Here is a 461,373-nt window from a genome sequence, read left to right on the forward strand (position 1 = left end):
TATGTAAAATTGAAATATGTGTTTGTGGATTTGTATTTTTCCGTGTGGCTTTGACTACTTCAAGGAGGTTTGGACCACTCACTTATTCCTCAATAACGATGAGTTAGATGAGTCTTTGAATTCGCATTTTGAACCAGGTTTTATGGTCTAAGTGTTGTGGGTACCACTTCACATGAAATTTATTTGAAAGGATGGTTTTTATGAAATTAGTTGGTATTGATATTGGAAAGCACAAGCATTTCGTCAGTATCGTTGACAAGTTGACTGGTGAAATTATTCTTCAGCCTGTCGCTTTCTCTAATAATGCTCAGGGTTTTGAATTCCTTATCTCTCAGATCGCTCTCTATCCTGTTGATAGCGTTCTTATCGGTATGGAAGATACTGGTCATTATCATTTCGCTTTATTGCGCTTTCTTTTACAGAAGAACTACAGCGTCGCTTTGATCGATCCTAAAACTACCGATCTCAATCGTAGAATGGATGGTGGCATCACTAAAAACGATAAACTTGATACTCTTAATATATGCGATATATTAAGCTCAAACAAACTCAAGAAACCTTATCGTTTGACGTCATCTAAGAAATTTGACCTTTATGAACAGAAGCAGCTGACTAGGTTGCATCATTCCCTCAAGGAACAGATTAATGTTCTTTCCAATCGTCTGCAGAAATGCATAGATCTTGTTTTCCCTGAATATAACGCACTTTTTAAATCCAAGTATGGAAAAGTCTATATGTCTATTCTTAAACAGTTTGGCAGTGCAAAGGCCATTGCACAGGCTGACATCAGAACTTTACGCAAATGCTTTGATATTACCGGCAGAGGCAATCGCATTTCTCTGACTGCTGAAAAGCTAAAGGAAAGTGCAAAAACATCTGTTGGCATTTCTTCGTTGGCAGATGAAATGCAGATCAAGCATTTGATAGCTCATATCGAACTGCTTAATGATCAGCTCAAAGAAATAGATAAAAAATAGAAGAGTTTTCCACTGACTTAAACTCTCCTATCATCTCCGTACCAGGAATTTCGCATTTCTCTGGTACATCAATTCTAGCAGAATATGGAGATATTTTCAACTATTCTAAGCCTTCAAAGATAATAAAGGCAGCGGGTGTCGCCCCATTTCACTACGAATCAAGTCAGTACGAAGCCAAGCATAGTGCCATAACCAAGCAGGGATCGAGCTATTTAAGAAAGACGTTATATCAGGTCATTGTGCCAGTCATCAGGTTCAACAAGGTCTTCAAGGATTACTACGACCTTAAACGCTCACAGGGAAAAAGTCATCGCTGTGCGCAGGGACATTGCATCAGGAAGCTGTTGAGAGTCATCTATCATCTGGTAACGACAAATCAGCAGTTTGATGCATCGTTACTGAGATAGAAAGAAAATGAAACCGTATTCAAAAAAGTCTATTCCATAGGCTGTTTTCGTCATGCCCAAAAACACAAATCGTATTCACATTTCAAAGATCTTACATATTGATGAGCTACCATAATCAAATCATTTAACATTTTCAAACTTTTTTCATCAAATGACTTGAATTTTATATAGTTAGCTCCTTATATGTAAAAGCACGAGATAGTAAAATCTCGTGCTAAATTTATTTTTATTGTTTAAGTAACTGATATTTTTCCTCGAACCCCTCAGTCTTTGGGAAATCATCAAACGATTAAATTGCTAATTTAATCTCACAGGAATTCCACCTCCCCGAGGATCTCTCCGGGCTGCCCCCATTGCTTTAGGCTGTGGCTAGACAGGAGTATCTTTAATACTACTATTAATCTTCGCATATTAGTTGCTAACTAATTTTATAACCAAACAATTATCGTCAAGCGTATTTGTTAAAGTGCTTATAATAGTAGGAACGTATTTGATGAATGTATATACAATTGTCAAAGATCTCCTGTTTCCAACAAAAAAGGAAACAGTGAAAGGATGATTTATTACCCTCTCAACTGTTTCCTCACTAAAACGTAAAATTTGTAGTCTAATTTGTTAATTTTTTAAAATTTCTTTTAATTTTTTGATTGCAATATCTAAACTGAACTTTACTGCTCTATGTGTACAATGTTCTTCTTTTGCGATTTCTTTCAGTGTTTTTTCATCAAAATAGTACTTTTTTATTCTTCTTTTTTGTATTTCAGGAAGTAAATTAATTGCAATCATTAAATTTTCATAAGACGATTTTCTTATAACAGAATCCTCAACACTTAAAGGTTTGTTCATTATTCTTGTATTTAATTTATTGTCAGTTAGTTCCGAATGTTCTATATGCCTATCATATTCATTAAGTTCTTTTAAATCATCTAGTTCAAATCTATCCATTGCTTCATATATTTCTTTGCTAACTTGCACTTCATTATTTTTATTATTAATATCTTTAAATATTATAAAGTAAGTATTATTAATTACTTTTAACATATAAGGATTATCATTACTTTTCCTTCTTTTTGGTCTATTAACCATTCCATTTTCCTCCAATCAATTCGTTTTTTTGAATTGATTGAAGGTGGAGATCTACATCTTATAATTATTTTTTTATAACAAAAAAAACCGATTATAAAACTCGATGGTCGAGCCTTATAATCGGCGTCAATAAGAACTTCAAAATATGAATTTAATGCTTTTTGAGAGCATAAAATAGAATAGAAATTTTGTTTATAATAATAATCTTGAAATTTTCTAAACTTAATATAATACACTCTCATAATGGCAGTACTCCCCCGAGCAATGCCTCATATAAGAGTTAACGAGTATTTTTTCATTTGTACAATTCGTTTTTTTATTATCTCTTATATAATTAACCAGTAATATTATTATCCAATAATAAATGAATATTTCAGCTTGCTGACGACACCATGTTAATGAAGTGACGACAATGTCTCAGTGAAATTGACGACACATTATTTTATGCCGAGAAAATTCATTGATTTAGAAGATTTATAAATTTAATGATTTGTTTTGGTGAAATTGCTTTATCAATTTCGACAAAATATAAAAAATTTATAAATCTAGTATCTAAATCAATGAAGGAATTGGAATAAATATTTGTCGTCATTTTGATTAACACAGTGCGTACATGACACTGAAATATTCAATAAAAAAGTACTGCCTAATCATTTTTATTATTTTCTATTCTTTTAAATTTATATACCCCTTTTCTCACAATATCACAGATTTGTGGCATTGCTAAAAAACAATAAAATAATCACTAAAAATTATTTAGTTGCTATAATACCATATTTTTCCTAAAAAAGTTGTCGAAATATGCCGAAAGTATGTTATTTTTGCCTAAACGTTTATTTTTTTGTCTAAAAGCATAAAAAAAAGATGTTATATTTCAATATAAACACCTTTCTATAAACTATTTTAGTTAATTATTATTCAATTCCTAATGCTTTATAAACTGCATCTTCTGGATTGTTATAAAATGATATATTAAATTTGGAAAATAAATCGCTTGGTACATTTGATATATCACTTGCTGAAGACATAGGAAGCAATATTTTCTTTGCTCCAGAATCAAAACATACTTGGAGAGTATTTGCTAATTCTTCCACTTTACTTATTGTTCCACCAATGCTCATACTTCCTAGTATAACTAAACTGCCCTGCATTGGCTTTTTTAAGGCACTACTACACATTGCAACAAAAGATGCAAGAGAAATATCTTTTGAAGCACCTACTCCTTGTAAATCTTCTATGTGTAATAAATAATCTACATTATCAACTTGAATACTTGCACTTATACTTTTTTTATTTGCTTTGAAATAATTAAATGCTGTATTCAATGCTTCTTTTGTTTCTCTATCAGTTCCTATACCAGATGTTGCAAATTTTCCGTGTCCACTTGGTGATTCAACTTCTATTTTAAATGTTCCTATCATTCCAGAATTACCCCTACCTATAAAATAAGTATGTCCTGATTTTAACATTCCCTCTGGAATAAGTTTTCCTCCCCCACTCTCTGGTACAGAAATAAACTTTTCTTCCATAGTATCTAAATCAATATAAGAAAAATGCACATCATAGAATTCCATACCACCAATTTTCTTTAATTGTTCCTTAACACGTCTTCTTCCAACTAAAGCATAAGAAAGTATTTCTTCAAGTTCTTCTTTACTATATTCCCCATCTGGGTATAATAATTTTACTAAACCAGATACTGTCTTTCTTACTGCGATAACATCTCTTTGATTTAGATTATTACCTAATTTAAAGTATTTATCAAAAGAATCAGAAAATGTTCTTTTTCTCATTTCTCTAAAATATTCTGATAAGTAATCAGTAATAAATCCATATTCATCTGTTATTAATTCTGGTCGCATTTTAGGTATTTCCCATCCAGGTAAATAATAATGCATTCTATCAAAAAATGCTGAATCGTTTGCCATTTCTTTTGGAAAAGGCTCAAACAAATGAGAAGTTTTTAATAATACTTCAACACTTTGATTAATATTTCCAACAAACACCATTGAGGCATTAGCATTCTTTTCTTCTTTACCTCTTGCAAATGAGCCAGAAGCCATATAATCTTTCATTATTTGAATTCCGTCTTTGTCTTTGAAAGTTATTCCGGCAACCTCATCAAATGCCACACAATCCCACATACCAACTAAACCTATTTTCTTTTGTCCCATATTATAGAACAAGTTGGCAACTGTAGTTTGTCCACCAGATACTAATATGCTATTAGGAGATATTTCTTTATATATGTGTGATTTTCCTGTTCCTCTTGGACCTAATTCACACAAATTATAATTATTTTCTACTAAAGGTACTGCTCTTTCTATGAAATGCCATTTTTGTATTTCAGTTAAATGTGATGGCTCTATTCCCATTGAACGGATTAAAACATCTATCCATTCTTCCTTTGTAAAGTGCTTTCTTCCCTCAAATAGTTGATTTAAGTCCATATTTGGAAGTTGTATAGGATCAAGCCCTACTACTACAAAAGGCATTCTATGTTTATCTTGGTCATCAAAACTATAACTTACTTTTATAATACACCATATACCACCAACTAAAAGTTTTTCATATTTACTAACAATTCCACTATCAATTAAAGCATCTTTTATTCCTAAATTAGAAAACTCTGCCTGATATATATCTAATTTCTCGTTTAATTTAACTGTTACCTTATCAATGATTGTGTATATTCCTTTTTCTTTTATTTTTGATTTAATTTTTTCGGCTTCATCTGGTCTAACAAAGTTATCTGCTAATATCTTTTTTACTGTTTCTACTCCATCTGCAATAGCATTTTCATCATTAGTTGCACAATACATTCCAAGTAAATATTCAAGTACATAAACAGGAACATTAGCCCCCTCTTTTATTTTCTTTGTTAAATCTTTTCTTACAACTTTACCTGCAAAGTATTTATTTAACTTTTCATTTAATTCTTCCACTATTACACCTCCTAGAAATCAAAATTATTTACAATAGCAATATCAATATAGAATTTTATACGAGTAGATTCTATTCCCGTTTCTTCATCAATAATTACTAAATAATAAGGTTTATTTCTATCATAAGTAATATTTTTAAATACAAACTTTTCTCTAAAGAATCTATCTTTAACTTCAGTATTTTCATAATTTGCAATAATTGTACATTCATCAGATATTCTATTTCCTTCTTCATCTTCAAAATGTAATAAGTATCTACAAGGTTTATTATTATCATCAACATTACTATCTTGTAAAAATTCTAGATAAGTAATAGCATTTGTTATTTTTGTTGATAATCCACTGTAGGTAATTCCGACTTTTTTACTTTGTTCTGTTGTTCTTGTTGATTTAAAATCAATAACAGGTATTATTATTTCTTGAGGAAGTATTCCACCGTGAACATAATTTATGCCACTACCTTGTCTTGCAAATATAATATTTCCTTTAGGAATATTTACATAGCCACTATCTTTTCCAAACACATAATCTAAATTTATTGATAAAATACCTTCTTCATTAGATATACTATCTGAATAAGAATATCTTGTTTTTTGTTTTGTAGCATTTACTATCTTACTTGTTTTTTCATAACTTTCTATCTTACCTCTTTTATAGAAGAATCCGTGATCAGCAGTTATAAAAGCATTTATTCCACTAAATGTCGTATGCAAATCTCTAACTAATTTTTCTAATTCATTTATTGCTTTATCACAGGCAGTAAATATAGTATTTTCATTATGTTCTCCTGCATTATCTATTGTATCGTGATAAATATATACCACTTTTTTACCAGAAAATAGTTTTTTCCATTCTAGTTTTGTCATTTCATATAAATCATCATATTTCACTGCAATAGAATCTATATTTTCTTTTTGAAGTAATAATTCTCTATCTTTTAAACTTGAAGAAACTTGTCCATCTACTAAAATATCATCACTATCTTTTACTCTTGACAATTCTTTATTAGGTAATAATGAAGCCATTCCTAATTTTGTATATGATGGAACAATTCCTTGCATATATCCAATATCTGATTTACTTGCAAAGTTTTTCAATTTGCTATTAAGTTCTTTTGCACATTCATATCTAAATGCATCAGATATAATAACAATTATTCTATCTTTTTTATCATTAAATGGCTTAATATAATTTTTATAAAAATCTTTCTGCAAAGTCATACGATTAGAATCATATTTTGGCATATTCTCTATCATATCACTCCATTTAATTGATAATTCGCTCATAAAATCATTTACATATATATTTTCAATTTTATTTTTTAAATTAATGAATATATCTTTATCTTCAATACTATCATAATAAAAATATATTTTTCTGTATAAAGTATCTACTTCATAGAAATTATCAGTATAATCTTTTGCAAATCTATCAATATCAACTATTTTTATTGCATTTTCAATACTATTTATTTTTTCAAAAAATGCTATTGAATTTTTTAACAAGTTATATTCATTTTCTAATTTTTCGTACCAGTATTTATTTTCTCTTATATCTATATAATGTTTATATACTTCATACTCACCAATACTATTGAATAATTTATCTATTATATATTTGATTATATTTTTATCAATACTTATAAAAGCATCACTCAAACAATAATCTTCAATATCCATTCCATTAAGCAAGTCAGTAATTCCAAATTCTGTTTCTATATTCCTTGATAGTTTTTCAAAATATTCTCTTGTAGTCTTATCTCTCATCAAATTATTTATAAATACATAAACGTTAGTTGTTTTTTTAGTTAATAAATATTTACTATATCTACTTGCTTTTTTAATATCTTTTAAACTTGTAGCAAAATATGTAAATACTAAAGATTTATATACATCAAGTAAATCGTCATAAGAATTTGCATTAGAGCCAAAAGTATCATTAAATAAACTTAATATAAATTCTTCATTACCAAATTTGAATAATTCTTCATATTTCTTTTCATCTTCAAAATAATATCTAATTATTTCTTTTAATATATCATCTTCATTTATTGATTTTATATTAAGCATAATTGCAGTAATAATCAAATCAATATTATCATTGTTTTTTTCTTCAATATCAAAATTTTTAAATTCTGCTTCTCTTTTTTTATTGCCAAAGAACTTGGCGTATTTATTTATGATTTTTCTACAATCTTCTGTTAATCCCAAGTTCTTTAATCTCATAGTTGTTGAATCTGGATTAAATAATAAATCACTATTAGCAGTTTCTAAATCCAATAAATCATTATCTATACCCTTTTTTCTTTCAAAAGGAAGATAGATAATAATATTTTTATTAAGTTCTGCTTTTTCTATATGATATCTAATCCAAAAACTATTATTGTCGTACTTAATAATTTCTGTATCTTCTAATTCAAGTTCATTTATGAAATCTTCATATTCTTGTTTAGAATCATACCAAAATATTATTTTTCTTATTCTTTTTCTTTCAGTATCTCTAGAAAAAGCACCTTTTAAAGTATCTTTTAATAATTCTAATACTTCGTCAAACATATTCTATCCTCCTATTTTATTTTAGCAAGTATATCTTTAAACTTATCGTAATTTACTTTTACTCCATCATCTAAATCAATACTTATTCTTTGATTTGCAATATGTGCTATTTTTTCATCATATTCTTTTATTTCCTGTAATTTAGCATTTAAATCTGCTTGTCTTTTTTGTGCTTCTTTTTTATCTGTCATAGATAATTCTGATGTAAGTTTATCATTTACATCTGCTAATAATTTTTCATAAGTCGTCTGCATTCTGTGTAAGTAGTCAAGTCTTACTTTTGGTATTAAATTTTCATTATATCTATGCATATAGACAAGTGCTTTAAATCCATTCTTCAATCGTCTGAGCGATGATTTTCCTTGATATTCCGGGCTTTTTTGAGCCTCGGCCCCTCGGTTGTCCTATTCCTTAACCAAAAAACAGGCCACTTTTACGAGGGGACAGCTTGATGAAATGCAGAATTTACTACATCGAATAGCTGTTCTGGTTTATTATACTTTACTCTTGCATAGATGTCCATAGTTGTCTTGCTGTTCTCATGTCCGGCAAGGTACTGGACCGTCTTGGGGTCAACACCTGCATACAGAAGATTGGTGATGTAGGTATGCCGCAGCAGGTGCGGTGTCACATCGAAGTCCAGGCTATACACAATGTTGGGATTGTTTTTCTGATGTCCTCCCAGACTCGGCTGAACAGTGTACTTGATGCTCTGTCCGTTCACATACTTATAATAGGTACGCTCCTTGGTAGACCGAACAACGATGTACTGCCAGACACGTTTGAACTGCGAATATGACAAGGGCTGTCCCTCACTATCGGCAATCACATATTCCGATTTGGAGGCAGCCTTGGCTTCCCGCAGACAATTCACAAGGCATTTGGGAATGGGAATATCCCTTCTTGCTGCTTTCGTCTTAAGCGTTGTAGAGATAACCGGTCTGTTATGCTCTGATCGCCATGCGCGCCGCACAGAGATATATGGAGTGGGTGCATCGAGGAACACACAATCCCATTGCAAGGCGAGAGCTTCTTCTCGGCGCAGACCGGCATATAAGCCGATCATGGTAAACAGATACGGCGGAAGTCCTTTGACGGTTTCCAGCAGCACTTCCACCTGCTGGTCTGTCAGCGAATCTTTCTTTTGGGTCGGTTTCCCTCCTTTTGCCGAAATCCCCTCACACGGATTGTATTCCAGCAACTGGCTCCGCTCTGCCGAGTAAAAAATGCACTTGAGGAGCATATTCACCGTATTGTGCAGGCTCTCGGACTTATTGGACAATGGGATCAGCGCCAGACGAATATCATCCGCTGTTACTTCCTCCATATACATATCTCCCAAAGGCTTGATAATGTAGTTCTTCATATTGGAGGCGTAGCCCTTCAGTGTAGCCGGCGACACTTTTGCGGATTGCATCAACAGCCACTTCTCACAATACTCGGCCACAGTAGGATGCTCCCGGTGGAAGATGATCTCCGCTACCTGGCGTCTCGCCTCCTGCTCTTTATCGTACAGTTCCTCGCAGGTAGTCCCATACAAGCTCACCTGCTTGCCGTCTGCGTCCAGAATCCGGGTTCTGTAATACAGGACACCCTTTCGTGTGACGGTTCCATATTGAGGTATGTTTTTTTTCTTCTTTGCCATAATTAATTTCCTTTCTCGCGTGGTGATGTATCTACACCTCCTTTTTATCAGAGATTTCAAATTGAATCAAAGATACGGCCAAGGAAAAACTAAGAGCGAGACATCCTTGTCTCGCTCTTACTTCATTTTCTGAATTGTTCGGAACTTACACAGCGTCCCATAAGTCAAAGGCACAGCCCATTGCTTTGACAAGATCATCCGGCCTGTTGTATTTGACCTTTGCGTAAATGTCCATCGTGATTTTGCTGCTTTCATGGCCCGCCAAATATTGTACCGTTTTGGGGTCCACCGAAGAATGAATCAGATTGGTGATGTAGGTGTGCCGCAGCTGATGCGGTGTCACTTCAAAATCCAGGCTATATACCACATGGCCGTTATTCCTGGCTTTTTCTCCAAGTTTCGGGTAAAGCATATATTTTACATACTTTCCGTCCACAAGTTTTCTGGCCATTCTCGGCTTTGCAGTCCGCATCACAATATACTGCCACAGCCGCTTAAACTGTGTATAGGATAGCGGATCACCGTCCCGATTGGCAATCACATAATCCGAAGTGGATTTTTTCTTTGCATCTTTCAGACATTCAACCAGACAGACCGGGAGAGGAATGTTTCTTTGTGCCGCTTTGGTCTTTAGCTCGGTAAGAATGACCGGCCTGTTATGTTCTGTGTGCCATGCCCGCCGTACCGTTAAGTACGGAGCCTCTGCATCCAGATACACAGAATCCCATTGCAGCGCCAGGATTTCTTCCCGGCGCAGACCGGCATATAAACCGATCATCACAAATACATAGGGCGGCAAATCCCGGATCGTGTCCAAAAGCCGCTCAACCTGTTCATCCGTCAATGCCTGTCTTTCTTCCTGGGGAACTCCTCCCTTTGCATCCAGGTATATGGTCGGGTCCTCGTCAATCACATGGCTCTCCTTGGCCGCCCGGAAAATGGACTTGCAGAGAATCACCACAGACTTATAAACCGAAGCCGACTTCTTGGAAACAGGTACGAGGGCAAGTTGGATGTCATCCAGGGATACATCAGCCATTCTCTTGTCTCCCAGCCCTCCAATAATGTGCCGCCGCACCTTAGAGGTATAATCTGTCAAGGTGGTGGCCCGAACATGGACGGACTGCATCAGCAGCCACTTCTCACAGTACTCAGCAACCGTAGGCGATCTTCGACGAAACGTAGTACTGTCAATCTGCTCTAACGCCTCCAGTTCCTTGTCATAAAGCTTTTCGGGCGTCTTTGCATAAAGCGCCACTCTGTTTCCATCCGAATCTTCGACTCTGGTTCTATAATATTCAATGCCGTTAAGCACGACCGTACCATATTGAGGAATTGCCCTTTTTCTTTTTGCCAATTCCGTCACCTCCTAAGAATAATGTCCAGCGCTGTACCTTTGTTTTATCAGACATATTAGGTTCCAGCAAGGATACGGAACAGCTCAAGCTCGGACACTTCGCAGCTTGCGGTATGTAGCGCTTTTTTCCACTGGCTTTGCACGATGGGTGCATTTTGCGATATACTCCTGAAGGCCAGCATCTGTAAAGTACACGCAACCATTTTGCACATACTGAACATAGGAAATTAGCCCACTGTTTCGAGCTGCATCCAAAGTGGCAATGCTAATCCCCAGTAATTTGGCAGCCTCTTTCCGCGAAATCAATTTTTCCATAGGTGGTCCCCCTTTCTGTCAAAGATGTGGTTGTTGCTTTCAAAATCACATGAATGCGCTGGCAACCGAAGCTGCCAGCGCATGGTATCTGACTTTGAAAAATTTACTCGCCACATTTGCCACGCACCCCTGGCGATGGGGACATTCCGGTCTCCGCTGGCGCGGCTGTCATAACTCCACAGCGTCGTTTTACTCGTGCGCCGCAGAGTTCCCCCCCAAGTCTTTAGGAGGCCGTGAGGAAGTATCTTTAACCCCTATGCAGTCATCGCGCCCTGAAATGCCACTTTCGGGTATCAGGCTGACGTGGATCGCTCGGAACAGTCCTATTCATCACCTCCTGGGGCTGTCCATCTTCGCGGCGTGCCTGATTCGCTCGTACATAGGTTATGTACCGGAAATGCCGTCTATGAAATTGTCAAGCTCCACATTGGGAGAATGTTCTTCCCTCAATGGGTAGGCACTGATACGCTTCATTTGTTAAGTGTTATTCAAAAATTTTTTTATTTTTTTAAATCTTTGTGCAACAGCACTTCTGGAACAATGCCAAAGACGTGCTACATCAATTTGACGATAACCATCCACAAAAAGTAATGTCAATAGCTCCAAATCTTTCTTCGACAGCTTCTTCAATCTCAACAGTAGTTGTTCGTTTTCCACCGAAGCCAACCATCCATATCGCGTTTGATCAATCTTATCAACATCCCATTGATAAGATAACGATGCAAACTTTCGGAACAGCTGTGATTGACCACATACTTCATCATATTGTTCACAAGGTATTGGTTGCGTATGGTTTTGAAAAACCCTTTGACTGCAAAACCATGCCCAGTCATATTCTTTCATGGCAGCAATCTGTTCTTCGCTCATCCCTGCATCACAATACTCAACTTCTAAACGCTTCCATCTACTATCAAACTTCTTTTTCTCATATCCATAATTAAATCCCATTATTAACCTCCTGTAGATTCAATTTGCAAAATTCACCATGCAAACTAAAATCAGGAGGAGATCGACAACGAGAATCTCTGGGTTGTTTTCCATCCCCAGAAACAAAAATGCCAGCTGATCTTAAGGACCAACTGGCATTTTTATTCGCGCACAAAGAAAACGCATTATTAAGATTTTATAAGTACAACAAGTATACCAAGCACAATTCGATACCAACCAAACACCTTAAAATCATGTTTTTTGATAAAGTTCATTAGGAATTTAATTACTAAGACAGATACCGCAAATGCCACAGCCATACCGAGAACAAGAGCGAGCAGTTCTGCACTTGTAAATTCAAACCCGAATTTTAACAGCTTAAAAGCACTTGCTCCAAGCATAGTAGGTACTGCGAGGAAAAAAGTAAACTCTGCTGCTGCCACTCGTGAAACTCCTATGAGTAAAGCACCTATAATCGTTGCTCCCGACCGTGATGTGCCGGGTATAAGTGATAACACTTGAAATGCCCCTATCAAGATTGCTGTTTTATAGCTGATGTCAGAAAGTGCCATAGTAGTAGGAGTACGCTTTTTATTCCAATTTTCTATGAGAATGAATAACAAACCATAAAAGATTAACATGATTGAAATCACAATGGGGGTTTGGAGGTAAGCATCCAAATAATCATCAAATAGAATCCCCATAATAGCTGACGGTACACAAGCTACCGCAACCTTGAACCACAACGAGAAAGTATCCTTTTTAACAATTGACTGTGCTTTGTTCTTAAATTGAAAGGGAAACATCTTGTTCCAAAACATTACAACCACTGCGAGTATAGCTCCAAGTTGAATAACAACAAAAAACATTTCTTTAAATGCTTCGCTCATATTAAGTGTGATAAATTCGTCCACAAGAATCATATGTCCTGTGCTGCTGATAGGTAGCCACTCAGTAATACCCTCAACAATTCCAAGAAAAATAACTTTTAAAATTTCTATAAAATCAAGTACCATTATTTCAAATCCTCCTTTTTAAAATGATGAAAGGTCATAAGAAAACCAACTGCTGATACAAGAATAATAATAGATACAGACAGCAGTGTAGGATAGCCGGTACTCTGAAGTTTACCCTGCACCAAGAAATAGGTGGCTGTCCACGGATACAACGCTCCCCATTCTTGATTTGAAAGTGCGGCACTTCCCATGACAATCACGGCAGAGCCAATCATCGGGGCGACAAATCCTTTTGTTTTCATAGCAACAAACACAAAAGGAGAAACTGTTAAAAACATCAGGATACTGCCAAACAAAAACTTGGGGAGCCATACTATTGCCACTAGTAAGCTATATCCCTCCAATGTAAAGACAGCGTCATATAGCCCACAAACGATAAATATACCTGCCCATGTTACAAGGGTTAGCATAACAATCCAAAGAAGCAGGGTGCAAAATTTTCCAATTAATAGTTTTGTCCTTGAAATGGGTATGGGCAATATGGTTTTGAGGGTGCTTTCTGTGTACTCTCTGCTAAACAAGTAAGCTGCAATTGCCACATATATCATAATGTTTACCAGCAGCATGATATACAGTACACTGTCGCTGTATATGTCAGACAAGGTAAAGATAATCTCCGGCTTATCAAAATGTGTTTGCAAGGCTTCTATTAACATCAAAAGTGGGGTAGATAATACCCCTGCCACACTAATTAGCACCATTTTTGAACGCTTTAGTTTTAATAATTCACAAGAAATAAGATTAAGCAATACCGCCACCTCCAATCAGTTTAGAAAAGTAGTCCTCTAAGTTTTCCTCACTATCATTTATCCTTGTCACGAGCAGTCCATTTCGTGCAAATTCTCGATTGATTTCTCCAACACTTTGGCTAAAGTCATAAATTCTCACCGTACCGTCCTGCACTGTAAAATCCGTCATGTGGTAGTGGTTTTCTAAAATCTTTCCGGCTATCTCACTGTCAGATAAATCAAATTGAATGTATTTTCGATTCCTTTTGTGAAGCTCGGATATATTCACTTCCTCTACTAAATGCCCCTCGTGCATAACGCCGATAATATCTGCTATCTGTTCAATCTCGCTTAAAACATGGCTTGAGATAAAAATGGTAATGCCATGATTGTGACTAAGTTCAGATAAAAATGAGCGTATTTCAACTATTCCAATGGGGTCAAGTCCGTTAATCGGTTCGTCAAGTATTAAAAGCTCCGGCTCGTGCATAATGGCGGCGGCAATACCAAGCCGTTGCTTCATTCCGAGGGAATAATCGGAAAAGACTTTTCTTTTCTCCTTATGCAGCCCCACAACTTCAAGAGCTTTTTCTACTCCACTTTTAGATACTCCCCCTCGCAGTTTAGCGAGAATTTGCAAATTCTCATACCCTGTTAAATTACTGTAAAATCCCGGTGTTTCGATAATAGAGCCTACTTTGCTATAAAGGGTATGGATATTTTCCTTATAGTTTGTGCCAAACAAGCGTACCGTTCCCTCCGTTGGGAAAGCAAGCTGCAACATCATTTTCATTGCTGTGGTTTTGCCTGCTCCGTTTCTGCCGAGCAAACCATAAATTTTGCCCTTTGGCACATGAAGATTTACCTTATCGACAACGGTGGCTGTTCCGTATCGCTTCGTAAGATTTTCTGTTTCAATGATATAATCCATATTTGATTCTCCTTTCCGTGGGTTGCTGTTCTTGTTTTCGCTGACCACAATCTTATTATCCACGAGTATTGCATAGAAGCCAAGAAATCTACCGTCACAATGCCGACACAATAGATGTCAGCACGAAAAAAGCTCCGACACTTATCGTGTCAGAGCCTATTTTAAAGGGTTTATGGCATTTTACTTTGTTTGGGTTTGCTTTATCCAGACAAATATTTTAGCAACAAATAGCAGAAACATAAGGGCGGTTACATAGGGTTGTCTTGCCGCAGCGAAGAAGCAGATAAAAAGCGTACTCAGCACGAGAGAGCATTTTGTGATTATGTTGCTCCATGATTCCTTTTCAAAACAAACACACATCAGTTTCGCTATCCCAAGTGCAATCAAAACAATAAAAACAATCCAATAGATTGCAAGATATATTGGGGTAGTGTCTGTAAATGAAAGTAGATTGACAGAATAAATATATCCGTCAACAAGGTTACCATACAACGGCAAAAGTATAAAAGTAACCGCCATCATATCTAATATTCCATAAATGAAACTGTAAATTTTTTTCAAGTTGGAACGATTTTCAGTTTCGGCAAGTGTAATCAGTTCTTCGCCCGATAGCAGTTCATCTATGGTCACAGAAAAGAATTTAGAAATACACTTGAGCGACTCAATGTTAGGGTAACCCTTGCCGCTTTCCCATTTTGAAATGGCTGTTCTTGATACATATAATTGCTCCGCAAGTTGTTCCTGCGTTAAGTTCTTTCCAGTCCTAAGCTGTTGTAGCTTTTCATTAAATTCCATGATTCTCCTCCTGTTTGTTCCTTGTTTTCATACGTCCATCAACGGGTTTTTCTGCATCTTTTGGTATCATCCATGCACGACCAAATTTTTCAGTTCCGTCAATGCGATTTTCCTCACATAATTTTTGTATCCGTCTTTCCGATATGCCCCATTTTTCAGAAGCGGCTTTCACAGAAATGTAATTCATAATATCAACTTCCTTTCGCAAAGAGTATATAATTATTATATACGGAATGACGAATAATAGCAAGTTTCTCTCCACTAATACGAAATTATACACTACTAAACATAAAATCATACTTCGTTCAAATATCATCACCCGAAATGTACAATGATATAGGATGATATTAAAATGTACCAAGATGAAAGAAAACTTGATTTTAAGCCGTTAGGTATAGCGATAAAAAAAGCTCGGGAAGCAAAAGGGTGGACACAGGAATATCTTGCCCAACTGGTAGACCTTACGCCACGCTCTATTATGTATATAGAGAACAGGGGGCAGCACCCAAGCCTTTCCACCACATTCTAGTCCTAAATCTTCTACTATTGTTTGAAGATTTAACATTAATCCTCTGTCATCTCCAATATATTGACCTATCTCATCAACTAAAAATACAACGTGATGATTTAGTCCTTTAGATTTAATGTAATCTCTAACTCTTTCAGCAAATTTTTCAACTGATAATGTATAATTCTTTTCTGTTCTTTCTACTACACTTCTTGCTTCTTCCACTGACTTATTTAATGTTTTTGCATAAGCATTAGCAAATTCATCTTCTACAAATTGAATACCATCTCTCATTTCTTCCCAAGAACTATTTGCTTCACTTTCAAATGCTTTTTTGAATTCTTCGTATTTTCCTTGACTTATAATATATCTTTCAATTTCTGCAACAAATGGAGTTATTGAAAGTCCCATTTTTTCGTTAAATACTTTTTCAAAAACATCTAATATTCTATCTTTTGTTCCATTGCTGTTTTCTGTTTTAGAATCAATGTTAAAAAGAATTACATCAGTAGGAATACTCCCTGCTCTTTTTATATCAGCAAGTAGCATTTTATCATCTATTTTATCATCAAAATAATCTACTGCATTTTTTCCATTAACAACTTTATTTTCTAATAAATATGATACTATTTTTAAAAAGTGAGATTTACCACTACCAAAGAAACCAGAAATCCAAACTCCCATTTTTTCTGTATTTCCATTTATTCCTGTATTATATGCTTCAAAAAAACTATTAAAATGTTTTAGCAATTCCTCAGTTACGACATATTCTTCAAGTTCTTGACTAACATAACTATCATCATCTACTTTAATTACTCCTTGTATTTCTCTTTCAATATCCTTTGCATATAACACTTTTAATTTTTTCATTTTTACTCCTCCTACTTTCTCCCTACAAATTGAAATGCTCTATAATAATTATCATTTTCTAATTTATTAAATAATTTAAAACTTTGTCCGTTATAACTTCCTGGATAAAACATTATCAATGGATTATTTGTTATTACACTGTGCAAATTATTCAATATTGTATGTCCTCTTACTATACCATAACATTTTCCTATTCCTGTTATTATAATAATCTGATTAGGTTCTACTTCACTTTTTATTTTCTTCATTATCAAATCGTTTCCAGAGCCTATTCCTATTGTTTTTGAAATAATAGTATTTAAATATTTAGCACCTTTTTTCTTCTCATAATCAAAACATTTTTCTAAAAATCCTTTTTCTTTTAATATTTCAATAATAATATCGTAAATATCAAATACCTTTATATTTAATTTTGTTTTCTTTAATAAATAATTTTCTAGATATTCTCTAACAATATATTCATCTTCAGGATCATAGTCAAAAACGTGAAAGTTTATCTCATTACCAAGTCCATTAGATTCAAATAAATCTTTACTGCTCAACTTATTTGTCATTTCTTGTAATCTTGTATTTATACTTTTCATACTAGCCCTCCTATTGCTTTGGCATATTCAATATCTCCGTTTTTATCAAGAATACTTATATATTTTTCTTTTAATAAAGGTCTTACAATTTTAAATCTGTCTTTTTCTTTTATTACTAATCCAGAATCTTGTAATATTTTCATTATCACTTGTTTTAATTTTGCTGATGTAGATTCTGTTCTTTCTCTTAATGTCTTACTTAATATACATTTTTCTTCATACCAATTATCAATATCAAATTTTTCAATGTATTCTTTTCTCATATAAAGTTTATCTTTATACACTTCTATTACAAAATCTCTGACTAATTTATCAGTTTTCATTATTGCATATAATAAAATATACTTACTTGTTTCAATGTCTGAACAAACAAATTCCTCTAACATTTCTTTGTCCATAACTTTTAATCTTCTAAATATTGGGGAATTAACTCTTTGTATGCTTCCTGTTTTTTTATGTTTAATCAAGTTTTCTTCAATATTCCTTTTTTTTAGTTCTTGTTCATTCTCCCCGTCTAGTAAATAACGCCCTATAATTTTTGTTTCATTATATAAAAAAGGTTCCCCTTGTATATGACGGGTGGCGAGAGCCGCTCTGTTCGCTATATGAGAGCCACCACCAAACCGCTAGTTAGAGCCACATCGTCCGATAAGAGAGCCAGTCCATACAGACTGGCTTCTTAGCTATTTGAGTTTTGAATATTCTTCTCTCATGGAAGTACCTTCCAATAATATTTTATAAGAACTATTGATGATTCGATCTAATATTGAGTATTTCACTAAAAAGATGACACCGTTTCACTCATTTGATGACGTCATCACACTAGTGTGATGATAAAATGTCACTATAGATTTGACCATAGTGGCATCTTTTTATTAATTCTTTTTTGTATTCTCCTTGATTTGTCACCCTTTATATGAATAGTATATGAAGACGATACTATTCTATCAAGTATGTGATTATTTCACAATCTGGTCTTGGCTGTAATTCTTCATTGTCATTTTTGTTTTTTGGGAAGATGGTATGAACAAATTCTTCGTTTGTCATTTTTGAAGCATCTTCCCAGGATAATCTGATACTGTCGGTTACAGCCTTGATTTTTCTGATAGTATTGCGAGATGTAGATAATAGTTTAGATATCTCATTTTGAGACATTCCTAATGATATATATCTAAAAATCTGCTTATACTTTTCTTCATATTCTTTTAAAACAAAAAACTCCTTTCGCTATAATATTTTTGTAGATTCGATGCCTATCTACAATTCAATATTACACCAAAAGGAGTATATATTATATGATTGGTCAACCTAATCGGAATGATTGGTCAGTTTTATCAGAATGGATGATCAACTTAAATCAGAATACTTGATCAGCTACGCCATAATAATCAGACTTCACCTGTTAATCGATCATACACATTCATGGTACTGCCACACCAGTCCACCATGACTCTATCACCAGGTTTGTGATTGATATGCATGGTCAATTTATGCTTCTTGACATAATCATTGTACAGCTTATTGAATTGAGTGCGATGATAATAGGGAAGTTTTGCATCGGTACATGACATAACGTATTCTTCCCATAATCCTTTCAGAGTTGTACTAGGCTTTAAAAGTTCCTTATGGACATATTCAAAATCTGGGACCTGCTGAACAGGAACATACTTTTTTTTCAGGAAACAGAAGTTCATCGAGAGAGCTATCATCCATCGTTTGAAACTGAACCCAGCTCAATCCAGTCTGATCAGCAGCTTTAAACACTTTACTAACAATATTACGTGATAAATGTAATGAGGAAGCAATCGACCTCTGGTTTTCGCCCTTAAATCTCCTTTCTAGAATTCTTTTGATTTCTAGCATAAAAAACACCTCCTATAAGTTTGCAAGGTAGATAAAAATATCTACAAATTAATATTACAACTTATAGAAGGTGTTTTCGATTGTTTAATTTTATTATCAAAATGGCTCTCATAGCGAAATAGGTGGCTCCGAAAAACGGACAGGGTGGCTCTCAACAGCGGTCAGCATGGCTCTGTTACACCGGAATATTCACCCCTGTTAGTTTTGCACTATAATCCTCCATATTTCCTCCTTTTTCACCCGTTAAATTAACAATAAAATTATATCATATATTCTTTTATTTGGAAAGCATTTGAAGAAAAATAAAATAAATATTCGCAAGAAAAACAATTATTTTTATGTTAAATTCGCAAATAGATATGTATAAGCAAAAAATATAATCTATTTCCCCTAGAAAAATAATATTTACCCAAGTTAATGGAATAATTATAATGGGTGAAGTTATATGATAATTAAAAATTTACGAGAAAGTAGAGAATTAATTGATAAAAAACAAAAAGATATAGCAAAATTGATGAAAGTTAATTTTACAACAGTATCTGGTTGGGAAACTGGAAAAGATACTATACCATTAAAAAGATTGATAGAATATGCAAATTATTTTAATTATAGTTTAGATTATTTATTCGGTTTGACTAGAACTAATGATACAAACTATCTTCCATTAACTATTAACCTTGATTTAATTGCCAAAAATTTAAAATTATTAAGAAAAAAACATAATCTTACTCAAGCAGATGTTGCTAAAAAAATAAATACCACTCAAGCCTCTTATGCTCATTATGAAAATGCTATCAATTTAATTCCTACTACATTTTTATATAACCTAACACTTATTTATTCTTCCTTTTCAATTGATGAATTATTAGGTAGAAAAAAGCAATAAGTCCTATTAAGATTTATTGCTTTTTTGTTTTTCTATTTTTATAAATTTTAAATCGTTGATTATTTTAGGGAATGTTTCTTTAACTTTTTCTTGCGTTAACAGTTTTGTAATATACTCATCAAATCCATAATACCCTACAAATGTATCTCTTTCATTTTCTGAAACTGTTAATACTATAACGGGAATATTAAATCCTTCTATTTCTTTTAGATGGTATAAAGTATTTGGACCGTCACAATGTCCTCTATCATAAATATTATTTGTAATAATTAAATCATATTTTTCTCCATCTTTAATTCTTTTTATAATTTCTATACCACTTTTAGCAATCGTTGTTTTTATTCCCATACTTTCTAAAATGTATATGGTGTTTGATATAGAACTTTTACTATAATCACCAACAAGAACATTTATTTCTTTATTTGGTTTATATTTTGTTTTTACTTTAATAATCGGAATAAAATCTTTTCTAACTTCTTTTTCCCACTCACCAACTTCATATCCGCTTTTTTCAATTTCTATATCTAGGGTATCAAAAAAAGTGTTTTTTTGTTTTGTATTATTATCTTCTTCATTATCTTTATTTTTTACATAATTGTGTAATTCATATATTAAATAAATTAAAAATAATACAATTAAAAATACTAATATAAATTTTTCCTCGCTCATCTAATTTTACCTGGTATATTATAATTGACTCATTTATCAGTCATTAAAATATACCTTTTCCTTTCTATCAACTTTATTAATACGTAGTTGATGACGTTTAGGTTTATATGTAAAATTGAAATATGTGTTTGTGGATTTGTATTTTTCCGTGTGGCTTTGACTACTTCAAGGAGGTTTGGACCACTCACTTATTCCTCAATAACGATGAGTTAGATGAGTCTTTGAATTCGCATTTTGAACCAGGTTTTATGGTCTAAGTGTTGTGGGTACCACTTCACATGAAATTTATTTGAAAGGATGGTTTTTATGAAATTAGTTGGTATTGATATTGGAAAGCACAAGCATTTCGTCAGTATCGTTGACAAGTTGACTGGTGAAATTATTCTTCAGCCTGTCGCTTTCTCTAATAATGCTCAGGGTTTTGAATTCCTTATCTCTCAGATCGCTCTCTATCCTGTTGATAGCGTTCTTATCGGTATGGAAGATACTGGTCATTATCATTTCGCTTTATTGCGCTTTCTTTTACAGAAGAACTACAGCGTCGCTTTGATCAATCCTAAAACTACCGATCTCAATCGTAGAATGGATGGTGGCATCACTAAAAACGATAAACTTGATACTCTTAATATATGCGATATATTAAGCTCAAACAAACTCAAGAAACCTTATCGTTTGACGTCATCTAAGAAATTTGACCTTTATGAACAGAAGCAGCTGACTAGGTTGCATCATTCCCTCAAGGAACAGATTAATGTTCTTTCCAATCGTCTGCAGAAATGCATAGATCTTGTTTTCCCTGAATATAACGCACTTTTTAAATCCAAGTATGGAAAAGTCTATATGTCTATTCTTAAACAGTTTGGCAGTGCAAAGGCCATTGCACAGGCTGACATCAGAACTTTACGCAAATGCTTTGATATTACCGGCAGAGGCAATCGCATTTCTCTGACTGCTGAAAAGCTAAAGGAAAGTGCAAAAACATCTGTTGGCATTTCTTCGTTGGCAGATGAAATGCAGATCAAGCATTTGATAGCTCATATCGAACTGCTTAATGATCAGCTCAAAGAAATAGATAAAAAAATAGAAGAGTTTTCCACTGACTTAAACTCTCCTATCATCTCCGTACCAGGAATTTCGCATTTCTCTGGTACATCAATTCTAGCAGAATATGGAGATATTTTCAACTATTCTAAGCCTTCAAAGATAATAAAGGCAGCGGGTGTCGCCCCATTTCACTACGAATCAAGTCAGTACGAAGCCAAGCATAGTGCCATAACCAAGCAGGGATCGAGCTATTTAAGAAAGACGTTATATCAGGTCATTGTGCCAGTCATCAGGTTCAACAAGGTCTTCAAGGATTACTACGACCTTAAACGCTCACAGGGAAAAAGTCATCGCTGTGCGCAGGGACATTGCATCAGGAAGCTGTTGAGAGTCATCTATCATCTGGTAACGACAAATCAGCAGTTTGATGCATCGTTACTGAGATAGAAAGAAAATGAAACCGTATTCAAAAAAGTCTATTCCATAGGCTGTTTTCGTCATGCCCAAAAACACAAATCGTATTCACATTTCAAAGATCTTACATATTGATGAGCTACCATAATCAAATCATTTAACATTTTCAAACTTTTTTCATCAAATGACTTGAATTTTATATAGTTAGCTCCTATAAATTTATTTAAATTTACTTTATATTTTTCTTTTAAAATTTCTTTTGTTTTTTTATATATTTCACTTTTTAGACATAAACATTCGTATTGATAATCAGATCCAGATGTAATAGAATCAAACAAATCTTTATCTTTAACTTCCCAAAGTTCTTGTAAATAATAATTTTCATAGCATTCATAAGCAAAAAGTGATGCAAATGCTTCTACTATACTTTGCTTTCTATTTTTCTTTACTAATTGCATATTTTCATATAATCTTTTAATTTCTTTATAATCTGAACTTGAAAGTAAAAATTCATTAAAATTAGGATTATCAAGTATGTTATAACTTTTTAATTCATCTCCTCCATCTTTTGAACTAGAAGGGAGTCTTTTTATTATTGCCTTAAAACAATTATTTTTTTCCTTTTTTATAAATAATTCTATACACCATATATTTTCATCAATTCCAATTATGTAGCCGTCTTTTTTATTAGTCACATCTTTCTTATCAATTATAAAACTTTCTTTTCCGTCCGTTATTGTCACAATGTCACTCCTCTATATTATTCTATTTTCCCAAGTAATTGGTTAAAAAAACACAGTACACCTAATAAATAATGTACTGCCTTCATTGTGTTTATATTATAGCACCTTATTTTTTAAAAGTCAACGGCTATCCGTGAATAATTTCGCCGGTTTTCCGTTAAAATATTACTGAAGAAATGAGGTGTGTGATATGTTATTCAAAGAAGCAGTAAGTAAAAGAATATATGAATTATGTAATACTTACAACTATACTCCTAACAAATTGGCTGAATTATCTGCTGTCGCACCATCTACTTTACAAGATATGTTAGCATTAAAAGTTAATAAACCAAATGCTTATGTTATTTATCAAATATGCAAAACATTAAAAATTAAATTATATGATTTTTTTAATAGCGACCTTTTTGATAATTTAGAAGATTAAAAGACTATTCAATGTATGAATAGTCTCAGGCTGTTGACAAAGTAAAAAGTCAACAGCTTTTAGTTTTCAAATAGAAAAATATATGGTATTATATCTATTGTCGTGGATGACTTCGTTCCAAATATGCAAATTTTGAGGCTCCACGACTTTTTATTTTACCACTATATCATGAAAATATGGTATAATGTAAATGCATATTTGGAGGTAAAATATTATGGCAATGACATGTTTAAACAATCGAAAAAATGACAGCTTGATTTTGAGTACTATAGATGAATTAGTACCATTGGATCACAAGGTAAGAGAGCTTGAAGAAGCTATTGACTGGAATTTCATATATCCTCTCGTTAGACCTTTATATAGTTCTTTTGGCAGACCAAGTATTGACCCGGTGGTACTTTTTAAAATGCTTTTTATCAACTTTGCATTTGGTATTCATTCCATGAGAAGAACATGTGAAGAAACAAAGGTGAACCTTGCCTACAGATGGTTTTTAGGGTTGTCCATTGATGATGAGGTTCCAAACTACTCAACATGGTCACAGAACTACATCAGAAGATATGGAGATTCTGAAGTTTTCGATGAGATTTTCAAAAAAATTATTGAAGAAGCCATCGCATATGATTTTGTGGATCTTGATACGGTATTTGGAGATGGAACACATCGAAAGGCCAATGCCAATAATAGAAAACATGAAAATAAGGCTGTAGAAATAGTAAAGAAATACTATGACGATGAACTTCTGGAGGAAATCAACAAGGATAGAAAAGCCCATGAGAAAAAGCCAATAAAGGAAACAAAGGATATAGAACTTGCATATGACGAAGAAACAGGTGAACTCATTGAAGGAAAAGGAACAAAATCAATAAAGGTAAGCAAGACAGATCCGGAAAGCGGATGCTTTCATAAGGGAGAAAAACAGAAATGCTTTGCATATACAAATCTAACATTCTGTGATAGACACGGATTTGTACTGCATAATACAGTGGCACCAGGCAATCAGCACGATAGTGTTGTTTTTCATGATGCATATAGAAAGCTGTTGAACACCTATGGAGATTTAATACATAACATCAGTTTAGATGCAGGATTCATGACACCAGCAATATGTCGAGAAATCATAGAAGATGGAATCAGAGCATATATGCCATATAAAAGACCCATGACAAAAAAAGGATACTTCAAGAAATATGAATATGTCTATGATGAAAAGTTGGATATTTATATATGCCCCAATAACAAGGATTTGAAATATACTACAACAAACAGATCAGGATACAGGGAATACAAATCAAATCCAAAGGACTGTGAAGGATGTCCATTTTTAGAGAAATGTACACAGAGCAAAAATCATCAGAAGGTCATCACAAGACATGTATGGGAGGAATATAGAGAAATAGCAGATGAGAACAGATATACACCAGAATGGAAAGATATCTATCCACTAAGAAAAGAGACGATAGAAAGAGTCTATGCAGATTGCAAAGAAAAGCATGGACTAAGATTCACAAGATTAAAAGGACTAAAGAAAAATCAACAGGAATCGTTGATTATTTTTGGCTGCCATAATTTAGGCAAATTAGCGAGAATGAAGAAAAGGAAAGGACTCATAAATATTCCTTCACCCAATAAAAAAGAAGGAAATATAAGGAAAACAATACAAATTTATCAATTTTCATAAAAAAATAAAAGAAGTGGTAGATTTAATAAAAAATTCTACCACTTTGTCAACAGTCTGAGACTATTCAATGTATGAATAGTCTTCTTTATATATTTTAATAAATAAATTGTAATTTGTTTTTATTTATTATTCTTTTTCCATTTTCTAATTCTACCTCTAAAATTTTTGAAATTAGCAATAGTATTTAGATGTATTAATCTACATACACTAAATTCTTTACCATTTGTTTTCGCCCAATTTCTTTTTCCAGTTTCTAATAATTCTACATCAGATAAGTTATTTACTAGTTGGATAATATTATCAACATTTTGATTAAAAGTATTAATTAACTCTTTTAAAGAATAGTCATTATATTTATCATAAAAACTTTGATATAACCAGTCTAAATTATTCCATTTCCACTCGGTAGCAAGTGGTGTTTTTTGAATGCCTTTTTGTTCTTCATTTTCCCAAGCTAAAACTAAATCCATCCAACCTATGCAAAATGATAACATTTGAAAAGGAGTATATCCAATTTCATCATCAACTATATTTATAGATGATTCTTCTATATCCGAATATTCTTTAATAAACAAATCAGCATTATTTTTAATTGATTCTACCAATTCTAATTTATTACTGTATTTCATAATTCCTCCATTAAATTTGAATTATAATTCTATTAAACTATTTTCAAAATCTTTAACATAGTATTTTATATTTTTTGTTCCTTTTGAAATGATAGTATGTCCTTCTTCTTCAAGTAATCTTTTTTGTAGTTCTATTGCTTCAGGATATTTTACATTTAACTCTCCATCTGATTTTAATGTTCGCCAATAAGGTGTAATATCAGTATCTCTTTGATAACTAGCCCAAGCAACTATATTTACAAATATTCCTGCTGTCATTGGATCAGTAAAATCTGCATTATTTTGTTTTGCGAGATAATCTCTCATTTGACTTACTGTAACTAATTTTCCTTTTGAAACTTTTTTCATAAGTGTATCATAATAAAGTGGTGGTGCAAAAAACATTTTAGTTCCACCATATTTTTTAATAGTCTTTTCATCTTCTACAATTTGAATTTTAGGCATATCTTTATTGTTTTTCATCATAGCATTAAAATCCTTTTTGTTTTCATTAGCCATACTATCAACTCACTTTCAATTACTATATTTCTTACTAAATTAAATTGTAATTTCTCGAGATGATTATAACATAAAAGCAAGTAATTATAAAACTACTTGCTAAAATTTATTATGATTATTTTTGTAACAATTTCTTTATTTCATCTTTTTTTGGTATTCTTCCTTGAACAACTACTTGCTCATCAATAACTAATGCTGGTGTTCTCATAACTCCATATTCCATAATTTTTGCCATATCTTCTATTTTTTCAATAGTAGCCTCGATTCCTAATTCTTTTACACTTTCTTGTGTTGCTTCATATAATTTTCCACAATTACAACAACCCATTCCTAATATTTTAATATTCATTATAAATTCCTCACTTTCTATTTTAAATAATTAAAAATCCAAATATATTAAATACATATCCTATCAAAATAATTCCTACTGATATTATTCCAACAAATATTCCCAATAGTTTATTTTTCATTACTTGCTTTAACATTACTATTGATGGAATTGATAAGGCTGTAACACCCATCATAAATGTAAGCACAGTTCCTATCCCTGTTCCCTTTAGCACTAATGCTTCAGCTATTGGCATTGTTCCAAATATATCTGCATACATTGGTATTCCTACTATCGCTGCTAAAATTGGTGCAAATATATTTCCATTTCCTAAAATGGTTTCAACCATTGTTTGTGGAATCCAGTTATGGATAAATGCTCCAATTCCTACACCTAATAATACATATTTCCATACCTTTACAAAGATATTTTTTACTTGTTCTTTAGCATATTGTATTCTTTCTTTTTTTGTAGGCTCAACCTCTTGCGTTTCTCCAACTTTCATATCAAATACATAGTCTTGTATGTATTTTTCTAATTTTAGTTTTCCTATTAACATTCCACCTATTATAGCAAGTAAAACTCCTACAACTACATATACTATTGCTACTTTCCAACCAAACATAGATACTAAAAGTACAGTAGATGCCAAATCAACGAATGGAGATGATATTAAAAAACTAACTGTTACTTCCATTGGAAGTCCTGCTTTTACAAAACTAATAAATATTGGAATACTAGAACAACTACAAAATGGTGTTACCGTTCCAAGTAATGCTCCTAATGTTGCACCCTTTATGCCTTTTAATTTACTTAATAGTCTTTTTGTTTTTTCTGGTGTAAATTTGCTTTCAATGTAGGAAAATATGAAAATTAGAACTGATAGCAATGCTATGATTTTTATTGAATCATATATAAAGAATTGTAAACTACCTCCAATTTTTCCCCATATATCTGTATCATTGATTGGTAATCTAAAAATATTATTAACAATCCAAGCAATTAAATCAGAAAGCCAAGTCATTTTTAGAAAAACATCATTCAAAATGCTAAAAAATTGTGATACATACTGCATACAAAAACTCCTTTCCTATAAATATCTATATAGACAAGTGTCAATATACTATTTTAAAATATAACACCTTTAATAAGGTGTATATCTTATTTTTTGCAAATACAATCTTTTTTATCATTTGAAATGAATTGTAAAAATTCGATTATTTCTTTCATTTTTTTATCATTTAATTTATAATACATCCAATTTGCTTCTTTTCTTGATGTTACTATTCCACTATCTGATAATACTTTTAAATGATGTGATAATGTTGGCTGTGTTATATTAAATTTTTCCAATATTTTGCATACACACATTTCTCCACAAGAAAGCATATCTATTATTTGTAATCTATTAGAATCTGATAATACTTTAAATATTTCAGCTTTTTCTACATATTTTTGTTTCTCCATTTTTACACTTCCTTTCAATTTCAGTATATTGATAACTGTCTATATACTATTATATGCAAAAACTAAAAAAATGCAACCCTTTTTTGAAAACTTTTAATTTTCTGTTGCATTTTTTATTGGAGTCGCCCTACAAATTACTATTTGTTAGTCATTTTTTATATAAATAATTATACCATTTTTATTTAAAAATTTCTATCTTTTATAAAAAATATATAAATATGTATAAAGGTTACTTCTTAATTTTAGAAATAACCTTTTTTGTTTTTATTAATAATAATACAAACCCTAAAAATAATTTAATCAAACCTAATACCATTACTCTGCCTTAAAATAATTAAATTATGAAGTCTTGCTAACTTCATAAGCATTCCACATTATAGTTTGACTAGAAGCCGGATCAACTATCATTACATTTATTGAATCAACTCCAGTTACTGCAACCCAATGCTGATTACCGGGAGTTGCTCCCTTTACTTCTGTCGTAATAAAATATCCTTGATTAAAATATTGTGTTATTAAGGCTAATTTTTCACTTCGTGTTTTTCCTCTTAAATTGACATTTCCAACATAACTAAATCCTGGAACTGCCTTATTGACTGCTACATATTGAAGATTACCTCCACTATCAAATCCATTATTTTTATTTAATGCTTCTACAAATGTGCCAGGATTAAACGGGCTTATTGTAGTATTAGCACCTGACTTTTCAATAAGAATTGCTATTGAAGTAACCAAGCACCCTATCTTACCTATTGTACTATTAGTGTTACCTATTTTTATATTAGCCCAACTAGGATCTGTTTGCCTCCAATTAACATATTCCCCAGAATTATTTACTCCATAAATTACTCCACTCCACAAATTAGCATATTTATCACTTGATAATTCTGCTAATTGTTTATTTTGTGCTGCATTAAAATTGTATTGTAATTTCATATCTTCTACTGTTTTAGAAGTTATTTTTATGTGCAAAACTTTCTTTTGTACCTCTTTCGGCTCTTCATTAACATTTACACCTTGTTCTATTACTTTTTCAACTTTTACCTCAGAAGATAGACTATTCATATCCCAAAATATTTTTTTAAGAATACTTTTTTTGTTATTGTCCATTGTGACAACATCAGTTGCATTTAGTCCATTTGATTGTTTAACCGTATAAATAAGTAATATATCTTTCCAAGAAGCCATACTACCATCTAAAACATAATCTTCGTGTGGATTTGTATCTTGGATTGATTGGATTTTATCTGCAAACTCTTGATTACACTCTGCAACTACTTCATTCATAGTTACTGCATTAGCACTTGTTTTCTGATTAGAAAAAAATATTCCAAATATAGAATTAACTAATAATCCAACCAAACAAATAACTACTATTATTATTATTGCAACCCACCCTCCTGCAATTAATGCAGTAATTAAAGCCTTTGTTCCTGCAATTATTGCCTTTATTGCTGAAATAGTTGCTTTTGTTGCAATTCTAATACCTTGAGCAGTCTTTCTTGCAGATTCTCTCGCTAATTTTACTGCTCTTTGACTATTTTTTAATGCTTCTTGTGCTGTTTTCTTTGTGTTTTTTGCAACTTGTTTACTTGTTTTTATTGTATTTTTAGTATTTTTAATAGTAGATTTAACATTGCCTTTTTTCATTTTCTCTTTAAAGGCTTTAATCTTTACTTTTGCCTTTTGATAATTTTCTTTTGTTTTCATCAAGGACTTTTGCCCTTGCTTATTAAGTTGATGAATACCCTCATCAACCGTTCTATTAGTTGCAAACTTAATTTTATTACTAGCATATTCTACACTATTAATATCATCACTTACACTTTCTTCGGCTTTTTCTTTTGTTCTTACAATGGCATCTTTAAATCTTTCTGTTTGAATTGCTGCTTTGTTTAGTGTTTTTATACCTTTTTGGGCTACATCTTTGACTTTAATATTTGCCAAGATAAACACCTCCTATTCTCTAATTACCTTCTCCAGGTTTAGTTGTCATTAATTTATACAATTTAGTATTCGTAGGAAATTTATTTATAAATGGAACAAGTGAACTACCTACTTTTAATAATCCTTGCCCTGCACCTACATTTGTTATATATCCCATCTGTAAATCAGATATATTTAATAATTTAGCAAGTTCCAATCTATCTGTACTTGCTTGATTAAGCATAACTATAAACTCTGAATTTGCTAACATTGTTCTAGCAGTATGACTTTGTAGTAAATCATCTACATTTTGTGTAATTCCGGTACAATATGCACCATATTTACGAACTCTTTTCCATAAAGTAAATAAGAAATTAGCAGAGTATTCGTGTTGGAATAACAAATATATTTCATCAATAAAAATAAAGGTATTTCTACCTTTACTTCTGTTCATAGTTATTCTATTTAAAATACTATCAAGAACTACTAACATACCAATAGGAAGTAATTGCTTTCCTAAATCCAAAATATCATAACATAGTAATCTATTATTTGTATCTACATTTGTATTTTTAGCAAAAGTATTTAAACTTCCATCAGTGAACAATTCAATAGCAAGTGCAATTTCTTTTGCTTCTGGCTCATTTTGTTTTAAAAGTTCTTCTCTAAAATCCTGTAATGTCGGAGGTGTTCCTTGATAATTTCCTTGTTGAAAATGTCTATAAACAGAAGCCGTACATCTGTCTATAATAGATTTCTGTTTTGGACCTAAATTACTTCCTCCAATAAGTTGCTCACATAAAGACAATATAAACTCTGATTTTAATATTACAGGATTTGCACCATCTCCATACTCACTATTCAAATCCATTGCATTAATGTGATTATTACTTGTTGCTGATATATGGATTACTTCTCCACCTAAAGCATTTATTAATTGTGAATATTCTCTTTCTGGATCAATGATTATGACATCTGCATTTGGATCACGTAAAATTACAGATACTATTTCATTTTTCCCTGTAAAAGATTTACCACTACCAGAAACTCCAAGTATAAATGAATTACCATTTAGTAATTGTCTTCTATCAGCAATAATCATATTTTTACTTATAACATTTTGTCCATAATAAATACCATTTTCGTGATTTATTTCTTGAACTCGAAAAGGCATAAATACTGCAAGCGATTCGGTAGTAAGAGTTCTTAAAGTATCAATTTTTCTTACTCCAAAAGGCATTGCAGTATTTAATCCGTCCATTTGTTGATATTTTAATATAGAGAATTGACATAAGTGTTTCCTTGCAGTAGTTAATAAACTTTCTGTATCATTATCTAATTGTTCTTTACTATCAGCAGTATGCACCATAGTTAAAACACATATAAACATTCTTTGGTCACGAGTAGTCAAATCATCTAAAAATTCTTTTGATTCTATTCGTTGTTGTTCCATATCGTATGGTATAACAGCACTAAAATTGTTATTAGAATTTTGTCTTCGTTGCCAATTAGTAATATTTGTTTCTACTCCTAATCTTCTATTTTCTACCTCTCTTACGGCTTCATCCATAGGAACAGGGATTACATCAATACTCATCATCATATTTCTATTTAAGTCAGTTAGTTCTGCTACCATATTGTCTTTAATATAACTTGCATATTCTTTTAAGAATATAACTCTGCCATATTTGTTTCCCATCTTAAAATAATCTTTTTCAAATTCAAAATTATCTGGACATATAAAATCTTTAAAACTATGTCCTTTTCTCATATTTTGTATCATATCAAAAGTAAAAGAATTTTCCTCGCCTTGTCTATAAAAATCGTGTATCAAACGAAGTCTATCTTGTGCTTCTAATTCAATACATTTTGAACCTAATTGTGAAAAATGATTTATCAAATCAGCACTAATTCTTGTAAAATAGTTTCTTGCTTCTTCTACACTTTTTTTATTAACAGATATTGTTAAAAACTTTTCTTGGGTAATTCCATTTGCTCCTGTTGCTTTATCTAAAAGCATCCTGTTATATTCTTTTCTATATTCATCTAATTTATCTTCTACTAATGGAAGTAATATATTTTTTTCAAAATCAACTTTATTTAATCTTCTATTTAATATAGTTATTTTTGTAGTGGCTCCTGTATCAAATGAATTAAGCAATTCTGAATATTCTAAAAACATACCCTCTTTGTCACTTCTACTTGCCACTGCATAATTTATATCTGTAAAACGATAACATTTTGAATATTTATTTTTTCCTACTTGAAATATACCATCTTGCCATATTCTTGTAATTGGAATAACATCTTGCACACCTTTTGGAACTATAAATGCTTCCTTGTCTTGCTTAAATAGTGTTTTTAATGTCTTCATTCTTTAAATCCTCCTTTTCTAACTTATCTTTTAATAATTCATAATAAAAATTAACTGGTTTAAAAGTTAATTTTTTTGGTATTAAAAATTCTGATTTTATATATGCATATATGAACTTCTCTGCCGGCATTCCATTATAAGTAATAAAACCTATTGCAGCGAACGGACTTGCTCCTAAAATACATACCCAAGATAAAGTTTCTATACCAAAATTATTTTTTAACAAAAAATAAAGTAATACTGCTACTCCACAAGCAAGTATAGAAAAAACGAACTGTCTTAATGACAGTCCGAAAAATATACTTTCTGTGTAATTTCGTATTTCTCTATTTATTTTAACTTCCATACTATTACCTACCTTTCTTTATCTTTTTTATTTTGTATAAATGTGTCTGCAAGATTTCCACCAGATATTACTTCTTTAAAATCTTCTTTTGCTTTTTTTAAATCATTATCATAGTAATAGCCATAAGCCCAATCTATTTTATTGTCTGTAATTTTATAATAAAAAGCGATTACATATTCTTTATTATCCTCACTTTTTCTTTCAACTAAAGCAACAGGCTCATTTCTTCTATAACCAACATCAAGAACAATAGCATTTTCTAATTCTCTTGTTTTTTTAGAATCCATACTAACTCCCGTAAACTTTGCATATTCTTCTTTAATTTTGTCTTTATTTTCAATTACCCATTCTTCAAGCATTTCATAGGCTGAATACTTTTCATTCCTATATTGTTCACTTTTTAAGAACTCTCCTGCAACCATACTACAAAAATCATAACTTATATCATTTTCTGGTGTTGATGATTTTGAAAGCATATCGTTTAATAAATCATAACCTAAAACAAAAGTAAAATAGGATTTCTCACTTTCTACAACTGATTTATCAACATAAAATTCATCAATATAATCTCTTACATTTTGTTTTAATCCTATTGTTTTTAAAGATACAGTTTCTATTTCTTCTCCGTTAATATAATCTTGTTGATTTTCGTAAATATGCACCAAATTCTCGTTGTCATTATCAAGATTTTTATCATCTGCCTCTATGACATATCCTTTATATTCCATAGTTTTATATAATGGTATTCCTTCAAAATATTTCATAACATCAGGTGTATCAAATCCTGTTTTATTATCCAAATATTCCTTTGTTATTCCATTATCTGCACAATATTGCAAATATTTTTGAACTCCATCTTTATATTCAATATCATTTGGATATAATTCATTGATAGAATTCCAAATACTATAATGAACATTGTCTGTCATATAAATAATTTTTTTACCTTCTTCTAAATAATTATAAATATAATTATCAAAGTTGTAATCCCATTCTGGAACATTTACATATCCACCTGTATATTCTTTTGAATATGGCGTAAATTCTATTGCTTCATCTACACCATCACTTGCTAATATATAAGTTTCTTTTTTTTCTGAATCAATTAATATATAATCAATTTTCTTATTTTGATGTTCCATTGATTCCATTAAAAAAGTTTCAATATTTTCTTTTATTTTTTGTATTCTTTCGTCCATTTGACACCTCCTATAATCCCATCATTTCACGAACGACTCTATCTGATAATTTTATTGTTCCTACAAGCACTAACATATTAAAGACTAACTCTCCAATATATTTCCATACTTGAGTAACTGCTGCTGCATTTGCGTCAACCACTGGTGGCGAACTTGCAAACAGTGAAAATATAATACAAGAAAGAACAATAATTGCTCCCTCTAAACAAACAGCACAGTAAGACTTAATAAAACTTTTACCAACGCTTTGTGTAGACTCACCTGCAAATGTTGATAATGGTATTGGTGCTATCGCAGTATATAAATATAATTTAAAGAATCTACCATATACTGTTAATATCATTATGAAAGATAATACTGTTATAAATAGACCACCTATCAGTGTTACTGCCCATAATGGAATAGACTCAAAAAAGCCACAATCTTCAACTGCTGTTATTATTGTTTGTGGCAATGTTGTGCTTGTAGTTCCTCCTAAACCAGAAGCAGTAATTATAGTTGAAATTACACCTTGAACTATTTTGAATAATGAAAGCATTAAATCAAGTCCATAAGTTACAACTATTTTTGCTATTGCAAATCTAATAAATAGTTTTAATGCGTGTTCTGGCTTTTTTACTTCTGCAAACGAGCCACAAGTCTTCATAACACCTACTACAAAAAACAATACTAATAACGCAAGACCAATCGCTTGTAATGCTCCGTGAATATTCAGAATTACTTGCCATATAGTCCCACCTTTAAAAGTTTCCGGAGTTTGTGTCACTAATTGCCATATTTCACTTAATTTTGAATTCCAAGTATCTAGTGCATTTTGTAAATTTTGCACTACCCAATTATCACTCAATAACAACACCTCCTTGTATAAATAAGATGAGGGCAAGTAATAATACTCGCCCTTTGATAATTGTTATCCTGCAATCATATTTAATATTTCTTTTGCAAATGTGATTATTATTCCACCTGCAACAGTCAAAAATCCATTTGCTCTTTGACTTGGATCGTGACTCTTTAAAGATAATCCTACTTGAACTATACCAAACCCAAGCAAAATCATTCCTATCGCTCTAATTAATCCAAAAATAAAATCAGATAAATTATTAACAACTGACATTGGATCATCGGCTGCTAAAACATTCATACTTGTTCCAATAGTTAGAGCAAATATACATACACCTAAAACATAGGCTTTAAATATTTTTTTAACTTTATTACTCATTTTTAAACTTTCTTTTTTCTTTTTCATTATTTCTAATCTCCTTTTCTTTTAAAAAAATCTTCTATTTCTTCAGAAGTAATTAATTCATATTGTTCTGTTATTTCTTCAGTTTCATCAAAAGTATAATTATCTAAATTATCATCAATAATAATTGAAGCAATAGCATTTTCAGTTCCTCCGTGTAAATAAGGTTTTTCTTTTCCATCAGTAGTAAATGCAACATTTGGATGTTTTAAAATATCGTATTTAAAATCCATAATCGGTCTTTCGCCTCTAATAAATAAAATTGCATACTTATTATCAAGTAACCTTACTTCATCAGGAGTAAGTAATTCTCTACCACTAATCTGATAATTAGTTGAGTAATTTCCACCTCTACCACTACTTTTGCCATAAGTATTGGTATCAATAGTTTCTTTACCTAATAACTCTGATACATATTTGTGCGTTGATTGTTCATTTCCACCAAGATACAAAAATTCATCACAATTTCCAACTATACTTTCCCATTGCTTTTCAAATAATGCTTTTAATTGTGCTAAATTTTGTAAAATAATTGATACTGATACTTCTCTTGAACGCATAACTGATAAAATTTTATCAAAGTCATCTGGCAAACTTACATTAGCAAACTCATCCATAACAAAATGGACGTGTACTGGAAGACTACCTCCATATTTGTGGTCTGCTAAAAAAAACAACTGCTGAAACAGTTGTGTGTATAAAATACTAACTAAAAAATTAAAACTTGTATCATTATCAGGAATCAAAGCAAATAATGCAGTTTTCTTTTCTCCTAAAGATGGTAAATCTAATTCATCTGTTGCAGTTAATGAAGCAAGACTTTCAAGATTAAATTTCTCTAATCTTGCTGCAAGTGTAATCTGAATAGATTTAAGCGTTTTTGCAGAGCCACTATGATAATCTCTATAATATTTAACTGCTATATGCTCTGGCTCTCTTTCTTCTAATCTATTAAATAATACATCAAGAGGACTAACATAACTATCATCATCTTCGTGTACTTCTCCTGCTCTTAACAATTCCATAACCATAGGGAAATTTTGTTCTTCTTCTGGTGCTTCATATTTCAAATAAAATACCAATGCTAATAACAACATACTTGCAGCAGTATCCCAAAAAGGATCGTTGCTCTGGCTTCCTTTCGGTGTTGTTGATTTAAAAAGATTCGTTACTAATTTTTGAACATCGTTATCATCTTTTAAATAGACAAAAGGATTATAGCAATGGCTTTTTTCCATATTTATTAAATCTAAAAATTTTACTTCATATCCTTTTTTCTTTAATAATGAACCAACATCTCTTGCTATCTCTCCTTTTGGATCAAGAATAACCATAGAAGTATTACATTGCATAACATTTGGCTTACAATAAAATCTTGTTTTCCCTGCACCACTACCTCCACAGACTAAAACATTTAGATTTCTTCTATGTTTTTTACCATTTAATCCTATTACTACATTTTGTGTTAATATTTTATTATTTTCTATTGGGGTTTGCTTGTATTTTTTATTTATTTCGGTTGCATTACCCCATTTTGCAGAGCCGTGTTCTTCTCTCCTACGATAATTTTTTTTAGTAGATATATATAGTGTAATTGCCATTGCATAAACAACAATAAACACTAGAATGACTTTTAAAGAATCATCACACCAAGTAAAATGAAAAGGATTACCTATAATATTGGAAAAATCCTTTATTATTTGTGGTAATCCTCCATTTACTGATGGTGCTATCAAAATTCCTAACCATATCGTAGGTATCAATCCAATACAATAAACCCACTTTGGATAGTTAGAATCTGTATTCATCTCTCCTCAAACACCTTGTGAGAACTTTTTTTTTAACTGGGGCATCTATTGCTCTTAATAAAACTTCATCTACATATTCTGTATCTTTGCCCTCTTGAATCAATTTATTTCTAAATGCATTTAAAGCATTGATAAGAATACCTAGTTCATATTTATCAAGTTCTAAAACTTTAATTTCCTCTTTCATAAATTCCTCCTATCTTTCGTGTTCCTTATTTTTTTGAGTTTTAGAAATTGTTTCAAAATAAGCACTCATTCTTGTATTTATATCTTCCATAACACTACGCATAGAAGTCAATTCATTTCTTACTTCACTAGAACTCATATTTTTAAATGAATCTGGAATTGAAATGTTTATATTGGATACATCAATTCCATATTTTTTACAAAGCATATAGGCTGTAGAATTACACTTAAAGTTATCTAATTCTAAACTACCACTTTCTTCAAGTCCTACTCTTGTTAATTCTCTGGCTAATTGTTTAAATATTTCTGGTGTTTCTCCACCTCTTTGAACATACAATGCATTATCACTTTTATTCCATTCTACAACACTGTTATTACCATTTTGAATATCATCTACTGCTTTTATATCAACAGGACAATCTCTTAATAATGCAGTTAATTTAACTTTGTCATCATAATTAATTAATTTTGGTTTTTGATTAGAAGTTGTTTGAGAAATATCAAACATCTTTTTAACATTATAGGAAATTCCAGAAGTACCATCTGCTCTTGTAAAAGAATCTCCTGGCTCTAATATTTTAATTCCATTTTCGCCTTTTTTTATAAAAGCACCTGCTTCTTTCCAATCATTAAATTCTTTTAATTGTGTTGCAGTAGGAAGTGTTGCAGTAATTACGAGTGCATTGCCAACAGAGTATTTATCTAATCTGCCTTGAACATCTAAATACTGTTTATATTTATTAACATCTGATTTAATTTCATTTGCCATTTTATCCATTAAATCGTATACTTCTTGTCTTTCTTGTTGTTTTTTTTCTATCCAAGCATTTTTATCAAATGGCTTTTTATTTTGAGTAGTTTTACTACCATTGGCTTTTGCCATTATTTCATCCAAATCATTCATATTTTATTACCCTCTTTCTTTTGATTTTTTCTTTTTTGATTTTGGTTGTTTATGTTTAGTTGTCTTATTTTTTTCAGTTTTTTCATTTTTAAGTTCAGACTTATCTAAATCTCTTTCTTTCTTCTGTTCTTCTTTAATTGATTTTATTTCTTCTCTAACAGAAGGTTTATCAGATTTAGTACCCTTGTCTAACTTGTTTTTGTTGTTTAAGGTAGGCTCTAACGGAGGGTTTTTTTCCGTTTTTGCCAATTGGGGGTTTGACATTTCATTTTCCTCCTTATTAATTGGTTTAGATAAAATGTCATCTACAAGTCTTTCTTCTACACTTTTTATAACAACTCCCTTGTCTTTGCTATCTTTTGTCTTTTGAATTTCACTTTTAATAGAAGCCTTATCATAAGTAGAAAGATTAAATCTATCAACAATACGATTTATTTTACTTGCATCTTCTGCACGTACCATAATATCTACCATACCATCTACACTTTTACCTTTACTCTTTAAAGCACAGAATAATACTCCATATCTTTTGGCTTCTTCAGTAAACTTTTTTAAATCTTCTTCTTTTACAGTAAATACTTTAAGTTCTTTCCCAGATTTAAGCATATTAGTAAGTCTTGTTTTTCCCTTTGTTTGTTGTTTGTCTTTTAATATTGCCACTAATAATGCTGCAATATTTTTTGCACCACTTCCACTTAATCTTACTGCTACTTCAAATCCTTGCAAACTCATTCTTACAATAGATTCAGCAGCGTCACCTGATGTGTTCATTTTTTTCTACCTCCTTTACTTTTATATTTTCATCAGATAATTCTTGAAGATTTTTTTCTATCTTCTTACTTCTTTCTAATATATCTTTACATAGCACCACCTCCTTTCGTAATGGAGTAATTTCTTTATTTAATTCATTAATTTGTTCCCTTATTTCATCTTTTTCTTGTTTAGATTTTGATTTTTTATGTTTGTACCAAAGTTTACTTCTTTGATCCATCAAATCATTAAGTTGTTTTTCCTTTTCTTCTTTAAACAAAAAAAACTGCTCATCAGTTTTTAAATTATTTCTGACAAGCAGTTTAGTTTCATTTGATATATCTTCCATCTTCCTAACATCAGCACGAATAGCAGGAGATAATTTTTGATAAGGATATTTTTTTGGAAAAACTTTTAAGAGATAACAATAATGAATATATAAAGCATAAAATCCCTTTGGTTTTCGCTTTTTATAATAATTAGCATTAATCTTTTTATTAATTCCATATTCTTCAACAAATGGAACTTTCTTAATGTGTTCTTCAATTCTTTGCGTAATCCTTTCAATAGAATATTCACTACCAAAATATCTTTCAATACGAATATTTTTTTTATATGGACTTCTTTTTATACTTAATTTATTGGCTCTATAAATAAGTTCATAATCCATTGCTTTCATTAGATCTTCAAAGTCATAATAAGAAGTAGCCATACCTATTGCTCTATCTAAATCTTCTTTTGCAATAGAATAATAATTAACTTTATTATTTAAATCTTTTTGATAATTAGCAAAATTTATTTTACTATTTCTACAGGGCTTTTCTTGTATAACTGATAATCCATATTCTTCACACAACGAATCAGATAATCTTCTTAATTCTGCATAAGTTTCTCTTTTATCATAATATCTTTTTCCATCTTTAAACGATACAGAATTTATAACAAAGTGATTATGATAATGATTTGTATTAATATGTGTACTAACAACAACTTCAAATCTATCTCCCCACATTTCTTCAGCAAGTCTTACTCCAATAGCGTGACATTGTTCTGGTGTAACTTCTCCCTCTGCAAAAGATTGAAATGCGTGAAATCCAAGTATTCCATCTGTTTTTCCATATTGTTCTTTTGTAATACTCATTTCTTCAAGTGCTGTTTTAGGACTACAATTAATTCCTGATACAAAAAGTTGTTCCTCTGTTTTATAATCTGATTCTACATATTCAATCACATTGTGTAAATCGTAATAATTATTATTTTCATTATGTTTTGTCTTTTCTACATTTGTAGTATAATCTAATACATTATCTAATCTTTTTTCTATTTTCCATATACCTGTTGTTGCCATAATCACTCCTTTATTATATATATTTTTCTATGATAAATAAGTATATCACATACTTTATTATCTTCTTCAAAAACTCTATATCTGTGTCCCCAGAAATTAATCCAAAGTTTTCTTAATTTTTTCATTTTACCTCCCATAAAAAAAGAGCCTATCATTTCTGATAAGCCCATAAATTGTCTGCTTAATAAATTGTAATTTGTATTATTTTTAGCTAATATTAATTACTTAAATATTATTATTTTTTTCATTATACATTCTTGCTTGTGAATCCTTTTGCATTTCATATCCATATTCAAATATATATGACATACTAAAGATAATTAAAATTTCTAATATACTCATTAATTCAAATGGACTGCTTCCACCAGTAGATATACCTAATATTATACTAAACAAAATATCAGATATTGGTGTAATTAAAATTAATGCAATTATTAAATAAGAAATCTTTTTAATATATTTTACATTGTCTAAAGTAAACGGTGTCGTTTTATCTTTAATATTATTAAATAATTTTTCTACACATCCTAATATAATTATCATAATATATAGTTCAACTAACAAAAAAACCAACCCTGTTTCAATATAAGTAATTATTTTAATATTAGAATTATCTTCAAACATTTCAATAACATCATAATCTTCATCTTGAATATCAAACTCACCAATAATAATATCATGAATTTCAATTTTGTTTTCACCAATAATTTTAATATTGTCCGTTTTAAATACTATTTCATTGTCCTTAATTTCAATATTATTAACTATATAAGGAACTAATATCATTCCTAATATAATAAATGGTATTGCAACTTTTAAAACAATTGCACCAATTTTTCCTATTAGGCTAATTACATTGCTTAATGTTTTAACTTCTTTTTGTTTCTTTTCATTAAACTTAACTACATTCATAACTATTTCTTCATCTAATGAAGTAATATCTGTCATATCAGTATGGACAAGATCATTCAATTTGCAGTTAAATATTTTACATAGTTCTAAAATATTATTCATTTCAGGATATGATTCGCCGGTTTCCCTTAGTTAAAGATATTGTTGGGTATCTCAAGATGTGTCATTCGATTTTGCCGATAAAGCGGTAGAAGATTTCTACCTCCTGTTCCCGGCTTCCGTCCTCACTTTTGACCGCTTCATGGACAAGGATTTTTTCAATCAGCGTATTCAGAAGTTCAGCCGTCAATTCTGTGGGATTGACATACTGTTTCATCAGACCTATCCACTTTTCAGCGTCAACCGCTGTCTGGGCGGCGGCCTCCATCGCTTCGTGAAGCCGTTCAATTTTTGCGTCCAATTCTCGCTGTTCGCCCTGATACTTTTCGGACAGCATATTGAAATTGTATTCTGTAATGCGTCCGGCAGACCAGTCCTCATACATTTTTGCAAACAGGGTGTCTACTTCTGCTTTGCGCTTTTCCGCCTTTTTCAGTTCGGCTGTCTGCCGCTTCCTTGCAGTATTGCGTTCCTTGTCGCTGGCGTTAAGTAGCCGTTTCAGAAGTTTGTCCCCATCCTGCTGTGCCAGCACAGACCAGTATTGCAGACGGGAAAGGACATAGGCGTAAAGCACATCATAGCGGATATAGTGCATGGAACACTGGTGCAATCCTTGCCCGTACTTGCTACAATGGTAGTGGGCATAGGGATTTTTGTTCTGGCTGTTCATACCATAGGCCAGCGACCAGCCGCAGTCCGCACATTTTACCAGCCCGGAAAATATCTGTGTTGTGCCGTTCTTCTGCCGTCTGCGCCTGTTGCAAATCTGCTCCTGTACTTGACGGAACACATCTTCGGAAATAATCGCTTCGTGGGTGTTCTCCACACGATACCATTCCTCTTTTGGCTTGCGTACTTTCTTCTTGTTTTTGAATGAAATATTGGTCTGCTTATTGTGGACGCTGTGTCCGATATAGGTTTCCTCTTTCAGAATACTTTTCACCTGCGCTATCGTCCACGCATAGGCTTTTTCCTCCGGCGCTCCGGCATAGATATTTGCGAAAGTGCCGTATCTCTGGAAATTCAGCCAGCCGGGAGTAGGTACTTTTTCTTCGACCAAAATCCGTGTAATGCTGGCGGCTCCCCGGCCATGAACGGCAAGGTCAAAAATCTTTTCGATAATCCACCTTGTTTCCGGGTCAATCAGAAGATGGCCTTTCTTATCTGGGTCTTTGACATAGCCAAGCGGAGCATAGGCTCCATAGTGTGCGCCATTTGCGAACCGTGTCCGCATGGCCGCCTTTACCTTTTTGCTGGTCTGGCGGGCGTGCATTTCATTCAGAATGTTGAGGAATGGGGCAAGCTCATTCTCTCCGTTGATGGTGTCCACATTGTCATTGACAGCGATATAGCGGACGCCTTTGCTGGGAAAGTAGATTTCCGTGTACTGGCCGGTCAGAATGTAGTTTCTGCCTAAGCGGGATAAATCCTTCGTAACAACGCAGTTGATTTTCCTGTCCTCAATGTCATCAATCATTCTCTGAAAATCCGGCCTGTCAAAGTTCGTTCCAGACCATCCATCGTCGATATATTCATCTATGACATTCAGGCCATGCTCGGCGGCATATTGCCGGAGCATCATGCGTTGTGTCTGAATACTCCCGCTTTCTCCTTGCAGTTCATCGTCCCGGCTCAATCTCATATAAAGCGCCGTGTTGTAAATCGTAGTATTGTAAGGTTGTTTCACCGTAAAAATCCTCCTTCTAAAGAAACAACCCACGCTTACAATACTTTTGCTCTATGGCAATTATATCATAAGCGTGGGCGTGTTATCAATGATGGGCTATCAGGTTGAAGCGGCTTTTTCTGCGGTATGCCGCACCACATCTACAATCAGATCACCGAGGGGCTTCCCGCCTGCGGCGAAGTGTTCGGAGATTTTTATACGGTTGTTCCCACATACAAAATACTGCGTGCCGTTCTCTGCTTGTATAACCTGCCCTGTTCGGGGTGTAAAAATATCGCTTTCACTTTTTGCCATCCAGTGTCCTCCATATTCAGTTTTCAAGGTACAATGCCGTACAAAGGCGGCGAAAATTTCTGCTTATATCTATCACCTTTCCTTTACCGTGTGCCGCTGCTGACGTTTCAGTTCCGCCAGTATATCCGGCGGGATACGGTCAACCAGCCGCTGTAAATTGTCCAGTTCGCTTTTCAGCTTTGCCCGTTCCATCGTATCTTTCATCTTTCCTTTTTCGCTGGCCTTTGCCCTTGCTTCCAACTTCTCATTCTCCGCCAGCAGGTCATTGATTGTGACCTTGTACTTTTTCAACTGCCCGGAGAAATTCTCCATCTGCGGGAACCACTTTTTCAGCATGGAGAGGGCTTCCTCTTTTTTCTTTCCGGCGTTCAGCGGGTTAATGCCGTCCAGTGTGGCTTCAATGGCTCTTGCCTGCCGGGAGAGGGAAACCGCCTGTTTGAAAAGCCGGGTGGGGATATGCTTCCGGCCTGTCCTGCTGGCGCTCTCCCCACGCTCCAAGTCAGGATATTTCTCCACCATATAGGCGTGAAAATCGTCCTGCCACTTCGTCAGGTTTGCCCGGTTGCCGATAATCTCCTTTGCACACAGGCGGTTGTCCTTTGTCAGCGGAACAAAGGTCAAATGCAGGTGGGGCGTTTTCTCGTCCATGTGTACCACCGCCGACACGATATTTTCCCGTCCTACCCGGCCAATGAGGAAGTCCGCCGCCCTCTGGAAAAACGCCTGTATCTCCTTTGGGGATTTCCCCTTGAAAAACTCCGGGCTGGCAGTTACCAGCGTATCGACAAACCGTGTGCTGTCCTTGCGGGTTCGGCACCCGGCCTGCTCAATCCGGCTCTGAATGAAGTGGTAATAGCGTCCCTCCGGCTTGACGATATGGAAGTTGTATTTGCTCCGGCTTGTGTCAATGTCGGGATTGCTGGCATACTGTTCTTTCTGTCTTTCGTGATGGGCTTCCAGCGGCCTTGCCGGGTTGCCCTTGTGCTTCTCAAACCGTAAAATTGCGTGTTGTGCCATTCTGCTCCTTTCCCCATTCCTTTCCTATCCGGGGTTTTCCACAGGGAAAATCCCGCAGAAAATAGCTCGGATAGGATTGGAATGGATAGAATATAAATCAATCTTTTTATCTTTGTATTTCTATATACCGTCCGGTTTTCGTACGTCTCAGGAGTGATTTCCGTACTTCATGGGTACGGTTTTCAGTCCTCCGGTGTACCAGAACGGGATTTCTTAAAGTCGGTGTTTGGAACCGCTTCATAGGATTTTGGGAAAATGCGGTTGGGTTTTCCACAGCCCTGCTTCTGGATCTCCACCAGTCCGGCGTATTGCAGTTCCCGCAGGGTATTCACCGCTTTCTGCCGCCCACAATGGAGCAGTGTGACCACTTCACAGATAGGGTAATACAGGAAAATCCGTCCGCAGTCATCCGCCCACCCATTCTTGCGGGATAACTCTGTCCGGCGCAGGATAAAGGCGTACAGAACCTTTGCCTCGTTGGACAGGGGCTTGAATGTGGGGGCTTCAAAGAGAAAATTCGGGAGCCGGGTGAAGCTGAACGCCTTTTCCGGCTGGTGGATATAGATGGTATTTGTCATAGTTCGTTTTGTGGACGGTTAGAAGCCCGTTTTCCGGGGCGGGCGATACTTTATACCACCTGCCCCGGTTTGGGGCTTGCAAAGCCTGATAAATCAAGGCTTTTTTCGCTCCTAACTGTCCACAGCAGACCTCCTTTTCCGTTCACTTTCTGTTTTCTGCCGCCTGTGAACTCTGGCGGCACAGCCGGGGCAGTATTTTGCCCGGTTGGATTTGGGGACGAACACGCCACCGCAGACCGCACAGCGTTTCAAGTCCTTATCCCGGAAAATTTCCGCTTCCAGCGTCCCGTCCAGCGGCAAGACCGCCCAGCGGAACCACTTACAGCAGACCGAGAAAGAAATCGTCTGCGGGCAGGTGCAGGTGTCCCCATCATCAAGGACAATGCAGTTGCCGTCCTCACAGCAACAACACTCCCGGCGTATCAGGCTGGCCGCCTGTTTTCTCTGCGCCGGTGTCATGCGGTAAAGGGAACCGTCCGGCCTGCGTTCCAGTGGCGGCAAGTCTTTATAGGGGTTATCTCTCATGCGTTCCCTCCATTTTGCTTTCCGTTGCCGTTCTCCCCGAAAAGGTTTCCTGCCCCATTCCTGCGGCGTGTTCCGGCGTTGGCACGCTCCCCGCAGCTTCGGGACATTTTGTCTCGAAGTCCGGTTCCTTGCGGTGCTTCCCCAGCCGGGGTATTCCTTTTCGGACGGTCATTCTGTTTTCAAGGTGCTGTCCATCGATGAACTACCCTAAGTCTACACGAAAAAAATGCAATCCCCGGAATTTTGCGAGAATTGCATTTTGATGAAGTTTACACTTTGGAAATTGCATTTTTGCAATCATTCTGTATAATGGAAGTATGCGGAGGAGGTGCGTATCTATGGCTTTACCCGGAACACCCGGACAGCGGATTTCCGATTTATGCAACGGGAACCACATCACACAAAAGGAGCTTGCGGAGAAGATAGGGGTTTCCGCTTCCCAGTTGAGCCGCATTGTCAGCGGCGAAACGAGAACGGTCAGCAGTGATATTCTCATAGGCGTGGCAAAGGAATTTAAGGTATCGACAGACTACATACTGGGCTTATCCACCGTGAGCGTCCGTAAAAGCTACGATATTTCTGAATTAGGCTTGTCCGAGGGAGCCGTGAGGGGGCTCGTGACGGGTGCTGTTGATGTGCAAATCCTCAACCGCCTGTTGGAACACAGGAATTTCCCTAAGCTGATAGATTTGATATGGATTTATTTTCAGGACACAGCGGCAAAAGGCATAACAGCAAGAAACCAGCTTATCGAGATAGCAACGGCTTCCCTGTCCGACCTGATGAAAGAACACCCGGAACACCGGGCGGAAGCAAAGCAGGATTTACAGCTTTTGAACGCCCAGAAGATGGGGGAACATGAGGCGGAGATTGAGAAAATCAAAAATGTGTTCCTTGCTATCCTGCGGGATATTAAGAAAGACATTGACAACGGGGAACAGCCGGGAGAAGCTGTGACCGCCGCGATGTTCCAAGCCATGCGGGACGCATTGGCGGAACAGAAGCAAAACCCGCTTTCCATTGACGATGTAGCGGCGATGGTTGCCGGACAGATCGGACAGCTTACGCCGATGGATGAAGAAACTGCCGACCTGTTCAAGCAGTTGGCAAAAAAGATGATGAAAGGAATAGAATAATAGCCTGTTATTCGAGATAATAATATGCCATTAGTAAAGCATGACTACCCTGTTTTAGAGTACGATACCGCATCAAAAGCTGTTTTTCAGCCGGGAAATGGGAAAAAATGTTTTCCTGCAAAAGCAGTGTTTGCTTTTTTAGGAGACGAGGTTGAAAATTATGCACATACCCATGATGGAATACAGATAGATGAATTTGAAAGTGCAACAAGACGATATCCTATTTATGAATGTCTTTATAATCAGGAGAAAATATGTCTATGTCCGGCTCCTGTGGGAAGTGCTGCTGCCGTCCAAGTTTTAGAATATTTAATTGCAGGGGGTGTAACAAAGATTATTTCCGTCGGCTCCTGCGGCGTATTGGAAGACATCCCGGAAAATAGATTTTTGATACCTGTTTCTGCATTGAGAGATGAGGGAACATCTTACCATTATCTTCCTCCCTCCCGAGAAGTAGAGATTTCAAAGGCTGGTATAAATGCGATTGAATCTGCTTTAAGCCAAAAGAATATACCATATTGGGAAGTTAAAACATGGACAACAGACGGTTTTTATCGAGAAACAGTAGAAATGGTTCAGTATCGGAAAGAAGAGGGATGTCAAGTAGTAGAAATGGAATGTTCCGCATTGGCGGCGTGTGCAAAATTTAGAAAAGTTACATGGGCTATGCTGCTTTTTTCAGCCGATACTCTTGCAGACCCTCATAAATACCAAGAAAGAGAATGGGGAAAAACAAGTATATCCATAGCCTTAGAATTAGCCTTAGACGCTGTTTTATCAGTTGTTGAGGAGTAAAAATAAATACATATAGGAGTTACAATGAATATAAATGAATTTCCACAACAAGTAAATCAAGTTATTTCAATAGCAGAAACCATATTACAAGGTCAAATATTGGGGATATATTTATATGGTTCAGCAACAATGAATGGGCTGCGTCCAGATAGTGATATAGATATACTGATAATTACTAAACAAGAATTGAGTAATTCAATCAGAGCAGATCTAACAAAGCAATTATTGAAAATTTCTGGCTCCGTAGGCTGTATTGAAAAAAGACCTTTAGAGGTAACTATTATCAATCAATCTGATATTGTTCCGTTGCAATTTCCGCCAAAATGTCAGTATATGTATGGTGAATGGCTAAGGGGAGAGATGGAAGCAGGAGAATATCCGCAAGCCTGCAATGACCCAGATATAATGATTTTATTATGGCAAGCAAGAAAAAATAGCATAACTTTGAAGGGGGCGGAAAGCAAAGAGCTTATTCCCGCTATCCCATTTCACGAAATTAAAAAAGCAATTCGGTTTTCTTTACCTGGTTTGATTTCCAGCTTTAAGGGTGATGAAAGAAATGTGTTATTAACCTTATCACGAATGTGGTTTACTTTAGTAACAGAAGAAATCACGACAAAAGATGTTGCCGCAAAATGGGTAATTTTAAAATTGCCGGAGAGATTTCCCCCCCTGCTAACAACGGCAAAGGAAGCTTATTTGGGAAATTTGTCTGATGAATGGGAGACAGTAGAAAAGGAAGCGATGGCACTTGTAGAATATATGAAAAAACAAATTGAGGAATTACTTAGAACAGAGTAGCAAAGTTAGCGGGGCCAATCAACGGTCAAGATGAACGGCGCATAAATGCGCCGCCGTTGACAGTCCCGCCCGTCTTTGCTGATGGGCAATCAAGGCGGGAAAGCCCTAAAATGGCTTCCCGCCCATTTCAATCTTGAGAGAAGAAACGCTCCAAAATCAGAAAGAGAGCGGTAAATCTGAATTGCGAGGGAGAATGTAGATGAATCAAGGAAGAATTATTGTGATTACAGGTTCGCCGGGAACAGGAAAGACAACAACTGCGTCGATTGTCGCAAAAGAATCGAACATGGATAAATCTGTGCATATGCACACAGACGACTTTTTTCATTATTTAAGCAAAGGAGCAATACCGCCGCATTTACCAGAGTCCAACGAACAAAATTTAGTTGTCATTGAAGCCTTTTTAGAAGCTGCAAAGCGCTATGCCCGCGGCGGATATGATGTAATTGTAGATGGAATTGTCGGGCCGTGGTTTTTAGAACCATGGAGAGCCCTTGTTCGAGAAGATTATGAAGTACACTATATTGTTTTAAGAGCCAGTAAAGAAGAAACTATGAAACGAGCTGTGGAACGTTCAAAATTAGACAGAAAAACAAATGTTGAATTAGTAGAAACAATGTGGGAGCAATTTTGTAATTTGGGGATATATGAATCGAATGTTATAGAAACGACAACCTATTCTATCCAAGAGGCTGTTTTTGCAGTAAAAGAAAAAATTTCAAGTGGAGCCGCATTGCTATCTTAAACGATTTCTAAAAATCGAAATTTCATTTATCAGAGAAATAGCAAAGCCAGTCAACGGTCAAGATGAACGGCGCATTTCATGCGCCGCCGTTGACCGTCCCGTCTGGCTTTGCTGATGGGCAATCAAGGCGGGAAAGCCCTAAAATGGCTTCCCGCCCATTTCAATTATGAGAAAAGAAACACTCCAAAATCAGAAAGAGAGCGGCCAAGCACTTTGAGGGATTGGTCGCCTTGTTCACCCATTCAGCGGGACGGCGGGTGGCGGTCAAGGCCGGGTATAAACCCGTTCATTTCAGCCTTGACGGTTGCCCGCTGTCCTGTTACTTTTCCGGGAGTGTAGCCACAACTTCGGGACACTTTGTCCACAAGTCGGAGCGTAGGACGAGGGACGGGGGCTTTCATATACGCCCAGTCTGCTGTTGAAACCAGACCTGTGCTTACGGCTCTACGCCACGCAAGCACAGCCCTGTTTTCCTGCCGCTCCAAATGCCCTTGCCCTCCCCGGCGGCAACGGCATTTTCACGGCAACGCCGACAGAGCGTATAACACACTACACTTTGCTTCGCAAAGTCGTGTGCCAAATGGGGGCGTTGCCCCCTTTGGAAACCCCCACAAGAAAAGGCGGTACGCTACCCCTCCACGGGGCGCATACCGCCTTTTCTTGTTATCCAGCCCTCCGGCTGTATCGGTTGAGCAAAAGTCAGCGTGGGATTGATGTGGTATCTTTATCTAAGTGAACCCCCATTCTCCCATTTTGAAACTGATTGTCTTGTTACATTAACTTTTTCTGCTAATTGTTCTTGCGACATTTTTTTACTTTTTCTTATTTGTCTTAAATTATCTCCAAACTTCATTAGACTAACTCCTTTCACAAATTAAGTTTAATATTATATAATTTTATTCTCCATCTATTTTCAGTTGCATTTTATTTTTGCAACTAAAACATTACATATTTATTATAGCACAAAAAAAGCAAGTTCTTTTATAGATCTGCTCGTTAAATTGTAATTTTAGTGAATAGTAACTTAATTTTCTTTTTTATTAAACATATGGCGTACTTTATCTATTCGATTATTTGGTCTACGTGATTGAATAACTGGTTCACAAGTAGCAATTTGATAATCTTTTAATTCTGTCAAAAAAACTGCTTGCCCATTTGTATATAGAGTTAAAGTATTACGATATTCATTAATACAACGTACAGGAATATGTCCTGTAAAAATAACTTCATCATTTTTTGATTGACTTGTTTCAATTATTGCACAATGTTTTTGTGCATCTTTATATGCACGAGAAAAGTATCCCTCTGGTGTAAAAAGTATAAACGAAAGATATGGCTCTAATAATTGCGTTCCCGCTTTTTTCAATGTTTGTTCAAGTACAATTGGGGCAAGAAAGCGAAAATCCGAGGGAGTACTAACAGGGCTATAATAAACACCATATTCAAAACATATTTTACAATCTGTCACTTTCCAACCATACAATCCTTGCTCCAGTCCATAATTAATACCTTCTCTTACTGCATTTTGAAAACTTTGATTTAAATAACCGAGTGAAACTTTGCTTTCGTACTGTATTCCAGTGCCAATTGGAAGTGGAGTTATTGATAATCCAATTGATGCCCAAAATGGATTTGGTGGTACTTCAATATGAATAGTATAATCTGCCTTTTGTAATGGCTTTTCCAAATAAATTACGGTTGGATCTTCGATTCTTATGTTTATGTGATATTTTTCAATCAACAGAGAACAGATAACTTCTAACTGCACTGTTCCTAAAAAAGAAATGATGATTTCATGTGTTATCGTATCAACATAATAACGTAAAAGAGGATCAGTATCTGCAATTTCTGTAAGAGCATCCAATAATTTTTCTCTCTCTTCTATTTTTATCGGTTCAATTCTTGTTCGTAGTATTGGTACAGTCTTGTCATTCCATACATTGCATGGCAAAATCTTTTCATTTCCTATAATATCGTTCAATCTTAATGTATTGTTAGGTATAATAAAAATATCTCCAGAACAAACTATTTTTGTCTGTATCATTTCCCCATTTGAAGGAATATATATTTCTGTAAGTTTCATTTTCTTTTTTTCTGGCAACATAATTGTATCTCGTAAGTGTAATGTTCCACTATAAAGACGCAAATAAACTAATCTTTGCTTATGGTCTGTATATTCAATTTTAAAAACTCTTCCACATAGTTCTGAATCATTCTCATTCATTTCAGAACAAAAAAGATTTGAAATAGCTTCGATAAGTTGTTGAGTCCCTATATTATTTCTAGCACTTCCATGGTATATAGGAAACAACGAACCTTTTTTAACACACCTATATTCTTCATACATTAATTCTTGTATAGTCAATTTTTCTCCTACAATATATTTTTCTAAAAGTTTATCATTTTTGGAAATTACAGGATCCCAATCATCTAAATCAATGATATTTTTAATTGATATTTCTGGAGTTAATGTTACATTTTGCATAACAATAATATCATTTGAAAGTTTTTCTTTGATATTTTGATAAATATTATTTAAGTTAATTCCATCCTGATCTATTTTATTTATAAAAATAATTGTTGGTATATTCATTTTTTGAAGTGCATGGAATAGTATTCGGGTTTGTGCTTGTACACCATCTTTAGCAGAAATTACTAAAATTGCTCCATCAAGAACAGATAAGGAACGATACACTTCTGTTATAAAATCTGTATGTCCAGGAGTATCTACAATATTGATTTTGTAGTCATTCCAATTAAAAGAAGTAACTGCTGCCTGAATTGTGATTCCACGCTGACGTTCTAAAAACATAGTATCTGTCCTTGTTGTTCCCTTATCTACACTGCCTAATTCTAAAATTGCTCCACTTGTATAAAGCAGACTTTCCGTTAAGGTCGTCTTTCCTGCATCTACATGAGCAAGAATACCAATGTTGATTATTTTCATGGAATTTCCCTCCCTACAAATTTATCTTTTAACTTAAAATCAATATTTGCTAATTTTGTTCTTTTAAACTATTCTCAAAATCAATTATCCACTTTTCTAATGTTTCTACTAATGCTAATTGTTGTTTGAACATTTGTTTTCCAACATTAGGAATATGTTGTCTATGAGAACGTCTTTCATTTAGTAATTCTTTTAATTCTAATATCTTTGATTTTATATTAGAAACAAGAATCTGTTTTTGTTCATCATCTACTAAATCTAAATTCGTGATAATAACATTAAAATCCAAATATAGACTAACATCAGAATTTGAAATATCATTCATAAGTTTATTAAAATAATCATTACCTTTGTTAGTAATAGTATATATTGCTTTATCTGGCATATTTCCCTCTTTCTCTTTATGGCTAACAATATATTCTTTTGATTCTAATTGTAATACTTTCTTATAAATAGACTGTTCACTAATTTTTACCCATCTTGGTATATTACGATATTCTATATTTTTTTTAATATCATAAGCACTTTGTGATTTTTGTTTAATAAGTCCTAATAATACCAAATCTATATTTGACATAATCTCTACTCCTTACTTAATATAATCTGTAACGCCAAGTCTATTTCCAAATGGATCTTCAAACTCGACTGCATTACCAGTTCCAATTTTAAAAGGCTCACTCAAAAATTTTATATCATTATTCAACATTTCTTTATAGAAGATTGCAACATCTTCTACTTCAAACCATATTGTAGGCTTTAAATTCTCAAATTTATTTTTGTCTTTTAAAATTATTGCAGGTTCTTCATTTCCAATATTATAAGCAACCATTCCCTTATCAGAGAAATCAAATTTCTTTTTTAACCCCAATATTTCCTCATAGTATCTTTTTGCTTCTTCCATATTATCTACAGGAAGAAAATAATTGTCATAATTTTTCATATATTTAATGTCCTCCTTTCTACTATAAACTACACTACTATATTTTATAGTAGTTATCGTTAAAAGTCAATATATAATAAAAAAATAGATTAGTTGCACTGAACTAATTTATTTGTATAACTGCCTGTCGTACAAAAAAGACTGTCATTACTGACAATCTTTTTGGTAAATTACTATTTATCATCTTAAATTTTCAAGTAATTTTTATAAGATTATTATATCATTTTATTTTATTTTTTTATATAGTTCTACAAAAATTATTTTTATTTATCTGGACGGAGATATTTGTTTTTCATATCAACTATTAGTTCATCTAATTTATCTATTTCTTTTTTTAGATGAGGAACATCAATAACTTTTTTTGCATTAGCCATTCTTGCAATTTGATTTATATTGTTTCCTATTTTACGAATACCTTTCATATCTTCATAAAATTGTTCTGGTGGTTTTTCTTTTGGCTTATAACCTACAATTAAATGTCTAATATAATCAGAGGCATTCATTCCAACTGCCTCTGAATTACATTTCATTATATAATCTTCTTCTTCGCTAAGCCATATTTGTTTTTTTATTCTACGACTTCGCATTTTACTACCTCCGGTTCTTCTTCTATTTCATCTTTTAAAACTATTTGTCTTTCTAATTCATTTATACGATTTATTTGTAAGCAACACATCAAAGTAGTCATTCCAAGACCTCCTATAATAAAACCTAAAATAAAAAATAATAATTGACTCATAATTAATCATCTTCCTTTCTTTTTAATATTGTTTTTCTAGCAAGGGGATTGGGGATTTCCCCACAACCGAATTCGTACGGGAGTATGAATTCAGTGCTGGCTAGACAATAAATTTACTCCCCATAAGTACATTCGCCACAATAAGGGCAATAATATATACAACTTTCACAAGGACATTCTGAAGAAGATTCTTCATCTATTTCTTCTTCTATTTCATCTGAATTTTCTTCTTCTTCATCAAAAATTTCTACAACATCTACAACAATTTCTTGGCTAGAATCTAACTCAATAATTCCATTTTCTATCACAAATTTTGTAACAATAATTGCTGCTTCTCTTGGATTTTTTGCCATTATTTCAAAATAATCTTCATTGACATTTTTAATTTTAACCTCATATTTTTTTTCTTGTTCTTCTTCTAAAAGACCAACAGTTTCTAATAAAAAATTAACATCTAATCCTAATTCATTGCACATTTTTACGAATGGAATAAAATAAAAACTAGGCTTTAATCCATTCTCAAATCTAGATATTTCTGCGTGACTTACACCTATTTTTTCGGCAAGTTTTCTTGTAGAAATACCTACTTCGTTCCTGGTATATTATAATTGACTCATTTATCAGTCATTAAAATATACCTTTTCCTTTCTATCAACTTTATTAATACGTAGTTGATGACGTTTAGGTTTATATGTAAAATTGAAATATGTGTTTGTGGATTTGTATTTTTCCGTGTGGCTTTGACTACTTCAAGGAGGTTTGGACCACTCACTTATTCCTCAATAACGATGAGTTAGATGAGTCTTTGAATTCGCATTTTGAACCAGGTTTTATGGTCTAAGTGTTGTGGGTACCACTTCACATGAAATTTATTTGAAAGGATGGTTTTTATGAAATTAGTTGGTATTGATATTGGAAAGCACAAGCATTTCGTCAGTATCGTTGACAAGTTGACTGGTGAAATTATTCTTCAGCCTGTCGCTTTCTCTAATAATGCTCAGGGTTTTGAATTCCTTATCTCTCAGATCGCTCTCTATCCTGTTGATAGCGTTCTTATCGGTATGGAAGATACTGGTCATTATCATTTCGCTTTATTGCGCTTTCTTTTACAGAAGAACTACAGCGTCGCTTTGATCGATCCTAAAACTACCGATCTCAATCGTAGAATGGATGGTGGCATCACTAAAAACGATAAACTTGATACTCTTAATATATGCGATATATTAAGCTCAAACAAACTCAAGAAACCTTATCGTTTGACGTCATCTAAGAAATTTGACCTTTATGAACAGAAGCAGCTGACTAGGTTGCATCATTCCCTCAAGGAACAGATTAATGTTCTTTCCAATCGTCTGCAGAAATGCATAGATCTTGTTTTCCCTGAATATAACGCACTTTTTAAATCCAAGTATGGAAAAGTCTATATGTCTATTCTTAAACAGTTTGGCAGTGCAAAGGCCATTGCACAGGCTGACATCAGAACTTTACGCAAATGCTTTGATATTACCGGCAGAGGCAATCGCATTTCTCTGACTGCTGAAAAGCTAAAGGAAAGTGCAAAAACATCTGTTGGCATTTCTTCGTTGGCAGATGAAATGCAGATCAAGCATTTGATAGCTCATATCGAACTGCTTAATGATCAGCTCAAAGAAATAGATAAAAAATAGAAGAGTTTTCCACTGACTTAAACTCTCCTATCATCTCCGTACCAGGAATTTCGCATTTCTCTGGTACATCAATTCTAGCAGAATATGGAGATATTTTCAACTATTCTAAGCCTTCAAAGATAATAAAGGCAGCGGGTGTCGCCCCATTTCACTACGAATCAAGTCAGTACGAAGCCAAGCATAGTGCCATAACCAAGCAGGGATCGAGCTATTTAAGAAAGACGTTATATCAGGTCATTGTGCCAGTCATCAGGTTCAACAAGGTCTTCAAGGATTACTACGACCTTAAACGCTCACAGGGAAAAAGTCATCGCTGTGCGCAGGGACATTGCATCAGGAAGCTGTTGAGAGTCATCTATCATCTGGTAACGACAAATCAGCAGTTTGATGCATCGTTACTGAGATAGAAAGAAAATGAAACCGTATTCAAAAAAGTCTATTCCATAGGCTGTTTTCGTCATGCCCAAAAACACAAATCGTATTCACATTTCAAAGATCTTACATATTGATGAGCTACCATAATCAAATCATTTAACATTTTCAAACTTTTTTCATCAAATGACTTGAATTTTATATAGTTAGCTCCTTGTTTTAATAATATTTGCTAATTTTAAATAATCAAATTTCATAATATCTCACCTTTCTTTTTCATATCTTTTTTTATAATTAATTCCTTTTTTAGCACACAAAAAGTCATTGAAATCCTTTCCTATTAGTGGTGGATCATCAATGACTTCATATTTTTTTGGAAGAATAGTTTTGAGTGCCATTGTTGCTATTCTTCCTGCACTATCATTATCAAAATGAAGATATATTTTTTCAATATCTTGATTCTGATTTAAATAATAATTTAATGCTAGTGGTATCTTACTTTCATCAATTTTTTTTGCAGGTTGATATACTCCTGCAAGAGATAAAAGGTTATCATTATACCACTCTTTATTTTCCATTTTCTTTAATGTTGCATACGATAATAAATCAATCGCACTTTCAAACAAATGAACTGAATCTGTTTTTTCTGTTGATTCTAGTTTAAAAGAAAATGCCTTATGACTACCATAAGCATCTTTCATATATCTACTACTATTTGTACCTCTAATTCCTGCATATCTTGGAACATTATTTTTATCATATCCAACAAAAACAACATTGTGATTTGGTAAATCTTCATAAATTAATCTATTATCTATACACTCATTTATTATGTCTTTGTCAATTCCACGACTAGACAAATAACTAATTATCTTATCAGTTGATTTAGACCTTTTTGGTAAAATAAGTCTAATATTTTGAACTTTTTTGGGCTGTTGATACATAGTTGGTGGTTTTACATTAGAATAACCTAAAATAGTTTCTACTGCTTGTATAAAAGTATAATCTCTAACTTTAATTAAATATTCCAATGCAGTTTTTCCTCCTATTCCTCTTGAAAACCAATACCACATTCCATTACTTATTTTTAAACTATCGTGTGTTCGAGTCATATAAGTTCCTCTACTAAAATATACTAATTCTTCTGGCTCATAGTTTTTTAAATAAGTATATAAATCCATTTCCTTTGCTCTTTGTATTTCTTCTGGTTGATAATATGCCATACTATTACCTACCTTTCTTTATCTTTTTTCTTTGATTGCTTTTCTCTATATTCATCTGCTAAATCAGACACAGTATCTCTAACACTATCTTCTAGTATTTGATTTATATTTAAGTCAGAATCCATCCATCCTTGATACAGAGTTTCTAATGAATTTTTTTCATTTTTTAATGCTTTAAGTTCGTCTATCTCAAATTGTTTTGACTCTGGATAAAAAAGATAAATGACTTCTTCTTTAACAGTTGTTTCATAAGATTTATCAATTATCTCCTTTGTAGTTAAAGTAGATAATTCCTGTTTATAAGAAGTAAGTTCTTGTTCTAATTTTTCATACAATTCTTGTCTTATTTTTTCTTCCATAATATCAATTCCTTTCTTAAAAATTTAAAAGAGCGATAATAGTTTTTATCTAAAATCGCTCTAATATAATAATAAAATTATCTTTCATAATCTTTATTAGGTGTATGATTATCACTAATTTCTTCGCCACCATCGTCAACAATTTCTTTATCTTTTTCATTAAGATTTAATTTAATATTAAGTTCATCTAATCGTTTAGATTTGGCTTTTAATTCTTCCTCTTGTGGAAATGGTTTTTTTATTTCTAATTTTGCATTTTCATAATTTTTTTTGGTATCTTCAAGATTGCTTTCTGCATTAGAAAGTTTATTTTCAATGCTATTTAATACATTGTCAATACGGGTTATATTTCCACTTGGATCACTTCCTAATTCTACTTTATATGATAAATTATTTTTCATTCCCATATAAAATTTCCTATCAAAAGTATCAAATGATAACATCATTTTAAACCCCTTATATTCTCCTATTTCTATTGGCTCTGGATTAGTCATTGATTTACATATTTCTATTATTTTTTCTCCTGCTTCTTTTCTTTCTATGAAGTCTTCGCCTCTAATAGTCATCTTCTGAAATGAATTATCTTCTGCATTATTAAATTTAAAATACTCTAAATCTTCTTTCATATCTTCAATTCTATTTTCTAATCTTTTTATTTCATTAGGATAATATTTAATAACTTTATCTTCTAATGCATATATTTCACTTAAATGAGTTTGTTTTAATAACTTTAATTTTACGACTTGTGTATCTAGTTCTGTCTTTTCAATTATATCTGGATTTCCTGCTGCAAGTGCTTTAATTTCTGCATAAGATAATGCTGTTTCATCAATATCTTCGGCAAATCTTACAGGAGTCTTTGAAGTCATTATTTGAGAAATAAATCTTTGTTTATTTTCTACTAACTGATATAAATATGCATCAAAAGTTCCCTCCGTTACATATCTATAAATATCTACTTCCGGATTTTTATTTCCCTGTCTAATTATTCTTCCACTCCTTTGAATTAAATCACTTGGTCGCCACGGACAGTCTAAATCGTGCAATGCAATTAATCTATCTTGACAGTTAGTTCCTGCCCCCATTTTTTGAGTGCTGCCCATCAAAACTCTTACTTGTCCTCGCCTAACTTTATTAAATAATTCTTGCTTTCTTGCATCTGTATTTGCATCGTGAATAAATGCAATTTCTTCCTCTGGTATTCCTCTATCAATAAGTTTCTTTTTTAAGTCATCATATACATTAAACTTTCCATCATTATGTGGAGTTGATAAATCACAAAACACAAGTTGAGCAGATTTATTAGGACTTGTTTTATCCCAAATATCATAGATATTATCTGCACAAGTTGCAACTTTACTTTTATCAAAATCGTCTAACATTTCATTAGATAATCTTTGGTCAAGTGCTAATTTCCTTCCATCATTAGTTATTTTTAACATGTTATCAATAGAAGAATCTACCATTCTATTTCTTATTCTTTCTGCTCTTTCAGATAGTTCTTTTACAAGTTCTTTTTGAATCTCACTAGGCTCTATGACTATATTATGATAGTTTGCTTTTGGTACCGGAAGATTAAGCATATCAGAAGTTTGTATATCAGCAACTTCCTTAAACATTGCCATAAGTTCTGGTAAATTAAAAAACTTTGCAAATCTAGTTTTTGCTCTATAACCTGTACCTTCTGGGCTTAATTCTATTGCAGTAACTGTTTCGCCAAATGTTGAAGCCCAAGCATCAAATTGTTGCAAATGTCTTTTTTCTAATTCACCAAATTGCAAGTATCTTTGCATAGTATATAACTCTACCATTGAATTAGAAACTGGTGTACCAGTAGCAAAAATTACTCCTTTTCCACCTGTAAGTTCATCTAAATATCTGCATTTCATAAATAAATCTGATGACTTTTGTGCTTCGGTTTGTGCAATACCTCCAACATTTCTCATCTTTGTATATAAGAAAAGATTTTTATAATAATGTGCTTCATCTACAAATATTCTATCAACACCTAATTCTTCAAAAGTAATAACATCATCTTTTCTTGAAGTATCATTTAATTTTGCAAGTTTTGTTTCTAAATTCTTTTTTGTTTTCTCCATTTGCTTAATAGAAAATCTTTCGCCATTACTATTTTTTAAATCTTGTATTCCAAATGTTATATCATCAATTTGTTTTTGAATTATAGCAATTTGTCGTTCTACTGACATTGGTATTTTTTCAAATTGAGAATGTGAAATAATAATGGCGTCATAATCTCCTGTTGCAATTCTTGAACAAAACTTTTTACGATTGGCAGTCTGGAAATCTTTTTTTGTTGTAACCAAAATATTTGCACTAGGGTAAAGTTGTAAAAACTCTTGACCAAATTGTTCAACAATATGATTAGGAACAACAAATAAAGATTTATTACATAGTCCTAATCTTTTTGATTCCATTGCAGCAGCCACCATTTCAAATGTTTTACCTGCACCAACTTCGTGAGCAAGTAAAGTATTTCCTCCATAAAGAATTCTTGCTATTGCATTTACCTGATGTTTTCTTAAAGTTATTTCTGGATTCATACCATCAAAGGTTATATGACTTCCATCATATTCACGAGGTCTAATAGAATTAAATCTTTCATTATATGATTTAACTAATCGTTCTCTACGCTCTGGATCTTCCCATATCCATTCTTCAAAAGCAAGTTTAATTTGTTCTTGTTTTGCTTGGGCAATCGCCGTTTCTTTTTTGTTTAATTCTGCAACTTTTTTTCCGTTTTCATCTTCATAATAATCATATATTCTAGTATCTTTTAAGTTCAAACTATCTTCAATAATTTTATAAGCATTTGCTCTACTTGTTCCATAAGTATTAGTGGCTTTTACATTGTATCTATCATAACTTTTCCCATCTATATACCATTCAGAAGTAGATTCCATATAATGGACATTTATATTTCTACTTGCATAATAACTAGGATTTAAAAGATATTCTATAAAAACTTTTATATCTTCTGGTGGTATCCAAGTTGAGCCTAACCTTACACTAATTTCACTTGCACTTAAATCTTTTGGTTGAACTTCTTTAAGATACTTTACATTAATATTAAATCTATCATCAGTTTCTGCAAATTTTTCTGCTATTCTTAATTTTTCTCTTACATTTCCAGAAAGATACTCATCTGCTGTCACCCAATGATTAGACTCTCCATATTCAGGAACATTAAATATTTCACCTTCTAATTCTTTAAGCATTTCATCCATATTTTTATTACAAAGTTGTTGCATAAATTCTATATCAACTCTTGCTTTTTCAGAAAGTGAAACAATTAAAGCGTCGTTAGCATTATCTACTGATGTTATTTCTGTTCTAGGTTTAATTGTTCTTTTAGTGAACATATCTGCTTTTCTTGCAAGATTACCATTTTCATCTAAAATCTCAAGAGAACATAATAGATAATAACTTGAATCATTAGAAAAAGCAGAGTTATTTCCTCTGCTATTAATTAGTCCATATTTCTTTGTAAAAGTATCATATAAACGATTTAATTTAACCTGTTCTCTTTTTATATCTTCATCTGGATAGTCTTCTGTCTGATACTCCAAAAGAGTTCTCACACAATCCCTTATTTCAATAAGACCTTTTACTCTATTTTCAGTTGTCATAGCAAGTTCTTGTGGATACATTCTACTATTCTCTCTGAAATAAATTTTATCATCAATTAAGGTATATGAGAAGTTTCTAACAGTTAAATCTGCTTCAATAGAATTATCTTCTTCGCCTATATCATCTAGTTCATATTCCTTTACTTCAGCGTGAATATTTGAAATTGCTTCATTAAGTTTTTCTTCTAAATTTAAACCATCAGATACACAAGCGGAATCATAACCAAACCTAGTAGAAATCATTTCCATATTTCCCATTATCATTTCTGGATTATCAACGAAATATTGATTCATTTTAATTCCATTTTCATTTTCTCCTAAATATACCCATTCTGGCTCTATATCAGTTATTGAATCCCTTTTTTGTAAGAATATAATATCTGATGTGACTTCTGTGCCTGCGTTTGCTTTAAAAGTGTTATTAGGTAGTCTTATTGCTCCTAACAGGTCTGCTCTTTGTGCAATATATCTTCTTACACTTGGATTTTCTTTATCAAGTGTGCCTTTAGAAGTTATAAATGCAATAACTCCACCTGGTCTTACTTTATCAAGTGTTTTAGCAAAGAAATAATCGTGGATTAAAAAATTGTTTTTATCATATTTTTTATCTAATACTTTAAAATCTCCAAATGGAACATTTCCTATTGCAACATCAAAAAAGGAATTAGGAAGATTAGTATCTTCATATCCTTGTACTGCAACAGAAGATTTTTGATATAGTTGTCTTGCTATTCTTCCACTTATTGAATCAAGTTCAACACCATATAACTTACAATCTTTTAATGATTCTGGAATCATTCCTATAAAGTTTCCTATTCCACAACTAGGCTCTAATATATTGCCGGTTTTAAGTCCCATATTCTCTAACGCTTTATACATAGATCTAATTACTATTGGTGGTGTATAAAATGCTGTTAAAGTTGATTCTCGTGCTTGTGAATACTCTGTTTCATCAAGTAAGTTCTTTAAAATATGATATTCATTACTCCAAGAAGAATCCATATTATCAAATACTTGTGAAAGACCACCCCAACCAACATATTTAGACAGTATTTCTTGTTCTTCTGGAGTTGCAAATCTATCTTCTTCTCCGCATTTTTTCAAAGTCTTAATTGCTTCAACATTGTTATTAAATTTCTCTCTTGGACTACCTTCTCCTAATCTATCATCAGATATTCTAAACTGACTACGATTGACAGTTGGTATTTCTGGGTGTATATCAAAACTTCTTATTTTATTACTTTTTTTCTTTTCAAATTCTGGAACAATTATTTCTTCTTTTTCTATGTTTCCTTCAATAAACGTTTCTTTTTGTTCCTTTTTCGTATGTTCTTCAGCATTATTTTCTTCGTGTTTTTTCTCTTGAATATTACTTATCTTAACTTTAAGATGGTCATTAGCAGGATTTTCTTTAACTTTTTTATCAAATTCTTCTTTTGACATTTCACGATTAAATAATGGGTATTGATAATCATATAAAACTATGTTCAAATCTCCAATATTCAATATTTCATATTCATCTGCTCCAATATAAACCTTATCCCCTAAATGATATTGATACTCGTATTCTTCTTCAGTTTGTTCTAATACAATATTGTCTGCAAGATTTTTGCTTGCCTCTATAAACTCTCTTTCTTGTACTTCTTTTTCAAGCCAATTAGGACATTCTTCTAATTCTTTTTTATTTAAGTATCTATCTTCGTGAATAAGCGTTTTTATTCTATTGGCAATATAATTCCACTTAAATAATTGTTCTTTAGCACTAGCATCAAAATAACCACGATTAAAACGCATTCCTTTTGCATCATAACTAACACCTATACCAGATCCTTTTACAGTATGAGTTGCTCCTCCCATACCATAAGAATTTTTGAGATAATTTATATTTTCTTCTGCTGATAAACTTTTTTGAAATACCTCATAAGTTCTGTACTTTGTTTCGGTATGTTGTTCAGTTAAATATTTATCTATAAACTCTTGAGTAAATTCTAAATCTGATACCATCTTTTCACTATTGTCATCAATAAAACTTAATTGGTCTGTCATACTTGGCAAAGGCTCAATTCTATCATTTAACTGATTTAGCAATATCATTGAATCATAATGATAAGTTAAATCTTCCCAACTTACTAAAGTTTCTGTATCTCTTGATAAAAAATTACCTTTCCAAAATAAAATACCGTTGTCAAAAGTTTTATAACCATACATCTGGTCATCAACTATAACTCCGGTATAATCTGAATTAAATATCTCTTTAAGAAATTCTGCTCTTTTACTAATATCTTTCTCATTAGCAAAATAATCTTTTATTTCTTTATTTGATTTTCTTATATGTGGGGTTGTACTTAATATTTGATTTATCTTTTCTTCTACAACAACATAAGGATGATGTTCTGTTGCATTATAAACATTTAAGCGTAAATCAATTCGTTCATTACTATCTCCTCTGCTGACAACTTCAAATTGTTCATCAGTTGTACCCACTTCATTTGGTCTTGTTGTTTCAAACTCTCTGTTATATTCTCTTTGGCTTTCATCTCTGATACTATTTGTTCTATCCTCTCCATTGCTGTTTGTTGAATATGCATTAAATGTTGTGGAAGTTGATTGCTCATTAGTAGAGTTGTGTATAGAGATTTCTTGTTCTCTTTCAAGTATCTTAACCTCATCATTGCGTATTTGCCCTCCACTTGAATCTTGTTTTCTGGTACTGTTAAGTCCGGTATCTCGTAATCCCCTTGACGTGTGTAAGTTATATTCATTATTATTCCTCCTTTCGGCAGTATTTCTGCTTTCACTTATATCATAAGATAAATTACTGTCTATATCAAATGTGCGAATTTTATTTATTTCATTAATTCGCAGATTTTTAATGGTATTATATATTTCACGAAGTCCCATTTCAGATATTTCACTCGTCGCTACACCAATTCTCGTTATTGTATCAAAACTATCAAAATTTAATAAATCACTAAAATCGCTACTTGTAAAATATTCATTTGGATTTAATCCACATCTTTTAATTATTGAAAATGCAATACTATTTTCTAATGCCTTTTGAAATAATACTTTTATATTTTCATTATCTAATGATTCAAGAGAACTATTTTCTTTATAGAATATTAAATCATCTAAATAATCTTGTATATTATCTTCAACAATTATTTTTGATACCGACTTAATTGCAAGTCCCAGAGAACTTTTATCAGCAAGTTCTCCGTACTTATTTTCTAATGACTCAATAATATCTAATTCATAAGGTTTTGAAACTGACCATAATCTAAAACTTTTACCAAGTTTACTATTGGTATCTGCAATATCAAATACATATCTTAAATTAGTATAACCATTTTCTTCAGACAAAAGAGCAATTCCTTTTGCACCACGATTAACCCATCTACCAACTTGTTTATTCCAAGCCTCTATTTTCGCACAGGCTATTGCCGTAGGTTTTTGTGCATAAATTAAAACTTGATCATTGAAAGGATATTTGTAGTTCATTGCAGCACATTCCAAAAAAGACATCCAATCTTCAGGAGAACTGCTTATTTTAGTTAAAGTTTCTCCATAAAGGTCTGTAATTAGTCTTAATTTACTTGCCATATTACACCTCCTATTCTAAATTAGACTATTTATTCATTTGCCATTTTTTCTTCTTTTATTTTTTCTCTTACTTGCAACAATACATCAAAGTAATTTGTTTCAACAGAAATCATATCCTCTATTCCATAAAATAAAATATAAAATAAATCTACTATTTCATTGTTATAAAGTCTAATATCTACTTTTGTTTCCTCATTTTCATTTTTTATTGGAACACTATATCTTAATAATTTTTCTTTTAATTTTGCTGATTTTTTTGAATAAAGTTCATTATCAGAATTTATTATATTTTCCAATATCTCATTAAGTTTATTAAACTCATTTATGTTTAGTTTTATTTTAATTGGTGGTATTCTTTTTGAATAAGCCATATCATTTTCCTCCTATCTTTCCATATCTTTATCTTGTTTTACTCTTTGATTTAAAACTATATTATTTCTATATTGTCCTATTGCCTCTTTTACAGAAGTATTTTTCAATATATCATCTACTTTTGCTTGGGCTTCTTTTCTATTTTTTGCCTCCACTTCAAAAGTAATAGTTCCATTTATATCTACATCTATTTCAAATTTTTTCATTTTTATCATTTCCTTTCTCTTTATAACCACTTAAAAAAGCGATTATTTGTTTATTTTTAATAGACCTTTTAAACTCTATTATTATCATCATCTCTGATGAAGTAAGATTGTTTATTTTTTCTAAATCTTCTAATTGCATTGCTAATATCTTTTTTTCAGTATTAAACCCTGCACCAAATAATTTATCCAATGTTTTAGTTATTTGATTAAGATAATTTTTTGTTTCCATTGTATAACCTCCTATATTTTTTCAACTAATTCACAAATGATTACAATTTGTTTATTAGTATTGTGACGACAAGTAATAAGAGTCAAAGTATTCTTTTGAGCGTTTCTTAAAATTTCTACTGTACCTGTTTTTTCTACATCATAAGTATTAACCATTCTGTATCTGTACTCATAGCCGTTGTAAAAAATACTAACTATATTATCTATTTTTAATTTATTTAAGTTCTTAAAGAAAGCATTTTTTCCATTACCACTATGTGCTGCTAATATTACATTTCCATTTTCTTCATCTGGCATATCAGATTCATCAAGTATCTTAATATTTTTATTAACATTATTATAGTAACTATCTTTACTAACTAATCCTTTTTCTAAACCAATACTTGGTATTTTTAAGACAGCAATATAATCTAATGGTGTTGTACTTTTTACTTCTTCTTTTTCAATATTTGTTTCTTCTTCCTTTTCGGAAGATATATTATTGTTTATTTCTTCTTGTTCTTCATAAAATTCTACTAATGCAATATTTTCTAAATTATCTGACCTTATATCAAAATATATTTTTCCAATTATTACACCTAAACCCAATAAGATAAGTAAAGAGCCAACTATTAAAAGTTGACTCTTTTTATCTTTGTTCTTATTATTTTCTTTTCTTTTTAACATAATAAGCAACAACTCCTATTCCACTTATAATTAAAATTCCTCCAATTAGTTCAATAATATGATAATCATTTATTCCTGTATTAGGGACTTCTACTACTACTTTTTCATTTTCCATAGTTGCTTTAACGATTTCTCCATCTTCTCTTATTTCAAAATACATTCTTTCTTCATTAAGAATATATCCTTCAGGGGCTTCCTTTTCTAAAATATAGTAACGACCATATCTTATATCTTTAACAATTATCATACCTTGTTCATTTGTTCTTCCTGAAAATACTAATTCATCTTTATCGTTATAGATTTCAATTAAAGTATTAGGTAGAGGAGTTCCTGTAGATAAATCAATTTTCGTAAATTCTAGAGTTCCTGTAATTGGCTTATTTTTCATTTCTGCTTTTACTACTTCACCATTTTCTTTTATTTCAAAAGATACTTTTTCATCTGTAATTAAATAGCCTGTCGCACTTTCTTTCTCTAAAATATAATATTTTTTACCTGCTACTAAATTTTTAATAATTATCATACCTTGTTCATCAGTTGTTCCTGTAAAAATTAGTTCGTTTGTATCTTCTGTATAAACTTCAATAGTTGTGTTTGGAATAGGTTCTCCATTAACTAAATCAGTTTTTGTAAACTCTAAATCGCCTTTTTTTAATTCATTCTTTAATTGTAAAGTTTCTGACATAATAGCAGTTTTATTGTCTATTTCAGTTAATTCAACAAAATGTTCTGTTGTATCTATAACATAATTATCTAATGTTTTAGTTTCTTTTATTAAATACTTTCCAAGATAAAGATCTGTAAATATTGCTATGCCATCTTCTCCTGTTTCAATAGATTTAATAAATTCACCTTTTTTATAATGGGTTACTCCATCTAATGTTGTAATATCTTCGTTAGCGTAAATTGAAAATTCTACACCACTTAATTTAACATCTTTGTAAGTGAATTTTCCATTTTCAATAGCAAATGCTTCTCCTGTTTTTTCAATTACAACTTCACCCATTATTTTATCATTAGCAAATTCTATTTCTATATATTTACCATATTCATCATCTTCAATAATTGAACTATTTTCATCAATTCTAAAAATAACACCATCTTGATTTAATAAATATCCATCAGGACTTGTTAATTCTTCAATTTTATAAGTTCCACTCATTAAAGGATAAGGAGTGATAAATACACCATTTTCATCTGTTTTAAATTCACATATTTCCTCTTTGTTTGGATATGTTACTTTTTGACATACATATTCATCTGTATCAACATTTTTAATTTTAAATGTGACATTTTGAAATGGTATAACTCTTCCAGATTCAGAATCTGTCTTTACTAATTTTAATTTTGCAGTAATTGGGGCATTTGATAATGAATATCTTATGGTTTGTGGTGAATTTCCATTAACAACTATTTTAAAATCCTTAACTTTTTCGTGACCTTCTGTTGTGTTCAACTGTTTTACTGTATAAGTTCCATATACAAGATTTATTTTTGAATATCCTTGTTCATCAGTCTTAACAGTTGTAACGTGATTCCCCTTACTATCATAAATACCAAACTCTATTCCAACTTCTGGTTTTAGAATTCCAGTTTCTGCACTTGCATAATATTTATTTATTTCTACATCTCTTTTGATAATTTGTTCATAGACATTTATAGATGGGTGTAAATCATCAACTGTAATTTCAAAATAATATTTATTTATATCTAATTCATACCCTGTGCTTGGACTAATTTCTTTCAAATAAAAAGTTCCAATATCGGGTAAAATTGGACTGGTAACTTTTCCCTCACTATTAGTTGTTACCTTTTCAACTAACTCATCATTTAGATTATAAATTCCATATACTGCTCCCTCTAAAGTAGCCTCTACACCTTGTGGATCATTTGTTTGAGTGTCATTATCATTTTTATTTACTGTCACATCTCCACCTTTTGTGTCAATTTTAACAGAAGCAACTACTGGATCTGAAAATCTAAAATAACCCATTTTTTGTGAATTAACTCCATTACCAGTATATACGATAGTTGTATAATTATCATAGTGTTTTCTTACAACATTCAAAGTTTGAACTCCTACTTTTAAGGGTGTTACATAAATATTATTACCTTCTATTCTTACTGATAAATTATCAGAACTATACACTTCATATTCGCTTAAAACATTGTTTGAATCTGTGATTTTAATTTCTTTTCCTATTATTGCATCTTGTGTAGTTCCATTAAAACTTGGCTTATTATAATGAGTATTTACTAATCTCATAATTTCATTTTTTTCTGCATCAATATTAATATAATCTCCCCAACCAGAGGCTTCAGTCCAAAACTCTACAATTTGTCCTCCTGTTGTTTCCCAAATCAATGCTTGTGCTGCCATTCTATATCTTAATGTTTGATGACCAGGATAATCGTATCCATAATGACCAATCAATTCAATTTTTTTACTTATTTCAGCACTATATGGTGATGCTTGAAGACCATCATACCCTAAATAACTGGTAGTAGTTATATCAACTCCTGGCTCTATACAATAAACAGTTTTTCCATCCATCGTATAGGTTTCATATTGTGCAGACATATAAGGTTTTCCACCACCTCGTCTTGTATAATATACATCAGGAACTTTCGGATGTGATAAAGTTCCACTTGAAGCAGCATTAACTATTGTTGGAATAGCAAATGCGAATACTTCAAATAAGGTCAGTGCAATCAATAACACTGATACTATTTTTTTCTTTTTCATTCTTATCATTTCCTTTCTAAAAATTAAAAAAACAACCTTTTATGGTTGCTTTTATTAAAATAAATTATTCCATTGGATTTGTATAATCAATGTGCAACTTATAACCTAAAACTTTACCTTTATAAATTACCTCTTGACAACTAAATCCTAAAATATTAACTGTGTCTGAAAATGCCTTTTCAAAACCTGCTTTTTGACATTCCTCATAAGTAGCATATTCAACTTGTTTTTTTAACTTTTCTAATTCTTCATCTATCAGTGGAGGTTGTTCTTCTTTAGGTACCTCTATTGTTGTAGATTCTTGTTTTTCTTCTTGAACTTGATTTTTTTCATCATTTTGTTCTGCTTTAACAGGTTGGTTACTTTCATTTTTTTGAATATTAGAATTTTTTTCTTGTGTCTTTTCTTGAATAGTTTCATTACTTTCACCAGTATTTTCCTCTATTTCATCAATGATTTCACTTGTTTCTGTTTCTTGCTCTTTTTCAACATTCTTTTCATCATCAAGTTCCTGATTTTCTTCTACTACAACATCATTTACTATGTCTTTCTTTTCTACTTTTTCAATAAAATCGTTGAAAAGAAAAAATATTCCAACACTACTCAAAATAAGAATTATACTGACTGAAAAAAGTATTTTCTTGCCCATATCTATCACTCCTTTGGTGATATTATAATCTAAACTTTTTAATTTTGCATTTATACAATTTTCTTTCAGTTAGTAAATAACAGTTAGTAATATATACTAGGGTGGATTGTAAGGAGGGAATTGTGGAATACAAACTCCCATTATCTTGCATCCATAGATTTTTGTCTTTGCAAATGTTTGTTATAAAACTCAATTGCATTTACAACAAAATCTTCAATTTTTTTATCTTCAATATTTTTTGGGAGTACACTTCTTATTCTATTTTCATTGAATTTTATTTTAGAAATTTGATTAGATTTTTCTTCTGACATTATACTTTCAATAACTTCAACAGTAAGTGTTCCCTCTTGACTCATTTTCTTCATTCTAATTGTTTGAGCGTGTGATGGTGTAGAATCATTATAATCAATACAATCTAGTACAGCATATTGTTGTTCATCAGTTAAAAAAGATAACTCTACTGCCGGACTTAATGCAATTTCCTTTTTATCAACTAATTCTAACAATTCTGGTATTAATTCAGTTAGTCTTATAAATCTTCTAACTTGAGTTAAACTATCTCCATTTTCTTTACCAATAATCGAAGCACTTTCGTTTAACTTCCCCCCAACTTGGTGGGAAGTTTCAAATGCAATAGTTTTCCCTTGATGTTTCATTGCTTCCAATTTCATTTTATAAGCAAATGCTTTTTCACTTGGTAGTATTTCTTCTCTTTGTAAGTTGCTATCTACCATTATGATAATTGCTTCATCATCTGTTAAATTTCTTACAATACAAGGAATAGTATCATAATTCGCTAATTGACTTGCAAATTTTCTTCTATGTCCTGATACCATTTCATATCTACCATTTGCTTTTGGTCTAACTAATGCCGGAACTAATACTCCGTTTTCTTTAATGCTATCACGCATATTATACATTTCTTCGTTTTCAATAACTTTAAATGGATGATTAGGGAAGTCATCAATATCACTAATTTTAATATCAATAACTTTTTCTAAATTAGCATTAACTCTATCTTCCTCTGTTGTAAATAAATCATCTAACTTTGGCAGTGGCATTTTTGATATGTTCTTTACCATCTTCCAACACCTCCTTTGCAAATGAAGAATATGCTTCTGCCACTCTATTGCTTTTATCATAAGTAAAAATACTTTTACCGTGTGAAGTAGATTCAGCAGTCTTTATAGCAAGTGGTATTTTTGTATTATATAACTTTAACATACTCCCATAGTTTTCTTTTAATTGGTTTTCTATTTCTTTAGATAGATTAGTTCTCCTATCAACCAAAGTTAATAAAACTCCATCAATTTTTAATTCTGGATTAATTTGTCTTTTAACTTTTGAAATAGTTTTTAATAACTGTGTCATACCTCTCGCTGCAAAATATTGACTTTGAACTGGTATTATTACACTATCTGCACTTGCTAACGCATTTATCGTTATCATTCCTAAACTAGGCATACAATCTAAAATTATATAATCATAGTCTTTTTTTACTTCTGATAAACAATTTCTCATAGTATATTCTCTGCTCATTGCATTTACTAAAGACATTTCTAATGCAGATAAATCCAAACTAGATGGTATTACATCAACATTTTCTTTATGATGTAAAATAGCCTCTTTTATTTTTATTGGCTCATCATTCATTGATTGTTCCATTAAATCTGGTAGTGTAATATTTAACTTTTCTGGTTCATACCATCCACCATAAGTAGTTAAATCGCCTTGTGGATCTGTGTCAACTAACAACACTTTTTTACCTTGCTTTGCTAATGCTACTCCTAAACTAAAAGCAGTAGTTGTTTTCCCAACTCCACCTTTTTGATTAGCGATTGCAATTACTTTGCAATGTGACATCTATTCTCCCTCCTTTCTATAAATTTAGCCACCATAAATAAATATGATGGCTATGTACTCCATTTCTGGCATAAAAAAAGAACTGACTTATTATCAGTTCAAAAACATTATTTTTCTAATATATCAATATATTTTAAAAGTAATTCATCTATAACTTCAGTATTTTTATTTTCATTTATTAATTTCGTTCTCATAACATTTAAGGCGTTTATAATTATTTTTAATTCATAGTCGTCCATCTTTATTTTTCTCTTTTTCATAATGACACCTCCATTAACTATTAAATAATATTATTGTTTAAATTATGTAGTTGAATTAGTCAACCAATACCACTAGACCTTGTATGTGGAAACATATACTACTAAAACAACCTACCATATTTTTGAAGTGTTTTTTTATAAATTTTTGCTATTTTTGACTATTTTTTTGACTTTTTTTAGCACCCTATGTATAGTTGATTTTCCCTTATTTTATAAGGGTTTAACGCAGTTTTAACAAGCACACACATTCAACGTGATTTGTATGTGGAAACATATCAACAGGATAAACATCTCGACTCTTGTAACCTATTTTGTTAAACATTTTCAAGTCACGAGCTTGTGTTGAAGGATCACATGATACATAAATCACTTGACGAGGTTGTAAGACTTTTATAGATTCAATAAATGCCTGAGTACTCCCAGCACGTGGTGGATCCATAATAACACAATCAATCTTTTGTTTTTGCTTTGCTAACTCAACCATAAAATGAGTCGCATCATCATGGACAAAATGAATATTATGAATTTTATTCATCTTGGCATTATTTATCGCATCTTTATAAGCTTCGTGATTTAATTCGACACCAATCACAGTATCAACATATTGAGCTAAAAACATTCCGATTGTTCCAATACCACAATAAGTATCTAAAATAACATCATTTTTATGCAAGTCTAATAAAGATAAAACTTGATGATAAAGATAAGTGCATTGTTCATGATTGATCTGATAAAAAGATTGTGCTGAAATTTTAAAGGTTAAACCACATAACTTATCTACAATAAAGCCCTTTCCATAGAGAATCTTTTCTTGTTTTGATAAAACAATGCTCGTCTGTCGATTATTAATATTCAAAACAACTGATTGAACCGATGGACATGCTTTAACAAGTTCCTGACAGAAGTTTTTGCTCCCTTTCATAACAGCTTCCCTTCCAACAAGCACAACCAGTGTCTGATTCGTTGTCACAGCACGACGAATCAATACATGTCTTAAAAATCCTCGATTTCTGTTCTCATCATAAATAGAAACACGATACTTTTTTAACATCTTTTGAAGTTGTGTTAAAACTAGATGTGTTTGTTCATCATGCAATAAACAAGCTTTCATAGGAACAATGCGATGTGAGGTTTCTTCATATAAACCATATTCATATTTTTGATTAAAAGCAACAATGACTTTATTACGATAAAAATATGGATTTTGCATTCCAGCAACATCATGAACACGTTGATGAGGAAATAATTTTTCACATTTTTCTTTTTTGATGGATAGCTGTTTAGAATAATCCATTCCTATATATTGACAGCTACCACATTGTTTCTTAATAGGGCAATCCATATCAACCTCTATAATGTTTCTAAAAATGCAACAAGACATTCATAACATCTTAAATAAGATGCAAGATCAAGTTTTTCATCCGGTGTATGCACATTTTCCATATGTGGACCATAAGTGATAATATCTAAATCTGGTATTTTTTGTTTCAATACTCCTGTTTCTAAGCCTCCATGTGTTGCGACTTCCTTAAGTGGTTCATGGGCATATTGTTGATAGAATTGTTTAAATTGTGCTCTTAAACGTGAATGAGGGTCATAATCCCACCCCGGATATTCATTGGATACTTGAACTGAAGCACCATAAAGATATGCAATCGTTTCTAACTGCAGACATAATTCATCACGCAAACTTTTAACGGGCGAACGTAATGAATAATCAATAGTTAAACTATGATCATGAGTACGAATGACACCCATATTTAATGATAAAACAGGTAAATGATCGATAACTGGTGACATTTCCAGCATTCCATTTTGACAAAGATACATGATAGAAATCATGGCTTCACTATCTTTAGATGTTATACAGACATCGCATTCATCCTGATGTAATTCCACATAAAAATCTGGGTCTGTCATTTCCAGTTCTTTTTTAACGATATCTTCCATTTGTCCAATATGATAAGCCAATTCATCATAAGATTGATTGCTTGCAAAAGCAACTGTACACTCACGAGGAATGGCATTATTTTTCAATCCACCATTCACTTCAATCAAACGAATATCCATTCCCTGTTTTAATAAATGAAACAAAATACGTCCTGCAATCTTATTTGCATTTCCACGTCCTAGATGAATACATCCACCAGAATGCCCACCTATAAGACCTTTGACTTCCATAACATAAACCGGAGAATCGTTATCCTGTCCTGTGATTTCTTTTGTAATGAGAAGATCATTTCCACCAGATGAAGACACACAAGTTTCACCTTCAGCTTCATTATCCAGATTAATAAGACGTCTGGCCTTTAATGAACTTGTATCAAGTGCCATTGCCCCACAAAGACCTATTTCTTCTTGAACTGTAAACACACATTCCAATGCTGGATGTAATAATTGCTCATCAGTTAATAATGCCAGCATATAACAAACTCCACATCCATCATCAGCACCTAAAGTTGTCTGATAAGCATGTAAAAAACCATCTTCAATATAAAGCTGTAAAGGATCATGATCAAAATCATGATCACTTTCTTTATTTTTTTCATTCACCATGTCGATATGAGCCTGTAACATCACCGGTTCATGATCTTCATAACCTTGACTTGCCTCTTTAAAAACAATAACATTGTGCATTTCATCTCTTTGATAATTTAAATGATGCTTTTCAGCCAAAGCAACGATATAATCCGCTAAGTCCTGTTCATGACATGAACCATGTGGAATTTGTGATATTTCTTCAAAATAACGATATATAAGTTGATTTGTATCTAATATAGCCATATTTCATCCTCCAATTCTGTTTCAATTATAACAAGTTCTTCCCCTTGTGTCTATCTTAATGCCGCCTGAAGACAAGCCATTTCCTCATCATTGAAATGACGATATTGTCCCAGTTCAAGACGAGAATCTAAAGTTATTCCAGCAAAAGCAATTCTTTTCAAGCCGACAACTTGATTAGAAATAGAAAGAAACATTTTTTTAATTTGATGATATTTCCCCTCTTTTAATGTCACAAGACAATGATAATCATCTATGATTTCTAAACGAGATGGTAAACATTGGACATGATGATCAATGATGATACCTTTTTCAAAGTCAATAACATCCTGTTTTGTTATAGGGGATTGTGTCCATACTTCATAAACCTTTTCTACATGATTTTCAGGAAGCAAAAGTTTTTTAGATAAAGAAGCATCGTTTGTTAATAAAACAAAACCTGTTGTATCTATATCCAATCTACCAACACAATAACAGTCTTGACGTCCAATCAAATCAACGACACAAGGATACACAGCATCACGACTAGCACATATATAACCTGCGGGTTTATAAAGCATATAATACACAAAAGGTGTTGCATTAATTCTTTGACCATCAACAAAAATACAATCTTCTTTTTTCACTCGATAACGAAAATCTCTTTCACAATGCCCATTCACTTCTACATGCCCTTTTCTTATCAGATTTTTACATTCTTTTACATTGCCTAGCTGATTTTTCATAAGGACAAGATATAAATCTTTAATGATGGTTTCTTCCTCTCCAACAGTCATTAGAACGATCATTTCCTAGATTTTTAATAATAACCGGGACAAATGAGCCTCTTGAATAAGATAAATGATCTTGTAAAATATCCTGTAAAACAGATAAACGTTTGTGTCCATCAATACATTCATAGGTTTCTCCATTTTGATTAACAGTTATAGGAAAAGAAAAACCGATTCTTAAAATAGATTGATAGAGTGAAGGATCATATTTTTGATAATGAAAATGAATCTTTGAAATATCTATTTTATTGATACGCATTCTTTAACCACCTCGCATTTTTCTTGATTATATCATTTTTTTCAAAAAAGCAAAATCTTTATGTTTTTCTTTTTAAACATGTTATAATGTTGAATAAGGGAGGTATTCTATGAACATATTACTAAGCCGTATTCTTACTTATTTAAATGGAACATTATTCCACGACTATAATTATAAAATCTGTACATTTATTATTTTTCATTATCTGGAAATGGAAGATATGAGTGAAGAAGATTTTTTAAAGAAAGGTTGCTTTAAAAAAGAAGAACTCTATGCATTTATTGCATTACTTGGTTTTCATGAATATGAAGAATTTAGAGAAACACTTGTTAACCATCATCAGACACGTTTGAATCAGATTCGTGTCAGAATGATTGGTGTTGATAGTCGTGAGTTCATTGAAAAAATGGACAAAGATTGCAGTGATGATGAAATGGAAAAAATTATCAGTGATATTTGTCAAAAACTCTATCGCGCGAAAAGAATTGTTGTATTTGGAGCTTTATATCCTATTTCTATTGCGATAGAACTGCAAACAGATATGATTACTTTTGGTAAACCATTTATTCAATATCATAATTATGATCCTATTGTCATGGACGAACATGATGTGGCTATTGTAATTAGTGCAACAGGTCGTTATCTTGAAGGATTTAAGAAATCTAAAGCCGATGTTCATATTGACCAGTCACAACAAATTTTAATTACTCAAAATAAAAAATATCTGAAAACAGAAACAACACCTAATTGCAAGGTTATTTATGTTCCGGGTAAATTTGATAGTATTAACTTTAATTATCAGATTATGACTATTTGTGATTTAATTCGTTTACATTATTTTCAACAATATTATCTCTAAAGAAAAAAGATATAACTTGTGATAGCTATATCTTTTTTTCTTTAAAGCAATATACGATCATTATAATCATGTGTTTTTGATGAATAGAGATGAATCAGTTGTTCAACTGTCAAGTCTTTTTTACGTTCTCTATCAATCACATCAATGATTTGGCCCTCTTTCATAATCATAATTTTTTGTCCATAAGTTAAAGCATCTTGCATATTATGGGTCACCATTAATGTTGTCATATGATATTTTTTAACAATCTTGGCTGTGAGTTCTAAAACCTTTGAAGCGGTTTGGGGATCTAAAGCTGCTGTATGTTCATCAAGCAATAAAAGTTGTGGTTTTGCATAAGTTGCCATCAACAACGATAAAGCTTGTCGCTGTCCTCCAGAAAGAACGCCGACCTTTGTGTCCATACGTTCTTCTAATCCTAGATTTAATTCTTTTAAAGCCATGTACATCTGTTGACGTTGTTTAGCTAAAATGGGTCTTAAATGAAAGTAATGCCCTTGACATCCAGCCAATGCCAGATTTTCTGCAATCGTCATAGATGGAGCCGTTCCTTTAAGTGGGTCTTGAAAAAGACGACCAATAAAACGGGAACGCTTATGTTCCTTTAATGAAGTGATGTCCTGCTGATTAAGAAAGATATGTCCGTGATAAGGGGTAACGGCTCCACTGATTGTCTGGAACAATGTCGATTTCCCTGCTCCATTACTCCCAATAATAGTGACAAAATCACCATCTTCAATGCGAAAATTGATATGTGATAAAGCAACTTTTTCATTGATTGTTTTAGGATGAAAAACAACTGATATATCTTGAAGTTCTAACATACCTCTTTCCTCCTCACCTTGACTTTTGTTAATATTAAAGCCACTACAACAAGTATAGCTGATAATAATTTTAAATCTGTTGATGGAATCCCTATTTGTAATGCGATTGTTAAAATACCACGATAAATAACAGATCCCACAATAACTGCTAACAATTGATAACCAATTTGATCTTTTTTAATAAAAGCCATCCCTATAATAATACTGGCAAGTCCAATAACCATCATTCCTGTTCCACTTTGACTATCACTAAAAGCTTGATGTTGGGCATAGATAGCTCCTGATAAAGAAACTAGTCCATTAGCGAGAGAAAGCCCAATCATTTTCATGACATCGACATCAATAGAAGAAGCTTTGACCATATCTTCATTATCACCACAAGCACGTAAGGCTAAGCCAAACTGGGTTTTTAAAAAATAGTGAAGACACAATACCACCACAATAACGACAACTCCAACGAATAAAAGAACGCCATACTCTCCAAAAGCAGATAAGGGTGTAAACACGGTTGAACAATCAAACAAAGAAATGTTAGGTGAATCATTCATAATTTTGAGATTCACAGAATAAAGCCCAGTCATTGTCAAAATTCCTGCCAGTAAAGACGCTATCTTTAATTTGGTTGTTAAAATTCCTGTCACCAGCCCTGCTAATAAACCAGAAATAAACGCTAAAATCAAACCAATGACAGGATGACCAGATAATGTCATCACTGCACTGACAGCACAACCTAATGTAAAGCTTCCGTCCACCGTTAAATCGGGTAAGTTTAAAACTTTATAACTAATATATAATCCTAAAGACATTATCGAAAATATGCCACCTAATTCTAATGCTCCAATAATAATAACCTGATTCATCATTTTCACCCCTACATCAATTGTAATGCTTTATCCTGTAAAAGTGTTTCAGGTAATGTGATGTCTAATTCATTCACGACATCTTCATTTACATAAACATTTAAATCATCTTTAAAAACTTTTACAGGAATATCACTTACCGGTGTTCCATTTAAAACCTGATCAACCATATTTGCTGTTTCTTTTCCTAAATCTTCATAATTAATACCAACACTTAAAAAACCACCCTCTTGAACCATTGAATCAGCACCTACATAAAGAGGCACTTTCGCTTCTATACAGGCATGACTCACCACATTCATTGCACTGGCAACAGTATTATCATTAGGAGCAAACACAGCATCACATTGATTTGCTAGCACATCAATAGCACTTTGCACTTCATTCACATTAGTAATCGTTGCTTCTTTGATTGTTAAATGATGTGTCTTGGCATAATCTTTTGCCTTTTGAATATTCGTTACTGAATTGGCTTCCCCTTTATTGTAAATAACACCTAAAGTTTTTAAATCTGGCTGTAACTGTAAAGCTCTATCAAGAATAAGATCGACCTGTATTTCATCACTCGTTCCTGTTATATTTTTATCAGGATGTTCTAAAGAAGTTGTCAACTTTGCACCAATTGGGTCACTGACTGCTGCAAAAACTATTGGTGTTGTTTTTGAAAGTGATGCCACAGATTGAGCAACAGGTGTTGCAATAGCTACGACAACGTCTGCATCTTCAGACTGAAATGTTTGGGTAATACTTGCTGCAATATTGTTATCTCCTTGTGCATTTTTAAAAATATATTCGACATTTTCACCATCTTTATATCCTAAATTTTCCATTTGTTGCTCAAAAGACGCTTTAATCGTATCTAAAGATGCATGTTCCATATATTGTATAATAGCAACTTTTTTCATTTTTGTATTTGTATTTTGACATCCTACCATCAATAAGACACTCAATGCTAATAAAATTTGTTTATATATCTTCTTCATCATTTTCCTCACCTTTCTTTATTGTATTCATTTTTACATTAAAGAAAGACACCATCGCTTCAAAAACATAACCATTCTCCTTTCTCATTGGCATCTAAACAAAAAACATCTGTCCATCAAAGGACAGATGTTATCATCTGCGGTACCACCTTTATTGGTTATGAAAATAACCCACTCATTAAAATGCCAACACATTTTTGCTCGATAACGTGAGCTCACGTCGCAGGATACTCGTTGCCTTTCCCCTTTGCCCTCGTGGGTCCATTTACCTAACTGCCACTATCTAGCTTTCACCATCCTAGACTCTCTAAAAGCACATCTTTAAGTTTTATCTCCCACTCATCGGTTTCTTTTTTATAAAATATCATAAGATTAAAATAATGTCAATCATTTTAGCAAATAAATAAATATTAAAAATTATTTTTGAAATAAAACAAATCAAAGAAAACAAAAAGATAAAATCAATTCTCCATAAAACAATGAAACAAGGATTCCCAGACATAAGAAACCACCAAAAGCAATATGGCTATGACGATGTGCTTTTTGACGGATAAGTAAGTACCCTGCATATAACCCTCCAACAATAACTGCAATACAAAAAGCTAATAGAATATGAACATATCCCAACAAAAAACCACTGATAAACATCAGTTTGATATCACCACCACCGAAGCTTTCTATAACCCATTGATTCATTAAAAACATAGGTAAACTAATAATGAACATTCCTATAATCCTTTCATAAAACGGAACATCAATATAAAATATTAGACCAATGGTAAGAACAGCTTCTAATAAAAGCGTAAAATCAGGTATAATTTGCCATTTTTTATCAATAACTGTTAATGTAATAAAATCCATTATTAATAAATAAAGAAGAAAAGCTTTCCCCATTGGCGTGATATAATATACCATGAATACAAGTAATAACCCACTTAATATTTCAAATAAAGGATAACGTAAAGAAATACGACGTTGACAATAACGACATCTTCCTTTTAATAAAATAAAACTCATAACGGGAATTAAATCTTTCCATTGTAGAGGATGAAAACAACGAAAGCAAAAACTTCGTCCTTTTATCACATCTAATCCTAACGGTAAACGATCCATACATAGTTGAAAAAAACTTCCAACAATTGTTCCTAAAATAAAAAACCAGACATATAAAAACATCTTTATTTCCCCTTTCATAGATATTTTTATAGTTGGTTTTGTTTCATATTTCGACATTATTTTACCATAAAAAGGATAAATTTCCAACAAAAGTATTTGACATTTTTCTTTTTTTCTATAAAATAATTTATGCTGAAAAGCTATAGATTTCTCTATTTCTGATTTATAAATAGAAAAATCTATGGCTTTTTTTATGAAAGGAGAATTATATTTATGGAAAAAAGAAATCCTATGGGATATAAACCCATATTTCCCCTTTTGATGTCAATGGCCTTTCCGCCAATGATTTCAATGCTTATTCAATCTTTATACAATATTATTGATAGTATCTTTGTTGCTCAACTGGGAGAGTCAGCTCTAACCGCAGTATCACTGATTTATCCCCTGCAAAATTTATCACTGGCTTTTTCTTGTGGAGTAGGTATTGCAATGAATGCTTTGATTGCCAGACACTTAGGTGCCCATAATCATCAAGAAGCCTCTTTTGTTGCCAGTCAAGGAATCGTGATGACACTTCTTCATTCTTTATTATTTGTTATATTAGGATTATTTTTCATTCAACCTTTTATGACGCTTTTTACCCAAAATCCAGAGGTCATTCGTTATGGACAGGAATATGGTGTGATTGTCATTACATTGACTTTTTCAACATTTATTCATTTAGCAATTGAAAAAATGTTTCAGGCATGTGGAAACATGATTATTCCCATGATTATGCAAATGGTTGGTGCAATCATCAATATCATTTTAGATCCAATCATGATTTTTGGTTATTTTGGTTTTCCAGCCTTAGGTGTTAGTGGTGCCGCACTGGCAACCGTGATTGGACAATTCAGTGCCTGTTTCTTATCTATTTATCTTTTTTCACGCTATAACTCACATATTCATATTTCTTTTCGTCATTTTCACCTCCATTGGGCAACATTTAAGCAACTTTACTCGATTGCTATACCATCTGGAGTTATGATGTGTTTACCATCAGTGCTTGTTTCAGCACTCAATGGAATCCTTGCCTCTGTATCACAGACAGCTGTTGCATTTTTTGGTGTTTATTATAAACTTCAAACCTTTGTCAATATGCCTACCACTGGTGTTGTACAGGGAATGCGTCCAATCATGAGTTATAATTATGGTGCTAATCAAAAAGACCGCATGGATCAAACATTAAAAATGGCAACTTTAACTATTGGTTTTATCTTATTGTTAGGAACATGTCTATTCTTTATTTTCCCATCACCAATATTACAATTATTTAATGCGAATCAAGATATGTTAACTATTGGAACAACTGGTTTACGTATTTTATCTTTAAGTTTTATTTTTTCAACATTCGCCATTGTTATGTCCGGTGTTTTTGAATCATTAGGAAAAGGACCCGTTTCATTAATGATTACACTCACAAGACAATTTATTATTATCATTCCTTTATCATTTATATTATTACCCCTTATAGGTTTAAATGGTATCTGGTTAACTTTCCCACTATCAGAACTGATTGCAACATGTGTAGCATTCATTCTTTATCAAAAAGTTTACAAACATACAAAAACAGGAAATGAAAATCTTTAAGCTCATTTCCTGCTTTTTATTATTACGTATTATGCGTGTTCAATAGCTGTGGCCAGATGAATACCACGTTTAAACTGAATAAAACCATATTCGAATGCAAAATCATTGACACAATCTTCTAAATCTTCAATTTCTTCATCTGTCAAAGTGACTTTTCCTTCAATCATACGTTCATGTATATAATCCATAAAGTCAAAATAACGAATATGTACTTGTTCAAGCATCATTTCTTCATCTTGAATGAGAATTGTATCCGATGTATATATATCTTTTAAAACATGATCCATATCACACATAGTTCTACTCTCCTTACCGAGATAACATCAGAACTCAACTGTATTTTTAAAGAATCTGTTTTCTGGTAAAAAATGATAATGAGGTTTCAGGCTTATCCATTTTGCTAAGAAGGATGTTTTTTTGACATTGAAAATATCCGTTTTTTCTTGATAATCTTCAAAATCACTTAATAATATTTTCAATCCAAAATATGTTTTCTGATAAGAGATATTTTCCAAAAGCTGCATAACAGTATAATAGATTTCGTTGTAAATATTTGTATAATTCCTTAACTGTTTTTCTTCCTTATAAATTTTTAAATTGTCATCGTAGTACTGAATTTGGATATGACGAATACCATAATCTTTTTCTTTAAGTTGTGAAACAAGTTTTTTTGTTAATCTTTCCCCAATGCAACATGCATCATCATAGCACGAAAAAGCTATCTGATCATTTTCACCAAATAATTGTGGAAGGGCCATAATTTCTCTTGTTGATATCTGCATTTCCTGCATTTTGCTTTGGCAAAGATTTTTTCCAAATATTCTTTGAGCCTGATGATAATCAAGCATACGGTATTGGTCTTGACAGTGATGATAAATCCACTTTGCAAAATCTTGATGAAAGCTCATTGCTATATTTATATGAATATGATATTCGCTATCTATTTGAAAAGCAATAGACTTCATGACTTCATTCATATCCCCATCAAATAATAATTGTGAATGTGTCATATCAAAGTAAAGATCATTATCATTTTTGATAAAGACATCATTGCAATATTCAAATAAAACATTTTTTATTTTTTCTGTATAGAAAACATAATCTTCACAAATACAATCAAAATTTTGATGATGTAATCTCTTTTTCATTTCTTTCTTTTTATTTTCTTCAATTTGATGTATAACATCTTTCAAGTCTATATATCCCACAAATGTTTTTAACATATCTCTCACTCCTCGCTTTTATTATAATAGATGGTGTTGCATATTTCAACTATTTTATGCAACTTCTTTTATATTTTTTTGTTTTTTATTTATTTTTGATGTATTTTATATTATAATATGCATATAGGAGGAATACTATGGAACTGAAAGATATTATTAAAGATTATAAATATAGATTCCAGTTAACAAATGATGAAATTGCTCAAAAACTTGGTGTAACAAAATCAACAGTCAGTCGCTGGATTTCTGGTGATGTCAAACGTATCCAAGATGAAACACTTAAACGTTTAAACGATCTTTTAGGTTATGATGTGGAACCTATCATCAAAGGAACTTCTATTCATTTGAAACGTCCCATCTTAGGTTATGCAAAAGCTGGATATGATATGTATGGTGAAAATAATTATATGGGTGAAGAAGAAGTCACTGAAGAAGATTTTTATAAAGGAGATTATTTTCTACAAATTCAAGGTGACTCAATGACAGGTTCTGGTATTATGGATGGTGATTTAGCTCTTATTAAACAATGTTCATATGTTTCTACAGGTGATATTGCAGTGGTTATGATTGGTGGTGAAGAAGTCACTGTTAAACGTATTATCAAAAAACCTGACATGCTTATTTTGGAAGCAACGAATCCACTTGTAGAAAATCGCTATTTTTCTAATGAAGAAGTCGCAACACTTCCTGTACGTATTATAGGAAAAGTTGTTTATACAAAAACTTATTTTTAAAAATATTCTCATATTTCATGAGAATTTTTTATATCACATGTCATACTGACAAGATAGTCTTGTTCATAAAAACCATGACACTTATAGAAATAATCACTTAAATAACTACGTATTGTTTGTAAGACAATTTTTTGTATTTTTCTTTTATGACATTCTTCTTTGATATAATCAAGAAGTTGACTTCCTATATGCTGTCCATGAAGTTGTGGGCATACACAAAGCTCATCAATGCATAATACTTGCTTATCCATATAAGTCATTTGATGGCCTACAATCATTCCAATAAATTGTCCATTTTGGTATAATACGTAGGCTAACGTATAGGGTGAAGACAACATTTCTTCTAAATGCTGATATGCCTGTTGATATGTCCATTGCTCATTCCATGGTTCATTATCAAAACATTGTTGAAATAGGATTGCTGCTTCTTTTAAATGATAAAATTGCATGGGAATAAAAAGAGAAGATGGTAAATCAAACTCAAAAATCATATCATACCATTTTGCTCCACCATGAATGGAGTGAGAAACACCAAGGCAAGTATAACCACATTGTTGATAAAAAGGTATTAATGTTTCTTTACAAGTCAATACCATTCCTTTCTTTTGACGACTTTTTGATAAATCTATAAAAAATTGCATTAATTTTTTAGCAATTCCCATATGTCTAAAAGCTGGTAAAACAGCTAAGCCATAAACACTTTGATAAGCGTGAAAAACATTATGATAAGATGTGTCTTCATACATTTCATCTGATAATGTCTGTTTAGCAATCATAGCCCCATTAACAAAGCCCACAATACTTCCCTCTACTATTGCAACCATAAAACATTCTGGGAAAGCTTGGAATCTTTTTTGAAATTGAGCCAATGTGGCTGCTTCTTTAACAGGAAAACAAACTTCTTCAATATATGCCAGTTGTTTTAAATCTTCTTCTTTTGCTAATTGTATTTCTATCATTATTTTTCTCCTTAAAAAAGACATTGATCAAGCAATGTCTTTATTCTCCCATTGTCAATAAGAAAGCCGCACTATCTTCAAGTCTTTGCTTTGCCTCTTTAATTTCTTGGAATTGGGCATCTGGGCAAGTTTCAAATTGAACTTTTTTAGTCATTTTCTTTAATTGACTTAAATCATTTTTGATTTGTGATTTGATTGTTTTATCAATTTCTTTATGATGTTTTGCCAGAGTATTGTCAACACGTAACATCAATGTTTCTAAATCATTTTTAAATACCAGTCTTTCTTTTGTTTTGGCATCCTGTTGTTCAAATTGCTGTGCTTCATGAATAGCTCTTTCAATATCTGCATCTGACATATGCGAACTATTTTCAATCGTAATACTTTGCATATTTCCACTTGCTAAATCTTTCGCAGAAACACTCACAATACCATTAACATCAATATCAAAAGTCACCTCAATTTGTGGAACACCACGCATTGCACGTTTAATTTTCTTCAATTTAAATTTTCCAAGACTCTTGTTATCTTTAGCTAAAGGTCTTTCACCTTGTAAGACATTAATTTCAACCTGTGTTTGAAAATTTGCAGATGTTGTAAAAATCTGACTGTGGCTTGTTGGAATAGGTGTATTACGGTCAATCAATGGTGTCGCAACCCCACCAACTGTTTCAATCGATAATGTTAATGGTGTAACATCCAGTAATAAAACATTATAATTTCCCATTGCTGTCACATCACCAGATAACTTACCACCTTGAATTCCAGCTCCCATAGCAACACATTCATCAGGATTTAAAGATTTACTAGGCGTAATACCTGTTACTTCTTTGATCTTATCTTGAACAGCAGGAATACGCGAAGACCCCCCAACAAGAATGATTTTATTTAATTCTGCCGGTAATAAACGAGCATCATTTAGAGCATTTTGCATTGGTAAAATTGTTCTTTCAACCAAATCTTTTGTAATACGATTAAATGTTTCTCTGGTAATCGTCATTTCTAAATTTTGTGGTCCTGATGCAGTCGTTGTAATAAATGGCAATGAAACAACAGTAGAAACCATAGATGATAATTCAATTTTGGCTTTTTCGGCTGCTTCTTTGACACGTTGCATAGCCATTAAATCATTTTTTAATGAAATACCAGAACTTTTTTCAAATTCGGTTAAAATATATTGGGCTAAAGCTTCATTAAAATCATCACCACCAAGATGATTATCTCCTGAAGTCGAAAGAACTTCAATAACACCATTTCCTATTTCAATAATAGAAACATCAAATGTTCCACCACCTAAATCAAAAACCATCATTTTTTGACCATAGCTATTTTCTAAACCATAAGCTAAAGCAGCTGCTGTCGGTTCATTAATAATTCTTAGAACTTCTAATCCGGCAATTTTTCCAGCATCTTTTGTAGCTTGGCGTTGTGCATCATTAAAATAAGCCGGAACTGTAATAACCGCCTGTTTAACAGGTTCTCCTAGATAATTTTCAGCATCAAGTTTTAACTTCTGTAAAATCATCGCAGAAATTTCTTGTGGTGTATATTCACGATGACCAATCTTTTTCTTATAATTTGTTCCCATTTCACGCTTAATAGATGCAATTGTTCCCATCGGATTTGTAATAGCCTGTCTTTTTGCGCTCTCTCCTACAAGTCTTTGACCATCATTTGCAAAAGCAACAATACTTGGTGTTGTTTTTGCTCCTTCACTATTAGGAATAATAGACGTTTTTCCATTTTCAATGAATGCCATACAGCTATTTGTTGTTCCTAAATCAATACCAATAATCTTACTCATAAATCATTCTCCTTTAATAACATCTACAACAACAATTCATAAAAATATTAAAAAGTAACAAGGAATAACAACAATTCGCCATATTCGCATAAGGTGAAGTATAAGTCTGCTGTGTCTGGCGATATTGTCCACTTCCTGCCTGTAATTGTTGAACCAGAAACAGATATTGTAAATTACCTGGTTCCATTTGTGCAGCTGTTTGGGCATACTCTAATGCTGTAGCATTATTTCCAATTCCATTCATCGCTAAAGCACTATAATAAAACCAAAGCGATGAACGTGTACGAATCTGTTCAAGAATCGAAAGAGCATCCTGATAACGACCTGCCTGAATATATGCTGCAACATCTTGAAAAGCAGCCTGATCATTTCCTTGATACTGATATGATGACTGGGAATGCTGTTGCCCATATGTCTGATTTGTAAAACCTTTCTTACGATTATCCATAATCGTTTTATAGGCATTTTGAACTTGTTTAAATTTTTCTGTATATTCTGCCTGATGCACACTGTTAATATTAGCATCAGGATGATATTTTTTACTTAAAGTACGATAGGCATGTTTCACTTCATCATCTGATGCATTTGGAGAAATGCCTAATATCTGATATGGATCCATTTATTTCTTATCCTCCAATCTTCTTTTTTTACGTAATTCATATTGACTCCAAACACCACTATATATGATATTTCTTAAAATTTCAACATTTTCCTCAATCGGAAGATATTCAAAAGCTTCTGCTGCTCTTGAAATCATCATTTCTAATAAATGATAACATTTTTCTTCAAAATCAACTTGTTGAAACTGATCTATAAAAGGATTAAAAGTATGATGCTTTAAATCTTTTTCAATATCATCATAAGCATCCAGTATATATATAAATTTTCCTAAGAAAAAACCAAACTCCCTTAAATGCTCTGTCCATATATCATCTTCAACAGCACATATTTCTGCCATAACTTTTCCAAAACATCCCGAAATATCATCAATATGAACGCCCTTTTGTTGTTCATATTGGTGAATCAAAACAAGTTGTTCCTCAATTATTTTTATCTTTTGTGGATATTCTTCTTTAACTTTTTGATAACTATGTTCAAGTATTTTTTTATAAAGCTGCTTTGTCATTTTTTGATCATCCAGCCAGTCATCTTCACATTTTAAATATGTTAAAGCAATTGTCATTTTAGCTGCATAATCGATATATTGATTATGCACTTCCAGATGTTTTCTAACTGGATGTAAAAAACATCGACATCTATTTATTTGATGTTCTGGTTCATATAAACCAGATAATAACAACGCTATAAAAGTCATGTCATAATTTAAAGCAACGCGTCCTTTAATACCGTATAAATCATGCATTGCTCGACATAAACCACAGTAATATGATTGATAAATATCAAAATCTTTAAATTTCATTTCTGGTTTATTGATGACTATATATCCAAACACGATAATCTCCCCATTTCAATAAATCACGCATAGTATATGATGAACATATGAACGAAACATGAACTTATAGAAACTTTACTTTAAAAATGCTAAAATATAAAAAGAAAGTTGGTGAAAACTATGAAAAAGCAAAAGATTCAATCATCTTTAGAACCTCTAGCTCATCGTCTAAGGCCTTCAACATTGGAAGAGTATGTTGGTCAAAAACATCTTGTTGGTCAAGGAAAAGTTTTATGGCATTTTATTCAAAACGACCAGATTCCTTCGATGATTTTCTGGGGTCCTCCCGGTGTTGGTAAAACCACACTGGCAAGAATCATTGCGAAAACAACTCATGCTCACTTCATTGATTTCAGTGCTGTTAATAGTGGTATTAAAGAAATCAAAAAAGTAATGCAAGAAGCGATGGAAACACAACGTCAAGGCATCAAAACCATTGTTTTTATTGATGAAATTCATCGCTTTAATAAAGCACAGCAAGATGCTTTTTTACCCTATGTTGAACAAGGAAGTATAACGCTTATAGGAGCGACAACTGAAAATCCATCATTTGAAATCAATTCCGCTTTATTATCACGCTGTAAAGTCTTTGTTTTACATGCTTTAGATGTCAATGATATTTTAGAGCTTTTAAATCATGCCATTCATGATCCGCGAGGTTTTGGTGATTTAAACATTCAAGTTGAACCATCCACTTTATCCATGATTGCCCATTTTGCTAATGGTGATGCACGTGTTGCTTTAAACATCTTGGAAATGGCCGTCTATAATGCTCCTGAAAATCATCAGACACTAACGATTAGTCCTGAAATCATTGAACAGATGACGAGTCAAAAATCATTGCTTTATGATAAAAATGGAGAAGAACATTATAACTTAATTTCTGCTTTACATAAATCGATGCGTAACAGTGATGTTGACGGGGCTATCTACTGGTTAGCCAGAATGCTGGAGGCTGGTGAAGATCCCCTCTATATTGCCCGTAGGCTTGTACGATTTGCCAGTGGAGATATCGGTATGGCAGATAGCCGTGCTTTAGAAATTGCTGTTGCGGTGTATCAGGCATGTCATTTCATTGGTATGCCAGAATGCAGCGTTCATTTGACTCACGCAGTGACATATTTATCTCTTTCTGTAAAATCCAATGCATTGTATATAGCCTATGAAAGTGCCAAAAAAGATGCCTTAAAAACCATTGCTGAACCAGTTCCTTTGCATTTACGTAATGCTCCTACACGTTTAATGAAAGATTTAAATTATGGTAAAGGCTATCAATATGCTCATGATTTCCAAGACAAATTAACAACTATGACTTGTTTACCAGAAGCTTTACAAAATAAAGAATACTATCACCCTACTGAACAAGGTCATGAAAAAAAAGTCGCTTTGCGACTTCAACAAATCAAACAATGGAAACGTTCGCATCGTCAATCCAAGAAATAAACTCTTATCTTTGATGGGATATTAATTCCATCAATTCATTATTAATGAAAATAATCATAAAGTTCCTGTATGAAACGAGTAGCTGTTAATGAGAAAACCTGATGCTTTTTCCAGACAATAACTGCCCCCGTTTCATAGGCTGGTTTTAAAGGAATAAAACGTACAAGAGAATCATTAGACATATAAACAATCTTATCTAAACAAAGAGCATAGCCTAATCCTTTTTCTACTAAAATAGCAGCATTATAGATTAAATCATAAGTTGCTACAATATTTAAATCTTGAACATTCATTCCCATCCAATGGGCTAATTCATTTTGAACAATCTGACGATGACCTATTAATAATGGCAATTTTTGAAGATCTTGTGGTGTGACATAGTCTTTTTTTGCTATAGCACTATCTTTAGGAGCAAGAATGCCCCATGCTTCCTGATAATTCAAACGTACAAAATCATATTTTTCGACATCAACAGGTTCTGTCAATAATCCTATATCTAATAATCCCTGATTAACTTTTTGTTTTACATCATCGGCATTACCACTGTATAAATGATATTTGATTTGAGGATAATGATGTTGAAATTTAATCATAAAATCGCCTAAAAGATGCATAGCATTAATTTCTCCAGCACCGACAAATATTTCACCAGCAATCAATTCATCGGCTTCTAAAAATTCTTTTTCTGTTTTATCTGCTAAATCAATAATTTCTTCAGCACGTCTTCTTAATAACATACCTGCATCAGTTAAAGTAATTTTATTTTTACCTCTGATTAATAATTGCGTATTTAATTCTTCTTCCAGCTGCATTAATTGTCTTGACAATGTCGGTTGTGTAATATGTAAAACATTGGCTGCTTTGGTAATATTTTCTTCTCTAGCAACAGTTAAAAAATATCTTAAAATCCTAATCTCCATACCATTTTCTTCCTTTCATTCATTTTTTATTATAATGGATAAAAAAGCTGATTACAACACATGTAACCAGCTCTTTGACATGCTTATATAGAAACCATTTCCTGTTCGTAACTTCGAATTCTATTCATCATTTCTTCGGTTGCCTGACGAGGGCTATTTTTTAAAAACCCATCTTTAAATTCATAGTGAAGATTGATAGAATCATCAGGAATTTGATCTGTATATTCATTAGAAAAACCAATTTTCCAACATTTGTTTTCTTTGTAAGCATATAAAGTTATATCATCTACATCCTTGACATCATGAAACAACTGCTTTACAAGTTCATACAAAGCATACGTCGAAATATAATACACCCATCTCGCCTCTTTTCATACTTCTATTATATAAAATAAAAGCCCTTTCAACAATAAAAATCAACTTGTTTTTTTATTTTTTTATAGACAAAGATTGCGAAAATAACTGACAGTGCTATAATGAAAAAGCATTTAAAGGAGTTGTATAAAAATGAAAAATGATTATCATGATGTGATTATTCATTATCTGATGGCTATTGTTGGTGGATTTTTTGGTGGTTATGCTATTTTTACGAGGATGAATGTTTTTGGCTCTGCCCAGACAGCTAATTTAATTGATCTGGTTGAAGCCCTATTAGGAAGTCATTATATAGATTCTCTTATTAGAATAGGTGCTGTCGTCATTTATATTCTTGCAATGATCATAGCTACATTTTTAACATATCGTACAAAGTGGAAGCTTCAATATCTGGTTTTCTATCTGGAAATCGTCTGTGTCATACTTTTAGCAATGATTCCTGAAGATTGCAATCCCATTGTAAGTTTATACCCTTGTTTTTTTGTCACTGCTTTTCAATGGTGTGTTTTTAAAGGTGCTTTAGGTTATACCAGTTCAACAATTTTTTCTACTAACAATATCAAACAGACAGTTGTATCTTTAACTGAATATTTTTTAGTTGATGATTTACAAATCAAACATGAAAAACTTAAAAAAGGATGTTTCTTTGGTGGAACATTACTTTGCTTTCATATAGGTGTAGCTTTAGCTTATATACTTCACTTGTTTTTTGCTGTCAAAGCTATCTTATTTTTACTGATTCTTCTTATTATTAATTTTGCCTACTTTACATATTATGATAAATATCACAATATCAATATTTTCTTTCATCCTAAAAAGATGATTTGATTCATGTCAAATCATCTTTTTTCTGCCATGACACCGACTAAATGATGTGGTTGATAACACGCTTCAAGATATTGACACTCATCTGGTGTCAAATGAAAGTCAACAGCACGAATAGCTGTATCAATATGTGAACATTTTGTTGCTCCAACAATTGGGGCAGTGACTTTAGTCATAAGCCACGATAAAGCAATTTCACTCATTGAAACATGATGTTTTTGAGCTAATTCTTCAACTCTTAAAATGATAGGTAAATCTTGATTATAACTTTGATCATATTTCCCTTTTGCATAAGTGTCTTCTTTTAAACGTTGTGACTGTTCACCCGGATGTTTGGCTAAACGGCCAGAAGCTAAAGCACTGTATGGTGTTAAAGCCACATGATGTAAATCACAATAGGGTTTCATTTCTCTTTCTTCTTCTCTAAAAATAAGATTGTAGTGTCCTTGCACGGAAACAAAAGGATGTAAATGTCTGGCTTTGGCTATTTCATTCGCTTTTGCAATCTGCCATGCATAGCAGTTAGAAACACCAATATAACGAATTTTTCCCTGTTGAATCATTGCATCAAGAGCTTCCAATGTTTCTTCAATAGGCGTATTATTATCCCATGCATGTAATATATAAAGATCAACATAATCCATCTGTAATCTTTTTAAGCTCTGATTCAAACAATTTTCAATATGATCTTTTGCACTGATACCTTGTTGAATCTGTTCTAGGGTACGACCATGAAATTTTGTCGCTATCACAACATTATCTCGACAACCATATTCACGAATGGCTCTCCCTAAGTATTCTTCACTGCTTCCACCTTGATAAGCCATTGCTGTATCAAAAAAATTAATACCTTGATCCAATGCATAATGAATGATTTTCTTTGATTGTTCATAAGGCAATGTCCATGAATGCATTCCCTTATGAGAATCACCAAATCCCATACATCCTAGACATACTTTTGAAACCTTTAAATCACTCGTTCCTAACTGTACATATTCCACTATGATTCCTCCTGTCTTATGATATCTTTGAGATAAAAACAATGATTTTCATACTCATAAATAAAAATACAACAATTACCAAACCCTTTCTTTAATTCTTCTGTAGGATCTTGCCAGGCACGTAAAAAATTAAAACAAGCCCCACCATGACTCACTGCTAAAACAGAATGATGATCTTCTTTTTCCATAATATCCGTCAATGTTTTAACCATTCTTTCTTTTAATGTTTCATTAGATTCACCACCAAACTGTAAGTAATAAGTCGCACATTTTTGTGGATCATTTTCAGCCAAATAATCATGTTCACCCTCTAATAAACCATAATTATTCTCTTTTAATCCTTTACATCTTTGATATGGAAGTGATGTTATAATTTCTAAAGTATCACAACATCTTTCACTTGTTGAACTATAGGCATGATCAAAACAAATATGTTGTTTTTCAAACCATTGTTTAGCTTGTTTTGCCTGTTGTATACCTTTTTTTGTTAATGGTGAGTCACACCAGCCCTGTATTTTATGCAAAGCGTTAAACAGTGTTTCACCATGTCTTACTAAATATAATGTTTTCATTGATATCACCCCTTTAAATGATACGCTTCACCTGGTGCCAAGACATAAATTCTTTCTGGATTAATGATATGCTGATATAAATCTTGGGGATTGCCATTAAATGGTGTCATGTCAGGAGCATCAACACTACCCCAATGAATGCAGATCAAATCAGCATGAGGATAAGTATTTGCTAGTTGAATGGCTCCTTTCAAAGTGATATGCCAGTCATTATCAGCAAAATCAAATAAGATGACATCAGGTTGAGGCATATGCAAATGTTTATCTAATAGACGTGAATCACCGGGTAACCAGATTGTTCCATCCGGTGTTTCCATCCAATAACCACAGTAATCTTTTTCTTCCCAATAACGATATTGCCATTTTGATGAACCATTTTGCCAATTATGCCAAGCCGGTGTCAATTGAACAGATATATTATGAAGTTGAAAACAATCATTGATATCATGTTTTTCTGTTTTCAATCCTTCTTCATTCATCACATCTGCGACATAATTAGGAGCATAGTATTGTGAGCAGACATCCTTTAAATGATGACATGTTGGTCTTGAAAAATGATCATTATCGATATGGGTAATCAAAATACCATCTAATTTTTCTATATTTTGAGGTAAAATCGGCACTTGATACAATAAAGGGATATCAAAACCTTCTAAAACTGGATCAATCATGATATTGGTCTGATGACTATGAACCATGATTCCAGCTCCCCCTAACCAATATATTCTTGTTTTGTGATCAGATAAAAAATCTTGTTTTATAATTGGTTGACTTTGTGGAGCAACAGCTTGTCCTTTATCATTAATAACTATTTCTCTCATAAAAAAATCTCCTTTCTTTTCTGCTTTTATTTTAGCCTAAAAGATAGGAGATTCCCATTTATAAATTTTTCATTTTGTCCAAAAATGGACATTTTTTATTTTTTGTCTATTTTCTGATAAGGACTTCCTAAATAATTTTCACTTGAATGAAACAATTTGTCCATACCTAAACCTCTCATTTGAACAATCATATCAACAATTTCTTCACATGGCACAGGCATATTAGAAAGAATCCAAGACAATGTCATACTGCTTGAAGCATTAGCATGATAGATTGTCGCAAACTTTAAATCATCTGGCATAGGATCTGAACCATAGAGATTTTGATGCCACTTTAAATCAAACTGCTGACAATGTTCCACAATATAATCTTTTAAACAGTTTTGTCCTTCTATTTGACAAGCCTGTTTCATAAATTTATGATATTTTTTGATATTTTGAAAAGTCTGTAATAATGATTCATAAAAATCAATATCCATATGGTGTTCATCAAAATTAGGAACGATATAAGTATCATAAATATAACAGATCAAATCATTCTTATCTTTAAAATGATTATAAAAAGTCTGTCTGCTCACACCTGTTTCTTTTAATAACTGAGAAACTGTTATTGATTGCAAAGATTGTTTCTGACAAAGATTTAATAAGGCATTCGCCAATATCTTTTTGACATCAATAGACATAAAATAACTCTATTTTAAACAATCAAATAATCAAATCTTTCAATCTTCTCAGTTTCAGCTACCATTAAGAAATGATCATTCATACGTAAAACATATTCCGGATTGACAGATAATTCAATCTTTTGTGTTTCCATATCACGTTGACCTAAAATATTAATACCATATTTCTTTCTTAAGTCCAAAGAAGATAATGTATGACCAACCCATGCTTGAGGGACTTTCATTTCCACAAGACTATAATTTTCATCAAGTTCTACTAAATCTGTAATATTCTTTCTCAATAGTGTACGAGCAACTCTTTCACCCATTTCCTTTTCTGGACGAATAATACGATCAGCTCCAATTTTCTCTAAAATGGCTTTAAATGTTTTATTCTTAGCCTTTGCAATGATATAAGGAATACCAATTTCTTTAAGATTTAAAACACCTAAAAGACTTTCTTCCAAATGATTACCAATAGCGACAATTCCGACATCAAATTCTTCAAGACCTAAATCAACCAAAAACTGTTTATCAGTAATATCACCAATGACAGCCTTTGTGGCAAATTCAGATACTCTTTGTACACATTCAGGGCATTTATCTACAGCAACAACTTCACACCCATATTGAGATAATGTTTTGGTAATTGTTGAACCAAATACACCTAATCCTAAAACAACAATCTGTTTACTTTGCATTTTTCTATCCTATAAGAACATCAGCTGTTGGATACATGATGTCCTGTCCTTTCTTTTGTTTATATTTTTTTGCGAAAACAAATACCATTGTCAATGGACCAATACGTCCAATATACATTAATATAATAATGACAATTTTTCCCAACACTGTCAATGTTGGTGTTAATGAAGCCGATAAGCCAACTGTACCAAAGGCTGAAAAGACTTCAAAAATCAAATCAATAAAATCTGCACCTTCATTCATTGACAAAATAAATAATCCTAATGTACATATAAAGAAACTCAATATAGCAATCGTCAATGAACGTTTGACAACCTGATCATCAACACGACGTTTAAACATAGATACAGTTTCATAACCATTCTGCAATGAGAAAATATACATCAATGAAATGACTAATGTCACCGTTTTAATCCCTCCAGCTGTTCCAGCAGGAGAACCACCAATAAACATCAATATTGACATAAATAATTTTGTTGAATCATGCAATGCTGCCATATCTACTGAAGCAAAACCTGCAGTTCTTGTCGTTGTTGACTGGAAGAAACTAGCAAGAACTTTATCACCAAATGATAGTGAACCAATCGTACCAGGATTATTATATTCCAAAAGCAAGATAACAAGTGTTCCCCCCAATAACAATGATACAGTTGCAGTTAAAACAACTTTTGTATGCAATGATAATGAAGAAAAGAATGTTTTTAGCTTAAAGAATTTAAAATTTTCTTTATAATGGCGCCATGACATTCTTAAATCAATCCATACAACAAAACCAAGACCACCGGCAATAATTAAACCAGCAATTGTAAGATTGACAAGAATATTGGTTTGATAAGGTATCAATGAATTAGGCCCAATTACATCAAATCCAGCATTACAAAAGGCTGAAATAGAATGCCATAATCCATAATATAATCCTTTAACAACACCAAATTCTGGCACAAAGACAAAACTTAATAATACTGCCCCCATTAATTCAAAGAAAGCCGTATATTTAATAACTCTTTTGATATAAATACCAATCGCTGCCATTGAATTTTGATTCAATGCTTCCTGCATAATAATCTTATTTGTATATGTTAATCGCTTTCTTAAAGCATAGATAAACATATTCAATAATGTCAGGAATCCTAAACCACCTATTTGAATCAATAAGATAATGACTAATTGTCCAATCAATGTATATTGATCAGCCACAACAACAGGTACAAGACCAGTCACGCAAGTTGCTGATGTTGCTATAAACAAATGATCAATATAAGGAGCAATTGTTCCCTGATTAGAAAATGGACATGCCAATAAAAGTGAACCTATCAATATCACCATAAAAAAACTAAAGGCAATACGTCGCATAGGTGAAAAGGATTTCTTTTTCTTTGATTTATGAAAATCTACCGTTTCCATATTTTTCCTCCGCACATGTTTTATAATATTTTTACAAAATGATGATTCTATCATCTATTATATCACTATCTCTCTAGCAGACAACTCCTTTCAGATCTGTCGATAGATTATTTTATAAGGATAAAATAAAACACATCGAATAAATAAAGCATATTTGCTTTATGACAGACTCCACCACTTATTCGAGAACCATTTTAACACACCTAACTTTTTTGTCAATATATACAATGTCTTTTCTCTTATTTTGTCAGGAGAACAATATTTTCAATATGAAAGCTTTGCGGGAACATATCCACAGGCTGACACTTTTTCACATGATAATCATGTTGCTGTAAAATATCAATATCTCTTGCCTGTGTCGCAACATCACAAGAAATATAAACAATTTTATCCGGTGATAAAGTTAACAGCTGATTTAAAAATAAAGTCGAACATCCTTTTCTTGGAGGATCCACTACCACAACATCAACATGTTGATGTGATTTTGCAAATGAAACCATAAATTCCCCTGCATCTTGACAATAAAATTCTATATTATCAACACCATTTCTTTTCGCATTATCTTTAGCATCCTCTATTGCCTGTTCGACAATTTCTACACCATAAACTTTTTTAACATATTGAGCCAGTGATAAAGAAATAGTACCAATACCACAATAGGCATCAATAACAATATCTGTTGGTTTCAATTGAGCAAATTCAATTGCTTTTTGATAAAGGACTTCAACTTGTTGAGGGTTAATCTGATAAAAAGATTTTAATGAAATGCGATATGTATGCCCTAATAGACGATCTTCAATATAACCCTTTCCATCAAGAATCATTTCTTCTTCTCCTAAAATGACATTATCATGACGTGGATTATAGTTTTGAATAATCGTTTGAAGTTGAGGAAAACGTTTTTTCAATTGTTGAACCAGATAATCTTTTTGACAAAGCGAACGTTGATAAGTAATCAAAACCAGCATCGCCTGATTTGTATAATAGCCATACTTCACAAGAATATGCTTAATATTTCCTTGATGAGTTACCTTATCAAATGGTTTTTCGCCCACTTCTTCTAGTAATTTTCTCGTATAAGGTATCAGCTGATTAGACAGCTCATTTTGAATAAAACACTGGTCCATTGCGACAATATCATTACTATGTTGTTTATAGAACCCTGTGATAAGATGTCCATTACGCTCTCCGACAGGAACTTGCACCTTATTACGATAAAACCACCCCTCTTGCATCATTAAACAAGGTTCTACCTGAGTATCGCAATGTCCAATTTTAGCTAAGGTATCTTGCACTCTTTTGGTTTTAAACTGTTGTTGTGCCAATGGGCTAAGATGCTGTAAATGACATCCTCCACATTGCTTAAAAAGCGGACATCTGGCTTCCTGTCGAAAAGGACTTGACTGTTCAAGTTCAATCAAACGTCCTACTGCATATCTTTTTAAAACCTTAATAATTTTTACTTTCCCTACTTCATCTATCAACATGTTTTTTACAAACACAGGTAATCCTTCATGTTTTACAATCCCTAAACCATCGTGTGTATAATCAACGCACTTTGCTTTAATATATTCATTTTTTTGCATCTTACATCCTCCCATAAAAAAACGAGCTATGCTCGTTTTATTCATCTGTTAAAGTTTCTTGAGCACGTTTTGCACTTTCTTCATCTCTAACAGAAGCTAAAGTATAAGAAAAATCATCATTTTGAATATTCTTTGTTCCATAAATTGGAAAATCATCACTTTGAGCAGATGTCATAAAAACATTGACTTCATACTGAGTGACTCCATCAATCGTTCCAAACAGATCACTATATGTCTTGCCATCCTCTTTTTCTCTGCCCACAATATCATCAAGTGTCTGAACTGTTTCTTCAGCAATATTTTCTGCTTTTTTGGCACTCATATTGTCCTTAAAAACAATATCCACTTTTAATTGTCGACATTCTGTAGATAAAGTCATGGATTCAATGTCATCATATTTTTCTTCCATTGTCGATACAGTTGCATCTCTGGCATCTTTAGAAATACTTACCATGCCTTCACAGCGATTCCCATAGACAGGTCCATCATGCAATGATAAAACTGCTATATAAACAATAAACGCAATTGCTAAAGCACCAAATAAAATCAATAAATAGTGCCACCATTTCATTACAAATCTTTTTTTCTTTTTTTTCATTGGTTCATCTTCCTTGTCATCTTCTTCATCTATTGAAATATAAGGTGCACCTTCTTTTTTGTTTTCTAATTCATCTAGATATGATGAAGAATAATCTTCTTCCAATTCATCTTCATCATCAAAATGAAATTGTTTTGCCATCATTATTCACCTACTTTTTTTCTATTGTATCAAAATTCATGACCAATGTATAGAACATTATGCTTTTCTTTTTTTCAGTAAACATTTCAAAAGTTCATTAGTTTTTTGAGGATTGGCTTGTCCTTTTGTCTTTTTCATGACCTGTCCTACAAAAAAACCACAGATTTGATGTTTTCCAGCATAATATTCAGCCACCTGCTGAGGATAATCATGAAGGACTTCTTCAATATATTGCATCAAAAGATGTTCATCACTGACTTGTTGAATATGATAAGCTTCCATAATAACATGGGGACTTTTCTTTTCAATCATCATGAATTCTAAAATTTGTTTCGTCTGTTTTGAAGAAATCTCTTTCCTTTCTAACATATGCATCAATTCAGCAAAATCCTGTACTGATAATAATTCAAATATATTCCTTTGATATTGATGCATATAAGCTCTAACATCACCAATTAACCAATGACAAATAGTCTGATAATAAGGATAAATATTAACGACCTGATCGTAGAAATCTGATAAGTTCTGATCAGATAATAATATCATTGTATCTTGAAAAGACAACTGATATTGTTTTTGATAACGTTGTTTTCTTTGATCGGGTAACTGAGGTAATCGTTCTATAATTGATTGAATCCATTGCCAATCCAGACAAACAGGTAAAATATTAGGTTCTGGATAATAACGATAATCCAGTAACGATTGTTTTTCACGCATCACCACTGTTGTCTGTGTTTTTTCATCAAAACGACGTGTCTGTCTGGCAACAGGAAGACGTTGCTGTAATAAATGAGATTGACGTTGAATTTCATAATCAATAGCTTTTTGAATATTTGCAAAAGAATTAAGATTTTTGATTTCCACCTTTTCACCCAGTGTTGAACTATGAGGCTGACGCAAAGAAATGTTAATATCACAGCGCATTGATCCTTGAGCCATAATCGCATCACTGACACCTGTATATATCAAAATCAATCGTAAGGCTTCCAGATAGGCAACAACCTGTTGACTTGTATGCAGGTGTGGTTTTGTGACAATTTCTATTAAAGGAATACCAGCACGATTATAATCAATGAGTGTATTATTTTCACTATGCGTCATTTTGGCTGTATCTTCCTCTAAATGAACACGCTCAATAGGAATTTTAAATGTTTCTCCTTCAACTTCAATGTCAAGATAGCCATTTTTCCCGATTGGGTGATCATACTGCGTGATTTGAAAACCTTTAGGCAAATCAGCATAATAATAATTTTTTCGATCAAAACGGAGCAGATTATCAATATCCATATGTAATGCATGACAAACACGAATAGCCATTTCTACAGCCTTTTTATTGACTGATGGTAAAGTACCCGGCATAGCCAAATCAATAACATGCACTTGCGTATTGGGTGGACTGCCAAATGTCACAGGTGCCATAGAAAACATCTTTGATTTTGTTTTCAATTCACAGTGAACTTCAATACCAATCACAGCTTCAAACATCATCTCGTTCTCCTTTAGCATATTGTTGACAATAAGGCATAATACTTTCTAAAGCATAGGCACAATTCAAAACTGTCTGTTCATCAAAACAACGCCCCATTAAATTGACAGCGACTGGCATATCATCAACAAAACCACAAGGCAAAGTTAAACTAGGGAGCCCTGCCAGATTGGCTATAATTAAGTAATCATCCACTAATGTATGAGATTGTGACTGGGCTTCTTCAATCAATGGAGCAATCCCTTCACCACTGGGAACCATCACAATATCATATGTCTGTAATATGTTTTGAATTTCTTCCACAATTAATCTACGTACTTTTTGTGCTTTTTGAAACATTCTTTTTTGATTTTCCTGTTTTAAAGCCAATGCCCCTAAAATAAAACGCTGTTGGATACTTTGATGAAAACCTTGTGAACGTGTGCGAATAACCATTTCTTCTAAGTTTTGTCCTTGACTTTGAAAACCATATTTAATGCCATCAAGACAGGCATGATGGCTTGTGGCTTCCCCATTCGCAATAATTTGATAAACCGGGAAAATAGCTTCAAGATATGTCTGGGAAAATGAAATCTCATGCACTGAGGCTCCAGCATTTTTTAAAAGTGAAACACAATTTTGAAAAAGTGTCTGAATTCTATGATCTTTGAGTTTATCAACAACATTTTGTATAACAGCAACTTTAAGATAGGAAATATCTAAAGATAAATTATATCTATAATGTGGGACTGGCAAACGGCTAGAAGTCATATCATGAAAATCATGACCTGCAATTTTTTCTAAAACAATACTTAAATCTTGAACACTTCTCGTTAAAACACCAACCGTATCTAAACTGGCAGCGTAAGGAATAATCCCATAACGTGAAATCAGTCCCCATGTTGGTTTCATGCCGACCACTCCACAAAATCCTGCTGGACGACGAATAGAATCTCCTGTATCCGTTCCTAATGCAAAAGTCGCAAGTCCACTGGCAACAAGGGAAGCTGAACCACCTGAAGACCCACCAGCAATTCGTCTTGTATCCCACGGATTATATACCGGACCTGTTAATGCAGTCATATTGGTTGAACCCATTGACAGTTCATCCATTGAAGCTTTTCCAATCAGACAAGCATTTTCTTGTTTTAAAAGCTGCACAACATGTGCATCATAAACAGGAATAAAATCTTCTAACATACGACTGGATGCTGTTGTTGGAATTTGACATGTACAAATATTGTCTTTTAAAACATAGGGAACTCCTGTTAAAAACGAATCAGACGATAGATTTTGAGGTGAATTTTGAAAACAAATCGTTGTCAAAGCATTTAAACGTTTTTGTTGAAAATAGGTTTCTTTTTGTAATTGTTGATAATAAAGAGAAACATCAATTGTCCCATTAACAAGTCCATCATGCCATTCTTCAATACTATAGACTTTCATCATTCCACCACCTTAAAAACCAATATCTGATTTTCTTTTGTGTTTTTTGCATTTTTCAATATATCTTGAACATCAAAGACTTCTTGAACCTCATCTTCCCTTAATTCATGAATTTCTATATCAAAAGGAAAAACTAAAGGTTCTACACCTTCAGTTTGTATTTTTTCTAAACATGCAACCTGTTCAAGAAAGGTATGATAGACTTGAAGTAAAGAGGGCATATCTTCATCAGGAACAGACAGTCTGACATCTTTAGCTAATTGTTTTAATAATTCTTCTTCATTCATAACTGTTCCTCTAGTATAGAAACGAACTCTTGACATCTTGTCCAGCATCTTTAACAATGACAGTCATCAGTTCATCTTGTGAATAGACCAGCACTTTAATGTCAAACTCAGATGAAAAACGAGTATCAATCCCATCAGCAATAATGGAAGATAAATACATTAATTCAGTTGCTGTTTTCACATTTAAATGAGCTTCAATCACCATTGATTGAATCTTGTTATCTTGATATCTTGCTGTTCCAACAAGTCCAGCGGCTTCTGTTGATGCTTCCTTTAAATTGTTTTTAATAATATCAAATTCATTAGATGTTGTCGCATCCAATTCTTTGGCTCTAGCACTTGTAAAAAGGACGGTTTCAAAATTTACCTGTTCATTTTTACCATAAGAATCATCACAATAATTCTTTAAGATATAATGACCATCTACGGTACTTTCTGTTAAATCCGTTGCCTGATAAATTGTAATCAAAACAGGCAAATCTTTTAACTTTTCAAAATCTTCATGAGATTGAATAATGTTGTATAATTTTTCACTACAATCATATCCATAATTTAAAATAGACTGATTATCCATTGGTGTATCTAAACGTGCATTATTTTTATCACGAGGATCAAGAACAATCACAAATGAAGCACCAGCTAAGGTATACTTATCACCAGATTTTTCCCAGAAATCCTGTTCCATAATGCTTTGAACCATTGTTGGATCTGGAATATCTGCAATTGTTGTTCCAGAAGATGGCTGTAAAGAATTGTCCCCATCCCTTCCAACCATTTCCTGTTTTAAGGCCAGTTTTAAGTATTGACCTTCACTCATATAATAATCTGATGTTGAAAAATACTGTGATGAAAGAATCTGTAAACCTCGACCAATCGAAGTAAAATCTGATGTTGAACCATAATCGACATAAAAATCTTCTCTTAACTGACTATCTTCAAATTTAACAATATTATAGTAAGTATCATCAAAAGAATCCATTGATGCCGTATTATTCGTTGTTTCTTCTTCAACTGTATTTTGTGAAGATTGACATCCCACCAACAACAATAACGCTAAACAAAGACATATCCATTTTCTCATAGATTCACCTCCTCTTGAAATTGAGCTTCACTTAAAACAGTGACTCCAAGTTCTCTTGCTTTTTCCAGTTTACTTCCAGCATCACGACCACAGATCAGATAATCTGTTTTTTTCGATACACTCCCTGTCACATTCGCTCCTAATCTTGCAAGATATTCTTTAATTTCTTTACGTGTCATTAATTCTAAAGTTCCTGTTACACAAACCGTTTTTCCATTAAAGATACTTTCTTGCAGTAATGAAGTATCTTTTAAATAAGTCATATTTAACCCAATCGCTTTTAAATGTTCTAATAAAGTCATTGATTGAGGTTGACTTCTAAAACGATTCAAAGATTGAACAAGGGTTTCACCAACATCTCGCATAGAAAGTAATTTTGCTGTAGAAGCACTCAATAAAGCATCCATACTTTTAAATTCTTTTGATAAATTGTCAGCCATTTTGGCACCAATACCTTTAATTCCTAAACCAAATAATAATTTTTCCATTGAATTACCTTTACTTTTTTCAATCGCTTCTAATAAATTATCCATTGATTTACGTCCAAAACCTTCAATATCAATAATTTCCTGTTCATGACGAGATAAACTATAAATATCTTCAATCGAACGAACAAACCCTAAATTATAAAATTGTTCAATAATTTTTTCACCTAAACCTTCAATATTCATTGCATCACGTGATGCAAAATGAATAATACGTTCAATCTTTTTAGAATCACAATGTTCATTCAAACAATAATATGCGGCTTCGTTATCCTTTCTAACCAAAGGAGAACCACAATATGGACAGACATCAATCATCTGAAACTTCTTTTCACTACCATCACGTCTTTCCTTTAAAGAACGTACAACTTCTGGAATGACATCTCCTGCTTTACGAATAACCACATAATCTCCAACACGAATATCTTTTGATACAACATTGTCTTCATTGTGTAATGTTGCACGTTGAACCGTACTTCCTGCGACACGTACAGGTTCTAATACGGCATTGGGTGTAATCTGTCCTGTTCTACCAATTGTAAAAACAATATCTTTTAATTTTGTAATGACTTCTTCAGCAGGAAATTTATAGGCAATTGCCCATTTAGGAACTTTTGCAGTATAGCCTAAACGTTCCTGCCAATCCAGACGATTCACTTTAATCACAATTCCATCAATTTCATAAGGTAGTGATTGTCTTTTTTCTGTCATTTCCATAATAAATTGCCAGACTTCTTGAATATTTGCACAGACACGTGTCATTGGATTCGTCTTAAATCCTAGCTGTTTAATATAATCCAACGCCTCTTTATGTGTCTGACATCCTACTTCACTGGCTGTTGGAACCATATATAAGAAAGCATCTAACCCACGTTTTGCAGCAATACGAGAATCAAGCTGTCTGACACTACCTGCTGCTGCATTACGAGGATTCGCAAACAAAGGTTCTCCCGCCTCTTTTCTTTGTTGGTTCAGTTGTTCAAAAGATTTTTTAGGCATATATATTTCTCCACGCACTTCAAAATCTCCCTGATAATCAATAGAAAGAGGAATGGATTTAATTGTCTTTACATTATGCGTAATATCTTCTCCTACTGTTCCATCACCACGCGTGGCTCCATAACTTAATTGCCCTTGAGCATAAACGAGTGATACTGCCAATCCATCTATTTTTAACTCACAGACATACTCAACTTGAGGATAGACTTCACGAATACGATCATCAAATTCTCTCAATTCATCTTCATTAAATATATTTCCAAGTGAAAGCATCATTCTTTGATGCGTCACTTTTTGAAAACCATCTAAGACTTCACCACCAACACGTTGACTTGGTGAATCCGCTGTGATCCATTCTGGATGTTTCGCTTCAATACTTTGTAGTTCCTGCATTAAACGATCATATTCTTGATCAGATACAGTTGGATTATCTAAAACATAATATTGATAATTATATTCATTTAATAATTTCTTGATTTCATTCAATCTTTCTAATGTCATTTTTGCACACTCCATTCACTTGCTCATTATATCAAAAAAAGATGATGAATCAAATAAAAACATCAAAATTCATCACCCAAATTCAACCTTATTTTCCCATGATTTTTAAGACGATAAACGTCTTAATGCTTTATGCTGTGACATCAATGTTTTGATACCATAAGGCATTGAAAAAGCAATATCCAAAGTATTTCCCTGCACCTTCACAACAACTCCTTTGCCAAATACATCATGTTCTACCAGATCACCTTTTTTCCAGTCATAAATTTCATTATCCCCTATCATTTCATCAACAGTTGGTCCCAGATGAACAAACTGTTTTGTCTTAAAAGGAGAAGGTTTTCCAATATGTTCCACATGATCTGTTCCAATCTCATCAATAAACTGTGAGGCCATCTTTGGCGAATTGGTCATATAATTAAAACCTTGACTATCTGTTAAATACAAACGTTTTTTAGCACGGGTAAAAGCCACATAAGCCAGACGACGTTCTTCCTCCATGCCATCTTCCCCTTCTTCAGAAACACTTCTAAAACTTGGAAAGACATCCTGTGATAAACCAACGACAAAAACATAATTAAATTCTAGACCTTTAGCCATATGAATACTCATCAAAGAAACATATTCATCATGACCCATATCATCTTGAGAAGTATATAAGGCAATATCCTGTAAATAACTTTCAAAAGTTGCACTATCAGGATGTGTTTTCATATATCCAGCAACGGAATTTTTTAACTCCATAATATTTTGAATACGATTTTCATCATCGTCATTTCTTAACATTTGGAAATATCCAACATCTCTTAAAAGATGTTCAAAAACATCACCTAATGGTTCACGTGATTGTCGGGCCTTTTCAATTGCTTGTACAAAGGTACTGACAGCTTTTTTTGCTTTTCCTTTTAAACCAATCTCATCACTATATAAACAAACAGCTTCATAACAGCTTATACCATATTCAATAGCCTTTAATTGTATTTTTTCAATTGTTTTTTGCCCAATCCCACGACTTGGTACATTAATAATACGTTCAAAAGACAAATCATCCATAGATACCATTAAACGCAAATAACTTAAAGCATCTTTAATTTCCTTACGATTAAAAAATTTTAATCCACCAAAGATTTTATAATCAATCTGATGTTGAATCAATTTCTGTTCAAATGGACGAGATAAATAGTTGGCACGATATAAAATCGCAAAATCGTGATAATTGACTCCTTCTACATGATGAATAATATCTTCAATGGTCTGACAGACAAATTCAGCTTCAGATTCCTCATCTAACGCTGAATAATGAACAACCTTATCACCATCTTCTAATTCAGTAAATAAATCTTTTTCTAAACGATTTTTATTTTTTCTAATTAAATTATTTGAAATATCAAGAATTGTTTTAGTAGAACGATAGTTCTGATCAAGAATAACTGTTTTAACATGAGGATAATCCTTATCAAAATTCATAATATAATTCACATCAGAACCTCTAAATGAATAAATGGTCTGATCTGGATCACCTACAACACATAATAAAGATTGTTTTGATAACATATAAATTAATTTATAATCAATATTTCCAACATCTTGAAACTCATCAACATGAATATATTGAAATTTATGTTGCCATTTCTGTAAGATTTCTGGAAATTTTTCAAAAAGTTCAACAGTCTTCAATAATAAATCATCAAAATCCAGCATAAAATGTTCTTCTTTATATTTTTCATATGCCTGATATGCCAAAGCTTTTTTAGCCTCACCTACAAAATCCCCCGCTAACTGATAGGCTTTTTGAGGTGAAATTTCAGCCATTTTACAAGCAGATATGTAATGGATACAGCTTTTGACACTCATCGCCTTGCTATCTATATTTTTTTCTTTAAAAATCTTCTTTAATAATGATTTTTGATCTTCTTCATCCATAATCACAAAATGATGTGGATAATTCAAAGCATGTATATGCTGTCTTAAAATTCTAACGCATAAAGAATGAATCGTACATAAAAGAGCGCCGGAAGCATATTCACCTAAAAGATTAACTACTCTTTCTCGCATTTCATTCGCTGCTTTATTTGTAAAAGTAATCGCTAGTATATGACGTGGTTCAATGCCCACTTCTTCAATCAAATAAGCTATGCGATATGTTAAAACACGTGTTTTCCCACTTCCTGCTCCAGCAATAATACGTAAATGTGAATCCAGATAAGTAGCAGCCTCTTTTTGTTTAGGATTTAATAATTGATCTAAGTTCATCATTCCACATCCTTTCATGTCTAAACATTATATCATAATTCATAAAAAATGAAATGAAAATATTGAACTCTCTTTCAATCAATGAAATAATAACAATGAGGTGATAAACAATGTATTTAATCATTGACATAGGTGGAACTTATATAAAATATGGCTATTATCAAAAAAGTGGAAACTGTATACAAAAAAATCAAATACCAACAATCAAAACCAGTAAAGAAGATTTTTATCAATGGATTCAAAAAATGATCATTAAAGATGTCGAAGGGATTGGTATCAGTATGCCCGGGCTGATTGACAGTTATAAAGGCTATATTCATGCTATTACACTTTTACCTTTTTTCAATCAGACTGCCTTTTGTGAAGAATTAAAAGCTTACAGTAATCTTCCAGTCACAATTCAAAATGATGCCAAATGTGCTACATTAGGTGAGATGTGGAAAGGAAGTCTAAAAAATGTGGATAATGGCTTTATGCTTGTTTTAGGCAGTGGCATTGGTGGAACTTGTCTTTTAAATGGTAAGATTTTTGAAACAAAACATCATAAAGCTGGTGAAGTTGGTTCTTTTTTAGTCCCTCAAGGTTATCAATTTTCTAATTTTGGAAGGGAATATAACGCTGTCAAACTGATTCATGAACTCAGTGAGATTTTAAATTGCCCAGATGATGGCAAGATTGTTTTTCAACATTTGCCTGAATCTTCAAAAGCAATGAAACATTTTCAAAACTATTGTCAACAATTAGCCATGATGATCTATAATCTCGATTATCTTTTAGATTTAGACGTTGTGACGATTGGTGGTGGAATCAGTCAACAGCCTTTATTTATTCAAACAATTCAAGAACAATTTCACATTTTAAGAGAACGCTATAAAGAAGATAATCATGAACCTGTCATTAAAGCCTGTCAATATCAAAACGAAGCCAATTTACTTGGGGCTTTATATACGCATATTACAAAAAAAGAAGATTAAATCTTCTTTTTAAAATAATCTCGTACATATTGCTGATCATGGGTTAACTGTTGAATTAAAGCTTCTTTAGATGAAAAAGCTTGTTCCTTACGAATCAAATCATGAAATTCAACATAAACATCATACCCATAAATGTCTTGATCAAAATCTAAAATATTAACTTCCAGAGATGCTTTTTTTAAAGCATGGAAAGTTGGATTATAACCAATATTACACATACCCAAATAAACATCTTGATTAATATAAACTTTTACAACATAAACCCCACCACATGGCAAAAAGTAAGAATCATAATCAATATTCGCTGTTGGAAAACCTAAATCATGTCCAATATGTCGTCCATGAATGACATTACCATGAATACAATAATAGCGTCCTAATAATTCATTTAAATCTTGGACCTGTCCATTTTCAAGATGATGACGAATACGTGTTGATGAGATTTTTTCTCCTTTATAAAGCACTTCGTCAATGACACTGACATCAAAATGAGGATTGTTTTTTAATGTCTGGCTATCTCCTTTATTTTGACAGCCAAAACGAAAATCAAATCCACAAACGACATGACGAATGCCACAATTAACTAAATAATGCTTCATGAATTCCTGTGGTGATAAGGCTGCCACTGTTTTTGTAAACTCAATCACAAACAAATAATCAAAACCTCTTTTTTCTAAAATGTGCTGACGGTCTAAAATAGATGTCAGACATTTTTCTTCTTTCCATTTTCCTAAAACATATAATGGATAATGATCAAAGGTAATCAATGCTTTACAATAATTCTTTTCTTTAGCGACACGTTCTACCTCATGAACCAATGCCATATGACCAAGATGCAAACCATCAAAAAAACCAATAGCTCCAACAATCGGCTTTGATTGATAAAATTGTTCTCCTTCTTTTAAATAAATGACTTCCATTAAAATAACCCTCTTATACTTTTTAAATAGCCTGTTCCATCAGGACCATAGACAGCTAAAACTTGTCCTTCTTGATTACAGACAACAACCTGATGATCTATTTCACTTTTTATTTTCTTACCATGATAAACAATTTGAGCATCCTCAACAACATAGTGTTCAAAATGTTGAAAAGCTTCCTCTAAACTTAACATATGATAATATCCCTGTTCAATATCTTCTAATGAAAAACAATTTTCTAATCGAAAGTGCCCTGAGGCTAAACGTATCAATTTTTGCATATGTGCAGGATAACCTAATTTTTTACCAATATCTACACATAATGATCGAATATAAGTACCTTTAGAACATTGAACACGAAAAGTAATGAACTGATCATGCTGATCTAATAATTCTATATGATGAATGACAATAGAACGTGGCTGAACTTCTACTTTTTCATGATTTCTGGCATATTCATATAATTTTTTTCCGTTCACTTTAATTGCTGAATACATCGGTGGTAACTGTTCTTGCGAACCAACAAAAGATTGTAAAACAGCATCGACATGACTAACACCTTGAAATGGTTTTTGAGCAACAACTTGACCACTTGCATCATATGTATCAGTTGCCTGTCCCAGTACCAGTGTTGCCTGATATTCCTTTGTTTCACTCATCAAAAACTGTAAGGCCTTCGTTGCTTTGCCGATACATAATACCAGTACACCTGTAGCTTCTGGATCCAAAGTTCCACAATGTCCCACTTTTTTTGTATGAAAAATCTTTCTGATACGATTCACCACATCATGACTGGTCATTCCTGCTGGTTTATGAACCAGTAAGACTCCATCCATTTTCATTCCTCCTTATCACAAGATAGAAAACTGAGTCTGAAGACTCAGTTATTGAATTTCACGATAAATCTTATTTAATGTAATATCAAAAGTTGCTTCTTTACCAGCTAAATCAGCAACGTATTCCTCTGGAAAAGTGACAGTAATTGTTTTTTCTTCATTCAATTTCATACCAACGATTCCATCTTCAAAACCATCAATCATAGTATCAGAACCTAATTTTAATTCATAGTCTTCACCACTGCCACCATCAAAGACTTCACCATCTAATTTTCCAACAAAATCAATATTTACATAATCGCCATTTTGAGCCACTTTTTCTTGTGATGTTGTCTTTGTATTTTGTGATGAACATCCCATTAACAATGATACAATAAATAAACTTGAAAATAATTTTTTCATTCTGCCCTCCTATTTATGGTTAATCACATAATAGTTTTTCTTACCACGTCTAATCACAGTTGCCTGTTTTCCAAACGCATTTTCTTTTTTTACAACAAAACCAACATCCGTTATTTTTTCTCCATTGACAAGAACTGATCCTCCAGTCACAAACTGACGTGCTTCTCGATTAGATGAAGCTGCACCAACTTTAACCAATGCATTTAAAATCTGCGTATCTTCTTCCATATCAATGCTTGGAACTCCATGAAAACAAGATTTGACCTGTTCTAATGTTAAATCTTGAATTTTTCCAGAAAATAACATCTGACTGATATCCAAAGCTTCTTGATAAGCATCTGCTCCATGAATAAAAGTAATAACTTCTTTCGCAAGAGCTTTGTGTGCTTCTCTTAAATGAGGTTGTGTTTTGTTTTTTTCTTCTAATGCTTCAATTTCTTCTTTAGATAAGAAAGTTAAGAATTTTAAATAATCAATAACCTTATCATCTTCTGAATTAATAAAGAACTGATACATTTCATATGGTGATGTTTTACGACGATCTAACCAGATAGCCTGACCATTTGTCTTCCCAAATTTTGTACCATCAGATTTTGTAAGCAATGGCATTGTAAAACCGTAGGCTTCTTTTCCAGTTTTCTTACGAATCAATTCAATACCAGCCGTAATATTTCCCCATTGATCTTGTCCAGCTACTTGCATATGACACCCTTTATTTTCATATAACCAGTAAAAATCCATAGCCTGCATAATCATATAAGAAAATTCTGTATAAGTAATACCTAAATCCAATCTTCTTTTGACAATATCTTTATTTAACATATAGTTAACATTGAAATATTTTCCGTATTCTCTTAAAAAATCAATAAAATTTAAATCTTTAGACCAATCATAATTATTGACAACTTCAAAACCAAATAAATCCTGTGCCTGTTTTTTAAGACAATCAAAATTATGTTGCACTTCTTCTTTTGTAATCATTGGTCGTTCAGTATCTGGTTTAGGATCACCAATCAATCCTGTTGCTCCACCAACAAGCAAGATGGGATGATGCCCTGCATCTTTTAATCTTTTACTAATCAAAAAAGATGAAAAATGACCAATATGTAAACTATCACCTGTAGGATCTGTTCCAATATAGAAAGTCATTCCTCCATTATTCAATTTTTCTTCAATATCAGGTGAACTGACATCTTTAATTAAACCACGCCATACCAATTCATCATAAATTTTCATACATATCCTCCTATCATAAAAAAAAGAATTCATCACAAAGGACGAATTCTCGCGGTACCACCTTTATTTATGCCTTAGCATACACTCTTTATTGATAACGATGTTGCCACCGGCTAAACTTTTCATTTAGCTGCTCCAAAGTGTATTCATTATAAACAATGGTCTATTTCCACCAGCCATAGACTCTCTATTTCATCCATTTATAACTACTTGTCTTCTTCAACGCTTATGTATATCATATGCGATTTTCAAATCGAAGTCAACTCAAAATTTTATTTTGCATTTTGATTAATAAATTCAACAGACGTTTTAGAATAAACAATTTTTTGTGCCTGATATAAACTAAAGTAACCAGACAACACATAACAAAAAGCAATAACAATAGCCATCGCTGTTAAATATTGAATACCAAACATTTCAGCTCCAAGCATCAGACTTGTCAATGGTGAATTAATCACACAACAAAACATCCCAACAATTCCAATAGCAGCTGTTAAATGTGGGTTCATACCCAACAACAAGCCTAAAACATAGCCCAGTGTTGAACCAATGACAAAGGTAGGAACAATTTCTCCACCTTTAAAACCACAACCGATCGTAATAGCTGTAAATAATGCCTTCATGAAAAAATCATAAGGAAAAACTTCTTGATACAAAGCAGCTTCTACAACATCCATTCCTGCTCCTAGATAGCGTTGTTTAAAAAAGACGACAAGAATCATCAATAATACTGCCCCTACTAAAACACGTATATAAGGATTATGAAAATACTGATGAAACCATTTGTGACTATAATGCATCATTAAAACAAAAAGAATGGAAAAAGTCGCAATCAATAAAGCAAAAATAACAAGCTGAAGGCATAATAACGGCGTTAACTGAAAAGGAAGATTCAATGAGTAAAACGTTGGTTGACAGCCAAAACATTGAGCAATACCAAATGAAATTAAACTGCTGCATAAACAGGGGACTAAAGCAGCATAATAGAAAACACCGACACTGACAACTTCCATTGAAAAAAGTGTCGCAGTCAATGGTGTTCCAAAAAGTGCAGAAAAGACAGCACTCATCCCACACATAATTAACATCGACATTTCTCTTTGATCAGCATGAATGATTTTTCCAAAAGTTGTCGCTAAAGAACCACCAATCTGTAAAGCTGCTCCTTCTCTCCCACTTGAGCCACCAAATAGATGTGTAATAACAGTTGCTAAAAAGATTGCCGGAGCTAATAATACTGGCACATGATCTTGTTGACGGACAGATTGAATGATGGTATTGGTTCCAGGTTCATGAACAAGATGAACCAGACGATACAAATAGACAATCGCTAATCCACCTAATGGTAATCCCCAGACAATCCATGAATGACTCATACGAAAATCTGTCGCATAATCAATCGCAATATGAAACAAAGCCCCTACAACTCCACAAACAACGCCTAAAATCAACGCAATCCATAACCACTTACAAACAAAACATATATTCAATTTTAAATCCATAAAAAATTGTTTAACATGCATATTTATTCCCCTTTGAAAAAAACTTCTAAATAGCTTAGAAGTCTTTCTTTGTTGTGGCACGTGGCATCAATAAATGTTGAATAACCACTGCCTTATTTTCAATTTCTTCTTCATTTAAAATCTTTGTCAATAAACGAACAGCCAAAGCTCCCATATCATAAACAGGAACATGAATAGAAGTCAATGATGGTCGACAAATTAAAGCATAGCTTGTATTCATCATACCAATAACTTCCATATCTTCTGGAATATGAATACCATTATCAATTGCAGCATTCACCACAGCCACAGCTTCTTTATCATAACTTGTAAAAACCAAATCATGGCGATGTGATTGAAAATATTCTAAAAATTGTGGATAGCTTTTTTCATAATGCGATGATGTATGAACAACCTGTTTTTCCAAATCAAAAGTCAATTGATATTTTTGATAAGCTTCTTGGATTCCTACAATCATCTCTGCAACATTAATTAAATTCTGTTTTGGAGAAACAAATAAAATATCACTTTTCCCTTTTGCCAGATAACGATCAACAACTTCATATGCCATTTTTTTCGCATCAGCAAAAATAGAACCCATATATTTTCCTGTCACGCGTGTTCCAATGACTACAGCAGGTATTTTATATTTATTAACCAATGTAATTTCTTTATCAATTTCTTCATTATTAAACAAAATAACGCCATCTGCACGTGATTTAACAACTTTTTCAATAACTGTTTCAATAGGATTTCCATCTCCTATCTCATCTGTTGTATAAATACTGACATTATAATCTAAGCGACGACTTGTATCACCAATTCCACCAATCATATCCTTGACATGAGCAAATAATGATTGAGGAAAAACAATTGCTATTGTTGTTGTCTTGCTTGTTGCAAGACCTCTGGCAATTTGATTCGGTTTGAAATCTAAACGTTGAATAGCTTCAAGAACTTTATCACGTGTTTTCGGTTTGACAACATTAGAGCCATTAATAACACGTGAAACTGTTGCCAGAGAAACTCCTGCTTCTCTAGCAACATCATAAATTGTGACATTTTTACCCATGATTAATCTTTAATTTCTTCAATCATTTCATCTAATTTTTCTTCAACATCTTCGATTTCATCTTCAAAAGCTTCAAAATATTGATCATCTACAGATGAATCTAAAACCTTTGTTTTCACTTCCTCAAGTTTATCATTCACTTTTTTTGTTAAATCAACAACACCTTCACGAATTGTTAAATACTGATCGCTTTCTTTCACTTTATTCGCAAATTCTTCTAATTTTGCTTCCAATTCACCTAATTTATCTTTTGTCGTTGCTTTAAAAGTATCCATATCAAATTCATCTACAAATTTTTTCACTGTTTCAATTGTTTGACCTAACAATGCTTCAAGATCTTCTTTTGTCATATTCTTTAAATTATCATATGCCTTTAAAGATTCACGCTTAATATCTTCTCTTAATTCACTCCCCTTTTTAGGAGCTAACAATAAACCTGCAACAGCTCCAATCCCTAAACCAACTAAAAACTTTCCAAATTTCATTTTTATCACCTTTCTTTTCTATTTTTTTCTTCTTATCAAAGAAGTTAAAAATCCCAAAACACCAAATAACCCAGACTTCATACCACCTCTAGAAAAGATACCACTGACTAATTCTACAGGTGCATTTAACATATCCATCTTATGATTGACATCGTCTAAAATATGATCAATTTTTTGTATTGTTGTTTCCAACATTGTCATTAAAACAGTCGTTTCCTTGACAGCTAAAGACATTCTGATGAACAATAGACCTAAACTCAAAAGAGCAAAAGCCCCTGATAAAATCAAAATGCAATAACAAATTAATTGTGCATCCATAAATTCTCCTTTCCGGCATTTTCCATATTATACCATAAATAACATATGATGAAAAGATAAGCCTAATGAGATTCCTTGTAAGCAATCACTTGATCTTCTAATTTATAAATATCCTTACTACTCATAAAGAGGTAAACAACATTATCATATTGACTTAATAGTTTGACTGCTTCTTCATCTTCATGAATCACTTGAGCACGTGGATTGTACTTGGCAATGTCATAAATGTCTATATCAATACCAGGTTCTTTCTTCGCGTTTTCTGGAAAATGAACAAAGAAAGGATAATCTGCTAAATCCATTGCTTCAGCAAATTCTTTAGCAAATCTCAATCCTCTTGAAAAACGATCAGGCTGGAATACTGCCACAATCTTTTTATGTGGATAACGTGAGCGTGTTGCTTCAATGACATAACGGATTGCTGTTGGATGATGAGCATAATCATCCACATAAATATTATTCCCAGAAGTTTTAACTGTATAACGACGTTTGACACCATCAAATGTTGATAAACGTTCTTGAATATAATCAGCACTCATATTTTCCAGATATCCTAAAGTAATGACAGCCAAAGAATCATATAACATATGCATTCCATAAAATGGTAAAGCAAAATGTCCAAAGAGTTCCTGATGAATATAAACATCAAAAGATAAACCATGATCATTATTAATAATATTTTTAGCGATTACATCATTTTTTTCACCTGTTCCAAATTTTAAAACACGTTTTTGATAATGGAGATGTGGTAAATGTGGATCATCACCCCAAATAATCACTGTATCTTTGACCTGATTAGCATATTGTTCAAATGATTTTTCATACTGTTCCATAGATTTAAAATAATCTACATGATCCATTTCAATATTATTGATAATTGCATAAGTTGGATAATAATGTAAAAAATGATCCTGATATTCACATGTTTCAGCAATAAAATATTTGCTATCTTCAACCGCATGTCCAGTTCCATCCCCAATTAATACAGATGTCTTATCAAATTCTTTAAACAAATGATAAGCCATCCCTGTTGTGGTGGTTTTTCCATGTGTCCCAGCAATACCAATAGAAATATACTGATCCATTAAATGTCCTAAAAAATCATAATAAGTATGTGTTTTGACATTGGGATTATTTAACGCTGCTTTCACTTCTTCATTTGTTTCATCAAAAGCATTCCCAATAATCACATCATAACCATCATGAATATTATTTTTATTAAAAGAGTAAATAGGAATTCCTCTTTTTCTCAATTCTTCTTCAATAAAAATATATTTATCAATATCACTTCCTGCCACTTCATATCCTAAATCAAATAAAATCGTCGCAAGAGAAGCCATTCCAGAACCTTTAATTCCAATAAAATAATACATACTCTTATTCACCTCATCTTTTATTCTAGCATAAATTTTAAAAAAAGTATTCTCTATCTTTTTATTTTTTTATAATTTTTCCAATTTAACACATACTAATAATGTCAATAGAAAGAAAGGAGAAATTATGAGTCACAAAAAATCTAAAAACAGACAAAAACACAATGCTTACAAAGGATATAACCAAAATCAACAAGCCAGTTATAGTGGTGAAGATGGTTTAATGAGTGAAAAATACAAAGAAAACTCAAATGCTCAAGAATAATGTAAGAAGCTATGAAATTTGATTTCATAGCTTTTTGATTGTGTTATAATAAAAACATGAGGAGTGATCACTATGCAAAGTATAATTATTGTAGATGATATGAATGAACATATCCAATACATAAAAAATATCATTCAAGATATGTCCTATTCTTTTCGTATTCAAACTTTTCATAATATTCAAGCATTTCAATCACAAATCCAGCAATTTGATGATGATGCCATTATCATCATGGATATTTTATTAGGACAAAATGATGGTATTGAACTGGCGAAACAGCTCAATCAATTACAACGCCATTTTCAAATTATTTTTGTGAGTAGTTATCTTGAAAAAGCAACCCTTGTTTATGATACAAAACATTGTTATTTTGTTTATAAACCAGAAGCTACCCAAAGATTACCAATGGCTATTTTAAAAGCTATGCAAAATATTCAAAATGAAAAACGTGTGCTTGTGATTGATTTAAAAGATGGTACAACATGTATTTTATTAAAAGATATTCTTTATATCGAAAGAATTCAGCGTTATTCTTATATCCATACACCTTATGAAGTCATCAAAACATCATTGAAAATCAAAGACCTATTACAACAATTGACACTCCCTTTTATTCGTACGCATAATAGCTACATTATCAATGCTCAATATGTCAAAGAATTAAAAAGAATACATGTTATTCTCCAAAATCAACAATCCATTCCAATCAGTCGAGCATATCAAGAACATCTAAAACAACAATTTCATCTCTTTTTAATGCAACAGCTTTAATATGAGTTCACTTGATATTCTTCGTACATGTTCTTATGCTCTTAACTGGTTGCTTTATTTTTATCTTGTTCATCATATTTTTCCTAAAAAACTCAATTCTATGCATATCATGCTTATTATTTGTATGACAATTATTGGGTCTTTGATTTCGTCTAATCTATTCTATTTAAATTTCATTTATAAAAACATTGTTTCATTAATCATCTTTATTTCTACTTGTTATATCATATATCATAAACCATTAAAACGTCTATTAATGATCTATATCTATAACTTTATTTTATCCATCATTGGAGAAGCATTGATAGCTCCTATATTCATTGATTCCAATCTTTCATTGTCCTCATGGTCCCTCGCTTTTACTATGCAAAACTTATTTTTCTTTATTGAAATTAAAATATTTCTTATCTTTTATCACAAAAAGATTCACAATCTTTTAACAGAGCATTTTTCATACTTACTGATTATTTCTTTACTTATTTTATTTTCTGTCTTTACATGTATTTTTATGAATATGCATTATATTAAATATATCTCTCTTGCGCTGTCACAAATTAATATGATTATTTTCATTTCTTTTATTATCATGTTGATTCTTTTTGTTCTATCTATCATCAAGCTTCAAAAGATATATATTGAACTCAAAAATAAATGGCTCATTCAAAGCCTTTTAGATGAATACCAAAAACAATGTTTTGAAACAACCAAACATCAACAACAATTAGAATATCAGCGATTACGCCATGATATTATCAATTATATTGAAACTTATCAAAGGCTTTATAAAAAGGATGATTCATATGAAAATATACAAAAATAAAAAATACATTATTCCTTTCTTTATCTTTAATGAATGTCTGATTATCATTATGATGCTTTCTTTACTCTTACAATCAACCTATTCCGTATTTCTTTTTATCATGATTATCTTTTTCAATGTTGTTTCCTTTTATATCTATCTTAAAATATATACATATATCCAAGAAACAGCTTTAATGGATGCTCAAAAAATCCTTTATGAAAAACAATTTCAAATCCAACGTGAACATGAATCCATCCAAAAAGAAAATCACCGTTTCATGAAAAAAATATCCCAAGATATTTTTCAACAACTCCAAAATCAATCCTTAGAAACCATTCCTCCAAAAGAAATGAGAAGTTTTGCTGAAAAACTCATGCACCAGCATACTAATCTCTATCAAAATCATTATTGTGAAAATCAAATCATTGATGCCATATTGTACAATAAATCTATTATTGCAAGAGAATATGATATTCCCTTCCACATCCACGTTTATGTTCCTCAACAGTTATCCATTGAACCGATTGATCTCATTTCTTTATATACCAATTTATTAGATAACGCTATTGAAGCATCACTCTTATTAGATAAAGAAAAAAGATTCATTGAAATTCATTCTCATTGTTATAATGACTATCTGATCATTCAAATATCTAATCATTATCAACAATCATCATCACATTTTCTAACAACTAAAAAGAATAAACAAGAACATGGATTAGGTTTACAAATCGTCCAACAAGTTCTCAATAAATATCACGGTATGATGGATATTCAATCTCATAATCAAACATTACAAATCAACATAACATTAAAAAGCTATTCTCATTGAATAGCTTTTTAAAATTCAATAAATTCTTTGACTTCATTAGATTTTTTCCCTTGAATACTAGTAATAGATTGATGAATACTTTCTTCATCTATAGATACATCTTCATTATACTGAGAATAAGTATATTCAGTTTTATAAATGTTATCTGGTTGCTTATTTGTTTCCTTATCCAAAATCATGACAACCTGTGAAACAATTTGAGCATCACTATTAACCGTAATATCTTGAACGAGAACTCCCGGTTTTTCTTCTACGCCCACCATCTCAATATTAGCCATATAGGTTGTCGACGATTCCAAATGATAAACAACATTATTATCGTTATTACTTTGTTTGCTAACAGTCAAATCATCAAAATCATCTGTAAAAAATTTTTTGTTCGTATTTTCCGTTGTTCTATAAAAAGTATCTTGATGAGCAAATTGACCTTTATTGACTATACCAATTTCTTGATATTTTTCTCCCAATAATATCTTTTGATCAGCGTCAATACCTTTGTATTGTGTAAAAGCATAAATTTGATTTTCTTTTTTCCACAATTGTGTCTGACCTTTTCCCATTTCATGATTATCTACTGATGTATCCGTACTCAAACGTAATACTGATGTCGTATTTTGATTAAGATAGTCTATGAGTGCTAAAATTTCTTCTTTTTCGTTTGTTGCCTCTTTGATAACTTCCTCATATTTTGTAGAAGTCGATGTTTCTTTTGGGTGATCTTGTAAAGAAGATTGACAACCTGTGATAACTACAGCAAATAAGATACATAATAATATTTTTGTGATCTTCATTGTTTTCCCTCCCTTGTATTTATTCTATCTTTTTATATCTTATCAAACAATATGGACTACATAATTATCATTATTTTTAACATTTTTAGCAAACAAAAAAGGTTAGAGCTTTCACCCTAACCAATAATCATTAAATCTTTTGGATAATGATTTAAAACTTCACAGCCATCTTCTGTCACTAAAACCAAATCTTCAATTCTGACACCAAATTCACCTTGAATATAAATACCCGGTTCAATTGAGAAAATCATTCCCGGTTCTACAGGCATATCAAATGATGCTGAAACATCACCATATTCATGAACATCTCTACCAATAAAATGTCCTAAACGATGATTAAAGTTTGGTCCATAACCTGCTTCACTAATGATATCTCTGGCCGTCTTATCAATATCACATAGTCTGACACCCGGTTTAATCATAGCTTCAGCTACTTCATTTGCTTTTTTGACTAATTCATAGACTTCTCTTTGTTTATCAGAAACTTCTTTATAAAAGACTGTTCTTGTCATATCACTGCAATATCCTTGATACAGTCCACCCATGTCAATAACAATGCTGTCACCTGGTTTTAATGTTGAATCATCACAACCATGATGTCCATCAGCACCATTGGCACCATATCCAACAATAGGTTCAAAAGAATTACCGCTGCATCCTAATGACTGGAAAATACCATCCAGTTGCTTAGCAACTTGTTTTTCAGTTAAATTTCCTTGAGCACATAGTTGAATGACTTGATCAATTGCCTGATCATTGAGTAAACTTGATTGACGCATCAAGTCAATTTCTTCTTCATCTTTATGCATACGAACATAATCTACACAGATTGAGCCTAATTCAAAACAACATTCTTCATTTGCCAGCTCCATAACTCTCATCAAGAATCTGGCTTCCCAGTTTTTATCGATACCTACACAATGAGCCTCTTTTAAGACTTCAGCAATTTTTGCTGGACCATCTTCTGTATCATCATACCAAATAATATTTAAATCCAGTTCTTGATCTAAATAAAATAAACGATTTAAAAATAAAGTGTGATGTCCATCTAATGATAAAACCAGTGCATACATTCTTTCTCCGGGATGATTGTCATAACCGATCAAATAATTGATAGAGCTAGGATCACTGATAATCAGATGATCCATTCCTCTTTCTCCCATTTGTTTTAAGACATTATTCACTCTTATCAGATTCATATTCTTTCACTCCTATTCCTAATTCTTCTAATTGCGCATCAGCAACAGGTGTTGGTGCTTTTGACATTGGGCAAGTCGCACTCGTATTTTTAGGGAAAGCAATAACATCTCTTAATGAATCACATCCACATAATAACATGGCGATACGATCTAATCCTAAAGCAAATCCTCCATGTGGTGGTGTTCCATATTGTAATCCTTCCACAAACCATCCAAATTGAGCATCAATTTGTTCTTGTGTAAATCCTAATGCTTTAAATGCTCTTTCTTGAACATTTTGATCATAAATTCTTTGTGATCCTCCACCTAATTCATAACCATTTAAAACAATATCATAAGCATCTGCCAGACAATGTTCTGGATCTGTTTCTAATTTATCCAAATCTTCATCTTTTGGTTTGGTAAATGGATGATGTTTCGCATAATATCTTTGTGTTTCATCATCATATTCAAACATTGGAAAATCAACAACCCATAAGAAATCAAAAGTATTTGGATCATATAATTTCAATTCTTTTCCTAAATAGTTACGAATAGCCGCTAATGAATCACAGACAACTTCATATTTTGCATCTCCTACAAATAATAATAAATCACCTGCATGAGCATTCATCGCTGTTAATAATCTTTCTAATTGTTCTTCATTAAAGAATTTCGCAATCGGTCCTTGAACGCCTTCATCATTGACTTTAAGCCACGCTAAACCTTTTGCTTTATATGTTTTTGCCAGTTCTGTTAACTGATCAATCTTTTTACGTGAAAAATGATCAGCTTCACCAACAACATTGATTCCTTTGACATGTCCTCCAACATCTAAAGCATTTTTAAACACTGCAAAATCAACATCTTTGACAGTTTCATTCAAATTCACAAGTTCCAATCCAAAACGTGTATCTGGTTTATCAATTCCATATCTTTCCATCGCTTCATGCCAAGTCAAACGTCTTAAAGGCAATTCAATATCAATTCCTTTAACATCTTTCATTAATTTCTTAATCATGCCTTCACCAATTTCAAGAATCTGATCAGTTGACATAAAACTCATTTCTACGTCAACTTGAGTAAATTCAATCTGACGATCTGCACGTAAATCTTCATCTCTAAAACAACGTGCAATCTGATAATACCTTTCAAATCCAGCAACCATCAATAATTGTTTAAATAATTGAGGTGATTGTGGTAAAGCATAGAATGATCCTTTATGAACACGTGATGGAACTAAGAAATCTCTGGCTCCTTCTGGTGTAGAACGGTTTAAATAAGGTGTTTCAATATCCACAAAATCCAAGTTATCTAAATACTCACGGATACTTCTGGTAATCTGATGTCTTGTCATGATATTTTTTTGCATGACTGGACGTCTTAAATCCAAATAACGGTATTGCATTCTTGTTTCTTCTAAAGCATCTGTTTCATCCCCAATAATCATTGGCGTTAATTTAGCTGTATTGATAATTGAAAAATCAGAAACTTGAATTTCAATATCACCTGTAGGAATTTTAGGATTTTTTGATGATCTTTCAATGACTGTTCCTTGAACAGATAAAATATATTCATTTTTGACTTCTTTTAGTCTTTCTTCAAAAGACTCATCAAAAATCACTTGAGTAATGCCATAACGATCTCTTAAATCAATAAAAACCAATGCTCCGAGATTTCTTTTTTTCGCAACCCATCCAATTAATTCAACATGTTGCCCAATATGTTCAATTCTTAATTCTCCATTATTATGTGTTCTATTCATGATCATGATCTCCTTCAAAATGATTTTCAATAAATTCAACAATATTTTCCAGTGGAACTTCCACTTGTTCTTTAGAATGATTACATTTCATATTCACAACTTCTTTTTTGACTTCTTCTTCCCCAATAATCATAGAAAAATGAGCATGATAACGATCAGCTGATTTAAACTGTCCTTTTAAACCACGATCACATTGATCCATATCACAAGTAAATCCATTAGCACGAAGCATTGTGATAATCTGCATTGCTAAATCTTTAGCCTCACTACCTAAAGGCATAATATAGACATCTAATCCTTCATCTTCCTGTGGTTCATCACCCAATGCGATCATCAATCTTTCCATTCCAAAAGCAAAACCTACACCAGGTGTCTGTGGTCCACCTAATTCTTCAACAAGTCCATTATAGCGACCACCCCCGCCAACTGTCGAACCAGCTCCTAATTTTGGATCATCAGAAATAATTTCAAAGACAGTATGTGAATAATAATCTAATCCTCTCACTAAGTTAGGATCAACAACGTAATCAATTTCCAAATCATCCAATAAAGCACAAACTTTATCAAAATGTGCTTTGGCACTCTCACTTAAATAATCAATAGTTTGAGGTGCTGTTTTCATCATTGGATGATCTTTATCCACTTTGCAATCTAAAATACGTAATGGATTTTTTTCATAACGCACCTGACAGTCATGACATAACTCATTTAAAACAGGTTGAAAATGATTTTGTAAAGCTTCACGATAAGCATCACGTGATTCCTGATCACCTAAAGAATTGATATGTAACTGAATATTTTTAAGTCCTAATGCTTCAACAACAGTCACTGCCATCAACATACATTCCACATCAACATAAGGTGATTCTACCCCTAACATTTCTACACCAAATTGATGGAATTGTCTTTGTCTACCATTTTGTGGTCTTTCATAACGAAACATTGGACCCATATAATAAATCTTCTGTAATTTTTCTGGTAATCCATATAATTTATTTTCAACATAAGCTCTTACAATTCCTGCTGTTCCTTCAGGTCTTAATGTCATTGAACGTCCTTTTTTATCCTCAAATGTATACATCTCTTTAGAAACAACATCGGTTGTATCTCCCACTGCACGATTAAATAATTCCGTATGTTCAAAAATAGGTGTTCTCATCTCTTTTACATTATAATTGGCACAGATTGTTCTTAATAACTGTTCCAACTCCTGCCACTTTCCAGATTGAGCAGGTAAAATATCTACTGTTCCTCTTGGTGCTTTATATGCCATTTTTATTCCTCCTTATAAATAAAAAAACGCCCATCTAAGGACGTTATAACGCGGTACCACCTTAGTTCATACAAAAAGTATGCCCTCTCTGTCTTAACGCGACTGACGGTTATTTTCATAACTTCCTCCAAAGTGTCCCACAGCTTCCTCTATCTGTTTTCACCACCCACAGACTCTCTACCAGATTATCACTATTTAATCTTCTTCAACGGATTGACATCATTATAAAAGATTCATCATGAAAAATCAAGTTCAATCCTGATTTTCATTCAACTTTGTTTCAATATCACTTTGCCATTGTTGTAAATATTCATTGGCTTTTTGAATATCCTGCTGATAAAGTAAAGATAAAGTCAACATATGATTTCTTTGATCATGTCTTATTTTTGATAAAACATCATTTCTTTTTCTTTGTTCCTGCATCAACAATTCAATCTTTTGATTTTGATATTCTACTGTCTTGAGATACTTCTGATGTTCAAAACCTTGATCAATCATACGAAAAATCAGATAAAAAATAAAAATAACCATGCCATAAATTACTATATTCAAAACAAAACTTTCAAAACTACCTAAAATAGACAATAAAAAATATTCAATAAAAAAGAATACAACTGTCTTGTTATCAAAAAATATCACATTCATTTTTTGATAAAGAAGACAAGAAAAATAATAAATCAAAGCTAAAGAGATGATTTTATAAAACAATGAACTGATAAATAATTGTTGATCATCCAAGAAAAGAGAAGCTAGATATAAATACATATCTTCAAATCCTATACGAATAATACCCGTTAATAGAATAAGCATTTGAAAAATAAAAGCACTTTTAAAATGTGCATCCATCAATCGTTGCATATAAAGCTGACGCAGACCATAAATCAATAAAAGAGCAATCAACCCTAAAAGAGAAATCGTGAGTTCTTTTTCACTATAATAATAACTCATATATGTTCCAACAAATGAAATCATCGTATATGGTAAATGGAAAAGAAGCGAAAGAATAAACATTTTAGAAAATGAATAACGATGAGTAAAAAGATTTTTTGTATAATAGACAAGGCAAAATGAAAACACAAACCACATCACACATGAATAACCAATAATCATTGACTTTCACCTTCATATAAGAAAATTGTCACGTCAAACCATCCATTATCTTGTTTTAATGTGATATCTCCATGATATGCTGCCACAATATCACGAATAATTTTTAAACCATATCCATGTCCCTGCTTCTTTTCAATCATTTGTTTTGGATCATAACTATTTTCTATTTGAATTCTTAAACAATGATATTTTTCTTTTATATGAAGCTTTATAAAAGGTCGTTGACATAATTTTGTCGCATTGATTGCATTATCAATCAAATTAAACATTAAAGAAGATAAATCAATATCAGATAAAAAAGTTTTTGAAGAAACATGAATATCACTTTCTACTATAATATCTTGATTCTCTGGTAAATTCAGTTTATAGGATAATATGGTATTCATTATCATATTTTGTGAGTATTCATTTTGGTATTGATTAATGGTTGCTTCTAAGCCTTCTAAATGTAATGAATGTGATTGTTTTGTATCGATATTTTTCAGCTGTTGGGATAATTGTTGATAATAGTGTATCTTTATGTCTTGAATGGTTGCATGTGATAATTGTTTTTCCTGCCAGAGTTCTTGTTGAATATGATAATAAAAGCGTTGATATAACTGTTGATAGTATTGTCCCAATAAATAGACAATCATTAAAAAAACAACACCAAAAAAGACACTGATAAAAGAAAATATAAAAGTATAAAAATTAGGATGATAAGTTTGATAAGAGTAGTCTAAAATATATGTAAAAAAATAACTTATAGATAAAGCCAGAAAACAAACAAAACACATAAAGATAAAGTATCTGTTTATTTTTTTATTTTTAAATAAAATGACTCTTTTCATAAAAAAATCCTTTCTTTCAAGAGATGATGATACTTGCGACTCACAGGAATCTCTTTTCCATTGATTAACTCAATAGAGGTTCTTTTCATAGACAAGATATACTTTTCATTGACAATATAGCTTTCATGTACTCTTAAAAAATGATGATTCAACCTTAACATTAAATCTGACAATTTTTCATGACTCGTATAAATATGGCCTTGATGATCTTCAATATAAGTAATTCTTAATTTTCTTTCTAAATATAAAATATGCGTCTGTTGTAAATAAAGGTTTTTATTTTTAGTATGAAGCATCAATTTTCTAGAAGCATAATAATCTAATATTTTTTCAACGAGAAGATCAATCTTTTGGGAAAAATCTTTCTTTTCAATATAGTAAAAAACAGAAGAATTAAAAATATCTTTATAATAATCATCATATTGTGATATATAGACAATTTGAATTTCTGGATGTTTTTGATATAATTTTCTTGCAAAATCAAGAGTTGTTCCCTGTTGTGTACAAATATCCAAAAATAAAATATCAAATGTCATCATCTCTTGATATAAAAGAGCCTCTAAATCATGTTCATCATTGAATGATGTTATTTCAAAAATAATTTGTGATTTTTTTAAAGCATTGGATAAAATTTGTAAAATATAGTCTAATTGTTCTTTTTGATCATCAAAAATTCCTATTTTCAACATACCCTCTCACCTAATGAACTATTCTACTGATTTTTTCATTACATATCAATTTAATGACATATTTGACAAATTTCGTGTTATTTTTAGTATATGAGCATAAAAAATAGGAATCAAGATTTTCACTTCTTGATTCCTATCCATTATTTTTAAAGAAGAAATATTATCTTCAATGTGATTCATTTATATTCATTTTTATAAATAACGATGACACTCTATTATCTATTAACTTATCTATATTTCTATGAATCAAAAACTATATCTATATAGATAATCTCATGAATAATGTTTCCATATTTTCGATAAAGCCATATCACAATGCCTTTTTTACTTATTGCTTATTTTTACAAACAATCAACTTTCTCATTCACTCATTATGATGACACTTTATTATATCATGAACTTTTTTGATGAAGACCTATCATTACCAGGTCTAACGTATGTTAGGGGGTAGAAGATCTCTTTCTAAACGATACTCTTTTGGAAGAAGGAGATTTTCCATGAATCTAGGTCCTAAATATAAAGTTTTGATTTTTCTAGTTTCTTTCATCTTTAAGACCTCCTTTCATTTCCTTTCCTTTTCTTCGTCTATATCATAACACATTTTTTATAAAATTGAAAGCCTTTTCATTTTCATATTATGAAAATATCATTTTCAATTTATCTTCTTTTTATCGTTGCTTTTTTGATTTTAAAAAATCATAAATAGATACATCTATTTATGATTGAAAAAGTTAGTGAATAACTCTTGAAATACTATAAACACCTTGTATTTTATTTAAATTATCAATTGTCAATTGTAGAAGTTCAGCATTCTCTACAGAAAGTTTTAATTGAATTTGTGCTTCTGTATCAACGACACCGGCATTAATATTTAAAATATTAACCTTAACCTGTCCTAATACAGTAATAATATCATTCAATAAATTAGGACGATCTAAACCTCTAATATCAATATCAACTTCAAAACGCTTTTGCATAATATTTGTATAATCCCAATAAACATCAATCAGACGTCCTTTTTCTACACCTTTTAGGTTAGGACAATCTGCACGATGAACTTTGATTCCTTGTCCTTTTGACACATACCCAATAATCTCATCACCGGGAATAGGATTACAACATTTCGATAATTGAACCTTTAATCCATCCACACCTTTGACACTAATACCTAAACTGCTGCTTTTCTTTTGATTCTTTAAAGCATTATTGTTTTTCTTTAAAATCTTTGAAAGATTATCAAAGAAACCAGTTTTTGATGGTAAGACTTTATCTATGAGCGTGGCAGCTGTAGCCTGTTTTTTCCCAATCACTAACATTAAATCATCAAAATTTCTAGCTCCAAAAGAGCCAAAATATGATTTATAAGTTTCTGGATCAAGAAATTTCTTTTCATCTAAATTACGTTTACGAATTTCTTCTTTTAAAAGCTTCTTTCCTTCTTCTATCGCTTCTTTTTGTGTTTCTGCATCTTTTTTAGAAATATATTGTCTAATTTTATTTCTGGCTCCGGCCGTTCTAACAAATTTTAACCAGTCTTCACTCGGTCCAGAATTTTTATTCGTTTTGATTTCACAGACATCACCTGTTTTCAGTTTGGTATTGATAGGGACCATGACATTATTAACGATTGCCCCTACCGCATGGTGACCGACTTCGGTATGAATACGATAGGCAAAATCAATAGGCGTTGCCCCATTAGGAAGTTCTACAATTTTTCCTTGTGGTGTCATAACATAGACATTGGCTTCAAAGATATCACGTTTTAATGAGTCATAATATTCTTTAGCGTCACCATCTTTAATTTCATCACTTAAAGTAATAAAATCGCCCAACCATTGTAATTTATCAACAATATCTTTTTGTTCCTGTCTTGATGAATAATCTTTTCCTTCTTTATATCGCCAATGAGAAGCCACTCCACGTTCTGCCAGTTCGTCCATTTCTTCAGTACGAATCTGTATTTCAAAAATATGTCCATCCTCACCAATAACAGCTGTGTGCAAAGATTGATACATATTAGGCTTAGGCATAGCAATATAATCTTTAAAACGACCCGGTAAAGGACGAAAATGATCATGAATAATACCTAAGACTTCATAACATTTCATTTTATCTTTTAAGATAATACGTAAAGCATTTAAATCATAAAGTTCATCAAAACGTTTATGTTTAATAACCATTTTTTTATAAATACTATAAATATGTTTTGCTCTACCTTTAATACGATAATCAATATGATTTTCATCCAGTAATTTTTCTACGGATTTCATCATTTTTTCAACAGATTCTTTTCTTTCACTACGTTTTTGTTCTAAGAGCTCAGAGATTTCAAGATAAGCTTTTGGATCTAAATAATGCAAACAAAGGTCTTCCAGTTCAATACGAATATCATTAATACCTAAACGATGTGCAATTGGTGCATAAACTTCCAATGTTTCCCTAGAAATGCGCTGTTGTTTAGCAGGAGGCATATACTGTAATGTACGCATATTATGCAAACGATCTGCCAATTTAATCAAGATTACGCGTATATCTTTTGCCATCGCAATATAAATCTTACGATGATTTTCAGCATAAACATCAGCTTCATCTTTAAATGGCATTTTATTGATTTTCGTTACACCTTCAACAAGACTGGTAATTTCTTCTCCAAAACGTTCGACCATTTCTTCACGAGGGACATCACAATCTTCCATGACATCATGTAAAAGTCCTGCCGCAATAGTTGTTGGTCCGGTCTGTAAAGTCGTCAGAATGTATGCTACCCAGATCAAATGAATCGTATAAGGTTCACCACTTTTACGTTTTTGTCCTTCATGTTTTACCATAATAAAATCATAAGCTTTTTGAATTAAATCAATACTTTCTTTTTTGGTAATGTAAGTTGAACAACTTTCCAAGACATCATCAAATGTCACTTGATCATGTGCTCCTTTATATTTCATAAATTCTTCCCCCTTTACTATGCAAAAAAAGAGACATCGTCCCTTTTAATACTTTAAGACTGAAAAAACGTCATAATCTTTTAAAAGTTCCCTTCCTTTTAATGCTTCAAGTTCAATTAAAAAAGCAGTTCCTACAACGTTTCCACCCATTTTTTCAATTAGAGTTATAGCCGCCTCAACTGTTCCACCAGTTGCTAATAAATCATCAACAACCAAAACATTTTGTCCAGCTTGAATACTATCACTATGCATTTGAATTTCATTTGAACCATATTCCAAATCATAAGATTGACTAATCACTTCTCGAGGAAGTTTTCCCGGTTTTCTAACAGGAACAAATCCACAATGTAATGCCAAAGCAACAGGACATCCAAATAAAAATCCTCTAGCTTCAGGTCCCACAATGACATCAACCTTTTTATCTTTTGCAAATTCACTGATTAATCGAATAGATTCTTGATATGCATCCTTATTGGCTAAAAGTGGTGTCACATCTCTAAAGATAACACCCGGTTCTGGAAAATCAGGAATATCTGCGATATACTTTTTTAAATCCATAGCTTAAAAGCCCTCCTTATTTTTCTATTATATCAAAATCTCTGCTTTTTATAAAGAGATTATACAATATCTTTAATAATAAAATTTATACTTTTTTGATGACGATATTCATTAATTTGTAATGTCCCAATGACATTCATTGTTTTTATATTTTTTAATTCACCATATAAATCTCCATGTTGAAAATACAACATAGACATCTGACCATGTGGAAATTGACTTTCCATCTTTAAATGTTTTCCTTGCCCCATTTGTTGAACACGAGAAACAGGAACATTCTTTAATATATATAAAGGTTCTTCATTTTTCATACCGAAAGGTTCTAATAATGATAAAGATTCTACACTGGAAAGTACAATATCATTTTCATCAATCTGCAAAACAGATGTTGTCGGTTGAAAATGCCTACCTTGTAAAGAGTCCTTAACACATTGACAAAATGAATCAAAATGAGCCTCATCAACCGTAAATCCTCCAGCTAAAGAATGACCTCCACAAATAACAAACTGATCTTGATGTTCCATAAAAAATTGATGCAAAGAAAAACCTTCTACACTTCTGGCACTGCCTTTATACAAACCTTTGTCTTTATCATGATTCATCACAAAACTTGGTCTTTCATATTCACGTGTATATTTTCCAGCAATCAACCCCATAATGCCTTCATGAATCTCATCACTTGCCCAGCAAAGAAAATCATCATTCATCTGCTGCTTGGCAAGTTCATACTGTTGGTTGGTCATTGTCTGTCTTTTGGTATTCAAAGATGTGGCCATTTGAGCCACTTGAACCATAAAATCACGAGGCGCATTTTTTAAGAAATATTTGACCAGAATATTAGGAGAACAGAGTTCTGGTAAACGACCAAAAGAATTGATCTTAGGTGCAATCACAAATCCAATACCATAAGTTGAATAAGTCTGCTGATTTCCTAACAATAATTCTAATGACAGATATTTTCCTTCTTTCATAAAAGTCAAAGCACGTCTAACCAGTGAACGATTTTCATTGAGTAATGGCATCATATCTGAAATGGTCGTAATTGCTGCCAGACAAAATAAATATTTATCTTGTCGTCCAAGCAATGCACTTGCCAGTTTATATGCAACATAGCCTCCTGATATTTCTTTAAAAGGATAATCTGGTGATAGCTTTGTATGAATAATTGTACAGGCATCTGGTAAATCTTGATCAAATTGATGATGATCTGTAATAATGACATCAATGCCCAGTTCATTGGCTCTTTCAACAGCTTCAAAAGCCTTCACACCATTATCCACAGTAATGATTAAAGTATAACCTTTTTCAGCCATCTGTTCTACACGCCTAACATTCAAGCCATAGCCATCTTCAAAGCGATGAGGAATATGATATCCTACTTTCACTCCCAGCTCTAAAAAAGCTTGCACAAGAATCGTTGTTGCTAAAATACCATCACAATCATAATCTCCATAAATACAGATTTTTTCATGCTGTTCAATCGCTTCATGGATTCTTTCCAATGTCATATCAGCTTCTTCAAACAATGAAAAATCATGATAGATCAAACGTGGATTCATCATTTCTTTCAATGTTTTTTCATCATATTGACGACTTTCAATGACTTTTGCTAATAAAGAATTGATATGATATCGAGCCTGAATCTGTTGATAATGTTGTGGTTCTATGATCTTATATTTCATAACTCACTTCAATCTCCTTCACATATAAAAGCATTATAACACACGTTGATTTGTGATTTCAAATCATTGACATTTTTCATTGTTCATTTTATTTCTTAAATAAAAAAGTCCTGCTAACATCACAGAAGTTAGAGGCACTATTTCGCAATAAAATCACTAAAATCATCAATTTTCATCGTTGATGCTTCTTTAATGACTTTCATCTTTAAATAATCAAAAACCTCAGAGAAACGCAAAGACATAATATCATCAATCACATCACACATCGCTTTTGTTTCTACATCTTTCCATTTAATAGAATAAAGATAATCCTTTATATCATAACTATTAATGTCATGAACCCCTTCATTTTTAAATTCATTAGCTTTTATACGAATTAAAAAAAGAATATCTAGTGGCAAGTTATTCTTAATATTGATTTCCATTGACTGCACTTCCTAACATATTTTTTAAATAATTAACATATTTATTATAAAGGAAATTCGACAATAAAGGAAGTATTTTATGAAAAGAAAATTGATTAATTCATTTCTCATCTTAACAGCCAGTACCCTCATCACCAAAGTCTTTTCATTACTCAATCGTATGCTTTTATCACGACTTTTAGATGAAAATGGAATGGCACTTTATATTTTGGTTATTCCAACATTATCTTTATGCATTACCTTAGCCCAGTTTTCCGTTCCATCTGCAGTTTTTCGCTTGATTTCACATCCCAAATACAACAACAAAAAGATTATTATTTCAGCATTATGTATATGTTTTATAACATGTTTATGTATTATGGGCACACTTTTGTGTTTTTCAAAAATAATAGCTGTTTATTTTCTAAAACAAAGTGATGCTTATTTTCCACTTTTATGTATGCTTCCCTTTATTCCTCTGGTAGGAATAAGTGGTATTATCAAAAACTATTATTTAGGAAAAGAAGATGTCTGGAATCTTTCACTTGCTCAATTATTTGAAGAAGTTTCTCGTATTGTTTTTACTTATATTGTCATCCAAAAATTTCATCATCTTCCCATGCCCTATTTAGTCAGCATTGCTATTATTGCTATGAGTATTGGGGAAATCACTTCTATTCTTTTTTTAATGTTACGTTTAAAAAGGAAAGTCAACTGGCATTATCATCCCCTTTCCTATTTTCAAAGTCACTTTCTATTCAAAGATATGATGAATATTGCTTTACCCTTAACAGGATCAAGACTGCTGCATGTTGGCTACAATTTTTTAGAACCCATTCTTCTTGTTTCGATTTTGACAAAACTACATATTGAAGAAACCCAAATTCATCTTCAATATGCAATAATAAGTGGTTATGTCATTTCATTACTTGTGACACCTACTTTTTTCAACAATGTGATTTTAAGACTGTTAATTCCTATTTTAAATAAAGATCTTGCTTATAATCGCATCGATGCACTTAAAAAACATGTTTTCTATAGTCTTATCGTTTGCTTTTTCATTAGTCTTCCTTTTACATTGATCTTTTACTTTTATGGTGATATCTGTCTTCAAATCATGTACAACACAACCAAAGGATATCAGTATCTTCAGTATATGTGTATTCCTTTTACAATTTTTTATTTACAGACACCCTTAAGTGCCACATTACAGGCACTCAATAAAAATAAAGAAATGTTTATGATGAGTACTTTAGAAGTTTTCATTGAACTAGTTTGTCTAATTATTTTAATTCCTCGCTTTCATGTTGCAAGTGTCGCTATCGTCATGTTAATAGGATTATTTTCAACACTTGTTTTTTCATTTTATTTTGTCTATCAATTTGTTTATAAACATAAAAAAAGCCTATAACACAATGGAAATAGGCTTTTGATCAAATTGTCTTAACCAACGTGAAAAAGTCATTAAACCTTCTTTCATGATTTGTTCATCTTGTGTAAATCCAAATCTTAAATGATATTCCACATCAAAGGCACTTCCCGGAACAAAGAAGACACCTGTTTCTTTTTGCAACTTTTCACAAAAGAGTGTTGAAGGCATATCCACATGGTAATGTAAAAAACAAACTGTTCCATGACGTGGAATAACACACGAAACAAGTGGTTCTTGATCTAACCATCGTTGAAGAATATCTTTATTTTTCTGACAAATGCTTAAACTACGTTTTAAAATCTCATCTTTATTTTCTAAAATCAGACAAGCCAAATAATCATCTAAAGGTCCACTACTGATAATATGATAGTCACGACGATAATTAATCAAATCAATCACTTCTTGAGGGCCTTTAATCCAACCTAGTCTTAATCCGGCAAAAGAAAATACTTTTGACAAACTTTGTGTGACTATCGCCTGATCATAGTAATCACTGAATGAGGGATACAAACCACAAGCTTTTGTATCAACCCCTCGATAAATTTCATCACATAAAATATAACAGTGATGTTCCTTAGCCAAATCAATGATTTCTTTCATTAAAGGCAAAGGAATTGTTGTTCCAGTTGGATTGTTAGGTGAGTTTAAACAAATCATTTTGGTGTTATCTTGTATGCATGATTGAAAATCCTCAATAGTTGGTAACCACTCGTTTTCTTCTTTTAAGGTAATCAAAGAAACTTCACAACCTAATGATAAAGGAAAATCATACATTTGCTGATATGTAGGAAACAAACTGATTACATGATCTCCTGCTTCCAGCAAACTCATCATGACCAATTCATTAGCATTAATGGCCCCATGAGTAATAGTGATATGACTTTCATCACCCGTTTCATATAACGATAAAATGGCTTTTTTTAAACGTTGAGAACCTACAATAGGTCCATAATCCATTTTCATAGACATGATATGATCACTGATATTTTCTGATACAAATTGTTGAAGTTCTGATAAAGTTAAGGATGACACACATGTTTCTGTCAAATTATATTGACAGTCATTTTCATGATCAGTCATCCATGTTTCTACTTTAAATTCGTTAATTTTCATTAGTGCATAACCTTATTTAAAAAATCTTGTGCTCTTTGTGTTTTAGGATGCTTAAAGAATTCTTCAGCATTATTTTCTTCAACAATTTTTCCATCTTCCAAAAAGATAACACGATTGGCAACTGTACGTGCAAATCCCATTTCATGTGTCACAACAACCATTGTCATTCCTTCATTGGCTAATTCCTGCATAACCTCCAAAACTTCAATAACCATTTCTGGATCCAAAGCACTTGTTGGTTCATCAAACAACATAATTTCTGGACTCATGCATAAACTTCTGGCTATTGCAACTCTTTGTTTTTGTCCACCTGATAATTTATTTGGATATTCATCTTTTTTATCAAGAAGACCCACTCTTTCCAAGTATTGACAAGCTATTTGTTCTGCTTCTTCTTTGCTTTTTTTCATCACTTGAATAGGGGCTAAAGTCAAATTTTCTAAAACTGTCATATTAGGAAAAAGATTAAAATGTTGAAAAACAAATCCCTTTAATCCTCTTAATTTTTTATAATTTTCACTATCTTTTTCATCAAGTAATTGATCATTAACATAGATATGACCACTTTCTGGTTTTTCTAATCCATTAATACATCTTAGCACTGTACTTTTTCCAGAACCAGAAGGACCAATCAAGCAAACGATTTCCCCTTTTTTAATTTCTAAGGAAACATCATTAACAGCCTTTAAATCATTAAATTGTTTTACAATATTCTCTACTTTAATCACTAACTGCCAACTTCCTTTCTATTTTCTTTGCTATATATGAAATAGTCAAAGTCATAACAAGATAATAAACTCCTGCCAAACAATAAGGTGACATAAATTCATAATATTGATTTCCTAATACTTTAGCAGAATTTAATAATTCAACAAGACCTATAATACTGACTAATGATGAATCCTTAATCAAGGTAATAAATTCACTAATCAAAGGTGGCACGATTCTTTTAAATGCCTGTGGTAAAATAACAAGACGCATTGTTTGCCATCTTGATAACCCTAAAGTTTCACAGGCTTCCCATTGTCCTTTATCAATACCATTGATACCACTTCTGATTAATTCTGTTGTATATGCCCCACTATTAATACTCATGGCAACAACTCCAATGAGAAAATAATTCATTCTAAAAACTTCACCTGTAATCTGCGTAACAATAATAGGAACAACATTAAAAATCAGCATGATTTGTAAAAGCATCGGTGTTCCACGAATGACTTCTACATATATATTTCCTAATATTCTTAATAATCTATTCTTTGATATCTTTGCTGAAGCTCCTAGAATACCAAAAATCAATCCAATAAAAAGGGATAGAGCTGCCATACTTAATGACACCATTGCCCCCTTAAATAGATATATCAAATTGTCTATAGTGAGTATGTCCCAAAAAGCTGTAAACATATTCTATCCCCTTTCTCATCTATTCTTCTAATTGTTTTAAACCATATTTTTCACATAATTGTGTATAATCATCACTTGCTAAAAACTGATCCAAAGCTTTGTTAACCAAATTAATCATATCTTCATTTCCTTCTTTAGCAATAATATAATTCTTTTCATCTAACAAAGATTCTTCTAACATTACAAAGCCTTGTTCTTTGACATAATTTTGAGCAACTGCCAAGTCTACAACAACGGCATCATATTGATGACTTGTTAAAGCACTAAAAATTTCTTGCACATTAGAAACAGAAACAACTTTAGCATTTTTGATTGACTTCGCAGCATCTTCACCTGTTGCTCCACTTTGTGCAGCAATGACTTTTCCTTCAAGATCAGCAACTGTCTTAATATCAGAATCTTTATTCACAACAGCAACTTGAGCTGTGGCAGTATATGGTTTAGACCATTCAACTTTTCTGTCTTCATCATAAGTAAATCCAGAAACACCTAAATCCATTTGACCACTTTGTACTTGAGAAACAATATTTTCAAATGACATTTGATGCCATGTAAATTTATATTCTGTTTTATCATCGTTTAAATAACTTGGAAATAAAGCTACCATATCTGGATCAAATCCTACAATATTTCCATCAGTATCTAAAGATTCATATGGTGCATAGTCTGGAGATACTGCAACATGAATTTCTTTTACTTCTTTTCCTGAACTTGCTTGTGTATCAGTTGTTTCTTTTTCATTTCCCCCACAAGCTGTTACTGTTAATGCCATAGCGGCTACTAATAATCCTTTAAATAATTTTTTCATTTTCTTTCCCTCATCTTTCCTCTATTTTTATTTTTTATCCATTTTTTTGTGAATGTCACCGTAAGATCAACCTCATCATGAAATCCCCCTTTTCATAAAAAAACGCCTCTTAGTTTAACTAAGAGACGAAATTATCGCGGTACCACTCTTTTTGATATATCAAAGATATATCCACCTCTATCCTTAAAGCAGATTCACTCAATACCCTACTCCATTCAAGTATCGTTCTCCAAAGTGCGGTTCATTTAAACGCCTATACTGATCTCACACCAACATCAGTTCGCTTTATATTTGTTTAAACTACTCTCTTTTTCATCGAATTTTTTGATATGCTTCTATTATATGCATTTGATTAAACATGTCAATACTTTTTTTGCTTTTTCTCAATATTCATCTATTATTTTCTATTTAAACATAAAAACAGAACTAATTTTATAAAATATATAAATTTTATTTTATTTTTTCATATAAAATAAAATTTGTTCACTAACATCATGAAGCTTTTGAATCGGTTCTTCCATTAAATCAAGTTGACATTGTAAATCATCCAATTGATTATTTAACTCTTGAATTTCATTTTTTTGTTCCTTGATTTGTTTTATTTTTGATGCCATCTTCTCTCTATAATCCAAAATATAAATTGTCAAAAATAAACAAAGCAATCCACCAATAATATATATAATAATCATAATCATCCTCATTTCATGACAACAATATCTGCAAATTCTTTTCGTGGAGGTCTTTGGACTTCTTCGTCACTATATCCCACAGCAATCACACTCACAACAGCTTGATTTTCTGGAATAGAGAAAAATGCCTGAATAGCTTTTTCATCACGAATCCCCATCACTAACGTTGATAATCCTAACTCTGTTGCTTTTAAAATAAGATTCATATTATGCATACCACAATCATAATAACCCCAGCCATTTCCTAATTCATTTGTTGGAGTTCCATCTTTATTATAACCAGAACGATTTAAAACAATCGTTGAAACAATAAGTATTGGAGCATCACCTACATTTTCTTGATTAAATTCTGGCAAAGCAGCCTTAATAGCCTGTCTAGCTTCTTCACTTTCAGCAATATAATAACGTGTCACCTGCGAATTTTTCCATGAAGGTGCTAATATAGCTGCTTCAATCATCTGTTTTATAAGTTTTCTTTCTACTGGCTTTTGAAGGTAATGTCTACGCACACTTTTTCTTTTTTCTAATACTTCCTGTAATTCCATAAATACCACCCCTATTTATTATAATCTTGATTTAATCCTTTTGCAATGTTTCTTCACTGAGATATTGTGAAGGAATGATTGATAATGGTGCAATATCTTGAATATGATCACCATCTTCATGCAAAGCATACATTCCATCAAGTTCTAGATAAAACGTATCTTGTTCATTTATTTGATAAGGCAAATAGACATCCTCACTGTAAACACTGTCTAAACACAAACAAAGTTTTGTATCTGGATAAAGTTGATGGTCTAACGGTTCAAAGAAAATCTGGTTTTCAGTTTTATCAACAACTTTCATCAAAATACGGCTATATCCCTTCTTTGATGAAGAAGTTTCTACATTCTGACTCTGACTCTTTTGCCAATCTTCTGTTGTCATTTCAAGAGGTTCATAAGGAAATAAAGCTTTTGATACTTGATAATCACTTTGTCCATTAATAATTTGTACATCAATAGGAATATCACTGTCTTTCGTTATAAAAATACGCTCTGTATTGACCATTGTTATAAGTCCTAATAAATGACCACTATAATCAAAATTCTTTTTAGAAAAGATATCTCGCATAAAATCTTGACTCATCGTAATCGTCAATTGAGAATAATCTTCATTTATTTTTACGGATGTTTCTAAATCATTGAATTGTTGAATGACCTCTGTCATGAATTGCTGATTCTTCTCTAAAAATGCCTGAGCCTGTTTTTCATCAGCTTCAATAAATAAATAATCATCTTTAATATATATGTTTTCTCCATATTGTCTATCAATAGATATATCATCTTCTTTTTCATAATGAATAATATTTTGATAAAAGTCTGCATTTAAAAACCAGTCGTAGTATCTGCTTAAACGATAGACTGTGATATTTGATTTTTCCTTTGTTTGACATCCTATTAGACATAAACATATCATCAATAAAATAATTCCTCTTTTTTTCATATGCCTCACCTATTTTTATTATAGCATAAAAAAAGAAACGAAAATCAAAATCGTTTCTTTCCATCTATTATTTATTAGCATCTACCATTAACTGACAAACTTTATTAGAGAATTCAACAGGATCATCAATACTAAATCCTTCAATCAATAAAGCCTGATCATATAATAATGAAGCATAATCATTAATTTTTTCTTTATCTTTTTCAAATAAAGACTGTAAAGCATTAAATATAGCATGATTTGGATTAATCTCTAAAATTCTTCCTGCTTTGATGTTTTGTCCATCTGGCATTTGATTGAGAACTTTTTCCATTTCAAAAGACACACCTTCACTACTTACTAAACAAACAGGATGTGTTTTTAAACGAGCAGAAACTTTCACATCTTGAACTTTGTCTTTTAATGCTTCTTTAAGTGTTGAAATCAAATCTTTATTGTCTTCACTGACTTTTTCTAACTCTTTCTTTTCTTCTTCACTATCAATATCTAAATCACCTTGATTAATATTTTTAAATGGTTTTTCTTTATATTCTCTTAACATCTGAATACAGAATTCATCCACATTATCAATCATATAAAGAATATCAAAACCTTTATCTTTCACCATTTCTACAGTTGGTAAATGATCAATCTTTTCATAACTTTCACCACTGGCAAAATAGATTTCTTTTTGATCTTCTTTCATATTTTCAACATATTCAGCAAAAGTTATCATTTTCTTTTCATTGGCACTATAATATAACAATAAATCCTGTAATTTATCTTTTAACATACCATAGCTGTTATAAATACCAAATTTTAACTGTAATCCAAAGTTTTTAAAGAATTCTTCATATTTTTCACGATCATTCTTTAACATTTTTTCCAATTCACTTTGAATGCGTTTTTCAATTTTATCAGCAATAATCTTTAATTGACGATCATGTTGTAACATTTCACGAGAAATATTTAATGATAAATCTTGTGAATCAACTAAACCTTTAACAAATCTAAAATGTTCTGGTACAAGTTCACTCGCTTTATCCATAATAAAGACACCACGTGAATAAAGCTGCAACCCTTTTTCATAATCTTGTGAATAATAATTCATTGGTGGTTTAGAAGGAATAAATAATAATGAATCATATGAAATTGTTCCCTCTACACTGTTATGCATTACACATAATGGATCACTGAAATCATTAAATTTATCTTTATAGAATTCATTATAATCTTCTTGTGTAATTTCTTTTTTAGGTCTTTTCCATAAAGGAACCATTGAGTTCAATGTCTTATTTTCAATCACTTGTTCATATTCATCACTATCTTCTTTTTTCTTAGAAGTTGTCATATCCATTTTAATAGGATAATGAACATAATCAGAATACTTCTTAACCAATCTTTGAATTTCATATTCATCTAAATATTGATCATAATTTTCATCATCAGTATTATCTTTTAAGTATAAATTGATTCTTGTTCCATGATTTGGATAATCTGTTTCATTAATAGTATATCCATCACTTGTATCAGATTCCCAGATATAAGCCTGATCTTCTCCAAATTTTTTAGAAATCACTTCAACCTTATGAGCAACCATAAATGCTGAATAGAATCCAACCCCGAATTGTCCAATAATATCAACATCATCTTGTCCTTTTTCTAATGCCTGTTTAAATTCAAAAGAACCACTATTAGCAATCGTTCCTAAATGTTCTTCTAATTCTTTTGCATTCATACCAATACCTTGATCAATAATAGATAACATACGATGATCTTTATTGATCACAATTTGAATAGATAAATCTTCTCTTGAAATACCATTTAAATTTTCAGTTAGTGCTTTATAATATAATTTATCAGAAGCATCACTTGCATTAGAAATTAATTCTCTTAAAAAGATTTCTTTATGTGTATAAATAGAATTAATCATTAAATCTAATAATCTTTGTGATTCAGCTTTAAATTGTTTCTTTTCTGCCATAATTACATCTCCTTTATTAGCACTCTACCCATTTTTGTGCTAATAGTATCTTACACCTTCTCGTTAGCACTGTCAAGTCCAATGTGCTAAAGTCATCTTCTTTTCTTTAAATCTTTTTTCAAAAATAAAAAAGACTCACTATCACAAGTGAATCTTTTCCATCATTTTAATCTAAATCTTCACCATTAGATTTAAAGACTTTAGAAATCCAATAGAATGATTTTTTAGGAATACGTTTTAAATCTCGCATATCTTTATTTGTTCTATTGACATAAACAAATCCATAACGTTTATCCATATTACACATACTTGCTAAAATATCAATTGGTCCCCATGTAATATATCCTAGACATGGAACACCTTCTTCAAACATCGCATTTTCCATTTCTTTGATATGATCTCTATGATAATTGATACGATAGTCATCTTCAATTGTTTTTCCAGCAGCAAGCATAGCATCAACTTCTTCTTGAGTCATATCTTCACGCCAACCTACACCATTTTCCAATACGAAAACAGGTAAATCAGAACGTACATGTAAATCATTCAATGTCCATCTAAATCCAATCGGATCGATTTCCCATCCCCATTCATTGGCTTCACAATGTGGATTTTTCACAATATGTTCATTGACAACTTCATGATAAGGTCTTTCTAAATCAAATTCTCCTTCAGTAATTGTATTAGAACGATAATAACTGAATGCAATATAGTCAACAGTATATTTCAATAATTCTTCGTCACCTTCTTCAAAATGAGGCATCCATCCTCTATTTTCAAGATAAGCAACCATATAATCAGGGTATTTTCCTTTCGCAAAGACATCAACATGGAAACCATTCATATATTGATAAGCTTGCCATGCAAATAAATTATTTTTAGGTGTATTTGTATATGGATAAATATTTGTAACAGCAGCCATACCACAGAATTTAGCATCTGGTTGTAATTCTCTTAATGCTTTAACAGCTTTACAGTGAGCAATGAAAACATTATGATTCACTTGATATAAATGTTTAGCTTCACTGACACCTTCAGGAATTTCTTCTGCATTAGAAACTCTTAACATCATACCATGTAAATTCTGTTCATTGAAACTCATCCAATGTTTGACACGATCTCCAAATCTTTCAATACATACTCTAGCATATCTTTCAAAACAATCAACAACATAACGAGATGCAAAACCATTATAGTTTTTCACTAAATGATAAGGCATATCAAAATGAACTAATGTAATCATTGGTTCAATTCCAGCAGCTAATAACTTATCAATTAAATCACTATAGAATTTGACACCTTCTTCATTCACTGGTTCATCTAATGTTCCATTAGGAATAATTCTTGACCAGCAAATAGAAAAACGATAAAAATTAAATCCCATTTCTTTCATTAATGCAATATCTTCATCATAACGATGATATTCATCAATTGCTACATTCCAATCTGAAAATTCAGGATTCATTGGTCTGACATCATAAACACAGACACCTTTACCTCCCTCATTTCTTGCTCCTTCTGTTTGAAATGAAGATACTGATCCACCCCAGTAAAAACCTTTTGGCATTTTCTTTTCCACAATTTCTTCCTCCTTATTCTCTACCAATTATTTTATAATAAATTATTTCAAGAGTAAACGCAGTTCACTGACTTTATAATGAAGTTTCATAAAAGATAATATATTATATATAAATATGAAACTCTGTTTCAAAAAAAGATTGTCATTGCAGACAATCTTTATTCAAATTCTTTTGTACGAGCTACTTCTCTCATCCAGCTGGCAGATTTCTTTTCTTTACGTTTATAACCATCATCAAGACACACTCTTACAAATCCATAACGATTTTTAAACGCATTACACCAAGACCAGTTATCAATTGCACCCCAGTAATGATAACCTAAACAATTCGCTCCATCTTCAATGGCTTTTGCAATCCATTCTAAATGATCTCTAACAAACTCTATACGATAGTCATCTTGAATAACACCATTTTCATCCATAAATTTTTCTTCACCTTCAACACCCATTCCATTTTCTGAAATAAAAAATGGTAAATCAGGACATTCTTTTTTGATTTTCATACCAAAATCATAAATTCCTTTAGGATAAATTTCCCATCCACGATGAACATTCATTTTTCTTTCAGGCCAAATGTATGGTTTCGCAATACATGGCAATCCATTTTCATCGAATTTTGAATCTGGTGCCTGAACACGTGTTGGCTGATAATAATTAAATCCTAACCAGTCAACTTTTCCTTGAGCTAAAATAGCTTCATCTCCAACACGGCGATTGATTTCAACTTTCCAGTCATTTTCCACTGTATCTAAAACATCTTCAGGTAAATGTCCATGTGCCACAACATCTAACCACCAGCGATTATGTAAACCATCTGTTATTCTCACGGCTTCTAAATCTTCAGCAGATGGATTATCTTTTGTATATGGTGGAGCAAAACAGTTAATCATCCCAATTTTTGCATCTTTACGAATTTTTCCTTCTTTTTGAAGCTTTCTAAAATTCATGACTGCTAAACAATGTGCTAAAGTAATATTGTATTGAACATTGATTGATTGTTTAAAATCTTTTTGATATGGATACCAAGTGCCATGTAAAAATTGTTGTTCTGGTTCTACAATAGGTTCATTAAAAGTAAACCAGTATTTAATTTTCTGACCAAATTCTTCCATTGCCTTTTTCACAAAATTAGCATACGCTTCCACAACTTCTCTATTTTGCCATCCACCACGTTTAACTAAATATTCAGGCATATCAAAATGATACATATTCATAAATATTTCAATTCCATTTTCGTGAGCACAATCAATCAACTGATGATACCATTTTGCTCCTTCAGGATTAATATTGCCATCTTGATCCAGTAATCTTGTCCATTGCATTGATGTTCTAAATGATTCAAAATTCATACTCTTTAATAATTGAATATCTGATTCATATTTGTGATACATATCATTTCCGACATATGATCCCACATTATTGTGAAAAGCATTAATTTCCATATCAGAATACATATCCCAATAAGAACGTAGTCTTCCTCCTACATTATAACTTCCTTCAGTTTGTGGTCCAGACATTGCTGCACCAAAGAAAAAATCTTTTGGTAATTTTATCATCTATAAATCCTCCTCTTGTTTATAAAGGCATTGTAAAAGATATTCTTCTTTGAGTAAATATTTTTTCATTATTTTATAAAATAATTTCATATTTTATAAAATTCTATATAAATTATGAAACATTGTTTCATAATTATTCCCACTGGAAATTTTCTTTTCCAGCACCTATTTCAAAATGATATTTGACAATACCTAAATCAATCTTTGTATAAAATCCTCGCTTTGCTTTGATTGATACTTTATGATGATGATAAATCAGTTGAAATCTTTGTTGATTCAAAGCTGTCGGTGCTAATAATGCATATTTGACTCCTTCTTGAAACCATTTTGGAAAAGGTTCATCTCCTTTAGCAACATCCTTTATTGTTTTACTACGATGCAACTTTCCCTGATTTTTTCCATACCCTACTACGATAACCGCAACCAGCTTTTCATCAGGATTCATTTGCATACATGAAATCATTTTCTTATAAGTCAAAGCCACCCAGCATGTATTTAAACCTAATTGTTGTGCAAATAAAACAAGATGTTCACCATAATAACCACATGTTTCTTCTAAATCTTGACTTCTTTTTCCAATCAATGCAATATAATTTTCAACCCCTTCAAATTGACCATAATGTGCCAGACGACTTTGAAATGATTGTGGTTCATTAGTTATGAGCTGAATATGTAAACCACTTCTTTGATTACATTCTTGTATCTTTCCTTTTAATTCTTCAATGATTTCTAAAGACAAAGGTCTTTTTATATATTGACGAACACTATGACGTTTTTCTATAGCTTCTTTTAAATCCATCAACATCGCCTCCTCCTACATATTTTAACATATGATCGTTTCATACAAAACATGAAAATATCAACTACTATGAAACTTTGTTTCATGTTATAATAGACTTGGTGATAACAATGAGTATAATGACACAATTAGAATTTGAACTAGAATTTTCTCAATCTGAAAAACAAATTGCCCGATATATTTTAAATCATGGCGAAGATGTTTTAAGTATGTCTGTCAAAACTTTAGCGAAACAGACTTATACTTCTCCTGCGACCATTGTTCGACTTTGTAAAAAGATGGGGTTAGAAGGTTATAATGATTTTAAAATCAAATATTCAGCTGAACTTCAATATGATTTACATCATACAGATCGTATTGATGTCAATTTTCCTTTTTCAAAAGAAGATAGTTATCCAATGATTTGTCATAAACTGTCTTCCTTATATCAAGAAGTCATTGCTGATACAATTAAACTCATTGATTTTTCAATGTTAGAAAAAATTGTTGATTTACTGTATACCCATGATCATATAGATATTTATGGTTCAGGCAATTCACTTCTGGCAGCCATGAGCTTTCAACATAAGATGATGCGTATTTCAAGAAATGTCAATTTAAAAATCCTGCATGGTGAACAGATATTTCAATCATATAACTCTAATGAAAATCATATTGCCATGATTATTTCATATTCTGGTGAAACAAACGAAAACATTCAGATTGCCCAAACATTAAAGGAAAAAGGCACTCCTATGATTATTTTAACATCCATTGGTAATAATCGTTTATCACATTATGCAAACTATATTTTAAATATTGGTTCAAGAGAAAAGATTTTTACCAAGATTGCACCATTTGCTTCTCAGATTTCTATTGAATATTTATTGAACATCATTTTCTCATGTATCTTTCAAAAAGATTACGATCAAAACATCCAAAACAAGGTCAGTTATGATAAAAAAAATGACTCTAGACATCCTTTATCCAGTCCTGTCAGTGATGAAAGAAAATAATTTCATATTCTGAAAAAAAATCATAATAAATAGATTTTTTGATATGATAAAATCGCTATGTGGGAGGGAAATAAAAACATGAAATCTTTACAAATGAAATATAATTTTGTACACATTCTTTTTTGGGTATCCTATTTATCTATTTATGGATATATAGCTATATTTTTACAATATCGAGGTTTAAGCAATACTGACATTGGTATTGTCAGTGGTGGTGGAGCCATCTTTTCTATCTTTTTTTCTCCATTCATCTCATCGCTTTTATCCAAAATCCCTCGTTTAAATATTAAAAATTTGATTCTTATCTTATACTTACTGATGTTTGGTATGTTTATCAGTTTATTTTTTATCACAACACCTATTTGGGTGATTATGTTATTTTATATTCTTTTATTAAGTACCGTTGTTTCCATTGTTCCATTTTTATCCATGCTGTGTATGAATTATCTTAAAGATGGACAATATATTAATTTTGGTTTATCACGTGGACTTGGTTCAATTGCCTATGCAACTGGAGCTATCGTCATTAGTCAGTTGATTGAACTCTTTAATCCAACAATCATTATTTTTGCTCATCTTATTTCAAGTATTGCCTTATTATATATGCTTTTTTCTATGCCCGATTATCAGACACATCAACAAGATACCAAAGAAAAACAATCAACAGCTTTTTCAATCATTCAAAATTATCGTACATTTTTTATGATTCTGGTTGCTTTTTCTCTGATGATAGCTGCCTCAACATCATTGTCAACTTATTTAATCAATATTGTAAAAAACTTAGGTGGAAGCACGTCTTTATATGGTGTGGCTGTGTTTTGCATGGCAGCCAGTGAAATGCCTTTGATGTCTGTGACTTTCCGTTTATTAAAAAAATATCGTGCTGAAACACTCATCCTTGCCAGTGCAGGATTCTATCTTATTAGAAACTTTATGATCTGTTTAGCTCCGTCACTTCCTATTCTTTTAATTGGTATGATGTTTCAAGGATTTTCTTATGGTTTATTTACCGCAACCATCACTTATTATGTCAATGATCATTTAGCAGAAAATGATCAAATGATGGGTCAAACAATGATTGCGATGATGTCTACTGGTTTAGGAGCAGCAATAGGTAATATTTTTGGAGGTATTTTACAAGATACTTTTGGCTTAAACAGTATGCTAATTTTTGTTGGTATTTTAACAATCTTAGGTTTTCTTATTATGTTCTTTACACTTAAAAACAAAACCGGTCTATCAAAAAGACCCCTTGTTGAATCATATGAAAAAAACTGATGTTATCATCAGTTTTTTTAGTAATTTTCTGTCATTCTTTCAAAATAAGCTTTTGGATAACCACATGTTGGACATCTTTCAGGTGCTTCTTCTCCTTCATAAATGAAACCACATTGTCTGCATTTCCATCCTTTTGGAGCATCACCTTTAAACGTTTTTCCTTCTTTATAGTTTTTCAATAATCTTAAATAACGGGCTTCATGAGATCTTTCAACTTTTCCAACATTTTCAAACTTAACAGCCAATTCTTCAAATCCTTCTTCTCTTGCTTCCTCAGCCATACGTTTGTACATATCAGTCCATTCTTCGTTTTCTCCTGCTGCTGCCACTTCTAAATTTTCATCTGTTGATCCAATGCCATGAAATTCAGCAAACCACATTTTCGCATGTTGTTTTTCTTGATTTGCTGTTTCTTCAAAAATTGCAGCAATCTGTTCCAGCCCTTCTTTTCTAGCCATTTCAGCAAAATAAGTATATTTATTTCTGGCTTGAGATTCACCTGCAAAAGCTTCCATTAAATTCTTTTCTGTTTTTGTTCCAGCATATTTTGATTTCTTTTCTTCTACTTTTTCAAATTGACTTGCTGGAGCCTTACAAACTGGACATTGGTCAGGAGCATTTTCTCCTTCATAAACATATCCACATACTTTACAAATCCATTTTGTCATTATTTTTTCCTCCTTATTCATCTACTTTCATTATACACCTAAAAAATAAGAAAGCAAGAACTTTTTGATAATAGTAATCATTATTATTTATAAATTCATTCTATGATTGCTTTTGTAAGCATAAACATGTATAATGTGAGATGAAAAAAAGAATGCTATAGTAGTGACTTTTTTAAGCACTAACTTTTCTTTTTGATCAAAATAATGAAACGTCGTATTCATAAATGAAATGACAGTGGAGGTAACAAATGAATCAACAAAAAACAAGGAATCTGGCTTTGATGTCACTTTTTATCGCTATTGAGATTCTCATGGTCATGGTTCCCTTTTTAGGATTTATTCCTATTGGTCCCTTACGTGCAACAACATTGCATATTCCCGTCATCATTGCTGGGATTGTTTTAGGAAAAAAGCAAGGAGCGCAAATTGGTCTGGTATTTGGTTTATCCAGCTTGATTATCAATACCATTCAACCAACAATAACATCTTTTGTCTTTTCTCCTTTTATCAGTGGCTCATTATGGAGTCTTGTTATTGCGATTATGCCAAGAGTATGTATTGGATATATTGCCGGTCTGATTTATGAAAAAGGAAAAAGCCATCCCATACCAGCCATGTGTTTAGGTTCTCTGGTGGGTGCTATGACTAATACAATCCTTGTTTTAGGAGGAATATATCTTTTTTTTGGCAATCAATATGCTACAGCTATAGGATTGTCATTGACTAAGCTTCTTCCCTATCTACTGACAATTATCGCAACAACGGGATTATTGGAAGCGGCTGTTGGAACAATCATTGCAGTTATTGTTTCTCGTATACTCATTCAATTTAAGAAATAAGGTGAAAAAATGTCTAAAAAAATCATTATTGGAATAACTGGCAGTATTGCCGCATTTAAAAGTGTTCAACTGATTAGTGATCTGATCAAAAAAGGATATCAGATAGAAGTGATGATGAGTGAAAGTGCTACACGTTTTATAACTCCTATCTGCATTCAATCACTAACCAAACGTAAAGTCTATGTCGATACATTTGATGATGAAAATCCTGCCATCATTACACATGTTGATATTGTCAAAGATGCTGATTTATTTATGGTCGTTCCTGCCAGTGCACATACCATTGCGAAACTGGCTTACGGAATGGCTGATAATATGCTGACAAGTGCTTTTCTTGCGGCAACATGTCCTAAACTCATTGCCCCTGCAATGAATGTTCATATGTATGAAAATGCAATCACACAAAGAAATATGCAAATACTAAAAGATGCTGGAGTCACATTTGTTGAACCTGTTTCTGGGTTACTGGCATGTGGGGATGTCGGTAAAGGAAAGTTGGCTGATGAAGATATTCTTTTAGAAATGATTGACTATATGTTCACACCTAAAGTTTTAAAAAATAAAAAAATTCTTGTGAGTGCCGGTCCAACTCAAGAAAGCATTGATCCTGTTCGTTTTATCACCAATCATTCCAGTGGTAAGATGGGTTATGCTTTAGCCCGTAGTGCCTTTTTAATGGGTGGGGATGTCACATTAATCAGTGGACCAACTCACTTAAATAAACCCTATGGTGTCAAAACAATTGATATTATAACGGCTCAACAAATGCATGATGAAATTATCAATCGTGTTCAGGATTTTGACTATATCATTATGTCAGCAGCCGTAGGAGATTATCGTTGTCAAAATATAGCTCAGGAAAAAATCAAAAAACATGAAGATACTTTGACATTACAGTTACAAAAAAATCAAGATATTCTTTTGGAAATGGGTCAGCATAAAAAACCACATCAGATTATTTGTGGTTTTGCAATGGAAACACAGGATTTAATTGAAAATGCTAAAGAAAAACTACTGAAGAAAAATTGCGATATGATTGTAGCTAATCATTTAAAAACAAAAGGAGCTGGTTTTCAAGGTGATACCAATGTTGTCAGCATTCTTACAAGTGAGTCTATTCATCATTATGATATAATGAGTAAAAATGAACTCGCTTTTGAAATCTTAAATCAGATGAAAAAATGGGAGGAACAAAAATGTTAATTGTTATTGATATTGGAAATACAAATATTACAATGGGAATCTATCATGAAGATCTCTTGATAGGAACTTATCGTTTAACAACAAAATTTCAAAGAACATCTGATGAATATGGTTTTATGCTTTTATCATTTTTAAATGCTTCAGCTATTACTGTTAAAGATATTGATGATATCATCATTAGTAGTGTTGTTCCTAAAATTAATTATTCATTTACAAATTCTATCAAAAAATATTTATTTAAAGAACCTATTTTTATTGGACCTGGTGTCAAAACAGGTATTGATATCCGTATTGACAACCCTTCTACATTAGGTGCCGATCGTTTAGTTGATGCCGTAGGTGCTTATTATACATATGGTGGTCCCTGTCTGGTCATTGATTTTGGAACAGCCACAACTTATGATGTTGTCAGCCATCAAGGCGAATTCTTAGGTGGAGCAACAGCTCCAGGTATTGGTATATGTGCCAATGCTCTTTCTTCACAGGCTGCTAAATTGCCTGAAATAGAAATTCAAAAACCTGAATGTGTAATTGCTAAAAATACAATTAAAAGTATGCAATCAGGTGTCTTTTTTGGATATATTGGTCAAACTGAATATTTAATTCAACAAATCAAAAAAGAATATCAGCAAGATATGAAAGTCATTTCGACAGGTGGTTTAGGAAGAATGATAGCAAAAGAAACTGCCCTCATAGATATTTATGATGCAGATTTAACTTTTAAAGGATTAAAAATTATTTATGATAAAACCAAAAGAAAGCAAAGCTTATAAACTTTGCTTTTTTATATAGAGCCACTTTATCAATTGAGCCATCATATATTGTTTATCAAATAATGTCATAAGACGTTCTATACCTATTTTATCATGTTCTGGATAAAGTAATAAATGAAGAATAACCCCAACCAGACCTCGACCATTCAAATGTTCTACAATATGCCAATCACCTAAGAAAACCTTTGAAAAATCACTTTGGCAATATTCTTGAAAATCTTTCAATATATCTTCAGTCAATATATCAAAACGATAAGCATAACTAATATCCCTTTCCAGCAGTTCACAAATCCAGTCAAGAATAACATATAAATAATCTTGTATCATTAAAGGTTCTTGAAAATGTGTTTCCAGAAAACGTTGATACAAATGATCTTGACTGCTGCTGTTTGTATATTCTCTTATCTTTCTTTCTGTATAAAGAACTTCATGATATATGATATCAAACAAAGACGTTTGAAAAGGTAAAAACGTATAACAATTGCCAACATATTTTTTCATTGTTTTTTGACCTTGAAGATAACCCAAACGAATCAATCGATCAAGTGAAGATCGAGAAAAATCCATAAAGCCATGAAGTTCTATTTGTGGGTGGGTATAGTGAATAGATGGACGATGGAGATAATGAGAATGTTTCACTGGATACGCCAAATCTATAACAAGAACTTCATCAGCTCCCATAGCAAGTGCTAAATCTATTGGAACATTATCAAAATAGCCACCATCTATATAAGACTGATTATCAAAATGATGGATGGGAAATAAAGGAAAACATGAAGCACTGGCCAAGAGATAATCATAAATATGTTGACGTGGCATTTCTTCTTTTGTGATATAGAGCGGCTTGAGTGATGGATAATGAACAGTACATAAACCAAAATCAATGGATGATTGAAGCAGCACATCTTCCTTTAACAATCGTCTAATCAAGTGTTTTAAGGGTGTAATATCTGCACCTTTTTCTTTCACATAAGTTTTAAAAAATGAAATAGCAAGATGAGATTGATCCAACATTGTTTCTAAATCACCACCTATTGTTGGCAATTCATTGGAAAAAATATCTTTTTCATCGACAGTTTCCCATAAATGCAAAAGAACATCTATATCCTTTTGAGCTAATAAACAAGCATTCAAAGCTCCAATAGATGTTCCCGTCACAATCTGATAATCCCATTTTGATTCATCAATGGCTTTCATAAATCCTGCTTGATAGGCTCCCTTGGCTCCTCCTCCAGCAAGAACAATCGCTTTTTTCATGCATAATCTCCCCTTTGACTCTCTACTATCATATGCGAGAATTGTTCAAGGTAGACATCAAATTCTTGAAAATCTATCAAATGATATTCCCAGTTAGGCGAACCAATTTGACCAGGTACATTAAAGCGACAATCACTCTGTTTTCCCATAATATCCCAAACTGGAATAATGACTTCTTCAGCTTCCAAATCCAAACAATAATGCAATACTTTCTGATACAAATGTTTTTCTGAATATTTTTTTAATTGTTGTTCCAATGTTTTATATTCTTCTTTTTTTATGGTCTTTAACCACCCATTTAAAGTATCGTTGTCATGTGTACCACTATATACAACAACTTTTGAAAAATCAAAATCTGAAGCATAATGAAACTGAAAAACATACATTCCTTTAAGATGATAATGATCTCTCAACTCATAAACTTCTGGTCTTAAATCACCTAAATCTTCAGCTAAAATAGATAAATGGTCCACTTGAGCATATAAGGCATCAAACAAATCATATGCAGGTCCTTCAATCCACTTTCCAATGACAGCTGTTGGTTCACTGGCTGGTATTTTCCAATAAGTATCAAACCCTCTAAAATGATCAATTCTGACACGATCATACATCTGTTGAGAAGCCTTCATACGATCCACCCAAAAGGCATAATGATGTTTTTTCAAATATTCCCAGTCATAAAGAGGATTTCCCCATCTTTGTCCAAATTTACTAAAATAATCTGGAGGTACTCCTGCTACAAATGAAGGTGTTCCATCTTCTTCTAATAAGAAACTTTCACGATTTTGCCAGACATCAGCAGAATCTAAGCCAACATATATAGGCATATCCCCAATAATTTCAATGTTATTTTGATGAGCATAATCTCTTAATTGTTGCCATTGCTGGAAAAAGAAATACTGTAAAAACATCTGGTAATCTATTTCCTTAGTAAAAGGTAATAATGAAAACGTATAATCATGATGATAATTTTTATATTCTTCTTCCCATTCAATCCATGATTTTTCTTGATGATGCGTTTTAAAAACACGAAAAATAGCGTAAGGATATAACCAAGAATGATTTTTTTCTACAAAATCATGATAATTGTCATCAGCATGGAAACGTGAAAAAGCCAATTGATAATATTTCTCTTTTTGTTTTCTGACACTCGTATAATCAACATATAAAGTCTGATTGACTTCCTCTTTGACTTCATTCTGTTTCAATAAACCTGCTTCAATTAATGTTTCAATATCCAAATAGATTTCATCACCAGCATGGCTTGATAATGGCTGATAAGGAGAATTCCCATATCCTAAAGGATTCAATGGCAGAATTTGCCATATATGAATATGTGCTTGAGCAATCTTATCAACAAATCGATATGCACTTTTACCAAAATCTCCTACTCCATATTGGCTTGGTAAAGCCGAAATAGGAAAAAGTATTCCTGTTTTTTTCATAGTTTCCACCTAATATCCAATATTTTCTTCAATAATAATGACGTGTATGCGATTTTTTTGTCCTTGATAACCTAATTTGACATAACTTGAACAAATACGATCTTCATTCAAACAATCTTGGCATTTTCCTACACGTGTACATGGTGTTTTTTTATGCAGACGTAAAGCATTGGCTGGTGCACTATATTCACGAATATGATTGATTGCTTCCTGTTCATTGATGAAAATCTTATTTAATCCCGCAATAACATAAACATCTTTAGGTCCAAAAATCATTGCTGATACACGATTTCCTCGTCCATCAACATTATATAAGCACCCATCCATAGTCAAAGCATTGGTACTTGTTATAAAGATATCAGATAATAAACCTTCACGTAATCTTTCTACAACCTGTTCTTGAGATAGTCCTTCTTCATAACGATCAATGAAATGAACATCACTTTTCTTAATCAAATCTATCACACCCAATTGAGTAAGTGTCACACTCCCACCAACAGCAACTTTCTTTTGATCTGTCAAAATATTTTTTAAATAATGATGAAGTTCTTCCTCGTCTTTAACAATCATACAACTCATATTATTTCTTTCAAAAGCTTTGATAAGCTGATTTTCTTTTATGTGTAATAATGTTTTATAATTTTCATCCATCTTTTATCCTCCTATATGAATAAGTGTCCTATCTGATAAATTAAGAATGCAACAAGATATGCCATACCCGTCTGAAATAAAACTGTTAAAATAGCTTGTATCCAGGAATGAAGTTCACGTCTGGTTGCTGCAAAGGCAGCAACGCAAGGCATATATAAGACAGTAAAAACTAAGAAAGCAAATGCTGATAAAGGTGTAAATATACCAGCAAGAGCTTGATTAAAAGCAGCCGTTGAAGAAGATTGTGTTAAAACGGTCAATGTTGAAACAACAGATTCCTTTGCTGTAATTCCTGTCATTAACGCTGTAGAAGCACGCCAGTCATTGAATCCCAGTGGTGCAAAGATCGGTGATACAAATGAACCAATGGCAGCCAGAATACTTTGTGAACTATCAGAAACAAAATCAAATGTAAAGCTAAAACTTTGTAAAAACCAGATAACAATAGAAGCCATAAAAATAATTGTAAATGCTTTATGAATAAAATCCTTAGCTTTATCCAAAACATTTAAATAAACATTTTTTAGAGTTGGAATACGATAAGCTGGGAGTTCTAAAACAAATGGAACAGGCTCTCCTATAAAAACGGTATTTTTTAAAAGTATTGCTGAAATAATCGCTACCAGTATACCAATACAATAAATTGTCAACATGACAATAGCTGCTTTATGTGGAAAGAAAGCAGCAATAATCATTCCATAAATAGGAAGTTTGGCACTACATGACATAAAAGGTGTTAAAATAATGGTCATCTTACGATCACGATCACTGGATAGAGTACGTGTTGCCATAATGGCCGGAACACTGCATCCAAAACCAATCAACATAGGTACAAAAGAGCGTCCAGAGAGTCCTATTTTTCTTAATGCCTTATCCATAACGAAAGCTACTCTGGCCATATAACCACTATCCTCCAGCATAGATAAAAAGAAAAATAAAATCACAATTACAGGTAGAAACGACAAAACACTTCCTACTCCTGCCAAAATACCATCACCAACTAAAGAACGCAACCAATAGGCTACATCATTAACTTCCAAAAGATGAATAATCCAATTAGAAAACTGTCCTATAAGACTATCCATAAGATCTTGCAAAGGTGCACCTATAAGTGAGAATGTCAAATAAAAAATAAATAACATAATCAAAATAAAAATAGGGATACCTAAAAATTTATGTGTTAATAAACGATCGATTTTTTCTGAACGAATCTGTTCTTTGGTTTCACTTTCAATAAAAACTGTATGATGGCAAACATCTTCAATAAAAGAATAACGCATATCTACCAAAGCTGCTTCACGATCAGTTCCTGCTTCTTCTTCCATTTTTTCTAGAATATGCTCAATAATATGACGATCTCCTTGATCAATATGCAACTTATCAAACATATCTTCATCACCTTCAATGATTTTTGTAACACAATAACGCAAAGGTAAATGCAAAGATTGAGCACTCTGTTCAACAATATGCGATATAGAGTGAATGGCCTTATGAACAACGCCATGACAAATATCAATATGATGTGATGATTGATCTAAGTTCTTTTCAATCGCAGTAATAACATCTTCAATACCCTCATTTTTACTTGCTGAAATAGGTACAACATCCATTTCAAGACGTTCTTTTAGCCCATCAATATCAATACTGTTACCACTTACAATAACTTCATCCATCATATTTAAAACAAGAATCATTGGAATATTTAATTCTAATAATTGAGTTGTTAAATAAAGATTTCTTTCCATGTTTGTCGCATCAATAATATTAATAATTAAACATGGTTTTTCCTCTAATAAATAACGAATAGAAACTATTTCTTCTGAAGTATAAGGTGACAAAGAATAAATACCCGGTAAATCAATCAATTCAAGTTCATCTTTATGTTTTTTTATAAACCCTGTTTTTTGTTCTACTGTGACACCTGGAAAATTACCGACATGTTGTGAAGAACCAGTTAAAGCATTAAATAAAGTTGTTTTTCCACAATTTTGATTTCCAATCAAAGCAATCTTCTTAATCATGATCTACCACCTTTACTTCAATTAAAGAAGCATCCTCTTTCCTCAAAGTCAAAACATAACTTCTTAAATAGACTTCTATTGGATCCCCCATAGGTGCTACTTTTCTAATTTTAACTAATGTATGGGGTGTTAAACCCATTTCTAATAAACGTCTTCTTAAAAGTCCCTTTCCATTCACAGCAACAATCTGTACTAATGTCTGAGGACTCATTTGATCTAAAGTCATACCCTCACCTCATTACCTAACCATTATAACGCATTTTTTTATCAATGAAAATATTATCTTTTGACATTTTTTTATACAAAAAAAGAGTTTTAAACATCACGCCTAAAACTCCCTTTATCATCTAAAGAACATTTTCCTGATCATCAAAGACACTTTGATTTCTTAATTTTTGTTTTTGCATATACAAAACATAATCAGATTCCTCAATATCATCACCTAAAGATTCTACATTTCGAGGATTATCCATATTATAAATATAAACATATGCCTGATCTTTCACTTGACCATCTTGATCTAGAATATCCATAGAAATCTTATTATACTCATTATCTTGATTGTGTTCACCAAAATAACTTTCCAGTTCATCTAAACATTGAGCTGTTTCTTCATCCACATCATAGAGTTCACCAAAAACAAGATGATCCCCCTGTGGTAAAAAAGCAGGATAAACGACTCCAGCAATCGTCATTAAACTTCCTTTTATATAACCATCACCACAATAAACACTACGTTCTCTTAAATAAATATCGTGATTATACATTCCTTTTCTCAATGTTCCATAAACAAAAACACGTACCATTAATGTGTTGCACCACCTGTCACTTTAATATCATTCTCTGTTGTCACAATGGCTTCAATCGCTGCGATTAAACCTTCAACGATTGTATCCAAACTCATACTTGCTGTATTTGGTCTTGTAATCACTTGTTCTGGTAAGAATGGAATATGAATGAATCCACTTTTTTTACCGGGATATTTCGTTTCAATAATGTGACGTACACCATATAAAACATGGTTGCAGACAAATGTTCCAGCAGTATTGGATACAGATGCAGGAATCTGTTTTTGACGAATATTTTCAACCATCGCTTTAATTGGTAAATTAGAGAAATAAGCTGCTGGTCCATCAGCAAAAACAGGTTCATCAATAATTTGTTGTCCAGCATTATCTGGAATACGACAATCATCTATATTAATCCCAATTCTTTCGACTGTCATGTCTGTACGTCCTCCAGCCTGTCCAACTGATAGAACAACATCCGGATTTTCTTTAGCAATCGCTTCATCAATGACTTTTAAAGATTGATGACAAACCGTTGGAATTTCTAATTTGATAATTTGAGCACCAGCAATTTCATCTGGTAGTTTTTTCACTGATTCAATGGCAGGATTAATTTTATCACCACCAAAAGGATCAAAACCTGTAACTAAAATTTTCATTTGCAACCTCCTAGAATGCTAAAACAAGCATTAAAACAATATGAATCACAATCATAATTAAAGCAATTGGAGCCTGTGCCTTAATAACTGCCCATTTTTGATCTTTTGTTTCCAAAACCGCACAAGGAACAATATTAAAGTTTGCAGCCATTGGAGTCATTAAAGTTCCACAATATCCTGCCGTCATACCTAATGCAGCTACAATTGAAGGATCTCCTCCTTGATTAATAACAAATGGAATACCAATTCCAATAGTAATAACTGTAAAAGCAGCAAAGGCATTTCCCATAATCATTGTAAAGATGACCATACCTAATACATAAACAATCACTCCAATGACAATGTTTCCAGAAGGCACGACACTAGAAATAATACTAGAAATCACATCTCCTACACCAGCTTCATTAAAGACACTACCTAAAGCACCTAATAATTGTGGTAATAGACATGATGCTCCAACTTGCATTAATAAACGTGATGTATCACTACGTGTTTCAGATAATTTTGGTTTACAAATAATAATTGCTAAAACAAATGCAACTAAACAAGCAATTCCTGTCATAACAGCCCCATCTAAAGCTGTTGGATCACCACTGCTGCTACCAAATGAAAATAATTGGAATGAAAAGAAATTACTTAACTTTAAAAAGAATGTTTGAGCTGTATCTTTATTGTATTGAATCAATGATAAAATCAATGCCATAACACCAATAGAAACAGCAGGAACAAAAATTTTATTTCCTAATTTTTCACTAGATTGTTGACGGAATTCATGTGTTGATTCTTCAAATTCACCCATTTTAACTTGATTTGTTACTGTTAAACATCCCATAACAACAAGCATAGCCCCAATCAATACATTAGGTAACACTTTCCCTAACATAAAGATAACACCTAATAGAGCCCAAAATAAAGTTGTTCCTATTTTTGCTTCTTTATTACGTGTTGCACGATAAGCTGTATCAAAGCTTACAAAAGAACATAAAACATAAAAGAATTCAGGAAAATAGATTGTTAAAAAATCTAACATTATTTATTTCCTCCCTTCTTGATTTTTCTATCATATAAAAAGACTTGAATAAAAGCCAAAACAATAGAAATCGCTGCAATATAAATAGAAGCTCCCGCAATACTTGCTAAAGTGACTTCTGTAAATCCAGCTTCAGCCATTGTTCCATACATCAAAACAACACCACTGGCAGCAGGGAAACAGTTTTGAGCAAAGAAATTTCCATAGTTTTCAACAGCAGATGATAATCCTTTTAATGATTCTTCTTCATCTTCTGTCAATTCTTCTCCTTTGACTTTTTCACCAGCAGCCTGTGCCATTGGCATAATTAATGGTCTGACGAATTGAACAACCCCTCCAATTCTGATATTTAAAGCTGAGGCTATAGTACGAATAACGGAATAAATAGCCAACACTTTACCAGCTGAGGCATTTTTAATTTTTCCAATCAAATAAGCTGCCCTTTCTTTTAATCCATATCTTTCGATAATCGCAATTACTGGGAAAATAATTAAAAAGATGGACATTAAACGATTGGAAACAAAAGAACTTCCTAATATTTCTAAAATCTCTATGATATTCATTCCAGAAACAAGTCCTGTGACAATTCCTGAAATAATAACAGTTGCCAAAACATCTAATTTAAAAGCAAAACCTACAACGATGATGACAATCCCAATCAGTGTGATATACTCCACAACTAAACTCCCCTTTCAAATAATGATAAAATCATTATATATGATTTTTAAGATTCTTGCAAGAAAACATATAAAACTCTTTTCGTTTTTTCTACTTCTTTATGTTAATATAACAATTTTTGGTAATCTTTTTTCTATTTTATATAAAAATAGTCTTTATTTTTTTATTGAAAAGAAAAAAGATATTGTAACCCTATCTAAAAAAGAGTATAATTTCTTTAATTATAAAAAGGGGGATTTTTATGGAAATTAAAATCGAAAGAGCAAAAACACTAAAAACAAAACCAGATCAAAACCATTTAGGATTCGGTCAATATTTTACTGACCATATGTTTATAATGGATTGGGATAAAGATGTCGGATGGCATGATGCTCGTATAGTACCTTATGGACCTATTGCGATGGATCCAGCAACAATGGTGCTTCATTATGCTCAAGAAACATTTGAAGGATTAAAAGCTTATCGTAATCCTCAAGGTCAGATTCTATTGTTTAGACCAGAAATGAATGCTCGACGTATGATTAATTCAAATAAACGTATTTGCATGGCAGAATTGCCTGAAGACATGTTTGTAGAAGCTGTCGAAGCACTTGTCAAATATGAACAAGACTGGATTCCAACTGCTCCAGATACTTCACTTTATATTCGTCCATTCATGTATGCTTCTCAACCTGGTGTCGGTGTTCATCCTGCCAACAGTTATCGCTTTATTATCATCTTATCACCTGTAGGTGCCTATTATCCTGAAGGTGTCAACCCTGTCAAAATCTGGGTTGAAGATGAATATGTTAGAGCTGTTAAAGGTGGGACAGGTTTTACAAAATGTGGTGGAAACTATGCTGCCAGCATTGCTGCTCAAGTGAAAGCCGAACAAAATGGCTATACACAGGTATTATGGCTAGATGGTGTGCATCGTCGTTATGTTGAAGAAGTTGGAACAATGAATGTCATGTTCTTGATTAATGATACGGTTGTAACTGCTGCACTTGAAGGTTCTGTATTACCCGGTGTCACAAGAGATTCTATTATCCATATTTTAAAAGATATGGGATACAAAGTTGAAGAACGTGATTTAAGCATTGATGAGCTGATGGAAGCTGGACGTACTGGCCAATTAAAAGAAGCATGGGGAACAGGAACAGCTGCTGTGATTTCACCTATTGGTGAACTTTGTTATAAGGGTGAAAAAATCACTATTCATGATTTTAAAACTGGACCACTTACACAAAAACTTTATGATACATTAACAGGTATTCAATGGGGAAGACTGGAAGACCCTTATCATTGGACAAAAGTCATTAAATAAAAGAAAAACGGTTATCTTTAATGATAATCGTTTTTTATGATTCACGTTTTTCTATAGGTTGATATTCCTTTAATTCGCCTACATATTTTGTAGCTGGACGAATAATACGATTAGAATAAAGTTTATTTTCAATATTATGAGCAATCCATCCTACTGTTCTGGCAACAACAAACAATAAGGTATAAAGGTCTTCAGGAATATTCAACATACTATAAACAAGTCCACTATAAAAATCAACATTTGTACAGACATGTATTCCTTTACGTTCATAAATTTTCGCAACAGCAATCTCCCCAAAACGTTTATAGAACTTATATTCCTGATAACGTCCTTTTTCAATCGCCAGTTCTTGACATTTTTCACTTAAGATTTCACTACGTGGATCACTTAAAGTATAAACCGCATGTCCAATCCCATAAATCAATCCACTGCCATCATTAAAATCCTTATCTAAAATACGATTAATGATTCTTTCAATATCCTCGTCCAAAGCCTCTATTGAAATCTCTCCAATAACTTTTTCCATCTGTCTTTTAACAGCTAAATTGGCACCCCCATGTCGAGGACCTTTCAATGAACCTATTGCTCCAGCAACAGCTGAATAAATATCCGTTCCTGTTGAGGAAATCACAACATTCGTAAAAGTAGAGTTATTTCCTCCCCCATGATCAGCATGTAAAGCCAAAGCAATATCTAAAATTTCTGCTTCCTTGTGTGTAAACTGTCCATCTGGACGTAATAAAGACAAAATCATTTCAGCGATACTCAAATCTTTTTGAACATGATGAATAACCAGACTTTTCTCATCAAAATAGTGAACCTTTGTCTGATATGTATAACAGACAATACTTGGTATTTTAGCCAATAAATTAATTCCCTTATTTAATGTTTCCAATATACCCGTATTATCTGGATCACCATCATAACCATACAGCATCAAAACTTCCTGTTGTAATTTATTCATTAAATTTTTAGCAGGAAAACCTAATATATTGGCTTCCAAATAATGTGGTGGTAAAGCATATTGCTCACTTAAGATTTTTTTAAATCTTTCAAATTCTTCTGATGTTGGTAAATATCCAAAAAGAATTAAAAAACAGACTTCTTCAAACAAATATCTTTTATTCTCTTTAGGATAACGAATCATGTCTTCTACATTGATTCCACGATAATAAAGACGTCCATAATCATCTTTCTTCTGTCCATCTATCTTTTTATATCCCACAACATCAGAAATTTTTGTTAATCCAACAAGAACTCCTGTTCCATCTTCATTACGTAATCCTTTTTTTACAGAATAAGTTTGATATAAAGCATTATCTATTTGATTTTCTATTAATGATTTTTGAAAAAAATCTTGAATTTGATCATTCATGATTTCCACCCCTTTTCTATATTGGTACTATTATAACACTATTTTGTATAATTGTATACAATTATTATGGGTTAAATCCATCCAAAATATTGACAGGCATATTCAATACCATCATCATAACTTGCTTTTGTCACAAAAGAAGCTTTCTTTTTCAATTCTTCACAGGCATTTCCCATCGCAATAGATGTCCATTCTGGTTTAAACATAATCAAATCATTATAATCATCCCCAAAAACAACAACATCTTCTTTTGTTCCACCAACATATTCTAACATACGCATAATACCTTGATCCTTTTCATCATGTTGATAAGTTAAATAGTCCTTCATAAAACGGATATGTCCTAAAGAATCTAATAAAGTTAATTCATGTTCACGATTTTGATCTATCGCAATATAAATCTTATAATAGTCTTTTATATCTTCGTATCGTAAAGATGGATCGTAAAAATAACGTGTTGGTTCTAAACGATACCCTACCTGTTTAATAAATAATTCATCATTCATTAAAACATCAATACTATCATTAGGCGTAATCAATAGACCAAAGCCTTTTTGATGAGCTTCATAGCATAAAGCTATCGCTTTATCTCGATCAAGTGGTCGATTTTCAATGACCTGATCATTAATAGTAATAGCAGCCCCTCCATTGCTGACAATATGATGAAATCCTGCCTTTTTTGCAAAATCTTTTGTTTTATAATAAGCTCTCCCTGTAGCAATACAGACAAAATGTCCGTTATCCTGTAATTTTTGAATCGTTTTTTTAGCACTGGCAACAAGTTCACCTGTCTGTTTATTTGCCAATGTTCCATCAATATCAAAGAAAAAATATTTTTTTTGCATCCTCTTTTCCTCCTGTTTTCTATTATACCAAATCCTGACTTTGATGAAAATACTGATATAAAAAACTCATATGCAATGGTGATAGGACAATTCCCACAATGCCAAAAAAATGAATATGCACGACCATCGAAACAAGTAATAAAAAAGCCGGAATTTTTGTTTCTTTATTCATGATATGTGGTTCTAAAAATTGATGAATCATATTGATCAGAATATATAAACAAAAAAGATACAGTGATTTCATATAAATCCCTTGAAAAGCATAAAGAAGCATTATTGGAATTAAAATAATGCCAACCCCTATAAAAGGTAAACCATCTAATAAACTGATCGCAAAAGCATAAGATAGTGCTGGTTCTATATCCAAAATCATAAAAGCAATCCATAAAATCATAAAAGTGACAAACATCAAAGTGAATTGACATTTGATATAAATCCATAAACTTTTAAGAACATGATTTTTAAGTTGAACAAGTTTGATATATGTCTGATGCGATATAAATCTTAAAAAACAACTTTTCATATCTTCATAGTCTAACATAAAAAAGAAGGTGGAAATCATAAAGATAAAAAAAGAAAAGAGAAATGAAGGAATGGATTGGATAAATTGTGATGCAAAAGAGATAGCTTGAAATATGTTTTGATGAATCCAGTTTTGAAATATAACAATGATATCTTGTGGTAAGAATAAAAAAACTTGTTGAAAACTTCCTGTGAGTTGATTTATAAAAGGTAAAAAGACGGAATCATAATAAACTGGCAACATTTGAAAAAACTTGATTGCAAAAGAAAATAATGCCATAAAACCAATGGCCAGTAAAAATGCGAAAAACAGGTAAATCATCAACAACAAAGAAATACCTATTGCACTTGTCTGGAGAGGAATTTTATGTTGCACTCTATCAATAAGTGGCTTTAAGATAAAAAAACATAGAATCGCCAATAGAAATGGAAACAACAAAGCAAACATATATTTAAGGAGCATGATATAACAAATCAAACGACATCCCATGACAAAATATTTCTTATAATTCATAGACTCACCTAATGATATATATGTCACAAATAAAAAAATAAGTCCATCAAGACTTATTTATACACATACCGACATAAATCGACAATTTTCTTATCAAAAAGATGATACGATATTCATGGTGAAAAACAATGTATATATATGACATAACAAACAATCAATATCAATTTCCAATCTTAGATCCAGATTTTTCATACCAACATATTGATTATCAGAAAAATCTTTATCCTTTTTTCAAACAACTTCATATTCCACAATCCGTCCGCTTTTTAACAGGCATTTATATTGAATATCGTATTCTTCCTTATTTTATTGAAGAATATCCACAACTCTATTTTCATGTTTCTAAACATCTGGTAGAGAAAATGAAAACTTATTTTGATTTTGGAGATGTTCATCTCTATTATGAAAGATCAAATTTCTTCTTTATGGTCATGTTCAATACAAATGAAGATCTCATCGAAATTGCTTTTATTGAACTCTATCATTATCTGCAAGATAAAACATTTGAATATTTACATCAAACATGCTCATTTCAAATCAAATGTGGTGCTTATGTATCTACTGTAAACATTCATCCTTATAAACTCTTTGACCTTTCTAAGGAACAATGTCAACAAATTCTTTCTAAAAAAACAGCTCATATCTCGGTTTATAATTTGAAACTTTTACGCTGATATTGTTCTAAATACTGATAGATATAGATTATTCCTTTTTTATAAAGCCATAAGACAAAAGGTGTACTCAAACAGATTGGAATAATGAAAATCATTGACATAGAAAATAAAGAATTGATTCCAAAGAAGTCATGCATAACCATTAAAATCAAATAGAAAATAATCGCAATTGTACTTGTAACCATCACTCTAAGGCGATTTAAAGGTAAACAAACAACAAAAACAACAAGGAAACTGATAAATCCAGCCACAAGATAGTAATAAGTCGATAACATACGTTCATCAAAATGCAGTTGATAACCTATAAAAGTAATCAAAAGCATATAAGTGATCATTGTCAAAGCACAAGGAACTGCTGTAGAAATCACATGTTTTAAAAAGCCTTGTGATGATAGAGATGAAGAACGTTCTAACGTCAATAAAAAACTTGGTAAACCAATAGCTAAACCACTAATTAAACTCAACTGTAAAGGCGTAAAAGGATAACTCATTCTTAAAGCTGCAAAAACAAGACAAAGAATCGTGGAATAAATTGTTTTTGTTAAATAGAGTGAACTCACTCTTTCAATATCAGCAATGATAGCTCTCCCCTCTTTGACAATTTCTACCATAGAAGCAAAAGAAGAATCAAGCAAGACAATATGTGCAGCTTGTTTTGCAGCGTCACTCCCAGCTGCCATTGCGATTCCACAATCTGCATCTTTTAAAGCCAGTACATCATTCACTCCATCACCAACCATCCCAACAACATGTCCTCTGGCTTGTAAAGCCTTCATAATACGTTGTTTCTGTTCTGGCTGTACACGACCAAAAACATGGTAATGAGAAACAATCTTTTCCATTTCCAATTCATCTTCGGGCAAAGTAGAAGCATCAATATACAAATGTCCGTCTTTTAACCCTGCCAATTGGGCAACTCTGGCAACCGTGACAGGATTATCCCCCGATAGAATACGAATATCTACATGTGCATTTTCAAAAAAATGTAATGTTTCTTTCGCTTCTGGACGAATGCAATCATAAATGATAATTAATGCCATTGTTTCAACTTTTCCAATACGTAAAGTAGAGGCATCAATAGAATCTGTCTGCCCTAAAAGTAAAACACGATATCCTTTTTGGGTATATGTTTGAATATCTTTTAACACAGGATGATTGACAGGTAATAAAAATTCAGGTGCACCTAAAACATAATGCCCTTTTCCTACAATCGTTAAACCACGCATTTTTCGTTGTGATGAAAAAGGAATATAATCCTCTATCTTTTGATGGTCTGGATAAAAGAAATAATCTTGCAAAGCTAATTGTGTCGCATTCACATCATCACACTCATGAGCCATCACACCCATCACAAATTCAATATCCTGTAAATCGTAAGGCTGATACGGAATCAATTTTTCAACTTTTAATTCTCCTGTTGTAATTGTTCCCGTTTTATCAAGACAAAGAACATCTACTCTAGCCAGAGCTTCAATAGCCTCCATTTCTTGAATTAATGCTTTTTTACGTGCCAATTTTCCAACTCCGATAATAAAGGACAAACTCGTTAATAAAACAAGTCCCTCTGGAATCATTCCGACGACACCAGCCACCGTTTTTACAATCGCTGTCGCTAAATCATTTGGATAAGCACTACGTTGTGAAAAAAATAAAACAAGCCCCACAGGAATAATGACAACACTTAATATTTTAATGACTTTTTCAATAGAATCTTTCATCTCTGAAGAAGCATTATTTTTATTTTTAGCTTTATGAACAAGTCTTGTTGAATAGTTATCATTTCCAACACGGATCACCTTTGCATAAGCACTTCCAGCCACAACAAAACTACCAGATAGCAATTCATCATTCATCTTCTTTTTGACAGGTTCAGATTCTCCAGTCAACATAGCTTCATTCACTTCAATACCATGTGACTCTAAAACAATACAATCACTTCCAATCTGATTTCCTGTTTCCAGAAATATAATATCATCTTTGACAAGTTGTTCAGTAGGAATCACCATCTCCTGTTGATCACGAATGACTTTTACTTTTTTAACAGTGACAACTGTTAATTGATCAATAATCTTTTTAACTTTAAATTCTTGATATATACCAATAAAAGCATTAACAAAAATAACAACCATGAATGTCAGATTTGTCCATCTTCCTGTTGATATAATAATAGCTGCCAAGAAAACATTTAAACAATTAAAGTAAGTCAATGTATGCTCTAAAACAATCTGTTTTTTCGTTTTAGAAATATTATCATGAGAAACATTAACCAATCCTTGTTTGATACGTTCACTGACTTGTTGATGTGTTAATCCCATTAATTTGATATCTTCCATTTCATCACCTGCTTTTTATAATATACATAATTGTTGTGAAATCTCTATGAATACCAACATCATTATTATATCATAAAATAACATATAAAAAATAAAAAAACCTCAATAAATGAGGTTGACGACATATGGTGGACCCTGAAGGACTCGAACCTTCGACCGATCGGTTATGAGCCGATAGCTCTAACCAACTGAGCTAAGGGTCCAAGTAAAATAAAAAGTGGTATTCACCACCAAATTCATTAATGGTAGCGGGGAAGGGATTCGAACCCCCGACCCACCGGGTATGAACCGATTGCTCTAGCCAACTGAGCTACCCCGCCATGTAGTGAATCGTTTTTATAAAGAATGGTGGTTCCGGCCGGAATCGAACCAGCGACACGAGGATTTTCAGTCCTCTGCTCTACCGACTGAGCTACGGAACCAAAACAAATGGCGGTCTGGACGGGGCTCGAACCCGCGACCTCCGCCGTGACAGGGCGGCATTCTAACCAACTGAACTACCAGACCATTTGGTTGCGGGAGAAGGATTTGAACCAACGACCTTCGGGTTATGAGCCCGACGAGCTACCAGACTGCTCCATCCCGCGATATTTAAATGGCGGAGGTTGAGGGATTCGAACCCCCGCGGGACTTTCATCCCCTGTCGGTTTTCAAGACCGATCCCTTCAGCCGGACTTGGGTAAACCTCCGCAACATAATGGTGGAGCTTAGCGGGATCGAACCGCTGACCTCCTGCGTGCAAAGCAGGCGCTCTCCCAGCTGAGCTAAAGCCCCATTACATGGTCGGGAAGACAGGATTCGAACCTGCGACCCCCTGGTCCCAAACCAGGTGCACTACCAAGCTGTGCTACTTCCCGATGACTTATTTGATTGGCGCGCTAGGCAGGAATCGAACCCACAACCTCTTGATCCGTAGTCAAGCACTCTATCCAGTTGAGCTACTAGCGCCTCTTAACAGTGCCATTCAATAATATCACATTTCTTATTCAATTGCAACACTTTTTTTCATTTTTTTCAATTCTTTTTTCGAACTGATTTTTTATAACTGGTGCCCAGGGCCGGAGTCGAACCGGCACGGATTTTAAGGTCCGCAGGATTTTAAGTCCTGTGCGTCTACCAATTTCGCCACCTGGGCAACGTTGGAGGTTCCAGCCGGACTCGAACCGACGATGACAGAGTTGCAGTCTGTAGCCTTACCAACTTGGCTATGGAACCAACTTCCTTAACTCGTTGCTCACCTAGTATATAATATTTTCCACATTTATGCAATACCTTTTTTACATTTTTTTAAAGCCATTTGTTTTTTGATTGCTGCCTATTTGATTTTTTCTTCTTAAATCCATTATTTTTTTCAATCTAAAAATTCCATTTTTTTATAAAAAATATTATTTTCTCATAAAAAAAGAGATATCATATTACATATCTCTTATGATTCTAATTTTTCACGGCGCTTAGAAGATTGTAAAAATTTCTCTTTCAATGTCTTTTCATCCTCATTCATAATAGCCTGTTTTAATTGATCAAATTCTTTTTCAAAACGATCCATTGAAGCTAACAAGTAATCTTTATTATGAAAAAATAATTCTGTCCACAAATCCGCATTAATATTAGCAATCCTTGTCAAATCACGGAAAGAATCCCCAATATATTTACCTGTTTCATATTTTTCATCATCACTATTCATTAATGCAACAGCTAAAGTATGTGGTAACTGCGAAGTAAAAGAAATAATTTCATCATGATCATAGGGACTCATGATTTTTACACTTTTAAATCCCAACTGTCCAACAAATTGGCACATCCATTCTATTTTTTCTTGATGATTGTGTTGATGTTGAATAACAATATAATTTGCTTTCGCAAAAACTTCCTTACTGGCATAAAGATACCCCTTTTTTTCACGTCCAGCCATAGGATGACCACTAATATATTCTACATCTTTATCAATCATAGAAAGAGCCTGCTGTAAGAAATAAGATTTAATACCAACAACATCTGTGACAATACTTCCTTTTTTAAAATGATGTGTCGCAATAAAATCCAGAACTTTTGATGGATATAAGCAAATAATCGTTAAATCACTTTGAGCAATCATATCATGTCCATCCTGATAACCTTCGAGAATACAACCTTCCTCTTTTGCCATCTCCAAAGTCTTTAAATCACAATCCACACCATAAACTTCATATCCCAGACCTTTCAATGCTTTGACAAAACTTCCCCCAATAACACCTAAACCAACAACTGTAATTTTCATAAACTTCTTCCTTAAAAAAGAAAGGACTAATGTCCTTTTTTTCCTTTCGCCAACATTTTGAGTTTATAATCTAATAATCTTTTTGTTAAATCAACATAATACATATGAGGATATTCTAAACGGAAGATTTCATCCCATAATAATTGTTTTTGTTGTTGAGAATAAATCCTAATTTCATCTAATGAATAATGTGGATAAACATTTTTTCCCTCATCAAAAACAAGTGTCTGCAGGGGATGAATTTCATATGTTCCTGCATATAATGTTTTATGTTTCCATGAATCTAATTGATGATAGATTGTTAAATCTTGATTTTCATCTAAAACTTCATCATGGAAAGCAATAATATCTGCAATTGCTTTTTGAGTTTCTTTTTCAATTAAACGATAAACTTTTTTAAAACCAGGATTTGTAATTTTTTCTGTATTTTCAGAAATTTTTATTTTTGGAATAATTTGTCCATCTTTTTCAATGGCAGCCAATTTATAAACACCACCAAATACAGGTGAAGATTTTGAAACAATCATATTTTCACCTACACCAAAAGAATCAATTTGAGCTCCTTGTTCCAATACTGAGCGAATTAAATATTCATCTAATGAATTAGATACTGTAATTTGACAATCGTGTAATCCTGCTACATCTAACATCATTCTCGCTTTTTTAGTCAAATAAGCAATATCCCCACTATCCAAACGGATTCCTTTTAATCTTTTTCCCATTGGAGCCAGCACTTCCTCAGCTACTCTAATAGCGTGAGGCACACCACTTTTTAAAGTATCATATGTATCTACCAACAAAACACAATTATCCGGATAAGTCAACGCATAAGCTTTAAACGCTTCATACTCACTATCAAATGACTGCACAAAAGAATGAGCCATTGTCCCTAACACAGGCATATGAAAATCTTTTCCAGCCGATACCGTTGCACTTCCTACAACACCACCAATATAGGCCGCTCTCGCTCCATAATGAGCCCCATCATAGCCTTGAGCACGTCTTGCACCAAACTCCATAACTGGACGTCCTTTGGCTTCTTGAACGATACGTCTTGCCTTTGTCGCAATCAATGACTGATGATTAATTGTCACAAGTAAGAAGGTTTCAATCAATTGCGCTTCAATCAATTTTGCTTTGACTGTAATTAATGGTTCATAAGGAAAGACAGGCGTCCCTTCTTTAACCGAATAAATTGTTCCAGTAAAATGAAAATCCTTTAAATAAGCAAAAAAGTCTTCATCAAAAACATTCAGAGATCTTAAATATTCAATATCTCCATCACTAAAATGCATATTTTCAATAGCTTCAATGAGCTGTTGTAAACCCGCAAAAATGACAAACCCACCTTGATCAGGATTCTTACGATAAAACATATCAAAATAAACAATTTCATCTTGTTTTCCTAATTTAAAATAATTGTATGACATCGTTAATTCATAAAAATCCATAATTAAAGTAATATTTCTTTCACGACCAACATAGTTTTCTTCCATTATTGAACCCCCTATCATTTTCATTATCATATACCAAATCAAAAAAAAAATAAAGTCTTATTCGTTTCTTACAAAAAAAGTAGCCACTTTTTTTGTAACTACTTTCCATAAAAAAATCACGATTCATTTTTAGCTTTTTCATAAGCTTTGATGACAGCTTCTTTCAATGCCTGAGAAGATTTTGTTGCTCCAGAAATCGTATCCACATCGTAATGATTCTTTTCTTTCATAGCTGTAATCATTTGTTCTAAAGCAACTCCACCAATTGAAGGTGTTTCATTATGTTCTTTAATGACAATATCTTGAATACGATCATCTTTAAATGTTGTTTCGACTTCAAATTCTCCACCATATCCCATTGCCGTCGTTGTATAAGTGCCATCTTTATATTGGTTTTTCTTTGTTTCTTCATTTTTCTGTGGACTACATCCACATAACAAAAAAACTACAAATAGGATGAATACTCTTTTCATCATTTCAACCTCCTATTTATAGTTTTTGCTTAATTTTCAATCTTATGCATTTTTTTAAAAATATAAATCATAGGTTTCTCTTTGATAAGGCTGTGGCACTGGTGGAATCTTTTGGAAAACAATTGGGATGAGCAATTGTTGTTGAGGATGAATCATCAAATCATCATCCAACTGATTCATCACCTGAATCCATGCCACCTCACTATGCAAAGTTTTCGCAATACGATAAACATTGTCACCCTTATGAACTGTATATAAGATAATCTCTCCTACACGTGGATTGACAATTCTTTCATCATCATACATATATGGATTATACATGATTATCACTCCCAAGATAATATATGTATTTTCGATAATCATGTTTAGGCACTTTTCACTTATTTTGTTGCCATTTTATTTAAAGCATCTTTTGCAGCCTGTTGCTCAGCTTTTTTCTTGCTTGTGCCTTTTCCTATTCCTAGACACATATCATCCATCATCACGGCCACTTTAAATTCTGGGGCATTAGATGGTCCAGATGTTTCTAAGAGTTCATATGTTACGGTACGACGTTGATCGGCTTGAATCAGTTCTTGAAGCGTTGTTTTATAATCTGTAATATCATCATAATCTAAATCATTAACATGTCTAAAAATCGTTTGATGTAAAATTTTTAAAACTTCATCTTTACCACAATCCAAATAGAGTGCACCTACAAAAGACTCAAAAATATTAGCTAAAACACTCTCGCGCTCACGACCACCACTTTTTTCTTCTCCAACCCCTAGATAAAGGAGTTCTCCAAGTCCCAGTTCTTTAGAAAAACGTGCCAGTGATTCTTCTCTAACTAGCTTACTACGTAACGTTGTCAATGTTCCTTCTGGGGCATCGGGAAAGAGCTTAAAAATAAATTCTGATACATATAACTGCAAAACAGCATCACCCATAAATTCTAAACGCTCATAATCTTTATGCACATAATGAGATTCATTGGCATAAGAAGCATGTGTAAAAGCTTCTTTATAAAGTGATAAATTTTGAAATGGTATTTTTTCTTTTTGTAAAAAATCTAATATTTTCATTTTTGGCTTAATCCTTCTTTCATTTGTCCAACAACATCCATTTTAACCATCTGATAAGCTAAATCCATCGCATTAGAAAATGCTTTTGCATCACTGGCTCCATGAGCTTTGACAACAGCTTTTTCAAATCCCATCATCAAAGCGCCACCGACAGATTTATAATCAAATTTTTCTTTTAAACTATATAATGATGATTTTGCTAGTAATGCTCCTAGTTTTCCCTTAAAAGAAGACATCATACTTTCTTTAATCATTTTCATTAAAGTTCCAGCAACACCCTCACAAGTCTTTAAAGCAATATTCCCACTAAAACCATCAGTGACCACAACATCATAATCACCACTGAGGATGTCACGTCCTTCCACATTACCAATAAAATGCAAACGATCACTTTGTTGTAATAACTGGTAAGCTTTTTGATGTGTTTCATCTCCCTTTTTTGATTCCGTACCAATATTCAATAAAGCGACACGAGGTTGCTGAATACCACGTATATTTTTCGCATAAATATGTCCCATAATCGCAAAATCATAAAGCTGCTCTGCCGTATTTTCCGCATTGGCACCAACATCTAGCATAGCCATACCTTTACCATTATAAGTTGGCATCATAACCATTAAACATGATTTTTCAACACCTTCAATACGTTTTAAAAATAACATTGCACTCGTATAAAAAGCCCCTGTAGAGCCACAAGAAACAACCCCATCGACAATTCCTTCTCTAGCCATCATCACAGCTTTTACCATGCTTGATTCCTTTTTACGACGCACTGACATAATCCCATCATCCATTTTCACAATATCTCTAGCATCGACAATATGAATATGAGGATAACTTGATAATTTTTCTAATTCTTCTTTTTTCCCAGTTACATAAAGTTCTGCATCATGATGGCTTTTTATAAACATCTCACAAGCTTCCACCACAATTGCACTTCCTAAATCTCCACTCATTGCATCTATTGATAATTTATACATGTTCCATTCACTCCTTGTTTGTAAGTATAACATATTTAATCAACATATTCATTATTCACTTTCAATTTCTCTTGAATCTGACTCATGATCCCTTGATACTCATGATTTTGAACATAATCATGAATCATTTCTTGGGCATCTTTTCTAGCCACTGATAAAATTGGAAAATCTTTCATCACATCTGCCACCAGAAAAGTCGGCAAACCACTTTGACGCTGTCCCAAGACTTCACCGGGTCCTCTTAATTTTAAATCATACAAAGAAATTTCAAAACCATCATGACTCTTTTCTAGATACTGTAAACGCTCTTTTGCTTCTGGTGACGAAGAAGCACTCATCAAATAACAATAAGCCTGTTCCTTCCCACGTCCAATACGTCCACGTAATTGGTGTAATTGACTTAACCCAAAACGTTCAGCATTATAAATAACCATCATATTGGCATTTTTCACATCAACCCCTACTTCCACAACCGTTGTGGAAACAAGAATTTGAATGGTATTATTTAAAAAACCTGTCATAACTTTTTCTTTATCTTCATCTTTCATTTGTCCATGTAATAATCCAACATGATACTGTTTTTGAAAATATCTTTGCATCGCATCAGCAATCTGCATCGCACTCTTAGCTTCCAGATGATCACTTTCTTCTACCAGAGGACAAATCACATAACATTGACCCCCACGTGCCAGATAATTCTTTAAATCTTTTAGAATAGGTTTCATTGAAGCAGAATGAATATACTTGGTAATAACAGGCAATCGTCCTTGAGGCATTGTTTTGATTGTTGACACATCCATATCACCATACATAGAAATAGCTAAAGTACGGGGAATAGGTGTAGCACTCATGATTAAAAAATCAACCTGTTGTCCTTTATTTTTCAATGCCTTTCTTTGCATTACACCAAAACGATGCTGTTCATCAGTAATAACGAGTCCCAGTTTAGAATAAACCACTTTATCTTGAAATAAAGCATGTGTTCCAACGATGATGTCTGCTTCTCCTTGAGCTATTCTTTGATAACTTACTTCTTTTTCTTTTACTGATAAAGATCCCGTCAATAATTCAATACGAACAGGTGTTTCTTCTAAAAAATGAGTTAAAGTCTGATAATGCTGTGTTGCCAAAATTTCTGTAGGAGCCATCAACGCTCCTTGAAATCCTGCTAAATAATTAGCATATAAAGCTGCCAAACTGACAACAGTTTTTCCACTTCCCACATCTCCCTGCAAAAAACGATACATCATATGAGGACTTTTTAAATCTTCCACAATATCTTTAATAGCCTTCTGCTGATCTGTTGTGAGTGGAAAAGGTAAAGATAAAATCCAGTTTTGAAAAACAGTCACATCAAAATCTTTAGCCATCCCAATTTCTTGAGTACGCTGTTGTTTAATCAATTGCATCGTTAATTGAAATTTTAAAAATTCTTCATATTTTAAATATTTTAAAGCTTCTTGAATATCTTTTTTATTTTCTGGAAAATGAATACAATACAAAGCATTTTCTTTACGGATAAGATGATGTTGAATCAAATATTTTTCAGGAATAAAGTCTTCAATCTGTTGATGTAAAAGATGTAATGCTTTTTTGATATATTGTCTAAAAGATTTTTGAGTTAACCCTTCTTTTAATGAATAAACCGGATAAATCCCTTTTATTTCCTGTAGAGGTTTGACTTTTAAATCTGAGGCTGTGATACGATGGTTTTGACATTTTCCTATGATTGTCACAATTGTATCTATTTTTAAATATTGTCTTAAAAAATGACGATTAAAAATAGTGACTTGAAAATGTTGTAAATAACGATCCTCGACTTCAAATGTCATTCTTGACATTCTGCCTTTAAAAAAAATCTTTACGGGTGAGATAACTGTCCCCTCAATAACAACATGATCATCTTCATCTGTAGGATATTGTTCTTCAATGATTTCATAACGATACGGATATTGTGATACCAAATCTTCTAATGTATGAATATTCATTTGTCTTAAAAGTTCTAAACGTTTCTCTGTTGTTTTTAATAAGCGAATATCTGTCATCTTCTCACCACCTGTCGTTTATTGTATCATAAATTTAAAAAAAAGATACTCTCTATTCAAGAATATCTTAGATTATACAAAAATCAATAACAGAATAAACATACTTATAATAGATATAATGATGCTTAAAGAATTTGTCGTCGCTGGCATATCCCCACTATATCCAATCTTTTGACAAAAGACAGCTGAAACTGAAGATAACGGAGCTAAAAGAGCCATAATTAAAATTTCTTTAGCAAGTAAAGGTAATGGTAAAATCATAAAAGCCACTCCTGCCAGCAGCAAATTTCCAGCAATTCTTAAAACGATAATTTTTATCACGTGCAAAGCTTCATGAGAAGCCACTTTAACTTCCAGCATTAATCCAATCATCATCATTGCTAAAAAGCTATTCCCTGCCCCAATAGTCGTTGCGATAGATAGCACAAACGATGGAAACTGTAACTGAAAAATAGCCATCAAGAAAATCAATAGATACACATCAAATGGAATAGATGAAAACAGCTTTTTCAATGTTTCCTGTAAAGAAAATGAATTTTCACCACTTGCCACATGATCAGCCAAAGCATATGTAATTCCCAGTCCCATCAAAGCATTTCCAATATCAAAAGAGCATAAATAGACAACACCCATTCCAGGATAAAATGCCTGTATAAAAGGAAGAATGAAATTACCGATATTATAACCTGAAACATTAATCATATAAGTTCCTTTTAAAATAGGACGTTCTTTTCTTGAAGCGACATACCCCACAACAATCATCAAAACATTAGAAAGAATACCTATGATTATTAAAATAATAATGGTGATATCTAACGAAATCCCATTGGCACTTGTCAGCAAGGCACAGGGCAAGGTGACATTCATAATAATGGTTGCTAAAATATTGGCATCCTGTTTTTTTAAAACTTTCCATTTCTTCAATGTATAAGCAATCACGATAATAAGTACAAAAGTAAACGATGTTATAAAAACATCAAACATATAACCCCCTTCTTTCTCTATGCATTATAACATGTCTAAGTATAAAAAGAAAAAACAAGCAAAATATGAAAAAAATTGTAAAATCAAAAAATGATTGATATAATAAATATCAAAGAAAAACAGGAGGATATTATGATTCAAGCGATATTTTTTGACATTGATGGAACATTAGCCAGTTTTCAGACTCATCAAGTTTCTCGTTCAACATTCCAAACTTTAAAAGCTTTAAAAAAGCAAGGTATCAAATTATTTATTGCGACAGGTAGAGGGAAAGATGGTTTAGATATATTAGAAGGTTTTCCTTTTGATGGTTATATCACTTTAAATGGACAATATTGTTTTACTCATGAAAAAGTTATCTATGAAAATACAATTGATCCATTAGACATTCAAAGTTTATTAGATTATTTAAAAGAAAAACCTTTTCCTTGCGGTTTTACTGAAGAACATACCAAATATTTTAATATGCGTAATCAGCTGGTTGATGAAATCCACAAAATCACTCATAATGATGATCATCCAGCCAAAGACTGTAGTGAAGTCGTTCATAAAAAAATTTATCAGTGCATGTGCTTTGTTGATGAAAAAGAAGAAAAAGAATTATTAAAAGTCATGCCACATTGTCATGCTTCCAGATGGTATCCAACATTTTGTGATATTTCACCTATGGGTGGTTCTAAACAACATGGTATTGATAAATTTTTAAAATATTATGATATAGATTTATCTTCAACAATGGCTTTTGGTGATGGTGGAAATGATATCCCCATGTTACAACATGTAGCCATCAGTGTTGCTATGAATAATGCCAGTGATGAAGTCAAATCTGTTGTAGACTATGTCACTGATGATGTTGATCATGATGGTATTTATAAAGCCTGTTTACATTACCATTTATTAGAAAAATAAGAATAAGGTTCTGCCCTATTCTTATTTTTTCTCTAATCTTTTTTCAATTTCACGAATCACAATTTTCATTGCCTTAATACGGGCATATTTTTTATCAACTGATTCAAGAATATACCAAGGTGCAAAAATTGTATTAGTCTTTTGCAACATTTCTGTAATAGCATTTTCATACAAATCCCATTTTTCACGATTACGCCAATCTTCTTCTGTAATCTTCCATTGTTTTTCCGGTGTATTTTGACGTTCCGTAAAACGTTCTAATTGCGTCTGATTATCAATCTGTACCCAGAATTTAATAACAATGGCACCCCAGTCATAAAGTTCTTTTTCAAATTCATTCATTTCATTATAGGCTCTCTGCCAATCATTTTCACTACAGAAGCCCTCTAATCTTTCAACCATGACACGACCATACCATGTTCTATCAAAAATCGCAATATGTCCATCTTTAGGCAGACGTTTATAAAAACGCCATAAGTAATGTCTATTCAATTCACTTTTATCAGGAGCAGCAATTGGATAAACTGTATAACCTCTTGGATCAAGTCCAGAAGTCACTCTTTTAATATTTCCACCTTTTCCAGCTGCATCCCATCCTTCATAGGCAATAATCACTGGAATCTTTCGACGATAAAGTTTATTATGTAATTTCATTAATTTTTTACGACATTTTTTTAATTCTTTACGATATGTTTCATCACTGATGCTCACACTTAAATCATAATCATCCAAATGAATCATTTCACGCATTTCAAAAACGTTGTCAATCAAAGGAGCATCCTGTTTTGGATGATCAAGATGTTCTTGAATACAGCTCATTAATGTTTCTAAAACCTGTAATTGTGCTAATTTTTTATTTGTCGCATCAATAACATACCAAGGTGCATAAGAATCATTTGTTAGATTCATATAATCATCATAAACATCTAAATATTCTTCATAATGTTTATTCTGATACAAATCTTCATCACTGATACGCCATTTTGTATTTTTATTTTTTAACAATTTATGCATACGCTGCGTTTGTTCATATCTGGAAATATGGAAAAAAAATTTAATCACAAGATAACCATTGTCAACTAATGTTCTTTCAAACTTTTGAATACTTTTGATGCGTTGATGATATGTTTTTTTAGAAATGGTCTGATGCATGTATTGTTTTGTTAAATCGTTCATCCAGCCATGATCATAAAAAGTGGCCATACCATTTTCCGGAATACGCAAAAAATAGCGATATAAAAATGGACGACGTTGTTCATCTTCACTGATCTTATTCATCGTTTCAACATTATAAAAACGAGGGTCCATATTTTGAATCACTTTTCCAAGTGTTGTCCCTATGCCAGATGCTCCCCATCCTTCAAACAACACAATGACAGGTAATTTCTTTTCTTTTAATATCATCTGTTTTTTAGACAACTCCAGTTTTGCATTTTCTAAACATTCTTCAATATCGGGCGCAATTTCAATTTGTTCAAAATTATAATTCTTTAACATAATTCTCCTCCTACCTACATAATTTTATTTTATCACTTTTATGTAAGCGTTTAAATAAAAAGCCAATCAAAATAAAAATAATACCCATAACAGGCATTATTTTATCAATTGATATGTTCTTAAAAGTTGTTCAATCTCATAAGGTTGAGGACAACCATTTTCTCCTAAATGAATAGCAGGTTTTGTCTTGCCATGAAAATCACTGCCACAAGTATATAAAATATTTAATGCTTTCGCTTTTTGATAAAAATAGTCATTTGTTTCTGGTGTATGATAACTTGAAAAACATTCTACCCCCTCTAAACCTAAAGCTACCATTTCATCAAATAATTCATATTTCCCTTTCAAATTATTACCCGGATGTGCTAGTACAGCTATACCACCATGATGATGAATCAATTGAATTGTATCTTCTAATGTAGGAAAATAAATTTCTGTATAGCATGGCTTTCCCTGTGCATAATAATCCCAATAAAAGTTCACATAAGGATTATCACTACGTGAACCTCCTTCACGATAACATTTCAACAATTCATGATCTTGATATCTTGGATCTTTCAATAATGCTTCACCAAACATTTCCCCTGTATAAACACCGTTATCAGACAAAGCATCAAGCTGTTCCTTTTTCAAATCAAAACCTAAAGCATTAGTCAGTTCCAATTTTTTCATACTACAGGCTAATTCCTGCTTTTCAATACTTTCCCCTAATTGATTTAATGATGGATCATCATCAATACCATAACCAAGTACATGTAAATTAACTCCTTGATAAGTACAGTCAATTTCAATGGCTGGAATATATGTTATGCCTAATGCCTGTGCCTGTTCTTTAGCTTCCTTATTCGCTTTGATCCAGTTATGATCAGCAATAGCCATAATACGAACACCTGATTCATGACACATTCTAACAAGTTGTTCAGGTGAATATTCCCCATCGTCACTATACATACTATGCATATGTAAATCAATATGACTCTTATTCATCTTCTTTTTCCTCCATTATTTTTTGCATACTCATTCGATAAAGTCCTGATTCAATCAATGGATACAAATCTTCCACATCAACAATTTGTGGCTGATGTGTAGCTGGAATACCTGAAAGATGTATATCACTGACATCATCAATCACATCACTAAAGATGCCAATGATCTCTGGATTCATAACACAACAAAGGGTTGTCAACTGTTTTTCCAATAATTCCATAGGATTGGTTTTTAATAACTGATCTTGTTGTTGTAAGGTATAAAATGGTAAGTAGCGTAATTCTCCAGCAAAATGTGTAAATCCATCATACAATGTTCCATTGATAATCATACCACATCCAATATATTCCACTAATGGCTGATAAACCAGAACCATATGTTGATAGTTTGGATATAAAGCCGAAAAACCAATACTGGCAATATTCACATCATTTTCAATGATAATCTGATGTGAGTAAAAAGTCTGGATATATGCTTTCAAATCCATATTCTCAAATGCCTTAAAATCACAAACATCTACTATTCCATCATGACAAACACCAGGTACACTCAAGCTCATCATTGTTATGAAATGATCATTTTGGATTATCTCTATCAAAATATTTTTCAATTCATCTTGTCTAAGACATAAAAAAGATACATGTTTTTTTAAAATAATATGATTAAACAAATCTACATCTATACAAATCACTTCATCATGATCTTTTTGTTTTTTTAAAATTACCTTTAAAAGATGACAATAATCCTTATTCAAAACATACTGTTTTGATTTTCTTCCTCCTGTTGAATCATTTTCGCCAATAAATAAGATTTCTTGACTTTTCAGCAATTCCTGTAAAATATTTGTAATAGAAGCTAATGATAATTGTGTAACACTAGCAAGTTCTGTTTTGGTCCAGACTTTCCCTTGATAAAAACATTTTCTGATTTTTTGTGTATTCATGAATTTCAAATCATTGGCCTTTGACAAATTATCCCTCTTTTCTCACACTTTCGTCAAGACTTATCGAAAGTTATCTTTATCATAACACATCTTCATTCAAAAATATATTCATTTCCCATTTTTGAAAAAATTCCTTTGAGAATTTATCGTGACGCATTGAAGAAAATTAAGTATAATAATTAAGTATAATAAATGAGAGGTGACTTTCATGAAGACAATAATAGAGCGTATAGCACACGATTATAAACTCAATGATAATGATCTCTACTTGATTCAATACATCATTGATCATAGTGATGAAGTTATTCATTTATCTACTCATCAACTCGCTAAAAAAACATTTACAAGTGCTACAGCTGTCATCAGATGTATTAAAAAACTTGGTTTCGATAACTATAATGATTTTAAAATTCATCTGGAATCATTTTTAAGCCAGTATTATTTAAAAGAGATGGAAATTCTTTCCCACGAAAATTTTCAATCCATTAAAGATAAATTAGCCCAAATTGAAACAGGAATCATTAATCAGACAAAAGATTTCATATCAATAGAAAATCTTCAAAAAGTCATGTCATTGCTTTTACAAAATTCTTATATTGATATTATTGCCAATGATACCAATGCCTGTATTAGTGAATATATAAGTCATTTATTATTAAGTATAGGTAAAATCACAACTGTTTATCAAAATAGAGATAAACAATTATGGTTAGGTTTAAATGTCGATATAAATCATACTGTTATTATGGTTAGTAAAAATGGAAAAGATCAACATCTTTTAAAGATTTCTGATATTCTTATCAAAAGAAAAATCCCCTTGATTATTATTACAAGTCACAAAGAGAATGCTCTAGCAAAAAAACAAGCTCTAATATTATACGGTGTCATTCATGATGAATTTGAAAATCTTAAAGATATGGTTTTCTATATTTCTTTAAAATATATTTTTGATTTAATTTATAGTATTATGATTTCAGAAAACCTCCAACAAGCAAAAGAACTTGATCAACTCTATGGAACATTATATGAGCGTAAAGATGGCAGTCGTTGACTGCTTTTTTGTTGCAATGCAACTGACAAATATGCTTTTTTACATTATTTTTGTAACAACATTGCATAACACTTTCAAAGCCTTGTCATACTCAAAAAATACGCTATGATAATCATGTTAAAAGTTTAAGATGACTTATCAAGAAAGGGGGGATAATTGATGATTGGAACCATTGCTGCCATACTTACAACATTATCATTTTTACCACAGGCTTATCAAGTTATCAAAACAAAAGATACATCAAGTATTTCTTTAGGCATGTATACGATGTTTGTGTTTGGTGTTTTTCTATGGATTATTCATGGATGGAATATTCAGGATTATAACTTAATTGGAGCTAATACGATTACCTTTGTATTTGCTTCTATCATCTTAACTTATAAAATCATATATAAATAGGAGGAAACAAAATGACTTTAAAAAAGGATTTTTTATGGGGCGGTGCAGTTGCCGCCCATCAAGTTGAAGGTGGATGGCGTGATGGTGGCAAAGGTATCAATGTATCAGATATTATGACTGTAGGTAGCCATGCCAGTCCAAGAAAGATTACACCTGTCATTGATGAAAATGAATTTTATCCAAATCATGAAGCCATTGATTTTTATCATCGTTATAAAGAAGACATTGCATTGTTTAAAGAAATGGGATTTAAATGTTTTAGAACATCTATTGCCTGGACACGAATCTTCCCATTAGGTGATGAAGATGAACCCAATGAAGAAGGATTACAGTTCTATGATGATGTGTTTGATGAATTATTAAAATATGGTATTGAACCAGTTATTACATTATCTCATTTTGAAATGCCCTATCATTTAGCTAAAGAATATGGTGGATTCATGAACAGAAAGACTATTGATTTCTTTGTGAAGTTTGCAAAAGTCTGCTTTGAAAGATATAAAGACAAAGTGAAATACTGGATGACTTTCAATGAAATCAATAATCAGATGAATTACAAGAATGATATCTTTGGATGGACAAACAGTGGAGTTCATTTTGGGGATTATGACAATCCAGAAGAAGCAATGTATATCTGTGGACATCATACTCTTGTAGCCAGTGCATTAGCTGTCAAAGCTGGTAAAGCCATTAATCCTGATTTTCATATTGGAAATATGATAGCAATGGTTCCTATTTATCCATATTCTTGTCGTCCTGCTGATATGGTATTATCAACACAAATGATGCATGATCGCTGGTTCTTCTGTGATGTACAAGTGAGAGGACATTATCCAGCATATGCATTGAAGATGTTTGAAAGAAAAGGATTTGATATTGATATAACAGAAGAAGATAAAAAAATCTTGTCAGAAGGAACAGTGGATTATATTGGATTTAGTTATTATATGACAAATACTGTTGATTCTACAGCACATAAAGATGTTTCTACTGCAACTGATGGTTCAAGTGAATACAGTGTAGAAAACCCATATATCAAAGTATCTGACTGGGGATGGGCAATTGATCCAGAAGGGTTAAGATATGCTTTGAATATTTTCTATGAAAGATATGAAAAACCATTATTTATTGTAGAAAATGGATTTGGCGCAATCGACGTTAAAGAAGCGGATGGAAGCTGTCATGATCCATATCGCATTGATTATTTAAGAGCCCATATTCAGGAGATGAAGAAAGCAGTTGAAGAAGATGGTGTTGATTTAATGGGATATACACCATGGGGATGTATTGACTGTGTATCATTTACAACAGGAGAAATGAAGAAGCGTTATGGATTTATCTATGTCGATAGAGATAATGAAGGACATGGAACGTTAGAAAGAAGCAAAAAAGATTCTTATGACTGGTATAAGAAAGTGATTGCTTCTCATGGTGAAGAATTATAATATCCCGATTGAATCATATAATTATATCCTGTATACTAGAGATAAAAGAAAAGTGAGGTTAATGCAATGAGAAGAAAAGATAGAGAAATTACAGATTTTCATGATATTATGGATATTATGAATAAATGTGATACATGTCGTTTGGCTTTCTTTGATCAGGAATATCCTTATATTGTTCCATTGAATTTTGGTGTGAATATTGAAGATGGACAGTTATATCTTTATTTTCATAGTGCCAATCAAGGGACAAAGCTAGATTTAATCAGACAAAATAATAAGGCAACTTTTGAAATGGATTGTGAACACAATATCATTCTTTATGATGAAAGAATGTCTTGTACAATGGGTTATGCCAGTGTCATTGGACATGGAGAAATTGAGTTTGTAGATGAAGATGATAAATATGAAGCTTTAAAGATTTTAATGAAACATTATCATCACGAAGATTTTCAATTCAATACAAATATGATGAAAGCAACAACAGTCTTTAGATTAAAAGTCTTAGATATGATTGGGAAAAGAAGAAATAATATTCATCCAGAAGAAAAGACAAAAAAACATGTCACATTAGAGTAAATATATTGCCTATAGATGCTTATCGTTAATCTATAGGCTTTTTATAAAAGGAGTGAAGATATAATGATAAAAGCAATCTTTTTTGATATAGATGGAACTTTGATTTCCAAACAAAAACCTTTGGTTCAAGAAAACGTGATTCAGGGATTACAACAATTAAGGAATCAAGGGATTCAGCTCTTTATTGCCTCTGGTAGACATATGCTCGAACTGGAAGAATTAAAAATCAATCAACAATTTGAATTTGATGGTTATTTATTATTAAATGGTGGATATTGCCTTGTTCATGATCAAGTTATCTACGACCAAAAAATAGACGCACAGGATGTGCAGGAAATCGTGAAAGTTGTTAAAGAAAAACATTATCCTTGTTTATTTATTGAAAATAATCGCATGTATATCAATCATGTCAATCAAAGAGTCAAAGATGCTCAAGCATCCATTTCTACAATGATTCCCCCTATTTGCCAAGATATCAATATCAACAATATTTATCAAATTGACCCATATGTCGATGAAAAAGAAATCCAAGAGATCATACAAAATACAAAACATATCAAAGTCACAAGATGGCATGATTATGCTTATGACATTGTTCCTCAAAAAGGAGGCAAAGCAGCAGCAATTCAAGCCTTACAACATTATTTAGGTTTCCAAAAGGAAGAAATGATGGCTTTTGGTGATGGTCATAACGATATAGAAATGCTAGATATTGTTGGTTATCCAATTGTGATGGGCAATGGAAGTGAAGAAGTCAAAAAACATGGCAGATATATTTGTCAAAGTGTAAATGAAGATGGAATTTTAGATGGTCTTAAACATTTTCAACTTTTGTAAAAAGGCTCAAGGAATGTCCTTGAACCTTTATTTTGTAAATGGAACAACATCTTTAACAGCTTCTTCTAAAGAAATGCATTGATCATCATGATCAATATCTATAAGCTGATACAAATCATTTCCCATATGCAATTCTTTCATATAAGATAACTGACGTAAACCATGTCGTGATTCTATTCTTTCTACCAAATCATGATGTTGATCTTCTTTTAAAGCATAAACCAAATCAACAGATGCCTGATCAATCGCTAAAATATCAAGTGAAGCTAAAATACCGATATTGGGTGTCACAACTGGTGCAGCTGCTGTTCCTTCACAATCACAAGAAACAGACATATTACGCATCACATTGATATAAACAATATGTTCCCCAAAATAATCCACAACTGCTTTAGCAGACTCTGTCATACGTTCCATAAATTCCTCATTAGAAATATCCCACATATCATCAGAACCTGGTGTTGTATGAATCATCTTTTTCCCAATGCGTCCATCAGCACAACCAATACCTATATTTTTATTGGAACCACCGAATCCTCCCTTAGAATGACCTTTGAAATGTGTCAAAACAAGCATTGAATCATAATCAACAAGTGTTTTTCCCATTGTCATATGATCAAACCATTTGCCATCTTTGACTGGTAAATCAATTGTGCCATTGGCATCCATAATATCTACTGGACAAAACGTCCAACCATTGACTTCCAAAGTTTTAAGATGCTGATCCGTTGTATAACGATCTCCCTCATAATAAGTATTTGTTTCGACAATCGTTGCCTCTGGTAATTGTTCTTTCACAAGTTTTTCTACCCATGGTCGAGGAATAATATTAGGACCATGTTGTTCTCCAGTATGCAATTTAATAGCTACCTTTTCTTTAAAATGTCCTTGAATACGTTGATAAATTTTAGATAATCCTTCTGCTGAAAGATCTCTTGTAAAATAAACAATAGATTCCTTTCCTGTACGTTCACCATAAGCCACATAATGATTTCCATTTGTTCCTGGAACTGGTTTTTGACTTGCCATAAGTAAGCCCCCTTTCTAAGAATATTATAAACCTTCAAGTCAACTTTAAATCAAGTTTTATTCTTATTTTTTATTACTTTTTGACTACTTGTTGCAGAGTTAATAAAATCATTTAAAAATTTTAAAAATGATTTTAGCACAAAAAAACGTAGTTAAATCTTGGTTGCATTGCATCTTTGTTTTCTCGTCTTTAATATAATAGCTTATGAGGTAATCATAATGTCTGTAAATAAACGTAAACAAAAAATTCTATGATGTAAATCATCAATAAATATAGTCATAATCCTAAAGCTATGTTAGCAATTACTTCAATATTAGAAAACAGAAATGTTTTTGAATGTGTCAAGTGTGTTCATCAGCATTATCTTTTTGCCGGGACTATCTTTCAAGATAACAAGCTGCCACTTTTCAATCTCATCTTGGGTTTATATTTATTCTTTTCTGCAAACAAAGGCTATTCAGCAATAAAAATGACTTCACAATTGGATATCATCTACAAGACAGCACTCAAGCTATGCAGAAAATGTCGTATTCTCATGACATTATCAAACAGTGAAAAGATACTGGATAGCATGTACTATGAAGCAAATACCATTTATATTGGTGCCAAAACAAATGAAAAGTCTAGGGATGGCTACTGAACAGCAGTCAGTATCCATGATAGTATCAACAGACAAGGAAAATGAATATCCCAAATATATCAAGCTTTCAGTCATTCCGGTAGACAATAAAAACTTTATTCATAAGTTCTTTCATATGAGAGCAAAAGTATAATCTAAAAGGGTATTGAATATAGATGAAAAAAACAATATTTCTGATTCATCAAAGGAATTGACATTAAGATCCGAGAAAATAGCATACAGCGAAGCAGAACACAGACTCAAATGGCTAAATATCATTGCGGGAAATATCAAGAATAATATTGCTGGGATATATCAGAGTGTTACAAAAAGTTCGTTGCCACTTTTTCTGCATGAACAGGAGTGGCGCTTCAATCATAGATATACAGGTACACATATAATGGAAAAGATTCCAAAATACATTACAAAATCATTTCCTATAGATTCAGAAAAATTATCCAAAATTTTGGAATTATCTGAATCGTATTTTTCACCCTGAGCCTGATAGTCAATCAAAATTATTTTTTAATAAGAGAATAAATTCTATAGTTGTGGACAAACACTTTCATATTGTCCACATCCAATACATGAATTTACTTTTTTCCATACATCTTTTGCACTGTAACAAGCTATAAATAAATCTGTAATTTGAATATGTATTGGATAATATGACATGCTTGATAAGGTTGTCACGTCATTATACAACGAATCAATATATCTTAATACCCTTGACACTATAGAGAATATGTTATTCCTTGTAAAGCTGATAATTTACTCAAACAATCCTCAAAACATCTTCTATTTATGATTTATGATTAGTAACAACGCTTTGGTTATACAGGAATTTGCACATAATATGTCGTATATTTAAAAAATCACTATTTTTCTTTTTAAGATAAGTGAGTTTATACTGCCATAAATATTAATCTACATAACCGCTTTATTCTTGTCATCATTAATATTTGGAACAATGCTCTTCCTATTATATTTTTACACTTCATTATGATCAAAATATTCAAAGAAAAAAACGTGTTTCACAGATGATTGAAAAAGGACGTTTTTCTACAATTGATATTATCAAAGTAGATGAATTTTAAAAACAGGCTGATTTCTAGCCTGTTTTTTATTTATGATATTGCCAACCATGTTCACCATGATAAATCATTAGTTTTGTCATACCACCATCAATACAAATATTTTCACCTGTTATAAAACTTGCTTCATCACTACATAAAAACAAAACCATATGTCCTATATCTTCTACTTTACCAATACGCTTGACAGGATGTTGTGTCATATCACTTCCTTGATAAATCGTTGGATCTGATTCAGTTTGAATCCAACCTGGTGAAATAGAATTGACTCTCACTTTTCCTGCTAAAGAAATAGCCAAACTATGTGTTAAAGCACGTATACCTCCTTTAGCTGCACTATAGCTTTCACTTTGAGGCTGACTCATACGATCACGTGAAGAAGAAATATTTACTATACATCCTCCTTCTTTAAAATCATCTTTAAATAACTGTGTTAAATAAAATGGAGCTGTCACACCTACTGACATAGCATATTGAAATTCATCATAACTACACTCATCAACCCCTTTAAAAAGAGGTTTCGCATTATGAATCATATAATCAATATGTCCATAATCCTGAATAACTTTTTGATGAAACTGTTCTAAAGTATGCTGGTTTGCTAGATCACCTTGAAAGTAATCATTTTCCTCAACATCAATTACACAGACATGAGCGCCTTCTTTTTGAAACATTTCACCAATACATTTTCCAATGCCTTTTGCACCACCTGTCACAACAACAACTTTATCTTGAAATTTCATAAACATCCTCCTAATCAAATAAACGCTGATCTCGACCACTTGGAATACGATAGAAAAGACAAATCACCATTCCAGCGATAGATAATAAAACTAAAATCAAATAAAATATATCACAAGAATAAAAATCTATCAAATATCCAGCGATAACTTGAAAAAGAATAGCTCCAATAATAGCAATCACAAATAATATGGTATTGACAACCTTCATATCATATTGATCATTCCATTTTCCAATTATAGGCTGTGTTATTAATGAAGTTAAAAATGAAGCAGATACAACAAGTGAAACATCACTCGCTCTAAATCCCATATTCATTAAATAAACAGAAATTAAGGCACTAAATAATGCCCAAGATAAATAATAAAAGTTATACATCAAAAAATAACTTAAATAACTATTTTGATAGATTTGCCATAAACGGACATGTCTTATACTTTTGATACTTTCCATAGATTTCCCTCCTGCAACCATACTCTAACAAAAATCATAAAAAGAAAAAATATCTGTTGAAGAGTTTCAAAGTTCATTTAAAAAAATGTCTTTGTTTGTTTCACCATTTGTAAATGAAATTTACAAATATATAAAGAAAATCATTTTTAACTTTATATTTTTTTGTTAAACTATATGTAAAGGGGGGGGGAATATTATGCTTTGTGATTACCATGTACATACTGATTATAGTGATGATAGTACATATCTTATGGAAGATGTTGTTAAAGATGGGATAAAGAAAGGGTTATCTGAAATATGTTTTACTGATCATGTTGATTATGGAATTAAATATGATTGGGATGATCCCAGAGCTTTTCAAACCAGAGATGGTATGTGTTTTGCGAATGTCAATTATCATGAATACGCTAAAGAAATTGCTGAATTAAAAGAAAAATATAAAAATCAAATCACATTGAAAATGGGACTGGAATTTGGTATTCAGACACATACAATTGAAAAATATCAAAAATTATTTCATGAATATCCTTTTGATTTTATTATTCTTTCTATTCATCAGGTAGAAGATCAAGAATTTTGGACACAGGATTTTCAAAAAGGCAAAACACAGCTTGAATATAATATGCGCTATTATCAGGAAATGCTTGAGGTTGTAAAAACATATAAAGATTATAGTGTTTTAGGACACATGGATTTGATTACACGTTATGATTTAAATGGTGTTATTGATTTTGCTTATATTCAAGATATTGTCAAAGACATTTTAGAGATTGTTATCAAAGATGGTAAAGGCATTGAAATCAATACTTCATATCATCGTTATGGCTTAAAAGATATGACACCTTCTCGAGATATTTTAAAACTTTATAAGGAATTGGGTGGTCAAATCATTACAATCGGTAGTGATTCACATCAACCCGATCATCTCGGTGCTTATATTGAAGAAGCCAAAGAAGAACTTAAAAAATTAGGATTTCAACATTATTGTACTTTTGATAAGATGCAACCTATATTTCATGAACTTTAAAAGCTAACCCCAGGGTTAGCTTTTCAAATAACTATTTGATATCAATTTTTAAATCTTTAAAGAAGGCTTCTGTTCCAATATCTACAAAAAATCCAACTGAACCTTTCAAATCTTTCCCATGTTTCATATCTTCTACAACAAGAATCAGCTTATCATTGATATAAAATGAAGCATGTTCATCTTCAATAACTGCTTTTAATTGAATCCATTCATTCAAATCAATATCAGCAGGTGCTTCATATTGTGTAATCTGATGATTTCTAAAATATTCAAAAGTATATTTTGGATATGAAAAATACTGACATCCATGCGTTTTTCTCATAGGATCTTGACATTGTTTACCATTTGTTGGTCGTACATAAAATGACTCAAATTGCTTGTCATCATCTGTAATACGATAAGCAATACCTATAAATCCTCTTGCGAAATCTGGTGCATCAGGTAATAGACGACTTAACATTTTCACTTCGATTGTTCCATTGTGAAATGAAAAATCTTTTAATTTTGCATAAGTATTTTCATCAAATTCCATGATTTTTTCAACTTTGATAACTCTTAATACTTTTTCACCATCAAGTTCTACATTTTCAATATTTGTATGAACAGGTATAAAAGACTTTTTATTTAAATCCATTTGTTTTTCCATTGTTCTTCTCTCCTCTATCATAATATACTCCAAATTTGATAAATTTGTAAGTAGGCACTTTTTTGTGCTATAGTTACCAAAAAGTAGGAATTATAAAAAAAATTGATTTTATGATTTGCATCATGATATGCTTATATCATATAATTCTTATATACATAACTTTTGGCATATATCATAAAAATTGACTATAAGGAGTGTTTGAAATGATCAAAAAAGAAAATTTACCTGAATGTCCTGTTGCGACAACTGTTCAACTTATAGGAAGTAAGTGGAAACTACTCATTTTAAGAGATTTGATGACTGAAAAAAAACGTTATAATGAACTAAGGAGATCATTAGATGGAATTTCTCAAAAAGTTTTAACTGCTACGCTTAAATCCATGGTAGAAGATGGTATCGTCATTAGAACGGCTTATCCTGAAGTACCACCAAGAGTTGAATATAGTTTAAGTGAAATAGGTGAATCGCTTCGTCCTATTATTGATATTATGGGACAATGGGGAACATATTATAAAGAAACTTTGCAAGAATAAAAGGAAAGTTCAAATGTTGAAAATAACATAAGAACTTTCCTTTTATATATGAGATTTATCTGTTTTTTGTGCTTCCATAAAAGCATAAATATCATCCGGACTTTCTTGCATGCCTCGTGCAATCCACTCTTTAATCCAGCCATAAATGCCATAAGTCATATAAGCGACTGCATAGGCTTCTGGATTAGATAATTGATTATCTTGAATCATTAATTTTTTTAAAGTATTTCTAAATAAATAAAATAAATCTTTTTGATAAAGTAAAATATAAAAATCTTTATAAGCTACCAAATGTTCAAATAAAGTTTTCATAATCAATTCAAAGGGCATCTGATCTTGAAGTTTCCATTCTTTGATAATTTTGTCAAGATATTGTTTTAAAATATCTTCTTTATCTTTATAGTTACGATAAAAAGAAACTCTCCCAACTTGAGCTTTTTCAGTAATTTCACTAATCTTTATATCCTTTAAATTTTTTGTATTTAAAAGTTCTAATAATGCTTTTGTCATTGCCACTTTGACATATTGATTTCTTTCATCATTATCCATGATGTAACACAATCCTCCTTTTCGTATCATTTTTTTAAATAACTTGAATAAGCCAACCAACCATGATACACTTGTTTCATCCGATGATACATATGTTTCATCAGAATTTTAACAAAATACAAACGATCTTGTCAAGATAGAAACGAAAGGAGAACATATGACTTTAACAAAAACACGTATAATGATTCTTTTGATTATTGCTATTATGGCTTTTGTATTAGGAAGATTAGCATTGAGAACTATTTTAAACTTACTTTTAGGTGGTACATTATTTGGAGGAAACTTTTTATGAGTTTAAAAAAGGGAGGCCGCAAAATGTTTATATTTATATGCATAATGACATTTGTCGTTTGTTTTTTACTAGGAATAGGTTCAAAAGTTGTGTTAAAACCTTCATGGGCCAAAAATTATGAAGTGAAAATGACACCAGAAGTTGGAACATTGTATACTGATTTATCTTATGGCGAAAAAGAATCAAACCGATTTGATATGTATTTACCTCATGATCAGACAAAAAAACATTATGGATTGGTTGTTTATCTCCATGCTGGAGGGTTTACCTCTGGAGACAAATCAGGAGATAAAGATATATTATCATGGCTTTGTTCCAAAGGATATGTTGCTGTTGGGATTAATTATACACTTTTTAATGAAGACAATCCTGATGCCAATGTCTATACACAATCTCTAGAAATCAAAGACGCTATTCCTCACATTATTGAACAAGCCAAACAATATGGTTATTCTATTGACAAAATGGCCATTGCCGGAGGATCAGCAGGACATACTCTTGCGATGATTTATGCCTATCGTGATGCCAAAACATCCCCTATACCCGTTCAGTTACTCTTTGGTGCTGTAGGTCCATCTAGCTTTTATGTTGAAGATTGGGATAATTATGGCTTTAATCAAAATACAGATAAAGCCAGACAAGGAGCAGCAGAGTTATTCAGTGTTATGTCTGGAACACAGATTACATCTGAAATGATTCAAGATCAGACCTACCTTGAAAAAGTCAAACATATATCAGCTCTCATGTGGATTAACGATGAGACTGTGCCAAGTATTGTTGCTTATGGAAAATATGATAAAGTTCAACCCTTTAAAGGTTCCCAACGTTTATTAAAAGCCTATCAAAAGCATCATGTTGATTATCAATATTTTGTAGCTGAACACTCTGGACATGGCTTGCAAAATGACAATAAAATCTATCATCAATATATGCAAACAGTAGAAGCCTATTTAGAAAAATATATGCCTGTAAAGGAGTCAACAAATAAATGATGAAAAATATAATAAAAATAATAGCTATAATTCTTTTGATTTTGATATTGCTTGTTGGTGGCTTACTTTTATTCATATCCACAATTCCATCTGTTCCAACTCATTATACAAGGATTATTAAAACAGGTGGCTTAATAGAAGCTAAATATCTTCAATTCGGTCCCAATCATGTCACATATCAAAAAGAAAAAGGAACTGAACTTACAAAATATTTTCATATCTATTATCCTCAAGAGTTAGAAAAGACACAAAAACAATATCCTGTTGTGGTTATATTAAATGGGACAGGTATTTTACCTAAAAAATATCCTGCTTTATTTCAGCATTTGGCCTCATGGGGATTTATTGTCATTGGCAATGATGATCCAAGCACCGGATTTGGTTTATCAGCTGATGAAACAATTGACTACTTAATAAAAATCAATGATGATCAAAATCATATTCTCTACCATCATATTGATTTCAAACACATTGGCATAACAGGTCATTCTCAAGGTGGTGCAGGTGTATTAACTGCTGTATCTCATACAAAACATCAAAATATTTATAAAACAGCCGTTACTTTATCACCTACCCATGAAAAAATGGCTCATGATTTTGGATGGTCCTATGATCTCACCCAAATTTCTATTCCCCTATTCATGATTGCAGGAACAAAAGGTGATTTTGAAACCAAAGCTGTCATTCCTTTAGAAGCCATGATAGAAATGTATAATAAAGTTCCTTCATCAAAAGTGATGATGCGAAGAAAAGATACTGATCATGGAGGAATGTTATATTCAACAGATGGATATGTGACAGCATGGTTGATGTGGCAATTACAAGATGATATTTATGCTAGTCATGCCTTTTTAGATGACAATGCTGAAATATATCATAATAATTTATATCAAGATGTTCAAATGAATGAATAACTTATTGATTAGAAAAAGAGATTTCTTTTATAACATACAAACTATGTTTTAGAAATCTCTTTTTCAATTCTTTGCATATATAATAAAGGATAAGGTTCTCCCTGTTCATCTAACTCTGTACGTTTATAAACTTCAAATCCCATATGTTCATAAAAACCTTTGGCTAGTGGATTTTGCTCATTTACTGCAAGTTTATTAACTGCATAATGATCAATCCCATATTGTAGTAACTCTTTACCCATTCCTTGTCCTCTATACTCATCACCAATAAATAACATTTCCAGCATATGATCAGCAATCCCCATAAAACCTGTTGGTGTTTTATCTTCTTTTTGAGATACAAGTAATATAGAAATATTTTTTAATGCTTCTGGGACATATTGTTTAATTTGATTAATCTCATCATTGGATAAAAATAAATGTGTTGCTCTTACAGAACTTTCCCATACCTTCAATAAATCTTGTGTTAATCTTTCATCTCGTTGTTTAACTTCTATAATACCCATTTTTATGTCCTTTCTTTATTAATCAAATTGTGTCTGCCAATTGGAATCATGAAATGCTTGAAAACACATTTCAATCTGTTCTTTTGTTGTTTTTTCATGAGCTTAAAGATGATGGTAAATCATCTCTATCAAAATATTGTATTTCCGTTGTTTCAATATTATCTATAAACTGACCACTTAACAAATGACACAAAACAAAGATTTTACAAATGCTATAGGCATAGACAGGTTGATTATGTTGATTACGATCTTGGACAGCAATTCATTTTATAACCATAATCTTCTCAATAATCCCCATCATCATCTGAAAAAATGTCATCATTTTTTACAACATCATCATTTATAACAACATCTATATCACTAAAGCCATAATATTCACTTAAATCCTGATCTGTTCCATTGGCAGCCAATCTATTTTGTGTAGCAAATGAAACAGGTCTATTCATCTTCTTCGCATTTTTTAAAATGATATCAACATCATATTTCTTTAGTGGATTTGAAAATATTGTTTTCTCTTTTGAAAAATAATAAGATCTATTATATGTCAAATAAGCATCAAATTCTATGTCTTGAAATTGAGGCACTTGCATTGGTTAGCGTCCTGTCGCAACACAAAGCTTGATTCCATTATTTTTTAACCTTTTCATTGTTTCTAATATCTTTTTAGATATTTTCTTTTTTGTCATATCTATTAATGTTCCATCAATATCAAAGAATATGATTTTTTATTGTTTCACCACCATTTCATTATGTTTTGTAAAATTATAACATATCAATTTCAAAAAACATAAAAAACAATGAATATTTTAATCAAAATTACATTTTAGTAAACTCATAGATTTCATATGTAGATATTTTTCATGTAAAAATCATCTATCCATTGAATCACCAAATCCAAATATCTTATTCCTCTTAAAATTATCACTTTTCAATTTCATCTATAAATCTTTTTATTTCTTTGTTTTCAAAAGCCATCATAGTCTTGTAGAACAAAATGATTGAATTATAAAGTTCCTTAGTATTTTGAATGAATATCATAATATGTTTTTAAGCTTTTTACAATGCTCCTATGATAGAAACTTTTGAATACTAAATAATATATTTTGCATCTTAATATAAAGATTGACCTGTTGGTGTTAATGTTAATCCTTTATATGTACGATGAAATAACAAGATTCCAATACGTTCCTCTAATGAATTGATTTGCTTTATAACGGCATTCGTGGAAATATACAATTGTTCAAATACTTTAGAGAAACTTCCTGCATCAGCAACTTTAATAAAAGTATCTCATTGATGATTATACATGCTTAATCATTCCTTTTATAACATATATTGAGATAGAAAATGATATAAGATATCATTCGTCATATGATTAATCTTTTCATCTTCTTTTAATTGCCAATAAGATTCATGTAAATCACATTCTCCACAAATATCTACCCCAATCACATTTTGGTGTTTAAAAATATCTTGAAGTATTTTTTCCAATGTCTTAATAGACATATTTCCTTGATCCCAATTCGTTCTTGCCCAGTAACGATCAAGAACATCTTTATCAATAGAAATATAAGCAGGTAATGTCAAATCTACTTTTTTGATTTGTAAGTGAGCGACATCTTCTTCCTGTTCATTGACACTAATGTAAATCACTTTGGATGCTACATCATTATTTTCTATATTTTGTTGACTAGGGCCAATAAGAATAAGCTGTTTTAAATAGGCATTTTCATGCAATAATTCTCCTGCCCAACTTCCACAGCTTGTTAAATCATGAATCATAGGTTGAAGCATATCGGTATGATGATCAAACAAAACAAGGGAAAATGGCTTTTTGATTTTATCAACAAATACCTTTGTCATATAATGGTAATTTCCATTATCCAAAAAATGAATACCTTCAGGTCCATAATTATTTAAACGTCTTTGAATTTCTAACATAGCTTCATGACTACAATACATATCAGTCCCTTCAATATCACTTAAATCTATTCGTATAAGATGATTAACATCATTTCCAATATTAGCAGGATATATATGTGAAAAATCTAATAATAAATTCTGTTCCAAAATACGTCACCCCTATTTATATCTTAACATGAAAGACAAAAAAAGTGAAAATAGAGTACTAAACTTTTGATAATGAAAATAAGATAGATAAAGTAATAATTTTATCTACCTTCCTGTAATATCCATCCAATAATAATATGAGCATTATTTTTATGCCAATCTTGTTAAAACTGGTTCATTAAGCATATCTTGATTCTGAACAAGATCTTCCTCAATTTCAATCTTAATTGAATAAAAATTTTATGTCAATGAATTAAAATTCATATGAAAATATAGATATTGAAACTCATTATTTATATATGAAAAAACTGTACCTTTATAAAGTACAGTTTTTTCATCAAATTAATAACAACATCACAAATCTCTTATCAACAATACCTTTTTTGTCAAAATCCAAGATATGATATAAACAACAAGGGATACAGTTAAAACAATAAGATATGTTGATAAATGATTTCCTAAAAGAAGGAACAATCCAATGAATATACCTGCAGACACAGGATAAGAAATAATTGAGCCTAGAATACTTTTTGTTTCATCAGTAAGAAAATAGAACGGTAAAATGATTCCACCAGCAAGTAAAGCCATGGCAACACTAATACAAACAAATATCATCACTCCATCATTGTTTGAACCAATGACAGTTGAAGCAATATATCCAAAAACAATTCCAAAAACCAATCCAATTAAACTTATTCCTAAATAAGAAATATATTTACTATCAACATAAGTTCTTCTAGAAATCCTTGTTGTAAGAACTGTTTTAATCCATCTAGATGTTTTATCTAAAGTAATTGTCGTTGTTACAATCATTCCTAATAAGACTGTTGCCAGTACCGTTAATACCCATGGTGTTGAAAGATGAGATAGACTTGCTCCAATAATGATAAATACAACCGTTAAAATCAATAAACTATTTTTGACAATGTAATAATCTTTTAATAATAAGCCTTTCATTTAACAAGCCCCCTTTACATACATCAACATAATTTCATCAATATTGGCTGGTATAACCATTGCTTTTGGATATTTCTTTTCAGCTTTCTGTCTATCAGCAACCAATACCTGCCATTCATAATCTTGTTTTCTATATGCAATCATATCTTCCTTATCCAATGCATCAAATTGAGCCGCACCACATTTCATAATACCATATTTTTCTAACAGTTCATCTTTAGGTTTTGAAAAAATAATCTTACCTTCATGAATAAATACAATATAATCAGCTACTTTTTCTAAATCACTTGTAATATGAGATGAAATCAAAACAGAATGTTCTTCATCTTGAATAAAGTCTAATAACATATCCAATATCTCATCTCTCACAATTGGATCCAAACCACTTGTGGCTTCATCAAGAACCAGTAATTTTGAATGATGTGAAAAAGCTACAGATATAGAATATTTCATCTTCATTCCTTTAGAAAAATTCTTGATTTTTTTATTCATTGGCAATTGAAATTTGACTAACATTTTTTCATATGTGTTCATATCCCATGTTTTATAAATATTCGCAAAAACTTTTCCTAACTGCTTTGGATTGAGTTCATCAGGATAATTATTACCATCAAAAACAACACCAATTTCATCTTTAGAAACTTCATCAATGTTAGAACTTCCTAACATTGTGATTGTTCCACTTTCTATATTTGTCAAACCCAATATCGAATGAATCGTTGTACTTTTTCCTGCCCCATTTCACCAATTAAACCTACGATACTTCCTTCAGGCACATGAAAAGAAATATTATCTAAAGTAAAGTCCTTATAATGTTTTGTAACACCATCAAGTTTTAATGCTAATTTCTCCATAATCTTAATCCTCCTCATATAACAAAGATAATAAAGACTGTAGTTGTTCAAGTTTGATTCCACTAACTTTTGCTATTTCTATCGCTTCAGTCAAATGTTCTTCAATTCTTTTTTGTTGTTCTTCTAAATAGAAATCTTGATTTTGAGCTGACACAAAGCAACCTTTTCCAGCTGTGGTTTCAATAAAACCATCTGACTGAAGTGTATCGTATGCTTTTTGCACTGTTAAAACACTAATATGCAATGATTTAGCTAATCCTCGAATAGAAGGAAGTGCTTCACCTGCTTTTAACTCTCCACTCATGATTAAAGCTTTTATTTGTGATGAAATCTGCTCATAGATGGGAACACTTGCATGATTATTAATAAATATTTCCATTCAATCACATCCTTTTGTATTATACTGTATTACTATTACAAGTACATAATACTATCATATACAGATGTCAATATCTTTTTAAATAATCTCAAATTATTCTTTATTATTAATAGCTAATAAACAATTTTTCCAAAGGCAATACAACATGATTTATTCGAATAAAACAAAAAAAGATTTTATAAATGCATTTATATTTTAATAAAATTTCATTTATCTATAAAATCGTTATAAATAATCGTATATCATTTTCATTATCTAGAATACACATAAAAATCACTGTAAAAAAAAGAACAAAACGTTAATTCGTTTGCTCTTAATTTTATTTATTCAACACCTACGATAAATGAATATACTGGTTGTTGACCATCTACACATTCTATTTCAGCTTCAAAATGATCTTCTACATAATCTTCAATTTCTTGAACTTCATCTTCTGTAACATCTTCGCCATAGATTAATGTAATAATTTCAGAATCATCATCAACCAAATTGTTTAAAGTTTCCTTTAATGCATCCACTTTATTAGGAACACAAGCAACAATATCTTTTTCACATAATGCCATATATTGATTAGCTTTAATATCAACACCATCAATATTTGTATCTTTAATTGCAAATGTGACCTGTCCTGTTTTGACATGAGCAATCGCATCATTCATTTCAGCAAGATTATCTTCTAAAGATACTTCCGGATTAAACATAATACATGCTGATAATCCTTGTGGTATAGTTTTAGAAGGTACAACTTTGACATCTACTTCATCTTCTAATATAATCGCTGCCTGTTGTGCTGTCATCACAATATTTGAATTATTAGGTAAAATAATCACATGTTTAGCGTTGACATCTCTAATCGCTTGAACGATATCTTCGGCAGATGGATTCATTGTCTGTCCACCACTGACAACATAGTCACAATGTAATTCTAAGAACATATCTTTGATACCTTTACCAGCAGCCACACTAATAATAGAAACTTCTTTTGGTTCTTCTTTAGGTGCAGTCAAAGTTGCTTTAGCATTGGCAGCAGGTGTATTATTAGCTTCTAAGATAGAATTATGCTGTTCCTGCATATTTTCAATCTTTAACTTAACAAATTCACCATATCTTTGAGCTGTATTTAAAGCATTACCCGGTTTTAATGTATGCACATGAACTTTAACAATATCTTCATCCTGAACCACAACAATACTGTTTCCAGGCAATCTTTCTAATTCATTTCTTAAATTTTCTTCTTTAAAGACTTTGATTTTTGCTGGATCCAATCGTAAGATGAACTCTGTACAATAACCATAAGCTTCTTCACTATCTGATTCTACATCAACAAGTGCTTCTTTTGCAGCTTCTCCTTTAATATCTACTCGTTCAATTTCTTCTCCTGCAAGAGCTGCCATAAATCCTGTCATAATTAACAATAGTCCAGCTCCACCACTATCAACTACACCAACTTCTTTGAGTACAGGTAAAAGTTCTGGTGTTCTTTCCAGTGATTCTTCAGCTTCTTTAACAAAGTAAGAAAAAACATCTTCAATCTCCATTCCCGGTTTCGCATATTGAACAACAGCTTCACTTGATTCTCTAATAACTGTTAAAATTGTCCCTTCAACTGGACGCATAACAGCCTTATAAGCAACTTTAGCTCCATTTTGTAAAGCTTGTGCTAATTCTACAGCATCTACTTGTTTTTTCCCTTCAAAAGCCATAGAAATTCCTCTAAAGATTTGTGAAAGAATAACACCAGAATTTCCTCTTGCTCCCATCAATAAACCTTTAGATAACTTCTTTGAAATTTCATATATATCGTTAGAATCTAATTTTTCAATTTCACTTGCACCAGAACTAAATGTCAAAGACATATTTGTTCCTGTATCTCCATCTGGTACAGGAAAGACGTTCAATGCATCAATCTCTGGATGGTTATTATGCAAAACAGTTGCTCCAGTTATAACCATCTCTTTAAACAGTTTACCATCAATGATTCTCATGTTAACCCTCCACTAATCTGTCACACGAATGCTTTGTACAAACACATTCACTGCTTCAATATCAATATCTAAAGTTGTTTCTAATACATATTTCACTTTCTTTTGTACTTCATAAACAACTTCAGAAATTTTCACTCCATATCCAACGATAATATAAACATTTAAAATGATTCCTGTTTCCCCATCTTCTACGACAATCCCTTTAGCATAATTATCTTTACCCAAAAGATCATAAAAACCATCTTTCATAATCTTTTGGCTTGCCATTCCAACAACACCATAACATTCTGTTGCAGCACCCCCAGTAATACTTGCAACAACATCTAATGAAAGATGAATATCTCCTAAATCAGTTGTTTTCGTTATCATAACTATTCCTCCGTTCTTATCATAAATTTATAAATAGTTACCTATATTATATCTCATTTTTAAATTATTGACAATTATTTCATGGCAATGCATACGCATTATAACCCACTTATATTCTCTTGTAAATAAAATTTAAAAAAATATTGAAATATTCATCTTTTTCAGATATTATAAAAATGTTCAAATACAATATTTTTTTATTTTTATATGAAAAAGTATTTGCATTTTCTTTTTATTAATGATATTATACTTAGGTATGTGAAAGACACTTTGTAAAGGATGGTGAATATAATGGCTAGAAAATGTGAAGTGAGCGGAAAAGGACCTATGTCTGGTAATTCTCGTTCTCATGCATTAAATGCAACTAAGAGAAAATGGAATGTTAACTTACAAAAAGCTACTATTTTAGTCAATGGTAAACCAAAAAAAGTAAAAATTTCAGCAAGAGAATTAAGAAGTCTTAGAAAGAGTGCTTAATGATAAAGATTGCATCCTAGTGGGATGCTTTTTTTATATATTTAATCATATGTTTTCAATCTTATTTTATACAAAAAAAGAAGATAGTTTGGACTATCTTCTAAAGCCTTTTTTGAATTGATCAAAGATTGATTCTTTTTTTGTGGCTTTTTTTAATTTATGATAAAGTTCTTTTTCCTCACGAGATAATTTTGTAGGAATTTTTACATCAATCTTAACATACTGATCTCCATAATTATCACTACGTAAGTCTTTAACACCTTTACCTTTTAAACGTAATGTTGTTCCGGGTTGTGTTCCTTCTGGGACTTTTAATGTCACATCTCCATAAACTGTTGGTACATCTACGTCACAACCAAGCGTTGCATCAACTGCTGAAATTGGAATGGAAATATAAATGTTTTTGCCATCACGCTGGAAGTGTTGATGTGGTCTAACATAAATTTCGACATATAAGTCACCATTTGGTCCTCCATTTGTACCACGATGACCTTTTCCTTGAACACGTAACTGTTGATGTGTATTGATACCAGCAGGTATATTTAATTCAACTGTTATATTTTTATTGACATATCCATTTCCATGACAATGTGGACATTTTTCTTTAACAACTTTTCCTGTTCCATGACAGTCTGGACATGTTGTTTGATTAACAAATGTTCCAAATGGAGAACGTTGCTGTGTACGGATTGTTCCTGTTCCTCCACAGCGTGAACATGTCTGATAATCATTTGGTGTTTTTGCACCTGTTCCATGACAATGTGAACATTGTTCATCATAATTGATCTTAATTTCTGTTTTCTTTCCTTTAATCGCATCCATGAAGTCGATTTCCAATTGTACAAAACGATCTTCACCACGCATTGGACCACTCTTTCTTTGACGTGATCCTCCACCACCAAAGAATGAACCAAAAATATCTCCTAAGTCAACATCTTCAAAGCCACCAAAGCCACCAAAACCTCCGGCTCCACCACCGAATCCACCAGTTTGATCAAATGCAGCATGACCATAACGATCATAGGCAGCTTTTTTATTGTCATCTGACAAAACATCATAGGCTTCCTGAACTTCTTTAAATTTTTCTTCAGCTCCAGGTTCCTTATTGACATCAGGGTGATATTTTTTAGCCATTTTTCGATAAGCTCTTTTGATTTCATCAGCACTGGCATTTTTTGACACACCAAGCACTTCATAATAATCTCTCTTTTCAGCCATAATCTCACCTCTTGACTAGATAAAACCAAGGCAAAGCCTTGGCTTTATGTTAATTTTTTTCTGTAAAGTCTGCATCAACAACGTCATCATCATTTGTTGCTGTATTTGAAGCATTACCTGTTGGGTTAGCTCCTTGTGATTGTTGTTGATATTGATATGCTGCCATTTGTTGAGCCATTTGTTCTAATTCACTCATTTTTGATTCAAGTGTAGCCATATCATTATCATCTAATGCTTTCTTCAATTCATCTCTTAAAGCAGTTGCCTGAGATTTTTGATTAGCATCGATCTTATCTCCTTGTTCAGCTAAAGCTTTATCAATTTCATTAATCATTTGTTCAGCTTTATTTCTTGTTTCAATATCTTTACGTTTCTTTTCGTCATCAGCTTTATTTGCTTCAGCTTCTTTAACCATTCTATCAATTTCTTCATCACTTAAACCAGTTGAGTTTTGAATAGTGATAGATTGTTCTTTTTGTGTTTTCATATCTTTTGCTTTAACATTAACAATACCATTAACATCAATGCTGAAAGTGACTTCAATTTGAGGAACTCCTCTAGGTGCAGGTTCAATACCATCTAATTTAAATAAACCTAATTGTTTATTATCCTTAGCCATTGTTCTTTCACCTTGTAATACGTTGATATCAACAGCTGGCTGATTATCAGCAGCAGTAGAGAAAATTTGTGATTTTGTTGTTGGGATTGTTGTATTTCTTTCGATTAAGACAGTCATGACTCCACCCATTGTTTCAATACCTAATGATAATGGTGTAACATCCAATAAGACAATGTCTTTAACATCTCCAGCAATAACTCCACCTTGGATTGCAGCACCCATAGAAACAACTTCATCAGGGTTTACTGATTTGTTAGGTTCTTTTCCAAGTAATCTCTTTACTGATTCTTGTACAGCAACAATACGAGTAGAACCACCAACTAATAAAACTTGATCAATATCATTTGGTGACATACCTGCATCACTTAATGCCTGTCTTACAGGTCCTTCTGTACGCATAACCAAATCATGTGTTAATTCATCAAATTTAGCTCTTGTTAATGTTAATTCAAGATGTAATGGACCAGCTGGACCAGCAGAAATAAATGGTAATGAGATTTGAGTCTGCATCATACCAGATACATCTTTTTTCGCTTTTTCAGCAGCTTCTTTAACACGTTGCATAGCCATTTTATCAGCGCTTAAGTCAACACCTTGTTCTTTTTTAAATTCAGCAACAATCCAGTTCATGATAGCTTGGTCAAAGTCATCCCCACCTAAATGGTTATCTCCAGCAGTAGCTAAAACTTCAAACATACCATCTGCTAAATCAAGGATAGAAACGTCAAATGTTCCTCCACCTAAGTCATATACTAATACTTTTTGTTCTTTATCTAATTTGTCAACACCAAATGCTAAAGCTGCAGCAGTTGGTTCATTAATAATACGTTCTACTTCTAGACCAGCAATTTTTCCTGCATCTTTTGTTGCTTGACGTTGTGCATCATTGAAATATGCTGGAACTGTGATAACAGCACGATTGACTGGTTCACCTAAATAAGCTTCAGCAGTTGCTTTTAAGTTTTGTAAAATCATAGCTGAAATTTCTTGAGGTGTATAGTCTTTTCCATTGACATGTTCTTTGTAACTTGTACCCATATGTCTTTTAATTGACATAACAGTTTCTTTGTTCGTTACAGCTTGACGTTTTGCAGCTTCACCAACAATAATTTCTCCATTTTTAAAGGCAACAACAGATGGAGTTGTTCTTGAACCTTCAGGGTTCGCAATAACTTTTGCTTCTCCATTTTCCATTACACTGACACATGAATTTGTTGTTCCTAAATCAATACCAATAATTTTATTACCCATAACGATCATCCTCCTATTTTTTATTCATTCACTTTAACTAAAGATGCACGAATAACGCGATCTTTCAATTTGTAACCTTTTTGAAGCTCCTCAACAACAATATTATGACCATATTGATCATCCTGTGTTGTCATCACTGCCTGATGTAGATTAGGGTCAAATTCTTTACCCTGAGCTTCAATCACTTCTACACCATTTTTCTTTAAAATAGCCATCAATTGATCAAAGATCATTTGATATCCTTTTAAAAATGTCTGAACTTCTTCACTAGGATTTTGAACATTTAAAGAACGCTCAAAATTATCAACAACTGGAAGCAATTCTTCGATAAATGACTGCATCATAAATTTTAAAGAATTTTGATGTTCCTTTTCTAAACGTCTTTTCAAATTTTCCATATCCGCAAAAACTTTATAATAATCCGTTTTCCAAGTATTCACTTCTTCTTCCAGCTTTTTCATCTGATTTTCTAAGCTTTCTTCTTTTTGTTCTTCCTTTTCTTGAGTTTCCTCTACAACTTCCTGTTCTTCTTTAACTTCTTCCTGTGTAGTTTCCTTTTCTTTTGCCATTATTTCACCTCTATTCATCATCTTCTTGATTACTTAGAACTTCTTCCAAGCTCTTTGAAATATACTCAACTAAAGAAACGACTTTTTCATAAGGCATACGTGTAGGCCCAATGACTGAAATAGATCCTTTAGACTCATTCCCTGTTTTAAATGAAGCTGATATAACTGATACATCATTTAAATCCTGAATTGGTGAATCACTTCCAATTCTCACTGTGACACCATCTTCCAATGCGATTGGTTCCAGACTTTTCCATGATTGAGAATTTTCAAAAGCACTGACTAAACGACGTAATTTATTCACATCATTATATTCAGGCTGATACAATAAATTTTCTTTACCAGAGAAATAAACATTATTGTTTGCAAATTTCATAAACGCCTCTAAAAAAGCATTAAACAAAACTTCATGTTCTTTAATTCTTGCACTCAATATAGGTTTGACATCTCTTTCTAATCGAAAAGCCACTTGATTAATAGGTGTTCCATCTAATAACTCATTCATGACATTCACACAACTTGTTAAATCTTCCATATAGGCATTATTTTTAATATTGAAATTACGATTTTCAACATGTCCTTTATCTGTCACAATAATTGCTGTGACAGTATGTTCTGATAATGGAACAAGTGTAATATTCTGCAAATGTTCATAAATGGCATTAGGACCCAAAGCCACTGTTGTTAAATGGGTAAGCTGACTTAAAATTTGACAGCTTTCTTTAATAATCTCATTTAACGAACGATGACGATTTCCTAAAAGTGTGGACACTTGATTCTTGACTTCATCATCTACACTAGGCTGCATCAATGTATCGACATAAAAACGATATCCTTTGGTTGAAGGAACACGCCCCGAAGATGTATGTGTCTTTTCAAGATAACCATGTTCTTCAAGAAATGACATTTCATTTCTAATTGTCGCACTTGAATAAGGAAGCTGATACTTCGTCATCAAGGTTTTTGATCCTACTGGTTCAGCCGTTTCTACGAACTCCTCAACTATACATTTTAGAATCAGTAACTGTCTAGCTGTCAGCATATCTCAACCTCCTTTAGCACTCCTTTTACCTCTGTGCTAATTACATTATACTCATCTTTTTAGCACTGTCAACACTTTTGTGCTAATAAATAAAGAAAAACAGACTAAGTCTGTTCATCTTCCAAAAAATCTACTAATATACTATTTAAATAATTGATCCCTAATGATGTTGTTTTTAAATACCCATTATCTATTTCTAATAAATTCATCTTTTGATATTTTTCAATTACATGATGATATCGCTTTTGAAAATCAATTCCATATAATTGATTGATGTGTGAAATAGATATACCTTCATTCAAACGCAGTCCCATCATTATTTTTTCAAATAACTGATCACTCTTTGTTAAAGTGATATCATTTTCCAAATAATGATGTTCTAAATAACGAGTCAATGATTTGGTATTTTCATATCTGTGTCCATTTTTTAAAGAATGTGCCGAAACCCCAATCCCATCATAATCTTCATAATGCCAATACACAAGATTATGTAATGAAGGTTTATATGCATAAAAATTACTCACTTCATATTGATGATAGCCATGCTGTTGTAATCTTTCTCTAATCAATGCATATATCTTGGCATCTTCTTCATCATCTAATGGCTGATAATGTTCATTTTTTAAAATCGTATGATCTTCCAAAATCAATGAATAATAAGACACATGTCCAACCTTTAACTTTACCAGTTCATCAATATCTTCACAAACATCTTGAATCGTCTGTTCTGGCAAACCATACATTAAATCAATATTGATATCCTGAACACCTTTATTTTGTGCCTCTAAAATAAAAGATTTCACCTGTTCACAAGTATGAACACGTCCAATCTTTTTTAATAAATGATCATGAAATGTCTGAACACCTATACTCAAACGATTCACTCCATTTTGCACACATAACTCTAATTTTTCATGACTCATTGTTTCTGGGTTCATCTCCATACTCCATTCCTGACAATGACGGGCATAAGGTTTTAAGAGTTCAAATAAATATTGTAATTGTTCATAAGTCAGTGCTGTGGGTGTTCCTCCACCAATATAAATTGTTTTATAATCATGAGATAACTGTTTTTGCTGAATTTCAAATGCTAAAGCATCTAAATATTGCCATGTCCACTTTTCATTATAAAAAACTTTACAAAAATCACAATATGTACAGATATGTTGACAAAAAGGAATATGAACATACAAAGCACTCATGATAAACCAAATTCCTTTGCCAGTCCACCTAATGATGTTTCTTTATAATCACTGGATAAATCTTTTCCAGTTTCTTTCATGACTTTGACAATCGTATCAAAAGATACTTTATTTTTTCTTAAATAACCTAACTGTTTTGCTAACATGGCCGCATCTAAGGCACGTAATGAACCATATCCATTACGTTCAATACAAGGAATTTGAACATAACCTCCTACTGGATCACATGTTAAACCTAAATTATGTTCCAGTCCCATTTCAGCTGCATATTCAATCAAAGAATTATTCAATTCATAAATCCATGCCATTGTTGCTGCTGCCATAGCACAGGCTGTTCCAACCTCAGCCTGACATCCTCCATCGGCTCCCGAAATCGTTCCATTGGTTTTCACAACATTCCCAAAAAGTCCCCCAATGGCTAAAGCTTTAATCAAATCTTTCTTTTCAATATGCAACTGCTTATAACAATAATACAATACAGCTGGCATAATACCACTTGCACCACAAGTTGGTGCTGTAACAATCTTTCCGCCATCCGCATTTTCTTCTGAAACAGCATAAGCATAGCTGGAAATAAATAATCTTTCTCGATCAGCTTCACGACGTGTATTTTGAGCCTGTTGAAACATTGATTTCGCTACTCTTTTTAATTTTAATTTCCCTTGAATCAGTCCTTCTTTTTTCAAGCCATTTTCAACACTTTCAAACATGGCTCCTAAAATATCTGAAAGAAAATGATCAAAATCATCTCCTTCATTTTCTAAAACATAATCATATAAAGATATTCCATGTTCATCTACATAATGTAAGATTTCTTTCATCGTATTTTGTTTATAAACTTGAACAGGTTCCTGTGCCAGATCCCCTTTAAATAAAATAGAACCCCCACCAATTGAATAAACTTCAATCTGTTTCATTTCCTGATCACCTTGAAAAACATGGACTATCATCCCATTAGGATGTTCTGGTAATTCTTCACTTTTAAAAGAAAAGTCTACAGGTTTTGGTGCAAATGTCTTTTCAATAATATAATCAGTTAAATGTCCTTTTCCAGTTAAAGCTAACGAACCATGTAAATCAACATGAAAACGTGTCGCTTCAGGGTACATTTCTTTAATTTTCAAAGCCGCTCTTTGTGGTCCCATTGTATGTGATGATGAAGGTCCAAATCCGACCTTAAATAATTCTCTCATTGATTCCATGATTCATTTCCTCCCATTCTCATTAAAAATAGTTCTAAACCTTTATATTTATCTATTTTCCCTGTCTTCACAGCAATATCCAGCTGTGATAGTTCATCAATATGTGCCAATAATTCTTTCAAATCAAAATCCTTACCATCACGTCTAATATATTTTAAACGATAGGGATTCATAGATAAAATTTGAGCAATTTCTCTATCATTATAACCTTTTCTATCTAATAATTTCACTTGATATAATAAACGCATGGCATTACCAATCAAAACAATTAATTTGACAGGTTCTTCATTATTCATAATCAAATCTTTATAAATTCGAAAACTTCTCGCTGTTTCTTTATTTAAAATCGCCTGACTTAATTCAAAAACATTTTCTTCAACCTGCTTTGTCACCAATAAATCAATCGTTTCTACAGTAATATGTTTTGTATACAGGCATAATTTGTTCACTTCCTGTGAAATTTCCAGAAGATGAGAAGGCATACGTGATAAAAATAGTCTTAATGCTTCTTCATCTATTTCACAACCTCGACTCTTAATCGCTTGATGCGTCGCTTTATATAACTGACGCTCATCCATTTTTTCAATATCATAAAAATGAGCATACTTGCGTAATGTTTTCACTACTTTTTTTCTTTCATCAAAATTTCTTTGATCATGATAAATCACAAATATTGTTGTGGGATTATCTAAAGGGAGATAATCCATAAACTTTTGAATATCTGCATCATTCATTGTTTTTTGTTTTTGAGCCGTTAAAAAAAGTGGATTTTTTAAAACAATCATCTTATATTCCGTTAAAAATGGTGGTGTTAAAGCATCCTCAATAATCGTTGACATACTGCTGTCCTGACACCAATATGTCACCATATTCATATCTTCCTCACAAATATGATACTTCTTTTTGAGTGTCTTTAATCTTTGTTCCATCAACAATTTATCTTCACCATAGATGACAAAATTCATGGTATCACCTCTATCTTTATCATTATACATGAATCAACGCAAAATGTAACGTTCTTTTCCATAAAATCTTAGATGAAACATTCCATCCTGATCGGTTCTTAAAATCGTGATACCTTTTCTTTGTAAACGTTCAATAACCTGAGGTGAAGGGTGCTTATACATATTATTCTTTTTAACTCCAATCATCGCAATATCAGGATGAATCACTGATAAAAGTAACGCAGAAGTGGCACTGGCACTGCCATGATGTGAAACCTTTAAAACATCGACATCCAATGTCTGCAATTGTGGTAAAAGGTCAGCTTCAACTTGACTGGACATATCCCCTGTCATCAAGATATTCATTGCCGGTAAGGAAATATACATAACGAGTGACTGATCATTAGAATCAGTATAAACCTGATGACTCTTAAACATTTGAATTTGAGCACAGCCAATCTGTCTGGTCGCTTCAAATTCATCAATGACCTGCCCTATAGAAAAATGTTCCAATAAAGAAGGAAGTGCCCCACAATGATCAAAATCATCATGTGAAATATACACATAATCCAAATGTGAAATACCTACCGATTTCAAATAAGGTATAATCGTCTGGGCTGCTAAGTCATAATCCTGTGTTCCTCCCGTATCAATCAAAATATTTCCTTGATTCATAGGTAGACGTATGAGGGTACAATCACCTTGTCCTACATCAATCATTGTCACCTCACCATAGATTTTATGTTGACTCCAGAAATGAAAAACAATCATTAACGAAAACAAGGCACAAACGTCTTTTCGATAAGATTGCTGAAGTTCTTTAGCGATAATGATACGAAAATAGAAAAAATAAAAAAGAATCAGACATGCTAAGGTTGGCTTAGAAAAAATAAGGAAAGTATTCATAACCGTCATAAAAGATAACATATTTTGAAAAAGAATGACGGTATATTTTAAAACAATTTCAAGAACAGGGAAAAATATAGAAAGCGCACATAAGCTATAAAAGATTTCAATAAAGACATTTAAAATATCGCTGACAAAAAAAGAAATAATGGGAATTTGGGCATTTAATGTTAAAATGATGGGTAATGAGGAAAGATAAATCCAAAATGATGAAAAGCGTAAACGCTGCGTTAATAAAACGATAAAATAAATAAAATAAGAAAATACAAAGGAAATATTGTAAATGATATAGGGATTATAAAATAAGGATAATATGATCAGGAAAGCAAAGATATCTAATTTATGAAACCATTTTTTTAATAGTTCATATAATAATAAAATAAAGAAAGCACGATACAAAGACACAAGCATAGGAATAGAAAAAATATAAAAGCCAATCATCATAAACGTTAAAACCTTTGCTAGTTGACGTGGTAAAAATAAAGCTAGTACATTTTTAATTATTGCATATAAAATATGGATATGCATTCCTGATAAAGCAAACATATGAACAAGTGAAAGATCTGTTAATAACTGATAGTCTTCGCCAATAGTCAAGCTTCTTTCACCTAAAATAAATAATCTCTGATAATCTTGAACATCCTGTTGTGAAGAAAAACGTTGTTCTAACCAGCGATAAAATGTTGGTTGTTTTTGCTGGGAAATCAGTTTTTTAACATAAGCTTTATGAAAAATCTTTTGTCCATAGAGATAATCCTTTTCACAAAAAGCATTGTCATTTGTATTTTCATAGAGTTCTAATGGCTCAATCTCTACTTCTAATAAATCCCCATATTCAATATTGGATAAATCATGATAAAGCTTTACAGTCCCTGCATTTGTTTTCAAATAACAGTTATTTTCAGCAGTTTTAACAACAACACCCTGCAAAGAAGAAGATAATGGTTGAATTTCATGAGGTTGTATCCATAGGGCCAAACAAAGTAGTATTGCAATCATGAAATGTATGATAGACAATCTTCGACATAGAAAATAACAGTATAAGATAAAGAATAAATAAAAAAGCGGATGGACAATATCCGCTATAACAAAGCATAATAAAGCCGTTGCATAATAAATGACATGATATCTTATAAGCATAGATGTTCTCGCAATCTTAAATAAGTTTTTTCACCAATACCATTAATATTCATAATATCTTCAATCGTTTCAAAAGGTTGTTGCTGACGATAATCGATGATTTTTAAAGCAGTCTTTTCTCCTACACCTTCTAAAGTCATGAGTTCTTCCTGTGAAGCATGATTTAAAGATACAGCTCCCTCATGAAGGGGTGGTAGATAAAGTCGACTTTCATCTTCAACTTTCTTATTCATAACCAAAGACTGCATATTAGCCTTTGGAGATACTCCAACTTCATCCACAAGTTCTTGGATAGTTTTTTCTCCTTCAAATTCGTATTTTCCATTTTTTAAAAACTCTCCTTCTAAAATCACATAAGATAAAGACACAACATTTTCCTTTACAACCTCAGGTTTTTGAAAATCATAAACAATAGAACAAATCATTAAAACAACAAGTCCAATTATCTGATATATTTTTTTCATGTTATTCCTCCAAACAAAAAAAGAATCCTAAGATTCTTTTGAAATATGAAAATGCTGATACGCCAATTCTGTAACAACACGCCCTCTTGGTGTTCTTTTAATTAAACCTTTTTGTAAGAGATAAGGTTCATAGACATCTTCCAATGTTAGTGGTTCTTCGCCAATACTGGCAGCAATAGCTTCTAAACCAACCGGTCCACCACGAAAACGTTGAATAATTCCTAATAGATATTTATGATCCACATCATCCAGTCCCAGCTCATCAACTTTTAAAGATTGTAACGCTTCAATTGTTCTTGATTTCGTAATCGTATCATCCCCATTGTATTGAGCAAAATCTCTGACACGACGGAACAAACGATTAGCAATACGTGGTGTCCCACGTGAACGTCTGGCTAGTTCTCTTTTGGCTTGTTCATCCATATCCATATGATAAACTTGGCTCGTACGATCAATGATCGCTGTCAATTCACTTTCATTATAATATTCAAGTTTAGATACAATACCAAAACGATCCCTTAAGGGAGCAGACAAATCTCCAGCTCGTGTTGTCGCTCCAACCAATGTAAAAGGAGGTAAATCAATTCTAATGGAACGTGTAGAAGCTTCTTTACCAATCACAACATCGACATAAAAATCTTCCATCGCTGGATATAGAATTTCTTCAACAACTTTATTTAAACGATGAATTTCATCAATAAATAAAACATCGCCCGGTTCCAATGATGTCAAAATAGCAACCAGATCACCAGTCTTTTCAATACTTGGTCCCGTTGTGGCTTTCAAATGTGTCCCCATTTCATTAGCTATAATCATTGACATCGTTGTTTTTCCTAAACCGGGTGGACCATATAATAACACATGATCTAAAGTTTCATTTCTTAATTTAGCTGCTCCAACAAAAACCTTGAGATTCTTTTTTAAATCAGTCTGACCAATATATTCATCAAAGGATTGTGGTCTTAACTGATTTTCTTCATCTTCAATATGTTCATTTGTATCTAAAATACGTTCATTCAAATCCATAGCGACCCTCCTATAATTTTACTAATAAACCTAATGCTTTTTTTACATAACCATTTGTATCCAACGTTTCATGAACAAGCGTATTCATCACACGATCCACATCCTGTTTCTTATATCCCAGTGCAATTAAAACTTCAATTGCTTCATCAAACTCTACTGATGTCATAAGCATTGGAGATATCTGTACATCAAATTTACCTTGTAAATCTAAAACAATCTGTTGTGCTGCCTTTAGTCCGATACCCGGAATCTTTCTTAAATAACTAATATTCTTAGATTCAATAGCTGATATAATGGCCTGAACATCTCCAGTTGCTAAAATACCAATGGCTGTTTTACAACCAATGCCTTTTACAAGAATCAGCTTTAAAAATAAATCTTTTTCTTCCAGTGTCAAAAAGCCAAAAAGAGCAATGCCATCTTCTTTGACCTGCTGATAAACATAGACCAATGTTTCTTTACCACGCTGAAACTGATAAGGATTGGAAACATAAATCAAATATCCGATTCCTTGATTATCAACAACAATATGATCTTGACGCATATCCACAATAATACCTTTTATATAACTATACATATTAAAACTCCCATTTCATAATATCCTCATCATTATAGCACACTTTTAAGGCAAATAAAAAATGAGAAACATTTTTTCTCATTTTTATTCATAAAATTCAAATTCAAAATCTAAAATAGATACAGTATCTCCTGCCTGAACACCAGCTACACGCAAAGCATCATCCAAACCAATATGACGCATCTTTTGAGCAAAGCGTTTGATACCGTCATCACTTCCCAGTGAAGCCATCTGAACAATTTTTTCAACACGTTCACCTGTTACGTGCCATTGACCATTACCCATATTATGAATTTCAAATCCAATTTCATCTGGTTTTTGATATGTATATAAAACAGTATTTTCTACTTCCTCGTCTTGAGAAGCAAATGATGGTGTACGGTCCAATAAATCAGCAATCGCATATAAAACCATGTCTACACCTTCTTGAATCAACGCAATCACAGGAAAAACAGGAATATCTTCACCAAGTTGCTCTTTAAAACGTTTTAAATTTTCTTCGGCTTCAGGTTCATCCATCTTATTAGCCACAATAATCTGAGGTCTTTCCAATAAACGATATTTATATTCACCTAATTCTTTATTAATAGCCAGATAATCCTCATAAGGATCACGACCTTCACTACCACCCATATCAATCACATGAACAATCACACGACATCTTTCAATATGACGTAAAAATTGATGACCTAACCCTTTTCCTTGACTGGCTCCTTCAATTAATCCCGGTAAGTCAGCCATGACAAATGAACGACCATCTTTCGACTGTGCTACACCTAAATTAGGTACAATCGTCGTAAAATGATAATCAGCAATTTCTGGTCTAGCACGTGTTACAACTGATAGAAGCGTTGATTTCCCAACTGATGGAAAACCTACTAATCCCACATCTGCAAGTAATTTTAACTCACAGATTAAATTGTATTTTTCACCTGGTTCTCCATGTTCACAAATAGTTGGAGCTGGATTACGGCTTGTCGCAAAACGGGCATTTCCACGTCCACCACGTCCACCTTTAGCGATAACAGCTCTTTGTTTATCTTGTGTTAAATCCGCCAGAACACGACCACTATCTTCATCATAAATAACTGTTCCTACAGGAACTTTTAAAATCATGTCTGCCCCATCAGCTCCATGCATCTTTTTTGCCATTCCCTGACCACCATTTTTTGCTTTATACTCACGGTGATATCTAAAATCCAATAAAGTCGATAAAGAAGTTGTGGCTTCAAAAATGATACTGCCACCTTTTCCACCATCACCACCGGCTGGACCACCTTTAGGAACATAGGCTTCTCGACGAAAAGCAACAACACCATCGCCACCTTTTCCAGCTTCAACATATATATGTACCTTATCAATAAATTTCATCTTTTCACCTTCTTTCTCTTTTTTCAAAAAAAAGAACCCCTCTATAAGGGATTCCTATTAAGCAGCTGGGTAAACAGAAACTTTCTTTCTTGATCTTCCATCTCTTTCAAATTTCACAACACCATCTACTTTTGCAAATAAAGTGTCATCTCCACCTTTTCCAACATTTACACCTGGATGAATTTTTGTTCCTCTTTGTCTGTAAATGATAGAACCAGCAGTACAGAATTGCCCATCAGATAATTTAGCTCCTAATCTTTTAGATTTAGAATCACGACCATTCTTTGTTGATCCTACCCCTTTTTTAGAAGCGAATAATTGTAAATCTAACTTAAACATCATGGTTTCATACCTCCATCTTCTCAATTTTCATGTATTTTGAATAAGATTCCTCAACCGTTTTCAGCATCACTTCAAATGTCCCTAGCACCACTTGAATCTGTTCGTTGTCTTGATGAACCTTTATATCAATCAATCCTTCTTTTAAATCTATTGTTCCTAAATGCTGTAATAAAAATTGATATTGAACCAAAGTGTTCGCTATCCCAACACAAATTGTACTCACACCAGCACATACCAAATCCTTACCATATTCAGCACTTTGTGCATGACCTGAAACAGTCACCTGCACAATCGATTGATTATGTTTTTTGATTACTGCTTTAATCATTATTCAGCAGCTTCACTAGCTTCTTGTTTTGCTTTTCTAGCTGTTTTTTTAATATCTTTGATCACTAATTTTGTATAAGGTTGTCTATGTCCTTGTTTTTTGTGATAATGTTTCTTAGGATTGTATTTATAAATTAATACTTTCTTTTCTTTTCCATGTTTTTCAACTTGTGCTGTTACAGTTGCTCCTTTAATATAAGGATTTCCAATTTTATTTGTTTTATCTCCAATAAATAAAACTTTATCTAAAACAACTTCTTCTCCTTCAGCAACATCTAATTTTTCAACAAAAATAGTATCTCCAACTTCAACTTTTAATTGTTTTCCACCAGTTTCAATAATTGCGTACATGATGTACCTCCTTCTTTTCTATAATAATCTCAGACTCGCCAATCAAGGCAGCTATGCTTTAATACCTTGCATGTGCGGTTGTAGCTAGAGGTCTACAACATGAGTATATTATCATTTTATCATCTTATCGTCAATATTTTTTTAAAACATTCTCATTTCTTTATTGATTTCTTGGATGAGAATGATCATAAACCTCTTTTAAATGCTGATTGGTAATATGAGTATAGACTTGGGTTGTTGATAAATTGGCATGTCCTAACAACTCTTGAACAACACGAATATCAAGACCCTGTTCCAATAAATGAGTCGCAAAAGAATGACGAATCGTATGTGGATGAATCTTCTTAGTTGGATCATAATTTTTTACAACCCGATCCACAATATCTTCAACACCACGATTTGTAAGTGGTTTTCCTAATTTATTAACAAATACATAGTTATGATCTTGATGTGCTTTCATCATGATTTCATAACGATCATTTTCAATATAATCTTTCAGCCACTTGGCAGCCAAATCATGAAAAGGCACATAACGATCCTTCCCACCTTTTCCATGAATAAACAATAACTGTCTGGAAAAATCAATTTGTGACAACTGCATTTCAACGACTTCCAGACAACGTAGCCCTGAGGCATACATCAATTCCAACATAGCTTTATTACGACGCCCTAAAACTGTATGTGTATCAATACTATCTAATAAATCCAGCATTTCATCCATATAAAGAAAGTCTGGTTGACGCTGTGGTTCTTTTAAAGACTCAACCAAAAGGAATGGATTATCATCAAGCAATTCTTCTTTTTGTAAATAACGATATAATCCTCTTAAACTGCTCATTTTATGATTAATCGTTTTAGGTGATAAACTTTTAGTATGTAAATATGCCAGATAACCTCTTAAAAAAGAATATTGAACAGCCCCAAAGCTTTCTATACCTTCACGATGACAATAGTCAATAAATTCATAAATATCTCTTTGATACCCCGTAACTGTTAAAGCAGAATACTTTTTGACATATTGTAAATAAGACAAGTAGTCATTTGCCATTTTTGCAAAATCAGACATGACTTAAAAAATCCTCCATCACTGTTATTGCACGATTTGCATAAGCTTCTTTACGTTCTTTTTTCTTCACACGTGTCAAAAGATCTGGCAAAATACCAAAATTAGCTTTCATAGGTTGAAAATTATTTTCATCCCCATGTGTAATATAATAAGCCAATGATCCCATCACTGTTTCACGAGGGAAAATAAGCAGTGGCTGTTTTTGTAAATATCTTGCCATATTCATTCCCGCAACCATACCACTTTGCGCAGACTCTACATATCCTTCTACTCCTGTCATTTGTCCAGCAAAAAACAAATCATCACGATTTATAAATTGATAAGTTTCTCGAAGATAACGTGGCGAACATATAAAGCAATTACGATGCATCACACCATAACGCACAATTTTCGCATTTTCTAAACCGGGAATCATATGAATAATACGTTCCTGTTCTCCCCATTTTAAATGTGTCTGAAAACCAACGATGTTGTATAATGAACCCACTGCATTATCCTGTCTTAACTGAACAACCGCATAGGGTCTTTGTCCGTCTTTTTCTAATCCTACTGGTTTCATTGGTCCAAAAAGCAATGTCTGTTGACCACGTCTGGCAATTTCTTCAAAAGGCATACAACCTTCAAAAAACTTTTCTTCAAAATCTTTGGGTTTGACAACTTCAGCATTGATTAAAGCATCATAAAAAGCTTCAAATTCTTCTTTGGTCATTGGACAATTAATATATTCGGCATCACCTTTATCATAACGAGATTTCATATAAGCTTTTGAAAAATCAATACTTTCTTTTTCAATGATAGGAGCTGCCGCATCATAAAAATAGAAATAATCTTGTTGTAATAAATCTTGAATCTTTTGTGACAAATGAGTACTTGTCAACGGACCTGAAGCAATGATTGTCGGTCCTGCTGGAATCTCAGTAACTTCTTCTCTTACAATCTCAATAAGAGGTTGAGATTCAATATATTCAGTAATCGCTTTTGAAAAACCCTCACGGTCAACAGCCAGCGAACCACCAGCTGGTACTTGATGTTCCCTTGCAAATTTGATAATGAGGCTGTTATTCATTTCCATCTCTTTTTTTAAGACACCCACTGCATTATTTAATCCATCCGCTCTTAATGAATTAGAACAGACCAGTTCCGCAAAATATTCTGTTTTATGAGCTCCCGTTGTCTGATGTGGACGCATTTCATAGAGGCGAACAGGAATCTGACGTAAAATCAGCTGATGTGCCGCTTCCACTCCTGCTAATCCACCACCAATAATATTGACTCTTTCCATATTTTTTCCTTTCTAAAAAGTCCCATATGGGACTTTTATTTAATAATTGTTTTGCATTTTGGATAAGCTGAACAAGCTTTAAATTCTCCAAAACGTCCTTTTTTAATGACAATAGGACTACCACAATTAGGACAAACTTCATCCGTCATAACTGGTTCAGCTTTCTTCTTTTCACTTTTAATATATTTACATTCAGGATAATTAGAACAAGCTTCAAACTTGCCATAGCGTCCTGTCTTATACACCATTGGACTACCACATTTTGGACAGTTTTCTCCTGTATATTCAATCGTTTCTGGCTCTTTTTTAATATACTTACAAGTTGGATAATTTGAACAAGCAACAAATGAACCATATTTTCCTTTACGAATAACTAAATCCCCACCACATTCTGGACACGTTTCTCCTGTTTTTTGTGGTTGAATCTGCTCCATTTTCTCATAAGCATTAGCAAGTAATGGTTCAAACTTATCTTCAAAAGTTGTTAAAGCATGTACATAATCATCATGCCCTTCCGCAATTTCATCTAACTCCTGTTCCATTTGTGCTGTATATTCAACATTAATAATACTATCAAAAAATTCAACCAGTTTATCATTCGTTAAAATACCAGATTCAGTAGGTTTAAATGCCTTATCAATGACTTCAACATATTGTCTTGTCACAATTGTATCAATAATACTTGCATAAGTACTTGGACGTCCAATTCCTAAATCTTCAAGTTCTTTAATCAATTTTGCTTCACTATAACGTGCTGGTGGTTTTGTAAAGTGTTGTGACTTTTGAATATCTTGGCTTAAAAGTTTTTCATCCACCACAACTTCTGGAAGCAATTCATCATTTTGCTTTTCATAAGCTCCATAAACTCTTAAATATCCATCAAATTGAATAACCGAACCACTCGCTCTAAATTCATAGCCATTGTTATCTAATGAAAGTGTTGTTGCATTTAACTTAGCCGGTGCCATCAAAGAAGCCATCGCTCTAGCATAAATTAAAGCATATAATTTATATTCATCATGACTTAAATATTCTTTCACACTTTCTGGTGTACGCATAATACTTGTTGGTCTAATTCCTTCATGGGCATCTTGGACATTTTCTTTTTTCTTAGAAACCTTGACATTACCTACATAATCTTTTCCGTATTTTTCACTAATATACTGCTTTGTTTCATGAATAAAACTTTCTGATAAACGAATCGAATCCGTTCTCATATACGTAATCAAACCAACTGTTTCATTTCCAATATCTACCCCTTCATAAAGCTTTTGAGCAATCATCATTGTACGTTTTGCCTTAAAGTTTAATTTAGAAGAAGCTTCCTGTTGTAAAGTTGATGTAATAAACGGTGGTTTAGATGCACGTTTCTTTTGTGATTTTTTAACATCACTAACAATAAATTCTTTATTTAAAGATTCATATACCGCATTTGTTTCTTCTTCATTATGAAGTTCAATCTTATGATGATTATGTTTAGCCAATTCAGCTTCAAACATGATATCATCTTTTTCAAAGACAGCTTTGACTTTCCAGTATTCTTCTGGAACAAACGCTTCTATTTCTTTTTCTCTTTCACAAATCAATCTCAATGCCACTGATTGAACACGTCCAGCTGATTTTGATTTAATCTTCTTTTGTAATAATTTAGAAAGTTTAAATCCAATAATACGATCTAAAACCCTTCTTGTCTCCTGAGATTTCACAAGATTCTGATCAATTGTACGAGGATTTTTTAAAGCATTAATAACAGCATCATGTGTAATCTCATTAAAAACGATACGATTCGTTAAAGTTTCATCCAAGCCTAAAACTTCAGCCAGATGCCATGAAATAGCTTCCCCTTCACGGTCAGGGTCAGTTGCCAAATAAACATAATCTGCTTCTTTGACACATTTCTTCAATTCCTTAACAACATCTTTTTTATCCTTATTAATGACATAATGTGGTTTAAAATCATTTTCCACATCAACTCCTAAACCACCTTTTCCAGTGGTTGCCAAGTCCCTAATATGTCCTTTTGATGAAGTCACTTCAAAATCAGCACCCAAATACTTTTGAATTGTTTTTGATTTTGAAGGTGATTCGACAATCACTAAATTCTTACCCATCATATTACCTCCTACGTGTTTTCTATTATTAAGTCTTTTTTCTAATTTGTCAACCATAATCTTCATCTTCCATAATATCCTGAGCACTTGAAACAAGTCTGGCTCCCTGTTTAATCAATTCATTACAACCTTCATAATCATCAAAACGTCCGGGAATACAATAAATCTCCTTTCCCTGTTCTAAAGCATAACCTGCAGTAATCATTGTTCCACTTTTCTGTTTGGCTTCGCTAATCAATAAACTATAGGACAGGCCAGCAATAATACGATTACGAAAAGGAAATAGACGCTTTTGTGGTGCCGTATAAAAAGGATACTCACTTAAAACCAATTGATGTTCTTTCAGTTCCTCATATAACAATCCATTTTCCTTAGGATAGCAATATTCAATCCCAGTTCCTAGAACAGCAATTGTTTTCCCACCATAAGCAATCGCATTCTGATGAGCTACTGTATCAATACCTCGTGCCATTCCACTGACAATGGTATACCCATTTTGAACCAAATCTTTCACAAAAAGATGCGTTGCACGTTTCCCATAATCACTCATCTGACGCATTCCTACCACACCAATCGTCTTTGTTTTCAACAAAGATAAATCACCATAGTAGTATAAAACAAATGGTGGACAGTTAATCTGTTTTAATAACTCTGGATACTCATCACTAAAGATTGTTATGTACTGACATTTCATTTGTTTTATTAACTCCACTTTTAATCTTTCATTCACTCTTTCTTTATTCATTAAAGCATTATAGATTTTTTGAAAATCTCCATTATACTTTAAAGAAAAATACAATACTAATTCTTCCATATAATTACCCTCCTATTATTTATATACGCAAAAATTTTGTATTTTTCTTTTTTTCTATGAAAATTTTTTTAAAATTAAAAACAACCATCATTTTATTGGTTGTTTTGAATCATATAAGAAACATTCTTAACAAATAATCTTATTTCATCATTGACTTGCATAGTTTGATTTCCTCTATAACATGATAAAGCCTGTAAAATAATTGCATGATTTTTCTCAGGCAAAAACTTTAAAGCGTATAATGCCCCTTGTTCCTTTGACAAATACAAATGTGACTTGACGTAAGCAAGAATACGACATAATGAAAGAATAACATACATAGGTTGATTTTCCACATCATGCATGTAACTTGCCATATCATAATATAAACTCTCTAAATAATATTTTTCTGGAACAGGACAAAAAACATCTTTAATATTTTGTCCCCCAATAACTTTTCCAAAACGATAAACAATCGTCATATGTGCTGCCAAATCTCGATCAATCCCATTCATTGTACAAATATAATCTAATGGATCATCAAGATACTTTGATAAATGCATTGGGGAAAAATGCAATTCATAAGGTGTGGGATACTCAAAATTTTGACAATACTGTTTCAAAACAACACTTATTTCTAAACCATGTGGTAAAAGATTATGAAGTTTAATAATTTCTTCCATAAGTTTCTCTTTTTGCTTTCGAGATAAAGCATATTCTACAACCAGTAATACATCAACATCACTTTTTTGCGGATGAAAACATCCAAGTGCCAAAGAACCGTGCAAATAGACTCCTACATATTGATGGTTTAAAAATGTTTTTATTTTTTGACTAAATTCCTTTAATAATAAAAATATTTTTTCTTCCATTATTCATCAAATAAACTTAATTGTTGATTTAACATTTCAATAACTGGCTGAAAAGAACGTCTATGAATAGGAGTCACTCCATATGCTTTTAAAGCTTCTTTATGTTGTTTTGTGGGATAGCCTTTATGTTTTTCAAAACCATATTCGGGATAAATCTTGGCATAATCATTCATGATATGGTCACGTGTCACTTTTGCTAAAATACTGGCAGCACCAATACTCAAAGACTTGGCATCCCCTTTGACAATCGCCTGATGTTCAATCACATCACCTAGTGGCATAGCATCTGTCAAAGCATAATCTGGTCGAATAGAAAGATGATCAATCGCATCAATCATCCCTTTTTTACTGGCTTGATAAACATTAAGGCGATCTACATCTGCAACATCAATAATTTCAATCTGATAGGCCAATGCTTCTTGAATAATAATCTGATAGAGTTCTTCACGCTTTTTTTCAGTAAGTTTTTTAGAATCGTTAATCTTATCATTATAATATCCTTGAGGGAAAATGACTGCTCCTACAACTAAAGGTCCTGCCATTGGTCCACGTCCTGCTTCATCCAGTCCTACAATATATTTTTTTCCTAAATCATAAGCCTGTTGTTCAAACTTTAAACGTTCACACATGAAAGATCCTCCCAAGTGATTTTTCCAATACTACCATCATTAATTTCACTGAAGAAAACTACCATAACTCGATCATAATCCGTTTCACCTTTTAAAGGTTTGATTTTTCTCACTTTAGCAATATGATCAAATGCATCAACAATCCAGTTTTCATTTTCTAAATCAATTTCCAATTGATATCGGTCTTTTAATAATTGAGGATAATGCAAAGATAAATAACGCATGGCCGCAATAAATAAATCATCTAAAGGTAAAATACTTTGTTTAATTGAACCAAGTAAAGCTATGTTTTGTGCAACATGTGCATCATCTAATTTAGGCCACAAGACACCCGGTGTATCAAACAATTCAAAATCTTTCGCAACTCTAATGATTTGTTGTGCTTTTGTCACACCCGGTTTATTCCCCGTGACTGTTGCCTTTCGATTAGCCAGTCTATTAATAAAAGTAGATTTACCTACATTAGGTATTCCTAACACCATTGCTCTCATAGCACGTGGTTTTAAACCTCTGGCTTTTTCTTTTTCCATTTTATCCTTTAATACATAACGACATTTTTCAATGATTTTTTGATATTCATTAAAATTTTTCAAGTTCACACTCATAGCCTGATAACCACATTGTTCATAATATTGTACCCATTGTTTGGTATATTGATCATCAGCCATATCTTTTTTTGTTAAAATGATAAAACGAGGTTTATTTTTGATGATTTCATTAATCATTGGATTTTTAGAAGAATACGGAGCACGTGCATCTACCAGTTCAATCACAATATCAACAACTTTGATTTTTTCACTGATTTCCCTTCTGGCTTTTGCCATATGACCCGGAAACCAATGAATATTCATTTTTGTATTTTCATTAGCCATAACGACACCTCCTTAATCAATCCACTGAATATCAGAAAAAGGATAAATCACTAACCCTTTCATACCAACAATATCATCTAATCGAAAAGGTCCTAATTCTCTTGAATCTGTTGAACGCAAACGATTATCACCCATTACAAAATATTCACCATCTGCTAAAGTCACTTCAAAATCATCAGTAAATTGATCAACATTATAAGTCATTTTTGCTTTTTCAACAAAATCATCATCTAAAAAATCTTGTTCAATATGATTTCCATTAATATACAATTCATCATTCATAAACTTCACTGTTTCATTAGGTAAACCAATCACTCTTTTAATGATTTTTTCATTCAACTGTTGACTATTTAAAACAACGATATCAAAACGTTGAATATTATCTTCTTGAATACCTGTTGCATTAATCATAGCAATACTGTGATCATGGAGAGTATTCTCCATTGAAACGCCCTCTATTCTCACAGGAATAACGACAAATTTAAAAATACCAATTGTCAGTGCAATCACAACAATAATTTCAATAAGAGAAATATATATTTTCTTTTTATTCACACTTATCGCTCCTCGTATCATATTCAAACACTTTTTATTATAACTTTAAATAATCAAAAAGGCTAGAAAAAAAGTATGGGAAAATCCCATACTTCCTATTTGCGAATTTCTTTAATTCTTGCAGCTTTTCCAGATAATCCACGTAAGTAATGTAATTTAGCTCTACGTACTTTACCAATTTTAGCAACTTCAATTCTATCAATAATTGGTGAATGAAGTGGGAAAACTCTTTCTACACCAACTTGGTAAGAAATTTTTCTGACTGTAAAAGTTTCAGAAATTCCTCCACCTTTTCTAGCGATACAAACACCTTCAAATAACTGAGTACGTGTTTTGTCACCTTCTTGAATTTTAACATAAACTTTTAAAGTATCTCCAGGTTTAAAATCTGGAATGTCATTTCTTAATTGTTTTTTTGTAATTTCTTGTACTAATTGCATATTCATGATATGACTTCCTCCTTCACAATATTTATCTACGAAGTTCATACGTTATGTAACCAGCGGAGCTTCTGCGTCCAAAGACTTAAAGATATTATCATTTTTCATCATGAAAATCAATCTTTTTTTGTGATTTTCTCTAATATTTTCAATTCTTCATCACTCAACACTCTATTTTTTAATAAATCTGGACGTTTGAGATAAGTTTTTCTTAAAGACTGTTCTAAACGCCATTGACGAATATTTTCATGATGACCACTCATCAAAACATCTGGAACACAATTGCCATCGTATTCATAGGGACGGGTATATTGAGGATATTCTAACAACCCTTGACTAAATGAATCATCTTCGTGTGAAGCTTCACGAATAGCACCATCTAATAAACGAATAATCGCATCACAGCATACCATACTGGCTAATTCTCCACCCGTTAAGACATAATCACCAATTGATAACTCCATATCCACATAATCACGGATACGTTCATCGAAACCTTCATAATGACCACAAATAAAGATAAGATGTTTTTCCAAAGACAACTGATAACTTAACTGCTGATGGAGAGTCTGACCTTGTGGTGACATTAAAATCACAAGACTGTCAGGAGTTGTCAATGTCTTTAAACAATCAATAATAGGTTGACACATCAAAACCATCCCCTGTCCTCCACCATAAGGATAATCATCTACTTTTTTATGTTTATTATCAGCAAATTCACGAAAATTATGAATATGAACATCCACAACCTGTGAATCAATAGCACGTTTGATAATAGAAGTCTTTAAAAAGCCATCAAACATCTCTGGAAACAATGAAAGAATATCAATCTTCATCATAGAAACCTTCAATCAAATGAACATCGATACGTTGATGTTCAATATCTTCATTTGTTATAAAAGCATCCACATAAGGAATCATGATTTTTTGTTGACCTTGTACAACTAAAATATCATGATGATCATATAATTGAACATCTTGAACTTTCCCAATATATTTTCCATCATTATAGACTTCGCATCCAATAATATCACTAATATAATATTCATCTTCGTCCAACAGACTTTCATCCTTCATCGCATAAAGTAAACATCCCTTATACTTTTCAACTAAATTAATGTCACGATAACCTTCAAAAGTCACAAGAATATGTCCTTTATGAATGCGATATGAAGCTACAGTCATTTCCATCTTTTGTCCCTGATAATCAATAAAAAGCTGAGCTCCTCTCGCAAATCTTTCAGCCACAAAATCCGTTGAAGATTTCACTTTTAATTCTCCTTTAATACCATGTGTATTGACAATTTTACCCACAATCACTTGATCCATAATGAGCCTCCCTGATATAAAAAATAGATGTGCCAACCACATCTATTCTCCATAAGATTCAAATTTGATGTCTAATTTTTGATGATTTAAACGTCCACTTACTGACATAAATTGACGTATAGAATTAGCCATCATACCTTTTCTACCAATAAGTCTTGCAATATCACTCTTTGAAGCATAGACATATAATACAATTGTATCTTCATCTAATGAAGGCATCTGTCTGACTTCCAATTTATCTTTTTCAACAACAAGTTCTCTTGCAAGATCCTGTAAAGTTTTGACGTAATCCACTTTTTATCACCAGCTTATTTTTTTGCTTTTAAATCAGCAAATTTTTTCATAATACCTTTTTGGCTTAATAAGTTTCTTACAGTATCAGATGGTTGAGCACCTTTGCTTAACCAAGCTAAAGTTTCTTCTTCTTTAATTGTGACAACTGCTGGATTTTGTCTAGGATCATAAGTTCCTAATTGTTCTAAGAAACGTCCATCTCTAGGCATTCTTGAATCAGCTGCTACAATTCTATAAAATGGTGATTTTTTTGCACCCATTCTTTTTAATCTAATTTTTACTGCCATTAAATTTTCCTCCATTTATTGATTTTGCTTTCCTAGTATAACACATATAAATCATCTGTCAAGTATTTTTACTTAACATCTTTTGTTTTTAGCGAAATGATATATCTTACAACTTCTTTAAATAATAGACCAATACATGTAATGATGATTGTTAAAATCATTTGAGCATATGTCAACATTGTTAAATGTAATAACTGATGGAACAAGATAATTGCCAAGATAAATCCTAAAACCATTGTCACACAGACAAACAGACGTAATTTATTCATTGGAAAACTGCTGACAATGACTGCCTGCATACTTATACATGCCAGTGCCAGATACATCATTGTTACACTTTGTTCCATTGGAATATGGAAAAGTGGACGTCCTGTATAAATTAATAGGAAACACAATAAAACACCTGAAGCATGAGGAATTGTATTTTTAAAAACTGTTGGTAAAAATTTTCCTTTGATTTTGTGTGTTTGAGGCTCTAATAATGTTAAAAATGATGGATAAGCTTCAATAGCAAAGTCAATCAAAGTAATCTGAATAGGAATAAATGGAAATGGAATATTACAGATAGCACAGGCAATCGTTAAAATAATAGAATATATGGTTTTAATAAAGAAAACACTTGCAACTCTTGTTAAGTTATTAACAACACGACGTCCTTCTAAAACAACATGAGGTAAACATGAAAATTCTGAATTCAATAAAACAATCTGTGATAACTGTTTGACTGCTTCACTTCCTTCAGCAATCGCAATACTACAGTCCGCTTCTTTTAAAGCCAACATATCATTGACACCATCACCTGTCATTGCGACAGTATGTCCCTGTCTTTTTAAAGCTTCTACCAGCCATTTCTTTTGTTGAGGTGTCACACGTCCAAAGACAGAATATTGGTTGACCAATTCATCCATATGACTTTGTCCGTTTTGATATTCACTCATATCAATATAACGATCATAATTTTTTAACCCAGCCATTTGAGCAATTTTAGAAACGGCCAAAACATGATCTCCTGAAATGATTTTAACATCAACCCCTTGACTATCAAAGTACGCTAATGTTTTTTCTACATCTTTACGAATCATGTCTGTTAAAATAATCGCCAATATAGGTGTTACTTCTGGTAATGTTTTTTTAGCATCAACAATATTTTGAGTATAAGCAATAATAATAACACGTTTTCCAGATTCAATTTGCTGCATTAAAGAAGCAGGTAATTCTTTCATCAAACGTTCTGGCGCTCCCATGACAATGCTTCCAAAACCCTCAAAAGTCATAGCACTCCATTTTCTCTGTGAAGAAAAGGCAACTTTCTGACTTGGCAGATGATGGTCATTCAATGTGAAATCTTCACATATCGCCTGATATGTTGCATTATTATCATCACTATAATGCAAATAAGAACCAAAATAATCTAAAAATTGTTGAGAAGGTTGAGTAGATAAATTCTCTACTTTTTCAACTTTCATTTTTCCATTAGTAATTGTCCCTGTCTTATCCAAACATAAAGTATCGACATGAGCCAATGTTTCTAAAGAATAAATATCTTGAATCAATATTTTTTGTTTTGCCAGTTTAGTAACCCCAGCTGCTAAACTAACACTCATTAATAAGACAAGACCTTTCGGTAACATTCCTAGCAATCCTGCTGAAGAACTAATAACGGCTTCTGATAAAAGATCATGTCTTAAAAAATAAGCTTCTAAAAACAAAATAATACCTAAAGGGACAATCATAAAGCTTGTCACTTTTGTAACTTTTCGCATTGAGTTTAATAACTCTGATTGTAATTCCTTTGCCTTTTTGACTTCATTTGTTAAACGTGATGTATAATTATCATCCCCAACATGAATCACTTGAGCATAACATTTTCCACTAATAACACTACTTCCTGAAAGCAGACTGCTTTCTTTTGTTTTATGAATAGCATCAGATTCTCCTGTCAATAAAGATTCATTGGCTTCAATCTCACCATCAATCACAACACTGTCACAACAAATCTGATCTCCTGCCTCTAAAACCATCACATCATCCATAACAATTTCGTTGACATCAATAGTCTGTTGTTTTTGATCTCTTAAGACTTTGACATGAGGAATCATTAATAACGATAATTCATCAACCAGTTTTTTAGCATGAATTTCCTGAATAATACCAATACAGACATTCGTAATAATAATAACAATAAAAACCAGATTTGACCATGCTCCAACAAGGGCTAAAGCAATCGCAATCAAAACATTTAATAAATTAAATAATGTACATATATTTTCACGAAAAATCTGTGCATAACTCTTACTGATCGTTTTTTGTTGCTGATTAACAGCACCCGCTTGCTGACGCTCGAAAACCTCCTGCTGGGTTAAACCATATTCTCGCTTTTGTTCCATGATAAACATTCTCCATTTCCAAAATTCATATTTATATAAAAGACTTATTGATTATAACATCAATAAGTCTTTTTGACTATCTTTTCTTTTTCTTCTTATGTCTTTCTTTTTTACGATTAGGATTGATAGGTGCACGTTTTTGTGGCTTTTGCGTAGGTAACCCTGTTGTTGGATCAAGATTACCCATTTGTTTCATCATCTGTTTAGAAGCTTCAAACTGCTTTAAAAGACGATTGATATCTGCAACGCTTCTTCCACATCCTTTCGCAATTCTTTCTTTACGTTTGGCATTTAAAATAGAAGGATCACGTCTTTCTTCCAACGTCATCGAATAAATGATAGATTCTGTCATTTTTAACTTTTTATCAGTATCTTCATCATTGATCTGTGGCATTTTAGGCATTCCAGGAATCATCTTTAAAATACCTGATAAAGGTCCTAATTTACGAACTTGATGCATCTGTTCAAGCATATCATCCAAGCCAAATGTTCCACGTTTCATACGTTCAAAAGTTTTCATTGTTTCTTTTTCATCATAAACATCTTGAACTTTTTCAACTAATGAAACAACATCCCCCATACCCAAAATACGATCAGCCATACGATCAGGATAGAACAAATCAATCGCATCTAACTTTTCACCTGTCCCAATAAATTTAATAGGAACATGTGTAATATGACGAATAGATAAGGCACCTCCACCACGAGAATCCCCATCTAATTTTGTTAAAACTGCCCCTGTAATTTGTAAATGATCATGGAATGATTGGGCAACATTGACAATATCCTGTCCTGTTAAAGCATCGACAACCAATAAAATTTCATTAGGATGAACAATATCTTTAATATTTTGTAATTCATTCATCAAAGGTTCATCAATATGTAAACGTCCTGCTGTATCGATCAAAATCACATCATGATGATTTTGTGAAGCATATGTCATAGCTTCACTCACGATTTGTTCAGCTTTGACATCAGTTCCTTTTTCAAACACTGAAATATCTAGCTGTTCTCCTAGTGTTTTTAACTGATCTACTGCTGCAGGACGATAAATATCCGCAGCTACCAGCAATGGATTTTTACTATATTTTTGAGCCAGTAATTTAGCGATTTTTCCAGATGTTGTTGTTTTCCCTGAACCTTGTAAACCAACCATCATAATGACAGTAGGCTTAGAAGATAAATCCAATTCACTAACAGTAGTCCCTAATAATTCTACCAGTTCATCATGAACAATTTTAACAACAACCTGTCCCGGTTTTAATGACCCCAGTACATCTTGTCCTAAAGCCTTTTCTTTTGTATTAGCAATAAACTCTTTAACAACCTGAAAGTTAACATCTGCTTCAAGTAATGCCAAACGAATTTCTCGAAGCATTTCATCCATGTTTTCTTCTGTTAAAGTCGCCTGTCCTCTAATCTTTTTTAAGCTCTCCTGCAATCTTTCTGAAAGAGATTCAAAAGCCATAATTCATCCTCCTATATTTTCTTCAACATTTCTAAATAATCCTGCAACTCACTACCTATTTGTTGATTTTCAATCTTTTCAATCAAAGCCATACGTTGTAAATGTTTCTCCATCAAATGAAGTTTGGCTTCATATTCTTCTAAACTTTTTACTGCACGTTTCAATTGATCATAAACAGCATTACGAGAAACATGAAAATCATCAGCGATTTCTGATAAAGACAAATCTTCTTCATAATATAAAGACAGATATTGTCTTTGCTTATCTGTCAACAAATCTTCATAACAATCCATCAACAAATTCACACGTTGTGTTTTTTCCAAATCCACAGTCATCTTATTTCTCCAATAATCCTTTACATAAACCATAAATATATTGTTCAAGATCAAATTCCTGTAAATCATCCATTTGTTCTCCAAGTCCAACAAATTTAACAGGAATATTCAAAGCATCTTTAATAGATAAAACAATACCTCCTTTGGCTGTTCCATCCATCTTTGTCAAAACAAGACCAGTAATATTCGTAATTTTAGAGAATTCCTGTGCCTGTGAAACACCATTTTGACCTGTTGTGGCATCAATAACCAATAACGTTTCCTGTGGTCCTTGAGGAACAACACGTTTAATGATACGGTTCATCTTTTCTAATTCATTCATTAAGTTGACTTTATTTTGTAAACGTCCTGCTGTATCACAAATAAGAACATCGATATTTTTTTCTTTAGCGCGTTTTAAAGCATCAAAGACAACCGAAGATGGATCACCACCCTCTTTTCCTTTGACACATTCAATTCCTAAACGTTTGGCCCAGACATCCAGCTGATCAATCGCTCCAGCTCTGAATGTATCACCAGCTGCAACCATAACCGTTTTGCCTTCATTTAACATCATATGAGCCAGTTTTGCTATCGTTGTTGTCTTTCCAGCCCCATTGACACCAATCATTAAAATCACAGTTAAATCCTCAGAGTCATAATTAATCTTTGTTGTCATATAAGAATCATTAGCATAAATGACAAACATTTTATCAATAATAATTTCATTAATCTCCTTAGGATCCCTTATATTCTGTAAACGTACTTCCTTCTTGATTTCATCAACAATTGTCATCACCATGTTGACACCAACATCACTCATAATCAAAATATTTTCAAGTTCTTCAAAATAATCATCATCAATTTCACGATAACGTGCTGCTAATTCATTGATTTTTGAAGAAAAAGATGTATTTGATTTATCTAAACCAGCAACATATTTATCATTTTGCTTGGCAGACTTTCCCACTAATGTTTCTTTAATTTTACTAAAAAAACCCATAGACATCCTCCTCAAGTTGATTGACATATCATTAAGATAACACTTCTTGATGATATGTCAATATTTTTATGATGCATTTTGTGCTAAATCAATTGCATCTTTTAATTTAACACTCACTAATTTTGTCACACCTTTTTGTTGCATTGTTGCCCCATATAAAAGATCACATTCTTCCATTGTTCCTTCACGATGAGTAACAACAATAAATTGTGTCTGTCCCGAAAATTCTCTTAAATATTTTGCAAAACGTTCTACGTTTGCAACATCCAAAGCAGCTTCCACCTCATCTAAAATACACATTGGAACCGGTCTGACACGTAAAATCGCAAACAGACAGGAAATTGCAATCAATGCCTTTTCTCCTCCTGAAAACAAGGTAATATTTTGAACAGCTTTACCCGGTGGCTGAACATCAATATCAACCCCTGTTTCTAAGATATTGTCTGGATCACTATATTTTAACTTGGCTTTTCCACCACCAAATAAATTTCTAAAAACAATATTAAATTCATGATTGATTTTTTCAAAAGTTTCACTGAAGCGTGAAATCATAATCTCATCCATTTCATCAATAGCTTTTAAAATACTATCTTGAGCGTGAATCAAATCTAAACGCTGATGATTTAATGTTTCATAACGTGTTGAAACTTCCTGATAATCTTCTATTGCCTGTAAATTCACATGTCCCAATGATTCAATCTGATGTCTTAATAGACGAACTTCCTCTTTGGCTTTTTGCATATTAACATCCTGTGAATATTCTTCCTTAGCAAATTCAAAAGTCATCTTATATTCTTCATTTAAACGTTGTAAATGATTATTCAATTCTGTTTCCTGTTTGGCTTTATCCACTTGCTTTTGTGTCATATCAGCCTGTATTTCTCTTAAATGAGCACGTGTCATCTTTAAAGCATCTTCCAGCTGATCATTTTCATTAACAAAACTCATACGCAATTCACGCTTAGCTTGAATACTTTCCGTTAAACGATCTCGTATCTTTTTTGCTTCATTTAATTCCTGTAGTAAATGATTATCTTCTGTTCCTTTTTCCATCTCTGACAATTCAACACTTTGATGAGTTAAACTTTCATACTCACTTTTTGCAATCTGCAGTTCACTTTTCTTGTTTGTGACAACAAGTTCCAATTTTGCAAATGACATTTGTTTTTGAAGCAGATTATGTGAGATTTCTCTTGCCAGATTATCTAATTCATTGAGTTTGGCTTTCTTTTGAGTCATATCTTTTTCACTTTGACGAATCTTTTCTACTAACAGTTCCAGTTCACGTTTACTCGTCAATAAAGACGTTGACTGTTTCAAACTTCCTCCTGTCAGTGATCCACCAACATTAATCACTTCGCCATCTAAAGTCACCACTTTATATCTAGAAAATGTTGCTTTTGACAACAGAGAAGCATGATCCAATGTATCTGCCACAATGACATGTCCTAACTGATTATCAACAATACGTTGAATCTCTTGAGGATATTTGACAAAATCACTCATAACGCCTAAAAAACCTTTTGTATTTTGACAAACCAATAAATGTTCTTCACGCAAATGTCTTTCTTTCATTGTTGTGATAGGAAGAAAAGTGGCACGACCAGATTTATTATTCTTTAAAAAACGAATCGCATTTCTGGCATCCTCATCTTGCTTAGTGACAACAAATTGAACAGCACTCCCTAAGGCAACAGATAAGGCTGTTTCATATTTTGAATCTGTTGCTAATAAATCACCCAAAACACCGACGATGCCCTGCATAGAATCTTTTGCTTTGATAATAGAACGAACCCCATAGCTATAACCCGTTTTATTTTCAATCTGATCCACAAGCTGTTCCTTACGATGACGATCATTATGTAATTGAAGATTTAAATTTTCAATACTCTGTCTTAAATTATTCATTTGGGCACGATTTTTTTCCTGTGCTGCTTCCAATGTCATCTTTTCTTCTTTGGTTTCATTATAACGATGAACACGATCATTGTATTCACTAATTGCATCCTGTAAAATCGCTTTTAATTGTTCTATACGTGCCTGTAAATCTTCTTTATTCGTTGTTTCTAAAATATGTTTACGATTAGCATCAATTTCTACTTTTTGTGTTTCCAGCTGATTTACATTATTCATAGCCGTTAAAAGTTTACCCTGCAAGGCATTCACTTCCTGATCTAAATCAAACATCTTTTTCTTTAAACTCTCATTTTGTTGTTCATTGATTAAAATTTGCCCTTCAATCGTTACTTTCTCTTTATCTAATAAATCTAATGACTGATTTAAATCTTTTAATGACGTTGATAAACTTTCAATTCCCTTCACCAGTACACTGACTTCAACAGATTGTAACTGATTTTTTAAATCTACATAAATTTCTGCTTTTTCCTTTTGACGTTTTAAAGGTGAAAGCTGCTTTTCTAACTCCAGGCAGATATCCTCAACACGATCTAAGTTATCCTTTGTTCTTTCCAGCTTTCTAATTGATTCCAATTTTCTTTTTTTATACTTGGCAACTCCCGCTGCTTCCTCAAACATCCCACGTCTTTCTTCAGGCTTACTATCAGCAAAAGTTGAAATGTTTCCCTGTGAAATAATCGAAAGTGAATCTCGTCCTAAGCCCGTATCCATAATCAAGTCAACTATATCCTTTAAACGACATGGTTCTTTATTGATTAAATATTCTGCTTCATTATTTTGACGATATAAACGTCTTGTCAACTCCACTTCATTATAATCCACATTCATGAAACGATCTTCATTATCAAAAACCAGTGTCACTTCAGCAACATTTTGAGCCTTACGATCTTCACTGCCATTAAAAATAACATCGGACATATTAGACCCACGCAGTGATTTGACTGACTGTTCACCTAAAACCCATCTTACAGCATCACTAATATTCGATTTTCCACAACCATTAGGTCCTACAATACCTGTAATACCCGGTTGAAATTCAATCACTGATTTATCTGCAAATGATTTAAAACCATGTAATTCAATTCTTTTTAAATACATAGATCAATTCCTTTCTAAGAATGATTTTCCTTTTTTATCAACTTATCACTAATATGAAATGTTTTATTTTGTGGTAAATAAACTGTAAAACGACTGCCTCCTTCTTCACGAGAAACAACATCAATACGTCCATGATGCAAATCAACAATCCTTTTGACAATTGATAAACCCAAACCATTTCCTTCTACACTTCTTGATTTATCTTGACGATAAAAACGTTCAAAAATATGTGAAATCGCTTCTTTACTCATTCCTACACCCGTATCTTCAATCGCCACTTCTACTTCTTTAGATGTTTTTTTCACATGAATCATAACCACACCATCATCCTGTGTATACTTAATCGCATTATTAATTAAATTAATCCACACCTGTTCCAGACGTGATTCATCTCCAACAATACGGATATCATTTTTAGGTACTTCAAATTCAATTTCAATATTCTTACTCAATGCAAAATTATCCTGTGTTTCAATCACACGATTTAACTGTTCAATCAAAGAAAATTCACTTGTTTCCAGTTTCACATCTTCACCTTCTAATAAAGTCAGCTGTAACATATTCTTAGATAAAGTCGATAAACGTTTACTATGAAACAAGATAATATCAGCATATTTTTGTCGTTGTTCATCACTTAACTGTTCATTCTTTAAAATTGTTGCAAAACCTTGAATGGCTGTAAGAGGTGTCTGAAATTCATGAGAAACATCTGAAATAAATTGCTGACGTGTTTCATCCTGTTTAGCCAATTGTTGTGCCATTTGATTGAAACTGCGATTTAAACGAGCAATTTCATCTTTTCCTGTATAATTGACACGCACGCGATAATTCCCCTTAGATAACTCATTGGTAGCCTTTGTTAAACGAGAAATAGGTTTGACAATAATATCAGCAATCACTAAAAAAGTAATACTTCCAGCAATCAACATACAAAATACAGCAATCAAAGCAGAATCAAGAAAAATCATTTCTCTTTTACTCATATCTTTTTGGACATAAACAATATAATCTTGATTCTTCACACGAATAGATTTTGCAAATATACGAATAGAAGAATCTTTTAAAACAATGCTTTGACCAATATTTTCTTTTAAAAACTCAACATCCTTTAATGATAAATGCTGTTCCTTCATGTTTCCATAAATATATTTTTGTTGATTGGATTCAATATAAAAACTCACTTCTGAAGTGGCTGCATACCCCTGTAAGATTTTATCTAAATCATCTGAATCAATCAGATTCATAAAGTCTTCTATTAATTCGGTAGAATTTTGCAATTCTTCAACAGCCAACAATCCTAATTCATTCGCATTTTTACGTAATGAAAAATATCCAGCAATCGAAAAACTAAATAAAATACTGACTAAAAAACCAATAATCAATTTTCCATAAATGGATTTCATGGTTCAACCTCAATCTTATACCCCAGTCCTCTCACTGTTACGACTTTAAAACCCGGTAAATGTCCCAGATTTTCACGAATACGTTTAATATGAACATCTACTGTACGATCAAACCCATCATAATCCATTCCCCATATTTTTTCAATAAGCTGTTCTCGGGTAAAAATCTGATTAGGATTTTTCGCCAGTTCAAATGCCAATTCAAATTGTTTTAATGGTAAATGGATTGTCTGATCATGATAACGGATTTCATATTTATCACCATCAAAAACAACATCATGTAAAGTCACAATATTTTGACTATTGATACTATATCTTTTTAAGATTGTTTTGACTCTTGCCAATAATTCATCTGGATCAAAAGGCTTTGTGACATAATCATCAATTCCTAATGAAAAACCTCTTAATTTATCAGCAGACTGTGATTTTGCTGTTAACATGATAACAGGGATATCTTTCATTTCTTTCATTTCTTCAACAAGTTGAAAACCATCCATCACAGGCATCATAATATCAACAATCGCCAAATCAATATATTCATTTTCTAAAAGTTGCAATGCTTCTTGACCACTTGCTGCCTGTACAACAGAAAATCCTTCTTTATCTAAATAAAAACGTATTAACTCTCTAATATGTTCCTCATCATCCACAATTAAAATCTTTGATTTCATAATCTTTCCACCTCAATTCATTTTGTTATTATATCATAATTATCATGGAATTCCTATATTTATTGTTGATGAATATAGGAATTTGCAAAAATAAAACAACACCCAATGTGTTGTTTTATGAGTTCTTAAAAGGATGAACAAAAGATTTTCTTTTAATCACTTTCATTAATTCTTTGGCTCCATCAACCTGAGCATCCAATGCCTTTTGGCACCAGTATTTGGCATCTTTTATAGACACCTTTGTCCCCTGACCATAAGTATAAGCTCTTGCCAGATTCAAATAAGCATTTTCATTATCTAACTTGGCAGCCTCTAAAAATAGTTCAAAAGACTTTTCAAGATCAACAGCGACCCCATCTCCTTCTTTGTAACAGACACCTAAATTATTCATCGCCCCGGGATGTCCTTGATCAACTGCTTTTTGATAATAAAGAATCGCCTTGTCTTTATCCTGCCATTTCTCTCCTGCTTCAAAATCATATAATACAGCCAGATTATAAAGTGATGAAGGATGATTTCTATTGGCACCCTGTTTAAAAAAGGCAATGGCTTTTTGAAAATCCTGTTCAACACCTTTTCCAGCTTTATACATATTTCCTAAAAAGTAACTGGCACGAGGAGAATCCATATCTAATGCTTTTTGATAATACATCAGTGCCTGTGCATAAGATTGCTTCAAAAGTCCATCTTCATACATTCTTCCGATTTCGATATAACCATCAGCTATACCATTTTGACCAGCAAGTTCATAATAATGCAAAGCCTGTTGTAAGTCTTGACTGACAGCTAATCCGTCTTCATAAAAGCGTCCGACATGATACATTCCACGTCCCCAATTTTCATGAGCAGCCATTAAATAGTATTCCAGTGCCTTTTGAATATCTGCTTTTGTCCCTACACCATATTCATAACAATAAGCCACATTGCAAAGAGCTGGTCCATATTTCTGTTTAGCAGCTTCCTGATACAAATGAAAAGCTTTTGTTTCATCTTTTGAACAACCCAGTCCTTCTTCATAAAGAATACCTAGCTGAGATAAAGCTCTTGGATAGTTCTTTTGTGCAGACAGTTCATAATAATACTTAGCCTGTGTGTAATCCTGTACCACTCCGATACCATTAGCATAGCAGAAAGCCAAATTACATTGACAGACATCATCATTTTGATTAGCTCCCTGTTGATAATAATCTACAGCCTTTGTAAAATCAACAGGAACACCACGTCCATCTTCATACATTAATCCAAGTGAACACAAAGCTCTGACATTCCCCTGCTTGGCTGCCAGTTCATAATAGTGCAATGCCTGTTGATAATCCTGTTCAACATAGATTCCATCTTCATAACAGTATCCTAGTCGCCATAACGCCACATCAAAACCAGCATCAGCACCTTTTTGATAACACTCTACAGCTTTCTTCAAATCAATATCTACACCAATTCCCATTTCATAACAACACCCAAGATTTGTTAATCCACGTAAATTGCCATATTCACTAGATTGACGATAACATTCTATAGCTTTTGTTAAATCTTTTTGACAGCCCATTCCTGTTTCATAATAATAGCCTAAATTACACAAGGCAGCTCCATCATGAAGCAAAGCGGCCTGTTGATAATAATCAAAAGCTTTTTTCAAATCAACCTGTCCATCTAAAAGTCCTTCTTCATAAATATAACCCAGACAGCAAAGAGCACGTGGATATTCATAGGAAGCTGCTTTTTCATACCATTTGACAGCTTCTTGGTAATCGGCTTTACCATTGATTCCCTGTTCATATAAATAAGCCAGATTACACATAGCTCTTAAGTTGCCTTGATTGGATGCCTGTAGATAATAATCACGTGATTTTTCAAAATTCTTTTCTACACCAATACCCATTTCATAGCAGTAACCAAGATTACATAGTGCCACATCATAATCTTGTTTAGCTGCTTCTTGATAAATCTCAACAGCTTTTGAGGCATTCTGTTCTGTACCAATTCCTGCTTCAAAACAATAACCTAAGTTTGTCATTCCTCGTAGACTACCCGCCTTGGCAGCCTGTTCATAATAAGCAAAGGCTTGTTTTTCATTTTTATCTACCCCAATACCCATTTCATAGTAATATCCTAGTGTACATAGTGATTGGGCATCATGTAAAGATGCACCTTTTTGGACATAGTCAAAAGCCAATTTTTCATCTTTATCAACATAGATGCCATTTTCCAGATAGTAGGCATATTTATTTATTGCATAAACATATCCTAAATCAGCACTACGTTTTAAATAATCCATTGACAACTGTGGCTGTTCTTGTTCAATCATATGACCATAAGCCATCATGGCTCTTGGATAACCCATATTCGCACTTTGTAAATAGAGTTCTTTGGCACGAGTAAGATCAACAGGAACACCTATTCCCATTTCATAACAATATCCCAAATAACAGTGAGCAGGTGCATAATTTTGATTAGATGCCTGTTGATACCAGTAAACAGCCTGTTCACTATCCTGTTCAACACCTTCCCCCACTTCATACAGATAACCCATTTGAAGTTGAGCAACTGGCAATCCATCTTTGGCGCAATCTAAATACCATGAAGCCGCTTTTGTTAAATCTTGAGATACGCCTAGTCCACACTCATAACAATAACCAATCGCATATTTAGCTTGTGTATAACCTAAATCCGCTGCCTGTTTATAATATGTCATGGCTTTGACTTCATCTTTTAATGTTCCATATCCAAAACAATAACATTCTCCTAAATAATATAAAGCACGAGGAAACTGATCTTGTGCAGATTTTTCAAAATATTCAAATGCTTGTTGTAAATCAACTTGACAGCCAATTCCTTCCAGACAACAATAAGCATAGTTACAGGCTGATAAACTATCTCCTAAATCTGCCGCCTGTTTATAATAAACAAGAGCCTGTTGTGGATTTTTTTGTGTTCCTAAACCAATCTCATTCATATAACCTAATGAACAAATCGCTTTTGCATGAAAATGATAAGCTGCTTTTTCAAACAGATGATAAGCACGATATTCATCCTGTACTTTGTCCTGTCCATTCATATATTGCAATCCTAATCGACATAATTCATCATCAGATAACAACTGTTCATTTTCTTCTTCTAAAGGATATGCAGATAATAAACAGACATCTACCCCTATGACTTGTTGATGATCTTCAATATAATAATGTTCTTCCTGTAAATAAGGAGAATGACTCAAATCAGGAAAATGAGAAATATCATATAAATTCATTAAATCATAGACAGCATTTTCAACTTCTTCTTCCGAACAAAACACAGTTTTGACTTTCATCAAAGCATCTTGACCATAATCATCTTTTAAATAAACCCACGCCATATCCTCATAAGATATCGCTACAAAATCAACTTTCCACTTACCAAAAAGAGGTTCATATAATTTCAAACGTTCCCATGTTTCCTCCATAATCTCCCCTCCTATTTCACGGTGATTGCAGAAACAGTCTGTGAAGTCGATTCATCATCAATATATTCAATCGTCACAGTATCACCAGCTTTTAAAAATGGTAATTGGGCATTTAAAGAAACAGGTGCAATAAAGATTTTTTGAGAATCCTTTAATTGAAAATAATACTGTGAATTGCCATTGACAACCACTTCATGAATCTCAGTAATCACTGAACTCAATTCACTGTTATCATAATCAACCTGTGTTTTTCCATTATCTTTTAGCAATGCATAATATGCCTTTTCAGCTTCAGCAACACTGTCCCCTACTGAAACAATCTGATAATTTTCAACACTGACGAAAGCATATTTTTTAACAAGACCAGCACTATCTTTTAAAGACATAAAGTAAGTCGGTTCACCCCCAGCATTAATCAAAATTGGGAATGTTGCCGTATATTTTAAATCTGTCACCTTTCCTTCAGCTGAAGACATAGCAGAAAATTCCTCAGCCCCACTAATAGCATAATATTTGGCTTCTTTGGTACGCATATTAATTAAGGCAAAACCAACATTTGATGCATCATTAGAAACAGATGTTAAACCTGTATATAAATAAACATCATCATTTAAAGCAATATAGTTATATCCATCCGTAGGTTTTAAAACCCCTTTTTGAGAAAAAATAGTATTAAAGAAACCATGTGTATATTTTCCCCAGTTATTTAACTGTTCTAACAATAATTCAGAAGGATAAACACGATCAATCCATGTTGGCACATCTTCAATAGCATAATATTGACATTCCCCACTCACAGCATCTACCAGCACAGCTCCGGTAATATCTTTTCCACCAAACAATCCAATTTTATAAGTATATGTTGGTGCAACCCAATAAGGATGTCCATTATCATCAATTTCAAAAGAAGGTGATTCAAACATCTTTGTTGGATAATGAATACGTAAATGACGATCAATATTTCTAAAGAATAAATCTGAATGAGAATATTTCATTCCTTCTTCTAAACGCACCACTTCACTTTCCTGTGTCACCATATCAACACGAATATAAGCCGGAAGACCTTCACGATGATTTGTAAACCATTTAATCAAATCACTATAAGAAATTGTTGTTACTCTAAAAGGTTTATCTTGATAATTGATTTGTACATAATCATTATCAACTTCAAACTGTGAAACATAATCAACAATTTCACCCATCTTACGATCTCCTAGACGCTCAGCACTTTCTTTATCAACAACAGGAATAGACTGAAAATCTACTTTTGGATTATCTTTATAAAAATCAGCATTTTTATCAACATTTAACTGTTTTTGATAACTTGATGCAAAAAAGACTGGTGAACTTATCAATTGTCCAGCAAAAACATAAACAAGCAACAAAGCCACAATGGCACTCATGATTTTATTGGCTTTATCAAATGAAGCCAGAAATAAAAATCTTAATGCTATAAATATAACTAATTCAATACTTAAAAAGAATATAAAATCCGGTGATCTTAAATTAATTGGAATTAAAACAAAATATTCCACAACCAAAAAGACAACCATTACAATCAACAAAGCCTTAAGCGTTCCACCCTTTTGAGGATGCGATTGATGAAAAAACTGACGTTGTCTGTTTTCCGTCATTTTTGTAAAAAATTTTTCAAATAAATTATCCATTGATTTTCTCCTTTATTTTTTCAATCAGTTGATTCAATTCGTCCAAAGACTGCAATGTCGCTCCAGAAGCATAAGCATGTCCACCACCATGAAACGACGCTGCAATATCATTAATAGGTATTTGACGACTACGCATACTGACACGATAGTTATTCTCTTTTTTATTTTGAGTCACTGCTAACCATACTTGAAATTCCTCAAAGTTCGCTAAAGTATTAACATAAGATGATCCTTGTTCTCTCGTCATCTGTAAAGCCTGTAAATCATCATCACTTAAATAATACCATGCAACCCCACCATCTTCGTGATAATGATTATAAATAAACTTGATAATTTCTAAATCTTTTTGGGTACGCATATATAAACGTTGATACAAATCCTCAATATGAATACCCATATCTAATAGATAGGATGCTGCCTCAAATGTTTTCTTTGAAGTAGAGCTATACAAAAAGCGATTGCTGTCACCGACAATACCTAAATACAACGCATTGGCTGCTTCTAATGGAATCAGTGCCTTTGCCTGTTTAAATAATAGTGTCACAATCTCACTGCATGAAGAAGCTGCTTCATCTTCAATATTAATATCACCATAAGAATCAACAACAATATGATGATCAATCTTTAAAATCTGATCACAGCATGTAATATCTCCATCTATACGTTCTCGATTGGCTGTATCTAAAACAATACCTAAAGTATATCCTTTTTGTACATCCCCACATTCAAATGGAGGATAATATTTTAATAAATCACTTTCCATTTGTCCTGCTAAAACAATATTTTTTTGAGGATATAAAGCTTTTAATGTCCAATACATCCCAAATTGAGAACCAAATGCATCTAAATCAGGATTAACATGTCTATATATAATAATCTGATCAAATTCTTTTCTTATTTTTAATATCTTATCCATTTTTCATCACCTTTGTTTATCATAATACCATATTATCACAAAAATATGAACTTTTAAAAAATATATTCTTTAGACAATAAAAAGAGTTGAATTCTTTCAACTCTTATAACCCAAGTAATCTCACTGTATCTCTGGCAATCATAACTTCTTCGTTTGTTGGAATAACCATAACTTTAATCTGTGAGAACTGATGTGAAATGACTCTGTTTTCATCACTTCTAATCGCATTCAGTTTTTCATCAAGGAAAACACCAAATGCCTTTGAAACATCATCAATAATTAATCTTCTTAAATATGCAGCATTTTCTCCTACACCAGCTGTAAAAGCAATCGCATCACAACCACCTAATTCAGCATAATAAGCACCAATGTATTTAGAAACAATACGTGCATATAATAAACTTGTCAACAAGGCACGATCATCACCATCTTTAAATAGAGCATTTTCAATATCACGTGAATCTGAAGAAATACCAGAAATACCTAACATTCCTGATTTTTTATTGTAGATTTCTAAAACTTCATCAGGTGTTTTATTTAATTTTTTACATAAATAAGGCATAATAGATGGATCAACATCACCACAACGTGTTCCCATCATCACACCAGCAAGAGGTGTAAATCCCATTGAAGTATCAATACATTCTCCATTTAATACTGCTGAAATACTTGCTCCATTTCCTAAGTGACAAACAATAATACGTGAATCTTTAGGATTCCCTAACATATTCATCACTTGTTCTGAAACATATTTATGACTTGTTCCATGTGCACCATAACGTCTGACTTTTAAGTCTGTATAATATTCTAAAGGTAATGGATATAAATAACGTTCTTTATCTAAAGTCTGATGGAAAGCTGTATCAAAAGTAAAGACATGTTGAACTTCAGGTAATTCAGCTTTGAAAGCACGATAACCAATTAAATGAGCCGGATTATGTAATGGTGCCAATTCGCAAAGTTCTTCAACCTTTGCAACAACATCTTCATCAACAACAGCACTATCACTAAAATATTCTCCACCATGAACAATACGATGTCCAACAGCATCAATTTCTTTTAATTCTTTGACAACACCTTCATCAATCAAAGCTTCTAACAACATTTCCACAGCAACTTGATGATCAGGGATTGGGCATGTTGTTGTTTTCTTTTCCCCATTATATTTTATTGTAAAAATACCATCATCCATTCCAATTCTTTCAACAATTCCAGAAGTAATGACTGTTTCTTCTGGCATTTCAAATAATTGAAATTTTAAAGATGAACTTCCAGCATTGACTGCCATAATTTTTGTCATAATTTTTTCCTCCTATAATACATCACATATATTTATTGTACATAAATTATGGCATAAACTCAACAAAAACTTGAAAGCGAATACACTTTTTCTTAATCATAAAAAAACCCTACTCATAATTAGAATTATGATTAGGATTTTTTATTTGAGCTTAACGATTTTGAGATTGTTTACCTGCCATCTGATTTTGACCCATTTCAACTAATCTCTTAGTGATTTCACCACCAACAGATCCATTAGCACGAGCTGTGGCATCCGGTCCAAGATTAACACCAAATTCATTAGCGATTTCGTATTTCATTTGATCAATAGCATTTTGAGCACCAGGAACAACTAATCTATTTTTACTTGAATTATTTGAGTTCATTGCTTTCACCTCCTGACACAATTAGTTTGTGTCAGGATGACAAAATTATTCATTTCTTTTCAATTTTTTTCAAATTAAAATAAATCTTCAACCTCCTTATAATGATCATCAACAATAATTGTTTCACATTGGTCAATACATGCATTCACCATAGACTGATAATCCCACGTTTCTTCCAACGCTTCTGCTTTATAGCTTTTAGGTTTTGTTGCTGGTTGTTTTGGTGTGAAGATTGTACAACAATCTTCATGAGGACGAATAGAAATGTCATATGTACCAATCTTTTGAGCAACATCAATAATTTCTAGTTTATCCATACAAGCAACTGGACGAATCACTGGCATAGAAATCACTTCATTAATGACAGACATACTTTCTAAAGTTTGTGAAGCAACCTGTCCAATGCTTTCACCATTGACTAATGCCAGACATTGATTCTTTTTCGCTACACCTTCAGCGATACGATACATCATACGACGCATAATCGTCATGGCATAACTTTCATCACAGTGATCATAAACAGCTAACTGCAAATCTGTAAATGGCACGATATGAATTGTCATTTTACCATGTGTATAATGTCTTAATACATTCACCAAATCCAAAACTTTTTCCCTAGCTAATTCATTCGTATAAGGTGGAGAGGCATAATGAATGCATTCAATATCCACTCCTCTTTTTAATGTTAAATATCCCGCTACTGGTGAATCAATACCACCTGAAAGCATCAGTAAAGCTTTACCACCAATACCAACAGGATATCCACCCGCACCTTTTATGACATTATCCATAACATATGTGACATCTTTACGCAATTCTACTTTAATCAAAATATCAGGATGATGAACATCTACTTTTAAATCTTTAGATGTATGATGGAAAATATGACCAGCAATCGCTGTATTGATATCATGTGAGTGCATAGGATAATCTTTATCATTACGTTTTGTCTGAATTTTAAAAGTTTTTCCTTCACTCTTTTCAATAACTTCTAAACACACTTCTTTAATCTTTTCCAAATCACTTTCTACTTGATAACATAAAGAAAAAGAGTGGATTCCAAAGACTGTCTGTAATTTTTCACACACAGCCTCTGGATTTTCACCATTAAGAATAATATACAAACGGTCAAATGACATGTCATATCTTAAATGTTGAAATTCTTTCAACATCTCTTTTGTATTTTGTGTTAATTTTCGAATAAAAAGTTTACGATTTTTTCCTTTTGTTGTGAGTTCTCCAAATCTCACCAAAATATGATTACATTCCATAATAATTACCTCTGCTTCTTAATTGTCTTTAAAACTTGTTTCAAATAAAATAAAAATTCATCTATTTCATCACGAGTTGTATAATGAGAAAAACTGATACGAATAGCACTTTTAGCTATTTTTTCATCAATTCCCATCGCTTCTAATGTTCTTGAAACATCATGCTTATGTGAAGCACATGTACTTTTCGTTGATACATAGCATTCATGCATTTCTAGTGCATGCAAAATAACTTCTGGCTTATATCCTACACATGAAAAGTTTAAAATATAAGGTGTTACGTGATCTTGTGGTGTATTCATAACAATATCTGGAATCTGCTGTAATTGTTCTCTGACATATTGATTCAACATCATCACATACTGATAATGATCATCTAAATTTTCTAAAGCCAGTCGTAATGTTTTAGCAAACATCGTATGTGTTGCTGTATTCGATGTGCCACCTCTTAACTGTTGTTCTTGTTGACCTCCATTAATTAAAGGAACAATGGATGTGGAAGATTTTTTATATAAAACACCGCTTCCTTTTAAACCATATATCTTATGAGCAGAAAAACTTGCTAAATCAACATATGACAAATCGATTGGAAGTTTTCCTAAAGCCTGAACCATATCAACATGGAATTTAACTTTAGGATTTTTCTTTTGAATGATTTGATAAACTTCTCTAATAGGGAAAACCATTCCCACTTCATTATTGACATACATCATTGTGACAAGAATTGTATCTTCTCTGATTTTATTTTCTAATTCCGCTAAGTTCAATTCTCCCTTATCGTTTACTGAAATAAAATCAACATCATAACCAAAAACATCTCTTAACTGTAGACATGACTGATACACACTAGAATGCTCTACAGCTGTTGTGATAATATGTTTTCCTCTGTTTTGATATTGAAAAGCACATCCTTTAATCGCTGTACTGTTTGATTCACTGGCACCACTTGTAAAAATAATTTCTTCGGGTAAAACACCTAACATTCGGGCAGTTAATTCTCTTGATTTTTCCATTAAAGCACTTGTTTTTAAACCTAAAGAATATAATGAATCAGCATTTGCAAAATAATCATTTAAAAGTGATTGATACATATGATTCACTTCTTGATTTAATGGTGTTGTTGATACATAATCTAAATAAATCATATCTTTCCTCCATAGTCCATTATATGTATATATACCATTTTTATTAAGAAAAAGCCACTAAAAAAGTCCAAATTAGGACTTTTCACTTGTTTTTTGAATTAAATTTTCATAAGAACCCGGTTTAATCTTTTCAATAATATCAACCGCTGTAGATAAAGCTTTCGTATATTCGCCATTTCTAAATAAAACTTCAGCTTTTGTCAGTTCCGTATTGACCTCTAAGAAACTAGAACGATAACGATTTCCAAAAACAATCGCTTCTTCTACCATTTCTGCAGTTACAATCAAATTATGAACATTATCATATAATTTATAAATAATATCTCTGGCACTGTCTACTCGCTTAGAAAGTTCTGATAATTCAACAGGACGATGCATACGATAAGCCTGTATCTGTGCTGCTTTATCATAAGAATCTTGAATATAATCTTTATAAGATTCATTAATCATTGGTAAATGCTTATTTTTAATTTCAGATTTAATCTCCAGCAAAACAATATTAATATTTTCTAATTCATCTATCGCACGTTGTTCCTGTAAGTATAAATGATCTCTAAATGCAAAGAAAGCATCTAAATCATCTTGATGACTTAACGCATCATTCTTCACTTTTTCAACTTTATCAATCATTTGTAAATAAGAGAAATTTCCCGCATTCATTTCTTCTTCTAATTCATAGGAAGTTCTTAATATTTGGTCAAAATCCTTATATTTTTCTTGGATATCAACATAATCCTCATTAATCAAATATAAATTTTCAATACGATTTTGATCAATTAAAGCCTGTTTAAATTGATTATATATTTGAGTAATCTTTGTATAAGCATCTTCCCACTTATTTTTAAACACTTCATAAGATTGTTTTTCCACTTCCAAATCTTTCATTAAAGCATCGATATCATCAACAAGCTTTTGCAGTACTTCTCCAACATTTTCCAGCTGTAACTGTTGAATATGTTGAGTTGTTGTTTCTAAAGTTGATTGAATGGCTTGATAACGATCAGAAACATGTAGCTGATCCAATGCAAATTCGCCATGTGACATGTCTTGAAGTAAAGCATCTAAATGATGAATCTTTTTAGGAATATATTGTCTGACAATCGCAATATAATCAGGTAATTCCTGTAAACGTTCTGTTAACCAATCTACTTTTTTATCAATATCCTGCGTTAAAGTCTTCGCATCTTCAAATCTTTGATTATTCATCATATCTTCCAATTTCACAAAAGAATCATCTAAATTATTAAAAATATTTTTAATACCTTTTACAAAATCTTCAACCTTAAAACGAATGGTTTCATAATGATCAATCAATTGACGATATTTTTCTTTCACACGAATAATTTCAATTCTTTGAATATTTTCAATTTCAGTAATCTTTTCAATCTTTTCTAATAAAGCCTGTGAATCATCTTCATAAACTTTTAACATGTTCTCCAGTTCTTTCATCTTTGTAGAAATCTTTCGTAGTTTACCATAAAAAAGCTGTTCATCAACTTCATTGACAAGAACCCCGAGTTCATTTTTCTGATAATCTGAAATACGCTCAAATTCTTTTGCATATTCTTCATACAGTTCTGCAACTTCAGGCATATTTTTAGAAATACTATGAACTCTCCCCAAACGATACTGTAAAGGTAATGATTTGATTCCATTCATACGATTTTCTACATCAACAATTAATTTTCTATATTTTCTTAATCTCATTCCCCTATAAAACAACAAAAGCATCACAATAACAACAAGACCAATACCTATAAAAATGAGATTACGTAATCCAATTTGTTCTATAAACCTCATGATATTATCCATAACTTAAAATTCCTCTCTTTTCCTAAGTTATATTCTACCATAAATAGAAAGCTATTTCATCATCTTTTTCCAAAATACTACATAGAAAAAAAGTATTGAACATAAGTCCAATACTTTTTGTGTCCATCTTATCCTAAACGGTTGTAGTATTCTACAATTAATGATTCGTTGATTTCTTGATTTAATTCTGATCTTTCAGGTAATCTTAATAATTTTCCTTCCATTTTATCAGCATCAACTTCAACAAATCCTGGTACATGTGTTTGAGAAGCTAAAGCGTTTTTAATCACTTCTAATGAACGAGAACGTTCTTTAACAGAAATCACATCTCCAACTTTAACTTGACAAGAAGCGATATCAGTTTTAACTCCATTTAATAAGATATGACCATGATTAACTAATTGTCTTGCTTGTCTTCTTGTTGTAGCAAAACCTAATCTATAAACAACATTGTCTAATCTAGATTCTAGTAAACAGAAGAAATTGTAACCAGTAACTCCTTCCATTTTTCCAGCTCTTTTGAATGTGTTATGGAATTGTTTTTCATTAACTCCATACATATGTCTTACTTTTTGTTTTTCAGCTAACTGTAATCCATATTCAGTTAATTTTTTTCTTTTTTGACCATGTTGACCAGGTGCATATGGTCTTCTTGCTAATTCTCTACCAGTTTCTAATGTAGAAAAACCTAAACGTCTAGATTTTTTCCATTGTGGTCCAGTATAACGTGACATTTTCTTTCCTCCTATTGTTTTATTTGGCATAAAACAATAACATGCATAGATCAGTTAGGTTGTGTTTGTATTAAGTATTTCTCTTTGCAGCAAGATACTCTACATCCCATTGTCACAAACGCATGGGCTAACCCTCTATGTGCTGCTATTATTTATTGCACTAGTACATTATAGCAATTTCTTTGATATTGTCAAACATTTTTTATTTTGATTTCCATAAATAATCCATAAAGAGTGGTATTTGCACTTGCCATGAAATCATATGATGACGACCATTCACTAATAAATACGGATATGTCTGTACACCTTTTAAATTCAATAAATGTGAAATATCAAGCTGATTCATAGAAGCATAGGCTAAAGCGCGTTTATTTCTTGATTCTTCACTGCCCCAGCTCAAAAAAAGACGTGTATCTTTTAATGAATCATGCTGGTTAATTTCATCTTTCAATGCCTCTAAACAAATACCAATAGAACTGGATAAACAAGCTGCTTTAGAAAAATATGTATGATATGAAATCACTGCATACAATGCCATTAAACCACCCATTGAAAATCCACCAATCATTGTATATTCACGTAAAGACAAAGTTCTATAATGAGTATCTATATAAGGTTTAACTGTATGAACAATAAATTCCATCAATGCCTGACCATAACCATGAATCATTTGATAGTGACTCTTCTCAACATCATACGGACAATATTCTGCTAAGCGACAAGAACTTTCATCAGGGCTATCTATACCTATCACAATAAATGATTGATCGTATTTATCTAAAAAGTTATCTAAACACATAACATGTTCAGATGTTTTAACATCATCAAATAAATATTGACCATCAAACATATAGATGACTGGATAACGTTCTTGACTTATCTGATAAGACGGTGGTAAATAAATACGAATTGTTCGATAACAATGTTTAGCTTCAAACAATAATTCTCTTTTTTCTACCATAAATCTTCATCTTGATCTTCATAAACATGTCTTAAAAACTCAAAATCTTCCATAAACATCTCATTAGCGATATCTTGATCAAACTCATTAAAAATAAAATCATCTTCATCCAATCCATAATCTTCAATTCTCATTAAAAACTCATCATAATTTTTATAATACATTTCCAGTAATTCATGTTCATCTTCCCAAATACCATAACCTTTACCAGCTATAATTTGACTATCCTCAAGGACAAACAAATCTGACTGTATCTGAATATTTAAAACTTCTATATCAAATACATAATCTTCTCCAAAATCATACCATAAAGAGAATTGATGATCTTTTTCTAAATGAAGATCACTTAAAAAGACATTGGCTGCATAATCATCTAACATCTCTTGATCGCATTGTTCACATCCAAATCTTCCGCAATTGGATTCAATTTTAAACAAATGATGACCTTCAGCTTGAAAAATAGCTAAAACAGCATAAGCCAAATCAGCTAACGTTATAAAATAAGGTAAAACAATCTCACGATTCATCTCTTTCTCTAGTCCTCTTAAAGAAACACGTAATTGAATCGTTTTTTTCATTTCCGGAATATGTCGTATCATATACTCCAGATTTTCTTGTAATAATCCTTCAAATAACTCATCTTGAAACTGCACTTGATTAAAACAAATGGTCATAGATAGCATAATTCCTTTTTTAATAACTGAAGGCGTATTATGTCCAGCTATTTTTTCTAAATCACAAATCGTTCTTTTTAATTCATCAGAGCCATGATTCACCACCTCATCATAAATATCATCTACACATTGAAAAACATGTTCCATCAACATATTTCTACACCTCCTGTTTTTATTTTACAGTATTTTTCAAATAAGGCGAGTCTTTTAGATTTTTTTCACTTATTTTTTCTTTTTTTCGTCTTTTTTTTCTTGATGAATTTTGTCAATATCTTTTATTATTTGTCGTATTCTATCAAATTTCAGCTACCTTACTTTCATCTAATAAAAAACCAGACAAAATACTTTGCCTGGATATATGCTTACGAAAAGAGCTTATCATCTCAAATCGCCTTCTATTCAATTGGTGCCTGAGGTCGGACTCGAACCGACATGACATAGGTCGCAGCATTTTGAGTGCTGTGCGTATACCAATTTCGCCACTCAGGCAAATCAAACTACTCGCATAGTATACTATATATTTTTTTAAAAATCAATAAAAATCGCAATTAATTTCATGATCATTATAGATACCTATAGCTTGTAGATAACTGTATATGATTGTTGGTCCAACAAAAGAAAAGCCATGTTTTTTTAAATCTTTTGAAATTTGTGCTGATAAATCATCAAATGAAGGAACATCTTTTGATGATTGATAATGATGTTGAATAGGTTGATTATCTACATATGACCATATAAATGTATCAAAACTCCCATACTGTTTTTGAATTTCAAGAAAAGCCTTAGCATTTTTAATAATAGCTTTCATTTTTAATTTATTCTTAATTAACCCTTCTGTTTGCATTAATGTCTGATATTTATCATCATCATATGAAGCAATCAAATGATAATCAAAATGATCTAAAGCCTGATCATATAAACCTTCCTTTTTTAAAATAATATCCCAGCTTAACCCTGCCTGTAATCCTTCTAAAATTAACATTTTATACAATTGTCTTTCATCATGTTCCGGTTTTCCCCAGACTTCGTCATGATATTTCATTAATCTTTCATTATAAGCCCATTGACATCTTTTCATATTCTCACCATTGACTATTTTAACATATGAATTTTAGTTTACACAAACATTTTTCACTTGTATAATAAAAATGGTGAAAATAATGAACGAAATATTTGAAAAAGAAATAAAAACAATTTTAAAAGATGAATACCTTGATTTTATGGGATCATTGCAGCTACCGCCAGTGAAAGCTTTTTATTTGAATCCACTTAAACAAGACCCTAACAAATATTTAAATCAGCAGTACATTCAACCTCATCCCGTGGTACAGGGAGGATATTATTTTGATTATGAAAAATATCCGTTAGGAAAATCTCCATTTTTTTCATGTGGTCTTTATTATATTCAAGAACCAAGCGCAATGTTAGTCGCTCATTTTTTAGATGTACAAGAAGATGATTATGTTTTGGATATGTGTGGTGCTCCAGGTGGCAAGAGTTGTGCAATCGCCAGTCGTTTAGGAAATCAAGGTTTAATGATTACTAATGATATCAATACTTTAAGAGCCAAAATTCTTTCTGAAAATATTGAAAGATTTGGTTTAAAAAATACTATTGTGACAAACTGTGATCCGATTCAATTGACAAAAGTTTTGCCAGAATTTTTTGATAAAATCATTTTAGATGCTCCTTGTTCTGGTGAAGGAATGTTCAGAAAGGATAATCAAGCCATTGAAACATGGTCACCACAAAAAATACAAGAATGTGCTCATATTCAAAGACAATTAATGGATGCAGCAATGAAATTATTAAAACCAGGTGGTATATTGATGTATTCTACATGTACATACAATACCAAAGAAAATGAAGAACAGATTAATTATTTACTCAAACATTATGATTGTCAGCTCATTCCTTTAAGAAGAAGTCATGGAATGGCTCCGGGTATTCATATGGATGAAGCCATTCGTTTATACCCACATCGTTATCGTGGAGAAGGCCATTTTATCGCATGTATTCAAAAAAATGGTCAATCTTCAACGAAAAAATATAAACCGATGAAAGCTTCGATTTCTAAGCAGAACCAAAAACTTGTGAATACCTTTTATCAAGAATATCTTCAGATTCCTACACCACATTATCTTTATGACAATCATAATCATATCTATGCTTTACTTCCACAATTTCCAGATTTGCAAGGTATTCGTGTTTTAAGAAATGGCCTCTATTTAGGTGAATGTAAGAAAAACAGATTTGAACCTAGTCTTGCATTAGCATTAACACTCACTCAAAAAGATGTGAAACAGTTTTATCGCTTTCATGAAAATGATCCGGAAGTTAAACAGTATCTGCATGGTGAAGCGATTGCTGGAACAAATCAAAAAGGTTATGGAGTTATCTTTGTTGAAGACTATCCACTTTCATTTTATAAAGAAAGTCAAGGTTTAGCTAAAAACTTATATCCAAAGGGGTTGAGAAGATGAATCGTTATGAAACATTAAAAGATTATTTCTTTGTCCATATTGACGAACATTGTCATGGCATGTATAAACAAAAAGCTTTGCTGCATAGTATTCAAGTGTCTGTTTTATGTCAAAAATTAGCCTTAAAGCAACACTTGGATATTGAATTAGCTGGTATCATGGGCCTTTTTCACGATTATATTCAATTCACTCAACACACCTCGTTTCAACATGGCCCTAGATGTAGTGAATGGATAAGTTCTATTTTAAATGAATTTCAAGATGATGAAAAAATGATAATTCAACAAGCAATTGCCAAACATAGTGAAAAAGATAAAATGGATGATGTCTATAGTGAAATCTTAAAAGATGCTGATGTATTGGCACAATATTTTGCTGAACCAGACATGATTATGTCTGATACCAATCAAAAAAGATTAAAAAAATATCTCCCAGAAATCTAGGAGATATTTTTTATTTCAACATATTTTCTAAAGCTTCATAAGGGACAAAACCTAATTGACGATTCACTGCTTGTCCATTTTTAAAGACAATCAATGTTGGAATAGATTGCACCCCAAATTGCATAGCAAGAGAACCTTCTTGATCAACATCGACTTTTAAAACTTTTGCTTCTGGATGTTCTTGAGCTAACTTATCAATACTAGGAGCTAACATTTTGCAAGGTCCACACCAATTCGCAAAGAAATCCACAAACACCAAATCATTATGAGCAACAATATCTTGAAATTCTTGACTATTAACATGTAAAACTTGTGACATACATAACGCCTCCTTTTATATTATCGTTTTTTTTTGATTACATACAGAGTTTAACATATGTTTTTCACTTTTACAAATTATATGCTTGAAAAAGAAAAAGGTCTAACGACCTTAATCCATTTCAATAGCACCAGTATATAACTGATAATATTTTCCTTTTTGTTGCATTAATGTTTCATGATTACCACGTTCAATAATATGACCATGTTCAAGAACCATAATACAATCACTATTTTTAATTGTTGATAATCTATGAGCAATAACAAGGGTTGTTCTGCCTTCCATTAATCCATCCATACCTTTTTGAACAAGTGTTTCTGTTCTAGTATCAATAGAAGATGTTGCTTCATCCAAGATAAGTGCAGGTGGATTAGCAACCGCAGCACGTGCAATCGCAATTAACTGACGTTGTCCTTGTGATAAATTTGCTCCATCACCCGTTAACATTGTATTATATCCATCTGGTAAATGTTTAATAAATGCATCAGCATTAGCTAATTTTGCTGCATCAATACATTCTTCATCTGTTGCATCCAAACGTCCATAACGGATATTATCCATAACTGTTCCTGTAAATAGATGTGTATCCTGTAAAACCACACCTAAAGAACGACGTAAATCATCTTTTTTAATCAATTTAATATCAATACCATCATAAGTAATCGTTCCACTTTGAATATCATAGAAACGATTGATCAGATTAGTAATTGTTGTTTTTCCAGCACCTGTTGCACCAACAAAGGCAATCTTTTCACCAGGATTAGCAAAGACACTAATATCATGTAAAACCATATGATCATCAAAATATCCAAAGTTGACATTTTCCAGTTTTAAATCACCTTTCATTTCAACCAATTCAATTTCACCATTTGGTCGAGGATGACGCCATGCCCAATGCCCTGTACGTTTATCTGTTTCTACCATTTTTCCATCAACAAATTCTACACGACATAATGTGACAATACCTTCGTCCACTTCTTTTTCCTGATCTAATAATTCAAAAATACGTTTTGCACCCGCTTGTGCCATAGCAATTGAATTAATTTGCATTGATACTTGTCCAATTGGATTATTAAAACTTTTGTTTAAAGTCATAAAAGCAACAAGTGTCCCAATTGTTAATGATGAATCAAATCCAGATAAAGCCAAAACCGCACCAATCACAGCACATAAGATATATGACATATTTCCTGTTTGAATAGTAACAGGCATTAATACGTTAGCAAATTTATTGGCTTGATATGAACTTTCACGCAATTCTTCATTAATATTTCTAAAACCTTCAATTGCTTTTTCTTCATGGTTAAAAACTTTGACAACTTTTTGTCCAGAAATCATTTCTTCAATATATCCATTCACTTTTCCTAATGTTTCCTGTTGTTTAATGAAATATTTTGCTGAACGACTTCCAATAGAACGAGAAATAAATAAGATGACACATACCATGACCACACTGACTGCAGTCAATGTAACATTTAATGTTAACATTGATACAAGTACTGTCACAATTGTGATTGCACTTGAAGTAAACTGTGGAATAGATTGACTGATTAACTGTCTTAAAGTATCAATATCGTTTGTATAAACAGACATGATATCCCCATGTGTTGTTCTGTCAAAATAACGAATAGGTAATGATTCCATATGTTCAAACATTTCATCACGTAAATCCCTTAAAAAACCTTGTGTCACTGAAACCATAATACGGTTAAAAGTATAGGCAAAGATAATTCCGGCTAAAAAGAAACATGCCATAACAGTCAAGGCAGAAAGCAAACCAGAAAAATCAGGTGACGGTTGTCCAATCAAAGGCATAATATAATCATCAATTAATCTTTGCTGGAATAATTGCCCTTGTACAGTACATACAGCTTGTCCAACAATACATAATAATACAATCACAATGGCCAACCCATAACGTTTGAAAACCTTCTTTAAAAGGCGAATTAAAACATGTTGTTTTTTCATACTATGCTTCCTCCTTTCCTTTTGTCTGTGTTTCATAAATTGTACGATAAATTTCACTTGTCTTTAATAGATTTTCATGTGTATCAAAATCATCAATCACACCATCATTTAAAACGATGATACGGTCTGCATTTTGTACACTTGATACACGTTGAGAAATAATAATTTTTGTTGTATCTGGAATACGTTCTTCAAATGACTTTTGAATACTTGCATCAGTTGCTGTATCAACAGCACTTGTTGAATCATCCAAAATCAAAATCTTAGGTTTTTTCAACAACGCCCTAGCAATACATAAACGTTGTTTTTGTCCACCAGAAACGTTTGTTCCACCTTGTTCAATATAAGTGTTATATTTATCTGGAAAATCTTGAATAAAATCATCAGCACAAGCCAGACGACATGCTTCCTGACATTCTTCTAAAGTCGCATTTTCATTACCCCATCTTAAGTTTTGAAGAATCGTTCCACTAAATAAGACATTGTTTTGTAATACAACTGCAACTTCATTTCTTAAAACTTCCAGATCATATTTTCTGACATCTTCACCACCAACAATAACACTTCCTCTATCAACATCATATAGACGGCTGATTAGACTGACAAGTGTACTTTTGGCACTTCCAGTTCCTCCAATAATACCAATCGTTTCCCCAGAATGAATATGAATATCAATATCTCTAAGAACCGGTTCTCCTGTTCCATGTTTGTATGAGAAAGTCACATGATCAAATGTTACAGAACCACTTTTCACTGTTTTTAAAGCATGTTCTGGTGAAACAAGGTCAGATTTTTCATTTAAAACTTCAGCAATACGACGTCCAGAAGCAAATGACATTGTAATCATAACAAATGCCATAGACAACATCATTAATGACATTAAAATATTCATAATATAACTAAATAATGTTGTTAATTCTCCTGTTGTTAAAGTTCCTCCAACAACACTTTTTGCTCCTAACCATGATAAAAGTAAAATACATCCATAGACAGCAGTCATCATAGCTGGATTGTTTAAAGCCAATACAGATTCAGCTTTGACAAATAAACGATAAATATTTTGTGCAGCTCTTTTAAATTTTTCATTTTCATATTTTTCTCTTACAAAAGATTTAACAACACGAATAGCGACAACATTTTCTTGTACACTTTCATTTAAATCATCGTATTTAGGGAATACCTGATTAAAATAACGTGTTGCTGTGACCATGATAAAACCTAAAACAACAATCAAAAATCCCATTGCTCCAACAAAGATTAAGCTTAATTCATGATTAATCATAAATGCCATTGTTAAAGCACAAACCAGATTCATTGGTGCACGAATACACATACGAATAATCATCTGGTAAGCTATCTGAACATTTGTCACATCTGTAGTTAAACGTGTAACAAGCCCAGCTGTACTATATTTATCAATATTAGAGAATGAGAAAGACTGAATGTTTGTATACATCCCATCTCTTAAATTGGCAGCAAACCCTGTTGATGCTTTAGCGGCATATTTTCCAGCTAAGAACCCAGTTGATAATGTTCCAATCGCAATAATAAACATAATAAATCCATATTTATAAACTGCGTTGATATCTCTCGCTTCAATTCCTAAATCAATAATTCTAGCCATTAATAAAGGAATCAAAATCTCTAAAATCACTTCGACTACAACAAAGAACATCGTTAAAAAAGAATCTTTTTTATATTGTTTAATTTGTTGCATCAATGTTTTAACAACCATCTTACCACTCCTTTTCTATTATTTATGTAACCAATTCCATATTTAATCATCAGTTGATAAATTGCGAATCATCTTATCCGTAATATCCATAAAAATTTCTATTTCCTCAGATGATAAACCATTTGTTAGCTTTTCATGGAGCTGTATCATTGTCTGATTAATCCATTCATGAATTTCCAGACTCTTTTGTGTCAGAACAATCTTCTTTAAACGTCCATCATAATCCACTGGAACACGCTTAATGAGTTTTCTTTTACTCATTAATGTCAGCATTTCAGAAGTCGTTGAACGATTAATAGAAAATTCTTCTTCAATATCCTTTTGAAAAGTGTCTTTTCCCTCACTATCTCTTAATTGAACAAAGCCAATAATCCATGTCTGCATCATTGTTGCTCGATCATGTTGAGGACCAAAATGTTTATCCATATTCCTTTTCATTAAATTACTTAACGTTTTAATGCGATAACCCAAAGGATCCCTAAACACCTCATCACCTCCATAGTTCGGTTACGAACTGTATTATAATATACATTTTTTTTATTGTAAAGAGATAATGATAAAGAAAAGAAGAAAAAACAGAAGAATTTTTCTCCTGTTTTTAGATTATCATTTTTTAAACTGTCACCTTAGCAGTTTGTCCATCTGGTCCTGGTGTTTCATTCAAATATTGAGCGATTTTTTCTCTTGTTTCCTGATTGCTGACAACACAGGCAGAAACTTTTGATGCGTCTCCTTCAACCAAAGCAGTCGCAAAACCAGAACATCCAGGATAACCACAACCACCACAATTAGCACCCGGTAACATTTCTGTTACATCATTGATACGATTGTCTTCTTCTACACGTAAGTATTTATCAGCAACACCTAAGACACATCCAAGTACAGCACCAACGACAAGCAAGGCTAAAATAGCACTAATCTGCATTTTTAACTTCCTCCTTATGATGAGCACTATGATGAGAACATGCAATATTATTGCAGCCTACACATTCACTCATATCTTCACATCCCTCCGGTTTTGGAGTATGTTTATTTAATAAATATGTTCCAATAAAGATGGCGATTAAAATAACCAGCCATAAAATTGCCCAGATTGTCATTAAACAAGACCTGCAATTCCGGCAATAGCACATGCCATAATACCAGCAGTAATTAATGCAATTGGTGTTCCTTTAAAGCTTTCTGGAACGTTTGCGATTTCTAGTCTTTCACGAATTGTTGCAAAAACATAAATAACAATTGTAAAACCAATAGGAACAGCAAGTCCAGCTACCATTGCTTCAATCAATGTATATCCGGCACTGATATTATCTAATGCAACCCCTAATACAGCACAGTTTGTTGTAATTAATGGTAAATAAACACCCATTGATTTATAAATTTCTGGACTTGTTTTCTTTAAGAACATTTCAACAAATTGTACTAAAGATGCAATAACCAAGATAAATGTAATCAAATCCAAATAAGTAATTCCTAATGGAGTTAATACATGATAATACAATAAATATGTGATAATAGATGCTAAAAAGATAACAAATGTTACAGCATATCCCATATTTAACGCATTTTTAGGTTTCTTAGAAACTCCTAATAATGGACAAATAGCATAAAATTTGCTTAATACAACGTTATTAACAAACGTTAATCCTATAAATAAACTCACTAATTCCATAAACTATTTGACCTCCGCTTTCTTTGCTTTATTTGCTTTTCTCACTTTTAAGAATTGAATAAATGCAAGAATTGTTCCTAAAGTCATGAATGCTCCAGCAGGTTGAGTAAACAAGCTAATTGCATAATCACTAAAGAAACTGAACTGGAAAATAATCTGACTTGCATCAAATGGATTATATAAAGATAAACCACCAGTTCCAATCAATTCTCTAAAGAATGAAATAATCAATACAGCAAATGTATATCCTAGACCCATTCCTAAAGCATCTAAAATAGAATCTACAACACCATTTTTAGAAGCAAAGCTTTCTGCTCTCCCTAAAATAATACAGTTAACAACAATCAAAGGAATGAAAACACCCAATGATTCATATAAAGCAGGTGTATAAGCATTCATTAACATTTGCACACATTTCACAAGTGTTGCAATAATGACAATAAACACAGGAATTCTAATTTCATTAGGAATGATTTTTCTCAGTAATGAAATAATAAAGTTACTCATCAACAAAACACAAATAACAGCCATTCCCATACCAATTGCATTTGTTAATGACGTTGTAATTGCTAGGGATGAACATAGACCTAACAATAAAACAAAGATTGGATTTTCAGCAAATAATCCTTTTTTAAATACATCAAATTTTTTCATCTATGTCCCCTCCTTATTTAAAATTTTCATTATAGTGCTGTGTTGCCTGTTCAATTCCTTCAATAACAGCTGTTGAAGAAAAAGTTGCACCAGAAATTGTATCAATAGAATCACCAATATTCTTTCCAACAACACTATTAATAAATGATTCACCAGTAATCTGATCACCAATACCTGGTGTTTCACTACTACAATCAAGAATCTGTAATCCTTTATAAGTTCCATCTTTATCTAATGCAATTAAAGTTTTGACTTCGCCACCATATCCTTGAGCAGCAGTTTCATAAATATATCCTACAGGACTTCCACCTTTATCTGCTTCATAAACAGCAGATAATGCATCATAATCAGATAATGAAACATCTAAAGCCTTAAATTCTTCACCACTTGTATAAATCTTTACTAAATTTTCCTTTACACTGGCAATTTTCTGTTCTTGAATAATGGGATCAGTCATGCCATTGACAAATGATAAAGCTCCTCCAGCTAAACCAGCAACAATTGCAAGGAAAACAGTTAATTTTAAAATCTTTTTCATCTTATTTCCCTCCTATTTTGTTTGATCAATGGCTTCTTGAATCGCATTGACAATTCCAGTTGTTGTGACTGTCGCACCAGTAGATGTATCAATTCCAGACACGTCATCCCAGCTTGTTTCACCATTTAAAACATCATCATGGAATGCTTTTGCTTTATCATTCAAGCTTCCACCACTTCCAGATTCAATTAAATCTTTACCAAATCCAGCTGTTTCTCCAGGATATTCAACAACTTCAACCTTTGTCACAGTTTGTTTGGCTTTATCAACAGAAACCTTAACAGTCATTGGGTTGGCATCTCCACCAAATCCTTTTGCAGTTAAAGTATATGTATAAGTATCACCATCTACAACTGGAGCTTTTTGAGCTTGTTCAATTGCTCCTTTAATCGCATTGACAATACCTTTTGTTGTCATTGTTGCTCCTGTAGATGTATCAATTCCATCTACATCACTTGTAGAAAGACTTCCATTTAAAACTTGATCATAGAATGTTTTCGCTTTGTCATTTAAACTTCCACCACTTCCAGATTCAATTAAGTCTTTACCAAATCCAGCTGTTTCTCCAGGATATTCAAGCACTTTTACAGATTCAACTGTTTCTCCATCAATCTTAACAGCGACTTTCATTGGATTAGCTTCTCCACCAAATCCACTGACCTGCATCACATATCCATCATCAGTTGTTTCAAGATATGTCCATTGTACTTTATTGGCTTCTTCTTCAGCCTTTTTCTTTTCTTCTTCCTCTTTTGCTTTTTGAGCTTCAATAGCTTCCTGCTCAGCTGCAGCAACATCATTTTTGATACCAGTACTAATACCAAATACACATGCAATCGCAACTACTAAGCTAATACCAATAGATGCCCATTGTTTTCCAATATTTTGATCCGTTCTACCTAAAACAAATGAATCAATTAATGGTGTTAACATATTCATCATTAAGATTGAGAATAATACACCTTCAGGATAATTCGCTTTTAAACGAATAATCATTGTTAAAAATCCTAAACAGATACCATAAATAATTTTTCCAAGTGGACTCGAAGGTGATGTCACCGGATCAGTTGCCATAAAGACAGCACCAAACATAGCTCCACCTAAACAGAAATGAATCAATGGATAAGTGATTGGATCTAATCCATTTACTAATGCAAAAACTTCACTTAAAACTAAGATTGTTCCCATATATGCTACAGGAATTCTGGCATCGAAAACCCTTCTGGCAGCAAGAACAATACCTAAAATTAAAATCAATACAATACAAGTTTCACCTAATGCTCCAGCATGATTTCCTGTAAATAAATCCATCAAAGTATAAGAGAAAGTATCTCCCCCTAACCAAGATGTTCCAGATAACATCGTAATAGGTGTTGCTTTTGTAGCCATATCAATTCCATTAACAGTATCAGGAATATTGGCAACAAGCTGTGCCCCAAAAGCCAAATGAACAACAACACGTCCGACTAAAGCAGGGTTAAAGATATTGTGTCCAAAACCACCATATACAAGTTTTCCAAAGAAAATTGCAATAAATGAACCAATAGCTGTCACATATAATGGTGTTCCAGCAGGTAATGTTAATGTAAAGATAATTGCTGTGACCCATGCAAAACTATTTTTCAAATATGTTAAGGCATTTTCTTTATGAATCAATGCCCAGACAACTTCTGTTGCTAAAGCAACAACAATAGAAACAACATACATCAAAGCAACATGAATTAATGGATCATTTGTTGTATAGTTATAGTAATAATAATATAAAGAATAACCAACAAGCACCAATAAAGCAATCGTTAATTCTCTCATAATACGATGTGTAGAGAGTTTTTGACGATAATTTGGTGATGTTCTTTGTAAAGTAATCTTCATCCGTTTTCAGCCTCCCCCTACGCATTCTTTTTTCTTTGTGCCAGTTGCATACGACGTTTTGCCTTAGCAACCATATCTGTCACTTCAATCTTACTTGGACAGATGTATGTACACATACCGCATTCTACACAACGACCAGTATCTAATTTTTCAATCAATTCTACATTTGCTGCCTTTTCTGCTTGCATAATACGTACTGGCTGTAAATGCATTGGGCAGTGTAATGTACATTCACCACATTTTAAACATGGTAATGGTTGAATATTTTCTTTTTTCATAACAGTGATAGCATTGTTATGAGAATAAATCACAAAAGTATCATTCATAACTGATTTTCCCATCATTGGTCCACCACCAACTAAGAAACCATCACAGTCATCATCAATATATCCACCAATTTTTTCAACAATATAATTGACAGGTGTTCCAATCGCAACATCTACATTCTGTGGATTCTTTAATCCATTACCAGAAAATGTCACAACACGGCGAGTAATCGCTTCACCATTACGAATTCCTTTAGAAAGAGCAATGGCTGTTGATGAGTTATTGACAATGACACCAATTTCAGCTGGTAAACGATCATATTCTTTTTTAAAGACAGTACGTACCAGAACTCTTTCCCATCCCATTGGATAACGATCAGGCACTTCACGTGGTTCGATGTTATCATAATTCTTAGCTTCTTCAACTAACAATTCCATCAAATCAGGTTTGTGTTCTTTAATCGCAATAATTGCTTTTTTAGCACCAGCTGCTTTGATCATATAATGTGCTCCATCAAACAAAGCTTTAATATCTCTTTTCATCGCCACATGGTCACTTGTTAAGAATGGTTCACATTCTACACCATTAATCAAAATTGTTTCAATATTCTGAACATTTTCATATTTCATATATGTTGGAAATCCTGAACCACCTAATCCAACGATTCCCAATTCCTTAATGGCTTTAATCACATCTTCCTGACTCATATGATCAGGATCAGCAACTTCATATGCTTTTACTCTTTCATCTTTATGATCATTTTCAATCACAATATGATTTTGTAAACGCTTTGAAGCATGCATACGTTTTTCTATTCCCTTCACTGTTCCAGAAACTGGAGAATAAATTGGAACATACATACTCTTACGTGTCGCTAATTTTGTTCCAATACAGACATGATCTCCTTCTTTGACATGAACATCAAAATCTGTTGCAACTCCTAAAACAAGGGGAACATAAATAACGTCAGGTGTATCGATAGTCAAAATAGGTTTATCTTTAGTTAAGCCTTTTTGTCCATCTAATTTGACTTTTCCTTTTCCAGATAAAATAGACATTATATCCCTCCATATCTTTAAAATACTCATATAGTATAGCATTTTTTTATACGTTTGAAAATAGAATTGTCGTTGATGTTCACAAAATGTTCACAAAAAAAGTTCCTCTTTTGAGAAACTATTTTCGAACTAAACTCACAATTGTATCAAATTTGGCAGAATATGGATATGTATCTAATGGAATCATCTTGTCAATTCGATAATATTTATCCAATTCCTCTAAATCTTTTGCTAAAGCAGAAGGATGATCGCTGACATAGATAATATGTTTAACTTTCGATAATATAAAACTTTGCTTCATCGCATCACTTAATTGAGAAGTTCTTACAATGACTTCATCAAAATGTTGTTTTTTACATTGATGAATAACAGCTTCATGAACATCTTGACAAATCCATTGAACATGTGTCTTTCCTAAAAACTTCGCATTATCTTTTGCATCTTTGATGTGATAATTCTTTTCATCCACAGCAACAATATTCTGTTTTAATGAAAGTTCTAATAAACCTATCCCACAATTTAAAGATAAAATCTTTGAATCATCATCCAATAAGGAACGTATCAACTCCAGTTTTCTTTTCTCCATTTCTGGGTAAACTGGAAATTCAGATTTAACAGAATAAAGATATTTTTGACCAAAACATTCAAAAGGTAGATAAGATTGACCATAAACCTTTTTATAACCCTGCATTTCAAATTGCTGATAACGTGTTGTATTGATTGTATACCAGACACTTTTGACTTGAGGTATTTGACTGACAGCTTCAATCACTTCTGGTTTCAAACCATCCTGCCCCGTCACAAATAAAACTTGTAATTGTCCATCAATATGACGGATACGCATAAAACGCAATCCCTTTTTCACTTTATCATTGTAATCTCTCACTTGATGAAGATGTAAAATATCTTCAATTTGTTGAATACTTGTATTGATTGTCTGATCTTGCATGGCACATTCATTCATTAAAGTTAAATACTTTGTTTCACGTTGAAAAATACCAGCATAAATCTTTCCTTTAAAGTAAGTCATAGGCAATGATACAACTTGACGATAATGTTGTGTCAAGGGTGCTTTTATAGTCTTTTGAATAGGTAAGTGCTCAACATCAAAATGAGTATATTTTTTTAAAGCATCTTTTAATAAACCTTTTTTAAAATTCAAATGTTGACTATAGTCTAATGTTGTTAAAGCACAACCTTGACAATTTTTATATTCCTTACAAAAGGATGGTTGACGATACTTTGATTTTTCAATGTATTTCTTAACTACGCCTTTTAAAAATTGACGTGTTTCCTGTACAATCTCCACATCAACAATTTCACCTGGCAAAGCATCTTGAATAAAACATATTTTCTTATGTATATATCCAATTCCTTCCCCATTAATTCCCAATTTCTTTATTTCTACTCTTTCTTTTCTCATCAGAGATCCTCCTGAAATATAATATATTTGTGATATACATGCCAACATAGAAAAACTCGGCAGTCCAGTTAAAAACAAACAAAACAATGACAATGGAAGCTAAAGGTCCATATACAGATTGATAATCCGCAATCTGAAGATAAAAACTTAACGCATAGTACAAAATCAATAATAAAACACTAGCAATCAAAGCTCCTTGAAAAGCATCACTATAATGAATTTTCATTCTGGGTACAATCATATAAATGCCAGTTAAACAAAAACAGATTAAAACATATAACAAAATATGACGGATTCCTGCATAGGAATATAAAAAGTTAAAAATATAAGCTAACGGTCCAATCGCAGTAATCGCAATAACTCCAATCAACAACAATAATAAATAAATAGTGATCTTAATCGTATAAACATAAAACCCTAAGATACTTTCTTCAGTTTCAGGTTGATACATACGTTTACTGATTTCATAAATATTGCCAATACCTCTTGAAACTGTATAGATAGATACCAGAATTGTCACTAAGGCAACTGTATTAAAAGAACGTGATTCCAATATTTCAATCAACATCTGTGCATATTCCTTAACAACAAACTGCTCTATAATATTTTGGAGTACAGTCATATCAATATTAAAAAGTGATGTTCCTATCGCAATTAATGTAAAAGCCGGAATTAACAACAACAATAAATAAAATGATAATGCGGCAGCAGCATATGGTGGTATAGCAGTGCGATAGTCATCATATATAATTGTACAGCGCTCATAGAATTCTCTCATTTGATCCTCCACCAATAAGAAAGGAAAAACATTAATCCTGCTTTTCCTCTCCTTTCTTTTCCTCATCTTCTAAAATCTTTTTTAAATGCAACAATACAATCCTATTTTTATCAATTTCTTTAATTGTCATTTCAACATTATCAATTATAATCGTCTGATTCATTTCAGGACTTCCATTACATTCTCCCAAAACCAGTCCACCTATTGATTCAAAATCTTCTGAATCAAAATTTGTTTCACAGACATCATTAACTTCATCAATATTTAAACTTCCATCAATCAAAAATTCACCATGACCTAAATTTACAATAGACTGTTCAAACTCATCATATTCATCATCAATTTCTCCAACAATTTCTTCTACAATATCTTCTAAAGTCACAATACCACTCATCACTCCATATTCATCTAAAACAACAGCCAGAGAAATATGATCTTTACGCATAGCTTCAAAAACATCTGAAATTTGATTAAATTCATAAACAAAATATGTATCACGCATGATTTTTGTTACATCGAAATCAATGCGATTAATATCATATAAAAATAAATCTTTAATATAAAGAACCCCTATAATTTCATCATATGAATCATTATGAACTGGTAATCTGGAAAATTGTGATTCTCTGAATGCTGCAATCACTTCATCATAAGTTGTATCTGAAGAAATACTTTCCACATGAATTCTTGGAGTCATAACTTCCTTAATTTCAGTATCACCAAATTCAAAAACATTATGAATCATTTCTTTTTCTTCATCTTCCAATACCCCTTCTTCATGTGATACTGTCACAATCGTTTTTAAATCTTCTTCTGTCATGGTTGGACCTTTATTGGCATCGCCCCCAAACAAACGAACAAAAAAGCCAGAGACAACATTTAAAACAGCGACTACAGGAGTAAAAATAATAATAATCAACTTAATAAAACGACATACTCCAAATGCAATAGATTCTGCATTTTGCGTTGCTAAAGATTTAGGTGTAATTTCACCAAAAATCAAAATAACCAATGTGACAACCCCAGTTGCTATAGCAACACCGGTTCCATCATTTCCCAGTAAACTAATCACAAAAGACGTTGTCAATGAAGAAGCCGCAATATTAACCAGATTATTTCCAACCAGTACTGAACTTAATAAACGTGTCTGATTTTCTAATAATGATTGAATAAGAATGGCTTTCTTATTATTTTCTTCTGCCAATGTTTTTACTCTTATTTTATTAATAGACATAAATGCTGTTTCACTCATTGAAAAAAGAGCAGATAAAGATATAAGCACAATAAAAGCAAAAATCATAGCTATCTGACTCGAGTCCATTTTCTAACATATCTCCTTTTTATCACATAAATTTCCTAAATATTACTATAAAATAATCAAATTGTCAAACTTCCCATTTGTCCCTATCAATCTTTATTATTTTTCTTTTGCATGAAGTTCATCCATTCTTGATGTTGTTTTTTTCTTTGCACAAGAAACAAAATAGGAAAAACAATACTACTACTTGCAATAATCCCTAAAAATGACATAATCAATGTCTGATTAATGATTTCCATATGCACATTCACACTCCACGTTTCTTATTATAACAAAAAAAGTACACCTATGATAGATGTACTGAATAATTTATTATAATAATGATTGATATAAAGCTTTGATTTCTTCAACACTTGTATCACGAGGATTTCCTGGACAACATGCATCAGCCAATGCACTTTCGCTTAAGAAATCCAAATCTTCAGCTTTCACAATATCTTTTAAATCAGCTGGAATACCAACATCTTTAGATAATTGTTTGACTGCATCAATTGCAGCTTGACGATATTCATCTTGATTCATACCTGTTGTATCAACACCCATAGCCTGAGCAATATCTTTATATTTTTCTCCAGTATATGGTGCATTGTATTCCATAACTGTAGGTAAAATAATCGCATTAGCCACACCATGAGGTGTATCATATAATGCTCCTAGAGGATGAGCCATACTGTGAACCAAACCTAAACCAACATTAGAGAATCCCATACCAGCAATATATTGACCTAAAGCCATACCTTCTCTACCTTCTGGTGTATTTTCAACAGCCCCTCTTAAGTTTTTCGCAATGATTTCAATTGCTTTTAAATGGAACATATCACTCATTTCCCATGCCCCTTTAGTGATATATCCTTCAATCGCATGAGTTAAAGCATCCATACCTGTTGCAGCAGTTAAACCTTTAGGCATTGAAGCCATCATATCTGGATCAACAAATGCAACAACTGGGATATCATGAACATCGACACATACCATTTTTCTATCTTTTTGTGCATCAGTAATAACATAGTTAATAGTGACTTCAGCAGCTGTACCAGCAGTTGTAGGAACGGCAAAGATTGGTGTACAAGGATTTTTCGTATCAGCCACACCTTCCAAACTTCTGACATCTGAAAATTCTGGATTACGATCAATAATACCAATTGCTTTTGCTGTATCCATTGATGATCCACCACCAATAGCAATAATATAATCAGCTTTTGCATTATGCAATGCTTCTACACCATGTTGTACATTTTCAATTGTTGGATTGGCTTTAATATCTGAATAGATTTCATAAACTAATCCTGCTTCATCTAATAAATCCGTTACTTTTTTTGTCACTCCAAATTGAATTAAGTCTGGATCAGAACAAACCAATGCTTTTTGAAAACCACGTGCTTTTGCTTCAGTAACAATTTCATTGATTGCTCCTTTTCCATGATAACTTGTTTCATTTAATACAAATCTGTTTGCCATTTTTATTACATCTCCTTTTTGAACTGTCTTTATTTTAGCATTCTTGTGAAAATAAAAACAAGTGACAAATTCCCCCATCTGTCACATTTTATATCTTTCTCATTTTATCATTCATAAAAGCAAATGGAAAGTTAGCTTGACATACAAGATTACTCTGCTATAATAAAAGTATGGAAAGTTAGCTTTCCATAGAAAAGAGGAATATTTTGAAAAACAGATTAGAAGAATTACGAAAACAAAAAGGTATCAAGCAAGAAGATTTAGCTGCGGCACTAGAAGTATCTCGTCAGACAATAGGCTCGTTAGAAAACGGACGATACAACCCCTCTATTCTCTTAGCTTTTAAAATTGCAAGATATTTCAACATGCATATTGAAGATATCTTTATCTATGAGGAGGAACAAAATGAAATATGAAGAACTGTTATCTCAAGAAGAAAGAAATGAACTCAAAAATATAACAATAGAGAAAAAAGACGAAAGAAACATATGGTTAGATCATTTAGCTAAAGCCAGAGCTTACGAATTGATGATGTGGCTTTATACTATATCTATCACTTTACTTGCTTTCTTTCATATTATAAGTTTAATAGCCTTTTTATCTTGCTTGGTTTTTTTATTGTTTGTCAAATATATTTTATCCTAAGACTATGGCTTTACCATAAACACTTTTAAATAGTATAAATATTCTAGAAATATTTATAAAAAGGAAGGAAGATACAAATGAAAAATAAATATCAAATTTGGTACATTGGTTATATCATTTCAATATTATTAATTCTTATTATTCTATTAACGGATTTTCCTCAAATGGTTGACATTGGACTCGCTGTATTGTTTAGTGTTATTTTTAGCGTTTCTCATGTTCAAATATTACACAACAAGATGATGAAAAATGATAATGATTATAAAATCAATGTCATGGACGAACGTCATATCATGATCAAAGAAAAAACAGGAAATATCACAAATATGGTTAATACCACATTATTAGCTTTCGCAACCATTATATTTATTTGTCTTGATTACATCATTCCAGCCATTATAACTGGTCTAATCATCACAATTCAGCCCTTTATACTCATTACTATCAGCACAATGCTTGAAAAAAAGTTATAGGAATCATATAAAAAAGAAAGCTCATCCAAACAATCTGTTTGATGTGAGCTTTTTTCAATATCTCATTAAAGATCAGATAAAAGTTGTTCTAATTGAGGTGGCAAAGCCGCAATTAATAAATCTGCCATGTCTTCCGGTGTCTTCTTCATTCCAGATACTGCCCATTGCACTGTCATTGTAATAGAACCATGACAATACATTTCTAATAAGAACATGATGTCATCAGGAATTGGTCCTATTTTTTTACGAATGATATTTTGATAAAACTCTAAAATACATTGATAATCATAATTTTCAATATTATTATAATCTTTTGATTGAAAAGCCTGTATAAAAAAGATTTTATCATTCAACAAAAAAGTAAATTTCTTGATTAATCCTTCCCGTAAAGTTGAAGAATTACCAATCTGACGAAATGACTTATCTGCCAGTTTTTCAAAATACCAGTTAACCAGATCATATTTATCTTTAAAATAACGATAGAAAGTCTGCCTTGTCATGCCACTATGTTTCACAATATCAGTGACTGTCATTTTATCTAATGATTGTTTCGCCATTAAATCTTTAATACTTTGTGCAAACAAATAACGTGTTGAATCGTGTTCATTCATGTATTCCACCTCTATTTTTATTATAAAAGAAACAGTTCATCTAAACAAGCCCAAACATTCACACAATATTCTTATTGTCATATGACTTGAAATTTGTTAGAATATGTGCATTAGGAGGCATCAAAATATGAATTTTATTAAAAAGTTTGCTAAAGAAATCAGTGTCTTTGGACTCGTACTGTTGATATTCTTAGGACTCTTTATATACCGTCAGGCAACATTTAAAGATTATAAAACCATATCTGAAAGTCGATTAACTCAAATGATGAAAGATCAAGAAGATTTTGTTGTTGTTTTAGGTGATTCTACTGACTCAACAATGATGAGCTATCAGGAAATCATGACAACTTATACAACAAAAAATCGTTCAACACCTTTCTATTATTTAGATACATCTGAAATGAAAGATATTGATAACTATGTAGAAAAAACATTTGATACAAATGTCAGTTATCCTACAACTTTTGTCATTAAAGATGGAAAGGTAGCTGCTAAAAAAGAAGGTTATAATCAATATTATTCTTTATATGATTTCATCAAAGAAAATTTCAAATAAAAAATCCCAACTTGGGATTTTTTTACTTTTGATAAATTCTTTCAACACGTTCACTGACCAAACAAACGATTTCATAAGGAATCGTTGATAATTCCTTAGCCATACGTGCTAAAGATATATGTTCACCAAAGATTTCCACACGATCATGCAAATGAACATTTTCATCAACTTTAACCATCATCTGATCCATACAGATTCTTCCAACAATTGGATAATAATGCCCTGCAATATAGACTTGTCTACCTTGATTCGCACGAATCAATCCATCAGCGTATCCAATTGGCAATGTCGCAATATATTCATCTTCTAAAGCAGTATAAGTATGTCCATAACCAATACGTTCACCTTTTTTGACTTTTTTAATCATGGCTACACGAGTATATAAAGACATCACCTGTTTTAATTCGTCACATTCTTCACCTGATGGATCAATCCCATACATCGCAATACCAATGCGTCCTAAATTAGAGCGTTCGTCATGATGATACATCATGGCAGCTGAATTTTGACAATGAATATATCGAAATTTATGACTTCCAATAACATCATAGAACATTTCAATTTGATGATGATAAGCTTCTTTTTGTAAAGGATCATCAGCTGTCGCAAAATGTGTAAAAACACCATCTACCTGAAAAATAGAATTTTGACAATGAGATAAAATATCTTCAAATTCCTTTTTTGATTTAATACCTATACGATTCATTCCCGTATCAATCTTAATATGCACTTTCACTGGTTGATGGTGATGATATAATCTTTGAATTTCATCCATATAATCTTTTGAAAACAAAGATAATGTAATATCATAACGAATAACCAAATCCAAATCTTCAATAGGAATTGCTCCTAAAACAAGGATATCTTGTTGAATCCCAATATTTCTTAAATCAATAGCTTCTTTCAATGTAGCTACACCAAACATTGAAATATGTGGATTATCTTTTAAAACATTTGCAACCTGTTGATAACCATGTCCATAAGCATTAGCCTTAATGATAGCCATGAATGGTTTATGAACTTTTTGATATAATGTTTCAACATTATCTTGTATATAATCTAAATGAATACAGGCATAAGTATCACGATAATGTGTCACATTTCCACCCCTTTTCAATGCTTTAGTATAATCCATCATCTCTTTTTTTTCAAGAAAAAATAGGGTTTTCCCCTATTTCACCTGTGATGACTGCATACTTGATAAAACAGCTAATTTTTCTTGTGTTGTTAAATCATTGGAATAAAGTGAACAAACAACTCCCGAAGAAATGTATGTCATCTGTTGATCATTTTCAAAAGCAACACCATCAATCATATCAATCATATGTCCATCAATGGTTTCAGTTTGAAAATCATCATCATTTTTTGATGTTTTTTCAATAATTGTAAAAGATTTATCACCTGTAAATTTTAAGATGTGATTGATTTCATCATCAATTGTTGAAACTTTTTCATTTTCCAGTGTAGACCCCATCAAAGAAACTGGATAAAGTGGTAAAGAAGCTGCCACACTATCAGGATATTGTGTTTTAGCCGTTTTCATAATATTCTGTTGTAAAAAATCATCCTTTTTCATCTCTTGATTCATTTCAAATGAAGTTACTTCTACCTTAATCACTTCAACCCCATCCTGATCAAAGACACTAATATAAACAGGTTTCAAATCTTTATCAAATTTAACTTCCTGACTTTTTACACGCTCATCATTTTCATAAGTCATGGCCCCTTGCACCAAATAACCATCTTTCACTTTTTCTGATGAATTGTCTTTTAAAAATGTAATTAAAGACTGATAGATGTAAGGCTTTGGTGAATTATCAGGCCATTCACTTTGAAATTGAAATGCTTGATTTAATGAGGGTGTTAAAACAAAAACACCTTCATCATTTCTGACAATGACTTGTGACTGATTTAAGGATTTATCATAAAGTTCAACCTTATAATAATGTTTTTCATCAATGTGTGCATAAGTAGATGTGACTTGATATGATTTTAATTCATCATTTTCTAACATTTCCATATTTCCAATCAATTGATAGCTTTGACACTTACTGGCTTCTTTAATTAAATCATCAAGTGATGATGACTTAAAGAAAAATATCCCAGTACCTACAACAATCACCGCAACAACAATGATGATTGTTAAAATGACTTTTTTATTCATAATTCTTCCTCCTCATCACATTTTATGATGTGACTATTTTTTTATGAATAAAGTTGAAAGTCTTGGTTATAATATCATTAGGAGGATAGATAAATGAATATGATACAGAAAATTGCTTTAGTTTTTACCATTATTGGTGCAATCAACTGGGGACTCATAGGCCTCTTTAATTTTAATTTAGTGGAAGCTATTTTTGGCGATGCCCTTTTAAGTGCCATTATTTATATGATTGTTGGTATTGCTGGTATTATTAATATTATGTTATTATTTACTGATTTAGATCAGTAAAAAAAGACTGTAACGAACAAATAGCCTTATGACTTTTTATTCGTTCAGTCTTTTTTATTGAAAATCACTCACTTGTCCAGTTTTTAAAGCAATTTTTTTACGATTTTTGACTAACGATAACATCGGTAAATCTGATGTAGAATCAGAATAAGCAATAGAATGTTCAAAATCTATTTCCATGTTCTTTGATTTTAAATAATTGAGGATACGTGGAACTTTTTCTTGACCTTTACAGTTTAAACCAACTATCTGACTTGTACCATGTTTTGTTTTTGTGCCTAACAAAACATCACAAGGTAATTGCTGATATTGCATATAAGCTTCACATGAAGCTGTACATATAATCACAACATATCCCTGATGTTTTTCCTGCTCCATTTGTTTAACTATATGTGAATAATAACTAGGGACAACTTCCTGTTGATAGAATGTCTTGAGCTGTGCATCCGTCATATAATCTAAAGGAAATAATAGAGCTGATTTGGCTTTTTCAAAACTGACCACATGAAGTAAATATAATCCATAGTAGAAAGCAACCTTAAAGAAACAAAAACAATGAATGGGATGCTTTTTTAAATCATATTTTAACAAACGGACAATCGAATCACCAGAAGCAATCGTATTATCAAAATCATACAGAGCAACACGCTGCAGCATTAAGCAATCTCCAATGCGATTTCCATCATTGTTGTAAAAGTTTGTTCTCTTTCTTTAGCTGTTGTTTCTTCCTGTGTCACTAAAGAATCAGAAACAGTCAACAATGTAAGAGCTTTTTTTCCTAAATAAGCTGCTGTCGCAAATAAAGCATAAGATTCCATTTCGACACCTAGACATCCCATAGATGCCCATTTCTTACCAGAATCTTGATCAGCATGATAGAAAATATCTGAAGCAATCACATTTCCAACATGATATGTCGCATTTTTCAACTTAGCCTGTTCAACAGCTTTTTCTAATAAATCATAGGAACTAATCGCTGAATAAGTTCCAGGCAGTTCAAACTGATGAGCAAAATTACTATCCGTACAAGAACCCTGTACAATAATAATATCTCTTAAATGAACATCTTTTTGTAAAGAACCACATGAACCAATACGAATAATGGCTTCTACATCATATTGTGTAAAAAGTTCATGTGAATAAATACCGATAGATGGCTGTCCCATTCCTGAACCCATAATAGATACTTGTTTACCATGATAATATCCTGTATATCCAAACATATTTCTCACAGCATTAAATTGATGAACATCTTCCAAATAATGTTCTGCTAAAAATTTTGCACGTAAAGGATCTCCAGGCATTAAGACTGTTTTTGCAATTTCTCCTTTTTGTGCTTGATTATGTGGTGTTGACATCAAAATCATCCTCCTTCGTGAAATGTCTGACCTTCTTTAAAAAAATATACTTCATGATTACCAACTGATAATTCTTCACCTGCTAAAGCTTGTTGAACCATTGTTAAAAACATCTGATCTTCTCCCATCTGATAGCCAACCAAAGCAAAATAACCATCCAAAACAATAAATGGAACACTTCCTGACTGATCATTAACAACATAATCTTCTAATAAATGACATGTTTTCGCATAGGCTTCTAATGAAGATTCTTCATCAATATCCATTTGAATAATATCCATCTGATTTCCATATTCTGCTTCTAATTCAGGAATCACAACTTGTATAAATGAACGACAATGTGGACATGTTTTCGCATAATAAACATACAGATAATATTGTGGATGTCTTTGACAGCCACTTAGAAAAATAAAAAATACAAGCAATAACTTTTTCATTAATGATCTAAATAAGAAAAACGTAATCCACTTAACTCATCACCTAAAGCCTCTCCTGCAACAGCCTTTTGAATATCTTCAACAATATATGTTTCATCACCTGAAGTATATCCTACTTTTGCAAAATATCCTTCTATTGCATACATCGGTCCCATCCCATAAAGGGACTGGTCAAATTGATATAACTGCTTAATCACATCTTCATAAACAGCTTGTGTTGTGTCATCGTCTAAATCATATTGTTGAATTGTCAAAGAATCACCAAATGTTTCTTCAAGATAAGGAATGGCTGTTTCCTTAAATGATTGACATTCTGAGCATGTTTCAATATAAAAATAAAGCATTGTGACAGGTTGAGATAATGTTATTTTTTGAATGGATGTTTTGTCATTTTGACATCCCCATAATAACATCATTGATAATATAAATAATATTTTCTTTTTCATTCTTTTCTCCTTCATCTTGTATTATAAACTATTCCTTAAAGATTGTATACTATCGAATAAAAACTTTTCTTTAATTTTGTTGCAAAAAAATAATTTTAATAATATAATAATGTTAAGGAGGAGGATATGAATGAACTTTGAATGGTCAACAAATGATATAGCAACTATGACTGTTACCATTTATGAAACAAACTTAACTTTAAATAAAGCAGCATGTGTTCATTTTGAAGACGTCAATTATGTGCTTTTAGGGATTGATAGAGAAGCAAGGCAAATCGGTATTAAACCTGTAACAAAGCAGGAAATTGATGAAAATATTTACCCAAAGAGTCAATTGCATCGTATTTCACTTGGAAAAAGTTATGGAAGAATTTCTAACAAATCATTTGTATTAGACCTCAGTGAAGAATTTGGTTTAGATTTTTCAAAACAACAGTGTTATAAGTTAAAGGCAACTTATGATATTGTTCATACTATGATGATTATTCAATTATAATTGAAAGGAGAATGCGAACCATGTCAACAACACTTATTTGGACAATTGTTCTTGTCATTGCAGTGATTGTAGAAGCCATAACAATTGATCTGGTCAGTATCTGGTTTGGAATTGGGGCTATCGGTGCTTTGATTTGTGATTTTTTAGGCATTCATGAAGTAGTTCAGGTCATTGTATTTGCAGCTATTTCCATCATCTGTATTCTCGTTACCAGACCTCTGGCTAAAAAATATTTAAGAGGAAACACAGTCAAAACAAATTTGGATAGAATAATTGGAAAACACTGTCTTGTGACAGAAGTCATTACGGCCGATCAAAAAGGTGAAGTCAAAGTGATGGGAAATCTTTGGGCAGCTACAAGCCTCAATAATGTGACAATTCCAGCAGGTGAATATGCTGAAGTTGTGTCTATTGAAGGTTCTCATGTCGTTGTGAAAAAATTAGATAAAGGAGAGGATATTTCATGTTAGATAGTATTTTTAATTATTTATGGATTATTTTACTATTAATATTGATTGTTGTAATTATTGCCAAAACAATTCGTATCATACCTCAATCTTATGCTTACGTTGTAGAAAGAATTGGGGCTTATAATCGTACTTGTACAGTAGGATTGCATATTATGATTCCATTATTAGATCGTATTGCTAATAAAGTGTCTTTAAAAGAACAGGTTCTGGATTTTGCACCACAACCTGTTATTACAAAAGACAATGTCACAATGCAAATTGATACTGTTGTCTATTTTCAAATTACTGATCCTAAACTATTTACTTATGGTGTTGTCAGACCATTAAATGCTATTGAAACACTGACTGCTACAACTTTACGTAATATTATTGGTGATCTAGAACTTGATGAAACATTAACTTCAAGAGATATCATTAATTCAAGAATGCGTTCTATCTTAGATGAAGCGACTGATCCTTGGGGTATTAAAATTCATCGTGTTGAAGTGAAAAACATCATTCCACCACGTGATATTCAAGAAGCTATGGAAAAACAAATGCGTGCTGAACGTGAAAGACGTGAAGCTATCTTACAGGCTGAAGGTAAAAAGACAGCGGCTATCTTGACTGCTGAAGGTAAAAAGGAATCTATGATTCTTGAAGCAACAGCTGAAAAAGAAGCACAAATTGCACGTGCTGAAGGGGAAGCTGAAGCCTTAAGACTTGTTTATGAAGCACAGGCAAAAGGTATTGAATATATTAATAGTTCTCAACCTCAACAGGCATATATTACATTAGAAGGATTTAAAGCATTAGAAAACTTAGCAAAAGGTGAATCAACAAAGATTATTATTCCAACTGATTTACAAGGAATGGCAGGAGCTGTAACATCAATTGCTGAAATTGTAAAAGATCCTAAAAAGCAATAAAAGCAGGTCAATCGACCTGCTTTTATTTTGCCTTTTGAAAAATAAAACAAACTCCTACTTCTTGATTCACAGCTGAAACATTATAACCAAACATCGAAGCAATCTTGCTGACAATGGACAATCCTAAACCAAACTGTCCTTTCACGCCTTTGACATAAGGATCAAATAAATAAGGTAAAGTGGCTTCATCAATCGCTTCTCCATCGTTATAGATTTCCAAATAATCTTCCTTTAAAGTAATCTTAATCAATGTTTTCGCATAACGTGAAGCATTCTCAATAATATTTTCAATGGCTACACGCCAATGTTCCTCATCACCAACAAAAGTCACATCTTCCAGTTCTGTTTCCAGTCTTATCTCCGGCTTTAATAAATCCATCTGTAAAACAATCTTTTCTATTAATTCTTTAATCGCAAAAGTTTCCAGTTGATTATCTTCACCCTGTAAGTAATCTAAACGATTGAGATACAAAAATGATTTGACTTTATGTTCTAAACGATCAGCATTTTCCAATATGACATCAATCGAACTATCTTTGTCACCATAAGGATAGACATCATCTTTAATACTTTGAGCATATGTTTGAATCAAAGCAATCGGTGTTTTTAAATCATGAGAAATATTATGTATCATTTCTTCTTTAATACTTTCCTGTTTATCCAGATCATCTTTCATCGCAACCAATGCTTTAAACACAATACCAATCTCATCTTCACGTTGAATATTCAATTCACTCTCTTTATGATCTTTGATATTATCAATATAATTTTTAATCTTTTTAAGTGGACTAATCAATGATAAAACCCACAAAATCATAACCAGTGCTAAAACAATAAAGAAACCATATTGAATATAAATAATCTGATTACGTAAAGATGTGACTAATGATAAAGAATATTCGCTATCCACTAATGAAATCAAATATTGAGATGTATCATTAATATGCGTAATCATATAATAATACGTATTACCATTATATTGTCCTTTATTTTTAATGACGCTTTGATGGGTTTGAACAGCCTTAAACAAATCTTCTTTAAAAAGATAAGAATAAAAATTATAAACAACTTGATGACTACTAATATTTGTTTCTGTAAATGTATTTTCATCACTTTCATAAATAATATGATAAACTTCTTTTTCTTGTTTATAAGGAATAATATTACTATAAATAATTGAAGTCTGTGATATAGTTAAACGTTCATACATTTGTTTATCGACAATCGAAGATAAGTTATAATCAACAACTGGCATCATCACAGCAACCATCAATATAGCCATCGCACACAAAACAACAATCAGTTGCTGGACAAGAGATAATTTTTTAAAAAAGGATAAACGTTCTTTTATTTTTTCCATACTAATCTAATCGATATCCAAAGCCATAGATTGTTTTAATATTTAAATCAGGCATCTTTTTTCTTAAACGACGTAATGTATCATCAACAACACGATCACTACCAAAATAGTTTTCATCCCAGACTTTAGATAAAACCTGATCACGTGAAATAGCCAGACCTTTATTTTTGATAAAATAAAGTAATAAATCATATTCTTTTGTTGTTAATTCTATTTCATGATTTTGATATAAAACTTTTCTTTTTTCTTCATCCACAGCATAACCATCAATATTAATCAATGCTGGATCATCCTTATAAACACGCTTTAAAACATTATGTATTCTTAAAATCAACTCTTTAATATTAAATGGTTTTGTAATATATTCATCACAACCTTTTTCTAAGCCAATAATACGATCAAATTCCTGATCTCTGGCACTCATAAAAACAATCGGCATATCTGGTTTACAGGCTTTGATTTCATTAAGTAAATCAAAACCACTATTTTTATCTAACATAATATCAATAATCCATAAATGAACATCATCATCTTTATGCAAAAAAGCTTCCTCATACGTATAAAAAGAATAAACAATATAACCTTCTTTTTCTAAATAAGTTCTTACAAGATCATTTAAATTTTTTTCATCATCAATAATATTAATACGGTATTTCACAATCCATCACCTCTTATTCATTATATACAAAATATTGCCATATTTCATGGCAATATTTTGTGATAATATGTGAAATTATATTATTTTTCTACAGCATATCCTTTTTCTTTAATTTTATTCACAACTTTTAAAACATATTCATGACAAATCTCATCGCTTTGTGCTTCTACCATCACACGAATCACTGGTTCTGTTCCACTTTCACGCACAAGAATACGTCCTTCATCTCCTAAAGCTTCTTCAACTTCTTTAACAGCTTTTTGAACATCTGGATCATTTTGAGCTAAAGCCTTATCACTCACACGGACATTGATTAATAACTGTGGATAGATTTCTACCTGCTCTGTTAATTGAGCCAGTGTTTTTTTGTTTTCTACCATTGTTTCCATAATCTTTAAAGATGTTAAAATACCATCTCCTGTTGTCGCATGTTTAGAGAAAATAATATGTCCTGATTGTTCTCCACCAATACAATGACCATTTTTCACCATATTTTCATAAACATATTTATCTCCTACAGCTGTTTTTTCATATTGAATACCTACTTTATCCAATGATTTATATAATCCAAAATTACTCATCACTGTTGTCACAATTGTGTTATTTAAAAGTTCACCTTTTTGCTTCATTTCTAAACCACATAGATATAGAATTAAATCTCCATTGACAACACGACCAAATTCGTCAACAGCGATACAACGATCAGCATCACCATCATAGGCAAATCCAACATCCAATCCATTTTCAACAACATATTTCTGTAAAACTTCAATATGTGTTGAACCACAGTTTGTATTGATATTTAAACCATCTGGCTGATTATTAATCACATGTGTTTGAGCACCTAAGGCATCAAAAACACTTTTGGCAATAGCACTAGAAGAACCATTGGCACAATCCAATCCTACTTTAATATCTTTAAAAGCACGTGTTGGAATACTCATTAAATAACCAATATAACGATTTCTACCCATTGAATAATCAATTGTTCTACCAATCTTATCTTTTGTTGCATATGGAATAGGATCAGTTAAACCATCAATATATTGTTCAATCAATGTTTCAATTGTGGCTTCTAATTTATGACCTTTTCCATTAATGATTTTAATCCCATTATCATAATAAGGATTGTGTGAAGCAGAAATCATGATTCCACAATCAAACTCTTCACTTCTGACAACATAAGATACTGAAGGTGTTGTTGTGACATGTAATAAATATGCATCTGCTCCACTTGCAGTTAATCCAGCCACAAGAGCATATTCAAACATATAAGAACTTCTTCTTGTATCTTTTCCAATCACAATTCTTGCTCGATGTGAACGTGAAAAATACCATCCTAAATATCTTCCAACTTGATAAGCATGTTCCACAGTCAAATCAATATTTGCTTCTCCTCTAAATCCATCTGTACCAAAATATTTTCCCATTGTCTTAATTCCTTTCTATATTAATTGTTATTTTTGAAGATGATAACAATTTCATTGTTAATGTTTCATCATCTCCTGCAATTTTAACATTCACTTGATGTGTGCCAACACTCAAACCATCAATATCAATCGTTGCCTGAATATTGTCAACCTTTAAAGCATTGATTTTATCCTCAGTTCCTGTTATGGAAACAGAAGCATATTGACCTTGTCCCGCAAAAGAAACCTTATAATCATGAGAATTATTCAAAACCTTAATTGGAATGTTATCGAATTTTTTTGTAATGACTTTTTCTATTTCTACATTGACATCTACCGTATCCTGTGAAAACTTATTAATTCCTGTGATTTTCTTCAATGACAAATCATTTAACGTTGTACTTGATTTTAAATCGCTGACATCAACATCAACTTCAACTTGGTTGACTCCCTTTAACTGTTCTTCTACTCCAAAAATAGTCACTTCATTTTGTGATAAAGTATATTCAGAAACCTGATATCCTGTTGGTAAATCTCCCACAATATTGGCATGAATTGGAACAGTTTTACTATAAGAAGACACTTGACATGTGACATGAACATCACTAGGACGCACCTCTACTTTTAATTCGTCGCCATTACTGTCATAAGCTTTGATTTTTGCATTTTGTTCAAAGTCTTCTGTTTGATTAGAAACATCTATACAAGCCTCAACTTTTTCAACTTTCGATAACGTATCTTCACTGGCACGTAATTCTACGGTATCTAAATCCATTTGACTGACACTTACTGAATATTTACTATCCAGTTCATCTTCATTAATAAAGCGATACCCCAAATCAAAAGTACGTGTCACTTTTTTTGCAAGTGTCACTTTAATAGAGCTCGGTATTGAAACAACTTGCAAAGATTCTGGAAAATGACGGGTACGTAAATTTAACACATAATCCCCCGCATTTAAATCCTGTAAATCTAAATAAACTTCATAATCTTTAGAAAAATTTGTTTTATATATATCTAAAGAGGGACCAACCAACACAACCGAAACACTATCTGGAATACCAGAAGCTTCCAGAGAATCATCAAGATTTTCTACATGTACTGGAACATTTTCTAATGTTGCTCCAGAAGTTGGGCTAGTTAAAATATCTTTTCCAGATACACTATAAAATAAAATACCAGCCATCATAAAAGACAAAATCATAATTGATACTTTACTAGAAAGAATTTTATCTAATATTTGATTCATATAATTATAAAAACGAGCACCCGTATCAATCGCTTTGACTTTTTTTTCATTGACTGTGTCTTTACTTGTAGATTCTTTTGTCGATTGAGCCTTTTCTTTTTCTACAATCTTTAAAAAGAAATCTGTTGTTGTATCTTTTAAAGGTTTATTATTTTTTGCATTTCTAGGACTCATGAGCTTGACCTCCTTCATCACTAGATTTAAACCACTGTAATTCATTAACCAGTGATGCTCTTAATTCTTTGATAGGAATCTTTCTTAATTCACCATTTGTCGCAAAAGAAATCGTTCCAGTTTCCTCACTCACAACAACGGTTAAAGAATCCGTGATTTCACTAATCCCAATCGCTGCACGATGACGTGCCCCATATTTAGGACTTAATTCTTTATTCGTTGGTGGATAAAAAGCCGCTGCACAAGCCACACGATCTCCTTGAATAATCGTTGCCCCATCATGTAAGGGTGTTCCTTCCCAGAAAATCGTTAAAAAAAGCTCACTACGAATATCAGCGTTAATCTTTGTACCAGTATTAATATAATCAATCATGGATTGAGTTCTTTCAAACGTAATCAAAGCTCCTGTCTGTTCCTTTGCCAGTGTTGATATAGCATCAACCAGTTCATCCATCAATCTTTCTTTTTCATCATTACTGATTTCTTTTTTTACACTCATTTTGGTTTGACCCATTTTTTCAAGCAAAGTACGAATTTCTGGTTGGAAAATGATAATAATGGCTAAAACGCCCCAATTAATAATACTATCTACAAGATAATTTAATGTTGTTAAACCTAATAAACTGGTTAAAAGTTTAACAATCAAAATAAAAAGAACGCCTTTGAAAAGCTGCATGGTTTTCATATTTGTTTTAAACATTGAAATCAAATAATAGAGAATAAACCATACTGCAATCAAATCTATTGCTGATCTTATAAAGTTAATCACAATACTAAGATTCAATCTTTATCACCTACATTTCTTTTTTATTATATCAGTTTTCTATCAAAAGTAAAACGTTACCTTTTTCATTTGTTGAAAATTAACTTTTTAAAAATGAACATAAGATGTTTTTAGTAAAAAAGAAACAAATTCCTTTGCAAATAGGCAAAAAAGTTGTAAGATATGTATGTTATAGGAGGATATTATATGGGAAAAACAATTTTAGTCGAAACTTCTGCAAGACATGTTCATTTATCACAAGCAGATTTAGAAACTTTATTTGGTGAAGGATATGTTTTAACTAACAAAAAAGATTTATCACAACCTGGACAATTTGCCTGTCAGGAAAAAGTCACTGTCGTTGGTCCAAAAGGAGAAACAAAAATGTCTATCTTAGGTCCAACACGTGCTAATACACAAGTAGAAGTGTCTTTAACTGATGCCAGAGCATTAGGTGTCAAAGCACTTATTAGAGAATCTGGAGATATCGAAGGAACTGCTGGTTGTAAATTGGTAGGTCCTGCTGGTGAAGTTGAAATTCCTTGTGGTGTGATTGCTGCAAAACGTCATATTCATATGACACCTGCTGATGCTAAAGAATTTGGTGTACAAGATAAAGATGTTGTCAGTGTAGAAGTGAAATCTGCTGATCGTTCTTTAATCTTTGGAGATGTCATCTGCCGTGTAAGTGACAGTTATGCTCTTGCTATGCATATTGATACTGATGAATCAAATGCTGCTGGCGCTCCTTGTGAAGGAACAATTATTAAATAAAAAAAAGAAAACCTGCAGATCAAAATCTGTAGGTTTTTTCATACTTTATTTTTCATTAACAACATTTTTTAAAGCTGCACTTGCTTTGAAAGCAGGAACTTTACTTGCAGGAATTTCCATTGTTTCACCAGTTCTTGGATTACGTCCTGTTCTGGCTTCTCTTGTACGAACTTCAAAAGTTCCAAAACCTTTTAAAGAAATCTTATCTCCTGCTTTTAAAACATCAGTTAAAGTTTCTAAAAAAGCATTAATAGCAGCTTCAGATTCTTTTTTTGTTAATCCTGATGCTAAAGAAACTTTTTCTAATAATTCATTTTTATTCATACTATAATCTCCATTTCTATGTATATTAGGGTTCTTCCCTAGACCCTATTATAATACAACTCTTAAGTCTTGTACAGTGGGATTTATTCTAAAGATTTTCAATCAACTGAACAAATGCATTGACAGCCTCTTTAGAAGTTGCCCATGATGTGACAATACGAATACGTTCACCACCTGAAACAGCCCCCATATGTGTGACCATAAACTCTTTTTCAATGGCTTCTAAAGCCTTTTGTGGTAAATCAACAAAAATTTGATTCGTTTGAGAAGGTTCATAAATCGAAAAACCTTTTTGAATCAATGCCTGACGAATCAAATCAGCCATCTGATTTTCATAACGACCAATATCTTCATAAAGATGATCTTTCAATAATTCATAAAATTGAATACCTAAAAGACGACCTTTAGCCAACATAGCCCCTTTATTTTTCATATGGTAACGGAATTGTGGTTTTAAATCATCATGAATAATAACAAGTGCTTCACCAAATAAAGCTCCCATCTTTGTCCCACCAATATAAAAAGCATCTACATTTTTAGCAATTTCTTCTAAAGTAGGTGCATCTGGTAAAGCTAAAGCACTTCCCAAACGTGCTCCATCCATAAAAAGATATAAACCATATTGACGGGTAGTTTGATATAAATCCTGTAATTCTTCACGTGTATAATAAGTTCCCAGCTCCGTTGTCTGTGAAATATAAACCATACGTGGCTGAACCATATGCTCATCTTTGTGTTGTAAACAAATATTTTTAATCATATCACAAGTGACTTTTCCATGCACATGTGGACGAACCAGTATCTTGTGTCCAGCGCCTTCTACAGCCCCTGTTTCATGTACATGAATATGCCCCTCATCACAGGCAATAACAGCCTGATAATGTTTAAGAGCATAGGAAATCATTAACATATTTGTCTGAGTTCCACCAACAAGAAAATGAACATCTGCATGAGGTTGACCTATTTTTTGAAGAATCACTTCTTTTGCTTTCGTACAATATTCATCTTCTCCGTAACCAACAGTTTGAATAAGATTTGTCTGATTTAAGGCTTCTAAAACGCGTGGATGAGCCCCTTCACTATAATCATTTAAAAAACTATACATCTTTCTCTCCTATTCTCGATATAACAATCCATATCGTACATATATTAAATTTAATAAACTTAAAAAATTCATTGTTCCCTGTAAAGAAGATTCACTATATTGACTTTCTGTTCCATCAATGCGATATATCCAGTCAATATCTTCATTTTGATAAGTCTGATTCATTGTCAATAAAAATATTTTAGGATGATGTTCTTTAACTTTATTGATCAAAGCATTCATTAGCTGTTCTCTGGCACGAACTGTAATAATAATGACTAAACTGCTTTCATCAATCATATCTAATCTTTGAATTTCATCGCCACGTTCTACAAAGGCATAGATAAATTTTCGATGTTTCAGCATTTTCATCTGAAAATCATTAGAAATGATCTTATTGAACTGATAACCTAACATATGAACTTTTTTAGCTTCATAGATCATTGCACAAATACGATCAATATCACTCATAGAAATGGAATTTTGAACGAGTGATAAAGATTCAATGGCTTCTTGATACATTTTATTTTTCAAATATTCAGCATCTTCTAAAATATTTTGATTGTCTGAAGGTGATAAATGAATTTCATTTCTTGCAATTTCTAAAGCAATCGCAATTTCATTTTTAAAATTCACAAAACTCTTACAATTCATATCTTTACAAAAACGTGAAATAGTTGCTGGTGAAGTATAACATAAATCAGCCAAATCATTAATACTGATACTTGGGATTTGATCTATATGTGTTAAAATCGTGTGAGCAATCGAATAATACATATCCTGTGGGGAAGATACATTCACATAGGACATCAAAGTATATAAAATATCAACTTCATTATAATCATGAATGGACATGTTTATGCTCCTTTATATATTGTTTTCTTCCCATTTCATATAAATCATTTCCCTGACTGTCAATGATGACTGTCAAAGGAAAATCCTTGACAACCAGTTGACGAATAGCCTCTGGTCCTAAATCTTCAAAAGCAATCACTTCACTTGATTCAACACAACGAGAAATATAGGCTCCTGCTCCACCAATGGCACCAAAATAAACACAATGATATGTTTGCATGGCATCTTTGACGACTTGTTGACGATATCCTTTTCCAATCATGCCACGTAATCCCAGTTTCATCAAAGTAGGAGCATAGGCATCCATTCTACCAGCTGTTGTTGGACCCCCACTGCCAAAAACCTGATGAGGTTTTGCAGGTGTTGGACCGACATAATAAATGATTTGATCTTGCAAGCAAAAAGGTAAATCTTGACCTTGTTCAATCAGTGCAACCAAACGCTTATGAGCTGCATCTCTGGCTGTATAAATAACGCCCGATAAAAGAATCTGATCACCCGCTTTGAGTTCTTGTACTTGCTCTAATGTCAAAGGTGTTGTCATATGTTTCATTATAAGATAACCTCCTTATGTCTAGCCACATGGCAACAAATAGATACAGCCACCGGCATTCCTGCAATATGTGTTGGATAAGTTTCAATATTTAAAGATAAAGCTGTGATTTTGCCACCGTAACCAGCTGGTCCAATACCCGTCTGATTGATTTTCTCTAACAATTCTTCTTCCAATTGTTGATATCGCTTATCTAAATGATGTGTCCCAATTTTTCTTAACATTGCCTTTTTCGCAAGATATGTGACATAATCAAACGTTCCACCAATTCCGACACCAATCACCATTGGTGGACAGGCATTAGGTCCAGCTTCTTCAACCACTTTCAACACAAAGTCCTTGATTCCTTCAACCCCATCACTTGGTTTTAACATTTTAACTTGACTCATGTTTTCACTACCAAATCCTTTTGGTGCTACAATAATTTTGAGTTGATTTCCTTCCACGATGTCATAATGAATATAAGCCGGTGTATTATCTTGTGTATTGCGTCTTTCAAAAACCGGATCATCAACAATACTTTTTCTTAGATAGCCTTCTTGATAGCCCTGTCTGACACCTTCCTGTAAAGCTTCCAGTAAAGAGCCTTGAACATGCACGTCTTGGCCTATTTCAACAAATAGACAGGCCATTCCCGTATCTTGACAAATGGGCATACGGGATGTTTTTGCAATCATCGCATTATCTTCTAATATAGATAATGTCTGTTTTCCAAGCACACTGTCTTCCTCTTGACAGGCATAACGCAAGGCCTGTTGAACATCTTCAGGTAATTCATAATTGGCTTGAATACATAATTCTTTAACTGCCTGTGTAATTTCTTCTTGTTTTATTTCTTTCACGATTCCCACCCTCTTTTGATTATGTTTATTATATATAATTTTCAAAACTATCACAAGAAAAAAAGAATTAAAGAAGATGTCCCTTTAATTCTTGAAGTGATGGATAATATAAACAATAATATCTTAATGACATTAATTCAACTGCTGTCAATAAACTATGTTTTCCCGTCTTTCGATTTTTAGAACGTCCTAAAACCAGTTGATGATGAACAGGTATTTTTAAATCCAGATGAGGATGGCACGTGATTAAAACAACCTGACAACCGGATTTTTTAAGATATTGTAGAAGCTTAGAATGACTGTTGGTAAAATAACCATTGACCGTCATAATAATGGCGACACTATTTGGCGTTAATTGTTTGGCACATTCTAACTGGCGAGATGAATCCATATAAGCCATTGTGAATTTTTCCAGCATTAATAAATCTGTCTGTAAATGCAAGGCTGCACTTTGTGAGAACTGCGTTCCAAAAAAAGCCACAGAATCACTATCATGAATCAATTTTAAAATCGCATCCACTTCATTCCAATCAAGAAATTCAGGTAAATCAGAAATATATTGAATCACTTGTTGAATATATTGCTGAGTTGCCAACTGAGGATGATCTTTCATTGTTTCTAAAGGGATATTAATTAAATTGTTGAATTTTTTATCATGCGAATGAAAAGTATAACACTCCTGTTTTAAATGAGCAAAGTTTTCATACCCTAAGGCACGACAAAAACGTGAGATGGTCGCTGGTGATACAAAACATTCAGCAGCCAGCTCACTAATACGCATATTCGCTATACGATAAAAATTATTGGCCATAAACCATGCAATATTATAATTTGTATCGTTTTCTTGTGCAGTATCCAAAAAAATAATCAGCCTATAGAACAAATTCTTCACAATAACGCCTCCTGTAATACATAATGTCCTGATAAATCAGCACCTAAAAAATCATCTTCTTTTGTTGCTTTGACAATAACACAATCTTCCTCAAATGTAAATGTCAGTTGACAATCTTTTTGTGATGAAAGGATACATGTTGCCTGATGATGTGACTGATCTGTAAAAACAGCAAAATCCCCTATTCCTACACCATTGAGTTCAATTTGAAAAGAAAAACCATCTTGTTGAAAAGCTTTCTTATCAATAAACAATAACAAATCCTGATATTGATAAACATCTTGTTTTGTAAATGAAGTGATTTCATTTTCAACAACAGATTGACGAGGATGACATCCCATCAACAATAATGCACATATGAGTGCTAATCCCCACTTTTTCATCATCCATGCACCCTCCATTTTTCGACTTTATATGATTATAACATAAAATCTTAAAGGAAATATAGACCAATTTCTTCATCTTTTTTTCTATCACATATTTTTTGACAATTACATGAAATTTTAAACAAAATCATTTGTTATAGTATGTATGTAGTCAGAAATAATTTGTTTTCCCTTCAAATTTTGACTACTTCATGATATCCTTTCCCAAACTGATATCAAAAAAAGCAGATGAGGCTCCCACCCATCTGCTTTTTCTTATCATAAAACATTTTGATAAACTCTTAAGACATTCTTATAAAAAATCTTTTCAATATCTTCTGTTGATAATCCTGCTTCCTTTAAAGCTTTTTCTAACATTGGCAAATAAGAAGCATCCTGCAATTCCAGATAAGGTGGAATACCATCAAAATCGCTTCCTAATCCAATACAATCAATACCTGCCAGATTTTTAATATAAAGGATATGTTTGACAATATCTTCAATCTTTGATACAGCATGTTCTTCATTGTTTTCATGTAAAAAGTCGGCAGCATAATTAATTCCCATGACCCCACCACGACTGGCTAATTTTAAAATCATTTCATCCGTTAAATTACGCGCATGTGGGCAAACATGACGGGCATTAGAATGTGAAGCGACAAAAGGTTTGGTTGTGTATCGGAACACATCTTCAAATCCTGCATCACTCAAATGAGAAACATCAATGATGATGCCTAAACGTTCACATTCTTGAACATAAGCTTTTCCAAACTCTGTCAAGCCATGAACATCGTCACATGTATGATATCCATGATTAGGATCATCCATAGAAAAATTAGGATAACCTATTCCATTTGAAAAGTTCCATGTTAATGTAATCATACGCACACCTAAATCATAATAGTGCTGGAGATGCTGAATCTGGTTACGTACAACAGCTCCTTCTTCTAATGTCAATAAAGCACTCATACGCTGTTTTTGGATATTGTCTTGAATATCCTGATAGTTTTTCACAACACCTATTAAATCTGGATATTGATTAACTTCATGATAAAATGTATCAATCAGATCATGAGCATATTGCCAGGCATCATCATTCATATTTAATGGTGTAAACATCGCAAAATTCTGTAATAAATAATTACCTTTTTGCATTTTCTCTAGACTCAGATGCAAATCATTATGCTTTAAAGAAATAGACTGTCCGTCTTTTTGTTGAAGATGGATAGCTGAAATAGTATCACAATGCATATCAACAACTTTCATATAACGTCCTCCTTATGAAAAATAAATTTCTGTTTCCTGATACTGCTTTGTCAGCATTTGCGTATCTTTAAGCCAGTTGATTGCTTCATTAATTTCTTCCTGTGTTAATTCCACAATCCCGTAAGTTGCCAGTTGGCATATATCATAAAGACTTTGCCAGAAATCATCAAAATCATGAGTCTTTTCATCAGCCTGTTCACTTTCTATATAAGCACTCATAGCATGAGCTTTTTGAATTGCTTCTTCTTTTGTCATTCATATTCTCCTTCCTCAATCAATCCTAGTTGAAGACAAGCATAATAAATACCATCTTCATCAATCGGTTTTGTAATGAATGTTGCTATTGATTTCAACTGTTCATTACCCTGTCCCATCGCAACACTTTGACTGGCGTGTTGAAACATATCAACATCATTTAACGAATCTCCAAAAGCAATATATTCATCCAAATTCAATAAATGCATTAATTTTTGAATTCCAGTGGCTTTAGACAATCCGGCAATGGTTATATCCGCATAAGTTGATTCTCCCGGTAAAACATGAACACCTTTGACTTTTTGAAAAGGGGCATAATCATATCCCAGTGGTCCATAAACAATCATTGCTTCAACATCCTGTCCATGATAAGTTCCTACTGGTGGAATCTGATTTTGAAAATATTGTTGTGTCTGCAATACATAAGCATCGGGTTCTTTGGTAATGACACGTTGCGTTGATTTTAAAGTCACTGCATAATGATATTTTTCAGCAATATCTAAAACATCTAAAACAGCCTGAGGGTCCATCAAAGCATGAAAGATTTCATGTTTGTTGGCATCTAAAACACGCTGTCCATTATTACAGACAAAACCATCCCATTCAAACATATCCATGAGTCCTGTTTTTGTTAATGAATCTAACCCACGTCCTGAAGAAATAATCATATGATAACCTTTTTTCTTTAATAATTGCAGTGTTTTTTGGGTAGATAAACACACTTGATGGTTGACATTATCCCTTAATGTTCCATCAACATCAAAACATAATAAAGGCTTCATCGTTTCCCTCCTTTACTTTTTATATTATATCGAAAATAAACTTATAGATAAAGAAAAGAATTTGTTTAATCAACAAACTCTCCATATTCATTCACTTTCTGTTCATAAAGACAATGATATTGTAAACTCTTTTGAACATCAATGATTCTTTGATTAGATGAACCTTTATAAATTAATTCTAAACTTCTTAAAGATAAAACAAAACGTCCATCGACTAAAGTATCACATAGACAAAGGAGCTCAATAGCTTCTTTGCCTAATGTAAAAATTTCTTCATAAGTATAACCACTATAAATCATGATATGTAAATGTGTCTGCTTTTTTATCTGATTTAATAAAGCAATTAAAGGTTGACATTGAAGAAAAGGTTCTCCACCAGAGAGAGTGATCCCATCTAAAAGTGGATTTTTCATGATATCCGCTATAATATGATCAATATCTTCTAAATAGCCTCCATTTTCATCCCAGCTTTCAGGATTATGGCAACCTTGACAATGATGTGGACATCCTTGTGTAAAGATAGTATAGCGTAATCCCGGTCCATCTACAATAGAATCATTCACAACACCATATAATCTAATCTTTGTTGATGTCATGTTTGACACGATCCTTTTCTTCAGCTTTTTTAGCGTCATTAAAACGTTCCAATGTTCCAACTAAATAACCCGTAATACGACGAATTCTTTCAAAACCTTCATATGGTGTTTCATGACGTCCACATTTTGGACAGACATCATTAATAATTCCATTATAGCCACAGACCGGATCACGATCAACAGGATGATTTATAGCTCCATAACCCATATTGGCATCATGCATCGCTCTGACTATTTTTTCAAAAGCTGGTAAATTTTTGGTAGGATCTCCATCCATTTCAATATAGCTGATATGTCCACCATTTGTTAAAGCATGATAAGGTCCTTCAATCTTAATCTTTTCAAAAGCACTGATAGGATAATATACGGGAACATGAAAACTATTTGTATAATATTCACGATCCGTCACTCCTTCAATTTTCCCATAAATCTTTCTATCTAATTTGACAAAACGTCCAGATAATCCTTCGGCTGGAGTCGCAATTAAAGAAAAATTCAAATGATATTTTTGAGCTGCTTCATCTACACGACGGCGCATATGGGCAACAATCTGCAAACCAAGAATTTGAGCTTTTTCACTTTCTCCATGATGATAACCAATCAGTGATTTTAATGTTTCAGCTAAACCAATAAAACCAATTGTTAATGTTCCATGTTTTAAAACTTCTCTGACTTCATCGGTTGGTTTTAATTTTTCAGAATCCAGCCAGACACCCTGTCCCATTAAAAATGGATAATTCATGACTTTACGTTTACATTGTATTTCAAATCTTTCTAATAACTGATCAATACACAAATCAATCAATTGATCAAGTTTTATAAAAAATTCATCAATATCACCTTTTGACTTAATGGCAAGTCGTGGTAAATTAATAGAAGTAAAGCTCAAATTTCCTCGTCTTGGTGAGATTTCACGTGTGGGATCATAGACATTTCCCATTACACGCGTACGACATCCCATATAGGCAATTTCTGTTTCAGGTGTTCCTTTATAATACTGTTTATTAAACGAAGCATCCACAAATGAAAAATTAGGAAAGAGTCTTTTGGCTGAAACACGACAAGCTAACTGGAATAAATCATAGTTAGGTTCCCCTTTTTGATAATTAATACCTTCTTTGACTCTAAAAATCTGAATCGGAAAGATTGGTGTTTCTCCATGACCTAATCCTGCTTCCGTTGCCAGTAAAACATTACGAATAGCCATACGCCCTTCAACAGATGTATCCATTCCATAATTCAATGAGCTAAAAGGCACTTGTGCTCCCGCTCGAGAATTCATTGTATTTAAATTATGAATCAAGGCTTCCATTGCCTGATAAGTTTCTTGATTCGTATCTTGATAAGCCTGTTCTCTGGCATACTTTTGTATACGTTCTACAACATCTAAAGTGATTCCATGCTTACAAAAAATATCTTTTTCAACTTCAAAATAACTTTCATCACTTAAAGATGGTTGAACAGATAAAGATTGTAACTCTTGTATAAGTTCATCCTGATTATCAATCAATAATTTCAAAGCTCCTTTGATAGCTTTCAAATACCATTTCACATAAGACTTTTTCACACCTTCAGCCATCCCATAATCAAAATTGACAATCGCCTGTCCACCATGTTGATCATTTTGATTCGATTGAATCGCAATACATGTCAAAGCTGAATAAGTCGTAATACTATTAGGCTCACGTAAAACACCATGACCCGTTGAAAAACCACCATGAAACAAATCTATAATATCAATTTGTGTACATGTTGTTGTTAGGGTTAAAAAATCCATATCATGAATATGAATGTCACCAGAACGATGAGCAGCACTATGTAAAGGATTCAGGACAAACATTTCATTAAACTGTTTAGCTGCTTCTGCACCATATTTCAACATTGTCCCCATTGGAGCATCAGCATTCACATTCGCATTTTCTCGTTTTAAGTCACTATCCTTAGCATCTTGAAAAGTAATTTCTTCTAATGTTTTCATCAAGCGTGATTTACGATCTCTTGAACGTGTACGCTCAGCACGATACAAAATATAAGCTTTCGCAATGCGTACATAACCTTTTTCAATTAAGGTTTCTTCTACCGTATCTTGTACCAATTCCACTGTAGGTAATTCAGTATGACGTTCTTCTAATTTATGTTCTACAACATGAGCCAAGTCAATAGCTGCATCCAATCCATATTTTGCTTCTGTAGCCTGAAAAGCCTTATAAATGGCTCCTGCAATTTTATTAACATCGAATTGATCCATTCGTCCATCTCTTTTTCTAATATATTGAATCATGAAACAACCTCCTTTTTATAAGTATCTCATATCTAACAATGATTCTCAAATTATTTGTATGATTACCCCAATAAAAAAGGTATCCTTCATAGAATACCTTATCACCTTATTCAATTGTAGAAATTCCTAATTCATTGATTTTATCTTTAATCACTTCAATGGCTTTCTTTTCATCTTCTCCCTCAGTCACAATTTCTACTTGAGCTTTGGTTGGAATTCCTAAAGATAAAACCCCCATCATACTTTTCAAATTGACACTTTTATTTCCATAATTTAATGTCACATGACAATAAAACTGTTTGACAGTATTTACTAATTCTGTCGTAGGAGTTGCATAAAGTCCAACTGGATCTGTAACCGTAAATTTTAAATTTTGAGCCATATATGATTCCTCCTTTACCTATATTTATATTATAACATAAAGATATGGAAAATTTAAAAAAATATAACTTTCATTTTAAAAATTTATTGACTATATTTTTGATTTTCTGACTATTTAAAAAGCACTCCATATATTCTTCTCTTGGCATGATCACATCAATAGAAACATTTGAATTTCGAGCATAATCTTCCAATAACAATTGCAGATTTTCTTTTGATTTCATATAATCTTCAATAATTGGTTGATGACTGACACCTAGACAAAGCAAAAGTAAAGCAGATACCACACCTGTACGATCTTTTCCTGCTGAGCAAAAATAAAAAACGCCTGAAGAAGCGTGACATATTTGATAAATAATATTGATCATTGTAGAATCAACCATAGATACATAAGAAATACTCACTTCTTCTGGGGCACTAGGAATCGTATTGGCTCCTGTTATAGGTGTGTGATATAACATAAATCTTGAATCTCCTTCAAAAGCACTTGGCAACATGGCATATTCCTTTTCACTACGCAAATCAAAAATGGTATAGATATTTTGATGAATAAGCCACTGTTTTTCATCTTCTGTCATTTTCATGGGAACATCACTTCTTATCAATGGTATATCATGTGATAATAGATAACATGTATTATATGTATTCTGCAATAAGGATGCCATAAAACAATCCTCCTTTATCAAGTTAAGTCTTCTATAGTTTTTTATATCACTTCCATCTTAACATAGATCAAAACAAAATAAAAACACGAAACAAAGTGTACTCATCAAGAATTGTATAGTAGAACCAGTCTGTCATAACTCATTTATTAAAAAATTTCAATGTTGAATAACAAAATGCTTGACTGTATTCTTAGCATATAGTGTAAGATATAGCTAAGAAAGGAAGAAGAAACATGAAAACACATGAAGTTGAAGATATGCTTGGTGTCACAAAACAGGCACTCATTTATTATGAAAAAGAAGGACTTATCCTCCCACAACGTTTAAATAATCGTTATCGTGATTATACACAAAAAGACATTGATATTATAAAACTCATTTTATTATTGCGTTCTATGGAAATCTCTATTGATGAAATCAAACTGATTTTAAACAATCAATTATCTATAAGAGAGGCTTTACAACAAAAACAAGATTTTATCCATGATTCACAAAAAAGGTTGGAAGAACTTAATCAAAGAATTCATGACTATATGAAAAGAAGGGAAGTCAAGGTATCCTTTTATAAGCAAGATATTGACCAATGGAAAGGCTATGATACACTCTATTGCAATGATGGATATATCCAATATAATGAAATTCTTATTGAATTATCAGACATCAAAGAAATTCAAATTTCTATGTATAGTACCAATGGCATTCTCCATGCAGGTGCTGGTGCATTTGGGATGGCTGGTATGTATTTTCAATATTTTATTGATTTAGATATTCTTACAACAAAAGACAACCTATTCATTTTCTATTCTTAATAATAATCTGGTTTGTGATATGTTTGATTATTTTATGAACAACCATATTCTTATCAATGATCCCCTTCACTTAGTGACACTTTATCATGATAAAAGAGATTCCGTTGTTTTAAATAATTATATCAATCTTCATTTTAAAGATTGGGCAAAACAATATCATCTTGATAATCCACGCAAGTCATTTTTAAGCTATTGTCAAAAAAGTGAACCAAAGAAAAAAGATTCACTAGGTTGGAATCTTATTCAAAAACTTTTCAAAAAATAATATGGAATTATTCATTATTTAATCCCACTTTGAATAAACTGAATAATTTCTTCTTCTGTATCAAATGCATCATAATCACCAACATGTTGATTTTTATAGTGATATTGGATTCCTTTATCACTATTTTCTTTTAGTTTTCTTGCAAGTTCATCTTCCCCATATTGTTGAATATAACGACAGAATGTTCTGATTCTTAACTTATGTAAAAGACTATCCTCACATGGAAAATCAGGGCATTCAAAACAATATTGATAATTTTGAGTTGTACAACATTGATAATTCTTACATGTTTCCTTTTCTGGACACCCACCTTGTTTACAGCCCACGCACTCCTGATTATCTTGACAGTAATCACAAGCTAAAGCACAATATCCAAATCCTTTAGTCGTCATGGAATACTACCTCCTTCAAATCATTAACTCACATTTTATCTTAGATTATTTAAACGACATATTCTTGTTATGGAACTGACTTCATTATATAATAATGTAGCCTATAATACATTATTGTATTTTTATAAAGGAGAATCAATATGGAAAATATTATTTTTGTCATCATTAGTGTTCATCTAATCTATTTTATCTTTTGGTTTTTCACAAATAAAATCAAAAATTCACATCTTCAAATAGTAAGAGAATGGGATAATGGATATGAATTTTATGAAACATTAAATCCAATTGATAAAGAAAAATATTGGAAAGAAGATACAAAAAATTTAAACTATTTCTTTTGTGTTCTTCTCTTTTTCATGGAAGTTATGTTTTATTGTCTTTATAGAAATTGGACTTCTTTATGGATTTTATCATTAATTATAGGTTTAATAATATCTTCTATTGTTTATATAGTATTGGATAAGAAATTAAAGAAAAAATATATCATAAAATAAAAAAAGCAGGTTCCCCTGCAAACGATATAAAGAAAAAAAGTCGATGCCTCGACTCACTTTTGAATGGCAGGGGTGGCAGGAATCGAACCCGCGTCCACGGTTTTGGAGACCGATGCTCTACCATTGAACCACACCCCTATTTGGTGACCTGTACGGGATTCGAACCCGTGAATGCATGCGTGAAAGGCATGTGAGTTAACCGTTTCTCCAACAGGCCAATTGTTACTGCTTGGTTATAATAACACATAAAATATAGAAAAGCAATAGAAAAAAGAAAGAAATAGTGATATTATAGATAAGTATTGGAGGAAATAAAATGTTTGGTTTTAAAAAGAAAGAAATAATTAAAAGTTTAGATATTAATGAAGGTTATCGTCGTTATTTAAAACATCCTGAACAAATCACAATTATATGTTTAGATGAGATTAAAGATTATGATGATTTACATATTGCTGATGCTCAATGTTTTCCATTTCGTTTATTAGATAAGTTTAAAGAAACTTACCCAGATCAAAACATGAAATATTATTTTTATGCTGTCAATAAAGTTTTTAGTGAAAAAGCATGTAGAAAACTTATGAAACAAGGTTATGATGTTTATGATTTAGGTTCTTTTATGAATTATAGGGAAAAAACAGAAGGACTTTTATCATCAAGAAAAAATAGAAGAAGAAAAAAATAAATAGGATTGATCATCTTTTTTAGCAAAGATGATTTTTTTTATTTTCTATATGTATGTTATAATGATGAAAAGGAGATATAGATTTATGAACTATTGTGAAAATTGTTATCATCTAACCAATCAAGAAAAATGCCCTTATTGCTACTCAACTGCCTTGAGAGAAGTTCATGATGATGATTATTGTTTTTTAATCACTCAATCAGCTATCTGGTGTGAAGCAATTAAAGAAACACTGGAACAACATCATATTGTTTATGAATGTATTCAGGAAATGGGAAGTGGCTTATCATTAAAAGTCGGACCATATCTTGAAAACTATCATTTTTATGTTCCTTATCATCAATACGCACAGGCACAAGAATTAATGAAACGCTTTGAGGACAATCAATAATGCAAATAAGCAACAAAGATATTCTTATTCGCAGGGCAACTCAACACGATGCCACACTTTTAACAACTTGGTGGAATGATGGAAAAATCATGGCACATGCTGGTTTTCCTCATGGTATTCACACTTCTGTTGAAGAAGTTATACAACAATTAATAACTGATAATAAAAAAAGACTCATCATTGAATATCAACATCAACCCATTGGTGAAATGTGCTATTTTTCTCATAGTTCTCATTGTGTAGAAATTGGTATTAAAATTTGTGTTTTGAATCTACAAAATCACGGTTTAGGAAAACAAGCTTTAAAACTTCTTATATCATATTTATTTTCTAAAGGATATAAACGTATTATTTTAAGCACTGATCTTTCTAACAAACGTGCCCAACATGTTTATGAAACACTCGGTTTTCAAATTTATGATATTCAACATGACTATTGGCAAGATCCACAAGGACAGATGCATTCAGCCATCTTTTATGAACTCTTTCCATCCACATTCATTTCTACAAAAAAGCTGTAACGATATATGAATTCGTTCAGCTTTTTCTATAATTTTCTCAATAATCCTAGAGTTAAATCAAATCATATTTATAAACATTCTTCGCATCTATAATTTCATCATCTATATACTGGAAGTTGAAATAATGCTATATCATCTGTATAAGGTGTATGGAATTTTAAAAAAAGATCCTTTGTATTTTTATGAATAGAATATGCAATTTGAGCTGAATAGGTTTGATTTTTCTTTATGACTTTAGGTTTATTATGAATCAATGAACAATCAATATATTCTATTGTCTGGTCCGCATCATCGATAACATCAAAATTCTTATGATCAATTATAAAATTTTCTTCAATATGATTATTTTGATAGGTCAAATCGATAATCACGATCTCATGATTTAAATAAGTTTGTACTTTTGATATATGATCAATAGTCAAAGTATAGAGTTGTTTATCATTGACTTGAACTCCATATTCTGTTCCAATAGAAAGAGGTTTTTCATTCATTTTTTCATTTCTACCCATAAAATTAACAAATATCATAACAACAATCATTCCTACTAATATAACCGGTATTATTTTCTTTATTTTCACACTTATCTCTCCTTGATCACTCTTTAGTCTTTATTGTTTTAAAGCTTCTTTTATATTTTGTTTTTACTCTTCTAATGTTTGACTTGTATCATGAGCTTCTCCTTTTACAATTTCATATGCACCTAAATTTCCACCACAAATCATCTTCACTTGAGAAGCAACAGGTCCTTTATAATCATAAAGATAAAGTATATATTGGTGATTGATTTCAAGTGGTGTAAACATGTCTTGTTCCCTTAAAATAGTGATACTGTCTTTTAATTCAGATTGAGAATATAATATATCCGTCATATGAAATGTGATTTTAACAAAGGAAACGCCTTCATATTCAAACGAAGGACTTATATCTGTAACTGTTCCTTCAAGAATATAAGGTGCCTTGATAAGATCAGCATTATCTAAATAATCTCCTACGACTTTTACAGATGAATAATCAGGAATATGTTTTACCACATTGATCTGTTTATGATAAGAAAAAAATAGCCATATTATAGAAATGAAGATAATCATTATAAGACAAAAAAACCATAACTTTCCCTTTTTGAGCACTCTTTTCATATAACCCCATCCTCTCCTGTATTATTAAAAAGCCACACTCCCATCTTCATTCTCTACTTCATAAATAGAAAATGAAATTTACGCTCGTCTTTCTCTTATGCTTTTATAAAATATGATTTTTTTAAATCACTATTATCTTCTTTCATCATACCTTAAACCACAAGAAATAACAATAAACTCTGCATAAAAAATCAAGTCTGAAAAACACTTTATCAAGAATATCTTACTAAAAACATTAAATAAAGATTTTTAATCTTTCCTTTCATGCAAAAAAGTGTATTTTATTATGCTTATATTGCCTATTCCTTAAAAAAAATATATGATATAAATAAGAAAAGAAGTTTTAGAATAATATATACAGGTGGTGAAATCAATGAAACTATCACATATTCATAAAGTATATCATAATAAAAACAATGATATTCATGCCTTAAAAGATATCAACTTAACAATTGCTAATCAAGGTTTAACTTATATCATAGGACCTAGTGGATGTGGCAAAACAACATTATTGAATATCATATCTGGTAAAGATAAGGATTATGATGGACAAGTCGAAAATAGTGGTCTTGTAGAATGTGTTGAACAAAATATTCATTTAATAGAAAATATGAGTGTCTTGGATAATTTGTTATTGGTTATCAATGATCAAAATAAAATCATGGAAATGTTGGAACATTTTGAATTAAATGATTTTATACATTCCAAAGTGAAAAAGTTATCTGTAGGTCAGAAAAAAAGAATTCAAATCATACGTTCACTATTAGTTGATTGTGATTATCTTATTTGTGATGAGCCTACATCAGCACTGGACTATCAAAACAGTCATCTTGTGATGGATTTATTACAAGAAATTTCACACAAGAAAAGTGTTATTATAGTCACTCATGAATTAGCTTTGATAGATGAATATGTAGGGCATGTTATTCGCATGGGAAAAGGTGTCATTGAAGAATATCAAGAGATTCAAGATGAGCCTATTACCATGAAAAAGAAGATTTCTTTACATCATATCAAAGAACATTTTTCACTTATTATCAAAATCATTCAAACAAGATATGCGACTTTACTTGTTAAAATATTATTTACTTTTTTTATAGGATGTTTTATTTTTGTAGGTATATCCTTATTCCCCTCTCTTGATCAGATGATTCAGCAAAATGGAAAATGGCAAACACGTGATAATCTCATTATCACTCAAAGCCGTGATCATCAGATGTCTTCAAAAACTGGAGATTTATATGATGACCAAGATATTCAAATTGTTAGAAATAATGTCAATGGCGTTATTGGTTATCAGTTTGGCTGGCAGGCTGCACAAGTGAGTTTTAATTCTGTATTTTATCCAGAAATGTATATTGATGATATCAAAGAAGCCTTATCAACAATGAAACCAGAAGATCAAAATAAAGATTTTTATCAAACATGTTTATCTATATTAGAAAATGATGTCAAATCATATGAAAAGGAAAGTGGTCAATCTTTCCCTAAAGATATCCCTTTATACATGGATTATCGAAATATTGAAACATTTCAAGATGGAGAAGATTCTTCTGTTCTTGATTCGGTGAATTTTTCTGATTATTCATTTGATGTGCAATATTATCAACTCTTTAAAGATTGTCAAATCAATTTATTAGCTGGAAGAATGATGGAAAATAATCAAGAGGTTGTGATTTCACAAAATCTTGCCTTAGAACTTTATAAAGCTAAACATTTAGAAAGCATGGAACAGCTGATTGGTATGAATGAAGTTTTACAATTAAATAAAGGACTATCTGAAGAACTTCAAATTGTAGGTATTGCTTATGCCCAAAATCAAGATGATTATATGATTTTTTTACAGGAAGGAACAATGGAAAACTTATTAAGTCATCATCATATAACCAATAAAGATAAAGTGAAATATCTTTATATATCTTTTATTAGTGATGTTCAAGAAGATGAAACAACTATTGCTCAAAATATTAATCAAGTATTAAACAGTCAAAAAAGCGAATTTGTTGTTTATACAGATTCTATTTTAGTTGATGATTCATCTGTTGAAAATCATCAATCTCTATATTTCTATTGGCTTATTGGTGGTGGATTCATTGTCTTGATAGCTATTTATATCTTAATATTATTCTTTGATAGAAAACGTTATCGAAAAGAAACTTCTATTTATCAACATTATGGTTATCAACCATTGATTCTTTATGGTGTCATCATTGCATTAAGTTTACTTATTGTTTTTATATTACAAACAATCTTTTCTACAACTCTTTATCATTTCTTTAATACCATTGCAGTTCAATTAGGTTATCCATTAGTATCATCATCACCCCTTGTATCTTATCTCCTGACTTTCTTGATCACAGCTATTATCATTATTTTTATAGAAGGGATGAATGCTTATGCAACTTGCACTTCAAAACATTAATAAATCTTTTGGAAATCATATTGTTTTTCAAAATCTTTCTTTTGATTTTTCCAATTGTGGATTTTATCTTTTATGTGGAAAAAGTGGAAGTGGAAAATCAACCTTATTAAATATTTTAGCTGGATATGAAGATATCGAGAGTGGTCAAAGAATTGTAGATGCATCTATTCATATCACGAGTATTTTTCAGACCTATGAACTGATTGACGAACTGACAGTATATGAAAACTTAAAAATGATAGAAGATATCTATCATGAAGATGTGTCTATGGATACGATTATGTCACAACTTGGTTTGCAGGAAATTCAAGATCATTACCCTCACGAACTTTCTGCAGGACAACAACAAAGAGTTGGTATAGCAAGAGCCCTCATGCAAAAACCACAAGTTATTATCTGTGATGAACCAACGGAATCATTAGATATAGAAAATAAAAAAATCGTTTTAGATTTACTCAAAAAACTATCAGCAACCTGTGTCGTGATTGTGGCTTCTCATGAACAACAACTGATGTTACCTTATTGTGATTATTGTTATGAAATCAAAGACCATCAACTGCATTGTCTTTTATCATCACCAACCAATAAACTTCCAATACCACCTCAACTACAATATCATCAAAAATCTATTCATCATTATTTTCATCAAATATTTCATAAAAAGATGATGATCATGTCATTGATACTCACATGTCTAGTTTTAATAGAAATGGTATGTGTGCAAATTGATCATTCTTTATTCATGTCAGAACATGGTAAAGATGCTCTTAATTATCAAAGTCTTTATATTACAGATTATCGATCTTCTTTACAAGATATAGATGATTACCATCGCTTGATTCCTTTTCAACCTATAGAAATCAATCATCAACTCAAAAAAGTTAATATTTATCCTTGTCCAGATTCTTCTAGAATACATGATAATGAAATCATTATCAATAAACAACTAGCTGATGCCCTGCAACAACAAGTGGGTTCAACCATTGAATTATCTTATCAACTACAAGAAGAAAGCTATCCTCTCACATTTATGATTAAAGAAATCATTGAAGAAAAAGATGTTCATCAAATGCAAATATATTATTCGTATGATTATTTAATCAATACATTAAAAAACACACCTTATTCTTTAAAATATCCTACTCAATATGATTTATTAACAGATGAAACTTTATCTTATGAAATCATCATTGATGGTGATATTGAACAGGCATATGAACAATATGCAAGTCAAAGCACTCTTTCAGTTTATCATAGTGTCCTTACAGATTGGCTTATCCAACAAAAAGATAATCATTTCTATCATCATATCTTTATTATTGTGGAAATTCTGATTGCCTTTTTGATCTTATGCTTCTTATTTTATGATGTTTTTAAAAACATGAAAAAGAATCAAAAAAATTTATCTATTATGTATTCATTAGGGATTCCTTTATCTTTATTAAAGCATATGTATTTGATTAAACAAGTCAAAATATTATTCATATTTTTCATGATTCCTGTTTTAGAATGCCTTTTGGCTTCGCTCTTTGGTATTGATTTTTCTTTCATCATGATATTATTGATATTAAGTATTATGATTATATATATACTTGTTCTCAAACTTAGACTCCATGCTTTAAAAGTTACACATATATCATCTATATTGAAAATATCTCAAGATGAATCATAATATAAAAACTATCCTGATTGAAATTACATTTTCAAAAAGGATAGTTTTTTACATACTTAACGACACATTAATTTAATAATTTCCTTATCTGTTTCCTTCATTCCATCACGTGATAATTCACCGATATTACGAATTGTATTTTCTACACCTTTTAAGACAAGCCCTTCCCCATCTTTAAATTCACAGCCATTTTTATACATATAGTATCCTAATATTCCTGCATCCACACTGGCAGCAATCTTCCCAGCACAAGATGGTTTAGCTCCATCACAGATGATTCCTGATACAATCGCTAAGCCATTAACCATTGTATGACAGATGTCTTCATAATCACCACCAAGCAAATAGGCAATGCCACATCCAGCCCCAATACCAGCACTCACAGCACCACAATAGGCAGATAGTCTTCCAATCCCAGTTTTTTGATGGATTGTACATAAATTGGATACAATCAATGCACGATAAAGTTCTTCCTCTGTTTTCTTGAATTCTCTGGCATAGACAATGACTGGTAAAGATGCAGTCATCCCTTGATTCCCACTTCCTGAATTAATAATGACTGGCATTTCACAGCCACTCATTCTGGCATCACTACCAGCCGCAGCATAAGCTTTTGCTTTAAATTTGACATCATTACCATATGTTTTCAGTATTGTTTGTCCAACACAGGCACCCCAGTGATGATTTAATCCTTCTGTTGCTATTGCAAAATTATAATCAATCTGTCTTTGTAAAAGGTCTTTGACTTGATCGAGTTCAACATTATTCGCAAATTCATAAATATCATGAATATTTAATAAACTGCGATCTGTTAATGATTGGTCTGTTGAAGCAACAACTCCCATTTCAAAAACAACATCATGATCTCTTTCAATAAAAACAATATTAGTATGGAAACCAGCAATGCGTACTTTTGCCTGATGTTCTTTTCCAATCAGTTCTACACATATATCTAAAGCACATTCACTCTCTAATGGTGAAATATCTATAGGAATATGTTGTAACCATTCTTGCATTTCTTGTTTTTGTTGTTCACTAACTTCAGCAATCACCTCTAAGACTTTTTCTGTTTTTCCGGCAACAATCCCTGCTGCAATACTTGACGCAATTCCTTTCAGTCCTCCCGTATTAGGAACAACAACACTTTTAACATTCTTAATAATATTTCCACTAACTTGCACATGAACTTTGATGATTTCATCATTTAAAACATCACGACATTTACTGGCACAATAAGCTAATGCAATGGGTTCAGTACATCCCATTGCAGGAACTAATTCTTCCTTTAAAATTTGAATATAATGTTGATAATTCTTTGCTTCCATAATCTTCTCTCCCATTCTTTTCTATTCTACCATTATTTCCAAAAACTGAAAAGAGAGGATTATGCATTTGTTTGATTCTGTTTGGGTTGACGAATGAAAAAACGTAAAAGTTCTCGACCATGAAAAGGATATAAGGGATATAAATAAGATACTCCAAAAGTCTTAATACGAGCTAAAGCTATCCACAAAATAAGATTAAAAACAATAAAACCATAAACATTGAAAAACATCATACAAAAAATCATCATGACTTTTATATATTTATTGGTCAGTGATAATTCATAATTTGGTGTTGCAAAACCACCCACCGTACCGATAGCACAAAACATTAAAATATCTTCTGAGAAAAAACCTAATTGAATCGCAAATTCTCCTAATAAAATAGCAGCAATCAATCCCATAGCATTCGATAAAGATTGGGGTGTATGAACGGTTGCTATACGTAAAAGCTCAATAGAAAGTTCGACAATCAGAATTTGTATAAAAAAGGAATAATCCCATTTTAAAAAGGATGAACATAAAGCAAAGATAGGCACAAGATAAATAGATAAGAAAACGGCAGCCATACGAATCAAACGGATAAATGTCCCAATTAATGGTGTTTGACGATGTTCTTCGACATGTTCTAAAATTTCAAATAAAGTTGTTGGCAACATGACAACGGAAGATGATGTATCACATAGAATCGCAATATAACCATGTTGAATATGCGTTGCGACAATATCTGGTCTTTCACTATATCTAACCAAAGGAAATGGATTATATCCCTGCTGTAGCAGAACTTCTTCAATAGCACGATCACTCATTATAAATTCTTGTGATTGAACTTGAGAAATACGCTGTAATAATTGATTTAAAACATCATTATTCACTTTATCTTCTAAATAAGCTACAGCTATATCAATTGGATTTTGTGTTCCCATTGTGGTCAAATGAAAACATAATTCTGGTGTCTTGATACGTCGACGAATCAGTCCTGTATTATTTAAAATAGATTCATTAAAACCATCTTTAGCCCCTCGTACACTCTTTTCTGTTTCTGGTTCTTCTATAGACCGATTAGGATAGTTTTTGGTATCCATTAAATAAGTCGTTTCACCATCAAATAAAGCACTATTGCCACCTAACAGGGCTTTTTGTATTTTATCAATATCATTCGTAGAAACAATCACAACATCTCCCATATGAATACAATTCTCTAAATCTTTTCCTTCTTTGCTTTCAATCCCTTCTACCAGTCGAGAAATCAAAACATCGTTAGATAAACTTGCTAAAAAGTAAAGATGAACAAGTCTTCCTTTATAATTTAAAATACGATGTTTTAAATCATAAGAATCGTTCATGATTTTGGTTTAAATATTATCGCAGCCAAAAATGCAAAGAGAATAGCTGCACTGATGCCTGCCGCTGTTAAATCAAACATTCCCATCGCAATACCAAAAATACCATATTCTTGCGTAGCTGCCATAGCTCCATGCATTAAAGAATGTCCAAAACTGGTAATGGGAATTAAAGCTCCGGCATGAAAAATATCAACCAGACGATCATAAATATGGAAAAGATCTAAAAAAGAACCTAAGACAACAAATAAACTCGTAATATGTCCCGGAGTTAAACGACTATGATCATAGATAAGCTGTGCAATCAGACAAACAAAACCACTGAATAAAAACGCTAATAGATAATTCATTCTACCGCCTCCAGACTAATGGCATGAGCAATACATGGAATGCTTTCTTTTTGAGCACTCATCATTGGTGACAACAAAGCCCCTGTTGAAACAACGAGAATCCTTTTTAATTTTTTGTCTTTAAGTTGTGGGTACAAAGAACCCATTGTAACTAAAGCACTGCAGGCACAACCACTGCCTCCTTGAAAAACTGGTTGGTGAGATAAATCATAAAGCATACAACCACAATCATTATAACGGACAACATCTATTTTTTGACGCTGTAACATTTCTTTTAAAATCTGATGCCCATACATGGATAAATCACCCGTCACAACCAAATCATAATCATGAAAACTACGTTTTAAATCTTGAAAATGATTCATCAATGTGTCAAATGCTGCTGGAGCCATCGCACGTCCCATATCATTCGCATCTGTCTGTTCATAATCAATGACACGCCCTAAAGTGATGGCTTCAACTTTCACATGTTGTTTTTGAGATGTTAGTAAAGTTGCTACTGCTCCGGTTGCTGTAAAGGTTGTTGTTGCTTTCTTTTGTACACCATATTCAACAGGATAACGATATTGCCTTTCTGCCGAAGCATTATGACTTGATACCATTGTCATCACTCTATCAACAAATCCTGCTTCTACAAGCAAAGAACCTAAAGCTAATGATAAAGCAAAACCTGAACAAGCCCCATAAACACCAATAAATGGTTTCATTATTTCTCTAGCTAAATAATTGACAGAAGTGATCTGATTCAATAAATCACTTCCTAAATATAAATCTACATCATGATATTTTAATCGTTCTCTTTTTAAACAGATATCCAAAGCATCTCTTAACATTTTTCTTTCTGCTTTTTCAAATGATTTTTCACCATAGTGATAATCTTGAATACTCTTATCAAAATCACTGCCTAATGGTCCTAAGTACTCTAAAGGTCCACAGACAGTACCAGAAGATGCGATAAAGACATTTTCTAAAGTGACTGAATTACCCAAAAAGTGTAATGACATAACGTATCACTCCTAACAGGGCAGAACTGACAATTCCATAGGTAATAACTGTTCCTCCTAATTTAAACATGTTACTGCCAATTCCCATAATCAGTCCTTCACTTTGACTATCTATGGCACTTGAGGTCATACTATTTGCAAAACCGGTAATAGGAATGAAAGTTCCTGCTCCGGCTTTTTGTGCTAATTTATCATAAATACCTAATCCCGTTAATAAACAACTGATGAAAACTAATGTAATCGTCATCATGGGTGTTGCTTCTTTTTGACTGATATCATAAACATTCATAAAAAATTCTAAGACACCCTGTGCCAGAATCCCAATAATCCCTCCATAGATAAAAGCAAAAAAAGCATTTTTCATTTTATGCCCAACTGGTTTTAATGTTTCAGCTAACTGATCATATTCTTTATGATCCATTTTCATCACCTCTTTTTTAGTGTTTACATTTTTTGGCTTTTCAAACATAATTTTTCAATATCAACATACACTTATTTTGAAAGGAATGAAAAATTTGTCTATGAAAAACATATTAACTCGTCTTTTTGAATATTTTTTTGAGGTTGTTGAAGTTGATGAAGATGGACATGAAATTAAAAAACAACAAGAATCTTAATCCTTGTTGTTTATTTTTCTAAGTGTACCCATATTCTTCTTAAAAATGGGATTAAACTATATCCAATAAATATTTCAATAGGCAATATAGCACATTCTTTCACTACACGAATACATAAAGAAATCGTCCATGGGATATGATACATCATATCCAGCCATAATGGTGTTAAACATAATGTCACAACAATTTCTGTCAGTACTACACACAAAATCCAAGTTGAAAAAGTTTTGGCTTCTTGTGTATTAATCTTACGTTTTAAAAAGAGAATGATCACAACAAAAAGAAGTGATAATAAAAGACATAGTGAAATTAATGTTATTTTATCCTGTAGTTTTAATGAATAAGCCGTATCTGAAATACTAACGACATCTAACTGACTGATATATAAAGAAGCTCCTACTCCTAATATAACAATCAAACCAATAACAATCATTAAAACTTTTGTTGGACTCACTCTTTTAAAGTGAACATGAACCATTGAAGGAATGACACTGACTAAAATTGTTCCTAGTGTAAATCCAAAGAAAGGAAATCCTGTGGGGACAATAATCAATCCTATCACATCACTACATAGCCCAACCAGAAAAGCATAGCTTGGAGATAAAAAATATCCTGCTAACATCAAGGGAATATATTCAAATCCAATCTTTAAACTCTCTGTTCCAAATAAAGGAATCATAATCGCTAATCTTTTACAAATAGCTGTCAAAATAATGAAAATAGCGGCTATCACTAATTTCATCACATTTCCTTTTTCAAAAGGATAAAATTTAAAAACATAAAAACCTAGTGCAATAATAATCATTGCAATTACAACTTGTTCCATAACATCATGCTACATATAACAAATTTTCCTGCTTCATCCTCATTTCTAGTCCACAGGCGTTAATTCCGATTATATAACCGTACATGCTTTGCTACTAACGTAGACTCCTCCTTCTTTTTTTATTTTTTATATCATACATGATTTATTCATTATTGACAATATTTCTTTCTTCACCTTTTAAAAATGAAAGTATATTTTCATAAACTTCATTGACACAACGTTGTCTAGCTTCAATAGACCCCCAAGCAATATGTGGTGTTAAAATCACTTTATTCATATCCTGTATAGAATAAAATTACATCATCTTCTAATAATGGTTCATGTTCAAAAACATCTAAACCAACCCCAGCCAGATGTCCTTCATTTAAAACTTTTACCAAAGCCTTTTCTTCAATAATACCACCACGTCCAACATTAATTAAATAAGCTGTTTTTTTCATCTTTCTTAAAGCTTCTTCATCAAATAAATAATGTGTCTGTTCATTTAAAGGCGCATGAATAGTTATAATATCAGATGTCTTTAATAACGTTTCAAAATCAACTTGCTGGTAATCACTTGTTGCATTTTTGCCACTTGTTGAATAATATTGAACTTTTGCTCCCATTGCTTTAGCAATACCAGCAACAGCTCTGCCAATATGTCCTAATCCAACAATACCCCAAGTCATAGATGACACATCATGAAAAACATCATCAAAATAACTAAAACGTTCACTATGACAATATGCTTTAGACTTCACAAAATGATCATAGGCAACATTCTTTTCAATAAGATGCATTAATAATGCTAAAGTATGTTGAGCGACTGTTGTCGTTGAATAATCTTTGACATTTGCTACCTTGATTCCATGATCATGACAATATTTCAAATCAACATTATTTGTTCCTGTGGCAAATAAACAAATCAGTTTCAAATGCTTTAATCCTTCTAAAACATCTTGATTCATAACATTTTTATTTGTAATGACAATATCAGCCCCTAAGATACGTCCTCTTATTTCAGATTGTTTTGTATCTTCATACATTGTCACTTGCCCAAGTGAACAAAGCTTAGATAAATCGACATCTTTGCCAACAGAAGCACTTTGTAAAACAACAATATGAACATCTTCCTGACGAAGTAAAGTCATAAAATCTTCTAATGATACATCTCGAAATAATTTTCCTAGATGAATAGCTTCATTTAAATCTAAGATGTCTGTAGATAAAGCCACACCACACATCGCATTATCCACAATTTCAAATTTTAAAATATGTTGAATCATCGCAACTCCTAACGCTTTAGAAGTCATTGTTTTATCATCATCAATTGTTTCTAAAATATGTTGTTTAAAATGTTTTTCCTGTTGTTCACATTGATAAATACATTCTTGAAGTGATGTATATAATAAAATCTGATCTCTGACCAAATCATGATAAAGAAGTGGCAAAACAACATCATAAAGTTCCAATGGTACTGGTTTTCCATAACCTTTTGTAAAATTATACAGCAACGCTGTTCCTAATTCTTCATCTTTCATTCTATCTACTAGTTTCATCTTCATTTCCTCCCTCAAATAAATAAACTTCGACACGCTGTCTTTCCGCTTTCGCTTTATCATCATAAAAAATCATACATAATTTCATTTTCTTCTCTTGAATATCATATTTCATAATATTATAGGAAATATAACGACTACGACTTTCTTTTAAACCACCTGTAGCACTACCGGCACCAATATAATAACAGCCATCTACCTCTCTAAAAAAGGGTAAATGCTTATGTCCATGAAAAACATAATGTATATTTCGTTTCTGTAGCCATTCTATCAATAACGGGGCATCTACTAAAACCTTTGATGTTTCTACAATTCGATTAATAAATGTTTTTTCATGCCATTTGGTTTTAATAAATTGAGCCTTATCAATAGGATAAACATGATGATGCAACAAAACCAATAAAGTATAGTCTTCCAAATGATCAATCGCTGATAACTCATCATCAATTTCCATTAATTGTCTTTTTCCTATTTTCCCTCTAGCAAGATTTCCTTCACTGGTTGTATCCATTTTAATAATAATAATTTTTTCTTTTTCCAGAACCTTAATATTTTCACCTAACAAATAAGCAATGACTTTACTTTTTTGATTTCTAGCAAAGTTAAATCCATGTACAATCACATCATGATTTCCCAATATAAAAGTCACATTCGCTTTATATCGTTTCTTTAAACTATTCATAAAATCATTGGCTAAATACATATTTTTACGATTAGGAGATTCCATTAAATCGCCTGTAATTAAAATATTCACAGGCCATAATGAAGGAAGTCTTGGCATCAATTCATCTAATGAAGCATAGAGTCTTGCCAATCCTTTTTGACGTTTATTTTTACCTAAATGCAGATCACTTAACTGAATAAAATAAGCGTCATTTTGATAGTGTTGATATATATCAAACAAAGGTAATTGCTGTTCAATAGCCTTTTTGAGTTGAGTGAAATCTTCGATTCGTTTGATAGGAACGAAAACCATCTTCTGTTCTTGAAAAATCAAGCATCCCGGCCATGAATCCACATGATTCAAAGCACAGAAGAAAGCAGGAAAAGGATCAAAAAATGATAAATTGTCTTTTTGAAAATGACCAGAAATCGCATAAAAATAGATGTTTTCATATGTAGGAAAAGATATCATTTTCAAATCATTTTCATCAAATCCTGGAACATATACAATATGAATTGCTTTTTCATAAGTTTGTGCGATTGTTTCCATTTCTACTGAAAAAGGAATATGTAAAATATGATCAACATCTTCAACTTTCATTAAATAAGATAATAAGGCATATTCATCCTTTGTAATAGATTCTAAAACAGGGCATGAAATATGACGTTGATTTAACCATTGGATAAAACTTTGAAGATAGTCATAGGACATGAGAAAATCACGCATATATGCCAATTCATTACGATAAACAATATTAAAAAAGGTATTGATAAAGAAGATTTCATTCACTGTTCTTTTCACCTCGTAGATTTATTATACTACAAATAAAAATAGAAAAACATGGAAATTCATATTTTTCCATGTTCCTGTCAAATCTTTTTAGAATTTTAAATTTCTTGGTGTTCTTGGGAATGGTTCCACATCACGAATATTTTGCATACCTGTCAAATACATCAAGAAACGATCAAAACCAAGACCGAATCCTGCATGTTTACATCCACCAAATCTTCTTAAATCCATATACCACTGCAATCCTTCTTTTGACATCTGTTTTTCATCCATGATTTTTTCAAGAACATCATATCTTTCTTCACGCTGACTTCCACCAACAAGTTCTCCAATACCTGGTACTAACAAGTCACAGGCTGCAACCGTTTTTCCATCATCATTTAAACGCATATAAAAGGCTTTGATTTCTTTTGGATAATCGGTTAAGAATACCGGTCCACCTACAATTTGTTCACAAATATAGCGTTCATGTTCACTATTGAGGTCCATACCCCATTCTACTTTATTTTCAAATTTGACATCAGCTTTCTTTAAAATATCAATCGCTTCAGTATAAGTCATACGTTTAAATTCACTATTTCTCACATGTGTAATTCTTTGAATACATTCCTTATCAATCATTTGTTCAAAGAACTTCATTTCTTCTGGAGCATTTTCTAAAACATAATCAATACAGTATTTTACCATATCTTCAATTAAATCCATATCATCTTCCAAATCTGCAAAAGCAATTTCTGGTTCAATCATCCAGAATTCACTGGCATGGCGTGATGTATTTGAATTTTCTGCTCTAAATGCTGGTCCAAATGTATAAACATCTCTAAACGCCATACAGAAAGCTTCCACATGTAATTGTCCTGTCACTGTTAAAAAGGCTTCTTTACCAAAGAAATCTTTACTAAAATCGGTATCATCAATCGTTGTCGCTCTAAACATTTCACCAGCACCTTCACCATCATTACTTGTAATAATAGGTGTATGCACATAGACAAATCCCTGTGACTGGAAAAATTCATGAATTGCCATTGATAAAACACTTCTTAATCTAAAAATAGCATAAAAAGTATTAGCTCGTGGACGAAGATGTGGAATTTCACGCATATATTCAAAAGAATGTCTTTTCTTTTGTAAAGGGAAATCATCATCACAAGCCCCTTCTACAACAACTTGTGTTGCTTCTATTTCAAAAGGCTGCTTAGCCTGTGGTGTTAATTTTAATTTTCCTAAAACACGAATTGCACTTCCTGTACTGATATGTTTCACTTCATCATAGTTTGTTAAAGTGTCCTGTAAATAAACAATTTGACAGTTTCTAAAGTAAGTTCCATCATTTAAAGCAATAAAACCAACTTTTCCATTATCACGATTTGTACGTACCCAACCATCTAATTCAACATATTCGATACTCTCCGTTTCAAATTCTTCCCCAGATAAAATCATTTCATATAATTCTCTGACTGTCATAAATTCAAACATAACTCTCTCCTCCTTCTTATTAAAAAAGTCGTTCCTCAAAAGGAACGACTATATCGCGGTACCATCCTTATTTGTATTCTTAACAAATACACCCTTTTTAAATAACGCCTCTAAGCGGGATAGTCTACTTTTATTTCTCCTATCCGGTTCATTGAGTGTTCCATATCATTCCCATTTCTTTTGCTTTCACCGTCCAAAAGTCGCTCTAAAACTTATGAATGATATGTTCTCAAATCATTACCTGTATATTTATTATTAACATTTTTTCAATAAAATTTCAACACTTTATTCATCATTCACATGCATTTTTAAAACCAGTTCCTGAATAGCCACAACAACATCAACTGTTTGTACGACAACATCATCTCTGACTGTAAAATGTGTATGCGTAAAATCAACGATACCTTTAATACCTAAATCCATCAAACGATCAACTGTTTCCTGAACATTTTCACTGATTGCTAAAATGGCAATTTTACATCCATCAGGAAATGTTTTTTCTAAATCATCAATATGATAAAGTTTAACACCAAAACGTTCTCCAACTTTATTTTGATCTAAATCATAACCACAGACAATCTTTCCTACTGTATATTGCCAACGGTTATATTTTAAAATAGCACTTCCTAAATTACCCACACCAATTAAAATAATAGATTCATCCAAACCTAAACCTAAAACATTATTTAAAATATTAATAATATCTTTTGTATCATAACCTATTCCGCGTTTTCCTAAAGCTTCTTTACTTGTTAAAAAACTGAAATCACGACGAATCGTTGTATCTAAAATTCCCGTTGCTTCAGATAATTCACTAGATAAAAAATTATTCTTTCCTTCATGTTGCATATTGCGTAAAGCTTTTAAATAAACAGGGAAACGGGACATCGTTGCTTTTGATATTTTATGTTGTTTTTTTTCCATGATTATTCACCAAGACTTTCCATTTCTAAATCATATGATGGTTTCACCATCAAATCAAGCGATGAAAATTGCTGATGTTCATACATAATACGGGCTGCTGAAGCAATCATGGCAGCGTTATCTGTACAATAACGCATAGGTGGAAATAATACTGGAATATCACTACGTTTTGTCAGTGCTTCTCTTAATCCCTGATTGGCACTGACACCTCCAGCAACAATAATTTCTTTGACTTGATAATCCTTTGCTGCTTTCAGTGTTTTCGATACAAGAACATCTACTGCCACCTCTTGAAATGAACATGCTAAATCTTCTGGAACAATGTCTTCTCCTCTTTGAGAAGCATTATGACAAAGATTAATCACAGCTGATTTTAAACCACTAAAAGAAAAATGATAGCTGTCATCATTCATTGGAAGTGGCAATTGATAGCTATGCTTTCCTTCTTTCGCCATGCGATCAATGACTGGCCCACCAGGATAAGGCAAATGCAATACACGTCCTACCTTATCATAAGCTTCACCAATCGCATCGTCTAAAGTTTGTCCAATGACTTCAAATGAAAATTCATGTTTCATATAAACAAGTTCACTATGCCCCCCACTGACAACTAAACACAGACATGGATATTGGATATCCTCTACAAGCTCATTAGCATAAATATGCCCAGCAATATGATGAACTCCAATCAAAGGTTTATGATAAGCTAAAGCCAATGTCTTTGCTGCCTGCATCCCAACATGCAATGAACCAACAAGACCGGGTCCTTTTGTAACAGCAATCGCATCAATATCCTGCATATTGATTTTTGCCTCATTGAGAGCTGTCTTTAAAACCGTAGACACACATTCTACATGCATACGACTAGCAATTTCAGGAACAACACCACCAAATAAACGATGTGTATCAATTTGTGATGCGACCACATTACATAATAATTCACGTTGATCTTTTAAAATGGCTACGGCCATTTCATCACAGCTTGATTCAATCGCTAAAATAAGACTCATTATTTTTCCCTCCTTTTCGTCATTAAATAGGCATCTTCATGATTATCCTGATAATAATCGGGACGAACTGCCTGAACTAAAAATCCATATTTTTGATATAAAGCTATCGCTTTATGATTTGATTTTCTTACTTCTAAACTGATTGTTTCTACATCATCATTCATAACATCTAAAGCATACTGCAAAAGTTTTGCTCCATACCCTTGTGACTGATATCGTTTTTCAACAGCAATTGATGCAATTTGTGCCTGTTCATACATGATCCAGACATCAATGTAACCAATCACTTTTTTTTCTTTTTTGAATACAAAAAGATGTGCAAAAGGATTATGAAATAATTCATATTCAAAATCTTCTTGCGTCCAAGGTGAAGGCATCACATTTTTTTCTAAAAGAACAATAGCCTCAAGATCATCTTCACGACATTTTTCTATAGGCATATCTTTTTAGCCTCAACATCTTTAAGATAACGTGGAACCAAAGCATCCACATTTTCACAAGCAGATTCATTTTTGGCTAATTCATGTAAATGACTAGCTAAATTCACTTCTACATGCTCATATCCTACCACTTCATTTTGTCCTACGACTTGAAAATCTTGATAATTCTGCATAAATTGAGGAAAATCTGCAATTGCCATCATTTGTTCAGAAATTAACGCTTTTCCTTGATCATAGGCACAAACAAAGACTTTTTGACTACGAGCATCAATCACTGATACACATTTTTGTAAACCAGCATAAGCCGCTAAAGATGAAATGGCTTTAATACGAACAGATGAAATCACACTTAATGTTTTTGCGATTGTCAAAGCCACTCTTTCACCGGTATAAGAACCCGGTCCAATGGTAATAACCATTTCATCAACATCCAATAGTTCTTTATGATATTTATTTAACAGTTTTTCCAAATAAGGAATAGCATTTTCTGATTGACGTTTCGATCCCATTTCTTGGATAGCTTCTAAACATTGATCATCTTCATATAAAGCAACCATTAAATATTGATTAGATGTATCCATGATTAATTGCAACATATGTTCATCTCCTTTAATAATTGCTGATATTGTTGACCATGTGCAATAAAAGTCATATGACGAGTCTGATCTTTATTTTTTGTCATATGAATTTCTAATCTATTGTCTGGAAGTATATCTTGAATATACATTGGCCACTCAATGACACAGACACCACCATCTTCAAACATTTCTTCAAATCCCAGTTCTTCATTTTCTCCTTCTAAACGATAAGCATCAAAATGATAGAATGGCACTTTTCCTTGATATTCCTTAACAATCGTAAAAGTAGGTGAATTAATAATCTTTGTCACCCCTAATCCTTTTCCTATTCCTTTTGTAAAAGTTGTTTTTCCAACACCCAATTCTCCTTCTAATGTAATCACAGTATTAGGAAATAAATGTTTTGCCAGTTCTTCTCCAAAATCAATCATATCCTGCTCATTTTGAAAATCCATGATGACCTCTCCTTTTTCTATAATTTCCACTTTGATAATAATGATACCAGTGTTGTGCAAAACCCGGTCTAAAAGGTCCTGACATATTCATCGCCATATCAATCAATTGTGAAAGCTGAAGATGTAATATATCATCCAATTCATCACTATAATTCATAGCAGCTTTATGCTGCTGATATTCTTCTTCATCTAAAATCTTATATTTATAATCAGGAAAAACCTTTAAATCTAAATCATAATCAATATATTTCAAGGCTTCACCATCATATAACGTTGGAGATGCGATATTACAATAAAAATGTACCCCTGTCTTACGAATCATACAAATCACATTATACCATTTTCGCTTAGGGAAATAACATATGGCTGGTTCCCTTGTATACCATTTACGACCATCAGCTTCTGTTACAAGCGTTCTATTGTTGACAACAATAAAATGATGTGGTGTTTCCTCTAAAACAAGCCCTTTATCCCAGCAGCGATGAATACTTCCATCATGTTTATAACAATGAATAAGGATATTTTGACCAACAAATGTCTTATTCATAATCAATAACCTCTTTCTATAACAGAATTATTATACACAAGTTCACCTCTTTTTTAAAGTAAATTTACTATTTTCTAACGTATTAAAAAATCTCTCATAAAGAGAGATTAGTGAAAAGCATTTTTTAAACGTGAATATAATAATGGAACAACAATCATACATAATATAAGCGTTGGAGCAACATAAATCGCATTATATCTTAATGAATAAACAATAGGATTCATACCTTCAGGAGCGTAACTGGCAAACAAGAATGCCCCTGATGCAAAATGCGATAAATATTTTAAACACATAACAAAAACAACACCCCAGCAAATGGAAATATGACCTATTTTTTGAGTTTTGATTAATGGTGTTAAACCACAAACTGCCAGCGGTAAAACATAGTCAAGTAAAACTGACCAAGGTCCATAATATTGAGCAATTCCTAATACAAATTGCAATAAAGCGACACCAACACCACAGATCACCCCATAACCAGCTCCCATCAAATATCCACATAACATAATCGCAATAACATCAACTGAAATCGTTCCACCTTGTGGCAGTGAAGGAATCACTTCATTGACATAACTTAAAACAAGTGTAATCGCCATAAACATCGCAAGCATACACATGTTTCTAATTGAGTATTCTACTCGCATAACATTTTTCATCATCTTTTTCTCCTTTCATTCAGCCAACAAATAAAAAAAGACTTTTCTACCCACGTAAAAAAGTCACAATTTCATTATTTGCACTCTCTACGCTGGCATTACCCAGTTCAGATCATAAGGGATAAGGTTTCCACCTTTCTCAGCAAAATGCACCCCCGGCCTTTTTCTATTATAATCCTTTTTAGAAAAAATACAAATATTTTTGATAAAACATTTTTTTCTAGTTTTTTTATAAATAAATGTTATAATAAAAGGGAATTAAGGGAGGATAAGAAAATGGCAAAAATTATTGCAGTTAATGCAGGAAGTTCATCACTAAAATTCCAATTATTTGAAATGGATGATGAATCTGTAATTACTTCTGGAGTGATTGAAAGAATTGGTTTAGAAGACTCTATTTTTACAATTAAATTTAATGGTCAAAAAGATGTTCGTACTTTACCTATTCCAACACATAAAGAAGCTGTTCATTTATTATTAGATACATTATTAGAAAAAAATATCGTATCATCACTTGAAGATATTAAAGGTGTCGGACATAGGGTTGTTCAAGGTGGTTCTTATTTTAAAGAATCTGCCATTATTGATGATGATGTTGTAAGTAAAATTGATGAATTAAAATCATTAGCTCCTTTACATAATCCTGCTCACTTAACAGGATACTATGCTTTTAAAGAAGCTATTCCAAATGCTGGAGCAGTGGCTGTTTTTGATACAGCATTCCATCAAACATTAGAACCAAGATGTTATATCTACCCAATTCCATATAAATTCTATACTGATTATAAAGTGAGAAAATATGGTGCACACGGAACTTCACATTATTATGTTTCTCAAAAAGTCATTGAAAAATTAGGAAATCCTGAACATTCTAAAATCATTGTTGCTCACTTAGGAGCTGGAGGATCTCTTACAGCTGTTAAAGATGGAAAATCTATTAATACTTCAATGGGATTTACACCATTAGCTGGAATTATGATGGGAACTCGTAGTGGTGATTTGGATCCTTCTATTATTGACTACTTAATTGAACAAGTTGGTATGGATATGAAAGATGTTATTCATATGTTAAATAAAGAATCTGGTTTATTAGGTGTTTCTGGTGTATCAAGTGATTTTAGAGATGTCTTAAATGCAGCTAATGAAGGAAATGAAAGAGCAAAACTTGCGATTGATATTTTCTTTAGACGAGTTATTGCTTATATCGGAAGATATTTCATTGCATTAGGTGGGTGTGATGCCATTGCCTTTACAGCAGGTATTGGTGAAAACTCTGCTTATGCAAGAAAAGAAATTTTATCATTAGTAAGCGAAGCTTTAGGTATTGTTGTTGATGATGATGCTAATGAAAATGGTGAAGGAGAACGATTAATTTCTGCACCAGAATCAAAAATTAAAGTTTATGTCATTCCAACAAATGAAGAACTTGTGATTGCTAGAGATACAAAACGTTTATTAAACTTATAATCAAAAAGATGCAGAGATTTCTCTCTGCATCTTTTTTTACATACTGCCTTCTTTTTTTGATCTATACTTTAACATGATCATCAAACCAATACTACCTCCAGCTAATATCACCATATTCATGATATTGGATGAGTCCCCAGTTTTCACAATTACTGGTATTCTGGTATTTTCATACTGTAAACTATGAATGTTGCCAATACCTTCAAGTTGATCATCAATCACAATCTTCACGACTTCATTAGATAACTGATATCCTTGTGGTGCTTTAGTTTCTTTAAGATAAACAGTCTGACCATATGCTAAATCCGTAAAAGTCACTATTCCTTTATTGATATTGGCTTTGATTGTCTTTAATGGATTCTGACACTTTTCATCTGAATATATTGTAAATTCAAAATCATTATGAACAATGTTTTGATGTGTCTGACTATCAATCTTATTGACCTGAATATCCGTTAAAATACGATCATCCGTCATTGTCAATATCATATCCTGTGTCTGATCCACAGTAAAAACAATTGATGATGCTTTCTTATATCCTTCTGGTGTTTTGATTTCAGTAAGTGTATAAGTTTCACCTGCTTTTAACCCTTTAACAACATGATATGTACCATCTGTCGTCCATTCATCAATGATGTTATTTTGCTGGTCAGTTATCTGTAAAATAGCATCCTTAACAACATTGCCATTATCATCTTTCTTTTGAACACTGACTCTTGTATCAATCATTGATAAGTGCATATCTTCATCTTCTTTAACGGTAAATGGTATTTCATTAGCTGTCACATATCCATCAGGTGTTTTGATTTCTCGTAAAATATAAGTTTCACCAACTTTCAATCCTTCTACAAGATGTTTGGATTCATCACTAACCCATTGATCAACAATATCCTTTGTTTTGGTACTAACCACCTGTAATGTTGCTCCTTTGACAGGTTTTTCATCTGCACCTAATTTTGTCACATCTACCTGTGTGTCATTCATCACAATCGTTTGTTTGTTTTTGGACATTGTAAATTTCACATCTTTGGCATAAGTATATCCAAGTGGTGTCAAATCTTCACGATAGATATAATCTTTTCCCATGACAAGTCCTTTAATTAAGTGCGTTTGTCCATCACTTGTCCACTGTTCTACAATTTCTCCAGTTTCAGCATCTATCACAGTGTATTCTCCACCTTTGAGTTCTGTTCCATTAAGATCCTGCTTAGAGAAATATGTTTCTGTTAGCTTGTTATTGACTGTCTTTTCCACTACATATTCTTTCGTTGTATTGTCTTTCATTTCAAACACAAAGATCACAGGTTCATCCAAAAGTACATAGCCATCAACAGTCTTGATTTCTTCAACTTTATATTGTGCTCCATCTGTTCCAAGTGGTAAATCCTTTAATTCCAGTTTTCCACTTTCATCAATCATATAAATACCATCAGTTGCAGTGTCCATATTGACAGGTTCACCTTTTTTGTAGATGAGCTTTCCAGTTGTTGGATCAACGATATCGCTGTTAGCTGTCACTTTGAACTGGGCTCCACCAACTGCTGTGTCTTTATCTAACTCAAATGTCTTGTGCAAAATCAAATGACCTGTTGGTTTTTCATTGACAAATGTTACTTCAATGACTGGCTGATGATCTTCATCAAAAATGATGTCCTGACGATCAGAAGAAATCTCAACCTTGATGTCATCACCTATTAAGAATCCTTCAGGTGTTTTCAATTCCTCAAGAATATATGTTCCCGATTCTACCATATCATCCAAGACAGCATATCCCTTTTCATCTGTTGTCCATTCATCCTTGTAAACAAGCCCAACCTTTTGTTTGATATAATTGCCTTCTTCATCTTTTAGCTTAAATGTGGCATGAGATAAAGTCACCTTTTGTCCTTGATCATCAGTTTTAACAATCTTTAGCCATGCCTTGAATGGAGCATTGTTGACCATTCTGTATTCCATTTCCTGATCCTGATCAATGGTGATAAAGAAATCACCACTGGCATAATAATTTTCTGGTGTCTTTGTTTCCTTGACTTGATAAATACCATAAGGCAAATCAACAGATGTATCTCGTCCTGTTTGATCTGTGACGAGCACATCATACGTTTTAGCTTTTTCCCATCCATTCTTTTGAACATCTGAATAAAGTTTGATTGTAAATTCAACACCTGCCAAACCTTGTGTAATACCACTTGATCCATCAGAACCCATCTTAGCGACTTCAAGTTTTCCTTTGATGACCTGTTCTTTAGAAACAACATTTTGAGTCACAACCTGTTGTGTTGAATTGGAAGATGCCAATGACACAATCTGTGGTGAATCTAATAAATATCCAACACTTGGTTTTGTTTCTTCAACACGATATACTCCCATTGGTAAGTTAGACCAAGAAATCTTCGCATTGTTGTCTGTTTTCTTTGTTCCTGTATCGCCCCAAACGCCATTACCAACTGTTTTTTGAGAAATGACTTCATCTTTTGTATAAAGCACTGTACCATCAGCCGGACTGAGAATATTGTCATTGGCTTTCAAGACATATTCTGCTTCTTTTAAAGTGGCATCACCCTGTGCACTATTACCTGTTTCTTTGTCCTGTTTTTCGAGTTCAATTTTCCCTAAAACAGGTTCATTATAGATTTCAATGGCATAAGTTTTGCCATTTTCAGTCACACTTTGGTTCTTTTCCAGTGTCACAATGACATAGTTTTGTGGTGCTTCTTTTTCACGAATCGTATATGTTCCATAATCAAGCAAACCTGTTTTGGCAATACCTTCATTATTTGTAGAGATTGTTGAAACAACTTGATTGCCACTTAATACTTCAAACTTCGTTCCGGCTTTCTTGACAATCTCACCTGTTTTCTTATCTTTCTTGACAACTTGAATATAACCTTGTTTCCAGTTATTGGTTTGTGTAAATGAAGCTGTCTGCCCAGCTTTTAATTCGACTGAATGAACTGTTGAATCCAAAACAAGATGATCTGGCACTTTAACTTCCTGTATATAGACAGTGGCTGGTTTTAATTGACTGATGGTTACTGTCCCATCTTTACCAGTTGTATATGTGCCTAGACTTGGATTCATATTGGCATTATAAGAGATTTTAAACTGAACATCTGAAATATAATTTCCTTTGTTGTCTTTCTTTACTATCTTTAAAGCAGACGTTCCAATCTTGATTTTAAAGAAAGCACTTGGTAAAGCTTCATCCAATTTTCCAGCAATCGCAACTTTTTGATAGCTTTCAGAACTATCCAGACAAATAAGCTGTCTTTTGTTTAAATCTAGACTGTTGGTTGCTGAAACAGTTTTAGTATCTTCAAAAGAAGCATTGGCTGTTATTTTTAAAATATTTCCGATTTTATCAAATGATAGCCCATCAGATTTGAAATCATATCTATCCAAGACACCATTTTGATCGTTCATCTCCATATAATAATGACTGTCATCAAAGTCCGTCATTTCATAAGTCTTGGCTAAACTTTCACTCTTAGCAGCAAAACTAGGAATTTTGCTCCAAGAGATCAATGTTTCACTATAGAAATCATAGTATTTTTTGACATTGGATTTGGTTGTTGCATTATCCCAGTTCAATGCATTATAGACAGAAGTTGCCCCACTCGTTGTGACTCCTCGATAGCTGCCATCCGCCTTTCTTTCACCTACCATGATTTCCCATACAATGATCTGAGCAGCATACCATTGATAGGCATTACCCTTAACTGCTTTCAATGAGCCACTCGTATTGTATTCTACATTGATTTTAGTAGGAGCAAGACTTAAGACTCTACTAATCAATGTTTCTTTTTGTGAAGCACTTAAGTATTTATTTTTCTGTGCTTCCTCAATCAAATCAATCGTATCAGTAGGTGTATACTGTGTTCCATCATGAACAGCTTTACCATGTTCAAGACAATAAAAATACTGTCCATTTGTTGTTAAAAGGACAGTCACACCTTCATCATAGGCACTTTCATCCAAGATTGTACCATCATTGAGTTTGGCTCCATCTTTTGTCGTGACACCCGGTAAATAATTGTAGGTGTTCATCTCATAAGATGCTGCGTGAACTTGACCTATGTTTAACGCAAATAAACAAGATAAAATTGATAATAAAACTTTTTTAAATCCATGAAATAGTTTATGTTTATTCATCCTTTTCCCTCCTTTTTGTGGCTAAACATAACTTTCTTGTCTACATCACCTCCTTTCATGCTAAACAAAAAGACAGGTTTTCTCCTGTCATGAAATTGAATTGATAATGAAAAAATCCCATTTAAAATGGGATCACAATTTGGGCTATAAAACTACATATCACTGTCATACAGGCTACAAAAACAAGCCCTTTTTGTCGATAAGCAAAATAAATACCTGCCAGTCCTCCTATAAAAGCACTGACCATATTTCCAGTTGCATAAAAAATACTTGGAAAAGTTAAAGCCGATAGTACAGCATAGGGAACATAATATAAAAGTGAGCGGATAAAGCGAGAATGAATTTCTTTTTTAAAAAAAGTTAATGGCAACATTCTAGGTAAATAAGTCATGACAGCCATCACTAAAACAGTCGTCAGCAAATAACTTGTCATCATTCTTTTTCCTCAATTGGATAACGCTAAGCGCCATACAATGCTGCCAGTAACGTTGCGATAATCAATTGAAATCCACTCGATAATCCTTGAAACAAAGGAGTCACATACATTAACGTTGAAAGAATAGCTGCCAATAAAACGACTTCTCCAATAGCACGTGATTTTGAAGATGCAGGAATAATAATGGCTAAAAACATACCATATAAAGCGAGTCCCATTGCATTTTGTAAAGAGGCTGGTAATAAATTGGTTAATGTTTCTCCTGCCAGTGTTCCACTTGTCCATCCAATAATCGGTATCAGTATAAAACCTGACATATAAGGAAAAGAGAGAGTCTTCTGTTCTAATGATGCCAGACTAAATGTTTCATCTGTAATGCCAAAAGAAATCACCATTCTTTCAAGTGTTGACATCTTTTGATCAATCTTTTGGCTTAAAGACAGTGACATTAAAAAATAACGTGCATTAATCATCAAGAGTGTCAAAGCGGTTTCCATATAAGATGCCTGAACAAGCATTAAGGACACACCCGCAAACTGTCCTGATGATGTTAAATTTGTTATAGAAATCAAAGTTGCCAGTCCTAACGGCAAGCCACTTGAAGCCACAAAAACACCAAAAGAAAAAGAAACCGGAAAATATCCTAAAGCAATCGGTAAAGATCTTCTACACCCACTCAAAAATTCCTCCATCAAATCCCCTCCATATATCCCTATATGATACATGAATCAAGATTACTTATCAAATAAATTTTTTTCAATAAATGTCATAATTTCTTCTCTTGATGTTAAAACTTGATAAAAAGACTTTCTTAAATCTAATCTTTGAATATCTACTGAGCGAATATCACTCAATTGAATACGACAATATGTTATATGTGTATCAGTTTTTATTTTAATATCTTTTTCAAACAGTGGATTGACAGGTGTCGAATCTTTCTTTATAGATGTACATGGAACAACAAGCATCTTATATCCCATATCTTTTAAAACATAACACCAATGTCCATCCATTAATTCTTTAGGAAAACCTCGTCCAATATTAAAATAGGCTAATTCATGGATATGTGGTCTTTTATGTACGTGATAGAAAGTCTGATTACAATCTCCATCTTTAACAAGATGACAATAAAAATATTCCAGCTGACTTGTTTGATGCAACAGGGCATAACTATATTTTTCAACATCATAAACACCTGATTCTTCTAATTTTTTTAAAGATTTATTCATTTCTAGTAAATTATTACGTATACTCATAATAACCCTCCTATTATATATATACGCATATTTTTCTCATTTTTCTTTTTTTTAAACGAAATTTTTTTATTTTTTTTATTTTATAGATGTGATGCAGTGATTTTTAAAATATGAAAACTATTGTTTCATCTTTCATGTATAATAGCATTGTTGATGGAGTTTTTTAAAAATGAAGCGCCTGGACTTTTTTCAAAGTTGACGAGGACCAGATTTATCGAAAGATTCGGCGGATGATCTGGAGGTATGATGCTACCTGAACGATGAGCAAAAATAATGAGTGATCATTAAACAAATATCATCAGGCATCACTTCATCATATAATCAATTGAATATATGGAGGAAGATTTTATGTGTGGAATTACAGCTTATTGTGGAAAAGGAGAAGCTTTGCCTTTTTTAATGCAAGGTTTATCTAAATTGGAATATCGTGGTTATGATAGTGCCGGTATTACAACATTAGAAAATAATCAATTAGTCACTATCAAATGTAAGGGAAGACTGGAAAATTTAGAAAATAAACTGAAAAGTCATCAATTACATGGACATGTAGGTATTGGACATACAAGATGGGCAACACATGGTATACCATCTAATCTCAATTCACATCCACATACCAATCAAGATGAAACAATCGCATTAGTGCATAATGGTATCATCGAAAATTATCGTGAATTAAAAGATGAACTGATCAAAAAAGGATATCAGTTTCAATCTGATACTGATAGTGAAGTCGTTGTCTTGCTTTTGGATAGTCTTTATGAAGGGGATCTTTTAGCAGCAACACAAAAAGTATTAAAACAAATCAAAGGAAGTTATGCATTATGTATTCTTTCAACACTTGAACCAGATCATATCATTGTGGCGAAAAAGGATAGCCCATTAATCATTGGAAAAACAAATGATGCCTATGTCGCCGCAAGTGATATTCCTGCTTTATTAGAGTATACAAAAGATGTCTATTTTTTAAATGATTATGAAATGGCTGTTTTATCTTGTGATCATATTGATTTTTACAATCATGATGGACAAAAGATTGAAAAAACTTCAACAACAATTCCTTATGACTTAGAGGCAGCTAAAAAAGATGGTTATGATACTTTTATGTTGAAGGAAATACATGAACAGCCTCATGTCATTGCAGAAACATTAAGAGGACGTATTCATCAACAACATATTGTCTTAGATGAATTAAAAGACATTGATTTTTCAAAATTCAACAAAGTCTATTTTGTAGCCTGTGGGACAGCCTATCATGCTTCATTATGTGGGGCTCATGTTTTAAAGAAAGTTGCTCATCTTCCCGTGTTAAGTGAAGTCGCAAGTGAATTTCGTTATAATGATCCATTGATTGATGAAAAGACATTAGCCATCTTTGTATCACAATCTGGAGAAACCGCTGATACTTTGGCAGCATTACGTTTAGCTAAAGAAAAGAAAGCCACAACTCTTGCTGTTGCGAATGTTTTAGGAAGCACCATTTCTCGAGATGCAGATTATGTATTGTATACATGTGCTGGTCCAGAAATTGCTGTTGCATCAACGAAAGCTTATACAACACAGCTTGTTCTTTTAATTTTATTAGCTTATTATATAGCACAAAATTTAAATCAGGATGTTCACGATGATGTCATTAAGCAATTACAGCTTATTCCTCAATATGTGGACAATATTTTAAAAGATGAACCTGTGTTTGCACAATATGCACATATGTTAAAGGATATGCATGATGCTTATTTTATTGGAAGAAATTTAGATTATGCCAGTGTGCTTGAAGGAGCTTTAAAACTCAAAGAAGTTTCTTATGTTCATGCCGATGCTTATGTGGCTGGTGAATTAAAACATGGTCCAATTGCCTTAATTGAAGATGGGTCTGTTGTTATTGCTGTCGCAACCCAGCCTCATATTGCTCAAAAAACAATCAGTAACATCCAGGAAACGATTGCCAGAGGAGCCCGTGTCATTTTACTGACAACACATCATGAAGAAGTTAAAAATGTACAAAACACTTACTATTTACCCGATGTTGAACCAACATTACAAGCAATTCTGGTTGCCATTCCTTTACAGCTTATAGCTTATTATACAGCTTGTCTTAAAGGTTGTGATGTTGATAAACCACGTAATCTGGCTAAATCAGTGACGGTTGAATAAAAACACTTTCGAGTGTTTTTTCTTTTGGTTAAAAGTATTTCATATGAAAATTAATCTTTATTCTTCACAAGAAGTTATGAAATTGATATAATAGTAAACGAGGTGATGAATCGTGGAAAAACGTGAACCAAAAGATTTAACAAATTATGATAAACGTTTTGAAGAAGATCCAAGCTCATTTAATGATTTTCAAGCTATGGATTATGTAAAGGAATTGAAAAATCAAGGACGCACTGATGATGCAATTGAAGTAGGAAAGACTTTCTTACAAGTTGGTGAAGGTTTAAGTGGTTTTATTAATCATTATGGTTATGCACTTTATAATAAATATATCAATATTGATGAAGACAAAATCAAAGAAAAAGAAGATTTATTTTTCTCTATTGTTGATGAAATCACAAATTTATGTAAACAAGAAAAGTATTCTCCTTTAGAAGCAACAATCAATAAAGCAATGAAGTATGTCATGAACCAGAAACCTGTGAACTATCAAAAATTATCTACTCTTTTAGATAAACTTGATGTTCAAACATTAAGCATTGATCCTTTTATCAACAATGCTGGTAAAGAATTTGAATCTAAAAAAGAAAAATGGTATCGTTTAAAAGTCAGATGCTCATATGAGTTAGAAGATTATAAAGCCTGTGTAGAATATGCTAATAAAGCATTGACACAACCTATCAAATGGCATTATAACAACCTTAACTGGGTGAAATATTATCGTGCATCTTCACTTGTCCATTTACAAAGATATGAAGAAGCAGAAAATGAATTCTTAGCTTTAGGTAATAGAATTCCTCATGTTGATTCTTTCCAGGTTCTTTATGATTTATATATGCATACTGGAAAAGTTAAAGAAGCTTATACAAATTTGATTTATAAATTCTTTAAATCTGGATATAATCTTGATGAATTATCAACTTATGAAATGATTTTAGATATGGTTAAAACTGGTCAAAATCAAGAAATCATCAATCTAGCCAATGCTTTTGTTTATCAAATCAAAGCAGAAAATCAAAAAGAAATTTCACAAAACACTATTTTAGAACAATATCAGAATATGGATAGCAGTTCTTTATATGATCGTTTATATAATCAATTAATGGAACATCTTGATGAATATATTGATCGTTATGAAGCAAAAGTTGTATATTATAACAAAGATAAAGAATTTGGTAGTCTTTATTTAGAAGATGATGATCCATTATTCTTTAGACAATCTGATTATATTTATGATGAAGTTGTTGAAAAATATGATGTAGTTGAATATAGTTTAATGAAAACTTATGATTTCAAAAAACAAAAACCATCTTCAAAAGCTATTTTATTAAAAACATTATATGAAGATATTCAATACTAAGCTATGTGATGCATAGCTTTTTTTGTCACATAAAATCATCTTTTTCATACTCTATAATGAGGTGAAAATGTGTTAACTCTATTACAACAGATGCCTGTTTTGATATTTATTGGAGCCATTCTTTTTAACTGGCTTTCCACATTTTTAGGGGCTTCGTTAGTCTATTTTACCAATAAAGAAAACCAACAGATTGTTTCCATAGCACTGGGCAGCAGTGCAGGTATTATGATTGCTGCATCATTCTTTTCTTTAATCCTGCCAGCTATGAATTTATTAGAAAATATGCCTAAATGGTTTTTACTCATTATTCCACTTGGTTTTTTATGTGGTGTTATCTTTTTAGCACTCTGTGATCATTTTTTACCACACAAGCATATGATTTCCGGAGAAATTGAAGGCGTTCATTCTCGTTTTTCTAAAAATCAGCTCCTTATGTTAGCCATGACATTACACAATATTCCCGAAGGTTTAGCTGTCGGTGTAGCTTTTGCCAGTGCTCATCAACAATTTATTCCAGCCTTGATTCTTTCTATTGGTATTGGTATTCAAAACTTTCCTGAAGGAACTGCTATAGCATTACCCATGCATCAATATGGAAAAAGTCGTTTTGTTTCGATGATGTATGGACAGTTTTCTGGAATCATTGAAATTCCTGCCGCTATTTTAGGCTATATTTTTGCTTCATTAATTCAAAATATACTTCCTTTTGCATTGAGTTTTGCTGCTGGAGCTATGCTTTTTGTCTGTGTTGAAGATATGATTCCTGAAGCCTGTTGTCATCGTCAAATAGATATCGGTGCTTTATCCTGTATGATTGGATTTACGGTTATGATGATTTTAGATATAATGTTATCTTGATTTAAAATTCGTGTTTTTTCTAAAATATTTCAAAATAATTCGCAAAATACTGATTCTTTTGATTTTATTTTTTGAAAAAGCATTGACAAATAATTTTCATTTCATTATGATAAAAGATATATAAAACAAAAAGCCATGATGTGACATAGTAAATATTTCTGTGACAATAGAGATATGATGGTTGGTGCAAATCATACGTAAAGAAATTTTGAATTCAACACGGAGCTGTTACTTTGATAAGGGGTAATCGGGGTCATAACGTTATTTATGAAAAGTTATTCAACTTACAAAGGTTATAATTGTGAAATTATAATAAATTGAGGTGGTACCGCGTTCACTCGCCCTCTTGGGACGGGTCTTTTTGTTTTATAAAAAAAAGAGAGAGGAATGTGATATGATGAAAAAACTATCTGTATTATTATTAGCTATGGGGATGCTGTTATCAGGTTGTGCCAGTGATAGTAGTGAACCTAAGGATTTATCGGAAGTTAAAATTGGTGCTATTCAGTTTGCGCAACACCCAGCATTAGATAAGGCTTATGAGGGATTTAAGGATACTTTAATAGAAGCTGGTGTTAAGGAAGAAAACATTGATTTTCAAAATGCCAGTGGTGATCCATCCAATTGTCAAACGATTGCTGAAAAATTTGTCAATGATGGTGATGATTTAATTTATGCTATTGCAACTGATGCTTTACAGGCTGCGGCAAATAAAACAACAGATATTCCTATTGTTGGTGCAGCTGTTACTGATTTTGAAACAGCAGGAGTTGTCAAATCTAATGAAAAACCAGAAACCAATGTGACTGGTGCCAGTGATTTAAATCCTGTTAAAGAACAAATGGAACTATTAAAGACTTTAGTGCCTGATGCCAAAAAAATTGCAGTATTCTATTGTAGTGATGAAGCCAATTCTATTTATCAAGGTGAAATTGCCTTAGAAGCCGCTAAAGATTTAGGTTTAGAAGCTAAAGTTGTAACAGTATCAAATGATTCAAGTGCTATTCAACAAGTAGCTCAATCCATGATTGGTCAATATGATGCTGTTTATATTCCAACTGATAACCTTTTAGCTTCTAACATGGCAACAGTAGCACAAGTCACTAATGAAAATCAGTTACCAGTTATCGTTGGGGAAGAAAGTATGTGTGAAAATGGTGGTCTAGCAACTTTAAGCTTAGATTATTATACTGTTGGACAAAATGCTGGTAAACAGGCTCTAGCAATTTTAAATGGTGAATCAAAAGTTCAAGAAACACCTGTTACTTTTGTCGATGCTAAAGACTGTCAATATTTTGTGAATCAAAAAGTCGCTACACAGTTAGGTATTGAAGTTCCTGCTGATCTTCAAGCAACAATGATTGGAGGATAGATTGATGTCTATCCTATTATCTTTACAGGGAGCCATTGGTCAAGGAATCCTTTGGGGCATCATGGCTCTTGGTATCTATTTAACATTTAGAATTCTAGATATTGCTGATTTATCAGTAGATGGCAGTTTTGCGACTGGTGGTGCTGTATGTGCTGTTGCTTTGATTGCAGGTATCCACCCTATTATCGCAATATTATTAGCGACTTTATCTGGTTTTTTAGCCGGAATTATAACAGGTTTTTTGCATACAAAATGCAAAATGCCAGCCATTTTAGCTGGTATCTTAACTCAATTAGCTTTATATTCTATTAATCTTAGAATTATGGGAAAGAGTAATATTCCTTTATTACAGTCATCAACCCTTTTTAAAGATTTTGCCAAACTTATTCCCCTCACTTCACAATGGATTACAATCTGTATTGGGATTTTCTTTAGTTTAATTGTAGTGATTGGGATTTACTGGTTTTTAGGAACAGAATTTGGTTCATGTTTAAGAGCAACTGGTAATAATGAAAATATGGTCAGAGCCAATGGTGTGAATACTGATACTATGAAATTATTTGGTTTAATGCTCAGCAATGGACTCGTTGCTATGAGTGGTGCTTTGGTCACACAACAACAAAGTGTAGCAGATGTAAAAATGGGAACGGGAGCCATTGTAATTGGACTGGCTTCGATTGTGATTGGTGAAGTTATTTTTGGTAAAAAGGCTGGATTTAAATTACGTTTAACTTCTATTATTATTGGTTCTATTATTTATCGTATGATTGTTGCGATTGTTTTACAAATGGGATTAAATACTGATGATTTAAAACTGTTGACAGCTTTTATTGTTGCTGTAGCTTTAACTGTTCCTGTCATTGTCAATAAAAGAAAACGTCTTTCAATGTATAAAAAATTAACTGGAAAGGAACTGCAAAATCATGCTTAAATTAGAAAAAGTTTCTAAATCATTTCATATAGGAACTCCTAATGAAAAATGTGTTATCAAATCCTTAAATTTAGAATTAAAAGAAGGAGATTTTGTAACAGTCATTGGTGGTAATGGGGCTGGAAAAAGTACATTGTTAAATTTGATTGCAGGGGTTTATCCCATTGACTGTGGTATCATCACATTAAATGGTCAAGATATTTCCTTAGCTCCAGAATATCAACGTGCTCAATTCATAGGTCGTGTTTTTCAAGATCCTATGATGGGAACGGCTGCGGATATGCAAATTATCGAAAACTTAGCTATGGCTGCTCGTCGTGGACAAAAACGTAGTTTACATTGGGGAGTTACAAAAAAAGAAAAAGAACAATATTATGAAGCTGTCAAAACATTAGGGTTAGGTTTAGAAGATCGTTTAACAACAAAAGTTGGATTACTCTCTGGAGGACAGCGTCAGGCATTAACCCTCCTCATGGCAACTCTCCATAAACCTCAATTATTGTTATTGGATGAACATACAGCTGCATTAGACCCTGCCACAAGTACCAAAGTTTTGACCTTAACGAATGAAATTGTCACAAGACAACATTTAACTGCTATGATGGTCACACACAATATGAAAGATGCTATTGACATTGGAAATCGTTTAATTATGATGTATGATGGTCATATCATTTATGATGTGGAAGGTGAAGCAAAAAAGCAATTAACAGTCAACGATTTGCTTAAAAAATTTGAAGAAGCCATTGGAGAAGAATTTGTCAATGATAGAATGTTATTAGGCTAGTGATCTAGCCTTTTTTTAATGATAAATAAGCGTTCTTTTTCTACAATGCAATAAAAAACATCGTGATAATCCTGTATCCCTGCCTGTTTCAGTTGTTTCATCAGCCATGCTTCATCATGATTCATCAGTTTCAATATTTCATAATCAATGACCCCATCACTAATAATGGCCGCAGGGACTTTCACTTCACTTTTCTTTGTTTCAATAACCGATAATTGTCCATCAGTTTCTAAAACAGCAAATTCAACCTCTGATATAGAACCTATCCCCTGTTCTCTTAAATGATGACAAAGATCATCAACACTATATTTTAAAGATGCCATTTTCTTTTGATTCACTTTTCCTTGAAAAATAATGAAAGTAGGATGTCCTTCTACAATCTTTTTAAAAAAAGGATTTTTTAATGAGATGACAGTGAATAACTTATCCATGATAACAATCACAAAAACAGCTAATGCAGCCTGTAAAAAATTAACATCTTTATTTCCAATAGACATTGTCATTAATTCACTAATAATCAAAAAAACAATCAAATCTGAAACACTTAATTTACTCATCTCTTTCTTTCCTAAAAATCTAATCATGAAAACAAGTAAAAGATATGTTCCAAAACTTTCAATAAAGATTTCCATATATCTCATAAAAGTCAACTCCTTTGCATAAAGTATATCAGGAGGAAACTATGAAACAAACACTACGTACCTATATTTATACATGCTTAATCTTTCTGATTCCCTTTATACTTATCTCATTTATTCTTTCCATTATTTCTTATTTCATGCAAATGAATACCCTTTTCATACAAATCATTATACAAATATTCTCATATTTTATTTTAATCATTTCTGCATTATATCTCACTTCCCATTTACCACATCAACGTATGAAACATTGTATCATCTTTGCTGTCTTTTATTTTTTGATGAGTTTATGCTTTCATCTTAATCATATTCAATATATACATCTTATTTTTAAACCACTTATTTTTATATTCATTGGTTTTTTTAAAGAACTCAAAAGTCGTATGATTGCATAAAAAAAGACTTCAATAAGAAGTCTTTTTAAAATAGCAACATACATGAGAAAAATATTGCAACAACAATTAAAATAACATAAGGAATACGTACTAAACATGCCAGAGCAGTGTTCTTCTTTAAATCATTGACCATTGAATCTTCTAAAACACCAACAAATAATGTTGCTGCTGCTATATTAAAGAAATTCAAAGGACCAAGATAAAGCTCCAATGTACTCATAGGAAGAATAAAAGCATAAATTGTATTAACAGCTACAACAATAATTAAAAAGAGTATCCATAAACTCAATACAGCACGATTAAATTGACGACTTTCTTGCATATGATCACCACCTACTTTTTCCTTTTCTTATTATATACTATTTTCAAAAAAATAACAAATTTCTCTTTAAGCAACAAAAAACAATTAGATTTTTTTCTTTATTTCATCTATAATAAATATATCAAGTAAAGTGAGGGGTTTATTGATGATACATATGGTTTTATGCTGTGCAGCTGCTATGTCTACAAGTTTATTAGTTGAAAAAATCAAGAGAGAAGCGAATCAACAAGGGATATCTATTGATATAAGGGCTTTAGGAGTTCATGATATATGTCATCAGGCCACTGATGCCCATATTATTTTATTAGCTCCACAAGTAAAATATATGAGAAAGCAGATTCAGAAGTCTTTACCTAATATTCCTATCATGGATATATCTATGCGTGATTATGGAACAATGAATGGTAAAAATGTCTTTTTGAATGCTTTGCAAATATTAGATAGTCAAAAGCTATAAATAAATTTTTGATTTATTTATAGCTTTTTCATTTACAAATCCATTTCTATTTTTTAAAGCAAACTTCCCTTTAGTCCTTTTTTAAATACCAGTACAGCTCTTTGTGTCCCTAAAAAAGACATAGTGACAAGACAATAACTTTTCTTTTCCATTTCTTTTATTTTTTCATCTATTTTTTCTGTCACATTTTCTACAGTAATATCTTCAATTAACTCTGTTTTATACATAACAATGAATCACCTCCATTAACAATCAATCTGATGTTTGTAAACAGTATCTTGCAATAGTTTCTATCAGTTGATCAGGTAAGGTTTGGTTATAAGGAAAATAGATAGCATTTTTCTTTGTCTGCCACTTTGTTAAATGCGAAGCAAACTTTTCAATCACTTTTTCACCTACATAAAGACTGATGTGCTTTTGACAAGCTGCAAACGAAATAGACTGACCATCTTTTTCATAATAGGGCATACTCCATAAAATACGTTCTTTTAAACAAGGAACACTTTTTAATAAAATGTTTCTCATTTTTCTTAAATGCCTTTGAGTTTCTAGTGGCTGTAGTTCAATATATTCATCCACTGTTTTTGGTGCCTGACCACAATAATGACTTTGATTGATTTTTTTGAATTCACGACCACATCGAGGACATATCCACATTTGTTATAACCTCCTATTGAAAAAGATGATGTTTTCACATCATCTCAGGCTGTTGACAAAGTAAAAAGTCAACAGCTTTTAGTTTTCAAATAAAAAAATATATGGTATTATATCTATTGTCGTGGATGACTTCGTTCCAAATATGCAAATTTTGAGGCTCCACGACTTTTTATTTTACCACTATATCATGAAAATATGGTATAATGTAAATGCATATTTGGAGGTAAAATATTATGGCAATGACATGTTTAAACAATCGAAAAAATGACAGCTTGATTTTGAGTACTATAGATGAATTAGTACCATTGGATCACAAGGTAAGAGAGCTTGAAGAAGCTATTGACTGGAATTTCATATATCCTCTCGTTAGACCTTTATATAGTTCTTTTGGCAGACCAAGTATTGATCCGGTGGTACTTTTTAAAATGCTTTTTATCAACTTTGCATTTGGTATTCATTCCATGAGAAGAACATGTGAAGAAACAAAGGTGAACCTTGCCTACAGATGGTTTTTAGGGTTGTCCATTGATGATGAGGTTCCAAACTACTCAACATGGTCACAGAACTACATCAGAAGATATGGAGATTCTGAAGTTTTCGATGAGATTTTCAAAAAAATTATTGAAGAAGCCATCGCATATGATTTTGTGGATCTTGATACGGTATTTGGAGATGGAACACATCGAAAGGCCAATGCCAATAATAGAAAACATGAAAATAAGGTTGTAGAAATAGTAAAGAAATACTATGACGATGAACTTTTGGAGGAAATCAACAAGGATAGAAAAGCCCATGAGAAAAAGCCAATAAAGGAAACAAAGGATATAGAACTTGCATATGACGAAGAAACAGGTGAACTCATTGAAGGAAAAGGAACAAAATCAATAAAGGTAAGCAAGACAGATCCGGAAAGCGGATGCTTTCATAAGGGAGAAAAACAGAAATGCTTTGCATATACAAATCTAACATTCTGTGATAGACACGGATTTGTACTGCATAATACAGTGGCACCAGGCAATCAGCACGATAGTGTTGTTTTTCATGATGCATATAGAAAGCTGTTGAACACCTATGGAGATTTAATACATAACATCAGTTTAGATGCAGGATTCATGACACCAGCAATATGTCGAGAAATCATAGAAGATGGAATCAGAGCATATATGCCATATAAAAGACCCATGACAAAAAAGGATACTTCAAGAAATATGAATATGTCTATGATGAAAAGTTGGATATTTATATATGCCCCAATAACAAGGATTTGAAATATACTACAACAAACAGATCAGGATACAGGGAATACAAATCAAATCCAAAGGACTGTGAAGGATGTCCATTTTTAGAGAAATGTACACAGAGCAAAAATCATCAGAAGGTCATCACAAGACATGTATGGGAGGAATATAGAGAAATAGCAGATGAGAACAGATATACACCAGAATGGAAAGATATCTATCCACTAAGAAAAGAGACGATAGAAAGAGTCTATGCAGATTGCAAAGAAAAGCATGGACTAAGATTCACAAGATTAAAAGGACTAAAGAAAAATCAACAGGAATCGTTGATTATTTTTGGCTGCCATAATTTAGGCAAATTAGCGAGAATGAAGAAAAGGAAAGGACTCATAAATATTCCTTCACCCAATAAAAAAGAAGGAAATATAAGGAAAACAATACAAATTTATCAATTTTCATAAAAAAATAAAAGAAGTGGTAGATTTAATAAAAAATTCTACCACTTTGTCAACAGTCTGAGATGATGTTTTCACATCATCTATGCAAGATATTCAATCTTTAAAATCTTAACTTCATATGGTTCAGCAACACCGACTGAAACAATTTCATTAACACCATGATCAAGAATAGCTTTCGCTAATGGAGATTCATTTGAAATTTTACCATTCAATGGATCTGTTTCAAATGTTCCAACGATTGTAAAAGTTTCTTCTTGAGCATTGGCTTCTGATAAATCTAAAATTGTGACAGTTGCTCCTGGTTTTGCAACTGTGCTATCTAATTGTGATTCATCAATAATTTGCACATGTAAAAGCATTTGATCAATTTCTTTGATTCTTGCTTCAATATGTGCCTGTTTATCTCTAGCTGCATCATAATCCGCATTTTCTGATAAGTCACCTTGAGAACGTGCTAATTGCAATTCTTCAATAACTTTTGGTCTTTCGACATTAATTAACTGTTCTTTTTCTTGTTTTAGTTTTTCAACCCCACTTTGGGTTAATAAAACTGCATCATGATCCATAATTTATCCACCTCGCAGACTATACTATAACATAAATATGTTGAAAATACTAGCATTCTCTCTTAAATTTTCTCTATTCATCAATGATACTTTTGATTTTTGTTGTTAATAAATCAACAGCCACATGATTACTTCCACCCTCAGGAATAATGATATGTGCATATTTTTTAGAAGGTTCAATAAACTGTTCATGCATAGGTCTAACTGTTGTCAGATATTGTTCACAAACAGATTGCAGACTTCTTCCCCTTTCTTCGATATCTCTTTTTAAACGTCTGATAAAACGGATATCACTATCCGTATCAACATAGACAAGAATATCACATAACTCTCTTATTGAAGGTTCAGCCAAAACAAAAATACCTTCTAAAATAATCACATCTCTTTTTTCAATGACTTCAGTTATAGAACTACGTGTATGTAAAGTATAATCATATGTTGGTTTTTCTATACGTTCTTTTTTCTTTAATTTCTTTAAATGTTCTACCAGTAAATCTGTATCAAATGCAAAAGGATGATCATAATTTGTTTTAGCACGTTCTTCAAAACTTAAATGACTTTGATCTTTATAATAATCATCTTGTTTTAAGATTTTCACTTTATGATGTCCTTTAAAATAATCATATAACTGTTTTGCGATTGAGGTTTTCCCTGAGGCACTTCCCCCAGCTATACCAATAATGACAGCTTGATTTTTCATCATTTTCTCACCTTTCTTCCCATATCATTTGCTAATACACGATGAGGTATTTCAACATAGAGTATTTCCATTGGATGATTTGCTTTTGTGACTTCTTCCATATCTTCATTATAAAGTTTTTCAACTGTAAAGAAAAGATTATCATGATGTGGAGAGAAAATTTCAATCTGATCACCCATTTCAAAATAATTTCTTTGTTCTATTTTAGCTAAATGATTTTGATGATTGTAATCGACAATACGCATCACAAATTCTTGTGTAGGATGTTCATCACGCATATTAAATAATTGCTCATCAACACCTGGATGATCAAAATAAAATCCATGACATAAAGCTCGGTTGGCTGCTTTTTGTAATTCTTTTTCATAAAAATCATCTTGTTGAAAATGATCAGGATCTTCACAATAGGCATCAATCAATTTACGATAAGTAGACACAATTGTCGCAATATAATGAACCGATTTCATACGTCCTTCAATTTTAAAAGAATCAACTCCTAATTCAATCAGTTCACCAATATGATGAACAAGACTCATATCTTTACTTGACATACTAAAAGGCATATCATCTTCTTTATTGACAAGAACACCATCCTGATATAAATCATAATACCAGCGACAAGATTGTGAACAACCACCACGATTGGCATCACGACGACTTAAATAGTTAGAAAGCATACATCTACCAGAATAATGAATACACATTGCTCCATGAATAAAATATTCTATATCTACATCCACTTTATCCATAATTGCTTTTAAATCTTCATAAGTCACTTCTCGTCCTAAAACAACACGATCCATTCCCATCTTTTGATAAAATGCAATGGCTTGACTATTCAAAGTAGAAAGTTGTGTAGACACATGAACTTCAAGATTTAAATGCATGTCTTTAGCTATTTTCATAATATAAGGATCAGCAACAATAATGGCTGTGACACCTATATCATCTAATTGTTTTAAATAGTTTTTCAGTCCTTCTAGATTATCCTGATGTAAAATAATATTGCATGTGACATGAATATGAGCTCCATATTTTTTCGCAAATTCAACACCTTCACGGATATCTTCTAAAGTAAAATTAGAAGCCTGTGAACGTAATGAAAACTCTTTTCCACCTACAAAAACAGCATCGGCGCCATACATAATCGCTACTTTTAACTTTTCAAGATTACCAGCCGGAGCTAATAATTCTGGCTTTTTTATAATTTTTCTTTTCCCATCAATGATTTGACTGATTTTTCTCATGATCCATCTTCCTTACATCTTCTAATTTATAAACTGTCTGATCAAATAGAAAACCACGATCTAATGGTGTTTTTAATTGATACAGCAAACGCATATATGCTTTCACATCACGATCATATGTATGATTTTCAAAACTCTTTAAAGCATCACTATAAAGTGAAGCCACTTCTACAGCTTCTTCTTCGCTCATCATTAATGTTTCAATATATAAATAATCAAAATGATGAATCTGATTCAATAAATCTAACATATATAAACGTGTGAAAGAAAAAATATGTGTACCCTTTTGATCTTCATAAATATGAAAAGCATAATCAGAATTTCTTGCTTGAATCGTTAAACGTGTTTGACTTTCTTTATCAAATTCAAGTCCTGAAGCTTTTTGATAATTACTTAATAATGCTCTTTTACTGGCAGCAATATATTCTACCCCATGAACCTGCAACATTAAAGGCATATTAACTTGTTGCTGGATTAATAATTGTTCTTCTAATGGAATAACACGTGCGATTTGCGCACTGGTTACACCCTGTTCTTTTAAAACATTTAATGTCATCGCATTGGTATTTAGTGTTTCCGGAGCATACATCATATCAAATGAATATTGCTTATCTTTCACAATTTGTAACACACCAAAATCTTCAAAAATAATACCATAAATAGAAAGTTTTGATAATTCATCTATATAATTTTTTAATGTTTCTATATCATGTTCATCATATAAAGCATTAAGCGCAACATAAAAATGACATTGAGGATATTGTTGACAAATTGTCTTGATATCTTCTAATGAATAATAATAAGGAGCATAAAAAGAATATTCACACCCTAATATAAATGTATCAATACCCATAGATACATAATCATATAGTCTTTCTTTACGATTTAATGATAATATTAACTTCATTCTTGATCCTTTCTTTGAATAACACATATGCCATCTCCAACAGCATAGTATTCAACATCATAATTCTCATGTTGAAAAATCCAATCTTTAAATCTTTTGATTTTTTTAACAAGTTGTCTTGTATTTCTATTTTTAATATGATCAATATCAAAAACCATCCCATGAAAGTCCAAATTATCCACAACAATAATACCATCCTCTTTGACAAATGGAACATATTTTTCAAAAAACTTTTGATATTGAGCCTTAGCCGCATCAATAAACAAACAATCATAAGGAGCATGTTGTAATAATTGTGTATCAAAAGTCAAAGCATCATGATGATGAATCGTAATCCTTTGTTCAAGATGATGCTCACGAATATGACAAACAGCTTCTAAATAACGATCGTTATCCAATTCAATAGTTTCTACTTTTAAATCATCTACATGCGTGACCATCATCATAGCTGAATAGCCAATGGCTGAACCAATTTCTAAACATGATGATGCTCCTTTTTTATTTAACTGTTCAATCAAAAAGAAGATGCCTTCTTTTTGCATAACAGGAATATGACGTCTTAAAGCATCCTGTTCTAATTCTTCTAATGACAACATATTAATACCATTTATTCTCCTTTACGACTTGTTTATGTTCTTTATATGTACGACTATAAATCACAGTTCCATCTTCTTTTGCAAAGAAATAGAGATAATCATGATGTTTATAATGAATGCATGACTCTAAAGTCACCTTAGAAATAGTGCTGATTGGTCCAACAGGTAATCCTGTATACTTATATGTATTATAACGTGAATCAATTTGTGTATGAGCCACACTGACATCAACACCTGTTCTTTGCCATGCATAATTAACAGTAATGTCACTTTGTAATAACATATCTTGATTTAAACGATTCATAAAAACACCAGCAATTATAGGACGATCTTCATCATATAACGATTCTCTTTCAACAATAGAAGCAAATGTTAAAAACTGATGAGGAGTCCATCCTAATTTTTCAATATCTTTACGATAAACGGATAATTGTTCATCCATCATATCTAATGCTAATTTTGTCATGCTTTTTAAATCCGGCTCTTTTTCAGTAATATAGTAAGTTTCTGGATATAAATATCCTTCTAATGGATAAAGAATCTCTGAATTTAAAATACTATCATCTATAAACCAGTATTCATCTATTAATGATTTTAAATATGCTTGATCTTCCCATTGTTTAATCACTTCATCATCAGAAATATTTAAAATCTGTGCAAATTCTTTGGCAACCTCCGGAATTGTTGTTCCTTCTTTAATTGTCAATTTAGATAAAACAATATGATCAATATCAGGGTTTTCTATCAATGCAAAAATATCAGATAATGACATATTTTTATTCAATATATATGTATTTGCCTGTAAATGATCATAACGATTCAATTTCAAGAAAATTTGCCCACATAATTTATTTTTAACAAGTCCAGCTTCATCCAATGCATCAAGAATTGAAGAAGATGTTGAACCCTGTTCAACTGTCACAATCACATCTTCATCTTTTGATGACACTGAAGAAATACCAACATTATAAAAAATAATAACACCTATAATGAAAACAATGACAACACCTGCAATGATTCCTATTAATTTCTTATTCTTCATAAATCATCCTCCATCATTTATTTATTATAGGTTATTTTGCAGGAATTATCAACTTTCACTCATTTTTTATCCATTTCAACAAAAAAGAGCATTTCTGCTCTTATAATCCTCTTCCTTCAATCAAACAAACAGGTTCACCAACCATATAACTGAAATGTGTTTCAAATAAAACGCCCTTAGATTCACCACGTTTTAATTCAAAAGATTCAATCGTTCCACCTTTTTGGCAAGCTACAACAACATATTTATCAATAACGAGAATCATTTGTACAGGTTTTTCATCTGTATCGGTATTATCTACTGTATTCAACATACCTGTTGTTGTATCAACTTCAAAAGTTGTAATAGAATCATGACCACTGTTAGAAACGAAAAGATAATCTCCTTTTTCATTCATTAAAATATCAGTTGCTGTATTTTGACCTATATATTCATCTGTTGGATAGGTCATGACTTTTTGCACTAAAGACATTTGTCCATCCTGATAACGATATACAAAAACTTGACTTGATAATTCATTTAAAACATAGGCAAATTGTCCATCAGATGAGAAAATGATTTTCTTAGGTCCAGAACCCGCCTCTAATTTTAAAGTCAGTTCATCATTGCGATAAAGTCTTCCTTTTTCACCAATATCATACAAAACAACCTCATCTGTTCCCAAATCACAGACAACCATTCTATGATCCGGTGTCATATCTATAAAGCATGGATGAGCTTCACTCTGACGTTTTGGATCAATACTACTTCCCGTATGTTTAATTGTTTGAACAACTCTAATAAGTTTCTGTTTTAAAATAGCAATAACGACAACTTCACTATTATAGTAATCCACAGCATAAGCATAAGTACGATCTTCATTCACATAACTATTGACATATGTTTTTCCATGATCTGTTGATTTGGCAACTAAACCAAATTGTAAATCCATTGATGCGTATTGCCATAATCCACCATCTGTAGGTCTACCTGTATTATTTTTATAACATACATAAATAAAACGTTCACGTTTAGAAATAGCAATAGGATTCGCTAATGACTTATAAAACTTCTTTTTTAAAATTTCCCCATTATCAATATCCAAATGAAAAACATAGATTCCTCTTGTTAGATCATTTCCATAACTTCCTACAAATATTGGTTTGACTTTTCTTTTTTTAAAAAATAATCCCATATTTTCCTCCTTAATAAAGAAGGGTAACATCAGTTACCCTGTGATACCAATCCATGTTATTATTCTTCATCTTCAGCCATAAAGCTATTAAAGACTTCTTCAATCATATCCCATTCATCAGGTGTTTCAATAGGATATAAGTTCCCTTCATCATCATAGATAGATGAATAAACTTGTGCATCTTCATCATCTGCATCATAATATAAAACATATTTTTTTCCAGTATCTTCACTATCAAAAGTAAAAAGTACATCAAATTCTAATTCATTACCGTCATCATCAATGACCTGTATTTTATTAACGTCCATGATTATCTCCTTTGACCATCTAAGTAACCTTGTAAAATTTGTACAGCTGCCATCTTATCAATGACTTTTTTTCTTTTTTTACGAGAAACATCTGCAAAAATCAGTTGATTCTGTGCCATCACCGTTGTTAATCTTTCATCAATCAAAACAACTTCAACATCCATCATCTTTTCCAGTCTTTCTTTAAAAGCCATAGAAATTTGTGCTCTTTCTCCTAAATCACCATTCATATGTTTAGGTAAACCAAGAACAATTGTATGAATATGATGTTCTTCAACAATTTTTTGAATATGTCTGGCAGCACTCTTATAATTATTTTCTTCAAACCGATAAGTTTCAACACCATGAGCAATCATTCCCAAAGCATCACTCATCGCAATCCCACAAGTTCTTGAACCTAAATCTAAACCTAATATTTTTTCCACTATTTAGACTCCAGATAGAACTTCACAAGTTCTTCAATAATCTCATCACGATCAATCTGTTGAATAATTGAACGTGCCCCTTTATGGCTTGAGATATAAGCAGGATCGTTAGAAATCAAATAACCAGCAATTTGATGAACTGCATTATATCCTCTTTCATCTAAAGCATTAGCAACTGTCATTAAATGAGAATGGATAACTTCTCTTTTAATTTCTTCTGAATTAAATAGACGTGTTTGAGTAAAATCTTTTCCCATTTGTACTACCTCCCATCTATATAATCTATATTACACTAAATAATTGCAAATTGCTAGTAAAACTTAGAATTGTGCTTTGATTTGTGCAATAGCTTCCTTAATCTGTGATGCGTCTTGACATCCACCTTGAGCAAAGTCTGGCTTTCCACCACCACGACCATTAGTCACTTGATTGATTGTTTTTATCATATCTCCAGCCTTATAACCATCTTTAACCATAGATTTTGTAAGTGCCACAAAATATGAGATTTTTCCTTCATAAGTATTAACCATCACAACAAAACCATGTTGTAATTGATCTCTTAAATCAAAAGTCATTTGTTTTGCTGAAGCAACATCTTTACTTTCTTCTACAAATAAGAATTGAATACCATTAATATCTTCAATATTTTTTGTCTGTTCTTTTGCTGATAAGGCATTGATTTGATCTAAATATTGATTTCTTTCTTTTCTTAATTCATTTGTTTCTTCGATAAAATGTGTTACTTTTTCAATTGTTTCATTCTTATTTTTAATTTTTAATAAATCTTGAACCTGATTTAATAAAGCTTCACTTTCTTTAAAAGCACGGTAAGCCTGAATAGATGTGACAGCTTCAATACGTCTAACACCAGAACCAATGCTTTCTTCACCAACAATTTTAAAGATACCAATTTCAATACTATTAGAAACATGGCATCCACCACATAATTCTTTAGAATAATCACCGACACTGACAACACGTACAACATCACCGTATTTTTCATCAAATAAAGCCATTGCTCCAGATTTCATTGCTTCATCTTTACTCATAGATTGAATACAAACATCTAAACCATTAAAAATCTGTTCATTGACTTGATCTTCTACTTGTTTCAATTCTTCATCTGTTACTTTTTGAGGATGCGTAAAGTCAAAACGCAATCTTTGATCATCAACATAAGAACCTGCCTGTGAAACATGATCTCCTAATACATTTTTAAGCGCTTTTTGTAAAAGATGTGTTGCTGTATGATTATGTGTAATCAAAGCACGTTTTTTCATATCTACATGAAGTGTAAGAACATCACCTATTTTAACACTTCCGTTTGTCACATGAATAGTATGCAAATGTTGTTGATGTGGAGCTTTACAAACATAAGTCACATTAACATCAGTACTTTCATTGTTCATTGTTCCTGTATCAGCACATTGACCACCCATTTCAGCATAGAAGGTTGTCTGATCTAAAATGATTTCACCTTTTGTATCAATCGCATCACATTTGACTCCATCAACAAATGTCGCAATGACCTTTGCCTGAATTGGTGCAGGATTATAGATAAATTCAGATGGTTCATCAAAAGCCATTAAATCTGGTTTTTGTGAACACATTGATTCCATATCTCCACGTGCATTTCTGGCACGTTCCTGTTGAGCTTTCATTTCTGCTTTAAATCCTTCTTCATCGACTTCAAAGCCTGATTCTTGAGCAATTTCCACAGTTAATTCTAATGGGAAACCATATGTATCATATAATTTAAAAGCATCTTGACCATTTAATAAATAATTCTCACTCTTTTGTAACATCTGATTTAATAATCTTTCACCATTAGATAATGTTTTGTGGAATGCTTCTTCTTCTTTTTTCACCAAACCACTGACATAGTCTACTTTTGATGGTAGATAATCATAGAAATCTTTCATGATATCCGCAACCACACCAACTAGTTCATACATAAATGAATGATCAATACCAATCTTTTTACCATAACGTACTGCACGTCTTAAAATTCTTCTTAAAACATAACCACGTCCAGCATTATCAAATAACGCACCATCGCTTAATGCAAAAGTCACAGTACGGATATGATCAGCAATCACACGATAAGCCATTTTGTTATCTTGATATGGAACCTTTGCAAGCTTTTCAGTCGCATGGATAATTGGTAAGAATAAATCAGTATCAAAGTTTGTTTCTCCCTCTTGAATAATGCTGACAAGTCTTTCAAGACCCATTCCTGTATCAATATTTTTTTGTGGTAATTCTTTATATTCTTTACGATCAATGGCAGGGTTGCAGTCATATTGTGAAAAGACAACATTCCATACTTCAATGTAACGATCATTTTCCATTTCATCAAAGAATAGTTTTTCTCCTAATCCTTCTGGATCATATTTTTCTCCACGATCATAGAAAATTTCAGAATCTGGTCCACCTGGTCCTTCACCAATTTCCCAGAAGTTATCATATGTTTTTAAAATATGACTTGGCTCAACATGACAAACTTCTGTCCAGATACGATAAGCATCTTCATCATCAGTATAAACACTGACATATAATTTGTCTTTATCAAACCCAATCCATTCTGGACTTGTTAAAAACTCCCAAGCAAAAGGAATGGCTTCTTCTTTAAAATAATCTCCAATTGAGAAGTTTCCTAACATTTCAAAAAATGTATGATGTCTGGCAGTTTTCCCTACATTTTCAATATCATTTGTACGAATAGATTTTTGTGCATTTGCAATACGATTACAAGCTGGTTTTTCTGTTCCATCAAAATATTTTTTTAATGCTGCAACACCAGCATTGATCCATAATAAAGTAGGATCATTGTGGGGAATCAATGATGCCCCTGGTTCAATCATATGTCCTTTAGACTTAAAAAAATCCAAAAACATCTGACGCACTTGATTTCCTGTTAATTGTTTCATAATTTTCCTCCTTTGAATAAAAAAAGTCATTCCTAAAAGGAACGACTATTATCGCGGTACCATCCTCATTCATAATGAATATTCATTATGCTCTTTAATCGTTAACGCCGACATACGTTGATGTTTTCATCACTCTTAGAAGGTAGCTTTCTTTATAAGCTTCTAGAAATTTGCACCAACCATTTCCTCTCTATAAGTTCACTTATAAATACTTTTCTTCTTCAACGATTTGACTTTGATATTATATCCAATTTATCATAAAAAATCAATACTTCTTCTCATATTCAATATCAACAATCCCATTATAAACATATGTCTTGATTAAAGATAATCTTTTTTCATGATCAAAGTCTTCAAATAGACGTGCTCCTTTACCAATTAAAGCAGGAATCATAGAAATATGATACTCATCTATCATATTAGCTTGGATTAATGGAGTAATAAATTGTTGACCTCCACAAATCCAGATATCCTTTCCAGCTTCTTGTTTTAGTCTTTTAACTAAAGTGCAGATATCTTCCAAAGTAAAGACAATATTATCAAAAGATAATTGTGTTATTGATGATAAAACATAAATTTTCAATCCCTGATGAATCTGTTGCTCTAGTTTCTTTTGCATCATTTGAAAAGTTTTTTCACTCATAATGACACAATCAACATGTTTTAAAAGATGATAGTAACTTTCAGTTGGTGGATATGAAGTATTGTCACCATGTAACCAGTCAATACGACCATCTTGATCAGCCATATATCCATCTAAACTCATTGCAATATATAAAATAACTTTACGCATCATTGATTCCTACTTTCCATGATTTTTATAGTGACTTGGATATATCCATTGAATGACTTTCATTAAATAAGGTTCACACAATAAAACAATGAATGTGGTGAGTATATTATAGAAAGTATGCATATTGGCAATTTGATGGTTTGGGGATAAGGGTGATATATTTTTAATCATATCAATCAAAGGTAGGCATTGACATAAAACAAGAAAGCTCATAGCTCCTACAAGATTAAAAAGGAAATGAAAAAGAGCCAGACGTTTACCATTACGACAACCAGATAAAGAAGCTAAAAAACCTGTGATACAGGTTCCTAAGTCAAAACCTAATAAAAGATAAACTGACTGTTGAAATGAAACAAGCTGTTGCATCGCTAAAATTTGTAAAATGCCTACGGATGCTGATGAACTTTGAATGAGTGCCGTAAATAACATACCCATACCAACACATAATAAAGGATTTTGAAGTTGTATAAAAAAACCAATAATCCATGAGGAATGTTGTAATGGCAGCATGGATTGTGACATCATTTCTAATCCCATAAACAAAAGACCTAAAGCCATCATGACTTGGCCTATAAGCTGTTTGATACCTTGACTAATCAAATAAAACAAAACTCCTATAAATGATAATGCAGGCGCAAAAGCACCGATATCTAAGGCTATCATCTGTCCAGTAATAGTCGTTCCAATGTTGGCTCCCATCATAATCCATATTGCTCTTTTTAAAGTCATAATATGAGCATTTAAAAAACCAATCAATATCACACTCATAGCTGAAGAACTTTGGATCAAAGCTGTTAAAAGTATACCCACTCCTATCGCTTTCATGCGATGATTGGTTAATTTTAAAAGAATGATTTCCAGTCTTTCTCCCAGTCCTGATGTCAATCCTTGTGACAACATATTCATTCCCAAAAGAAATAAAGCCAGTCCTCCTAATAAACCCAAATAATGTGTTGCTGTCATGAATTCACACCCCTTTATTATCATATATGATAATAAAAAGAAAATTTGAGAAATTCTTATTCATTTTCATGATGTATTATTCTTTGAATATCTTCTCTAATATGTAAATTCTTTAATAATTCTACAAGAAAAATCACATAGGATAATAATAATGGTGAAAAGATCATACCTACAATACCAAATAAATCACCAAAGAAGGTTAATGCTATAATAAGATAGATGGGGTGTATTTGAATGCCTCTAGAAAAAAGATAAGGCTGTAAATAGGAAGATTCCAGATATTGTAAAACCATAACCACAACAAAAGAAGCATAACCTAAATGTTGATCAATAAAAAACTCATAAATAATCACAGGAATACCACCAATATAAGGTCCAACATAAGGAATCAGATTTGTCAAAGCTAAAAATAAAGCAATCCAGATTGCATAATTTTGATTGATAAAGAAAAAAGGTATCAAACACATGATAAAGAAAAAGATAAAATCTAGAATCATAGATTTCATAAATTGATAAGTTGTTAATTTGAGTTTTTTTAGTGTTTGCATACAGATACCTTGTTTTTCAAAAGGTAAGTAGATAATCGCTTTTTCAATGAGATGTAAATTATCATAAGATAAATAAAAAGAAATACCTAAAGCAATTAATATATTACCTGCCCAATATATAACGGTCTGTGTCCAACCATTAAAAATATCAATAAAATAATCAATAATCTGATAGTCTTCTAAAAAACGAATAAATGTTGAAAAAATGGGATTGACCATGATTTGACTATCACAAATGCGATGATAAAATAAAAGACATTGATCTAATAAATAAGGAATAAGAAAATAACAACTTAGAATAAATAATAATGAAAATGATAAATAAAGATGTGTAACAACGATTTTTCTTGATAAACGATCATTTGTAAAATAATCAATAATGGGATCAATTAAGAAATGAAAAAACAAAGCTATTAACAATGGAAATATCAATCGTAAAAGATAGCTGATAAGTGCTCCAATACGAAACAATGTATACACATAGTATAATAAAATCGCACATAGACTCAATAAAATAAGAGATTTTGCTATATTTTCTTTTTTCATAAAACCTCCTCGAGAAGAAAAGGACTGTTCATCAGTCCTTTTGTACTTCTTAAAGTTGTTCTTTAATCGCTTTTTTGGCTTTATGAACACTATGTTCAATGCTATCTGCACATGGCATATCACTCATCATAATCATTGCCGCAGCAACAATTCCTGCCGAGAAAAAAGCAACAGCTAATTTTGACATGATTATTCACTCCTTTAAAAGTACATTCTTAGTATGTCCTCATTATTCAAAATCATACAAAGAAATCTCTGGAGTTTTTTTCATTCTTTCAATTAATGTTGTTTTTCTTCTTTCATCCTGTTTATGTGTAATACCATAAACAAAAGCCTGATGACTTCCCAAAAACCATAAAGATTGTTTTGCTCGTGTGAGTCCAGTATAAATTAGATTTTTCTTCAACATAATATAATAGTCTTTAAGCACAGGCATAATCACAATTTTAAACTCATTCCCTTGTGATTTATGAACACTCATACAGTAAGCATGAGTTAAAGTATAAAACTCCTGTGGTGTATATTCTACAATCGTTCCATCAAAATCTACAATCATCTTATCTGTTAAATATTCAAAATTATCCTTATAACAAATCTCTACTAAAGTTCCTATATCACCATTAAAAACATTATCTTCAACACGATTTTTTAACTGTAAGATTTTATCTCCTTCTCTAAATACTCTTTTGCCCACACGCAATTCATTTTTAAATCCATCCGATGGATTCAACAATTCCTGTAAACAATCATTTAAAGCATCAATACCAGCAACTCCATTATACATCGGTGCTAAAACTTGGATATCTTGTCCATCATAGCCATCTTCTAATGCTTTGGATACAAGAACACGTACATACTTCACAACATCATAAGGTGTACATGTTTGAAAATGTATATCTGAATATTGAAAAAACAAGTTTTCATCATACTGATCATTACGAATACTATGTGCCAGTTGGACAATACCACTTTCTTTAGATTGACGATAGATGTAATGCAAAGCAATGGTAGGAATACATTCACTTTCTATTAAATCTTTTAAAACATGTCCTGGTGCAACAGATGGTAATTGCTGATCATCACCAATTAATAAAATCTGACTAACTTTTTGACACGCTAATAAAAGATGGGAAAATAACAACGAATCAACCATTGAAAACTCATCAATAATGAGTAAATCAACATCCAAAGGATTTTTTTCATTAACCGCAAAAGTATTGGTATGTAAATCCCATTTTAATAAACGATGAATTGTACATGCCTCAACACCAGTGACTTCACTTAAACGTTTTGCAGCTCTCCCAGTTGGGGCAACAATGGCTAATCGCTGATCAGGATTTAAACGTTGATAAATCTTAATCATCGCATTGACAATTGTTGTTTTTCCTGTTCCCGGTCCTCCTGTAATAATCATGGCTGAATGTTCCATAAAAAGTTTAATCGCTTCTTTTTGAAAATCATCATATTCAATAAAAAGTTCTTTTTCTAAATCTTCTAAAATCTTGTCTATGTCTTTTGAATCAATATCATAAAGAGGTGTATGTAGCCATCTTTTAAAGATTTGTGATATGTTGATTTCACTTTGATATAACTCATAAGGATAATAACGATCTTCTTCTTGAATAATCTTGTTTTGTTCTAAAACATCAGTAAATGCTGCTTCAAAGCTCTCATCATCTATTTGAGGTATATATCTATGAAATCTTTTGACAATTGTTTCATAGTTATGATAAGTACTTCCATCTTGAAAACAGGCTTCTTTTAAAGCATAGACAATGGCTGCCTGTATACGATGATGATCATATTGATCAACACCTATCTTTAAAGCTAAATCGTCCGCTGTCTTAAATCCTATTCCATCAATATCATCAATAAGCTGATAAGGATTATTTTGTAAAATATCCAATGTTTTTTCTTGATAAACAGCTTGAATTAAAGCCAGATGACGTGTAGAAATGCCATGTCCCATAAAAAACATCAAAACTTCCTGATCAAAATCCTGTGAAGACAAAACACTAGCTATGGTTTCACGCTTGGTTTCATTCATACCACGAACATGATCTAAAACATGTTTATCTTCTTTGATTTTGGTTAATGCATCTTTTCCTAAAACTTCTACAATAGCTGTTGCCTGTTTTTCACCAATACCTTTAAATAAAGGACTAGATAAATAGCGAATGATTTCACTTTCTTCATTCGCTAAAACAATCTCATAAGATTGAATTTGAAATTGTTTACCATATTTAGGATGAATAATATATTCTCCCTGAAAATGATATTTATCATGAAGATTGACATAACTCATATAACCTGTCGCTAAAATCGGTTTATCTTCCTGTTCACTATCAATCAGACAGACAATAAACTTAGTATCTTCACTATAAAATTTAATACGTTTTATAATTCCCGTATATGTCAACATTATAAGTATGTAATCTCCTTATCATCTTTATACACCTTTTCAATTGTGCCACCACCCAAGCAAACATCACCATCATAAAAAACTGCTGCTTGTCCTGGAGTAACGGCTTTAACAGGTTGCTTAAAAGTAACGAAAAGCGTATTTTCATCAATAAAACGGACAGACACATCATTATCTTTTTGACGATATCTAAATTTTGCTGTACAATCATAATCACCTTGTGGTTTTTGGCTGCTGATCCAATTGACATCCGTAATCAAAGCACCTTCACTCATTAACCACTGATTTTGATCACCTTGACACACATATAAAATATTTTCATCATATTTCTTCCCAACAACAAACCACGCATCTCCAGCTCCGCCAATGCCTAAACCTTTACGTTGCCCAATCGTATAGTACATAATTCCCTGATGTTGACCAACAACCTGATTCGTTTCAATATCCACCATTTTTCCTGCTTTTGCAGGAATATAATTTTTCAAGAATTCTCTAAAATCTCTTTCTCCAATAAAACAGATTCCTGTACTATCTTTTTTATGAGCAACCGGAAGCTTTAAATCTTCTGCCAATTTTCTAACTTCTGGTTTTGTCATATGACCAATAGGAAAGAGTGAAGATTGTAGTTGAGATTGATTTAACTGACATAAAAAGTATGTCTGATCTTTATTAGAATCAACCCCTCTTAACATAACAGAATCTGCACCTTCATGATGTTCTACACGTGCATAATGACCTGTCGCAATATAATCTGCCTCAATAGATCTGGCATAATCTAAAAATGCCTTAAATTTAATATGTTTATTACATAAAATATCTGGATTCGGTGTTCTTCCTTTGGCATATTCTTCTAAAAAATAAGTAAAAACATGATCCCAATATTCTTTAATAAAATCTACACGTCTTAACTCAATACCTAGATGCTCTGCAACTTTCTTGGCATCATTATAATCTTTTTCCTGTGGGCAGATATCATCATTATTCGTTGGATTTCCTAAAATATCATTATTTAAAGATGAATCCCAGTTTCGCATAAAAACACCAATGACTTCATACCCTTGCTGTTTTAAAACATAAGCAGCAACTGCACTATCCACACCACCACTTAAACCTAATACAACTCTTTGTTTCATAGACGCCTCCTTCTTGGTTATTCTATCATTTTCTTTACAAATTATAAAGAAAAACCGATAAAGATGTAAAACAACTTTATCGATTTTCATTATTATTTCAATTTAGACATTGGAAGCATCGCAGCACCGATAGCACCACAGTCTTCTAATTCTCTTTCTAAAATAGGAATATGTCCTCTCATACCAACATGGATTTTTGCATTAAACTGCTCAACCAATTGATCATAGAAATATTTTTTAGATTTCATGACACCGCCACCTAATACAAAGCAATGTGGATCAACAGTATGCGCAATATCAGCTAACATTGTTGCCAGTTCACTAATACATTCATCAACAATACCTTTGGCTTTCATATCTCCTTCATCAGCCAATCTAAAAACATCTCCAGCATGATGTACACGTTCTTCACCTAAAATTTCTTTCCCTTTACGTGTAATCGCCGTTCCACTTGCTTCACCTTCAACTGCACCCGGATTTAAACCACCAAATTTATATCCATTATTTTTAACAATGATATTTCCTACTTCACCAGCATGACCACGTCCTCCAGATACAAGTTGACCATTTACAACAAATGCGCCACCAATTCCTGTAGAAATAGTCACATAATAACAAGTTGGTTTTCCTTTTCCAGCTCCTAGTAAAGCTTCTGCCAATCCAGCAACATTGGCATCATTATCAATAAATACAGGCAAATTAAAACGAGTTGAAAGTTTTTCACAGATAGGATAGTTTTCAAATCCCGGTAAGTTTGTTGCCATAATCATGACACCATGTTCTGTATCAACTGGTCCCGGAACACCAATTCCAATTCCTTGAACATTTTGAATACCACCACAAACTGAACAATCTAAACTTTCAATTTGTCTGATAATTTTTGAACAAACATAGTCAGGTCCATTTTCTCTTTCAGTCGCATCTTTGACTTCACTGTATGACTGTCCATTTTCGTCAACCAAAAGAGTACGTACATTTGTTCCACCTAAATCAATCCCAATATAATATTTCATTCTAGTTCTCCTTCCTTCATTTATATTTATTATACAATAAAACAAACCGTTTTCATAGCTTCTTTTCATGAAACAATTTATTTTTCAAAACTTCTAAATGATGTGGTAAAGGACAAGTAATCACCTGATCCTGTAAATATTTTAAAGAACCTATTGGTTTAATAAAACAAATAGAATAAGCATGCAAAAACTGATTTTGAAAATGATAAGTTTTTTTCAAATAACGATTCAATTCAAAATCTCCATATTTACTATCACCAATGATAGGATGTCCAGCACTGGATAAATGTAAACGTATCTGGTGCGTTCTTCCTGTAATAATTTTCACTTTTAATAATGAATATTTTTGATTTGATTGAATATTTTCAACAATGGTATGCATTTTTAATGCGCCTTCAGTCGAAGGTGATACCATTCTCGCCAAAGAGCGATCACTATCTTTTTTCATATATCCAATTAACTCACCACTAGGCATATAGCCTTTACAGATCGTTAAATAGGTTTTATCAATACAATGACGTTTTTTCATCATTTCATTTAAATCCTGTAAAGCTCTCATTGTTTTTCCAAAAATGACAATTCCACTTGTATTACGATCCAAACGATGAACAGGACCCGGTGTAAAACCTAAAGTTTGGTTTGGGTCATATTCTCCCTTTTGATATAAATATGTTAAAACTTGATTGGATAATGTATTGACATCTTCATGGATATCTTCATGAACTAATAATCCGGCTGGTTTATTAACAATCAAAACATTATCATCTTCATATAAAACATCAAAAGTGATGGGTAAATCAAAAATACTTTGTGGTTGTGTTAATTCTAAAAAACGATCTTCATACAAAAATAATTCAACCAGATCTCCTTTTTTTAAAATATAGTTTTCTTTTACTCTGACACCATTCACTTTCACATCTTTTTTTCTTAACATCTTATAAATCATTTGAGGTGGTGCTTGAGAAAGTAATTTTTTTAAATACTTATCAATTCTTTGATTTTCATAATTTTCATCTATTCTTAAAGTTTTCATGTCATCACCTCTTTCATTTTAACAAAGTTTGATAGAAAAAAATATACATTTTTAATTGAAAGCCTTTACAACTTTTAAATCTCTGTTATAATTATCTATGTTAAGTGGTTCTCACTTAAACATACCCCCTATTATTACCCTAACGTGTAAAATAATAGAGATAAAAGAAAGTATGCTCCCCCGCATACTTTCTTTTTATGTTATAATTGGCATGAGGTGAAAATCATGGAAAAAGAAATTCAAAGAACAGTGATTTATGATGGGAAAATTATGCAGGTAACACGTGAAGAAGTTGAATTAGAAAATGGTGAACATGCTTATCGAGAAGTTGTTTATCATCATGGTGGTGTCTGCATTTTAGCTATCAAAAATCATCAGATTCTTCTTGTAAAACAGTTTCGTTATCCTAATCGTATAGAAACATTAGAAATTCCTGCTGGTAAACTAGAAGCAAATGAAAATCCCAAAGATTGTGCTTTTCGTGAATTAGAGGAAGAAACAAACAATCGTGCACGTGGGATGAAGTTTATTATGAAAGTCTTACCATCTCCCGGTTATACAAGTGAATGGTTATATCTTTATGAAGCGATTGATTTTGAAGAAGTTGATGATGCTTTAGAGGGTGATGAAGATGAATTTATTGATATTGTGAAATTAGATATTGATGAAGCTTATCAAAAAGTTTTAAATGGAGAAATTGTTGATGCGAAAACTGTTATTGCGATTATGTATGCTTATCAGCAAGTTCATCTTTAAAAAGTGGTTTTCCACTTTTTTTATTTTATAAGACAAAAAAAGTTATCCATATGGATAACCTTACTTTTATATTGGCGGTCTGGACGGGGCTCGAACCCGCGACCTCCGCCGTGACAGGGCGGCATTCTAACCAACTGAACTACCAGACCAATATATATACACTGCCAAGAGTTTTTCAATGGCGGAGACAGAGGGATTTGAACCCTCGCGCCAGTTTCCCGACCTACACCCTTAGCAGGGGCGCCTCTTCAGCCTCTTGAGTATGTCTCCTTCAGTTGCCTAACTATAATAACATACCTTTTTAAAGATTTCAATACTAAAATGAAAAAAGTTTATATAAAAAAAAAGAGTTGAAAAATCAACTCCTACTTGTTAAAAAATTGTGGTAAATAATCTTTATGTGCTTCTAATAATTCATCAATAACAGTATTAGCGATTTCGTCACTTGGACATAATGGATTCATATTTAAAGCAGTGACTGCTAAATCACGATCCCCTTTAATCGCTGCTTCAATAACTAAACGTTCAAATGTTTTCATCATTTGTACATATCCACTGATTGGTAATTTTAAAGCTCCCGTCGCGATTGGTTGAGGACCATTGGCAGTGATACGACAAGCCACTTCAACAGCACTATCCATTGGTAAATCTGCAATGGCTCCATTATTGCGTACATCTACGTATTGAATATCACCTTTATTTGTATAAATAGAAGCAATTAAATTACATGCAGCATCTGAATATTTTGCTCCACCACGCATTGCCAGCTGTTCTGGTTTTTCTTGAAGTTCTTCATGACTATATAATTCAAATAATTCTTCTTCAGTCTTGCTGACAACTTCACCACGCACTGTTCCTGTTTTGAACTGTTCTAATTCTTCTTCTAATTGTTCTTTTGTAAAGAAATAGTAATTATGATATGGACATGGAATAGCGTTTAATCCTTTGATAAAGGATGGAGAATATGGTAATGATACAAAGTTTTTCATTTGAATAGTATCTTCTAGTTTTAAATGTGCATATTGATTTAATAATTCATCAAAACGAGAAACACCATCAACAAAAACATCTGTCGCAAAAATAAAATGATTAACACCTTGAATTTGCATTGTCACTTGACTTTCATCCACATTTAACATCTTCGCAAAACCAGCGACCATATTCACTGGAACATTACAAAGTCCAATGGCTTTTTTAAAGTTTGTATAACGTAAAATAGCTTCTGTGACCATTCCTGCTGGATTAGTAAAGTTAATCAGCCATGCATCGGGACATAATTCTTCAATATCTTTGACAATATCTAAAATAACGGGAATAGTACGAAAAGCCTTAAACATTCCTCCTGCTCCATTGGTTTCTTGTCCAATCATGCCATGACTTAATGGAATTCTTTCATCTAAAACACGTGCTGGTAAACGTCCAATACGCATTTGTGTTGTGACAAAATCAGCATCTTTCAAAGCTTCACGACGATCATAACTTAAAATAATCTCCATTGGTACTCCCGCTTTTTTGACCATACGCTTTGCCAGCGCACCAACCGTTTCTAGCTTTTCACGTCCAGCTTCAATATCTACCAACCATAATTCTTTTACTGGTAAGTGAGCATATCTTTTGATAAACCCTTCTACAAGTTCTGGAGTATAACTGCTTCCTCCTCCAATTGTTACAATTTTTACACCATCTTTATTCATCATTTGACACCTCTTTCTTTTTGACGTCTTCATTATAAAATAGTTATATAAAAATGCAATCCATCATATCATTAACTATACCGGTACAATTATTTATGTGGTATAATAAAAATGGTGATTAATATGACAAAATATGAATACTTAGCTCAATTATTAGAACAGGATATTATCAATCATAAATATAAACGTGGAGAAAAACTTCCTTCGATTCAAATGCTATCTAAACAATATCATTGCAGTAAAGAAACAGTCATCAAAGCCTATCAGTTGTTAGTGCATCAGCATTTGATTTATGCTAAAGCACAAAGTGGCTATTATGTTTTAGGTAGCCCTGTTTTACCATCGCCTTCTACCCATCATTATTCCTTAGAAACAGGTAATCCACCTATTCATGCAACTTCACTGGAAGATGCGAAACATTGCCTATCTTTAGCAATCGACGAATATCGTGAATCGTCTTTAAATCTTTCTTTACAGGGAGTTCAATCATTACGTCAAACACTAGCAGATTATTTTTTTCAAATGGGTATTTATACAAAAGAAAGCTCTATTTATCTGATTCAAGGCATTACTCAGACACTTTCTTTTTTATCTTCTATGACTTTTCCCAATCATCATTCATATATTTTAATCGAAGAACCCACTTATAGTTATTATGTACGCTTTCTTCAATCTTTATCCTTACCTGTTTTAACAATTTCTCGTGATGAAAATGGCATTGATTTACAACAGTTACAATTTCTTTTTGAACATTATGATATTAAATTCTTTTACACTATTGCACGTAACCATAATCCACTGGGAACAACCTATCCTACCAAATTACGTCAAAAAATCGCAGCTCTCGCATTAAAATATAATGTCTATATTATAGAAGATGATTATTTTGGTCATTGCAGTTCAACTTCTCATTATCTGCCTTTATTTTATTATATGGAAGGCAAAAACTGTATTTATTTAACTAGTTTTTCAAAAACCATTCCTTATATCCGTATTGGTGTCGCAATCGTTCATCAGGATTTTCAAGAAACATTTGACCAAATGACTCATCAATCTTACTATTATTCTTATCAGTTGCCATCCCTTATTTCTCAGGCAACATTAGAATCTTATATTAAAAGCTCCCTCTATGACAAACAGACACAACAACTTCAAAATCATCTCAAAAAAGATTATCAAGTCATCAAAAAAATCACTCAAAGCTGGGATTCTCAACTTTTAAAAGTGATTTCAAGTTATTCAGGTTATTATTTCACAATTCAATTTCTTGTTTCTATTAACTTAGATGTTCTCCAACAAAAACTAAGAAAAAATCATATAGAGATTGCCAGAAACGAAAGATGTTTTTATAATCCTTCACATTTTCAAAATTCTATCCGTTTAAGTCTGGCTAGAATTGATCATCAGGATTTAAAAAAAGCCCTTGAATTATTTTATCAAACCTTTTTAGATTGTTTATAAAAACTTCTTTTTCTTAAATAAAATAATCAATCCCACCACAATGATGCCACTCAAAACAATGATAGCTGGATAACCATAAACACTTTTTAATTCTGGCATATTTTCAAAATTCATACCATACCATCCAGCAATCAAAGTCAATGGCATAAAATAGTTGTGACAACTGTAAAAAACTGCATTGTTTTATTCAATTTATAATCTTCTCTTGATTGATGTGCTGTTTGAGCCTGATTCAAGATTTCTCTTAACATTTCTACATTTTTAGATAAACGTTCAATGCGACGTGTAAAAATTTCAAAATAACGTGAATCGTCATCTTCAAAAATATGATGATGGTTCATTTCTAAGTCTTCTCCTATAGTCATCAGGTTTTCATAATAATTTTGTAAAAGCAAAAGTTCTTTATTCAACTGTCGTAATTGATTGGTAAAACTCATAGCATCTTCTTCGTGTGATTCTAGTTCTTCTATTTCATTTTGAAGTTCTTCTAAATAGCGATAATCTGCTGCCAGTAAATCACTTAAAAAATAATAAACAAGACGTGTAATAGAAACATCTCTTTGTAAGACATCATCTGTTGATGATTGAAAGACTTCACGAATATGCTGATCTTCATCATCAATGACGACAACTAAAAATAAATGTTTAAAGATAAATAAGGCTAGGGTATCCTTTTTTACAAAAATGTCACGAGCATTAATTAAATGTATTAAACCATAGTAATAATGATAGGCAGGAATAATCATATTTTGATGAAACAAAGATGGATCTTCTAATCGTTCAATAGAAGTCTGTTCAATACCTAATTGTTGATAACAAGATTTTAATTCATCTAAACTCATCATTCCAATATAACGATGATTTTCTTGAATATCTTGAATATTCACTTGTACTTTATGATGATCAACCTGATAAATCATAATCTTCCTCCTATGAAAAAATAGGGTTTTCTCCCCTATTTTTTAGTATCAATTAAATCTAATAAATCTTGAACTGTCGTAATTTTTAATAATTCATCATCTTGAAATTCCACACCCAGTTCTTCTTCTAATTCAAAAACAAGATCAACAAGATCTAATGAATCAATACCTAAATCTTTAAATGATGATTCTTTTGTGAGTGTCTGATCTTTCAATTTAGAAGATAATCTTTCTTTGATTTTATCAAAATAATCCATTTTGTATTCACCTCATTTTCATTATAATCATAACATTATCAAAACACAATCTCTTTTCTTACATAAACGCTTCTTTATGACAAAGAACATATTGTAAACTCAAGGCTTCTAAATCTTCTTTTAATTCTTGAAATTCATGATCCAACAAATCAAATAACCATGAAACTTCACTATAATCCAGACTCTTTAATTCTTCAACTCTTTGTTGTTGATCTTCTGGTACAATTCCTTCTTGAAAAAGGCCATTCCCTCGATCTAAAATCAATGCTGTACGTTTTGCTTTCATTTCCAATAATGCTTCTACTGTTTCATTAGCAAAATTACCAGCTGCTTCACTATAATAAGATTCAATACCTCCATCACACATTCTCAAGACAAAAGTTTGACATAAATAGAAGACTCTTTCAATACCATTGAGTTCATTTATTAAATCCCCATTTTCACATTTTTGACAAATGATATTGTATAAATCTATCACCAAGTGACTTTGATCTTGACGTGCAATGATTTCACTTGCTTGAAAGGTCAAATCATCTAAAACATCTTCTACCGTCGGCATAAACAAACCTCCTCTTTTTTATTGTATACTCTTTTTGCTTAAAAGTATAGAATTATCCCTTTATCTTTACTATAAAGATGATTATAATAGACATATGGAAAAAGAAATATTAAAAATTTTAAAGAACAACCAGAATGAATATATTTCTGGACAAAAAATAAGTGAAAGTTTAAGTGTTTCTCGCATGACAATATCATCTTGCATTAAAAAATTAAAAGAGAAAGGATACCATATTATATCATCTACAAAAAAAGGATATTGTCTAACGGAGGATAATGATATCATTCTTATTGAAAATATCAAATCAGCAATTCCTGATTTTTTTCAAAATATCAAATATTTTGATGAAATGGATTCAACGAATGATTATTTAAAAAGAACTTCTCATCAACAGGGAGATATTGTGATTGCGCAATCACAAACAAAAGGAAAAGGCAGAAATGGAAAAAGCTTTTATTCTCCTCAACAAAAGGGTATTTATGTATCTTTTGTTTTAAAACCAGATTTAACTATCTATGATTCCTTAAAAATCACTGCATGTCTGGCTGTATCACTCGTTAAAGCTATCGAAAAGAATTATCCTGTACATCCTCAAATCAAATGGGTTAATGACATTATGATTCATGATTTCAAGATTGCTGGTATTTTATGTGAAGCCAGTTTAGAGATGAACACAGCACAAATTGAGCAGATGATTGTCGGAATTGGTATCAATGTTCATTCTTATTCTATGCCTGATTATCTTCAAAATATAGCTGCCTGTATTGAAGATTTCTGCTCTATAAAAGCTTCCAGAGAACAGTTATTGATTGATTTTTTCAATATCTTTTATCAGGATTATCTCATGTTGTCAACTTTATCGTGGTTAGATTTCTATCGCCAACATTCTTATATCTTACATCAAGACATTACAGTCTATGAAAACAATAAAGCCTATCCAGCTTATGTTTTAGACATCAATGATGATGCTTCTTTAAAAATTCAAAGTGAACAAGGGATTAAAAACCTCAGTTCCGGTGAAATTTCTATTCGTAAGAGGACATCATCATGATGTTTTTTTATGAAAATAGGATTGAATTTCTTCTTTATTTAAATGCTCACCAATCACAATCATAACATCCTGTCCTATAGAAATAGGTGTTAAAGACATAGATTGTCTGGTCGCATTCATTTCAAACCACTGATCATTTTCACAAATAAAGCCCTTGATACGAAAAACATCTCCACATCTTGTATCATTGAAAAGATATTGGACAGTTCTCTTTAAACTTTCCTGATTCAAATGAGTATTCATAAAATAAAGAGATGTATATGCCTTTTGATAATCCATATCGTATTTCACATAATCATAAAAGATTATCTGTTTTGACATCATCCATTGAAAGTCTTCATCATTCCAATGATTCCAATGCGTATAAAAATCATAATCCTGAAGAATTCTTGAACATTGAATCTCCTGGAGAGATTTTTGTAATAATTGTTTTGTTTGTTGTATTTCTTCTTGTAAGGCTTCATCATAATGGCTTAACAAAATACAACTGGCATGAGCCATCTGACTAGCCAATAAATAACGTGAAGATTTTGATAGATTCTGTTCCAATTTGGCATTAACGATAGTATAAACATGACCTATTTCATACCAGTTTTCTAAAGGTTCTTCATGAAGAACATCAAAGAATTCATCAACTTCATAAATTCCAGAAGGTTCAACTAATAAATAATCATATTTCAACATCCCCATTGATATGAGCTTTGTCTTAAAACGTCTTTGATGTGTTTGTTGATCTCCCCCACCGGTAATCATTTCTAAATCACATTGATGTCCTAATGCATCTTGTAAAAGCATCATATCTACATTGACTGCACCAAAATCATTTTCAAGAATACCAACCTTATAACCCTGTGCTACTAAATAAGAAGCATAATGTTTAATAAAGGTGGTTTTTCCCGAACCTAAAAAACCTGTAATTAAATCAATCTTTGTCAAAAATATCATCTCCTTTTTTAATGTCTATCATAAAAATGAAAGTACTACAGCAACAACTAAAGCTGGTAACAGATTCGCAACTCTGATTGTACGAGGCCATATCAAGTTGATGCCTACACAAAAAATCAAAATATTTCCCACCATATCTAAATGATTCAAAAGTGATGTTGTCATAAACGGTGCTAAACCAACTGATAACGCTGTTAATGTCCCTTGTAAAAAAGCAACAGGAATAAAAGCAAAAGAGCAACCTTTTCCCATTGATGAAGACATCACTAGAATAATTACAAAATCCAAAACAGCTTTAGCAAACAAAATTGAAGGATTCGCATAAATCCCATCTTGAATTGCTCCCATAATAGCCATAGCCCCAATACAGACAGTCAATGACGCTGTGACAAAAGCATTGACAAACTGATGATCACCTTGACTCTTTGTTTTCAGCTTTAACCAGTTTCCAAACTTTTCAAAGAGATGATCAATATCAATCATTTCTCCTATTAATGCACCTATCACCAATGATAAAATCACGTTCATTGAACCGGTTGTCTGAATCCCAACTTGTTGAATCACAAACATTTTTGATAAAGTTCCTGAGAGTGCTAAAAACATTGTCGCTATACCTGTAGCTTTCATTATTGTTTCCTGATAACGATCTTTTAATAAATTTTTACAAAAAAGTCCTAAACTTCCACCAATGATAATGGCCAATACATTCACAATTGTACCCATTCCACGCATCATTCATATCCCCTTTATATTGATATATATTGTAACACAATTCTTGACATCACTCTACAAAAAAAGGGAAACGCTGTTCTCTCTAATCATTTGTTCCTATACTCATTGTTTCTGGCAAAGTACTTCCACCATCAATGACAAATTGTGAACCAGTAATATAACTTGACTCATCACTACCTAAAAAGGCAAATAATTCACCAACTTCAATAGGTTTTGCTAATCGTCCCATTGGTACACCTTTAGCGATATCCTGGATTGCACTTTCTGGATTATCCGGATTAGATTCTACTGCCATCTTTTCTACCATTGGTGTTCTGGCATAACCAAGTTGTGAACAGTTGACACGAATATGGCGACTGGCATATTCAACAGCTAAACATTTTGTCAGTCCAACCAAAGCCGCTTTTGTCATCGCATAGGCTGCTTCTCCGGCATCTGCGACAAGATCTCCTGTGACCGAAGACGCTATAACAATACTTCCTTTGCCTTGTTTTAACATATAAGGAATGACTGCCTGACAAGTATTCCAGACTCCTTTGATATTAACATCAATATGAAAATCTCTGATTTCATCACTCATTTGTTCAAATGGCGCTAAGCGACAAACCCCTGCATTACAGCAGGCAATATTAACTTCACCAAATGTATCCACTGTTTTTTTTACAGCATCTTTCATTTGTCCCTTATCAGCAACATTACCCACATATGTGATGATATCACCATGATATTGATCACGCAATTTTTGGGCTACCTGTTCAACATCTTTTGATAAATCAATCATACAGATTTTGGCACCATATTTCACATAAGCTTCAGCAATTCCTTCACCTAAACCAGCAGCTGCCCCTGTAATGATAGCCACTTTTCCATCTAATTTTCCCATAAGCTTTCTCTCCTTTTTGTGTTGTATATTTTTATTTTAAACTCTTTTGTTAAAAGTTTCCATCATATCATCAATTATTTTTCAATCGATACAACACCAATGGCACATTGAAGCATGATTACAAGAATCTTCGCTTTGGTCATTTCTGGTATCTTATCATATAAGCGTCCTGCTGAATAAGTTCCTTTAGCCTGTGTATGAACAGAATTGGCTACATAACCTATCTTTATTGTATCATTTAGATAAATAGCTATAGCTTCTTGATCATATTTATTTTCTGGTTCTTTCTTTAAAATGACTTCCTGATGGGGATTGAGTTCTTCTGGTTCAATATAATGTTGTAAGCCTGTCATTGTTATAAGTATTTCCATAAATTGTCCCTCCTTACTTTAAGCATAACATTGATTATTTTGAAATACAGACTTATATATGTTTGTATTTTTTATTATCTATGTTATGCTATTTTTAAGGGGATGAGAAAAATGCAAAGACGAAACAAAGATAAAGACCAATATCTTAAGTTTATTGCGATTATTGATATTATTATGAAAAATAGTGATGAAAATCACCCTTTAACAGTGAATCAAATTAAAGAAAAGTTTTATCAACAAAAAAGGAATTTTCAAATTGATTATCGTGCTATTAAAAAATATATTGAATTTTATAATGAATATTATGAGGATGATGTCATCCAAATGTATAAAAAAGGAAGAAATCTGTATTTTTATTTTGCTGATCGTCATTTAGATATGATGGAAGCTAAAGCCATCGTTGATCTTGTTTATAGTTCTGATTTTTTTACTTTACAGACAAAGAAAAATTATCAAAAACGTATTCAAGATATGTTTAGCTTTCATTATCAAAGTTATTTTCATAAAAATTTAAATCCTCATATAACTAAAAATGAAAATTCACAGTCATTTTACCAAGAATTAGAAGTCATCACCAAAGCAATTCAAAGCCATAAAAAAATACAATTCACTTATCAAAAACCAACCTTAGCAGCTCATTGTAGTAAACAAACAACTTTAGCTCCAATTGACACACTCTTTTCTAATAATGAGTATTATCTTCTCTGTCAAGGTGCTAAAAATGCAATGGATTGTATTCTTTATCGACTTGATTATATTCAAGACGTCAAAATCATTGAAGATTCACAAGTTATATTTTCTCAAATGGAATTAGAGGCCTTTCATGAAAAAGTTAAAAATACAACTTATATGTATGGTCAAGGACAACTAGAAAGTATTGAATTAGAATTTCATCCTTCAGTTTATGCGAATATGATTGATAAATTTGGTAAAGGTATCAAACCACGTTATGTTGATGAAAATCACTATCGCATTCAGGTTAAACATTTTATTAATAATACTTTTTATTCATGGATTATTGGATTTGGAGGTGCTATTCAAATTGTGGGTGGTCAATCACAGATAGAAAGATTTCAAAACTTTCTAAAAGAGCAATTTTTATAAAAAAACGAATCTTTATACTGGATTCGTTTCAATGATTTTTAAATATTGTACTGGAACAGCTTTAGTTAGCCAGATATGATTTGCTGAAATATAGAAAATAAAGCCATCATGAATCATCTGTTGAGTATCAATTTGATAGACAACAGGCTGGCCATGCCTTTTTCCTACTTGAATAGCTGTTTGAATATCTGTCGATAAATGAACATAGAGTCTTGATTTAGGGATCAATCCTACTTTTTGTATTGATTCTACATATTTTTCACCCGTTCCGTGATAGAGAATTGTTGGTGGTAAAGCCTGTTTTAATTCCACATCAACTGGGATAGAGTGACCTTGATTGGCACGAATACATGTCTTATCCTGATTATAAGCATATCTTTGTTTACTGTCACGGGCAACAATTTCATCTAGAACTGCTCGATTAAATTCTGGATAACGTCGTCTGACGCCTTGAATCAATGCTTCTACTTCTACCCATCCATGTTCATCCAAACAAAGTCCTGCTTTTTCTGGGTGATGACGTAAAAGCAAAGCAATATAACGACTGATATTTGTGGTTTTCATAATCTCACCTCTACATCATTATAACAAAGGAGATGTATCATATGAACTACTATATTTCTGATTTACATATTTTACATAAAAACGTGTGCAAAGAAGGAAAGAACTTTGATCAGCGTCCATTTGAAACAATGGATGAAATGATGAATTTTATACAACAACAATGGAATGAATATATTACAGATAATGATGATGTTTATATTTTAGGTGATTTTTGCTGGAAAGAAAATGAACAATCTATAGCGTTTGTTTCCTCTTTAAAAGGAAAAAAGCATCTCATTATTGGCAATCATGATCGACTTAAAAATGAAGCATATCGTTCATTATTTGTTGAAATCACACCCTATAAAGAAGTTCATGAAATCATTGATGGTTTAAAGTATTCCTTTATTTTACAGCATTATCCTATCATGTTCTGGAATCACCAGCACCATCTCAACAATGATATTCCCATCAATATTCATTTGTATGGTCATGTCCATAATAGTCTGGAAGAAACCATCTATCAATCATTTATTCAAACATTGAATCAAACATACCATTATCATTGTATCGCTATTAATGTAGGTTGTATGATGCCTTATATACATTATCAACCCAAAGCTGCTCGAGAATTATTACATAATCATCAAGTATAAAATTCATTATTTCACTTGTTCTTGAATATACTGAAGTAATTCTTTGTATTGATGTTTTAATAAAAATGGTTCTTCTAATAATTGTTCTATAAGTTTATTTGCTTCTATTTGAGAATGATTTTTAACAATCATATCTACTTGTGCTTTATATTCATCAAGATTCTTAAGAATATGATAAGAATGAGATAATCTTATCTTTTTCATTACCTTTTTGACAACACAAATATCTTCTAATGAATCTATAATCTTTTTTAAATCATCGTATTGAATACACTCATAGAAACCCATATCATATATATCAAAAGTATCGTTTTCATCATCATCATAGAACTCTTTTGTCTTGTCATTTTCAACATAATATATTTTACGATTAATTTGTTCAACAACACTATCAATATATGCATTATATTGTTGCAAGGCATTTTGTATATCTTTTTGTGAAGCCTTTTGATGGATAAGTTTTTGATAAAAAGAATATGGAATTTCATGATATATAATATGAGCATGAAGATAGTCATCATATCTTTTTTGTAGATCATTAGGTTTTGATGTGAGCGAAAGTTTATAGAAATAATTATCGAATTCTGGTAAATGAGGTTCAACATCTTTAATAGTGCTGTAACCCATCCATAAAAGAATATTTGTAATTTTTGATGTAAACAGGGCATCGTGATTGTTGAATAAGCTTTCATTCATGTCTGGAAAAAAATCAAGAAAAATGCTAGATACAATACTTTTTAATCCAAAACCTTGTTTATCATAGACAAATGTGATAGGACTCTTTTTTTGCATGAAATGCAACTCTAAATGATACGAAAAATTCTGATTCAGAAACTGACAATATGCATCAATAATTTCTTTAACAAGCTTATGAGCCATATTTCTTATTTTATAGAGTCCATCATTTTTCATGACTTGTCTTAAATCACGTAAAGTATGAATATTTGCTCTTTTTAAGCAATTATAACTACGTACACTTAAATCTAACTTTTCAATAGGCGTATGAAGCAATTCTTGAGGTATGCTTTCATGAGATGACTGATAAACATAGCCTTTTGCTTTTAATAGAGTATACAATAATGAATCTGGATTCAACTGATCTTTTAAGACAAACTCTTTGATTTCATCTTCTATAATTTTTCTAAAATCCATACAATGATGAATTTCTTGAAATTGAGAAAAACTTTTATAATTTCCATAATCACTTGATGAAGGATAGAATTGTAAAAATCGTAATGGATCCATATCTAAATATTGAGCTATTTGATAGTAGTCATGACATTCTTCTTGACCAATACCATAATAATACTGGTTATCAATAGCTGAGCATGACACAACTTCTTTTTGTTGAGAAGTTAAATGGATATCTTCATGATTATATATGCTGACATAGGCATCATAACCATCCATAGCTGCTATTTCATAACTGTGATTTAATAATTCTTTGATATAATATCTCATAGTCTTCCTCCTACATAGCCAATAATTCTTTTAAATCCTCTGTTGACAATGAAGAAATATTTCCTTCACTGTTTTCTACAAACATATCTGCGAGTTCTTTTTTCTTAGCCTGTAAAACTTGAATTTTTTCTTCAATACTCTCTTTCATAATCAATTGATGAACCATAACATTGTTATGCTGTCCAATACGATAAGCACGGTCTGTTGCCTGATTTTGTGCTGAAAGATTCCACCATGGATCAAAATGAATGACAGCCTGAGCAGCTGTTAAATTCAATCCTGTTCCTCCAGCTTTTAAAGAAATCAAAAAGACATCAGCTTCTCCTTCTTGGAAACGGCGGACGAGTTCTCGTCTTTTTTCTTTTGAAGTTTCACCTGTTAAAATAAAATAGCGAATTCCATTTAACTTTAATTCTTCTTCCATCAAATCAAAGACTTTTGTAAAAGATGAAAATAATAAGACTTGTTGATGGTTGGCTTTATAATTACAAATCAAATCCATACAAGCTTTCATCTTAGATGAACTTTGATAAATATTATCATATATCATTCTTGGTTCACAGCAGATTTGCCTTAGTTTTGTCAGCATCGATAAAATGACAATCTTATCAACTTTTTCCATTTGAAACAATTCTTGAAGTTGTGTATTAATTTGAGCAAGATTAGCAAAATACAATTCACTTTCTTGTTGTGTAAAAGGAATCAATTGTGTTTTTTCTATCTTATCAGGTAATTCTAATAAGACATCTTTTTTGTTTCTTCTTAAAATAAATGGTGAAACCATTTTTTGAAGTTGTTGAATTTTCTTTTGATTTTGATTTTTCACAATATCTGTTTCAAATGTTTTTTGAAAATAATGATAGTTATATAAATATTGAGGCATTAGAAAATCAAAAACTGACCATAATTCAGCCAATGAATTTTCAATGGGAGTTCCAGATAATGCCAGTTTATGTAAAGCATGAAGCTGCTTGACAGAAATGGCATTCTTTGTTTTTTGATTTTTAATATATTGTGATTCATCCAAAATCACATATTCAAATTCTATAGAATCATATAACTCTACATCACGACGCATATAATCATAAGAAGTCACATAAAGATGTTTACCATGAATAGCATGTATCATTGTTTCTCTTGTTTTCGCATCTGATACAATGCATGTCACAGGTAAGCTTTTTGAAAATTTATGAACTTCATCTTCCCAGTTATAAATTAACGAAGAAGGACACACAACTAAGCTTGGTTTATTTGTTTCTAATTGATCCAATAAAGCAATGACCTGTAACGTTTTACCAAGTCCCATATCATCAGCCAATATTCCGTTAAATCCTAGTTCATAAAGTGTTCGTAACCACTGATAGCCTTCTTTTTGATAATCTCTCAATAGTTGATTATAATAGGATGTTAAAGGATAAAGATGTTGTGTATGTTGATGAAATTGTTGAATGAGTTTTTGAAAGGACGCATCTCTTTCGATTTGTATATGTTGTAATTCTGTTGCATCATTATCCAATGCGAACACACGATTTTTATTTAAACTTAGACTTCCATTTTTAATATCATTGGCATGAATATGATATTCATCCATCAAATTTGATAATTCCTCCAGATCAGGTGATTCAAGATATAATAGTTCTCCATTTTTCAAACGATGAAATTTCTTTTTACGACGATATTTTGACAAAACCTCAGCAATTTCCATTTGCGGAATTTGAGCACTTTCCATATTTAAAGATAAAAGATCATGATCAACTTTAACCCCTACCTGAATCTGATAATGAACTGGTCTTCCCATCTTCTTTAATGCTTCAGAAATATATATTTCACTATATTGTTGGAGAAATTCAATCCCATCATGCATAAATTCATATGTTTTTTCATCATAACTATCAAAATAAACACACCCATTTTTCTCGTCAATTTGATGACATTGTTGACGTAAATATGTTTCAACGATATCCTGATCAATTGTTGTAATTGTGTCGTTTTGGAATGCATGAATATGATTCTGATTTTCATCTTCATAGTAAACTTTAAAATAAATCTGTTCATTTTCATTGATATCTCCATATATTTTAATGAAAGTATATGATGACTGTTCAAAATCAAAATCACATGTTAAATCAAAATAATTTTGCATGGGTGCCCATATATATTTATAAAAATCATGAAGGTCTTCTTCTTTAATAAACATTGGATTTTCAAACAAATCAAGTAAAATATCAAATGATTTCTCATTTAAATCCATTTGAATACGTTGAATTGTTGTCTGATGTTTGAAAGTAGAAATAAAATAAATATACTGTTTTCCAAAATAAAATTGATTTTCATCAATAATTTTAAGTACATAGTATTCTTGTTCTTTAACCAAACTCGCTTTTATTGTATAGTCGATATCTTTAAAAAGACAGTGGTTTAACCCTAATTCCTTATAGACATCATAAAAATCATCAAGAAATTCACTACGAATATAGACATATCTACCAAAGTTCAATAAACTACGAAAATTAAAGAAATAATTTTCAGGATTAACTTTATTCATTGCAATTTTAGCACGTTCAAGAAATGCAATCTGTTTTAAAGCTTCATCTGTAAAAGATTCACGTGTATGTACAAACTGTAAATATTTACCATACTTCATTTGATCTTTATTTTCTATATGTTCTAAAAATTCATCAACATCTTTAATAATATATTTTTTAGCATTACCAATCTTATAATCAAGATATAAGACATCATCATCTTCATTCAAGATAGCTGTTAAATTATATTTTTCATGTGAAATGGATGAGCTCACTTGATTATGATAATATTCTTTATTCTGTTTAATCAAATCATTCGTTTCCAAAGCACGTATAGCCAAAGCACGTTGAAGTTGTTGTTGATGACGTCTTTCCTGACGCTTTTTTTCTTCTTCAAATTCAGTGTTAATATAATGATATGGAAAAGAAGGAATCTCCAGTTGATTTAACTTCAACAAAACAGCTCCAATATGAGCACATGGGCTATCATCTGTGCACCAGGTACACTCACACTGATATTCATGTAAATGATATTCGCTATCAAATGTAAAAGAACACAGAAATTCTTCTCCCCTGACTTTCACCATAGCTTGAACATAATACAAAGTATCTTCTTGTTTCATATCAATGCTTAAAACATTATCATAACGGTCATAACTTCTTGCGATAGATATATTATTGCGATTAGAAAATAATGTTAATAAATTAAACTCAGTTTTCATGTATGAACTCTCCTTACTTTTGCATTATAGCATATTCAACAACAAAAAAACCGTTTTTAACGGTTTAATAGAAAATGATTTTTCATTTTTTTAATCTCTCCTAGCCAAAATCCATATGGTAACAAAATGTAACCTCTATAATGTCGTTCTTATTACTCTATGAACTCTCGTATAGTGATAGATCCAACGATTCTTTTCTTCTTCACTCATTTCTTTTAATCTTTGTTGAATCCGATTCATATAATCTTTATATTCCATAGTTCTATCTCCTATTTCTCCAATGTTTTGTCATTAAAGAAGAAATCAGGTCCATTTTCAATACATGCCCTTACATCCAAAAACTGACTAATAAAACGGAAATATCCATTAACACCAAATTCTTTATCAAATGTATCAATACTTACTAATACTCTTGTTAAACATAGAAAAACATTTTTAAAAATATAATCAAACTGTGATTCATCCTTTAAATCAACAAACTCTGATAAATAATCATAGAGTTGTGGATTCACATAAGGATTGCACATTTGTTCTAAACCATCTGCCAGACATAAAAGATCTTCATGAGCATAGTCTGTATAATCACTTGTATAATGATTTTTAAAATCTAATAAACGATTAAGCACAATATGTATAATCTTCTTCGTTTCACGGCTATCAATTTTATAAAGCGTATGTATCGCAAGAAAATGAGCTTCTAAACTATAAAGTTCTTCTTCTAATGCTCCTACATCAGATTTCAGTTTTCCATATTGTTTTTGAATATGTCTTAAGTTACGACGTTCTTCCTGTACATCAAATTCATATTCACCAGGCACATGAAAAATAGGATTGATTTCGTCTAAAAATGCTTCCCATTTTTCATTACTGAAATCATCAGTTTGTATATTATCTTTAATATACATTTCTAAATAAAACGCTAATAATTCAATAGATCTTTTTTCACTCATTCCTTGATCTAACATCTGTTAATATAACTCTGTTGTTTTTTCAACTAAATGATCTTTAATTTGATTAGTAATCACTTCCATTGTTGCACTTCTTATATATTTTCTTTCTGACATTATTTACACCTCATTTTTATATCTTTCATATTTATCCATAAGTTTTTGTCGTGGCTGAATATGTTTGATTTCAACTCCATATTCATAAGCTTCAATCCATTCTTTGTAGGAATAGAAAATGTCTATTACCATCAATAACGTATATAGACTGATTTCTGGATTTTTTATAATTTCATTTTGAAAATAATACTGTAATGCTTTCTCAAAAGTATCATTATGAAATATAAAAGCCAGTTGATTCATATTGGTAAGCAATTCTTTAGCTTCATACAAACGATCATCATGACGCTTTAATGTTGCTATAAAGTTTCTTTGTGATGTCATAAATCTTTGACAATAATTGAAAACCATATCTCGATATTTCTGTTTTTGAATATAATGATCTAAAACACCAAATAACATAATATGCAAACATTCACGACTTAAATAACAATGTGTTGCTCCATTAATCATCTCCATAATTGATGCTTCATCAATATTCAGTTGAAGCTGACGAGCAACATATTCCCCATATAATTTTTCTTGTTCCATACCTATAGATGCAAAAGGATCATCACTTGTAAAAATATACACACCACAACCATAGCTTAACATCTTATAAATTTCACGAATCAATATGACAACTTGTGAAAAATAAGGATGATCTGATGGAACATCTAATAAAATTTTTAAGTATCTTTTGACTTTAAAGCGCCACTTAGGTCTTTCTTTTTTAGGAACAATGCGGTTAGGAGCAATATAATACCCATGATAAGCATCTTGTAAAAAATCCTGAATCTCAACAAATAAATCAGTTAATGAAACTTCATCATGTTTTGTTGCTTTTTTCTTTCCCTCGCCACTTACAATACTTTCAATTACATCATCTAATTCTTCTTTTTTTGATTTTGGTAAAGCTTTATAGACTTCTACAAAAGCATCAGTGATTAATTTCTTATCTTTGTCTTTTAATAAATCTCTTAATTCTTTAACCTTCATTCTCTATTCCTCTCTTGATTCTTCATTATTATATCATAATATTTTTCTAAACAGTATCACTTGTTATTTTCCTAATTAAAATTATGTGTTATAATTGCTTATAGCAAATACAAAAAGGAGATTACATATGCATAAATCAAGACAATTTATTAACAAATCTATAAAGACCTATGAAAAAGATATCAGAATTAAAAATCATTTAGACAAAAATATTATCTTTTTAGATATTGATGGGGTTATACAGCCACCCTCTTATGAAAGAAGATTTGATCATGATATGGAGGCGTTACAATATTATCTAGCCAATAAATATAGCGATGATATATATTTGACATTTGATAAATATGATTTAGCAGCTGCGTATTATGACTGGTCATATATAGCATTAGGTTATCTTAAAGAATTAATAGAAGAAACAGGTAGTTATATTGTGTTGCATTCTACATGGGGAAGACATAATACAACGAAACAAATTATTGCTTTATTTAAACTTTATGATTTAGATAATTTCATTATTGATATTATTAATGAAGATAATGATAAAAAAAGATGTATTCATCATTATCTATCTAAACATTTTATTGATTACTTTATCATCATCGATGATGATTATGACTTATTACGAGAATTTGGTTCATATTGTTGTTTAACAAGTCAATATTTTCAACAATCTGATTTTGATTACTGTCAATTTATATTTCAAAACCCATTTTCTTTTTCAACAAAAGAAAAAGATCATATCAAAACATTTGAAATGATATCTTATCCTTCTCAAGAATGTTTAGGTCAAGTTTTCTTTAAAGTTCATCAATATGAAGACAATAAAATATGTTTATTTTATATTCATTGTCCTGATCAATACAGAGAAGCTTTATTATGTGAATTTTTCAGTTCAATGAAAGATTGTGATGGTCTTATGAGCGAACAATATCATTTATTAAAAAATCAAAGAATTGGTTATGTCACTTGCGATTATGAATATCATCATCAACGCTGTCATTTTTATTACATAAACCATCGTTTTCATCATTTTAATATTCAAAAGTTCATATCTCAAATCAAAGAAATTTTTCACTCCATAGAATTATATAAACAAGATAATGGTATAAACTTAACAAGATTATTTTCGTTCATTTAAAAAGATTCTAGATTGTCATGCATATATCACTTCAGTTGCATACATATACAATAAAAGTTCCCTATCATTGTTGAAACGTGGATTCAGCTAAAAGCCTACCATAAAACAATAAGGGAACTTATATCATGGAGCAGCACTAGCCTATAAGGCTACAATAAGATGTCATCCATGACATTGCCATTATAAAGCTATATTTTATTTTTTTCAATAAGAGTTATTATAAAATTTAAATTATTTGATTATTCTGTTTACAATCGTCTTTCTTATAAAAATATCAATGTTAATTTTAGATAGACAATAAAAAAACAATCTCGGTTTATTGAGAGATTGTCACTATATATCATTTATAAATATCAACATTAAACAAGCTCACTATCAAAATAATCTAAATCTAATTGTTTGATTTCATAAGTCTGCACAACACTCACACCTAAATTATATTTTATCATTAAATCCGTTAACATTTTACCATCAATTAAAATGAGTTTAACTTGTAATTGTTTTTTTGCATAATCAATGGCTTCTCTTGTAAAAGTAGATGTGGTAATAAATAATCCCTTTGTACCACCTTGACCAGCTACTGCGCCTAAAAACTTTTGAATTTCTGGTCTTCCCACACTACTTCTATTCCATTTCTTAGCTTGAATATAAATACTATTAAATCCAAACTGATCTTCATTGATAATTCCATCTATACCTTCATCACCACTATAATCAGTTGAAATGATAGATTCTTTATCATAAGCATAACCCATTTTATCCAACAAATCTAAAACAAGTTTTTCAAAGAAAGCCGGATCTTTAGATATAATCATATCTAATAGTTCATCACTGACACGTGATGATATCATCTTAATAGATTGGTCAATATTTTCTAAAGGCGTAGACTCTTTTGGTTTCGTTTGATTTTCAGGTTGTTCATTATGACGATTTACAAACTGTCTAACTTCTTCATATTGCATTAAATAATCATCATCAACATGAATATGAGAAGATAGTATATTTTCCCCTTGAGGTGTAATTTGATAAACACCTCTTTCTACAGAACGAATCAATCCTGCTTTTGTTAAATATGTTTTTGTCCATCCCAAACGATGATAAATCACTGTTTTATGACTGTTTTCCATCTTTTGATTTCTTTCATCTTCAGTTAAATGTAATACATCAGATACTTCATCTACCATATCACGCACTCTTAACTGATGATGTTTGTTTAATACTTGTAACACTTCATTATACATTTCATTATATTGTGGTATCATTTGTTATCTCCTTTACTTTTTTACAAAATATATAACATTTCTACTTTATTTTATAAATGCTATGATTGGCATCTATAAACGTATCATAATAACTTTTGATCACTTGCTTAAAGTGAGCATCTCTATGATGATACCTAATAAAACCATCTTGCATTTGTCTTAACATTGCCCTTTTTTCTTCATCATTTAAATGCATATTGATCAACTCCTTTTTGATTCTATGATTATTATAACAGATTTTTCTAATCTATTTATCTTGTTTCGATTATTTTCGTGATAAAATAAACCAATAATATTTTTATTTCACTGCTGAATATATTGAGTTGTTATTAAACAAAGTAGAAACTTACACTATCTTAATTTTTTAAATTTCAATGCATTAAATCTCAATTTATACAACTTTGAAGAAAAATATGTCATTATTTCAATTTACGTCATTTAATATTTAATTAAAACTCTAAAAATATCCCATGAAAAAAATAAAAATTTGTGTATAATAGACAATGGACATTTGATGGGAGGATTATAAACATGATATTAGAACAAATTCATCCAGATTTACTGGAAATAGCAAAAGAATCAGATAGTATCTTAAGTGATATTTATAAAAGAATAGATGAAATAGCTTTAACAAACTCTAATCGTATTTTATCAGCATTTATAGAAAATAGAGTTTCTTATTCTGATTTTGCAGATATTAACGGATATGGAAATTATGATGAAGGAAGAGATAAATTAGAAAAAATCTTTGCGACTGTTCTTGGTTGTGAAGATGCCTTAGTTCGCCCTCAGATTATGAGTGGAACAAATGCATTATATTTAACGCTTTCTGCTTTATTAAAACATGGCGATACAATGATTTCTTTATCTGGTGCACCATATGATTCTTTACAAGAAATGATTGGTTTGAGTGGAAATTCTACACAATCATTAAAGGCAAATGGTGTGAAATATGAACAGATTGAATTAGTCAATGATGATTTTGATGATGAGAAAATTGTAGAGAGATTAAAACAGAATAATGTCAAACTTGTTGAAATCCAAAGATCTAGAGGGTATTCACATCGTCAATCTCTTTCTATTTCAAAGATTGAACGTATAATTTCAAAAATTCGTGAAGTGAATAAAGACGTCATTATTATGGTCGATAACTGTTATGGTGAGTTAGTAGAAGACAAAGAACCTGGTCATGTTGGAGCTGATGTAGTTGTCGGATCTTTAATGAAAAACCTCGGTGGAGGAATTGCACCTACTGGTGGATATATAGCAGGAAATCAGGAACTTATTCATATGGTTGCTGAACGTTTGACTGCTCCTGGTATTGGAAAAGACTTAGGTGCTAATTTCAACTTAAACAACGCTTTCTTTAAAGGATTATTTATGGCTCCTAATGCTGTCAAAAATGCTTTAAAAACAGCTGTATTTTCTGCGTATATGTTAGAAAAATTAGGTTATTCTAACGTATCTCCTCGTTATGATGAACCTCGTACAGATATTATTCAAACTTTAGAATTAAAAACAAAAGATAATTTAGTGAACTTTACACAAGGAATACAACAAACAAGTCCTATTGACTCATTTGTAACAGTTTTACCTGCCCCAATGCCTGGCTATCCTTTTGATGAAGTCATGGCTGCAGGAAGCTTTACCCAAGGCAGCACGATTGAATTAAGTGCTGATGCTCCTGTTATTGAACCTTATACACTTTACATACAAGGTGGATTAACATTTGAATATGGTAAATTATCTATTTTACTTGCATTATCAAATATGAAAGGGAAGTTGGATTAACAACTTCCCTTTTGTCCACCATCAATACGTATAACAGTATTATTAATAAAATTAGCTTCATCACTTATTAAGAATTTCACTAAATAAGCCACTTCTTGAGGATCACCATATCGATTGACCATAATTTTTTCAACTTCTTCTTTTAAAAACTCTTCATCATATCCGTCCAACTCATTTTCTGTTCCTATAAAACCTGGAGCAATACAATTGACATTGACATATGGAGCAAACTCAAAAGCAAGATTATGTGTCATGGAAATTAATGCTGCTTTAGAAGCATCATAATCTATACACATAGGATAATAAGTATTGATACCATTAGTTGAAGAAATATTAATAATTCTGCCATATTCCTGATCTAACATATGTCGATAAACACGTTTACTGCAATTAAATGCACCTACAACATTGACATCTAAAGTCTTTCTAAATTCTTCAGCATTTTTCAAATGAAAAAGGTTAGATAAATCAACAGCAGCATTATTAACTAAAATATCAACACCACCCAGTTCTGATTCAATAGAAGATATCATTTGATCAACTTCATCTTCCTTAGACACATCACATTGAATAGCCATACATCGTACACCATAATTGTTTATAATCATATCTTTTAATGCATGAGCTTCTTTTTTGGATGTGAGATAATTAATCACAATATCATAACCTTGTTTTCCAAGTTCTAAAGCAATGGCTTTTCCAATGCCTTGTGCTCCACCTGTAATTAATACAACTTTATTCATCTTTGAAAAAAAGAGCTTGATTAAGCTCTTCCTGCATACTTACCATCTGCTGTAAAAACAACAATTTTTTCTCCCGGTTCAATGAATTGAGGAACACGTAATGATAATCCTGTATCAGTTACAGCATCTTTTGTTTGGTTAGATGGTGCTCCTTTAATAGCTGGATCTGTTTCCACAACTGTTAATTCTACTTTTTCTGGTACAGATACTGATAATAAATCACCTTCAAAGAACATTAATGAAACTTCTGAACCTTCAATAATATAATATTGAGTATCTCCAACTTGATCATTAGCTAATTCATATGTTTCATATGTTTCCATATCCATGAAATAGAATGTTGATCCATCTTTATATGAATATTGTGCTGTTTTTCTTGAAATATTAGCTTGATCAAATTTTGTATTTGCATTAAAGTTTCTTTCTTGAATTGCATTTGTTTTTAAATTTCTCATTTTTGTTTTTAAGATAGCTGCACCTTTTCCAGGTTTGACATGTTGAAAATCTAAAACCTGACAAGGATCACCATCAACGATTAAAGTTAATCCTGTTCTAAAATCTCCTGCTGATATAGCCATATTTTTCACTCCTTATATTTTTAAGATTTTTCTTCACGCTTATTTTACCAATTTTATAAACAATCTACAAGTCTCATGCAGTGATTTGTTTTTGTTTTTCTTGTGAATGTGACTGAATATACTTACTCCACTTGATATATCCATATGTTGTATTTGTAAAATAACCTAACTTAAGGACTAATAAAACATATTGTCCAGAAATTACATTAATGACTGCTTCAAGGAATGCACAAATATACCATGCAATCCATTGTTCCCTTAATCTAAAGAAAATAAACAATCCATTGGCAATGCCTACAGCTGATGCACAGGCATCAATATATATAATGGCTGTTTCTAATAATTGGTTGTTGTAAAAATCTGTTGAAATATCTAAACCACTAATAAAATATCCCACAACAATTGTCCAAACTACAATACCTACAATGACTAAAACTTCTTGATATCCTTTAAGTTTTCTAACAACTGTCAATTCACTTTCTTCTTCATCTTTATGTCTTGACCAGTTAATATAACTAATAATATCAATTGGTAGCCAGAACAATAATGTTGTGACCATTGTCGCAAAACGATACATTAAAACAACACACATTGCTATTTCTACGATTTCTACGAATACAGAAACAAGGAAATTGTATCTTGATTGCTTAGAAATAAGTAACTCACAAAGAATATTCAAGAACGTATCTAGTAAATAAAGCAACATGATGATAATTCCATTGACACCATTTGCACTTTCTTCTGGAAAAATAACTGAAATAATCGTAGCCAATACCATGATTGATAAAAACCATGATTTTTCATATGTTGTAAACTGTTTTGCAAATAATGTCATAATTAACACAGATATCATCAAAATAAATGAAGCAATTCCAAAGTTAAACACAGGTGCTAATTCATTCGCTTTGACTTGTCCATATGAATGTTGTATTTCCTGAGCATTTATATTTTGATGATCAAAATAGAGCTTCGTTCCATTATCAGTTTCATATTCGTATGCTGTAATGCTATCATCTTCTAATTGAACGTAATCTTCATATGAATAAGAAACAACTAATTGCTTATCCCCACTTATATATGTAACATCACAAACTGTATTATCCTCACTATAATCTTCTAGTTCTCTATCTCTAGTCATTTCTATACTTTGGATAAACTTTGCATCATTGACATTGGCATTCACCTGAAACATACCATATCCAATAGATACAATAGAAGCAACACATAATAAAATAGAAATAATAACTTCTGCTATACGTAACCCTTTTCTAGGCTCCATATTGGCTTTAAAAAACTTTATCATATCAAACCTTCTCCCCTATCATTTGCATTTATAACATGCTTTCCTATTATAAACTATTTTGATTGAATATGATATATTTAATTGTTAATTAGTATGAAAATCACTTATTATTTTAAATCGTTAGCGAAAATAACCTAATTACACAAACTATTATAACAATAAAAAAAACAATTTTATATAAACAATTTATACTAGGCGGAGATACATAATTTTCAAAATCTTCTTTCTTAAAAAACAATTTATTTGTGTAAAAATATTCAAGTTTCTTATATTCTTTTAATAATTCCTTCATTTCTATAAAAAAAGCAAATGAAATTACTAAAAAAGAAATAATCAACATAAATAATATAATATTTACTTTTTCTGAATGAGAATGAAAAATAATGTAATATATATTATCTCCTTTAAAATCTTTGATTGAATCAAAAATAACTAAACCAATTGATCCAAGCCATGCTAATATTTTTAGATGTAGTGAACGTTTTACATCATTTATTGCTTTTTCTAAATCTATGAAATCTTTTTTTAACAAATTTACTTGATCAAAATATTCTTTAACCTCATTTTTTACTACTCTACTAAATATACTCTCACAACTACACAAATCAGCTTGAGTTAACTTAAAAGTTTTTTTATCGACAATTATTTTCCTAACAATATCTAATTTTACTTTATATGATGCCTCAAACTCCCTATTAGACACAATCCATTTATAAACAGATAACAAATCAGTATCTATTTCATCATAAATAAGCTTTTCTTCAACAACTACGTTTGATTTATCATCATATATGTAAAATTCAAATTGTTGGTTTTGAGATAAAATTCTAAAAGATGTTTTATCTGCCAAAAATATCATAATATAAACATTCATTATTTTGATATTCATTTCATTTCTCTCAAATTTTTCAAGTATTTCAATAGAAATATTAAGATCTTTCTTCGTTAGTCCATCAATATTATTATTAGCTATTACACTTGAGTAAATTTGATAATCATTATTTTTTATAGAGTATATTGAAAAATCATCTCGTACATAATAAAGATCTTGGCTATAATCTTTAAATGATAATTTATGTAACACATCTTTAAAATAAGTTTTTTCTTTCAAATATTCCTCTTCCTTAAAAAGTAAATTTTTATTATTATAAATAACTATTTTATCATGCTCTTCTTCCATTGGCATATCTATATTAAAATTATTACACTCATTCTTTAACTTTGTAATATTTAAATAAGTAGTATCGTCTTTTTTTAATTCAAGAGCTGTATTATTCCATCGTAATTCATCATTATCCATATCAACTCAACACCTTATTAACTTCCCTTAAGAATTCATCGTCCACTATTAAAGTTAGTTCATTACCCTCAAGCTTTATTCCTTGCCTCTTTTTTAGTTTTAAAAAATTATCTGTTTTAATAGTTGTATCTGGAGATATTGAGATACTTTTTTTATATTTTTCCTTTATACTTTTTTTTGAAATAATAAATTGTGCATCTATTTTATCTGATTCAACTGAATAAACACTTTCATTAACATTTTCTTCTAATAAACCCTTAACATATAAATCCTCTATTAATTTCATTTTTTCAAAATTATCATTATTAAAAAGAAAGTCTTCTGCATAACTATATATTTCTGGAATTTTATTTTGTGAAAATATCTGATTATTGAACAATTTCTTTTCATTAATTAAATCAATTAAAATAGAAGTATTTTGATGTTCATCTCTAACTCTAGTTAAACCCAAAAATTTATCAAACCAATAAGATGCTAATCTTGTGTTTTTATCAACTATCAAAATTTTGTTAAAATCATCTTCAAAAATACATAGTTTATAATAATTATTATCTGTTCCTAAAGCTCCTTTTATTTCAAAAGTTGTAGAATCAACATCCTTAATTTTTTCTAATTTCATCAGATATAAATTATTTTTCTCACTTTTTATAAATAAAAAACCTTCTTGAATACTCTGTTTTCTTGAACGACCATCTTTTGTTTTTTCTGCGTCACTTAGCTTAGAAGCAAAAACAGAATAGTCAAAAGTAGCTGTATGATTTAAATAATAATCATAAATTACATTATGAACATTTCTATTTTCTTGTTTTAAACAACATACTACACTTAATTTATTTCTTTTTTCTCTTTGATTCTCAACAATTTCAAAAAATATTCGATTAATATTATTGATTTGGATATCAGATAATTCAATTTCTTTATATTCTTTTCCAATATCATATGCCTTAATTTCCATTATTTTATACCTCAATATTTCATTTTTTATTTTTCTAAATGTAAGTATTATCTGCCCATAATTCACATTGAATCATTACAGTTTGAACAGCATCAGACATTCCTTCTGGTGGATATCTATGTTTTTTTAATAGTTTTTTAATTAACATACGCATTTTTGCTCTTGCAGATTCTTTGCGTTGCCAATCAACTGTTTTATTTTTTTGTAATGTTTCTGTCAATTCTTTAGTTAATGCAATTAATTCATCATTCTCATAAAAATCTTTAATAGCTTGTGGTTTCGTTAAAGCATCATAAAAAGCCAATTCTTCATTAGTTAACCCTAACCTATTTCCTTCTTTTTGTGATTCTGAAATCTGCTTTGCTAAATTTAATAACTCCTGAATAACTTCTTCATTAGTTAACATTCCATTTAAATAACTATTTAGAGCTCTTTGAATTCTTTCGCTAAATTTTTCAGACTTAACTACATTTGTTCGTTTGTAAATGCTAACCTGTTCAGCAATTAATTTCTTTAATAATTCTACTGCTAAATTTTTTTCTTTCATTTTTGAAACTTCTTCTAAAAATTTAGAATCAAATATAGAGAACTCTTCTTTTACATCAGAAAACAAATTGATAACTCCATCACTTTTTATACTATATTTCAATAATTCATTTATTCTTTCATTCATTTCTTTTAAAGAAATTTTCTTATTTACACCTGTATTACTTAATCTCAAAACCAAGACACGACAGATTCAAAAAATGCAGCCTCAAAACGTAATTCTTCTTCTACTAAAGAAGAACATAATGATAATGCTTGATGCAGCAATAATGATTCTTTAAGAAAATCTTGTTTTTCTTTTTCTCTGGATATATCAACAATAAAGTTGACTGCTCCACTAATTGTTTTTGCTCTTTCTAAGTCAGTTCCTTCCTTAAAATTAGAATAATCATATTCATAAAATAAATCTTGACATATAGATAATTTTTCTAAAAATTTAGGATATGCTACTTTAGCAATATCAGTATCGCCATAATTCTTTTTATCCCTAGAAGTATAATCATTCATAGCACGTTTTAAAGCTCCTGCTATTCCAACATAGTCAACAATGAGTCCACCTTCTTTATCTTTATAAACGCGATTAACACGTGCTATAGCTTGCATAAGATTATGTCCAGCCATAGGCTTATATATGTACATAGTTGCCAAGGATGGGACATCAAAACCAGTAAGCCACATATCGACAACAATAGCAATTTTTAATTCACTATCATTATCTTTGAATTTTTTTGCTAATTCATTTTTATATTTTTTATTTCCTATAATATCTCGCCATTCCTCAGGATCATTATTTCCAGAGGTCATGACAACTGCAACTTTTTGTGTCCAATTTGGACGCAGTTCCAAAATATGTTGATATATTTTCATAGCAATTGGTCTTGAATAAGCAACTATCATCGCTTTACCAGTTAATAAATGTTCTCTATTATTTTCATAATGATATAAAATATCATCAACTAAAGAATTAATAGTATCATCAGCCCCTAAAATAGCATCCATACGACTTAATTCTTTTTTACTTCTTTCAATGACTTCTTCATCAGCATTATTAGCCATTATTTCATATTCATTATCAATCAACTTCAAAGTTTCTTGGTCTAATTTTAATTTAACAACTCGACTTTCATAGTATACAGGTCTTGTTGCACCATCTTCAACTGCTTGTGTCATATCATAAATATCAATATAATTTCCAAAAACTTCTCTTGTACTTCTGTCCTTTGTCGAAATAGGAGTTCCTGTAAAACCAATATAAGTTGCATTTGGTAAACTATTACGTATCATTCTTGCGGTACCAATAACTTTGGTGGCTATTTCTTCACCATCTTTATTTTTTGTTATTTTTATTTTTTCAGTTAATCCATATTGACCTCGATGAGCTTCATCTGCCATCACAACAATATTTCTTCTTTGAGATAATGCACTGTCATAATTTTCAAACTTTTGCATTGTTGTAAAGATAATTCCATTTGCTTTTCTACCTTCTAACAAAGACCTTAAATGTTCTCTATTTTCTGCCTGAATAGGTGTCTGTCTTAAAAAATCTTTACATTTTGAAAATTGTCCAAACAATTGATCATCCAAATCATTTCTATCTGTAATAACAACTATCGTTGGACTATTTAACTTCTCTTGTAATAAATGTGCATAAAATACCATAGATAATGATTTACCACTACCTTGAGTATGCCAAAAAACTCCACCTTTACCGTCAGAAACCATAGCATTTTTCGTAGATTCAATTGCTTTCTTTACCGCAAAATATTGGTGATATCCTGCCAAAATTTTAAATTTGTCTATACCATCATTAGAAAAACATACAAAATTTTTAATAATATCTAATAATCTTTCTTTTTGGAACATTCCTTCAAAAAAAGTATCAAATTGAGCATGTTGTGTATTCTCTTTATTACCATCCACTGTTTTCCATTCCATGAAACGGTCAATCCCAGAAGTAATAGTTCCAGCCCTAGAGCTTAATTGATCACTCATTACACATATAGCATTATAAACAAACATACTAGGAATTTCTTTCATATAATTTCTTAGCTGCCTATATGCATCTGATACATCAGTTTCTTCTCGAGAAGGAGATTTTAATTCCATTAATACAATGGGAATACCATTTAAAAATAATATAACATCAGGTATTTTTGTGCTATTTTCAATAAATGTCCACTGATTAGCAATAATAAATGAATTATTATCAATATTTTTATAATCAACAAGATAAACAATATCTGACTTTTCTTCACCATTGTCAAAATAATTAACAGTTATTCCATTTTGTAAATAATCCATAAATACTATATTCTTTTGAACTAAAGAACCATTTTCAATATTTCTTAACTTATTTACCGCTTCCTGCAATGCAGTATATGATAATCCTCTATTGATATTATGTAACGAATTTTCTAATTCTTCTTCATAAAATGGACTATAAAAGTCTCTTTCAATATTTGGACCATAAATATGTTCATAATCCATATTTTCAAATAATTCTATTATTGAATTTTCATAACTAGCTTCCGTAAATAACTGTTCCATACTATTCTCCATTCTCATTGTTAATCATATGTTTTTTGATTAACTCATTCATAATATTCATTATATTATCAACTAAAAATTCAGGATTTTTTCCATTCAACAGATTTATACTTGATAAACAATAGGTACTGATGCTTCTCCTAATCTTGCTTCGTATATTTTCTCTTTTATACCAATCAACTACTAAATTGTCTTTAACAATTTCTAAAATACTTTCACACTCATTTTTATCTAAACAAGTAGATAAAAACTTTTCTATTTCAGTAATAAACTCTTTATTTAATATTTCTTCATTAACATTTTCATAGTCAATGATATTTTTATAATTCTCTTCATATTGATGAAAATCACTAACAGGATGTGTTTGATCTTGATGGATAAATTTAATATAACTTAATTGATGTTCCAATTCTGGAAATAAGGTTGACTCATTTATTTCCAATAAATCAAGTTCTTTAAGAATTAAGTTTTTATTTTCACCTAGCACATAAAAGTAGTTATCATCAAATTCACTTCTCAAATTTCTTGAACTCTTTGTGATAATTCCCTTCTCAACCGCATCATTAATTTCAACAGTAAATGAACTAACTAACAATAGTACTCCACTCTGCTTTTTTAATCTTTCATTACTATAAGTTGGAATAATCAAGTAATTACTTTGGATAATATCAATAAATTCTTTTATATGCTCCTTTTCTAACCACTTTTTTCTGTTATCATTACTTATAATATTTTCTTTAACTAATTTATCTAAAACATCCTTAATTGTATTTTCTCTATCTAAATTATATTTAGCTAAAGTGGTAACAATTCTAACATTAATATCATTTACTTGCGAAGGATAATATTTAGCAAAATACACAACTCCGTTTGGTTCTTTTTCCTCATCTTGATATCTAATTTTACCATGAAGTTTACATGCAAAATACAAAGCAACCAATGGATTTGTAGTAAGGTCAAGTAGCCTAGTACACATGCCATAATGTTGATATTTTGTCATAATATCAAAAGTATCATTCAAATCTCTAAAATCAAAAGGATTTTTTTGTAATGGAATTCTCATAAGCTTATGTTCAACACTGAGCATATCATTTCTGAAAACGCTAGGTACTATTCCCCAGAAATCTACTTCTTGTCCTCTAAAGTAGATTTCCGTAGATGAGCCATCTTCATCACTTCTCAATTTTTTTATTACATCAATAAATGAACCAACTGAAGTGATTTCGATACCATAATCCAAATTAGACTCTTTATTTTCCATTGATCTATCTCCTTCCATATCTATTATAAAGTTATATACATAAACAATAATTTAGTGGTTCAGAGTTCAATGTTAGAGACATCGATTTCACCAGACATAAGTTTTGAAAGCAGTGTATTTCGTAGGTCAGCAAGTGTTATATTTTCTCTCATATTTACAAGAATCTTATTAAAAATTGGTTCTAATAAATCGTTAAATTTAATTAAAAATTTTGTTGAAGGTATAATACATTCTAATTTTGAAAATTGAGTTTTATTTAAATTTACTATTGTACTACCACTTTGACCGTATTTATTTATTTCGTCTGATTTTGTTTTCATAAGTAGATAAACAAAATAAGGAGATACATTTTCCTTAGGAATTATTGAATTAATCTGCTGATTTGTCTGACTTGGTGTTGAAACTAATGTTACTAAACCAGCTGTGCCAATACAACTTACACATACGCTGTTTTTGGGAAGTGTTTTTTGAGATTGAGAATCAGCACCAAGTAATGATAAAGAGCGTTCTGTTTTTACTGTATATACGGAATTATGCATATCAGGAATTGTTATAAATGGAATATCATCTCCATAATATTCTTTTTTCTTTGTAGAAGGAGTTTTACCACATACAATTTCTGAAGCCAAGTCCTCTATGGTGCCATAATTCCAATCAGACGGCATAATTCCATTGCAAAGTTCAAAATCAACAAACCAAGACTTAAATATAGCAAATGCTTGTTGCTCTAAATTATTGTTTATGTCTATATTATTTTTTATCTTCAAATCAATAGAATCTAATATACTAACAACTTTATTTTGATAATTTCTCGGAAACACTGGGATAGGTAAAGTACCGTATGTTTTTGCATTAATATTGCCACGTGTGCTACCAGTATTAAAAGAATGAATCCAGTCTTTATAGGCTTTAGATTGACAATAATACTTAACAAATTTTGGATTGATTTTTTTAACGTCTAAACTAAATTTAATCAAAAAACCAGCATAAACCAATTCTCCATCCGTTTCATCATAAAAATAATTCCTTCCTGTGCTTGCTCCTGTTCTTGCAAATACAATATCATTCTTTTTTAAAGTATAGTTATACGCTTTTTTATCAGCCACTGACATTAAATTTGATTTATCCAAATTCCCGTCATCTTTAATATCGGTAATTCTTAAATAAGTATATAACTCATCAGAATAAGGAACTGCCGAAGCTGCAATACCGTATGATCCTTTTCCGTCTAAAGATAGCTCATTTAATGTTTTTATTTCGTAATTCATTATGTAAACTCCTATCCTATATATTTTTTATGTGCGATTTTTACATTGCTTTGTTTAACCATTGCATATTGTAATGTTGTATCTATCTTTTGATGTCCTAATAACTTTTGAAGTTGTTCTATAGGCATTCCTTTATCTATCGCTTTAGTAGCAAGCGTTCTTCTAAATTTATGCGGATGTGCTTTTGGTATATCTAATTGTTTACCTAGATTTCTAATAATCGTTTCAATAGCTCCAATTGTTAACCTATTATATGGTCTTCTTATCGAAACAAATAACGCTTTATTTTCATCATTTCTACTATTTATATAGTTTTGAAGATGAATCTTGGTTCTTGCATCAAAGTATACTATTCTTTCTTTATCACCTTTACCAAAAACAACACATTCTCTTTCGTTGAAATTAATATCATCAATATTTAATAAAACAAGTTCACCAACACGCATTCCTGTTGAAGCTAATATATCAATTAAAGCTAAATCTCTAAGATTATTACAGTTATCTCTCATTAATTCTAACGATTCATCAGTATAAGTTTCTTTGATTGTTGTAGCTGATTTAACTTTATGTATTCTTCTAACTGGACTTTTAACGATGTAATCTTCATCTTCGAGCCAAGAGAAGAAACTTGATAATATTCGTCTGATATTATCAATTGTTACTCTACTTGACATATGATCACTTTGATAATCAGTTAGATATTTTCTCAGATCATCAGTAGTAATATGTTTAACATTCTTTTCTAGCTTATTAAGAAGTATTTCAATGGTTGACTTATAATAATGTAAGGTCTTTTCTGAACAACCCTCTAAACGTTTAGAAGATAAGAAAGATTCAACATAATGTTGATTATCTTTGTTATTCGGTTCATTTTTGACTTCCTCAATCTTATAATTTACTAATACCACATCTAACACTTCTTTTAGTTTTTCATATTGATCATCTCTTAATAGATGAATCATACCTTGTAAGACTTCATTTTTAATAATTTCTTTCATAGTCATTCTCCTTTTATTAAATTAGTTCAGAACGACTAGCAACGGCTGTTCTTTTACATTGCTTCTGCCGTTGATAGAAGCCTTTTAATTTTTATCTTTTGTCCCTTGTTTTTCTGTTTTTTGCAGTTCGAATATGATTTTTAGCTTCGCTAAGCCGTAGATCAAAATGTTTTTGTAATAAACTTATAATCTCTTTTTCTTTCAATGTTGAATCAACTAATAGGTCCAACGTTCTGAGCAAACATACTTGTCTCCCATTATTAAAAGCTTCGTTTAATTCAGCATCTATTTCATTAAGATACTTTTGTCTAATTTTGCTAGGGAAATATTTAAATTCTTCTTTTATTTCATCTTTAAAACTCACTGTAATCTCCTTTCGTATATTTAAATAAACAATAATTTAGAGCAGCAAGCACAGACTTTGTTTGAAAATACTTTTTGTAAACCCGCAGATTTTGCTACAAAACGAATTTCATTGTCGAACTTAATGGACTATGCCGGTGGAAGCCAACCACCTGCTTCCGAATTCATTTTTAGCCCGCAAGAGGGTTACATTCGTTTTGTTCAAATTAGAGATTACGATACTGACAGTCACATTACATATATACCTTTTTCTTCCAAAAACAAGCTTTGTGAAGAACACGATATAATGATTGCTCGATATGGTGCATCTTTGGGGCGAATCTGCTTCGGAATTAACGGAGCTTATAATGTTGCTCTTGCTAAGGTTTTTCCAAAGAAAACCTTTTACAGAGAGTTTCTTCGATGCTACTTATCCTCTCGCACATTTTATGAAGGGATAAACAATAAAGGTGGAAGAAGCGCACAATCAGGGTTCAATCAAAGTGATATAAACTCTTTTGAGATAGAATTTCCGCTTGATGAGGCCATCGTAAAGAACTTTGAAGATATTATTGCGCCAATGTTTGAGCAACGTTTGCAACTTAAAAAAGAAAATCAATACCTTTCTTCTTTGCGTGATACCCTTTTACCAAAACTGATGTCTGGTGAGATTGATGTGTCTAACATCGAGCTTTAAGCTACTAAATTATTGTTTATCTTATTATTCAATTCAATTTTAGAATCTAACGGATTTAAATAAGACAATATTTTTTCTTGATCAGCAATGCTAGGAATATTAAATTCAAGCTTATATAATGTTTCTATTCTCAAACTAGGTATCGTAGTTCCTTCATTATATATATTTAAATCAATTTGTGACATCAAATAATATAAATATTTGGGAATTACTAATTCTGTATTTACAATAGTATAAAATAATGTATCAACTGTCCAAAATGGATGCTCAATATATTTAACTTTACTAATAGTTCCTTTTCTACCAATTAATACAGAAGGTTTATCATAAAGGAATTGATTTGCGTACCCAATTAATCCTCCTGTACCATAAATAGGTATCTTACCATTCTTACAAATTACTTTCTTTTGATTTTTTCCATACTTTATCGTTACTAATTCTTTAAGTAAATATGTTTTATACCTCATAACCTATTGCTCCTAACTTCTTACGTATTTCTTTCTCTAATTCACGAGATTTTTCAAACATATTAGATAATTCAGAAGTTAAACGTTTCATTTTAACATCAAATGGTTCTCCATCATCCTCTTGTTGCTCAATTCCTACATATCTGCCAGGAGTTAAAATATAATCTTGTTTTCTAATTTCTTCTGTTTCTACAACAGCACAGAAACCCTTTATATTTTCTAGTGTTCCATTTTGAAATAGTTCAAAAATATTTGCAAGTTTTTTTATGTCTTTTTCATCGTCAAAATCACGATGTTTTCTATCTACCATATGTCCCATTTTACGAGCATCTATAAATAATGTTTTTCCTTTTTGTTTTTTATTTTTTGATATAAACCAAAGGGTAACGGGAATTGTCACACTATAGAATAATTGAGGAGGCAAAGCAACTATGCCTTCTATAAGATCAGATTCAATAATATTTTTACGTATTTCTCCTTCACCCGACGTCTGTGATGATAATGCACCATTAGCTAGAACCAAACCAATTTTCCCATTTGGCGCTAAATGATGTATCATATGTTGAATCCAAGCAAAGTTAGCATTTCCAGCAGGTGGAATACCAAATTTCCAACGTTTATCATCTTTTAATTTATCCTGCCCCCAATTTGATAAATTGAAAGGTGGGTTTGCCATAATGAAGTCTGCTTTTAAAGTTGGATGTAAATCTTCAAAAAATGTATCTGCATGATAAGGCCCAAAATTTGCATCTATTCCTCTAATAGCCATATTCATTTTTGCCATTTTCCAAGTATCAGCATTTGACTCTTGTCCATAAACAGAAATATGATTTCTATTTCCACTATGAGCCTGTAAAAATTTAACACTTTGGACAAACATTCCCCCAGATCCACAACACGGATCGTATACTCTACAATTATCAAATGGCTTTAAAATTTCGACAATCGTTTTAACAATACTTGACGGTGTATAGAATTCACCACCCTTTACTCCTTCATATGCAGCAAATTGTTGTATACAATATTCATATGTTCTTCCTAATAAATCTTTACTTTCTTCTGTATCTCCCATATCCATATTAGTAAATAAATCAACAACATCTCCTAATACCCTTTTATCAAGATCAGGACTTGCATAATTTTTGGGAAGTACATTTTTCAAAGTTTTATTTTCTTTTTCAATTGCCCTCATAGCATTATCAATAACTTTACCTATTTCTAGGGTATGTGCAGCTGACGATATTTGTTCCCATCTTGCTTCTTCTGGAACATAGAAAACATTTTCTTCGATATAGGCATCTCTATCATCCTCAAACCCATATCCTTCCTTAACTAAATCATTGTACCTCTTCTCAAAGGCACTTGAAATATAACGTAAGAATATTAATCCAACTATAACCTTTCTATATTCGGCAGCAGGTATGTGTCCCCATAAAACACAAGCTGCATCCCATATTTGTTTTTCAAATCCAATATTTGCATTATTACTTGCCACTATCATCATCCTCTCTTTTTGTTAGTAAAATTTCTAATACATCGTCAATTGTACAATTTAAACCTATACATATTTTAACTAATACTTCGATTGATACAATTTCATTTTTTTACGTTTTGCTAAAGTATTTTGACTTATATCTACTATTTAGCAAATTCTGTTTTCTTTAAATACTTATCTATCAACATTTTAAAAAACTTATTGTAGCAAACATCTATATTCTATCTTCCTTGACAAATATCTGCTAAATAATATTATAAAATATTTTTGTAAACAAAAAAATACTTTCTTTGTATTTGACAAGTTTTTTTGCAAATATCGAAAGTATTTTTAACAAAATAAATATCCATACTTATTGAATATATAATAAAAATCATTCATTATACAATTCTTTATATTTCATAATATAACTATAAATAGTTTTTGAGTATCAATTATATTTTTTTACAAATCTTTTTAAATAAATTAACTAATTCCTGTTAATCATGTAAATATTGCTAAATCTAACGCATTTATTTAATTTGTCACTTTAAAATGATTCAAATCTTATAAAATAAGATATTATAAAATAATATAATAGATTATCTGAGATATTTAAAAAAATTATACTTCATACATATCAAATGCATTAGATAGTCTATGAAGTAAAGCAATATAGAAGAAATTAATCATTCTCACCCATAAGTCACTCATATATTCTATTTATAATTTTATTTTCTCAAAAAAGATTCAATTTCGTAGATTCAACTTTCATAACAAAATACCTTACTATAAATATCATTAATAGATATTTAACCCATAGTTTCTAAAACTACTTCTCCTAAAAATGCTACAACTTCAGCATAAAACCAACTATTTTTAAAAACATGTTCTTTTAACTTGCTTAATAAATTTCTATTTTTAGTAACAGAACGACAATTTTGAATATTTTCTGCATAATCTTTTACTTCTTCAAATAATGCAAGTAATTCTTCTTTATCATCTCCACCTTTTTCTCTAATTTCGTTTTCTATTGATTGTATTGAATTATCAATAGATAAAGATGAATTAAACAAGTCACCTAATACAACGTTGCTTCCATTAGCGTTCAAATTCCCAATTTGTATATAATTTTTTTGCTTATTTTCTTCTGCTTTTTTCTTATTATTAAAATAATTGATAGCATCATAACTTAAATAAAGAGTAAAGTGTCCGTTTATATACAAACGCCAATTAAAAATCATTCCATAATCTTTTAAAACTTCAAAATTCAATTCAATATCTGATTGGATGTTTGTAGGAAAAATACTAATATTTTCATTAATAGGTTCATCAATATTACCTGTATATTTATCTAAAAGAATTTTAAGCATTATTTCATATGTTTCATTCATAATAGTCATATCTCCAATTCTAGTCGATGCCCTAACAATTGATAAAGCATTATCAGTTCGTTGTTGAATTTGAATTTTCTTTTCAGATTCTCTTTTTCTTTGTCTTTCTAATCTTCTATTTTCCTGCTTTTGCCTTTGTTCCTGTTGTTTACTTTCCTTAATTTGTTTTTCAATTGCTTTTTCAAATGATGTCTTTGACATAAAGTAACCTCCTATAAACTATACAATATTATTCATTATAGAAATCATCTAATACATATGTAGTAACAGGTGTAATATACAATTGATATCTTATGACAAGATCAACCAAGTCATTACCATCTATCAATGTAATTGGAGACCCTTCTCTTGATGCAATTCTTGCACTATTAGTGAAACGACTATTTGTAATAAAAACACCATAGTCAGCTTGAAATTTATTCATTGCTCCTAAAAATTGATTAATATCTGGTTCTGTAACAGGACCAGTATTGTATCTTTTACACTGTATAACAACCCTTGTAGTTCTAAAATCATCTTGATCTCTATGATAACCATAGCCATCAATACCACCATCATTGCTAATTTGCACACCTTTATTTGTAAATTCAACTCCCATTTTAGTTAATAATGCTCTAGAAAATGCTTCGAATTTTTTAGGACTCATATTTGCAATAGCTTGAAGTAAACTTTCCTTAAAATCATTAAGTATTCTATCTTCAGACATTGATTCATCAACATCATTTTCAATTGCTTTATTTTCTTCATTCTTTTTACTTAATTCATTCCAAAATTTTTTAGCTGGAATCATAATCTCTTTTTTTACATCTAAAGAATCTATATCTACGTTTAAACCTTTATCTGTTAAAGTAATATTTGGATTTCCTTTAGTATAACTTAAATACTTTACAAATGATAATTCTTTAATCGCAAAGTTAAATTTGAAATTAAATTCCTTATATGTATTTCCAGTAGACTTAGATGTTTTTACTACTTCTGCAAATTCTGCAATTTGCTCATCTAAGTCAGATATTCTACTTTTTATTTCTGATCTATCTAATTTGCCTCCAGCTTCTTGTAAAACTATTAATATAGGTTTATACAGATATGCCACTTTTTCATCTGAACTTAAATTTTTTAATATTACACCCATTTAATCTTTACCTCTTTCCTTTACTCATTAATATCATTATCGCATTCTTGTTTCAACTGGAACAAGTTGAAACAATCCTGAATTTGAATCATAATCATCTACGATTGCAATAATATGAATATTCATTCCAGTTGCTAAAGAATCCGGAATATTATCTCCAACTAAATTTAAATCAAATACATTAACATCACTAAATTGAAAATAAGGACCTGAAACCGATGTTTCGCTATAATCACCGCCAAGAATCAAAAAGTCAAATCTTGTATTATAATTCTCATGATAAGACATTGAAGCAATATTAGCATCAAATTCAATTTTATTTCCAGCGTATTTAGAAGCAAAATCTGAAATTTTCGGATCAAATTCATCTTTTAATGTAAGTAATTCTTTTAATTCCGGACAATTATCCGGAGTAAATATCTCATCTTCAACTTCTTCTTTTGGATTTTCTTCAATTGCTTTATTATCCTCTGTCTTAGTATCTTCTTGTTCAGGAACATCAACATTTGATTCTTCATCTTCTACTAGAGTTGCTTCAAGAACTTCAACCGAAATTTCATTACTATGACAAGACAAATTCATTTTATATGTTTCTTCTTTTTCAACTTTAATTTCTACTTCTCCAGTAACTTCGCTATCTTCAGTATTCGTAAACTTTATCTTGTGACTTCCTTTTTCCAATTTTTCTTCAATTGTTTCATTTCCTCCATGATTAATAAAACCTACATATTCATCATCAATATACATGTCCACATCATATTTACTAAAAAACCAATTTTCATCACATTCTATTTCAAAAATAGTTTGAATTCCAGATTCTATAACATTTTGTTCTTCTTGATCATCAGAATGTGATGAACAACCTGTTATGAATGGAAAAATAAATAATATTGCTATTAATACCTTATAAATAATTTTTTCAATTATTTCCCCTTCTTTCTACCTATTAACTAGAATAATGACATATTCATTGATTAATAGATTTTTTAATTTCTTTAATACTGCTTTTTGATTTTATGATTTAAATAAATTTTAATTCACTTTCCAAATCAGACCATTTATTCTAAACAAATATTAATATTTTTGCATCTAATATTAGTTTGAATAATTGATTATGCAATATTATATTAAAATGTCATTTCAATATTTTATGAATTAACATATTCAACAAATATACTTTAATCAAACATCTATATTCCCCATACTATTATTTATCATCTAGCTAAATTATAAAACTTTTAAATATTTATTTTATATACATTTTAAACTGTTTGTTTTTTGCGTTGAATAATCTTTGATACCAGTATCAAAGCAATCCCTATAACAAGCACTATCATCCCTATAATCTGCATCATGCCTGTATTGATGTACATTGCTCTCCCTAAGAAATGATTTGTAAGTTCAAATCCAATACTTTGAGCAATACTTGGAATGATCCATGCAACAACAATTCCCACAATGAACACTGGTATGCCTAAATGAATCATGATTTTATTTAGTGATTGTTTCCAAGAAACAATCAAATAAACACTCATAATCAAAACAATCAAAAGAATAACCCTAAAGATCCAAGATGTTATAAACTGATATATCTTCATAAGCATTGATTGAACATCAGGTAAATAACTTGTATTTATAAGAGAATCAGTATACGTTTGGATTGATGATTCAATATCCTGACTTTTTTCAAGAAGTTGTGAAAGAATGACTTGTTGCTGTGATTCACTTATTTCAATATTTAAATGATTTTCTATTGTATTAATCGTTTCATTAGCTAATGTGACTAAATCATTAGAAATATCAGGATATTGAGGAACTTGATTATTTGATATAGCATCACTCATTGCATCAATATACTTACCTGTAATTGTATCAAGAGCTTCTGAATTTCCAAGAGCCTCTTGAATATCAACCAATGTATCAATAGGTGTATCAGGAAAAGCTTCATCAACGACATCCATAATACGAATGGCTACTGCGTGACCAATAGCTCCTTCATTAACCGTTTGAACAATCATATCTTTTGCTGAAAAGCTGATACACATTAAACAAGCAACAACACCAACAATAATATCAAAAAGTATGACTTTACCTTGTTTCATATTCTTTACTCCTTATGCTTACTTTCTTCATCATCATTATATTAGAAAAAAATATATTTTAAAAGAACCACCATATGGAAATTATACAAATCAATACATATAAATCTTCTTTAATCAATTATAATACTTATAATTAGATAAAATAAAGCTAAAATATGTCTTTATTTGTTTTATAAGTTAATTAATAAATTAATAACTCTATTTTTATTTGGTTATCATAAAAATTCTTTAATGTATGAAATCTTTTTAAAACTAAGAAATCAAACAATAAATAGCATTCAGGCTGTTGGCAAACAAAAAGCCAACAGCCTAAAAGAAGATGTTATAGATTCCTCTATTTTGCATCCTTGAGCCATTTTTTATTTTACCGATGTGTCTTTGCTCTCACACATCATCAAATTCTCGGTCATTTTTTATTTTACCGACGAGTCAGAACCGTCACTCGTCATCATAGGATGTCTTGAGGTTAAATAACTCATTATTAATATATATTATACTTATTTAAATAATAAAATCTATAATTTTCAATACTAAATCAACCATAAAATTTTTCAAAAATGAAAATATTATTTTTGGAAATAAATTAATAAATGATTTATCTTTAAAGCAAAAAGGAATTCATTAACAATCACAAAAAATGATTATTTTAATTCATAGTTCATGTCTATTCTTATCATGATAGTTTTAAATAGAAATCATTGATTTTTTTACATAAAACTAAATTTCAAACATAGTAATAGATGAAGTTACTTCAAATTCTCTAACTCCTTTATTGCATCTAAATAATCTCTTTCTACATCACTTAATGTTCTTGCTTTATATTTTTTATACTCTGTTTCAGCTTTTTCCATAGCTTGTTGGTGAGAAACCGAACCATTACCAACTAATAATTGTTCTCCAGTAACTGTTAGAATATTATCTAGGTGTTTGACCCAATCTTCCATTGTCATCACTTGTTCACGCTGTGCTTGTCTTTCTGCAAAATCAAGATATCCTGACACAAGTTGTCCCATTGCCTTTAACTCTTTTTCATTGAGATAATTCTTTGCAATTTTTGCTTCTCTTAGTGTTGGTTGATTACCTGCAAAGGAAGTTAAACCCATAAATTCCTTTTCAGCATCTACTCTATGATAAATAACTTCTGCTGCGGTCTCACCATGAATAGCATAATGAATCTTATTTTGTACTTTTTTAAAGAATTGAATAGAAACATCAGCTGTTGGATCATAATCAATACTTGTAGCATATATTTCAAGTATCTGTCTATAAAATACTTTTTCAGATGCACGAATATCTCGAATTCTTTCAAGCAACTCTTTAAAGTATCCTCCACCACCTAATTCTTTTAAACGATCATCATCAAGCACAAAACCTTTTTTCATATATTCCTTAATAAGATTAGTTGCCCATATTCTAAATTGAACTCCTCGTTTTGATTTCACACGATAGCCAACAGAGATAATTACATCTAGATTATAATATTCTATATTTCTTTCTACTTGCCTGTTACCTTCATTTTGAACTGTTGCAAAATTTGCAACAGTTGCCTCACGAACTAGTTCTCCTTCTTTATAAATATTTTTAATATGTCTAGATATAGTGGATTTATCCCTCTGAAATAATGATGACATTTGATCTAACGATAACCAAACTGTTTCATCATTAAAAGTTGTTTCTATTTTCACCAAACTATCTTCTGTTGTATAAATAATCATTTTTGAATTATTATCCATTCAGTAAGCCTCCTCCTTTTCTTTTATACTATTATATATTTTTTTATAATCATTTGTATCATTTTTCTTAACATTATTAAATTTACTTATTTTAACTATGTAAGACTTTCCCTATAATCATAAAAAATCCCTTTACCTTTATTCTCAGTAAAGAGATTTTATTTACATTTATATGTTACTTGTTATCCACAGGTACTATTCTATTTATTCGAACCCACTTGAACATAAACATTATCTAACGTATTTAAGTTAGTGCTTTTATATAAATTAGCAAATTTCTTCATGTTTTTTAATTCATTCTATTTTTTTGATAAACTAGTAGTATCAAATTATAAATTTAAAAATAGTTTGTATTATTATTTTCAATTATCAATTTTGATGCCAAACAATTTTAAAAGTTCGAAAAATTCAATACAATATTTTTCATTTAAAAGTTTTGAATTTTCTATAATATCAAAATCTAATGCATTAATATCATCTATTTTCTCATACTTACTTATCCCTGAATATTCCTCATCTTTTAAAGTTGCAGTTAATATGACTTGATTGTCTATTTTCTTAAATATTTCTATCATATTATTTTCTTTAAAAGATGCCAATCCTTTATCTCTAAATGCATCAATTACAATAGGTAAATTATGTTCCAATATTGATAACAGTGCCATTGTTCTGCAAAAATAATATTCTGTTTCAGTACTGCCTGAAAACATTTTAGAAGCAGTTGTAAAAATATTTGTATATCGTACTTTAGTATTTGGATCAATTTGATGCTGAAAAAAATTCATCTTCTTTATAATTCTATCTAGAAAAGAATTAAATTCTTTCTTTTTATTATCATCTATGTTTTTTATATTACGTTTTTGATTTTTAAGTTCCCTTATTTCTCTAGATAATTCATCTGCTTTTTTTATATTTTCTTCTAGATTTTTTATTTCCTCCAAATACAAGAAATATTCATTTGCATCATTAGGAATGCTCTCTAATAATTGTCTGTTTTTTAAAGTAAGTTTATCTATTTCTACTTTAGATTCATCTATCATCTCATTTTTTAAACTGATTTGTCTTCTAATTGAATTTAATATATTATTACGTACATCAGTATTACTTGTTTCAAAAACAACATCTCCTTTTTGATATACGATTTCTGTACTTCCACAGTATTTACAAACGAAGCATCCTTCATTAATTTTTCTATTCAATGAATTTAATTCAGAAATTAAATTTTCTAACTGTGTAATTCTATTTTGTTCTAACGTTCTTTTCCGTTTTTCTATAGATATTTTATTTTGAATATCTTTAATTTGTGTTTTAATTTTTTCATATTTTTCTTGATCAAATGTACTACTTATGTCTGAAAAAATATTCTTATCTTGTTTAGCAATTTTAATTTTCTTTTTTAAAGAATTTAGATTACTTTCTTTTTGTTTTATATCTTTACTTAATTGCTCTATATCAATTTTATCCTCATATTGATATCCACCCATTGATGCTATCATTTGCAAAAAATCATTTTTGTTATTTCCTTCTCTATGTATAATATTTGAAGCATTCCTTTTATCCTGAGGTATAAAAGATAATTCATAATAAACGGAAAAATCGCATATTTTTTCTCTATCATCTTTTATATAATGAGGTAATTGAAATATTTCTTTATCAAAAAAATACTTATATTCACTAATACTGTCAAAAGTATATAATTTTTCATTAATGATTAAAAAAATATTTCTTCTTCTCCTTAAAATCTTAACTATTTCTTGATTAATTTCAATTTCTAAATAAACATAATAATCATTAACATTAAAGTCATTTGGAAACATTTCTGAATATCCTAATGCATAACTTATACATTGCATCAAAACTGTTTTCCCTTTATTATTATCATTACTATACAAAATATTGACTCCTAATTTAATTCTATCTTCTACATATGCTTCTTTTTCATTCCCTACAGCAATTTTCCTTATAATCATATTAACCTCCTACATTATCAATTATCATTGAAATCAAAAATTTTGTACTCTTTTCAGTAAGAAATTGTGGTTTTACTTTAACATTTAAAATATATTTTCTATAAATCTTTTCCATATCAGTAGTATTTTTTAACTCATCAATAATAAAATCAATACAGTTAAAAAACGGCTTTGGATTATTCACATCAAAATATGCTTTGCTAATATCTGAATTGACACGAATTATTATATCCTTTTTAGCTTCAATATCCAAATCCTTTATAACATCAACGAAAGATACAGGTACATTTGAAATATCTTTAAAAATATCATATCCAATCACTCTCGATAAAATCAATGACTCAATTTGTTTTCTTTTCAAATATTTATTATATTGCAAGCATTCTTTAGCTTTTTGGATTTTTAATCCCTCAATATTTATTCTTTTTAATTTTTCACGCATTGTTGATATATCTTTAAATATCTTATTTAACTTCTCATCATCAATTGACTTTATTGTCTTTAAATCTATGCTAAATCTGATTAAATCAGATTGTAATGATAAATCTTCCACAAAAACTAATTTTTTATAAAAATCTTTAATTATATTTTTAGGAATTGTATCATATTTATTACTTTTATATATTTTATTATATTCTTTCTTTAAAGACTCAATAATAGAAGTTTTATTTTCTTCTGTAAAATCATTTATTTTATATAAATTTACAGATTTTTTTGATAATTTTTTTGCTATATAACGAGAATCTATATATTTACAGTATAAAACATATTTATTAAATTTAATATCAGATAGATGATTTTGAAATAAAGTAATTAATGATATACCTATTTTACTTGGTGGAAAAGTTTTGATTCCTTTCGATTGTACATCTACTATATATTCAAAGGTTAAATTACTACCACTTATGTCATTAAAAGTATCAATCAAAAAAACATCTAATTCACTTTTATCATTTAATAAATAAAGCATTGCTCTAGTTTCATATTCTTCTGCTATTCCTCTATTTTTTTCAGTTCTTTCAAATGTATACATAATATCTCCTTATATGTTTTATTTATAGCATTAAATTATAACACCTCAATTATTCATGAGATTATAATATAATCATGAAATACCCTTATTTCATGGCTTTTTTTGGTTTTATTTATTCTTTTTCTATTCACCTAATGAGTGAATAGTTTTTTATATACAATAAAAGCTCCTGCATAATATAAGTGACCAAACTATAATACAAAGAGCACTTATATGATACAATCTATTTTCAATTTTAACAACATAAATTTTAACAGTAGTAACATTTCTTGTGATGATGGCAGTATTTTACTTCTTTCATTTTTTAAAAAGCTCAATCTACTGTCTTCATTAAATTAGATTCCTTTCATTGATACAAGAAGATTGCTTAAGTATTTCAATTTTGACATTGTAAGTCAAATTGTTTTAAGTAACCTTTTAGTCTATTTTAATCAGAGTAATCAGCTGTCACTCGTTGATGATTCTCTCTTATTCTAATGCTTCAATGCCTGCTCAGCCTACCTTATCTAAATTCTTTTGATAAATGAATTATCAAAAGAATAGTACAATCTTAAAATCTGTAGTATCAAAAATAGTATCATTTACACTTATAAAAACAAAGAAACTCCGATAAAACACGGAGTTTATAGCTTATTCTCTACTATTCGAACTCCATGAATTCATACATTTTTACTAACCTTTATAAATTAAGATATGTGTTTTACTTCTCTTAGTTTACAAATTTCTTATAAAATATATATTTCAATATATAATAAGGTCATTTTAAGGTCACTTTCTTTTCTTAGCAAAATTGAAATACAATAAAACTTCTTAGTAAATCACTTGCACAATCATAACAAAAAAAGATTATCATTTAACTTATAAAAAAGTCTATTTCTATCACTCTCAAGTTCTGCATTGTTCAATTTATCGCATAATTTTATAATTATTAGTTATATCTTTTCTTATTATATATTAAATTAGAAATAAGCCATGAAATTATAAATGCTATAATCGATACAACAAAAAGTATTTGAATAATTATATGCGAATAATCCATTAAATTAACTCCTATAAATTTGAGTAGGTTCGATGCCAGATATATCGCTCCAAAAGAGAAAAAACTACTTATTATCATTGAGACTTCCATTTTTTCTCCTTTATTATAATAAGTTGCAGGAATAAAAAACGAAGCAAAACCTAACGCAAGTGTACCTCCAAGCTGAAAAGCTTGCATCATCGTAAAGTTTTTACCTAAACTTTCAATTCCTAAACTAAATTGAACTCCATAACCATATATAGCTGCAAATATAAAACCAATACCTACAAAACATAAATAAGCTAAATATCTAGAAGCAACAATTTGATTAGGAACTATAGGAAGTATCTTATAATATTCATACCATTTCTTTTGAGCATCTTGCTGGATACACCCCAGAATACTTAACCCAAAAAATGTTGGTAAAACTGTAATTATAATAGCACCAATATTTTTAGTAGTAGCAAACCAGGCAATAATAACAATTGATAAAACGATAACTTTCCAACTTGTCATCAAATAATATAAATCTTTTTTTATAAGTCCAATCATATTTGTTCTCCTTTTACATACAACATCATAATATCATCTAGTTTTGTTGGATCAACTATACAGTTTGGATACTTTCTTGCCATTTTTTCTCGGTCTTTAACCAAAATTTCTACTTCATAAGTTTTTATACGATAGCGTATAATATCTTCCTTATCAATCATATCGAATTCATCATTACGACATTTCATTAGACCATATTCATAAATAAGCTCATCTTTAGAAGTAGATAGAATAAGTTTACCTTCGTGAATAAATGTAATGTAATCTGCAATTTTTTCTAAATCACTAGATATATGTGATGATAATAAAATCGCATGATTTTCATCTTGTACAAATTCCATAAAGACATCTAAAATTTCATCTCTCATAATTGGATCTAAACCACTCGTTGCTTCATCCAATATAAGTAGTTTAGGTTGATGAGATAAAGCAATGGTAATAGCCATCTTCATTTTCATTCCTCTACTGAAATCTTTGATCATTTTATTTAATGGTAGTGCAAACTTTTGAATATAATAATCATATACTTCATGATTCCATTGCTTGTAAACATCCTTCATAATGTTTTCAACTTGTTTTACAGTATAATTATCATAAACATCACTAGCATCTAATACCACTCCTATATTTTCTTTTAGTGATACATTGTTTTTGTCATTTTTTTGTCCTAAAACAAATATGCTTCCTGAATCCTTTTCAATGATATCTAAAATACAATTAATGATTGTTGATTTTCCTGCACCATTTTCTCCAATCAATCCCATAATATGACCACATGGTAAAACAAATGATACATCATCTAATTTAAAATTCTTATATGTTTTTGAAATATTTTTTATTTCTAACGCATTCATAACAACACCCTTTCTACTCATCGTCTTCATAAAACATTGTCAATAATTCACATAACTTATCTAACGGTATTCCATTGGAACGTCCTATATTTGCAGCTTCTTGAAGTTTTTCTTCAGCTAATCTCATCTGTTCTTCTAAAATAAGCTCTTTATTAGGAGATGAGACAAATGTACCTCTACCGGCAGCACTTTCAATAAATCCACTTCTTTGTAACTCTTCATATGCCTTTTGAGTTGTAATCACACTAATATGTAACTCTTTTGCTAGAGCTCTCATAGAAGGAAGTGAATCACCGCATTTTAATTCTCCGCTCATAATAGCACTTTTTATTTGTATAATAATTTGCTCATAAATAGGTGTGGTTGTATTGTTACTGATTAATATTTGCATTACTTCACCTCCCTTTGTACATAAATGTACATGTTGTATATGTACATTATATTACATCAAGATCAAATGTCAACACTAATTTAATCTATAAAATTTAACATATTTATTATATTTAGTTTTTGTTGCTAATTTAAATATTTTACATTATAGAAAAAGAAGTGAAATTAGTCCTCTTCATAACTAAAATTATCACAAGTTCAGATTAGCTTGTGAATTTCTGTATTTTTTCAAGTCTTGTAGATTTTGTTGTATACAAAATCTACATAGTTTATAATGTATATGACAATTAATCATGCAGTACTTTTAAACAATCTTTGATTAATAAATTTGAATTTATCTGAAAGTTATTAACTTCACATTATGGATATAGTATAACTTTTTTTAAGATTTAAAGTCATAAGATTTGATAATATGGAGGTGAGTAAATGGTTAAGGGATTTATCTTTTTTCGTGATGGCAAGATTCCATTTGTTATCAAAGATTACTGTATGGAATTATTTTCAGATGATAACTTATTAGAAGATTTTACAAAAGAAAATAATTTTAAAAAGAATTATATTCTTCAAGGTGAGTACTTTTATAACGGATACCAAGCTCAAAAAGCAAAGTTTTTAATTGATCACTCCATTGGTAGCACATGCTATTTATGCTGCTATATTATCTATAATCTTACAACAAAAGATGAATACGACACTATTGGAATTCAATCACCATCTCTTGATGATATTTTTAGATATAAATATAATTACTTGGATATTGTGAGAGAGGGTATTAATCTTGCAATAAATCCCAAGGATGTATATAAAGTTCCTTTTACTATGGACGGTAACAAATATGAATTAAAATATCGTATTGGACACAACCACCACTTGGGTTTATTGGAGGACTTTGATAAAAAAGGAGAACTTTTGATTCCAGTCAATACTGATAGTATCCAAGAATGCTACAATATTACAAGAGTTATGTACCGTTTATCAATGTTTATGACATCCAACGCAGAGGTTCCATTTAAGCGAATAGCTCTATATAAAGGCGATTGGATAGAAGGGTGGTTTTACTGTCCCCTAGTCTCAGAAGAAGCCGTATCATTTTACGATATGATGTTTCGTGAGTTTGATGTTTTGAAATACATTCCGAAAATATTAAATAACATAGCATTAGATTCAGGAAATAAAATCACGAGGAGTATACCATTAGGACATTTGAGAAATTCCGATTCATTGTTTTCCCCTCAGCGATTTATTGAGCAAGTTATGGCTTTTGAATATTTATTTGATAAACTAGATCATAAAAGAGCTCAAAACCCAAAGTTTCCGTTAAAAAAAGAATTGGAATACATGTTCAACGAATTTCCTAAATTGCTATCAAACTCTCAACTATCTTCGGATAAGGTCAGTAATCAAATAAAAGAAATTAGACGAAATATCACACATGGGTATGAATATTATTATGATTTTAAAAATGATTTCAATATACAGTATTTGATTATTTTACTTGATAAATTAATTAGAAATATGAGTTTGCTATATATTGGATTTTCCAAAGATGAAATTACAAATTTCTCCATAAATTAGGATAGTGTATTGTAGCAAACGGCCAAATGGAAAAACATTGGCAAAGAACATTGCTTTTGACTATCTCTATCTGATGCAAGAACAAATAGGTCAATTTATTGATTGGATTTTGAAATATCCTAAATATTCTACAATTATGCGAATCCATTACCGAGAAAAGAATGGAAGCCTAAATAAGAATTACTAAATTAGAGAGGTGCGATATAAATGGATGATTCTTGGTTTTATAAAAATTTTAACATGGTAAAAGAATTGGATATTGCTGGCGAATTTATTTATAATGGTATCACCGAATTAAACGGAATGGATGTCATTAGAGATAATGCTTCAACTTTTTTTACTCTTTATACCATTTCTGTTGGCATAGAAAGACTTCAAAAAATCATACTTGTTTTATGGAAGTTTGATAAAATAGAAAACAAAGAAGATTTTGAAAAAAGTTTAATTACACACAAGCATACTAATCTAAGAGATGAAATAAAAAAATGTACGAAAGGATCAAAAAACTCTAATTTAAATTCTCGAGAAAACGATTTAATCTCATTACTTCAACATTTTTATAAATCAGCTAGATATGAAAGATACAATGTTAATGGAAATAATAATGTTGAAATAAATATGTTCAATACATATATTAACAAACATATTCATAAAATTCATAGAAGCGTCACTGATAGCTGTATTCTACTAACTGATGATATTAAAGAGTTTTTAGGAAGAGTAATTGGAAGTATTTCCAACAAATATTATCAATTAATCATAGAAGGAAGTAAAAAGAATAATACCTATACTTACGAACTTAGAAATGGATCAAAAGCTGAAAAAGTTTTTTTAGGAAAATATAGAAAAAATTCATTAATCGAAGGAAAATTGAATGAAAGAATTTCATTTAAAGAATTGTTAATATATTTACGAAATTGTATAGATCAATCAGCTTATTTGAAATTTATCGAAGAAATTCCACCTTTAGATTTTGATCCTCCTTTAGTCATGAGTTATATAGATAATATTTCAAAAGGAAACATTCCACAAGAGTTAATAGACGAAGTTGAAACATTATATGATGAGAATAACTACAGTTATGAAAGAGTACAACTTGTTGATTTAATTGGATGTTCAAATGTAGAATTTGAGTATCCTTATATTGATGAATGCTTTCAAATATTAAATAATGTAATAAAGACTAAAAAAATTGATGACGATACTATCAAATCTATCAATGAAAATTTATGTTATATTAACGATGATGAAATAGTTGAAATTATGGAAAAAATCAAAGCTTCATATAAATCATATCAAAAAGATATTAGTAGTTTAGATGAATTGTTGATTTTAATAAAAAACTATTATGATGAGTACCGTAAAATCATAAATGATGAATTTGATGAAATATAAAACAAACTATATATCATTCAAACACCTTTTAGCAAGTACATATTGAGTACTGCTTTAATCGCCGAATTTGGCGATTCTTTTTATCTAAGCAAAAAAATGACCCCTTCTTTGACTTTTTAAGGTCAATTTAAGGTCATTTTCTTTTTAATATTCAAAATATGCTTTATTTATCGGCTATTTTTAAGTTGCCTTTTTATTCGAACTCTATAGTCCCAGGAGGCTTCGATGTAATATCATAGAATACTCTATTGACACCACGAACCTCGTTAATAATTCTTGACATCACTTTATTTAAGACTTCATAAGGAATTTGTGCAGCTTCTGCAGTCATGAAGTCAATTGTATTGACAGCACGTAAAGCTATCGCATAATCATAAGTTCTTTCATCACCCATGACACCAACAGAACGCATATTTGTCAGTGCTGCAAAGTATTGACCAATTGTACGATCTAATCCAGCATTGGCAATTTCTTCACGATAAATAGCATCTGCATCTTGTACAATTCTGACTTTTTCAGCAGTCACTTCACCAATAATACGAATACCAAGTCCTGGTCCTGGGAATGGTTGTCTGAATACTAAATATTCAGGAATACCTAATTCCAATCCCACTTTACGAACTTCATCTTTAAATAAATCTCTTAATGGTTCAATGATTTCTCTAAAATCTACATAATCAGGAAGTCCACCTACGTTATGATGTGACTTGATGACCGCAGATTCTCCACCCAATCCACTTTCAACAACATCTGGATAAATTGTTCCTTGAACTAAGAAATCAACAGCACCAATCTTTTTTGCTTCTTCTTCAAAGACACGAATGAACTCTTCACCAATAATTTTTCTTTTGGCTTCAGGTTCAGTCACACCTTTTAATTTTTCATAATATCTTTCTTGTGCATTCACTCTAATGAAGTTTAATTCATATGATCCTTCAGGTCCAAAAACAGCTTCTACTTCATCCCCTTCGTTTTTACGAAGTAATCCATGATCAACAAAGACACAAGTCAATTGATTTCCAATGGCTTTAGAAAGAAGAACTGCTGCTACTGATGAATCCACTCCACCAGATAAGGCACATAAGACTTTTCCATCTCCAACTTTTTTCTCTAATCGCTTTGATTTGTTCTTCAACAAATGAATCCATACGCCAATCTCCTGAACATCCACAAACATTCAAGACAAAGTTAGATAAAATTGTTTTTCCATATTCTGTATGTAAAACTTCAGGATGGAATTGAATGGCATACAATTTCTTTGCTTCATTTTCACATGAAGCCACTGGACAATCTTTTGTATAAGATGAAATTTCAAATCCATCAGCAATCTCAGAAATATAATCAAAATGACTCATCCAGCAAGTTGATTCTTTAGGCACATCTGTAAATAAAGCTGAATTTTCTTTACTCACAATTAAATGAGATTTTCCATATTCTCTGACATCAGCACGTTCTACTTTACCACCTAAAACATGTTGCATTAATTGTGCCCCATAACATAATCCTAAAACAGGAATACCAAGTTCAAACAATTCTTTTGAATATGTAGGTGAATCTGCTTCATAACAGCTGTTAGGTCCACCTGTTAAAATAATTCCCTTAGGATTCATTTCTTTAATCTTTTCAAGATCTGTTTTATATGAATAAATTTCACAATAAACATTACATTCTCGAACACGTCTAGCCACTAACTGATTATACTGACCACCAAAGTCTAAAACAATGACTAATTCTCTCTTCACTCATTTCCCTCCTTAAAATTGAATATCTTTTAAAACAACTGTCTGTTCTCTATCTGGTCCTACTGAGAACATGACAATTGGACAATGAATTAATTCTTCAATACGTCTGATATAATTTTGACAATTGACTGGTAATTCTTCAAAAGATTTGACATGTGTAATATCTTCTTTCCATCCAGGCATTTCTTCATAAATAGGTTCCACTTCTTCAATACCTTTAATTGTAGAAGGTAAACCATGAATCACTTCACCTTTATATTTATAGGCCGTACAGATTTTAATGGTATCTAAACCACTTAAAACATCCAATAACATTAAAGCAATTCCTGTTAAACTAGACATTCTACGTGATTGATTGACAACCACAGCGTCAAACCATCCTGTACGTCTTGCACGTTGTGTCACTGTTCCATATTCATGTCCTCTTTCACGAATGAAATCTCCAACTTCATCATGTAATTCTGTTGGGAAAGGTCCAGCTCCTACACGTGTTGTATATGATTTGATAATCCCAATTGCTTCTTTAATATATAAAGGCCCAATACCAGTACCTTCACTCACCCCATTAGCACCTGGATGAGAGCTTGTTACATATGGATAAGTTCCATAATCAATATCCAACATAGCACCTTGCGCACCTTCAAATAACACTTTACGATCTTCACGTAAATATTGATCTAATAACATTCCTGTATCACAAACAAGTGGTTTGATCACTTTGGCATATTCTTTATATTCTTCAAAAATACTTTCAACAGTGAATTGTCCTTCTAATTCAGGATATTCCATCACTTTCATTGGGAAAGTTTCTTTTAATCTTTCTAAAAATAATTCTTCATCAATAAACTCACCCATACGAATACCAATACGACTATACTTATCAATATAACATGGACCAATTCCACGTTTTGTTGTTCCAATACTATGATCTCCTTTTCTTGCTTCCTGAATCGCATCAATTTCAAGATGATAAGGTAAAATCACATGACAACGATCACTCACACGAATCTTACTTGTATCAATACCTGCATCATTTAAATATTTCACTTCTTCCAAAAAGGCTTTAGGATTGACAACCATCCCATTACCCATAATGACTTCATGTCCACTAAAAATACCAGAAGGTATTAATTTCAATGCAAATTTCCTTCCATCATATACAATGGTATGTCCTGCATTGTTTCCCCCTGCATAACGTACCACAACATCTGCTTTTTGGGCAAGATAGTCAGTGACTTTTCCTTTACCTTCATCGCCCCACATACTTCCAACAACAACTACACCAGCCATAAAATTCATCCTTTCTTTTATACATTCCTATTATATAAAATATGCATCGTTTATACAATCACATTTTATCATAATTGACGTTTCACAACATCTATTATAAAATAAAACAAAACATTAGTAAAATTAATATTTAATACATATGATATTAGGAGAACTTATATGAATATAAAACTCGAACAATACAAAATCTTTAATGAAGCGGCTTCTACGCAATCATTTTCTTTAGCCGCCAGAAATCTTTTTATTTCACAGTCTGCTGTCAGTCAGGCTATCCACCTTTTAGAAAAAGAATTACAAACGCAGCTTTTTATTCGTCAGTCCAAAGGCGTTGTTTTAACTAAAGAAGGACAGATGCTCCATCAAAAAATTGCTCAAGCCTTATCATTAATTACGAGCGCTGAAAACCAACTGGCACACTTTCATAAATTAAGCGTAGGCGAACTCTTAATTGGTGCTGGTGATACACTTAGCGAAAACTACCTGATGCCTTATCTTGTCAAATTCCACCAGCAATACCCTCAAGTCAAAATCAAAATGGTCAATCGCACCAGTCTTGAAATCATTGATTTATTAAAAAATGGCGATATTGATTTAGGATTTGTCAATATGCCACTGCACGATGAAGCCATCACAATTCAAGAATGTTTACAGATTCATGATATCTTTGTCAGTCAGATGCCAGATTCACATATCTATTCATTAAGTGAACTTTCTCATGAAACTTTGGTCATGTTAGAAAAGAATACAAATTCAAGACAATATGTTGATGATCACTTTGCCTTGCATGGTCATTTATTACATCCCGATATTGAACTAGGTTCACATAATCTATTATTAGAAGCTGTTAAAAATGGTCTGGGAAAAGCATGTGTCATCAAAGAATTTTCAACACAAGAACTCAAAAATCATGAAATCTATGAAATAAAGCTAGATCAACCTCTCATCAAACGTAGTATTGGCTATGCCTGGTTATCAAGAAAAACCTTAACCCCAGCTGCCATTCAATTTATTGAACTGCTTAAATAAGAAAAGAGCGATATACCCTGAAATATCGCTCTTTTCTTATAATGATCCATAGTGCTGCTGTTCACTATTTATCTGCTAGTCTGCTGCCTCTAGCAGAGATCTCTTTGAGTAAATTATATGAATACTTTTGCTTCATATGTATATCGAGGAATATTATGATATGATATACACGTTGTCCTTAAGGACATCTCCTATTATATATAAAGTTTAAATATTCGCAAGTAAAAAATAAAAAATATGTTGATTTTATCAATGTTTTTTTATTTTTTTACCATTGTAAGCGATTGCACCGCACAAACATAGGAATAGTTTTCAAAAGTACCATATTTTTACTTTTTATGTGTCATCATATATTGATACAGCTTTCCAACAAATCTGGCTTCTACTTTCGCATAAGAATAATGTGCCTTCACAAAAGTAGGAACTTCAAAATATTCATCATTTATCGTTATACAAACAACTTCTCCTAGCTTTTCCTGTCTTATTTTCACAACAATATGAATATCACCTTCTTTTTGAATGAATGGCGATAACCACTCATCTTGAAAACGAAAATCATTTTCATAACAAATCCAAAGTGATGGTTTTTCTTTTAATATGGCTTCTTTTAAATTCTTTTCATGAATAATATAAGAAGCTAAACGCTTTTCAATTTCACATTGAACATCCTTCATCAACATATCTGCCTGTTGTTGAGAAGATGTTTTAACAGCCAAACGAATACGAACTGTTTCCTCTCCAGCATACAGTGCAATCGAAACTTGATTTTGATCTTCAATCAGATCTCTTAACACTTCATCAATCTTACTTTCTCCAATAAACATCGTTAAATACTCATAAGTATAGATGGTATCTTGTTTCATTGATTCCAAATAAGGAATTAAAGAATGTTCAACAACATATTTTAATTCCTTTGGTGGTCCAGGTAAATTAATAATCATATGTTGACCATCACTCATGACACAGCCATTGGCTGTCCCCATATCATTTTCTAAAATATAAGCATCTCGAGGATAATAAGCCTGCTTAAAATTATTGTTAGGGACCTGATCAACGCCTGTACAATAACGACACTTCTGCTCAACCTTTTGTGCTTCCTGTTTATTATAAACCATTTCCAACCCAAGATATTGAGCTGACAATTCTTTTGTTAAATCATCTGTTGTTGGTCCAAGTCCTCCTGTTGTCATCACACAATCAGCACCACGCTCAAAAGCCACTTTTAAGCAATCATAGAGTCTTTGAGGATTATCACCCACAACACTTTGATAATACACATTAAATCCTAAATCTTTGCATACCTTTTGTAAAAGTGTGGCATTGGTATTCACAATTTCTCCCAACAACAATTCTGTTCCTACATTGATAATTTCTACATTCACAAAAACTTCCTCCTAAAACAAAGTAAAAATCACTAAACTTAATGAACCAATCGCTACAGCTGGTGGATCAACATGTGTCCCACATTCCAAATTAAACACATAACTAAACAACAACCCAATAAGATGAGCCAATAAACCAAAAATCAAACATAAAGCCATACTTTGTGTCTGCCAGTAGGCATACCCAGCAACGAGCGTGATATGATGAGTTGCTGGAAAAGAGCCATCAATCAATGCAAAAATCAAAGAAAAGGCACTGATAGAAAAACCAATCGTATATAATCCTGTATATTTGACAATAACTCCCATGCAAAATGAAATCGCTAAAGCAAACAAAAGCTGATAACCCCAGTAATTAATAGAACGTGTTTTTAAAAATAGTAAAGAAGATTTATTCATAAACTGTTCCTGATTCAAAACTAAACGTGCAAGCACACCAATAATAACAACTGATAAAGCCCCTTGATCAATAGGAAAATCATAATACAAGGCCACTGCATAAATCAAATATCCAGCAACACCAGCCAACCCTCCAGCCAATAAAATTCTCATATCTTGAATAAAAGCCAATGAACGTCCTGTTTCAAACCCACGTATTTTCTCATTGTAGTGTGAAGCTACAGCCGTTGCTACAACAGACCCATTAAAAATAATACATGGTAAAAACAAACCATTTAAAATATAAGGTTCTAAAAAAGAAATATCTCCACCACATGCCTGTACAATTGCTACAACAATACCAATAAAACCAGTACATATAAAAGTTTGTGTTCCACCTATAAAAGTACCTAAAATACCCGCAAAGAATGCCAATATCAACAACAATCCATCAAACATAGAATCACCTCTTATACTCATTGTATAAGATAAAAAAATATTTTTCTATTGTTTTTGACAAAACTATGCGTCTAATAAAGATAAAATATCTTCTTCACTCCAAAAAATAGAAATACAATCCATAAACTCATCTAAAGCTCTATGCTTTAAACGATAATAACTGGCACGTGAATAAAATGTCATCCACCATGAAGATTCATAATAATTAATATATTCATGTTCAATAAAATCATAAGTTTCATGAGATAAATGTGTATGTACCTGATGAATCATCTCAACATAATTTTCTAAACGCTGTTTACGTTCTATTTGTTGTACCATTTTTTCATCTCCATGATAAACAGTCGAAGAATCTTTCACTTTAAACATATCCACTTGTGGATAGTAATTATAATGTTGTGTTAAATATAATATATCCAATTGTGCCTTTTGATATGTTTTATAAATCTTTCTAACAATATAATCCTTTTGTTTTAACGTTAACTTTTTTTCCATAAAAATACCCTCCTAATACTTATATACGCATTTTTGAGGGCATTTTTCTTTTTTAAATTGTAAAATTTTCAATTAATTCTTCAATTTCATCATTTTTCATACCAATTTCCAATAAATACTCCTTAGCACTTCCATAATGTTCTCTTAAATAATCCAATAATTCCATCATATAACGTGGTGAAGATCTTAAATATTGTTTGGCTTCTTCATCATTCATCATCTGTGCCAAAGAAGCATTCATTTCCTTATTATTTTCATAAGACTCACTATAATCCTTAACAATATCATATTCATGGCAACCAATTAAATCCAATAATAAAGCTGCTGTAACACCGGTACGATCCTTACCAGCAGAACAATGAAATAAAACAGTTTCATAAGGATATTTCATAAAAATATCAAACAATTCCTTAAATTTATGTTTCATTCCTTCCAACATATAAATATAAACACCACCTAAATCTTTATATGTTTTCACTTCGTCTGGAACAAGAACTGCTTTTGAAGAATCAAATAAATTCACTTCATAATAATCAATATCCTTGTCATTTGCGAAAGGATTAGGTTGACACTCTTTTTCAAAATCACTCCTTAAATCAACCACCACTTTAACACCATAATCTTTTAAGGTTTGAATATCCTTTGATGAAGCATATGTTGGAGCTGCTGCCCTGACATATTTGTGAGCTCGACTATATAATCCACTCTGTGTTTCATAACCACCTAAATCTCTCGTATTTGTCATTTTTTCTAATGAAATCTGGCGTTGCTCTCTTGTCATATATAACATCTTTTCACTCTCCTATTCTTCAAATGGACGAACACGTAATTTGACACCTAGCTCATCACAAATCGCTTGACATCTTTGTATTTTTTCGTCACCAATAATATCGACAACAGTCATCACAACATGGGGTACATATTGACGACATAGAGAAGCGAAATCTAACATAGCCTGAAATGATTCTTTCCCAAAACGACTACGTGTCAAAGCATCATATTCACCAGCATCTGGCGCATTCAAACTAATCGAAACTGTATCAATACGTCCTTTTAATTCTGGTGTCACATCACGCTGATGGATGAGATTAGCCAGACCATTGGTATTGATACGAATCGGTAAATCTCTACGAAAATGCTTTAAAATCCCTGCAATTTGAACCACATCTTCCACTCTTTCCAAAGGTTCACCAAACCCACAAAATACCACTTCTTTAAAATCATCCAAATCATATTTTTGAAATTCTTGAATTACTTCTTCCACTGTTGGCTCTTTTTTTAACCATAAACTATGCCCTTCTTCCATTTCTTTTGTCTGTCTTAAACAAAATGTACAGGCACAAGGACAACGATTCGTTAAATTAACATAAACAGTTGCTCCTTGACAAGATGACAATTGAGCAATATCCTGATAACCATTTCCATGTAATGTATATAAAATCATAACTCTTCTCCTAACTCATATAAATATTCCTCAAAACATAAACCATAATGATGTGGAACATGCGTTTCTTCACAATAACGAATGCACTTTGAAGCAAACTTTGTCGCTTTTTTCACACTTTCATAAAAACTCAATCCATTCAAATAACTTCCTGCAATCACTGCCGCAATGACATCACCGGTTCCACAACGATCCTTACCGATACGATCAACCATCACAATCTGATAATCTTCATGTCGATTATAAATAAAATTCAAAATCTGTTTATCATTAAAAGGTATTCCCGTCACAACAATATGTGATGGTCCCTGTTTAGAAAGCTGTTCACACATTTCTTTTAACTCATCAAATGAAGGTAATGAAACTGGATAAGGTCGATCAACCAATGTAACTAATTCAGTGAGATTAGGCGTCATTAAATCTGCATATTTTACCAGTTCTTTCATTTTTTCACACATCTCAGGAGTATAAGTCTTATACAATTGACCATGATCTCCCATCACCGGATCAACTAGAATAAATGAATTATCTTTTTTAAATGTCTGAATAAAATCAATCACAATATCAACCTGTTTTTCAGAACCTAAGAATCCTGTCGCAATCGCATCAAACTCCAAATGTAAATCCTTATATGTTTGAATATAATCTTTCATTCTTGATGTATAATCATCAAAATAAAAAACTGGAAATTGTGTATGTGTTGATAAAATGGCTGTAGGTATAGGGACTGCCTGTATTTTCATTGCTGAAACAATGGGCGCCATAGCCGCAATGGCACATCTCCCAAATCCTGTCATATCATTAATTAAAGCTATCTTCTTTTGCATGTTTACACCTCTTTTGTTTCATATTTTACCACAAACATTGATAAAAAAGAACTTATTTCCATTGATATCTTTCTATGTTATGATATTTTTAATAAATAAAGGAGTGACCAATCATGATATTAAAAGAAGATTTATTAGAGGAAAAAATCTTTGATGCATCCTATCATAATGAAGCTATTTTTGATGAAAATTTAACTAATAAAGATTTTCAAAACTGTTATTTTGATCATATTGATTTTCAAGATATTTCTTTTGAACACAGTTATTTTGTAGATGTCACATTTTCTCATTGTGATTTATCTAACATCAAAATGAATACAACCCTTTTTCGCCATGTTCAATTTCAAAACTGTAAACTCATGGGAACAGATTTTGCAGAATCTCTTTTTGATCATGTAGCTTTCAAAGACTGTTTATGCCATTTTGCTAATTTTGCATTCATGAACAACAAAACTGTTCAATTTCATCAATGTTCATTACATAATGCCAGTTTTATTGAAACCAAAATGAATAAAACCTCATTCCAGGAATGTGATTTAACTCAATGTGAATTTCTTCATGCTCCATTATATAAAACAGATTTATCATCATGTCAGATTGAGGGAATCATAACTTCTCCCGAAGATATTCGTGGTGCTATAATCAATAGTTTTCAAGCCATTGACCTTATTCACTTATTAAATGTTAAAATAAAAGACTAAAAAAATCCATGTTATCATGGATTTTTTAGTATGCTCTTGCAAAATAAACAATATGTTTCGCTTTCTTTCCACAAATTGGGCAAACAGCATCAACATGAGCTTGTGTATCAATACAACGAGATGTTGCTGCTGTATCTTCTTTGATTTTCACTTCACAAGCTTCATCTCCACACCATGCCATTTTCACATATCCACCTTTAGAATCTAAAACTTCTTTAAATTCTTCATATGTTTCAACATCAGTAATGTGTTCATCTCTAAACTTCAAAGCTTTTTGATACATTTCATCATGTACTTCATCTAATAATGTAGCTAATTTTTCTGGTAAAGTTTCATCTAATGCTAAAGTTAATTTTTCACCATTAACACGTTTAGCCACAACGCATTGACCATTTTGTAAATCTCTAGGACCAATTTCTAAACGTAATGGAATTCCACGCATTTCAGCTTCAGAGAATTTCCATCCCGGTGATTTATCACTGGCATCCACTTTGACACGAATACCTTGTGCCTGTAATTGATTTTGCAGTTCATAAGCCTTATCTAAGATACCTTCTTTTTGTTGCTGGATTGGAATAATCATCACTTGTGTTGGAGCCACTCTTGGTGGTAAAACAAGTCCATTATCATCACCATGAACCATAATAATCGCTCCTAGTAATCTTGTAGAAACTCCCCATGATGTCTGATGAACATATTTTAACTGATTATCTTTATCCAGGAACTTCATATCAAAAGCTTTCGCAAATCCATCACCAAAATAATGTGATGTTCCAGATTGCAATGCTTTTCCATCATGCATTAAAGCTTCAATCGTATATGTTTCTTCGGCTCCTGCAAACTTTTCTCTTTCTGTCTTTTTACCTGTAACCATTGGTATGGCTAATAATTCTCTGGCTGTTGTTTCATAAATATCCAGCATACGCATCGTTTCTTCTTTAGCTTCATCAGCCGTTGCATGAATTGTATGTCCTTCCTGCCATAAGAATTCTGAACCTCTTAAAAATGGGCGTGTTGTTTTTTCCCAACGCACAACAGAACACCATTGATTATATAACTTAGGTAAATCACGATAAGAATTCACAATTTTAGCGTAGTGTTCACAAAACAATGTTTCAGATGTTGGACGAATCACCAATTTTTCTTCCAGTTCATCTAACCCACCTCTTGTCACAACAGCACATTCAGGAGCGAATCCTTCCACATGATCTGCTTCTTTTTGTAATAAAGATTCAGGGATCAACATCGGCATATAAACATTTTCGTGTCCTGTTTCTTTAAATTTTTTGTCCATATAGGCTTGAATCATTTCCCATAAAGCATAACCATATGGTCGATAAATGATAAACCCTTTGACACTTGAATAATCCATTAATTCAGCTTTACGACATACATCTGTATACCACTGTGCAAAGTTTTCATCTCTTGATGTAATCGCATCATTTTTTACTTTATTTGCCATTTTTCTATACCCCTTCTTTAATATTTACCTTACTATTATACAAGAATTTTACCAAAAAGCAATTATGACTTTTCTTTTTCAAAAATCAGCTCTATTTCTTCAATATATCCGTTTCCTCTTTGTAAAACAGGCACAAAACCAACATAACGCCATCCATCATTGGCATATTTATCTATAACATCACGCATATTCTCAAAACGATATTCTGTAATTCCTATTCCAGACACTTTTGTTGTCATACGATGATATTTGTATATAAACATATTTTCAACTACCCTCTTTCTATATGTAGTGTACTTCCTTGATTTGTTTTTTCCACAATGATCTGTGTTTCAATTCTTTCTTTTAATTCATCAACATGTGAAATAATACCTATTGTCTTATGATCATTTTTTAAGTCCATTAAAACAGATAATGCCTGATCAATGGATTCATGATCTAAAGTTCCAAATCCTTCATCAATAAACAAAGTGTTTAATTCAATTCCTCCAGCATAATTTTGAATCATTGAAGATAAACCTAAAGCCAATGATAAAGCCGCTTTAAAAGATTCTCCCCCTGATAAAGACTGAATATCACGCATCACACCTGTTTCATAATCCAAAACACTCAAATCCAGCCCTTGCTGTTTGACACCTTTAACATCTTTTTTACGATGCAAAGCAAAACGTCCCTGTGTCATCTTCATCAACTCAATATTGGCATATTCTAATATCTGTTCAAAATAAGTCGATAATACATATCTTTCAAAAGACATACGCAAAGGATTCTTTCCCACTGTCTGATCATATAAATCTTGGTAGAGTGTATACTTTTCAAAAATACTCTGATTATTCAAATAATCTTTTTCGAGTTGTTTTAAGATTTTTTCATTTTGTTGAAAAACATATAAAGTTTCATGATATTTTGTATAAGCCTGATCACGTTTTAATAATAAATCATCTAATTGTTGTTTTTCTTGAACCAGATCACACAACTGATAATCTTTTGTCTTTTCTTCTAAAAGTGTTTTTTGTTTGTCTAAAGCTTCTAACTGTATAAAATAATTTTGATATGCCTGTTTTTGACTTTCAATATCTTTTATATGTTCTTGATAATAGAGATATTGTTTTTCATCTTCAAAACAATCTTGAATAAACTGCTGATATAATAATTGAGCTTTGTCTTTTTCTTCTTTTAATAATTGAAGCTGTTGTGTGATTTGAGTGAACTGATGTGTATAAATAGAAAGATTTTCTTGGCATTGATGATATTGATTCTCTATTGTTTCAATGTGTTTTTCTAATTGTTTGAAGTCTTTTTGTTGTTGTGTTAAAACAGATGAAATATCTTGATGTTGATCAAAATGATAGTCTTTCTCCAATTGAAGATATTGTTGTTGTAATAAAGACATACTTTTTTCTTTATCAATTAATTGTTGTTGCATATCCTGTAAGTATTGATTTTGTTGCTTTAATAAAAGTGTATCCTGTTCCAAACTACGTTGAATCTTCTTTAAATAGATCACATCATTATACTTTTTCTGATATGTTTTTTCCTGTTCTTCAATAACTTGCACAATATCTGATAATAAATGAATAAAGACCTCTTTTGATAATTCCTCTTGAATATTGAGCTGTTTTTTCAACATTTCAATACGTGTCTGCATCGTTGTCACACGTTCATTTTGTTGATAAACTTCCTGATAAGCTTCCTGCTGTTCAATATTCTTCGCTTCAACCTGTTGTGAAAGTTGTTCTAACTCATGAGAAGAAAGCACCTGTTTTTCAAGTTTTGCCAGATGAGGATGATGGGTAGAACCACAGACAGGACAAGGCTCATTATCTTTAAGGTGACTGGCTAAAATCCCTGCCTGTTGACGACGAAACAGTTCATCTTCATGACGATAACGCTGTAAAATCTTTTCATATTCAGCTTGTTTTTGTTGATAGATAACAGATAAATCATAGTGATGATCTTGTAAAGATTTCCATTCATCATAGAACTGGCTTAATTCATGAATCATGACTCTTTTTTGATTGATTTCTTTGACATTTTTTTCATTCTGTTCTAATTCCAGTTCCAGGCGTGGTAAACGATTGACATTGTCCTGATCACGTCCAATACGATTTTCCATTTTTTCATATCGCACCTGTAAATCATGATAATCATTTTCTAAAGCTTGATAATGTTTTTGTTGTTGTTGATAGGTTGTTCGTTGTTTCTGGTACAACTGATATTGTTCTAAGGCTTTTTTGGTATTGTCTATATCTATGAATAATTGATCTTTTTGATGTTTATCATCATCTAATTTTTGATATTCTTCTTTTAATAAAGAAAATTGTTGTTGTAAAGAGGAAAGTCTGTGTTCAATTTCCTGTTTTTGGATACAAGCTTGTTGATAAGATGTTTGACTTTGTTTGTATTGATGAATACAAGACTGATGATTTTTGATATGTTCTATTTTTTCAAAGTCTTTTTCCAGCAACAACATTTTTTCTTTTTGAGCTTGTAGTTGATGATATTGTTTCATCACTTCTTCTAATTCTAATAATTGTTGATTGTGTTCTTGTTTTTGATAGTATTGTTGAGAAAACTTATCATATTCATTTTTGGCTTTATGATAGTTGTGTTTATCTAAATCAAGCTGTTCATTAATTTTTTGATTTTCTATTTGGGCATCTTGAATATAAGAAGGGTGAAATTCTTGATGTTGTTGTATAAAATCAGATGATAACTGTAACATGGAAAAACGAGAAGATAAATCCTGACTCGACATCATAAATTCATCTTTATAATATTTCACCTTGTCTTTTAATAAATTTTCAAAGACGACAAGTGGTTCACTATGAAAAACATGACGTAAAACACGTTCTCTTTCTTCGCTACTGGCATAAATCAGTTTTGTAAACTCTCCTTGAGCAATCATTACAATTTGTTTAAATTGACGCACATCCACTCCCAACAATTCTTTAATCTTTGCATTGACTTCTTTAATTCCTTCAATAATCTGTTGACCATCATCAAAATAGGCTTGAGCCATTTTGGGCGTTTTATAACCTTCACGATAATATGTTGGTGAACGTTTCACTGTATAACGATGCTGATGCAATTCAAATGTCAATTCCACATATGTTTCTTCTTTTGCATCAGCAAAATCACTACGAAAATAAGAAGCTTGTCGATGAGAACCACTGGCTTCTCCATACAATGCAAAAGTCATCGCATCAAAAAGTGTTGTTTTTCCTGAACCTGTGGGTCCACTAATTAAATACAAGCCATGATCTTGCATATTTTCAAAATCAACAACTGTTAAATTCTTATAAGCCATAAAAGCATTCATCGTCAATTTAATAATCTTCACTCTTTTCACCTGCCTTTTCTAATAACTCCTGCACAACATTCTTTGCTAAATTGGACAACTCCTGATTTTTCACATCATGATAAAACTGTTGAAATAAAGATAATGTATCCATTTGTTCAATAGACTGCATAGGACGAAAAGTGGATTGTTTGGCATCTTGCATTAAATATTGATAAGTCAATTGTAAAAGATGAGGATAAAGTATACGTAGCTGTTCAATCGCATGAGGAATAATCTTTTGATCTAACAGTTCAAATGATAAATAATCGTCCTTTTTTTCAATAAAATTGACATCCATCAATTCAGCAAATGTTCCCTGATATTTTTGTAAAGTCTGAGATGGATGCAATGAAAAGGTTGTGATTTCCATTGTATCTGTATCTACGACCACAACAGACTTCTTTTGTTTCACTTCATCAAAAGAATAACACATCAAAGAACCACTATAACGCATCGTTTCACGTTTGACCTTTTGAGGAGCATGAAGATGCCCTAAAGCCACATAATCAAAATCATCAAACAAAGAAGCATCAATAATTTCACTACCACCCACACTTAATGGCACTTCTGATTCACTGGTTATGCTTGAATGTCCAACAAATTGATGTGTGACAAGAATATTTTGATAATCATGGTCAAGACTTTGCTTAGAGAGATAATAAGCCAAAGCTTCTTGATAAGTATGAATTTCCTGATCAGGATATAACATTCTTACTTGTGATGGTTTCACAAAAGGCAACAGATAAAATCTGACATTTTCTTTTTCAACATACACCATCTTTTCTTTTAAATATGTTTCAATATGTAATCCATTTTTCACCAATAAAGAACTCGCAAAATGTAAACGGTCAGAGCTATCATGATTTCCACTAATCATCAAAACTTCAATATGATAAGTCAATAAGGCTTTCGTTAAAAATTCATCCAACAAATTCACTGCTTCTTGACTAGGAATCAAACGATCATAAATATCTCCCGCAATAACCAATAAACGAATATTTCTTTGGTCCATCTCATCTAATAATTCAAACAACAATTCACGTTGAATAGATAGTAAGGAACACTGATGAATGACTTTCCCTAAATGTAAATCTCCAATATGTACAAACTTCACAAAACACCCTCCTTTTTTCTATTATAACGAAATCAATACAAACAATGAACTTAAACTTCCCATAAAAAAATCATTTTTTCCTTTTCATCTTGGTGAAAGAAACGACGTTGACTTTTAGGAATTGTTTTTGTTTCAAGATACCTTGCATGAAGCTTTTGAATCGTTTTAAGTGATGCCTGATTAGATGGATCACATGTTAAAATTACTTGATGAAAACCACGTTCTTTTTGTAAAAGCAAACACGCCTGATAAGCATAGTGATGTCCACGATATACTTCTTCAATATGATAACCAATATGTCCATCAAAATAATGTTCCTGCAATGCCCCTTCTCTAAAAGTGATTCTCCCAACTTCCTTATCATCCACCATAATTCCATAAATATAATAAGGTGTAAATCCCTCTGGTAAATTAAAACTTACATATTCTAATAACTGTAAATACATACATCTTTTTCTCCTTTTTTACATACTCTTATCATAACAATATTGACAGTTACGTGCAATATGATAAAATAGAACACATAAAAGGGAGTAGTTAGCATCATTGTTATGATGTTATATAATCGACATCACGCTAAGTTTATTAGCCGGTTTTATATATGAAATAACGAGACTTTTATTGCAGTGTTGTGGTAGTTGTCTTTTTTTATATCACAAACATATAGAGCCAAAAAATAAAAGGAGAGTGAAGTTATGGACTCTATACCCTCGCAATTATTATTGCAGATTATTTTAATTTTATTGAATGCATTCTTTGCAGCAACAGAAATTGCTGTCTTATCATTAAACAAGACACAATTAGAGAAAAAAGCTGAAGGTGGAGAAAAAACAGCCAAACGTTTATTAATTCTTTTACAAGAACCTTCTGGATTCTTATCAACCATTCAAATTGGAATTACGTTAGCTGGATTTTTAGGAAGTGCCTTTGCGGCTGATAACTTTTCAGAGTATCTTGTTCAATGGGTATCACAGGATTTAGGAATCACAAGTATTCCATTAAATGTTCTTGATACATTATCAGTCATTATCATTACGATTATTTTATCTTATTTTACTTTAATCTTTGGTGAATTAGTTCCTAAAAGAATCGCAATGCAAAAACCATATGAAGTATCTAAAATCTCATGTGGAACAGTTTTAATGATTGCAAAAATTATGAACCCCGTTGTCAAATTTTTATCTTTTTCAACCAATGCTGTTTTAAAACTCTTACACTTAAAAACAGAAGCTGAAGAAGATAACATTACCGAAGAAGAAATCTTAACAATGATTGAACTCGGTGAAAAACGTGGTGTTCTCAACGAAGATGAGAGTGAATGGCTACAAAATATCTTTGATTTCAATGACACAGATATATCAGAAATCATGACTCCATCTGTTGATGTCACAATGATTTCTGCTGATGCAACTCAAGAAGAAATTATCAAAACAATTCAAAGTTCTGGTTTATCTCGTTATCCTGTTTATCAAGATGAAGAAAACAATATTATTGGTGTTCTGCACGTTAGAGATTATCTATTAAATCTTCAAACCAAGAAAAAACCATTTGAAAAAATACTTTCAAAACCATATTTCATCCCAGATTCAATGAGAGCTGATCTTCTATTTGCGGATATGCAAAATAAAAACATTCATTTTGCGATAGCTATAGATGAATTTGGTGGAATCAGTGGTATTATTACACTAGAAGATTTAGTTGAAGAAATCTTTGGAAACATCTATGATGAACACGATTCACGTGAAAGACCTGATATTCAAAAAATCAATGAAACACAATGGAGAGTCAACGGAAATGCTGATCTTGATGAACTTTCTGAAGCCATCAATATCCCATTTCCACAAGATGAAGACTACAACACCATTGGTGGTTATATATACAGTCATTTACGTTCCATCCCTAAAGATGGCACAACCAAAACACTTCATATTGACAATCTTACTTTCCAGATTACCAAGATCCAAGATCGACGTATCAAGGAAGTTATTATCACAAAGAAACCTAGTTGAAACGAATCAACTAGGCTTTTTTTACAATAAATCATCTGCACTAAATTTTAAAGTTACATCACAACTATTACTTGGTTCAAAACTATGTGAAGCAACTGCTGTAAAATAAACTGTCCCTTTTTTACATCCATATTCACTAACAAGAATTGCATAATTTAACGGAATTCCTTCAATGCCAGAAACCGGTGATTTAGTTGATGTAATTAATCCTGCATAATTTCCTAATGCTGCATCACCATGCGTTTTTTTAAAGGTTGCAATCTGACTTGTCATGGTTTTTTTACTGCCATAATTTGTATCAAAATGTTCCTCTCCCCATGCCGGAATATCTTTATGAGTTACTGTCTGATACTTCGTTCCAGAAACATAAGTATACGCAAAGGTTGATACCATTGTACCTCCTAAAACAAGCAAACTTAATGCAATGGCTGTCATCTTTTTTTGTATTGTCATGTTTTCCACCTCCTTTCAAAAAAAACTCTATCATATATACCAAAAAAGTTATCATTTATGACGAATTTGTGCATATTTAAGCTTTAAAAATGCACATTGAAAGAAGTTTTTTGATATATAATCCTTTGTCATATAATGTAAATAGTTGTCAAAAAGGAGGTAGAAAATATGCGTATTGCAATATGTGACAACGAATTATTTTATGTTGAAGATATTATGGAAAGGATTGAGAAGTATGAGTTTCATGACACGAAGCTCACCATTATTGATGGTTTTATACAGGGCACCCAATTATTAGATGCTTTTCTAATTGAACCTTACGATATTATCTTTTTGGATATTGAACTTGGTGAAGCATTAAATGGTATTGAATTAGCGAAAATGATGTTAGATATAAAACCAAACTGTATCTTTGTTTTCATTACTGCTTATCATTATTATTTACCAGAATCTATGTGGTTAGGTGCAGATTTATTTATTGATAAACCTATCGACTATGATTTACTCGATAGAGAGCTTGAACATGCTTTTCAAGTTTATAAACGTTTAAATCGTACAGTGACATTTTCCACAACAGAAGGAAAAATCCATATCAAAACAAATGAAATCATCTATTTAGAAACCAGCTATGGAAAATACAAACTCAAGACAACTAACCATCATTATTATGGCAATCTCAAAACAATCAAGAAAGCAAGACAACAATTATTAGATTACCATTTCTTCCCACTCAACAGGAGTATCATTATTAACTTCAAGCATGTCAAATCATTTTATTTTGACTATGTTGTTATGTCTAATGATGACATGCTCCCATTAACGAAACGTATTCGTAAAGAGTTTAGAGAAAAATATTTTAATTATGTAGAAAAGGAGATGTAATTATGATTATTAATTTATTATGCAAAGCATTGATCGCTATTTTAGATATTTTATTACTTGATTTTTATTTAAAGAATATTTATCCAGAAGTATACGCAAGACAATTTAAAAGATTAAAAATTCCTTTTTATATAACAACATTCATATTAATACTTTTTGCTAATAAGATTATTGATTATTTTCTTATCCAATTTTTTATCACTTTTCTTTTATGTCTTTTACTTTACACCTATAAAATTGACAAATTGGATTGTACGAAAAATTTGATGTCATTTTATAGTATAAAAATGTTAACTTGCCTATTAGCATTTTTATTCTGTGAATGGCTATTTAATATAAAAATATCTACTTTTTATTTTCATACTTCAAAGACATATATTCTAATTACACATTCTCTTAGTTTATATTTAATATATACTATTTTGTTTATAAATATGAAACAATCAAGCAAAAATTTCAAATATTTTAAAATAATTTCTATTATTTTGATTTTATATCTTTCAACTAGTTTTATCCTAAATAATCCTATTTTATTTCGTACTGTCAGTATCGCCCGTACTTATATCTTTACAGTCGTTATTAGTATTGTAGCGTTAATCTGTTTTGATAGAATGCAGACAAAATATGAAACAGATAAACATACTAAAGAAGCAATTATACAAAATATGGCTAAAGAAGAAGAATTTGTACAAGAATTAGAAAAACAACAGTTAGAAATTAGAAAAATAAATCATAATCTCAATCATATCCTCATTATCCTGCAATCTCACTTAAAACAAGGAGAATATAAAGAAGCACTTGAATATATTGATAAAAACTTAGATATTCATATCAAGGCATATCAAGCATTAACACATACAGGTATGACTATGATTGATAGTACAATTAATCATCAAATATATCAAATGAAAGAACAGAATATTGAATATGATGAAGATATTACTAAGATTTTACATTTAGGAAGTATTGTGCCAGATGATTTATCTTTAGTATTAGGTTTAGCTTTTGATAATGCAAGAGAAGCTTGTGAAAAAGTAAAGGATCAAAGAAAAATATCTTTAAAACTACAAAGTAAACAAACTCATATTATTATTCATATCACAAACTCTATTCCTCGAGGTAGTCACCCTTATTTTCATAAGACAAGTAAAAAGGATAGTGTTGCTCATGGATATGGTGTTAAAGGTATCAAAGAAATTGCAAAGAAATATCATGGTGATGTGAAATATGATGTTAAAGATGATTGTGTTATTTTAAGGATTATGTTGCAGAAATAAAAAATAAGACAGAAATTTGTCTTATTTTTTATTCTCTAAAAATCTATAAAATATTCTTTTGAATTCTTTATAGCGTTTCTTAGAAACAATTAATAAACTCCCATCTGACATATACAATAATATGTTTTCTACTTTTACAATATGTTCCATATTGACAATAAAACTTCTTTGTATTTTCACAAAGTTATAATCTAGTAATGCTTTTCTAAGTCCATAGGCTGCTTTTAATGAACCATAATATACACCTCTTGTGGTATGTATTTTATAGCTTTTATAAGCTGTTTCAAAATAAATAATTTCTGATAAACGAAAGACAATCTTTCCTTGTGAAGTTGGAAATACAAAAGCTTTATTCATATATTTATAATGTTTTATAGCTCTTTTTAATTCATATGAAAACAATGGTTCTTTTAATGGTTTGGTTAGATATTGAAAAGCATTTACAACATAGGACTGATGGAAATAGTTCATATGACTCGTCATAAAGATAATCATTGTTGAAAGACTTTGAAGGTGAATCTGATGAGCTAAATGAACACCATTAATATCAGATAATTCAATATCTAAATAAACAAGATCATAAGGCTTTAAACGAAATGCCTTTAAAAAATCTTTTCCTTGATGAAATGTATCTACTTCAATATCAACAATTTCATCATATGATTGTTTCAATTTTTCTATCTTTAAACAGACATCCTGAAGATATAATTCTTCATCATCTACAACTGCAATTCTCAATTTTTACTCTCCCCATTCTTTAATAATTCTTTTTCTTCTTGTTCCTTTAAAAATTTCTCAAATAAAAGATGATTTTGAAATAATGTTTTACGACTTGTTGGAAAAACTTCTCTTGATTTCAAAATAACATTACGATCCGTTAAAAAATCAATACATTTCATATTCACCAGAACACTTTGATTAACTTGCATAAACCATCTTGATTTTAATACTGGTCTTAGCTTATAACGATTCTTGACATGAGCCATGAAATGCTGATCATCAACAGTCACAATTTCCAAATCATTATAGTAAGTTTCAAAATATTTGATTTCATCTACATTAAAAATACGTTTACGTCCTAATTCCCTAATCGGAATCACAAACTTTACATTTTGATGTAAATACCAGTCCATCAAATAATCAAAAACACTTTGAAATTGTTTTGTATCAATCGGTTTCAATAAATATTCTCTTGCCTTTACTGCAAATGCTTCATGAATATGATAATACTGATCACTAATAAATACGACCTGACAGGCACGATTCAGCTTTCTCAATCTATAAGCTGCTTCAATACCTCGATCATTTTCCACTTTCATTTCAATAAAAGCAAATTCATAACAACGAAACCTTGTACTATTGAGCATATCTTGAATAGTTGAAAAAGTATACACATTCAATTCCATCTCTGGTTCATGAAAACATTCAATGATTTTCTTTTGAATTAAATTCAAATAATCAAGTTGATCATCACATACTGCAACATTCATAGTTTCCTCTCCCTTATCTTATTATGATTATATTTTTATTGTAGTCAATTTGCAGTTTGTTATCAGTCCACTTTTCTCCCGTTTTTGGTCACTTTTATGCCAATTTTTGGAAATATGTCGAATAACAAATGATTGGAAAAGATTGTAAATTCTTATCAATTTCCCTAAAGCAAATCTTCATAGTGTATAATATTTGTAAGGTGGTGAAAGCATGAGTATTGGGCAAAGATTAAAAACGTTAAGAAAAGAAGCAGGATTATCACAAAAACAAGTTGCGGAAGCATTAAAAATGTCTAAACCTATTGTTTCTCAGTATGAATCTGATCAAAGAACACCTTCAGTTCCTAAGCTTATTCGTTTTTCACGTTTTTATAAAGCTTCTTTAGATTATATTTGTGAAAACGTAGAAAAGAAAGATGAATTTTATGGTATTAAGGATTTAGACCAATAATAACAAGAAATCTTACAGTTTGACAAAACTGTAATTTTTTTTATTTATATTTTTTGACGAATCGGTAAAATGATTACTCTTTTCTTGTCTTTTTTTCATTTAACATCGTTTTTTATTAAAAGATTCGTTATAATGAACTTGTCTTTAAAGAACACCTATTCATTTCTATATGAAAATGAACTCAAAAATATAAAAGAAAGGGATTTTTCTCATCAGCAACTCATAGAAATGAATAGAAGATATAAATCATATTGTGACTTAGCCTAAAAGAACTTGGCTTCTTACATATGTATTTATATATGATGCATCAAAAAAGAACGAAGGAGTTTTCTTTCGTTCTTTTTAAATATGAATTTTTTCTATTTTTAAATGATCTGCGAGTCGATCAAATTCTGGTTTATAATGTCGACTGGAAATCAAAATATCGTCATTATCTAAAACAATTCTTCGCCGACTCCCTCTTTGTATTTTATATGTTTTAACATGTTTTATATTTACCAATGTACGGACATTAATTTGATAAAATCCATAATCCTGCACCCGTTTTTTTAAAAGTTCCATTTTCATACAGGAAATACGATAAACATCTTTTTCAGTATAAGCATAAAATTTCTGATCAACCATCTCAAAATAATAAATAGCTAAAAGAGGGATATAGTATTTATTATGATATTCATCATAGAGTTCTACTTCTCCTAAATTTTCTGTAAATTGTTTTAATAGTAATTGTGCCAATTTTTTATTTTTGGGATGATACACGAGTTTTAATTCATGATGATTCATATGTTCATTTTCATCATAGATAATCTTCATGCCTTCATCCCTCCCATATAAATATATGAAATGCATTTTCTTTAAAAAACACAAGATGAATCTGTTATGTTCACCTTCTATGACAAAATCAAATGCATATTTGCCTAAATATTGTATATTTTTCTACAAAATTCGACACATTTCTACACGTTTTTTGCCCAAAATTGGGCATTTTTTGCACAAAAATAGATCTCACTAAGAGATCTCAAATAAAGATTTCATATCTTCTAGACTCATGCTTGTAATACTTCCTTCATTGCCCTCTACAAAAGTATCGGCTAAGTTTTTCTTTTGCATCTGTAATTCCATGATTTTTTCTTCAATCGTATTTTTCATAATCAAAGAAAAGACTTGTACGGTTTCCTGTTGTCCAATACGATGAGCACGATCTGTTGCCTGATTCTTTGCTGACATATTCCACCATGGATCATAATGTATAACAGCCTGTGCACTGGTCAGATTCAAACCTGAACCACCCGCTTTTAAAGAAATCAAAAACAAGGTTGTATCATCATTTTGAAACTTATCGACCATCTTTTTACGCTTTTCCTTAGGTGTTGAACCATCTAAAAGATAATAACTCACATGTTCTTTTTGACATTGTTCTTCAATTAAATGTAATAAAGATGTAAATGAAGAAAACAATAATATTTTCTTATGATTATCTTTTAATGAATGAATCAATTCCATACATCCTTTCAGCTTTGACGAAGGCCCTTGAAACTCTGGATATAATAAACGCGAATCTTGGCATAATTGTCTTAAACGTGTCAACATAGCTAAAATATCAATATGTCCTAATTTTTGAACATCTAGCTTTTGTTGGAGAGATTGATTCACTTGAACTAAATTAGCAAGATATAATTTTTCTTCTTCCTCACTCAAATGCATATATAAAGTTTGTTCAATCTTTTCTGGTAACTCATATAAGACATCTTTTTTATTTCTTCTTAAAACAAAAGGTGTAATCATTTGTTTTAAACGTTCTTGTTTTTGTTCATTATGTTCTTTAACAATAGGACGTTCAAATTGTTCTAAGAAATAACTGTAATGATAAAGATAATAAGGCATCAAGAAATCAAAGATAGACCATAATTCAGCTAATGAGTTTTCAATCGGTGTTCCCGTTAAAGCAAAACGCTGTTTAGCTTTTAAACGCTTTACACATATCGCATTTCTCGTTTTAGGGTTTTTAATATTCTGGGCTTCATCAATCACAACTGTATGAAAAGACAATTTTTCATACCATTCAATATCCCTTCTTAAATAATCATAAGATGTAATCAAAACATCATATTGTCCTTGATTTTTTAAATGTTCTTCTCTTTCTTCTTTATTTCCATAAACACAAAGAACGTTTAAATCATTTGAAAACTTCATCAATTCATCCTGCCAGTTTAAAATTAAACTCGCTGGAGCAATAACCAAATGTGTTCCCTGTCCTTTTAAGCTATCAAAATAAGTAATCATCTGTAAAGTTTTCCCTAACCCCATATCATCCGCTAAAATACCTCCAAAATGATAATGTTCCATCAACCTTAACCATTGATATCCTTTCTTTTGATAATCCCTTAAAATCGGTTGATAATGTTCAGGCACATCAAATTCATGTTCCTTTGTCTGAAAATCTTCTATCCATTTCTTTAATTCTTCACTTCTTTGATAATGCAAAGATGTATCATCTTGCATCATCTGATCAATTTCAAATAAACGATAAGTTGGGATTTGAACCTCTCCACGCACAATATCCTGCACTGGTAATGATAATGTGTCTGTTAGATGGTCTAAATCCTGTAATTCCTGATTATCCAATGAAAGAATCTGTCCATTTTTTAATTTATAAAATTTTCTTTTTTTCTTATAAGCTTTTAATATATCCATCAGTTCTTCTTTTTGGACATGAACACTTTGAATATCAATCGAAAGTAAACCATTTTGCAGATGAACACCGACACGTATATCAACGGGTTTAGCCTGTGAAAAGCTATTTAAAGCATCACTAACAAAAACCTGACAATAATGGGAAAGATAAGGCAGACTCTCCTTTAAAAACTGATAAGTAAAATCATGGTCATATTGTAAATAAACCATGTGGTCATCAATATCTTCAATATAAGGACGTAAATAGTCTTCGATTAAATCAGCTTGTTTCGATTTATGAGTATTGTGTTCATCAAAACCATAACTCATATGATCATCATATATATATTCCAGCTGTATACAGATTTGATCATCTTTGGTCATATCTGCATAAAGATTAATCATATCTTCTTGATGATAAGTATCAAAAAGATGTGTATCTAAAAGAATATCATCATTTAAATCATAAAGTACGTATTTATAAAAATCCATCAAAGATGATTGTGGGATATAGAAACCACCTTTGGTTTCCATCCATTTTTGAATAAAAGTGAGTGCCTGTTGGGGTGCATGAAAATCATAACGATATAAAACATCGTTTTCTAAACGATAAATATAATGAGAAGTCATCAAAACATATTCAAATTGATGATAATCAGAAAAATCTAAGACATAACTTTCTTCTTTTAAGCTTATTTCCAGAGGAATCTGTATATTTTTCTTATCAAAGGCGATATCACAATAAGAAGATGGTAAAACACTCATGATTTGATAAAATTCATCCAGTTCATCATTTAACATTAGTGTCTTAATGATTCCTTGTTGGAGATATTGATTGTTTAAAAAACATTTTTTCATCAATGCGATAATTTCTCTTGAGTCTTCATCAAAAGCTTCTAAACTATGAATAAAACCAAAATTTTTACTATATTGGACATTTTCATGATGATCAATGGCTTTTAAAAAAGATTCAATATTTTTAATAATATAGCTTTGATGAGGTGCTAAAATCTTAAAAGCAATCCATAAATGATCTTTTTTTTGTTGTACAAAAGCTTTAATTTGATATTGTTTTGAAATCAAAGGAACAAAAGATTCTCTTAATAACTGTTCTTTATATAAATGAATTAAATCCATTGATTCCTGTTGCTTTTTTTGTAATATTCGTTCTTGTCTTTGTTTTTCTATTTTCGCTAATTGTTGTTGTTTATTCCATTGATCATCTTTTTCATAAAAATAAGGAAAAGATGTCACCGTCAATGTCTTTAAAAAGAATAAAATAGCTGCAATATGACGACATTGTCCTTTTAATGAACAACTACAATGTGATTGAATAATCTCCCCATCCTCAGATATTTTCATAGAAACAATGAATTTCTCATCACGAATTGACATTCTAGCATTCATTCTATAACAATGATTGCCTTCATCAAAAGAAATTGTCATTCTTTCCAAGACATCTCGTATATCCATAAAACGTCCATAACGATATTCCTTTTCATCCTTAACAACACGTCTGATTTCTCTTTCCTGTATAAGCATTATGATTCCTCCAATCAATGTTTTATTATAACATATTCTTCTTCAACAAGCTATCATCAGACGTGTTTTCTTCTTATCGTATATCCTGTTTATTGCCTAACATAATCTTGACTTTTTGACCTTGTTCTATTTGTTCACCTACACGTGGCAATTGATCAATCACATATTCTCCTTCTCCCAAAAACTCAAAACCATAATTTTCATTTTGGACTTCAGATTTTTTCTTACCAATATAATTTTCTACATCATAGGCAGGAACATCTGTCCAGACATAGGCTTTTTCCCTCTGTTTCGTTACTTTTGGTATTTCTAAAGCAGGTAAAACATCCATAAAAATCTTTCTGGCAATAGGAGCAGCTGTTGTCCCACCATATTGAACACATTTTTTGGGATTATCCATAGCGAGATACAAAACAATCTGAGGATTATCAATCGAAGCAACACCCAAAAAAGATAAAATATATCCATTCCCTGCATATGTTCCATTGATGGCACGTTGAGCTGTTCCCGTTTTTCCACCAATACGATAACCATCAATATAGGCATTTTTACCCCCACCATCTGTCACAACACCTTCTAAGGCATCTCTGACTTTGGCAGATGTTTGTGCTGTAATCACCTGTTTTATCATTTTTGGTTTTGTTTCACTGATCACTTCATGTGTTTTGCTATTATATATTTTATTGACAATATAGGGCTGATAAAGCTTTCCTCCATTGACACAGGCACAGACAGCTCTTACCAGTTGAATCGGTGTGACAGATATTCCTTGACCAAAAGCCACTGTTGCCTGTTCTACTTCATTGAACTTATCATAAGCAAACATGATACCACTTGATTCTCCCATCATATCGACACCTGTTTTCTTCGTTAAACCAAAATCTTGTATATACTGATATAAACGTTCTTTCCCTAACCTGCGACCAATCTCCACAAAACCGGGATTCGATGAATTTTGTAATACTTCACGAAAAGTCTGTAAGCCATGTCCTCCTTTTTTCCATGATTTAATTCTTGCTCCACCAACAATTTCATACCCTTTATCATAGTAAGTATCCTTATCCATATCAAATAGATTTTCATTCAAGGCACTACTGAAAGTGATAATTTTAAAGGTTGAACCTGGTTCATATGACTTCCATATGGGTAAATTACGATTATAGATTTCACTATCAGCATTTTGATAGTCATTAGGATCAAAATCTGGTTTGGAACATATAGCCAGTATTTTTCCATTACGAGGGTCCATTGCCAGACATAAAATAGAATCAGGATCATAAGTTGCATAGGCATTATTCAATTCTCTTTCTACAACATCCTGAACACGTGTATCAATCGTTAATTCTATATCCATTCCTGCAGTAGGATATTCATATTTTGCTGGATAAATATTTAAATTTTGTCCTTTAGCATTCATATAATAATGAATGCTGCCATTGACTCCAGAAAGATATTGATCATATTGTCGTTCTAATCCTACCAGTCCTTGATTATCTATCCCAACAAATCCCAATGTTTGAGCCAGATAATTTTGAAAAGGATAATAACGCAATGTATCTTGTACAAGATATACACCCGGTAATTTTAAACGATCAATTTGATAAGCTTTATTTTCATCTAACTGTCTGCCTTCAGGTTGAATTCTTTCTACAGAAACCTTTTTTTGAATTTTTTGCAGTAATGTCTGCTCATCACATTTTAAAATACGTGATAATTCATAAGCTGTATGAATTGGATCATGAATTTGGCTTGGTACAACAATTAACGAAGATGTTGTTAAATTATCAACTAAAGTGACATGTTGAGAATCATAGATTTTTCCACGTGATGCTTCTAATGGAAAGCTACGTTGCCATGATTCTGTTGCTTTTAAGCTTAATTCCTGATAAGCAAAAAATTGACTATATCCTAAACGCAGTACAATGCATAAAATAATGATGGTCATGACAATATTAACCCATTGAATCTTTTTGATCATACGAGAAAAAATCATTTTTATCACCATCATATTGTATGATTTCTTTTATAAAATATGAAAATAGGAACTTCAAAAGTTCCTATTTTGCAGTCACTGTAATTTTTTGATTTGATTTGAGTTTTGTTCCTTTCGTTACACTCTGTTTATAAATTGTACCTTCGCCTTTAAACTCAATATCCACATGAGCCATCGTACCAAAGGCTTCTGCTTCCTTTCGTGACCAGCCCGTCATCGAAGGCATGGTTATATTCGTTCCATTCGTCTGTAAAAATACACGAGATTTCGATGAAACTTCAGTTTGAGCTTTTGGATATTGACTCATGACAATATCACCATCTCCAATGACAAGCGATGAAAGCTGATGATTAGAAAGAACTTCTTTAGCGTAATCAACACTTTGATTCATATAATTATCTAAAACAAATGTTGATGTTTCCACAACTTGTGATGGCTGTGTATTTAATTTATTCAAAGCTGCACGAATACCTCCCTGTACAACCTTTGCGGCAGATGTCGTACTTGATGAACTTCCCTGATACCACATAACTAAAATCACTTGAGGATCATCATAAGGTGCCATTCCTACAAAACTATGTGTATAATAACCACTACGATATCCACCTGACTCAGAAGCTACCTGCCCTGTTCCCGTTTTTCCAATCAAACTCACATCATCCATGCGATAATTGTATCCGGTACTTCCTTCTTCATTAATAACACCTTTCAACAATTCTCGAACTTGTTTGACTGTATCTACTGAATAAATCTGTTTAGAATACTGTGTTTTGGCTTCATAAAGTGTTTCTTGACTATCACTATTGACAACTTTTTCAACCAGATATGGCTCTACCATTTTTCCATCATTCGCAAAAGCACTATAAGCACGAATCAATTGTAAAGCAGTAAATGTAGAACCTTGACCAAATCCTGTTGTTAAATATTCTAGAGTTCTTTCACCTTCACGCTTATATCCTGCAAAACCAGCCGCTGAAGTTAAGCCATCAATACTGCTTTCTTTAAAGAATCCTAAATCTTCATAATCTTGAAGTAAAGATTGTTTATCTGTTTTTTCACTCAAGATATGACAAATTCCTGTATTACTTGAATAATAAAATCCTTTTTTATAACTTATTGTTCCCCAACCACGACCACTATTATGGTCATTAATTGTAGCAACCGTTTTCCCATTGACTTTATAATGAAACTTTCCAGATTGATATGTATCATCAACATCTAATTTTTGATCATTAATCGCATTTCCATAAACAAATGATTTAAAAACTGATCCCGGTTCTACTGGTTCATTTAAAAATAAATCCACATAATTTTTAATATCACGTTCATTAGGATCAAAAGATGGATAATTAGAAATCGCCAACAATTTCCCTGTCTTGGCATCCATGATACCACATGTTGCTTTTTCTGGTTTTAATTCTTCAATCATCTTTTCCATCTGCATATCTAATTCTGTTTGAACATCTGTATCAATCGTTAAATAAACATCATTTCCAGCAACGGGTGCAGTTTCACTTAAAATCCCATTAGGCAAAACATTATTATTGTTATCGGCGAGATAAGTTCTTTCTCCATCTGTCCCAGATAATTCATCATCAAAAGCTTGTTCAATACCCATTTTTCCTACCAATGTCTGTACTGTTTTTCCTTTGATTTCATCTGTAACAGCTTGAGCATATCCAACCTCATAAGAAGCAAAATCACCATAACGATAATTTCTTGTTGTAATTTCATCAAACTCCAGACCCGGTAATTTTAAAGCATCAATTTGATCTTTAACGAGTGAAGAAAGATTATTTCCATAACTTCCAAATTCAACTTGATAAGTGTCTTTCTTTAATTGCTTCAAAATATCTTCTTCATCCATTCCAATAATTGGTGCTAATGCTTTTGCCGTTGCTTCAGGATCAACAACATAATCTGGCTTTTTATCCAAAGTTAAGTGGGTTTTTGATAAAATAGCATAAAGCTTATATGTTTTCATATCACCCGCAATGACTTCATTATCACTTGAATAAATCGTTCCACGTTTGGCAGATAAAATATCTGTCTTACTTTCACCACGACTTTCAGCATATTCTTCAATATCATTTCCACTGACAAAATGTTTACCAGTAGCTCCCAGATAAATGACATTGCATACCATACAAACAATAACCACCATAATAATGCAATAAACAATTTTAGCACTTTGATTATTATTTTTTTTCATTGCCATTATTCTTCAGGAACTCCTACAACGGCAGCTGTGGCAGTATTTTGTTTATATGTATATCCCTTCGCTTGAGCAACTGATTCCAGACGAGAAAAAGATGCCAATTCTAATTTTTTCATATCTAACCCGTCAATATCTGATTCAATTGTCTTAATGTCTTTTTCTAATTTATTACATGCAACATTGATTGTTGATTCATAAGAATTTAAAGCAACAATTCCCACAACAAAAACAATAAAACTCATCACTAATAAACGTTTTGAAAATCTTAAAAATCTTGGTTCTCTTTTCTTATTTCTCATCTTCATATATCCTTTCTATAATTCTTAATTTTGCTGAATGTGAGCGATGATTTTCTAATAATTCTTCATCGCTTGCTACAATTGGTTTCTTTGTTATTTTTTTAAATTGAGGTTTTAAATATTCTGGAACAACAGGCATTCCTCTTGGTAACTCCGGTTGTTTCGTTACTTCTTGAAAAGTATATTTACAAATCTTATCTTCCAAAGAATGAAAAGTAATCACTGCAATACGCCCATGAACATTTAAAAGTGTCAAAGCATCATTTAAAGCCTGTTCAAAAACATTTAGTTCGTCATTAACTGCAATCCTTAAAGCCTGAAAAGTTCGCTTGGCTGGATGTCCCCCTTTTCTTCTGGCTGGAGCTGGTATTGCTTCTTTAATAATATCGACAAGCTCAAAAGTCGTTTCGATAGGTTTTTCTTCACGATGACGTGCAATGGCTCTGGCAATCTGTTTAGCAAACTTTTCATCAGAATATTTATATAACCATGTGATTAAATCTGACACTGGTGCCTGGTTGACCAGTTCATAGGCACTGATTTTTTGATTTTGGTCCATTCGCATATCTAAACGAGCATCGTAGTTATAACTAAAACCACGTTCACCATCATCAAACTGTGGCGAAGATACACCCAAATCAAAAACAAATCCATCCACGTGGCTGACACCACGTTTTGCCAGTTCCTCTTTTAAATTTTTAAAATTAGCATAAATAATAGTAAAACGATCAGAAATCTGTGCCAGACGTTCTTGAGCCGCCGCTATAGCCGTTTGGTCTTGATCAAAACAATACAGATGTCCTGTCGTTAAACGTTTGAGAATCTCCTGACTATGTCCACCACCACCCAGTGTACAGTCTACATAGATTCCATCTTCTTTGATATTTAAACCATCAATTGTTTCTTGAAGTAATACACTGATATGATGAAACATAACGTCCTCCTAATCTAAATCATCAATATTTTCTGAAATGTCATCAAACTGATCCATATTGTCATCATAGAAGCAATCCCACATTTGGCTATCCCATAATTCAATGTGATCTCCTGCCCCTACAATCACGCATTCTTTTTGAAGCTGACCTTCATTTCTTAAAACCTGAGGAATATTAATACGTCCTAATTTGTCAAATTCACATTCCGTTGCTCTGGAAGTGACCAAACGAATAAATATTCTGTTTTTTTTCTTTGTTTTTGGTAATTTCATGAGTGATTGATAATATGTTTGCCACCCTTCAACAGTATAAACAGCCAGACAACCTTCATTACCACGAGTGACATAGACTTTTTCACCACATTCAAGACGCATTTTGGCTGGAATACTCAAACGTCCTTTTGCATCTATATTGTGCCTATATTCACCTATGAACACTTCAAAATCACCCACTTTTATACATTTCTATACATTTTTTAACACTTCATACCACCATTATATACTATTTAGAAGATGATGTATAGAAAAAACATGATTTATTTTTTGATTTTTTATAATAAAAAAGTGGCTTATTTTCGCCACTTATCGTTAATTTTCCATATTTTAACAAATTATCAAAAAGGTTTTGACTGATGATCAGATAACCACGAAGAAAAAAGATAAAACCATAGAAAAACAATCGAACTACATGTCCATGTGATAGGATATGCCCAAAAGACAAGATGAATATCATGAATAAAATATAAAGCAATGCTCATATATAAAACACGCACAATACACCAGAAAACCATCATGACAAGCATCGGTACCATTGACTTTCCTGCCCCTCGTAAAATACCAGCAATACAATGTGAAAAAGCTAATAAAAAATAAAATAATGTCACTGTTCTAGCTTGCGCTGTTCCAAATCCCACAACATCCACCGTAGAATCAAATAAACTGATTAAAAATGGTGCTGCTATAAAAATCACAATCCCGATGATTTGAGCAAGTATTAATGAACATATAATCCCAAAGCGTGTTCCTTTTTTCACACGATCATATTTTTTGGCCCCCATATTCTGTGATACAAAGGTCGTCATGGCTAAGGCAAAGCATGTAATTGGTAAAAAACCAAATCCTTCAATTTTAGAATATGCGCCACATCCTGCCACTGCCATTTTTCCAAAACTGTTAATATAGCTTTGAACAACCACATTAGCTAACGCAATAATGGAATTTTGAATTCCTGCTGGTAATCCATTTTGAATAACTTGTTTCAACATGGGTATATCGAAACGAATGTCTTTGATTACGAGTGGATAAGATGGATGTTTTAAAAGATATAAAAAGCATAAAACAGCACTGACAACTTGTGATATAACAGTCGCTATCGCAGCTCCATCTACACCCATATGAAAAACAGTAATCAATACAATATCCAAAACAACGTTAATCACTGAAGAAATAATCAAATAATATAAAGGATGTTTACTATCTCCCAGTGCCTGTAAAATACCGGTAAAAGCATTATATAAAACAAAAGCTAGTGAACCCATAAAATAAATACGAAAATAAATAATAGAATCAGGTAAAACATCTTGTGGTGTTCCCATTAAAACAAGTATCTTAGGTGCAAAAATCACCCCTACCCCAGTCAAAACAAGTCCACAGATAATTCCTAAGGCGACAGTCGTATGAATGGATAGATGAACACGGCGATGATCATGCGCACCAAAAAAACGTGCAATGACAACACCTGCCCCTACTGAAAGACCATTAAAGAATCCAACAAGTAAAAAAATCAAATTACCAGAAGAAGCGACTGCTGCTAAGGCACTTGACCCTAAAAAATTACCCACGATTAAAGAATCTGCAGTATTATATAACTGTTGAAATAAGTTTCCTAAAAATAAAGGAATCGCAAAATAAATAATTTTCTTTGCTATTGAACCCTCTATCATTGTATTTGTATCTTCCATAAACTTTCCTCCCCCTTCACTATTTTAGCACTAATGCTTTTCTAAATATACAAACATCTGTTATAATCATAAAAAATCATCAAGAAAAAGGAGAAACATTATGAAGTCGACATTAATCATTGGTTCAAGTGTCTGTGATGTCAATATCTATGTTCAACAATTTCCACAAATCACAGGCGATGAAAATATTATAAAACAAGAAATGACAATGGGTGGATGTGCCTGGAATGTAAGTGCAGTTTTTAGACAATTACAACTTCCTTATACTCTTTTTTCACCCATTGGCAAAGGATTCTATGGTGATTTTGTCAAAGCACAGTTTCAAAAAAATCATGTTCCTGTTTTGATTGAAACATCACAAAAGAATGGATGTTGTTATTGTGTGGTAGATAAGCAGGGAGAACGTACTTTTCTTTGTGAACATGGTGCTGAATATGTTTTTCATAAGGAGTGGTTCACACAATTAGATATGTCTTTATATCAAGCTATTTATATTTGTGGATTAGATATTGAAGAAGATCACAAACAAGTGATTTATCAGTTTTTAAAACAATATCCTCATCATACTTTATATTTTGCTCCCGGACCTCGTCTTTTCAAAATCCCTCAACAAGCCATGCATAACATTCTTTCCCTTCATCCCATTTTACATCTCAACAAGCAGGAAATCCTTACCTATACCCATCAAAATGACTTAGAAAATGCCTGTAAGATACTTTATACAAAGACACAACAACCAATAATTGTTACACTTGGTCAGGAGGGATGTTATTTCTATAATCAAACACAAAACTTTTATATTCCAACTCAAAAAGTTCCCGTCTTTAATACCAATGGTGCTGGTGATACCCATTTGGGTGCTATTATGGCTTATCGTATTCAAGGCGTTATCTGGGAAGAAAGCTTACAAAAAGCGAATGATATGGCGGCTATGAAGATATCAAAAAACTCTGTAAAGTAATCCACCTTACAGAGTTTTTCATTTATAAATCCAAACCATCTAAAACATCTTTTAAAGCTTTAGCACTTGTTTGTAATTTTTCATTTTCATCATTATTCAAGTAAATATCTACAACTTTTTCAACACCATTTTGTCCAATGACAGTTGGAATACTTAGACAAATATCATTTAATCCAAATTCTCCCTGCATTAAACTTGAAATTGGTAAAACAGCATGTTCATCTTTCACAATTGCTGTTGCAATACGTTTGACAGCTACTGCTACACCATAGTAAGTTGCACCTTTTCTTTTAATAATTTCATAAGCACTATCACGAACTTCTTGAGCCAGTCTTTCCATAGATTCTTCATGATTAAAATGACCACGCAATTCACAGAAATGATTAATGTGAATACCTGCAACCTGTGCCCCTGACCAGACAACCAGTTCACTGTCCCCATGCTCACCAATAATATAAGCATGAATATCTCGAGGATCGACTTGTAAATGTTTACCTAAAACATATTTCAATCTCGCTGTATCAAGAACTGTTCCTGAACCAATAACACGATGAGCAGGGAATCCTGATAATTTCAATGCCACCTCAGTTAAAATATCAACAGGATTAGAAACAATCAATAAAATTCCTTCACAATTTCTTTCTTTAATTTCAGGAATAATACTTTTAAAGATTTGAACATTCTTTTTCACTAAATCCAATCTTGTTTCATCTGGTTTTTGATTAGCTCCTGCGGTAATGACAATTAATCCCGCATCAACAATATCATCATATGTTCCAGCATAAATATTCATTGGTGTCAAATAAGCACTTCCATGACTCAAATCCATAGCTTCACCTTCAGCTTTTTGCGTATTTGCATCAATCAATACCATTTCAGAAAATAAACCTGTCTGAATCAAACTAAATGCAGATGTAGCTCCAACAAATCCACATCCAATAACAGCAACTTTTTGCATATTAACCATTTTTTATCACCTTCCATCTCTAGTATACCCCAAAATCTAAAGATTTCAAATTATATGCACAATCATTTTTTGCGAGGTGTATTCAAAGCATAACGTTTTTCAAAATATTCAAACCCACTCATTTCATCTTGCTTATAAAAACCTATTGTATAATCATCTCCAGTGATGGGAATATGTTTAGCTTTGATGATTTGATAAGCCATTTTGCTGTTTTCATCAAATGCCAATCCTGATTTTATTGTATAAACTTGTCCATCATCAAATGTAAAGGTAAAACGTGGTAAATAGATCTTAGATAAACCATATCTTTGTGTCATGGTCGATATAACGATATCAATAGAAACATTTTTTAATTGTTGCCATTGATAATGTTGATTTCTACGTTCACTTTGTTTCAATAAAAATCCTATAAGAATGGAATAGCGACTTTGAAATTGACGAGAACAAATTTGTATTCCCTGATCCGTCAATTCAATATAATCCTGTTTTGTTATAGCGATGTGATACAATGAAAGTATCAAAATCAAACTGATAACAGTCATCATCACAAACATCTTTAAATGAGGTGAATACCCTGTCAATAAAGACAGATGATATTGTGAATTTACCCAGCCAATCATGCGAGGTAAAACATCTCCAAAAACAAAACCTAAACCTATAGACAAAGCAATCATGATAAGTAAACCTGTTAGATAATCAGCAATCTGGATTCTTGTTCCTATGACAGTCGTATGTTGACTACGTAAATAATCCCCTAATTTTTTTAGACCTTGCTTGACCAATGTCTTATCAATATGTTCCTGTTCCTGTAACTGCTCCTGTGTTAAAACATCTAAAACAGGAATACCTTTATCTTGAAACTCTTGACATATCTGTTGGATATATTGTAAAGAAGCAATTTTTGTATCTAACTTTTGAATATGATGTTCTAAAACTGTCTGAAAATTTGTTGATTGGTCTAAAATAGCTGCAATATCCTCAATCGGAATTTCTAATTCTCTTAAAAAACGGATTTTTTTCAGTCTATCTATATCCTGCATATTGTAATCACGATAACCATTTTCATCTCTATGAGGATGAATCAAATGCATTTTTTCATAATAACGTAAAGCATGTGAACTGATAGATAATTGCTTTTCTACTTCCTTAATTTTCATCTTTTCCACCTTCCTCGCTTACATTGTAAACCTTAGAGTCACACGAAGGTCAATATATTTATGAAAAATCATATAAAAAAATTGATTTCAAGCATATAAAATGTTGGATAACTTGACTTTTATGGTAAAAATACCTATACTTCTAAATGAAGTTTAAAAATGAGGGGTATGTTATATGGAGGAAACAAAAAAGCAAGAAAAACAGACAAGAAAAAAGGTTCGCATAAGAAAAGATCATGTTTTGAAAGCACTGCTTATTTTAGGGGCACTCATTATTGTTGTTTATCTTTTTGGATGTTTCTATTATCATGACAAATTTATGAGTCGTACAGCTATTAATGATATTGATGTTTCAGGAATGACTTACAAACAAGCCAGTGATACACTTGAAGATGCACTGACAAATCAGACATTATCATTGACTTTTGTTGATAATCAAAAAGAAACTTTAAAACAAGATCAAAGTGGTATCACTTTTAATCCTAATAACAGCATTCAAAAGGAAATGGATAAACAGAATCCTTTTTTATGGTTTACACATTTCTTTCAATCTACAGATATCAATTTAAATGATTTATTAATCACAGATCAAAAACAATTAGAAAAAGCTGTGACATCTTTAAAACATGTACAAGATGAACAAATTGCACCAGTGGATGCAAAAGTAGAGTATAAAGATGAACAATTTGTGATTACACCTGAAGTTTTTGGAACAACTATTCAAAATGAACAATTGATTGACGCTGTAGAAAAGGCATTTCAGACACGTCAAGATACGATTCATTTAAAAGAACAACATATTTATAAAGAACCAAAACTGACATCTCAAGATAAAATCATTACAAATTTAGAGAAACTTGCTAAAGAATATTGTGATGCGAAAATTACTTATAAAACTGTTTCTGGTAATGTTGTGTTAGATGGTAATGATTTGATTCAATGGTTATCTATTGATGAAAAAGGAAATTATTATTATGATGAGGATGAATTTAAGAAACAGGCAACAGCTTTTGTAAAAGATACTTTAGCTCCTAAAATTAATATTATTGGAAAATCAAAAACATTTAAAGGAGCCAATGGCACAAGAACTGTATCTGGTGGTAATTATGGTTATAAATTAAATCAAAGTAAAGAAGTCACTGGTTTATTAAGTGATATTAAAGCACATAAAAAAGAAACAAGAAGTCCTTCTGTAACTGGTGTACAGGCTTCTTATAGTAATGGTGGTTTAGGTAATACTTTTGTGGAAATTGACATGACAAAACAACATATGTGGTTTATCAAAAATGGTAATGTTGTTTTAGAATCTGACTGTGTTACAGGATTACCTACACCTGATCGTATCACTCCTGGTGGAACTTATTATGTTTATTTTATGCAACGTAATCGTGTATTAAGAGGGCAGATTCAAGCTGATGGAAAACCAGAATATGAAACACCTGTCGCTTATTGGATGGCGTTTAATGGTGGAATAGGTTTACATGATGCAACATGGCAATCTTCTTTTGGTGGCGACCGTTATAAAACACATGGTTCTCATGGTTGTATCAACTTACCATTGAATGTTGCTGCTTCATTATATAGTCAACTGAAAGTGAATATTCCTGTTGTTTGTTATTATTAAAAGGCTGCAAAGCCTTTTTTATTTTATGGATGTATGCTAGTATAAAGATAGGAGGAGGATTTTATGAATACTTTTTTAAAAAGATTTGTACAAATCATATTTTTCCTAGCCATTTCATGGCTTTATTTCCATATCATTCAAAAGATTATTTTTCTGTTCTCACCTTCATCTTCTCTGACATTTGATAATATCTTAGGCCTGATATGTATCTTTATTTATATCGTATTCATTATACCCTTAGCTTTAATCATCACTCATAAAATATCTATTCAATAAAAAATCCTTACTTTTTTGAGTAAGGATCTTTTTTGTTTTGTTCAAAAGGCATACGTAAAATCTTTTGTTGTTTCTCTAATGGTAAAATAGAAGCCAGACATGTCACTATGAAAAATGAAAAAATAGAATAAAATCCAAATTTAAATATACGCTTAAACATTATTTAATCACCTTCTATTAAAATATTTCCATCACTTAATACCTGAATATGACTATTAAAAAATGCTTTTGTTAACTGAATCATATCATAAGAATCTTGAACCCCTGCTGTTTCATAAGCTGAGTGCATCGCTAATTGTGGTAAACCAATATCCACACAATTCATAGATACTTGTGACATGGCAATATTTCCTAAAGTACTACCACCTACAGTATCAGAACGATTCGCAAAGAACTGTAATGAAACATTGGCTTTTTGACATAATCCCTTGATCACCGCAATACTTAAACCATCACTTGTATATTTTTGTCCGGCATGAGATTTGACGACAACTCCCTGATTCATATACACGCAATTATCTTGATCTGTCTTTTCAACATGATGAGGGTGTACAGCATGTGCATTATCTCCACTTAACATAAAACTATTAGCTAAAGCACGATAGAAATCTTCACTGTCTTGGAAAAGATGATGATGAATGCGATATAAAGTATCATACAAAAATGTTGAGGCAGCACCTTGTTTTGTTCCTGAACCCACTTCTTCGTTATCAAAACAAGCAAAAACCTGAATAGATTGAGGATGTGATCCTTGTAAAAATCCTTGTAAAGATGTATAGGCACATTGTAAATCATCTAATCGAGGGGCAGAAATAAATTCTTCATGAGCACCCCATAAAGATGGTGCAGTGCGATTATATAAGTAAAGATCACTGCCATAGATAGCTTCTTCATCTACTTGTAATTCTTTTGCAATCATTTTTTTCAAATCACCTATTTGACCTTGCTTTCCAGCAAAAAGAGGCAACATATCAATTTGTTTATTATAGGCATATCCTTCATTAACTGTACGATTCATATGTATAGCCAAATGGGGAATCAAAACCAGATCACGATCAAAACTTAATAAACGTGTCTGATAAGTGTTATTTTGTTTAATCATCACACGACCGGCAATCGATAATGGTCGATCAAACCATGATGAACAAATCATTCCACCATATCCTTCTGTATTCAACATCAGATAATGGTTTTTCACTTCCATCTCTGCCTTTTCTTTTAATTTAAAAGTAGGTGAATCACTATGTGATGCCACAATCTGAAAATTATAATGATCTAATTTTTCACCAATATGAAAAGCAATTAAACTTGACTGATTACGTGTCACATAATATTTTCCACCTTTTGCCATAGACCATTTTTGACTTTCTGATAATTCTTGATATCCTGCTTCATTCAACATTTTTTTCATTGTATCTACAGCATGGAAAGCTGTTGGACTTTGTTGAATAAAAGACATTAACTGTTGAGAAACTTCTTTATACATTTTTATACCTCCGTTTTTATTATTGTATCATAAATGATATCAAATAGGACTTTTTTCTAATAATTTTATGCCTTCCTCTACTGAAGAAATATATACTTCTCTTAAACCATATTCATCTTCACATGATACAATATCATAAAATTCTAAATCATCTAAAATATAATCAATTCGTGAAAGAGGAATTTGGAGCTGTTGATAAAGCAAATCTTCAGAAGCATAATTCGCATTTATAATGACCTGCAAAATATCTTCATAAGGATGATGATCAGAATGATGAAAACGATAAAATAAAGCGTGACGATTCGCACGACGACGCATTAAAGCCAATTTTTCTCCATCCCATAAAATGACACCATTATTTTTTGCTAGAGCATAAGCCTGTCTTGTAAAAGTCTGATTAGTAACAACGACTGCTTCATCATAATCATAATACTCACAACCACTATAAGCCTGTTGAATCGCACTGACACCTACTGGCTTACTATAATACTTACATTGAAAAGCATATCTAACACCTCGATAACTGGCTAGAATATCAACCCCATAATCCCCACTTTGACGTGTTAAACGCAAATGTTTATAACCTAGTCGTTTCAATATTTCATAAACATATTGTTCAAATTCAATGCCAGTCATATGCTTTTTTAAACGAGGAATCCAGCCAAATATCCAACCTAACAATGAACCACATAAACGTCCTAACAAATGAATCAGCCATCGAAATAATTTCCAAATCCACTTCATGACTCTACCTCATCTTGTTGTTTAATTTCATCCAATAAAATGTCATCTCCATAACGTATAAATTTCCAATATTCTACAAAAGTATCATGATGACTCTCTATGACTTGTTCATCTTGAACCATCGTATCATTCATCTTTCCTTCAATATATACCCAGAAATAATCTTGATGATTATCTATATCATCATATAAATCAACAAGAATCACCTTAAACAATTGAATATTATCTAAAACATTCTGTTGATTTTGATATTGTTGCCATTCCATCTTTAATTGCCATCTTTCATAAAGAGCGTCACTTAAACATAGCTTGAGTGTTGTTAAATCCTGTTTTGACCAAGCCTTCTGGATTTTAAAATATTGTTCTTCTACTTTTTTCTTTAAGACTTTTTCATCCCAGAATGTATCCTGCTGATATGCTGTTTTTATATCATCTACAATCTCCTGATGCATTTTTTTGGCTTTATGACGCTTCCAGTACAGCATCATCATCAGACAGCCACCTGCACCTAAAACACCTGCAATTGGCGAACCACCTTGACGACGAGAGCTTGTATGTGGTGATGAAGTATGACTGCTATGTCCACGACTTCCTCCACCACTGCTGCTACCTCCTCCAGCACGTGCAAAAACAGGTTGACACATGAATATGAAAATGAATAAAATAATGATGACTTTTTTCATGAACATCACTTCCTACGAAAATATTTACAAAATAAAAAGTCATGATACAATAAAACAATAAAGGAGAATATGAATATGTTAATGAGTGTATCACATCTTGAAAAATATAACAATTTAAAATGTATCGCAAAAGATATTTCTTTTTCTATTCATGAACATGATAAAATAGGTTTGATTGGTCTTAATGGAGCTGGAAAATCAACTCTTTTAAAAATTTTAGCTGGTCAAGAAGATTATAAAGGAGAAATTATCAAAAAGAAAGATATCCGCATTAACTATCTTTCTCAGCATCCACAATTCCAGCCAGAAAACACCGTTCTACAACAAGTCTACCAAGAAGTTAGTCATGATATTGCCGAATATGAAATCCTTTCCATTTTAAATCGTTTTCAGATCACTCACCATCATCAACCTGTCGGTCAATTATCAGGTGGTCAAAAAAAGCGTGTTGCTTTAGCAATCGCCCTCATCAAACCTTGTGATTTACTCTTATTAGATGAACCAACCAATCATTTAGATCATGAAATGATTGAATATTTAGAAAAATTTCTTATCAAATTCAATAAAGCTTTAGTTATGATTACCCATGATCGTTATTTTCTAGAACGTATTACAAAGCGTATGATGGAATTAGACTATGGACAACTTTATTTCTATGATGCGAACTACTCACTTTATTTAGAACAAAAAGCTTTGCGAGAAGAAACACAACAAAATACACAACACAAAAGAAAACAATTTCTCAAAAAAGAACTCGAATGGGTTCGTGCTGGTGTTCAGGCACGTACAACTAAAAACAAAGGACGTCTTCAAAGATTTGAAACTTTAAGTCAACAGGAGAATGTTCCTGTTCGTCAAAACTTAGAAATGATTGATATTGCTTCACGTTTAGGTCATAAAACCATTGTTTTACATGGTGTATCACATGGTTATGATTCCGTTTTGTTTGAACCTTTTGATTATTTATTAAAAAGAAATGAACGTGTTGGTATTATTGGTATCAATGGTTCTGGCAAATCAACTTTACTCCATATTATAGCCAGAGAATTACAGCCTACAAAAGGATATGTAGAATATGGTGAAACCATTCGTATCGGTTACTTTAAACAGGGTCACGAAGATATGGATTCTCAACAAAAAGTGATTGACTATATTCAAGATGAAGCCCGTTATCTCCAGACACGTCAAGGTGAGTTTTCCGCTAAACAAATGTGTGAAAAATTTCTATTTGATAAAGATATGCAATATACGCCTATTGGTCGTTTATCTGGTGGCGAAAAAAGACGCTTATATTTATTAAAAGTCTTAATGAGTGCTCCTAATGTCTTGTTATTAGATGAACCAACTAACGATTTAGATATTACGACATTACAGATTTTAGAAGACTATTTAGATAGCTTTCAAGGAATAATCATCACTGTATCCCATGATCGTTATTTCTTAGATCGTCTTTGTGATACGCTTTGGGTGTTTAATCATCAGCGTATTGAAATTCATAATGGAGGCTATAGTGATTATATGTTGAATGCACAACCTGTTCAACGCAAAGTCAAAAAGGCAGTGAAACCTCAAAAAGAACGTGCTGTCAGATTAACATATCATGAAAAAAAGGAACTTCAAACATTAGAAGAAACACTTCCTTTACTAGAACAACAGCTTCATGAATTAGATGAACAACTTCATCATGTCAGTGATTTTGCTTCTATCCAAGCTCTTTCTTGTCAAAGAAATCAATTAGAGGAAGATATTGAAATCAAAAGCAATCGTTGGCTTATTCTATTAGAAAAAGAAGAACAGTCACATTAAGACTGTTCTTCTTTTTCTTTGACTTTAATTTTAATTGTCATTTGTTCATCAACTTGAATATCTTCACTTTCTTCTTGTGTTGCAAACAAAGGAATCTCTGTTTCAAGTTCATCTAAATCAGTTGAATTCATTTTGACTTTTAATGCCATAAGACCCTCCTATAAAATATCCTGTAATAATGTCACTGTTGCCATTGCATCTTGGCAATAATAATCAGCCCCTATTTCTCTAGCAATATCCGCTGTGAGTACAGCTCCTCCTACCCAGATAGGACAATCACAATGAGCTTCTTTTAATGCCTGAATCGTTTTTTGCATATGGACGACTGTTGTTGTCATTAAAGCACTCAAACCTATCGCCTGAGGGTGATATTGTTGATAGGCTTCCACAACACGTTCTTTTTTCACATCTTTTCCTAAATCAATCACTTGATAACCGTAACTTTCCAAAATAACTTTAACAATATTCTTTCCAATATCATGAACATCACCTTCAACAGTACACATAACAACTGTCGCTTTTGCAGCATCTTGTTGATGAAACGTTGATTTAATGACTTCAAAAGCAAGTTTTGTTGTTTCTGCTGATTGAATCAGTTGTGGTAAAAAGATACGATTTTTTTCATAATCATCACCCACTTGATTCAGTGCTGGAATAATGATTTGATCAATGATTTCTAAAGCTTGTTTTGTTTGTAAGAGTTCCTGTGTTTTGGCTTTCACTTCATCTTTTAAACCATGAATAATGATATCATGCAATGTAAAATCCGTTGTAGGAAAGACTGGTTGCACGGTGTGCTGGGATTGTTTTTCAATGTATTGAATTGCATCTTTATCTTGATAAGAGAGAACACGATAAGCATCAATCGTATCCATTAATTGTTGATCTAAAGGATTAATAATCGGTAAATTTAATCCTGCCTGTAATGCCAGTGCTAAAAAGGTACGATTAAGCAAAGGACGATGAGGTAAACCAAAGGATACATTAGATACACCTAATGTCGTATAAAGAGATAATTCATTTTTAACTAATGATACAGCTTTTAATGTTTCTTGTACTTCTTTTTGTTGAGCTGAAGCTGTTAAAGTTAAACAATCAATAATGATATCTTTTGATGGTATTTGATAAGTTTTTGCTTTTTGTATAATTTTTTTGGCAAGTGTTAATCTTTCATCTGCATATAAAGGAATTCCATCTTGTAATGTTAATCCAATAACAACACCACCATATTTTTGAACAATCGGAAAAATAGCTTCCATAACTTCCTCTTTAGCATTCACTGAATTAATTAATGGCTTTCCATTATAATAACGACATGCTTTTTCAATGACTTCTGGCGAAGAAGAATCAATCTGTAAAGGCAAATCAATCACTTCCTGCAACATTTTGAGAACAGTGACCATCACCTGTTTTTCATCAATACCAGGTAAACCCACATTAACATCCAATATATCTGCGCCAGCTCTTTGTTGTTGAATGGCTTCTTTCACATATTCTTCATAGTTTCCTTCTTTTAAAGCCGCTTTCAATTTCTTTTTCCCAGTCGGATTAAGTCTTTCACCACAAACAACCACTTGTCCTTCAAATAAAACTGTCTGATGAGCACTGGACACAGCAGTATAAGGTAAGACTTCTCGGGGTTGACTATATGAAGGCAAATGCTCTTTTAAACCAGCAATAAATTCTGGTGTCGTTCCACAACATCCACCAATAATATTAACACCAAGCTGTGCATATTCTTTCATAGCTTCTACAAATTCATCACTTTTCATTGGATAACATGTATGACCATGTTCTAAACAAGGTAATCCAGCGTTTGGTTGAACAATGACTGGCACAGAAGCATATTTTAAAATCGTTTTGACAATCGGTAATAGTTCAACTGGTCCTAGTGAACAATTCACACCAAGAGCATCGACCTTTAATCCTTCAACTACATTGACAAATGTGAGAGGATCTGTTCCTGTTAGAGTACGCTGATGAGCTTCAAATGTCATTGTCACAAACACAGGTAAATCACTATTTTCTTTGACAGCTAAAATACCTGCTTTAACTTCATATAAATCTGTCATTGTTTCTAATAAAACAGCATCAACATCATCTTTTACCATTAAAACCTGTGAAGCAATCATTTCATAAGCTTCATCAAAGCGAAGTGTCCCTAGTGGTTCCAATAACTGGCCTATAGGTCCAATATCTAAAACAATATAAGCATCTGGATTCACTTCATCTCTTGCTTTTTTAGCATTTTTCACAGCGGCTTTCAATAAATCACAATAACAATATCCACTTTCCTGCATCTTTAAAGGATTACACCCAAAAGTATTCGTCGTGATAAAATGAGCCCCAGCCTTAAGATATTGCTTATGAATATCAATAATCATCTCAGGGTGTTCTATATTATAAACTTCTGGTATCTCCCCTGCTTTCATTCCATACTTTTGCAACATTGAACCCATAGCACCATCAAAAATCAATAATTCTTTCTTTAATCTTTCACGTAACATCTTTGTCCCCCTTTCCTTAATTCACAACTTTCTTTGCGAATACACGATAAACATGTTTTTTTCATATTTTTTCCAATCCCTATAAGACCAATCATCGACTTCATTGGAATCAATAAGCCCGAACTATTCATACTGACACCTAATTTTTTATCAATCTGCAACAAAGTTGCGAATGTTTTATTGAGCTGCATTGGTATATCTCCATAACCCGGTGCCAAACGAAACGTTCGTTCTTTAAAATCTAAAGTCTTTTCAAAATCATCACAACATTCCTCTAAATACGCATTACTCACGGCATCAAATACAACAGCTTTATGCATATCAATATGTTCATAATACTTCAATTGACGATCAATCATTGTTGAGAGCGTACAGGCAATAATACAACATTCATGACAATCTTTGAAATAAAACTTTAAATCATCTGATACCAAAGGAATATTCACTTCTTTCAACATCAAGGGATGATGGGATAAATGATAAATTTGATAGACAGCTTTAAATTGTGCAATCGTCTGGACTTCATGAATACATTCATCTATGAATTGTTCAGTTGTCTGGTCCATGACCGTTTGAGCTTGAAGATAATGTCTGATGAGTTGTTTATTCATGATTTAACTCTTTTAATACAGTAGGAATATTTTGAAAAATAGCTTTCGCTATTTCAGGTTTATTCATTGTATAAATATGGATACCATCAACTCCATTTGTGATTAAATCAATAATCTGATGTGTTGCATAATTAATTCCTATTTCTTTCATAGCTTGAGGATAATGATAGTAAGATTCAATCATTGTTGATAATTCATATGGAATTGAACATCCACATAATTTGGCTGTTCTTAATAATGATTTAGAATGTGTGACAGGCATAATTCCAGCTAGAATCGGTACTGTAATACCTCTTTTTCTAGCCTCTTTAACCAAACGATAGTAATAATGATTATCAAAGAAAATCTGTGTAATCAGATACTCAGCTCCGGCATCTACCTTTTCTTTTAAAGCCTTTAAATCGTCTTCTAAGCAACTGGCTTCTTGATGCACCTCAGGATAACAGGCCCCAGATAAACAAAAATCATCTGGAAAATGAGATGAAATAAATTGATTTAAATCTTTTGCATAATGAAAAGCCAGTTCATGTTGAAGACCATCTTGAGGATAATCTCCACGTAAAGAGAGAATATTTTCTATATTGTTGTCTTTTAATTGTTGACAGATATCTAATATTTCTTGTTGTGTTGAAGAAATACATGTCAAATGAGCAACTGCTTCAATATGGTATTGATTTTTAATCGTAGATGCGATTTCAACAGTTTTTCCTTTTGTTGAACCACCAGCCCCATAAGTGACACTGATAAAATCTGGATTTAAATGTGATAATTCTTCAATTGTATAATAAATAGATGAAATATCTCCTTCTTTATTTTTAGGCGGAAAAACTTCAAAAGAAATAGTTGCTTTCTTTTTTAATATTTCAGAAATTTTCATATTGTTACCTCCATTTTTTGTTTATTTTATAACACAAAAAAAGAATAGTCAAAAACTATTCTAGCTATATGCCCATAAATTTCTAATTTGGTAAGATAGATCATCAAAAGAATAATATCCACTTTTCTTTTGACTGTTAGGATCAAGCACTTTTATTTGATGATTTTTATATTCAGATAAAACAATAAAATGACCTGTAGATGTAAAAGTCCCTTTAGAAACACTACAAATAATAGGATGTCCTTCTAACAGATTTGAAACAACTGTTTTTTCATCCAAAGGAATTTCTTTAACATCAATACCACATGCCTGTGCCCCTCTCACCATCAATGGCCACGCTGTTCCTGCTTCACTATAATAACCATTTTGTTCACTATACTGTGCCATATAATAAGGATGATAACGTCCATTTTGAGTAAGATAACTGACAACCATTGATAAACATGTCGGTCCACATCCATCAATAGCCATCATCTGATCCCCATACATCTTATATCCCCAACGTTTATCCCATTGCATAAATAAAGGCATACTTTCACTTTGAATCTCTTGTTGAATATTAATAGCAATGTCTTTCTCATGATCTTCAGGATAATCGGCTACAAAAGAAATGGTTTCTTTATTTCTTAATGCCAGATCAATCAATTCTTGAGGATAAGCATTGGGGTTATCAACAATTTGATGCCATTTGGCAGATGTATCATAATCATAAGATAAATGAATATCTTCTTTTAAAATAAAATGATCCGCTAGTAAAATAAGGATAGGAATCACCAATACTGCTATAAATACTAATATTTTTCTTCTCATAACATCTTCCTCCATGAAAACATTATAGAGGAATAAAAAATATATTTTTTTAATAAATACTTAAGATTTTCTAAAGTTCATGACGTGGTAACATCACATCAAAGGATGTTTTTTGATTTTCACTCTTGACTTTAATAAAACCATGATGTTGTTCCACAATTGTTTTGGCGATAGATAATCCTAGCCCTGAGCCTCCTGTTGATGAATTACGTGATTCATCTAAACGATAAAACTGCTTAAAAATATTTTGAATTTTATCGGGTGGAATTGTATCTCCCTGATTTTCAAAAACCACATGTGTATAGCTTTCATCTTGATAAGCTTGGATATGAATGATTGTATGTTCATAACTATAATGAAAAGCATTTTTTAAAATATTATTAAAAACTCTTGCCATTTTTTGAGCATCAACACAGACAATCAAATTTTCTGGAACTTGAATATCTATTTTTTGATCTTTTTGAGAAGTTAATGGATAAAATTCTTCTTTCATTTGTTCTAAAAGATAAAGAAGATGGATATTTTCTAGATGTAAAGGAGAATATGTCTGATTGAGTTTTGCGATATCAAAAAATTCATTAATGAGGCGTTCTAAACGATAGGCTTTTTCTAAAGTAATATGAGTGTACTGATGACGTAAATCCTCTGGTAAATGAGGCGTTTCATCTAACAGACATAAATAACCTATGACTGAGGCTAAAGGTGTTTTAATATCATGAGCCAGATATGCAATCATATCTACTTTATGTTGAACTTCATCAATAGCCTTTTTTTCATTTTCAATACTTTCTCTTTTTAAGGCATTTAAATCATTTTCTAATTCATATAGAGATTCATCTAAAACAATTCTTTGATCATCTTTTTGAAAAAGAATTTGAATCTGTGAAAAAACACGAGATATTTTTTGAATGGCATAAATTTCTACGATAATAGAATTTAATAAAATAACCATCATAATAATCATAAAGATAATCGTTCTTTGATTTCTTAATGCAAAATGGGCAAAATCCCAACCAAAAAACTCTTGTAAAAAATTAATAAAAGCACCATTATAAAAATAATCCATATAAAAATAAAGACAAAGAATAAAAACAAAACAACTTGCTGTAATCAATATATGTATTTTAATAATTTCATGTTGAAATTTCTTTGTATAATCTTTATTCAATTTTATAACCTACTCCCCATACAGTTTGAATATAACGTGGATTTTCAGCAGAATCATTCATTTTTTCTCTTAAATGTCGAATATGAACCATAATTGAACTACTAGAATTTGTATAATACTTCTCACCCCATAAATCGTGAAAAATCTGATCAACACTGACAACTTTTCCCTTATTGGAACATAGCAACCATAAAATAGAAAATTCAGTTGGAGTCAATGACAATAATTGATTATCTAAATAACAATGATGATTATCTTTATCAATAGTTAAAGCCCCTATTGTTAAAACAGATTCATCTTTTTTAGGTGACATCATTGCATATCGACGTAATTGTGCCTTAATTCTTGCCATCAGTTCTAATGGTCGAAAAGGTTTTGTGACATAATCATCAGCCCCCATTGTTAAACCGGTAATCTTATCTATTTCCGTTTCTTTGGCAGTCAACATAATAATAGGGAAAATTTTCGTTTCACGTATTTTAGAACATATTTTTAAACCATCAATATCAGGCAACATAATATCCAATACAGCCAAATCAATATCCTCTGTTTCAACACAACGTAAAGCATCGCAACCATTATAAAATTTAAAAACATGAAAGTTTTCATTTTTTAAATATAATTCTACTAAATCAGCAATTTCTTTTTCATCATCAACAACTAAAATATTCATATTCTCACCTCATTCATCATTATATTACATTATTCATGTGAATGTTTTAAGAATTTATTAAGAAAAAAGAAGAAGCTTGTCACTTCTTCTAATCGTCATAGTCTTTTTCATGTGAAAGAATAGATCCATTTTCAGCACTGATTTCATATTCATATTCATAATGTCCAGATTTAAAAGAAACTTCATAGTGATGATCATCTAATTCAACATCGACATCATAAACATTTGATGATGAAACACCTGCATGTTGGAATGCTTTTTGTTTCGCATCATTGTGATTGATTTTCACTTGACCAACATATTCCTTTTCATGCTTTAAGATTGAACCTGTTGTTCCATTAATCTTATATTCATATTTATAATTGCCACTGACAAATTCATACTCATATTCATAAATACCATCATCATAATCTTTTTCCATCTTTTCTTGACTTACTGTGCTAACTCCGGCATGATTTTTCGCAATTGATTTTGCCTGTTCCTGTGAAATCTGGTTGTTTGATGAAGATGTTGTCTGATTTTGTTGAGTTGATTGACTTGATGATTGTGTAGAATGTTCATTGTCTTTTTCTTTTTTCACAATCGCTCCTGTTGTTGCATTGATTTCATAATCATATTCTACTTGATTCTTATAGAATTCAACTTCATATATCATCACACCATCATCATAATCCATCTCTACCTTTGCCATCTCTGGATTCGATACATTAGCATCTGTCAATGCAATCTGCTGTGCTTTCTCTTTTCCGATATATCCACTTTCACTGGCATTGCCTGTAATGGATACCTGATCAACCTGATTGCTTTGTAATAAGAGATTCAATTCATGAATAGACAGATTCTTCAATGAATCAAATGTATATAATGAATTCTTAGAAACAAGCTGTTGAATAATTTCAGCTTTTCCTACAGAAATCTGATATTGCTTAGCCAGTGCTTCAATATCCTTATCACTGATTGTCTGTGAAACAATGGAACCATTAATATCACTGGCTTTCAATAATTCATCAATATTCAATGAAAGCTGTTCTCTGAGCTTTTCATTTTCCTGTTCATTATCACCAGTCACAGAAATCAGTAATGAATTTTTTAATTCATCAATATAACCCTCTTTCAACATAGCACCAATCAAAGCATTGACACCAACTTCAATATCACTACCTTTTAAATTCATATCACCAACAATTTTTTTACCATCTTCATTGTTTGTCTTGACATCAACAATTTTATAATCGTTATCTAGATTCAATTCCACACTAGGATTGACATCTAAACCGACAACTGTTTCCACAGCATGTGTTGAAGGCAACAACATTAATACCATAGCCATACATACAGCAGCCACTGGAACTGCAAAGAGATAATGTCTTTTTTTCTTTTTGGTTTCTACTACAATATTTTCATCTCGATATTTTAATTCTTCTTTAATTTCATCTAAGCGATGAGGTGTTATTTTCTTAAAAGCCTTTTTGATTTCATTCATAAGTCTTCTCTCCTATCTTTTTCATTTTCTTCATACCACGATGATAGCTTGATAAGGATGTCGCTATAGGAATATTTAATAAACTTGCTATTTCATGATGTTTCAATCCCCATAAAGAATGCATAATAATGACTTCTCTTTCCTGATCATTTAGACTTTCAAACAAATGTTCTAAAATCATTTGAGTATGCATGTCTGTTTCTGGAGGACAATACAAATGATCTTGATATTCCTGTGTTACATTTTGTCTTCGTAAATGAAGATAACTTTCATTTCTTGCGATTGTATAAATCCATGCAAGTGGTTTTTTCTGTGATTGATAATTTTTAGCCGCTAAATAAATTTTCACATATACTTCTTGTAAAATATCACTACTATCATCGTAGTTTTTAATAATGCTCATGATATAGGCAAAAACACTTGTCTTTGTTTTTTCATATAATTGATCTAAAGCATTATCAATATGGGGAATCTGAAGAATGAGATCATCTATTTCTTTTTGATTCATATTTTTTCCCCCTTTCACTATACTAATGAGATGATTAGTTCTATTATTGCATATTTTTTTATTTTTTGTTAAAAAAATGATTCCTAAGAATCATTTTGAAGTGAATGTATATATTGATCAAGGATAGGATTATCTAAAAAAGTCAAATCTTGAATATGTTTTATCGGTCTGACTTTTAAATATTGTGTCAGCTTATTTTGTACAAGAATATCAAAATGATATGGGTGTGTTAAGACAAGATGTTGTTGACACTGAAAACGATTATAACAATATTGAATAATGAAATAATAAAAACGAAGAATATAGAGTTGTTGTAGACATTCTATATGATAAGTTTGTGGATAATCATTTTTATTATTTTGGGGACATCCACAAAAAAGATTATCAAGATAAGATAATGGTAATAATAGATGAGAATAAGAATTCATTAAAGAATTTGATAAAAGATAATCATACAAATAAATGGCTTCAAGAATACCAGCTTCTAAATAAATAGCCTGAGAAGCAGGAATTGTAATTTTCATCAAAGATAACTGCTTTATATATTGATATAAGTTATCTAAACTGTAGGCATAAAATTTTTTTGAATGTTCTTGTTTTGTATAAATAAGATAGAAGTTTGCTTTTTGATGATAGGAAACATTTTCAGTGAGCTGACTATGATGAATCACTTGAACATGATATTTAT

At 31.7% G+C, this 461,373-nt stretch carries 464 protein-coding genes, 16 tRNA genes, 5 pseudogenes, 1 riboswitch and 8 other annotated features (1 of these 494 running past the window's edge); of the genes and pseudogenes, 91 read left to right on the top strand and 394 right to left on the bottom strand.

Annotation, left to right across the window (positions count from 1 at the left end):
- Positions 1 to 200: 200 nt before the first annotated feature.
- A complete protein-coding gene (locus tag KEC48_RS04430; protein ID WP_211964652.1) occupies positions 201 to 977 on the top strand; it encodes a transposase in 777 nt (258 codons plus the stop codon).
- Positions 978 to 1,999: 1,022 nt separating this feature from the next.
- On the opposite strand, the gene KEC48_RS04440 is transcribed toward KEC48_RS04430, so the two are convergent.
- The 13 genes from KEC48_RS04440 to KEC48_RS16420 form a co-directional block, all read right to left on the bottom strand.
- Positions 2,000 to 2,470: a sigma-70 family RNA polymerase sigma factor gene (locus tag KEC48_RS04440; protein ID WP_211964654.1), complete on the bottom strand. Its 471-nt coding sequence runs from the start codon at positions 2,468 to 2,470 to the stop codon at positions 2,000 to 2,002.
- Positions 2,471 to 3,384: 914 nt separating this feature from the next.
- Positions 3,385 to 5,415, bottom strand: a complete 2,031-nt coding sequence (brxL, locus tag KEC48_RS04445) for a protease Lon-related BREX system protein BrxL (protein WP_211964656.1) — start codon at positions 5,413 to 5,415, stop codon at positions 3,385 to 3,387.
- Between the two features lie 11 nt (positions 5,416 to 5,426).
- Positions 5,427 to 7,970 (bottom strand): BREX-1 system phosphatase PglZ type A, encoded by a 2,544-nt coding sequence (pglZ, locus tag KEC48_RS04450; RefSeq protein WP_211964662.1) that lies wholly within the window; start codon positions 7,968 to 7,970, stop codon positions 5,427 to 5,429.
- A gap of 11 nt (positions 7,971 to 7,981) precedes the next feature.
- Complete coding sequence (locus tag KEC48_RS04455) at positions 7,982 to 8,281, bottom strand: hypothetical protein (protein WP_211964663.1); 300 nt, start codon at positions 8,279 to 8,281, stop codon at positions 7,982 to 7,984.
- A 122-nt stretch (positions 8,282 to 8,403) separates the two neighbouring features.
- Positions 8,404 to 9,615 carry a site-specific integrase gene (locus KEC48_RS04460; RefSeq protein ID WP_002576318.1) on the bottom strand — a complete coding sequence of 404 codons (1,212 nt, stop codon included), beginning with the start codon at positions 9,613 to 9,615 and terminating at the stop codon, positions 8,404 to 8,406.
- Positions 9,616 to 9,760: 145 nt separating this feature from the next.
- Positions 9,761 to 10,972: a site-specific integrase gene (locus KEC48_RS04465; RefSeq protein WP_211964664.1), complete on the bottom strand. Its 1,212-nt coding sequence runs from the start codon at positions 10,970 to 10,972 to the stop codon at positions 9,761 to 9,763.
- An 84-nt stretch (positions 10,973 to 11,056) separates the two neighbouring features.
- A complete protein-coding gene (locus tag KEC48_RS04470; RefSeq protein WP_002576320.1) occupies positions 11,057 to 11,287 on the bottom strand; it encodes a hypothetical protein in 231 nt (76 codons plus the stop codon).
- Between the two features lie 477 nt (positions 11,288 to 11,764).
- Positions 11,765 to 12,235 carry an RNA polymerase subunit sigma-73 gene (locus KEC48_RS04475; RefSeq protein WP_002576321.1) on the bottom strand — a complete coding sequence of 157 codons (471 nt, stop codon included), beginning with the start codon at positions 12,233 to 12,235 and terminating at the stop codon, positions 11,765 to 11,767.
- Between the two features lie 167 nt (positions 12,236 to 12,402).
- A complete protein-coding gene (gene bcrD, locus KEC48_RS04480) occupies positions 12,403 to 13,230 on the bottom strand; it encodes a bacitracin resistance undecaprenyl-diphosphatase BcrD (RefSeq protein WP_002576322.1) in 828 nt (275 codons plus the stop codon).
- Positions 13,230 to 13,979 (bottom strand): ABC transporter permease, encoded by a 750-nt coding sequence (locus KEC48_RS04485; RefSeq protein ID WP_002576323.1) that lies wholly within the window; start codon positions 13,977 to 13,979, stop codon positions 13,230 to 13,232. Before KEC48_RS04485 ends, bcrD begins: the two co-directional genes overlap by 1 nt.
- Complete coding sequence (gene bcrA, locus KEC48_RS04490; RefSeq protein ID WP_002576324.1) at positions 13,972 to 14,889, bottom strand: bacitracin ABC transporter ATP-binding protein BcrA; 918 nt, start codon at positions 14,887 to 14,889, stop codon at positions 13,972 to 13,974. Before bcrA ends, KEC48_RS04485 begins: the two co-directional genes overlap by 8 nt.
- Positions 14,890 to 15,069: 180 nt before the next feature.
- Positions 15,070 to 15,684, bottom strand: coding sequence for a bacitracin resistance transcriptional activator BcrR (gene bcrR, locus KEC48_RS04495; protein WP_002576325.1), 615 nt, complete (start codon positions 15,682 to 15,684; stop codon positions 15,070 to 15,072).
- Positions 15,674 to 15,871: a helix-turn-helix domain-containing protein gene (locus KEC48_RS16420; protein WP_009246557.1), complete on the bottom strand. Its 198-nt coding sequence runs from the start codon at positions 15,869 to 15,871 to the stop codon at positions 15,674 to 15,676. Before KEC48_RS16420 ends, bcrR begins: the two co-directional genes overlap by 11 nt.
- 165 nt (positions 15,872 to 16,036) lie before the next feature.
- Here KEC48_RS16420 and KEC48_RS04505 point away from each other — a divergent pair, with 165 nt between their 5' ends.
- The gene (locus KEC48_RS04505) at positions 16,037 to 16,213 is read left to right on the top strand and encodes a helix-turn-helix transcriptional regulator (RefSeq protein ID WP_211964665.1); all 177 of its coding nucleotides are present in this window, start codon (positions 16,037 to 16,039) and stop codon (positions 16,211 to 16,213) included.
- A gap of 30 nt (positions 16,214 to 16,243) precedes the next feature.
- On the opposite strand, the pseudogene KEC48_RS04510 reads toward KEC48_RS04505, so the two are convergent.
- The 5 genes and pseudogenes from KEC48_RS04510 to KEC48_RS04530 form a co-directional block, all read right to left on the bottom strand.
- A pseudogene (locus KEC48_RS04510) lies at positions 16,244 to 17,062 on the bottom strand (P-loop NTPase fold protein); the annotation flags it as partial.
- 11 nt (positions 17,063 to 17,073) lie between these two features.
- Entirely contained in the window at positions 17,074 to 17,646 is a 573-nt protein-coding gene (locus tag KEC48_RS04515) for a DUF1788 domain-containing protein (protein WP_211964666.1), read from the bottom strand.
- A complete protein-coding gene (locus KEC48_RS04520; protein ID WP_211965398.1) occupies positions 17,643 to 18,251 on the bottom strand; it encodes a DUF1819 family protein in 609 nt (202 codons plus the stop codon). Before KEC48_RS04520 ends, KEC48_RS04515 begins: the two co-directional genes overlap by 4 nt.
- 783 nt (positions 18,252 to 19,034) lie before the next feature.
- Entirely contained in the window at positions 19,035 to 19,217 is a 183-nt protein-coding gene (locus tag KEC48_RS04525; RefSeq protein ID WP_211964667.1) for a hypothetical protein, read from the bottom strand.
- A 64-nt stretch (positions 19,218 to 19,281) separates the two neighbouring features.
- Complete coding sequence (locus KEC48_RS04530; protein ID WP_211964669.1) at positions 19,282 to 19,509, bottom strand: hypothetical protein; 228 nt, start codon at positions 19,507 to 19,509, stop codon at positions 19,282 to 19,284.
- 445 nt (positions 19,510 to 19,954) lie between these two features.
- Here KEC48_RS04530 and KEC48_RS04535 point away from each other — a divergent pair, with 445 nt between their 5' ends.
- Positions 19,955 to 20,395 carry a helix-turn-helix transcriptional regulator gene (locus KEC48_RS04535; protein WP_211964671.1) on the top strand — a complete coding sequence of 147 codons (441 nt, stop codon included), beginning with the start codon at positions 19,955 to 19,957 and terminating at the stop codon, positions 20,393 to 20,395.
- Positions 20,396 to 20,401: 6 nt separating this feature from the next.
- Here the strand turns inward: KEC48_RS04535 and KEC48_RS04540 are convergent, their stop codons facing one another.
- Complete coding sequence (locus tag KEC48_RS04540; protein WP_211964673.1) at positions 20,402 to 21,064, bottom strand: response regulator; 663 nt, start codon at positions 21,062 to 21,064, stop codon at positions 20,402 to 20,404.
- A 306-nt stretch (positions 21,065 to 21,370) separates the two neighbouring features.
- Between KEC48_RS04540 and KEC48_RS04545 the strand changes: the two genes are divergently transcribed.
- Positions 21,371 to 22,555, top strand: coding sequence for an IS110 family transposase (locus KEC48_RS04545; protein WP_211963174.1), 1,185 nt, complete (start codon positions 21,371 to 21,373; stop codon positions 22,553 to 22,555).
- Positions 22,556 to 22,605: 50 nt separating this feature from the next.
- Here KEC48_RS04545 and KEC48_RS04550 read toward each other — a convergent pair whose 3' ends face one another.
- A complete protein-coding gene (locus KEC48_RS04550) occupies positions 22,606 to 23,265 on the bottom strand; it encodes a hypothetical protein (RefSeq protein WP_211964675.1) in 660 nt (219 codons plus the stop codon).
- A gap of 190 nt (positions 23,266 to 23,455) precedes the next feature.
- On the opposite strand from KEC48_RS04550, the gene KEC48_RS04555 reads away from it, so the two are divergent.
- Complete coding sequence (locus KEC48_RS04555; RefSeq protein WP_138268521.1) at positions 23,456 to 23,689, top strand: helix-turn-helix transcriptional regulator; 234 nt, start codon at positions 23,456 to 23,458, stop codon at positions 23,687 to 23,689.
- A gap of 220 nt (positions 23,690 to 23,909) precedes the next feature.
- Positions 23,910 to 25,274 (top strand): annotated as a pseudogene (locus KEC48_RS04560) (IS1182 family transposase); the annotation flags it as partial.
- 215 nt (positions 25,275 to 25,489) lie between these two features.
- On the opposite strand, the gene KEC48_RS04565 reads toward KEC48_RS04560, so the two are convergent.
- The 22 genes from KEC48_RS04565 to KEC48_RS04670 form a co-directional block, all read right to left on the bottom strand.
- Entirely contained in the window at positions 25,490 to 25,999 is a 510-nt protein-coding gene (locus KEC48_RS04565) for a ClbS/DfsB family four-helix bundle protein (RefSeq protein ID WP_211964678.1), read from the bottom strand.
- A 21-nt stretch (positions 26,000 to 26,020) separates the two neighbouring features.
- Positions 26,021 to 26,497, bottom strand: a complete 477-nt coding sequence (locus KEC48_RS04570; protein ID WP_211964680.1) for an MGMT family protein — start codon at positions 26,495 to 26,497, stop codon at positions 26,021 to 26,023.
- Between the two features lie 115 nt (positions 26,498 to 26,612).
- Positions 26,613 to 26,846, bottom strand: coding sequence for a thioredoxin family protein (locus tag KEC48_RS04575; RefSeq protein ID WP_211964681.1), 234 nt, complete (start codon positions 26,844 to 26,846; stop codon positions 26,613 to 26,615).
- A gap of 22 nt (positions 26,847 to 26,868) precedes the next feature.
- Positions 26,869 to 27,900 carry a permease gene (locus KEC48_RS04580; RefSeq protein WP_211964682.1) on the bottom strand — a complete coding sequence of 344 codons (1,032 nt, stop codon included), beginning with the start codon at positions 27,898 to 27,900 and terminating at the stop codon, positions 26,869 to 26,871.
- Between the two features lie 86 nt (positions 27,901 to 27,986).
- Entirely contained in the window at positions 27,987 to 28,292 is a 306-nt protein-coding gene (locus KEC48_RS04585; protein ID WP_211964683.1) for a metalloregulator ArsR/SmtB family transcription factor, read from the bottom strand.
- 339 nt (positions 28,293 to 28,631) lie between these two features.
- Positions 28,632 to 30,239 (bottom strand): hypothetical protein, encoded by a 1,608-nt coding sequence (locus KEC48_RS04590; protein WP_211964684.1) that lies wholly within the window; start codon positions 30,237 to 30,239, stop codon positions 28,632 to 28,634.
- Between the two features lie 19 nt (positions 30,240 to 30,258).
- Complete coding sequence (locus KEC48_RS04595; protein ID WP_211964685.1) at positions 30,259 to 32,592, bottom strand: VirB4-like conjugal transfer ATPase, CD1110 family; 2,334 nt, start codon at positions 32,590 to 32,592, stop codon at positions 30,259 to 30,261.
- Complete coding sequence (locus KEC48_RS04600) at positions 32,567 to 32,938, bottom strand: PrgI family protein (RefSeq protein WP_138268525.1); 372 nt, start codon at positions 32,936 to 32,938, stop codon at positions 32,567 to 32,569. Before KEC48_RS04600 ends, KEC48_RS04595 begins: the two co-directional genes overlap by 26 nt.
- Before the next feature lie 8 nt (positions 32,939 to 32,946).
- Positions 32,947 to 34,137 (bottom strand): hypothetical protein, encoded by a 1,191-nt coding sequence (locus KEC48_RS04605; protein WP_211964686.1) that lies wholly within the window; start codon positions 34,135 to 34,137, stop codon positions 32,947 to 32,949.
- A gap of 10 nt (positions 34,138 to 34,147) precedes the next feature.
- Positions 34,148 to 34,984: a hypothetical protein gene (locus KEC48_RS04610; protein WP_211964687.1), complete on the bottom strand. Its 837-nt coding sequence runs from the start codon at positions 34,982 to 34,984 to the stop codon at positions 34,148 to 34,150.
- 63 nt (positions 34,985 to 35,047) lie between these two features.
- Entirely contained in the window at positions 35,048 to 35,383 is a 336-nt protein-coding gene (locus KEC48_RS04615; protein WP_138268534.1) for a glutamyl-tRNA amidotransferase, read from the bottom strand.
- A gap of 5 nt (positions 35,384 to 35,388) precedes the next feature.
- A complete protein-coding gene (locus KEC48_RS04620) occupies positions 35,389 to 37,188 on the bottom strand; it encodes a VirD4-like conjugal transfer protein, CD1115 family (RefSeq protein WP_211964689.1) in 1,800 nt (599 codons plus the stop codon).
- Complete coding sequence (locus tag KEC48_RS04625; protein WP_138268536.1) at positions 37,172 to 37,375, bottom strand: hypothetical protein; 204 nt, start codon at positions 37,373 to 37,375, stop codon at positions 37,172 to 37,174. Before KEC48_RS04625 ends, KEC48_RS04620 begins: the two co-directional genes overlap by 17 nt.
- Positions 37,376 to 37,384: 9 nt before the next feature.
- Positions 37,385 to 38,278, bottom strand: coding sequence for an ArdC-like ssDNA-binding domain-containing protein (locus KEC48_RS04630; RefSeq protein WP_211964691.1), 894 nt, complete (start codon positions 38,276 to 38,278; stop codon positions 37,385 to 37,387).
- A gap of 6 nt (positions 38,279 to 38,284) precedes the next feature.
- The gene (locus KEC48_RS04635) at positions 38,285 to 39,049 is read right to left on the bottom strand and encodes a PcfB family protein (protein WP_211964693.1); all 765 of its coding nucleotides are present in this window, start codon (positions 39,047 to 39,049) and stop codon (positions 38,285 to 38,287) included.
- Positions 39,033 to 40,376: a relaxase/mobilization nuclease domain-containing protein gene (locus KEC48_RS04640; protein ID WP_211964695.1), complete on the bottom strand. Its 1,344-nt coding sequence runs from the start codon at positions 40,374 to 40,376 to the stop codon at positions 39,033 to 39,035. The genes KEC48_RS04635 and KEC48_RS04640 overlap by 17 nt, the downstream gene beginning before the upstream one ends.
- 225 nt (positions 40,377 to 40,601) lie before the next feature.
- Positions 40,602 to 41,348: a DUF2975 domain-containing protein gene (locus KEC48_RS04645; protein ID WP_211964697.1), complete on the bottom strand. Its 747-nt coding sequence runs from the start codon at positions 41,346 to 41,348 to the stop codon at positions 40,602 to 40,604.
- A 103-nt stretch (positions 41,349 to 41,451) separates the two neighbouring features.
- Entirely contained in the window at positions 41,452 to 43,074 is a 1,623-nt protein-coding gene (locus tag KEC48_RS04650) for a recombinase family protein (protein ID WP_211964699.1), read from the bottom strand.
- 99 nt (positions 43,075 to 43,173) lie between these two features.
- A complete protein-coding gene (locus tag KEC48_RS04655) occupies positions 43,174 to 43,368 on the bottom strand; it encodes a hypothetical protein (RefSeq protein WP_002334813.1) in 195 nt (64 codons plus the stop codon).
- Positions 43,369 to 43,440: 72 nt separating this feature from the next.
- On the bottom strand, positions 43,441 to 44,385 hold the full coding sequence (gene mobV, locus KEC48_RS04660) for a MobV family relaxase (protein WP_122790866.1): 945 nt from the start codon (positions 44,383 to 44,385) through the stop codon (positions 43,441 to 43,443).
- Between the two features lie 182 nt (positions 44,386 to 44,567).
- On the bottom strand, positions 44,568 to 44,963 hold the full coding sequence (locus KEC48_RS04665; protein WP_008666017.1) for a replication initiator protein A: 396 nt from the start codon (positions 44,961 to 44,963) through the stop codon (positions 44,568 to 44,570).
- Between the two features lie 111 nt (positions 44,964 to 45,074).
- Positions 45,075 to 45,488: a cysteine-rich VLP domain-containing protein gene (locus tag KEC48_RS04670; RefSeq protein WP_058722955.1), complete on the bottom strand. Its 414-nt coding sequence runs from the start codon at positions 45,486 to 45,488 to the stop codon at positions 45,075 to 45,077.
- A gap of 338 nt (positions 45,489 to 45,826) precedes the next feature.
- Here KEC48_RS04670 and KEC48_RS04675 point away from each other — a divergent pair, with 338 nt between their 5' ends.
- The 4 genes from KEC48_RS04675 (at position 45,827) to KEC48_RS04690 (ending at position 48,965) form a co-directional block, all read left to right on the top strand.
- A complete protein-coding gene (locus KEC48_RS04675) occupies positions 45,827 to 46,624 on the top strand; it encodes a helix-turn-helix transcriptional regulator (protein WP_211964700.1) in 798 nt (265 codons plus the stop codon).
- Positions 46,625 to 46,648: 24 nt separating this feature from the next.
- The gene (locus tag KEC48_RS04680; RefSeq protein ID WP_002578723.1) at positions 46,649 to 47,419 is read left to right on the top strand and encodes a nucleoside phosphorylase; all 771 of its coding nucleotides are present in this window, start codon (positions 46,649 to 46,651) and stop codon (positions 47,417 to 47,419) included.
- A 24-nt stretch (positions 47,420 to 47,443) separates the two neighbouring features.
- Entirely contained in the window at positions 47,444 to 48,220 is a 777-nt protein-coding gene (gene ant(9), locus KEC48_RS04685) for an aminoglycoside nucleotidyltransferase ANT(9) (protein WP_002578722.1), read from the top strand.
- 199 nt (positions 48,221 to 48,419) lie between these two features.
- Positions 48,420 to 48,965, top strand: coding sequence for an AAA family ATPase (locus tag KEC48_RS04690; RefSeq protein ID WP_002578721.1), 546 nt, complete (start codon positions 48,420 to 48,422; stop codon positions 48,963 to 48,965).
- A gap of 724 nt (positions 48,966 to 49,689) precedes the next feature.
- On the opposite strand, the gene KEC48_RS04695 is transcribed toward KEC48_RS04690, so the two are convergent.
- From KEC48_RS04695 to KEC48_RS04725, 6 genes are all read right to left on the bottom strand, one after another.
- Entirely contained in the window at positions 49,690 to 49,818 is a 129-nt protein-coding gene (locus KEC48_RS04695) for a helix-turn-helix transcriptional regulator (RefSeq protein WP_211964701.1), read from the bottom strand.
- A gap of 171 nt (positions 49,819 to 49,989) precedes the next feature.
- The gene (tet(44), locus tag KEC48_RS04700; protein WP_087302314.1) at positions 49,990 to 51,912 is read right to left on the bottom strand and encodes a tetracycline resistance ribosomal protection protein Tet(44); all 1,923 of its coding nucleotides are present in this window, start codon (positions 51,910 to 51,912) and stop codon (positions 49,990 to 49,992) included.
- 49 nt (positions 51,913 to 51,961) lie between these two features.
- Complete coding sequence (locus tag KEC48_RS04705) at positions 51,962 to 52,489, bottom strand: PadR family transcriptional regulator (RefSeq protein ID WP_087302312.1); 528 nt, start codon at positions 52,487 to 52,489, stop codon at positions 51,962 to 51,964.
- A gap of 12 nt (positions 52,490 to 52,501) precedes the next feature.
- Positions 52,502 to 52,852 (bottom strand): VOC family protein, encoded by a 351-nt coding sequence (locus KEC48_RS04710; protein ID WP_087302310.1) that lies wholly within the window; start codon positions 52,850 to 52,852, stop codon positions 52,502 to 52,504.
- A gap of 263 nt (positions 52,853 to 53,115) precedes the next feature.
- Positions 53,116 to 53,439 carry a MobC family plasmid mobilization relaxosome protein gene (locus KEC48_RS04715; RefSeq protein ID WP_211964702.1) on the bottom strand — a complete coding sequence of 108 codons (324 nt, stop codon included), beginning with the start codon at positions 53,437 to 53,439 and terminating at the stop codon, positions 53,116 to 53,118.
- A gap of 265 nt (positions 53,440 to 53,704) precedes the next feature.
- Complete coding sequence (locus KEC48_RS04725; RefSeq protein WP_249191406.1) at positions 53,705 to 54,067, bottom strand: hypothetical protein; 363 nt, start codon at positions 54,065 to 54,067, stop codon at positions 53,705 to 53,707.
- A gap of 414 nt (positions 54,068 to 54,481) precedes the next feature.
- On the opposite strand from KEC48_RS04725, the gene KEC48_RS04730 reads away from it, so the two are divergent.
- Positions 54,482 to 55,258, top strand: coding sequence for a transposase (locus KEC48_RS04730; RefSeq protein ID WP_211964652.1), 777 nt, complete (start codon positions 54,482 to 54,484; stop codon positions 55,256 to 55,258).
- Positions 55,259 to 55,893: 635 nt separating this feature from the next.
- Here KEC48_RS04730 and KEC48_RS04740 read toward each other — a convergent pair.
- The 17 genes from KEC48_RS04740 to KEC48_RS04815 all read right to left on the bottom strand — a co-directional run bounded on the left by KEC48_RS04740 (position 55,894) and on the right by KEC48_RS04815 (position 75,262).
- A complete protein-coding gene (locus KEC48_RS04740; protein WP_211964703.1) occupies positions 55,894 to 56,853 on the bottom strand; it encodes a DUF3991 and TOPRIM domain-containing protein in 960 nt (319 codons plus the stop codon).
- A gap of 8 nt (positions 56,854 to 56,861) precedes the next feature.
- Positions 56,862 to 57,212, bottom strand: a complete 351-nt coding sequence (locus KEC48_RS04745; RefSeq protein WP_211964704.1) for a DUF3848 domain-containing protein — start codon at positions 57,210 to 57,212, stop codon at positions 56,862 to 56,864.
- 77 nt (positions 57,213 to 57,289) lie between these two features.
- Complete coding sequence (locus KEC48_RS04750; protein WP_349291056.1) at positions 57,290 to 63,067, bottom strand: helicase-related protein; 5,778 nt, start codon at positions 63,065 to 63,067, stop codon at positions 57,290 to 57,292.
- 203 nt (positions 63,068 to 63,270) lie between these two features.
- Positions 63,271 to 63,621 carry a TnpV protein gene (locus tag KEC48_RS16160; RefSeq protein ID WP_249191407.1) on the bottom strand — a complete coding sequence of 117 codons (351 nt, stop codon included), beginning with the start codon at positions 63,619 to 63,621 and terminating at the stop codon, positions 63,271 to 63,273.
- An 870-nt stretch (positions 63,622 to 64,491) separates the two neighbouring features.
- The gene (locus tag KEC48_RS04755) at positions 64,492 to 64,833 is read right to left on the bottom strand and encodes a hypothetical protein (protein WP_211964707.1); all 342 of its coding nucleotides are present in this window, start codon (positions 64,831 to 64,833) and stop codon (positions 64,492 to 64,494) included.
- A gap of 12 nt (positions 64,834 to 64,845) precedes the next feature.
- Positions 64,846 to 65,040 (bottom strand): hypothetical protein, encoded by a 195-nt coding sequence (locus KEC48_RS04760; RefSeq protein WP_211964709.1) that lies wholly within the window; start codon positions 65,038 to 65,040, stop codon positions 64,846 to 64,848.
- The gene (locus KEC48_RS04765) at positions 65,027 to 65,269 is read right to left on the bottom strand and encodes a hypothetical protein (RefSeq protein ID WP_211964711.1); all 243 of its coding nucleotides are present in this window, start codon (positions 65,267 to 65,269) and stop codon (positions 65,027 to 65,029) included. The genes KEC48_RS04760 and KEC48_RS04765 overlap by 14 nt, the downstream gene beginning before the upstream one ends.
- A gap of 11 nt (positions 65,270 to 65,280) precedes the next feature.
- Positions 65,281 to 65,934 (bottom strand): sortase, encoded by a 654-nt coding sequence (locus KEC48_RS04770; RefSeq protein ID WP_211964712.1) that lies wholly within the window; start codon positions 65,932 to 65,934, stop codon positions 65,281 to 65,283.
- Positions 65,912 to 68,680, bottom strand: coding sequence for a SpaA isopeptide-forming pilin-related protein (locus KEC48_RS04775; protein ID WP_211964713.1), 2,769 nt, complete (start codon positions 68,678 to 68,680; stop codon positions 65,912 to 65,914). Before KEC48_RS04775 ends, KEC48_RS04770 begins: the two co-directional genes overlap by 23 nt.
- Before the next feature lie 64 nt (positions 68,681 to 68,744).
- Entirely contained in the window at positions 68,745 to 69,329 is a 585-nt protein-coding gene (locus KEC48_RS04780; protein ID WP_211964714.1) for a hypothetical protein, read from the bottom strand.
- Positions 69,330 to 69,469: 140 nt separating this feature from the next.
- Positions 69,470 to 70,390 (bottom strand): ParB/RepB/Spo0J family partition protein, encoded by a 921-nt coding sequence (locus tag KEC48_RS04785; RefSeq protein ID WP_249191408.1) that lies wholly within the window; start codon positions 70,388 to 70,390, stop codon positions 69,470 to 69,472.
- Positions 70,368 to 71,192: an AAA family ATPase gene (locus KEC48_RS04790; RefSeq protein ID WP_211964716.1), complete on the bottom strand. Its 825-nt coding sequence runs from the start codon at positions 71,190 to 71,192 to the stop codon at positions 70,368 to 70,370. The genes KEC48_RS04785 and KEC48_RS04790 overlap by 23 nt, the downstream gene beginning before the upstream one ends.
- A 107-nt stretch (positions 71,193 to 71,299) precedes the next feature.
- Positions 71,300 to 71,452, bottom strand: a complete 153-nt coding sequence (locus tag KEC48_RS04795; protein ID WP_211964717.1) for a hypothetical protein — start codon at positions 71,450 to 71,452, stop codon at positions 71,300 to 71,302.
- A 220-nt stretch (positions 71,453 to 71,672) separates the two neighbouring features.
- Positions 71,673 to 72,794, bottom strand: a complete 1,122-nt coding sequence (gene rlmD / locus KEC48_RS04800; RefSeq protein ID WP_211964719.1) for a 23S rRNA (uracil(1939)-C(5))-methyltransferase RlmD — start codon at positions 72,792 to 72,794, stop codon at positions 71,673 to 71,675.
- Positions 72,795 to 72,802: 8 nt separating this feature from the next.
- Positions 72,803 to 74,236, bottom strand: coding sequence for a beta-Ala-His dipeptidase (pepD, locus tag KEC48_RS04805; RefSeq protein ID WP_211964721.1), 1,434 nt, complete (start codon positions 74,234 to 74,236; stop codon positions 72,803 to 72,805).
- Between the two features lie 50 nt (positions 74,237 to 74,286).
- Positions 74,287 to 75,009, bottom strand: a complete 723-nt coding sequence (locus KEC48_RS04810; RefSeq protein WP_211964723.1) for a 16S rRNA pseudouridine(516) synthase — start codon at positions 75,007 to 75,009, stop codon at positions 74,287 to 74,289.
- Complete coding sequence (locus KEC48_RS04815; protein WP_087360149.1) at positions 74,978 to 75,262, bottom strand: ParB N-terminal domain-containing protein; 285 nt, start codon at positions 75,260 to 75,262, stop codon at positions 74,978 to 74,980. The genes KEC48_RS04810 and KEC48_RS04815 overlap by 32 nt, the downstream gene beginning before the upstream one ends.
- Before the next feature lie 109 nt (positions 75,263 to 75,371).
- Between KEC48_RS04815 and KEC48_RS04820 the strand changes: the two genes are divergently transcribed.
- Positions 75,372 to 76,121, top strand: coding sequence for a hypothetical protein (locus KEC48_RS04820; protein WP_087360152.1), 750 nt, complete (start codon positions 75,372 to 75,374; stop codon positions 76,119 to 76,121).
- 41 nt (positions 76,122 to 76,162) lie between these two features.
- On the opposite strand, the gene KEC48_RS04825 is transcribed toward KEC48_RS04820, so the two are convergent.
- From KEC48_RS04825 to KEC48_RS04840, 4 genes are all read right to left on the bottom strand, one after another.
- Positions 76,163 to 76,945, bottom strand: coding sequence for an ATP-binding cassette domain-containing protein (locus KEC48_RS04825; RefSeq protein WP_205089059.1), 783 nt, complete (start codon positions 76,943 to 76,945; stop codon positions 76,163 to 76,165).
- Complete coding sequence (locus tag KEC48_RS04830; RefSeq protein ID WP_211964725.1) at positions 76,939 to 77,805, bottom strand: ABC transporter permease; 867 nt, start codon at positions 77,803 to 77,805, stop codon at positions 76,939 to 76,941. The genes KEC48_RS04825 and KEC48_RS04830 overlap by 7 nt, the downstream gene beginning before the upstream one ends.
- Before the next feature lie 11 nt (positions 77,806 to 77,816).
- Positions 77,817 to 78,788, bottom strand: a complete 972-nt coding sequence (locus tag KEC48_RS04835; RefSeq protein WP_211964727.1) for an ABC transporter substrate-binding protein — start codon at positions 78,786 to 78,788, stop codon at positions 77,817 to 77,819.
- A gap of 116 nt (positions 78,789 to 78,904) precedes the next feature.
- Positions 78,905 to 79,140 (bottom strand) — a binding site (T-box leader).
- Positions 79,141 to 79,226: 86 nt separating this feature from the next.
- The gene (locus tag KEC48_RS04840) at positions 79,227 to 79,964 is read right to left on the bottom strand and encodes an A24 family peptidase (protein ID WP_211964728.1); all 738 of its coding nucleotides are present in this window, start codon (positions 79,962 to 79,964) and stop codon (positions 79,227 to 79,229) included.
- Positions 79,965 to 80,177: 213 nt separating this feature from the next.
- Here KEC48_RS04840 and KEC48_RS04845 point away from each other — a divergent pair, with 213 nt between their 5' ends.
- Entirely contained in the window at positions 80,178 to 81,533 is a 1,356-nt protein-coding gene (locus KEC48_RS04845; protein WP_211964730.1) for an MATE family efflux transporter, read from the top strand.
- 29 nt (positions 81,534 to 81,562) lie between these two features.
- Here the strand turns inward: KEC48_RS04845 and KEC48_RS04850 are convergent, their stop codons facing one another.
- Positions 81,563 to 81,829: a hypothetical protein gene (locus KEC48_RS04850; protein WP_211964732.1), complete on the bottom strand. Its 267-nt coding sequence runs from the start codon at positions 81,827 to 81,829 to the stop codon at positions 81,563 to 81,565.
- A gap of 27 nt (positions 81,830 to 81,856) precedes the next feature.
- Positions 81,857 to 82,756: a hypothetical protein gene (locus KEC48_RS04855; RefSeq protein WP_211964733.1), complete on the bottom strand. Its 900-nt coding sequence runs from the start codon at positions 82,754 to 82,756 to the stop codon at positions 81,857 to 81,859.
- A 137-nt stretch (positions 82,757 to 82,893) separates the two neighbouring features.
- On the opposite strand from KEC48_RS04855, the gene KEC48_RS04860 reads away from it, so the two are divergent.
- Entirely contained in the window at positions 82,894 to 83,490 is a 597-nt protein-coding gene (locus KEC48_RS04860; RefSeq protein ID WP_087356825.1) for an XRE family transcriptional regulator, read from the top strand.
- A gap of 8 nt (positions 83,491 to 83,498) precedes the next feature.
- Here the strand turns inward: KEC48_RS04860 and KEC48_RS04865 are convergent, their stop codons facing one another.
- The 4 genes from KEC48_RS04865 to KEC48_RS04880 are packed head-to-tail and all read right to left on the bottom strand — an operon-like array spanning position 83,499 to position 87,706.
- On the bottom strand, positions 83,499 to 84,449 hold the full coding sequence (locus KEC48_RS04865; protein WP_211964735.1) for a GNAT family N-acetyltransferase: 951 nt from the start codon (positions 84,447 to 84,449) through the stop codon (positions 83,499 to 83,501).
- A 40-nt stretch (positions 84,450 to 84,489) separates the two neighbouring features.
- Positions 84,490 to 86,253 carry a molecular chaperone DnaK gene (dnaK, locus tag KEC48_RS04870; RefSeq protein ID WP_211964737.1) on the bottom strand — a complete coding sequence of 588 codons (1,764 nt, stop codon included), beginning with the start codon at positions 86,251 to 86,253 and terminating at the stop codon, positions 84,490 to 84,492.
- A 13-nt stretch (positions 86,254 to 86,266) separates the two neighbouring features.
- On the bottom strand, positions 86,267 to 86,872 hold the full coding sequence (locus KEC48_RS04875; protein WP_087356823.1) for a J domain-containing protein: 606 nt from the start codon (positions 86,870 to 86,872) through the stop codon (positions 86,267 to 86,269).
- Positions 86,873 to 87,706, bottom strand: coding sequence for a DUF5685 family protein (locus KEC48_RS04880; protein ID WP_211964739.1), 834 nt, complete (start codon positions 87,704 to 87,706; stop codon positions 86,873 to 86,875).
- A gap of 120 nt (positions 87,707 to 87,826) precedes the next feature.
- On the opposite strand from KEC48_RS04880, the gene KEC48_RS04885 reads away from it, so the two are divergent.
- Positions 87,827 to 89,149 (top strand): replication-associated recombination protein A, encoded by a 1,323-nt coding sequence (locus tag KEC48_RS04885; protein WP_211964740.1) that lies wholly within the window; start codon positions 87,827 to 87,829, stop codon positions 89,147 to 89,149.
- A gap of 41 nt (positions 89,150 to 89,190) precedes the next feature.
- Here KEC48_RS04885 and KEC48_RS04890 read toward each other — a convergent pair whose 3' ends face one another.
- A complete protein-coding gene (locus tag KEC48_RS04890; RefSeq protein WP_211964741.1) occupies positions 89,191 to 90,069 on the bottom strand; it encodes a LysR family transcriptional regulator in 879 nt (292 codons plus the stop codon).
- Positions 90,070 to 90,152: 83 nt separating this feature from the next.
- Complete coding sequence (locus KEC48_RS04895; RefSeq protein ID WP_087356819.1) at positions 90,153 to 90,425, bottom strand: hypothetical protein; 273 nt, start codon at positions 90,423 to 90,425, stop codon at positions 90,153 to 90,155.
- Between the two features lie 151 nt (positions 90,426 to 90,576).
- On the opposite strand from KEC48_RS04895, the gene KEC48_RS04900 reads away from it, so the two are divergent.
- Positions 90,577 to 91,272 carry a YoaK family protein gene (locus KEC48_RS04900; protein WP_211964742.1) on the top strand — a complete coding sequence of 232 codons (696 nt, stop codon included), beginning with the start codon at positions 90,577 to 90,579 and terminating at the stop codon, positions 91,270 to 91,272.
- Positions 91,273 to 91,283: 11 nt separating this feature from the next.
- Here the strand turns inward: KEC48_RS04900 and KEC48_RS04905 are convergent, their stop codons facing one another.
- The 14 genes from KEC48_RS04905 to KEC48_RS04970 form a co-directional block, all read right to left on the bottom strand.
- Positions 91,284 to 92,270, bottom strand: a complete 987-nt coding sequence (locus tag KEC48_RS04905) for an aldo/keto reductase (protein WP_211964743.1) — start codon at positions 92,268 to 92,270, stop codon at positions 91,284 to 91,286.
- The gene (locus tag KEC48_RS04910; protein ID WP_205089072.1) at positions 92,270 to 92,842 is read right to left on the bottom strand and encodes a histidine phosphatase family protein; all 573 of its coding nucleotides are present in this window, start codon (positions 92,840 to 92,842) and stop codon (positions 92,270 to 92,272) included. The genes KEC48_RS04905 and KEC48_RS04910 overlap by 1 nt, the downstream gene beginning before the upstream one ends.
- Before the next feature lie 5 nt (positions 92,843 to 92,847).
- Positions 92,848 to 93,663: an MBL fold metallo-hydrolase gene (locus tag KEC48_RS04915; RefSeq protein ID WP_211964744.1), complete on the bottom strand. Its 816-nt coding sequence runs from the start codon at positions 93,661 to 93,663 to the stop codon at positions 92,848 to 92,850.
- A 95-nt stretch (positions 93,664 to 93,758) separates the two neighbouring features.
- On the bottom strand, positions 93,759 to 94,346 hold the full coding sequence (locus tag KEC48_RS04920; RefSeq protein WP_211964746.1) for a TetR/AcrR family transcriptional regulator C-terminal domain-containing protein: 588 nt from the start codon (positions 94,344 to 94,346) through the stop codon (positions 93,759 to 93,761).
- Between the two features lie 14 nt (positions 94,347 to 94,360).
- Positions 94,361 to 95,026, bottom strand: coding sequence for a TrkA family potassium uptake protein (locus KEC48_RS04925; RefSeq protein ID WP_087356813.1), 666 nt, complete (start codon positions 95,024 to 95,026; stop codon positions 94,361 to 94,363).
- 4 nt (positions 95,027 to 95,030) lie between these two features.
- Positions 95,031 to 96,431, bottom strand: coding sequence for a TrkH family potassium uptake protein (locus KEC48_RS04930; RefSeq protein WP_211964748.1), 1,401 nt, complete (start codon positions 96,429 to 96,431; stop codon positions 95,031 to 95,033).
- Positions 96,432 to 96,670: 239 nt separating this feature from the next.
- Positions 96,671 to 98,017: a 23S rRNA (uracil(1939)-C(5))-methyltransferase RlmD gene (gene rlmD, locus KEC48_RS04935; protein ID WP_211964750.1), complete on the bottom strand. Its 1,347-nt coding sequence runs from the start codon at positions 98,015 to 98,017 to the stop codon at positions 96,671 to 96,673.
- Between the two features lie 37 nt (positions 98,018 to 98,054).
- A complete protein-coding gene (locus tag KEC48_RS04940; protein WP_087357847.1) occupies positions 98,055 to 98,756 on the bottom strand; it encodes a hypothetical protein in 702 nt (233 codons plus the stop codon).
- Positions 98,757 to 98,813: 57 nt separating this feature from the next.
- Positions 98,814 to 100,244: an Asp-tRNA(Asn)/Glu-tRNA(Gln) amidotransferase subunit GatB gene (gatB, locus tag KEC48_RS04945; protein ID WP_211964752.1), complete on the bottom strand. Its 1,431-nt coding sequence runs from the start codon at positions 100,242 to 100,244 to the stop codon at positions 98,814 to 98,816.
- Positions 100,234 to 101,670: an amidase family protein gene (locus tag KEC48_RS04950; protein ID WP_211964754.1), complete on the bottom strand. Its 1,437-nt coding sequence runs from the start codon at positions 101,668 to 101,670 to the stop codon at positions 100,234 to 100,236. Before KEC48_RS04950 ends, gatB begins: the two co-directional genes overlap by 11 nt.
- Positions 101,667 to 102,002, bottom strand: a complete 336-nt coding sequence (gene gatC, locus KEC48_RS04955) for an Asp-tRNA(Asn)/Glu-tRNA(Gln) amidotransferase subunit GatC (protein WP_087357850.1) — start codon at positions 102,000 to 102,002, stop codon at positions 101,667 to 101,669. The genes KEC48_RS04950 and gatC overlap by 4 nt, the downstream gene beginning before the upstream one ends.
- Positions 101,965 to 103,035, bottom strand: a complete 1,071-nt coding sequence (locus tag KEC48_RS04960) for a CamS family sex pheromone protein (protein ID WP_211964755.1) — start codon at positions 103,033 to 103,035, stop codon at positions 101,965 to 101,967. Before KEC48_RS04960 ends, gatC begins: the two co-directional genes overlap by 38 nt.
- On the bottom strand, positions 103,032 to 105,020 hold the full coding sequence (gene ligA / locus KEC48_RS04965; RefSeq protein WP_249191409.1) for an NAD-dependent DNA ligase LigA: 1,989 nt from the start codon (positions 105,018 to 105,020) through the stop codon (positions 103,032 to 103,034). Before ligA ends, KEC48_RS04960 begins: the two co-directional genes overlap by 4 nt.
- A gap of 105 nt (positions 105,021 to 105,125) precedes the next feature.
- Positions 105,126 to 107,273, bottom strand: coding sequence for a UvrD-helicase domain-containing protein (locus tag KEC48_RS04970; protein WP_211964757.1), 2,148 nt, complete (start codon positions 107,271 to 107,273; stop codon positions 105,126 to 105,128).
- Between the two features lie 110 nt (positions 107,274 to 107,383).
- On the opposite strand from KEC48_RS04970, the gene KEC48_RS04975 reads away from it, so the two are divergent.
- Entirely contained in the window at positions 107,384 to 108,247 is an 864-nt protein-coding gene (locus tag KEC48_RS04975) for an ROK family protein (protein WP_211964758.1), read from the top strand.
- Here KEC48_RS04975 and KEC48_RS04980 read toward each other — a convergent pair.
- The 9 genes from KEC48_RS04980 to murC all read right to left on the bottom strand — a co-directional run bounded on the left by KEC48_RS04980 (position 108,244) and on the right by murC (position 116,391).
- Entirely contained in the window at positions 108,244 to 109,167 is a 924-nt protein-coding gene (locus KEC48_RS04980; RefSeq protein ID WP_211964759.1) for a bifunctional riboflavin kinase/FAD synthetase, read from the bottom strand. The two genes, KEC48_RS04975 and KEC48_RS04980, sit on opposite strands and share 4 nt — an antisense overlap.
- Entirely contained in the window at positions 109,167 to 110,003 is an 837-nt protein-coding gene (gene truB / locus KEC48_RS04985; protein ID WP_211964760.1) for a tRNA pseudouridine(55) synthase TruB, read from the bottom strand. The genes KEC48_RS04980 and truB overlap by 1 nt, the downstream gene beginning before the upstream one ends.
- Positions 110,004 to 110,051: 48 nt before the next feature.
- Entirely contained in the window at positions 110,052 to 110,405 is a 354-nt protein-coding gene (locus KEC48_RS04990; protein WP_087357857.1) for an FKBP-type peptidyl-prolyl cis-trans isomerase, read from the bottom strand.
- Between the two features lie 9 nt (positions 110,406 to 110,414).
- Positions 110,415 to 111,641: a tyrosine--tRNA ligase gene (tyrS, locus tag KEC48_RS04995; RefSeq protein ID WP_087357858.1), complete on the bottom strand. Its 1,227-nt coding sequence runs from the start codon at positions 111,639 to 111,641 to the stop codon at positions 110,415 to 110,417.
- 34 nt (positions 111,642 to 111,675) lie between these two features.
- Positions 111,676 to 111,873 (bottom strand) — a binding site (T-box leader).
- Between the two features lie 40 nt (positions 111,874 to 111,913).
- A complete protein-coding gene (locus KEC48_RS05000) occupies positions 111,914 to 113,164 on the bottom strand; it encodes a chloride channel protein (protein ID WP_211964762.1) in 1,251 nt (416 codons plus the stop codon).
- Positions 113,165 to 113,198: 34 nt separating this feature from the next.
- Positions 113,199 to 114,215 (bottom strand): LacI family DNA-binding transcriptional regulator, encoded by a 1,017-nt coding sequence (locus KEC48_RS05005; RefSeq protein ID WP_087357860.1) that lies wholly within the window; start codon positions 114,213 to 114,215, stop codon positions 113,199 to 113,201.
- A 2-nt stretch (positions 114,216 to 114,217) separates the two neighbouring features.
- Positions 114,218 to 114,700 (bottom strand): YtxH domain-containing protein, encoded by a 483-nt coding sequence (locus KEC48_RS05010; protein WP_211964764.1) that lies wholly within the window; start codon positions 114,698 to 114,700, stop codon positions 114,218 to 114,220.
- Between the two features lie 18 nt (positions 114,701 to 114,718).
- Positions 114,719 to 115,018 carry a DUF948 domain-containing protein gene (locus KEC48_RS05015; protein WP_211964766.1) on the bottom strand — a complete coding sequence of 100 codons (300 nt, stop codon included), beginning with the start codon at positions 115,016 to 115,018 and terminating at the stop codon, positions 114,719 to 114,721.
- Between the two features lie 62 nt (positions 115,019 to 115,080).
- Positions 115,081 to 116,391: a UDP-N-acetylmuramate--L-alanine ligase gene (murC, locus tag KEC48_RS05020; RefSeq protein WP_205089089.1), complete on the bottom strand. Its 1,311-nt coding sequence runs from the start codon at positions 116,389 to 116,391 to the stop codon at positions 115,081 to 115,083.
- 127 nt (positions 116,392 to 116,518) lie between these two features.
- On the opposite strand from murC, the gene KEC48_RS05025 reads away from it, so the two are divergent.
- The 4 genes from KEC48_RS05025 to KEC48_RS05040 all read left to right on the top strand — a co-directional run bounded on the left by KEC48_RS05025 (position 116,519) and on the right by KEC48_RS05040 (position 119,061).
- Entirely contained in the window at positions 116,519 to 116,656 is a 138-nt protein-coding gene (locus tag KEC48_RS05025) for a hypothetical protein (protein WP_211964767.1), read from the top strand.
- Between the two features lie 72 nt (positions 116,657 to 116,728).
- Positions 116,729 to 117,427 (top strand): LytTR family DNA-binding domain-containing protein, encoded by a 699-nt coding sequence (locus tag KEC48_RS05030; RefSeq protein ID WP_087357864.1) that lies wholly within the window; start codon positions 116,729 to 116,731, stop codon positions 117,425 to 117,427.
- 1 nt (position 117,428) lies between these two features.
- Entirely contained in the window at positions 117,429 to 118,247 is an 819-nt protein-coding gene (locus KEC48_RS05035; protein WP_211964768.1) for a hypothetical protein, read from the top strand.
- Positions 118,228 to 119,061, top strand: coding sequence for a GHKL domain-containing protein (locus KEC48_RS05040; RefSeq protein ID WP_211964769.1), 834 nt, complete (start codon positions 118,228 to 118,230; stop codon positions 119,059 to 119,061). The genes KEC48_RS05035 and KEC48_RS05040 overlap by 20 nt, the downstream gene beginning before the upstream one ends.
- An 8-nt stretch (positions 119,062 to 119,069) precedes the next feature.
- Here the strand turns inward: KEC48_RS05040 and KEC48_RS05045 are convergent, their stop codons facing one another.
- The 11 genes from KEC48_RS05045 to KEC48_RS05095 all read right to left on the bottom strand — a co-directional run bounded on the left by KEC48_RS05045 (position 119,070) and on the right by KEC48_RS05095 (position 132,307).
- Positions 119,070 to 119,852: a hypothetical protein gene (locus tag KEC48_RS05045; protein WP_211964770.1), complete on the bottom strand. Its 783-nt coding sequence runs from the start codon at positions 119,850 to 119,852 to the stop codon at positions 119,070 to 119,072.
- Between the two features lie 116 nt (positions 119,853 to 119,968).
- Positions 119,969 to 121,051, bottom strand: a complete 1,083-nt coding sequence (locus KEC48_RS05050) for a Xaa-Pro peptidase family protein (protein ID WP_211964771.1) — start codon at positions 121,049 to 121,051, stop codon at positions 119,969 to 119,971.
- Positions 121,029 to 122,795: an aspartate--tRNA ligase gene (aspS, locus tag KEC48_RS05055; protein ID WP_249191410.1), complete on the bottom strand. Its 1,767-nt coding sequence runs from the start codon at positions 122,793 to 122,795 to the stop codon at positions 121,029 to 121,031. The genes KEC48_RS05050 and aspS overlap by 23 nt, the downstream gene beginning before the upstream one ends.
- Complete coding sequence (gene hisS, locus KEC48_RS05060) at positions 122,788 to 124,068, bottom strand: histidine--tRNA ligase (protein ID WP_205089095.1); 1,281 nt, start codon at positions 124,066 to 124,068, stop codon at positions 122,788 to 122,790. Before hisS ends, aspS begins: the two co-directional genes overlap by 8 nt.
- A 33-nt stretch (positions 124,069 to 124,101) precedes the next feature.
- Positions 124,102 to 124,286: a binding site (T-box leader), on the bottom strand.
- Between the two features lie 34 nt (positions 124,287 to 124,320).
- Positions 124,321 to 125,178: a hypothetical protein gene (locus KEC48_RS05065; RefSeq protein WP_211964774.1), complete on the bottom strand. Its 858-nt coding sequence runs from the start codon at positions 125,176 to 125,178 to the stop codon at positions 124,321 to 124,323.
- On the bottom strand, positions 125,175 to 126,008 hold the full coding sequence (locus tag KEC48_RS05070; protein WP_211964776.1) for an ATP-binding protein: 834 nt from the start codon (positions 126,006 to 126,008) through the stop codon (positions 125,175 to 125,177). The genes KEC48_RS05065 and KEC48_RS05070 overlap by 4 nt, the downstream gene beginning before the upstream one ends.
- A complete protein-coding gene (locus KEC48_RS05075; RefSeq protein ID WP_211964778.1) occupies positions 126,005 to 126,697 on the bottom strand; it encodes a LytTR family DNA-binding domain-containing protein in 693 nt (230 codons plus the stop codon). The genes KEC48_RS05070 and KEC48_RS05075 overlap by 4 nt, the downstream gene beginning before the upstream one ends.
- A 731-nt stretch (positions 126,698 to 127,428) precedes the next feature.
- Entirely contained in the window at positions 127,429 to 129,642 is a 2,214-nt protein-coding gene (locus tag KEC48_RS05080) for a bifunctional (p)ppGpp synthetase/guanosine-3',5'-bis(diphosphate) 3'-pyrophosphohydrolase (RefSeq protein ID WP_087357875.1), read from the bottom strand.
- 45 nt (positions 129,643 to 129,687) lie between these two features.
- Positions 129,688 to 130,200, bottom strand: a complete 513-nt coding sequence (locus KEC48_RS05085) for an adenine phosphoribosyltransferase (RefSeq protein ID WP_087357876.1) — start codon at positions 130,198 to 130,200, stop codon at positions 129,688 to 129,690.
- A gap of 59 nt (positions 130,201 to 130,259) precedes the next feature.
- Positions 130,260 to 131,882, bottom strand: coding sequence for a single-stranded-DNA-specific exonuclease RecJ (gene recJ / locus KEC48_RS05090; RefSeq protein ID WP_087357877.1), 1,623 nt, complete (start codon positions 131,880 to 131,882; stop codon positions 130,260 to 130,262).
- 137 nt (positions 131,883 to 132,019) lie between these two features.
- Positions 132,020 to 132,307, bottom strand: a complete 288-nt coding sequence (locus KEC48_RS05095; RefSeq protein WP_087357878.1) for a post-transcriptional regulator — start codon at positions 132,305 to 132,307, stop codon at positions 132,020 to 132,022.
- Positions 132,308 to 132,386: 79 nt separating this feature from the next.
- On the opposite strand from KEC48_RS05095, the gene KEC48_RS05100 reads away from it, so the two are divergent.
- Positions 132,387 to 133,697, top strand: coding sequence for an oligosaccharide flippase family protein (locus KEC48_RS05100; RefSeq protein WP_211964780.1), 1,311 nt, complete (start codon positions 132,387 to 132,389; stop codon positions 133,695 to 133,697).
- Here the strand turns inward: KEC48_RS05100 and KEC48_RS05105 are convergent.
- From KEC48_RS05105 to KEC48_RS05155, 11 genes are all read right to left on the bottom strand, one after another.
- Complete coding sequence (locus tag KEC48_RS05105) at positions 133,692 to 134,831, bottom strand: aminotransferase class I/II-fold pyridoxal phosphate-dependent enzyme (protein ID WP_211964782.1); 1,140 nt, start codon at positions 134,829 to 134,831, stop codon at positions 133,692 to 133,694. The genes KEC48_RS05100 and KEC48_RS05105 overlap by 6 nt on opposite strands.
- On the bottom strand, positions 134,831 to 135,559 hold the full coding sequence (locus tag KEC48_RS05110) for an amino acid ABC transporter ATP-binding protein (RefSeq protein ID WP_211964784.1): 729 nt from the start codon (positions 135,557 to 135,559) through the stop codon (positions 134,831 to 134,833). The genes KEC48_RS05105 and KEC48_RS05110 overlap by 1 nt, the downstream gene beginning before the upstream one ends.
- The gene (locus KEC48_RS05115; RefSeq protein ID WP_283092213.1) at positions 135,552 to 136,235 is read right to left on the bottom strand and encodes an amino acid ABC transporter permease; all 684 of its coding nucleotides are present in this window, start codon (positions 136,233 to 136,235) and stop codon (positions 135,552 to 135,554) included. The genes KEC48_RS05110 and KEC48_RS05115 overlap by 8 nt, the downstream gene beginning before the upstream one ends.
- A gap of 19 nt (positions 136,236 to 136,254) precedes the next feature.
- Positions 136,255 to 137,043: a transporter substrate-binding domain-containing protein gene (locus tag KEC48_RS05120; protein ID WP_211964788.1), complete on the bottom strand. Its 789-nt coding sequence runs from the start codon at positions 137,041 to 137,043 to the stop codon at positions 136,255 to 136,257.
- 118 nt (positions 137,044 to 137,161) lie between these two features.
- Positions 137,162 to 137,368: a binding site (T-box leader), on the bottom strand.
- A gap of 130 nt (positions 137,369 to 137,498) precedes the next feature.
- Positions 137,499 to 137,732 carry a hypothetical protein gene (locus KEC48_RS05125; RefSeq protein WP_205089106.1) on the bottom strand — a complete coding sequence of 78 codons (234 nt, stop codon included), beginning with the start codon at positions 137,730 to 137,732 and terminating at the stop codon, positions 137,499 to 137,501.
- Between the two features lie 8 nt (positions 137,733 to 137,740).
- Positions 137,741 to 138,277: a nitroreductase family protein gene (locus KEC48_RS05130; protein WP_087357885.1), complete on the bottom strand. Its 537-nt coding sequence runs from the start codon at positions 138,275 to 138,277 to the stop codon at positions 137,741 to 137,743.
- 31 nt (positions 138,278 to 138,308) lie between these two features.
- The gene (locus KEC48_RS05135; RefSeq protein WP_087357886.1) at positions 138,309 to 139,217 is read right to left on the bottom strand and encodes a hypothetical protein; all 909 of its coding nucleotides are present in this window, start codon (positions 139,215 to 139,217) and stop codon (positions 138,309 to 138,311) included.
- A gap of 67 nt (positions 139,218 to 139,284) precedes the next feature.
- Positions 139,285 to 141,180: a molecular chaperone HtpG gene (gene htpG / locus KEC48_RS05140; RefSeq protein WP_087357887.1), complete on the bottom strand. Its 1,896-nt coding sequence runs from the start codon at positions 141,178 to 141,180 to the stop codon at positions 139,285 to 139,287.
- Between the two features lie 166 nt (positions 141,181 to 141,346).
- Positions 141,347 to 142,759 carry a glycoside hydrolase family 1 protein gene (locus KEC48_RS05145; RefSeq protein ID WP_087357888.1) on the bottom strand — a complete coding sequence of 471 codons (1,413 nt, stop codon included), beginning with the start codon at positions 142,757 to 142,759 and terminating at the stop codon, positions 141,347 to 141,349.
- Positions 142,760 to 142,917: 158 nt separating this feature from the next.
- Positions 142,918 to 144,315: a glycoside hydrolase family 1 protein gene (locus KEC48_RS05150; protein ID WP_211964789.1), complete on the bottom strand. Its 1,398-nt coding sequence runs from the start codon at positions 144,313 to 144,315 to the stop codon at positions 142,918 to 142,920.
- 133 nt (positions 144,316 to 144,448) lie between these two features.
- Positions 144,449 to 145,114: a nitroreductase family protein gene (locus KEC48_RS05155; RefSeq protein WP_087358935.1), complete on the bottom strand. Its 666-nt coding sequence runs from the start codon at positions 145,112 to 145,114 to the stop codon at positions 144,449 to 144,451.
- Positions 145,115 to 145,224: 110 nt separating this feature from the next.
- Between KEC48_RS05155 and KEC48_RS05160 the strand changes: the two genes are divergently transcribed.
- On the top strand, positions 145,225 to 146,109 hold the full coding sequence (locus tag KEC48_RS05160) for a MurR/RpiR family transcriptional regulator (protein WP_087358933.1): 885 nt from the start codon (positions 145,225 to 145,227) through the stop codon (positions 146,107 to 146,109).
- A 78-nt stretch (positions 146,110 to 146,187) separates the two neighbouring features.
- Complete coding sequence (locus KEC48_RS05165; protein ID WP_087358931.1) at positions 146,188 to 147,387, top strand: MFS transporter; 1,200 nt, start codon at positions 146,188 to 146,190, stop codon at positions 147,385 to 147,387.
- Between the two features lie 17 nt (positions 147,388 to 147,404).
- Here KEC48_RS05165 and rbr read toward each other — a convergent pair whose 3' ends face one another.
- Entirely contained in the window at positions 147,405 to 148,055 is a 651-nt protein-coding gene (gene rbr / locus KEC48_RS05170; RefSeq protein ID WP_087358929.1) for a rubrerythrin, read from the bottom strand.
- Positions 148,056 to 148,303: 248 nt separating this feature from the next.
- Here rbr and KEC48_RS05175 point away from each other — a divergent pair, with 248 nt between their 5' ends.
- The 3 genes from KEC48_RS05175 to KEC48_RS05185 are packed head-to-tail and all read left to right on the top strand — an operon-like array spanning position 148,304 to position 150,870.
- Positions 148,304 to 148,894, top strand: coding sequence for an ECF transporter S component (locus KEC48_RS05175; protein ID WP_087358927.1), 591 nt, complete (start codon positions 148,304 to 148,306; stop codon positions 148,892 to 148,894).
- A 9-nt stretch (positions 148,895 to 148,903) separates the two neighbouring features.
- Complete coding sequence (gene coaBC, locus KEC48_RS05180) at positions 148,904 to 150,097, top strand: bifunctional phosphopantothenoylcysteine decarboxylase/phosphopantothenate--cysteine ligase CoaBC (protein ID WP_087358925.1); 1,194 nt, start codon at positions 148,904 to 148,906, stop codon at positions 150,095 to 150,097.
- Positions 150,091 to 150,870, top strand: a complete 780-nt coding sequence (locus tag KEC48_RS05185) for a type III pantothenate kinase (protein ID WP_087358923.1) — start codon at positions 150,091 to 150,093, stop codon at positions 150,868 to 150,870. Before coaBC ends, KEC48_RS05185 begins: the two co-directional genes overlap by 7 nt.
- Here the strand turns inward: KEC48_RS05185 and KEC48_RS05190 are convergent.
- From KEC48_RS05190 to KEC48_RS05230, 9 genes are all read right to left on the bottom strand, one after another.
- Complete coding sequence (locus KEC48_RS05190; RefSeq protein ID WP_211964790.1) at positions 150,865 to 152,127, bottom strand: patatin-like phospholipase family protein; 1,263 nt, start codon at positions 152,125 to 152,127, stop codon at positions 150,865 to 150,867. The two genes, KEC48_RS05185 and KEC48_RS05190, sit on opposite strands and share 6 nt — an antisense overlap.
- The gene (gene malQ / locus KEC48_RS05195) at positions 152,124 to 153,572 is read right to left on the bottom strand and encodes a 4-alpha-glucanotransferase (RefSeq protein WP_211964791.1); all 1,449 of its coding nucleotides are present in this window, start codon (positions 153,570 to 153,572) and stop codon (positions 152,124 to 152,126) included. Before malQ ends, KEC48_RS05190 begins: the two co-directional genes overlap by 4 nt.
- Before the next feature lie 9 nt (positions 153,573 to 153,581).
- A complete protein-coding gene (locus KEC48_RS05200; RefSeq protein ID WP_211964792.1) occupies positions 153,582 to 154,223 on the bottom strand; it encodes a lactate utilization protein in 642 nt (213 codons plus the stop codon).
- Positions 154,224 to 154,234: 11 nt separating this feature from the next.
- Positions 154,235 to 156,244: a ferrous iron transport protein B gene (gene feoB, locus KEC48_RS05205; protein ID WP_211964793.1), complete on the bottom strand. Its 2,010-nt coding sequence runs from the start codon at positions 156,242 to 156,244 to the stop codon at positions 154,235 to 154,237.
- On the bottom strand, positions 156,237 to 156,470 hold the full coding sequence (locus KEC48_RS05210; RefSeq protein WP_087358914.1) for a FeoA domain-containing protein: 234 nt from the start codon (positions 156,468 to 156,470) through the stop codon (positions 156,237 to 156,239). Before KEC48_RS05210 ends, feoB begins: the two co-directional genes overlap by 8 nt.
- A gap of 121 nt (positions 156,471 to 156,591) precedes the next feature.
- Positions 156,592 to 157,050, bottom strand: coding sequence for a gamma-glutamylcyclotransferase family protein (locus KEC48_RS05215; RefSeq protein ID WP_087358912.1), 459 nt, complete (start codon positions 157,048 to 157,050; stop codon positions 156,592 to 156,594).
- Positions 157,050 to 157,691: a pyroglutamyl-peptidase I gene (pcp, locus tag KEC48_RS05220; protein WP_205090041.1), complete on the bottom strand. Its 642-nt coding sequence runs from the start codon at positions 157,689 to 157,691 to the stop codon at positions 157,050 to 157,052. The genes KEC48_RS05215 and pcp overlap by 1 nt, the downstream gene beginning before the upstream one ends.
- A 10-nt stretch (positions 157,692 to 157,701) precedes the next feature.
- Entirely contained in the window at positions 157,702 to 158,721 is a 1,020-nt protein-coding gene (locus KEC48_RS05225) for a DUF979 domain-containing protein (RefSeq protein WP_087358909.1), read from the bottom strand.
- The gene (locus KEC48_RS05230; protein ID WP_087358907.1) at positions 158,721 to 159,398 is read right to left on the bottom strand and encodes a DUF969 domain-containing protein; all 678 of its coding nucleotides are present in this window, start codon (positions 159,396 to 159,398) and stop codon (positions 158,721 to 158,723) included. Before KEC48_RS05230 ends, KEC48_RS05225 begins: the two co-directional genes overlap by 1 nt.
- 242 nt (positions 159,399 to 159,640) lie before the next feature.
- Between KEC48_RS05230 and KEC48_RS05235 the strand changes: the two genes are divergently transcribed.
- Positions 159,641 to 160,705: a branched-chain amino acid aminotransferase gene (locus tag KEC48_RS05235; RefSeq protein WP_087358903.1), complete on the top strand. Its 1,065-nt coding sequence runs from the start codon at positions 159,641 to 159,643 to the stop codon at positions 160,703 to 160,705.
- Positions 160,706 to 160,739: 34 nt separating this feature from the next.
- Here the strand turns inward: KEC48_RS05235 and KEC48_RS05240 are convergent, their stop codons facing one another.
- From KEC48_RS05240 to KEC48_RS05250, 3 genes are all read right to left on the bottom strand, one after another.
- Entirely contained in the window at positions 160,740 to 162,080 is a 1,341-nt protein-coding gene (locus KEC48_RS05240; RefSeq protein WP_087358901.1) for a citrate synthase, read from the bottom strand.
- A gap of 71 nt (positions 162,081 to 162,151) precedes the next feature.
- Positions 162,152 to 162,925, bottom strand: coding sequence for an HAD family hydrolase (locus KEC48_RS05245; RefSeq protein WP_087358899.1), 774 nt, complete (start codon positions 162,923 to 162,925; stop codon positions 162,152 to 162,154).
- A gap of 22 nt (positions 162,926 to 162,947) precedes the next feature.
- Positions 162,948 to 163,961: an AI-2E family transporter gene (locus tag KEC48_RS05250; RefSeq protein WP_211964794.1), complete on the bottom strand. Its 1,014-nt coding sequence runs from the start codon at positions 163,959 to 163,961 to the stop codon at positions 162,948 to 162,950.
- Positions 163,962 to 164,089: 128 nt separating this feature from the next.
- On the opposite strand from KEC48_RS05250, the gene KEC48_RS05255 reads away from it, so the two are divergent.
- Positions 164,090 to 164,635 (top strand): hypothetical protein, encoded by a 546-nt coding sequence (locus KEC48_RS05255; protein ID WP_087358895.1) that lies wholly within the window; start codon positions 164,090 to 164,092, stop codon positions 164,633 to 164,635.
- Here the strand turns inward: KEC48_RS05255 and KEC48_RS05260 are convergent.
- From KEC48_RS05260 to KEC48_RS05355, 20 genes are all read right to left on the bottom strand, one after another.
- On the bottom strand, positions 164,611 to 166,968 hold the full coding sequence (locus tag KEC48_RS05260) for an HAD-IC family P-type ATPase (RefSeq protein WP_087358893.1): 2,358 nt from the start codon (positions 166,966 to 166,968) through the stop codon (positions 164,611 to 164,613). The genes KEC48_RS05255 and KEC48_RS05260 overlap by 25 nt on opposite strands.
- Positions 166,969 to 167,094: 126 nt before the next feature.
- Positions 167,095 to 167,171 (bottom strand) — tRNA-Ile (locus KEC48_RS05265).
- Positions 167,172 to 167,211: 40 nt separating this feature from the next.
- Positions 167,212 to 167,288, bottom strand: a tRNA-Met gene (locus tag KEC48_RS05270).
- Between the two features lie 26 nt (positions 167,289 to 167,314).
- Positions 167,315 to 167,390: transfer RNA gene (locus KEC48_RS05275), tRNA-Phe, on the bottom strand.
- An 8-nt stretch (positions 167,391 to 167,398) separates the two neighbouring features.
- Positions 167,399 to 167,475: transfer RNA gene (locus KEC48_RS05280), tRNA-Asp, on the bottom strand.
- Positions 167,476 to 167,478: 3 nt separating this feature from the next.
- Positions 167,479 to 167,555, bottom strand: a tRNA-Met gene (locus KEC48_RS05285).
- A 9-nt stretch (positions 167,556 to 167,564) separates the two neighbouring features.
- A tRNA-Ser gene (locus KEC48_RS05290) sits at positions 167,565 to 167,657 on the bottom strand.
- A gap of 9 nt (positions 167,658 to 167,666) precedes the next feature.
- A tRNA-Ala gene (locus KEC48_RS05295) sits at positions 167,667 to 167,742 on the bottom strand.
- 6 nt (positions 167,743 to 167,748) lie between these two features.
- Positions 167,749 to 167,825, bottom strand: a tRNA-Pro gene (locus KEC48_RS05300).
- Positions 167,826 to 167,839: 14 nt separating this feature from the next.
- Positions 167,840 to 167,916 (bottom strand) — tRNA-Arg (locus KEC48_RS05305).
- Between the two features lie 98 nt (positions 167,917 to 168,014).
- Positions 168,015 to 168,103 (bottom strand) — tRNA-Leu (locus tag KEC48_RS05310).
- A 5-nt stretch (positions 168,104 to 168,108) separates the two neighbouring features.
- A tRNA-Cys gene (locus KEC48_RS05315) sits at positions 168,109 to 168,183 on the bottom strand.
- A 211-nt stretch (positions 168,184 to 168,394) separates the two neighbouring features.
- Entirely contained in the window at positions 168,395 to 169,225 is an 831-nt protein-coding gene (locus KEC48_RS05320; protein WP_087358891.1) for a prephenate dehydrogenase, read from the bottom strand.
- Between the two features lie 26 nt (positions 169,226 to 169,251).
- Positions 169,252 to 170,721, bottom strand: coding sequence for a nicotinate phosphoribosyltransferase (locus KEC48_RS05325; protein ID WP_087358889.1), 1,470 nt, complete (start codon positions 170,719 to 170,721; stop codon positions 169,252 to 169,254).
- A gap of 116 nt (positions 170,722 to 170,837) precedes the next feature.
- Positions 170,838 to 171,194, bottom strand: coding sequence for an FMN-binding protein (locus tag KEC48_RS05330; protein ID WP_087358888.1), 357 nt, complete (start codon positions 171,192 to 171,194; stop codon positions 170,838 to 170,840).
- Between the two features lie 54 nt (positions 171,195 to 171,248).
- On the bottom strand, positions 171,249 to 171,515 hold the full coding sequence (locus KEC48_RS05335) for a LysM domain-containing protein (protein ID WP_087358886.1): 267 nt from the start codon (positions 171,513 to 171,515) through the stop codon (positions 171,249 to 171,251).
- 59 nt (positions 171,516 to 171,574) lie between these two features.
- A complete protein-coding gene (gene rnc / locus KEC48_RS05340) occupies positions 171,575 to 172,258 on the bottom strand; it encodes a ribonuclease III (protein WP_087358884.1) in 684 nt (227 codons plus the stop codon).
- Positions 172,255 to 173,271 carry a phosphate acyltransferase PlsX gene (gene plsX, locus KEC48_RS05345; RefSeq protein ID WP_211964796.1) on the bottom strand — a complete coding sequence of 339 codons (1,017 nt, stop codon included), beginning with the start codon at positions 173,269 to 173,271 and terminating at the stop codon, positions 172,255 to 172,257. The genes rnc and plsX overlap by 4 nt, the downstream gene beginning before the upstream one ends.
- A 2-nt stretch (positions 173,272 to 173,273) precedes the next feature.
- Positions 173,274 to 175,283 carry an ATP-dependent DNA helicase RecG gene (gene recG / locus KEC48_RS05350; RefSeq protein ID WP_211964797.1) on the bottom strand — a complete coding sequence of 670 codons (2,010 nt, stop codon included), beginning with the start codon at positions 175,281 to 175,283 and terminating at the stop codon, positions 173,274 to 173,276.
- Between the two features lie 72 nt (positions 175,284 to 175,355).
- On the bottom strand, positions 175,356 to 176,267 hold the full coding sequence (locus tag KEC48_RS05355; RefSeq protein WP_211964798.1) for a hypothetical protein: 912 nt from the start codon (positions 176,265 to 176,267) through the stop codon (positions 175,356 to 175,358).
- Positions 176,268 to 176,399: 132 nt separating this feature from the next.
- Between KEC48_RS05355 and KEC48_RS05360 the strand changes: the two genes are divergently transcribed.
- Positions 176,400 to 177,176, top strand: a complete 777-nt coding sequence (locus KEC48_RS05360) for a Cof-type HAD-IIB family hydrolase (RefSeq protein ID WP_211964799.1) — start codon at positions 176,400 to 176,402, stop codon at positions 177,174 to 177,176.
- Positions 177,177 to 177,197: 21 nt separating this feature from the next.
- On the opposite strand, the gene pap is transcribed toward KEC48_RS05360, so the two are convergent.
- The 3 genes from pap to KEC48_RS05375 all read right to left on the bottom strand — a co-directional run bounded on the left by pap (position 177,198) and on the right by KEC48_RS05375 (position 180,630).
- Positions 177,198 to 178,673: a polyphosphate:AMP phosphotransferase gene (pap, locus tag KEC48_RS05365; protein WP_211964800.1), complete on the bottom strand. Its 1,476-nt coding sequence runs from the start codon at positions 178,671 to 178,673 to the stop codon at positions 177,198 to 177,200.
- Between the two features lie 96 nt (positions 178,674 to 178,769).
- The gene (locus tag KEC48_RS05370) at positions 178,770 to 179,660 is read right to left on the bottom strand and encodes a PHP domain-containing protein (RefSeq protein ID WP_205090012.1); all 891 of its coding nucleotides are present in this window, start codon (positions 179,658 to 179,660) and stop codon (positions 178,770 to 178,772) included.
- Entirely contained in the window at positions 179,653 to 180,630 is a 978-nt protein-coding gene (locus KEC48_RS05375; protein WP_211964801.1) for an ROK family protein, read from the bottom strand. The genes KEC48_RS05370 and KEC48_RS05375 overlap by 8 nt, the downstream gene beginning before the upstream one ends.
- A 181-nt stretch (positions 180,631 to 180,811) precedes the next feature.
- Here KEC48_RS05375 and KEC48_RS05380 point away from each other — a divergent pair, with 181 nt between their 5' ends.
- From KEC48_RS05380 to KEC48_RS05400, 5 genes are all read left to right on the top strand, one after another.
- Positions 180,812 to 181,654, top strand: a complete 843-nt coding sequence (locus tag KEC48_RS05380) for a MurR/RpiR family transcriptional regulator (RefSeq protein WP_211964802.1) — start codon at positions 180,812 to 180,814, stop codon at positions 181,652 to 181,654.
- A gap of 159 nt (positions 181,655 to 181,813) precedes the next feature.
- On the top strand, positions 181,814 to 182,053 hold the full coding sequence (locus tag KEC48_RS05385) for a SemiSWEET transporter (RefSeq protein ID WP_087358867.1): 240 nt from the start codon (positions 181,814 to 181,816) through the stop codon (positions 182,051 to 182,053).
- Positions 182,054 to 182,064: 11 nt separating this feature from the next.
- Positions 182,065 to 183,498, top strand: a complete 1,434-nt coding sequence (locus KEC48_RS05390) for a 6-phospho-beta-glucosidase (RefSeq protein WP_211964803.1) — start codon at positions 182,065 to 182,067, stop codon at positions 183,496 to 183,498.
- Between the two features lie 66 nt (positions 183,499 to 183,564).
- Positions 183,565 to 184,074 (top strand): pyridoxamine 5'-phosphate oxidase family protein, encoded by a 510-nt coding sequence (locus KEC48_RS05395; RefSeq protein WP_211964804.1) that lies wholly within the window; start codon positions 183,565 to 183,567, stop codon positions 184,072 to 184,074.
- A 63-nt stretch (positions 184,075 to 184,137) separates the two neighbouring features.
- A complete protein-coding gene (locus KEC48_RS05400; RefSeq protein WP_211964805.1) occupies positions 184,138 to 184,911 on the top strand; it encodes a Cof-type HAD-IIB family hydrolase in 774 nt (257 codons plus the stop codon).
- Positions 184,912 to 184,938: 27 nt separating this feature from the next.
- Here the strand turns inward: KEC48_RS05400 and KEC48_RS05405 are convergent, their stop codons facing one another.
- Positions 184,939 to 185,940: a DUF362 domain-containing protein gene (locus KEC48_RS05405; protein ID WP_211964806.1), complete on the bottom strand. Its 1,002-nt coding sequence runs from the start codon at positions 185,938 to 185,940 to the stop codon at positions 184,939 to 184,941.
- A 293-nt stretch (positions 185,941 to 186,233) separates the two neighbouring features.
- On the opposite strand from KEC48_RS05405, the gene KEC48_RS05410 reads away from it, so the two are divergent.
- Positions 186,234 to 186,581 carry a transposase gene (locus KEC48_RS05410; protein ID WP_087359291.1) on the top strand — a complete coding sequence of 116 codons (348 nt, stop codon included), beginning with the start codon at positions 186,234 to 186,236 and terminating at the stop codon, positions 186,579 to 186,581.
- Positions 186,582 to 187,103: 522 nt separating this feature from the next.
- Here KEC48_RS05410 and KEC48_RS16310 read toward each other — a convergent pair.
- Positions 187,104 to 187,235 (bottom strand): hypothetical protein, encoded by a 132-nt coding sequence (locus tag KEC48_RS16310; protein WP_283092216.1) that lies wholly within the window; start codon positions 187,233 to 187,235, stop codon positions 187,104 to 187,106.
- A gap of 287 nt (positions 187,236 to 187,522) precedes the next feature.
- Between KEC48_RS16310 and KEC48_RS16315 the strand changes: the two genes are divergently transcribed.
- On the top strand, positions 187,523 to 187,657 hold the full coding sequence (locus tag KEC48_RS16315) for a hypothetical protein (protein WP_283092217.1): 135 nt from the start codon (positions 187,523 to 187,525) through the stop codon (positions 187,655 to 187,657).
- Between the two features lie 26 nt (positions 187,658 to 187,683).
- Here KEC48_RS16315 and KEC48_RS05415 read toward each other — a convergent pair whose 3' ends face one another.
- A complete protein-coding gene (locus KEC48_RS05415; protein WP_087359289.1) occupies positions 187,684 to 188,397 on the bottom strand; it encodes an SDR family oxidoreductase in 714 nt (237 codons plus the stop codon).
- Positions 188,398 to 188,407: 10 nt separating this feature from the next.
- Positions 188,408 to 188,848 (bottom strand): hypothetical protein, encoded by a 441-nt coding sequence (locus KEC48_RS05420; protein WP_087359287.1) that lies wholly within the window; start codon positions 188,846 to 188,848, stop codon positions 188,408 to 188,410.
- A gap of 196 nt (positions 188,849 to 189,044) precedes the next feature.
- Here KEC48_RS05420 and KEC48_RS05425 point away from each other — a divergent pair, with 196 nt between their 5' ends.
- The gene (locus KEC48_RS05425) at positions 189,045 to 189,875 is read left to right on the top strand and encodes a histidinol-phosphatase HisJ family protein (RefSeq protein ID WP_087357424.1); all 831 of its coding nucleotides are present in this window, start codon (positions 189,045 to 189,047) and stop codon (positions 189,873 to 189,875) included.
- Between the two features lie 31 nt (positions 189,876 to 189,906).
- On the opposite strand, the gene KEC48_RS05430 is transcribed toward KEC48_RS05425, so the two are convergent.
- The gene (locus KEC48_RS05430; RefSeq protein ID WP_204209640.1) at positions 189,907 to 190,521 is read right to left on the bottom strand and encodes a family 16 glycoside hydrolase; all 615 of its coding nucleotides are present in this window, start codon (positions 190,519 to 190,521) and stop codon (positions 189,907 to 189,909) included.
- 203 nt (positions 190,522 to 190,724) lie between these two features.
- Between KEC48_RS05430 and KEC48_RS05435 the strand changes: the two genes are divergently transcribed.
- Positions 190,725 to 191,054, top strand: a complete 330-nt coding sequence (locus tag KEC48_RS05435) for a helix-turn-helix domain-containing protein (protein ID WP_087357343.1) — start codon at positions 190,725 to 190,727, stop codon at positions 191,052 to 191,054.
- A 42-nt stretch (positions 191,055 to 191,096) separates the two neighbouring features.
- Here KEC48_RS05435 and KEC48_RS05440 read toward each other — a convergent pair whose 3' ends face one another.
- The gene (locus KEC48_RS05440; protein ID WP_158093978.1) at positions 191,097 to 191,603 is read right to left on the bottom strand and encodes a TetR/AcrR family transcriptional regulator; all 507 of its coding nucleotides are present in this window, start codon (positions 191,601 to 191,603) and stop codon (positions 191,097 to 191,099) included.
- A 157-nt stretch (positions 191,604 to 191,760) separates the two neighbouring features.
- On the opposite strand from KEC48_RS05440, the gene KEC48_RS16320 reads away from it, so the two are divergent.
- From KEC48_RS16320 to KEC48_RS05450, 3 genes are read left to right on the top strand one after another with little or no spacing between them, the layout of a single operon-like run.
- On the top strand, positions 191,761 to 191,895 hold the full coding sequence (locus tag KEC48_RS16320; protein WP_255374748.1) for a hypothetical protein: 135 nt from the start codon (positions 191,761 to 191,763) through the stop codon (positions 191,893 to 191,895).
- Between the two features lie 23 nt (positions 191,896 to 191,918).
- Positions 191,919 to 192,887 (top strand): alpha/beta hydrolase, encoded by a 969-nt coding sequence (locus tag KEC48_RS05445; protein WP_087357426.1) that lies wholly within the window; start codon positions 191,919 to 191,921, stop codon positions 192,885 to 192,887.
- Positions 192,887 to 193,801 (top strand): alpha/beta hydrolase, encoded by a 915-nt coding sequence (locus KEC48_RS05450; RefSeq protein WP_162607628.1) that lies wholly within the window; start codon positions 192,887 to 192,889, stop codon positions 193,799 to 193,801. The genes KEC48_RS05445 and KEC48_RS05450 overlap by 1 nt, the downstream gene beginning before the upstream one ends.
- Positions 193,802 to 193,842: 41 nt before the next feature.
- On the opposite strand, the gene KEC48_RS05455 is transcribed toward KEC48_RS05450, so the two are convergent.
- The 10 genes from KEC48_RS05455 to KEC48_RS05500 form a co-directional block, all read right to left on the bottom strand.
- Positions 193,843 to 194,307, bottom strand: a complete 465-nt coding sequence (locus KEC48_RS05455; RefSeq protein WP_087357345.1) for a GNAT family N-acetyltransferase — start codon at positions 194,305 to 194,307, stop codon at positions 193,843 to 193,845.
- Positions 194,308 to 194,591: 284 nt separating this feature from the next.
- Positions 194,592 to 194,897, bottom strand: coding sequence for a hypothetical protein (locus KEC48_RS05460; RefSeq protein ID WP_211964808.1), 306 nt, complete (start codon positions 194,895 to 194,897; stop codon positions 194,592 to 194,594).
- A 520-nt stretch (positions 194,898 to 195,417) separates the two neighbouring features.
- Positions 195,418 to 195,588 carry a LysR family transcriptional regulator gene (locus tag KEC48_RS16165; protein WP_275086201.1) on the bottom strand — a complete coding sequence of 57 codons (171 nt, stop codon included), beginning with the start codon at positions 195,586 to 195,588 and terminating at the stop codon, positions 195,418 to 195,420.
- A gap of 42 nt (positions 195,589 to 195,630) precedes the next feature.
- Positions 195,631 to 196,377, bottom strand: a complete 747-nt coding sequence (locus tag KEC48_RS05475; RefSeq protein ID WP_211964809.1) for an arginase family protein — start codon at positions 196,375 to 196,377, stop codon at positions 195,631 to 195,633.
- A 354-nt stretch (positions 196,378 to 196,731) separates the two neighbouring features.
- Positions 196,732 to 197,334, bottom strand: a complete 603-nt coding sequence (locus tag KEC48_RS05480) for an ABC-2 transporter permease (protein ID WP_211964810.1) — start codon at positions 197,332 to 197,334, stop codon at positions 196,732 to 196,734.
- Positions 197,335 to 198,033: an ABC transporter ATP-binding protein gene (locus KEC48_RS05485; protein WP_338037063.1), complete on the bottom strand. Its 699-nt coding sequence runs from the start codon at positions 198,031 to 198,033 to the stop codon at positions 197,335 to 197,337.
- Positions 198,030 to 198,188 (bottom strand): hypothetical protein, encoded by a 159-nt coding sequence (locus KEC48_RS16425; RefSeq protein WP_338037064.1) that lies wholly within the window; start codon positions 198,186 to 198,188, stop codon positions 198,030 to 198,032. Before KEC48_RS16425 ends, KEC48_RS05485 begins: the two co-directional genes overlap by 4 nt.
- A 4-nt stretch (positions 198,189 to 198,192) precedes the next feature.
- Positions 198,193 to 198,567 (bottom strand): GntR family transcriptional regulator, encoded by a 375-nt coding sequence (locus tag KEC48_RS05490; RefSeq protein ID WP_087357350.1) that lies wholly within the window; start codon positions 198,565 to 198,567, stop codon positions 198,193 to 198,195.
- A gap of 323 nt (positions 198,568 to 198,890) precedes the next feature.
- On the bottom strand, positions 198,891 to 200,552 hold the full coding sequence (locus tag KEC48_RS05495) for a DAK2 domain-containing protein (protein ID WP_087357351.1): 1,662 nt from the start codon (positions 200,550 to 200,552) through the stop codon (positions 198,891 to 198,893).
- 12 nt (positions 200,553 to 200,564) lie between these two features.
- Entirely contained in the window at positions 200,565 to 200,921 is a 357-nt protein-coding gene (locus tag KEC48_RS05500; RefSeq protein WP_087242856.1) for an Asp23/Gls24 family envelope stress response protein, read from the bottom strand.
- A 291-nt stretch (positions 200,922 to 201,212) separates the two neighbouring features.
- On the opposite strand from KEC48_RS05500, the gene rpmB reads away from it, so the two are divergent.
- A complete protein-coding gene (rpmB, locus tag KEC48_RS05505; RefSeq protein ID WP_087357353.1) occupies positions 201,213 to 201,398 on the top strand; it encodes a 50S ribosomal protein L28 in 186 nt (61 codons plus the stop codon).
- A 93-nt stretch (positions 201,399 to 201,491) separates the two neighbouring features.
- Here the strand turns inward: rpmB and dnaJ are convergent, their stop codons facing one another.
- The 48 genes from dnaJ to KEC48_RS05745 form a co-directional block, all read right to left on the bottom strand.
- On the bottom strand, positions 201,492 to 202,616 hold the full coding sequence (dnaJ, locus tag KEC48_RS05510; RefSeq protein WP_087357354.1) for a molecular chaperone DnaJ: 1,125 nt from the start codon (positions 202,614 to 202,616) through the stop codon (positions 201,492 to 201,494).
- Positions 202,617 to 202,665: 49 nt separating this feature from the next.
- Entirely contained in the window at positions 202,666 to 204,486 is a 1,821-nt protein-coding gene (gene dnaK / locus KEC48_RS05515) for a molecular chaperone DnaK (RefSeq protein ID WP_087357355.1), read from the bottom strand.
- 20 nt (positions 204,487 to 204,506) lie between these two features.
- Positions 204,507 to 205,055 (bottom strand): nucleotide exchange factor GrpE, encoded by a 549-nt coding sequence (gene grpE, locus KEC48_RS05520; RefSeq protein ID WP_211964811.1) that lies wholly within the window; start codon positions 205,053 to 205,055, stop codon positions 204,507 to 204,509.
- 10 nt (positions 205,056 to 205,065) lie between these two features.
- Positions 205,066 to 206,097, bottom strand: coding sequence for a heat-inducible transcriptional repressor HrcA (gene hrcA / locus KEC48_RS05525; protein ID WP_087357356.1), 1,032 nt, complete (start codon positions 206,095 to 206,097; stop codon positions 205,066 to 205,068).
- A 104-nt stretch (positions 206,098 to 206,201) separates the two neighbouring features.
- The gene (hemW, locus tag KEC48_RS05530) at positions 206,202 to 207,299 is read right to left on the bottom strand and encodes a radical SAM family heme chaperone HemW (RefSeq protein WP_211964812.1); all 1,098 of its coding nucleotides are present in this window, start codon (positions 207,297 to 207,299) and stop codon (positions 206,202 to 206,204) included.
- Positions 207,296 to 208,501, bottom strand: coding sequence for an L-serine ammonia-lyase, iron-sulfur-dependent, subunit alpha (locus KEC48_RS05535; RefSeq protein WP_087357358.1), 1,206 nt, complete (start codon positions 208,499 to 208,501; stop codon positions 207,296 to 207,298). The genes hemW and KEC48_RS05535 overlap by 4 nt, the downstream gene beginning before the upstream one ends.
- Positions 208,489 to 209,466 carry a DNA polymerase III subunit delta gene (gene holA / locus KEC48_RS05540; RefSeq protein WP_211964813.1) on the bottom strand — a complete coding sequence of 326 codons (978 nt, stop codon included), beginning with the start codon at positions 209,464 to 209,466 and terminating at the stop codon, positions 208,489 to 208,491. Before holA ends, KEC48_RS05535 begins: the two co-directional genes overlap by 13 nt.
- A 33-nt stretch (positions 209,467 to 209,499) precedes the next feature.
- Positions 209,500 to 211,350 (bottom strand): DNA internalization-related competence protein ComEC/Rec2, encoded by a 1,851-nt coding sequence (locus KEC48_RS05545; RefSeq protein WP_211964814.1) that lies wholly within the window; start codon positions 211,348 to 211,350, stop codon positions 209,500 to 209,502.
- 131 nt (positions 211,351 to 211,481) lie between these two features.
- The gene (locus tag KEC48_RS05550; RefSeq protein WP_211964815.1) at positions 211,482 to 211,955 is read right to left on the bottom strand and encodes a helix-hairpin-helix domain-containing protein; all 474 of its coding nucleotides are present in this window, start codon (positions 211,953 to 211,955) and stop codon (positions 211,482 to 211,484) included.
- 27 nt (positions 211,956 to 211,982) lie between these two features.
- Positions 211,983 to 212,981 carry a Holliday junction branch migration DNA helicase RuvB gene (ruvB, locus tag KEC48_RS05555; RefSeq protein WP_087357362.1) on the bottom strand — a complete coding sequence of 333 codons (999 nt, stop codon included), beginning with the start codon at positions 212,979 to 212,981 and terminating at the stop codon, positions 211,983 to 211,985.
- A gap of 10 nt (positions 212,982 to 212,991) precedes the next feature.
- Entirely contained in the window at positions 212,992 to 213,558 is a 567-nt protein-coding gene (gene ruvA / locus KEC48_RS05560) for a Holliday junction branch migration protein RuvA (protein WP_211964817.1), read from the bottom strand.
- Between the two features lie 84 nt (positions 213,559 to 213,642).
- A complete protein-coding gene (gene obgE / locus KEC48_RS05565; RefSeq protein ID WP_087357428.1) occupies positions 213,643 to 214,929 on the bottom strand; it encodes a GTPase ObgE in 1,287 nt (428 codons plus the stop codon).
- A 57-nt stretch (positions 214,930 to 214,986) separates the two neighbouring features.
- Complete coding sequence (gene rpmA, locus KEC48_RS05570) at positions 214,987 to 215,268, bottom strand: 50S ribosomal protein L27 (protein WP_205088962.1); 282 nt, start codon at positions 215,266 to 215,268, stop codon at positions 214,987 to 214,989.
- Positions 215,269 to 215,275: 7 nt separating this feature from the next.
- A complete protein-coding gene (locus KEC48_RS05575) occupies positions 215,276 to 215,599 on the bottom strand; it encodes a ribosomal-processing cysteine protease Prp (RefSeq protein WP_087357365.1) in 324 nt (107 codons plus the stop codon).
- The gene (gene rplU, locus KEC48_RS05580) at positions 215,599 to 215,949 is read right to left on the bottom strand and encodes a 50S ribosomal protein L21 (protein WP_087357366.1); all 351 of its coding nucleotides are present in this window, start codon (positions 215,947 to 215,949) and stop codon (positions 215,599 to 215,601) included. The genes KEC48_RS05575 and rplU overlap by 1 nt, the downstream gene beginning before the upstream one ends.
- Before the next feature lie 21 nt (positions 215,950 to 215,970).
- Positions 215,971 to 216,039 (bottom strand) — a sequence feature (ribosomal protein L21 leader region).
- A gap of 70 nt (positions 216,040 to 216,109) precedes the next feature.
- Complete coding sequence (locus KEC48_RS05585; protein WP_087357367.1) at positions 216,110 to 217,015, bottom strand: tyrosine recombinase XerC; 906 nt, start codon at positions 217,013 to 217,015, stop codon at positions 216,110 to 216,112.
- Positions 217,008 to 218,297, bottom strand: a complete 1,290-nt coding sequence (gene trmFO / locus KEC48_RS05590) for a methylenetetrahydrofolate--tRNA-(uracil(54)-C(5))-methyltransferase (FADH(2)-oxidizing) TrmFO (protein WP_087357368.1) — start codon at positions 218,295 to 218,297, stop codon at positions 217,008 to 217,010. Before trmFO ends, KEC48_RS05585 begins: the two co-directional genes overlap by 8 nt.
- Before the next feature lie 35 nt (positions 218,298 to 218,332).
- The gene (gene topA, locus KEC48_RS05595) at positions 218,333 to 220,408 is read right to left on the bottom strand and encodes a type I DNA topoisomerase (protein WP_211964819.1); all 2,076 of its coding nucleotides are present in this window, start codon (positions 220,406 to 220,408) and stop codon (positions 218,333 to 218,335) included.
- 49 nt (positions 220,409 to 220,457) lie between these two features.
- Positions 220,458 to 221,222, bottom strand: coding sequence for a DNA-processing protein DprA (dprA, locus tag KEC48_RS05600; protein WP_211964821.1), 765 nt, complete (start codon positions 221,220 to 221,222; stop codon positions 220,458 to 220,460).
- A gap of 92 nt (positions 221,223 to 221,314) precedes the next feature.
- The gene (locus tag KEC48_RS05605; protein ID WP_211964823.1) at positions 221,315 to 222,073 is read right to left on the bottom strand and encodes an aminoglycoside adenylyltransferase domain-containing protein; all 759 of its coding nucleotides are present in this window, start codon (positions 222,071 to 222,073) and stop codon (positions 221,315 to 221,317) included.
- The gene (locus KEC48_RS05610) at positions 222,073 to 222,702 is read right to left on the bottom strand and encodes a ribonuclease HII (RefSeq protein WP_211964825.1); all 630 of its coding nucleotides are present in this window, start codon (positions 222,700 to 222,702) and stop codon (positions 222,073 to 222,075) included. Before KEC48_RS05610 ends, KEC48_RS05605 begins: the two co-directional genes overlap by 1 nt.
- Complete coding sequence (gene ylqF / locus KEC48_RS05615) at positions 222,687 to 223,574, bottom strand: ribosome biogenesis GTPase YlqF (protein WP_211964827.1); 888 nt, start codon at positions 223,572 to 223,574, stop codon at positions 222,687 to 222,689. The genes KEC48_RS05610 and ylqF overlap by 16 nt, the downstream gene beginning before the upstream one ends.
- A gap of 12 nt (positions 223,575 to 223,586) precedes the next feature.
- Positions 223,587 to 224,129, bottom strand: a complete 543-nt coding sequence (lepB, locus tag KEC48_RS05620) for a signal peptidase I (RefSeq protein ID WP_211964829.1) — start codon at positions 224,127 to 224,129, stop codon at positions 223,587 to 223,589.
- Positions 224,130 to 224,224: 95 nt separating this feature from the next.
- Positions 224,225 to 224,569, bottom strand: a complete 345-nt coding sequence (gene rplS, locus KEC48_RS05625) for a 50S ribosomal protein L19 (protein WP_164483533.1) — start codon at positions 224,567 to 224,569, stop codon at positions 224,225 to 224,227.
- Positions 224,570 to 224,685: 116 nt separating this feature from the next.
- Entirely contained in the window at positions 224,686 to 225,405 is a 720-nt protein-coding gene (gene trmD / locus KEC48_RS05630) for a tRNA (guanosine(37)-N1)-methyltransferase TrmD (RefSeq protein ID WP_087357431.1), read from the bottom strand.
- Positions 225,395 to 225,898 (bottom strand): ribosome maturation factor RimM, encoded by a 504-nt coding sequence (gene rimM, locus KEC48_RS05635; protein ID WP_211964831.1) that lies wholly within the window; start codon positions 225,896 to 225,898, stop codon positions 225,395 to 225,397. The genes trmD and rimM overlap by 11 nt, the downstream gene beginning before the upstream one ends.
- A 42-nt stretch (positions 225,899 to 225,940) precedes the next feature.
- Positions 225,941 to 226,192, bottom strand: a complete 252-nt coding sequence (locus KEC48_RS05640) for a KH domain-containing protein (protein WP_087357373.1) — start codon at positions 226,190 to 226,192, stop codon at positions 225,941 to 225,943.
- Between the two features lie 14 nt (positions 226,193 to 226,206).
- A complete protein-coding gene (gene rpsP, locus KEC48_RS05645; protein ID WP_087357374.1) occupies positions 226,207 to 226,479 on the bottom strand; it encodes a 30S ribosomal protein S16 in 273 nt (90 codons plus the stop codon).
- 68 nt (positions 226,480 to 226,547) lie between these two features.
- Positions 226,548 to 228,866, bottom strand: a complete 2,319-nt coding sequence (locus KEC48_RS05650) for a cation-translocating P-type ATPase (RefSeq protein WP_211964833.1) — start codon at positions 228,864 to 228,866, stop codon at positions 226,548 to 226,550.
- Between the two features lie 76 nt (positions 228,867 to 228,942).
- Positions 228,943 to 230,334, bottom strand: a complete 1,392-nt coding sequence (gene ffh, locus KEC48_RS05655) for a signal recognition particle protein (protein ID WP_087357376.1) — start codon at positions 230,332 to 230,334, stop codon at positions 228,943 to 228,945.
- Positions 230,335 to 230,345: 11 nt separating this feature from the next.
- Complete coding sequence (gene ylxM / locus KEC48_RS05660) at positions 230,346 to 230,702, bottom strand: YlxM family DNA-binding protein (RefSeq protein WP_211964835.1); 357 nt, start codon at positions 230,700 to 230,702, stop codon at positions 230,346 to 230,348.
- The gene (ftsY, locus tag KEC48_RS05665) at positions 230,671 to 231,651 is read right to left on the bottom strand and encodes a signal recognition particle-docking protein FtsY (protein ID WP_211964837.1); all 981 of its coding nucleotides are present in this window, start codon (positions 231,649 to 231,651) and stop codon (positions 230,671 to 230,673) included. Before ftsY ends, ylxM begins: the two co-directional genes overlap by 32 nt.
- 66 nt (positions 231,652 to 231,717) lie before the next feature.
- A complete protein-coding gene (locus KEC48_RS05670) occupies positions 231,718 to 234,666 on the bottom strand; it encodes a chromosome segregation protein SMC (RefSeq protein WP_211964839.1) in 2,949 nt (982 codons plus the stop codon).
- 14 nt (positions 234,667 to 234,680) lie between these two features.
- The gene (locus KEC48_RS05675) at positions 234,681 to 236,069 is read right to left on the bottom strand and encodes a HAMP domain-containing sensor histidine kinase (RefSeq protein ID WP_205088905.1); all 1,389 of its coding nucleotides are present in this window, start codon (positions 236,067 to 236,069) and stop codon (positions 234,681 to 234,683) included.
- On the bottom strand, positions 236,066 to 236,740 hold the full coding sequence (locus tag KEC48_RS05680) for a response regulator transcription factor (protein ID WP_087357381.1): 675 nt from the start codon (positions 236,738 to 236,740) through the stop codon (positions 236,066 to 236,068). The genes KEC48_RS05675 and KEC48_RS05680 overlap by 4 nt, the downstream gene beginning before the upstream one ends.
- A gap of 115 nt (positions 236,741 to 236,855) precedes the next feature.
- Positions 236,856 to 240,179, bottom strand: coding sequence for a tetratricopeptide repeat protein (locus tag KEC48_RS05685; protein ID WP_211964841.1), 3,324 nt, complete (start codon positions 240,177 to 240,179; stop codon positions 236,856 to 236,858).
- A gap of 11 nt (positions 240,180 to 240,190) precedes the next feature.
- Complete coding sequence (locus KEC48_RS05690) at positions 240,191 to 241,846, bottom strand: hypothetical protein (protein WP_087357383.1); 1,656 nt, start codon at positions 241,844 to 241,846, stop codon at positions 240,191 to 240,193.
- Entirely contained in the window at positions 241,839 to 242,762 is a 924-nt protein-coding gene (locus KEC48_RS05695) for a bifunctional oligoribonuclease/PAP phosphatase NrnA (RefSeq protein WP_211964842.1), read from the bottom strand. The genes KEC48_RS05690 and KEC48_RS05695 overlap by 8 nt, the downstream gene beginning before the upstream one ends.
- Positions 242,763 to 242,865: 103 nt before the next feature.
- Positions 242,866 to 244,062 carry an acetate kinase gene (locus KEC48_RS05700; protein WP_211964843.1) on the bottom strand — a complete coding sequence of 399 codons (1,197 nt, stop codon included), beginning with the start codon at positions 244,060 to 244,062 and terminating at the stop codon, positions 242,866 to 242,868.
- Between the two features lie 151 nt (positions 244,063 to 244,213).
- Entirely contained in the window at positions 244,214 to 244,429 is a 216-nt protein-coding gene (locus KEC48_RS05705) for an alpha/beta-type small acid-soluble spore protein (protein ID WP_087357386.1), read from the bottom strand.
- Between the two features lie 74 nt (positions 244,430 to 244,503).
- On the bottom strand, positions 244,504 to 245,700 hold the full coding sequence (gene thiI, locus KEC48_RS05710) for a tRNA uracil 4-sulfurtransferase ThiI (protein ID WP_087357387.1): 1,197 nt from the start codon (positions 245,698 to 245,700) through the stop codon (positions 244,504 to 244,506).
- Between the two features lie 5 nt (positions 245,701 to 245,705).
- On the bottom strand, positions 245,706 to 246,845 hold the full coding sequence (locus KEC48_RS05715) for a cysteine desulfurase family protein (RefSeq protein WP_211964844.1): 1,140 nt from the start codon (positions 246,843 to 246,845) through the stop codon (positions 245,706 to 245,708).
- 72 nt (positions 246,846 to 246,917) lie between these two features.
- Complete coding sequence (locus KEC48_RS05720; protein ID WP_211964845.1) at positions 246,918 to 248,645, bottom strand: septation ring formation regulator EzrA; 1,728 nt, start codon at positions 248,643 to 248,645, stop codon at positions 246,918 to 246,920.
- A gap of 140 nt (positions 248,646 to 248,785) precedes the next feature.
- Complete coding sequence (gene rpsD, locus KEC48_RS05725) at positions 248,786 to 249,391, bottom strand: 30S ribosomal protein S4 (RefSeq protein ID WP_087357390.1); 606 nt, start codon at positions 249,389 to 249,391, stop codon at positions 248,786 to 248,788.
- Positions 249,392 to 249,593: 202 nt separating this feature from the next.
- Positions 249,594 to 250,352: an alpha/beta hydrolase-fold protein gene (locus KEC48_RS05730; RefSeq protein ID WP_087357391.1), complete on the bottom strand. Its 759-nt coding sequence runs from the start codon at positions 250,350 to 250,352 to the stop codon at positions 249,594 to 249,596.
- A complete protein-coding gene (locus tag KEC48_RS05735) occupies positions 250,346 to 251,179 on the bottom strand; it encodes a hypothetical protein (protein ID WP_211964846.1) in 834 nt (277 codons plus the stop codon). The genes KEC48_RS05730 and KEC48_RS05735 overlap by 7 nt, the downstream gene beginning before the upstream one ends.
- A 251-nt stretch (positions 251,180 to 251,430) precedes the next feature.
- Positions 251,431 to 251,515: transfer RNA gene (locus KEC48_RS05740), tRNA-Leu, on the bottom strand.
- A gap of 43 nt (positions 251,516 to 251,558) precedes the next feature.
- The gene (locus tag KEC48_RS05745) at positions 251,559 to 252,104 is read right to left on the bottom strand and encodes a DNA-3-methyladenine glycosylase I (protein ID WP_087357393.1); all 546 of its coding nucleotides are present in this window, start codon (positions 252,102 to 252,104) and stop codon (positions 251,559 to 251,561) included.
- Between the two features lie 82 nt (positions 252,105 to 252,186).
- Here KEC48_RS05745 and KEC48_RS05750 point away from each other — a divergent pair, with 82 nt between their 5' ends.
- Positions 252,187 to 253,509, top strand: a complete 1,323-nt coding sequence (locus KEC48_RS05750) for an RsmF rRNA methyltransferase first C-terminal domain-containing protein (protein WP_211964847.1) — start codon at positions 252,187 to 252,189, stop codon at positions 253,507 to 253,509.
- Positions 253,506 to 253,952: an HD domain-containing protein gene (locus KEC48_RS05755; protein ID WP_087357395.1), complete on the top strand. Its 447-nt coding sequence runs from the start codon at positions 253,506 to 253,508 to the stop codon at positions 253,950 to 253,952. Before KEC48_RS05750 ends, KEC48_RS05755 begins: the two co-directional genes overlap by 4 nt.
- Before the next feature lie 10 nt (positions 253,953 to 253,962).
- On the opposite strand, the gene trxA is transcribed toward KEC48_RS05755, so the two are convergent.
- From trxA to fucO, 16 genes are all read right to left on the bottom strand, one after another.
- Entirely contained in the window at positions 253,963 to 254,271 is a 309-nt protein-coding gene (gene trxA, locus KEC48_RS05760; RefSeq protein ID WP_087357396.1) for a thioredoxin, read from the bottom strand.
- A gap of 111 nt (positions 254,272 to 254,382) precedes the next feature.
- A complete protein-coding gene (locus tag KEC48_RS05765) occupies positions 254,383 to 256,239 on the bottom strand; it encodes an ABC transporter ATP-binding protein (protein WP_087357397.1) in 1,857 nt (618 codons plus the stop codon).
- A 1-nt stretch (position 256,240) separates the two neighbouring features.
- Positions 256,241 to 257,974 (bottom strand): ABC transporter ATP-binding protein, encoded by a 1,734-nt coding sequence (locus tag KEC48_RS05770; RefSeq protein WP_211964851.1) that lies wholly within the window; start codon positions 257,972 to 257,974, stop codon positions 256,241 to 256,243.
- A gap of 42 nt (positions 257,975 to 258,016) precedes the next feature.
- Positions 258,017 to 258,460 carry a MarR family winged helix-turn-helix transcriptional regulator gene (locus tag KEC48_RS05775; RefSeq protein WP_087357399.1) on the bottom strand — a complete coding sequence of 148 codons (444 nt, stop codon included), beginning with the start codon at positions 258,458 to 258,460 and terminating at the stop codon, positions 258,017 to 258,019.
- A gap of 127 nt (positions 258,461 to 258,587) precedes the next feature.
- Positions 258,588 to 258,899, bottom strand: coding sequence for an RnfABCDGE type electron transport complex subunit B (locus KEC48_RS05780; protein WP_087357400.1), 312 nt, complete (start codon positions 258,897 to 258,899; stop codon positions 258,588 to 258,590).
- Positions 258,889 to 259,074, bottom strand: a complete 186-nt coding sequence (locus tag KEC48_RS05785; RefSeq protein ID WP_087357401.1) for a hypothetical protein — start codon at positions 259,072 to 259,074, stop codon at positions 258,889 to 258,891. Before KEC48_RS05785 ends, KEC48_RS05780 begins: the two co-directional genes overlap by 11 nt.
- Positions 259,074 to 259,646: an RnfABCDGE type electron transport complex subunit A gene (locus KEC48_RS05790; protein WP_087357402.1), complete on the bottom strand. Its 573-nt coding sequence runs from the start codon at positions 259,644 to 259,646 to the stop codon at positions 259,074 to 259,076. The genes KEC48_RS05785 and KEC48_RS05790 overlap by 1 nt, the downstream gene beginning before the upstream one ends.
- Positions 259,647 to 259,649: 3 nt before the next feature.
- Complete coding sequence (locus KEC48_RS05795) at positions 259,650 to 260,300, bottom strand: electron transport complex subunit E (protein WP_087357403.1); 651 nt, start codon at positions 260,298 to 260,300, stop codon at positions 259,650 to 259,652.
- A 13-nt stretch (positions 260,301 to 260,313) separates the two neighbouring features.
- Positions 260,314 to 260,838 carry an FMN-binding protein gene (locus KEC48_RS05800; protein ID WP_087357404.1) on the bottom strand — a complete coding sequence of 175 codons (525 nt, stop codon included), beginning with the start codon at positions 260,836 to 260,838 and terminating at the stop codon, positions 260,314 to 260,316.
- Positions 260,839 to 260,850: 12 nt separating this feature from the next.
- Positions 260,851 to 262,710 carry an RnfABCDGE type electron transport complex subunit D gene (locus tag KEC48_RS05805; protein ID WP_211964853.1) on the bottom strand — a complete coding sequence of 620 codons (1,860 nt, stop codon included), beginning with the start codon at positions 262,708 to 262,710 and terminating at the stop codon, positions 260,851 to 260,853.
- A 17-nt stretch (positions 262,711 to 262,727) separates the two neighbouring features.
- Complete coding sequence (locus KEC48_RS05810; protein WP_087357406.1) at positions 262,728 to 264,035, bottom strand: RnfABCDGE type electron transport complex subunit C; 1,308 nt, start codon at positions 264,033 to 264,035, stop codon at positions 262,728 to 262,730.
- A gap of 118 nt (positions 264,036 to 264,153) precedes the next feature.
- Positions 264,154 to 265,458 (bottom strand): 23S rRNA (uracil(1939)-C(5))-methyltransferase RlmD, encoded by a 1,305-nt coding sequence (rlmD, locus tag KEC48_RS05815; protein ID WP_211964855.1) that lies wholly within the window; start codon positions 265,456 to 265,458, stop codon positions 264,154 to 264,156.
- Positions 265,418 to 266,236: a YihY/virulence factor BrkB family protein gene (locus KEC48_RS05820; RefSeq protein WP_087357408.1), complete on the bottom strand. Its 819-nt coding sequence runs from the start codon at positions 266,234 to 266,236 to the stop codon at positions 265,418 to 265,420. Before KEC48_RS05820 ends, rlmD (KEC48_RS05815) begins: the two co-directional genes overlap by 41 nt.
- A 31-nt stretch (positions 266,237 to 266,267) precedes the next feature.
- On the bottom strand, positions 266,268 to 267,557 hold the full coding sequence (locus tag KEC48_RS05825; protein WP_211964857.1) for a hemolysin family protein: 1,290 nt from the start codon (positions 267,555 to 267,557) through the stop codon (positions 266,268 to 266,270).
- Between the two features lie 86 nt (positions 267,558 to 267,643).
- Entirely contained in the window at positions 267,644 to 267,793 is a 150-nt protein-coding gene (locus tag KEC48_RS05830; RefSeq protein ID WP_164483532.1) for a hypothetical protein, read from the bottom strand.
- A 73-nt stretch (positions 267,794 to 267,866) separates the two neighbouring features.
- Complete coding sequence (gene fucO / locus KEC48_RS05835; RefSeq protein WP_087357410.1) at positions 267,867 to 269,012, bottom strand: lactaldehyde reductase; 1,146 nt, start codon at positions 269,010 to 269,012, stop codon at positions 267,867 to 267,869.
- A gap of 206 nt (positions 269,013 to 269,218) precedes the next feature.
- Here fucO and KEC48_RS05840 point away from each other — a divergent pair, with 206 nt between their 5' ends.
- From KEC48_RS05840 to KEC48_RS05850, 3 genes are all read left to right on the top strand, one after another.
- The gene (locus KEC48_RS05840; protein WP_211964859.1) at positions 269,219 to 269,428 is read left to right on the top strand and encodes a helix-turn-helix transcriptional regulator; all 210 of its coding nucleotides are present in this window, start codon (positions 269,219 to 269,221) and stop codon (positions 269,426 to 269,428) included.
- Positions 269,418 to 269,657 carry a hypothetical protein gene (locus tag KEC48_RS05845; RefSeq protein ID WP_205088927.1) on the top strand — a complete coding sequence of 80 codons (240 nt, stop codon included), beginning with the start codon at positions 269,418 to 269,420 and terminating at the stop codon, positions 269,655 to 269,657. The genes KEC48_RS05840 and KEC48_RS05845 overlap by 11 nt, the downstream gene beginning before the upstream one ends.
- A 77-nt stretch (positions 269,658 to 269,734) precedes the next feature.
- A complete protein-coding gene (locus KEC48_RS05850; RefSeq protein WP_087357412.1) occupies positions 269,735 to 270,130 on the top strand; it encodes a hypothetical protein in 396 nt (131 codons plus the stop codon).
- Between the two features lie 65 nt (positions 270,131 to 270,195).
- Here the strand turns inward: KEC48_RS05850 and KEC48_RS05855 are convergent, their stop codons facing one another.
- On the bottom strand, positions 270,196 to 270,741 hold the full coding sequence (locus KEC48_RS05855) for a TetR/AcrR family transcriptional regulator C-terminal domain-containing protein (protein ID WP_087357413.1): 546 nt from the start codon (positions 270,739 to 270,741) through the stop codon (positions 270,196 to 270,198).
- 127 nt (positions 270,742 to 270,868) lie between these two features.
- On the opposite strand from KEC48_RS05855, the gene KEC48_RS05860 reads away from it, so the two are divergent.
- Positions 270,869 to 271,297 (top strand): monothiol bacilliredoxin BrxC family protein, encoded by a 429-nt coding sequence (locus KEC48_RS05860; protein WP_211964861.1) that lies wholly within the window; start codon positions 270,869 to 270,871, stop codon positions 271,295 to 271,297.
- 22 nt (positions 271,298 to 271,319) lie between these two features.
- Here KEC48_RS05860 and alr read toward each other — a convergent pair whose 3' ends face one another.
- Positions 271,320 to 272,432: an alanine racemase gene (alr, locus tag KEC48_RS05865; protein WP_211964863.1), complete on the bottom strand. Its 1,113-nt coding sequence runs from the start codon at positions 272,430 to 272,432 to the stop codon at positions 271,320 to 271,322.
- A 36-nt stretch (positions 272,433 to 272,468) separates the two neighbouring features.
- Entirely contained in the window at positions 272,469 to 273,461 is a 993-nt protein-coding gene (locus tag KEC48_RS05870; RefSeq protein ID WP_211964865.1) for a hypothetical protein, read from the bottom strand.
- Positions 273,462 to 273,554: 93 nt separating this feature from the next.
- Here KEC48_RS05870 and KEC48_RS05875 point away from each other — a divergent pair, with 93 nt between their 5' ends.
- A complete protein-coding gene (locus KEC48_RS05875) occupies positions 273,555 to 273,749 on the top strand; it encodes a DUF378 domain-containing protein (RefSeq protein ID WP_087357416.1) in 195 nt (64 codons plus the stop codon).
- 54 nt (positions 273,750 to 273,803) lie between these two features.
- On the opposite strand, the gene KEC48_RS05880 is transcribed toward KEC48_RS05875, so the two are convergent.
- The 4 genes from KEC48_RS05880 to KEC48_RS05895 are packed head-to-tail and all read right to left on the bottom strand — an operon-like array spanning position 273,804 to position 275,990.
- Positions 273,804 to 274,406 carry an HAD family hydrolase gene (locus tag KEC48_RS05880; RefSeq protein WP_211964867.1) on the bottom strand — a complete coding sequence of 201 codons (603 nt, stop codon included), beginning with the start codon at positions 274,404 to 274,406 and terminating at the stop codon, positions 273,804 to 273,806.
- Complete coding sequence (gene deoD / locus KEC48_RS05885; RefSeq protein ID WP_211964869.1) at positions 274,406 to 275,116, bottom strand: purine-nucleoside phosphorylase; 711 nt, start codon at positions 275,114 to 275,116, stop codon at positions 274,406 to 274,408. The genes KEC48_RS05880 and deoD overlap by 1 nt, the downstream gene beginning before the upstream one ends.
- Positions 275,113 to 275,544, bottom strand: coding sequence for a hypothetical protein (locus KEC48_RS05890; RefSeq protein ID WP_211964871.1), 432 nt, complete (start codon positions 275,542 to 275,544; stop codon positions 275,113 to 275,115). The genes deoD and KEC48_RS05890 overlap by 4 nt, the downstream gene beginning before the upstream one ends.
- Positions 275,544 to 275,990 carry a hypothetical protein gene (locus KEC48_RS05895; RefSeq protein ID WP_211964873.1) on the bottom strand — a complete coding sequence of 149 codons (447 nt, stop codon included), beginning with the start codon at positions 275,988 to 275,990 and terminating at the stop codon, positions 275,544 to 275,546. The genes KEC48_RS05890 and KEC48_RS05895 overlap by 1 nt, the downstream gene beginning before the upstream one ends.
- Before the next feature lie 130 nt (positions 275,991 to 276,120).
- Here KEC48_RS05895 and KEC48_RS05900 point away from each other — a divergent pair, with 130 nt between their 5' ends.
- From KEC48_RS05900 to KEC48_RS05910, 3 genes are read left to right on the top strand one after another with little or no spacing between them, the layout of a single operon-like run.
- Complete coding sequence (locus KEC48_RS05900) at positions 276,121 to 276,486, top strand: hypothetical protein (RefSeq protein WP_087357421.1); 366 nt, start codon at positions 276,121 to 276,123, stop codon at positions 276,484 to 276,486.
- Positions 276,487 to 276,506: 20 nt separating this feature from the next.
- Positions 276,507 to 276,956 (top strand): NfeD family protein, encoded by a 450-nt coding sequence (locus KEC48_RS05905; protein WP_087357422.1) that lies wholly within the window; start codon positions 276,507 to 276,509, stop codon positions 276,954 to 276,956.
- A complete protein-coding gene (locus KEC48_RS05910) occupies positions 276,950 to 277,864 on the top strand; it encodes an SPFH domain-containing protein (RefSeq protein ID WP_211964875.1) in 915 nt (304 codons plus the stop codon). Before KEC48_RS05905 ends, KEC48_RS05910 begins: the two co-directional genes overlap by 7 nt.
- A 22-nt stretch (positions 277,865 to 277,886) precedes the next feature.
- On the opposite strand, the gene KEC48_RS05915 is transcribed toward KEC48_RS05910, so the two are convergent.
- The 5 genes from KEC48_RS05915 to cdaA form a co-directional block, all read right to left on the bottom strand.
- Positions 277,887 to 279,224, bottom strand: coding sequence for a HAMP domain-containing sensor histidine kinase (locus tag KEC48_RS05915; protein ID WP_211964877.1), 1,338 nt, complete (start codon positions 279,222 to 279,224; stop codon positions 277,887 to 277,889).
- A gap of 1 nt (position 279,225) precedes the next feature.
- Positions 279,226 to 279,882: a response regulator transcription factor gene (locus tag KEC48_RS05920; RefSeq protein WP_087358178.1), complete on the bottom strand. Its 657-nt coding sequence runs from the start codon at positions 279,880 to 279,882 to the stop codon at positions 279,226 to 279,228.
- 80 nt (positions 279,883 to 279,962) lie between these two features.
- Positions 279,963 to 281,312 (bottom strand): phosphoglucosamine mutase, encoded by a 1,350-nt coding sequence (glmM, locus tag KEC48_RS05925; protein ID WP_087358179.1) that lies wholly within the window; start codon positions 281,310 to 281,312, stop codon positions 279,963 to 279,965.
- A 4-nt stretch (positions 281,313 to 281,316) separates the two neighbouring features.
- Entirely contained in the window at positions 281,317 to 282,714 is a 1,398-nt protein-coding gene (locus KEC48_RS05930; RefSeq protein WP_205088937.1) for a CdaR family protein, read from the bottom strand.
- Positions 282,704 to 283,498, bottom strand: coding sequence for a diadenylate cyclase CdaA (gene cdaA, locus KEC48_RS05935; protein WP_087358181.1), 795 nt, complete (start codon positions 283,496 to 283,498; stop codon positions 282,704 to 282,706). Before cdaA ends, KEC48_RS05930 begins: the two co-directional genes overlap by 11 nt.
- Positions 283,499 to 283,684: 186 nt before the next feature.
- Here cdaA and KEC48_RS05940 point away from each other — a divergent pair, with 186 nt between their 5' ends.
- Positions 283,685 to 284,251, top strand: a complete 567-nt coding sequence (locus tag KEC48_RS05940; RefSeq protein ID WP_087358182.1) for a phosphate propanoyltransferase — start codon at positions 283,685 to 283,687, stop codon at positions 284,249 to 284,251.
- 45 nt (positions 284,252 to 284,296) lie between these two features.
- Here KEC48_RS05940 and KEC48_RS05945 read toward each other — a convergent pair whose 3' ends face one another.
- From KEC48_RS05945 to KEC48_RS06010, 14 genes are all read right to left on the bottom strand, one after another.
- Positions 284,297 to 284,575, bottom strand: a complete 279-nt coding sequence (locus KEC48_RS05945; protein ID WP_087358183.1) for an HU family DNA-binding protein — start codon at positions 284,573 to 284,575, stop codon at positions 284,297 to 284,299.
- An 88-nt stretch (positions 284,576 to 284,663) separates the two neighbouring features.
- Positions 284,664 to 285,680: a beta-eliminating lyase-related protein gene (locus KEC48_RS05950; protein WP_211964879.1), complete on the bottom strand. Its 1,017-nt coding sequence runs from the start codon at positions 285,678 to 285,680 to the stop codon at positions 284,664 to 284,666.
- Between the two features lie 9 nt (positions 285,681 to 285,689).
- Positions 285,690 to 286,514 carry a MurR/RpiR family transcriptional regulator gene (locus tag KEC48_RS05955; protein WP_211964881.1) on the bottom strand — a complete coding sequence of 275 codons (825 nt, stop codon included), beginning with the start codon at positions 286,512 to 286,514 and terminating at the stop codon, positions 285,690 to 285,692.
- Complete coding sequence (locus tag KEC48_RS05960; RefSeq protein WP_211964882.1) at positions 286,501 to 287,067, bottom strand: Fe-S-containing hydro-lyase; 567 nt, start codon at positions 287,065 to 287,067, stop codon at positions 286,501 to 286,503. The genes KEC48_RS05955 and KEC48_RS05960 overlap by 14 nt, the downstream gene beginning before the upstream one ends.
- On the bottom strand, positions 287,067 to 287,909 hold the full coding sequence (locus KEC48_RS05965) for a fumarate hydratase (RefSeq protein WP_205088940.1): 843 nt from the start codon (positions 287,907 to 287,909) through the stop codon (positions 287,067 to 287,069). The genes KEC48_RS05960 and KEC48_RS05965 overlap by 1 nt, the downstream gene beginning before the upstream one ends.
- Before the next feature lie 67 nt (positions 287,910 to 287,976).
- Entirely contained in the window at positions 287,977 to 288,801 is an 825-nt protein-coding gene (locus KEC48_RS05970) for a MurR/RpiR family transcriptional regulator (RefSeq protein ID WP_211964883.1), read from the bottom strand.
- A complete protein-coding gene (locus KEC48_RS05975) occupies positions 288,798 to 289,187 on the bottom strand; it encodes a hypothetical protein (RefSeq protein ID WP_211964884.1) in 390 nt (129 codons plus the stop codon). Before KEC48_RS05975 ends, KEC48_RS05970 begins: the two co-directional genes overlap by 4 nt.
- A gap of 258 nt (positions 289,188 to 289,445) precedes the next feature.
- Complete coding sequence (locus KEC48_RS05980) at positions 289,446 to 290,432, bottom strand: dipeptidase (protein WP_211964885.1); 987 nt, start codon at positions 290,430 to 290,432, stop codon at positions 289,446 to 289,448.
- 12 nt (positions 290,433 to 290,444) lie between these two features.
- Complete coding sequence (locus KEC48_RS05985) at positions 290,445 to 290,687, bottom strand: hypothetical protein (RefSeq protein ID WP_211964886.1); 243 nt, start codon at positions 290,685 to 290,687, stop codon at positions 290,445 to 290,447.
- A complete protein-coding gene (locus KEC48_RS05990; RefSeq protein ID WP_087358192.1) occupies positions 290,684 to 291,469 on the bottom strand; it encodes a Cof-type HAD-IIB family hydrolase in 786 nt (261 codons plus the stop codon). The genes KEC48_RS05985 and KEC48_RS05990 overlap by 4 nt, the downstream gene beginning before the upstream one ends.
- Before the next feature lie 65 nt (positions 291,470 to 291,534).
- Entirely contained in the window at positions 291,535 to 292,065 is a 531-nt protein-coding gene (gene nrdG, locus KEC48_RS05995) for an anaerobic ribonucleoside-triphosphate reductase activating protein (protein ID WP_211964887.1), read from the bottom strand.
- Positions 292,046 to 294,346, bottom strand: coding sequence for an anaerobic ribonucleoside triphosphate reductase (locus KEC48_RS06000; protein ID WP_211964888.1), 2,301 nt, complete (start codon positions 294,344 to 294,346; stop codon positions 292,046 to 292,048). The genes nrdG and KEC48_RS06000 overlap by 20 nt, the downstream gene beginning before the upstream one ends.
- A 106-nt stretch (positions 294,347 to 294,452) precedes the next feature.
- Positions 294,453 to 294,728 (bottom strand): HPr family phosphocarrier protein, encoded by a 276-nt coding sequence (locus KEC48_RS06005; RefSeq protein WP_211964890.1) that lies wholly within the window; start codon positions 294,726 to 294,728, stop codon positions 294,453 to 294,455.
- A gap of 70 nt (positions 294,729 to 294,798) precedes the next feature.
- A complete protein-coding gene (locus KEC48_RS06010) occupies positions 294,799 to 295,392 on the bottom strand; it encodes a tyrosine-protein phosphatase (RefSeq protein WP_211964892.1) in 594 nt (197 codons plus the stop codon).
- A gap of 233 nt (positions 295,393 to 295,625) precedes the next feature.
- On the opposite strand from KEC48_RS06010, the gene KEC48_RS06015 reads away from it, so the two are divergent.
- Both KEC48_RS06015 and KEC48_RS06020 read left to right on the top strand, forming a co-directional pair.
- A complete protein-coding gene (locus KEC48_RS06015) occupies positions 295,626 to 296,201 on the top strand; it encodes a MerR family transcriptional regulator (protein ID WP_211964894.1) in 576 nt (191 codons plus the stop codon).
- Between the two features lie 19 nt (positions 296,202 to 296,220).
- Positions 296,221 to 296,466, top strand: coding sequence for a hypothetical protein (locus KEC48_RS06020; protein WP_211964896.1), 246 nt, complete (start codon positions 296,221 to 296,223; stop codon positions 296,464 to 296,466).
- A 14-nt stretch (positions 296,467 to 296,480) separates the two neighbouring features.
- Here KEC48_RS06020 and KEC48_RS06025 read toward each other — a convergent pair whose 3' ends face one another.
- Positions 296,481 to 296,858 carry a DUF3795 domain-containing protein gene (locus KEC48_RS06025; RefSeq protein ID WP_211964898.1) on the bottom strand — a complete coding sequence of 126 codons (378 nt, stop codon included), beginning with the start codon at positions 296,856 to 296,858 and terminating at the stop codon, positions 296,481 to 296,483.
- Positions 296,859 to 296,998: 140 nt separating this feature from the next.
- Between KEC48_RS06025 and KEC48_RS06030 the strand changes: the two genes are divergently transcribed.
- Entirely contained in the window at positions 296,999 to 297,352 is a 354-nt protein-coding gene (locus KEC48_RS06030) for a hypothetical protein (protein WP_211964900.1), read from the top strand.
- Between the two features lie 64 nt (positions 297,353 to 297,416).
- Here the strand turns inward: KEC48_RS06030 and KEC48_RS06035 are convergent.
- Positions 297,417 to 297,490 (bottom strand) — tRNA-Trp (locus tag KEC48_RS06035).
- Between the two features lie 3 nt (positions 297,491 to 297,493).
- Positions 297,494 to 297,569, bottom strand: a tRNA-Glu gene (locus KEC48_RS06040).
- A 99-nt stretch (positions 297,570 to 297,668) separates the two neighbouring features.
- Here KEC48_RS06040 and KEC48_RS06045 point away from each other — a divergent pair.
- The 3 genes from KEC48_RS06045 to KEC48_RS06055 all read left to right on the top strand — a co-directional run bounded on the left by KEC48_RS06045 (position 297,669) and on the right by KEC48_RS06055 (position 298,946).
- A complete protein-coding gene (locus KEC48_RS06045; protein WP_087358200.1) occupies positions 297,669 to 298,034 on the top strand; it encodes a hypothetical protein in 366 nt (121 codons plus the stop codon).
- Between the two features lie 85 nt (positions 298,035 to 298,119).
- Complete coding sequence (locus KEC48_RS06050) at positions 298,120 to 298,425, top strand: hypothetical protein (RefSeq protein WP_211964902.1); 306 nt, start codon at positions 298,120 to 298,122, stop codon at positions 298,423 to 298,425.
- A complete protein-coding gene (locus KEC48_RS06055; protein WP_087358202.1) occupies positions 298,425 to 298,946 on the top strand; it encodes a GNAT family protein in 522 nt (173 codons plus the stop codon). Before KEC48_RS06050 ends, KEC48_RS06055 begins: the two co-directional genes overlap by 1 nt.
- 98 nt (positions 298,947 to 299,044) lie before the next feature.
- Here KEC48_RS06055 and KEC48_RS06060 read toward each other — a convergent pair whose 3' ends face one another.
- Both KEC48_RS06060 and KEC48_RS06065 read right to left on the bottom strand, forming a co-directional pair.
- A complete protein-coding gene (locus tag KEC48_RS06060) occupies positions 299,045 to 299,524 on the bottom strand; it encodes a hypothetical protein (protein WP_087358203.1) in 480 nt (159 codons plus the stop codon).
- A 63-nt stretch (positions 299,525 to 299,587) separates the two neighbouring features.
- Positions 299,588 to 300,034 (bottom strand): hypothetical protein, encoded by a 447-nt coding sequence (locus KEC48_RS06065; protein WP_211964904.1) that lies wholly within the window; start codon positions 300,032 to 300,034, stop codon positions 299,588 to 299,590.
- Positions 300,035 to 300,455: 421 nt separating this feature from the next.
- Here KEC48_RS06065 and KEC48_RS06070 point away from each other — a divergent pair, with 421 nt between their 5' ends.
- Both KEC48_RS06070 and KEC48_RS06075 read left to right on the top strand, forming a co-directional pair.
- Positions 300,456 to 302,504 (top strand): ABC transporter ATP-binding protein, encoded by a 2,049-nt coding sequence (locus tag KEC48_RS06070; RefSeq protein ID WP_211964905.1) that lies wholly within the window; start codon positions 300,456 to 300,458, stop codon positions 302,502 to 302,504.
- On the top strand, positions 302,473 to 304,176 hold the full coding sequence (locus KEC48_RS06075) for an ATP-binding cassette domain-containing protein (RefSeq protein WP_211964906.1): 1,704 nt from the start codon (positions 302,473 to 302,475) through the stop codon (positions 304,174 to 304,176). Before KEC48_RS06070 ends, KEC48_RS06075 begins: the two co-directional genes overlap by 32 nt.
- A 56-nt stretch (positions 304,177 to 304,232) precedes the next feature.
- Here the strand turns inward: KEC48_RS06075 and KEC48_RS06080 are convergent, their stop codons facing one another.
- From KEC48_RS06080 to KEC48_RS06155, 17 genes are all read right to left on the bottom strand, one after another.
- Positions 304,233 to 305,501, bottom strand: a complete 1,269-nt coding sequence (locus tag KEC48_RS06080; protein ID WP_211964907.1) for an L-serine ammonia-lyase, iron-sulfur-dependent, subunit alpha — start codon at positions 305,499 to 305,501, stop codon at positions 304,233 to 304,235.
- 59 nt (positions 305,502 to 305,560) lie between these two features.
- Positions 305,561 to 306,844, bottom strand: a complete 1,284-nt coding sequence (locus tag KEC48_RS06085) for a spore germination protein (RefSeq protein ID WP_211964908.1) — start codon at positions 306,842 to 306,844, stop codon at positions 305,561 to 305,563.
- Positions 306,841 to 307,191, bottom strand: a complete 351-nt coding sequence (spoVAE, locus tag KEC48_RS06090) for a stage V sporulation protein AE (RefSeq protein ID WP_211964909.1) — start codon at positions 307,189 to 307,191, stop codon at positions 306,841 to 306,843. The genes KEC48_RS06085 and spoVAE overlap by 4 nt, the downstream gene beginning before the upstream one ends.
- Positions 307,188 to 308,195: a stage V sporulation protein AD gene (spoVAD, locus tag KEC48_RS06095; RefSeq protein ID WP_205088957.1), complete on the bottom strand. Its 1,008-nt coding sequence runs from the start codon at positions 308,193 to 308,195 to the stop codon at positions 307,188 to 307,190. Before spoVAD ends, spoVAE begins: the two co-directional genes overlap by 4 nt.
- Complete coding sequence (gene spoVAC / locus KEC48_RS06100) at positions 308,173 to 308,616, bottom strand: stage V sporulation protein AC (RefSeq protein ID WP_087358211.1); 444 nt, start codon at positions 308,614 to 308,616, stop codon at positions 308,173 to 308,175. Before spoVAC ends, spoVAD begins: the two co-directional genes overlap by 23 nt.
- Before the next feature lie 206 nt (positions 308,617 to 308,822).
- Positions 308,823 to 309,638 carry a folate family ECF transporter S component gene (locus KEC48_RS06105; protein WP_087358212.1) on the bottom strand — a complete coding sequence of 272 codons (816 nt, stop codon included), beginning with the start codon at positions 309,636 to 309,638 and terminating at the stop codon, positions 308,823 to 308,825.
- 142 nt (positions 309,639 to 309,780) lie between these two features.
- On the bottom strand, positions 309,781 to 309,915 hold the full coding sequence (locus KEC48_RS16325) for a hypothetical protein (RefSeq protein ID WP_283092219.1): 135 nt from the start codon (positions 309,913 to 309,915) through the stop codon (positions 309,781 to 309,783).
- Positions 309,908 to 311,176, bottom strand: coding sequence for an NAD(P)-dependent oxidoreductase (locus tag KEC48_RS06110; RefSeq protein WP_249191411.1), 1,269 nt, complete (start codon positions 311,174 to 311,176; stop codon positions 309,908 to 309,910). The genes KEC48_RS16325 and KEC48_RS06110 overlap by 8 nt, the downstream gene beginning before the upstream one ends.
- Positions 311,160 to 312,629, bottom strand: a complete 1,470-nt coding sequence (locus KEC48_RS06115) for a metallophosphoesterase (RefSeq protein WP_211964910.1) — start codon at positions 312,627 to 312,629, stop codon at positions 311,160 to 311,162. Before KEC48_RS06115 ends, KEC48_RS06110 begins: the two co-directional genes overlap by 17 nt.
- Before the next feature lie 90 nt (positions 312,630 to 312,719).
- Positions 312,720 to 314,069: an asparagine--tRNA ligase gene (gene asnS / locus KEC48_RS06120; protein WP_241146643.1), complete on the bottom strand. Its 1,350-nt coding sequence runs from the start codon at positions 314,067 to 314,069 to the stop codon at positions 312,720 to 312,722.
- A 73-nt stretch (positions 314,070 to 314,142) separates the two neighbouring features.
- Positions 314,143 to 314,352 (bottom strand) — a binding site (T-box leader).
- A 38-nt stretch (positions 314,353 to 314,390) separates the two neighbouring features.
- Complete coding sequence (locus tag KEC48_RS06125) at positions 314,391 to 315,029, bottom strand: redox-sensing transcriptional repressor Rex (RefSeq protein ID WP_087358216.1); 639 nt, start codon at positions 315,027 to 315,029, stop codon at positions 314,391 to 314,393.
- A gap of 2 nt (positions 315,030 to 315,031) precedes the next feature.
- The gene (tsaD, locus tag KEC48_RS06130; RefSeq protein WP_087358217.1) at positions 315,032 to 316,039 is read right to left on the bottom strand and encodes a tRNA (adenosine(37)-N6)-threonylcarbamoyltransferase complex transferase subunit TsaD; all 1,008 of its coding nucleotides are present in this window, start codon (positions 316,037 to 316,039) and stop codon (positions 315,032 to 315,034) included.
- The gene (rimI, locus tag KEC48_RS06135; protein ID WP_211964911.1) at positions 316,039 to 316,479 is read right to left on the bottom strand and encodes a ribosomal protein S18-alanine N-acetyltransferase; all 441 of its coding nucleotides are present in this window, start codon (positions 316,477 to 316,479) and stop codon (positions 316,039 to 316,041) included. The genes tsaD and rimI overlap by 1 nt, the downstream gene beginning before the upstream one ends.
- The gene (gene tsaB, locus KEC48_RS06140; RefSeq protein ID WP_087358219.1) at positions 316,470 to 317,075 is read right to left on the bottom strand and encodes a tRNA (adenosine(37)-N6)-threonylcarbamoyltransferase complex dimerization subunit type 1 TsaB; all 606 of its coding nucleotides are present in this window, start codon (positions 317,073 to 317,075) and stop codon (positions 316,470 to 316,472) included. Before tsaB ends, rimI begins: the two co-directional genes overlap by 10 nt.
- On the bottom strand, positions 317,063 to 317,512 hold the full coding sequence (tsaE, locus tag KEC48_RS06145; RefSeq protein WP_211964913.1) for a tRNA (adenosine(37)-N6)-threonylcarbamoyltransferase complex ATPase subunit type 1 TsaE: 450 nt from the start codon (positions 317,510 to 317,512) through the stop codon (positions 317,063 to 317,065). Before tsaE ends, tsaB begins: the two co-directional genes overlap by 13 nt.
- A complete protein-coding gene (locus KEC48_RS06150; protein ID WP_087358220.1) occupies positions 317,496 to 318,059 on the bottom strand; it encodes a DUF402 domain-containing protein in 564 nt (187 codons plus the stop codon). The genes tsaE and KEC48_RS06150 overlap by 17 nt, the downstream gene beginning before the upstream one ends.
- Positions 318,060 to 318,166: 107 nt before the next feature.
- Positions 318,167 to 318,715: an energy-coupled thiamine transporter ThiT gene (locus KEC48_RS06155; protein ID WP_211964915.1), complete on the bottom strand. Its 549-nt coding sequence runs from the start codon at positions 318,713 to 318,715 to the stop codon at positions 318,167 to 318,169.
- A gap of 66 nt (positions 318,716 to 318,781) precedes the next feature.
- A riboswitch (TPP riboswitch) is annotated at positions 318,782 to 318,882 on the bottom strand.
- Between the two features lie 109 nt (positions 318,883 to 318,991).
- On the opposite strand from KEC48_RS06155, the gene KEC48_RS06160 reads away from it, so the two are divergent.
- On the top strand, positions 318,992 to 320,182 hold the full coding sequence (locus KEC48_RS06160) for an acetate kinase (RefSeq protein ID WP_087358222.1): 1,191 nt from the start codon (positions 318,992 to 318,994) through the stop codon (positions 320,180 to 320,182).
- Positions 320,183 to 320,218: 36 nt separating this feature from the next.
- Here KEC48_RS06160 and KEC48_RS06165 read toward each other — a convergent pair whose 3' ends face one another.
- The 4 genes from KEC48_RS06165 to KEC48_RS06180 form a co-directional block, all read right to left on the bottom strand.
- The gene (locus tag KEC48_RS06165) at positions 320,219 to 324,334 is read right to left on the bottom strand and encodes a SpaA isopeptide-forming pilin-related protein (protein WP_211964917.1); all 4,116 of its coding nucleotides are present in this window, start codon (positions 324,332 to 324,334) and stop codon (positions 320,219 to 320,221) included.
- Positions 324,335 to 324,455: 121 nt separating this feature from the next.
- Positions 324,456 to 324,770, bottom strand: a complete 315-nt coding sequence (locus tag KEC48_RS06170; protein ID WP_249191412.1) for an AzlD domain-containing protein — start codon at positions 324,768 to 324,770, stop codon at positions 324,456 to 324,458.
- A gap of 23 nt (positions 324,771 to 324,793) precedes the next feature.
- Entirely contained in the window at positions 324,794 to 325,462 is a 669-nt protein-coding gene (locus KEC48_RS06175) for an AzlC family ABC transporter permease (protein ID WP_211964919.1), read from the bottom strand.
- A gap of 42 nt (positions 325,463 to 325,504) precedes the next feature.
- Positions 325,505 to 326,026 (bottom strand): hypothetical protein, encoded by a 522-nt coding sequence (locus KEC48_RS06180; RefSeq protein WP_087358225.1) that lies wholly within the window; start codon positions 326,024 to 326,026, stop codon positions 325,505 to 325,507.
- A gap of 348 nt (positions 326,027 to 326,374) precedes the next feature.
- Between KEC48_RS06180 and glmS the strand changes: the two genes are divergently transcribed.
- The 6 genes from glmS to KEC48_RS06210 all read left to right on the top strand — a co-directional run bounded on the left by glmS (position 326,375) and on the right by KEC48_RS06210 (position 333,485).
- Positions 326,375 to 328,177 (top strand): glutamine--fructose-6-phosphate transaminase (isomerizing), encoded by a 1,803-nt coding sequence (gene glmS / locus KEC48_RS06185; protein ID WP_211964921.1) that lies wholly within the window; start codon positions 326,375 to 326,377, stop codon positions 328,175 to 328,177.
- A gap of 112 nt (positions 328,178 to 328,289) precedes the next feature.
- Positions 328,290 to 329,537, top strand: coding sequence for a hypothetical protein (locus tag KEC48_RS06190; protein WP_205090130.1), 1,248 nt, complete (start codon positions 328,290 to 328,292; stop codon positions 329,535 to 329,537).
- A 69-nt stretch (positions 329,538 to 329,606) separates the two neighbouring features.
- The gene (locus KEC48_RS06195; RefSeq protein ID WP_087357719.1) at positions 329,607 to 330,395 is read left to right on the top strand and encodes a ZIP family metal transporter; all 789 of its coding nucleotides are present in this window, start codon (positions 329,607 to 329,609) and stop codon (positions 330,393 to 330,395) included.
- 126 nt (positions 330,396 to 330,521) lie between these two features.
- Positions 330,522 to 330,744, top strand: a binding site (T-box leader).
- A 45-nt stretch (positions 330,745 to 330,789) separates the two neighbouring features.
- Positions 330,790 to 331,767, top strand: a complete 978-nt coding sequence (locus tag KEC48_RS06200) for an ABC transporter substrate-binding protein (protein ID WP_241146625.1) — start codon at positions 330,790 to 330,792, stop codon at positions 331,765 to 331,767.
- A 4-nt stretch (positions 331,768 to 331,771) separates the two neighbouring features.
- Entirely contained in the window at positions 331,772 to 332,698 is a 927-nt protein-coding gene (locus KEC48_RS06205) for an ABC transporter permease (RefSeq protein WP_211964923.1), read from the top strand.
- Positions 332,691 to 333,485 (top strand): ATP-binding cassette domain-containing protein, encoded by a 795-nt coding sequence (locus KEC48_RS06210; RefSeq protein WP_211964925.1) that lies wholly within the window; start codon positions 332,691 to 332,693, stop codon positions 333,483 to 333,485. Before KEC48_RS06205 ends, KEC48_RS06210 begins: the two co-directional genes overlap by 8 nt.
- Here the strand turns inward: KEC48_RS06210 and KEC48_RS06215 are convergent.
- On the bottom strand, positions 333,482 to 334,126 hold the full coding sequence (locus KEC48_RS06215; RefSeq protein ID WP_211964927.1) for a DUF421 domain-containing protein: 645 nt from the start codon (positions 334,124 to 334,126) through the stop codon (positions 333,482 to 333,484). The genes KEC48_RS06210 and KEC48_RS06215 overlap by 4 nt on opposite strands.
- A gap of 41 nt (positions 334,127 to 334,167) precedes the next feature.
- Between KEC48_RS06215 and KEC48_RS06220 the strand changes: the two genes are divergently transcribed.
- Complete coding sequence (locus KEC48_RS06220) at positions 334,168 to 334,521, top strand: hypothetical protein (protein WP_211964929.1); 354 nt, start codon at positions 334,168 to 334,170, stop codon at positions 334,519 to 334,521.
- A 25-nt stretch (positions 334,522 to 334,546) separates the two neighbouring features.
- Here KEC48_RS06220 and KEC48_RS06225 read toward each other — a convergent pair whose 3' ends face one another.
- Positions 334,547 to 334,843: a hypothetical protein gene (locus KEC48_RS06225; RefSeq protein WP_205090139.1), complete on the bottom strand. Its 297-nt coding sequence runs from the start codon at positions 334,841 to 334,843 to the stop codon at positions 334,547 to 334,549.
- Between the two features lie 145 nt (positions 334,844 to 334,988).
- Between KEC48_RS06225 and KEC48_RS06230 the strand changes: the two genes are divergently transcribed.
- Positions 334,989 to 335,300 (top strand): PTS sugar transporter subunit IIB, encoded by a 312-nt coding sequence (locus tag KEC48_RS06230; protein ID WP_211964931.1) that lies wholly within the window; start codon positions 334,989 to 334,991, stop codon positions 335,298 to 335,300.
- A 53-nt stretch (positions 335,301 to 335,353) separates the two neighbouring features.
- Here KEC48_RS06230 and KEC48_RS06235 read toward each other — a convergent pair whose 3' ends face one another.
- Both KEC48_RS06235 and KEC48_RS06240 read right to left on the bottom strand, forming a co-directional pair.
- The gene (locus tag KEC48_RS06235) at positions 335,354 to 335,527 is read right to left on the bottom strand and encodes a hypothetical protein (RefSeq protein ID WP_211964932.1); all 174 of its coding nucleotides are present in this window, start codon (positions 335,525 to 335,527) and stop codon (positions 335,354 to 335,356) included.
- 25 nt (positions 335,528 to 335,552) lie between these two features.
- Positions 335,553 to 335,957 (bottom strand): DUF1801 domain-containing protein, encoded by a 405-nt coding sequence (locus tag KEC48_RS06240; RefSeq protein WP_211964933.1) that lies wholly within the window; start codon positions 335,955 to 335,957, stop codon positions 335,553 to 335,555.
- Positions 335,958 to 336,196: 239 nt separating this feature from the next.
- Here KEC48_RS06240 and KEC48_RS06245 point away from each other — a divergent pair.
- Positions 336,197 to 337,560, top strand: a pseudogene (locus KEC48_RS06245) (IS1182 family transposase); the annotation flags it as partial.
- A 173-nt stretch (positions 337,561 to 337,733) separates the two neighbouring features.
- Here the strand turns inward: KEC48_RS06245 and greA are convergent.
- The 19 genes from greA to KEC48_RS06340 form a co-directional block, all read right to left on the bottom strand.
- Positions 337,734 to 338,219: a transcription elongation factor GreA gene (greA, locus tag KEC48_RS06250; RefSeq protein ID WP_087357711.1), complete on the bottom strand. Its 486-nt coding sequence runs from the start codon at positions 338,217 to 338,219 to the stop codon at positions 337,734 to 337,736.
- Between the two features lie 73 nt (positions 338,220 to 338,292).
- On the bottom strand, positions 338,293 to 338,922 hold the full coding sequence (gene udk / locus KEC48_RS06255; RefSeq protein WP_211964934.1) for a uridine kinase: 630 nt from the start codon (positions 338,920 to 338,922) through the stop codon (positions 338,293 to 338,295).
- Complete coding sequence (locus tag KEC48_RS06260) at positions 338,919 to 340,166, bottom strand: U32 family peptidase (RefSeq protein WP_205089750.1); 1,248 nt, start codon at positions 340,164 to 340,166, stop codon at positions 338,919 to 338,921. The genes udk and KEC48_RS06260 overlap by 4 nt, the downstream gene beginning before the upstream one ends.
- Positions 340,141 to 341,073 (bottom strand): U32 family peptidase, encoded by a 933-nt coding sequence (locus tag KEC48_RS06265; RefSeq protein WP_087357722.1) that lies wholly within the window; start codon positions 341,071 to 341,073, stop codon positions 340,141 to 340,143. The genes KEC48_RS06260 and KEC48_RS06265 overlap by 26 nt, the downstream gene beginning before the upstream one ends.
- Positions 341,070 to 341,666, bottom strand: a complete 597-nt coding sequence (locus KEC48_RS06270; RefSeq protein ID WP_211964935.1) for an O-methyltransferase — start codon at positions 341,664 to 341,666, stop codon at positions 341,070 to 341,072. The genes KEC48_RS06265 and KEC48_RS06270 overlap by 4 nt, the downstream gene beginning before the upstream one ends.
- A 4-nt stretch (positions 341,667 to 341,670) precedes the next feature.
- Positions 341,671 to 342,711, bottom strand: coding sequence for an endolytic transglycosylase MltG (mltG, locus tag KEC48_RS06275; RefSeq protein WP_211964936.1), 1,041 nt, complete (start codon positions 342,709 to 342,711; stop codon positions 341,671 to 341,673).
- Between the two features lie 100 nt (positions 342,712 to 342,811).
- On the bottom strand, positions 342,812 to 343,885 hold the full coding sequence (locus tag KEC48_RS06280; protein WP_087357706.1) for a beta-propeller fold lactonase family protein: 1,074 nt from the start codon (positions 343,883 to 343,885) through the stop codon (positions 342,812 to 342,814).
- A 59-nt stretch (positions 343,886 to 343,944) separates the two neighbouring features.
- Positions 343,945 to 344,193, bottom strand: coding sequence for a DUF1292 domain-containing protein (locus KEC48_RS06285; RefSeq protein WP_205089747.1), 249 nt, complete (start codon positions 344,191 to 344,193; stop codon positions 343,945 to 343,947).
- Positions 344,194 to 344,195: 2 nt separating this feature from the next.
- A complete protein-coding gene (gene ruvX, locus KEC48_RS06290; protein WP_087357704.1) occupies positions 344,196 to 344,618 on the bottom strand; it encodes a Holliday junction resolvase RuvX in 423 nt (140 codons plus the stop codon).
- Entirely contained in the window at positions 344,618 to 344,875 is a 258-nt protein-coding gene (locus KEC48_RS06295) for an IreB family regulatory phosphoprotein (protein ID WP_087243145.1), read from the bottom strand. Before KEC48_RS06295 ends, ruvX begins: the two co-directional genes overlap by 1 nt.
- 63 nt (positions 344,876 to 344,938) lie before the next feature.
- On the bottom strand, positions 344,939 to 347,548 hold the full coding sequence (gene alaS / locus KEC48_RS06300; RefSeq protein WP_211964938.1) for an alanine--tRNA ligase: 2,610 nt from the start codon (positions 347,546 to 347,548) through the stop codon (positions 344,939 to 344,941).
- Between the two features lie 34 nt (positions 347,549 to 347,582).
- Positions 347,583 to 347,782: a binding site (T-box leader), on the bottom strand.
- A gap of 31 nt (positions 347,783 to 347,813) precedes the next feature.
- Complete coding sequence (locus KEC48_RS06305) at positions 347,814 to 348,344, bottom strand: dihydrofolate reductase family protein (protein ID WP_211964939.1); 531 nt, start codon at positions 348,342 to 348,344, stop codon at positions 347,814 to 347,816.
- Between the two features lie 6 nt (positions 348,345 to 348,350).
- Positions 348,351 to 349,304 (bottom strand): Na/Pi symporter, encoded by a 954-nt coding sequence (locus KEC48_RS06310; protein ID WP_211964941.1) that lies wholly within the window; start codon positions 349,302 to 349,304, stop codon positions 348,351 to 348,353.
- Between the two features lie 56 nt (positions 349,305 to 349,360).
- Complete coding sequence (locus KEC48_RS06315) at positions 349,361 to 350,398, bottom strand: AI-2E family transporter (protein ID WP_211964944.1); 1,038 nt, start codon at positions 350,396 to 350,398, stop codon at positions 349,361 to 349,363.
- 49 nt (positions 350,399 to 350,447) lie between these two features.
- On the bottom strand, positions 350,448 to 350,585 hold the full coding sequence (locus KEC48_RS06320) for a hypothetical protein (RefSeq protein ID WP_162607639.1): 138 nt from the start codon (positions 350,583 to 350,585) through the stop codon (positions 350,448 to 350,450).
- Positions 350,586 to 350,627: 42 nt separating this feature from the next.
- The gene (locus KEC48_RS06325; RefSeq protein WP_211964946.1) at positions 350,628 to 352,820 is read right to left on the bottom strand and encodes an ATP-dependent RecD-like DNA helicase; all 2,193 of its coding nucleotides are present in this window, start codon (positions 352,818 to 352,820) and stop codon (positions 350,628 to 350,630) included.
- Positions 352,820 to 353,953 carry a tRNA 2-thiouridine(34) synthase MnmA gene (mnmA, locus tag KEC48_RS06330; RefSeq protein WP_087357698.1) on the bottom strand — a complete coding sequence of 378 codons (1,134 nt, stop codon included), beginning with the start codon at positions 353,951 to 353,953 and terminating at the stop codon, positions 352,820 to 352,822. The genes KEC48_RS06325 and mnmA overlap by 1 nt, the downstream gene beginning before the upstream one ends.
- A 92-nt stretch (positions 353,954 to 354,045) precedes the next feature.
- The gene (locus KEC48_RS06335) at positions 354,046 to 354,966 is read right to left on the bottom strand and encodes an ROK family protein (protein WP_205089742.1); all 921 of its coding nucleotides are present in this window, start codon (positions 354,964 to 354,966) and stop codon (positions 354,046 to 354,048) included.
- 52 nt (positions 354,967 to 355,018) lie between these two features.
- Complete coding sequence (locus tag KEC48_RS06340) at positions 355,019 to 355,999, bottom strand: RluA family pseudouridine synthase (RefSeq protein WP_087357696.1); 981 nt, start codon at positions 355,997 to 355,999, stop codon at positions 355,019 to 355,021.
- Between the two features lie 225 nt (positions 356,000 to 356,224).
- Here KEC48_RS06340 and KEC48_RS06345 point away from each other — a divergent pair, with 225 nt between their 5' ends.
- Positions 356,225 to 356,755, top strand: coding sequence for an NUDIX hydrolase (locus KEC48_RS06345; RefSeq protein ID WP_211964948.1), 531 nt, complete (start codon positions 356,225 to 356,227; stop codon positions 356,753 to 356,755).
- Positions 356,756 to 356,827: 72 nt separating this feature from the next.
- Here the strand turns inward: KEC48_RS06345 and KEC48_RS06350 are convergent.
- The 3 genes from KEC48_RS06350 to KEC48_RS06360 all read right to left on the bottom strand — a co-directional run bounded on the left by KEC48_RS06350 (position 356,828) and on the right by KEC48_RS06360 (position 358,449).
- Positions 356,828 to 356,904, bottom strand: a tRNA-Asp gene (locus KEC48_RS06350).
- Positions 356,905 to 356,934: 30 nt separating this feature from the next.
- Positions 356,935 to 357,025, bottom strand: a tRNA-Ser gene (locus tag KEC48_RS06355).
- A 95-nt stretch (positions 357,026 to 357,120) separates the two neighbouring features.
- The gene (locus tag KEC48_RS06360) at positions 357,121 to 358,449 is read right to left on the bottom strand and encodes a 6-phospho-beta-glucosidase (protein ID WP_211965409.1); all 1,329 of its coding nucleotides are present in this window, start codon (positions 358,447 to 358,449) and stop codon (positions 357,121 to 357,123) included.
- A 123-nt stretch (positions 358,450 to 358,572) separates the two neighbouring features.
- Here KEC48_RS06360 and KEC48_RS06365 point away from each other — a divergent pair, with 123 nt between their 5' ends.
- Positions 358,573 to 359,910, top strand: coding sequence for a PLP-dependent aminotransferase family protein (locus KEC48_RS06365; RefSeq protein ID WP_211964950.1), 1,338 nt, complete (start codon positions 358,573 to 358,575; stop codon positions 359,908 to 359,910).
- Here KEC48_RS06365 and KEC48_RS06370 read toward each other — a convergent pair.
- Genes KEC48_RS06370 through KEC48_RS06385 form a run of 4 tightly spaced genes read right to left on the bottom strand, consistent with a single transcriptional unit; the run spans position 359,905 to position 361,646 of the window.
- Positions 359,905 to 360,057 carry a CorA family divalent cation transporter gene (locus KEC48_RS06370; protein WP_211964952.1) on the bottom strand — a complete coding sequence of 51 codons (153 nt, stop codon included), beginning with the start codon at positions 360,055 to 360,057 and terminating at the stop codon, positions 359,905 to 359,907. The genes KEC48_RS06365 and KEC48_RS06370 overlap by 6 nt on opposite strands.
- Positions 360,048 to 360,830, bottom strand: coding sequence for a CorA family divalent cation transporter (locus KEC48_RS06375; protein WP_211964954.1), 783 nt, complete (start codon positions 360,828 to 360,830; stop codon positions 360,048 to 360,050). The genes KEC48_RS06370 and KEC48_RS06375 overlap by 10 nt, the downstream gene beginning before the upstream one ends.
- A 35-nt stretch (positions 360,831 to 360,865) precedes the next feature.
- Complete coding sequence (locus KEC48_RS06380) at positions 360,866 to 361,087, bottom strand: acyl carrier protein (protein WP_087357692.1); 222 nt, start codon at positions 361,085 to 361,087, stop codon at positions 360,866 to 360,868.
- A gap of 58 nt (positions 361,088 to 361,145) precedes the next feature.
- A complete protein-coding gene (locus tag KEC48_RS06385; protein ID WP_087357691.1) occupies positions 361,146 to 361,646 on the bottom strand; it encodes a DUF4375 domain-containing protein in 501 nt (166 codons plus the stop codon).
- Between the two features lie 94 nt (positions 361,647 to 361,740).
- On the opposite strand from KEC48_RS06385, the gene KEC48_RS06390 reads away from it, so the two are divergent.
- Positions 361,741 to 362,697: a biotin--[acetyl-CoA-carboxylase] ligase gene (locus tag KEC48_RS06390; protein WP_205089737.1), complete on the top strand. Its 957-nt coding sequence runs from the start codon at positions 361,741 to 361,743 to the stop codon at positions 362,695 to 362,697.
- Here the strand turns inward: KEC48_RS06390 and KEC48_RS06395 are convergent.
- The 4 genes from KEC48_RS06395 to KEC48_RS06410 all read right to left on the bottom strand — a co-directional run bounded on the left by KEC48_RS06395 (position 362,692) and on the right by KEC48_RS06410 (position 365,628).
- A complete protein-coding gene (locus KEC48_RS06395) occupies positions 362,692 to 363,633 on the bottom strand; it encodes a GTP-binding protein (protein ID WP_211964956.1) in 942 nt (313 codons plus the stop codon). The two genes, KEC48_RS06390 and KEC48_RS06395, sit on opposite strands and share 6 nt — an antisense overlap.
- Positions 363,634 to 363,660: 27 nt before the next feature.
- On the bottom strand, positions 363,661 to 364,377 hold the full coding sequence (locus tag KEC48_RS06400) for a DUF554 domain-containing protein (protein ID WP_249191413.1): 717 nt from the start codon (positions 364,375 to 364,377) through the stop codon (positions 363,661 to 363,663).
- Positions 364,378 to 364,456: 79 nt separating this feature from the next.
- Positions 364,457 to 365,257, bottom strand: a complete 801-nt coding sequence (gene ucpA / locus KEC48_RS06405) for an SDR family oxidoreductase UcpA (RefSeq protein ID WP_211964957.1) — start codon at positions 365,255 to 365,257, stop codon at positions 364,457 to 364,459.
- A 74-nt stretch (positions 365,258 to 365,331) separates the two neighbouring features.
- Complete coding sequence (locus tag KEC48_RS06410) at positions 365,332 to 365,628, bottom strand: HIRAN domain-containing protein (RefSeq protein ID WP_211964958.1); 297 nt, start codon at positions 365,626 to 365,628, stop codon at positions 365,332 to 365,334.
- Positions 365,629 to 365,739: 111 nt separating this feature from the next.
- Between KEC48_RS06410 and KEC48_RS06415 the strand changes: the two genes are divergently transcribed.
- Entirely contained in the window at positions 365,740 to 366,732 is a 993-nt protein-coding gene (locus tag KEC48_RS06415; RefSeq protein ID WP_211964959.1) for a WYL domain-containing protein, read from the top strand.
- 12 nt (positions 366,733 to 366,744) lie between these two features.
- Here the strand turns inward: KEC48_RS06415 and KEC48_RS06420 are convergent, their stop codons facing one another.
- Positions 366,745 to 367,296 (bottom strand): RNA 2'-phosphotransferase, encoded by a 552-nt coding sequence (locus KEC48_RS06420; protein WP_211964960.1) that lies wholly within the window; start codon positions 367,294 to 367,296, stop codon positions 366,745 to 366,747.
- A 41-nt stretch (positions 367,297 to 367,337) separates the two neighbouring features.
- On the opposite strand from KEC48_RS06420, the gene KEC48_RS06425 reads away from it, so the two are divergent.
- Positions 367,338 to 367,931, top strand: coding sequence for a metallophosphoesterase family protein (locus KEC48_RS06425; RefSeq protein ID WP_211964961.1), 594 nt, complete (start codon positions 367,338 to 367,340; stop codon positions 367,929 to 367,931).
- Positions 367,932 to 367,937: 6 nt separating this feature from the next.
- On the opposite strand, the gene KEC48_RS06430 is transcribed toward KEC48_RS06425, so the two are convergent.
- The 4 genes from KEC48_RS06430 to KEC48_RS06445 form a co-directional block, all read right to left on the bottom strand.
- Entirely contained in the window at positions 367,938 to 369,392 is a 1,455-nt protein-coding gene (locus KEC48_RS06430; protein ID WP_211964962.1) for a DNA-directed RNA polymerase subunit alpha C-terminal domain-containing protein, read from the bottom strand.
- 10 nt (positions 369,393 to 369,402) lie between these two features.
- Positions 369,403 to 372,639 carry a DEAD/DEAH box helicase gene (locus KEC48_RS06435; RefSeq protein ID WP_211964963.1) on the bottom strand — a complete coding sequence of 1,079 codons (3,237 nt, stop codon included), beginning with the start codon at positions 372,637 to 372,639 and terminating at the stop codon, positions 369,403 to 369,405.
- A 269-nt stretch (positions 372,640 to 372,908) separates the two neighbouring features.
- On the bottom strand, positions 372,909 to 373,589 hold the full coding sequence (locus tag KEC48_RS06440) for a hypothetical protein (RefSeq protein WP_211964964.1): 681 nt from the start codon (positions 373,587 to 373,589) through the stop codon (positions 372,909 to 372,911).
- 117 nt (positions 373,590 to 373,706) lie between these two features.
- Positions 373,707 to 374,681, bottom strand: a complete 975-nt coding sequence (locus KEC48_RS06445) for a hypothetical protein (protein ID WP_211964965.1) — start codon at positions 374,679 to 374,681, stop codon at positions 373,707 to 373,709.
- Positions 374,682 to 374,808: 127 nt separating this feature from the next.
- On the opposite strand from KEC48_RS06445, the gene KEC48_RS06450 reads away from it, so the two are divergent.
- Positions 374,809 to 375,819: an HAD domain-containing protein gene (locus KEC48_RS06450; protein WP_211964966.1), complete on the top strand. Its 1,011-nt coding sequence runs from the start codon at positions 374,809 to 374,811 to the stop codon at positions 375,817 to 375,819.
- A gap of 359 nt (positions 375,820 to 376,178) precedes the next feature.
- On the opposite strand, the gene KEC48_RS06455 is transcribed toward KEC48_RS06450, so the two are convergent.
- Positions 376,179 to 377,081 carry a restriction endonuclease gene (locus tag KEC48_RS06455; protein WP_211964967.1) on the bottom strand — a complete coding sequence of 301 codons (903 nt, stop codon included), beginning with the start codon at positions 377,079 to 377,081 and terminating at the stop codon, positions 376,179 to 376,181.
- Positions 377,082 to 377,121: 40 nt separating this feature from the next.
- The gene (locus KEC48_RS06460) at positions 377,122 to 377,277 is read right to left on the bottom strand and encodes a hypothetical protein (protein ID WP_211964968.1); all 156 of its coding nucleotides are present in this window, start codon (positions 377,275 to 377,277) and stop codon (positions 377,122 to 377,124) included.
- A 335-nt stretch (positions 377,278 to 377,612) separates the two neighbouring features.
- Here KEC48_RS06460 and KEC48_RS06465 point away from each other — a divergent pair, with 335 nt between their 5' ends.
- A complete protein-coding gene (locus KEC48_RS06465) occupies positions 377,613 to 378,872 on the top strand; it encodes a methionine gamma-lyase family protein (protein ID WP_211964969.1) in 1,260 nt (419 codons plus the stop codon).
- On the opposite strand, the gene KEC48_RS06470 is transcribed toward KEC48_RS06465, so the two are convergent.
- From KEC48_RS06470 to KEC48_RS06515, 10 genes and pseudogenes are all read right to left on the bottom strand, one after another.
- The gene (locus KEC48_RS06470) at positions 378,869 to 379,615 is read right to left on the bottom strand and encodes an SDR family NAD(P)-dependent oxidoreductase (RefSeq protein WP_211964971.1); all 747 of its coding nucleotides are present in this window, start codon (positions 379,613 to 379,615) and stop codon (positions 378,869 to 378,871) included. The two genes, KEC48_RS06465 and KEC48_RS06470, sit on opposite strands and share 4 nt — an antisense overlap.
- A gap of 20 nt (positions 379,616 to 379,635) precedes the next feature.
- Positions 379,636 to 380,193, bottom strand: coding sequence for an elongation factor P (gene efp / locus KEC48_RS06475; RefSeq protein ID WP_087244004.1), 558 nt, complete (start codon positions 380,191 to 380,193; stop codon positions 379,636 to 379,638).
- A gap of 73 nt (positions 380,194 to 380,266) precedes the next feature.
- Entirely contained in the window at positions 380,267 to 381,496 is a 1,230-nt protein-coding gene (pnuC, locus tag KEC48_RS06480; protein WP_211964973.1) for a nicotinamide riboside transporter PnuC, read from the bottom strand.
- Between the two features lie 112 nt (positions 381,497 to 381,608).
- Positions 381,609 to 382,796 (bottom strand): hypothetical protein, encoded by a 1,188-nt coding sequence (locus tag KEC48_RS06485; protein WP_211964975.1) that lies wholly within the window; start codon positions 382,794 to 382,796, stop codon positions 381,609 to 381,611.
- 1 nt (position 382,797) lies between these two features.
- Entirely contained in the window at positions 382,798 to 383,751 is a 954-nt protein-coding gene (locus KEC48_RS06490) for a hypothetical protein (protein WP_211964977.1), read from the bottom strand.
- Positions 383,752 to 383,785: 34 nt separating this feature from the next.
- Positions 383,786 to 386,844: pseudogene (locus KEC48_RS06495) on the bottom strand (type I restriction endonuclease subunit R).
- A gap of 1 nt (position 386,845) precedes the next feature.
- A complete protein-coding gene (locus KEC48_RS06500; RefSeq protein WP_211964979.1) occupies positions 386,846 to 388,105 on the bottom strand; it encodes an FRG domain-containing protein in 1,260 nt (419 codons plus the stop codon).
- Between the two features lie 59 nt (positions 388,106 to 388,164).
- Entirely contained in the window at positions 388,165 to 389,373 is a 1,209-nt protein-coding gene (locus KEC48_RS06505) for a restriction endonuclease subunit S (RefSeq protein ID WP_249191414.1), read from the bottom strand.
- Positions 389,374 to 389,384: 11 nt separating this feature from the next.
- Complete coding sequence (xerA, locus tag KEC48_RS06510) at positions 389,385 to 390,371, bottom strand: site-specific tyrosine recombinase/integron integrase (protein WP_211964981.1); 987 nt, start codon at positions 390,369 to 390,371, stop codon at positions 389,385 to 389,387.
- Positions 390,372 to 390,462: 91 nt separating this feature from the next.
- Positions 390,463 to 390,735: a hypothetical protein gene (locus KEC48_RS06515; RefSeq protein ID WP_211964984.1), complete on the bottom strand. Its 273-nt coding sequence runs from the start codon at positions 390,733 to 390,735 to the stop codon at positions 390,463 to 390,465.
- Positions 390,736 to 390,792: 57 nt separating this feature from the next.
- Here KEC48_RS06515 and KEC48_RS06520 point away from each other — a divergent pair, with 57 nt between their 5' ends.
- Positions 390,793 to 391,410, top strand: a complete 618-nt coding sequence (locus tag KEC48_RS06520) for a restriction endonuclease subunit S (protein ID WP_211964985.1) — start codon at positions 390,793 to 390,795, stop codon at positions 391,408 to 391,410.
- Here the strand turns inward: KEC48_RS06520 and KEC48_RS06525 are convergent.
- The 13 genes from KEC48_RS06525 to KEC48_RS06585 form a co-directional block, all read right to left on the bottom strand.
- Positions 391,407 to 391,877, bottom strand: a complete 471-nt coding sequence (locus KEC48_RS06525; protein ID WP_211964986.1) for a restriction endonuclease subunit S — start codon at positions 391,875 to 391,877, stop codon at positions 391,407 to 391,409. The two genes, KEC48_RS06520 and KEC48_RS06525, sit on opposite strands and share 4 nt — an antisense overlap.
- On the bottom strand, positions 391,867 to 393,375 hold the full coding sequence (locus KEC48_RS06530; RefSeq protein ID WP_211965414.1) for a class I SAM-dependent DNA methyltransferase: 1,509 nt from the start codon (positions 393,373 to 393,375) through the stop codon (positions 391,867 to 391,869). Before KEC48_RS06530 ends, KEC48_RS06525 begins: the two co-directional genes overlap by 11 nt.
- On the bottom strand, positions 393,362 to 393,472 hold the full coding sequence (locus KEC48_RS16170) for a hypothetical protein (RefSeq protein ID WP_349291057.1): 111 nt from the start codon (positions 393,470 to 393,472) through the stop codon (positions 393,362 to 393,364). Before KEC48_RS16170 ends, KEC48_RS06530 begins: the two co-directional genes overlap by 14 nt.
- A gap of 691 nt (positions 393,473 to 394,163) precedes the next feature.
- Positions 394,164 to 394,946 (bottom strand): hypothetical protein, encoded by a 783-nt coding sequence (locus tag KEC48_RS06540; protein WP_211964987.1) that lies wholly within the window; start codon positions 394,944 to 394,946, stop codon positions 394,164 to 394,166.
- 28 nt (positions 394,947 to 394,974) lie between these two features.
- Positions 394,975 to 395,877 (bottom strand): restriction endonuclease, encoded by a 903-nt coding sequence (locus KEC48_RS06545; RefSeq protein WP_211964988.1) that lies wholly within the window; start codon positions 395,875 to 395,877, stop codon positions 394,975 to 394,977.
- Between the two features lie 36 nt (positions 395,878 to 395,913).
- The gene (locus KEC48_RS06550) at positions 395,914 to 396,624 is read right to left on the bottom strand and encodes a DUF4839 domain-containing protein (RefSeq protein ID WP_249191430.1); all 711 of its coding nucleotides are present in this window, start codon (positions 396,622 to 396,624) and stop codon (positions 395,914 to 395,916) included.
- Positions 396,625 to 397,139: 515 nt separating this feature from the next.
- Positions 397,140 to 397,979 (bottom strand): hypothetical protein, encoded by an 840-nt coding sequence (locus KEC48_RS06555; RefSeq protein ID WP_211964990.1) that lies wholly within the window; start codon positions 397,977 to 397,979, stop codon positions 397,140 to 397,142.
- Between the two features lie 746 nt (positions 397,980 to 398,725).
- On the bottom strand, positions 398,726 to 399,712 hold the full coding sequence (locus KEC48_RS06560; RefSeq protein WP_211964991.1) for a virulence RhuM family protein: 987 nt from the start codon (positions 399,710 to 399,712) through the stop codon (positions 398,726 to 398,728).
- Between the two features lie 362 nt (positions 399,713 to 400,074).
- Positions 400,075 to 401,604 carry a hypothetical protein gene (locus KEC48_RS06565; RefSeq protein WP_211964993.1) on the bottom strand — a complete coding sequence of 510 codons (1,530 nt, stop codon included), beginning with the start codon at positions 401,602 to 401,604 and terminating at the stop codon, positions 400,075 to 400,077.
- A 79-nt stretch (positions 401,605 to 401,683) separates the two neighbouring features.
- Positions 401,684 to 402,715 carry a hypothetical protein gene (locus KEC48_RS06570; RefSeq protein ID WP_211964995.1) on the bottom strand — a complete coding sequence of 344 codons (1,032 nt, stop codon included), beginning with the start codon at positions 402,713 to 402,715 and terminating at the stop codon, positions 401,684 to 401,686.
- 928 nt (positions 402,716 to 403,643) lie between these two features.
- Positions 403,644 to 404,285, bottom strand: coding sequence for an ABC-2 transporter permease (locus KEC48_RS06575; protein WP_211964997.1), 642 nt, complete (start codon positions 404,283 to 404,285; stop codon positions 403,644 to 403,646).
- Positions 404,282 to 405,139: an ABC transporter ATP-binding protein gene (locus KEC48_RS06580; RefSeq protein ID WP_211965417.1), complete on the bottom strand. Its 858-nt coding sequence runs from the start codon at positions 405,137 to 405,139 to the stop codon at positions 404,282 to 404,284. Before KEC48_RS06580 ends, KEC48_RS06575 begins: the two co-directional genes overlap by 4 nt.
- 13 nt (positions 405,140 to 405,152) lie before the next feature.
- Positions 405,153 to 405,530 (bottom strand): GntR family transcriptional regulator, encoded by a 378-nt coding sequence (locus KEC48_RS06585; RefSeq protein ID WP_211964999.1) that lies wholly within the window; start codon positions 405,528 to 405,530, stop codon positions 405,153 to 405,155.
- A gap of 425 nt (positions 405,531 to 405,955) precedes the next feature.
- Here KEC48_RS06585 and KEC48_RS06590 point away from each other — a divergent pair, with 425 nt between their 5' ends.
- Positions 405,956 to 407,104: a hypothetical protein gene (locus KEC48_RS06590; protein ID WP_211965001.1), complete on the top strand. Its 1,149-nt coding sequence runs from the start codon at positions 405,956 to 405,958 to the stop codon at positions 407,102 to 407,104.
- Positions 407,105 to 407,311: 207 nt separating this feature from the next.
- Entirely contained in the window at positions 407,312 to 408,499 is a 1,188-nt protein-coding gene (locus KEC48_RS06595) for a hypothetical protein (RefSeq protein WP_211965002.1), read from the top strand.
- Between the two features lie 193 nt (positions 408,500 to 408,692).
- Here the strand turns inward: KEC48_RS06595 and guaA are convergent.
- Positions 408,693 to 410,241 (bottom strand): annotated as a pseudogene (gene guaA / locus KEC48_RS06600) (glutamine-hydrolyzing GMP synthase).
- 12 nt (positions 410,242 to 410,253) lie between these two features.
- The gene (locus tag KEC48_RS06605; RefSeq protein WP_211965003.1) at positions 410,254 to 411,531 is read right to left on the bottom strand and encodes an adenylosuccinate synthase; all 1,278 of its coding nucleotides are present in this window, start codon (positions 411,529 to 411,531) and stop codon (positions 410,254 to 410,256) included.
- 159 nt (positions 411,532 to 411,690) lie between these two features.
- Here KEC48_RS06605 and KEC48_RS06610 point away from each other — a divergent pair, with 159 nt between their 5' ends.
- Positions 411,691 to 412,557 (top strand): LysR family transcriptional regulator, encoded by an 867-nt coding sequence (locus KEC48_RS06610; protein WP_211965004.1) that lies wholly within the window; start codon positions 411,691 to 411,693, stop codon positions 412,555 to 412,557.
- Positions 412,558 to 412,886: 329 nt separating this feature from the next.
- On the opposite strand, the gene KEC48_RS06615 is transcribed toward KEC48_RS06610, so the two are convergent.
- The 6 genes from KEC48_RS06615 to KEC48_RS06640 are packed head-to-tail and all read right to left on the bottom strand — an operon-like array spanning position 412,887 to position 417,542.
- Positions 412,887 to 413,939: a molybdopterin-binding protein gene (locus tag KEC48_RS06615; protein ID WP_211965005.1), complete on the bottom strand. Its 1,053-nt coding sequence runs from the start codon at positions 413,937 to 413,939 to the stop codon at positions 412,887 to 412,889.
- A 12-nt stretch (positions 413,940 to 413,951) separates the two neighbouring features.
- Entirely contained in the window at positions 413,952 to 414,797 is an 846-nt protein-coding gene (locus KEC48_RS06620) for a hypothetical protein (protein ID WP_211965006.1), read from the bottom strand.
- Between the two features lie 42 nt (positions 414,798 to 414,839).
- Entirely contained in the window at positions 414,840 to 415,271 is a 432-nt protein-coding gene (locus KEC48_RS06625) for an MG284/MPN403 family protein (protein ID WP_087356967.1), read from the bottom strand.
- Positions 415,272 to 415,323: 52 nt separating this feature from the next.
- A complete protein-coding gene (locus tag KEC48_RS06630; RefSeq protein WP_087356966.1) occupies positions 415,324 to 416,061 on the bottom strand; it encodes a tyrosine-protein phosphatase in 738 nt (245 codons plus the stop codon).
- A gap of 12 nt (positions 416,062 to 416,073) precedes the next feature.
- Positions 416,074 to 416,715 carry a TIGR04100 family radical SAM protein gene (locus KEC48_RS06635; protein WP_087356965.1) on the bottom strand — a complete coding sequence of 214 codons (642 nt, stop codon included), beginning with the start codon at positions 416,713 to 416,715 and terminating at the stop codon, positions 416,074 to 416,076.
- The gene (locus KEC48_RS06640) at positions 416,712 to 417,542 is read right to left on the bottom strand and encodes a pyridoxamine kinase (RefSeq protein WP_087356964.1); all 831 of its coding nucleotides are present in this window, start codon (positions 417,540 to 417,542) and stop codon (positions 416,712 to 416,714) included. The genes KEC48_RS06635 and KEC48_RS06640 overlap by 4 nt, the downstream gene beginning before the upstream one ends.
- 113 nt (positions 417,543 to 417,655) lie before the next feature.
- On the opposite strand from KEC48_RS06640, the gene KEC48_RS06645 reads away from it, so the two are divergent.
- Positions 417,656 to 418,243, top strand: coding sequence for a pentapeptide repeat-containing protein (locus tag KEC48_RS06645; protein WP_211965008.1), 588 nt, complete (start codon positions 417,656 to 417,658; stop codon positions 418,241 to 418,243).
- Positions 418,244 to 418,268: 25 nt separating this feature from the next.
- Here KEC48_RS06645 and proS read toward each other — a convergent pair whose 3' ends face one another.
- From proS to KEC48_RS06670, 5 genes are all read right to left on the bottom strand, one after another.
- Complete coding sequence (gene proS / locus KEC48_RS06650; RefSeq protein ID WP_211965010.1) at positions 418,269 to 419,705, bottom strand: proline--tRNA ligase; 1,437 nt, start codon at positions 419,703 to 419,705, stop codon at positions 418,269 to 418,271.
- A 62-nt stretch (positions 419,706 to 419,767) separates the two neighbouring features.
- Entirely contained in the window at positions 419,768 to 419,968 is a 201-nt protein-coding gene (locus KEC48_RS06655) for a DUF4177 domain-containing protein (RefSeq protein WP_087356960.1), read from the bottom strand.
- An 8-nt stretch (positions 419,969 to 419,976) separates the two neighbouring features.
- The gene (locus tag KEC48_RS06660) at positions 419,977 to 423,048 is read right to left on the bottom strand and encodes an SMC family ATPase (protein ID WP_211965012.1); all 3,072 of its coding nucleotides are present in this window, start codon (positions 423,046 to 423,048) and stop codon (positions 419,977 to 419,979) included.
- Positions 423,035 to 424,162 carry an exonuclease SbcCD subunit D gene (locus KEC48_RS06665; protein ID WP_211965014.1) on the bottom strand — a complete coding sequence of 376 codons (1,128 nt, stop codon included), beginning with the start codon at positions 424,160 to 424,162 and terminating at the stop codon, positions 423,035 to 423,037. The genes KEC48_RS06660 and KEC48_RS06665 overlap by 14 nt, the downstream gene beginning before the upstream one ends.
- A 50-nt stretch (positions 424,163 to 424,212) precedes the next feature.
- Positions 424,213 to 424,608 carry a GNAT family N-acetyltransferase gene (locus KEC48_RS06670; RefSeq protein ID WP_211965016.1) on the bottom strand — a complete coding sequence of 132 codons (396 nt, stop codon included), beginning with the start codon at positions 424,606 to 424,608 and terminating at the stop codon, positions 424,213 to 424,215.
- 249 nt (positions 424,609 to 424,857) lie between these two features.
- On the opposite strand from KEC48_RS06670, the gene KEC48_RS06675 reads away from it, so the two are divergent.
- Positions 424,858 to 426,171 (top strand): hemolysin family protein, encoded by a 1,314-nt coding sequence (locus KEC48_RS06675; protein ID WP_211965018.1) that lies wholly within the window; start codon positions 424,858 to 424,860, stop codon positions 426,169 to 426,171.
- A 21-nt stretch (positions 426,172 to 426,192) separates the two neighbouring features.
- On the opposite strand, the gene KEC48_RS06680 is transcribed toward KEC48_RS06675, so the two are convergent.
- Entirely contained in the window at positions 426,193 to 426,624 is a 432-nt protein-coding gene (locus tag KEC48_RS06680; RefSeq protein WP_211965020.1) for a hypothetical protein, read from the bottom strand.
- A 168-nt stretch (positions 426,625 to 426,792) separates the two neighbouring features.
- On the opposite strand from KEC48_RS06680, the gene KEC48_RS06685 reads away from it, so the two are divergent.
- Both KEC48_RS06685 and KEC48_RS06690 read left to right on the top strand, forming a co-directional pair.
- Complete coding sequence (locus KEC48_RS06685) at positions 426,793 to 427,506, top strand: LytTR family DNA-binding domain-containing protein (RefSeq protein WP_211965021.1); 714 nt, start codon at positions 426,793 to 426,795, stop codon at positions 427,504 to 427,506.
- Between the two features lie 2 nt (positions 427,507 to 427,508).
- Positions 427,509 to 428,783, top strand: coding sequence for a GHKL domain-containing protein (locus tag KEC48_RS06690; RefSeq protein WP_211965022.1), 1,275 nt, complete (start codon positions 427,509 to 427,511; stop codon positions 428,781 to 428,783).
- Positions 428,784 to 428,804: 21 nt separating this feature from the next.
- Here the strand turns inward: KEC48_RS06690 and KEC48_RS06695 are convergent, their stop codons facing one another.
- Together KEC48_RS06695 and KEC48_RS06700 are read right to left on the bottom strand one after the other, a co-directional pair.
- Positions 428,805 to 429,521: a LytTR family DNA-binding domain-containing protein gene (locus KEC48_RS06695; RefSeq protein ID WP_205089782.1), complete on the bottom strand. Its 717-nt coding sequence runs from the start codon at positions 429,519 to 429,521 to the stop codon at positions 428,805 to 428,807.
- A complete protein-coding gene (locus tag KEC48_RS06700; protein ID WP_211965023.1) occupies positions 429,518 to 430,273 on the bottom strand; it encodes a response regulator in 756 nt (251 codons plus the stop codon). The genes KEC48_RS06695 and KEC48_RS06700 overlap by 4 nt, the downstream gene beginning before the upstream one ends.
- A gap of 211 nt (positions 430,274 to 430,484) precedes the next feature.
- Here KEC48_RS06700 and KEC48_RS06705 point away from each other — a divergent pair, with 211 nt between their 5' ends.
- Positions 430,485 to 430,724: a helix-turn-helix transcriptional regulator gene (locus KEC48_RS06705; protein ID WP_087356950.1), complete on the top strand. Its 240-nt coding sequence runs from the start codon at positions 430,485 to 430,487 to the stop codon at positions 430,722 to 430,724.
- 342 nt (positions 430,725 to 431,066) lie between these two features.
- Here the strand turns inward: KEC48_RS06705 and KEC48_RS06710 are convergent, their stop codons facing one another.
- From KEC48_RS06710 to KEC48_RS06745, 8 genes are all read right to left on the bottom strand, one after another.
- A complete protein-coding gene (locus KEC48_RS06710) occupies positions 431,067 to 431,537 on the bottom strand; it encodes a LytTR family DNA-binding domain-containing protein (RefSeq protein ID WP_087356949.1) in 471 nt (156 codons plus the stop codon).
- 195 nt (positions 431,538 to 431,732) lie between these two features.
- A complete protein-coding gene (locus KEC48_RS06715; protein ID WP_211965024.1) occupies positions 431,733 to 434,939 on the bottom strand; it encodes an SNF2-related protein in 3,207 nt (1,068 codons plus the stop codon).
- Between the two features lie 73 nt (positions 434,940 to 435,012).
- Positions 435,013 to 436,947 (bottom strand): penicillin-binding transpeptidase domain-containing protein, encoded by a 1,935-nt coding sequence (locus KEC48_RS06720; protein WP_249191416.1) that lies wholly within the window; start codon positions 436,945 to 436,947, stop codon positions 435,013 to 435,015.
- A 49-nt stretch (positions 436,948 to 436,996) separates the two neighbouring features.
- Positions 436,997 to 439,150 (bottom strand): penicillin-binding protein, encoded by a 2,154-nt coding sequence (locus tag KEC48_RS06725; RefSeq protein WP_211965025.1) that lies wholly within the window; start codon positions 439,148 to 439,150, stop codon positions 436,997 to 436,999.
- Positions 439,150 to 439,449: a hypothetical protein gene (locus tag KEC48_RS06730; protein WP_087356945.1), complete on the bottom strand. Its 300-nt coding sequence runs from the start codon at positions 439,447 to 439,449 to the stop codon at positions 439,150 to 439,152. Before KEC48_RS06730 ends, KEC48_RS06725 begins: the two co-directional genes overlap by 1 nt.
- On the bottom strand, positions 439,439 to 440,383 hold the full coding sequence (gene rsmH / locus KEC48_RS06735) for a 16S rRNA (cytosine(1402)-N(4))-methyltransferase RsmH (protein ID WP_211965026.1): 945 nt from the start codon (positions 440,381 to 440,383) through the stop codon (positions 439,439 to 439,441). Before rsmH ends, KEC48_RS06730 begins: the two co-directional genes overlap by 11 nt.
- Positions 440,384 to 440,392: 9 nt before the next feature.
- Positions 440,393 to 440,836 (bottom strand): division/cell wall cluster transcriptional repressor MraZ, encoded by a 444-nt coding sequence (gene mraZ / locus KEC48_RS06740; RefSeq protein WP_211965028.1) that lies wholly within the window; start codon positions 440,834 to 440,836, stop codon positions 440,393 to 440,395.
- Positions 440,837 to 440,997: 161 nt separating this feature from the next.
- Positions 440,998 to 442,344 carry an MATE family efflux transporter gene (locus KEC48_RS06745; RefSeq protein ID WP_211965030.1) on the bottom strand — a complete coding sequence of 449 codons (1,347 nt, stop codon included), beginning with the start codon at positions 442,342 to 442,344 and terminating at the stop codon, positions 440,998 to 441,000.
- A 100-nt stretch (positions 442,345 to 442,444) separates the two neighbouring features.
- On the opposite strand from KEC48_RS06745, the gene KEC48_RS06750 reads away from it, so the two are divergent.
- On the top strand, positions 442,445 to 443,305 hold the full coding sequence (locus tag KEC48_RS06750) for a PfkB family carbohydrate kinase (protein WP_211965032.1): 861 nt from the start codon (positions 442,445 to 442,447) through the stop codon (positions 443,303 to 443,305).
- Positions 443,306 to 443,327: 22 nt separating this feature from the next.
- Here the strand turns inward: KEC48_RS06750 and KEC48_RS06755 are convergent, their stop codons facing one another.
- Together KEC48_RS06755 and KEC48_RS06760 are read right to left on the bottom strand one after the other, a co-directional pair.
- Positions 443,328 to 444,272, bottom strand: a complete 945-nt coding sequence (locus KEC48_RS06755; protein ID WP_087356940.1) for an L-lactate dehydrogenase — start codon at positions 444,270 to 444,272, stop codon at positions 443,328 to 443,330.
- Between the two features lie 62 nt (positions 444,273 to 444,334).
- On the bottom strand, positions 444,335 to 445,429 hold the full coding sequence (locus KEC48_RS06760) for a MerR family transcriptional regulator (protein ID WP_205089793.1): 1,095 nt from the start codon (positions 445,427 to 445,429) through the stop codon (positions 444,335 to 444,337).
- A 175-nt stretch (positions 445,430 to 445,604) separates the two neighbouring features.
- On the opposite strand from KEC48_RS06760, the gene KEC48_RS06765 reads away from it, so the two are divergent.
- Positions 445,605 to 447,053, top strand: coding sequence for a L,D-transpeptidase family protein (locus tag KEC48_RS06765; RefSeq protein ID WP_205089795.1), 1,449 nt, complete (start codon positions 445,605 to 445,607; stop codon positions 447,051 to 447,053).
- Between the two features lie 283 nt (positions 447,054 to 447,336).
- Here the strand turns inward: KEC48_RS06765 and KEC48_RS06770 are convergent, their stop codons facing one another.
- From KEC48_RS06770 to KEC48_RS06785, 4 genes are read right to left on the bottom strand one after another with little or no spacing between them, the layout of a single operon-like run.
- Positions 447,337 to 447,489 (bottom strand): hypothetical protein, encoded by a 153-nt coding sequence (locus KEC48_RS06770; protein WP_162607611.1) that lies wholly within the window; start codon positions 447,487 to 447,489, stop codon positions 447,337 to 447,339.
- A 3-nt stretch (positions 447,490 to 447,492) separates the two neighbouring features.
- The gene (locus KEC48_RS06775) at positions 447,493 to 448,815 is read right to left on the bottom strand and encodes a M18 family aminopeptidase (protein WP_211965034.1); all 1,323 of its coding nucleotides are present in this window, start codon (positions 448,813 to 448,815) and stop codon (positions 447,493 to 447,495) included.
- 39 nt (positions 448,816 to 448,854) lie between these two features.
- Positions 448,855 to 449,559, bottom strand: a complete 705-nt coding sequence (locus tag KEC48_RS06780; protein WP_087356935.1) for a restriction endonuclease — start codon at positions 449,557 to 449,559, stop codon at positions 448,855 to 448,857.
- Entirely contained in the window at positions 449,556 to 450,242 is a 687-nt protein-coding gene (locus KEC48_RS06785) for a TIM44-like domain-containing protein (protein ID WP_211965036.1), read from the bottom strand. The genes KEC48_RS06780 and KEC48_RS06785 overlap by 4 nt, the downstream gene beginning before the upstream one ends.
- 75 nt (positions 450,243 to 450,317) lie before the next feature.
- Here KEC48_RS06785 and KEC48_RS06790 point away from each other — a divergent pair, with 75 nt between their 5' ends.
- Complete coding sequence (locus tag KEC48_RS06790; RefSeq protein ID WP_211965038.1) at positions 450,318 to 452,048, top strand: ABC-F family ATP-binding cassette domain-containing protein; 1,731 nt, start codon at positions 450,318 to 450,320, stop codon at positions 452,046 to 452,048.
- On the opposite strand, the gene KEC48_RS06795 is transcribed toward KEC48_RS06790, so the two are convergent.
- The 10 genes from KEC48_RS06795 to KEC48_RS06840 form a co-directional block, all read right to left on the bottom strand.
- Positions 452,045 to 452,197 (bottom strand): hypothetical protein, encoded by a 153-nt coding sequence (locus KEC48_RS06795; RefSeq protein WP_211965040.1) that lies wholly within the window; start codon positions 452,195 to 452,197, stop codon positions 452,045 to 452,047. The genes KEC48_RS06790 and KEC48_RS06795 overlap by 4 nt on opposite strands.
- A gap of 9 nt (positions 452,198 to 452,206) precedes the next feature.
- Positions 452,207 to 454,555 carry a homocysteine S-methyltransferase family protein gene (locus KEC48_RS06800; protein WP_211965043.1) on the bottom strand — a complete coding sequence of 783 codons (2,349 nt, stop codon included), beginning with the start codon at positions 454,553 to 454,555 and terminating at the stop codon, positions 452,207 to 452,209.
- Positions 454,537 to 455,166, bottom strand: a complete 630-nt coding sequence (locus tag KEC48_RS06805) for a vitamin B12 dependent-methionine synthase activation domain-containing protein (protein WP_087356931.1) — start codon at positions 455,164 to 455,166, stop codon at positions 454,537 to 454,539. Before KEC48_RS06805 ends, KEC48_RS06800 begins: the two co-directional genes overlap by 19 nt.
- Positions 455,159 to 456,043: a methylenetetrahydrofolate reductase [NAD(P)H] gene (gene metF / locus KEC48_RS06810; protein WP_205089814.1), complete on the bottom strand. Its 885-nt coding sequence runs from the start codon at positions 456,041 to 456,043 to the stop codon at positions 455,159 to 455,161. Before metF ends, KEC48_RS06805 begins: the two co-directional genes overlap by 8 nt.
- A 60-nt stretch (positions 456,044 to 456,103) precedes the next feature.
- Positions 456,104 to 456,853 carry a C39 family peptidase gene (locus tag KEC48_RS06815; protein ID WP_205089821.1) on the bottom strand — a complete coding sequence of 250 codons (750 nt, stop codon included), beginning with the start codon at positions 456,851 to 456,853 and terminating at the stop codon, positions 456,104 to 456,106.
- Between the two features lie 70 nt (positions 456,854 to 456,923).
- Complete coding sequence (locus KEC48_RS06820; protein WP_087356928.1) at positions 456,924 to 458,021, bottom strand: HAMP domain-containing sensor histidine kinase; 1,098 nt, start codon at positions 458,019 to 458,021, stop codon at positions 456,924 to 456,926.
- Positions 458,014 to 458,694: a VanR-ABDEGLN family response regulator transcription factor gene (gene vanR, locus KEC48_RS06825; RefSeq protein ID WP_205089823.1), complete on the bottom strand. Its 681-nt coding sequence runs from the start codon at positions 458,692 to 458,694 to the stop codon at positions 458,014 to 458,016. Before vanR ends, KEC48_RS06820 begins: the two co-directional genes overlap by 8 nt.
- A gap of 88 nt (positions 458,695 to 458,782) precedes the next feature.
- Complete coding sequence (locus tag KEC48_RS06830; RefSeq protein WP_205089828.1) at positions 458,783 to 460,177, bottom strand: PepSY domain-containing protein; 1,395 nt, start codon at positions 460,175 to 460,177, stop codon at positions 458,783 to 458,785.
- Positions 460,170 to 460,685, bottom strand: coding sequence for an RNA polymerase sigma factor (locus KEC48_RS06835; RefSeq protein WP_087356925.1), 516 nt, complete (start codon positions 460,683 to 460,685; stop codon positions 460,170 to 460,172). Before KEC48_RS06835 ends, KEC48_RS06830 begins: the two co-directional genes overlap by 8 nt.
- 83 nt (positions 460,686 to 460,768) lie before the next feature.
- On the bottom strand, positions 460,769 to 461,373 hold the 3' portion of the coding sequence (locus KEC48_RS06840; protein ID WP_211965045.1) for a hypothetical protein. Its footprint extends 79 nt past the window's final position; 605 of the gene's 684 nt are visible here — the last part of the coding sequence; the start codon falls outside the window, past its right edge — the gene reads right to left on this strand; its stop codon occupies positions 460,769 to 460,771.

Source organism: Clostridium sp. C1, assembly GCF_018223625.1.
Lineage (GTDB): Bacteria > Bacillota_I > Bacilli_A > Erysipelotrichales > Coprobacillaceae > Allocoprobacillus.

Coding starts and splice junctions, on each gene's coding strand:
- KEC48_RS04430 (WP_211964652.1), top strand. CDS start 201: ATGAAATTAGTTGGTATTGATATTGGAAAGCACAAGCATTTCGTCAGT.
- KEC48_RS04440 (WP_211964654.1), bottom strand. CDS start 2,470: ATGGTTAATAGACCAAAAAGAAGGAAAAGTAATGATAATCCTTATATG.
- pglZ (WP_211964662.1), bottom strand. CDS start 7,970: ATGTTTGACGAAGTATTAGAATTATTAAAAGATACTTTAAAAGGTGCT.
- KEC48_RS04455 (WP_211964663.1), bottom strand. CDS start 8,281: ATGCATAGATATAATGAAAATTTAATACCAAAAGTAAGACTTGACTAC.
- KEC48_RS04460 (WP_002576318.1), bottom strand. CDS start 9,615: ATGGCAAAGAAGAAAAAAAACATACCTCAATATGGAACCGTCACACGA.
- KEC48_RS04470 (WP_002576320.1), bottom strand. CDS start 11,287: ATGGAAAAATTGATTTCGCGGAAAGAGGCTGCCAAATTACTGGGGATT.
- KEC48_RS04475 (WP_002576321.1), bottom strand. CDS start 12,235: ATGGGATTTAATTATGGATATGAGAAAAAGAAGTTTGATAGTAGATGG.
- bcrD (WP_002576322.1), bottom strand. CDS start 13,230: ATGGTACTTGATTTTATAGAAATTTTAAAAGTTATTTTTCTTGGAATT.
- bcrA (WP_002576324.1), bottom strand. CDS start 14,889: ATGGATTATATCATTGAAACAGAAAATCTTACGAAGCGATACGGAACA.
- bcrR (WP_002576325.1), bottom strand. CDS start 15,684: ATGGAATTTAATGAAAAGCTACAACAGCTTAGGACTGGAAAGAACTTA.
- KEC48_RS16420 (WP_009246557.1), bottom strand. CDS start 15,871: ATGAATTACATTTCTGTGAAAGCCGCTTCTGAAAAATGGGGCATATCG.
- KEC48_RS04505 (WP_211964665.1), top strand. CDS start 16,037: ATGTACCAAGATGAAAGAAAACTTGATTTTAAGCCGTTAGGTATAGCG.
- KEC48_RS04515 (WP_211964666.1), bottom strand. CDS start 17,646: ATGAAAAGTATAAATACAAGATTACAAGAAATGACAAATAAGTTGAGC.
- KEC48_RS04525 (WP_211964667.1), bottom strand. CDS start 19,217: ATGTCATGTACCGATGCAAAACTTCCCTATTATCATCGCACTCAATTC.
- KEC48_RS04530 (WP_211964669.1), bottom strand. CDS start 19,509: ATGCTAGAAATCAAAAGAATTCTAGAAAGGAGATTTAAGGGCGAAAAC.
- KEC48_RS04535 (WP_211964671.1), top strand. CDS start 19,955: ATGATAATTAAAAATTTACGAGAAAGTAGAGAATTAATTGATAAAAAA.
- KEC48_RS04540 (WP_211964673.1), bottom strand. CDS start 21,064: ATGAGCGAGGAAAAATTTATATTAGTATTTTTAATTGTATTATTTTTA.
- KEC48_RS04545 (WP_211963174.1), top strand. CDS start 21,371: ATGAAATTAGTTGGTATTGATATTGGAAAGCACAAGCATTTCGTCAGT.
- KEC48_RS04555 (WP_138268521.1), top strand. CDS start 23,456: ATGTTATTCAAAGAAGCAGTAAGTAAAAGAATATATGAATTATGTAAT.
- KEC48_RS04565 (WP_211964678.1), bottom strand. CDS start 25,999: ATGAAATACAGTAATAAATTAGAATTGGTAGAATCAATTAAAAATAAT.
- KEC48_RS04570 (WP_211964680.1), bottom strand. CDS start 26,497: ATGGCTAATGAAAACAAAAAGGATTTTAATGCTATGATGAAAAACAAT.
- KEC48_RS04575 (WP_211964681.1), bottom strand. CDS start 26,846: ATGAATATTAAAATATTAGGAATGGGTTGTTGTAATTGTGGAAAATTA.
- KEC48_RS04580 (WP_211964682.1), bottom strand. CDS start 27,900: ATGCAGTATGTATCACAATTTTTTAGCATTTTGAATGATGTTTTTCTA.
- KEC48_RS04585 (WP_211964683.1), bottom strand. CDS start 28,292: ATGGAGAAACAAAAATATGTAGAAAAAGCTGAAATATTTAAAGTATTA.
- KEC48_RS04595 (WP_211964685.1), bottom strand. CDS start 32,592: ATGAAGACATTAAAAACACTATTTAAGCAAGACAAGGAAGCATTTATA.
- KEC48_RS04600 (WP_138268525.1), bottom strand. CDS start 32,938: ATGGAAGTTAAAATAAATAGAGAAATACGAAATTACACAGAAAGTATA.
- KEC48_RS04605 (WP_211964686.1), bottom strand. CDS start 34,137: ATGGACGAAAGAATACAAAAAATAAAAGAAAATATTGAAACTTTTTTA.
- KEC48_RS04615 (WP_138268534.1), bottom strand. CDS start 35,383: ATGAAAAAGAAAAAAGAAAGTTTAAAAATGAGTAATAAAGTTAAAAAA.
- KEC48_RS04620 (WP_211964689.1), bottom strand. CDS start 37,188: ATGAATACAGATTCTAACTATCCAAAGTGGGTTTATTGTATTGGATTG.
- KEC48_RS04625 (WP_138268536.1), bottom strand. CDS start 37,375: ATGAAAGAGGAAATTAAAGTTTTAGAACTTGATAAATATGAACTAGGT.
- KEC48_RS04630 (WP_211964691.1), bottom strand. CDS start 38,278: ATGAATGATTTGGATGAAATAATGGCAAAAGCCAATGGTAGTAAAACT.
- KEC48_RS04635 (WP_211964693.1), bottom strand. CDS start 39,049: ATGAACACATCAGGTGACGCTGCTGAATCTATTGTAAGAATGAGTTTG.
- KEC48_RS04640 (WP_211964695.1), bottom strand. CDS start 40,376: ATGGCAACAACAGGTATATGGAAAATAGAAAAAAGATTAGATAATGTA.
- KEC48_RS04655 (WP_002334813.1), bottom strand. CDS start 43,368: ATGGCAAAAAGTGAAAGCGATATTTTTACACCCCGAACAGGGCAGGTT.
- mobV (WP_122790866.1), bottom strand. CDS start 44,385: ATGGCACAACACGCAATTTTACGGTTTGAGAAGCACAAGGGCAACCCG.
- KEC48_RS04665 (WP_008666017.1), bottom strand. CDS start 44,963: ATGACAAATACCATCTATATCCACCAGCCGGAAAAGGCGTTCAGCTTC.
- KEC48_RS04670 (WP_058722955.1), bottom strand. CDS start 45,488: ATGAGAGATAACCCCTATAAAGACTTGCCGCCACTGGAACGCAGGCCG.
- KEC48_RS04675 (WP_211964700.1), top strand. CDS start 45,827: ATGGCTTTACCCGGAACACCCGGACAGCGGATTTCCGATTTATGCAAC.
- KEC48_RS04680 (WP_002578723.1), top strand. CDS start 46,649: ATGCCATTAGTAAAGCATGACTACCCTGTTTTAGAGTACGATACCGCA.
- KEC48_RS04690 (WP_002578721.1), top strand. CDS start 48,420: ATGAATCAAGGAAGAATTATTGTGATTACAGGTTCGCCGGGAACAGGA.
- KEC48_RS04695 (WP_211964701.1), bottom strand. CDS start 49,818: ATGAAGTTTGGAGATAATTTAAGACAAATAAGAAAAAGTAAAAAAATG.
- KEC48_RS04705 (WP_087302312.1), bottom strand. CDS start 52,489: ATGTCAAATATAGATTTGGTATTATTAGGACTTATTAAACAAAAATCA.
- KEC48_RS04710 (WP_087302310.1), bottom strand. CDS start 52,852: ATGAAAAATTATGACAATTATTTTCTTCCTGTAGATAATATGGAAGAA.
- KEC48_RS04715 (WP_211964702.1), bottom strand. CDS start 53,439: ATGCGAAGTCGTAGAATAAAAAAACAAATATGGCTTAGCGAAGAAGAA.
- KEC48_RS04725 (WP_249191406.1), bottom strand. CDS start 54,067: ATGTGCAATGAATTAGGATTAGATGTTAATTTTTTATTAGAAACTGTT.
- KEC48_RS04730 (WP_211964652.1), top strand. CDS start 54,482: ATGAAATTAGTTGGTATTGATATTGGAAAGCACAAGCATTTCGTCAGT.
- KEC48_RS04740 (WP_211964703.1), bottom strand. CDS start 56,853: ATGGCATATTATCAACCAGAAGAAATACAAAGAGCAAAGGAAATGGAT.
- KEC48_RS04745 (WP_211964704.1), bottom strand. CDS start 57,212: ATGGAAGAAAAAATAAGACAAGAATTGTATGAAAAATTAGAACAAGAA.
- KEC48_RS04750 (WP_349291056.1), bottom strand. CDS start 63,067: ATGTATGGTTATAAAACTTTTGACAACGGTATTTTATTTTGGAAAGGT.
- KEC48_RS16160 (WP_249191407.1), bottom strand. CDS start 63,621: ATGAATATAACTTACACACGTCAAGGGGATTACGAGATACCGGACTTA.
- KEC48_RS04755 (WP_211964707.1), bottom strand. CDS start 64,833: ATGGCTTATTCAAAAAGAATACCACCAATTAAAATAAAACTAAACATA.
- KEC48_RS04760 (WP_211964709.1), bottom strand. CDS start 65,040: ATGAAAAAATTTGAAATAGATGTAGATATAAATGGAACTATTACTTTT.
- KEC48_RS04765 (WP_211964711.1), bottom strand. CDS start 65,269: ATGGAAACAAAAAATTATCTTAATCAAATAACTAAAACATTGGATAAA.
- KEC48_RS04770 (WP_211964712.1), bottom strand. CDS start 65,934: ATGTTAAAAAGAAAAGAAAATAATAAGAACAAAGATAAAAAGAGTCAA.
- KEC48_RS04775 (WP_211964713.1), bottom strand. CDS start 68,680: ATGAAAAAGAAAAAAATAGTATCAGTGTTATTGATTGCACTGACCTTA.
- KEC48_RS04780 (WP_211964714.1), bottom strand. CDS start 69,329: ATGGGCAAGAAAATACTTTTTTCAGTCAGTATAATTCTTATTTTGAGT.
- KEC48_RS04785 (WP_249191408.1), bottom strand. CDS start 70,390: ATGCCACTGCCAAAGTTAGATGATTTATTTACAACAGAGGAAGATAGA.
- KEC48_RS04790 (WP_211964716.1), bottom strand. CDS start 71,192: ATGTCACATTGCAAAGTAATTGCAATCGCTAATCAAAAAGGTGGAGTT.
- KEC48_RS04795 (WP_211964717.1), bottom strand. CDS start 71,452: ATGAAAAAGAGAAAAATAAAGATGGACGACTATGAATTAAAAATAATT.
- rlmD (WP_211964719.1), bottom strand. CDS start 72,794: ATGGATTGCCCTATTAAGAAACAATGTGGTAGCTGTCAATATATAGGA.
- pepD (WP_211964721.1), bottom strand. CDS start 74,236: ATGGCTATATTAGATACAAATCAACTTATATATCGTTATTTTGAAGAA.
- KEC48_RS04810 (WP_211964723.1), bottom strand. CDS start 75,009: ATGACTGTTGGAGAGGAAGAAACCATCATTAAAGATTTATATCTTGTC.
- KEC48_RS04815 (WP_087360149.1), bottom strand. CDS start 75,262: ATGCGTATCAATAAAATAGATATTTCAAAGATTCATTTTCATTATCAA.
- KEC48_RS04820 (WP_087360152.1), top strand. CDS start 75,372: ATGAACATATTACTAAGCCGTATTCTTACTTATTTAAATGGAACATTA.
- KEC48_RS04825 (WP_205089059.1), bottom strand. CDS start 76,945: ATGTTAGAACTTCAAGATATATCAGTTGTTTTTCATCCTAAAACAATC.
- KEC48_RS04830 (WP_211964725.1), bottom strand. CDS start 77,805: ATGAATCAGGTTATTATTATTGGAGCATTAGAATTAGGTGGCATATTT.
- KEC48_RS04835 (WP_211964727.1), bottom strand. CDS start 78,788: ATGAAGAAGATATATAAACAAATTTTATTAGCATTGAGTGTCTTATTG.
- KEC48_RS04840 (WP_211964728.1), bottom strand. CDS start 79,964: ATGTTTTTATATGTCTGGTTTTTTATTTTAGGAACAATTGTTGGAAGT.
- KEC48_RS04845 (WP_211964730.1), top strand. CDS start 80,178: ATGGAAAAAAGAAATCCTATGGGATATAAACCCATATTTCCCCTTTTG.
- KEC48_RS04850 (WP_211964732.1), bottom strand. CDS start 81,829: ATGTGTGATATGGATCATGTTTTAAAAGATATATATACATCGGATACA.
- KEC48_RS04855 (WP_211964733.1), bottom strand. CDS start 82,756: ATGTTAAAAACATTTGTGGGATATATAGACTTGAAAGATGTTATACAT.
- KEC48_RS04860 (WP_087356825.1), top strand. CDS start 82,894: ATGGAACTGAAAGATATTATTAAAGATTATAAATATAGATTCCAGTTA.
- KEC48_RS04865 (WP_211964735.1), bottom strand. CDS start 84,449: ATGATAGAAATACAATTAGCAAAAGAAGAAGATTTAAAACAACTGGCA.
- dnaK (WP_211964737.1), bottom strand. CDS start 86,253: ATGAGTAAGATTATTGGTATTGATTTAGGAACAACAAATAGCTGTATG.
- KEC48_RS04875 (WP_087356823.1), bottom strand. CDS start 86,872: ATGGATCCATATCAGATATTAGGCATTTCTCCAAATGCATCAGATGAT.
- KEC48_RS04885 (WP_211964740.1), top strand. CDS start 87,827: ATGAAAAAGCAAAAGATTCAATCATCTTTAGAACCTCTAGCTCATCGT.
- KEC48_RS04890 (WP_211964741.1), bottom strand. CDS start 90,069: ATGGAGATTAGGATTTTAAGATATTTTTTAACTGTTGCTAGAGAAGAA.
- KEC48_RS04900 (WP_211964742.1), top strand. CDS start 90,577: ATGAAAAATGATTATCATGATGTGATTATTCATTATCTGATGGCTATT.
- KEC48_RS04910 (WP_205089072.1), bottom strand. CDS start 92,842: ATGAAAACATTATATTTAGTAAGACATGGTGAAACACTGTTTAACGCT.
- KEC48_RS04915 (WP_211964744.1), bottom strand. CDS start 93,663: ATGAGAGAAATAGTTATTAATGATAAAGGACAAGCTGTTGCTCCACAA.
- KEC48_RS04920 (WP_211964746.1), bottom strand. CDS start 94,346: ATGTCTATTGATGTCAAAAAGATATTGGCGAATGCCTTATTAAATCTT.
- KEC48_RS04925 (WP_087356813.1), bottom strand. CDS start 95,026: ATGCAAAGTAAACAGATTGTTGTTTTAGGATTAGGTGTATTTGGTTCA.
- KEC48_RS04930 (WP_211964748.1), bottom strand. CDS start 96,431: ATGGAAACGGTAGATTTTCATAAATCAAAGAAAAAGAAATCCTTTTCA.
- rlmD (WP_211964750.1), bottom strand. CDS start 98,017: ATGCAAAAAAATGAATATATTAAAGCAAAGTGCGTTGATTATACACAC.
- KEC48_RS04940 (WP_087357847.1), bottom strand. CDS start 98,756: ATGGCAAAACAATTTCATTTTGATGATGAAGATGAATTGGAAGAAGAT.
- gatB (WP_211964752.1), bottom strand. CDS start 100,244: ATGATGTTTGAAGCTGTGATTGGTATTGAAGTTCACTGTGAATTGAAA.
- KEC48_RS04950 (WP_211964754.1), bottom strand. CDS start 101,670: ATGATGAAAGTCTATAGTATTGAAGAATGGCATGATGGACTTGTTAAT.
- gatC (WP_087357850.1), bottom strand. CDS start 102,002: ATGCTGGACAAGATGTCAAGAGTTCGTTTCTATACTAGAGGAACAGTT.
- KEC48_RS04960 (WP_211964755.1), bottom strand. CDS start 103,035: ATGAGAAAATGGATATGTCTTTGTTTAGCGTTATTGTTGTTGGTGGGA.
- ligA (WP_249191409.1), bottom strand. CDS start 105,020: ATGACATTAGAAAGATTGAATGAAATCAAGAAATTATTAAATGAATAT.
- KEC48_RS04970 (WP_211964757.1), bottom strand. CDS start 107,273: ATGAACTTAGATCAATTATTAAATCCTAAACAAAAAGAGGCTGCTACT.
- KEC48_RS04975 (WP_211964758.1), top strand. CDS start 107,384: ATGTATTTAATCATTGACATAGGTGGAACTTATATAAAATATGGCTAT.
- KEC48_RS04980 (WP_211964759.1), bottom strand. CDS start 109,167: ATGGAAGTCATTTATTTAAAAGAAGGAGAACAATTTTATCAATCAAAG.
- truB (WP_211964760.1), bottom strand. CDS start 110,003: ATGGATGGAGTCTTACTGGTTCATAAACCAGCAGGAATGACCAGTCAT.
- KEC48_RS04990 (WP_087357857.1), bottom strand. CDS start 110,405: ATGAAAAAATTATTTTCAAGTTTATTTATTGTATCATTGTTAATGGGA.
- tyrS (WP_087357858.1), bottom strand. CDS start 111,641: ATGAAAATTTATGATGAATTGGTATGGCGTGGTTTAATTAAAGATGTC.
- KEC48_RS05000 (WP_211964762.1), bottom strand. CDS start 113,164: ATGCATGTTAAACAATTTTTTATGGATTTAAAATTGAATATATGTTTT.
- KEC48_RS05005 (WP_087357860.1), bottom strand. CDS start 114,215: ATGGGTAAAAATGTCACAATTTATGATGTTGCTAGAGAAGCAGGAGTT.
- KEC48_RS05010 (WP_211964764.1), bottom strand. CDS start 114,700: ATGAAATTTGGAAAGTTTTTAGTTGGTTTAGGGATTGGAGCTGTTGCA.
- KEC48_RS05015 (WP_211964766.1), bottom strand. CDS start 115,018: ATGGATGCACAATTAATTTGTTATTGCATTTTGATTTTATCAGGGGCT.
- murC (WP_205089089.1), bottom strand. CDS start 116,391: ATGTATTATTTTATTGGAATTAAAGGTTCTGGAATGGCTTCTCTTGCG.
- KEC48_RS05025 (WP_211964767.1), top strand. CDS start 116,519: ATGAGTCACAAAAAATCTAAAAACAGACAAAAACACAATGCTTACAAA.
- KEC48_RS05030 (WP_087357864.1), top strand. CDS start 116,729: ATGCAAAGTATAATTATTGTAGATGATATGAATGAACATATCCAATAC.
- KEC48_RS05035 (WP_211964768.1), top strand. CDS start 117,429: ATGAGTTCACTTGATATTCTTCGTACATGTTCTTATGCTCTTAACTGG.
- KEC48_RS05040 (WP_211964769.1), top strand. CDS start 118,228: ATGAAAATATACAAAAATAAAAAATACATTATTCCTTTCTTTATCTTT.
- KEC48_RS05045 (WP_211964770.1), bottom strand. CDS start 119,852: ATGAAGATCACAAAAATATTATTATGTATCTTATTTGCTGTAGTTATC.
- KEC48_RS05050 (WP_211964771.1), bottom strand. CDS start 121,051: ATGAATCTGATAAGAGTGAATAATGTCTTAAAACAAATGGGAGAAAGA.
- aspS (WP_249191410.1), bottom strand. CDS start 122,795: ATGAATAGAACACATAATAATGGAGAATTAAGAATTGAACATATTGGG.
- hisS (WP_205089095.1), bottom strand. CDS start 124,068: ATGGCATATAAAGCACCAAGAGGAACAGTAGATATTTTACCTGCTCAA.
- KEC48_RS05065 (WP_211964774.1), bottom strand. CDS start 125,178: ATGATTATTGGTTATTCATGTGTGATGTGGTTTGTGTTTTCATTTTGC.
- KEC48_RS05070 (WP_211964776.1), bottom strand. CDS start 126,008: ATGAAAAGAGTCATTTTATTTAAAAATAAAAAAATAAACAGATACTTT.
- KEC48_RS05075 (WP_211964778.1), bottom strand. CDS start 126,697: ATGTTGAAAATAGGAATTTTTGATGATCAAAAAGAACAATTAGACTAT.
- KEC48_RS05080 (WP_087357875.1), bottom strand. CDS start 129,642: ATGAAATATAAAGGAGCACATGATCAAGTGACATTTGATGATGTCTTG.
- KEC48_RS05085 (WP_087357876.1), bottom strand. CDS start 130,200: ATGGATTTAAAAAAGTATATCGCAGATATTCCTGATTTTCCAGAACCG.
- recJ (WP_087357877.1), bottom strand. CDS start 131,882: ATGAAATATAAGATCATAGAACCACAACATTATCAACAGATTCAGGCT.
- KEC48_RS05095 (WP_087357878.1), bottom strand. CDS start 132,307: ATGGAAATCAATATTAAGAATAACTTGCCACTAGATATTCTTTTTTTA.
- KEC48_RS05100 (WP_211964780.1), top strand. CDS start 132,387: ATGAAAAGAAAATTGATTAATTCATTTCTCATCTTAACAGCCAGTACC.
- KEC48_RS05105 (WP_211964782.1), bottom strand. CDS start 134,831: ATGAAAATTAACGAATTTAAAGTAGAAACATGGATGACTGATCATGAA.
- KEC48_RS05115 (WP_283092213.1), bottom strand. CDS start 136,235: ATGTTTACAGCTTTTTGGGACATACTCACTATAGACAATTTGATATAT.
- KEC48_RS05120 (WP_211964788.1), bottom strand. CDS start 137,043: ATGAAAAAATTATTTAAAGGATTATTAGTAGCCGCTATGGCATTAACA.
- KEC48_RS05125 (WP_205089106.1), bottom strand. CDS start 137,732: ATGATTATTATATATATTATTGGTGGATTGCTTTGTTTATTTTTGACA.
- KEC48_RS05130 (WP_087357885.1), bottom strand. CDS start 138,277: ATGGAATTACAGGAAGTATTAGAAAAAAGAAAAAGTGTGCGTAGACAT.
- KEC48_RS05135 (WP_087357886.1), bottom strand. CDS start 139,217: ATGAAAAAAAGAGGAATTATTTTATTGATGATATGTTTATGTCTAATA.
- htpG (WP_087357887.1), bottom strand. CDS start 141,180: ATGGCAGAAAAGAAACAATTTAAAGCTGAATCACAAAGATTATTAGAT.
- KEC48_RS05150 (WP_211964789.1), bottom strand. CDS start 144,315: ATGATAAAATTACCAAAAGATTTTTTCTTTGGTGCAGCAATGTCTGGA.
- KEC48_RS05155 (WP_087358935.1), bottom strand. CDS start 145,114: ATGGATTTAAAAGAAGCTATAGAAAAACGTCATAGTGTTCGTCAATAT.
- KEC48_RS05160 (WP_087358933.1), top strand. CDS start 145,225: ATGAGTATAATGACACAATTAGAATTTGAACTAGAATTTTCTCAATCT.
- KEC48_RS05165 (WP_087358931.1), top strand. CDS start 146,188: ATGAAATCTTTACAAATGAAATATAATTTTGTACACATTCTTTTTTGG.
- rbr (WP_087358929.1), bottom strand. CDS start 148,055: ATGACAAAATGGATTTGTAAAGTATGTGGATATGTTTATGAAGGAGAA.
- KEC48_RS05175 (WP_087358927.1), top strand. CDS start 148,304: ATGAATCAACAAAAAACAAGGAATCTGGCTTTGATGTCACTTTTTATC.
- coaBC (WP_087358925.1), top strand. CDS start 148,904: ATGTCTAAAAAAATCATTATTGGAATAACTGGCAGTATTGCCGCATTT.
- KEC48_RS05185 (WP_087358923.1), top strand. CDS start 150,091: ATGTTAATTGTTATTGATATTGGAAATACAAATATTACAATGGGAATC.
- KEC48_RS05190 (WP_211964790.1), bottom strand. CDS start 152,127: ATGAAAAAAGCGATTGTTCTTGCTGGAGGAGGAGCCAAGGGAGCCTAT.
- malQ (WP_211964791.1), bottom strand. CDS start 153,572: ATGAAAAAAACAGGAATACTTTTTCCTATTTCGGCTTTACCAAGCCAA.
- KEC48_RS05200 (WP_211964792.1), bottom strand. CDS start 154,223: ATGGATGAAAATTATAAAACATTATTACACATAAAAGAAAATCAGCTT.
- feoB (WP_211964793.1), bottom strand. CDS start 156,244: ATGATTAAGAAGATTGCTTTGATTGGAAATCAAAATTGTGGAAAAACA.
- KEC48_RS05210 (WP_087358914.1), bottom strand. CDS start 156,470: ATGACTTTAGATCAAATGAGTCCTCAGACATTAGTACAGATTGTTGCT.
- KEC48_RS05215 (WP_087358912.1), bottom strand. CDS start 157,050: ATGGTACGTGTTTTTGTTTATGGAACATTGAGAAAAGGAATGTATAAT.
- pcp (WP_205090041.1), bottom strand. CDS start 157,691: ATGAAAATTTTAGTTACAGGTTTTGATCCTTTTGGTGGTGATAAAATT.
- KEC48_RS05225 (WP_087358909.1), bottom strand. CDS start 158,721: ATGTTAGATTTTTTAACAATCTATTTTCCTGAATTCTTTTATGTTTTA.
- KEC48_RS05235 (WP_087358903.1), top strand. CDS start 159,641: ATGGAAATTAAAATCGAAAGAGCAAAAACACTAAAAACAAAACCAGAT.
- KEC48_RS05240 (WP_087358901.1), bottom strand. CDS start 162,080: ATGAATGATCAAATTCAAGATTTTTTTCAAAAATCATTAATAGAAAAT.
- KEC48_RS05245 (WP_087358899.1), bottom strand. CDS start 162,925: ATGCAAAAAAAATATTTTTTCTTTGATATTGATGGAACATTGGCAAAT.
- KEC48_RS05250 (WP_211964794.1), bottom strand. CDS start 163,961: ATGAATTATAAGAAATATTTTGTCATGGGATGTCGTTTGATTTGTTAT.
- KEC48_RS05255 (WP_087358895.1), top strand. CDS start 164,090: ATGTATATATATGACATAACAAACAATCAATATCAATTTCCAATCTTA.
- KEC48_RS05260 (WP_087358893.1), bottom strand. CDS start 166,968: ATGGAAGATATCAAATTAATGGGATTAACACATCAACAAGTCAGTGAA.
- KEC48_RS05320 (WP_087358891.1), bottom strand. CDS start 169,225: ATGAAAATTACAGTTGTTGGTTTAGGTGTTATTGGGGGAAGTTTTGTC.
- KEC48_RS05325 (WP_087358889.1), bottom strand. CDS start 170,721: ATGGAAGAAAACTATGTTGGTCGTGAAAGAAATATTACTTTAATTATG.
- KEC48_RS05330 (WP_087358888.1), bottom strand. CDS start 171,194: ATGAAAAGAGTATTCATCCTATTTGTAGTTTTTTTGTTATGTGGATGT.
- KEC48_RS05335 (WP_087358886.1), bottom strand. CDS start 171,515: ATGTATAATCCATATATGTATGATGATGAAAGAATTGTCAATCCACGT.
- rnc (WP_087358884.1), bottom strand. CDS start 172,258: ATGAAAATATTAGATTTTTTACAAAAAGAAAAAATACCATTTCAAAAT.
- plsX (WP_211964796.1), bottom strand. CDS start 173,271: ATGTTATACTTACAAACAAGGAGTGAATGGAACATGTATAAATTATCA.
- recG (WP_211964797.1), bottom strand. CDS start 175,283: ATGACAGATATTCGCTTATTAAAAACAACAGAGAAACGTTTAGAACTT.
- KEC48_RS05355 (WP_211964798.1), bottom strand. CDS start 176,267: ATGTTTGATGTTTTTATAACATCGTTTACTTTTGTACTTATTATCGTG.
- KEC48_RS05360 (WP_211964799.1), top strand. CDS start 176,400: ATGATTCAAGCGATATTTTTTGACATTGATGGAACATTAGCCAGTTTT.
- pap (WP_211964800.1), bottom strand. CDS start 178,673: ATGTTAAAGAATTATAATTTTGAACAAATTGAAATTGCGCCCGATATT.
- KEC48_RS05370 (WP_205090012.1), bottom strand. CDS start 179,660: ATGAATAAGAGTCATATTGATTTACATATGCATAGTATGTATAGTGAC.
- KEC48_RS05380 (WP_211964802.1), top strand. CDS start 180,812: ATGAAGACAATAATAGAGCGTATAGCACACGATTATAAACTCAATGAT.
- KEC48_RS05385 (WP_087358867.1), top strand. CDS start 181,814: ATGATTGGAACCATTGCTGCCATACTTACAACATTATCATTTTTACCA.
- KEC48_RS05390 (WP_211964803.1), top strand. CDS start 182,065: ATGACTTTAAAAAAGGATTTTTTATGGGGCGGTGCAGTTGCCGCCCAT.
- KEC48_RS05395 (WP_211964804.1), top strand. CDS start 183,565: ATGAGAAGAAAAGATAGAGAAATTACAGATTTTCATGATATTATGGAT.
- KEC48_RS05400 (WP_211964805.1), top strand. CDS start 184,138: ATGATAAAAGCAATCTTTTTTGATATAGATGGAACTTTGATTTCCAAA.
- KEC48_RS05405 (WP_211964806.1), bottom strand. CDS start 185,940: ATGGCAAGTCAAAAACCAGTTCCAGGAACAAATGGAAATCATTATGTG.
- KEC48_RS05410 (WP_087359291.1), top strand. CDS start 186,234: ATGTTAGCAATTACTTCAATATTAGAAAACAGAAATGTTTTTGAATGT.
- KEC48_RS16310 (WP_283092216.1), bottom strand. CDS start 187,235: ATGTCATATTATCCAATACATATTCAAATTACAGATTTATTTATAGCT.
- KEC48_RS05415 (WP_087359289.1), bottom strand. CDS start 188,397: ATGAAATTTCAAGATAAAGTTGTTGTTGTGACAGGTGGTGCAAAAGGC.
- KEC48_RS05420 (WP_087359287.1), bottom strand. CDS start 188,848: ATGGAAAGTATCAAAAGTATAAGACATGTCCGTTTATGGCAAATCTAT.
- KEC48_RS05425 (WP_087357424.1), top strand. CDS start 189,045: ATGCTTTGTGATTACCATGTACATACTGATTATAGTGATGATAGTACA.
- KEC48_RS05430 (WP_204209640.1), bottom strand. CDS start 190,521: ATGGAAAAACAAATGGATTTAAATAAAAAGTCTTTTATACCTGTTCAT.
- KEC48_RS05435 (WP_087357343.1), top strand. CDS start 190,725: ATGATCAAAAAAGAAAATTTACCTGAATGTCCTGTTGCGACAACTGTT.
- KEC48_RS05440 (WP_158093978.1), bottom strand. CDS start 191,603: ATGGATAATGATGAAAGAAATCAATATGTCAAAGTGGCAATGACAAAA.
- KEC48_RS16320 (WP_255374748.1), top strand. CDS start 191,761: ATGACTTTAACAAAAACACGTATAATGATTCTTTTGATTATTGCTATT.
- KEC48_RS05445 (WP_087357426.1), top strand. CDS start 191,919: ATGTTTATATTTATATGCATAATGACATTTGTCGTTTGTTTTTTACTA.
- KEC48_RS05450 (WP_162607628.1), top strand. CDS start 192,887: ATGAAAAATATAATAAAAATAATAGCTATAATTCTTTTGATTTTGATA.
- KEC48_RS05455 (WP_087357345.1), bottom strand. CDS start 194,307: ATGGGTATTATAGAAGTTAAACAACGAGATGAAAGATTAACACAAGAT.
- KEC48_RS05460 (WP_211964808.1), bottom strand. CDS start 194,897: ATGCAAGTGCCTCAATTTCAAGACATAGAATTTGATGCTTATTTGACA.
- KEC48_RS05480 (WP_211964810.1), bottom strand. CDS start 197,334: ATGAAAGGCTTATTATTAAAAGATTATTACATTGTCAAAAATAGTTTA.
- KEC48_RS16425 (WP_338037064.1), bottom strand. CDS start 198,188: ATGGAGAAATTAGCATTAAAACTTGATGGTGTTACAAAACATTATAAG.
- KEC48_RS05490 (WP_087357350.1), bottom strand. CDS start 198,567: ATGGAAATATTTATTAATAATCATGCAAGTGTTCCCATCTATGAGCAG.
- KEC48_RS05495 (WP_087357351.1), bottom strand. CDS start 200,552: ATGAGAATCATTGATGGTAAACTGTTTAAAGAGATGGTTATAACTGGA.
- KEC48_RS05500 (WP_087242856.1), bottom strand. CDS start 200,921: ATGATAACGAAAACAACTGATTTAGGAGATATTCATCTTTCATTAGAT.
- rpmB (WP_087357353.1), top strand. CDS start 201,213: ATGGCTAGAAAATGTGAAGTGAGCGGAAAAGGACCTATGTCTGGTAAT.
- dnaJ (WP_087357354.1), bottom strand. CDS start 202,616: ATGGCTGAAAAGAGAGATTATTATGAAGTGCTTGGTGTGTCAAAAAAT.
- dnaK (WP_087357355.1), bottom strand. CDS start 204,486: ATGGGTAATAAAATTATTGGTATTGATTTAGGAACAACAAATTCATGT.
- grpE (WP_211964811.1), bottom strand. CDS start 205,055: ATGGCAAAAGAAAAGGAAACTACACAGGAAGAAGTTAAAGAAGAACAG.
- hrcA (WP_087357356.1), bottom strand. CDS start 206,097: ATGCTGACAGCTAGACAGTTACTGATTCTAAAATGTATAGTTGAGGAG.
- hemW (WP_211964812.1), bottom strand. CDS start 207,299: ATGAGTGCTTTGTATGTTCATATTCCTTTTTGTCAACATATCTGTACA.
- KEC48_RS05535 (WP_087357358.1), bottom strand. CDS start 208,501: ATGGAATCAATGAGAGAATTATTTAAGGTCGGATTTGGACCTTCATCA.
- holA (WP_211964813.1), bottom strand. CDS start 209,466: ATGAATTTTGTCATCTATGGTGAAGATAAATTGTTGATGGAACAAAGA.
- KEC48_RS05545 (WP_211964814.1), bottom strand. CDS start 211,350: ATGATTGCAATACTACTTTGTTTGGCCCTATGGATACAACCTCATGAA.
- KEC48_RS05550 (WP_211964815.1), bottom strand. CDS start 211,955: ATGAAAAAAATATATCAGATAATTGGACTTGTTGTTTTAATGATTTGT.
- ruvB (WP_087357362.1), bottom strand. CDS start 212,981: ATGGATTTGAATGAACGTATTTTAGATACAAATGAACATATTGAAGAT.
- ruvA (WP_211964817.1), bottom strand. CDS start 213,558: ATGTATAGTTATATAAAAGGTATTATTGTGGATATGCGTCAAGATCAT.
- obgE (WP_087357428.1), bottom strand. CDS start 214,929: ATGAAATTTATTGATAAGGTACATATATATGTTGAAGCTGGAAAAGGT.
- rpmA (WP_205088962.1), bottom strand. CDS start 215,268: ATGTTTAAGTTAGATTTACAATTATTCGCTTCTAAAAAAGGGGTAGGA.
- KEC48_RS05575 (WP_087357365.1), bottom strand. CDS start 215,599: ATGATTAAAGCAGTAATCAAAAAACATAATCAATCGATTGTGCAGGTG.
- rplU (WP_087357366.1), bottom strand. CDS start 215,949: ATGTACGCAATTATTGAAACTGGTGGAAAACAATTAAAAGTTGAAGTT.
- KEC48_RS05585 (WP_087357367.1), bottom strand. CDS start 217,015: ATGTCTGATTTTGCAAAAATGGCAAATGACTACTTGTCTTATTTACAA.
- trmFO (WP_087357368.1), bottom strand. CDS start 218,297: ATGGAAAGAGTCAATATTATTGGTGGTGGATTAGCAGGAGTGGAAGCG.
- topA (WP_211964819.1), bottom strand. CDS start 220,408: ATGGGTAAGAATTTAGTGATTGTCGAATCACCTTCAAAATCAAAAACA.
- dprA (WP_211964821.1), bottom strand. CDS start 221,222: ATGGAAGAATTAGTATTGTATTTTTCTTTAAAGTATAATGGAGATTTT.
- KEC48_RS05605 (WP_211964823.1), bottom strand. CDS start 222,073: ATGGAAGAAAAAATATTTTTATTATTAAAGGAATTTAGTCAAAAAATA.
- KEC48_RS05610 (WP_211964825.1), bottom strand. CDS start 222,702: ATGTGTGAACGTTTAAAGTTTGAACAACAGGCTTATGATTTAGGAAAA.
- ylqF (WP_211964827.1), bottom strand. CDS start 223,574: ATGGCTAATGAAAATACAAAAATGAATATTCATTGGTTTCCGGGTCAT.
- rplS (WP_164483533.1), bottom strand. CDS start 224,569: ATGCAATTAGTACAAGAAATTACAAAAAAACAATTAAGAAATGACATT.
- trmD (WP_087357431.1), bottom strand. CDS start 225,405: ATGAAGATTGATATTCTTTCATTGTTTCCAGAGATGTTTGATGGCTTT.
- rimM (WP_211964831.1), bottom strand. CDS start 225,898: ATGGATCAAGTGATTGTGGGTAAAATTGTCAATACACATGGTATTAAA.
- rpsP (WP_087357374.1), bottom strand. CDS start 226,479: ATGGCAGTAAAAATTAGATTAAAAAGAATGGGTGCAAAAAAATCACCA.
- KEC48_RS05650 (WP_211964833.1), bottom strand. CDS start 228,866: ATGGAACAAAAGCGAGAATATGGTTTAACCCAGCAGGAGGTTTTCGAG.
- ffh (WP_087357376.1), bottom strand. CDS start 230,334: ATGGCTTTTGAATCTCTTTCAGAAAGATTGCAGGAGAGCTTAAAAAAG.
- ylxM (WP_211964835.1), bottom strand. CDS start 230,702: ATGGTTTATGTAAAGGATTATTGGAGAAATAAGATGACTGTGGATTTG.
- ftsY (WP_211964837.1), bottom strand. CDS start 231,651: ATGGGTTTTTTTAGTAAAATTAAAGAAACATTAGTGGGAAAGTCTGCC.
- KEC48_RS05670 (WP_211964839.1), bottom strand. CDS start 234,666: ATGTATTTAAAAAGAATTGAATTACATGGTTTTAAATCATTTGCAGAT.
- KEC48_RS05675 (WP_205088905.1), bottom strand. CDS start 236,069: ATGAAATCCATTTATGGAAAATTGATTATTGGTTTTTTAGTCAGTATT.
- KEC48_RS05680 (WP_087357381.1), bottom strand. CDS start 236,740: ATGAAATCAAAGATTTTAATTGTGGATGATGAGGAACATATTAGAGAG.
- KEC48_RS05685 (WP_211964841.1), bottom strand. CDS start 240,179: ATGGAGGAAACATGGGAACGTTTGAAATTATATGAACCTCTTTTTGGT.
- KEC48_RS05690 (WP_087357383.1), bottom strand. CDS start 241,846: ATGGATAATTTATTTGAAAAATTTTTTACAAAAATGACGGAAAACAGA.
- KEC48_RS05695 (WP_211964842.1), bottom strand. CDS start 242,762: ATGGATAAGATATTAAAAATAAGAAAAGAATTTGATCAGATTATTATA.
- KEC48_RS05700 (WP_211964843.1), bottom strand. CDS start 244,062: ATGACAAAAATTATGGCAGTCAATGCTGGAAGTTCATCTTTAAAATTT.
- KEC48_RS05705 (WP_087357386.1), bottom strand. CDS start 244,429: ATGAACTCAAATAATTCAAGTAAAAATAGATTAGTTGTTCCTGGTGCT.
- thiI (WP_087357387.1), bottom strand. CDS start 245,700: ATGGAATGTAATCATATTTTGGTGAGATTTGGAGAACTCACAACAAAA.
- KEC48_RS05715 (WP_211964844.1), bottom strand. CDS start 246,845: ATGATTTATTTAGATTATGTATCAACAACACCATTAAATCAAGAAGTG.
- KEC48_RS05720 (WP_211964845.1), bottom strand. CDS start 248,645: ATGAGGTTTATAGAACAAATTGGATTACGTAATCTCATTTTTATAGGT.
- rpsD (WP_087357390.1), bottom strand. CDS start 249,391: ATGTCACGTTATACTGGACCACAATGGAAAAAATCTAGACGTTTAGGT.
- KEC48_RS05730 (WP_087357391.1), bottom strand. CDS start 250,352: ATGGTAGAAAAAAGAGAATTATTGTTTGAAGCTAAACATTGTTATCGA.
- KEC48_RS05735 (WP_211964846.1), bottom strand. CDS start 251,179: ATGTTGATGGAACATGTTTTTCAATGTGTAGATGATATTTATGATGAG.
- KEC48_RS05745 (WP_087357393.1), bottom strand. CDS start 252,104: ATGAAAAGATGTCAATGGGCTTATAATGAAAGATTAATGAAATATCAT.
- KEC48_RS05750 (WP_211964847.1), top strand. CDS start 252,187: ATGAACGAAATATTTGAAAAAGAAATAAAAACAATTTTAAAAGATGAA.
- KEC48_RS05755 (WP_087357395.1), top strand. CDS start 253,506: ATGAATCGTTATGAAACATTAAAAGATTATTTCTTTGTCCATATTGAC.
- trxA (WP_087357396.1), bottom strand. CDS start 254,271: ATGTCACAAGTTTTACATGTTAATAGTCAAGAATTTCAAGATATTGTT.
- KEC48_RS05765 (WP_087357397.1), bottom strand. CDS start 256,239: ATGAAAAAACAACATGTTTTAATTCGCCTTTTAAAGAAGGTTTTCAAA.
- KEC48_RS05770 (WP_211964851.1), bottom strand. CDS start 257,974: ATGGTTGTTAAAACATTGATGCAACAAATTAAACAATATAAAAAAGAT.
- KEC48_RS05780 (WP_087357400.1), bottom strand. CDS start 258,899: ATGCAGATTAGTGCTATTTTAGCCTTGCTTGTCGTTGGTGCTGTACTT.
- KEC48_RS05785 (WP_087357401.1), bottom strand. CDS start 259,074: ATGACAATCTGGGCAATTTTATGGCTGGTTATTTTAATCGCCATCTTT.
- KEC48_RS05790 (WP_087357402.1), bottom strand. CDS start 259,646: ATGGAATTAGTGAGTTTATTTATAGGATTAACGTTTGTTAATAACGTT.
- KEC48_RS05795 (WP_087357403.1), bottom strand. CDS start 260,300: ATGAAAAAATTTGATGTATTTAAAAAAGGATTATTTGCTGAAAATCCA.
- KEC48_RS05800 (WP_087357404.1), bottom strand. CDS start 260,838: ATGAAAAAGATTTTAAAATTAACTGTTTTCCTTGCAATTGTTGCTGGT.
- KEC48_RS05805 (WP_211964853.1), bottom strand. CDS start 262,710: ATGAAGATTACTTTACAAAGAACATCACCAAATTATCGTCAAAAACTC.
- KEC48_RS05810 (WP_087357406.1), bottom strand. CDS start 264,035: ATGTCTATTTTATCTGGAAAAGGAAAAGTCAAATTAGATGGACAAAAA.
- rlmD (WP_211964855.1), bottom strand. CDS start 265,458: ATGAGAAAAGAAAGAGTAGAAATAAAGAAATTGGGAATTAATGGGGAA.
- KEC48_RS05820 (WP_087357408.1), bottom strand. CDS start 266,236: ATGAGAGAATTCTATGAGCGCTGTACAATTATATATGATGACTATCGC.
- KEC48_RS05825 (WP_211964857.1), bottom strand. CDS start 267,557: ATGGACTCGAGTCAGATAGCTATGATTTTTGCTTTTATTGTGCTTATA.
- KEC48_RS05830 (WP_164483532.1), bottom strand. CDS start 267,793: ATGGAAATCATTAATCAGACATTGATTATGTCATTTTTAGGGATTATT.
- fucO (WP_087357410.1), bottom strand. CDS start 269,012: ATGGCAAACAGATTTGTATTAAATGAAACAAGTTATCATGGAAAAGGA.
- KEC48_RS05845 (WP_205088927.1), top strand. CDS start 269,418: ATGAAATATGAAGAACTGTTATCTCAAGAAGAAAGAAATGAACTCAAA.
- KEC48_RS05850 (WP_087357412.1), top strand. CDS start 269,735: ATGAAAAATAAATATCAAATTTGGTACATTGGTTATATCATTTCAATA.
- KEC48_RS05855 (WP_087357413.1), bottom strand. CDS start 270,741: ATGAATGAACACGATTCAACACGTTATTTGTTTGCACAAAGTATTAAA.
- KEC48_RS05860 (WP_211964861.1), top strand. CDS start 270,869: ATGAATTTTATTAAAAAGTTTGCTAAAGAAATCAGTGTCTTTGGACTC.
- alr (WP_211964863.1), bottom strand. CDS start 272,432: ATGGATTATACTAAAGCATTGAAAAGGGGTGGAAATGTGACACATTAT.
- KEC48_RS05870 (WP_211964865.1), bottom strand. CDS start 273,461: ATGAATAAAAAAGTCATTTTAACAATCATCATTGTTGTTGCGGTGATT.
- KEC48_RS05875 (WP_087357416.1), top strand. CDS start 273,555: ATGAATATGATACAGAAAATTGCTTTAGTTTTTACCATTATTGGTGCA.
- KEC48_RS05880 (WP_211964867.1), bottom strand. CDS start 274,406: ATGCTGCAGCGTGTTGCTCTGTATGATTTTGATAATACGATTGCTTCT.
- deoD (WP_211964869.1), bottom strand. CDS start 275,116: ATGATTTTGATGTCAACACCACATAATCAAGCACAAAAAGGAGAAATT.
- KEC48_RS05890 (WP_211964871.1), bottom strand. CDS start 275,544: ATGAAAAAGTTATTGCTTGTATTTTTTATTTTTCTAAGTGGCTGTCAA.
- KEC48_RS05895 (WP_211964873.1), bottom strand. CDS start 275,990: ATGAAAAAGAAAATATTATTTATATTATCAATGATGTTATTATGGGGA.
- KEC48_RS05900 (WP_087357421.1), top strand. CDS start 276,121: ATGAACTTTGAATGGTCAACAAATGATATAGCAACTATGACTGTTACC.
- KEC48_RS05905 (WP_087357422.1), top strand. CDS start 276,507: ATGTCAACAACACTTATTTGGACAATTGTTCTTGTCATTGCAGTGATT.
- KEC48_RS05910 (WP_211964875.1), top strand. CDS start 276,950: ATGTTAGATAGTATTTTTAATTATTTATGGATTATTTTACTATTAATA.
- KEC48_RS05915 (WP_211964877.1), bottom strand. CDS start 279,224: ATGGAAAAAATAAAAGAACGTTTATCCTTTTTTAAAAAATTATCTCTT.
- glmM (WP_087358179.1), bottom strand. CDS start 281,312: ATGGGAAAATATTTTGGTACAGATGGATTTAGAGGAGAAGCAAATATT.
- KEC48_RS05930 (WP_205088937.1), bottom strand. CDS start 282,714: ATGAGTCCTAGAAATGCAAAAAATAATAAACCTTTAAAAGATACAACA.
- KEC48_RS05940 (WP_087358182.1), top strand. CDS start 283,685: ATGGGAAAAACAATTTTAGTCGAAACTTCTGCAAGACATGTTCATTTA.
- KEC48_RS05945 (WP_087358183.1), bottom strand. CDS start 284,575: ATGAATAAAAATGAATTATTAGAAAAAGTTTCTTTAGCATCAGGATTA.
- KEC48_RS05950 (WP_211964879.1), bottom strand. CDS start 285,680: ATGTATAGTTTTTTAAATGATTATAGTGAAGGGGCTCATCCACGCGTT.
- KEC48_RS05955 (WP_211964881.1), bottom strand. CDS start 286,514: ATGTCCATTCATGATTATAATGAAGTTGATATTTTATATACTTTGATG.
- KEC48_RS05960 (WP_211964882.1), bottom strand. CDS start 287,067: ATGAAACATATGACAACACCTTTGACATTAGAGCAAGTACAAGAACTC.
- KEC48_RS05975 (WP_211964884.1), bottom strand. CDS start 289,187: ATGATGAAAAAGTGGGGATTAGCACTCATATGTGCATTATTGTTGATG.
- KEC48_RS05980 (WP_211964885.1), bottom strand. CDS start 290,432: ATGAAAGTTGTTGATATGCATTGTGATACTATTTCAGCTATCCATCTT.
- KEC48_RS05985 (WP_211964886.1), bottom strand. CDS start 290,687: ATGACAAAAGAAGAAGCAATTCAAAAAGCTCATGCTATGAGTGCTTAT.
- KEC48_RS05990 (WP_087358192.1), bottom strand. CDS start 291,469: ATGAAGCCTTTATTATGTTTTGATGTTGATGGAACATTAAGGGATAAT.
- nrdG (WP_211964887.1), bottom strand. CDS start 292,065: ATGACATCAACAAAGATTAGATTATATGGTGTTGTGAATGATTCTATT.
- KEC48_RS06000 (WP_211964888.1), bottom strand. CDS start 294,346: ATGATTCAATATATTAGAAAAAGAGATGGACGAATGGATCAATTCGAT.
- KEC48_RS06005 (WP_211964890.1), bottom strand. CDS start 294,728: ATGGCTCAAAATTTAAAATTTACGGTTACAGATCCAGTTGGACTTTAT.
- KEC48_RS06010 (WP_211964892.1), bottom strand. CDS start 295,392: ATGGCATCCTTATTGCAGAATACATATAATACATGTTATCTATTATCA.
- KEC48_RS06015 (WP_211964894.1), top strand. CDS start 295,626: ATGAAAACACATGAAGTTGAAGATATGCTTGGTGTCACAAAACAGGCA.
- KEC48_RS06020 (WP_211964896.1), top strand. CDS start 296,221: ATGTTTGATTATTTTATGAACAACCATATTCTTATCAATGATCCCCTT.
- KEC48_RS06025 (WP_211964898.1), bottom strand. CDS start 296,858: ATGACGACTAAAGGATTTGGATATTGTGCTTTAGCTTGTGATTACTGT.
- KEC48_RS06030 (WP_211964900.1), top strand. CDS start 296,999: ATGGAAAATATTATTTTTGTCATCATTAGTGTTCATCTAATCTATTTT.
- KEC48_RS06045 (WP_087358200.1), top strand. CDS start 297,669: ATGTTTGGTTTTAAAAAGAAAGAAATAATTAAAAGTTTAGATATTAAT.
- KEC48_RS06050 (WP_211964902.1), top strand. CDS start 298,120: ATGAACTATTGTGAAAATTGTTATCATCTAACCAATCAAGAAAAATGC.
- KEC48_RS06055 (WP_087358202.1), top strand. CDS start 298,425: ATGCAAATAAGCAACAAAGATATTCTTATTCGCAGGGCAACTCAACAC.
- KEC48_RS06065 (WP_211964904.1), bottom strand. CDS start 300,034: ATGATTATCTTCATTTCTATAATATGGCTATTTTTTTCTTATCATAAA.
- KEC48_RS06070 (WP_211964905.1), top strand. CDS start 300,456: ATGAAACTATCACATATTCATAAAGTATATCATAATAAAAACAATGAT.
- KEC48_RS06075 (WP_211964906.1), top strand. CDS start 302,473: ATGCTTATGCAACTTGCACTTCAAAACATTAATAAATCTTTTGGAAAT.
- KEC48_RS06080 (WP_211964907.1), bottom strand. CDS start 305,501: ATGGAAGCAAAGAATTATCAACATTATATTCAAATTTTAAAGGAAGAA.
- KEC48_RS06085 (WP_211964908.1), bottom strand. CDS start 306,844: ATGAACGATTCTTATGATTTAAAACATCGTATTTTAAATTATAAAGGA.
- spoVAE (WP_211964909.1), bottom strand. CDS start 307,191: ATGAATTATCTATTAGCGTTTTTATTCAGTGGTTTTGTTTGTCTGATT.
- spoVAD (WP_205088957.1), bottom strand. CDS start 308,195: ATGTCATTACACTTTTTGGGTAATTCAGTCACTTTAGAAAATGTCTTT.
- spoVAC (WP_087358211.1), bottom strand. CDS start 308,616: ATGGATCATAAAGAATATGATCAGTTAGCTGAAACATTAAAACCAGTT.
- KEC48_RS06105 (WP_087358212.1), bottom strand. CDS start 309,638: ATGGAACAAGTTGTAATTGCAATGATTATTATTGCACTAGGTTTTTAT.
- KEC48_RS16325 (WP_283092219.1), bottom strand. CDS start 309,915: ATGAATAAAGTGATTTTAACACCACATATTGCTTGGGGGTCTATTGAA.
- KEC48_RS06110 (WP_249191411.1), bottom strand. CDS start 311,176: ATGAAACTAGTAGATAGAATGAAAGATGAAGAATTAGGAACAGCGTTG.
- asnS (WP_241146643.1), bottom strand. CDS start 314,069: ATGATTTTATCTGGGGAAGAATTTGAAACGGAGAGTATCGAATATGTT.
- KEC48_RS06125 (WP_087358216.1), bottom strand. CDS start 315,029: ATGGAAAAAAAACAACATAAAATATCAAAAGCAACGATGTCCCGTTTC.
- tsaD (WP_087358217.1), bottom strand. CDS start 316,039: ATGAGTCTTATTTTAGCGATTGAATCAAGCTGTGATGAAATGGCCGTA.
- rimI (WP_211964911.1), bottom strand. CDS start 316,479: ATGCCTATAGAAAAATGTCGTGAAGATGATCTTGAGGCTATTGTTCTT.
- tsaB (WP_087358219.1), bottom strand. CDS start 317,075: ATGTTGCAATTAATCATGGATACATCTAATCAATATTTAATGGTTGCT.
- tsaE (WP_211964913.1), bottom strand. CDS start 317,512: ATGGATTTTCAAAATGAGCAGGATATGATTGATTTTGGAGAAGAACTG.
- KEC48_RS06150 (WP_087358220.1), bottom strand. CDS start 318,059: ATGAATAAGACATTTGTTGGTCAAAATATCCTTATTCATTGTTATAAA.
- KEC48_RS06155 (WP_211964915.1), bottom strand. CDS start 318,715: ATGAAAAATGTTATGCGAGTAGAATACTCAATTAGAAACATGTGTATG.
- KEC48_RS06160 (WP_087358222.1), top strand. CDS start 318,992: ATGGCAAAAATTATTGCAGTTAATGCAGGAAGTTCATCACTAAAATTC.
- KEC48_RS06165 (WP_211964917.1), bottom strand. CDS start 324,334: ATGAATAAACATAAACTATTTCATGGATTTAAAAAAGTTTTATTATCA.
- KEC48_RS06170 (WP_249191412.1), bottom strand. CDS start 324,770: ATGATGACAAGTTATTTGCTGACGACTGTTTTAGTGATGGCTGTCATG.
- KEC48_RS06175 (WP_211964919.1), bottom strand. CDS start 325,462: ATGGAGGAATTTTTGAGTGGGTGTAGAAGATCTTTACCGATTGCTTTA.
- KEC48_RS06180 (WP_087358225.1), bottom strand. CDS start 326,026: ATGAGTATACGTAATAATTTACTAGAAATGAATAAATCTTTAAAAAAA.
- glmS (WP_211964921.1), top strand. CDS start 326,375: ATGTGTGGAATTACAGCTTATTGTGGAAAAGGAGAAGCTTTGCCTTTT.
- KEC48_RS06200 (WP_241146625.1), top strand. CDS start 330,790: ATGATGAAAAAACTATCTGTATTATTATTAGCTATGGGGATGCTGTTA.
- KEC48_RS06205 (WP_211964923.1), top strand. CDS start 331,772: ATGTCTATCCTATTATCTTTACAGGGAGCCATTGGTCAAGGAATCCTT.
- KEC48_RS06210 (WP_211964925.1), top strand. CDS start 332,691: ATGCTTAAATTAGAAAAAGTTTCTAAATCATTTCATATAGGAACTCCT.
- KEC48_RS06215 (WP_211964927.1), bottom strand. CDS start 334,126: ATGAGATATATGGAAATCTTTATTGAAAGTTTTGGAACATATCTTTTA.
- KEC48_RS06220 (WP_211964929.1), top strand. CDS start 334,168: ATGAAACAAACACTACGTACCTATATTTATACATGCTTAATCTTTCTG.
- KEC48_RS06225 (WP_205090139.1), bottom strand. CDS start 334,843: ATGCAAGAAAGTCGTCAATTTAATCGTGCTGTATTGAGTTTATGGATA.
- KEC48_RS06230 (WP_211964931.1), top strand. CDS start 334,989: ATGATACATATGGTTTTATGCTGTGCAGCTGCTATGTCTACAAGTTTA.
- KEC48_RS06235 (WP_211964932.1), bottom strand. CDS start 335,527: ATGTATAAAACAGAGTTAATTGAAGATATTACTGTAGAAAATGTGACA.
- KEC48_RS06240 (WP_211964933.1), bottom strand. CDS start 335,957: ATGTGGATATGTCCTCGATGTGGTCGTGAATTCAAAAAAATCAATCAA.
- greA (WP_087357711.1), bottom strand. CDS start 338,219: ATGGATCATGATGCAGTTTTATTAACCCAAAGTGGGGTTGAAAAACTA.
- udk (WP_211964934.1), bottom strand. CDS start 338,922: ATGATGAAAAATCAAGCTGTCATTATTGGTATAGCTGGGGGAAGTGCC.
- KEC48_RS06260 (WP_205089750.1), bottom strand. CDS start 340,166: ATGAGAAAAATCAGTCAAATCATTGATGGGAAAAGAAAAATTATAAAA.
- KEC48_RS06265 (WP_087357722.1), bottom strand. CDS start 341,073: ATGAAGTTAATATTATCATTAAATCGTAAAGAAAGACTATATGATTAT.
- mltG (WP_211964936.1), bottom strand. CDS start 342,711: ATGAAGAATAAGAAATTAATAGGAATCATTGCAGGTGTTGTCATTGTT.
- KEC48_RS06280 (WP_087357706.1), bottom strand. CDS start 343,885: ATGGGATTATTTTTTAAAAAAAGAAAAGTCAAACCAATATTTGTAGGA.
- KEC48_RS06285 (WP_205089747.1), bottom strand. CDS start 344,193: ATGGACGTTAATAAAATACAGGTCATTGATGATGACGGTAATGAATTA.
- KEC48_RS06295 (WP_087243145.1), bottom strand. CDS start 344,875: ATGGGAAAAGATTTTACTCAAACACGTCTATTTAATTCAGAAGAAATT.
- alaS (WP_211964938.1), bottom strand. CDS start 347,548: ATGAAACAATTAACAGGAAATCAAGTGCGTCAGATGTTTTTGGATTTT.
- KEC48_RS06305 (WP_211964939.1), bottom strand. CDS start 348,344: ATGATGCGTAAAGTTATTTTATATATTGCAATGAGTTTAGATGGATAT.
- KEC48_RS06310 (WP_211964941.1), bottom strand. CDS start 349,304: ATGACAGCAACACATTATTTGGGTTTATTAGGAGGACTGGCTTTATTT.
- KEC48_RS06315 (WP_211964944.1), bottom strand. CDS start 350,398: ATGAAAAAAGAAAATATAGCAAAATCTCTTATTTTATTGAGTCTATGT.
- KEC48_RS06320 (WP_162607639.1), bottom strand. CDS start 350,585: ATGTCAAAATTAGCTGTTGCTTTTTTCTCGGCAGGAATTGTTGCTGCG.
- KEC48_RS06325 (WP_211964946.1), bottom strand. CDS start 352,820: ATGTTGACATATACGGGAATTATAAAACGTATTAAATTTTATAGTGAA.
- mnmA (WP_087357698.1), bottom strand. CDS start 353,953: ATGAAACAAAGAGTTGTATTAGGTTTAAGTGGTGGTGTGGATAGTGCA.
- KEC48_RS06335 (WP_205089742.1), bottom strand. CDS start 354,966: ATGAAATATTATATTGGGATTGATTTAGGTGGAACAAATGTACGTACT.
- KEC48_RS06340 (WP_087357696.1), bottom strand. CDS start 355,999: ATGAAAACTTTAAGAATAGATGAAAATTATGAAAATCAAAGAATTGAT.
- KEC48_RS06345 (WP_211964948.1), top strand. CDS start 356,225: ATGGAAAAAGAAATTCAAAGAACAGTGATTTATGATGGGAAAATTATG.
- KEC48_RS06360 (WP_211965409.1), bottom strand. CDS start 358,449: ATGAATAAAGATGGTGTAAAAATTGTAACAATTGGAGGAGGAAGCAGT.
- KEC48_RS06365 (WP_211964950.1), top strand. CDS start 358,573: ATGACAAAATATGAATACTTAGCTCAATTATTAGAACAGGATATTATC.
- KEC48_RS06370 (WP_211964952.1), bottom strand. CDS start 360,057: ATGCCATTGACTTTGATTGCTGGATGGTATGGTATGAATTTTGAAAAT.
- KEC48_RS06375 (WP_211964954.1), bottom strand. CDS start 360,830: ATGATTTATCAGGTTGATCATCATAAAGTACAAGTGAATATTCAAGAT.
- KEC48_RS06380 (WP_087357692.1), bottom strand. CDS start 361,087: ATGGATTATTTTGATAAAATCAAAGAAAGATTATCTTCTAAATTGAAA.
- KEC48_RS06385 (WP_087357691.1), bottom strand. CDS start 361,646: ATGCCGACGGTAGAAGATGTTTTAGATGATTTGACCTTTCAAGCAAGT.
- KEC48_RS06390 (WP_205089737.1), top strand. CDS start 361,741: ATGGAAAAAGAAATATTAAAAATTTTAAAGAACAACCAGAATGAATAT.
- KEC48_RS06400 (WP_249191413.1), bottom strand. CDS start 364,377: ATGATGCGTGGAATGGGTACAATTGTGAATGTATTGGCCATTATCATT.
- ucpA (WP_211964957.1), bottom strand. CDS start 365,257: ATGGGAAAATTAGATGGAAAAGTGGCTATCATTACAGGGGCAGCTGCT.
- KEC48_RS06410 (WP_211964958.1), bottom strand. CDS start 365,628: ATGGAAATACTTATAACAATGACAGGCTTACAACATTATATTGAACCA.
- KEC48_RS06415 (WP_211964959.1), top strand. CDS start 365,740: ATGCAAAGACGAAACAAAGATAAAGACCAATATCTTAAGTTTATTGCG.
- KEC48_RS06420 (WP_211964960.1), bottom strand. CDS start 367,296: ATGAAAACCACAAATATCAGTCGTTATATTGCTTTGCTTTTACGTCAT.
- KEC48_RS06425 (WP_211964961.1), top strand. CDS start 367,338: ATGAACTACTATATTTCTGATTTACATATTTTACATAAAAACGTGTGC.
- KEC48_RS06430 (WP_211964962.1), bottom strand. CDS start 369,392: ATGAGATATTATATCAAAGAATTATTAAATCACAGTTATGAAATAGCA.
- KEC48_RS06435 (WP_211964963.1), bottom strand. CDS start 372,639: ATGAAAACTGAGTTTAATTTATTAACATTATTTTCTAATCGCAATAAT.
- KEC48_RS06440 (WP_211964964.1), bottom strand. CDS start 373,589: ATGAGTGAAAAAAGATCTATTGAATTATTAGCGTTTTATTTAGAAATG.
- KEC48_RS06445 (WP_211964965.1), bottom strand. CDS start 374,681: ATGAAGGTTAAAGAATTAAGAGATTTATTAAAAGACAAAGATAAGAAA.
- KEC48_RS06450 (WP_211964966.1), top strand. CDS start 374,809: ATGCATAAATCAAGACAATTTATTAACAAATCTATAAAGACCTATGAA.
- KEC48_RS06455 (WP_211964967.1), bottom strand. CDS start 377,081: ATGATACCACAATATAATGAAATGTATAATGAAGTGTTACAAGTATTA.
- KEC48_RS06460 (WP_211964968.1), bottom strand. CDS start 377,277: ATGCATTTAAATGATGAAGAAAAAAGGGCAATGTTAAGACAAATGCAA.
- KEC48_RS06465 (WP_211964969.1), top strand. CDS start 377,613: ATGATATTAGAACAAATTCATCCAGATTTACTGGAAATAGCAAAAGAA.
- KEC48_RS06470 (WP_211964971.1), bottom strand. CDS start 379,615: ATGAATAAAGTTGTATTAATTACAGGTGGAGCACAAGGCATTGGAAAA.
- efp (WP_087244004.1), bottom strand. CDS start 380,193: ATGGCTATATCAGCAGGAGATTTTAGAACAGGATTAACTTTAATCGTT.
- pnuC (WP_211964973.1), bottom strand. CDS start 381,496: ATGATAAAGTTTTTTAAAGCCAATATGGAGCCTAGAAAAGGGTTACGT.
- KEC48_RS06485 (WP_211964975.1), bottom strand. CDS start 382,796: ATGGATAATGATGAATTACGATGGAATAATACAGCTCTTGAATTAAAA.
- KEC48_RS06490 (WP_211964977.1), bottom strand. CDS start 383,751: ATGGAAATTAAGGCATATGATATTGGAAAAGAATATAAAGAAATTGAA.
- KEC48_RS06500 (WP_211964979.1), bottom strand. CDS start 388,105: ATGGAAAATAAAGAGTCTAATTTGGATTATGGTATCGAAATCACTTCA.
- KEC48_RS06505 (WP_249191414.1), bottom strand. CDS start 389,373: ATGAATTACGAAATAAAAACATTAAATGAGCTATCTTTAGACGGAAAA.
- xerA (WP_211964981.1), bottom strand. CDS start 390,371: ATGAAAGAAATTATTAAAAATGAAGTCTTACAAGGTATGATTCATCTA.
- KEC48_RS06525 (WP_211964986.1), bottom strand. CDS start 391,877: ATGAGGTATAAAACATATTTACTTAAAGAATTAGTAACGATAAAGTAT.
- KEC48_RS06540 (WP_211964987.1), bottom strand. CDS start 394,946: ATGTCAAAGACATCATTTGAAAAAGCAATTGAAAAACAAATTAAGGAA.
- KEC48_RS06545 (WP_211964988.1), bottom strand. CDS start 395,877: ATGGGTGTAATATTAAAAAATTTAAGTTCAGATGAAAAAGTGGCATAT.
- KEC48_RS06550 (WP_249191430.1), bottom strand. CDS start 396,624: ATGTATATTGATGATGAATATGTAGGTTTTATTAATCATGGAGGAAAT.
- KEC48_RS06555 (WP_211964990.1), bottom strand. CDS start 397,979: ATGAAACAAGGTAAAGTCATACTTTTTGATATTATTGTTGGTGTTGTT.
- KEC48_RS06560 (WP_211964991.1), bottom strand. CDS start 399,712: ATGGATAATAATTCAAAAATGATTATTTATACAACAGAAGATAGTTTG.
- KEC48_RS06570 (WP_211964995.1), bottom strand. CDS start 402,715: ATGTATACATTTGAAAGAACTGAAAAAAATAGAGGAATAGCAGAAGAA.
- KEC48_RS06575 (WP_211964997.1), bottom strand. CDS start 404,285: ATGATTGGACTTATAAAAAAAGATTTATATTATTTGATGACAAGTTGG.
- KEC48_RS06580 (WP_211965417.1), bottom strand. CDS start 405,139: ATGAATGCGTTAGAAATAAAAAATATTTCAAAAACATATAAGAATTTT.
- KEC48_RS06585 (WP_211964999.1), bottom strand. CDS start 405,530: ATGCAAATATTAATCAGTAACAATACAACCACACCTATTTATGAGCAA.
- KEC48_RS06590 (WP_211965001.1), top strand. CDS start 405,956: ATGGTTAAGGGATTTATCTTTTTTCGTGATGGCAAGATTCCATTTGTT.
- KEC48_RS06595 (WP_211965002.1), top strand. CDS start 407,312: ATGGATGATTCTTGGTTTTATAAAAATTTTAACATGGTAAAAGAATTG.
- KEC48_RS06605 (WP_211965003.1), bottom strand. CDS start 411,531: ATGGCTGGTGTAGTTGTTGTTGGAAGTATGTGGGGCGATGAAGGTAAA.
- KEC48_RS06610 (WP_211965004.1), top strand. CDS start 411,691: ATGAATATAAAACTCGAACAATACAAAATCTTTAATGAAGCGGCTTCT.
- KEC48_RS06620 (WP_211965006.1), bottom strand. CDS start 414,797: ATGAGTATAAGAGGTGATTCTATGTTTGATGGATTGTTGTTGATATTG.
- KEC48_RS06625 (WP_087356967.1), bottom strand. CDS start 415,271: ATGGAAAAAAAGTTAACGTTAAAACAAAAGGATTATATTGTTAGAAAG.
- KEC48_RS06630 (WP_087356966.1), bottom strand. CDS start 416,061: ATGTTATATATGACAAGAGAGCAACGCCAGATTTCATTAGAAAAAATG.
- KEC48_RS06635 (WP_087356965.1), bottom strand. CDS start 416,715: ATGATTTTATATACATTACATGGAAATGGTTATCAGGATATTGCTCAA.
- KEC48_RS06640 (WP_087356964.1), bottom strand. CDS start 417,542: ATGCAAAAGAAGATAGCTTTAATTAATGATATGACAGGATTTGGGAGA.
- KEC48_RS06645 (WP_211965008.1), top strand. CDS start 417,656: ATGATATTAAAAGAAGATTTATTAGAGGAAAAAATCTTTGATGCATCC.
- proS (WP_211965010.1), bottom strand. CDS start 419,705: ATGGCAAATAAAGTAAAAAATGATGCGATTACATCAAGAGATGAAAAC.
- KEC48_RS06655 (WP_087356960.1), bottom strand. CDS start 419,968: ATGTTTATATACAAATATCATCGTATGACAACAAAAGTGTCTGGAATA.
- KEC48_RS06670 (WP_211965016.1), bottom strand. CDS start 424,608: ATGTATTTACAGTTATTAGAATATGTAAGTTTTAATTTACCAGAGGGA.
- KEC48_RS06675 (WP_211965018.1), top strand. CDS start 424,858: ATGGACTCTATACCCTCGCAATTATTATTGCAGATTATTTTAATTTTA.
- KEC48_RS06680 (WP_211965020.1), bottom strand. CDS start 426,624: ATGACAATACAAAAAAAGATGACAGCCATTGCATTAAGTTTGCTTGTT.
- KEC48_RS06685 (WP_211965021.1), top strand. CDS start 426,793: ATGCGTATTGCAATATGTGACAACGAATTATTTTATGTTGAAGATATT.
- KEC48_RS06690 (WP_211965022.1), top strand. CDS start 427,509: ATGATTATTAATTTATTATGCAAAGCATTGATCGCTATTTTAGATATT.
- KEC48_RS06700 (WP_211965023.1), bottom strand. CDS start 430,273: ATGAATGTTGCAGTATGTGATGATCAACTTGATTATTTGAATTTAATT.
- KEC48_RS06705 (WP_087356950.1), top strand. CDS start 430,485: ATGAGTATTGGGCAAAGATTAAAAACGTTAAGAAAAGAAGCAGGATTA.
- KEC48_RS06710 (WP_087356949.1), bottom strand. CDS start 431,537: ATGAAGATTATCTATGATGAAAATGAACATATGAATCATCATGAATTA.
- KEC48_RS06715 (WP_211965024.1), bottom strand. CDS start 434,939: ATGCTTATACAGGAAAGAGAAATCAGACGTGTTGTTAAGGATGAAAAG.
- KEC48_RS06720 (WP_249191416.1), bottom strand. CDS start 436,947: ATGATGGTGATAAAAATGATTTTTTCTCGTATGATCAAAAAGATTCAA.
- KEC48_RS06725 (WP_211965025.1), bottom strand. CDS start 439,150: ATGGCAATGAAAAAAAATAATAATCAAAGTGCTAAAATTGTTTATTGC.
- KEC48_RS06730 (WP_087356945.1), bottom strand. CDS start 439,449: ATGAGAAATAAGAAAAGAGAACCAAGATTTTTAAGATTTTCAAAACGT.
- rsmH (WP_211965026.1), bottom strand. CDS start 440,383: ATGTTTCATCATATCAGTGTATTACTTCAAGAAACAATTGATGGTTTA.
- KEC48_RS06745 (WP_211965030.1), bottom strand. CDS start 442,344: ATGGAAGATACAAATACAATGATAGAGGGTTCAATAGCAAAGAAAATT.
- KEC48_RS06750 (WP_211965032.1), top strand. CDS start 442,445: ATGAAGTCGACATTAATCATTGGTTCAAGTGTCTGTGATGTCAATATC.
- KEC48_RS06755 (WP_087356940.1), bottom strand. CDS start 444,272: ATGGTTAATATGCAAAAAGTTGCTGTTATTGGATGTGGATTTGTTGGA.
- KEC48_RS06760 (WP_205089793.1), bottom strand. CDS start 445,429: ATGAAAATTAAGGAAGTAGAAAAGCAATTATCTATCAGTTCACATGCT.
- KEC48_RS06765 (WP_205089795.1), top strand. CDS start 445,605: ATGGAGGAAACAAAAAAGCAAGAAAAACAGACAAGAAAAAAGGTTCGC.
- KEC48_RS06770 (WP_162607611.1), bottom strand. CDS start 447,489: ATGTTTAAGCGTATATTTAAATTTGGATTTTATTCTATTTTTTCATTT.
- KEC48_RS06775 (WP_211965034.1), bottom strand. CDS start 448,815: ATGTATAAAGAAGTTTCTCAACAGTTAATGTCTTTTATTCAACAAAGT.
- KEC48_RS06780 (WP_087356935.1), bottom strand. CDS start 449,559: ATGAAGTGGATTTGGAAATTATTTCGATGGCTGATTCATTTGTTAGGA.
- KEC48_RS06785 (WP_211965036.1), bottom strand. CDS start 450,242: ATGAAAAAAGTCATCATTATTTTATTCATTTTCATATTCATGTGTCAA.
- KEC48_RS06790 (WP_211965038.1), top strand. CDS start 450,318: ATGTTAATGAGTGTATCACATCTTGAAAAATATAACAATTTAAAATGT.
- KEC48_RS06795 (WP_211965040.1), bottom strand. CDS start 452,197: ATGGCATTAAAAGTCAAAATGAATTCAACTGATTTAGATGAACTTGAA.
- KEC48_RS06800 (WP_211965043.1), bottom strand. CDS start 454,555: ATGTTACGTGAAAGATTAAAGAAAGAATTATTGATTTTTGATGGTGCT.
- KEC48_RS06805 (WP_087356931.1), bottom strand. CDS start 455,166: ATGAATAAACAACTCATCAGACATTATCTTCAAGCTCAAACGGTCATG.
- metF (WP_205089814.1), bottom strand. CDS start 456,043: ATGAAAATTTCTGAAATATTAAAAAAGAAAGCAACTATTTCTTTTGAA.
- KEC48_RS06815 (WP_205089821.1), bottom strand. CDS start 456,853: ATGAGAAGAAAAATATTAGTATTTATAGCAGTATTGGTGATTCCTATC.
- vanR (WP_205089823.1), bottom strand. CDS start 458,694: ATGAATATTTTAGTTGTTGATGATGAAAAAGAAATTGCTGATTTAGTA.
- KEC48_RS06830 (WP_205089828.1), bottom strand. CDS start 460,177: ATGAATGAAATCAAAAAGGCTTTTAAGAAAATAACACCTCATCGCTTA.
- KEC48_RS06835 (WP_087356925.1), bottom strand. CDS start 460,685: ATGAATCAAAAAGAAATAGATGATCTCATTCTTCAGATTCCCCATATT.